Origin of the sequence: Streptomyces clavuligerus, from assembly GCF_005519465.1 — a bacterium.
Taxonomy (GTDB): domain Bacteria; phylum Actinomycetota; class Actinomycetes; order Streptomycetales; family Streptomycetaceae; genus Streptomyces; species Streptomyces clavuligerus.
This window is the reverse complement of sequence record NZ_CP027858.1, coordinates 1,900,059-2,355,023: the sequence shown is the minus strand read 5'-3', so window position 1 is coordinate 2,355,023 and position 454,965 is coordinate 1,900,059. Positions and strand designations below refer to the sequence as shown.

At 72.8% G+C, this 454,965-nt stretch carries 389 protein-coding genes, 2 tRNA genes, 6 pseudogenes and 1 riboswitch (2 of these 398 running past the window's edge); of the genes and pseudogenes, 224 read left to right on the top strand and 173 right to left on the bottom strand.

Annotated features, from left to right (window positions below; all coding sequences use genetic code 11):
- From CRV15_RS09525 to CRV15_RS09475, 11 genes are all read left to right on the top strand, one after another.
- A protein-coding gene (locus CRV15_RS09525; RefSeq protein WP_003961588.1) for an N-acetylneuraminate synthase family protein crosses the window boundary here: on the top strand, positions 1-870 show its 3' portion. Its footprint begins 54 nt before the window's first position; only the last 870 of its 924 coding nucleotides appear in the window; its start codon lies beyond the left edge, outside the window; its stop codon occupies positions 868-870.
- 147 nt (positions 871-1,017) lie between these two features.
- Positions 1,018-2,109: a hypothetical protein gene (locus tag CRV15_RS09520; protein WP_003961589.1), complete on the top strand. Its 1,092-nt coding sequence runs from the start codon at positions 1,018-1,020 to the stop codon at positions 2,107-2,109.
- Between the two features lie 334 nt (positions 2,110-2,443).
- Positions 2,444-3,811, top strand: a complete 1,368-nt coding sequence (locus CRV15_RS09515) for an amidohydrolase (protein ID WP_003961590.1) — start codon at positions 2,444-2,446, stop codon at positions 3,809-3,811.
- Between the two features lie 454 nt (positions 3,812-4,265).
- On the top strand, positions 4,266-5,318 hold the full coding sequence (locus CRV15_RS09510) for a BMP family lipoprotein (RefSeq protein ID WP_003954943.1): 1,053 nt from the start codon (positions 4,266-4,268) through the stop codon (positions 5,316-5,318).
- Between the two features lie 161 nt (positions 5,319-5,479).
- Positions 5,480-7,144, top strand: a complete 1,665-nt coding sequence (locus CRV15_RS09505; RefSeq protein ID WP_003954942.1) for an ABC transporter ATP-binding protein — start codon at positions 5,480-5,482, stop codon at positions 7,142-7,144.
- Positions 7,141-8,253 (top strand): ABC transporter permease, encoded by a 1,113-nt coding sequence (locus CRV15_RS09500; protein ID WP_003954941.1) that lies wholly within the window; start codon positions 7,141-7,143, stop codon positions 8,251-8,253. Before CRV15_RS09505 ends, CRV15_RS09500 begins: the two co-directional genes overlap by 4 nt.
- Positions 8,250-9,539 carry an ABC transporter permease gene (locus CRV15_RS09495; RefSeq protein WP_003954940.1) on the top strand — a complete coding sequence of 430 codons (1,290 nt, stop codon included), beginning with the start codon at positions 8,250-8,252 and terminating at the stop codon, positions 9,537-9,539. The genes CRV15_RS09500 and CRV15_RS09495 overlap by 4 nt, the downstream gene beginning before the upstream one ends.
- On the top strand, positions 9,536-9,937 hold the full coding sequence (locus tag CRV15_RS09490) for a cytidine deaminase (RefSeq protein WP_003954939.1): 402 nt from the start codon (positions 9,536-9,538) through the stop codon (positions 9,935-9,937). The genes CRV15_RS09495 and CRV15_RS09490 overlap by 4 nt, the downstream gene beginning before the upstream one ends.
- A 99-nt stretch (positions 9,938-10,036) precedes the next feature.
- Positions 10,037-11,314, top strand: coding sequence for a thymidine phosphorylase (locus tag CRV15_RS09485; RefSeq protein ID WP_003954938.1), 1,278 nt, complete (start codon positions 10,037-10,039; stop codon positions 11,312-11,314).
- Between the two features lie 120 nt (positions 11,315-11,434).
- Positions 11,435-12,031, top strand: a complete 597-nt coding sequence (locus tag CRV15_RS09480) for a Uma2 family endonuclease (protein WP_003954936.1) — start codon at positions 11,435-11,437, stop codon at positions 12,029-12,031.
- A gap of 62 nt (positions 12,032-12,093) precedes the next feature.
- Entirely contained in the window at positions 12,094-12,429 is a 336-nt protein-coding gene (locus tag CRV15_RS09475) for an STAS domain-containing protein (protein ID WP_003954935.1), read from the top strand.
- Here CRV15_RS09475 and CRV15_RS09470 read toward each other — a convergent pair.
- From CRV15_RS09470 to CRV15_RS09460, 3 genes are all read right to left on the bottom strand, one after another.
- Complete coding sequence (locus CRV15_RS09470; RefSeq protein WP_003961593.1) at positions 12,426-13,418, bottom strand: sigma-70 family RNA polymerase sigma factor; 993 nt, start codon at positions 13,416-13,418, stop codon at positions 12,426-12,428. The two genes, CRV15_RS09475 and CRV15_RS09470, sit on opposite strands and share 4 nt — an antisense overlap.
- Positions 13,419-13,489: 71 nt before the next feature.
- The gene (locus CRV15_RS09465) at positions 13,490-14,140 is read right to left on the bottom strand and encodes a L,D-transpeptidase family protein (RefSeq protein ID WP_003961594.1); all 651 of its coding nucleotides are present in this window, start codon (positions 14,138-14,140) and stop codon (positions 13,490-13,492) included.
- Between the two features lie 246 nt (positions 14,141-14,386).
- Complete coding sequence (locus tag CRV15_RS09460) at positions 14,387-15,787, bottom strand: MFS transporter (protein WP_003961595.1); 1,401 nt, start codon at positions 15,785-15,787, stop codon at positions 14,387-14,389.
- A 63-nt stretch (positions 15,788-15,850) separates the two neighbouring features.
- On the opposite strand from CRV15_RS09460, the gene CRV15_RS09455 reads away from it, so the two are divergent.
- Positions 15,851-16,888, top strand: coding sequence for a LysR family transcriptional regulator (locus CRV15_RS09455; protein WP_003961596.1), 1,038 nt, complete (start codon positions 15,851-15,853; stop codon positions 16,886-16,888).
- On the opposite strand, the gene CRV15_RS09450 is transcribed toward CRV15_RS09455, so the two are convergent.
- Together CRV15_RS09450 and CRV15_RS09445 are read right to left on the bottom strand one after the other, a co-directional pair.
- A complete protein-coding gene (locus tag CRV15_RS09450; protein WP_009997371.1) occupies positions 16,830-17,456 on the bottom strand; it encodes a hypothetical protein in 627 nt (208 codons plus the stop codon). The two genes, CRV15_RS09455 and CRV15_RS09450, sit on opposite strands and share 59 nt — an antisense overlap.
- A gap of 624 nt (positions 17,457-18,080) precedes the next feature.
- Positions 18,081-18,770, bottom strand: a complete 690-nt coding sequence (locus CRV15_RS09445) for an alpha/beta fold hydrolase (RefSeq protein ID WP_009997372.1) — start codon at positions 18,768-18,770, stop codon at positions 18,081-18,083.
- A 240-nt stretch (positions 18,771-19,010) separates the two neighbouring features.
- Between CRV15_RS09445 and CRV15_RS09440 the strand changes: the two genes are divergently transcribed.
- Both CRV15_RS09440 and CRV15_RS09435 read left to right on the top strand, forming a co-directional pair.
- On the top strand, positions 19,011-20,159 hold the full coding sequence (locus tag CRV15_RS09440) for an adenosine deaminase (protein WP_003954928.1): 1,149 nt from the start codon (positions 19,011-19,013) through the stop codon (positions 20,157-20,159).
- A gap of 239 nt (positions 20,160-20,398) precedes the next feature.
- Complete coding sequence (locus CRV15_RS09435) at positions 20,399-20,818, top strand: hypothetical protein (RefSeq protein ID WP_003961599.1); 420 nt, start codon at positions 20,399-20,401, stop codon at positions 20,816-20,818.
- Positions 20,819-20,971: 153 nt separating this feature from the next.
- Here CRV15_RS09435 and CRV15_RS09430 read toward each other — a convergent pair whose 3' ends face one another.
- The 5 genes from CRV15_RS09430 to afsQ1 form a co-directional block, all read right to left on the bottom strand.
- Complete coding sequence (locus tag CRV15_RS09430; RefSeq protein ID WP_003961600.1) at positions 20,972-21,175, bottom strand: PspC domain-containing protein; 204 nt, start codon at positions 21,173-21,175, stop codon at positions 20,972-20,974.
- Positions 21,176-21,297: 122 nt separating this feature from the next.
- Positions 21,298-21,963 carry a VanZ family protein gene (locus CRV15_RS09425; protein WP_003961601.1) on the bottom strand — a complete coding sequence of 222 codons (666 nt, stop codon included), beginning with the start codon at positions 21,961-21,963 and terminating at the stop codon, positions 21,298-21,300.
- Between the two features lie 175 nt (positions 21,964-22,138).
- Positions 22,139-22,792, bottom strand: coding sequence for a hypothetical protein (locus tag CRV15_RS09420; RefSeq protein WP_003961602.1), 654 nt, complete (start codon positions 22,790-22,792; stop codon positions 22,139-22,141).
- On the bottom strand, positions 22,789-24,423 hold the full coding sequence (locus CRV15_RS09415) for a sensor histidine kinase (protein WP_003954924.1): 1,635 nt from the start codon (positions 24,421-24,423) through the stop codon (positions 22,789-22,791). The genes CRV15_RS09420 and CRV15_RS09415 overlap by 4 nt, the downstream gene beginning before the upstream one ends.
- Entirely contained in the window at positions 24,420-25,097 is a 678-nt protein-coding gene (afsQ1, locus tag CRV15_RS09410) for a two-component system response regulator AfsQ1 (RefSeq protein WP_003954923.1), read from the bottom strand. The genes CRV15_RS09415 and afsQ1 overlap by 4 nt, the downstream gene beginning before the upstream one ends.
- A 211-nt stretch (positions 25,098-25,308) precedes the next feature.
- Here afsQ1 and CRV15_RS09405 point away from each other — a divergent pair, with 211 nt between their 5' ends.
- Complete coding sequence (locus CRV15_RS09405; RefSeq protein ID WP_003961604.1) at positions 25,309-26,052, top strand: SigE family RNA polymerase sigma factor; 744 nt, start codon at positions 25,309-25,311, stop codon at positions 26,050-26,052.
- A gap of 253 nt (positions 26,053-26,305) precedes the next feature.
- Here the strand turns inward: CRV15_RS09405 and CRV15_RS09400 are convergent, their stop codons facing one another.
- On the bottom strand, positions 26,306-27,022 hold the full coding sequence (locus CRV15_RS09400) for a uridine kinase family protein (protein WP_003954921.1): 717 nt from the start codon (positions 27,020-27,022) through the stop codon (positions 26,306-26,308).
- An 88-nt stretch (positions 27,023-27,110) separates the two neighbouring features.
- Here CRV15_RS09400 and CRV15_RS09395 point away from each other — a divergent pair, with 88 nt between their 5' ends.
- Positions 27,111-27,533: a hypothetical protein gene (locus CRV15_RS09395; protein ID WP_009997378.1), complete on the top strand. Its 423-nt coding sequence runs from the start codon at positions 27,111-27,113 to the stop codon at positions 27,531-27,533.
- Between the two features lie 120 nt (positions 27,534-27,653).
- On the opposite strand, the gene CRV15_RS09390 is transcribed toward CRV15_RS09395, so the two are convergent.
- Genes CRV15_RS09390 through deoC form a run of 3 tightly spaced genes read right to left on the bottom strand, consistent with a single transcriptional unit; the run spans position 27,654 to position 30,959 of the window.
- A complete protein-coding gene (locus tag CRV15_RS09390; protein ID WP_003961607.1) occupies positions 27,654-28,550 on the bottom strand; it encodes an aldehyde dehydrogenase family protein in 897 nt (298 codons plus the stop codon).
- Positions 28,543-30,003: an aldehyde dehydrogenase family protein gene (locus CRV15_RS09385; RefSeq protein ID WP_003961608.1), complete on the bottom strand. Its 1,461-nt coding sequence runs from the start codon at positions 30,001-30,003 to the stop codon at positions 28,543-28,545. The genes CRV15_RS09390 and CRV15_RS09385 overlap by 8 nt, the downstream gene beginning before the upstream one ends.
- Before the next feature lie 5 nt (positions 30,004-30,008).
- Positions 30,009-30,959, bottom strand: a complete 951-nt coding sequence (deoC, locus tag CRV15_RS09380; protein ID WP_003954916.1) for a deoxyribose-phosphate aldolase — start codon at positions 30,957-30,959, stop codon at positions 30,009-30,011.
- A 292-nt stretch (positions 30,960-31,251) separates the two neighbouring features.
- Here deoC and CRV15_RS09375 point away from each other — a divergent pair, with 292 nt between their 5' ends.
- The 3 genes from CRV15_RS09375 to CRV15_RS09365 all read left to right on the top strand — a co-directional run bounded on the left by CRV15_RS09375 (position 31,252) and on the right by CRV15_RS09365 (position 32,924).
- Positions 31,252-31,674 carry a beta/gamma crystallin family protein gene (locus CRV15_RS09375; protein ID WP_029183021.1) on the top strand — a complete coding sequence of 141 codons (423 nt, stop codon included), beginning with the start codon at positions 31,252-31,254 and terminating at the stop codon, positions 31,672-31,674.
- Between the two features lie 122 nt (positions 31,675-31,796).
- Complete coding sequence (locus tag CRV15_RS09370; RefSeq protein WP_003954914.1) at positions 31,797-32,210, top strand: beta/gamma crystallin family protein; 414 nt, start codon at positions 31,797-31,799, stop codon at positions 32,208-32,210.
- Between the two features lie 96 nt (positions 32,211-32,306).
- On the top strand, positions 32,307-32,924 hold the full coding sequence (locus tag CRV15_RS09365; protein WP_003954913.1) for a PH domain-containing protein: 618 nt from the start codon (positions 32,307-32,309) through the stop codon (positions 32,922-32,924).
- A 36-nt stretch (positions 32,925-32,960) separates the two neighbouring features.
- On the opposite strand, the gene CRV15_RS09360 is transcribed toward CRV15_RS09365, so the two are convergent.
- The 4 genes from CRV15_RS09360 to CRV15_RS09345 form a co-directional block, all read right to left on the bottom strand.
- A complete protein-coding gene (locus CRV15_RS09360; protein WP_003961610.1) occupies positions 32,961-34,175 on the bottom strand; it encodes a hypothetical protein in 1,215 nt (404 codons plus the stop codon).
- 283 nt (positions 34,176-34,458) lie between these two features.
- Entirely contained in the window at positions 34,459-36,105 is a 1,647-nt protein-coding gene (locus CRV15_RS09355; protein WP_003954911.1) for a phospho-sugar mutase, read from the bottom strand.
- A gap of 308 nt (positions 36,106-36,413) precedes the next feature.
- Positions 36,414-37,232: a purine-nucleoside phosphorylase gene (locus CRV15_RS09350; protein ID WP_003954910.1), complete on the bottom strand. Its 819-nt coding sequence runs from the start codon at positions 37,230-37,232 to the stop codon at positions 36,414-36,416.
- A gap of 540 nt (positions 37,233-37,772) precedes the next feature.
- Positions 37,773-38,210, bottom strand: a complete 438-nt coding sequence (locus CRV15_RS09345; protein ID WP_003954909.1) for a gamma-glutamylcyclotransferase family protein — start codon at positions 38,208-38,210, stop codon at positions 37,773-37,775.
- A 363-nt stretch (positions 38,211-38,573) separates the two neighbouring features.
- On the opposite strand from CRV15_RS09345, the gene CRV15_RS09340 reads away from it, so the two are divergent.
- Together CRV15_RS09340 and CRV15_RS09335 are read left to right on the top strand one after the other, a co-directional pair.
- Positions 38,574-40,094 carry an NAD(P)H-quinone dehydrogenase gene (locus tag CRV15_RS09340; protein ID WP_009997384.1) on the top strand — a complete coding sequence of 507 codons (1,521 nt, stop codon included), beginning with the start codon at positions 38,574-38,576 and terminating at the stop codon, positions 40,092-40,094.
- Between the two features lie 207 nt (positions 40,095-40,301).
- On the top strand, positions 40,302-41,276 hold the full coding sequence (locus CRV15_RS09335; protein WP_003954907.1) for a DeoR/GlpR family DNA-binding transcription regulator: 975 nt from the start codon (positions 40,302-40,304) through the stop codon (positions 41,274-41,276).
- A gap of 86 nt (positions 41,277-41,362) precedes the next feature.
- Here CRV15_RS09335 and CRV15_RS09330 read toward each other — a convergent pair whose 3' ends face one another.
- The 6 genes from CRV15_RS09330 to CRV15_RS09310 form a co-directional block, all read right to left on the bottom strand.
- On the bottom strand, positions 41,363-41,965 hold the full coding sequence (locus CRV15_RS09330; RefSeq protein WP_003954906.1) for a TetR/AcrR family transcriptional regulator: 603 nt from the start codon (positions 41,963-41,965) through the stop codon (positions 41,363-41,365).
- Positions 41,966-42,285: 320 nt separating this feature from the next.
- Positions 42,286-44,040: an acetyl/propionyl/methylcrotonyl-CoA carboxylase subunit alpha gene (locus CRV15_RS09325; protein WP_003954905.1), complete on the bottom strand. Its 1,755-nt coding sequence runs from the start codon at positions 44,038-44,040 to the stop codon at positions 42,286-42,288.
- Positions 44,041-44,439: 399 nt separating this feature from the next.
- The gene (locus CRV15_RS09320; protein WP_003954904.1) at positions 44,440-45,054 is read right to left on the bottom strand and encodes a Maf family protein; all 615 of its coding nucleotides are present in this window, start codon (positions 45,052-45,054) and stop codon (positions 44,440-44,442) included.
- 12 nt (positions 45,055-45,066) lie between these two features.
- Complete coding sequence (gene mmpB, locus CRV15_RS37380; RefSeq protein WP_009997385.1) at positions 45,067-45,195, bottom strand: morphogenic membrane protein MmpB; 129 nt, start codon at positions 45,193-45,195, stop codon at positions 45,067-45,069.
- Positions 45,196-45,437: 242 nt separating this feature from the next.
- Positions 45,438-45,644, bottom strand: a complete 207-nt coding sequence (locus CRV15_RS09315) for an acyl-CoA carboxylase epsilon subunit (RefSeq protein ID WP_003954902.1) — start codon at positions 45,642-45,644, stop codon at positions 45,438-45,440.
- Between the two features lie 44 nt (positions 45,645-45,688).
- Positions 45,689-47,344 carry an acyl-CoA carboxylase subunit beta gene (locus tag CRV15_RS09310; RefSeq protein ID WP_003954901.1) on the bottom strand — a complete coding sequence of 552 codons (1,656 nt, stop codon included), beginning with the start codon at positions 47,342-47,344 and terminating at the stop codon, positions 45,689-45,691.
- Between the two features lie 461 nt (positions 47,345-47,805).
- Between CRV15_RS09310 and CRV15_RS09305 the strand changes: the two genes are divergently transcribed.
- From CRV15_RS09305 to hutH, 5 genes are all read left to right on the top strand, one after another.
- Entirely contained in the window at positions 47,806-48,672 is an 867-nt protein-coding gene (locus CRV15_RS09305; RefSeq protein ID WP_009997388.1) for a biotin--[acetyl-CoA-carboxylase] ligase, read from the top strand.
- A gap of 217 nt (positions 48,673-48,889) precedes the next feature.
- Entirely contained in the window at positions 48,890-50,038 is a 1,149-nt protein-coding gene (locus CRV15_RS09300; protein ID WP_003961615.1) for an adenylate/guanylate cyclase domain-containing protein, read from the top strand.
- Between the two features lie 167 nt (positions 50,039-50,205).
- Positions 50,206-51,000, top strand: a complete 795-nt coding sequence (locus tag CRV15_RS09295; protein WP_003961616.1) for an enoyl-CoA hydratase-related protein — start codon at positions 50,206-50,208, stop codon at positions 50,998-51,000.
- 200 nt (positions 51,001-51,200) lie between these two features.
- Complete coding sequence (locus tag CRV15_RS09290) at positions 51,201-52,535, top strand: sensor domain-containing diguanylate cyclase (protein WP_003961617.1); 1,335 nt, start codon at positions 51,201-51,203, stop codon at positions 52,533-52,535.
- Positions 52,536-53,190: 655 nt separating this feature from the next.
- The gene (gene hutH, locus CRV15_RS09285) at positions 53,191-54,738 is read left to right on the top strand and encodes a histidine ammonia-lyase (RefSeq protein WP_003961618.1); all 1,548 of its coding nucleotides are present in this window, start codon (positions 53,191-53,193) and stop codon (positions 54,736-54,738) included.
- A 106-nt stretch (positions 54,739-54,844) separates the two neighbouring features.
- Here the strand turns inward: hutH and CRV15_RS09280 are convergent, their stop codons facing one another.
- Positions 54,845-55,279, bottom strand: coding sequence for a hypothetical protein (locus CRV15_RS09280; protein WP_003954894.1), 435 nt, complete (start codon positions 55,277-55,279; stop codon positions 54,845-54,847).
- Positions 55,280-55,531: 252 nt separating this feature from the next.
- Here CRV15_RS09280 and CRV15_RS09275 point away from each other — a divergent pair, with 252 nt between their 5' ends.
- Together CRV15_RS09275 and CRV15_RS09270 are read left to right on the top strand one after the other, a co-directional pair.
- Positions 55,532-56,776: a L,D-transpeptidase gene (locus tag CRV15_RS09275; RefSeq protein ID WP_003961619.1), complete on the top strand. Its 1,245-nt coding sequence runs from the start codon at positions 55,532-55,534 to the stop codon at positions 56,774-56,776.
- A gap of 229 nt (positions 56,777-57,005) precedes the next feature.
- Entirely contained in the window at positions 57,006-58,058 is a 1,053-nt protein-coding gene (locus CRV15_RS09270) for an NAD(P)-dependent alcohol dehydrogenase (RefSeq protein ID WP_003954892.1), read from the top strand.
- Between the two features lie 161 nt (positions 58,059-58,219).
- Here the strand turns inward: CRV15_RS09270 and CRV15_RS09265 are convergent, their stop codons facing one another.
- Positions 58,220-59,776 carry a hypothetical protein gene (locus CRV15_RS09265; protein WP_003961621.1) on the bottom strand — a complete coding sequence of 519 codons (1,557 nt, stop codon included), beginning with the start codon at positions 59,774-59,776 and terminating at the stop codon, positions 58,220-58,222.
- 759 nt (positions 59,777-60,535) lie between these two features.
- Complete coding sequence (locus CRV15_RS09260; RefSeq protein WP_003954890.1) at positions 60,536-61,384, bottom strand: hypothetical protein; 849 nt, start codon at positions 61,382-61,384, stop codon at positions 60,536-60,538.
- Positions 61,385-61,968: 584 nt separating this feature from the next.
- Here CRV15_RS09260 and CRV15_RS35890 point away from each other — a divergent pair.
- Positions 61,969-62,094, top strand: a pseudogene (locus CRV15_RS35890) (DNA mismatch repair protein MutT); the annotation flags it as partial.
- Between the two features lie 10 nt (positions 62,095-62,104).
- On the opposite strand, the gene msrA reads toward CRV15_RS35890, so the two are convergent.
- The 3 genes from msrA to CRV15_RS09245 form a co-directional block, all read right to left on the bottom strand.
- Positions 62,105-62,779, bottom strand: a complete 675-nt coding sequence (msrA, locus tag CRV15_RS09255) for a peptide-methionine (S)-S-oxide reductase MsrA (protein WP_003954888.1) — start codon at positions 62,777-62,779, stop codon at positions 62,105-62,107.
- 100 nt (positions 62,780-62,879) lie between these two features.
- Positions 62,880-64,106, bottom strand: a complete 1,227-nt coding sequence (locus tag CRV15_RS09250) for a hypothetical protein (protein ID WP_009997394.1) — start codon at positions 64,104-64,106, stop codon at positions 62,880-62,882.
- 279 nt (positions 64,107-64,385) lie between these two features.
- A complete protein-coding gene (locus CRV15_RS09245) occupies positions 64,386-65,492 on the bottom strand; it encodes a hypothetical protein (RefSeq protein WP_003954886.1) in 1,107 nt (368 codons plus the stop codon).
- A gap of 155 nt (positions 65,493-65,647) precedes the next feature.
- Here CRV15_RS09245 and CRV15_RS09240 point away from each other — a divergent pair, with 155 nt between their 5' ends.
- Positions 65,648-66,808 (top strand): cystathionine gamma-synthase, encoded by a 1,161-nt coding sequence (locus tag CRV15_RS09240; protein ID WP_009997395.1) that lies wholly within the window; start codon positions 65,648-65,650, stop codon positions 66,806-66,808.
- A 340-nt stretch (positions 66,809-67,148) separates the two neighbouring features.
- On the opposite strand, the gene CRV15_RS09235 is transcribed toward CRV15_RS09240, so the two are convergent.
- From CRV15_RS09235 to CRV15_RS09220, 4 genes are all read right to left on the bottom strand, one after another.
- Positions 67,149-67,340, bottom strand: a complete 192-nt coding sequence (locus CRV15_RS09235) for a DUF1059 domain-containing protein (RefSeq protein WP_003961626.1) — start codon at positions 67,338-67,340, stop codon at positions 67,149-67,151.
- 66 nt (positions 67,341-67,406) lie between these two features.
- Positions 67,407-67,670, bottom strand: coding sequence for a hypothetical protein (locus CRV15_RS09230; RefSeq protein ID WP_029183023.1), 264 nt, complete (start codon positions 67,668-67,670; stop codon positions 67,407-67,409).
- A gap of 3 nt (positions 67,671-67,673) precedes the next feature.
- Complete coding sequence (locus CRV15_RS09225) at positions 67,674-68,189, bottom strand: sigma factor-like helix-turn-helix DNA-binding protein (RefSeq protein WP_003954885.1); 516 nt, start codon at positions 68,187-68,189, stop codon at positions 67,674-67,676.
- Between the two features lie 325 nt (positions 68,190-68,514).
- A complete protein-coding gene (locus CRV15_RS09220; protein ID WP_003954884.1) occupies positions 68,515-69,024 on the bottom strand; it encodes a MarR family winged helix-turn-helix transcriptional regulator in 510 nt (169 codons plus the stop codon).
- A gap of 156 nt (positions 69,025-69,180) precedes the next feature.
- Here CRV15_RS09220 and ilvA point away from each other — a divergent pair, with 156 nt between their 5' ends.
- The 3 genes from ilvA to CRV15_RS09205 all read left to right on the top strand — a co-directional run bounded on the left by ilvA (position 69,181) and on the right by CRV15_RS09205 (position 72,644).
- Positions 69,181-70,416, top strand: coding sequence for a threonine ammonia-lyase (gene ilvA, locus CRV15_RS09215; protein WP_003954883.1), 1,236 nt, complete (start codon positions 69,181-69,183; stop codon positions 70,414-70,416).
- A gap of 348 nt (positions 70,417-70,764) precedes the next feature.
- A complete protein-coding gene (locus CRV15_RS09210) occupies positions 70,765-71,778 on the top strand; it encodes a daunorubicin resistance protein DrrA family ABC transporter ATP-binding protein (RefSeq protein WP_003954882.1) in 1,014 nt (337 codons plus the stop codon).
- The gene (locus tag CRV15_RS09205; protein WP_003954881.1) at positions 71,775-72,644 is read left to right on the top strand and encodes an ABC transporter permease; all 870 of its coding nucleotides are present in this window, start codon (positions 71,775-71,777) and stop codon (positions 72,642-72,644) included. Before CRV15_RS09210 ends, CRV15_RS09205 begins: the two co-directional genes overlap by 4 nt.
- A gap of 35 nt (positions 72,645-72,679) precedes the next feature.
- Here CRV15_RS09205 and CRV15_RS09200 read toward each other — a convergent pair whose 3' ends face one another.
- Positions 72,680-73,291, bottom strand: a complete 612-nt coding sequence (locus CRV15_RS09200; protein ID WP_003954880.1) for a hypothetical protein — start codon at positions 73,289-73,291, stop codon at positions 72,680-72,682.
- 127 nt (positions 73,292-73,418) lie between these two features.
- Between CRV15_RS09200 and CRV15_RS09195 the strand changes: the two genes are divergently transcribed.
- Both CRV15_RS09195 and CRV15_RS09190 read left to right on the top strand, forming a co-directional pair.
- Positions 73,419-74,156, top strand: a complete 738-nt coding sequence (locus CRV15_RS09195) for a GntR family transcriptional regulator (protein ID WP_003954879.1) — start codon at positions 73,419-73,421, stop codon at positions 74,154-74,156.
- Positions 74,054-74,722 (top strand): UTRA domain-containing protein, encoded by a 669-nt coding sequence (locus CRV15_RS09190; RefSeq protein WP_003954878.1) that lies wholly within the window; start codon positions 74,054-74,056, stop codon positions 74,720-74,722. Before CRV15_RS09195 ends, CRV15_RS09190 begins: the two co-directional genes overlap by 103 nt.
- An 84-nt stretch (positions 74,723-74,806) precedes the next feature.
- On the opposite strand, the gene greA is transcribed toward CRV15_RS09190, so the two are convergent.
- Positions 74,807-75,304 (bottom strand): transcription elongation factor GreA, encoded by a 498-nt coding sequence (greA, locus tag CRV15_RS09185; protein WP_003954877.1) that lies wholly within the window; start codon positions 75,302-75,304, stop codon positions 74,807-74,809.
- Positions 75,305-75,485: 181 nt separating this feature from the next.
- Positions 75,486-75,890 (bottom strand): DUF4307 domain-containing protein, encoded by a 405-nt coding sequence (locus CRV15_RS09180; protein ID WP_003961630.1) that lies wholly within the window; start codon positions 75,888-75,890, stop codon positions 75,486-75,488.
- A gap of 218 nt (positions 75,891-76,108) precedes the next feature.
- On the opposite strand from CRV15_RS09180, the gene mca reads away from it, so the two are divergent.
- Both mca and CRV15_RS37865 read left to right on the top strand, forming a co-directional pair.
- A complete protein-coding gene (gene mca / locus CRV15_RS09175; RefSeq protein WP_003954875.1) occupies positions 76,109-76,990 on the top strand; it encodes a mycothiol conjugate amidase Mca in 882 nt (293 codons plus the stop codon).
- Between the two features lies 1 nt (position 76,991).
- A complete protein-coding gene (locus tag CRV15_RS37865) occupies positions 76,992-77,351 on the top strand; it encodes a hypothetical protein (protein WP_003961632.1) in 360 nt (119 codons plus the stop codon).
- A 125-nt stretch (positions 77,352-77,476) separates the two neighbouring features.
- Here the strand turns inward: CRV15_RS37865 and CRV15_RS09165 are convergent, their stop codons facing one another.
- The 4 genes from CRV15_RS09165 to CRV15_RS09150 all read right to left on the bottom strand — a co-directional run bounded on the left by CRV15_RS09165 (position 77,477) and on the right by CRV15_RS09150 (position 82,515).
- Positions 77,477-81,217, bottom strand: coding sequence for a tetratricopeptide repeat protein (locus tag CRV15_RS09165; protein ID WP_003961633.1), 3,741 nt, complete (start codon positions 81,215-81,217; stop codon positions 77,477-77,479).
- Between the two features lie 119 nt (positions 81,218-81,336).
- Complete coding sequence (locus tag CRV15_RS09160; protein ID WP_003954871.1) at positions 81,337-81,783, bottom strand: hypothetical protein; 447 nt, start codon at positions 81,781-81,783, stop codon at positions 81,337-81,339.
- 55 nt (positions 81,784-81,838) lie between these two features.
- Complete coding sequence (locus CRV15_RS09155) at positions 81,839-82,246, bottom strand: PIN domain-containing protein (protein WP_003954869.1); 408 nt, start codon at positions 82,244-82,246, stop codon at positions 81,839-81,841.
- Positions 82,243-82,515: a hypothetical protein gene (locus CRV15_RS09150; RefSeq protein WP_003961634.1), complete on the bottom strand. Its 273-nt coding sequence runs from the start codon at positions 82,513-82,515 to the stop codon at positions 82,243-82,245. Before CRV15_RS09150 ends, CRV15_RS09155 begins: the two co-directional genes overlap by 4 nt.
- Positions 82,516-82,686: 171 nt before the next feature.
- On the opposite strand from CRV15_RS09150, the gene CRV15_RS09145 reads away from it, so the two are divergent.
- Entirely contained in the window at positions 82,687-84,714 is a 2,028-nt protein-coding gene (locus CRV15_RS09145; protein ID WP_003961635.1) for a thioredoxin domain-containing protein, read from the top strand.
- Between the two features lie 733 nt (positions 84,715-85,447).
- On the opposite strand, the gene CRV15_RS09140 is transcribed toward CRV15_RS09145, so the two are convergent.
- A complete protein-coding gene (locus tag CRV15_RS09140) occupies positions 85,448-86,122 on the bottom strand; it encodes a TetR/AcrR family transcriptional regulator (RefSeq protein WP_003954867.1) in 675 nt (224 codons plus the stop codon).
- A 134-nt stretch (positions 86,123-86,256) separates the two neighbouring features.
- Complete coding sequence (gene trhA, locus CRV15_RS09135; protein ID WP_003954866.1) at positions 86,257-86,931, bottom strand: PAQR family membrane homeostasis protein TrhA; 675 nt, start codon at positions 86,929-86,931, stop codon at positions 86,257-86,259.
- 426 nt (positions 86,932-87,357) lie between these two features.
- Here trhA and CRV15_RS09130 point away from each other — a divergent pair, with 426 nt between their 5' ends.
- Positions 87,358-89,223 carry a phosphoenolpyruvate carboxykinase (GTP) gene (locus CRV15_RS09130; RefSeq protein WP_003954865.1) on the top strand — a complete coding sequence of 622 codons (1,866 nt, stop codon included), beginning with the start codon at positions 87,358-87,360 and terminating at the stop codon, positions 89,221-89,223.
- Between the two features lie 281 nt (positions 89,224-89,504).
- Here CRV15_RS09130 and CRV15_RS09125 read toward each other — a convergent pair whose 3' ends face one another.
- The 6 genes from CRV15_RS09125 to CRV15_RS09100 all read right to left on the bottom strand — a co-directional run bounded on the left by CRV15_RS09125 (position 89,505) and on the right by CRV15_RS09100 (position 93,923).
- Entirely contained in the window at positions 89,505-89,891 is a 387-nt protein-coding gene (locus tag CRV15_RS09125) for an SCO4983 family protein (RefSeq protein ID WP_003954862.1), read from the bottom strand.
- 144 nt (positions 89,892-90,035) lie between these two features.
- On the bottom strand, positions 90,036-91,247 hold the full coding sequence (locus CRV15_RS09120; protein WP_003954861.1) for a pyridoxal phosphate-dependent aminotransferase: 1,212 nt from the start codon (positions 91,245-91,247) through the stop codon (positions 90,036-90,038).
- A 594-nt stretch (positions 91,248-91,841) separates the two neighbouring features.
- Positions 91,842-92,075, bottom strand: coding sequence for a chaplin (locus CRV15_RS09115; RefSeq protein ID WP_009997406.1), 234 nt, complete (start codon positions 92,073-92,075; stop codon positions 91,842-91,844).
- 371 nt (positions 92,076-92,446) lie between these two features.
- The gene (locus CRV15_RS09110; protein ID WP_003954857.1) at positions 92,447-92,857 is read right to left on the bottom strand and encodes a rodlin; all 411 of its coding nucleotides are present in this window, start codon (positions 92,855-92,857) and stop codon (positions 92,447-92,449) included.
- Positions 92,858-93,110: 253 nt separating this feature from the next.
- Positions 93,111-93,524 carry a rodlin gene (locus CRV15_RS09105; protein ID WP_003954856.1) on the bottom strand — a complete coding sequence of 138 codons (414 nt, stop codon included), beginning with the start codon at positions 93,522-93,524 and terminating at the stop codon, positions 93,111-93,113.
- A 105-nt stretch (positions 93,525-93,629) separates the two neighbouring features.
- Positions 93,630-93,923: a hypothetical protein gene (locus tag CRV15_RS09100; protein WP_003954855.1), complete on the bottom strand. Its 294-nt coding sequence runs from the start codon at positions 93,921-93,923 to the stop codon at positions 93,630-93,632.
- 376 nt (positions 93,924-94,299) lie between these two features.
- Between CRV15_RS09100 and CRV15_RS09095 the strand changes: the two genes are divergently transcribed.
- The 9 genes and pseudogenes from CRV15_RS09095 to CRV15_RS09055 all read left to right on the top strand — a co-directional run bounded on the left by CRV15_RS09095 (position 94,300) and on the right by CRV15_RS09055 (position 106,991).
- Complete coding sequence (locus CRV15_RS09095) at positions 94,300-95,430, top strand: DUF3344 domain-containing protein (protein WP_003961638.1); 1,131 nt, start codon at positions 94,300-94,302, stop codon at positions 95,428-95,430.
- A 154-nt stretch (positions 95,431-95,584) separates the two neighbouring features.
- Positions 95,585-96,865 (top strand): glycosyltransferase, encoded by a 1,281-nt coding sequence (locus CRV15_RS09090; RefSeq protein ID WP_009997410.1) that lies wholly within the window; start codon positions 95,585-95,587, stop codon positions 96,863-96,865.
- Positions 96,862-98,418: a sugar transferase gene (locus CRV15_RS09085; protein WP_009997411.1), complete on the top strand. Its 1,557-nt coding sequence runs from the start codon at positions 96,862-96,864 to the stop codon at positions 98,416-98,418. The genes CRV15_RS09090 and CRV15_RS09085 overlap by 4 nt, the downstream gene beginning before the upstream one ends.
- 149 nt (positions 98,419-98,567) lie before the next feature.
- Positions 98,568-99,851: pseudogene (locus CRV15_RS09080) on the top strand (O-antigen ligase family protein); the annotation flags it as partial.
- Between the two features lie 365 nt (positions 99,852-100,216).
- Complete coding sequence (gene murJ, locus CRV15_RS09075) at positions 100,217-102,514, top strand: murein biosynthesis integral membrane protein MurJ (protein ID WP_106437484.1); 2,298 nt, start codon at positions 100,217-100,219, stop codon at positions 102,512-102,514.
- A 197-nt stretch (positions 102,515-102,711) separates the two neighbouring features.
- On the top strand, positions 102,712-103,491 hold the full coding sequence (locus CRV15_RS09070; RefSeq protein WP_009997413.1) for a polysaccharide deacetylase family protein: 780 nt from the start codon (positions 102,712-102,714) through the stop codon (positions 103,489-103,491).
- Between the two features lie 7 nt (positions 103,492-103,498).
- Positions 103,499-105,115: a glycosyltransferase gene (locus CRV15_RS09065; protein ID WP_009997415.1), complete on the top strand. Its 1,617-nt coding sequence runs from the start codon at positions 103,499-103,501 to the stop codon at positions 105,113-105,115.
- Entirely contained in the window at positions 105,112-105,792 is a 681-nt protein-coding gene (locus CRV15_RS09060; RefSeq protein ID WP_003961647.1) for a YveK family protein, read from the top strand. The genes CRV15_RS09065 and CRV15_RS09060 overlap by 4 nt, the downstream gene beginning before the upstream one ends.
- On the top strand, positions 105,792-106,991 hold the full coding sequence (locus CRV15_RS09055) for a GNAT family N-acetyltransferase (RefSeq protein ID WP_003961648.1): 1,200 nt from the start codon (positions 105,792-105,794) through the stop codon (positions 106,989-106,991). The genes CRV15_RS09060 and CRV15_RS09055 overlap by 1 nt, the downstream gene beginning before the upstream one ends.
- A gap of 29 nt (positions 106,992-107,020) precedes the next feature.
- Here CRV15_RS09055 and CRV15_RS37860 read toward each other — a convergent pair whose 3' ends face one another.
- A complete protein-coding gene (locus CRV15_RS37860; protein ID WP_003961649.1) occupies positions 107,021-108,868 on the bottom strand; it encodes a glycosyl hydrolase in 1,848 nt (615 codons plus the stop codon).
- 215 nt (positions 108,869-109,083) lie between these two features.
- Between CRV15_RS37860 and CRV15_RS09045 the strand changes: the two genes are divergently transcribed.
- From CRV15_RS09045 to CRV15_RS09035, 3 genes are all read left to right on the top strand, one after another.
- Positions 109,084-110,553, top strand: coding sequence for a hypothetical protein (locus tag CRV15_RS09045; RefSeq protein ID WP_003961650.1), 1,470 nt, complete (start codon positions 109,084-109,086; stop codon positions 110,551-110,553).
- A 95-nt stretch (positions 110,554-110,648) separates the two neighbouring features.
- Positions 110,649-111,938, top strand: coding sequence for an NAD(P)-binding domain-containing protein (locus CRV15_RS09040; RefSeq protein WP_003961651.1), 1,290 nt, complete (start codon positions 110,649-110,651; stop codon positions 111,936-111,938).
- Positions 111,939-112,369: 431 nt separating this feature from the next.
- Positions 112,370-113,728, top strand: a complete 1,359-nt coding sequence (locus CRV15_RS09035; protein ID WP_003961652.1) for a Vps62-related protein — start codon at positions 112,370-112,372, stop codon at positions 113,726-113,728.
- A 53-nt stretch (positions 113,729-113,781) separates the two neighbouring features.
- Here the strand turns inward: CRV15_RS09035 and CRV15_RS35885 are convergent, their stop codons facing one another.
- Together CRV15_RS35885 and CRV15_RS09025 are read right to left on the bottom strand one after the other, a co-directional pair.
- Complete coding sequence (locus CRV15_RS35885) at positions 113,782-113,931, bottom strand: hypothetical protein (RefSeq protein ID WP_009997416.1); 150 nt, start codon at positions 113,929-113,931, stop codon at positions 113,782-113,784.
- Positions 113,932-114,073: 142 nt separating this feature from the next.
- Entirely contained in the window at positions 114,074-114,274 is a 201-nt protein-coding gene (locus CRV15_RS09025; RefSeq protein ID WP_009997417.1) for a hypothetical protein, read from the bottom strand.
- A 328-nt stretch (positions 114,275-114,602) separates the two neighbouring features.
- Here CRV15_RS09025 and CRV15_RS09020 point away from each other — a divergent pair, with 328 nt between their 5' ends.
- Together CRV15_RS09020 and CRV15_RS09015 are read left to right on the top strand one after the other, a co-directional pair.
- The gene (locus CRV15_RS09020) at positions 114,603-115,169 is read left to right on the top strand and encodes a DUF4352 domain-containing protein (RefSeq protein WP_003961654.1); all 567 of its coding nucleotides are present in this window, start codon (positions 114,603-114,605) and stop codon (positions 115,167-115,169) included.
- Positions 115,170-115,213: 44 nt separating this feature from the next.
- Positions 115,214-115,711: a DUF5949 family protein gene (locus CRV15_RS09015; protein WP_003958241.1), complete on the top strand. Its 498-nt coding sequence runs from the start codon at positions 115,214-115,216 to the stop codon at positions 115,709-115,711.
- 17 nt (positions 115,712-115,728) lie between these two features.
- On the opposite strand, the gene CRV15_RS09010 is transcribed toward CRV15_RS09015, so the two are convergent.
- A complete protein-coding gene (locus CRV15_RS09010; protein ID WP_003958242.1) occupies positions 115,729-116,991 on the bottom strand; it encodes a cytochrome P450 in 1,263 nt (420 codons plus the stop codon).
- A gap of 360 nt (positions 116,992-117,351) precedes the next feature.
- Between CRV15_RS09010 and CRV15_RS09005 the strand changes: the two genes are divergently transcribed.
- From CRV15_RS09005 to CRV15_RS08995, 3 genes are all read left to right on the top strand, one after another.
- Entirely contained in the window at positions 117,352-117,855 is a 504-nt protein-coding gene (locus tag CRV15_RS09005; protein WP_003958243.1) for a hypothetical protein, read from the top strand.
- 151 nt (positions 117,856-118,006) lie between these two features.
- Positions 118,007-118,441, top strand: a complete 435-nt coding sequence (locus tag CRV15_RS09000; RefSeq protein WP_003958244.1) for a tyrosinase family oxidase copper chaperone — start codon at positions 118,007-118,009, stop codon at positions 118,439-118,441.
- Between the two features lie 59 nt (positions 118,442-118,500).
- Entirely contained in the window at positions 118,501-119,364 is an 864-nt protein-coding gene (locus tag CRV15_RS08995) for a tyrosinase family protein (protein ID WP_003958245.1), read from the top strand.
- A gap of 93 nt (positions 119,365-119,457) precedes the next feature.
- Here CRV15_RS08995 and CRV15_RS08990 read toward each other — a convergent pair whose 3' ends face one another.
- Positions 119,458-119,724, bottom strand: a complete 267-nt coding sequence (locus tag CRV15_RS08990; protein ID WP_003961656.1) for a chaplin — start codon at positions 119,722-119,724, stop codon at positions 119,458-119,460.
- A gap of 349 nt (positions 119,725-120,073) precedes the next feature.
- Between CRV15_RS08990 and CRV15_RS08985 the strand changes: the two genes are divergently transcribed.
- Entirely contained in the window at positions 120,074-120,295 is a 222-nt protein-coding gene (locus CRV15_RS08985; RefSeq protein WP_003958247.1) for a hypothetical protein, read from the top strand.
- Between the two features lie 180 nt (positions 120,296-120,475).
- Here CRV15_RS08985 and CRV15_RS08980 read toward each other — a convergent pair whose 3' ends face one another.
- Together CRV15_RS08980 and CRV15_RS08975 are read right to left on the bottom strand one after the other, a co-directional pair.
- Entirely contained in the window at positions 120,476-122,089 is a 1,614-nt protein-coding gene (locus tag CRV15_RS08980; protein ID WP_003958248.1) for an N-acyl-D-amino-acid deacylase family protein, read from the bottom strand.
- A 117-nt stretch (positions 122,090-122,206) separates the two neighbouring features.
- Positions 122,207-123,625: an alanine racemase gene (locus CRV15_RS08975; protein ID WP_003961657.1), complete on the bottom strand. Its 1,419-nt coding sequence runs from the start codon at positions 123,623-123,625 to the stop codon at positions 122,207-122,209.
- A 101-nt stretch (positions 123,626-123,726) separates the two neighbouring features.
- On the opposite strand from CRV15_RS08975, the gene CRV15_RS08970 reads away from it, so the two are divergent.
- The 4 genes from CRV15_RS08970 (at position 123,727) to CRV15_RS08955 (ending at position 127,661) form a co-directional block, all read left to right on the top strand.
- Positions 123,727-124,848 carry a sugar kinase gene (locus CRV15_RS08970; protein ID WP_003961658.1) on the top strand — a complete coding sequence of 374 codons (1,122 nt, stop codon included), beginning with the start codon at positions 123,727-123,729 and terminating at the stop codon, positions 124,846-124,848.
- Positions 124,845-125,597: an IclR family transcriptional regulator gene (locus tag CRV15_RS08965; protein ID WP_003958251.1), complete on the top strand. Its 753-nt coding sequence runs from the start codon at positions 124,845-124,847 to the stop codon at positions 125,595-125,597. The genes CRV15_RS08970 and CRV15_RS08965 overlap by 4 nt, the downstream gene beginning before the upstream one ends.
- Positions 125,598-125,615: 18 nt before the next feature.
- Positions 125,616-126,026 (top strand): RidA family protein, encoded by a 411-nt coding sequence (locus CRV15_RS08960; RefSeq protein WP_003958252.1) that lies wholly within the window; start codon positions 125,616-125,618, stop codon positions 126,024-126,026.
- A gap of 174 nt (positions 126,027-126,200) precedes the next feature.
- Positions 126,201-127,661 carry a GntP family permease gene (locus tag CRV15_RS08955; protein ID WP_003961659.1) on the top strand — a complete coding sequence of 487 codons (1,461 nt, stop codon included), beginning with the start codon at positions 126,201-126,203 and terminating at the stop codon, positions 127,659-127,661.
- Positions 127,662-127,736: 75 nt separating this feature from the next.
- Here the strand turns inward: CRV15_RS08955 and CRV15_RS08950 are convergent, their stop codons facing one another.
- Both CRV15_RS08950 and CRV15_RS08945 read right to left on the bottom strand, forming a co-directional pair.
- Complete coding sequence (locus tag CRV15_RS08950; RefSeq protein ID WP_009997419.1) at positions 127,737-129,092, bottom strand: M14 family metallopeptidase; 1,356 nt, start codon at positions 129,090-129,092, stop codon at positions 127,737-127,739.
- A 301-nt stretch (positions 129,093-129,393) separates the two neighbouring features.
- Positions 129,394-131,091: a chitinase gene (locus CRV15_RS08945; protein WP_003958256.1), complete on the bottom strand. Its 1,698-nt coding sequence runs from the start codon at positions 131,089-131,091 to the stop codon at positions 129,394-129,396.
- 436 nt (positions 131,092-131,527) lie between these two features.
- On the opposite strand from CRV15_RS08945, the gene CRV15_RS08940 reads away from it, so the two are divergent.
- The 15 genes and pseudogenes from CRV15_RS08940 (at position 131,528) to CRV15_RS08870 (ending at position 146,334) form a co-directional block, all read left to right on the top strand.
- The gene (locus tag CRV15_RS08940) at positions 131,528-132,364 is read left to right on the top strand and encodes a hypothetical protein (RefSeq protein ID WP_003961661.1); all 837 of its coding nucleotides are present in this window, start codon (positions 131,528-131,530) and stop codon (positions 132,362-132,364) included.
- 149 nt (positions 132,365-132,513) lie between these two features.
- Entirely contained in the window at positions 132,514-133,227 is a 714-nt protein-coding gene (cpaB, locus tag CRV15_RS08935) for a Flp pilus assembly protein CpaB (RefSeq protein ID WP_003961662.1), read from the top strand.
- Positions 133,228-133,234: 7 nt separating this feature from the next.
- A complete protein-coding gene (locus tag CRV15_RS08930; RefSeq protein ID WP_003958259.1) occupies positions 133,235-134,482 on the top strand; it encodes a CpaE/TadZ family protein in 1,248 nt (415 codons plus the stop codon).
- A 35-nt stretch (positions 134,483-134,517) separates the two neighbouring features.
- On the top strand, positions 134,518-135,006 hold the full coding sequence (locus CRV15_RS08925; RefSeq protein WP_230864162.1) for a TadE/TadG family type IV pilus assembly protein: 489 nt from the start codon (positions 134,518-134,520) through the stop codon (positions 135,004-135,006).
- The gene (locus tag CRV15_RS36645; RefSeq protein ID WP_009997421.1) at positions 135,003-136,067 is read left to right on the top strand and encodes a TadE family protein; all 1,065 of its coding nucleotides are present in this window, start codon (positions 135,003-135,005) and stop codon (positions 136,065-136,067) included. The genes CRV15_RS08925 and CRV15_RS36645 overlap by 4 nt, the downstream gene beginning before the upstream one ends.
- 182 nt (positions 136,068-136,249) lie before the next feature.
- Complete coding sequence (locus tag CRV15_RS08915) at positions 136,250-137,590, top strand: TadA family conjugal transfer-associated ATPase (protein ID WP_003958263.1); 1,341 nt, start codon at positions 136,250-136,252, stop codon at positions 137,588-137,590.
- Positions 137,591-137,651: 61 nt separating this feature from the next.
- Entirely contained in the window at positions 137,652-138,593 is a 942-nt protein-coding gene (locus CRV15_RS08910) for a type II secretion system F family protein (protein ID WP_003958265.1), read from the top strand.
- Positions 138,594-138,603: 10 nt separating this feature from the next.
- The gene (locus tag CRV15_RS08905; RefSeq protein ID WP_003958266.1) at positions 138,604-139,491 is read left to right on the top strand and encodes a DUF5936 domain-containing protein; all 888 of its coding nucleotides are present in this window, start codon (positions 138,604-138,606) and stop codon (positions 139,489-139,491) included.
- A 77-nt stretch (positions 139,492-139,568) separates the two neighbouring features.
- The gene (locus CRV15_RS08900; protein WP_003961665.1) at positions 139,569-141,164 is read left to right on the top strand and encodes a sensor histidine kinase; all 1,596 of its coding nucleotides are present in this window, start codon (positions 139,569-139,571) and stop codon (positions 141,162-141,164) included.
- Positions 141,165-141,214: 50 nt separating this feature from the next.
- Positions 141,215-142,189, top strand: coding sequence for a response regulator transcription factor (locus tag CRV15_RS08895; RefSeq protein ID WP_009997422.1), 975 nt, complete (start codon positions 141,215-141,217; stop codon positions 142,187-142,189).
- A gap of 240 nt (positions 142,190-142,429) precedes the next feature.
- The gene (locus CRV15_RS08890) at positions 142,430-142,678 is read left to right on the top strand and encodes a hypothetical protein (RefSeq protein WP_009997423.1); all 249 of its coding nucleotides are present in this window, start codon (positions 142,430-142,432) and stop codon (positions 142,676-142,678) included.
- 38 nt (positions 142,679-142,716) lie between these two features.
- A pseudogene (locus tag CRV15_RS08885) lies at positions 142,717-143,403 on the top strand (pilus assembly protein TadG-related protein); the annotation flags it as partial.
- A 62-nt stretch (positions 143,404-143,465) separates the two neighbouring features.
- Positions 143,466-144,089 carry a hypothetical protein gene (locus CRV15_RS08880; protein ID WP_003961668.1) on the top strand — a complete coding sequence of 208 codons (624 nt, stop codon included), beginning with the start codon at positions 143,466-143,468 and terminating at the stop codon, positions 144,087-144,089.
- Positions 144,089-144,841 (top strand): OmpA family protein, encoded by a 753-nt coding sequence (locus CRV15_RS08875; RefSeq protein ID WP_003955221.1) that lies wholly within the window; start codon positions 144,089-144,091, stop codon positions 144,839-144,841. The genes CRV15_RS08880 and CRV15_RS08875 overlap by 1 nt, the downstream gene beginning before the upstream one ends.
- Before the next feature lie 140 nt (positions 144,842-144,981).
- Positions 144,982-146,334, top strand: coding sequence for a hypothetical protein (locus CRV15_RS08870; protein WP_003955222.1), 1,353 nt, complete (start codon positions 144,982-144,984; stop codon positions 146,332-146,334).
- 502 nt (positions 146,335-146,836) lie between these two features.
- On the opposite strand, the gene CRV15_RS08865 is transcribed toward CRV15_RS08870, so the two are convergent.
- Positions 146,837-147,205, bottom strand: coding sequence for a DUF192 domain-containing protein (locus CRV15_RS08865; protein ID WP_003961669.1), 369 nt, complete (start codon positions 147,203-147,205; stop codon positions 146,837-146,839).
- Positions 147,206-147,748: 543 nt separating this feature from the next.
- On the opposite strand from CRV15_RS08865, the gene CRV15_RS08860 reads away from it, so the two are divergent.
- Together CRV15_RS08860 and CRV15_RS08855 are read left to right on the top strand one after the other, a co-directional pair.
- Complete coding sequence (locus CRV15_RS08860) at positions 147,749-148,534, top strand: prepilin peptidase (RefSeq protein ID WP_003961670.1); 786 nt, start codon at positions 147,749-147,751, stop codon at positions 148,532-148,534.
- A gap of 88 nt (positions 148,535-148,622) precedes the next feature.
- Positions 148,623-150,194 (top strand): DUF2079 domain-containing protein, encoded by a 1,572-nt coding sequence (locus CRV15_RS08855; RefSeq protein ID WP_003961671.1) that lies wholly within the window; start codon positions 148,623-148,625, stop codon positions 150,192-150,194.
- A gap of 638 nt (positions 150,195-150,832) precedes the next feature.
- Here the strand turns inward: CRV15_RS08855 and mgrA are convergent.
- Positions 150,833-151,867, bottom strand: coding sequence for an L-glyceraldehyde 3-phosphate reductase (gene mgrA, locus CRV15_RS08850; protein WP_003955226.1), 1,035 nt, complete (start codon positions 151,865-151,867; stop codon positions 150,833-150,835).
- 268 nt (positions 151,868-152,135) lie between these two features.
- Between mgrA and CRV15_RS08845 the strand changes: the two genes are divergently transcribed.
- The 4 genes from CRV15_RS08845 (at position 152,136) to CRV15_RS08830 (ending at position 157,182) form a co-directional block, all read left to right on the top strand.
- Positions 152,136-152,897, top strand: coding sequence for an isoprenyl transferase (locus CRV15_RS08845; protein WP_029183026.1), 762 nt, complete (start codon positions 152,136-152,138; stop codon positions 152,895-152,897).
- A gap of 352 nt (positions 152,898-153,249) precedes the next feature.
- Positions 153,250-154,572: an RNA 5'-3' helicase PhoH2 gene (gene phoH2, locus CRV15_RS08840; protein ID WP_003955228.1), complete on the top strand. Its 1,323-nt coding sequence runs from the start codon at positions 153,250-153,252 to the stop codon at positions 154,570-154,572.
- A 416-nt stretch (positions 154,573-154,988) separates the two neighbouring features.
- On the top strand, positions 154,989-155,732 hold the full coding sequence (locus CRV15_RS08835; RefSeq protein WP_009997428.1) for an aggregation-promoting factor C-terminal-like domain-containing protein: 744 nt from the start codon (positions 154,989-154,991) through the stop codon (positions 155,730-155,732).
- Between the two features lie 115 nt (positions 155,733-155,847).
- Positions 155,848-157,182 (top strand): AI-2E family transporter, encoded by a 1,335-nt coding sequence (locus CRV15_RS08830; RefSeq protein WP_009997429.1) that lies wholly within the window; start codon positions 155,848-155,850, stop codon positions 157,180-157,182.
- 100 nt (positions 157,183-157,282) lie between these two features.
- Here CRV15_RS08830 and CRV15_RS08825 read toward each other — a convergent pair whose 3' ends face one another.
- Together CRV15_RS08825 and CRV15_RS08820 are read right to left on the bottom strand one after the other, a co-directional pair.
- On the bottom strand, positions 157,283-157,819 hold the full coding sequence (locus tag CRV15_RS08825) for an alkyl hydroperoxide reductase (protein ID WP_003955231.1): 537 nt from the start codon (positions 157,817-157,819) through the stop codon (positions 157,283-157,285).
- A gap of 4 nt (positions 157,820-157,823) precedes the next feature.
- Positions 157,824-158,378: a peroxiredoxin gene (locus CRV15_RS08820; protein ID WP_003955232.1), complete on the bottom strand. Its 555-nt coding sequence runs from the start codon at positions 158,376-158,378 to the stop codon at positions 157,824-157,826.
- Positions 158,379-158,644: 266 nt separating this feature from the next.
- On the opposite strand from CRV15_RS08820, the gene CRV15_RS08815 reads away from it, so the two are divergent.
- The gene (locus CRV15_RS08815) at positions 158,645-159,586 is read left to right on the top strand and encodes a LysR substrate-binding domain-containing protein (RefSeq protein ID WP_003955233.1); all 942 of its coding nucleotides are present in this window, start codon (positions 158,645-158,647) and stop codon (positions 159,584-159,586) included.
- Positions 159,587-159,727: 141 nt separating this feature from the next.
- On the opposite strand, the gene CRV15_RS08810 is transcribed toward CRV15_RS08815, so the two are convergent.
- The 5 genes from CRV15_RS08810 to CRV15_RS08790 all read right to left on the bottom strand — a co-directional run bounded on the left by CRV15_RS08810 (position 159,728) and on the right by CRV15_RS08790 (position 164,673).
- Entirely contained in the window at positions 159,728-162,136 is a 2,409-nt protein-coding gene (locus CRV15_RS08810) for an FtsX-like permease family protein (protein WP_003961676.1), read from the bottom strand.
- Positions 162,133-162,819, bottom strand: a complete 687-nt coding sequence (locus tag CRV15_RS08805; protein ID WP_003955235.1) for an ABC transporter ATP-binding protein — start codon at positions 162,817-162,819, stop codon at positions 162,133-162,135. The genes CRV15_RS08810 and CRV15_RS08805 overlap by 4 nt, the downstream gene beginning before the upstream one ends.
- Positions 162,816-163,391, bottom strand: coding sequence for a PadR family transcriptional regulator (locus CRV15_RS08800; RefSeq protein ID WP_003961677.1), 576 nt, complete (start codon positions 163,389-163,391; stop codon positions 162,816-162,818). The genes CRV15_RS08805 and CRV15_RS08800 overlap by 4 nt, the downstream gene beginning before the upstream one ends.
- A 104-nt stretch (positions 163,392-163,495) precedes the next feature.
- Positions 163,496-163,726, bottom strand: coding sequence for a type II toxin-antitoxin system antitoxin (locus tag CRV15_RS08795; RefSeq protein WP_003955237.1), 231 nt, complete (start codon positions 163,724-163,726; stop codon positions 163,496-163,498).
- Positions 163,723-164,673, bottom strand: a complete 951-nt coding sequence (locus CRV15_RS08790; RefSeq protein WP_003955238.1) for an SPFH domain-containing protein — start codon at positions 164,671-164,673, stop codon at positions 163,723-163,725. Before CRV15_RS08790 ends, CRV15_RS08795 begins: the two co-directional genes overlap by 4 nt.
- Positions 164,674-164,964: 291 nt before the next feature.
- On the opposite strand from CRV15_RS08790, the gene CRV15_RS08785 reads away from it, so the two are divergent.
- A complete protein-coding gene (locus tag CRV15_RS08785; protein WP_003955239.1) occupies positions 164,965-167,280 on the top strand; it encodes a transglycosylase domain-containing protein in 2,316 nt (771 codons plus the stop codon).
- Between the two features lie 66 nt (positions 167,281-167,346).
- On the opposite strand, the gene CRV15_RS08780 is transcribed toward CRV15_RS08785, so the two are convergent.
- From CRV15_RS08780 to CRV15_RS08765, 4 genes are all read right to left on the bottom strand, one after another.
- Positions 167,347-168,828: a catalase gene (locus CRV15_RS08780; protein WP_003961678.1), complete on the bottom strand. Its 1,482-nt coding sequence runs from the start codon at positions 168,826-168,828 to the stop codon at positions 167,347-167,349.
- 216 nt (positions 168,829-169,044) lie between these two features.
- On the bottom strand, positions 169,045-170,925 hold the full coding sequence (locus tag CRV15_RS08775; RefSeq protein ID WP_003961679.1) for a SpoIIE family protein phosphatase: 1,881 nt from the start codon (positions 170,923-170,925) through the stop codon (positions 169,045-169,047).
- A gap of 334 nt (positions 170,926-171,259) precedes the next feature.
- The gene (gene fomD, locus CRV15_RS08770) at positions 171,260-171,940 is read right to left on the bottom strand and encodes a cytidylyl-2-hydroxypropylphosphonate hydrolase (RefSeq protein ID WP_003961680.1); all 681 of its coding nucleotides are present in this window, start codon (positions 171,938-171,940) and stop codon (positions 171,260-171,262) included.
- A gap of 141 nt (positions 171,941-172,081) precedes the next feature.
- Positions 172,082-173,602 (bottom strand): class II fumarate hydratase, encoded by a 1,521-nt coding sequence (locus CRV15_RS08765; protein WP_003955243.1) that lies wholly within the window; start codon positions 173,600-173,602, stop codon positions 172,082-172,084.
- A gap of 151 nt (positions 173,603-173,753) precedes the next feature.
- Between CRV15_RS08765 and CRV15_RS08760 the strand changes: the two genes are divergently transcribed.
- Entirely contained in the window at positions 173,754-175,298 is a 1,545-nt protein-coding gene (locus tag CRV15_RS08760; RefSeq protein ID WP_003961681.1) for a ricin-type beta-trefoil lectin domain protein, read from the top strand.
- Positions 175,299-175,391: 93 nt separating this feature from the next.
- Here the strand turns inward: CRV15_RS08760 and CRV15_RS08755 are convergent, their stop codons facing one another.
- The gene (locus CRV15_RS08755) at positions 175,392-177,080 is read right to left on the bottom strand and encodes a fumarate hydratase (protein ID WP_029183027.1); all 1,689 of its coding nucleotides are present in this window, start codon (positions 177,078-177,080) and stop codon (positions 175,392-175,394) included.
- A gap of 259 nt (positions 177,081-177,339) precedes the next feature.
- Here CRV15_RS08755 and CRV15_RS08750 point away from each other — a divergent pair, with 259 nt between their 5' ends.
- Together CRV15_RS08750 and CRV15_RS08745 are read left to right on the top strand one after the other, a co-directional pair.
- Positions 177,340-178,038, top strand: a complete 699-nt coding sequence (locus tag CRV15_RS08750; RefSeq protein ID WP_003955246.1) for a DUF1707 SHOCT-like domain-containing protein — start codon at positions 177,340-177,342, stop codon at positions 178,036-178,038.
- Between the two features lie 255 nt (positions 178,039-178,293).
- On the top strand, positions 178,294-178,647 hold the full coding sequence (locus CRV15_RS08745; protein WP_003955247.1) for a WhiB family transcriptional regulator: 354 nt from the start codon (positions 178,294-178,296) through the stop codon (positions 178,645-178,647).
- A gap of 218 nt (positions 178,648-178,865) precedes the next feature.
- On the opposite strand, the gene glpX is transcribed toward CRV15_RS08745, so the two are convergent.
- Positions 178,866-179,897 carry a class II fructose-bisphosphatase gene (gene glpX, locus CRV15_RS08740; RefSeq protein WP_003955249.1) on the bottom strand — a complete coding sequence of 344 codons (1,032 nt, stop codon included), beginning with the start codon at positions 179,895-179,897 and terminating at the stop codon, positions 178,866-178,868.
- A gap of 143 nt (positions 179,898-180,040) precedes the next feature.
- Here glpX and CRV15_RS08735 point away from each other — a divergent pair, with 143 nt between their 5' ends.
- Positions 180,041-180,595 carry a DUF4245 domain-containing protein gene (locus tag CRV15_RS08735; protein ID WP_003961683.1) on the top strand — a complete coding sequence of 185 codons (555 nt, stop codon included), beginning with the start codon at positions 180,041-180,043 and terminating at the stop codon, positions 180,593-180,595.
- Positions 180,596-180,763: 168 nt separating this feature from the next.
- Here CRV15_RS08735 and CRV15_RS08730 read toward each other — a convergent pair whose 3' ends face one another.
- From CRV15_RS08730 to CRV15_RS08715, 4 genes are all read right to left on the bottom strand, one after another.
- Positions 180,764-181,354: a malonic semialdehyde reductase gene (locus CRV15_RS08730; protein WP_003955251.1), complete on the bottom strand. Its 591-nt coding sequence runs from the start codon at positions 181,352-181,354 to the stop codon at positions 180,764-180,766.
- Positions 181,355-181,458: 104 nt separating this feature from the next.
- A complete protein-coding gene (locus CRV15_RS08725) occupies positions 181,459-181,713 on the bottom strand; it encodes an exodeoxyribonuclease VII small subunit (RefSeq protein WP_003955252.1) in 255 nt (84 codons plus the stop codon).
- A 103-nt stretch (positions 181,714-181,816) separates the two neighbouring features.
- Positions 181,817-183,025 (bottom strand): exodeoxyribonuclease VII large subunit, encoded by a 1,209-nt coding sequence (gene xseA / locus CRV15_RS08720; protein WP_003955254.1) that lies wholly within the window; start codon positions 183,023-183,025, stop codon positions 181,817-181,819.
- A 186-nt stretch (positions 183,026-183,211) separates the two neighbouring features.
- Positions 183,212-184,588 carry an APC family permease gene (locus tag CRV15_RS08715; protein ID WP_003955255.1) on the bottom strand — a complete coding sequence of 459 codons (1,377 nt, stop codon included), beginning with the start codon at positions 184,586-184,588 and terminating at the stop codon, positions 183,212-183,214.
- 86 nt (positions 184,589-184,674) lie between these two features.
- Here CRV15_RS08715 and CRV15_RS08710 point away from each other — a divergent pair, with 86 nt between their 5' ends.
- Both CRV15_RS08710 and ppgK read left to right on the top strand, forming a co-directional pair.
- A complete protein-coding gene (locus CRV15_RS08710) occupies positions 184,675-185,715 on the top strand; it encodes a 4-hydroxy-3-methylbut-2-enyl diphosphate reductase (RefSeq protein WP_003961684.1) in 1,041 nt (346 codons plus the stop codon).
- A 30-nt stretch (positions 185,716-185,745) separates the two neighbouring features.
- On the top strand, positions 185,746-186,486 hold the full coding sequence (ppgK, locus tag CRV15_RS08705; protein WP_003961685.1) for a polyphosphate--glucose phosphotransferase: 741 nt from the start codon (positions 185,746-185,748) through the stop codon (positions 186,484-186,486).
- Between the two features lie 184 nt (positions 186,487-186,670).
- Here the strand turns inward: ppgK and CRV15_RS08700 are convergent, their stop codons facing one another.
- The gene (locus CRV15_RS08700; protein ID WP_003955258.1) at positions 186,671-187,246 is read right to left on the bottom strand and encodes a DUF6542 domain-containing protein; all 576 of its coding nucleotides are present in this window, start codon (positions 187,244-187,246) and stop codon (positions 186,671-186,673) included.
- A gap of 251 nt (positions 187,247-187,497) precedes the next feature.
- On the opposite strand from CRV15_RS08700, the gene ychF reads away from it, so the two are divergent.
- Positions 187,498-188,586 carry a redox-regulated ATPase YchF gene (gene ychF / locus CRV15_RS08695; protein ID WP_003955259.1) on the top strand — a complete coding sequence of 363 codons (1,089 nt, stop codon included), beginning with the start codon at positions 187,498-187,500 and terminating at the stop codon, positions 188,584-188,586.
- A 67-nt stretch (positions 188,587-188,653) separates the two neighbouring features.
- On the opposite strand, the gene CRV15_RS08690 is transcribed toward ychF, so the two are convergent.
- Both CRV15_RS08690 and CRV15_RS08685 read right to left on the bottom strand, forming a co-directional pair.
- Entirely contained in the window at positions 188,654-189,235 is a 582-nt protein-coding gene (locus CRV15_RS08690) for a Uma2 family endonuclease (RefSeq protein WP_003955260.1), read from the bottom strand.
- 58 nt (positions 189,236-189,293) lie between these two features.
- Positions 189,294-189,614 carry a DUF4326 domain-containing protein gene (locus tag CRV15_RS08685; RefSeq protein ID WP_137986977.1) on the bottom strand — a complete coding sequence of 107 codons (321 nt, stop codon included), beginning with the start codon at positions 189,612-189,614 and terminating at the stop codon, positions 189,294-189,296.
- A gap of 364 nt (positions 189,615-189,978) precedes the next feature.
- On the opposite strand from CRV15_RS08685, the gene CRV15_RS08680 reads away from it, so the two are divergent.
- Positions 189,979-191,049: a DUF4190 domain-containing protein gene (locus tag CRV15_RS08680; RefSeq protein ID WP_009997438.1), complete on the top strand. Its 1,071-nt coding sequence runs from the start codon at positions 189,979-189,981 to the stop codon at positions 191,047-191,049.
- Positions 191,050-191,191: 142 nt separating this feature from the next.
- Here CRV15_RS08680 and CRV15_RS08675 read toward each other — a convergent pair whose 3' ends face one another.
- Positions 191,192-192,619, bottom strand: coding sequence for a glycoside hydrolase family 18 protein (locus tag CRV15_RS08675; RefSeq protein ID WP_003961690.1), 1,428 nt, complete (start codon positions 192,617-192,619; stop codon positions 191,192-191,194).
- 383 nt (positions 192,620-193,002) lie between these two features.
- On the opposite strand from CRV15_RS08675, the gene CRV15_RS08670 reads away from it, so the two are divergent.
- From CRV15_RS08670 to CRV15_RS08655, 4 genes are all read left to right on the top strand, one after another.
- The gene (locus CRV15_RS08670) at positions 193,003-193,185 is read left to right on the top strand and encodes a hypothetical protein (RefSeq protein WP_003955264.1); all 183 of its coding nucleotides are present in this window, start codon (positions 193,003-193,005) and stop codon (positions 193,183-193,185) included.
- Between the two features lie 169 nt (positions 193,186-193,354).
- Complete coding sequence (locus CRV15_RS08665) at positions 193,355-193,810, top strand: (deoxy)nucleoside triphosphate pyrophosphohydrolase (RefSeq protein WP_003955265.1); 456 nt, start codon at positions 193,355-193,357, stop codon at positions 193,808-193,810.
- Positions 193,811-193,992: 182 nt separating this feature from the next.
- A complete protein-coding gene (locus CRV15_RS08660) occupies positions 193,993-194,421 on the top strand; it encodes an ATP-binding protein (protein ID WP_003961692.1) in 429 nt (142 codons plus the stop codon).
- Between the two features lie 147 nt (positions 194,422-194,568).
- Positions 194,569-197,220: a SpoIIE family protein phosphatase gene (locus CRV15_RS08655; RefSeq protein WP_003955267.1), complete on the top strand. Its 2,652-nt coding sequence runs from the start codon at positions 194,569-194,571 to the stop codon at positions 197,218-197,220.
- Positions 197,221-197,429: 209 nt separating this feature from the next.
- Here the strand turns inward: CRV15_RS08655 and CRV15_RS08650 are convergent, their stop codons facing one another.
- The 4 genes from CRV15_RS08650 to CRV15_RS08635 are packed head-to-tail and all read right to left on the bottom strand — an operon-like array spanning position 197,430 to position 201,305.
- Complete coding sequence (locus tag CRV15_RS08650; protein WP_003955268.1) at positions 197,430-198,197, bottom strand: succinate dehydrogenase/fumarate reductase iron-sulfur subunit; 768 nt, start codon at positions 198,195-198,197, stop codon at positions 197,430-197,432.
- Complete coding sequence (locus tag CRV15_RS08645) at positions 198,194-200,197, bottom strand: fumarate reductase/succinate dehydrogenase flavoprotein subunit (RefSeq protein ID WP_003961693.1); 2,004 nt, start codon at positions 200,195-200,197, stop codon at positions 198,194-198,196. The genes CRV15_RS08650 and CRV15_RS08645 overlap by 4 nt, the downstream gene beginning before the upstream one ends.
- A complete protein-coding gene (locus CRV15_RS08640) occupies positions 200,197-201,018 on the bottom strand; it encodes a hypothetical protein (protein ID WP_003955270.1) in 822 nt (273 codons plus the stop codon). The genes CRV15_RS08645 and CRV15_RS08640 overlap by 1 nt, the downstream gene beginning before the upstream one ends.
- 38 nt (positions 201,019-201,056) lie before the next feature.
- On the bottom strand, positions 201,057-201,305 hold the full coding sequence (locus tag CRV15_RS08635) for a hypothetical protein (protein WP_003955271.1): 249 nt from the start codon (positions 201,303-201,305) through the stop codon (positions 201,057-201,059).
- Between the two features lie 338 nt (positions 201,306-201,643).
- Between CRV15_RS08635 and CRV15_RS08630 the strand changes: the two genes are divergently transcribed.
- From CRV15_RS08630 to CRV15_RS08565, 13 genes and pseudogenes are all read left to right on the top strand, one after another.
- Complete coding sequence (locus tag CRV15_RS08630) at positions 201,644-204,055, top strand: ABC transporter family substrate-binding protein (RefSeq protein ID WP_003961694.1); 2,412 nt, start codon at positions 201,644-201,646, stop codon at positions 204,053-204,055.
- 396 nt (positions 204,056-204,451) lie between these two features.
- Positions 204,452-206,353, top strand: a complete 1,902-nt coding sequence (gene typA / locus CRV15_RS08625) for a translational GTPase TypA (protein ID WP_003955273.1) — start codon at positions 204,452-204,454, stop codon at positions 206,351-206,353.
- An 894-nt stretch (positions 206,354-207,247) separates the two neighbouring features.
- A complete protein-coding gene (locus CRV15_RS08615) occupies positions 207,248-208,285 on the top strand; it encodes an ABC transporter permease (protein WP_003955274.1) in 1,038 nt (345 codons plus the stop codon).
- 99 nt (positions 208,286-208,384) lie between these two features.
- Entirely contained in the window at positions 208,385-210,178 is a 1,794-nt protein-coding gene (locus tag CRV15_RS08610) for an ABC transporter substrate-binding protein (RefSeq protein WP_003955275.1), read from the top strand.
- 119 nt (positions 210,179-210,297) lie between these two features.
- Positions 210,298-211,275, top strand: coding sequence for an ABC transporter permease (locus CRV15_RS08605; RefSeq protein WP_003955276.1), 978 nt, complete (start codon positions 210,298-210,300; stop codon positions 211,273-211,275).
- 10 nt (positions 211,276-211,285) lie between these two features.
- Entirely contained in the window at positions 211,286-212,347 is a 1,062-nt protein-coding gene (locus CRV15_RS08600; protein ID WP_003955277.1) for an ABC transporter ATP-binding protein, read from the top strand.
- Between the two features lie 13 nt (positions 212,348-212,360).
- On the top strand, positions 212,361-213,494 hold the full coding sequence (locus tag CRV15_RS08595) for an ABC transporter ATP-binding protein (protein ID WP_003955278.1): 1,134 nt from the start codon (positions 212,361-212,363) through the stop codon (positions 213,492-213,494).
- A gap of 214 nt (positions 213,495-213,708) precedes the next feature.
- Positions 213,709-214,650 (top strand): GNAT family N-acetyltransferase, encoded by a 942-nt coding sequence (locus CRV15_RS08590; RefSeq protein WP_003961695.1) that lies wholly within the window; start codon positions 213,709-213,711, stop codon positions 214,648-214,650.
- Between the two features lie 320 nt (positions 214,651-214,970).
- Positions 214,971-216,551 (top strand): peptide ABC transporter substrate-binding protein, encoded by a 1,581-nt coding sequence (locus CRV15_RS08585; RefSeq protein WP_009997443.1) that lies wholly within the window; start codon positions 214,971-214,973, stop codon positions 216,549-216,551.
- 57 nt (positions 216,552-216,608) lie between these two features.
- Positions 216,609-217,532 (top strand): ABC transporter permease, encoded by a 924-nt coding sequence (locus CRV15_RS08580; RefSeq protein WP_003955283.1) that lies wholly within the window; start codon positions 216,609-216,611, stop codon positions 217,530-217,532.
- Positions 217,525-218,538, top strand: coding sequence for an ABC transporter permease (locus CRV15_RS08575; protein WP_003955284.1), 1,014 nt, complete (start codon positions 217,525-217,527; stop codon positions 218,536-218,538). The genes CRV15_RS08580 and CRV15_RS08575 overlap by 8 nt, the downstream gene beginning before the upstream one ends.
- 21 nt (positions 218,539-218,559) lie before the next feature.
- Positions 218,560-219,525, top strand: a pseudogene (locus CRV15_RS08570) (ABC transporter ATP-binding protein); the annotation flags it as partial.
- A gap of 154 nt (positions 219,526-219,679) precedes the next feature.
- The gene (locus CRV15_RS08565; protein WP_003955286.1) at positions 219,680-220,780 is read left to right on the top strand and encodes an ABC transporter ATP-binding protein; all 1,101 of its coding nucleotides are present in this window, start codon (positions 219,680-219,682) and stop codon (positions 220,778-220,780) included.
- 169 nt (positions 220,781-220,949) lie between these two features.
- Here CRV15_RS08565 and CRV15_RS08560 read toward each other — a convergent pair whose 3' ends face one another.
- A complete protein-coding gene (locus CRV15_RS08560; RefSeq protein ID WP_003961698.1) occupies positions 220,950-223,103 on the bottom strand; it encodes a S9 family peptidase in 2,154 nt (717 codons plus the stop codon).
- A gap of 156 nt (positions 223,104-223,259) precedes the next feature.
- On the opposite strand from CRV15_RS08560, the gene CRV15_RS08555 reads away from it, so the two are divergent.
- The 4 genes from CRV15_RS08555 (at position 223,260) to CRV15_RS08535 (ending at position 227,949) form a co-directional block, all read left to right on the top strand.
- Entirely contained in the window at positions 223,260-223,454 is a 195-nt protein-coding gene (locus CRV15_RS08555) for a hypothetical protein (RefSeq protein ID WP_003955288.1), read from the top strand.
- 194 nt (positions 223,455-223,648) lie between these two features.
- The gene (gene mshB / locus CRV15_RS08550) at positions 223,649-224,635 is read left to right on the top strand and encodes an N-acetyl-1-D-myo-inositol-2-amino-2-deoxy-alpha-D-glucopyranoside deacetylase (protein ID WP_003961699.1); all 987 of its coding nucleotides are present in this window, start codon (positions 223,649-223,651) and stop codon (positions 224,633-224,635) included.
- Positions 224,632-225,075 (top strand): DUF6113 family protein, encoded by a 444-nt coding sequence (locus CRV15_RS08545; RefSeq protein WP_003961700.1) that lies wholly within the window; start codon positions 224,632-224,634, stop codon positions 225,073-225,075. The genes mshB and CRV15_RS08545 overlap by 4 nt, the downstream gene beginning before the upstream one ends.
- A gap of 234 nt (positions 225,076-225,309) precedes the next feature.
- Positions 225,310-227,949, top strand: a complete 2,640-nt coding sequence (locus tag CRV15_RS08535) for a hypothetical protein (protein ID WP_231633942.1) — start codon at positions 225,310-225,312, stop codon at positions 227,947-227,949.
- Between the two features lie 200 nt (positions 227,950-228,149).
- Here the strand turns inward: CRV15_RS08535 and CRV15_RS08530 are convergent, their stop codons facing one another.
- Positions 228,150-228,989 carry a transglutaminase-like and tetratricopeptide repeat-containing protein gene (locus CRV15_RS08530; protein ID WP_003961703.1) on the bottom strand — a complete coding sequence of 280 codons (840 nt, stop codon included), beginning with the start codon at positions 228,987-228,989 and terminating at the stop codon, positions 228,150-228,152.
- A gap of 59 nt (positions 228,990-229,048) precedes the next feature.
- On the bottom strand, positions 229,049-230,050 hold the full coding sequence (locus CRV15_RS08525) for a GNAT family N-acetyltransferase (RefSeq protein ID WP_003961704.1): 1,002 nt from the start codon (positions 230,048-230,050) through the stop codon (positions 229,049-229,051).
- Positions 230,051-230,164: 114 nt separating this feature from the next.
- Here CRV15_RS08525 and fdxA point away from each other — a divergent pair, with 114 nt between their 5' ends.
- Together fdxA and dapC are read left to right on the top strand one after the other, a co-directional pair.
- Positions 230,165-230,482 carry a ferredoxin gene (gene fdxA / locus CRV15_RS08520; RefSeq protein ID WP_003953851.1) on the top strand — a complete coding sequence of 106 codons (318 nt, stop codon included), beginning with the start codon at positions 230,165-230,167 and terminating at the stop codon, positions 230,480-230,482.
- A 224-nt stretch (positions 230,483-230,706) separates the two neighbouring features.
- Entirely contained in the window at positions 230,707-231,804 is a 1,098-nt protein-coding gene (gene dapC / locus CRV15_RS08515) for a succinyldiaminopimelate transaminase (RefSeq protein WP_009997447.1), read from the top strand.
- 108 nt (positions 231,805-231,912) lie between these two features.
- On the opposite strand, the gene CRV15_RS08510 is transcribed toward dapC, so the two are convergent.
- Positions 231,913-232,392, bottom strand: coding sequence for a hypothetical protein (locus tag CRV15_RS08510; RefSeq protein WP_009997448.1), 480 nt, complete (start codon positions 232,390-232,392; stop codon positions 231,913-231,915).
- Between the two features lie 463 nt (positions 232,393-232,855).
- Between CRV15_RS08510 and dapE the strand changes: the two genes are divergently transcribed.
- A complete protein-coding gene (gene dapE, locus CRV15_RS08505; protein WP_003953854.1) occupies positions 232,856-233,935 on the top strand; it encodes a succinyl-diaminopimelate desuccinylase in 1,080 nt (359 codons plus the stop codon).
- Positions 233,936-234,003: 68 nt separating this feature from the next.
- Positions 234,004-234,753, top strand: coding sequence for an LOG family protein (locus CRV15_RS08500; protein ID WP_003961707.1), 750 nt, complete (start codon positions 234,004-234,006; stop codon positions 234,751-234,753).
- 268 nt (positions 234,754-235,021) lie between these two features.
- On the opposite strand, the gene folP is transcribed toward CRV15_RS08500, so the two are convergent.
- Entirely contained in the window at positions 235,022-235,882 is an 861-nt protein-coding gene (gene folP / locus CRV15_RS08495) for a dihydropteroate synthase (RefSeq protein WP_003961708.1), read from the bottom strand.
- A gap of 118 nt (positions 235,883-236,000) precedes the next feature.
- Between folP and CRV15_RS08490 the strand changes: the two genes are divergently transcribed.
- Positions 236,001-236,354, top strand: coding sequence for a DivIVA domain-containing protein (locus CRV15_RS08490; RefSeq protein ID WP_009997449.1), 354 nt, complete (start codon positions 236,001-236,003; stop codon positions 236,352-236,354).
- Positions 236,351-236,932 carry a DNA-3-methyladenine glycosylase I gene (locus tag CRV15_RS08485; protein WP_003953859.1) on the top strand — a complete coding sequence of 194 codons (582 nt, stop codon included), beginning with the start codon at positions 236,351-236,353 and terminating at the stop codon, positions 236,930-236,932. The genes CRV15_RS08490 and CRV15_RS08485 overlap by 4 nt, the downstream gene beginning before the upstream one ends.
- 39 nt (positions 236,933-236,971) lie before the next feature.
- Here the strand turns inward: CRV15_RS08485 and chcB are convergent, their stop codons facing one another.
- Positions 236,972-237,772 carry a 2-cyclohexenylcarbonyl CoA isomerase gene (gene chcB, locus CRV15_RS08480; RefSeq protein WP_003953861.1) on the bottom strand — a complete coding sequence of 267 codons (801 nt, stop codon included), beginning with the start codon at positions 237,770-237,772 and terminating at the stop codon, positions 236,972-236,974.
- 320 nt (positions 237,773-238,092) lie between these two features.
- Between chcB and CRV15_RS08475 the strand changes: the two genes are divergently transcribed.
- Entirely contained in the window at positions 238,093-238,260 is a 168-nt protein-coding gene (locus tag CRV15_RS08475) for a DUF3117 domain-containing protein (protein ID WP_009997451.1), read from the top strand.
- 222 nt (positions 238,261-238,482) lie between these two features.
- Here CRV15_RS08475 and CRV15_RS08470 read toward each other — a convergent pair whose 3' ends face one another.
- Positions 238,483-239,184 carry an O-methyltransferase gene (locus CRV15_RS08470; protein ID WP_078504758.1) on the bottom strand — a complete coding sequence of 234 codons (702 nt, stop codon included), beginning with the start codon at positions 239,182-239,184 and terminating at the stop codon, positions 238,483-238,485.
- 107 nt (positions 239,185-239,291) lie between these two features.
- Between CRV15_RS08470 and sigE the strand changes: the two genes are divergently transcribed.
- The 5 genes from sigE (at position 239,292) to CRV15_RS08445 (ending at position 245,693) form a co-directional block, all read left to right on the top strand.
- Positions 239,292-240,059: an RNA polymerase sigma factor SigE gene (sigE, locus tag CRV15_RS08465; RefSeq protein WP_003961711.1), complete on the top strand. Its 768-nt coding sequence runs from the start codon at positions 239,292-239,294 to the stop codon at positions 240,057-240,059.
- Complete coding sequence (locus tag CRV15_RS08460) at positions 240,056-241,030, top strand: anti-sigma factor family protein (protein WP_003953865.1); 975 nt, start codon at positions 240,056-240,058, stop codon at positions 241,028-241,030. The genes sigE and CRV15_RS08460 overlap by 4 nt, the downstream gene beginning before the upstream one ends.
- 1,263 nt (positions 241,031-242,293) lie before the next feature.
- The gene (locus tag CRV15_RS08455) at positions 242,294-244,078 is read left to right on the top strand and encodes a trypsin-like peptidase domain-containing protein (protein ID WP_009997452.1); all 1,785 of its coding nucleotides are present in this window, start codon (positions 242,294-242,296) and stop codon (positions 244,076-244,078) included.
- A 260-nt stretch (positions 244,079-244,338) separates the two neighbouring features.
- Entirely contained in the window at positions 244,339-244,785 is a 447-nt protein-coding gene (locus CRV15_RS08450; protein WP_003953868.1) for a sec-independent translocase, read from the top strand.
- 209 nt (positions 244,786-244,994) lie between these two features.
- A complete protein-coding gene (locus tag CRV15_RS08445; RefSeq protein WP_009997453.1) occupies positions 244,995-245,693 on the top strand; it encodes a hypothetical protein in 699 nt (232 codons plus the stop codon).
- Positions 245,694-245,816: 123 nt separating this feature from the next.
- Here the strand turns inward: CRV15_RS08445 and CRV15_RS08440 are convergent, their stop codons facing one another.
- The 3 genes from CRV15_RS08440 to CRV15_RS08430 form a co-directional block, all read right to left on the bottom strand.
- A complete protein-coding gene (locus CRV15_RS08440; RefSeq protein WP_003953870.1) occupies positions 245,817-246,950 on the bottom strand; it encodes an Mrp/NBP35 family ATP-binding protein in 1,134 nt (377 codons plus the stop codon).
- 92 nt (positions 246,951-247,042) lie between these two features.
- A complete protein-coding gene (locus tag CRV15_RS08435) occupies positions 247,043-247,579 on the bottom strand; it encodes a DUF1003 domain-containing protein (protein ID WP_003961715.1) in 537 nt (178 codons plus the stop codon).
- A 67-nt stretch (positions 247,580-247,646) separates the two neighbouring features.
- Positions 247,647-248,966: a magnesium transporter MgtE N-terminal domain-containing protein gene (locus CRV15_RS08430; protein ID WP_003953872.1), complete on the bottom strand. Its 1,320-nt coding sequence runs from the start codon at positions 248,964-248,966 to the stop codon at positions 247,647-247,649.
- Between the two features lie 426 nt (positions 248,967-249,392).
- Here CRV15_RS08430 and CRV15_RS08425 point away from each other — a divergent pair, with 426 nt between their 5' ends.
- The gene (locus CRV15_RS08425; RefSeq protein ID WP_003961717.1) at positions 249,393-250,202 is read left to right on the top strand and encodes a hypothetical protein; all 810 of its coding nucleotides are present in this window, start codon (positions 249,393-249,395) and stop codon (positions 250,200-250,202) included.
- A gap of 41 nt (positions 250,203-250,243) precedes the next feature.
- Here the strand turns inward: CRV15_RS08425 and CRV15_RS08420 are convergent, their stop codons facing one another.
- Entirely contained in the window at positions 250,244-250,852 is a 609-nt protein-coding gene (locus CRV15_RS08420; protein WP_003961718.1) for a hypothetical protein, read from the bottom strand.
- A gap of 170 nt (positions 250,853-251,022) precedes the next feature.
- Positions 251,023-252,138, bottom strand: a complete 1,116-nt coding sequence (locus CRV15_RS08415) for a magnesium and cobalt transport protein CorA (RefSeq protein ID WP_003953876.1) — start codon at positions 252,136-252,138, stop codon at positions 251,023-251,025.
- 569 nt (positions 252,139-252,707) lie between these two features.
- Here CRV15_RS08415 and CRV15_RS08405 point away from each other — a divergent pair.
- From CRV15_RS08405 to CRV15_RS08390, 4 genes are all read left to right on the top strand, one after another.
- The gene (locus CRV15_RS08405; RefSeq protein ID WP_003953878.1) at positions 252,708-253,424 is read left to right on the top strand and encodes a suppressor of fused domain protein; all 717 of its coding nucleotides are present in this window, start codon (positions 252,708-252,710) and stop codon (positions 253,422-253,424) included.
- 106 nt (positions 253,425-253,530) lie between these two features.
- Positions 253,531-254,169 (top strand): DUF6758 family protein, encoded by a 639-nt coding sequence (locus CRV15_RS08400; RefSeq protein ID WP_003953879.1) that lies wholly within the window; start codon positions 253,531-253,533, stop codon positions 254,167-254,169.
- 158 nt (positions 254,170-254,327) lie between these two features.
- On the top strand, positions 254,328-255,191 hold the full coding sequence (locus tag CRV15_RS08395; protein ID WP_003953880.1) for a PHP domain-containing protein: 864 nt from the start codon (positions 254,328-254,330) through the stop codon (positions 255,189-255,191).
- Positions 255,192-255,411: 220 nt separating this feature from the next.
- Positions 255,412-256,017 carry a MarC family protein gene (locus CRV15_RS08390; protein WP_003953881.1) on the top strand — a complete coding sequence of 202 codons (606 nt, stop codon included), beginning with the start codon at positions 255,412-255,414 and terminating at the stop codon, positions 256,015-256,017.
- A gap of 169 nt (positions 256,018-256,186) precedes the next feature.
- Here CRV15_RS08390 and CRV15_RS35880 read toward each other — a convergent pair whose 3' ends face one another.
- Positions 256,187-256,339, bottom strand: coding sequence for a hypothetical protein (locus CRV15_RS35880; protein WP_009997460.1), 153 nt, complete (start codon positions 256,337-256,339; stop codon positions 256,187-256,189).
- 209 nt (positions 256,340-256,548) lie between these two features.
- On the opposite strand from CRV15_RS35880, the gene CRV15_RS08385 reads away from it, so the two are divergent.
- The gene (locus CRV15_RS08385; protein WP_009997461.1) at positions 256,549-257,460 is read left to right on the top strand and encodes an NYN domain-containing protein; all 912 of its coding nucleotides are present in this window, start codon (positions 256,549-256,551) and stop codon (positions 257,458-257,460) included.
- 62 nt (positions 257,461-257,522) lie between these two features.
- On the opposite strand, the gene CRV15_RS08380 is transcribed toward CRV15_RS08385, so the two are convergent.
- On the bottom strand, positions 257,523-257,924 hold the full coding sequence (locus CRV15_RS08380; RefSeq protein WP_003953884.1) for a hypothetical protein: 402 nt from the start codon (positions 257,922-257,924) through the stop codon (positions 257,523-257,525).
- Positions 257,925-258,304: 380 nt separating this feature from the next.
- Entirely contained in the window at positions 258,305-259,201 is an 897-nt protein-coding gene (locus CRV15_RS08375) for a LysR family transcriptional regulator (protein ID WP_003961722.1), read from the bottom strand.
- Positions 259,202-259,902: 701 nt separating this feature from the next.
- Here CRV15_RS08375 and CRV15_RS37700 point away from each other — a divergent pair.
- A pseudogene (locus CRV15_RS37700) lies at positions 259,903-260,169 on the top strand (HPP family protein); the annotation flags it as partial.
- 206 nt (positions 260,170-260,375) lie between these two features.
- Here the strand turns inward: CRV15_RS37700 and CRV15_RS08365 are convergent.
- Together CRV15_RS08365 and CRV15_RS08360 are read right to left on the bottom strand one after the other, a co-directional pair.
- Positions 260,376-261,254 carry an alpha/beta fold hydrolase gene (locus tag CRV15_RS08365; RefSeq protein WP_003953888.1) on the bottom strand — a complete coding sequence of 293 codons (879 nt, stop codon included), beginning with the start codon at positions 261,252-261,254 and terminating at the stop codon, positions 260,376-260,378.
- A 137-nt stretch (positions 261,255-261,391) separates the two neighbouring features.
- A complete protein-coding gene (locus CRV15_RS08360; RefSeq protein WP_003961723.1) occupies positions 261,392-263,851 on the bottom strand; it encodes a DEAD/DEAH box helicase in 2,460 nt (819 codons plus the stop codon).
- Positions 263,852-264,404: 553 nt separating this feature from the next.
- Between CRV15_RS08360 and CRV15_RS08355 the strand changes: the two genes are divergently transcribed.
- Complete coding sequence (locus CRV15_RS08355; RefSeq protein WP_003953890.1) at positions 264,405-265,184, top strand: ferritin-like fold-containing protein; 780 nt, start codon at positions 264,405-264,407, stop codon at positions 265,182-265,184.
- Between the two features lie 187 nt (positions 265,185-265,371).
- On the opposite strand, the gene CRV15_RS08350 is transcribed toward CRV15_RS08355, so the two are convergent.
- From CRV15_RS08350 to CRV15_RS08335, 4 genes are all read right to left on the bottom strand, one after another.
- Positions 265,372-265,641 carry a hypothetical protein gene (locus CRV15_RS08350; protein ID WP_003961725.1) on the bottom strand — a complete coding sequence of 90 codons (270 nt, stop codon included), beginning with the start codon at positions 265,639-265,641 and terminating at the stop codon, positions 265,372-265,374.
- Between the two features lie 477 nt (positions 265,642-266,118).
- Positions 266,119-266,346: a DUF3107 domain-containing protein gene (locus tag CRV15_RS08345; RefSeq protein WP_003961726.1), complete on the bottom strand. Its 228-nt coding sequence runs from the start codon at positions 266,344-266,346 to the stop codon at positions 266,119-266,121.
- Positions 266,347-266,497: 151 nt separating this feature from the next.
- Positions 266,498-267,160: a TetR/AcrR family transcriptional regulator gene (locus CRV15_RS08340; RefSeq protein WP_003953894.1), complete on the bottom strand. Its 663-nt coding sequence runs from the start codon at positions 267,158-267,160 to the stop codon at positions 266,498-266,500.
- A 147-nt stretch (positions 267,161-267,307) separates the two neighbouring features.
- The gene (locus tag CRV15_RS08335) at positions 267,308-267,592 is read right to left on the bottom strand and encodes a hypothetical protein (RefSeq protein WP_009997464.1); all 285 of its coding nucleotides are present in this window, start codon (positions 267,590-267,592) and stop codon (positions 267,308-267,310) included.
- Between the two features lie 187 nt (positions 267,593-267,779).
- Between CRV15_RS08335 and CRV15_RS08330 the strand changes: the two genes are divergently transcribed.
- The 10 genes from CRV15_RS08330 (at position 267,780) to moeZ (ending at position 280,448) form a co-directional block, all read left to right on the top strand.
- The gene (locus tag CRV15_RS08330) at positions 267,780-268,805 is read left to right on the top strand and encodes an alpha/beta fold hydrolase (RefSeq protein ID WP_003953895.1); all 1,026 of its coding nucleotides are present in this window, start codon (positions 267,780-267,782) and stop codon (positions 268,803-268,805) included.
- Between the two features lie 258 nt (positions 268,806-269,063).
- A complete protein-coding gene (locus CRV15_RS08325; RefSeq protein WP_003953897.1) occupies positions 269,064-270,284 on the top strand; it encodes a DUF3152 domain-containing protein in 1,221 nt (406 codons plus the stop codon).
- A gap of 137 nt (positions 270,285-270,421) precedes the next feature.
- Positions 270,422-270,517 (top strand): Ms4533A family Cys-rich leader peptide, encoded by a 96-nt coding sequence (locus CRV15_RS37695; protein WP_003961728.1) that lies wholly within the window; start codon positions 270,422-270,424, stop codon positions 270,515-270,517.
- Positions 270,518-271,016: 499 nt separating this feature from the next.
- Entirely contained in the window at positions 271,017-272,780 is a 1,764-nt protein-coding gene (locus CRV15_RS08320; protein ID WP_003961729.1) for an ABC transporter substrate-binding protein, read from the top strand.
- Positions 272,781-272,971: 191 nt separating this feature from the next.
- Positions 272,972-273,979 carry an ABC transporter permease gene (locus tag CRV15_RS08315; RefSeq protein WP_003953903.1) on the top strand — a complete coding sequence of 336 codons (1,008 nt, stop codon included), beginning with the start codon at positions 272,972-272,974 and terminating at the stop codon, positions 273,977-273,979.
- Positions 273,976-274,965, top strand: a complete 990-nt coding sequence (locus tag CRV15_RS08310) for an ABC transporter permease (protein WP_003953904.1) — start codon at positions 273,976-273,978, stop codon at positions 274,963-274,965. The genes CRV15_RS08315 and CRV15_RS08310 overlap by 4 nt, the downstream gene beginning before the upstream one ends.
- A complete protein-coding gene (locus CRV15_RS08305) occupies positions 274,962-276,746 on the top strand; it encodes a dipeptide ABC transporter ATP-binding protein (protein ID WP_009997466.1) in 1,785 nt (594 codons plus the stop codon). The genes CRV15_RS08310 and CRV15_RS08305 overlap by 4 nt, the downstream gene beginning before the upstream one ends.
- Before the next feature lie 703 nt (positions 276,747-277,449).
- Entirely contained in the window at positions 277,450-278,418 is a 969-nt protein-coding gene (locus CRV15_RS08300) for an NAD-dependent epimerase/dehydratase family protein (protein WP_003953906.1), read from the top strand.
- Positions 278,406-279,206, top strand: a complete 801-nt coding sequence (locus tag CRV15_RS08295; RefSeq protein WP_003953907.1) for a spherulation-specific family 4 protein — start codon at positions 278,406-278,408, stop codon at positions 279,204-279,206. Before CRV15_RS08300 ends, CRV15_RS08295 begins: the two co-directional genes overlap by 13 nt.
- Positions 279,207-279,269: 63 nt before the next feature.
- The gene (gene moeZ / locus CRV15_RS08290) at positions 279,270-280,448 is read left to right on the top strand and encodes an adenylyltransferase/sulfurtransferase MoeZ (protein ID WP_003953908.1); all 1,179 of its coding nucleotides are present in this window, start codon (positions 279,270-279,272) and stop codon (positions 280,446-280,448) included.
- 136 nt (positions 280,449-280,584) lie between these two features.
- Here the strand turns inward: moeZ and CRV15_RS08285 are convergent, their stop codons facing one another.
- The 3 genes from CRV15_RS08285 to CRV15_RS08275 all read right to left on the bottom strand — a co-directional run bounded on the left by CRV15_RS08285 (position 280,585) and on the right by CRV15_RS08275 (position 286,970).
- Positions 280,585-282,144 (bottom strand): alpha/beta hydrolase, encoded by a 1,560-nt coding sequence (locus CRV15_RS08285; protein WP_003961733.1) that lies wholly within the window; start codon positions 282,142-282,144, stop codon positions 280,585-280,587.
- Positions 282,145-282,309: 165 nt separating this feature from the next.
- The gene (locus tag CRV15_RS08280; protein WP_003961734.1) at positions 282,310-283,911 is read right to left on the bottom strand and encodes an alpha/beta hydrolase; all 1,602 of its coding nucleotides are present in this window, start codon (positions 283,909-283,911) and stop codon (positions 282,310-282,312) included.
- 92 nt (positions 283,912-284,003) lie between these two features.
- On the bottom strand, positions 284,004-286,970 hold the full coding sequence (locus CRV15_RS08275) for a lysylphosphatidylglycerol synthase domain-containing protein (protein ID WP_009997467.1): 2,967 nt from the start codon (positions 286,968-286,970) through the stop codon (positions 284,004-284,006).
- Positions 286,971-287,182: 212 nt separating this feature from the next.
- Here CRV15_RS08275 and CRV15_RS08270 point away from each other — a divergent pair, with 212 nt between their 5' ends.
- The 5 genes from CRV15_RS08270 (at position 287,183) to nudC (ending at position 297,732) form a co-directional block, all read left to right on the top strand.
- On the top strand, positions 287,183-287,557 hold the full coding sequence (locus tag CRV15_RS08270) for an MGMT family protein (protein WP_003961735.1): 375 nt from the start codon (positions 287,183-287,185) through the stop codon (positions 287,555-287,557).
- 158 nt (positions 287,558-287,715) lie between these two features.
- Complete coding sequence (locus CRV15_RS08265; RefSeq protein ID WP_003961737.1) at positions 287,716-291,510, top strand: ATP-dependent helicase; 3,795 nt, start codon at positions 287,716-287,718, stop codon at positions 291,508-291,510.
- 135 nt (positions 291,511-291,645) lie between these two features.
- Positions 291,646-295,242, top strand: coding sequence for an ATP-dependent helicase (locus CRV15_RS08260; RefSeq protein WP_009997472.1), 3,597 nt, complete (start codon positions 291,646-291,648; stop codon positions 295,240-295,242).
- A gap of 10 nt (positions 295,243-295,252) precedes the next feature.
- Positions 295,253-296,650, top strand: a complete 1,398-nt coding sequence (locus CRV15_RS08255; RefSeq protein WP_003953917.1) for a dipeptidase — start codon at positions 295,253-295,255, stop codon at positions 296,648-296,650.
- 113 nt (positions 296,651-296,763) lie between these two features.
- Complete coding sequence (gene nudC, locus CRV15_RS08250) at positions 296,764-297,732, top strand: NAD(+) diphosphatase (protein ID WP_003953918.1); 969 nt, start codon at positions 296,764-296,766, stop codon at positions 297,730-297,732.
- Between the two features lie 103 nt (positions 297,733-297,835).
- Here nudC and CRV15_RS08245 read toward each other — a convergent pair whose 3' ends face one another.
- Positions 297,836-298,078, bottom strand: coding sequence for a mycoredoxin (locus tag CRV15_RS08245; RefSeq protein ID WP_003953919.1), 243 nt, complete (start codon positions 298,076-298,078; stop codon positions 297,836-297,838).
- A gap of 263 nt (positions 298,079-298,341) precedes the next feature.
- Here CRV15_RS08245 and CRV15_RS08240 point away from each other — a divergent pair, with 263 nt between their 5' ends.
- The 5 genes from CRV15_RS08240 to CRV15_RS08220 all read left to right on the top strand — a co-directional run bounded on the left by CRV15_RS08240 (position 298,342) and on the right by CRV15_RS08220 (position 302,209).
- Positions 298,342-300,522 (top strand): ATP-dependent DNA helicase UvrD2, encoded by a 2,181-nt coding sequence (locus CRV15_RS08240; protein ID WP_174391387.1) that lies wholly within the window; start codon positions 298,342-298,344, stop codon positions 300,520-300,522.
- A 116-nt stretch (positions 300,523-300,638) separates the two neighbouring features.
- Positions 300,639-301,034 (top strand): hypothetical protein, encoded by a 396-nt coding sequence (locus CRV15_RS08235; protein WP_003961741.1) that lies wholly within the window; start codon positions 300,639-300,641, stop codon positions 301,032-301,034.
- A 190-nt stretch (positions 301,035-301,224) separates the two neighbouring features.
- Entirely contained in the window at positions 301,225-301,593 is a 369-nt protein-coding gene (locus CRV15_RS08230) for a WhiB family transcriptional regulator (protein WP_003953924.1), read from the top strand.
- On the top strand, positions 301,590-301,913 hold the full coding sequence (locus tag CRV15_RS08225; RefSeq protein WP_003953926.1) for a hypothetical protein: 324 nt from the start codon (positions 301,590-301,592) through the stop codon (positions 301,911-301,913). Before CRV15_RS08230 ends, CRV15_RS08225 begins: the two co-directional genes overlap by 4 nt.
- A 95-nt stretch (positions 301,914-302,008) precedes the next feature.
- Positions 302,009-302,209, top strand: a complete 201-nt coding sequence (locus CRV15_RS08220; RefSeq protein WP_009997475.1) for a hypothetical protein — start codon at positions 302,009-302,011, stop codon at positions 302,207-302,209.
- 154 nt (positions 302,210-302,363) lie between these two features.
- Here the strand turns inward: CRV15_RS08220 and CRV15_RS08215 are convergent, their stop codons facing one another.
- Both CRV15_RS08215 and CRV15_RS08210 read right to left on the bottom strand, forming a co-directional pair.
- On the bottom strand, positions 302,364-303,791 hold the full coding sequence (locus tag CRV15_RS08215; protein WP_003961743.1) for an ABC1 kinase family protein: 1,428 nt from the start codon (positions 303,789-303,791) through the stop codon (positions 302,364-302,366).
- A 67-nt stretch (positions 303,792-303,858) separates the two neighbouring features.
- On the bottom strand, positions 303,859-305,034 hold the full coding sequence (locus tag CRV15_RS08210; RefSeq protein ID WP_003961744.1) for a ThiF family adenylyltransferase: 1,176 nt from the start codon (positions 305,032-305,034) through the stop codon (positions 303,859-303,861).
- A 187-nt stretch (positions 305,035-305,221) separates the two neighbouring features.
- On the opposite strand from CRV15_RS08210, the gene CRV15_RS08205 reads away from it, so the two are divergent.
- Positions 305,222-305,809, top strand: coding sequence for a M48 metallopeptidase family protein (locus CRV15_RS08205; protein ID WP_003961745.1), 588 nt, complete (start codon positions 305,222-305,224; stop codon positions 305,807-305,809).
- 343 nt (positions 305,810-306,152) lie between these two features.
- Here the strand turns inward: CRV15_RS08205 and CRV15_RS08200 are convergent, their stop codons facing one another.
- Together CRV15_RS08200 and CRV15_RS08195 are read right to left on the bottom strand one after the other, a co-directional pair.
- Positions 306,153-306,755 carry an NUDIX hydrolase gene (locus CRV15_RS08200; protein WP_106428607.1) on the bottom strand — a complete coding sequence of 201 codons (603 nt, stop codon included), beginning with the start codon at positions 306,753-306,755 and terminating at the stop codon, positions 306,153-306,155.
- 41 nt (positions 306,756-306,796) lie between these two features.
- Complete coding sequence (locus CRV15_RS08195; protein WP_003953932.1) at positions 306,797-308,284, bottom strand: zinc-dependent metalloprotease; 1,488 nt, start codon at positions 308,282-308,284, stop codon at positions 306,797-306,799.
- A 190-nt stretch (positions 308,285-308,474) separates the two neighbouring features.
- Here CRV15_RS08195 and CRV15_RS08190 point away from each other — a divergent pair, with 190 nt between their 5' ends.
- The 4 genes from CRV15_RS08190 to CRV15_RS08175 all read left to right on the top strand — a co-directional run bounded on the left by CRV15_RS08190 (position 308,475) and on the right by CRV15_RS08175 (position 311,702).
- On the top strand, positions 308,475-309,605 hold the full coding sequence (locus tag CRV15_RS08190) for an SDR family oxidoreductase (RefSeq protein WP_003953933.1): 1,131 nt from the start codon (positions 308,475-308,477) through the stop codon (positions 309,603-309,605).
- Between the two features lie 71 nt (positions 309,606-309,676).
- Positions 309,677-310,135: a molybdenum cofactor biosynthesis protein MoaE gene (locus CRV15_RS08185; protein WP_003953934.1), complete on the top strand. Its 459-nt coding sequence runs from the start codon at positions 309,677-309,679 to the stop codon at positions 310,133-310,135.
- Between the two features lie 197 nt (positions 310,136-310,332).
- Positions 310,333-310,506, top strand: a complete 174-nt coding sequence (locus CRV15_RS08180) for a hypothetical protein (protein WP_009997479.1) — start codon at positions 310,333-310,335, stop codon at positions 310,504-310,506.
- Positions 310,507-310,613: 107 nt separating this feature from the next.
- Positions 310,614-311,702 (top strand): YlbL family protein, encoded by a 1,089-nt coding sequence (locus tag CRV15_RS08175; protein WP_003953936.1) that lies wholly within the window; start codon positions 310,614-310,616, stop codon positions 311,700-311,702.
- Positions 311,703-311,790: 88 nt separating this feature from the next.
- Here CRV15_RS08175 and CRV15_RS08170 read toward each other — a convergent pair whose 3' ends face one another.
- Positions 311,791-312,411, bottom strand: a complete 621-nt coding sequence (locus CRV15_RS08170) for a PPA1309 family protein (RefSeq protein WP_003961749.1) — start codon at positions 312,409-312,411, stop codon at positions 311,791-311,793.
- 155 nt (positions 312,412-312,566) lie between these two features.
- On the opposite strand from CRV15_RS08170, the gene CRV15_RS08165 reads away from it, so the two are divergent.
- The 4 genes from CRV15_RS08165 (at position 312,567) to CRV15_RS08150 (ending at position 318,750) form a co-directional block, all read left to right on the top strand.
- On the top strand, positions 312,567-315,527 hold the full coding sequence (locus CRV15_RS08165) for a UPF0182 family membrane protein (protein ID WP_003961750.1): 2,961 nt from the start codon (positions 312,567-312,569) through the stop codon (positions 315,525-315,527).
- A gap of 112 nt (positions 315,528-315,639) precedes the next feature.
- Positions 315,640-315,713, top strand: a tRNA-Met gene (locus tag CRV15_RS08160).
- A gap of 209 nt (positions 315,714-315,922) precedes the next feature.
- Positions 315,923-318,271 (top strand): tetratricopeptide repeat protein, encoded by a 2,349-nt coding sequence (locus CRV15_RS08155; RefSeq protein ID WP_003961751.1) that lies wholly within the window; start codon positions 315,923-315,925, stop codon positions 318,269-318,271.
- A 405-nt stretch (positions 318,272-318,676) separates the two neighbouring features.
- Positions 318,677-318,750: transfer RNA gene (locus CRV15_RS08150), tRNA-Met, on the top strand.
- A gap of 205 nt (positions 318,751-318,955) precedes the next feature.
- On the opposite strand, the gene CRV15_RS08145 is transcribed toward CRV15_RS08150, so the two are convergent.
- A complete protein-coding gene (locus CRV15_RS08145) occupies positions 318,956-319,372 on the bottom strand; it encodes a Fur family transcriptional regulator (RefSeq protein WP_003953943.1) in 417 nt (138 codons plus the stop codon).
- Positions 319,373-319,502: 130 nt separating this feature from the next.
- Here CRV15_RS08145 and CRV15_RS08140 point away from each other — a divergent pair, with 130 nt between their 5' ends.
- Complete coding sequence (locus tag CRV15_RS08140) at positions 319,503-320,954, top strand: catalase (protein WP_003953944.1); 1,452 nt, start codon at positions 319,503-319,505, stop codon at positions 320,952-320,954.
- A gap of 145 nt (positions 320,955-321,099) precedes the next feature.
- On the opposite strand, the gene CRV15_RS08135 is transcribed toward CRV15_RS08140, so the two are convergent.
- Together CRV15_RS08135 and hisN are read right to left on the bottom strand one after the other, a co-directional pair.
- Positions 321,100-321,504, bottom strand: coding sequence for a CBS domain-containing protein (locus CRV15_RS08135; RefSeq protein ID WP_003953945.1), 405 nt, complete (start codon positions 321,502-321,504; stop codon positions 321,100-321,102).
- 178 nt (positions 321,505-321,682) lie between these two features.
- On the bottom strand, positions 321,683-322,507 hold the full coding sequence (gene hisN / locus CRV15_RS08130) for a histidinol-phosphatase (RefSeq protein ID WP_003953946.1): 825 nt from the start codon (positions 322,505-322,507) through the stop codon (positions 321,683-321,685).
- Between the two features lie 149 nt (positions 322,508-322,656).
- On the opposite strand from hisN, the gene CRV15_RS08125 reads away from it, so the two are divergent.
- A complete protein-coding gene (locus tag CRV15_RS08125) occupies positions 322,657-323,427 on the top strand; it encodes a TetR/AcrR family transcriptional regulator (protein WP_009997485.1) in 771 nt (256 codons plus the stop codon).
- On the opposite strand, the gene CRV15_RS08120 is transcribed toward CRV15_RS08125, so the two are convergent.
- The 4 genes from CRV15_RS08120 to CRV15_RS08105 form a co-directional block, all read right to left on the bottom strand.
- Positions 323,403-323,726: a DMT family transporter gene (locus CRV15_RS08120; protein ID WP_003953950.1), complete on the bottom strand. Its 324-nt coding sequence runs from the start codon at positions 323,724-323,726 to the stop codon at positions 323,403-323,405. The genes CRV15_RS08125 and CRV15_RS08120 overlap by 25 nt on opposite strands.
- A gap of 228 nt (positions 323,727-323,954) precedes the next feature.
- Positions 323,955-324,968, bottom strand: a complete 1,014-nt coding sequence (gene rsgA, locus CRV15_RS08115; RefSeq protein WP_003953951.1) for a ribosome small subunit-dependent GTPase A — start codon at positions 324,966-324,968, stop codon at positions 323,955-323,957.
- Between the two features lie 12 nt (positions 324,969-324,980).
- Entirely contained in the window at positions 324,981-326,303 is a 1,323-nt protein-coding gene (aroA, locus tag CRV15_RS08110) for a 3-phosphoshikimate 1-carboxyvinyltransferase (RefSeq protein WP_003953952.1), read from the bottom strand.
- Between the two features lie 247 nt (positions 326,304-326,550).
- Complete coding sequence (locus CRV15_RS08105) at positions 326,551-327,228, bottom strand: M50 family metallopeptidase (protein WP_044955067.1); 678 nt, start codon at positions 327,226-327,228, stop codon at positions 326,551-326,553.
- Between the two features lie 190 nt (positions 327,229-327,418).
- Between CRV15_RS08105 and CRV15_RS08100 the strand changes: the two genes are divergently transcribed.
- The 8 genes from CRV15_RS08100 to def all read left to right on the top strand — a co-directional run bounded on the left by CRV15_RS08100 (position 327,419) and on the right by def (position 335,459).
- Positions 327,419-328,243 carry an SOS response-associated peptidase gene (locus CRV15_RS08100; RefSeq protein WP_003953955.1) on the top strand — a complete coding sequence of 275 codons (825 nt, stop codon included), beginning with the start codon at positions 327,419-327,421 and terminating at the stop codon, positions 328,241-328,243.
- A gap of 31 nt (positions 328,244-328,274) precedes the next feature.
- Positions 328,275-328,958: an alpha/beta hydrolase family protein gene (locus CRV15_RS08095; RefSeq protein ID WP_003953956.1), complete on the top strand. Its 684-nt coding sequence runs from the start codon at positions 328,275-328,277 to the stop codon at positions 328,956-328,958.
- Positions 328,959-329,212: 254 nt separating this feature from the next.
- Entirely contained in the window at positions 329,213-329,866 is a 654-nt protein-coding gene (locus tag CRV15_RS08090; protein WP_003953957.1) for a sigma-70 family RNA polymerase sigma factor, read from the top strand.
- Positions 329,863-330,249 carry a mycothiol system anti-sigma-R factor gene (rsrA, locus tag CRV15_RS08085; protein ID WP_003961760.1) on the top strand — a complete coding sequence of 129 codons (387 nt, stop codon included), beginning with the start codon at positions 329,863-329,865 and terminating at the stop codon, positions 330,247-330,249. Before CRV15_RS08090 ends, rsrA begins: the two co-directional genes overlap by 4 nt.
- Positions 330,250-330,449: 200 nt before the next feature.
- Entirely contained in the window at positions 330,450-331,868 is a 1,419-nt protein-coding gene (locus CRV15_RS08080; RefSeq protein ID WP_003953959.1) for an HD-GYP domain-containing protein, read from the top strand.
- Positions 331,869-331,984: 116 nt separating this feature from the next.
- Positions 331,985-333,409, top strand: coding sequence for an HD-GYP domain-containing protein (locus tag CRV15_RS08075; RefSeq protein ID WP_230864249.1), 1,425 nt, complete (start codon positions 331,985-331,987; stop codon positions 333,407-333,409).
- A gap of 183 nt (positions 333,410-333,592) precedes the next feature.
- Positions 333,593-334,588 carry a tetratricopeptide repeat protein gene (locus CRV15_RS08070; protein WP_003953961.1) on the top strand — a complete coding sequence of 332 codons (996 nt, stop codon included), beginning with the start codon at positions 333,593-333,595 and terminating at the stop codon, positions 334,586-334,588.
- 217 nt (positions 334,589-334,805) lie between these two features.
- On the top strand, positions 334,806-335,459 hold the full coding sequence (gene def, locus CRV15_RS08065) for a peptide deformylase (protein WP_003953963.1): 654 nt from the start codon (positions 334,806-334,808) through the stop codon (positions 335,457-335,459).
- A gap of 88 nt (positions 335,460-335,547) precedes the next feature.
- Here the strand turns inward: def and CRV15_RS08060 are convergent, their stop codons facing one another.
- Positions 335,548-336,567, bottom strand: a complete 1,020-nt coding sequence (locus CRV15_RS08060) for a ribonucleotide-diphosphate reductase subunit beta (protein WP_003953964.1) — start codon at positions 336,565-336,567, stop codon at positions 335,548-335,550.
- On the bottom strand, positions 336,564-338,996 hold the full coding sequence (locus CRV15_RS08055; RefSeq protein WP_003953965.1) for a ribonucleoside-diphosphate reductase subunit alpha: 2,433 nt from the start codon (positions 338,994-338,996) through the stop codon (positions 336,564-336,566). The genes CRV15_RS08060 and CRV15_RS08055 overlap by 4 nt, the downstream gene beginning before the upstream one ends.
- Positions 338,997-339,139: 143 nt before the next feature.
- Positions 339,140-339,263: riboswitch (cobalamin riboswitch) on the bottom strand.
- A 215-nt stretch (positions 339,264-339,478) separates the two neighbouring features.
- Here CRV15_RS08055 and CRV15_RS08050 point away from each other — a divergent pair.
- Together CRV15_RS08050 and CRV15_RS08045 are read left to right on the top strand one after the other, a co-directional pair.
- Positions 339,479-339,685 (top strand): type II toxin-antitoxin system VapB family antitoxin, encoded by a 207-nt coding sequence (locus tag CRV15_RS08050; RefSeq protein ID WP_003953967.1) that lies wholly within the window; start codon positions 339,479-339,481, stop codon positions 339,683-339,685.
- Positions 339,676-340,095: a PIN domain nuclease gene (locus CRV15_RS08045; protein ID WP_003953968.1), complete on the top strand. Its 420-nt coding sequence runs from the start codon at positions 339,676-339,678 to the stop codon at positions 340,093-340,095. Before CRV15_RS08050 ends, CRV15_RS08045 begins: the two co-directional genes overlap by 10 nt.
- A gap of 57 nt (positions 340,096-340,152) precedes the next feature.
- Here the strand turns inward: CRV15_RS08045 and CRV15_RS08040 are convergent, their stop codons facing one another.
- Positions 340,153-340,917, bottom strand: a complete 765-nt coding sequence (locus CRV15_RS08040; RefSeq protein WP_003953969.1) for a GntR family transcriptional regulator — start codon at positions 340,915-340,917, stop codon at positions 340,153-340,155.
- Between the two features lie 304 nt (positions 340,918-341,221).
- Here CRV15_RS08040 and CRV15_RS08035 point away from each other — a divergent pair, with 304 nt between their 5' ends.
- From CRV15_RS08035 to CRV15_RS08010, 6 genes are all read left to right on the top strand, one after another.
- Positions 341,222-342,520, top strand: coding sequence for an extracellular solute-binding protein (locus CRV15_RS08035; protein WP_003961765.1), 1,299 nt, complete (start codon positions 341,222-341,224; stop codon positions 342,518-342,520).
- Positions 342,521-342,627: 107 nt separating this feature from the next.
- Complete coding sequence (locus CRV15_RS08030) at positions 342,628-343,644, top strand: carbohydrate ABC transporter permease (protein ID WP_003953971.1); 1,017 nt, start codon at positions 342,628-342,630, stop codon at positions 343,642-343,644.
- A complete protein-coding gene (locus CRV15_RS08025) occupies positions 343,641-344,555 on the top strand; it encodes a carbohydrate ABC transporter permease (RefSeq protein ID WP_009997488.1) in 915 nt (304 codons plus the stop codon). The genes CRV15_RS08030 and CRV15_RS08025 overlap by 4 nt, the downstream gene beginning before the upstream one ends.
- A gap of 7 nt (positions 344,556-344,562) precedes the next feature.
- A complete protein-coding gene (locus CRV15_RS08020) occupies positions 344,563-346,104 on the top strand; it encodes a glycoside hydrolase family 3 protein (protein WP_003953973.1) in 1,542 nt (513 codons plus the stop codon).
- 70 nt (positions 346,105-346,174) lie between these two features.
- Entirely contained in the window at positions 346,175-347,248 is a 1,074-nt protein-coding gene (locus CRV15_RS08015) for an SIS domain-containing protein (protein WP_003953974.1), read from the top strand.
- Between the two features lie 468 nt (positions 347,249-347,716).
- Positions 347,717-349,198, top strand: a complete 1,482-nt coding sequence (locus CRV15_RS08010) for a sensor histidine kinase (protein ID WP_029183036.1) — start codon at positions 347,717-347,719, stop codon at positions 349,196-349,198.
- A gap of 207 nt (positions 349,199-349,405) precedes the next feature.
- Here CRV15_RS08010 and CRV15_RS08005 read toward each other — a convergent pair whose 3' ends face one another.
- A complete protein-coding gene (locus tag CRV15_RS08005; RefSeq protein ID WP_003953983.1) occupies positions 349,406-349,663 on the bottom strand; it encodes a WhiB family transcriptional regulator in 258 nt (85 codons plus the stop codon).
- Positions 349,664-349,983: 320 nt separating this feature from the next.
- Positions 349,984-350,952 carry a diacylglycerol/lipid kinase family protein gene (locus tag CRV15_RS08000; protein WP_003961769.1) on the bottom strand — a complete coding sequence of 323 codons (969 nt, stop codon included), beginning with the start codon at positions 350,950-350,952 and terminating at the stop codon, positions 349,984-349,986.
- A 114-nt stretch (positions 350,953-351,066) separates the two neighbouring features.
- Between CRV15_RS08000 and CRV15_RS07995 the strand changes: the two genes are divergently transcribed.
- Positions 351,067-351,477: a hypothetical protein gene (locus CRV15_RS07995; protein ID WP_003953985.1), complete on the top strand. Its 411-nt coding sequence runs from the start codon at positions 351,067-351,069 to the stop codon at positions 351,475-351,477.
- Positions 351,478-351,521: 44 nt separating this feature from the next.
- Here CRV15_RS07995 and CRV15_RS07990 read toward each other — a convergent pair whose 3' ends face one another.
- From CRV15_RS07990 to CRV15_RS07980, 3 genes are all read right to left on the bottom strand, one after another.
- The gene (locus tag CRV15_RS07990) at positions 351,522-352,598 is read right to left on the bottom strand and encodes an RNA polymerase sigma factor SigF (protein WP_003953986.1); all 1,077 of its coding nucleotides are present in this window, start codon (positions 352,596-352,598) and stop codon (positions 351,522-351,524) included.
- On the bottom strand, positions 352,595-353,008 hold the full coding sequence (locus CRV15_RS07985; RefSeq protein WP_003953987.1) for an ATP-binding protein: 414 nt from the start codon (positions 353,006-353,008) through the stop codon (positions 352,595-352,597). The genes CRV15_RS07990 and CRV15_RS07985 overlap by 4 nt, the downstream gene beginning before the upstream one ends.
- Positions 353,009-353,427: 419 nt before the next feature.
- Entirely contained in the window at positions 353,428-353,688 is a 261-nt protein-coding gene (locus tag CRV15_RS07980) for a UBP-type zinc finger domain-containing protein (RefSeq protein ID WP_003953988.1), read from the bottom strand.
- Positions 353,689-353,826: 138 nt separating this feature from the next.
- Between CRV15_RS07980 and CRV15_RS07975 the strand changes: the two genes are divergently transcribed.
- Positions 353,827-355,431, top strand: coding sequence for a Na+/H+ antiporter (locus CRV15_RS07975; RefSeq protein WP_003953989.1), 1,605 nt, complete (start codon positions 353,827-353,829; stop codon positions 355,429-355,431).
- A gap of 85 nt (positions 355,432-355,516) precedes the next feature.
- On the opposite strand, the gene CRV15_RS07970 is transcribed toward CRV15_RS07975, so the two are convergent.
- Complete coding sequence (locus CRV15_RS07970; protein ID WP_003961771.1) at positions 355,517-356,527, bottom strand: 1-aminocyclopropane-1-carboxylate deaminase/D-cysteine desulfhydrase; 1,011 nt, start codon at positions 356,525-356,527, stop codon at positions 355,517-355,519.
- 447 nt (positions 356,528-356,974) lie between these two features.
- Between CRV15_RS07970 and CRV15_RS07965 the strand changes: the two genes are divergently transcribed.
- From CRV15_RS07965 to CRV15_RS07950, 4 genes are all read left to right on the top strand, one after another.
- Positions 356,975-358,006, top strand: a complete 1,032-nt coding sequence (locus tag CRV15_RS07965) for a family 2 encapsulin nanocompartment cargo protein polyprenyl transferase (RefSeq protein WP_009997496.1) — start codon at positions 356,975-356,977, stop codon at positions 358,004-358,006.
- A gap of 251 nt (positions 358,007-358,257) precedes the next feature.
- A complete protein-coding gene (locus CRV15_RS07960) occupies positions 358,258-358,839 on the top strand; it encodes a dihydrofolate reductase family protein (RefSeq protein ID WP_003953992.1) in 582 nt (193 codons plus the stop codon).
- 84 nt (positions 358,840-358,923) lie between these two features.
- Positions 358,924-359,190 (top strand): hypothetical protein, encoded by a 267-nt coding sequence (locus tag CRV15_RS07955; protein WP_003953993.1) that lies wholly within the window; start codon positions 358,924-358,926, stop codon positions 359,188-359,190.
- Positions 359,191-359,239: 49 nt separating this feature from the next.
- Positions 359,240-359,683, top strand: a complete 444-nt coding sequence (locus tag CRV15_RS07950; RefSeq protein ID WP_029183038.1) for a DUF6304 family protein — start codon at positions 359,240-359,242, stop codon at positions 359,681-359,683.
- A gap of 116 nt (positions 359,684-359,799) precedes the next feature.
- On the opposite strand, the gene snpA is transcribed toward CRV15_RS07950, so the two are convergent.
- On the bottom strand, positions 359,800-360,453 hold the full coding sequence (snpA, locus tag CRV15_RS07945) for a snapalysin (protein ID WP_003953995.1): 654 nt from the start codon (positions 360,451-360,453) through the stop codon (positions 359,800-359,802).
- Positions 360,454-360,642: 189 nt separating this feature from the next.
- On the opposite strand from snpA, the gene CRV15_RS07940 reads away from it, so the two are divergent.
- The gene (locus CRV15_RS07940; RefSeq protein ID WP_003953996.1) at positions 360,643-361,602 is read left to right on the top strand and encodes a LysR family transcriptional regulator; all 960 of its coding nucleotides are present in this window, start codon (positions 360,643-360,645) and stop codon (positions 361,600-361,602) included.
- Positions 361,603-361,812: 210 nt separating this feature from the next.
- Here the strand turns inward: CRV15_RS07940 and CRV15_RS07935 are convergent, their stop codons facing one another.
- Together CRV15_RS07935 and sodN are read right to left on the bottom strand one after the other, a co-directional pair.
- On the bottom strand, positions 361,813-362,370 hold the full coding sequence (locus CRV15_RS07935) for an NUDIX hydrolase (protein WP_003953997.1): 558 nt from the start codon (positions 362,368-362,370) through the stop codon (positions 361,813-361,815).
- Positions 362,371-362,567: 197 nt separating this feature from the next.
- Positions 362,568-362,963 carry a superoxide dismutase, Ni gene (sodN, locus tag CRV15_RS07930; protein WP_003953998.1) on the bottom strand — a complete coding sequence of 132 codons (396 nt, stop codon included), beginning with the start codon at positions 362,961-362,963 and terminating at the stop codon, positions 362,568-362,570.
- A gap of 151 nt (positions 362,964-363,114) precedes the next feature.
- Here sodN and sodX point away from each other — a divergent pair, with 151 nt between their 5' ends.
- Entirely contained in the window at positions 363,115-363,498 is a 384-nt protein-coding gene (gene sodX / locus CRV15_RS07925) for a nickel-type superoxide dismutase maturation protease (RefSeq protein WP_003953999.1), read from the top strand.
- A 47-nt stretch (positions 363,499-363,545) separates the two neighbouring features.
- Here sodX and CRV15_RS07920 read toward each other — a convergent pair whose 3' ends face one another.
- Positions 363,546-364,157, bottom strand: coding sequence for a CGNR zinc finger domain-containing protein (locus CRV15_RS07920; RefSeq protein ID WP_003961775.1), 612 nt, complete (start codon positions 364,155-364,157; stop codon positions 363,546-363,548).
- Between the two features lie 84 nt (positions 364,158-364,241).
- Between CRV15_RS07920 and CRV15_RS07915 the strand changes: the two genes are divergently transcribed.
- Positions 364,242-365,018, top strand: a complete 777-nt coding sequence (locus CRV15_RS07915; RefSeq protein WP_003961776.1) for a class I SAM-dependent methyltransferase — start codon at positions 364,242-364,244, stop codon at positions 365,016-365,018.
- An 88-nt stretch (positions 365,019-365,106) separates the two neighbouring features.
- Here CRV15_RS07915 and CRV15_RS07910 read toward each other — a convergent pair whose 3' ends face one another.
- From CRV15_RS07910 to CRV15_RS07900, 3 genes are all read right to left on the bottom strand, one after another.
- Complete coding sequence (locus CRV15_RS07910) at positions 365,107-365,874, bottom strand: amino acid ABC transporter ATP-binding protein (protein WP_003954002.1); 768 nt, start codon at positions 365,872-365,874, stop codon at positions 365,107-365,109.
- Positions 365,871-366,812 (bottom strand): amino acid ABC transporter permease, encoded by a 942-nt coding sequence (locus tag CRV15_RS07905; protein ID WP_003954003.1) that lies wholly within the window; start codon positions 366,810-366,812, stop codon positions 365,871-365,873. The genes CRV15_RS07910 and CRV15_RS07905 overlap by 4 nt, the downstream gene beginning before the upstream one ends.
- Positions 366,813-366,963: 151 nt before the next feature.
- The gene (locus tag CRV15_RS07900; protein ID WP_003961778.1) at positions 366,964-367,953 is read right to left on the bottom strand and encodes an ABC transporter substrate-binding protein; all 990 of its coding nucleotides are present in this window, start codon (positions 367,951-367,953) and stop codon (positions 366,964-366,966) included.
- A gap of 531 nt (positions 367,954-368,484) precedes the next feature.
- Between CRV15_RS07900 and CRV15_RS07895 the strand changes: the two genes are divergently transcribed.
- Both CRV15_RS07895 and CRV15_RS07890 read left to right on the top strand, forming a co-directional pair.
- On the top strand, positions 368,485-369,723 hold the full coding sequence (locus CRV15_RS07895) for an NAD(P)-dependent malic enzyme (protein ID WP_003961779.1): 1,239 nt from the start codon (positions 368,485-368,487) through the stop codon (positions 369,721-369,723).
- Between the two features lie 298 nt (positions 369,724-370,021).
- Positions 370,022-370,984, top strand: a complete 963-nt coding sequence (locus CRV15_RS07890) for a zinc-binding dehydrogenase (RefSeq protein WP_003961780.1) — start codon at positions 370,022-370,024, stop codon at positions 370,982-370,984.
- 76 nt (positions 370,985-371,060) lie between these two features.
- Here CRV15_RS07890 and CRV15_RS07885 read toward each other — a convergent pair whose 3' ends face one another.
- Together CRV15_RS07885 and CRV15_RS07880 are read right to left on the bottom strand one after the other, a co-directional pair.
- Positions 371,061-372,167 carry a PadR family transcriptional regulator gene (locus CRV15_RS07885; RefSeq protein ID WP_009997499.1) on the bottom strand — a complete coding sequence of 369 codons (1,107 nt, stop codon included), beginning with the start codon at positions 372,165-372,167 and terminating at the stop codon, positions 371,061-371,063.
- Position 372,168: 1 nt separating this feature from the next.
- The gene (locus CRV15_RS07880; RefSeq protein ID WP_230864163.1) at positions 372,169-372,378 is read right to left on the bottom strand and encodes a hypothetical protein; all 210 of its coding nucleotides are present in this window, start codon (positions 372,376-372,378) and stop codon (positions 372,169-372,171) included.
- Between the two features lie 119 nt (positions 372,379-372,497).
- On the opposite strand from CRV15_RS07880, the gene CRV15_RS07875 reads away from it, so the two are divergent.
- Positions 372,498-373,361: a hypothetical protein gene (locus tag CRV15_RS07875; protein ID WP_003961783.1), complete on the top strand. Its 864-nt coding sequence runs from the start codon at positions 372,498-372,500 to the stop codon at positions 373,359-373,361.
- 69 nt (positions 373,362-373,430) lie between these two features.
- Here the strand turns inward: CRV15_RS07875 and CRV15_RS07870 are convergent, their stop codons facing one another.
- Positions 373,431-373,613, bottom strand: coding sequence for a DUF6104 family protein (locus CRV15_RS07870; protein WP_003961784.1), 183 nt, complete (start codon positions 373,611-373,613; stop codon positions 373,431-373,433).
- Between the two features lie 193 nt (positions 373,614-373,806).
- Here CRV15_RS07870 and CRV15_RS07865 point away from each other — a divergent pair, with 193 nt between their 5' ends.
- The 4 genes from CRV15_RS07865 (at position 373,807) to CRV15_RS07850 (ending at position 380,949) form a co-directional block, all read left to right on the top strand.
- Entirely contained in the window at positions 373,807-374,271 is a 465-nt protein-coding gene (locus CRV15_RS07865; protein WP_003961785.1) for a CU044_2847 family protein, read from the top strand.
- Positions 374,268-376,289 carry a VMAP-C domain-containing protein gene (locus CRV15_RS07860; RefSeq protein WP_003961786.1) on the top strand — a complete coding sequence of 674 codons (2,022 nt, stop codon included), beginning with the start codon at positions 374,268-374,270 and terminating at the stop codon, positions 376,287-376,289. Before CRV15_RS07865 ends, CRV15_RS07860 begins: the two co-directional genes overlap by 4 nt.
- 130 nt (positions 376,290-376,419) lie before the next feature.
- Entirely contained in the window at positions 376,420-377,478 is a 1,059-nt protein-coding gene (locus tag CRV15_RS07855) for an AAA family ATPase (RefSeq protein WP_003961787.1), read from the top strand.
- Between the two features lie 3 nt (positions 377,479-377,481).
- Positions 377,482-380,949 (top strand): SAV_2336 N-terminal domain-related protein, encoded by a 3,468-nt coding sequence (locus CRV15_RS07850; protein WP_009997502.1) that lies wholly within the window; start codon positions 377,482-377,484, stop codon positions 380,947-380,949.
- Between the two features lie 97 nt (positions 380,950-381,046).
- On the opposite strand, the gene CRV15_RS07845 is transcribed toward CRV15_RS07850, so the two are convergent.
- The 4 genes from CRV15_RS07845 to CRV15_RS07825 all read right to left on the bottom strand — a co-directional run bounded on the left by CRV15_RS07845 (position 381,047) and on the right by CRV15_RS07825 (position 387,804).
- Positions 381,047-384,910, bottom strand: a complete 3,864-nt coding sequence (locus CRV15_RS07845) for a multifunctional oxoglutarate decarboxylase/oxoglutarate dehydrogenase thiamine pyrophosphate-binding subunit/dihydrolipoyllysine-residue succinyltransferase subunit (RefSeq protein ID WP_009997504.1) — start codon at positions 384,908-384,910, stop codon at positions 381,047-381,049.
- Positions 384,911-385,187: 277 nt separating this feature from the next.
- Positions 385,188-386,282, bottom strand: coding sequence for a HAMP domain-containing sensor histidine kinase (locus tag CRV15_RS07835; protein ID WP_003959165.1), 1,095 nt, complete (start codon positions 386,280-386,282; stop codon positions 385,188-385,190).
- Positions 386,279-387,016, bottom strand: a complete 738-nt coding sequence (locus CRV15_RS07830; protein ID WP_003959164.1) for a response regulator transcription factor — start codon at positions 387,014-387,016, stop codon at positions 386,279-386,281. The genes CRV15_RS07835 and CRV15_RS07830 overlap by 4 nt, the downstream gene beginning before the upstream one ends.
- Before the next feature lie 89 nt (positions 387,017-387,105).
- Complete coding sequence (locus CRV15_RS07825) at positions 387,106-387,804, bottom strand: spermidine synthase family protein (protein WP_003959163.1); 699 nt, start codon at positions 387,802-387,804, stop codon at positions 387,106-387,108.
- A 439-nt stretch (positions 387,805-388,243) separates the two neighbouring features.
- Between CRV15_RS07825 and lon the strand changes: the two genes are divergently transcribed.
- The gene (lon, locus tag CRV15_RS07820; protein ID WP_003961791.1) at positions 388,244-390,661 is read left to right on the top strand and encodes an endopeptidase La; all 2,418 of its coding nucleotides are present in this window, start codon (positions 388,244-388,246) and stop codon (positions 390,659-390,661) included.
- Between the two features lie 830 nt (positions 390,662-391,491).
- Entirely contained in the window at positions 391,492-392,319 is an 828-nt protein-coding gene (locus CRV15_RS07815) for a pentapeptide repeat-containing protein (protein ID WP_003961792.1), read from the top strand.
- 12 nt (positions 392,320-392,331) lie between these two features.
- Here CRV15_RS07815 and CRV15_RS07810 read toward each other — a convergent pair whose 3' ends face one another.
- A complete protein-coding gene (locus CRV15_RS07810) occupies positions 392,332-393,192 on the bottom strand; it encodes a lysozyme (RefSeq protein ID WP_003961793.1) in 861 nt (286 codons plus the stop codon).
- Between the two features lie 255 nt (positions 393,193-393,447).
- On the opposite strand from CRV15_RS07810, the gene CRV15_RS07805 reads away from it, so the two are divergent.
- Positions 393,448-393,930: a MarR family winged helix-turn-helix transcriptional regulator gene (locus tag CRV15_RS07805; RefSeq protein ID WP_003952568.1), complete on the top strand. Its 483-nt coding sequence runs from the start codon at positions 393,448-393,450 to the stop codon at positions 393,928-393,930.
- Here the strand turns inward: CRV15_RS07805 and CRV15_RS07800 are convergent.
- Positions 393,908-394,750, bottom strand: a complete 843-nt coding sequence (locus CRV15_RS07800) for a hypothetical protein (RefSeq protein WP_003961794.1) — start codon at positions 394,748-394,750, stop codon at positions 393,908-393,910. The two genes, CRV15_RS07805 and CRV15_RS07800, sit on opposite strands and share 23 nt — an antisense overlap.
- 374 nt (positions 394,751-395,124) lie before the next feature.
- Between CRV15_RS07800 and CRV15_RS07795 the strand changes: the two genes are divergently transcribed.
- The 5 genes from CRV15_RS07795 to CRV15_RS07775 all read left to right on the top strand — a co-directional run bounded on the left by CRV15_RS07795 (position 395,125) and on the right by CRV15_RS07775 (position 400,946).
- Positions 395,125-398,028 carry a sensor histidine kinase gene (locus tag CRV15_RS07795; protein WP_003961795.1) on the top strand — a complete coding sequence of 968 codons (2,904 nt, stop codon included), beginning with the start codon at positions 395,125-395,127 and terminating at the stop codon, positions 398,026-398,028.
- Positions 398,025-398,507, top strand: a complete 483-nt coding sequence (locus CRV15_RS07790; RefSeq protein WP_003961796.1) for a roadblock/LC7 domain-containing protein — start codon at positions 398,025-398,027, stop codon at positions 398,505-398,507. The genes CRV15_RS07795 and CRV15_RS07790 overlap by 4 nt, the downstream gene beginning before the upstream one ends.
- Positions 398,508-398,587: 80 nt before the next feature.
- Complete coding sequence (locus tag CRV15_RS07785; RefSeq protein WP_029183041.1) at positions 398,588-398,971, top strand: DUF742 domain-containing protein; 384 nt, start codon at positions 398,588-398,590, stop codon at positions 398,969-398,971.
- Entirely contained in the window at positions 398,952-399,650 is a 699-nt protein-coding gene (locus tag CRV15_RS07780) for a GTP-binding protein (protein WP_003961798.1), read from the top strand. The genes CRV15_RS07785 and CRV15_RS07780 overlap by 20 nt, the downstream gene beginning before the upstream one ends.
- A 51-nt stretch (positions 399,651-399,701) precedes the next feature.
- Complete coding sequence (locus CRV15_RS07775) at positions 399,702-400,946, top strand: styrene monooxygenase/indole monooxygenase family protein (protein ID WP_003952561.1); 1,245 nt, start codon at positions 399,702-399,704, stop codon at positions 400,944-400,946.
- A 141-nt stretch (positions 400,947-401,087) separates the two neighbouring features.
- Here CRV15_RS07775 and CRV15_RS07770 read toward each other — a convergent pair whose 3' ends face one another.
- Together CRV15_RS07770 and CRV15_RS07765 are read right to left on the bottom strand one after the other, a co-directional pair.
- On the bottom strand, positions 401,088-402,398 hold the full coding sequence (locus CRV15_RS07770) for a C40 family peptidase (protein ID WP_003961799.1): 1,311 nt from the start codon (positions 402,396-402,398) through the stop codon (positions 401,088-401,090).
- Positions 402,399-402,541: 143 nt separating this feature from the next.
- Positions 402,542-402,877: a hypothetical protein gene (locus CRV15_RS07765; protein ID WP_044972448.1), complete on the bottom strand. Its 336-nt coding sequence runs from the start codon at positions 402,875-402,877 to the stop codon at positions 402,542-402,544.
- A 387-nt stretch (positions 402,878-403,264) separates the two neighbouring features.
- Between CRV15_RS07765 and CRV15_RS07760 the strand changes: the two genes are divergently transcribed.
- Entirely contained in the window at positions 403,265-403,792 is a 528-nt protein-coding gene (locus CRV15_RS07760; RefSeq protein WP_003952559.1) for a DinB family protein, read from the top strand.
- A 107-nt stretch (positions 403,793-403,899) separates the two neighbouring features.
- On the opposite strand, the gene CRV15_RS07755 is transcribed toward CRV15_RS07760, so the two are convergent.
- Positions 403,900-404,649: a TetR/AcrR family transcriptional regulator gene (locus CRV15_RS07755; protein WP_003961802.1), complete on the bottom strand. Its 750-nt coding sequence runs from the start codon at positions 404,647-404,649 to the stop codon at positions 403,900-403,902.
- Positions 404,650-404,737: 88 nt separating this feature from the next.
- Positions 404,738-405,673 (bottom strand): AurF N-oxygenase family protein, encoded by a 936-nt coding sequence (locus CRV15_RS07750; protein ID WP_003952557.1) that lies wholly within the window; start codon positions 405,671-405,673, stop codon positions 404,738-404,740.
- Positions 405,674-405,887: 214 nt separating this feature from the next.
- On the opposite strand from CRV15_RS07750, the gene CRV15_RS07745 reads away from it, so the two are divergent.
- Together CRV15_RS07745 and CRV15_RS07740 are read left to right on the top strand one after the other, a co-directional pair.
- Positions 405,888-407,009, top strand: coding sequence for a ferritin-like domain-containing protein (locus CRV15_RS07745; protein ID WP_003952556.1), 1,122 nt, complete (start codon positions 405,888-405,890; stop codon positions 407,007-407,009).
- A 193-nt stretch (positions 407,010-407,202) separates the two neighbouring features.
- Positions 407,203-408,099 (top strand): ADP-ribosylglycohydrolase family protein, encoded by an 897-nt coding sequence (locus CRV15_RS07740; RefSeq protein WP_029183042.1) that lies wholly within the window; start codon positions 407,203-407,205, stop codon positions 408,097-408,099.
- 59 nt (positions 408,100-408,158) lie between these two features.
- On the opposite strand, the gene CRV15_RS07735 is transcribed toward CRV15_RS07740, so the two are convergent.
- From CRV15_RS07735 to CRV15_RS07725, 3 genes are read right to left on the bottom strand one after another with little or no spacing between them, the layout of a single operon-like run.
- Positions 408,159-408,620, bottom strand: a complete 462-nt coding sequence (locus CRV15_RS07735) for a DUF3291 domain-containing protein (RefSeq protein ID WP_003961804.1) — start codon at positions 408,618-408,620, stop codon at positions 408,159-408,161.
- 24 nt (positions 408,621-408,644) lie between these two features.
- Positions 408,645-410,117, bottom strand: a complete 1,473-nt coding sequence (locus CRV15_RS07730; RefSeq protein ID WP_003961805.1) for a penicillin-binding transpeptidase domain-containing protein — start codon at positions 410,115-410,117, stop codon at positions 408,645-408,647.
- Complete coding sequence (locus CRV15_RS07725; protein ID WP_003952551.1) at positions 410,114-411,529, bottom strand: FtsW/RodA/SpoVE family cell cycle protein; 1,416 nt, start codon at positions 411,527-411,529, stop codon at positions 410,114-410,116. The genes CRV15_RS07730 and CRV15_RS07725 overlap by 4 nt, the downstream gene beginning before the upstream one ends.
- 510 nt (positions 411,530-412,039) lie before the next feature.
- Here CRV15_RS07725 and CRV15_RS07720 point away from each other — a divergent pair.
- The gene (locus CRV15_RS07720; RefSeq protein WP_009997509.1) at positions 412,040-412,237 is read left to right on the top strand and encodes a DUF397 domain-containing protein; all 198 of its coding nucleotides are present in this window, start codon (positions 412,040-412,042) and stop codon (positions 412,235-412,237) included.
- An 84-nt stretch (positions 412,238-412,321) separates the two neighbouring features.
- Here the strand turns inward: CRV15_RS07720 and CRV15_RS07715 are convergent, their stop codons facing one another.
- Positions 412,322-413,491 carry a methyltransferase domain-containing protein gene (locus CRV15_RS07715; RefSeq protein ID WP_003961806.1) on the bottom strand — a complete coding sequence of 390 codons (1,170 nt, stop codon included), beginning with the start codon at positions 413,489-413,491 and terminating at the stop codon, positions 412,322-412,324.
- A gap of 127 nt (positions 413,492-413,618) precedes the next feature.
- Positions 413,619-413,792 carry a hypothetical protein gene (locus tag CRV15_RS35875; protein WP_003961807.1) on the bottom strand — a complete coding sequence of 58 codons (174 nt, stop codon included), beginning with the start codon at positions 413,790-413,792 and terminating at the stop codon, positions 413,619-413,621.
- Positions 413,793-413,937: 145 nt separating this feature from the next.
- On the opposite strand from CRV15_RS35875, the gene CRV15_RS07710 reads away from it, so the two are divergent.
- Positions 413,938-414,768, top strand: coding sequence for a helix-turn-helix domain-containing protein (locus CRV15_RS07710; protein ID WP_003952546.1), 831 nt, complete (start codon positions 413,938-413,940; stop codon positions 414,766-414,768).
- Positions 414,765-414,965, top strand: coding sequence for a DUF397 domain-containing protein (locus tag CRV15_RS07705; RefSeq protein ID WP_003952545.1), 201 nt, complete (start codon positions 414,765-414,767; stop codon positions 414,963-414,965). The genes CRV15_RS07710 and CRV15_RS07705 overlap by 4 nt, the downstream gene beginning before the upstream one ends.
- A 59-nt stretch (positions 414,966-415,024) precedes the next feature.
- On the opposite strand, the gene CRV15_RS36270 is transcribed toward CRV15_RS07705, so the two are convergent.
- From CRV15_RS36270 to CRV15_RS37855, 3 genes and pseudogenes are all read right to left on the bottom strand, one after another.
- Positions 415,025-415,342, bottom strand: a complete 318-nt coding sequence (locus CRV15_RS36270; RefSeq protein ID WP_003961808.1) for a hypothetical protein — start codon at positions 415,340-415,342, stop codon at positions 415,025-415,027.
- Between the two features lie 383 nt (positions 415,343-415,725).
- Positions 415,726-416,046: a zinc-ribbon domain-containing protein gene (locus CRV15_RS07690; RefSeq protein ID WP_003952542.1), complete on the bottom strand. Its 321-nt coding sequence runs from the start codon at positions 416,044-416,046 to the stop codon at positions 415,726-415,728.
- Between the two features lie 2,237 nt (positions 416,047-418,283).
- A pseudogene (locus tag CRV15_RS37855) lies at positions 418,284-418,907 on the bottom strand (hypothetical protein); the annotation flags it as partial.
- A gap of 174 nt (positions 418,908-419,081) precedes the next feature.
- On the opposite strand from CRV15_RS37855, the gene CRV15_RS07680 reads away from it, so the two are divergent.
- Positions 419,082-419,951, top strand: a complete 870-nt coding sequence (locus CRV15_RS07680) for a nuclease-related domain-containing protein (RefSeq protein ID WP_003961810.1) — start codon at positions 419,082-419,084, stop codon at positions 419,949-419,951.
- Positions 419,952-420,050: 99 nt separating this feature from the next.
- Here CRV15_RS07680 and CRV15_RS07675 read toward each other — a convergent pair whose 3' ends face one another.
- Both CRV15_RS07675 and ligD read right to left on the bottom strand, forming a co-directional pair.
- Positions 420,051-420,974, bottom strand: a complete 924-nt coding sequence (locus tag CRV15_RS07675) for an ATP-dependent DNA ligase (protein ID WP_003952537.1) — start codon at positions 420,972-420,974, stop codon at positions 420,051-420,053.
- Positions 420,971-421,861 carry a non-homologous end-joining DNA ligase gene (gene ligD, locus CRV15_RS07670; RefSeq protein WP_003952536.1) on the bottom strand — a complete coding sequence of 297 codons (891 nt, stop codon included), beginning with the start codon at positions 421,859-421,861 and terminating at the stop codon, positions 420,971-420,973. The genes CRV15_RS07675 and ligD overlap by 4 nt, the downstream gene beginning before the upstream one ends.
- 49 nt (positions 421,862-421,910) lie before the next feature.
- Between ligD and ku the strand changes: the two genes are divergently transcribed.
- Together ku and CRV15_RS07660 are read left to right on the top strand one after the other, a co-directional pair.
- Complete coding sequence (gene ku, locus CRV15_RS07665) at positions 421,911-422,993, top strand: non-homologous end joining protein Ku (RefSeq protein ID WP_003952535.1); 1,083 nt, start codon at positions 421,911-421,913, stop codon at positions 422,991-422,993.
- Positions 422,994-423,917: 924 nt separating this feature from the next.
- A complete protein-coding gene (locus tag CRV15_RS07660) occupies positions 423,918-425,099 on the top strand; it encodes a flavin-containing monooxygenase (RefSeq protein WP_003952534.1) in 1,182 nt (393 codons plus the stop codon).
- Here CRV15_RS07660 and CRV15_RS07655 read toward each other — a convergent pair.
- The gene (locus tag CRV15_RS07655; RefSeq protein WP_009997517.1) at positions 425,041-425,682 is read right to left on the bottom strand and encodes a hypothetical protein; all 642 of its coding nucleotides are present in this window, start codon (positions 425,680-425,682) and stop codon (positions 425,041-425,043) included. The two genes, CRV15_RS07660 and CRV15_RS07655, sit on opposite strands and share 59 nt — an antisense overlap.
- 1,319 nt (positions 425,683-427,001) lie before the next feature.
- On the opposite strand from CRV15_RS07655, the gene CRV15_RS07650 reads away from it, so the two are divergent.
- The 4 genes from CRV15_RS07650 (at position 427,002) to CRV15_RS07635 (ending at position 430,939) form a co-directional block, all read left to right on the top strand.
- Complete coding sequence (locus tag CRV15_RS07650; RefSeq protein WP_003961814.1) at positions 427,002-427,568, top strand: sigma-70 family RNA polymerase sigma factor; 567 nt, start codon at positions 427,002-427,004, stop codon at positions 427,566-427,568.
- Positions 427,565-428,290, top strand: a complete 726-nt coding sequence (locus CRV15_RS37375) for an anti-sigma factor family protein (protein ID WP_003961815.1) — start codon at positions 427,565-427,567, stop codon at positions 428,288-428,290. Before CRV15_RS07650 ends, CRV15_RS37375 begins: the two co-directional genes overlap by 4 nt.
- A 124-nt stretch (positions 428,291-428,414) precedes the next feature.
- Positions 428,415-429,227: a response regulator transcription factor gene (locus CRV15_RS07640; protein ID WP_003952530.1), complete on the top strand. Its 813-nt coding sequence runs from the start codon at positions 428,415-428,417 to the stop codon at positions 429,225-429,227.
- A complete protein-coding gene (locus tag CRV15_RS07635; RefSeq protein WP_003961816.1) occupies positions 429,224-430,939 on the top strand; it encodes a sensor histidine kinase in 1,716 nt (571 codons plus the stop codon). The genes CRV15_RS07640 and CRV15_RS07635 overlap by 4 nt, the downstream gene beginning before the upstream one ends.
- On the opposite strand, the gene CRV15_RS07630 is transcribed toward CRV15_RS07635, so the two are convergent.
- The 3 genes from CRV15_RS07630 to mrdA all read right to left on the bottom strand — a co-directional run bounded on the left by CRV15_RS07630 (position 430,936) and on the right by mrdA (position 435,864).
- Positions 430,936-431,541: a sigma-70 family RNA polymerase sigma factor gene (locus CRV15_RS07630; protein ID WP_003952528.1), complete on the bottom strand. Its 606-nt coding sequence runs from the start codon at positions 431,539-431,541 to the stop codon at positions 430,936-430,938. The two genes, CRV15_RS07635 and CRV15_RS07630, sit on opposite strands and share 4 nt — an antisense overlap.
- Positions 431,542-432,333: 792 nt before the next feature.
- On the bottom strand, positions 432,334-433,515 hold the full coding sequence (locus tag CRV15_RS07625; protein WP_003952527.1) for a cytochrome P450: 1,182 nt from the start codon (positions 433,513-433,515) through the stop codon (positions 432,334-432,336).
- Positions 433,516-433,710: 195 nt separating this feature from the next.
- On the bottom strand, positions 433,711-435,864 hold the full coding sequence (gene mrdA, locus CRV15_RS07620) for a penicillin-binding protein 2 (RefSeq protein WP_003961818.1): 2,154 nt from the start codon (positions 435,862-435,864) through the stop codon (positions 433,711-433,713).
- Positions 435,865-436,470: 606 nt separating this feature from the next.
- Between mrdA and CRV15_RS07615 the strand changes: the two genes are divergently transcribed.
- From CRV15_RS07615 to CRV15_RS07595, 5 genes are all read left to right on the top strand, one after another.
- Positions 436,471-437,955 carry a peptidoglycan D,D-transpeptidase FtsI family protein gene (locus CRV15_RS07615; protein ID WP_003952525.1) on the top strand — a complete coding sequence of 495 codons (1,485 nt, stop codon included), beginning with the start codon at positions 436,471-436,473 and terminating at the stop codon, positions 437,953-437,955.
- Positions 437,956-438,227: 272 nt separating this feature from the next.
- A complete protein-coding gene (locus tag CRV15_RS07610) occupies positions 438,228-439,541 on the top strand; it encodes an ATP-grasp domain-containing protein (protein ID WP_009997519.1) in 1,314 nt (437 codons plus the stop codon).
- On the top strand, positions 439,538-440,743 hold the full coding sequence (locus tag CRV15_RS07605; RefSeq protein WP_003952523.1) for a GNAT family N-acetyltransferase: 1,206 nt from the start codon (positions 439,538-439,540) through the stop codon (positions 440,741-440,743). The genes CRV15_RS07610 and CRV15_RS07605 overlap by 4 nt, the downstream gene beginning before the upstream one ends.
- On the top strand, positions 440,740-442,428 hold the full coding sequence (locus CRV15_RS07600) for an ABC transporter substrate-binding protein (protein WP_003961820.1): 1,689 nt from the start codon (positions 440,740-440,742) through the stop codon (positions 442,426-442,428). The genes CRV15_RS07605 and CRV15_RS07600 overlap by 4 nt, the downstream gene beginning before the upstream one ends.
- 93 nt (positions 442,429-442,521) lie before the next feature.
- The gene (locus CRV15_RS07595; RefSeq protein ID WP_003952521.1) at positions 442,522-443,541 is read left to right on the top strand and encodes a GNAT family N-acetyltransferase; all 1,020 of its coding nucleotides are present in this window, start codon (positions 442,522-442,524) and stop codon (positions 443,539-443,541) included.
- On the opposite strand, the gene CRV15_RS07590 is transcribed toward CRV15_RS07595, so the two are convergent.
- From CRV15_RS07590 to CRV15_RS07570, 4 genes are all read right to left on the bottom strand, one after another.
- Positions 443,493-444,515 (bottom strand): EamA family transporter, encoded by a 1,023-nt coding sequence (locus CRV15_RS07590; protein ID WP_003952520.1) that lies wholly within the window; start codon positions 444,513-444,515, stop codon positions 443,493-443,495. The two genes, CRV15_RS07595 and CRV15_RS07590, sit on opposite strands and share 49 nt — an antisense overlap.
- Positions 444,512-445,885 carry a Cpe/LpqF family protein gene (locus CRV15_RS07585; RefSeq protein WP_230864164.1) on the bottom strand — a complete coding sequence of 458 codons (1,374 nt, stop codon included), beginning with the start codon at positions 445,883-445,885 and terminating at the stop codon, positions 444,512-444,514. Before CRV15_RS07585 ends, CRV15_RS07590 begins: the two co-directional genes overlap by 4 nt.
- A 236-nt stretch (positions 445,886-446,121) precedes the next feature.
- Positions 446,122-446,337 (bottom strand): ferredoxin, encoded by a 216-nt coding sequence (locus tag CRV15_RS07575; RefSeq protein ID WP_003961822.1) that lies wholly within the window; start codon positions 446,335-446,337, stop codon positions 446,122-446,124.
- The gene (locus tag CRV15_RS07570) at positions 446,334-447,560 is read right to left on the bottom strand and encodes a cytochrome P450 (RefSeq protein WP_003952517.1); all 1,227 of its coding nucleotides are present in this window, start codon (positions 447,558-447,560) and stop codon (positions 446,334-446,336) included. The genes CRV15_RS07575 and CRV15_RS07570 overlap by 4 nt, the downstream gene beginning before the upstream one ends.
- 400 nt (positions 447,561-447,960) lie before the next feature.
- Between CRV15_RS07570 and CRV15_RS07565 the strand changes: the two genes are divergently transcribed.
- The gene (locus tag CRV15_RS07565) at positions 447,961-448,707 is read left to right on the top strand and encodes an SDR family oxidoreductase (RefSeq protein WP_003952516.1); all 747 of its coding nucleotides are present in this window, start codon (positions 447,961-447,963) and stop codon (positions 448,705-448,707) included.
- 325 nt (positions 448,708-449,032) lie between these two features.
- A complete protein-coding gene (locus tag CRV15_RS07560) occupies positions 449,033-450,331 on the top strand; it encodes a LysR family transcriptional regulator (RefSeq protein ID WP_003961823.1) in 1,299 nt (432 codons plus the stop codon).
- 89 nt (positions 450,332-450,420) lie between these two features.
- Here CRV15_RS07560 and CRV15_RS07555 read toward each other — a convergent pair whose 3' ends face one another.
- The 4 genes from CRV15_RS07555 to speB all read right to left on the bottom strand — a co-directional run.
- On the bottom strand, positions 450,421-452,088 hold the full coding sequence (locus CRV15_RS07555; RefSeq protein WP_003952514.1) for an ABC transporter substrate-binding protein: 1,668 nt from the start codon (positions 452,086-452,088) through the stop codon (positions 450,421-450,423).
- A gap of 164 nt (positions 452,089-452,252) precedes the next feature.
- Positions 452,253-453,434 (bottom strand): bifunctional glutamate N-acetyltransferase/amino-acid acetyltransferase ArgJ, encoded by a 1,182-nt coding sequence (argJ, locus tag CRV15_RS07550; protein ID WP_003952513.1) that lies wholly within the window; start codon positions 453,432-453,434, stop codon positions 452,253-452,255.
- A gap of 306 nt (positions 453,435-453,740) precedes the next feature.
- Positions 453,741-454,718 (bottom strand): clavaminate synthase Cs1, encoded by a 978-nt coding sequence (cs1, locus tag CRV15_RS07545; protein ID WP_003961826.1) that lies wholly within the window; start codon positions 454,716-454,718, stop codon positions 453,741-453,743.
- A gap of 15 nt (positions 454,719-454,733) precedes the next feature.
- A protein-coding gene (speB, locus tag CRV15_RS07540) for an agmatinase (protein ID WP_003952511.1) crosses the window boundary here: on the bottom strand, positions 454,734-454,965 show its 3' end. 710 nt of this gene lie beyond the right edge of the window; only the last 232 of its 942 coding nucleotides appear in the window; the start codon falls outside the window, past its right edge; it ends in the stop codon at positions 454,734-454,736.

Below are 454,965 nucleotides of genomic sequence, written 5' to 3'. Positions count from 1 at the left end.
CCCGTCTATGTCACGGGCGAGATCGGCATCAACCACAACGGCGATCTGGAGAACGCCTTCGCGCTCATCGACGCCGCCGCCGACGCGGGCTGCGACGCCGTCAAGTTCCAGAAGCGCACCCCGGAGATCTGCACCCCGCGCGACCAGTGGGACATCGAGCGCGACACCCCCTGGGGCCGGATGACCTACATCGACTACCGCCACCGTGTCGAGTTCGACGAGGAGGACTACCGCCGTATCGACGAGCACTGCGCCCGGCGCGGCATCGACTGGTTCGCCTCGCCGTGGGACACCGAGGCCGTCGCCTTCCTGGAGCGGTTCGACGTCCCCGCGCACAAGGTGGCCTCCGCCTCGCTCACCGACGACGAGCTGCTGCGCGCCCTGCGGGCCACCGGCAAGACGGTCATCCTCTCCACCGGGATGTCGACCCCGCGCCAGATCCGGCACGCGGTGGAGGTGCTCGGCAGCGACAACATCGTTCTGTGCCACGCCACCTCGACCTACCCGGCCCGCGCCGAGGAGCTGAACCTCAACGTCATCCGGACCCTCCAGGGCGAGTACCCGAACGTCCCGATCGGCTACTCCGGCCATGAGACCGGGCTCCAGACCACCCTCGCCGCCGTCGCCCTCGGCGCGGTCTTCGTCGAGCGGCACATCACGCTCGACCGCGCGATGTGGGGCTCCGACCAGGCGGCGTCCGTCGAACCGGGCGGACTGGCCCGGCTGGTGCGGGACATCCGCACCATCGAGACCGCCCTCGGCGACGGTGTGAAGCGGGTGTACGACTCCGAACTCGCCCCCATGCGCAAGCTCCGCCGGGTCACCGGCGTCGTCGCCGAGGCGGGCGACCGCGAGCCCGTGGCCGTCTGACGCCCCGTTCCACCCCGTTTCACCCCGTTTCACCCCGTTTCACCCGCCCCGGCGGGGTGCGCCGACTCCCGGCGCCCCCGCCGGGGCCCGTGCCCGCCGCCGCTGCCCCACCCCTCACCCGCCCCCACCCGTACGAGGTGACCCGCAGTGCAACTGGCCTTCGTCGAGAGCCCCGTCCAACTGCTCAACGTCCTGGAGTGGGCCCACACCCGGCCGCCCGGCCACCAGCCCCGATCCGGCCGGAACCTTCCGCCCGGCCAGAGCCTTCCGCCCGGCCCCCCGACCCCCGCCGAAGGACTCACCGTCGTGGTGCTGTCGCCCACCGACCCGCTCTCCCGGGGCCAGCTCCGCCGCATGGCCGGACTCGCCCGCGACGAGGGCTTCGCCGTCCGCTGGCAGGAGGCCAGGGGCGGGGCCGGAGCCCCCCTGAAGGCGGTGCGCGAGCTGGCACCCCTGCTGCGCCGGGCGGAGCGGGTCGTCGTCGGCGACCCCTTCTCGCGCTATGTCCATCTGCTGCTCTCCCTGGCCGGGGCCAAGGAGCTGACCGTCGTGGACGACGGCACCGCCACCCTGGAGTTCGCCGCCCAGCTCGCCCGGGGCGAACGGCTGGTGCGCTGGCACCGGCGCGGCACCGGCGGAGCCAGGGAGCGGCTGCTCGCGCCCGTGAGCCGACTGGCGAGGCGGCGCCTGGCCCCGGCGCCGGACCGCCGGGTGGAGGTCTTCACCGCGATGCCGGTCCAGCCGCCCGAGGGCGTCGACGTCACCCCCAACGACTTCGGCTGGACCCGCGCCCGCTTCGGCCCGCCCACCGTGCTCCCGGGCGCCGACCTCGTCGGCACCTCCCTGGTGGAGACCGGCGTCGTCGACCCGGAGCGCTACGCCGACGCCGTGCACCGGCTCGCCGCGGCCCACGGGGCACGGCGCTACCTCGCCCACCGCCGGGAGAGCCCGGACAAGCTCCAGCGGCTGGCCCGGCTCACCGGGCTGGAGATCGTCCGCCCCGAACTGCCGCTGGAACTGGTCGCCCGCCGGGGCCCGACCGCCGCCACCGTGCTGAGCTTCCCCTCCACGGTGGTGCACACCCTGCCGCTCGCCCTCGCGGACACCCCCGTCACGGTCGCCGTCTGCGACATCGCGCCCCAGTGGCTGAAGGACGGGGCCTCCCCCCGGGCCGAGGGCTTCCTCGCGGGCATCACCGGCACCGCCCGGGGCGTGCGGCGGCTCCCCGCCCCGGCCTGAAGGACGGGCCGCGCCGGGCTTGAGGGCCGCCGGGAACCGCCCTGAAACAGCTCTGGACGGGCTCTGAAACAGCTCTGGACGGGCGCTGGACCGGTTCTGGACGGGCCTTGGACGACCGGGCCCGCGAGGGGCCGCCATCACGCGGTGATCCGCCGCAGCCCGGGCGGGATCGACGCAGGTGGGGTACGTTCGAGAAGGGCGCGCAGTGTACCCACGGGGAGCCTGGATCATGCCCCTTCGAACGGTGTTTCCTTCCCCTATCGGATTGAACTTTTGTTGATCAGTGGCCAGTTGGCACCCGTCTGGGCCTACTCTTCAACAGGTGAACAAGCTGATGTCCCGCGAGCCCGAAACCGATCTGCCCGGGAGCGCCGCACTGCCCGGCACACTGTCCACCGCCCTGCGCGACGAGCTGATCGCCTTCCGCCGCGATCTGCATATGCACCCCGAGCTCGGCAACCAGGAATTCCGCACCACCGCCGCCCTCAAGGAACGCCTGGAACGGGCCGGGCTCAGGCCCCGGGTGCTCCCGACCGGCACCGGGCTCGTCTGTGACATCGGCGTACGCGAGGACATCGGTGCGCGGAACGAGACACCCCCGCACGGAGCCGCGCCGGACGCCGCCCCCGGCGGCGGCCCGGTCCCGGCGGCGGCCCGGGAGCCGATCGCCGGCCTGAGCGGCGATCTGAGCGGTGACCTGAACGCCGGCCTGAGCGGCGAAACGCCACTGCTCGCCCTGCGCGCGGACATCGACGCGCTGCCCATCCCGGACACCAAGGCCGGTGTGGCCTACCGCTCCACCGTGCCCGAACGGGCCCACGCCTGCGGCCACGACGTCCACACCACGGCCGTCCTCGGCGCCGGTCTCGTCCTCGCCGAACTGCACCGGCAGGGGCTGCTGCCGCGCCCGGTACGGCTGATCTTCCAGCCCGCCGAGGAGGTGCTGCCGGGCGGCGCCACCGACGTCATCGACGCCGGGGCCCTGGACGGCGTCGGCAAGATCATCGCGGTGCACTGCGACCCCAAGGTGGACGCGGGCGTCATCGGCCTGCGCCCCGGTCCCATCACCTCCGCCTGCGACCGGCTGGAGATCGCCCTCGACGGGCCCGGCGGCCACACCGCCCGCCCCCATCTGACCACCGACCTGGTCACGGCGGCGGCGAAGGTGGCCGCCGAGGTCCCGGCGCTGCTCTCCCGGCGGGTGGACGCCCGCGCGGGGCTCGCCGTCACCTGGGGCCGGATCGCCGCCGGGCACGCCTGCAATGTGATCCCCCAGCACGCCGAGCTGTCCGGGACCGTGCGCTGCCTGGACCTGCCGAGCTGGCGCGCCGCCCCCGACCTGGTGCATACCGCCGTCGACGAGATCGCCCGGCTCTACGGGGCCAAGCCCGAGGTCACCTATGTGCGCGGGGTTCCGCCGGTGGTCAACGACCCGGTCGTCGCCGAGCTGCTGCGCGAGGCACAGACCGCCCGCCGGGGCGTGTACGCGGTCGAGGACACGGAACAGAGCCTGGGCGGCGAGGACTTCTCCTGGTACCTGGAGCACGTCCCGGGCGCGATGGCCCGGCTGGGTGTGCGCACCCCCGGCGACACCGCGCAGCGCGATCTGCACCGGGGCGACTTCGACGTCGACGAGTACGCGATCGAGGTCGGCGTCGAGCTGTTCACGGCCGCCGCCCTGCTGGACGTCCCCCGGAACTGACCCCCGTACCCGGGACGCCCCCGTTACCCCGCAGTCGAGCGGCGTACACGCCGCGTCCCATCGCCCGCCCTCCGTATCCCTCTCCTCCCTCTCCATAACCGGAGAAAACTCCCAGAGAATCGTCGAGATCCGGCCATGCTCCGAGGGAGTTCCCGGGAATCCGTACCGTTCCGTGCCCGGCTCCGCCACCACGAGTGGGCGACCGCGCCGGGACGACGGCAGAGGGCCGTTCCCCGGCCGCGGGGAGGGTATCCGCGCAGGCCCGGCCGCCCCGTCCCGCAGCGGCCTCTACCGTGCCCGGCGCGCTACGCTGAGTCGCCGCGCGGGTCCGTTCGCGACGATCCGATAACGACTCATGAACAGGGCTTTAACTGACATCTACGCGCGTTACGATCGCGACAAAACCAGCGCCGGGAAGAGGCGCTTTCGGTCAGTCTCGAAGGGACCCCTTCTCTTGCGCCGGGTATCCAAGATCACTGCCGCGTGCATCGCGACCGCGGCCCTCGCTTTCACCGCCACCGCGTGCGGAGAGTCCTCCACCGAGGACACGGGCTCCGGCTCGGGGGACGCCGCGGGCAAGCTCAAGATCGGTATGGCCTACGACGTCGGCGGCCGTGGCGACAACTCCTTCAACGACTCCGCCGCCCGCGGTCTGGACAAGGCCAAGGCCGAGCTGGGCGCGGAGACCAAGGAGCTGACCGCCAAGCACGGCGAGACCCCCGCCGACCGTGAGGCCCGCCTCGCCTCGCTGGCGAAGGGCGGCTTCAACCCCGTCTTCGCCGTCGGCTTCGCCTACAAGGACGCGGTCGACAAGGTCGCCGTGCAGTTCCCGAAGACGACGTTCGGCATGGTCGACTCGATCTCCGAGCACAAGAACGTCGACAGCATCGTCTTCGCCGAGGAGCAGGGCTCGTACCTCGCCGGTGTCGCCGCCGCCCTGAAGTCCAAGGACGGCAAGGTCGGCTTCATCGGCGGTGTCGACCTGCCGCTGATCAAGAAGTTCGCCGCGGGCTTCGAGCAGGGTGTCCTGGACACCAACCCCAAGGCGAAGGTCCAGCTCCAGTACCTGAGCTACGGCACGGACCTGTCCGGCTTCGGCAGCCCCGACCGGGGCCGCGCCGCCGCCCAGGGCATGCTCGACAAGGGCATGGACGTCATCTACACCGCGGCGGGCGGCTCCGGCGCCGGCGCGATCGAGGCCGTGGCGGGCAAGAAGGGCGCCTGGTCCATCGGCGTCGACTCGGACCAGGCCAAGGACCCGGCGCTGGCGAAGTACGCCTCCACCATCCTGACCTCGGTCGTCAAGAACGTGGACGCGGGTGTCTTCGCGCTGGCCAAGTCCGTCAAGGACGGCAAGCCGCTGACCGGCACCCACGCCTACACCCTCGCCGAGGACGGTGTCAGCCTCACCACCACGGGTGGCCACCTGAAGGACATCCAGGGCAAGATCGACGAGGCGAAGAAGAAGATCATCGACGGCCAGATCAAGGTCAAGACCACCACCTGATCGCCGCTGCCATCGGGGCCCGGACGAGCGGCCGTGCCGTCCTCCGGGCCCCGACGCGCGTGTGGAATCGGATGCTCTGCGTCCGGTTCCTGCACGATCTGGCGGCGCTACGCGCGTAGCTCCCTCTCCGCGCGATAGTTTGCCCGCCACCGACCCGCCTCATGCTCCTCCGCTCCAGTCCTGGAGAGTGCGCCATCAAACCGTCCAGCAGTCCGCAGGCCGCCGACAGGCCCAGCAGCCCCAACGCCGTGGAGCTGCGCGGCATCACCAAACGCTTCCCCGGCGTCGTGGCCAACCACGACATCGACATCACCGTGACCCGCGGCACCGTCCACGCCCTCATGGGTGAGAACGGCGCAGGCAAGTCCACCCTGATGAAGATCCTCTACGGCATGCAGAAGCCGGACGAGGGCACGATCACCATCGATGGCCAGGACGTCTCCTTCCACACCCCCGGGGACGCCATCGCCTGCGGCATCGGCATGGTGCACCAGCACTTCATGCTCGCCGACTACCTCACGGTCCTGGAGAACGTCGTTCTCGGCTCCGAGAAGCTGTACGGGATCGGCGACCGGGCCCGCGCGAAGATCAAGGAGATCTCGGACGCGTACGGGCTCAATGTGCGGCCCGATGTCATGGTCGAGGACCTGGGCGTCGCCGACCGCCAGCGGGTGGAGATCCTCAAGGTCCTCTACCGCGGCGCGCGCATCCTGATCCTGGACGAGCCGACCGCCGTCCTGGTCCCGCAGGAGGTCGACGCCCTCTTCGACAATCTGCGCGAGCTCAAGGCCGAGGGCCTCACGGTCATCTTCATCTCGCACAAGCTGGGCGAGGTGCTGTCGGTCGCCGACGACATCACGGTGATCCGCCGGGGCACCACGGTCGGCACCGCCGACCCGGCCTCCACCACCCCCAAGCAGCTCGCCGAGCTGATGGTGGGCAGCGAACTGCCCTCGCCGGAGACCCGTGAGTCCACGGTCACCGATGTCCCGATGCTCACCGTCGAGGGGCTGCGGATGACCGCGACCGACCCCGACGGGGTGGTCCGCGCGGTGCTCGACGGCATCGACTTCACCATCCACCAGGGCGAGGTCCTCGGCATCGCCGGAGTGGAGGGCAACGGCCAGTCCGAGCTGGTCGAGGCGATCATGGGGATGCGCCACCTGGACAGCGGCACCCTCGTCTTCGACGGCGAGGACATCGCCGCCCTGCCGACCCGCAAGCGCCGCGAGGACGGCATCGGCGTCATCCCCGAGGACCGCCACCGGCACGGTCTGCTCCTGGAGGCCCCCCTCTGGGAGAACCGCATCCTCGGCCATGTCACCGAGCGCCCCAACAGCAAGGGCGCCTTCCTCGACCTCCGGGCGGCCCGCGCCGACACCGAGCGGATCGTGCGCGAGTACGACGTCCGCACCCCCGGCATCGACGTCACCGCGGCCTCGCTCTCCGGCGGCAACCAGCAGAAGCTGATCGTCGGCCGCGAGATGAGCCACCGGCCCAAGCTGCTGATCGCGGCCCACCCCACCCGGGGCGTGGACGTCGGCGCGCAGGCGCAGATCTGGGACCAGATCCGCGAGGCCCGCCGCGAGGGCCTGGCGGTCCTGCTGATCTCCGCCGACCTGGACGAGCTGATCGGGCTCTCCGACACCCTGCGGGTCATGTACCGCGGCCGGCTGGTGGCGGACGCCGACCCGGCCGACATCACCCCCGAGGAGCTGGGCTCGGCCATGACCGGCGCGGCCTCCGGCCATCTGGAACACCACGACGCCACCGACGCCGCCGACACCGGCGGCGACGACCCCCAGGGCGGGGGAGAGGACCGATGAAGAAGTTCGACAAGGAGCGGGTGCTCCTGGGGATCGCCGCCCCGCTGCTCGCGATCGTCGTCGCGTTCCTGGTCACCGCGCTGGTGCTGCTGGCGACCGGCAAGGAACCGTTCAACGCGTTCGGCATCATGTTCGACTACGGCTCGAAGTCGGACAGCCAGGTCTACATCCTGAACAAGGCCACCACGTACTACCTGGCGGGCATCGCGGTCGCCGTCGGCTTCCGGATGAACCTGTTCAACATCGGTGTGGACGGCCAGTACCGGCTCGCGGCCTTCTTCGCCGCGGCCCTCGGCGGCGCGGTGACCCTGCCCGCCCCGCTCCAGATCCCGATGATCATCATCTGCGCCATGCTCGTCGGCGCGATGTGGGCCGGTATCGCGGGTGTCCTCAAGGTCACCCGGGGCGTCAGCGAGGTCGTCTCCACGATCATGCTGAACGCGATCGCGACCGCGATCATCGGCTACCTCCTCCAGCAGGGCCGCCTCGGCCACCTGGACGCCGCCGGGACCAAGATCGCGACCAAGCCGCTGCCGGAGTCCGCGCACTTCTTCGAGTTCCCGACCACCCCGGCCCCGGTCTGGGGCTTCATCGTGGTCGCCGTGATCGCGGGCATCGGCTACTGGTTCACCCTCTCCCGCACCCGCTTCGGCTTCGACCTGCGCACCGTCGGCCAGTCCGGCTCCGCCGCCGAGGCCAGCGGCGTCAACGTCAAGCGCATGGTCGTCACCTCCATGCTGATCTCCGGCGCCATGGCCGGTCTGGTCGGCATGCCGACGCTGCTCAACGAGAGCTACGAGTACAGCGGCGACTTCCCGGTCGGCGTCGGCTTCACCGGTATCGCCATCGCCCTGCTCGGCCGCAACCACCCGGTCGGCATCGCCCTCGGCGCGCTGCTGTGGGCCTTCCTGGAGCGCGGCAGCGGCCAGCTCGAATTCCAGGGCTACGACAAGGAGATCGTCGGCGTCATCCAGGGCGTCATCGTCCTGTGCGTCGTCATCGCCTACGAGGTCGTGCGCCGCTACGGCCTCAAGCTCCAGCAACGGCAGGTCGGCGCCAAGCTCGCCGCCCAGGCCCGTAACTCCGACCAGCAGGAGGTGTCGGCGTGAGCGCCACGGCGACTTCCACCCCGCCGCCCGCCGCACCCAAGGTGAGCGGTGGCAAGGGCGGCCGTGTCCGCCTCTCCTTCCCGGTGATCCTGCTGATCATCGCGGGCGCGCTGCTGGCCCTGTCCGCGGTGCGCGTCATCACCGGGGCCGAGGACATCACCTCCTCCGGCCAGATCAGCACGGCGCTGGCGATGGCGGTGCCGATCGGTCTCGCCGGTCTCGGCGGTCTGTGGGCCGAGCGCGCCGGTGTGGTCAACATCGGCCTCGAAGGCATGATGATCCTGGGCACCTTCTTCGGCGCCTGGGCGGGCTGGCAGACCAACCCCTGGATCGGCGTGCTCGCCGGTGTGCTGGGCGGCATGCTCGGCGGTCTGCTGCACGCGGTCGCCACGGTCACCTTCGGCGTGGACCACATCATCTCCGGTATCGCGATCAACATCCTGGCGCTCGGGTTCACCACCTACCTCGCCAAGCTCTGGTTCAACACCGGTGAGGCCCTGGAGAAGGGCGGCAGCCCCAAGCAGTCCCCACCGGCGGACAGCATCGCCGACATCACCGTCCCCGGCCTCTCCGACGGGTTGAAGTCGATCGAGGACCACGGGTGGTTCTTCGTCTCCGACCTCGCGGGCATCCTCGCCGGTCTGGTCACCGATGTCTCGCTGCTCACGATCGTGGCCGTGCTGCTCTTCGTCGGCACCTTCGTGGTGCTGTGGAAGTCCGCGTTCGGTCTGCGGCTGCGCTCCTGCGGCGAGAACCCGATCGCCGCGGAGTCCCTCGGCGTCAACGTCTACAAGTACAAGTACATCGCCGTGATCGTCTCCGGCGGTATGGCGGGCCTCGGCGGCGCCTTCCTGTCGCTGGTCACCTCGCACATCTACAACGAGGGCCAGACCGGTGGCCGCGGTTACATCGGCCTCGCGGCGATGATCTTCGGCAACTGGCGCCCCGGCGGCCTCGCCATGGGCGCGGGCCTCTTCGGCTACGCCGACGCCCTCCAGCTCCGCAACGGCGGCGAGTCCGTCCACGCGCTGCTGCTCCTGCTCGTCGTGGTCCTGATCGTCCTCGCCGTCTGGAAGCTCTACCGCAAGAGCTACCTCCAGGGCGCGATCAGCGGAGTCATCGGCCTGGCCGTGCTGGCCTGGTACCTCGGCACGGACGTGGTCCCGACCGAGTTCGTGGCCGCGACCCCGTATGTGGTGACCCTGCTGGTGCTCTCGCTCTCCGCGCAACGGCTGAGAATGCCCAAGGCGGACGGCATGCGCTACCGCAAGGGCCAGGGCAAGTGACGACGGCGGCGGCCGGGTTCGACTGGGAGGCCCTGCGGGTTCAGGCGCGCGCGGCCATGGCCCGCGCGTACGCGCCCTACTCGGGTTTCCCGGTCGGCGTGGCCGCGCTGGTCGACGACGGCCGCACGGTCACCGGCTGCAATGTCGAGAACGCTTCCTACGGCCTCTCGCTCTGCGCCGAGTGCGGTCTCGTCTCCGCGCTCCAGGCGGGCGGCGGTGGCCGGCTGACCCACTTCACCTGCGTGGACCGCACGGGCGGGCCGCTGGTCCCCTGTGGCCGCTGCCGTCAGCTCCTGTACGAGTTCGGGGGCCCCGGGCTGCTGCTCGACACCCCCGGCGGGATCGTCACGCTGGAGCAGCTCCTGCCCCAGCCCTTCGGCCCGGCACACCTGGCGTGAACCCTCGCCACGGCCCCTCCGCCCCGGTGGAGGGGCCGTGGCTGCACCCTCGATCTTTCTGCGCGCAGAGCGCGCACGTCGCGACTCTGGAGGAAATCCATGGACGTCATCTCCGTCATCCGGACCAAGCGGGACCGCGGGGAGCTGAGCCCCGAGCAGATCGACTGGGTGATCGACGCGTACACCCGGGGCGAGGTCGCCGACGAGCAGATGTCGTCGCTGGCGATGGCGATCCTCCTCAACGGGATGAACCGGACGGAGATCGCCCGCTGGACCGCCGCGATGATCGCCTCCGGCGAGCGGATGAACTTTGACGCGCTCTCCCGCCCCACCGCCGACAAGCACTCCACCGGCGGCGTCGGCGACAAGATCACCCTGCCGCTCGCCCCGCTGGTCGCCGCGTGCGGCGCCGCCGTGCCCCAGCTCTCCGGCCGGGGCCTCGGCCACACCGGCGGCACCCTGGACAAGCTGGAGTCCATCCCCGGCTGGCGGGCGCTGCTCTCCAACGAGGAGATGCTGCACGTCCTCGACACCACCGGCGCGGTCATCTGCGCGGCGGGCGACGGCCTCGCCCCCGCCGACAAGAAGCTCTACGCGCTGCGCGATGTCACCGGCACGGTCGAGGCGATCCCGCTGATCGCCTCCTCCATCATGTCCAAGAAGATCGCCGAGGGCACCGGCTCGCTGGTCCTGGACGTCAAGGTCGGCTCCGGCGCCTTTATGAAGAACCTCGACGACGCCCGTGAGCTGGCCTCCACCATGGTGGCCCTGGGCACCGACAGCGGGGTGCGGACCGTCGCGCTCCTCACCGACATGTCGACCCCGCTCGGGCTGACGGCGGGCAACGCCCTGGAGGTCCGCGAGTCCGTCGAGGTCCTCGCGGGCGGCGGCCCCGCCGATGTCGTGGAGCTGACCCTCGCGCTGGCCCGCGAGATGCTCGACGCCGCCGGGGTCAAGGACGCCGACCCGGCGAAGGCCCTCGCCGACGGCTCCGCCATGGACGTCTGGCGCCGGATGATCTCCGCCCAGGGCGGCGACCCGGACGCGGAACTGCCCGTCGCCCGCGAGCGGCATGTCGTCACCGCCCCCGCCTCCGGTGTGCTGACCCGCCTCGACGCCTACGACATCGGCATCGCCGCCTGGCGCCTGGGCGCGGGCCGCGCCCGCAAGGAGGACCCGGTCCAGGCGGGCGCGGGCGTCGAGCTCCACGCCAAGCCGGGCGACCGCGTCACCGCGGGCCAGCCCCTGCTGACCCTGCACACCGACACCCCGGAGAAGTTCGACTACGCCCTGGCCCCGCTGGCGTCGGCCTACGACATCGCCCCCGCCGGCACGGACTTCACCCCGTCCCCGATCGTGCTGGATCGCCTGGCCTGACCTGCACTTTTCTCCAGATGGACCCGTACCGACCCGTACGGGTGAACGGGACCGGTAGCCCTGCGCCGGTCCCGTTCGGCATGCTGGAGTCGGTGATGCAACGAGGCCAAGGAGACCGCCGTGAGCGTACTCACTGTCTACTACTCGCACGAGACCGATGACGAGTGGGACAAGCTTGTCCGTATCTTGGAGAAGACGGACGCTCCCGAGGGCTGCAAGGTGGAGATCGTCGAAGGAATCATCACCGTGGCACCACCGCCGTCCAATGCCCACAATCTGATCAACAGTAAGCTTATTCGGTGTCTTTCCGCTGCGCTGCCAGACGAATGGGGGCTCTTCCCTCACGTGGGCATCGCGGTTCCATCACGACAGGGGCTATTCATCCCTGACCTGGTGGTGGCGCTGAACGATGTCCTTGCCACGGAGGAAGGGCACTGCATTCCAGCCGCTGCCGCTGAGCTGGTCGCGGAGATCACCTCGCCGTCCAACGCTTACCAGGACCGCATCCAGAAGGCCGCCGCCTACTCTCATGCCGGAATTCCGCTCTACCTTCTCATCGATGCCTGGACGCCCGGCGGCCCCACCGTCACGCTGTACGGCGAACCGAAGGGGGGTCTCTACCGTGTCCTCCAGACAGGTAAGTTCGGTGATCCGATCCGTTTGCCGGAACCCATCGGGCTGGATCTGGAGACCGGGGACTTCCCTGCGAAGGGTTGAGCCCGCGGCCCCGCCGGCGGCCCCACCGATGAGTTGTGCCCGCTCGGCGAGTCCGATGAGGCATGAACACCGATACCCCCGACATCACCGACCCCGCTGACCCCACCGTCTTCGTGCTTGTCGTCCCCGAAGGGATCACCCTCGCCGATGTGCCGCCGCTGTGCGAGCGGCTGCGCGCGCTGTACGCGGACGGGGCCCACAGCGTGGTGTGCGATCTGGGGGCCCTGGAGCGGGCCGACCTCGCCGCCGTGGAAGCCGTCGCCCGGCTGCGGCTCACCGCCCGCCGGGCGGGCCGGGAGCTGCGGACCCGCGACACCCCGCCCGCCCTGCGGGCCCTGCTGGCCCTCGCCGGGCTCGACACGCTGATCGAGCCGGTCGAGCCCGGCAGTACAGGCTAGGCGCCCGGCTCCGGGGCCAGCCGGTCCGGGAGGCCGAAGAGGGGGAACCAGCGGGCCGTGTCCAGGAAGGAGTTGATCCCCGCGATCTTCCCCTCGCGGATGTCCATCACCATCAGCGCCCACGGCGTATGGCCGTTCACGTCCTCGGCCAGGTGGTAGTGGGCGAAGGCGGGCATCCCGTTGGCCGCCGTCGGGATCAGCCGGGAGCCCCGGCAGACCGAGCCCACGCCCAGCATCCAGCCCACGATGTCGTCGTGGCCCCGCAGCCACAGGTCGTACGGCGGCATGGAGAGGGTGGCGTCGTCGTGGAGGACCTGCTTCAGCGCCTCCATGTCATAGCCCTCGAACGCGGCGACATAGCGCTCCAGCAGCTTGCGCTGCTCCTCGTCCAGCGGGTCCGCCGGGTCGCTCGGGGCGGGCGAGGACTCCGCCAGGGTGGCGCGGGCGCGCTGGAGCGCGCTGTTGACCGAGGCGACCGAGGTGTCGAGCAGCTCGGCCACCTCCGCCGCCTTCCACGCCAGCACCTCGCGGAGGATCAGCACGGCACGCTGCTTCGGCGGCAGATGCTGGAGCGCGGCGACGAACGCCAGCCGGATGCTCTCCCGTTCCACCGCGCGCTCCGCCGGGTCGGCCACCGGCGGCAGGACCCGTCCGTCGGGCATGGGCTCCAACCAGGTCTCCTCCGGACGGGTCCGCAGTTGCGCCTGCGCGACCGGGGTGGGCCCCGACAGATCCATCGGGCGGGCCCTGCGGCTGCCCGCGTTCAGCATGTCGAGGCAGACGTTCGTCGCGATGCGGTACAGCCAGGACCGCAGCGACGAACGCCCCTCGAACTTCTCCCTGCTCCGCCAGGCCCGCACCAGCGTGTCCTGTACGGCGTCCTCCGCCTCGAAGGACGAGCCCAGCATCCGGTAGCAGTAACCGGTCAGCTCCCGGCGGTACTTCTCCAGCTCGGCGTCGACGCCGTCGGTCGTCGCGAGATCACTCATCGGGTCCACCCCTGTCGCCCCTGCGTTCCCTGCGCTTGGGCAACCTACCGGAGGGGACTGACAGCGGTGGCTCAGGTGCCGGGCTTCCGGCCGTAGACGTACACGTCGTCGCCGTTCCTGAGCATGTTCCAGTACGTCTTGGCGTCGGAGGGACGCATATTGACGCAGCCCGCCGAACCCGGCGGGTTCCACACCGACTTGGTCACCGAGTGGAACGCCTGGCCGCCGTCGAAGAACTGGGCGTAGGGCATCTTCACGTCGTACAGCGAGGACACATGGTCGATGTTCCGCCAGTAGATCCTCTTGAGGCCGGTCCGGGTCTCGTCGCCGTTCCGCCCGGTGCGCACCGGGACCGGGCCGAACCGCAGCTTCCTGCCGTCCTGGATCCAGCTGAGCTGCCGGGTCAGGTCCACACAGGCGATGCGGCCCTTGTTCGTCGGGCACTTGCCCGCCTTGTTCGGGTTCTTCCCCGCGGCCTTCTGCTGGGTCATGACATTCATGACCTGCCAGGTCAGCGGGCCCGCGTACCCCGCCGCCGGGCTGATGCCGTGCGTCTTCTGGAAGGCCCTGACGGCCCGGCAGTCCGCCGCGGACTGCTTGCCGTCGGCCTTGCGGCCGAGGAACCTCTCGACCTGCTTCTGATACGGCCCGGCCTTCGCCGAACAGGCCGCCGCGGCCGCGGCCGGCGTGCTGCCGAGTGCCAGCGTCAGCGGCACCACCATCCCGGTCAGCCCGAGCGCGACGCCCGCCCGCCGTGCCGTTCTGCGGGCCCCGCCCGTCGTCTTCCCCACTGCTCTCAACTCCCCCTTCGAGTACCGCCGGAGTGCGGTCGCTCTCCCCGTATGACGACGATACGGGAGCACCCGCTGCGCGGAGAATGTCTCGATCTCGCCACAGCCGACCGGAAATCGAAGCACGTCGTCCGGCTGTGCGCCGGTAACGGGAGCCGTGCGTACGCGAGGGGCGCCTCAGCGGCTCGCGGGGACGGCGCCCGCCACGACGAGCGACCGCCGCTCGGCCCGGGCCACCCGGGTCCCGTACAGGGTGATCGACACGACCCCGGTCACCGCGAGGAGCGCGAGCCCCACCGTCCCGGCCCAGCCGCCCGCGTGGAAGGCGATCGCGCCGAGCGTGCCGCCCACGCTGCTGCCCAGGTAGTACGAGGACTGGTAGAGCGCCGACGCCTGCGCGCGGCCCGTGGTCGCGGTCCGGCTCACGGCCGCCGACGCGACCGCGTGCCCGGCGAAGAAACCGGCCGTGATCAGCACCAGGCCCAGCAGCACGGCCGTCAGCGAGGCGGAGAGCGAGAGCAGCAGACCCGCCGCCGTCGTGGTCACCGCCAGATACAGCGCGCCGCGCCGCCCCAGCCGGTCCACCAGCCGCCCCGCCGCCGCGGACGAGGCCGTACCGACGAGATAGACGAGGAAGACCGAGCCCACCACGCCCGGCGACAGCCCGAACGGCTCCTGCACCAGCCGGTACCCGATCACCGTGTACACCGCGCCGAACACCGTCATGAAGAGCGCGCCGATCGCGTACAGCCGCATCAGCAGCGGATCGGAGAGATGCCCGCGCACGGTCGCCGCCAGCGCCCGGGGGCTCAGCGTCCCCGGGGTGAAGCGCCGGGGCCGGGGCAGCAGCAGCCGGAACGCCACCGCGCCCACCAGCGCCAGCGCGCCGACGGCCAGCAGGCCCGCGCGCCAGCCGCCGAGCTGGGCCGCCCAGCCGGTGACGATCCGGCCGCTCATCCCGCCGACGCTGTTGCCCGCGACGAAGAGCCCGATCGCGCCCACCAGCGCCCGGGGCCGCACCTCCTCCGCGAGATACGCCATCGCGGACGCGGGCAGCCCGGCCAGCGCGGCGCCCTGCACGGCGCGCAGCGCCACCAGCCACTCCAGGGAGGGGGCGAACGGCACCAGCAGACCGACCGCCACCGCGACGGCGAGGGAGGCGGTCATCATCGCGCGCCGCCCGAACCGCTCGGAGAGCGCGGACAGCGGAAGGACGAAGAGGGCCAGCGCGCCCGTCGCGGCGGACACCGTCCAGCTCGCCGCCGACGCGCTCACGCCGAAGTCGGCGGAGATCGCGGGCAGCAGCGCCTGCGTGGAGTAGAGGAGGGCGAACGCCGCCACTCCGGCGGCGAAGAGGGCCAGGCTCATCCGGCGGAAGCCGGGGCGGCCCGGGGCGAGCGGCCCCTCGGCGGACCCGGAGCCGGAGCCGGACCCGGCTCCGGGGGCGGGCTCCGCCCCGGACTCCCGGTCGGTCCCGGCGGTCCCGGTGGCGGCGGTCCCCGCGGTGGTGGTCTCGGCGGCTGCGGTCTCGGCTACGGCGCCCACCTCGGTGGACGCCTTGGTACTGGCACTGGGCATGCGTCGAACGTACGACCGGCGAGGTTCATGCGTCCAATGCATGGAATGGCGATAATCGTTCCCATGGTGCATGACCGCAGCTCACAGCGTCGGCTGTCACACGGCAGTTACGAAGTAAACAATGGGTACCCTCCGCATGGCGCGACCACGGGGCCCGCCGGGTCCGCCGGATATGACGAGTGGGCCGAGGACATGGCGCTGCTGCTCGCGCCGCGCCTCGCCTACTTCGCCGGGGTCGCCCGCCAGGAGCATGTGACGCGCGCCGCCCTGGAGCTGGGGGTGCCCCAGTCGACCCTCTCCCGGGCGATGGTCCGGCTGGAACGCGACTTGGGCGTCGCCCTCTTCGCCCGCAAGGGCCGCACCGTCTCCCTCACGCCCGCCGGACGGACCTTCCTCACCTCCGTGGAGCGCGCGCTCGCCGAGGTGGAACGGGCCGCCGGTGCCGTCCGCGCCGACGCCGACCCCCGGGCGGGCAAGGTCGCCTTCGGCTTCCTCCACACCATGGGCTCGGAGACGGTCCCCGGGCTGCTGCGCGCCTTCCGCGCCGATCACCCCCGGGTCCGCTTCACCCTCGTCCAGAACCATGGGGACGCCATGCTCGGCGGGCTGCGCTCCGGCGATCTCGACCTCTGTCTCACCTCGCCCGTCCCCGACGCGCCCGACCTGGTCGCCCGCAGACTGGACGAGCAGCGGCTGCGGCTCGTCGTCCCGGACGACCACCGGCTCGCCCGCCGCAAACGGGTCCGGCTCGCGGAGGCGGCGGACGATGTCTTCGTCACCCTGGAACCCGGGTACGGGCTGCGCCGGATCACCGACGCCCTGTGCGCCCGGGCCGGGTTCACCCCGAAGGTCGCCTTCGAGGGCGAGGAGGCCGAGACCCTGCGGGGGCTGGTCGCCGCCGGGCTCGGGGTGGCGCTGCTGCCCCCTCCGGCGGTGGCCAGGCCCGGGGTCGTGGAGCTGACGGTGACGGCGCCGCGCGCCGTCCGCGAGATCGGTGTCGCCTGGCTCGACGGCCACCCCGACACCCCGCCGGTCGCCGCGTTCAAGAAGTTCCTGCTGTCCCGCCGGGGCCGGCTGCTGCCGACGGGCCTGCCGGAGTAGTCCCCTCCGGAACGGTCGGAACGGTCGGAACGGGGGTCCCGGCGGGCGCCGCGACCCCGAGGAGCAGCACCGCGATCACCGGACAGACCACCGCGAACAGCGCGAACACCGAACCGTGGTCCAGACCGGCGCCCGAGGCCGCCCCGTACACCCCGTACACCAGCAGCGTCCCCGCGCTGCTCCCGAACCCGGCCAGCGAGGTCACCGTCGCCCGCGCCGCCGGTCCCTCGATGGCCGCCTGGAGCCGGGCGTCCGCGACCACGTCCAGAAGCTGGAACACCAGGAACGCCCCGGCCAGCAGGGCGAATCCGGCCGCCGACCGCCCCAGCGCCCCCGCCGCGAGCAGCACCCCCGCCGCCAGGAGCAGCACGGCGAGCGCCCGCCCCGGCAGCCGTTCGGCCCGCCCCGCGAGCAGCCCGCCCAGGGTCACACCCGCCCACACCGCCAGCACCAGGAACGGGACGGTCCCCGTCGCCACCCCGGTCCCGGCGGCCAGCAGCGGAACGTACTCGTCCAGCGCGCCCCAGAGCGAGGTGACCGCCACCGACAGCAGCAGCGCGCGGCGCACCGGCCGGACGGTCCGCACCTGGCCGAGGCCCGCCCGCAGGGTGGCGACCGGGCCCGTCCCCGGTCGGGGTCAGGACGTGGGCCCGCGCGGCGGGGTCCGTGGAGGGGTGTGCGGTACGGGCCGTGCCCGGCGGGGCGGTCCCGTGGCCCCCGGGTGTTCCCCGTGCCGTGCCGTGACGGTGGCCGGTCCCGGTCGTGGGGCCGGTCGTCCCCTGGCCGGGGCGGGGATGTGGGCCCGGGAACGGTTCGTGGCCGTTGTGCGCCGGGGGCGCCGGGGGTGCCGGGGGTGCCGGGCGCGGCCGTGGTGCGGGTCCTGGCCTCGGCGTGTTCCCGGTGCCGTGGCGGTGGCCGGTCCCGGTCGGGTCGGGATGTGGGCCCGCGGGGCGGGGTCCGGCGGAGGGGTGTGCGGTACGGCCGTGCCCGGTGGGGCCGTCCCGTGGCCCCCCGGGTGGAGGGGGCCGGGGTGTTCCCCGTGCCGTGGCGGTGGCCGGTCCCGGTCGGCGCGTCCGTCCCCGGTCGGGGTCAGGGCGTGGGCCCGCGCGGCGGGGTCCGGCGGAGGGGCGTGCGGTACGGGCATGCCCGGTGGGGCCGTCCCGTGGCCCCCGGGTGGAGGGGGCCGGGACGGTCAGGGGCGCAGGGATCTGCCGAAGCCCGCGGCCAGCGGCATCCGCAGCCCCAGCGGCGGCGGTGCCGCGAGCGCGTCCGCGACCGGGCGGGCGTACGGGTGCGGGAAGAGCGAACCCAGCACGAAGTCCGTGGCCAGCGCGAGCACTTCGGCGTGGTGCTGGCGCAGCGCGTTCCCGTCCGTGTGGACCTCGAACCGGCATATGCTCCGGTTGACCTTCTTCGCCCGCTCCGCCAGCCGGTACGAGAGATCGGGGTCCGTACGGCGGTCGTTCGTGCCGTGCACGATCATCACCCGCCGCCCCACGAGCTGCCGCACCGGCTCCGCCGCCGACGCCGGGCCCTCCGGCAGCCAGGGCGCCAGCGCCAGCACCACGCCGACCGACGGATGGTCCGCCGCGTGGAGCGCCGCCCGCCCGCCGAGGCCGTGCCCCGCCAGACAGACCGGGACATCCCCATAGCGGCGCAGCACCTCGTCGGCCGCGCCCACCGCGTCCTCGGCGAGCCGGGCCTGCGTCCCGTTCCAGCCCCGGGACCGGTACCGCACCGGGTGCACCACCAGACCGTGCGGCCCGCCCGCCCGGGCCAGCGCCCGCCCCAGCGGCCTGGCCCGCGCCGCCGCCCACCGGGACGGGCCGCGCTCCGAGTCGGGCTCGCCGTCCGGCAGCAGCAGCACCACCCCGCCCACCATCGGGTCCGGCGGTGGAATGGTGCTCCGGAACGCCTTGCCCAGGCGTATGTCCGCCGCCGTTCCGGCCGTTCGCGGCGCCTGCCGCGGACGCTGTCTCTCCTGACGCCCCCACCAGCGGGGCAGTACATGGTCTGCCATGGCTGAACACTGGCAGAAGGGGTTCTCCGAGCCACCCGAATGCACGGTCATTGTTACGGAGCGCCCCGGCTCCCTCCCTGTACACAGGGCTAGAGTGCGCCAATGGCGACAAAGCCCCTCAATACCCCCACTGCGGAGCAGATCCGCCGTGCCCCGAAGGTGCTCCTCCACGACCATCTCGACGGTGGCCTGCGCCCCGGTACGGTCGTCGACCTCGCCCGGGACGCGGGCTACGAGGCGCTGCCCGAGACCGAGCCCGACCGGCTCGGTGCCTGGTTCCGCGAAGCCGCCGACTCCGGCTCGCTGGAGCGCTACCTCGAAACCTTCGCGCACACCTGCGCCGTGACGCAGACCGCCGACGCGCTCTTCCGGGTCGCCGCCGAGTGCGCGGAGGACCTGGCCGCGGACGGCGTCGTGTACGCGGAGGTCCGCTACGCGCCCGAACAGCACCTGGAGGGCGGGCTCGGTCTCGAAGAGGTCGTGGCGGCGGTGAACGAGGGCTTCCGGGAAGGGGAGCGGCTGGCCCGCGAGAACGGCCGGCGCATCCGGGTGGGCGCGCTCCTGACGGCCATGCGGCACGCCGCCCGCTCCCTGGAGATCGCCGAACTGGCCAACCGCCACCGGGACACGGGAGTCGTCGGCTTCGACATCGCGGGGGCCGAGGCGGGACATCCGCCCACCCGCCATCTCGACGCCTTCGAATATCTCAAGCGGGAGAACAACCACTTCACCATCCACGCCGGTGAGGCGTTCGGACTCCCCTCGATCTGGCAGGCGCTCCAGTGGTGCGGGGCCGACCGGCTCGGCCACGGTGTCCGCATCGTCGACGACATCACCGTCGGCGCCGACGGCGAGGTGACCCTCGGCCGGCTCGCCGCCTATGTGCGCGACCGGCGCGTCCCCCTGGAACTGTGCCCGACGTCGAACCTCCAGACCGGCGCCGTCGGCTCCTACGCGGACCACCCCATCGGGCTGCTCCGCCGACTGCACTTCCGTGCCACGGTCAACACCGACAACCGGCTGATGTCCGGGACCAGTGTGTCGCAGGAGTTCGAGCGGCTGACCGAAGCCTTCGGATACTCACTCGACGACATTCAGTGGTTCACCGTCAATGCCATGAAATCGGCATTCATTCCTTTCGATGAACGATTGGCGATGATCAATGATGTGATCAAACCTGGATTTTCCGAGTTGAAGTCCGAATGGCTGTTCTCGCAGACCGCTGTGGCCAGCAGTTCTTCGGGAGGTTAAAGCTGAACCGGGCGATCGGGAAGGGCTTCGGAAATACCGGAAAAAGTGAAGACCACACCGCCCGGCGGTATTTGCGCCGACTCCGCCCGTGTGGCTAGCTTGCGGAGCCGCCGTTTTCCCTTTCCAGGGTGCGGCCGTCCCCTTCTCGACCGCTGTCCCGCACCTCTTCACCCCCTGTCCCCGCCCTTCGCCCCTTCCCTCTTCCTGTTCCGCTTTCACCTGCCAAGGACATATCCCTGATGAAGCAGTCTGCCGCCAGGACCCTCGGTGCCGCCGCGCTCGGCGCCGCCTTCGCCGTCGTCAGCGCGGGCAACGCCGCCGCCGCGGCGACCGTCCCCGCGCCCTCCCTGGAGACGCTGACGTCCCTCGACACCCTCACCAACGCGGCGCCGGTGCAGAAGGTCGTCTCGAAGCTCCCCGCGGGCGCCCCCCAGACCCTGACCGGAGTCCAGGCCAGCACCCAGGCCGCCCTCGTCGAGAGCGCGGCCACCCTGCCGGCGACCCTCGGGTCCGCCACCGCCCGGGCCATGGCCCCCGGCGCGGGCAAGGAGCTCCTCGGCAGCCTGCTCGGCGGGCTCCCGGTCGGCGAGGTGAGCAAGCTGGCCCCGGCTCCGCTCCAGCTCGCGCCCGCCCTGAACACCGGCTCCCAGCCGCTCTGATCCGCCCCCGGGCCGCTTCGGCGCCCCGGGCGGTCCGGTCCTCCCACCCGCCCGCCGTCACTTCCCCTCCGCACGGCGGTCCGGCAGCGCCGTGGGGCGCGCACCGCACCGGTGCGCGCCCCACGCGTACGGACCGGAATCCCGCCCGGCGTCCTACCAGGCGGCCTTCGGCGTGGCCCGCTCGGCGGGCAGCAGTATCCAGAGCGCCAGATAGAGCAGGAACTGCGGGCCGGGCAGCAGGCACGAGACCGCGAACAGGATGCGTACCGTCCTGGCCGAGGTGGAGAACCGCCGGGCCAGCGCCGCGCACACGCCACCGATCACGCGTCCCGAACTCGGGCGGACAACTGCGGCCATGGTGGGTTCCTCCTCGGGGGACCGTGGGGCGTCGTCCGGCTCCGGGCCGGTCCGGTGAGCATCGGTCCCGCTCGCTCCCCGGTACCTCCACCATGCCGTCTCGACCGGGACAGATCCTCCCTCTACGGGGCGATCCCGACCCTGGAAATCGTCGGGGTCGGTCCCTGAGCCCTCTGGTCCTCCCGGAGGACGGGACCGGTCCCCGAGCCCCCGCCGAGCCGCTGCGGCCGGGACCGGGGCAGTGCCGCGAGCGGCACCCGCCCCACCGGGCCCGCCCCCGGGGCGCCCGGGGTCCCCGCAGGACCGCGTGCCGGGGCCGCCGTCCGCGCGCGCCGCAGCCGGGCCCGCGCCAGCGGCACCACCAGCAGATGCGCGATCACCACCCCGGCGGTGTTCAACAGCAGCGAGTCCACATCGAGCACCCGCCCCGGCACACCCGTCTGCAACAGCTCGATCGCCAGCGAGATCAGACCCCCCGCGACGGCGGTCCGCGCCAGCGAGACGAACGGGGAGACCGTGAGCCTGCCGCCCGCCATCGGGAGCAGCACCCCGAGGGGCGCCAGCAGGAACAGCCCCGCGCCTATCTGGAGCGCCGCGTCCGGCGGGGGCAGCTCCAGATCCGCCCGGATACCGGCGAACAGCTCCAGATTCGCGGGCGTCACCCAGGGAACGTCCAACGGGCGCAGGGTCAGCCAGCAGACGAGCAGCAAGTGCACGAGGAGGAGGACGGCCCCCGCCACGCGCATCCGGGTCGCGGCACTGCTGCCGCTCTTACCTTGACACTGCACGGCACACAAGACGCACGACGCCCCGGAAACGGTTCCCCGCCGTCGGCAGCGGTCTTCCGCGGCCTCCCGCCGCCGGTCACGGCCGCCTCCGGGGCTGCTTCGCGGGGCCCCGGACCGGCGGCGGGACACAGCAGGGACACAGCAGGGACACGGCCGGAACGCGGTCAGCAGACGGTCAGAACGTGGTGGCGGCGCCGGGGTACACCGGCGCCGCGGGCGCGGGCAGGGACGACAGGGTCGGCACCGGCTCCGCGGGACGCTCCGTCAGCCGCTGCGGACAGGTGTACCCGCGCGGGCCGCTCTCGTCGGGACCGCCCAGGATCACCGCGCCGCCCGCCGCCGCGGCCCGGCTCTCCGCGAAGGTGCACACGATCTGCGCGAGCGCCGCCCCGGGCAGCCGCTCCGGCCGCAGGCTCAGCCGCAGCGTGCCCACCGGGTCACCGGCGCGGGCCCCGCCGGCCACGGTCAGCCCCGCGGGCACGTCCGTCCCGAAGCCCGCCCCGCGCTCGTCCGCCGTCGGCTTGCGCCGCAGCTCGTCGAGGAGCGCGGTCGCCATCCGGAGCTGTTCGTCGTGGAGGCCGTCGGCGGGCAGCTCCACCGTGCGGTCCACCTGCTTCAGCTTGGCCGCGCACAGCAGCTCGACCCGTACCGGCAGGCCGTCGCCCGCCCCCGGACCGCCGTCCGGGCCGTCGGTCACCGTGCACGGCAGCCGGGAGGGCGCGGGACCGGCGTCCACCGGTACCTGTGTGGTCCTGATCCCGCACCCGGCGAGCAGCAGCGCGCCGCCCGCCAGCGCCAGGGCGGTCAGCCGCCGGACCCTCCGCCTCACCGTGTGCTCCCCTCTCCGGGCGCCTCGTCGCGCCCGTCCGCCGGGGCGGACCCCGACTCCCCGGCCGTGCTCCCGCCCGCGTCCGCGCCGGTCCCGGTGGACGGGGTCTCCTCGCCGTCCACGCCGTCCTCGCCGGAGTAGTCCTCCTTGGGCGCGGACGCGTCCTGCGGCAGCCGCAGCACGAACACCGCGCCGTCGCCGTCCGGCGAGTTCGCCGCGGTGATGGTGCCGCCGTGCGCGAGCGCGTTCTCCATCGCGATCGACAGCCCCAGTCCGCTCCCCTCGGACCGCGGCCGGGAGGCGCTGGCCTTGTAGAAACGGTCGAAGACATGCGGCAGCACATCGGCGGGGATGCCGGGGCCGTGGTCCCGTACCTCGATCACCAGCCCGGCGCCCTCGACGAGCCGCACCGAGACCCGCACCGGCGAACCGCCGTGCTTGAGCGCGTTGCCGATCAGGTTCGCCAGGATCACATCGAGCCGCCGGGGGTCGAGCCGCGCCATGATCCCGCGCTCGGCGTCCAGCTCCACCGCGTCCAGCCAGGCCCGCGCGTCGATGCAGGCGGTCACCTGGTCGGCCACGTCCACCGTGTCCAGGACCACCTTGGCGGTGCCCGCGTCGAAGCGGGTGACCTCCATCAGATTCTCCACCAGGTCGCCCAGCCGCCGGGTCTCGCTCACCACCAGCGTCACCGCGGGAGCGATCATCGGGTCCAGGCTGTCGACCTCGTCCTCCAGCACCTCGGTGACGGCGGTCAGCGCCGTCAGCGGGGTCCGCAGCTCGTGCGACATGTCCGCCACGAAACGACGGCTGGACTCCTCCCGGGCGCTCATGTCGGCGACCTTCTTCTCCAGCGACTCCGCCGTCCTGTTGAAGGTCCGCGCCAGCTCCGCCAGCTCGTCGGTGCCCGACACCCGCAGCCGGGTGTCCAGCTTCCCCTCGCCCAGCCTGCGGGCCGCCTCCCCGAGCCGCCGCACCGGCCGCAGCACGGTCGTCGCCGCGGCCTGCGCCAGCAGCGCCGAACCGACGAGTGCCAGCGTGGTGGCGATCCCCAGCGACCAGGCGAGCGTATTGAGGTCGTCCCGCTCCTGCTCCAGCGACTTGAAGACATAGCCGGTCGGCCCGCCGCCCACGATCCGGGAACCGCCGACGAGATACGGCTCGCCGCCCAACTCGGTGCGCTGCCAGTACAGGTGGTACTCGGCCGCATTCCCGGAACCCGTCTCCTGCCGCCGGTTCACGGCCTCCTGGAGCGCCCCGGGGACCCGGTCCAGGGTGTAGAGCAGCGGGTCGGACGAGCCCGTCACCGGTGTCCCCGACGCGGCGTCGCCCAGCAGCAGCACCCCGTAGCCCTCCTGGCCGCCCGCCATCTGCCGGGCGGCGTCGGCCAGCTCCTCCCGGGACGGGCCGACCGGCAGCGCCGCGGCCCGGCCCTGCATGTCCTTGCGGAAACTCTCCAGCGCGGAGTCCTGCACCCGGGTGAGCACGGCCTCGCGGTTGAGCCAGTAGGCGATGCCCGACGCGGACACCGCGGCGGTCAGCGCGACCACGGCGAAGACCACGACCAGACGGAGCCGCAGACTCGTCCAGCGCAGCCCGGCGACTATCGCGCGCTTGGCGGCACCGCTCACTGCGGCGCGTCCAGCCGGTAGCCCACACCGCGCACGGTACGGATCAGGGTGGGCGAGGACGGCACGTCCTCCACCTTCGCCCGCAGCCGCTGGACACAGGCGTCCACCAGCCGCGAGTCCCCGAGATAGTCGTGCTCCCACACCAGCCGCAGCAGTTGCTGCCGGGACAGCGCCTGCCCCGGCCGCCGGCTCAGTTCCAGCAGGAGTCGCAGCTCGGTCGGCGTGAGCTGGAGGTCCTCGCCGTTCTTGGTCACGGTCATGGCGGAGCGGTCGATCACCAGGGAGCCGAAGGTGGCCGAGTCGGTGGCCTCCCGCTCCCCCCGGCGCAGCACGGCACGGATACGGGCGTCCAGCACCCGCCCCTGCACCGGCTTGACCACATAGTCGTCCGCACCGGACTCCAGCCCCACGACCACGTCGATGTCGTCGCTGCGGGCGGTCAGCAGGATGATCGGCAACTGGTCGGTGCGCCGGATACGGCGGCACACCTCGAAGCCGTCGATCCCGGGCAGCATCACATCCAGCACGATCAGATCCGGCCGCTGCTCCCGGAGCAGCTTCAGGCCGTCCTCGCCCGTCGCCGCGGTGGCCACACGGTGGCCCTGGCGGGAGAGCGAGAGTTCGAGGGCCGTGCGGATGGCGTCGTCGTCCTCGATCAGCAACAGGAAAGGCACGGGCCCATTCTGGCCCATGGCCGCGCCGGGCTTCGACCGGCCGCACCCCGATGCCCCCGACCAGCACCGCCGTCGCCCCAGCCGTCACAGGACTGCTCTCCTCTTTCCCTGTGACAGGTCTGTGACAGTCGACGGACACCTCCATGAAACTGCCTGGGCAAGCTGTGATGCACACAGACGGAAACGGACTCCATCGACAGGGGGGCGCGGAATGAAGGCACTGCACAGCACGACCTCAAGCGCAGTCGTCACGCGTCTTCACGATGTCGGACGGAGCACGGAGAAGTCCGGTGCCGTGAACGGACGGGGGTGCGTGCGCGGCACCGGGCGCCAGCACAAGGCGCCGTACATGTCGGTCGTCGACGGTGCCACGGGGGGCGCCGGCACGGGAGCGGCCGCGTACCGGGAGAACAACGGGGGACGGCAGGCCCTCACGGAGGCGGAGTTCACCGCCTATGTGCAGGAACGTCGTTCCTCCCTGTACGCGACCGCCTACCACCTGACCGGCGACCGCTTCGAGGCCGAGGACCTGCTCCAGAGCGCGCTGTTCTCCACCTACCGGGCCTGGGACCGGATCAGCGACAAGGCGGCGGTCGGCGGCTATCTCCGCAGGACCATGACGAATCTGCACATCAGCGCCTGGCGGCGGCGCAAGCTCAACGAGTACCCCACGGAGGAGCTGCCGGAGACGGCGGGCGACACCGACGCGATGCGGGGGACCGAGCTGCGGGCCGTGCTCTGGCAGGCGCTGGCCAGGCTTCCCGAACTCCAGCGGACGATGCTGGTCCTCCGGTACTACGAGGGCCGCACCGACCCGGAGATCGCGCAGATCCTGGACATCAGTGTCGGCACGGTGAAGTCGAGCATCTGGCGTTCGCTGCGCCGGCTGCGCGAGGACCAGGTCCTCAGCTTCGGCCGTGACGAGGAGGAGTCCTTCGGCGAGCTGGTGGCCTGAGGGACCGGGGGAACCCCCACGGGGGAGAAACACCGGGGGTAGAACACGGGGGAATGTGAGAGGGGGCCGTCGTCTCGGGGGAGCGACGGGAAAGAGGGGGGCCACGAGGGTCGGGGGACCCGCGGGGTCAACGGGGGAAACGGGGGAGAGCGGGATCGGACGGGCCGGGGGGTCTTGTCCGGTCCCGCTCTTTCGTGTCACACCCGCCGTGTCACACGCACTGGGTCGTGCCCGCCGTGTCACACCCCCTGGGTCATGCCCGCTGCGTCATGCCCGATACGGCGCGCCCGCCGCACCGGGCCGCCGCGGCCACCCGGCCCAGCGCCTCGTCCCGGCCGCACGCGTACGCGCCGAGACCCGTCTGACGCGCCACGATCGACCGTTCGGCACGCATCAGCCGCCACCCCCGCCGCAACAGGAACCCGACGGACTTGCGCCCCTCACGCAGATCGCGGGCGAGCCGCCGCCGGAAGGTGGTCGACGGACGGCCCCGCAGACAGAGCGCGTCCGCGAGCAGCCCCCGCTCACGGCAGCGGGTCACCAGCTCCGCCGCGAAGATCCCCTCCGCGATGAACAGCGGCGCCCGGCCGATGTCCAGGAGTTCGTCGCCCGTCCGCGCGCTGGCCCCGATGTCGTAGACCGGGACCGCGGTGCGCCCCTCGCGGCAGAGGGCCGCGATCGCCGCGAGAGCCGTGTCCGTGTCCCAGGAGAGCGGGGAGTCCCAGTCGATGTCCGTTCCCCCCGCGACCAGCGGAAGCGTGGGGTCGTCGCCCTCTTTGTAGAAGTCGTCCAGACGCAGCACGGGAAGGCCCGTCCGCGCGGCGAGAGAGGTCTTTCCGGAACCCGAGGGGCCCGTGAGCAGGACGACGCGCCTCGGCGTGGGGGAATCAGTCACGGGACACCAGTGTGAGGCATTGACCCGTGAAGGGGACCCACCGGGAAGAGCGGTGGAGGGAGAATCACATCTCAACTACGCTCAGTGCCCCTCTGGTCACGCAAGCCGTGCCCAGTGTGCTCGTCCCGTACCCCCATCGTCTCGTCCGGCGGGAGCCCGACCCATGGCACGTCACTCAGCCCCCCACCCCCCTCGGTTCGCCCTGCGCGCCGGTCTGACCATGGCGGCGGTGGCCGCCGCCCTCGGCGCGGGCGGGACCGCCGCGCACGCGGCCACCGCGACCGCGTCGGGCAGCCCCCTCGACACCGTGGGGGCCGCCCTCGGCGGGACTCCGCTGGCCGGACCGGCCACCGGCGGGCTCGGCGGGGTCGTCACCAACTCGGTGACCGGTGTGGACCAGCTCACGAAACTCCAGCTCAACCCGTTGGCGAAGACGGGCGTCGACCCGCTGGCCAACGGGGTCGCCGCCCAGGTCGCCGACTTCAAGCCGGTCTCCACGGAGGTCGCCACCGGCCCGCTCGCCCAGGGCGCGTCGGCCGCCGAGCTGCCCCTCGTCGGCGGAGTGGTCCAGGCCCTGCCGCTGTAGGGGGCCCGTACACGGCGGCGCCCCCGTCCGCCCGCCGGGACGACGGGACGGGACAGGGGCGCCGGTGCCGCGGGCGGCTCAGCGGCCCGGAGTGCCCGGTGCGCTCAGCGGCTCAGCGGCTCAGTACGAGGAACCCGCCGCGCCCAGCGCCCCGGTGGGGTGCCAGACCGTCTTGGTCTCCAGGAACGCCGTCATCCGGTGGATGTCCGGCTCGGTGGCCCACTCCTCGGCACGCGGGCGCAGCACCCGCTTGAGGTTGTCCGCCGCCGCGATCTCCAGCTCCTTGGCCAGGGACTCGTCGGCCACCGCGCCCGTGAGGTCGATCGCGTTGACGTCCTGGTGCGCGGCGAGCGGGGCCGCGAGCTCCGCGGTCCGGCCGGAGAGGACGTTGACCACACCGCCCGGCAGGTCGGACGTGGCCAGCACCTCGCCGAGGGAGAGCGCGGGCAGCGGGGCCCGCTCGCTCGCCACGACGACGGCCGTGTTGCCGGTGGCGATCACCGGGGCGATCACGGAGACCAGCCCCAGGAACGAGGACTCCTGCGGGGCGAGGACCGCGACCACACCGGTCGGCTCGGGCGTGGAGAGGTTGAAGAACGGCCCGGCGACCGGGTTGGCGCCGCCGACCACCTGGGCGATCTTGTCGGTCCACCCGGCGTACCAGACCCAGCGGTCGACGGCCGCGTCCACCTGCGCCGCCGCCTTGGACTTGGACAGCCCCTCCGCGTCCGCGACCTCACGGACGAACTGCTCGCGGCGGCCCTCCAGCATCTCGGCGACGCGGTAGAGGATCTGCCCCCGGTTGTACGCGGTCGCTCCCGACCAGCCGCCCACCGCCTTGCGGGCCGCGACGACGGCGTCCCGGGCGTCCTTGCGGGAGGAGAGAGGGGCGTTCGCCAGCCATGTGCCCTTCGCGTCGGTCACCTCGTACACCCGGCCGCTCTCGGAACGCGGGAACTTCCCGCCCACGTACAGCTTGTAGGTCTTGAACACATGCAGTCGTGCGGACTCAGACATCGAGGTAAGCCTCCAGGCCGTGGCGACCGCCCTCGCGGCCGAAGCCCGACTCCTTGTAGCCGCCGAAGGGCGAGGTCGGGTCGAACTTGTTGAACGTATTGGCCCAGACGACACCCGCGCGGAGCTTGTTCGCGACGGCGAGGATGCGGGAGCCCTTCTCGGTCCAGATGCCCGCGGAGAGTCCGTACTGGCTGTTGTTGGCCTTGGCCACGGCCTCGTCGGGGGTGCGGAAGCTCAGCACCGACAGCACCGGGCCGAAGATCTCGTCCCGGGCGACGGTGTGGGCCTGCGTGACCCCGGTGAAGAGGGTCGGCGGGAACCAGAAGCCCGAGGAGGGCAGCTCGCACGGGGCGGACCAGCGCTCGGCGCCCTCCGCCTCGCCCGTGCGGGCGAGCGCGGTGATCCGGGCGAGCTGCTCGGCGGAGTTGATCGCGCCGATGTCGGTGTTCTTGTCCAGCGGGTCGCCCAGCCGCAGCGTGGCCAGCCGGCGCTTGAGCGCGTCCAGCAGCTCGTCCTGGATCGACTCCTGGACCAGCAGCCGGGAGCCCGCGCAGCAGACCTGGCCCTGGTTGAAGAAGATGCCGGTGACGATCCCCTCGACCGCCTGGTCGATCGGGGCGTCGTCGAAGACGATGTTGGCGCCCTTGCCGCCCAGCTCCAGGGTGAGCCGCTTGCCGGTCCCGGCGACCTGGCGGGCGATGGCCTTGCCGACCGCCGTGGAGCCGGTGAAGGCCACCTTGTCGATGCCCGGGTGGGTGACCAGGGCCTCACCGGTGCGGCCGTCGCCGGTGACGATGTTCACGACACCCTTGGGCAGCCCCGCCTGACGGCAGATGTCCGCGAAGAAGAGGGCGGAGAGCGGGGTGGTCTCGGCGGGCTTCAGCACCACCGTGTTACCGGCGGCCAGCGCCGGGGCGATCTTCCAGGCGAGCATCAGCAGCGGGAAGTTCCACGGGATGACCTGGCCCGCGACGCCCAGCGGGCGCGGGTTCGGGCCGAAGCCCGCGTGGCCCAGCTTGTCGGCCCAGCCCGCGTAGTAGAAGAAGTGCGCGGCCACCAGGGGCAGATCGGCGTCCCGGGTCTCCCGGATCGGCTTGCCGTTGTCCAGGGTCTCCAGGACGGCCAGCTCACGGCTGCGCTCCTGGATGATCCGGGCGATCCGGAAGAGGTACTTCGCGCGCTCCGCGCCGGGCAGCGCGGACCACGTCGAGAACGCCTTGCGGGCGGCGCGGACCGCGCGGTCCACGTCCTCCCCGGTGCCCTGCGTGTACTCCGCGAGGACCTCCTCGGTGGCGGGGGAGACGGTCTTGACCATCTCCTGGCCGCTGGACTCGGTGAACTCCCCGTCGATGAAGAGGCCGTAGGAGGGGGCGATGTCGACGATCGCGCGGGATTCGGGCGCGGGCGCGTACGTGAACGGGTTGCCCGCGGCGGTGTTCGTCATCTCGGTCATCTCGCTCAGTCCACAGTCACGTAGTCGGGGCCGGAGTAGCGGCCGGTGGCCAGCTTCTGGCGCTGCATCAGCAGATCGTTGAGCAGGCTGGAGGCACCGAAACGGAACCACCGGTTGGCCAGCCAGTCCGGGCCCGCGGTCTCGTTGACCAGGACGAGGAACTTGATCGCGTCCTTGGTGGTGCGGATGCCTCCCGCGGGCTTCACCCCGACCTGGACACCGGTCTGGAGCCGGAAGTCCCGGACGGCCTCCAGCATCAGCAGGGTGTTGGCCGGGGTGGCGTTGACCGCGACCTTCCCGGTGGAGGTCTTGATGAAGTCGGCACCCGCGAGCATGCCGAGCCAGCTCGCGCGGCGGATGTTGTCGTACGTCGACAGCTCGCCGGTCTCGAAGATGACCTTCAGCCGGGCCGGGCCCGCGGCCTCCTTGACGGCGAGGATCTCCTCGTAGACCTTCAGATACTTTCCGGCCAGGAAGGCACCGCGGTCGATGACCATGTCGATCTCGTCGGCCCCGGCGGCGACCGCGTCCCGGGTGTCGGCGAGCTTGACGCCGAGGGCGGCCCGGCCCGCGGGGAAGGCGGTGGCGACGGACGCGACCTTGACGTCCGCGCCGTTCAGCGCCTCCTTGGCGGTGGCCACCAGGTCCGGGTAGACGCAGACGGCGGCGGTCGTCGGGCTGGTCCGGTCGGTCGGGTCGGGGTGCACGGCCTTGGCGGCCAGGGACCGGACCTTGCCCGGGGTGTCGGCGCCTTCGAGCGTGGTGAGGTCGATCATCGAGATCGCCAGATCGATGGCGTACGCCTTGGCGCTCGTCTTGATCGACCGGGTCCCGAGGGACGCGGCCCGCGCTTCGAGCCCGACGGGGTCGACCCCCGGGAGCCCGTGCAGAAAGCGACGGAGGGCTTGATCGGAGGCGGTGACCTCCGGGAGGGCGGATGCGGGTGCGATGGGCATGCTCACCAGCCGAGCATATCTACGCGCGTAGCTGCCTGTACAGGGGGTGTGCTCGTCCCGGCCCCGGCCCGGTTCCACCCCCGCTCCACCCGGGTTGCGCCCGATTGTGCCCGGGTCCTGCCCGACTCGGCCCGTCCTTGTGGGGTTTTGCGCAGTTTTCATGGGTGATGGCCCGGGATTTATCCGGCCCGTTCCTGATGAACCGGCCCTCCGGAGGGCGCGTGGAAGTGGGCGGCCGCACCGTGCCGGGCGCAGGCCCGGCGATCATCCACCGACCCTGGAGGACGGAGAGATGCCTCAGCGACTCGGATCAGCGGGCCTCATGGCGGCGGGGGTGGGCATGGCGCTCGTCCTCGGCGCGGCGGGAACGGCGGACGCGACCCCGCGCGCCGCGGTGGAGTCCGTCCGGATCGGCAGCGGCGGGGTGCTGGTGGCGGTGGCCCACGAGCACGCCGGCCACCAGGGCGCGAGCATCGCGTTCTACGCGCAGAAGTGCCGCGACATCCAGGTGCCCCAGGTCATCGACGACCTGCCCTGGGGCTGGAACGACCGGATCAGCTCGATACGGATCGGGCCCGAGTGCCATCTGCTCACCTATGAGCACAGCGGTGGGAAGGGCCGGTTCCTCCAGCTCTCGGCAGGCGCGAGCTACCCCGTGCTCGGCTTTTTCAACGACCGGGTCAGCTCGGTCACGTTCATCAGACCCTGGTCCTGACCGGCCGGGGCGGACGGCGAAGGCCGTACGGCGACGGCGACAACAGCGCCAACAGCGATAACGACGGCAACGACGACACGACGACAACGACGTGTGGGAATCCAGCGGAATCGGAGGGTGCGATGGTCCAGCGGACGGGGACGAAGGCTCTGGTCACGGCGGGTGCGTGTCTTGCGCTGCTGATCGGCACGGCGGGGGTGGCCGACGCCGCGCCGCGGCCGGAGCGGACGGGGCCCCACGGGGGCATCCTGGTGGCGATCGGCTACGAGCACATCAACTTCGAGGGCGAGCGGTACCCGTTCTACGCCGACGAGTGCCGTGGCAACGCCGCACCGCAGCACCAGGATGTGATCGAGGAGCGGTGGAACGACCGGATCAGCTCGATCCACACCCTGAAGAGCTGCGCTCTGATCGTCTACGAGCACGGGGCCCTGGGCGGGAAGTGGAACCGGCTGCCCGCCGTCGGCGCCTACGCCTCACTGCCCGGGTTCAACGACATGATCAGCTCGGTGTCCTTTCTCCGGCCCCAGGTCTGAGGAGGCGCGCCGGGTGATCCGTCCGCGCGGGTCACCCGGCGGCGCGGGGCGGGAGCCGGGCGCGGCCCGTGGGGGCCGTGGGGCAGAATCGGGGGTATGACCAGCTCGCAGCCGCCCGTGGAGTCCTCGTACCCGGATCGGGCGTTCCGATCACCCGCCGGAATGGTGGGGGGTGTGCTGCTGCTCGGCCTGGCCGTGTGGCTCGGCGGGGACGCGATCCTCCGGGGCGAGGGGCGCACGCCCTGGTTCGCCGTCGCCTGGCTGCTGCTGGTGCTGCCGCTGGTGGTGGCGTTCACCCTGCGGCCCGTCGTCCTCGCGGGCGAGCGCCGGGTGCGGGTCCGCAATCCGTTCCGCACGATCGACGTCCCCTGGGCCTCGGTCGACGAGTTCCGGGCCGCGTACTCCACCGAGCTGGTCACCGAGGACGGGACGAAGTACCCGATGTGGGCCGTCCCGGTCTCGCTGCGGCAGCGCAAGCGGGCCAACCGCCAGCAGATGAAGCTCGCCCGCGCGAGCGCCAAGGGGGAGAACCCGCAGGGCGAGGTGAAGCTCGCGCAGGTCGATCAGACCATCCGTGAGCTGCGGCTGCTGTGCGAGCACCACGCCGGGAGCCCGGGCACCAAGGGCGAGGTCGCGATCCGCTGGGCGTACGAGATCATGGCCCCGGCCGCCGTCGGCGCGGTGCTGCTCGCCGTTCTCTTCGCGCTGGGGTGACCCCGCCGCGGGCGGGCGTCGCGGGGCGGACCCCCGTCAGGGCGGACCGTTCCACACCAGGAGCATGTGCGCGCCCGTCCACGCCGACAGCGCCGTCGCCGAGACGAGCACCACGGCCACCGTCACCGGACGCGCGGCGGCGAGCGCCCGCGCGACGGGCAGCAGCAGGGGGAAGGCGGGCAGCAGGAAGCGGGCCCGGGGGAAGTAGACCCCCGCGCTCCCCAGCACCACCAGCAGCAGCACCCCGCTGAACACCAGCAGCACCAGCGGCTGCCGGTCGGCGAGCGACAGCACGTACAGCACCGACGAGACGATCAGCACCGCCGAGACCAGCAGCACGAACAGCGGTGGACGGCTCGCGTAGAGCAGTTGCTGACGCAGCTCCAGCAGGGTGGCGCGGCCCCCGTCCCACTCGTTCTTCCACAGCCGCTGGACGGCGAAATAGCCGTCCGGGCGGCCGACCCGCAGCCCCACCCAGGCGACATACGCCAGCCAGCCCAGCGGCGCGAGCAGCGCGCCCGTCACCGCCCGGACGCGGGGTGCGCGGCGGCAGGCGAGCAGGGCGGCCAGGGTGACGGCCGCGGCCACGGCGACTCCGGTGGGGCGGGTCAGCCCCGCCAGCGCCGCGAGGGCGCCCGCGAGGGGCCACCGGCCGCCGAGCGCCGCGTACAGCGACCACGCGGCCAGCGCCGTGAACAGCGACTCCGTGTACGCCATCCACTGGACCTGCGCCACCGGCAGCGCTCCCCAGGCCACCGCGAGCAGGGTGCCGGCGCGGCGGCCGTGGAGCCGGTCGCCCACGGCGAAGACGCCCCACGCGGCGAGCAGGGAACACCCCACCGCGAGCAGCAGCGCCGCCGCCGCGGCCGGGCCGGGCACGAGTGCGGCGAGCCCGCGTACGAGGACCGGGTAGAGCGGGAAGAAGGCCAGGTTGTTGGCGTTGACCCGGGTGCCCAGGGAGTCGGCGTAGCCGTGGGCCGCGATGCCCAGGTACCAGTCCGAGTCCCAGGAGGACGCGAGCACCGGCCAGAGGCCGGTGCCCTGCGCGTGCGCGAGCCGGGCGACCAGCAGCAGCCCGCAGAGCCGCACGGCGGTGTACGCGGCGAGCGCGGGCGCGGCCCGCCGCAGGGACCGCGCCAGCCGTCCGCCCGGCCCCGCGCTCCCGGCGGCCCTCTCCGACGGACCCCGGGTCCGCCGGGACGCGGGGACGGAGGGGGAGGAGGAAGGGTGAGCGGTCGCGGCGGGGGACAACGGCGCGGCTCCTGATGTCGGCGGGCACGTCCGGCTCACGATCGCCGTCCCACCGCCACGAGCACGCCCCGCACCCGGGATTCCGCGGCAGATTCACCCGTACGCCCGGGAAGCCCGTGACCGCCGGGCGGCGGTCGTCCCGCCCCGGCGGTGGGTCCGGTCCCCGGTGGACGGGGAGCCCTGGCCAGGGGGCCGGTACCGCCCGGCGCGTCCCGGCGGTGCCGGTGTTCGCAGTGGTCTGTGAGGGCCCGGCCGCCCCGTGGCGGGGCGGCCGGGGGCGGGGTCAGATGCCCGCGGCCGTCGACAGGTCGCGCTTCAGGGCGGTGAGGACCTCGGTGGCGCGCTCCCGGGCCGCCGGGAGGCCGGCCGGGGCGGGGACCGGGACCACGACCTCCAGGTAGCACTTGAGCTTGGGCTCGGTGCCGCTGGGGCGGACGATCACACGGGCCTTGAACGCGCCGTCGAGGTAGTAGCGCAGACCGTCCGTCGGGGGCAGCGCGGCGCTGCCCTCGCTCAGGTCCTCGGCCGAGGTCACCGCGAGACCGGCCAGTTCGGCGGGCGGGGCGGACCGCAGGGCGCGCATGGCGTCCGCGATGATGCCGAGGTCCTTCACCCGTACCGAGAGCTGGTCGGTGGCGTGCAGACCGTGTGCCACGGCCAGCTCGTCCAGCAGGTCCGTGAGGGTGCGGCCCTCCTCCTTGAGGACGGACGCCAGCTCGGCGACGAGCAGCGCCGCCGTGATGCCGTCCTTGTCCCGGACGCCCTCGGGGTCGACGCAGTAGCCCAGCGCCTCCTCGTACCCGTAGCGCAGCCCCTCGACCCGGGCGATCCACTTGAAGCCGGTGAGGGTCTCCTCGTGGCCGACGCCGGCCGCCTCGGCGATCCGGCCCAGCAGCGAGGAGGAGACGATCGACTCGGCGAAGGTGCCGTGCGCGCCGCCCCGGACCAGATGGGCGGCGAGCAGGGCGCCGACCTCGTCGCCGCGGAGCATCCGCCAGTCCTCGCCGTCGGGGACGGCGACGGCGCAGCGGTCCGCGTCGGGGTCGTTGGCGATCACGATGTCCGGCCGGACCCGGCGGGCGGTCTCGAACGCGAGGTCCATCGCGCCCGGCTCCTCCGGGTTGGGGAAGGCCACCGTCGGGAACGCCGGGTCGGGCTCGGCCTGCTCCGCCACGAGCACCGGCTCGGGGAAGCCCGCGCGGGCGAACGCGGCCGTCAGCACGGCCGTGCCCACCCCGTGCAGCGCGGTGTGGACGACCCGGGCGGTGCGCGGCGAACCGGGGGTGAGGACGGCGTCCGTACGGGCCAGATAGGCGTCCAGGACCTCGTCGCCGAGGACCTGCCAGCCGGAGTCGGGGCGCGGGACGTCGGCCAGGGAGCGGACCGCGGCGATCTCCGCCGCGATCCCGGTGTCCGCCGGGGGCACGATCTGGGAGCCGTCGCCCAGATAGACCTTGTAGCCGTTGTCGCGCGGCGGGTTGTGGCTGGCGGTGACCTCCACCCCGGCCACGGCGCCCAGCTCCCTTATCGCGAAGGCGAGGACGGGCGTCGGCAGCGGACGGGGCAGCAGCGCGGCACGCAGCCCCGCGCCGACCATGACCGCCGCCGTGTCCCGGGCGAAGTCGGCCGACTTGTAGCGGGCGTCGTAGCCGATGACGACGAGGCCGTCCCCCTGGCCCTGGGCCCGCAGATACGCGGCGAGGCCCGCGGCGGCGCGGATGACCACGGAGCGGTTCATCCGCATGGGGCCCGCGCCCAGTTCGCCGCGGAGTCCGGCGGTGCCGAACTGGAGGGTGCCGCCGAACCGGTCGGCCAGCTCCGCCGTGTCGCCCGCCTCGATGAGGCGGTCCAGCTCGGCCCGGGTGTCCGGGTCCGGGTCCTCGGCCAGCCACGTCCGGGCCCGCGCCAAGAGATCCTGGTCCTGCTGCACGCTCGCTCCCCTTTTCTCCTGCTGCTCTGTCTGCTGGGTCCTGCTGTGCCGGGTCCGCGCGGACCCGGGCACGGCCGGGAACGGGTACCCGGACGGGGCCGGGACCACGTCCACCCGGGGGTGGGGCCGGGACGACGTATACCCGCGGTACGGCCGGGACAACGCGAACGTCCGGGCGGGAACGGTCCCGCCCGGACGTGCCCGGTGCTCTGCTGCCGGAGCCGGTCGTGCCGTCGGCCGCGCCGCGCCCGCCACCGCCTTCGCGACAAGGGGGCTGGGGGCCGTGGGCGACGACCGGCCGGGGCCGGTCAGATGCGGGCCAGCACCCGCGTCAGCAGCTCGCCCATGCGGGCGGCCGAGTCGCGGCCGGCCTGGAGCACCTCTTCATGGTTGAGCGGCTCGCCGCTCATGCCCGCCGCCAGATTGGTGACCAGGGAGATGCCCAGCACCTCGGCGCCCGCCTCACGCGCGGCGATGGCCTCCAGGACGGTGGACATGCCCACCAGGTCGCCGCCGAGGACCCGCACCATGTTGATCTCGGCCGGGGTCTCGTAGTGCGGGCCGGGGAACTGCACGTACACGCCCTCCTCCAGCGAGGGGTCGATGTCCTTGCAGAGCGTCCGCAGCCGCGGCGAGTACAGATCCGTCAGGTCGACGAAGTTCGCGCCCACGATCGGCGAGGTCGCCGTGAGGTTGATGTGGTCGCTGATCAGGACGGGCTGCCCGGGGCGCATGCCCTCGCGCAGACCGCCGCAGCCGTTGGTGAGGACGACGGTCTTGCAGCCCGCTGCGACGGCGGTGCGCACACCGTGGGCGACGGGGGCGACGCCCCGGCCCTCGTAGTAGTGCGTACGGCCGAGGAAGACCAGGGCACGCTTGTCACCGATGCGGTACGAGCGGATCTTGCCGCCGTGGCCCGCGACCACCGGCGGCGGGAAGCCGGGCAGTTCGGTCACCGGGAACTCGGCCTCGGGCGCGCCGAGCGCGTCCACGGCCGGGGCCCAGCCGGAGCCCATCACCAGGGCGACGTCGTGGGTTTCGGCGCCGGTCAGCTCGCGCAGACGGGCAGCCGCGGCACCGGCCGCCCGGTGGGGATCGGCGCTGGTGCCGTCGAGGTCCGGATTCACATGTGCGTTCACGCGAATGAGAGTAACCGCTGATTCCCTACGCGCGTAGATGCGGTGGTACAAGGTCCTCGGATCGTTGTCTTGTCGTTTCCGACGAATGCTCCGTGAACACCGTCCCAACGCTGTCCGGAACGCCGCTGGAAGAAGCCGGGAAGGCGCTGGGAAGGGCCCGGGAAGGACCCCGGAATTGTGTCGCCGGACCGGGGGAGCGGACGGGGGAGTGGCGCGGCGCGAATACCGGCGCATACGCGGCGCGTCCGCCTGGAAACACTCCGCGAACGAGCCCGCGCGGCACCCCGGGCGCGGCGGACGGATTTCGCAGGACAACAGCCGGGCGCGGCGGACTTTCCCGGGGCTTCCGGCGGGCATTCCACGGCGCGCGCCGGCCCCGCGCCCGATGAGTTTTCGCCACTTCCGCCGAAGAGGTGGAAGTGGCGAGGGGCGCATGGCAGTGGAAAGGCGTGCGCGGGGGCGTGCGAAGGGGCGCCCGGGGGTGTCCCGGGCGGACCCGCGCGGGACGGGCCGGTGGGCGCCGTGCCGTCAGCAGGGCCGCTTGCGCAGCTCCATCACATAGTCGTGCGGCGCTCCCGCCGAATCCGCCGCGTCGGCCAGCTCCCCCAGATAGCGGGCCGACGGCAGCCCGCCCTCGTACCCGTTCAGGACATACACCCAGGCGGGTTCCTCACCGTCCAGCGTGTGCACCCGGACGCGCATCCGCCGGTAGATGTCGAGGCCGACACCCTCCCAGCGGTCCATCGAGTCCTCGTCCATCGGGGCGATGTCGTAGAGGGCGACGAAGACCTGCGAGCGCGGGGCCTCCACGATGGTGGCGAGCGCCCCCTCCCAGCCCATCTGCTCGCCGCCGAACGTCAGCCGCCAGCCGTTGAGCCAGCCCGTGCCGCGCAGCGGGGAGTGCGGTGCGCGGCGGCTCATCAGCCGCGCGTCGAGGTTGCCGGCGTACGCGGCGTAGAGCGACATGGGATCGAGGGTACGGGAGGGGCGCGGGTGGCCGCGTTTCCCGATGTGTTACGGGGGAGTAGGGGCGGCCGGGGCAGCCGGGGCCTGCGGCGGACGGCCTCCACGCCCCCGGACGGGGCCCTTCCCGGCGTGGCTCCCGTCCTTGGTCCGGCGTGGCTCCCCGTCCTTGGTCCGGCGGGTCCGCGGCCACCCCTCCGGGCGGGGCCGTGCGCACCCCCGCGGGCGGCGCGTGTCCACGGGGTGGGCCCCGGGAGCGAGCAGCTTGATGCGTGCGGGACAATGGGGTACGTATTCCAGCCCACCAGTGGGACTCAGCCCCGCGGGGACACCCCCGCAGCAACGAGAGCGCGAGGCGTAACCCCTGTGACCCGGATCGTGATCATCGGCGGCGGACCCGGCGGATACGAGGCGGCCCTGGTGGGCGCCCAACTCGGCGCGGAGGTGACCGTCGTCGACTGCGACGGCCTCGGCGGCGCGTCCGTGCTGACGGACTGCGTGCCCTCCAAGACCCTCATCGCCACGGCCGAGGTGATGACCACCTTCGACTCCTCCTACGAGGAGCTGGGCATCATCGTGGCGGACACCGTGTCCGACGAGGGCTCCGCCGCGGGTCCGCCGCCGGGGACCTCCGCCCGGGTCGTGGGTGTGGACCTCGGCAAGGTCAACCGCCGGGTGAAGCGCCTCGCGCTCGCCCAGTCGCACGACATCACCGCCTCGGTCACCCGGGCCGGGGCCCGCGTGGTGCGCGGCCGGGGCCGGCTGGAGGGGCAGCAGGCCGCCGACGGCTCCCGCAAGGTCGTCGTCCGGGCCGCCGACGGCACCGAGGAGACCCTTGTCGCCGACGCGGTGCTGATCGCCACCGGCGGTCACCCCCGGGAGATCCCGGACGCCCTCCCCGACGGCGAGCGCATCCTCAACTGGACCCAGGTCTACGACCTGGAGGAGCTGCCCGAGGAGCTGATCGTGGTCGGCTCCGGTGTCACCGGCGCCGAGTTCGCCGGTGCCTACCAGGCGCTCGGCTCCCGCGTCACCCTCGTCTCCTCCCGGGACCGGGTGCTCCCCGGCGAGGACCCCGACGCCGCCGCCGTGCTGGAGGACGTCTTCCGCCGCCGGGGCATGAACGTCATGGCCCGCTCGCGCGCGGCGGCCGTCAAGCGGATTCCCGGCGCCGCGTCGCAGGGGCCCTCCTCGCCGGACGCGGGCCCGGAGGGACGGGTCGGCGACCGGGTCGAGGTGACCCTCTCCGACGGCCGGGTGATCTCCGGGACGCACTGTCTGATGGCGGTCGGCGCGATCCCGAACAGCGCCGGGATGGGCCTGGAGGAGGCGGGTGTCCGGCTCAAGGACTCCGGCCACATCTGGACCGACCGGGTCTCCCGCACCAGCGCCCCGGGCGTGTACGCCGCCGGTGATGTCACCGGGGTCTTCGCGCTCGCCTCGGTGGCCGCGATGCAGGGCCGGATCGCGATGTACCACTTCCTGGGCGACGCGGTCACCCCGCTCAATCTGAAGACCGTGTCGGCGAATGTCTTCACCGACCCGGAGATCGCGACCATCGGCTGCACCCAGGCGGATGTGGACGCGGGCACGATCGACGCGCGGGTCGTCAAGCTGCCGTTGCTCCGCAACCCCCGCGCGAAGATGCAGGGAATCCGCGATGGTTTTGTGAAGATCTTCTGTCGTCCCGGCACGGGAATCGTGGTGGGCGGGTGTGTGGTGGCCCCCCGCGCGAGTGAGCTGATCCATCCGATCTCGATCGCCGTGGACAACAATCTGACGGTGGAGCAGATCGCCAACGCCTTTACCGTCTATCCCTCGCTGTCGGGGTCGATTGCCGAGGTCGCACGGCAGTTGCAGACCCGGAAGGCCGCCGACGAGGGCTGACGGGAGCGGCGCCCCGCCCGGGTGCGGCCCGGCCGTTCGGCCGGGCCGTGACCGTTCGGAATCCCCTGGGTGTGCTCGCTCATACCACTTGCCGGTCCCCGGCGAGCGCACTACTTATTATTCGGCGCATACTGCTGAAAACTATCGGCCGCTCAGGTTACTGTCAGTTTCGTGTTCGCTGCAGAACGTCGCCAATTGATCCTTGAAATGGTGCGGGCCAACGGAGCCGTGTCCCTCCGTGAGCTCGCCCGCGTCGTCCAGACCTCCGAAGTGACCGTACGACGTGATGTGCGGGCGCTGGAGGCCGAAGGACTCCTCGACCGCCGGCACGGCGGTGCGGTATTGCCGGGCGGGTTCACCCGCGAGTCCGGCTTTCCGCAGAAGTCCCTGTCCGCCACCGCGGAGAAGACGGCGATCGCCGATCTCGCCGCGGGCCTCGTCGACGAGGGCGAGGCGATCGTCGTCGGCGCGGGAACCACCACCCAGGAGCTGGCCCGCCGGCTCGCCCGGGTGCCCGGTCTCACCGTCGTCACCAACTCCCTGCTGGTCGCACAGGCCCTCGCCCACGCCAACCGGGTCGAGGTCGTCATGACCGGGGGGACGCTGCGCGGCTCCAACTACGCGCTGGTGGGCAGCGGGGCGGAGCAGTCCCTCCAGGGGCTCAGGGTCTCCCGCGCCTTCCTCTCCGGCAGCGGGCTGACCGCCGAACGGGGCCTCTCCACCTCCAACATGCTCTCCGCCAGCGTCGATCGGGCGCTGGTGCAGGCGGCGGCGGAAGTGGTGGTGCTCGCCGACCACACCAAGCTCGGCGCCGACACGATGTTCCAGACCGTGCCCACGGATGTGATCACCCGGCTGGTGACGGACGAGCCACCGGCCCATGACGAGCGGGCGTCGACCGAGTTGCAGGCCCTGGCGGACCAGGGGGTGCAGATCACGGTGGCGGGGGTCCCGGTGTCCCCGTCGGCCGCCGCCCAGGCTCCGGCCTCCTCCGCCGAGTCGGAGAAGGTCCGGCCGCAGCGCCGTGAGATGCCGCTGCCGGGGCAGCGCAGGACCCGGGGCGGGGCCGGGCCCGGACCGGCGCGGCTGGGCCCGGCGGGCGGTCTGGAGCCGGGGACGGCCCCGGGTCCCGGCGGCTCCATGGAACGGGTGGCCCGGATGGCGGACCTCCGCCGCCGCTGAACCGAACCGAACCGGTCCGACCCGGGCCACTCAGGTCTGGTTCGGTCTGTTTCGGTCCTGCCCTGCGGGGCTCCGGGCCGGAGGCGTCAGACGGCCTCGGCGGGTCCGGGGCCGGGCGCCAGGCCCCGCACGGTGAGATTCAGGAGGCGGTCGGGGAGCGCGGGATCGTCCGGCGACTGCTCGGCGGCCAGCGCGACGGCGTTGGTGAGCTGCATCAGATCGCCGATGGACACGTCATCGCGCACCGCCCCCGCCTCCCGCGCCCGGTCGAGCAGCCGCTCCCCCGCCTGGTGCAGCGGTACACAGCACGGCGAGAGCGCCGAACTCGCGTCCTGCGAGGCGGACATCAGCGCCCGGGACAGCCCCCGGTACTCACTCGCATGGGTGATGAGGGCGCGCAGCCACTCCATCAGCGCTGTACGCGGGCGCTCCGCGTACGCCAGCTCGCGGGAGTGGTCGAGCAGGGCCTCGGCCGCCTCCCGGAAGACCGCGTTCATGATCGCCTGACGGTTGGGGAAGTGGCGGTAGAGCGTGCCGATGCCGACGCCCGAGCGGCGGGCGATCTCCTCCAGCGAGGCGTCCGTGCCCCGCTCGGCGAAGACGGCACGGGCCTCGGTGAGCAGCCGCTCGTAGTTGCGTCGGGCGTCCGCCCGCATGGGGCGGGCCGTGCCTGCCGTCGGTGTCGCCATCCCGCGGTCCTCTCTGGGGTCTCTCCGGGCCTCCCGGCCAGGAGGCCAGGATGCCACCGAGGGGGCCCCGGCTCCCGGGGAAGCCGAACTCCTTGACGGACGGGGGAAACAGCGGCGCCGACGGCTGCGGTACGGCGGCTGTACGAGCGGCCTCCGCGGGTGGTACGGCCGCCGCGTCAGGGCGGTGCGGCGGCCGTACGAGGACGCCGCGCGCGGCGGTGCGACGGAGGGGGCGCGGACACGGCGACGGCCCGTGCCGCCCGGGGTGATCCGGGCGGCACGGGCCGTCGGGCGCGGGAACGGCGATCCGTTCCCGCGGCTCAGTCCTTGATCTCGCAGATGGGGGCGCCGGAGGAGACGGCGGCGCCGACCTCGGCGCTGAGGCCCTTGACGGTGCCCGCGCGGTGGGCGTTGAGGGGCTGTTCCATCTTCATGGCCTCCAGGACCACGATGAGGTCGCCCTCCTGGACCTCCTGCCCCTCCTCCACGGCGACCTTGACGATGGTGCCCTGCATGGGGGAGGCGAGGGTGTCGCCGGAGGCGGCGGCGGAGGACTTCTTCGCGGCGCGGCGCTTGGGACGGGCGCCCGCGGCGAGGCCGGTGCGGGCCAGGGTCATGCCCAGCGAGGAGGGCAGCGAGACCTCCAGGCGCTTGCCGCCGACCTCGACGACGACGGTCTCCCGGCCGGGCTCGTCCTCGGCCTCCGGCGCGGAGGGCACCGTGAAGGCGGGGATCTCGTTGACGAACTCGGTCTCGATCCAGCGGGTGTGGACCCGGAAGGGGTCGCTGGTGAAGGCCGGGTCGGTGACGACGGCGCGGTGGAAGGGGATGGCGGTGGCCATGCCCTCGACCTGGAATTCGGCCAGGGCGCGGGCGGCGCGCTGGAGGGCCTGTTCCCGGGTGGCGCCGGTGATGACCAGCTTGGCGAGGAGGGAGTCCCAGGCGGGGCCGATGACGCTGCCGGACTCGACACCGGCGTCGAGGCGGACGCCGGGGCCGGTGGGCGGGTTGAAGACGGTCACGGTGCCGGGGGCGGGCAGGAAGCCGCGGCCCGGGTCCTCGCCGTTGATGCGGAACTCGAAGGAGTGGCCGCGCACCGGCGGGTCGTCGTAGCCGAGTTCCTCGCCGACGGCGATGCGGAACATCTCGCGGACGAGGTCGAGGCCGGTGACCTCCTCGGTGACGGGGTGCTCGACCTGGAGGCGGGTGTTGACCTCCAGGAAGGAGATGGTGCCGTCGAGGCCGACGAGGAACTCGACGGTGCCCGCGCCGACGTAGCCGGCCTCCTTGAGGATGGCCTTGGAGGCGCGGTACAGCTCGGCGTTCTGCGCGTCCGTCAGGAAGGGCGCGGGGGCCTCCTCGACGAGCTTCTGGTGGCGGCGCTGGAGCGAGCAGTCGCGGGTGGAGACGACGACCACGTTGCCGTGCTGGTCGGCCAGGCACTGGGTCTCGACATGGCGGGGCTTGTCGAGGTAGCGCTCGACGAAGCACTCGCCGCGGCCGAAGGCGGCGACGGCCTCGCGGACGGCGGAGTCGTACAGCTCGGGGACCTCTTCGAGGGTGCGGGCGACCTTGAGGCCGCGTCCGCCGCCGCCGAAGGCGGCCTTGATCGCGATGGGGAGTCCGTTCTCCCGGGCGAAGGCGACGACCTCGTCGGCCCCGGAGACGGGGTCGGGGGTCCCGGCGACCAGGGGGGCTCCCGCGCGCTGGGCGATATGGCGGGCGGCGACCTTGTCGCCGAGGTCGCGGATCGCGGAGGGCGGGGGGCCGATCCAGATCAGCCCGGCGTCCAGGACGGCCTGGGCGAACTCGGCGTTCTCGGAGAGAAATCCGTAGCCGGGGTGGATGGCGTCCGCTCCGGAGTCCCGGGCGGCCTGGAGCACCTTGCCCATGTCCAGATAGCTGGCGGCCGGAGTGTCACCGCCCAGGGCGAACGCCTCGTCTGCCGCGCGGACGTGCAGGGCGTCCCGGTCCGGGTCGGCGTAGACGGCTACGCTCGCGATTCCGGCATCCCGGCAGGCACGGGCAACGCGGACAGCGATTTCGCCACGGTTGGCGATGAGCACCTTGCGCACGATGGCTCCCTCCTTGAAACAAGCTGAGTTTAGGGACTACCGACACGGCCTTTCGACCCGTCCCCATTGGTGAGCTTGCCCACACGGAGCGTGATTCGAGGCTCGCGCAAGTCGCGAAATCCCTTGTCGCACCACGGCGCGACGGGCTTCCTTCTGGCAGCGTAGCCCTCTTGCGCGGTGCGGGTCTCTGTTAGGGAGCCCAGCGGCCCGACGTGTTTCTTTGTGGGGTGTCTACGAATGGACCATGGGCGTTTCCCCCACGCTCCGGCGCGTTCGAGGGCGCGGTACGGCGCGGTTGTGCCTCTCGGCCGGGCCCGGTCCCGCCCCCGCGCACCGGTGGAGTCCCGCCCGTGTGCACCGGTGGTGAGGGGTCGGCCGCGCTCCGCGCCGGGCCGGTGATCAGGCCCAGAACTCGGTCACCGAGCGGCCGTGCTCGGCCAGCAGCCTCCGCAGCAGCGGCAGCGAGAGGCCGATGACATTGCCGTGGTCGCCCTCGATCCGGTCGATGAACGGGGCCGACTTCCCCTCCAGGGAGAACGCGCCCGCGAGCTGGAGCGGCTCCCCGGTGGCGACATACGCGGCGACCTCCGCGTCCGTCGGCTCCCCGAAGCGGACCGTCGTGGACGCGGTGGCGGACGCGATCCGTCCGGTGGCGGTGTCGGTCACACAGTGGCCGGTCTGGAGCACTCCGGTGCGGCCGCGCATCGCCTTCCAGCGGGCCGTCGCCTCCTCGGCGTCCTTGGGCTTGCCGAGGGCTTCCCCGTCCAGCTCCAGTACCGAGTCACAGCCGATGACCAGTGCTCCGGCCAGCTCGGGACGGGCGGCGACGACCGCCGCCTTCGCCTCGGCGAGCACCAGGGCCAGCTCGGCGGGGGTCGGCGCGGTCAGGGCGTCCTCGTCGACACCGCTGACGACGACCTCGGGCGCGAAGCCCGCGTTCCGCAGCAGACGGAGACGGGCGGGCGATGCGGATGCGAGTACCAGGCGGGGGGTTCGGGCGGTCATGCCCGCCATGGTAGGCCGCGCTCAGCGCAGACCGACGACGAACATCCCCAGCACCATGGCCAGTGCAAGCAACAGGCCCGCGCGACGCATCATGGCCTGCGTCTCACGCATCTCCTCGGGAGGTTCGTCCTCCGGGTCGGACCACAGCATGTTTCCGATGGTGGCGCCGGGTGGCGGGGGCGCGCCTGAGTACGGGTACTCAAGCCGCCCGGGACCTTGGACACAGGGTGCCGCCGGGCGCAAGCCATCGCGTGATAACCGGCCCGGCCGGGCGCCCGCCAGCACGAGGAGAGCCCCGGGCCCGGCCCCGGTACCGCGAGAGGCCCGGCCGTGGTGCCGGGCGGGGCGCGGCCGTGGTGCGCCCGTCCCGCCCCGGGCCGTTCCGGGTCCGCCTAGACCGGCCAGTAGGTGCGGGCCCACGCCCGCGGGCCCGGCCGCGGGCGGTGGCTGCGGGCGATCCGCGCCGGGTCCGACCACTGTTCCGGCGGCCCCGCCGGGCCGTCCCCGGCCTCCGCCGTCGCCGCCGCCCGGGCGCGCACCACCGCGAGCGCGGCGGCCAGCTCCTCCGGCGTGGGGTTGCCGCGTACCACCCTGATCATCGTGTCGTCCCTCCGCTCGGTGGGGGCCGGGCCCGTCGCCCGGCTCACAGCGGGATGTTGCCGTGTTTCCTGGGCGGCAGGCTCTCCCGTTTGGTCCGTAGCTGCCGCAGTCCCCGGACGATCTGCCCCCGGGTGTCGGACGGCGCGATCACCGCATCGATATAGCCGCGTTCAGCCGCTGTGTACGGATTGAGCAGTGCGTCCTCGTACTCCTGGATCAGCTCCGCGCGCCGGGCCTCCTGCTCCTCGGCCGTCCCGGCCTCGGCGATGGTGCGCCGGTGCAGGATGTTGACCGCGCCCTGGGCGCCCATGACGGCGATCTGGGCGGTCGGCCAGGCGAGGTTGAGATCCGCGCCCAGATGCTTCGAGCCCATCACGTCGTACGCGCCGCCGAACGCCTTGCGGGTGATGACCGTGATCAGCGGAACCGTCGCCTCCGCGTAGGCGTAGATCAGCTTGGCGCCCCGGCGGATGATCCCCCCGTACTCCTGGTCGACGCCGGGGAGGAAGCCGGGCACGTCGACGAAGGTCAGCACCGGGATGTTGAACGCGTCGCAGGTGCGGACGAAGCGGGCCGCCTTCTCCGAGGCGTTGATGTCCAGACAGCCCGCGAACTGGAGCGGCTGATTGGCCACCACCCCGACCGGGAAGCCCTCCACCCGGCCGAAGCCGGTGAGGATGTTCGGCGCGAACAGCGTCTGCGTCTCCAGGAACTCGCCCTCGTCCAGCACATGTTCGATCACGGTGTGCATGTCGTAGGGCTGGTTCGCGCTGTCCGGGATCAGCCCGTCCAGCTCCAGATCCTCGGGGGAGTGCCGCAGATCGGCCTCCTCCGGGAAGGCGGGCGGCTCGGAGAGGTTGTTGGACGGGAGATAGGAGAGCAGCGACTTCACATACTCGACGGCGTCCTTCTCGTCCGCCGCCAGATGGTGGGCCACGCCCGAGGCGGTGTTGTGGGTACGGGCCCCGCCCAGCGCCTCGAAGCCCACGTCCTCGCCGGTGACCGTCTTGATCACATCCGGGCCCGTGATGAACATGTGCGAGGTCCGGTCCACCATCACGGTGAAGTCGGTGATGGCGGGGGAGTAGACGGCGCCGCCCGCGCACGGCCCCACGACCAGCGAGATCTGCGGGATCACCCCGGAGGCGTGGGTGTTGCGCCGGAAGATCTCGCCGTACATCCCGAGGGCGCTCACCCCCTCCTGGATCCGGGCCCCGCCGGAGTCGTTGATCCCGATCACCGGACAGCCCGTCTTCAGCGCGAAGTCCATCACCTTGATGATCTTCTGGCCGAAGACCTCGCCGAGCGCGCCGCCGAAGACCGTGAAGTCCTGGGAGAAGACGGCGACCGGGCGGCCGTCGACCGTGCCGTAGCCGGTGACCACGCCGTCCCCGTACGGACGGGTCCGTTCCAGGCCGAAGCCGGTGGAACGGTGCCGGGCCAGCTCGTCGAACTCGACGAACGACTCCTCGTCCAGCAGCAGATCGATCCGTTCGCGCGCGGTCAGTTTGCCCTTGGCGCGCTGCTTCTCCACCGCGCGCGCGGAGCCCGCGTGCGCGGCCTCGTCGACGCGGCGCCGGAGATCGGCGATCTTCCCGGCGGTGGTGTGGATATCGGTCGGCCGATGGGCGGGGGCGAAGGGCGTGGCGGACTCGGCGCTCTTCGCGTTCCCTCCCTGGACCTGTTCCGGCTGGGACATCGGGATGCGGCTCCCCTGGCTGGTCAGCGCCGACGGCGGCTGAGTCGCGGTGCGGCTGAGCTGCGGTGCGGCTGTGCTGCGGGCGTCTGGGCGGGCTGGGTGCTCTGCGGTCGGTGTGTCTGCTGTGTGTCTGCTGTCGGTCGGTCTGCTGGGGTGACGTCGGCTGCCGATGCGTCTGCTGTGGTGACGTCGGCTGTCGCGGCGTCTGCTGTCGGTCGGTCGGGTGGCCTGATGTCTGCGGTGGTGCGGCTGCTGTCGTGATGTCTGCGGTGGTGCGGCTGCTCGCGGTGCTCTGTTCCGGTCCTGCGTCCGCCGGTGCTGCGCCGGCTGTCGTACGGCAGCCGGGGCGGGACGCACGGAATATGTCCGGACCGGCCCCGAAACCCTTGCTACCGACCCGTAGCGTATCGGCGCGGATACCGTTCGGCAGTGCGGTGTTCACCACACCTAACCTGGCTTGCATGACGCCATCCGATGCGCCCGGGAACCGCTGGTCCGACCTGGACCGGCCACCGCTGAACGCCACCGCGCTGCGCCGTGCCCTGCTCCGCCCCGGCGGTCTGTGGACCTCCGTGGACGTGGTCCCCGCCACCGGCTCCACCAACTCCGACCTGGCCGCCGCGGTGACGGGCTCCCCGCCCGCGGTGGAGGGGGCGGTCCTGGTCGCCGAGGAACAGACCGCCGGACGGGGCAGGCTGGACCGGGTCTGGACCGCCTCGCCCCGCTCGGGGCTCTTCTTCTCGGTGGCGCTGCGACCGGGCCCCGAGGTGCCCGTCGAGCGCTGGGGCTGGCTGCCGCTGCTCGCCGGGGTCGCGGTGGCGACCGGGCTGAGCCGGGCCGCCGGAGTGGACACGTCCCTCAAATGGCCCAATGACCTGCTGGTGACCGTGGACGGGGAGGAACGCAAGGCCGGCGGCGTCCTCGCCGAGCGGGCGGGCGAGGACACCGTGGTCGTCGGCATCGGCGTCAATGTCTCGCTGCGGGCCGAGGAGCTGCCCGTCCCGGCGGCGGGCTCGCTCGCCCTGGCCGGTGCCGTGTCCACCGACCGCGATCCCCTGCTCAGGGCCGTGCTGCGGGCCCTGGAGCACTGGTACGGCCAGTGGCGCGGGGCCGGTGGCGACCCCCTGGCCTCCCGGGTCCAGGAGGCGTACGCGGCCGGGTGCGCGACCCTCGGCCGCACCGTCCGGGCCGAACTGCCCGGGGACCGCTCGCTGACCGGTGAGGCGGTGGCCCTGGACGGTGCCGGACGGCTGGTTCTGGCCATGGAGGACGGGACCCGCGAGGCGGTCGGCGCGGGGGACATCGTCCATCTGCGCCCCGCCGGGTGAGCGTCCGGCAGGGTGGGACGGGCGGGTACGGGGCAGGGGCGCCGGACCGCTCCGCCCCGTACCCGGGGCCCGGGGACGCCCCCTCCGTCGGCCACCCGATGAACCTCGGCAGGCGCCCGGACGTGAGCTAGGGCACACCTGCCGTATCGTTGAGGCGGTCGGGCGACAGAACGAGAAACGGCAGGACAGTGGGCAGGGAACGGGCAGGAGGCGGCTGGTGACCGGCGAACCGTCCACGTCCGGCGCGGGTGCGCCAGGAGGGTCCGCCCGGTCCGCGCATCCGATGCCCCACCACGCCGTCGACCACACGGCCGAGCCGACCGACGACCCCCTCGCCATCCGGCTGGAACAGCTCATCCTCGGCGCGGACCGCCGCTACACCCCCTTCCAGGCCGCCCGGACCGCCGGTGTCTCGATGGAGCTGGCGTCCCGCTTCTGGCGGGCCATGGGCTTCGCCGACATCGGCCAGGCCAAGGCGCTCACCGAGGCCGACGTCCTGGCGCTGCGGCGGCTGGCGGGCCTGGTCGAGGCGGGGCTGCTCAGCGAGCCGATGGCGATCCAGGTGGCGCGCTCCACCGGCCAGACCACCGCCCGGCTCGCGGAGTGGCAGATCGACTCCTTCCTGGAGGGGCTGACCGAGCCGCCCGAGCCGGGAATGACCCGGACCGAGGTCACCTATCCGCTGATCGAGCTGCTCCTGCCCGAGCTGGAGGAGTTCCTCCGCTATGTCTGGCGCCGCCAGCTCGCGGCGGCGACCGGCCGGGTGGTCCAGGCCGCCGACGACGAGGAGATGGTCGACCGCAGGCTCGCCGTCGGCTTCGCCGACCTGGTCGGCTTCACCCGGCTCACCCGCCGCCTGGAGGAGGAGGAGCTGGGCGAGCTGGTCGAGTCCTTCGAGACCACGGCCGCCGACCTGGTGGCCGGGTACGGCGGACGGCTGATCAAGACCCTGGGCGACGAGGTGCTGTACGCGGCGGACGACGCCGGGACGGCGTCCGAGATCGCGCTCCGGCTGATCGACGCGATGACACAGGACGAGACCATGCCCGCGCTGCGGGTGGGCATCGCCTTCGGGACGGTCACCACCCGGATGGGCGATGTTTTCGGGACCACCGTGAATCTGGCCAGCCGGCTCACCTCGATAGCGCCCAAGGACGCGGTGCTGGTGGACGGCGCCTTCGCCGAGGAGCTGATCCGGACCGGCGACGCGCCGAAGTCGGAGGCGCAGGCGGCCGAGGAGGCCGCGGCGGCGGAGAAGGAGGGCGAGGCGCCGCCCGGGTACCGCTTCTCGCTCCAGCCGATGTGGCAGCGGCCCGTCCGGGGGCTCGGGGTCGTCGAGCCCTGGCTGCTCGCGCGCCGCCGCTGACGGCCTGTCCGAGCCGCCACGGATCAGTCCGTTTCCGCGCGGCCGTTTCCGTCCGGCCCCCGACCGGTGGGCCCCGCGGGGCCGGTACGGGGCTGGACCGGCCGCCGGAGGGTGGGCCTATGATCCGGGTCAGGATGGTGAACCGTCGTTAACCGGGAGGGTGCCCCATGTCCGTGTCCGAGCAGCGGTTCGGCGAGCACGTCCTGGTCCGTACCCATGGCCATGTCGCCGAGTTGGTCCTCGATCGGCCCGAGGCGCTGAACGCGGTCTCCACCGGGATGGCCCGGTCGATCACCGCCGCCTGTGCCGCGCTCGCCGGGGAGAGCGCCGTCCGGGTCACCGTTCTCACCTCGTCCAACGACCGCGCGTTCTGCGTCGGAGCGGACCTCAAGGAGCGCAACGGCTTCTCGGACGAGGAGCTGCGGCGGCAGCGGCCGCTGGCCAGGGCCGCGTACACGGGGGTGCTGGAGCTGCCGATGCCCGCGCTCGCGGCGGTGCACGGCTTCGCCCTCGGCGGCGGCTTCGAGCTGGCGCTCTCCTGCGATGTGATCGTGGCCGACGCCACCACGGTGGTGGGGCTGCCGGAGGTGTCCGTCGGCGTGGTCCCCGGCGGCGGCGGGACGCAGCTCCTGCCCCGCCGGGTCGGTGCGGCGCGGGCGGCCGAGCTGGTCTACACGGCCCGCAGGGTGGCGGCGAAGGAGGCCCGGGAGCTGGGCCTCGTCGACCAACTCGGCGACGACGCCCGCACGGAGGCGCTGGCGCTCGCCGCCCGGATGGCCGCGAACTCGCCGGTGGGGCTGCGCGCCGCGAAGCGGGCCCTGCGGCTGGGGCAGGGGCTCGATCTGCGCTCCGGTCTTGAGGTCGAGGACGCGGCCTGGCGCTCGGTCGCGTTCTCCGGCGACCGCGCGGAGGGCGTGGCCGCCTTCAACGAGAAGCGGAAGCCGGTGTGGCCCGGGGAGTGACGCCCCCCGGCCCCGGCTCCCGGTCGCTGCCCCGGCGGTGGCCGGGGCCGTGTCCCCGGCCGTGGCTGTGTCCGCGCCTGGGCTCCTGCCTGGGCCCGTGCCTGGCCCGGGGCGGGCGTGGTCCGGCGGAACGGCCGGAACGATGGAATCCGCACCGGCTTCACCGATCAAAACACGCCAATCCTCCCTAAGCTGGTTTGATGGCTGAGGATCGGCGGCTGCGAGCCGTTGTGGCACTGGCGCAGGCGATGGCGGCGGCGCAGACCCCGCGGGAGTTCTGGCGGGCCGCGGCGCTGGGCGCGTGCTCCGCGCTGGGGGGTTCCTTCGCCGCGCTCTCGGTGTGGGAGCGGGCGCGGGGCAGGCTCAAGGTCCTGGTCAACGCGGGTGAACGGACCCCGGACGAGGAGGAGTTCCCCGAAGCGGAGACCTACCCGGTCAACCGCTTCCCCGAGATCACCGAATTCCTCCACGAACGCTGGGCGGGCGGCGGCGAACCGGACGCCTGGGTCGAGACCGCCGCTCCGGAGCCGGACGACCCCGGAACGGGCGGTTCCTGGGGAGCCGGGGCGGCCGGGGTCGGGAGACCCGTCGTCGTCGAGAATCCGTCGCAGGGGTACCGGCACCCCTCCGCGCCGCCGGACGGACGGGCCGCCGCGCTGCGCCGCAGGGAGCGCGGCTGCTGTGTGGTCGCGCCGATCGTGCTGCACGGGCGGGCCTGGGGCGAGCTGTATGTCGCCCGGCCCCTCGGCGCGCCCGTCTTCGACCGGGAGGACACGGATTTCGCCACCGTGCTCGCCTCGGTCATCGCCTCCGGGATCGCCCAGAGCGAGCGCCTGGAGGAGGTCCGGAGGCTCGCCTTCACCGACCCGCTGACCGGCCTCGGCAACCGCCGGGCCGTCGACACTCGGCTCGACGAGGCCCTGGAACGCCATCGCGCGGACGGCTCCGTCGTCAGTCTGGTCGTCTGCGACCTCAACGGCCTCAAGCAGGTGAACGACACCCAGGGGCACGCCGTCGGCGACCGTCTGCTGGAACGGTTCGGCTCGGTGCTCTCGTTCTGCGGGGCGATGCTGCCCGGCGCGCTCGCCGCCCGGCTCGGCGGTGACGAGTTCTGTCTGCTCTCCGTCGGCCCCTCCGCCGACGAGGTGGTCCGGGTCGCGGCGGAACTCTGTGTCCGGGCCGCCGCGTTGGAGCTGGGGGAGGGGGTGGCGTGCGGCGTCGCCTCCACGGGCGACCCGATCGGCCCGATCCGTACCGCCCGCCGGCTGTTCCGGCTGGCGGACGCCGCGCAGTACCGGGCGAAGGCCGCCCGCTCGCCCGACCCGGTCGTCGCGGGGCGGGACGGCGCGGTGCTCCGGCTGGCGGACACCCCGCCGCCCCACCCGGAGCGCGAGCGCCGCGCCTTCCGCGGCTCGCCGCCGGACGGCCCGCGCGATGCCCGCGATCCCCGTGACCCGCACGGCGCCGACGGCCGGCACGGCGATGACGTTCCGGATGTTCTGGACATCCCGGATGAGCCCTGGAGCGAACCGTAGTCCGGTGCCGGCGTCCGCTGGTGACGTCGTGACGTCGTGTACGTCGTGCCGCCGGGTGTCGTGTTCCTCGGGTGCGAGGGTTTTCCACCTCGGGGAGGGGTGGTGGACGGCTGCGCCCGAGCCGTCCCCGGGTCCCCGGGTCCGCGTGCGCTGCCAGGTGCCCCCGCCTCGTGCCCGGCCCGTGCCCGTCCGTGTCCCGGGCCGCGCCGCCCTGTACTCCGCTCGTCCCGCCCCGCGCACCGCCGTGCGTCCCGCCCGTGCCGCGCCCGTGTGGCCGCCGGGGCCGTGACCCTCGGGTGCGAGGGGCTTCCGGAGCCGGGCCGGAGTGGTGGACGGCTCCGTCCGGGCCGTCCCCGGGTCCGCGGTGCCGGTGCCGGTGCCGGTGCCGGCGCGGGTGCGCGTGCGCTGCCGGGTGCCCCGGCCCCGTGCCCCGGTCCCGTGCCCGTCCGCGTCCGTCCGTGCCCGTCCGCGTCCCGGGCGAGCGCCGCCGCGCGCATTGCCTGCGCGTCGCCTGTGCACCGCCGTGCGGTCCCGCCCCGGTGCCGACGCGGTGCCGGAGCGGTGCCGAAGTGCCGCCGGAGCCGGTCCCAAGGGCCGGGATCACCCCCGTTTTCCCCTGGTGACATGCAGCAATTCAATCCGTACGCTGCTGAATATGGATATGCATACCGTCGTGGTGGGGACGTCCGGTACCACCGCCGATGACGTCGTTGCCGTGGCACGCGAAGGCGCCCGGGTCGAGATCTCGGCCGAGGCCCGCACCGCCCTCGCCGCCGCCCGTTCCATCGTCGACACGCTCGCCGCCACCCCCGAGCCCGTCTACGGCGTCTCCACCGGCTTCGGCGCCCTCGCCAGCCGCCACATCGGCCCCGAGATGCGCGCCAGGCTCCAGCGCAACATCGTCCGTTCGCACGCCGCGGGCATAGGGCCGCACGTCGAACGCGAGGTGGTCCGGGCGCTGATGTTCCTGCGGCTGAAAACGGTCTGCTCCGGGCATACCGGCGTACGCCCCGAGGTCGCCGACTCCATGGCCGCCCTGCTGAACGCCGGAATCACCCCCGTCGTCCACGAGTACGGCTCCCTCGGCTGCTCCGGAGACCTCGCCCCCCTCTCCCACTGCGCGCTGGCGCTGATGGGCGAGGGCGAGGCCGAGGGCCCCGACGGCAGGCTCCGCCCCGCCGCCGAACTCCTCGCCGAACACGGCATCACCCCCGTGGAACTGCGGGAGAAGGAGGGCCTCGCCCTCCTCAACGGCACCGACGGCATGCTCGGCATGCTGGTCCTGGCCCTCGCCGACCTCCAGCTCCTCTACACCTCCGCCGACATCACCGCCGCGCTCAGCCTCGAAGCCCTGCTCGGCACCGACCGGGTCCTGGCGCCCGAACTGCACGCCGTCCGTCCCCACCCTGGACAGGCCGCCGCCGCCGCCAATATGAGCGCCGTGCTCAAGGGCTCCGGACTCACCGGCCACTTCCAGCAGGACGAGGCGCCCCGGGTGCAGGACGCGTACTCCGTGCGCTGCGCCCCGCAGGTGGCGGGCGCGGGCCGGGACACCGTCGCCCACGCCCGGCTGGTCGCCGACCGCGAGCTGGCCGCCGCCGTCGACAACCCCGTGGTCCTGCACGACGGCCGGGTGGAGTCCAACGGCAACTTCCACGGCGCGCCCGTCGCCTACGCCCTCGACTTCCTCGCGATCGCCGCCGCCGACCTGGCCTCCATCGCGGAACGCCGCACCGACCGGCTTCTCGACAAGAACCGCAGCCACGGCCTCCCGCCCTTCCTCGCCGAGAACCCGGGCGTGGACTCGGGGCTGATGATCGCCCAGTACACCCAGGCCGCCCTGGTCAGCGAGATGAAACGGCTCGCCGTGCCCGCGTCCGCCGACTCGATCCCGTCCTCCGCGATGCAGGAGGACCATGTCTCGATGGGCTGGTCCGCCGCGCGCAAGCTGCGGACCGCCGTCGACGCCCTCGGCCGGGTGCTCGCCATCGAGCTGTACGCGGCGACGCGCGGCGTCGAGCTGCGCCGGGGGCTGACCCCCGCGCCCGCCTCCCGGGCGGCCGTCGACGCGCTGCGCGCCGCCGGTGTCGAGGGCCCCGGGCCGGATCGTTTCCTCGCCCCGGAGCTGGAGGCGGCCGAGGTGTTCGTCCGGGACGGGCGGCTCGTGGCGGCCGTGGAGCGCGTCACGGGCCCGCTCGCCTGAGCCCCGCCGCGTCCCCGGCGGTACCCCGTACGGCCGGGGGCCGGTCCCTGCCCGGACCGGCCCCCGGCCGCTTTCCCGGCGGCCCGGCGCACCGCCCCCGCGGCCGTCACATCGGCGAGGAGTCGCGCCGCCGCACCGCGTACGTCACAAAGCCGATGCCGACCCCGAGGAAGGCGGTGCCACCGACGAGATACGGGGTGGTGTCGAAGCTGCCGGTCTCCGCGAGCCGCAGCCGCTGAGCGGTCGTCACACCGTCGGACCCGCGGACGAGGCCCGCCCGGTCGATGTCCCCGGTGCCCCGCGCGCCGTCCGTCCCGTCCGCCCTTTTCATCCCGTTCGTCCCGCCCGTGGCGGCGGTGCCGTCCGTGCCGTCGTCGGCGGCGGTGCGGTCGCCGCCGACGGTGGTGATCTGCCGCTGTCTCTCCGGGACGGCGCCCTGCTCGGCGGAGGCGTTCGCTGACGGAACGAACCACAGCGCGCACAGCAGGGTTCCCGCGGCGGTTGCGGTGAGTAGAGGTCGACGCGCGACGGAAACGGACACGATCTCCCTTGAGGCGTCCTGGAGTTGACCGGATGCGCAGATGGTAGTGAGAGGTGCGCGGCAGGGAAAATCCGGGGATAGCCGTCCCGGCGTAGGACTGCGCGGCGGTGCCAGGGAAGATGGTGGACCCGGATGGTTGCCCGGAGACAGGGAAGGCGAGAGTGGCGTTCCCCACATCGCCCGGGGAAATGAAACCGCGTGGCCCGATATGGGTGTTCAAGTAGGTAGTTCGGTCCAGGGGAATCGGCGACGATGGAGAAGCGTGTGATGACGGACAGCAAGCGGCGCCGGGGTGTGGCCGCCGCGGCAGCGGTGCTCAGCGGAGTGCTGGTGCTGTCGGCCTGCGGGGGCGGCGACGATCAGGCCAAGGACTCCTCGCCGCAGTCCCAGGCACAGGTCGACAAGGCCGCCGCCAAGAAGGTCTCGAAGGCGCGAATAGCCATAGCGCCGAAGAACGGCGCCACGAACGCGAGCATCAACAACGCGGGCAAGGTGACCGTCAGCGAGGGGAGGCTCATCGAGGTCGCGCTCACCACGGAGAGCGGCGCCCCGGTCAAGGGAACCCTGGCCGCCGACGCCAAGAGCTGGCAGCCCGACGAGCAGTTGGAGCGTTCCACCTCCTACCAGCTCTCCGCGAAGGCGAAGGACGACGCCGGGCTGACGGCCCACGAGAACAGCTCCTTCACCACGGTCTCCCCGTCCAACAGCTTCATCGGCAACTTCACCCCGGAGGCCGACACCACGGTCGGTGTGGGGATGCCGGTCTCGATCAACTTCAACAAGCCGATCGCGGACCGCAAGGCCGTACAGTCCGCGATCACCGTCTCCTCCACCGGCGGTCAGGAGATCGTCGGGCACTGGTTCAACAACCAGCGCCTGGACTTCCGCCCGGAGAACTACTGGAAGCCGAACACCACCGTCACCCTGAAGCTGGGCCTGGACGGGGTCGAGGGCTCCCCCGGCGTCGTCGGGGTGCAGCAGAAGACGGTGAACTTCAAGGTCGGCCGCAACCAGGTCTCGACCGTCGACGTCGCCACCAAGACCATGAAGGTCGAACGGGACGGCAAGACCGTCCGGACCATCCCGATCTCCGCGGGCGCCCCCTCCACGCCCACCTACAACGGGCAGATGGTGATCTCCGAGAAGTACAAGGAGACCCGGATGAACGGCGCCACGGTCGGTTTCGGCGGCGAGTACGACATCAAGGACGTCCCGCACGCGATGCGGCTCTCCACCTCCGGCACCTTCATCCACGGCAACTACTGGGGCGGCCGGGGCATCTTCGGCGGCGCCAACACCAGCCACGGCTGTGTCGGCCTGGAGGATGCGCAGGGCGCCGGCAACCCCGGTAAGCCCGGTGCCTGGTTCTACAACAACTCGCTGCTCGGCGATGTGGTGATCGTCAAGAACTCCCAGGACAAGACCATCGCCCCGGACAACGGCCTGAACGGCTGGAACATGGGCTGGGCCCAGTGGAAGGCCGGCTCCGCCGTCTGATCCCCCACTGATTCCCCCACCGGCTCCCCGGTACCGGGGCGGTGCCTCCCTCGCGGAGACGCCGCCCCGGTGCCGTGCCGGACGCTGGAAGTGCTGGTGCGTTCTTGACGCGATGCTGCGTTCTCGACGCGGTGCTGCGTTCTCGACGCGGTGCTGCGTTCTTGACGCGGTGCTGCGTTTTCGCTTGACGGGGCTGTGCCGGGAGCCGTTGATCGTTCAGGGTGGGGCCATGACCATCACCGACTTCAGCACGGTCGGCGCCTATGCCGCGCCCGCCGCCAAGGCTCCGCTCGAACGCACCACCATCCCCCGCCGTCCGCTGCGCGACCGCGATGTACTGATCGAGATCAAGTACGCGGGGATCTGCCACTCCGACATCCACCAGGTGACGGACGGCTGGGGCGCGGGCACCTATCCGATGGTCCCCGGCCATGAGATCGCGGGCGTCGTGGTGGCGACCGGCCCCGCCGTCACCCGCTTCGCCGCCGGTGACCGGGTCGGCGTCGGCGTCATGGTCGAGGCCTGCGGCGCGTGCGACGAATGCCGGGCGGGACAGGAGCAGTACTGCCCCCGCCACGTCGGCACCTACAACGACCGCGACCGGTACGGCGAGCTGACCTACGGCGGCTACTCCACCCACATCGTGGTCGACGAATCGTTCACCCTGCGGATACCCGAGAACCTTCCGCTGGCCGCCGCGGCGCCGCTGCTCTGCGCCGGAGTCACGCTCTACTCCCCGCTCGTCCACTGGAAGGCGGGACCGGGCAAGAAGATCGCCATCGTCGGTCTCGGCGGCCTCGGGCACATGGGGGTGAAGATCGCCCACGCGCTGGGGGCCGAGGTCACCGTGTTGAGCCAGACCCTGAAGAAGAAGGACGACGGGCTGCGGCTGGGCGCCGACCACTACTACGCCACCGCCGACGAGGAGACGTTCGACAAGCTGGCGGGGAGCTTCGACCTCATCATCTCGACGGTCTCGGCGCCGCTGCCGCTGGGCAGATATCTGAAGCTGCTGCGGACCGAAGGGACCCTGGTGCACCTGGGCGCGCCCGAGGTCCCCGTCGAACTGGAACTCTTCGATCTGATCGAGGGCCGCCGCTCCCTCGCGGGGTCGAACATCGGCGGGATAGCGGAGACCCAGGAGATGCTGGACTTCTGCGCCGAGCACGGGATCACCTCCGACGTCGAGGTGATCCGGGCGGAGCAGATCAACGAGGCGTACGCGCGGGTGCTCGCGAGCGATGTGCGCTATCGCTTTGTGATAGACGCCGCGACGATCTGACGGGCCCCGGCGCGCGCCCAAGTCGGCCCCGGCGGGCGCCCGAAGTCCGGCCCCGGCGGGCCTCGGGAGGTCCGCCGGGTCGCCGGGGGCACGCGCCGGGAGCGCTCGTCAGGTCGGCCGGGGTTCGCCGGGGGCGCTGGTCAGGTCCGCCCCGGGGGAGGTCAGCAGCCGTCGCCCGTCCCGGGCAGCCGGTAGCCGGACTCCAGCCGGTAGTCCCCGGCGCGCTCCACCGTCAGCCGGGTGTACTCGCCCTCCTCGCGCAGACAGGCCCCCTCGGCCCGCAGCCAGGGCGAGTACGCCACCCGCACGGTCACCGAACCCGCCGAAGGCATCCGCACCACCAGCTCCCCGGCGTCACCGCTGACCACCGCGGCGGGCGGGGAGACCAGCGGCACCGCGTCCGCGACCCGGTAGATGGTCCAGCCCTCGTCGGACCAGACCTTCTCCAGCCACGCGGGCTCACTCCGGACGATCTCCGCCTCGCCGAGGGCCGGACCGTCGATCCGGCCGTGCGGCAGCACCACGAGCCCCACCGCCCAGCGGTCGAGCCACTGCCGGTAGCTCTCCTCGGTCAGCGAGCCGTCGTAGAAGAGCCGTCCCCGCTCCTTGTCGAGCTGACGGTTCCAGCCGCGGGCCAGATTGATGTGCGGGGCGAGGACGGTGGCCTCCCGGTGGTTGCGCGCCGGGACCACCTCCACCCGGGTCCGCTCGGCACCGAGCCGCTCCAGCTCCCGCACCACGCCGTCCGTGTGCTGCGCCCACGCCGGGACCGCGGTGGAGACACCGAGGTCGTCCTCGGTCTTGTCGGCGAGCCAGGAGACGTTCACCACCAGGACCGCGACCAGCAGCAGCCGGGCCAGGCCGGCCCGGGACCGGCTCGGCCACGCGGACCTCGGCACCCCCGCGGACACGGTCAGCACCGCCGCCAGCAGCACCACGGGCCCCGCGAGCCCGGCGAGGCGTTCCACGTTCGTCCCGATCGGTGTCGGGATGAAGAACGTCAGCACCACACCCACGCCGTAGATCCCGGCGCCGTAGCGCACCAGGGGCCACGCGCGCGGGGCGGCCAGCACCACGGCGGCGGAGACCAGCAGCGGCAGCCACAGCTTCCCCGCCGGCATCGGCATCTCCCCGGAGAACGGGAAGAGGACCGTCGTCACCCCCACCACCAGGGCGGGCGGCAGCAGCAGCGCCACCGCGACCCGCGGGCGCCGGTCGAGGAGGTACGCGGCGCCCGCCACCACCAGGAAGAGCCCGGCGACCGGGCTCGCCAGCGTGGCCAGGGCCGCGCCGACGGCCGCCGGTACGGGCCTGCGGACGCACAACAGCGCGAGCAGCCCGATCGCGAGACCGAGTGCGAAGGTCGTCCGGCCGGACGCGAGATTGCACCAGACGACGACCGCGCCCATCAGCGCGGGCCACAGCGGCGCGCGCACCCCGCTGCGGACGACGAGGGCGGCCAGCGCCCAGGTCCCCAGCAGACCGGCGGCGACGGAGACCGTCCGCACGCCGAACAGCGCCATGAGCGGGGGAGCCAGCACGCTGTAGTTGACGGTGTGCATCCCCCCGTACCAGGAGAGGTTGTACGCCGACCCGGAGTGGTCCTGGGCGAAACGGGTCCAGGCGAACTGCGCGGCGAGATCGCCGCCGCCGGTGGCCAGCCAGAGCGCCCACACCAGATACAGCGGTACGACGGCCGCCGTCACGAAGACCGGCACACGCCAGGCTGCCGACGCCCAGCCCCGTGCGGAACCCGTCCCCCCGGCCGCCCGCTCGGACGACGACGGACCGTGACCGGCTCCGCACTCCCCGGAGCACTGTCCGGGTACCCCCGACCCCGCCGGCGCCTCCTGCCCCGCCGCCCCCGACTCCGCCGCCGTGCCGTGTCCGGTCCGCTGTGCCTGTCGCTCGCTGCTCCCCACGGCGACAACCCTACTGGCGGCGTCGGCCCGGGCCGGGGCGCGGTGTAACCGCCCGCGCCCCGGCCCGTTCCGGCGAGCGAGAGCCTTTCGAGTATCCGCTCCTGCCGGAACCGGCAGGAGCGTGATGCCGTCACCCGGCGGGCCAGCCGTGGACGCCCACCTCACTGCGCCGAATGCTTGCCTCCGCACGCATCAGCGGATGGCGGGAGCCACACCCCGTGTGATGCGTGGGAGGCCACGCGCCCGCTGCTCGGAGAGATCGTCACGGAGGCCGTGTGGCCCGCCGTCATCAGCCGCGAGGGCTCCCATGTGACGAGATCAAGGCAGCGCGCCAGATCCGGAGAGAAACCCTTGGCGGCTGGGCAGCCAGCTCCACGGCTTCAGGCAGCCACCTTGGGGCGAGCCTCGAAGATCGGGGGCCCATCGGGTCCATTGCCGGGCAGGTCCACAGGCCGCCCGAATCGCGGAACCTTGCAGGCTCCCGAATCTCTCGCCCCATGGCCGCTCCCACTCAAAGCCGCTCAACCGACTCTTATTCAATCCCTATTCGGGCCCTTAGGGCCTGAACTTTTCAGTCCCAATCACGGGAATTACGCCCTCGCCATCAAGGGACTTCAGAGTCCCAAGCAGCTTCCCCTGGGCCCAGCTGTTCCATGACTTGGCAATCAAATTGTAGGATACTCGACGCCCTGCGCTCGTTCCCAGTAGCACGCGATCCCGAAAGAATCGATTCCTGAGGACGAGGCGAGGGTCTTTGGCATCCATATTGGCGCCGGAAATAAGACCGCTGGCCCAATCCTCGATCTTGCCTTCATGGTTCGTTCGTGCTGCTTGTGCCAGTACCGCCAGGTGGGTGGGCTGATTGATTCCGGAGGCTCGATACGACGCGGCGGCAATTGGGGCCATGGTCGTAAGCTCCGGCCATGCTGCAACCGCCCTCAAGATGTCTGAAGTTGCGGCTTTTGTATCATAGAAGCCATCGAAAAGAGTGACAGGCTCCCACATCTTGTACATCTGTCCGATAATCCTGGCCGCTGCGGCCACGATAATTCTATGCGGAATCTTGAGGAGCTGGGCGGCTTGCCTGCGATGTCCTGAGTCGAGTACATCAAAGGTCTCTGCTTCGCAATTAGGAATGACAAGCATCTCCACCGAAGCGCCCGAAAGCTTAATGCCCATCAGCCTGTGCTGCCCGTCGAGCAGCATTCCATTTTTATCGAACGCGATGCCCTGGTGTGTCGTCCTCCATGCCCCATTGGCCATGTCCTTCGCGTAGCGTTCGTACACGGTGTCGGAGAGGACGCGATTATGGGTGGGATTGCAGTGATTCAACCAGATCTCGGCCATGACTGGAGTAATGATCATGTATTTGGGTCCAAGCGGCAGGGCCGGGAAATCGATCATGCTTCACTGCATCCCTTCGTGCTGATGTCTCCTCCCCTCTCATGATTCCAGCACTTCAAGTCGAATTCATGCAGCTGTCCTCAAGTGATGCGTTTATGTGTTTACCGGCGTAAAAAGATCTCTCATCGCTTATTCCGTGTCACCGTTTGATCGTGCGCGCTTCATCTTTGATCGATGCCCCGCTGTCACCGCTCGGCAATGTCCCGAACATGTCAGTCACTTTTCGCCCTCAGGCAGAACGTCGAGTGCCCACCTGTGTGGCAACGCCAACGCACTGCAACGGGCGAGTAGGAGCCTCTGAACTGTCGGATCGGAGAACCGTGGGCAACAGCGGGTGTCGGAACGGTCCCGCTAGGCCGTTCCGCCACTGTTTCTGCTGGTCACAACCCGATTGAGGCCGCAAAGCCTTCTGGGGCCAAGCTCATGGCCATGCTGAATGGCGTACTGGCCGGCGTGCATTGAGCTCGACCTCACCCAGACTCCTCCCGCCTCATCATTCCCTCCTTGAACACCCGTACCGCGGTGAAGGCAGCCTCAGCCGTAGGTAGCGCAGGTGTGACGGGCTCACGTCCGTCTGGCCGCGACGCATTCTGCTCCGTCGCCGCCGCGACAACGACCTCTGGGTGCTGCCCGGCGGCGGGATGGACATGGCCTATTCGCTTCCCGGTACGGCGCTGCGTGACGTCAGGGAGGGGACGGGTCTCGATGTCTCTGGGATGACTACTTCTGCTCAGGGTCCGGGGCGGGGGCGACGCCGATCGGACAACTGACGCCCGTGCCGCCGATGCCGCAGTAACCGGCCGGATTCTTGTCCAGGTACTGCTGGTGATACGCCTCGGCCGGATAGAAGGGGAGGCCGTCGGCGGGCAGGATCTCCGTGGTGATCGTGGAGTGGCCGGACGCGGTCAGGACCTTCTGGTATGCCTCGCGGGACGCCTTGGCGGTGGCGGTCTGCTCGGGGGAGTGGGTGTAGACCGCGGAGCGGTACTGGGTGCCCACGTCATTGCCCTGGCGGAAGCCCTGGGTCGGGTCGTGGGACTCCCAGAACACCTTCAGCAGCCGCTCATAGCTGATCTCGGCGGGGTCGTAGACCACGCGGACGACCTCGGTATGGCCGGTCAGCCCGGAGCAGGTCTCGTCATAGGTCGGATGCGGGGTGCAGCCGCCCTGGTAGCCGACGAGTGTCGTCCACACACCGGGGAGCTGCCAGAACTTCCGCTCGGCACCCCAGAAGCAGCCGAGGCCGAAATCGGCGGTCTCCAGACCCTCCGGATAGGGCCCCAGCAGCGGATTGCCGAGGACGGTGTGGCGCTCCGGGACGCCGAAGGCGGGCTCCGGGCGGCCCTTCAGCGCCTGCTCGGGGGTGGGGAGCTGAGGGGAACGGGACAGGAACATACGGGGCTCCTCGAAATGGCCGGGCTTCAGGGGAACGAACGGGCCGCTCCCGGCATTCCCCGTTCCGCTTCCGTGCACCCCCAGGGACGCGGGCGGGGGCTCAGCGCGCGTGCGACAGATTGATGGCCAGATCGCGGAACGCGCAGTACTCCGCGACCGGATCGGGGGACTCCGTCCAGGGGAACGCGCCCACATGTCCGTCGATCCGCCGGAACTGCTCCAGTGCCGGGGCCGCCCTCCCCTGGCGCACCAGGAAGTACGCGAGGACATGGCGGATCTCCGCCAGATGGGGATGGCCGGGGTCGGCGGCGGACGCGTCCTCGTGCAGCCGGTCCACGGCCGCCATCACCTCCCGCTCCCGGAAGGCCCGCCCGTCCGCGTCGGCGGGCCGGTGGTCCCACCAGGCCAGCAGCCACAGCGAGCTGAGCAGCAGGCCCGGCGGCGCGGCGAGCCCCGCGCGTTCGGCGAAGGAGAAGGCCAGGTCGCGGGAGCCGTGCCAGCGGGCGGACCAGTACTGGAGGGCGCTGCGGTGGGCGCTCAGATGGTACGGGTCGAGGGCGACCGTGCTGCCCCACAGCCGGTGCATCTCCTGGTGCGGGCGGTTCAGCCCGATACCGCGCCAGATGTCGGCCACATAGGGCGAGGGGTCCCGTTCGTCCAGCTCCTTGGCCCGGGTGATGTCCTGTCCCGCGCGGCTCAGGATGCGGAAGAACCCCTCCGACTGCTCCGGGGACATCCGTCCGCCCCGGGCCCCGGCCCGGATCTCCCAGGCCAGGTCGATCATGGCGGTCGCCTGGACGGCCGCGGCCCCGGGGTCCTCGGGCCGCTCGGACCGCCAGCGCTGGAGCCAGACGTCGTTCCGCCGGGCCGCGCCCGCCAGCTCCCCGATCACGGCGGTACGGCGCTCCCACTCCTCGCCGGTGGCGGCGAGGAGGTCCGCCCCCGGCCGCCAGTCGCCCGCGCGGGCCGCCGCGACCACCCGGTCCAGCTCCGGAGCGGGCGCGGGCCGCCCGGTGTTCTGGCGCTCCCGGGGCAGCAGCCCCAGCTCGGCGATGCGCTCGGCGCTGACGGGGCGGTCGGCCCGGCGTCCGGGCCACAGCCCTCGCCCGGGGGCGAGGGAGCGCAGCGCCTCCAGCGGCCGGCGGGGCCGGGGCGATCGTCGGGGCCGCGGGGACGGCGAGGGGTGCGGTGGCCGTACGTGCTCCGGGTACTCCGGGTACTCCGCGTACTGCTGGGGCGGGTGCTCCGGGTACTCAGCGGGTTGCGGGTACTCCGGCGACCGCGGGTACTCCGGGGATCGCGGCGAACGACGCGAGAAGAGGGACATCGGTCCGGCCCTTTCCATGGCCGCGGAGACGCGCCCCGGTCCGCCCCCTCGTGAGGAATCCGCCCCCGTGGACCCGCCCCCTCGGATGGGACCCGCCGGTCACCCCGCCGTGCGCGCGGAGTGACGAAGGTGTGGCGGAGTGGTGCGGGGGAGTCGGAGTATCACTCCGCGCGGCCCCCACTGGCAACCACGGCTCCAGGCCACCGGCCCGCCCTTGGCAGGATCGGGGCGCCGCCGGCCGAGGAGCGGGGTCGGCGGCCGCGCCGCCGACCGGGGCGGTCAGGGCGCCAGCGTCGCCGGGCTGCCGCCGTTCGCCTCGTATCCGGCCACGGCCAGATTCCGGTACACCGTGTACTCGGCGGCCGGGTCCTCGCTCTTCGTCCACGGCAGCGCGCCCACATGGCCGTCCACCCGTACGAGCTGCTGCATCGCCTCGCCCCAGCGCTCCGCGCCGACCAGGAAGAGGACCAGCAGATGCCGGACGTGCGGCAGCACCGGGTCGTCCTCGCGCGCCGAGTGCGCCGTGTACAGGGCGCCGTCCATCGCCTTGCTCACCACCGCGCTGCGGTAGAAGTTCTGCACCATGACGAGGTCGGGGATGTGCTCGTACACCGCGAACAGCGGGAGCGCCGCGAGCAGCGAGCCCTGCGGGGCCCGGGCGGCCGCGGTCGTCGCGAAGTGGTCGGCCTCCGCCCGGCTGCCGTGCCACTTCTCGCTCCAGTACGGGAGCGCCGCCAGATGGGCGCCCATGTGCTGCGGGGCGCGGTCGATCACCATCGCCCACACCTGGTCGAACTGCTCGTGCGGGTAGCCGAGGCCGCGGGCGACGGCCAGCTCGACGATGTACGGGACGGGGTCGCCGGGGGCGAGCAGGGCGGCGTCGGCGCAGGCCGTGCGCGCCTCGTCGAGGATGATCCGGAAGTCGTCGGAGCCGACGGCCGACGAGCGCCACGCCTGCTGCACCAGGAACTCCGCGTGCACCTGGGCGCCGCCCGCGTCCTTCGGGGACTCCAGCCGCCAGGTCCGCAGCCAGGCCCCGCCCGCGCCGGGCTTGCGCTGGAGCTCCAGCGCCGCGGCACCGGCGAACGCCTGCACCCGCTGCCAGCGCAGCTCGCCGCCCTTGGGGGTCCCGGCCAGGAGCTGGGACGCGGCCCGCCAGTCCTGTGTCTGCTGGACGATGCCGAGTACGTCGAGGAGGTCCTGGTCGGGTCCGGGCAGCCGGATGTCCTGCAACTCCTGGCGCAGGAAGCCGTAGCTCACGGGGTCCGCCGCGTCGGGCGCGTCGGGCGCGACCTGGTGGATGCCCACGGCGCGGCGGCGCAGCACAAAGGGGACGACGATCGCGGCGAACATCCCCATCGCGATCAGGAACCAGAGAATCTCCATGCGCTCATTGTCCCGGACGCCACCGACATCCGGCCACGAGTGCGCGGACACGGGCCACCACGGCGCACCACCGCAGGTCGGGAGTGCGCCACCGGGGCTCTCGTCCCGCTCTCCGCGGGCGGCGCGGGGACCGCCGCCGCGGCTACGCTCGGCCCATGAGCCACCAGGACAGCAGCAGCTTCGAGCATCTCGAAACCATCGCCATTCACGCGGGCAACACAGCCGACCCGCTGACCGGTGCGGTCGTCCCGCCCATCTACCAGGTGTCCACCTACAAGCAGGACGGTGTGGGCGGGCTGCGCGGCGGCTACGAGTACAGCCGCAGCGCCAACCCCACGCGCACCGCCCTGGAGGACAACCTCGCCGCCCTGGAGGGCGGTCGCCGCGGGCTCGCCTTCGCGTCCGGTCTGGCAGCGGAGGACTGCCTGCTGCGGGCGCTGCTGAAGCCGGGCGACCATGTGGTGATCCCCAACGACGCCTATGGCGGTACGTTCCGCCTCTTCGCCCGGGTCGTCGCCCGCTGGGGCGTCGAGTGGTCCGTCGCGGACACCTCCGACCCGGCCGCGGTGCGGGCCGCCGTCACCCCGGCCACCCGGCTGATCTGGGTGGAGACCCCGTCCAATCCGCTGCTCGGGATCACCGACATCGCGGTGGTCGCCGAGATCGCGCGGGGCGCCGGGGCCCGGCTCGTCGTGGACAACACCTTCGCGAGCCCCTATCTCCAGCAGCCCATCGCGCTCGGCGCCGATGTCGTCGTCCACTCGCTGACGAAGTACATGGGCGGCCACTCCGACGTCGTCGGCGGCGCGCTGGTCGCGGCGGACGCCGCGATCGGCGAGGAACTGGCGTTCCACCAGAACGCGATGGGCGCGATCGCGGGGCCCTTCGACTCCTGGCTGGTGCTGCGCGGCATCAAGACGCTGCCGGTGCGGATGGACCGGCACAGCGAGAACGCGGGACGGGTCGCCGAGATGCTCACCCGTCACCCGAAGGTGACGCGGGTGCTGTACCCGGGGCTGCCGGAGCACCCGGGCCACGGGATCGCCGCCAAGCAGATGAAGGCGTTCGGCGGGATGGTCTCGTTCCAGGTCGAGGGCGGGGAGGAGGCCGCCGTCGCGGTCTGCGACCGGGCACGGCTCTTCACGCTCGGGGAGTCGCTGGGCGGCGTGGAGTCCCTGATCGAGCACCCGGGCCGGATGACGCACGCCTCGGTCGCGGGCTCGGCGCTGGAGGTGCCCGCCGATCTGGTCCGGCTGTCCGTGGGCATCGAGGCGGTGGACGACCTGCTCGCCGATCTGGAGCAGGCTCTCGGCTAGCAGGCCCTCGGCTGCGCCGCCGGGCGTCCCGGGCCGCCGGGGCTGTCGCGCCGCCGGGCAGGCCGGGCACGCCGGACCGCCCGGGGCCGCTGAGCTGTCGCGTCCGCCCCGGCCGGTGAGCTGGTGGGCCCGTGAGCCGCTGAGCTGCCGCTTCCGGCCCCAGCCGGTGCCCCGCCGCGGGCACCGGCCCGGCCGTCCCGGGGTGGCAGGGGTTGCTGTCCCGGACCGTCCCGGGACACGGAGGAATCCGTTCCGGGATACGGAGGAACGATGCGGAGGAACGCGGAGGAGCACGGAGGAGGGACGCGGAGGAATACGGAGGGCCGGTCCGTGGCGGCGGTCAGACCGGCGCCTTCTCGTCCTCCAGCAGGCCGCGGACCTGTTCCCGCAGCTCAGGGGTGTCCTCATGGCCGTGGACCGAGACGGCGTGCTCGGTGGCGGCCCGGACGACCTCATCCTCGGTGCCCGTGATGGTGAGGGTGCAGCCCGACTCGCTCGGGAACCGGCGGCAGTCGGCGACTTTCCTGGTCATGACGGCCTCCTCGGGGCCATGTCGGCGCCCTCGGCACAGGGTGCCGCTCGTTCCAGAATAGGCCGGTCACCACCCGTCGAGCGGGGGTGTGACCTCGCTGTGCGCGGGCTCCCGGGGCAGTTCCCCCACGGCCCGGACGGCGAGCGCGGCCACCGCCGCGAGCAGCAGGACGGCGAGGGCCCGCAGCCCCGCCCGGCGCCGCCGTATCCGCTCGCCGCGCCGGGCCGCCCGGACGGCCAGCCCCTCGGGGACCGGCCCCGGCGGCCCCGCCAGCATCCGGGCGACCCGTTCCTCCTTGCGGCTGCGCCTGTGACTGCGGTTGCGGTCCACGGCTCAGGCCGCCCGGTCCGCCGCGGTGCGTACGGGACGCGTGGGACCCGTGGGAGCCGGGGAGGTGACGGGGGACAGCGCGGCGGGGGAGCCGGCGGCGCAGAGCGAGGCCACCGCCCGGCGGGAGAGCGCCCGGACCCGATCCACCGTCAGCCCGGCCAGGACGGCGATCTGTTCATCATCCACCGATTCATACAGGCGCAGTACGACGATCAGACGTTCGCGAGCGGTCAGCGTACGCAGAACGCCGTCGCGCACCGGACGGTTCCAGGGTGTCCAGCCGGACGGTACCCGGGCGAAACGGGTCAGCAGCTCCTGGCGGGCGACCTGATAGGGGTCCTCGCCGCGCAGCCGGTCCCAGCGAGCCCAGGTCCGGGCGAGCGCGTGGGTGACCAGGCGCCGGGCATGGGGGTTCGCCGTCGGCCGTTCGGCCGTGAGCAGGGTGGCGACATGGAGCAGTCGCCCGGCCGCGCCCGTGACGAACTCCTCGAACTCACGGGCGCGGCGACGATGTGCCACCGCCTGCCGCGTGCTCACGTCCTCATCTAGAGGCAGGCCGGTGGCCGGGGTCAAGGGGCGCGCGCGGAAGGGGCGTGCGCGGGGAGAGGTGTCGCCGGAGACGTGTGGACGGGAGGCATCGCACCGGCGGGGGACGGTCGGCCCGGGTGGTCGGCGTACCAGGGTCATCCGTCCGATGGTGCGTACGGTCCGCGCCGTACGGTCGGGTCTCTCTCGGGGCTTGTGTCGCTCGTGCGGGTCCGTACGAGTCCGTACGGGGTCATACAGGTCTGTACGGGGGGTCAGGGGTCGGGAGGTACGGCGTCAGCGGGACGAGGACTGCGGATCATGAGGCTCCGGCTTGTTCCAGCGGGTGCGGATGCCCGTTCTGGCGGGCGGAGAGCGCGGTGTTGAAACGGGTCAGCAGTGAACAGAAAGACTCCTTCTCCTCATCGCTCCAGCCGTCCGTCACCTGGGCCATCAACGCGCGCCGCGAGGTGCGGACCTCCTCCAGCCGGGCCTGCCCGCGCGGGGAGAGCTGGAGGACGACCGCCCGGCCGTCCTCCGGGTGCGAGGTCCGCTTGACCAGGCCGGTGTCGACCAGCGGCGCGACCTGCCGCGTCACGGTGGAGGAGTCGATCCCCATACCGGCCGCCAGCGCCTTCACCCCCATGGGGCCTTCCCGGTCGAGCCGGTTGAGAAGGAGGTAGGCGGCGCGGTCCATCGAACTGCGGACCTGGCCGACGGAGCCGAGCCGGGTCTGCTCCGCGCGTCGGGCGAACAGGGCGACCTGGTGCTGGAGAGCATCGAGGAGGCCGGGATCAAAATGTGTCGTCATGTCCTGGGAAGTGGGCATGGCCAATGGGCTCTCTCGTGCGGTGGTCAGATTTGTGGGGGACACAGTACGCGGCCCTGGGGCGGTCCGGACGAGGTTGGGAAAACCGTTAGGAAGCGGATCGGGCGGCTGCTCCCCGGGCGGCCGTTCCCCCTATGAGCTGCGAGACTTGACGTCATGAGCTTGAGCACGCCAGACGCCTTTCCCCCGGTGATAATCGACGATGTCCTCGGGGCACAGAAGATGCTGTCCGGGGTCGCTCGGTTCACCGCGCTGGAGGGCAGCAGGCACCTGTCCCGTCTGGTGGCCGCGCCGGTCCATCTGAAGTGCGAGAACCTTCAGCGGACGGGATCGTTCAAGGTGCGCGGCGCCTATGTCCGGATCTCCTGCCTGCGGCCCGAGGAGCGCGCCGCCGGTGTCGTCGCCGCCTCGGCGGGCAATCACGCCCAGGGGGTGGCCCTGGCCTCCTCGCTGCTCGGGGTGCGGTCCACCGTGTTCATGCCGGTGGGCGCGCCGCTGCCGAAGGTGGCGGCGACCCGGGAGTACGGAGCGGACGTACGGCTCCAGGGCCAGATCATCGAGGAGACGCTGGACGCGGCGCGGGAGTACGCCGAGCGGACGGGCGCGGTCTTCATCCACCCGTTCGACCATCCGGACATCATCGCCGGTCAGGGCACGGTGGGCCTGGAGATCCTGGAGCAGTGCCCCGAGGTGCGGACGATCGTCGTCGGGGTGGGCGGCGGGGGTCTCGCGGCCGGGGTCGCGGTGGCGGTGAAGGCGCTGCGGCCGGATGTGCGGGTGATCGGGGTGCAGGCGGCGGGAGCCGCCGCGTATCCGCCCTCGCTGGCGCTGGGACGTCCGGTCACGGTCTCCGCGCCGGTGACGATGGCGGACGGGATCAAGGTGGGCCGCCCCGGGGACATCCCGTTCAAAATCATTGGTGATCTTGTCGACGAGGTCCGTACGGTCTCCGAGGACGCGCTCTCACGTGCGCTGCTGCTCTGTCTGGAACGGGCGAAACTGGTCGTGGAACCAGCTGGGGCGGCGCCGGTGGCGGCGCTGCTGAGCGATCCGCGGGGGTTCGAGGGGCCGGTGGTCGCCGTGCTGTCCGGCGGCAATGTGGACCCCCTGCTGATGCAGCGGGTCCTGCGGCACGGGATGGCCGCCGCCGGGCGCTATCTCTCGCTGCGGCTGCGGCTGACGGACCGCCCGGGGGCGCTGGCGGCGCTGCTCGGATCGCTGTCGGAGCTGAACGCGAACGTGCTCGACGTGAGCCATGCGCGCACGGACGCGCGGCTCGGGCTCACGGAGGCCGAGGTGGAGCTGCGGTTGGAGACGCAGGGGCCGGAGCACTGCGAGGAGGTCGCGGCGGGGCTCGGGGCGGCAGGGTACGCGGTCACGGTGATCCACTGATCCCTCCGGGCGGGCGCGACCGTCCCCCGTCCCCCGGCCCCGGCACCGGTGCCGCCGCAGGTGCGGTGTGAGCCCGGCGGCGGGGCGATACATCGCGTCGTGATGCGTCGTGATGATACGGAAAGTTGGTTGAGGGACGCGATGTATCGCGTTATGGTGGCGCCCCTGCAAAGGCGGCCCGTCCCTCTGGGCACCCGGTCTTCCTGCCGCTGACTGTCCCTCAATGTGAAAAATGTTGTCTTTGGCAGCAGTATGGGCGTCTTGGGTGGCCAGCCGCGGGCCGCGTGATCACCACCGGTACCACCAGCACCACCGAACCGATCTGCCCGCCACCCCTGGGAGCTCTTCATGCCAGGCGCCATTTACGCCGAAGGTCTGGTCAAGACCTTCGGCGCGGTCAAGGCACTGGACGGCGTCGACCTCGACGTCCCCGAAGGCGCCGTGATGGGACTGCTCGGCCCGAACGGCGCCGGCAAGACCACCACCGTGCGTGTCCTGACCACCCTGCTCCAGCCCGACCGAGGAAAGGCCGTCGTCGCCGGAATCGACGTACTGAAGCATCCGAACGAGGTCCGCCGCTCGATCGGCCTCTCCGGACAGTTCGCCGCCGTCGACGAGTATCTGACCGGCCGCGAGAACCTCCGGATGGTCGGACGGCTCTACCAGCTCTCCCCGCGGGACGCGAAGGCCCGCGCGGCGGAGCTGCTGGAACGATTCAACCTCGCCGAGGCCGCCGACCGGCCCGCGAAGACCTACTCCGGCGGTATGCGCCGCAGGCTCGACCTGGCCGCCGCGCTGGTGGTCTCCCCGCCCGTGATGTTCATGGACGAGCCCACCACCGGACTCGACCCGCGCAACCGCCAGCAGCTCTGGGACGTCATCCAGGAGCTGGTCAGGGGCGGTACGACACTGCTGCTCACCACCCAGTACCTGGAGGAGGCGGACCGGCTCGCCGACTCCATCTGCGTGGTGGACCACGGCCGGGTGATCGCCCGGGGCACCGCCGACGAGCTGAAGGCGCGGACGGGCGGCGAACGGGTGGAGGTCGTCGTGCACGACCCCGCCCGGATCGCCACCGCGCGCGAGGTGCTGACCGGCCTCGGCAAGGGAGAGGTCGCGATCGAGGAGCACACCCGCCGGCTGACCGTCCCCGTCACCGGCGGGGCCCGGCTGCTCGCCGAGGTCATCCGCGAACTCGACGGCCGCGATGTGGAGATCGACGACATCGGACTGCGCAGGCCGACGCTGGACGACGTCTTCATCTCGCTCACCGGCCACGCAGCCGAGCAGGCGCCGGAGAACGGGGACACCGAGGAGAACGAGAGGGGCGGGCGCACGTCCCGCGAGGAGGCCGCCGTATGACCGCGTCGACCGGGACGGCCACCGCCGCCGAGCTGCCGGGGCCGCCCCGGACGCGGGGCGGGGTGGTGCAGTCGTTCAGTGACTCGCTGGTCATCGCCCAGCGGAATCTGATTCGTATGACCCGGATTCCCGAAATGATAATTTTCGGGCTGATCCAGCCGGTCATGTTCGTGGTCCTCTTCACCTATGTCTTCGGCGGCTCGATCAAGGTCGGCGACTCCACCTCGCCCCAGGACTACAAGGACTTCCTGATGGCCGGGATCTTCGCGCAGACGGTCACGTTCGCCACGGCGGGCGCGAGCGCGGGCATCGCGGACGACATGCACAAGGGGCTGATCGACCGCTTCCGCTCGCTGCCGATGTCCCGGGGCGCGGTGCTCACCGGGCGGACCTTCGCCGACCTGGTGCAGACGGCGCTGACGCTGGTCGTGCTCGCCGGGGTGGCCCTGCTGGTCGGCTGGCGCGCCCACGAGAACATCGGCAAGGTCCTCTTCGGCTTTGTGCTGCTGCTCTTCCTCGGCTACGCCTTCTCCTGGATCGGCGCGCTGATCGGCCTCTCGGTCCGCACCCCGGAGGCGGCGACCGCGGGCGGGCTGATCTGGCTCTTCCCGCTGACGTTCATCTCGAACGCCTTCGTGGACTCCAACCAGATGCCGGGCTTCCTGCGGCATATCGCCGAGTGGAACCCGTTCAGCGCCACGGTCCAGGCGTGCCGGGAACTCTTCGGCAACATCCCGCCGGGGTATGTGGCCCCCGACGCCTGGCCCATGCAGAACCCGATCCTGGCGTCCCTGCTCTGGTCCGCGGCGATCCTGATCCTCTTCCGCACCCTCGCCGTCCGCAAATACCGCAAGGCCGCGGGCTGACCCGCCCGCTCCTTGGGCTCCGGTGCCCGCCGCGTTCACGGGGACGCGGCGGGCACCGGCGTTTTCAGCCGGACGACGGTGCACTCCTCCAGTCGCATCAGCATCTGCGAAGCCCGGGTCCACGCGATCCGCGGGTCGCCGTGGAGCAGCCCCCCGTAGGTCTCGATCTCCGGCAGGGGCCGCCCCGGGCGGTAGACGATGCCGTGCACCCCGGCGGGTGTGCAGGACCGCGCCCGCAGAGCCACGTGCCGCCTGCGCAGATGGGGGCAGACGCGCAGGGAGTGCAGAGCGCACGGCATGCAGAGCGGCGGATGCGGGGTGATGAGATCGGGCTCGGGCTCCCCGAGCAGCCACAGCGTCCCCCGCTCGTCCCGGTCGGCGGGTTTTCCGCACACCTGACACAGCAGCTTCCGCATCGCCCGCCGCTGCCGCAACGCGTGCACCTGCCCGAACTCGGGCCTGCCCCGGCCCGGCGATGAGCTGACCCGCGCCCAGAGCACGCCGTCCGCGTCGCGGTCGTACAGGGTTTCGTCGGCGTAGCCGATGCCGGCGCCGCGGGTGACGATGCGGGTGGGGATGGTCTGTTCGGACGACCAGGTCGTGATGTAGGGGACGACGGGGACTCTCGCTTCTCCCGCTGAGGGCATGCCGGGCCTCCTGTGCGCAGTCGTATGCTAGCTCACGATGAAGTCTTCGTGTACTAGCATGCGTTCGTCAAGTGGACCCCTGGGTAGGCTGCTCTAGTGAACTAGTACGCGAATACTGGAGGCCAAGATGGCGCCGCGCGTCCGGCGGGAACTGCCGCCGTTCATGCAGATCGCGAACCACTTCCGACAGCGGATCGTCGACGGGGAGATCGGTGCGGGGGAGAAGCTGCCGTCGATCACGGAGATCTCCGCCGAGTGGGGCGTGGCCACCGCGACCGCCGCGAAGGGGATCAAGCAACTTCAGGCAGAGGGGTATGTGCGCTCGTCCACCCAGGGAACCTTCGCCGATCTGGGACGGAAGCTGACCACGGGGCCGGAGCGGCTGCGGATGCTCCGGGTCGGCGGCACCGGTGTGCGGCCGGGGGAGTCCGTCGAGGTCATCGGCGCCGGGCTCGAACCGGCGCCGGGCGAGGTGGCCGCCGCGCTCGGGGTGGCCGAGGGGATACCGGTCGTCCGGCGGCGGCGCCGTTATCTGGACGAGCGGGGGACGGTCGCCGTCTCGATCTCCTGGCTGCCCGGGGCTCTCGCCGAGAGCGCTCCCGAGCTGCTCACTCCCGAGCCGCTGCCCACCATGACCTTCGGCCTCGTCGAGGACCGCACCGGCCGCCGCGCCGTCCGCCGCCGGGACGCGATCACCCTGCGCCGCGCCCCCGGGGACATCGCTCCGCTGCTCGGCGTGGCGGCGGGTGAGCCCGTGCTGATGTGGAGCAATCTCTACTGGGACCAGCACGGCGAGGTGACGGAGTACGCGACGGACTTCCTCGGCCCGGGGCGCGAGCTGTCCGCCGAAGGCGACATCCCGTGAGGGAAGGGGCCGGGACGATGACCGGAGACGACTGTCGGCAGCCACTCCGGCGGCACGGCATCGCCCGGCTCTCCCGTGCGGATCGGGATGCCGGGCGGACCGTCTGGGACGCGGATCTCGGCGGCCGGAAGCTCGTCGTGGATCAGATCGCCGTCGGGGAGGCGGACGCGCCCGAGCGGATGGCCGGGGTGCTGGGCATCGCTCCCGGCGAACGCCTCTGCACCCGTTCGCGGCGCTACAGCCTCGACGGGAAGCCCGTCCTCCTCGCCACCTCGTACCTGTCCGCCGACCTGGTCGCCGGAACGCCCATCACCTGGGAGAACCCCGGCCCCGGCGGGATCTACGCCCGGCTCGCGGACCTGGGGTGCGCCCCCGTCCGCTTCCGGGAGGAGGTCCGGGCGCGGATGCCCTCGCCGGAGGAGGCCGGGCGGCTGGGGCTCGGCAGCGGGACGCCCGTCGTGCTGGTCGCGCGGACCGCGTACACCGGCGACGGGCGGGCCGTCGAGGTCAATGAGATGGTGCTGGACTCCGCCGCGTACATCCTGGAGTACGACTTCCCGGCCTAGGCGAAGAGGCGAAGGGGCGAAGAGGGAAAGGCGAAGGGCCCCGGGGCGAATCCCCGGGGCCCTTTTGTCGTCCGAACGGTGGCGTCAGGCGGTGTACGGCTTCGCGGCGAGGATCTTCACCATCGCCTGGCTGCCGTTCGGCAGCTCGTACTCCGCCGTGTCACCGACCTTCTTGCCGTTGACACCTGTGCCCAGCGGGGACTGCGGGGAGTACGTCTCGATGTTCGAGCTGGCGTACTCGCGCGAGGCCATCAGGAAGGTCAGCGTGTCGTCCTCGTCGCCGTCGAAGGCGATCGTCACGACCATGCCCGGCTCCACGACGCCGTCGTCCGCGGGGGCCTCGCCGACCTTCGCGCTGTCCAGGAGCTGGGTCAGCTGGCGCACGCGAAGCTCCTGCTTGCCCTGCTCCTCCTTGGCCGCGTGGTACCCGCCGTTCTCCCGCAGGTCCCCTTCCTCGCGCGCGGCCTCGATCTTCTTGGCGATCTCGACGCGCGCGGGACCAGACAGGTGCTCCAGCTCGGCCTTGAGCTGGTTGTACGCCTCCTGGGTGAGCCAGGTGACGTTCTCGCTGGTCTGGGTCACAGGTGCTCCTCGTCGGTACTGGGAATACAAAGCATCGCCCTACCCAGAAGCATGCAGCCATCACGGATGGGCGAAACCACGAGCCTAACAATTTCGCGGCAGAAGGGGGAGGACAAAAACCATCAGAATTACGTCAGCGCAGGTCAGGCGCTGGTTCCAGAGAGGAATGGGAGGTGCGGACCTACCGGGCCGCGCACTGGACCAGTTCGGCGCTGGTCGCCTTCGCGGTGGTGCGGATCGTGGCGACCTCGTCGATCCGGGTGGTGCCCGTCCGCTCCACCGGGACATCCACCCGTCCCACCTCGGCGCCGTCGCGCGCGCGGGAGCGCACCGTACAGGTCCCCGTGGTGTCCTCGCCCTTGCGGATCTCCAGATGGATCTGGACCTCGGAGTCCGAGGCCACATCGAACTTGATCACCTCGGCGCTGATCTTCTGCTCCGCGATGTGGTCGTACCCGAACCACGCGACCATCGCGAGGAAGCCCGTACCGAGCACCGCGCCGAGGATCTTCAGCCGGCGGTCGGCACGCTCGTCGGCCGAGCGGCCGTACCGGCCCTCGGGAAGCTGCTCACGCACCGCGCTCATGGTCGTTCCTCTCGGCGGGGGACGGGCATCCAGGACCTTCCAGACGTCTCCGGCGGGTCCACCCGGTGATTCTCCGTGATACTCCGTCCCGGAGGGGACCAGGAATTTTTCCGTCCCCTGATTCGGTCACTATAGAAGCCTGCCCGCCGCCCACCGACCGCCACCCCGTCCCGCGGAGCGGTTCCGGCGGCCCGCGACGAATCATTGAGGAACGAGTCTTGACTGAGCAGCTGCGACTGATGGCCGTTCACGCCCACCCTGACGACGAGTCGAGCAAGGGCGCGGCCACGATGGCCAAGTATGTGTCCGAGGGGGTGGACGTGCTGGTCGTGACCTGCACGGGCGGCGAGCGCGGCTCCATCCTCAACCCCAAGCTCCAGGGCGACACCTATATCGAGGAGAACATCCACGAGGTCCGCCGCAAGGAGATGGACGAGGCCCGCGAGATCCTCGGCGTCAGCCAGGAGTGGCTGGGCTTCGTCGACTCCGGGCTGCCCGAGGGCGACCCGCTGCCCCCGCTGCCCGAGGGCTGCTTCGCCCTGGAGGACGTGGAGACCGCGGCGGCCCGGCTGGTGCGCTCCATCCGGTCCTTCCGTCCCCAGGTGATCACCACCTATGACGAGAACGGCGGCTATCCGCACCCCGACCACATCATGACCCACAAGATCACGATGGTGGCCTTCGACGGCGCGGCGGACGCCGAGCGCTTCCCCGAGGACGAGTACGGACCCGTCTTCCAGCCGCAGAAGCTCTACTACAACCAGGGCTTCAACCGCCCCCGCACGGTCGCGCTGCACGAGGCGCTGCTGGCGCGCGGCATGGAGTCCCCGTACGGGGAGTGGCTGGAGCGCTGGAAGGAGTTCGAGCGCGCCGAACGCACCCTGACCACCTACGTTCCCTGCGGGGACTTCTTCGAGATCCGGGACAAGGCGCTGATCGCGCACGCCACCCAGATCGACCCCGACGGGGGCTGGTTCCGGGTGCCGCTGGAGCTTCAGCGGGAGGTCTGGCCGACGGAGGAGTACGAGCTCGCGAAGTCGCTCGTCGATACCTCCCTCCCCGAGGACGACCTCTTCGCGGGCATCCGCGAGAATGCCTGATATGAGCGGAAGCGCAAACCTCGCAATGATCCACGCGGCCACGCTGGCCAAGGAGCTGGACAAGAACAAGGTCACCCCGGGTGTCCTCGGCTTCCTGGTCTTCGCCGCGCTGGCCGTGGGCGTCTGGTTCCTGATGAAGTCCCTGAACCGGCACATGGGCCGGATCAACTTCGAGGATTCCCCGGCGCCGGAGAAGAGCACGGGCAACGGCACCGGTTCCGGTGCCGTTGCCGGAACCGCCGCGCGCCCGGCGGTGAAGAGCGGGGCCGGGGCCGCCGAGGTCACCACGACCACGACCACGACCACGGCCGCGAAGGCGACGAAGACCACAAAAGCCGCGAAGGCCACGAAGAAGGTCTGACCCGGTCCGGGTCCGCTCCGCGCGTGCGGGGCCGACCCGGACCGGACGCCCGGCCGGCCCGGAGGCGGTCACCCCGCCTCCGGGCCGGTCCGTGCGTTGTCCGTACCCCTGTACCTCCGTGGCCCTCAGGCCGTCGGGCGGTCCACCGGGACGCCCATGACCTCCCGCGCGTGCCGGTTCGGCACCAGGCCGAGCTGCCACGCCTGCCAGCCGTCCTCCAGCCGGACCCCGCGCTCCAGCACCACGCCCAGCGCCCCGGCGCAGTCTTCCAGCTTTCCGTCCCGTGCGGGGTGCTTCGCCAGGACCAGCCGGGACAGCTCCTCCTGCGCGACGACCGTCCCCACCTCGACCCCGCCGGGCGACGCGTACGGCAGCAGCGTGCACCGCAGGAACCGGGCCCAGTCGCCGCCGCGCGCGTCCTCGTACGAGGCGAAGAGCGCCACCGCCTCGTCACAGAGCGCCAGCGCCTGCTCGGTACGGTGGTTGCCCGCGTCGATCAGGGCGAGTTCCAGACAGGTCCATGCCTCGCCATGGGCGACGCCGATCCGGCGGAAGTCATTGCGGCAGTCCACGAGGAGCTGACGGGCGAAACCGGAGTTGCGGAGGTTGCCCGTCCGCGCGGCCCGCTGGTCCCGGGTGACCCGTCCCGAGTGATGACGGGCGCAGGCCAGCCCGTACACGTCGCGCATCCGGGAGAACATCGTGCGGGCCCGTTCCAGCTCCCGTACCGCCCGGTCGAGATCGCCCTGCTCCTCCAGCGCCTGCCCCAGGTAGTACAGGGTCCATGCCTCACCGCGCACGTCCTCGTTCTCCCGATGGCCGGCCAGCGCCTCCCGCAGCCCGTCCACCGCCGCCGAGGGCTCGCCGTCCACCAGCCGGGCCCGCGCGAGCTGGGTCAGCGCCCACGCCTCACCGCGTCCGTCGCCCGTCCGCCCGTACAGCTCCAGAGCGGTGCGCAGCTCCGTCTCGGCCTCCGGGACCGTGCCCATCCGCAGATACACCTGGCCGAGCTGGAAGTGCGTCCACGCCTCGCCGTGCAGGGACTCGCCCTCGCGGTGCAGCTCCAGCGCGGTCGCCAGCAGGGACCGGGCCCGGGCGAGATCGGCCTGGTCCCGGCGGACCGCCGCGAGCGCGTGCAGCGACCAGGCGCGGTCCTCCGCCTGCCCGGCCGGTGCCTGGAGCGCGACGGCCTCGGTCAGCCTCGCCGCGGCCTCCGTGAGATTGCCCTGGTGGTGCAGGGTGATCCCGAGCGAGCAGAGCGCGAGCGCCGTCCCCGCGTCGTTGTGCTCGTCGCGGTAGCGGCCCACGACGGACGACAGCGTGGTGCGGGCCTTGTCCAGCTCGCCGAGCTGACGCGCCGCGATACCGGTGCGCCACTGCACCGACCGCTCCAGCGGGCCCGAGTCGCCCCCGCCCTGGCCGACGGCCTGCGACAGCTCGCTGATCTCGCCGAGGCGGTAGAGGTCGCCCCGGAGCAGACAGTGATCGGCGAGCGCGCCCAGCAGCCGGAGCACCGTGCGCTGGTCCACGCCCTCCGCGTGGCGCAGCGCCGAGGTGATGAAGCTGGACTCCTCGTCGAGCCAGCGCAGCGCGGAGTCGAGGGACGGGAAGCCGTGCGCGTCGAACCGGCCCGCGCGGGTGGACATCTTGCCGTCGACCATCCGGGTCACGGCCCCGGCGAGATCCGCGTAGTTCTGGATCAGCCGCTCCTGTGCGGCGGTCCGCTCGGCGGCGTCCTCCTCGTCGCGGAGCCGGGCCCGCGCGAAGGCGCGGACGGCGTCGTGGAGGCGGTAGCGGCTGGACCGCACCCGGTCGATCAGCCCGGCGTCGGCCAGCTCGGCCAGCAGCTTCCGCGCCTCCTGCCCGTCGGCCGCGAGCAGGGCCGCCGCGGCTGCGGCGCCGAGGGACGCCCGCCCCGCGAGGGCGAGCCGCCGCAGCAGCCGGCGGCCGGTCTCCGACTGGTCGCGGTAGCGGAGCCAGAGGGCGCGCTCGACGGGGTCGGAGCCCGGCTGGGCGGCGAGTCCGTCGGCGAGCTGCTGGGGGGTGCGGGTGCCGGGGCGGGAGGTGGTGCCGCCGGGGCGGGTGGTGTGTGCGGTGCCTGCGGTGCTGGTGGCGCCGGGTGATCCAGGTGCGCTGGGTGTTCCGGGGGCGTGCGGTGCTCCGGGGGCTCCGGCGGGGGCCGGTGCGTCTGCCGTGCCTGCGGTACCGGGCGTGCTCGATGCATCTGCCGCACGGGCAGCCCCTGCGGTACCCGCGGTACTCGCGCTGCCGGCCGAGCCCAGGGTGCCGGGCGTGTCGGCGGTGCTGGTCGTATCCGCCGAGCCCGGTGAGTCCGCCGCGTGGGCGGCGTGGGCCGAACCCGCCGTCGCCGTATCGGCGGCGCCCGGCCCGCCTGCGGTGCTCGCGGTACCGGCCGTATCCGGTGTGCCCGCCGCATGGACGGTGCCGGGCGTGCCGGGTGTGCTCGGTGCGTCCGCCGTACGGGCGGCGCCGGTTGTATCGGTCGCGCCCGCCGCGTGCGCGGCTCGTGCCGCGCACGGTGTGCCCGCCGCGCCCGGCGTACTGGCGGCCCCCAGCGAGGAGCCCGCGATCCGCAGCGCCAGCGGCAGTCCGCCGCAGAGTTCGCGTACCCGGTCCTCGGCCTGGCCGTCGTACGGGTCGTCGAGCGAGCCGTTCGCGACGGAACGCAGCAACTCCCCCGCTCCGGCGCCGTCCAGCGCCTCGACCGGGAGGTGGTGCACCCACGCCGGGGTGGTCTCCGGCAGGTCCAGCGGTCCGGGCGCGGTGACCAGGACCAGGCTGTCGGAGCGTTCCGGGATCAGGGTGCGGACCTGCTCGGGGTCGGCCGCGTCGTCGAGGACCACGGTCACCGCGAGGCCGGTCAGATGCTGGTGGTACACCTCGGCCAGCCGCCGTACCTGCTGTTCGGCGGAGGAACGTTCGCGGAAGAGCAACTGGTCCCGGGGCGCGCCGAGCCGGTTGAGGAGGTGGAGCAGGGCGTCCCGGGTGGGGAGGGGACGGCCGCTGGCGCCGCGCAGATCGACCAGGCACGCCCCCCGGAACAGGTCCTTGAGATGGTGGGACGCGCGCAGGGCGAGTGCGGTGCGGCCGGAGCCCGCCGGGCCGTGCAGGACGACGACGGTGGGCCGGGTCTCGGTCGCGGCCCGCGCGGTCCGCACCCACTGGGCGATCTGCTCCACCGCGTCCCTGCGGCCCGTGAACGGACCTTCCGGTTCCGGAAGCTGGGTGAAGGAGTGCGCGAGGGTGGAGCGGCGGCGGGCGAGCGCGCCGCGGTCCCGGCCGCGCAACGGCGCCCCCGCGGGCTGCCGGTCGGCGCGGGTGGCGGCCGTGAGCATCCGCTGCTGGTCCAGGAAGGGCCGGATGCCGCGCACCTCCAGCGCGGTGAGCCACTGGAGCCGCAACTGCTCGGTGCCGCCGGGCTGGCCGAGCGCTCCGGCCCTGCGGTGGGCGGCGGGCCAGTGGGCGGCGGTCGCCTTGACGACGGTGGTCGCGGCTCCGGCCGCCGCGACGATCGCCCCGGCGCCCAGCGCGGTGCCGGTCGCCGTGCCGAGCGCGACATCGGCGCCGACGGCGGCAGCCGCCGCGACCGCCGTCACCAGCGCCGGAGTTCCTATCTTCGCCCGGCTGAACTGCGCGGACAGCGGCTGCCTGGCGGCTTCGTCCGCGCTCAGCGCCTCCTCGTACGCGCTGTATTCGTCGGCGGCGCCCGCCGCCATGCTGTCGAGCGCCGCCCGGCCGCGCGCGAGCAGCGTCTGCGCGTCCGTCCGGCTGTCCGGGCGCCGGGTCTCCTCCTCCACGGCGCGTGCCAAGAGCCTTTCCGCTTCGGCCCGGTGACTGTCCCGCATCGGGGTCCCCCTCCCTCGTCGGGTTCCGTTTACGTTGTCGAGTGTCCTGGGTGCGGCCCCCGGAAGCGAGGGAAGATCGCTGTGGCGTTCATGTCATACCGGTCGGGACGTCCGTCGGCTCACCCCTCGGGGGGAAGGATCAGCGGCGGCCCGACGGGGAGCCAGTCCGGGGCCCAGCGCGGTGCGTTGTCCGAGGTGCAGCCGGGGGCGGCGCCGTCCTGCGCGACGTTCGTGGGCGTGCCGATCCAGACGAAGTGCCAGAGCGCGAGCCCGGTGAGCACCGCCAGGAAGAACCCGGCGGGCACGACCGCCCGCACCCACCGCGGCGCCCGCCGCACGGCCACCGCCGCGAGCGCCCACGAGAGCAGCCCGGCCGTGGCCCCGGCGATCACCGCCAGCGGCGTCTGCCAGAACCACCAGTCGAACAGGCTGATGAACTCGCGCACCACGACGGAGCACTCCCGCCGCGCCGCCAGCGAGATCCGGTCGGTTCCGTAACCGGCGAGTCCGCCGAGCAGGAGCGTGAGACAGCCGGGGAGCCAGGGTGGCCGCTGACGGGATTCCATGGGGGAAGAGACGACCCCGTACGCCGGTTCGGTTTCCGGGCCCGGCCCCGTGCCCTCACGTCTCCCTGATGATGACGCGGCCCCCGCACAGCTTCGACCAGTCGTCGCGGTCGGAGGTCAGGACGACGACGGGCGCCGGAGCGCGGAGTGCCAGTGCGGCGACGAGGGCGTCAATGGCGTACTTGTGTCCGTGCAGCCCACCGGCCTCCCGGAGCAGAGCGACCGCGGTCAGGGAGTCCTCCTGGCTGACCGGTTCCACTCGCAGCCGGGAGAGAACCCAGTTCAGCCGTGCGAGATCGGTCTTCCCCTGTGCCGCTTCGACAATGGTCAGCACGGACACAAGCACAGGAACTCCGGCCTGTCGTGACGCCTCGATGCGGGCTGCCATCCTGCGGTCGTTGCGCAGCAGGAGGGAGAACGCCTCGGAGTCGAGCACCAGCGACCGGGCAGGCTGCTCCTTCACGCAGCGTCCCGCGCGCTGTCCTGGGAGTGTCCCTCACCGAACAGCTCACGACGGGCTTCCTCGACCTCCTGCTCCGTCAGCGCGCCGTGCTCGGCCTCGTGCGAGGCGACGATCTCCGCGAGGCCGTCCATCGCGAGCTGGTGCCGGACCGCCTCGGTGATGTAGCCGGACAGGCCGCGGCGCCCGGTCCGCGAGCGGAGCTCGTTCACCAGGTCCGATGGCATGGAGACGGAGATGTTCTCAGTTGTCCCGGCGCGCGTCGGCTTCATGCCTCTCAGTGTAGTACAAGGATTATTACAGTGTGCTGTGCGAACGGTCGCCAGCGGTTGCACACGGCGGCGGGCCATCCGCGCCGAGTGCGTCGTTCGCGGCGTCCCGCCCCGCCCTCCGGCCCCGTGCCGCACGCGCGCCCCGCCGCACCCGTACGCGAGGATGGGCCCATGCCGAACCGCCTCTCGCACGAGACCTCGCCGTATCTGCTCCAGCACGCCGACAACCCCGTCGACTGGTGGCCCTGGACGCGGGAGGCGTTCGACGAGGCGCGGGAGCGCGGGGTGCCCGTGTTGCTCAGTGTCGGGTACGCCAGTTGTCACTGGTGTCATGTCATGGCGCACGAGTCCTTCGAGGACGGGGCGACCGCCGCGTACCTCAATGAGCACTTCGTCTCCGTGAAGGTGGACCGCGAGGAGCGGCCCGATGTGGACGCCGTCTATATGGAGGCGGTGCAGGCGGCGACCGGGCAGGGCGGGTGGCCCATGACCGTGTTCATGACGGCCGAGGGGGAGCCCTTCTACTTCGGGACGTACTTCCCGCCGGAGCCCCGGCACGGGATGCCGTCGTTCCGGCAGGTCCTCGAAGGGGTGACCGCCGCCTGGACCGGGCGGCGGGACGAGGTGGACGAGGTCGCCGCGCGCATCCGGCGGGATCTCGCCGGGCGGTCGCTCGCGCACGGAGGGGACGGGGTGCCCGGGGCCGAGGAGCAGGCGCGGGCGCTGATCGGGCTGAGCCGGGAGTACGACGAGCGGCACGGCGGCTTCGGCGGGGCGCCCAAGTTCCCGCCGTCGATGGTGCTGGAGTTCCTGCTGCGGCACCACGCCCGCACCGGCTCCGAGGCCGCCCTCCAGATGGCCGCCGAGACGGCGGAGGCCATGGCGCGGGGCGGGATCTACGACCAGCTCGGCGGTGGGTTCGCCCGGTACTCCGTGGACCGCGAGTGGATCGTCCCGCACTTCGAGAAGATGCTGTACGACAATGCCCTGCTCTGCCGGGTGTACGCGCGGCTGTGGCGGCTCACCGGCGCGCCGCTCGCCCGGCGGGTGGCCCTGGAGACCGCCGACTTCATGGTGCGTGAGCTGCGCACCGCCGAGGGCGGCTTCGCCTCCGCGCTCGACGCCGACAGCACCGGCGCGGACGGGGTCCGGGCGGAGGGCGCCTTCTATGTCTGGACGCCCGCGCAGCTCACGGAGGTGCTGGGGGAGGAGGACGGCCGCCGCGCCGCCGAGCTGTACGGGGTCACCGACGAGGGCACCTTCGAGCACGGGACGTCCGTGCTGCGGCTGCCCGGCGACGATCCCGGGCCCGGGATCAGGCAGCGGCTGCTGGCCTCCCGTGAGCTGCGGGAACGCCCGGAGCGTGACGACAAGGTGGTCGCCGCGTGGAACGGGCTCGCGATCGCCGCGCTCGCCGAGACCGGCGCGTACTTCGACCGGCCCGATCTGGTCGAACGCGCGACCGAGGCGGCGGATCTGCTCGTCCGGCTGCATCTGGACGGCTCCGCGCGGCTCACCCGCACCTCCCGGGACGGCAGGGCGGGCCGGAACGCGGGCGTCCTTGAGGACTACGGCGATGTCGCCGAGGGTTTCCTCGCGCTGGCCTCCGTCACCGGCGAGGGCGTCTGGCTGGAGTTCGCCGGACTGCTGCTCGACATCGTCCTCGACCGGTTCACCGGCGAGAACGGCACCCTCTACGACACCGCGCACGACGCCGAACAGCTCATCCGCCGCCCGCAGGACCCCACCGACAACGCCGCCCCCTCCGGCTGGACGGCGGCGGCCGGGGCGCTGCTGTCGTACGCGGCGCACACCGGCTCCGAGGCCCATCGCACGGCGGCGGAACGGGCGCTCGGCGTGGTCAAGGCGCTGGGGCCGAGGGCGCCCCGGTTCATCGGCTGGGGGCTCGCGGCGGCGGAGGCGCTGCTCGACGGGCCCCGGGAGGTCGCCGTCGTCGGCGACCCGGAGGACCCGGCGGCGCGGGAGCTGCACCGTACGGCGCTGCTGGCGCCCGCGCCCGGCGCCGTGGTGGCGGCCGGGGCGCCCGGCGGCGACGAGTTCCCGCTGCTGCGCGACCGGGACCTGGTCGACGGCCGGGCGGCGGCCTACGTCTGCCGGGGCTTCGTCTGCCGACGGCCGGTCACCGGGCCTTCCGCGCTGGCGGAGGAGTTGGCGCGGGGGCTGTCCGGGGACGAGTGACCGAGCCGCCGGGACGGGCCGTGCCGCGTCCACCGGCCGCCCCGCCCGGCCGCGCGGGGCGGCGCGTCCCGGTCCGACGGAGGCCCGGGAGCCCGGCCCCGGTGAGCGGCGCCGCCGTGGCGCCGTCCGTCCGGAGGGCGATGACACGGCGCGCGGTGGGATACGGGGGTGCCCCGCCGCGCCGTCGTCGGGGACGGACCGGGACACTCCGCCGCGCCGTCGCCGGGGACCCACCCGTACCGTCGGCCACCGGTGGCCCCGGTGGGTCCTTCCGCCGGGGCCGCACCCGGGCCGCCCCGGGCACAGGGTGAGGCCGCTCCCCTCGCCGCACCGGGGCACCCCACCCGTGCCGCAGGCCACACACGACAACGCACAGACGACAACGCCGAGACGACAACGCACAGCGGAGTACCGCCCGGGGCCGCCGGGTCGGCGGGAACACCGAGCCCGGGCGCACCGGCCCTGCGAGGCCGGAACGACAGGGCCGGGTACAGGCCGGGTGCGGGGCCGGGGCCCGGAGCCGGGGCTAGGGAGTGTCGTCACCATAGCGTCGTCCGTCCGGAGGGCGGGCGGTGCGGCGCATGGTGCGTGCAGATGCAAGGCGGAGGAGGGAGTCCATGCGGTGGGGGTCCCTCCCGGGCCGCCAGGCCCAGGGGGCCATCGGCGACCGACGACAACGCAGCAGATGTGCGTGCAAGGCGTCGCGACACAGACGGGATTTTGACGACACGACTTAGATCCGCAGCCCGCCCTTGAGCTGCGCGAGCGAGCGGTCCACCAGTTCCATCGGGTCCTCCCGGTGGCCCCCGGCGGCCCAGTGCAGCATCACCTCGCGCAGCACCCCGAGCACCGCCGCCGTGAACACCCGTACCCCCAGATCGCCGACGGGCCGCCCGGCGCGCTCCGCCAGGGTGCCGGCCAGCAGCTCCGCCGTGGTCGCGGCCAGGGCCTCCGTCATCCGGGCCCGGAGGGCCGGGACCTCGACCATCAGCCGGGTGCGCTGGACGGCCTCCTCGCGCTCCCTGCCGATGAGTGCCGCGAGGGCGCCGACGAGCGCGTGCCGGACCGAGTCCAGCGGGTCCTCGTCCGGCGGGCGGGACCGCAGCCCGGCCACGAGGAGCGAGTCGTACGCGTCGGAGACCACGATGTCCTCCTTCGCGGGGAAGTAGCGGAACACCGTGGACGGCGAGACCTGGGCCGCGTCCGCGATCTGTTCGACCGTTGTCGCCTCGTACCCCTGCTCGGTGATCAGCCGGTACGCCGCCCGCCGGATCGCCAGCCGGGTCCTGAGCTTCTTCCGCTCCCGCAGCCCCGGGGAGCGCGGTCCCGGGCCGGGGGCCGTGCCCGGCGGAGCGCCGGGCACAAGGGGCGACGGGGATGCCGAGGGGCGACGGGCGAGAGCGGACATGGGGGAATTGTCCCGTATGGGTGGGGTGTGGCGGGGTGAACGCACCCCCGCCGCAGGGGGTTTCCTTCCCCGGGCGCGGCCCCGGTACGGCCTCCGGCGCGACCCCGTACCGGGGCCGCGCCGGAGGCCGGGCGTCAACTCTGGTAGGCGACCAGCGATATACCCACGTAGTGCACGACGAACGCGGCCAGGGTGAGGGAGTGGAACACCTCGTGGAAGCCGAACCAGCGCGGCGACGGATTCGGCCGTTTGATGCCGTACACCACGCCGCCGACGCTGTAGAGGAGCCCGCCGGTCACCACACAGACAAGCACCGCGATCCCGCCCGCGCGCAGGAAGTCGGGGAGGAAGAACACCGCAGCCCAGCCCATCGCGATATAGCAGGGCGTATAGAGCCAGCGCGGCGCGCCGACCCAGAAGACCCGGAAGGCGATGCCCGCCGTGGCGGCGGCCCACACCGCCCACATGAGCGGTTTGGCCTTGGTCTCGGGGAGCAGCAGCATCGTCAGCGGGGTGTAGGTGCCCGCGATGATCAGGAAGATGTTGGCGTGGTCGAGGCGGCGCAGCACGGCCTCGCCGCGCGGGCCCCAGTTCCCCCGGTGGTAGAGCGCGCTCACGCCGAAGAGCAGACAGGCGGTGAGTGTGTAGATCGCGCAGGCGACCCGCGCCTTGGGGGTGGTCGCGAACGCCGTGAGGACCAGTCCGGCGACCAGCACCGCCGGGAACATCCCGGCGTGCAGCCAGCCGCGCAGTCGGGGTTTGGCCGGAGGTGGGTCGATCTCGGTCACTTCGGGCGCGGCAGAGGTCATGGGTGGATGGTACCTACGGAACCGTAGGTAGTGACACGTGACCGGTCGTTGTCGGCCGTCCGCGCCGGGGGTACGGCGGTGTATCCCTCGTTCGTGGGGTGCGCGACGCGGGCGTGTTGACGCGCCGGACGCCGTTCCGCGCCGGTGCGCGCGGCTCCCGGGGCTCCGATGAGCGCTCCCCCGTGGGGGGATGTCTCCCGTTGAATCGGTGTATACCGGGGCGGCGATCGTCGTGACATGCGCGCGACGTGAGTGGTGATGCTCACATGAGAGTCCCCCTGGACATATGGGCACCCGCCACGGATGATCAGATGAGTGCGGTCGGCACCGGATGAGCGGCTACGAAGCATCCGGGTCGAGGCCCCCACGGGGCACAACAGGCAAACACCACAGGGAATCCCCTCACCCTTCTTTTTAGGAGCGATCGTGGCGCGCGACAACGCGGCTCCCAGCACGGCCCCCGGCACCCTCCCCACCCTTCCCACCGATCACAAAGCGCTGATCACCTGGGTCGACGAGATCGCGGCGATCACCCGGCCCGACCGGGTCGTCTGGTGCGACGGATCACAGGCCGAGTACGAGCGTCTGTGTGAGGAGCTGGTCTCGAAGGGGACGTTCCGCAAGCTGGACCCCGCCAAGCGCCCCCACTCGTACTACGCCGCCTCCGACCCCACGGACGTCGCCCGCGTCGAGGACCGCACCTTCATCTGCTCCGAGAAGGAGGAGGACGCCGGGCCGACCAACCACTGGAAGGCCCCGGCGGAGATGAAGGACATCTTCACCGGTGAGCAGGGCATCTTCCATGGCTCGATGCGTGGCCGGACGATGTACGTCGTCCCGTTCTGCATGGGTCCGCTCGGCTCCCCGCTCTCCGCGATCGGCGTCGAGATCACCGACTCCGCCTATGTCGCGGTCGCCATGCGCACCATGACCCGCATGGGCCAGGCGGTCCTGGACGAGCTGGGCGAGGACGGCTTCTTCGTCAAGGCCGTCCACACCCTCGGCGCCCCGCTCGCCGAGGACGAGCAGGACGTCCCCTGGCCCTGCAACTCCACCAAGTACATCTCGCACTTCCCCGAGACCCGCGAGATCTGGTCCTACGGCTCCGGCTACGGCGGCAACGCCCTGCTGGGCAAGAAGTGCTACGCCCTGCGCATCGCCTCCGTCATGGCGCGGGACGAGGGCTGGCTCGCCGAGCACATGCTCATCCTCAAGCTGACGCCGCCCAGCGGCGAGGCCGTGTCCCCGAAGTACATCGCCGCGGCCTTCCCCTCCGCCTGCGGCAAGACCAACCTCGCCATGCTGGAGCCCACCGTCCCCGGCTGGACCGTGGAGACCATCGGCGACGACATCGCCTGGATGCGGTTCGGCGAGGACGGCCGGCTCTACGCGATCAACCCCGAGGCGGGCTTCTTCGGTGTGGCGCCCGGCACCGGCGAGCACACCAATGCCAACGCCATGAAGGCGCTGTGGGGCAACGCCGTCTTCACCAATGTCGCGCTCACCGACGACAACGACGTCTGGTGGGAGGGCATGACGGAGCAGGCCCCGGCCCACCTCACCGACTGGAAGGGCAACGACTGGACGCCGGAGTCCGGCGTTCCGGCCGCCCACCCGAACGCCCGGTTCACCGTCCCGGCCGCGCAGTGCCCGACGATCGCGCCGGAGTGGGAGGACCCCCGGGGTGTGCCGATCTCGGCGATCCTCTTCGGCGGTCGCAGGGCGAGCGCCGTCCCGCTGGTCACCGAGTCCTTCACCTGGCAGCACGGTGTCTTCCTCGGCGCCAACGTGGCCTCCGAGAAGACCGCCGCCGCCGAGGGCAAGGTGGGCGAGCTGCGCCGCGACCCGTTCGCGATGCTCCCGTTCTGCGGCTACAACATGGGCGACTACATGGCCCACTGGATCAAGGTCGGTCAGGACGCCGTGGCCCGGGGCGACGGCGACAAGCTGCCGAGGATCTACTACGTCAACTGGTTCCGCAAGAACGACGCCGGGAAGTTCGTGTGGCCCGGCTTCGGCGAGAACAGCCGGGTGCTGAAGTGGATCGTCGAGCGGCTGGACGGCGCCGCCGAGGGCGTCGAGACCCCGATCGGTGTGCTCCCGGCCGCCGGGTCGCTGGACACCGAGGGCCTGGACCTCTCCGCCGACGACCTGTCCTACCTGCTCACCGTCGACAAGGAGGTGTGGCGGGAGGAAGCCGCCCTGGTGCCCGAGCACCTGAACACCTTCGGCGACCACACCCCGAAGGAACTGTGGGACGAGTACCGCGCGCTGGTCGCCCGGCTCGGCTGAGCCGTCCCGCGAAGCCGACGCGGCGGACCCGTAGGATTCCGCCCTGACCTGTGGGGTCATCAGGTCCGCCGTGCGCGCCGGCCCCCGGAGCCTCCCTCACCGGCTCCGGGGGCCTCTTCCTGTCCTCGGCGGGGCCTCGGCGTCGCGGACCCGGACAGCGTCCTGATCCGCCCGGACCGGGCGGGAGACGCGCACCCGGACGGGGGCCTGGGGGATGGGCCCCCGTCCGGGGCGAGGGGGCACCCGGTCCACGCGCCTTCGCGGCCCTGGACCGGGGCCGTTCAGTGGGCGCCGACCCGCCGCGGCCCGTTCAGCACCGCCGCGTGGGCGTCCATCCGCCCGGCGGCGAGCACGACGGCGGAGGTGTCCGCGCGGGACGCCGCGACGACGAGGGCCCGTCCGGCCAGCGCGTGGGCGCGGCGGTGCAGGGCCCGGGCGTCCGCCCTGCTGTGTGCGGCGTGGCGCACGGGCGGGGTGCCGCGCAACCGCGCCACCTGGGCCGCGATCCGCTCCGCCGGGCCGGTCAGCTCCAGTTCGTCGGTGACGGCGAGAAGGGCGGAGAGATGGCCGGCGAGCTGGATGTCCAGCTCCTCCTCGCGGGAGCGGTGGGGGTGGTCGGAGGGGTCGGCCATCGTGTGGACCGACTTGGTGCGGATCGGTTCGTACATGCGGATGGCCTCCTGCTCTCGGTCAGGAGGCCATCCTACATTGGATTCAGTCTAAAGTTGAGTGGAGTCGGAAACCGGTCGGAGTCCGGGGATGCCTTCCGGGCCGGGGCGGGCCCGCCCCGGCTCCGGGCGGGCCCGGGCGGGTCAGTGCTGGCCGTAGCCGTCCAGGAAGGTGCCGATCCGGGTCACCGCGTCCGACAGGACCTTCACCGACGGCAGGGTCACGATCCGGAAGTGATCGGGCTCGGGCCAGTTGAAGCCGGTCCCGTGGACCACCATGATCTTCTCGGCGCGCAGCAGGTCGAGGACCATCTGCCGGTCGTCCTTGACCTTGTAGACCTTGGGGTCGAGCCGGGGGAAGAGATACAGCGCGCCCTTGGGCTTGACGCAGGTCACGCCCGGGATCTGGGTCAGCAGGTCATAGGCCGTGTCGCGCTGTTCCAGTATCCGGCCGCCCGGCAGCACCAGATCGTCGATCGACTGCCGCCCGCCGAGCGCGGTGGCCACCGCGTGCTGCGAGGGCATATTGGCGCAGAGCCGCATATTGGCGAGGATCGTCAGCCCCTCGATGTACGAGGAGGCGTGCGCCTTGGGGCCGCAGACGGCGAGCCAGCCGGAGCGGTACCCGGCCACCCGGTAGTTCTTCGAGAGGCCGTTGAAGGTCAGCACCATCAGATCGGGGGCGATGGCGGCGGTCGGCGTGTGGGTGGCGCCGTCGTAGAGGATCTTGTCGTAGATCTCGTCCGAACAGATGATCAGATTGTGGCGGCGGGCGATCTCGGTGAGCCCCCGCAGCAGCTCGTCGTCGTAGACGGCGCCGGTGGGGTTGTTGGGGTTGATGATCACCAGGGCCTTGGTGCGGTCGGTGATCCTGCGCTCGACGTCCGCGAGGTCGGGCATCCAGTCGGACTGTTCGTCGCAGCGGTAGTGCACGGCGGTGCCGCCCGCGAGGGAGACGGAGGCCGTCCACAGGGGATAGTCGGGAGCGGGGACGAGTACCTCGTCGCCGTCGTCGAGCAGTGCCTGCATCGACATCTGGATCAGCTCGGAGACGCCGTTGCCGAGATAGATGTCTTCGACATCCAGCTCGATTCCCTTGGTCTGGTAGTGCTGCATCACCGCACGCCGTGCCGCGAGCAGCCCCTTGGCGTCACCGTATCCATGGGCGTCGCCGAGATTGCGGAGGATGTCCTCCAGGATCTCGGGCGGGCATTCGAACCCGAAGGCCGCCGGGTTGCCGGTGTTCAGCTTGAGGATGCGATGTCCGGCTGCCTCCAGCCGCATCGCCTCCTCAAGCACTGGACCCCGGATCTCGTAACAGACATTCGCGAGCTTCGTCGACTGGATCACCTGCATGTCCGTGAGCTTAAGGGCGGGGAAAGCCGAACCGCCGCCGTTTTCACCCCCGTGGGCGGACGGGAGAATCCCCGTGCGGACCGCTATGGGCGGCACGCGGTGGTGACGGGGGCGAACTTCCTTGGAATGCGCAGGCGAGGCGGGGGCGGCGCCTGCGGTTGCCGCGGTGGGGCGGGGAAATCGGCGAATGGGTGTTGTCCTCCTCACATCACCCCCGCTTCCGGCCCGGGGCGGTGTGCCGGTGACCCATCGGTCCGGGGCGGTGCCGACCGGGGCGGGTCGGCCCGGAGCCCGTGACCTCCGGGCCCGTGACCTCCGGGGCCGGGTGCGCGGTGGCACCGGACCGGCGTCGACGGAGTTCCCCGGAATTCCCCGGAATTCCTTCCCCCGCCCGGAGAGGGGCCGCCCGGGGATTTTTCGCGATACTGATTCCCTGGATTTCCGGGGCGGTATTCCGGTCGAGTAATTCTGGAGCAGGGTGGTGCACGGAAAAGCCCCGGGATGTGATTTCGCACATCCCGGGGCCGTGGAATTCCGACATCCGCGCGTCAGTCATCCGGGGTCGGCACGCGGCCGACGGTCGCCGACGTGGGGTCAGGCGTTGATGCAGGTGTTGCCGAAGGCCGGGTTCAGCAGTCCGATGATGTTGATCGAGTTGCCGCAGACGTTCACGGGGACATGCACGGGAATCTGGACGACATTGCCGGACAGCACGCCGGGGGAGCCGATGGCCGCACCGCTCGCGCCCGCGTCGGCCATCGCCGGAGCGGCGGAGCCCAGGGCCATGATGACGCCGGCGGCGACCGCGGCAGCCTTCTTGTGCTTCATTTTCTTGATCCTTTCAGCGGTGGGTGCGTACGCAGTCACGGCCTTCGCGCTGCGCCGACAGAAACCTGTGCATGGCACCCCCGCACACCTGGTAACGAGGGGGTTCCCGGTAGGAAACCGTCGTATGGCCGCCCGTTCGAAATGTCACCCGTATGCAGCACGGTGAAATATCGGAGTGAGCGGAATATAAATTATTGGACGTGCCCTCGGATTTTCATTCCGCAGTTTTCATCGACCGGAGTTCCGTCCGGTGGTCCCGCCGCGGAGTTCCGTCGGGGGAGTTGCGGCCCGCGGCTCCGGCGTACCGTTCCGATGGGCACAGGGGTGTGCCCCCGGGCATGCGAATACCGCGGGGGCACACAGGAGCCGGATCAGCTGTTGGCGGCGCCGTTGCCCGACAGGATCGGGATGTTGCTGAGGATGTGCGACAGCGGCTCGTCGCCCTTGGCCTGGGTCGAGTTCTCGGTGCACTGCTGGTTCTGCGGCGAGGACAGGATCGGGATGTCCTGCACGGTGATCGGGACGACACCGATGAGGGAGCCGACGTTCGCCTTGGCCGGCAGGCCGATGCAGGGCTTGTTCAGCGAACCCTGGATCAGGGCCATCTGCGGGCTCATGTCACCGTGCGTGGCGGAGTTGCCGTACGCCTGGGTCGCACCGTTTCCGCTGAACGAGGTGGTGCCGTTGTCATTTCCGATGGCCATCGCCTGGGGGGCCATCGTGGCGCCCGCACCCACCATCGAAGCGGTGACCGCGGCGGTAGCCAGAATCTTCTTGATCACGAGTGTTCCTTTTCGCTGTGAACGATCGATCGTGGAGCAACCTGATCAACTGTCCCCGGCCCGTTTGGTTCTTCCTGTTCACTCGAATGACGCAAAATCCGGAACGGGTCGTACGGAGGCCCGACGGAGGTCTATTCGGGAAATTCCCGGGCCGGAAAGGGCGCCGTGGGTCCGATCGTCGGCGGTGCGGCAGCGGAAAAGCCCCGGCACCTCGCGGGTGCCGGGGACATTCGCCCGGTGGGCGAAGGGGAAATCAGTGGTTGGCGAGACCGTTGCCCGAGAGGACCGGGATGTTGCTGAGCAGGTGCGACAGCGGCTCGTCGCCCTTGGCCTGGGTCGAGTTCTCGGTGCACTGCTGGTTCTGCGGCGAGGACAGGACCGCGACGTCCTGCACGGTGACCGGGACGAGCAGGCCGATGAGCGAACCGACGTTCGCCTTGAGCGGCAGACCGACACAGGGCTTGTTGAGCGAGCCTTGCACGAGACCGAGCTGGGGGCTCATGTCGCCGTGCGTCTCGGAGTTGCCGTACGCCTGGACCGAGCCGTTGCCGCTGACCGAGGTGGTGCCCTGGTCGTCGCCGATCGCCATGGCCTGCGGCGCCATCGCGGCGCCGACGCCCGTCACGGAGAGGGTGACCGCGGCGGTCGCCATAACCTTCTTGAGCATGTTCCGTCCTTATGTCTCGTGGATGCCCGCGAATGTGGCGTCCTGAGCAACTTTGCTCCGGATGTTTGGTTCCGCCGGTTCACTCCAATGGCCCCGGCGGGGGGTTCAGCCCCCGACCTGGACCCCGCCGAGCAGCGGGGTCACCGCGCCCAGCGTCTTCAGCGCGTTCTGCGGGGCCGTGCCCTTGATGGGACCCAGCGCCGACGCGGTGTCGGCGACATCCCGGACGACATCGCCGCTGCCGCCGTTGAGCAGCGGGGTCTGCCGGAAGATCTGGTCGACACCGCCGTTCAGGCTCATCGAGGGCGAGGTGGGCGGGGGTGCCGCCAGCGCGGGCGAAGCGGCGCCCAGCGCCGCGACCGAACCGGCGACGATCGCGGCGACCCTCGTGTACTTCATGGCTCTGCGTCCCTTCTCGGGCGGCGCTCCTCGCCGCCGTCGGGATGGTTAACGAGAGGCGCCTGCCCGGGAAACCCTCGCGGCGATTCTCATATCGGCGGAAGTTCCGATCATGGGGTGAAGGGTTCCCCGGGGTGAGCGGGCCCCCGCCGAAAGGCGTACCGGGAATTCCCTGCCGCCCCGGACCGGGTGAAGAAAACGCCGTTCCCGCCCCGCCGTACCGTGCGGTTCACCACCGGGTTCCCGGCAGTCGGCGCAGCGGACGCCCACCGGATGGGCCACGCGCGAGTCTTACGTGTTTTCCAACTAGCTTCTGACAAACTGCACTCCTGCTTTTGTCATGTTGATCCGGCATGGAGAGCACGGAGGGCCAGTCATGTCGAAGACGACCCGTTTCGCCGGTCCGGGCGTTCTGGGAGCCCTGTTTCTGCTGGCTCTTTCGGCCGCGCCGCTCGGGGCGGTCGACATCTCGGGCCAGCCCGAATCCGCGGACATTCCTTTCGCCCAGCGCTATCAGACGGTGCAGCGCGGCGGAGTCGTCCGTGCCGCGAATTCCTCCATCACCTGTGTCGTCCCGCAGTCGGACAACGGGCCGAACTGCACAGCCGCGAAAGACGGCGGCCCCGGGGTCAACGGCGACTTCGAGATGTACTACATCGACGAGGACGACGACCTCAACACCTACAACTCCAGCCGGGCTCAACTCGTTCTGCCGAAGAATTCAAAGGTCACCTATGCCCGGCTCTACTGGGGCGGAAATCTTCTCGTCGGCGAGCAGAAACCGGCCGAGGACAACGGACGGGTGCTCATCGCCGAGGAGGGCGGCAGCTACAAACAGGTGCTCGCGGACACCCGGATCGCGCACCGGACCGCCGACGGCACGGACGCGTTCCAGGCGTCCGCCGACATCACCCCGCTGGTGCGCGAGGCGGGCGCCGGGCTCTACACCGTCGCCCAGATCAATGTGGCCATGGGGCACTCCACCGCCGGTGCGTGGGGCGGCTGGACCCTGGTCGTCGTGTACGAGAACAACGCCGAGCCGCTGCGTCAGATCTCGGTCTGGGACGGGTACCGCACCGTGGACACCGAGCACCCCAGCCATGAGATCACCCTCTCCGGGCTCCGCGTCCCCGAACGGGCCGGGGGGCGCGCGGGGTTCGTCGCGTACGACGGGGACCGGGGGCGGACGGGCGACACGGTGACGGTCCGCACCTCCGGGACACCGGGGGCACCCGGCGCGGCCGAGGAGCCGGGCCGGGAGAAGGCGTTCGGCCTCGGCGACGCCGCCAACCCCGCCGACGACCTCATGAACTCCACCATCAGCGGCCCCGGCGGCGCCTTCCTCCGGCGCCCCGCCTACACCAACACCCTCGGCTACGACTCGGACGTCTTCGACATCGGCCCCGCGCTCGCCCCCGGCGGCACCGGCGCGACCTTCCGGTTCACCGCCGAGAGCCGCTCGTACAGCGTCGGTGTCCTCTTCGTCCAGGCGGACACCCGCCGCTGACCACCCACGCCGCTGACCACCCCGCCGCCGGGTGCCCACCGCCGCCCGTCCGCCACAGAGCCGCCCGCCGCCCCCCGTTCCCCCGCCCCTCTGCCTCCTCTGTGCCCCGGCCCCGGGCCGGGACCCCGTCCCCGTACCCCCGAGAGAGCCGCACGTGCCGCAGCCGAGCCGGACCGAGCCGAACCAACTGACGATTCTCCATCTGGTCCAGCCCGTGGAGGGCGGAGTCCCCCGGGTGGTCACCGACCTCGTCCGCGCGCACGCCGCCGCGGGCGTACGGGCCGTCGTGGCCTGCCCCTCCGGCGGCGAACTCGCCGGTCTCGCCGAGGCCGCGGGAGCGCGGGTGCACCACTGGAGCGCCGAGCGCGCCCCCGGGCTGCGGCTCCCCCTGGAAGTGCTCAGCGCCGCCCGGATCGTCCGGCACAGCCGCCCCGACCTGGTCCACGCGCACAGCGCCAAGGCCGGGCTCGTGGCCAGGCTCGCGGTCCGCGGCCGGGTGCCGACCGTCTTCCAGCCGCACGCCTGGTCGTTCCACGCCGTCACCGGACGGGCCGCGCGCGCCGCCCTCGCCTGGGAGCGGTACGGCACCCGCTGGTCCACACGTACGCTCTGCGTCAGCGAGGGCGAACGGGAGGACGGGGAGCGCGCGGGCATCGCCGCCCGCTGGGCCGTCATCCGCAACGGAGTCGACCTCGACCGCTTCGCCCCGGGCCGCGGCCACCCCGGAGCGGCGGCGCGGGACACGGCGGCCGACGGCGGCGACGACGGTCCGCGACCCGGCGCCCCCGCTCCCGCCCCCGGCGCCCCTGCGCCGCCGCTGCCGTCGCTGTCGGGGGATCGCGCAGCCCTGCCGCTCCTCCCGCCCGTCCCCGCCGACACCCCCCTCGCCGTCTGCGTCGGCCGGCTCTGCCGCCAGAAGGGCCAGGACGTCCTGCTCGACGCCTGGCCCCGGGTGCGCGGCAGCGTCCCCGGCGCCACCCTGCTCCTCGTCGGCGACGGCCCCGACCGCGCCCGCCTCGCCCGCTGCTCGCCCCCCGGGGTGATCTTCGCCGGGGCGGTCGCCGACACCGTGCCCTATCTGCGCGCCGCCGACCTCGTCGTCCTCCCGTCCCGCTGGGAGGGCATGGCCCTCGCCCCGCTGGAGGCCATGGCCTGCGCCCGGCCCGTCGTCGTCACCGACGTCACCGGCGCCCGCGAGAGCCTGCCGCCCGGCCACGACGCCCACAGCCTCGTGCCCGCCGACGACCCCGCCGCCCTCGCCGCCGCGATCGTCGCGCTGCTCCGCGACGCCGCGCTGCGGGACACGCTCGGCCGCGAGGCCCGCGCCCATGTGCGCTCCCACGGCGACGCGGAGCGCACCGCCGCCGCCGTCCTCGGCCTCTACCAGGACCTGCTCACGCCCCAGCCGCCGACGAGGAGGAGCACCCCACGATGACGACGGAGAGTGTTCCGGCGCACACCGCCACCCCCCGGTCCGCGGCCGGCACCGCGACCGCCGTCCGCCGCCCCGCGCCGCGCGGGGCCCGGTCCCCGCGCCGCCGCGGCGGCCCGCCGCACGGCCGGACCGGCGGCCGGGCCGCGCTGATCGCCGCCGACGTGCTCGCGCTGCCGCTCACCGTGGCCCTGCTGCCGTCGCTGGCCCCCTTCGCCCCCGTCCTCCTCCCGCTGGCCGCCGCACAGCCGCTGCCCATCGCCTGCCGGGGGCTCTACCGGCCCCGGCTGGCCCCGTCCGCGCTCGCCGAACTGCCCCGTCTGGGCGCGCTCCTCCTCGTCCAGTGGCTCCTCGTCACCGAGGCTCTGCGGCTGCTGTACGGGGACGCGGGCGCGCCCGGCCCCCGGGACGCCGTCCTCGCCGCCGCCCTCCAGACCGTGTGCTGCGCCGCCGTACGGGGGGCCGCGCACGGGGCCGCCCGGCGCGCGGCGCGGTGCCGTCCCCGCGCCGCGCTCGTCGTCGGGGACGGGCCGCTCGCCCGGCAGGTCGCCGCCGTGCTCCAGGGACACCCCGAGTACGGGCTCCGGCTCGTCGGACGGGTCCGGGGCGCCGCCGACGGGGACACCCCGGAACGGGGGAGCGCCGCCCCGGGGGCCGTCGCCGACCGCCGCACGGGGCGGGCGGCCACCGTGGTGACGGCCCGGCAGGAGAGCGGCCCGGTGACGCCCGTGCTCGGCGGACCGCAGGAGATCGAACGGGCCGTGGCCCGCGACGGGGTCCGGGACGCGCTCTTCACCCGCCCGCCCGGGGACGACCCGGCGACCACCGCCCTGATCGGGCTGCTCACCCGGCACGGCTGCCGGCTCTGGCTCGTCGACGGCGGTGCCGCGGCCGGGCCCGCCCGGTGGCGGGTGAGCGGCCACGACCAGCTCTGGGGCTTCGCCGTCCAGCCGCTGCGGGACGCCCCGTACCGGCCCGTCGGACGCGCGGTCAAACGGGCGCTCGACACCCTGTTCGCGGCGTTCGCGCTCGTCCTCGCCGCGCCCGTGCTCGCCGGGTGCGCCCTCGCCGTACGGGTCACGGACGGCCCCGGGGTCATCTTCCGGCAGGAACGCGTGGGGCTGCGCGGACGGCCCTTCACCCTGCTGAAGTTCCGCACCCTCTGCCCCGTCGACGAACGCGAGTCCGCGACCCGCTGGAACGTCGCGTTCGACCGGCGGATGTCCGCGACGGGCCGACTGCTGCGCCGTACCTCGCTGGACGAGCTGCCGCAGCTCTGGAACGTGCTGCGGGGCGACATGAGCCTGGTCGGGCCGCGCCCCGAACGCCCCTACTTCGTGGCGAAGTTCAGCCGCGCCCACCCCGGCTACCGGGCCCGGCACCGGATGCCCGTCGGCATCACCGGCCTCGCCCAGGTCCACGGGCTGCGCGGCGACACCTCCATCGAGGAGCGGGCCCGTTTCGACAACCACTACATCGACACCTGGACGCCCTGGCAGGACGTGCGCATCCTCGTCCGCACCGCGGCGTCGCTGTTCCGGCTCGGAGGAAGCTGAGCATGACGGTGGCCCCGGCCGGTGAACCGGCCGTGTCGACGGCGGACGCGTCCGGTACGGCGTGCGCGGCGGACGCCCCGGCGGCTGCTGCCGCGACGGCGGCGGACGGCAGCGCGGCGAACGGGAACGCGGCGACGGTCCGCGGCGCGCTGCGCGCGGCCGGGCGGTGGGCGGCGCCCCGGTGGGTGCCGCTGCCGCTGGTCGCCACCGTGCTGCTGCTGGCGGCGCCGCTGCCCCGGGGCAGCGAGGCCGGCTCCGGCGGGGTGTCCCCGCCCGACCTCGCCTCCGCCCTGCTGGTGCTGTGGTGCCTGGTCCGGACGGTACGGGGCCGGACGCCGCCGCCGCCCCCGCTCGCCGCCGCCGTGTTCGGGGTGCCCGCGCTCGCGGTCGCCGTCGCCGTCGTCACCGCGTCCGACCCGGCCGCCGCGCTGCCCGGGCTGGTGCGCTACCTCCAGGTCTTCGTCCTGGTGCCGTGCGCGGTGCTGTTGCTGCTGCGCGACGCCCGCGACGTCCGCGCCGTCACCGGGGCACTCGCGGTGCTCGCCCTCGTCCAGGGCGCGATCGGGGTGCGGCAGTACGCCACCGGCACCGGCGCGCTCTACATGGGCGAGAGCGTCCGGGCCGTGGGCACCTTCGGCCCCAGCGATGTGATGGGCATGGCCACGGTCGTCGGATACGGGCTGCTCGCCGCGGCCGCCCTCGCGCTGCGCCCGCCGCCCGGCGCCCCCCGGTGGCTGCGGCCCGCCGCCACCGGGACGGCCGCCGCCCTCGTCGTACCGCTGGCCCTCTCCTTCAGCCGGGGGGTGTGGATCGCGACCGCCGCCGCCGGTCTGGTCGTCCTGCTGCTGACGGGGCTCCGCCGGGCGCTGCTGACGCTGGCGGTGCTCGCGGCGCTCTGTGTGGTGCTCGTGGGCGGCTTCGGCGTCGGCTCAGCGCAGGTGTCCCAGCGGCTGAGCAGCATCACGCAGGTCACCGCGGCACCCGACCGCTCCGTCAACGACCGCTACACCCTGTGGGCCGCCGCCGTGGGCATGTGGCGCGAGCAGCCCGTCACCGGTGTGGGGCTCAAGGGCTTCCCGGCCCACCGGGACGCGCACGCCTCCGTCGCGCTCTCCGCGGGCAGCGACACCGGGGGCGCGGGGCACGCGTTCCGGCGGCAGCCGCTGCTGTCGCCGCACAACATGTATCTGCTGATCCTCAGCGAGCAGGGGCTCATCGGGGCCGTCGCCTTCGTGGGCAGTTGGGGCGCGCTGCTGCTGGGCGCGGTCCGGCGGCTGCGGGCCCCGGGGGCGGCGGCTGCGGCGGACTGCGGGCTCGCGGCGGTGGGGCTGATGGTCTGGCAGACCGTGGACTTCCTGTACGCGGACATCGGCGGCCCCTCCACCGTGCTGACGGGGATCGTGCTCGGGCTCACGGCGTGGTGGGCGTTCTCACCGGTGGGCGGTACCCCGGCTCCTGGTGTGTCTGCGGGCGGTGGGCCGGTGGCCGGTGTGTCTGCGGGCGGTGCTCCGGCCCCTGGTGGGCTGGTGGGTGGTGCCGCTGTGGCCGGTGCGTCTGCGGGCGGTGCCGCTGTGGCCGCTGCCCCAGCCCCTGACGCGTCCGCGGGCGGTGGGCCGGTGGCCGGTGTGTCTGCGGGCGGTGTGCCGGTGGGTGGTGCCGCTGTGGGTGGTGTGTCTGTGGCCGGTGCCCCGGCCCCTGGTGCCGCTGCGGCCGCTGCCCCGGCCCCTTCCGTCCCCGCCCCGGACCGGGCCGGTGACCGGGCGCCGGGTGCCCCCGCCTCCCCCGCGGCGGGGACCCCGTGACCGGCGCTCCCCCGCCACCGGACGGGCCCGACCCGCGCGCGGCCTGGATGGTCGTCCGGGACGCGCAGGACATCGTCCCGCCCGGCCAGGAACTGCCCCCGCTGATGCTGCCGTTCGAGGCCGGTGACCCGCGCGGCACCACGGGCGGCGAGGGCCCGCACGGCCCCGCGGGCGCCGCCGTGGACGCCAGGGGCACGACGGCCGCCGATCCGTCGGCGGGACCGCCGCCCGGCACACGGGGCCCTGTCCCGGCCGTCGCGGCGGTGGTGCGGCTGTGGACCGGCGGCGGCCCGGCGGGCGGGGCCCGGGGAAGCGCTCCCGGGAGCGCGCCCCGGGCGGCGGGGAGCGGGGACGTGTCCGGCGGTGGCGGCGCGCGGACCGCCGGACGGATGTCCGGCTCCCCGCCGGGGCCCGGCGGGCCGGGCGCGCACCCGTACGCCGCGACGGGCGGTGTCCGGACGGGGCGGGAGACCGCGCCGGACGGCCCGTCCGGCGCGGTGCGCGCCGACCGGGGCGGGGGCACCGCCGACCCGGGTGCCGAGGGCCGCCGCCTCGGGAACGTCCTCGCGCGCGCCGCCGCCGTGACCGCCGGGCTGACCGTCGCCGGAGCCGTCCTCGGGCTCGTCCGCGACCAGACCATCGCGCAGATCTACGGCGCGAGCACCGAGAGCGACGCCTTCCTCGTCGCCTGGACCGTGCCCGAGATGGCCGCCACCCTCCTCATCGAGGACGCGATGGCGCTGCTCCTGGTGCCCGCGTTCAGCCACGCGATCGCGCACCGGGCCGCGCCGGGCGCCGCCGACGGCCGCCTCCCGGGCGGCGGCGGGGAGGACCCCGTGCGGCGGCTGGTCTCCGCCACCTTCCCCCGCTTCCTCGCCGTGCTCACCGTCGCCACCGGTGTGCTCGTCGTCTTCGCGCCGGAGTTCGTGCACGCCCTCGCCCCCGGCTTCCGCGACCCCGGGCTCGCCGCCGACTGCACCCGGCTCACCGCCCTCACCGTGCTCACCTACGGAGTCGCCGGGTACTTCAGCGCCGCCCTCCGCGCGCACGGGCGCTTCCTGCACCCCGCCGCCGTCTACATCGCGTCCAACGTCGGCATCATCGGGACGACGCTGCTGCTGCACTCCGTCTGGGGCGTGCGCGGGGCCGCCACCGGGGTGGCCGTCGGCGGGCTGCTGATGGTGCTGGTGCAACTGCCCTCCGTCGTCCGTCATGTGGCGCTGCCGCCGCTCGGCCGCCGTCGCGCCGCCCGCCCGCGCCCCGCGCCCGCCTCCGCCTCCACACTCGCGTCCGCGCCCGCCTCCGCCGCCGGACCGGCCGCCGCGCCCGTGCCCGGGGGACCGCGCCCCGCGCCCGCCGCCGTGGCACCGGCGGCCGCGGCGCCGACGGCCGCGACCCCGGCCGCCGGGGGGCGGATCGCCGGGCCCGCCGTCGGGATGGCCCTGCTCGCCCCCATCGTGTTCTTCGCCGTCAGCCGCCAGGCGCAGGTGCTCGTCGAGCGCTTCCTCGCCTCCTCCCTCCCCGGCGGGGCGATCTCGCACCTCAACTACGCCCAGAAGATCGCGCAGATGCCGATGGTGCTGTCGCTGATGTTCTGCACCGTCACCTTCCCCGTCGTCGCGCAGGCGATGGCCGGGGGCGACCACGAACGCGCCCGCCGCCGGGTCGAGCACGACCTCGCGCTCGCGGGGCTCGTCGTCCTCCTCGGGACCGCGCTCATCCTCGGCTGCGCCCCGCAGATCGTCGATGTGCTCTTCGAACGCGGGGCCTTCGACGCGCGGGACACCGCCACCACCGCGTCCGTCATGCGCGTCTACGCCCTCGGGCTCATCGGCCACACCCTCGTCGGCGCGCTCGGCCGCCCCTTCTTCTCCTCCGGCCGCCCCACCTGGTTCCCGGCCGCCGCCATGGCCGTCGGCCTGGCCGTCACCGTCCTGGCGGGCTCCCTCGCGGTCGGGCCCCTCGGGGTGCACGGCATCGCCGCCGCCAACGCCGCCGGTATCTGCGTCACCGCGCTGCTGCTGCTGCGCGGGCTCGGCCCCCGGGTGGTCGCCATCGAGGTCCGCGCCGTCAGCCGGGCCATCGGCCGCCTCGCCGTCGCGACCGCCGCCGCCGCGCTCGCGGGCCGTCTGGCCTGCCCCCTCCTCGACGCCGCCCTCCCGGGCCCCGCGGCCCTGCTGGGCGGAGCGCTCGTCGTGTCCGCCGTGTTCGCCGCCACCGGGTACGCGGTCCGTGCTCCGGAGGTGGTCCATCTGCTGGCTCTGGTGCGACGGAGGGTGCGTCATGTCCGTTGACGCGGTGGGGGCGGTGTCCTGGGCGGGGTGTGTCCCGGTGCGGACCGGCGGGTCCGCCGGGCGGTGCGGGTGGTGCGCGGTGGTTTCCGTCCGGTGCGGTCGTGGGCGGTGGGTGGCTGTGCCGCGGCGGCTGCGGGCGGGTGGCCGTGCTCCGGAGGTGGTCCATCTGCTGGGTCTGGTGCGACGGAGGGTGCGTCATGTCCGTTGACGCGGTGACGGCGGTGTCCCCGGCGGGGCGGCGCCCCGGGCGGCGGGGGCGTGCGCCCTGGATTCTGATGTACCACGCTGTGGCGGACCCGTCCGACGACCCCTACGGCATCGCCGTCGCTCCCGCGCGGCTCGACCGGCAGCTCGGCGCGCTGCGGCGGATGGGTCTTACCGGGGTCGGGGTGGGCGCCCTGCTGCGGGCGCGGGCCGAGGGCCGGGACCGGGGGCTGGTCGGGCTCACCTTCGACGACGGGTACGCCGACTTCACCGAGGCCGCCCTGCCGCTGCTGCGCCGCCACGGCTGCGCGGCCACCCTGTTCGTGCTCGCGGGACGGCTCGCGGGCGGCAACGACTGGGACCCCGAGGGGCCGCGCCGCCCGCTCCTCGACGAGTGGGGCGTCCGCGGCGCGCTCGCCGCCGGGATCGAGATCGGCTCGCACGGGCTCTACCACGTCGACCTGACGGTGACGGACGACGACGGCCTCCGCGAGGAGACCGTCCGCAGCCGGACCTGGCTGCGGGAGCTGACCGGTACCGCGCCGGACGGCTTCTGCTACCCGTACGGCACGGTCGACCGGCGGGTCCGGACGGCGGCGCGCGCGGCCGGGTACGCCTACGCCTGCGCCATCCGCCCGCCCGCCGGGCTGAGGGCCCGTACGGAGGCGGACACGCCGTACGGCCCGTTCGCCCTGCCCCGTACGCACATCAGCCACGGCGACGGCCCGCTGCGGCTGCGTGTGAAGCGGCTGCGGCACCGGCTGGGGGCGTGAGCCGCCGATGAGGGCGCTGCATGTCATCACCGGGCTCGGAGTGGGCGGGGCGGAGCAGCAGTTGCGGCTGCTGCTGCGCCATCTGCCGGTGGAGTGCGACGTGGTGACCCTGACCAACCCCGGACCGGTGGCGGAGGGCCTGCGCGCGGACGGCGTCAGCGTCCACCACCTGGGGATGGCGGGGAACCGCGATCTGCGGGCGCTGCCCCGGCTCACCGCGCTCATCCGGCACGGCCGCTACGACCTGGTGCACACCCATCTGTACCGGGCGGGCGTGTACGGGAGGCTCGCCGCGCGGCTCGCGGGCGTCCGCGCCGCCGTCGCCACCGAGCACTCGCTCGGCGAGGCGGAGATCGAGGGCCGTCCGCTCACCGGCGCCACCCGGGCGCTCTATCTGGCGACGGAACGGCTGGGCTCCGCGACGGTCGCGGTCTCGCGCACGGTCGAGGGGCGGCTGCGCGCCTGGGGGGTGGCCGGGGACCGGATTCACGTCGTCCCCAACGGCATCGACGCGGCCCGCTTCCGCTTCGACCCGCGCGCGCGGGCGGCGGTGCGTGCCGCGCTCGGCATCCCGCCCGGCGCGTTCGCCGTCGGCGGGGTCGGGCGGCTGGTGGCGGGCAAACGGTTCGACGTCGTCGTGCACGCGGTGGCGGTGATCCCCGGGGTGGTGCTGCTGATCGCGGGGGACGGCCCCGAGCGCCCCGCGCTCGAAGCCCTGGCGGCCCGTCTCGGCGCGGCCGACCGCATCCGCTTCCTGGGCGAGTGCCCCGACGGCTCCGGAGGTTCCGGCGGTGCCGACGGCTCCGGAGGGCACGGTGGCCCCGTCCGGACGGATGACCCCGCCGGTACGGACGGCTCCGACGGGACGGACCGGTGCGACCGGACGGACGGCACCGGCGGCACCGGCGGCTCCACCGGCACTGGCACCGGCACCGACGGCGGCTCCGGCACGGGGAGCCCGCCGCCCGCCGTACGGCCCCCCGCACCCCCCGAGGACCGTCCCCCGGCAGCGGGGGGCACGGCGGCCCCCGGCGAGACCCCGCACACCGCCCCGCCCTCCGTCCCCGCGCCCCCTGTCCCCGTGCCGACCGTCCCCGCGCTGCTGTCCGCCGTCGACGTTTTCGTCTCCGCGTCCCGCGAGGAGGCGTTCGGCCTCGCCGTCGTCGAGGCCCTGGCCGCCGGGCTGCCGGTGCTGCACAACGCCTGCCCCGCCGTCGAGGACCTGCCGCGCGGCCGGGCGCCCGGCGCCCGCCGGATCGACGGGACGGCGGACACCCTCGCGGCGGAGCTGCGCCGGGAGCTGGCCGCCGGTGCGCGGCGGCTCGAACCGCCGCCCGCCGTGCGCCACTACGACATCGCCCACAGCGGTGAGCGGCTGATGGAGATCTACGGCCGGGTGGTCGCCGCCGCCGGACGGCCCCCCGCCCGCCGCGCGCCCCTCCCGCCGTCCCGGCCCACCGCCCCGGCCCCGTCGGCCCCGCCGCAAGCGCCGTCCGCCCGCGCCGCGCGCCCGCCCCGTTCCCCCCGTTCCGCCAGACCCCCGGCGGCGCCGTCCGCACCCGCGACACCCGCCGCACCGCCCTCCACACCCCCCACCCCTTCGTCAAAGAGAGCACCCACATGACCGACTCACCCGAGCAGGAGCCCACCGCCCCCCGGGAGAAGCGGCGGTTCCGCACCCGGATCGCCGCCGTGCTGCGCTGGTGGCCGCTGCCCGTCTGCGCGTTCACGGGGGCCGCGGCGGGGGTCGCGTACGCGGTGGCCGTACCGCCCGAGTACGCCGCCACCAACCATGTCGTCGCGGTGGCCGCCAAGGACGCCCCGCCGGGCGCGGCCCTCGGCTTCGCGCAGGCGTACGGGCGGCTCGCCACCGGCGACTCGACCATCGCCTACGCCCGGGTGGCCGCCGGGCTCCCCGCCCGGGTGCTGCGCACCCGGGTACGGGCCGAGACCTCGCCCGACTCGCCGATGATCGCGATCACCGGGACCTCGCGCCGCCCCGCCGAGGCGGCCGACATCGCCAACGCGGTCGCCGACGCGGTGTTCGTGAGCGCCAATCAGGTCGCCAAGAGCACCGGCGTCCAGCTCGTCGGCTTCTCGCAGGCGATCCCGCCCCGGGAGCCGGTCTCGGCGGGCCCCCGGCTCGCCGCGGCCGTCGGCCTCTCGGCGGGCGGGCTGATCGGCGGGCTGATCGTGCTCGTCCGGCCGCGCAGACGGCCCCGGCCCGCGCCCCCCGCCGTGTCCGTGTCCGTGCCCGCTCCGGCGGGGGCGGCCGACGCCGTCGAACGGGAGCGGGCCTGATGGGGCGGGCGGGCGCCGGACTGCGGGTCACCCTCTGCCGTGACCCGCGCGCGTTCGCCCTGCTGCGGCCCGAGTGGGACGCGCTCCAGCGCCGCTGCGCCGGCGCCACCCCGTTCCAGAGCCACGCCTGGCTGGAGTCCTGGTGGTGCTCGTACGGGGTCCCGGGGCGGCTGCGGGTGGTCCTGGTCCGCCTGAACGGGCGGCTGGTCGCCGCCGCCCCGCTGACCCTGGTGCACCGGCCGCTGCCGCTGCTGGTCCTCCTCGGCGGCCCGGTCTCCGACTACGGCGACATCCTCGTCGACGACGACCACCGGGGGTGCGCCGTCGCCGCCCTGGAACGGGGGCTGCGCCGGGCGGCCCGGCACGCCGTGGTCGATCTGCGCGAGGTACGTCCCGGGGCGGCGGCCGAGGCGCTGTACGAGAGCTGGCGGGGCGGGCGGCGGCGGCTCGCGGACTCGGTCTGCCTGGAACTCCCCGCCGTCCCGATGGACGAGCTGGTCGCCCGGCTGGCGGCCAAGCCCGCCCAGCGGATGCGGGCCAAGCTCCGCCGGATCGACGCGCTGCGGATCGAGGGCCGCGCGGTACCGGAGGCGGAGGTGCCCCGGGCCGTGGCGGAGCTGCTGCGGCTGCACGCGCTCCAGTGGCGGGGGCGCGGGGTGACGGTGGAGCACCTGCGCCCCCGGTTCGCCGAGCACCTGGCGCGGGCCGCCCGCCGGATGGTGCGCGACGGCGACGCCGCGCTGACCGAGTACCGGCGCGACGGCGAGGTGGTGGCGGCGGGCCTGGCGCTGCACTCCGCCGCCCTCACCGGGGGCTATCTCTACGGCGCCCACCCGGCACTGAGGGAGCAGAAGGTGGACGTGACGGCGATGCTGCTGCGCCAGGAGGCGGATCAGGCCGCGCGCGCCGGGCGCCGGGTGGTGAGCATGCTGCGGGGCTGTGAGCCGTACAAGAACCACTGGCGGCCCGAGGCCGTCGGCAACCAGCGGCTGCTGCTGGCCCCGGCGGCGCTGGAGGGCGCGCTGCGGCTGCACACCGCCCGCACGGTGTGGCGCGCCCGCGCGGCGGACGCGGTACGGGCCCGGCTCCCGGCGGCACAGGAGTGGCGGGCCCGCCTCAACGACCTGCGGGCCGGGCGGCTGCACCGCTCCCGGGACCCGGCCCCGGGCGGGCCGGACCTGCCCCGGGACCCGGTCTGACCGGTGCCCGCCACGGCCGGGGCCGCCGGTCAGAGCCACCAGGCGAAGGACCGGCCCAGCGGCCAGGACGGGACCTCGACGCAGATCCGCCGGGTGCCGAGCCAGCGGGCCACCCGCTCCCCGAAGTCCACGGGGACGCACCACTGCCGGGAGTTGACCCGCCGCAGCGGCCCCCCGGCCGCCCCGGCGTCCGGCACCGGCCCGGGGGCCGCCTTGACCGGGGCCTGTGCCACCGGCACGGGCGTCGGCTTCGGTGCGGTCACGGGTGGTGTCGTCCGGGTGGGCTGCGGCGTTGGAGTCGAGGGCGGTACGGACGACGGTGCGGACGGGGCCACGGCGGGTGGTCCCGACACGGACGGGGACGGAGGAACGAGCAGTGGTGCGGACGGTACCGGGGCCGGTGACGGCCGTACGGGCGCGGGCGCTGCCGTCGTCGTCCGCACCGGCGCCGGTGCCGGTGCCGCCGTCCGGGTCGGCGCCGCGGGGGCGGCGGGCGCCGTCGGGTCCGCGACCGGCCGCTGGGGGCGGCCCGGCGCGGCCGGTGAGGCCGCCGAGGGGCTGCGCGTGGGCGCCGGTGTCCGGGTGGGGACCGGCGCCGGGGCCGTCGTCCGGGTCGGAGCGGGCGGGGGCACGGAGGAGGCGGTCGGAGTGCGCCGCGGCGTGGGATCCGCCACGGGCGCCGTCCCGGCGGGCCCCCACAGCGGATGCGCCACCGGGTCCGCGACCGGCGCGGTACCGGAGACCCCCGGTGCCGTCGCGGTACCGGACGCCCCCGGCGCCACGGAGCCCCCGGGTGTCACCGGGGACGGCACCACCGGCGGCACGGGGGTCACGGGCGGCGCGGGCGATACCGGCGGCACCGTGACCGGTTTCGCCAGCATCTCATGGAAGACTTTCGACGATTTGGGGTTGTCATCGCACTGCCAGACGCCATGCGGACAGTAATCCGTGATGGTCTGATAAAGCGGCCGGTGTCGCTCGATCCATTCCAGCATCCCCCGCATGTAATCGGGGTTGTCGCCGTTCCGGAACAGCCCCCACTCGGGATAGGAGATCTGCTTGTTGTGCGCCCTGGCGAATGCCACCTGATCGTGGAGACCGTAGGGAGCGGACGCCTGCTCCTCGAAGGTGCGGCCCGGGGCCTGGTCGTAGGAGTCCATGCCGACGATGTCGACCACGTCGTCCCCCGGGTAGCAGAGGGTCCAGGGAACCGCGTCCCGGCCCCGGTTCGGCGCGAAGTCGAAACGGAACCGCTGCCCGGGGACCGAGCGCAGCGCCGCCACGGCCCGCCGCCAGTAGGCGCGCCAGGACCGCGGGTCGGGCCCGCAGCGGTGCGCGTACGTCGTCCCGTTCATCTCCCAGCCGAGCACGACCACCGTGTCCGGCACCCCGAGGGAGACCAGGCGCTGCCCGAGCGCCCGGAAGTGGTGGTCGAACCGGCCCGCCGCGCCCGCCCGCAGCTTCCAGCGCACCAGCCAGTCCGGCACCCGTTCCTCGTTCCGGTCCAGCATCGGCACGTTCAGCACGAACAGCCGTCCGTCCGCCCCGCGCCGCCAGCGCGCCCAGTCCTCCAGGAAGCCGAGGCCCGAGCCCTCGATATTGCTCCAGCGGTCACCGGGCAGATAGGTGTGCCCGACGGTCAGCTCGGCGCCGCCCAGCCACTGCGAGAGCTGCTGCATCCGCGTCACCCCGGCCGGACCGTAGTCGAGATAAGCGCCCATCGGCACCGCTGAGACCCCGCGCGGTGCGGTCGGGGCGGCCGTGCCGGGCGGGGTGGCACCCGCCGCCCGGTCCACCAGGACGCCTCCGGATGCCAGCAGTCCGGCGGCGACCGAACCGGCGCAGGCGGTGGTGAGACGGCGGTTTCGACGGGCCATGGTTCCTCCCTGGAAAACGGCTGACGCGATCCGGCCGGATGCGCCGCCGCAATGGGGCGGGCGGCGTGTCCGGCAGTGGTTCCGACCGTAGGGAGTAAGTCCTACTTATCGGCAGATTGACAACACGTCAGTACCCCGATCGCGTAACCGCCAGGGGCTTTCCGGAGCATCCAGGTGAACAGATGAAAAGCCGACAGCCGAAAGGGTGAAAAGCTGTGACGCCGCTGCCGCTCGTCGATTCCGGGACACCGTTCCGGAATTCCGTGGCCGCCCCTTTTGACGCCGGGGTCCCCGCGCTGGTGCTCCGCCTCGACCACAACCCCTTTCACCACGGCACCCTCGGAGCGGTCAGAACACTGGGCCGGGCGGGCGTCGAGGTGCACGCGGTGGTCGAGTCGGCCGCGAGCCCCGTGACCCGCTCCCGCCATCTGCACACCGCGCACACCGTGCCGCCCGGATTCCGGGGCGTGTCCGGGCCGGTCGACCCCGAGAGCACCGTGGAACTCCTGCGGCGGGTCTCCGAGCGGATCGGGCGGCGCGCGGTCCTCATCGCCATGGACGACCTGAGCGCCGTCCACACCGCCGCCCACGCGCACCGGCTCGCCGGGCGCTATCTGCTGCCCGCCCAGCCGCCGGGGCTGCCCGGACTCCTCGCCGACAAGGCCGGGCTGGCCGGGGTGTGCGCGGCGGCCGGGATCGCCCACCCGCCGAGTGTGCTGCTCGCCGGGGAGGACGACATCCCCGGGGCGGTGCGGCTGCTGGGGCTGCCGCTGGTGGCGAAGTGGAGCAGGCCGTGGCTGCTGCCGCCCGCCGCCGGGCTGCGCAGCACCACCGTGGTCCGCTCCCCGGCCGCCGTCCGCGCGCTCTGCGCCCGGGCCGGGGCGGCGGGCAGCCCGCTGCTGCTCCAGCGCTATCTCCCGGACGGCCCGGACACCGACTGGTTCTTCCACGGCTGCTTCTCCGGCGCCGACCCCGGCGCCGACCCCGGCACCGACCCCGGCGACGAGGCTCCCGCAGCCGCAGCCGCAGCCGCAGCCGCAGCCGCAGCCCCTCCCGTTCTCGCTCCCGCTCCTGCTCCCGGGTCCGGCGTACCGGCCACGGGGCCCGGCGCCGGAAGCCCGACCGCCTCCGGGTGGGGCGCCCCCGTCTGCCTGCTCGGCGGCAGCGGGCGCAAGGAGCTGTCCTGGCCGCCCCGCGCCGGGCTCACGGCCAAGGGCCGGTGGGCGCCCCACCCGGAGGCGGAGGCGGCGGCGCTGCGGCTGGTCGCCCATGTCGGCTACCGGGGCATCCTCGACCTCGACTTCCGGCGCGACCGGGCCACCGGCGCCCTTCAGCTCCTCGACGCCAACCCCCGGCCGGGCGCCCAGTTCCGTCTCTTCGCCGGACCGGCCGGCGGCCACGGCCCGGAGCTGGACGTCGTCCGGGCGCTCTACCTCGACCTCACCGGCCGACGGGTCCCCGCGCCGCCCGCCCGCCCCGGCCGGGTCTTCCTCGCCGAGAACTACGCGCTGCTCTCGGCCCTCACCCCGGTGCGCGGGGGCGGAACGGGCGGCAGCGGCGCCGGTGCGGACCGCGCCGGGGTCGAGACCGCCTGGTACGCCCCCGACGACCCGCGCCCCCTGTTCGCCATGGCCCGCGCCTGGCTCGCCCGGGGCGCCGCCAAGGCGGTCCGCCGACCGCGTTGACCGCGCCCCCGCCCACCCCCTCTTCCTCCCCGAGCCCCTACCCCCACCGTCCGACGTTCTTCCCCGACCGAACGAGACAGAGGAACGAATCCACCATGTACGACCTGGCAGTGATCGGCGCGGGCCCCTACGGGCTCTCCATCGCGGCGCACGCCGCGGCCGCCGGACTGAGCGTGAAGGTCTTCGGCAGGGCCATGGCCTCCTGGCGCGACCACATGCCTGAGGGCATGTTCCTCAAATCGGAGCCGTGGTCGTCCAACCTCTCCGATCCGTACGGCGTCCACACCCTCCGGCACTTCAGCGAGGAGCACGGGTTTGAAGCGGTGCACGGCCGTCCGCTGTCGATCGCCGCCTTCACCGAGTACGGCCTGTGGTTCGCGGAGCACGCCGTCCCCGGCGTCGACGAACGGACCGTCATCCGGCTGGCACCCGCAGGGAACGGCTACAGCGTCGAGACCGCCGACGGCGAGTGCGTCCTCGCCCGCACCGCCGTCCTCGCCGTGGGCGTGATGCCCTTCGTCAACATCCCCCGGCAGCTCGACGGGTTCTCCGCCGACCAGGTCTCGCACAGCAGCGGCCACCGCGATCTGAGCTGCTTCCGGGGACAGGACGTCACCGTGCTCGGCGCGGGACAGGCCGCCCTGGAGACGGCGACCCTCCTCGCCGAACAGGGCGCCCGCCCCCGGCTGATCGCCCGCAGGGCCCGGCTGAACTGGAACACCCCGCCCGAACCCCTCCAGCGCGGACCGCTGCGCACGCTCAGCACCCCGCACAGCGGGCTGGGCACCGGCTGGACGAGCTGGGTGTGGTCCGAGGCGCCCTGGGCGGTGCGGAGGCTCCCCGGGGCCGCCCGGCAGCACATCGCCCGCACCGCGCTCGGCCCGGCGGGCGCCTGGTGGCTGCGGGAGCGGTACGAACGGCGGGTGCCCGCGCTGCTCGGCCACGGGCTGCGCGCCGCCGAGGCGCGGGGCGGCCGGGTGCTGCTGCGGCTGGACACGCCCGGCGGGGCGGCCATCGCCGTGGAGACCGACCATGTGATCGCCGCGACCGGCTTCACCCCCGACCTGGCCCGGCTCGACCTCCTCGACGCCTCGCTGCGCCGGGCCGTCGCCACCACGGCGGGCGGCGGGCGGGCCCCCGAGCTGAGCGCCGGATTCGAGTCCTCGTACCCCGGCCTCTTCTTCGCGGGCCTGCTGACCGCGCCGTCCTTCGGCCCGTCCATGCGCTTCGTGCACGGCGCCACGTTCACCGCGCACCGCCTGGTCGAGGGGGTCCGCAGGCGACTGCGCACCAGGACGGCGGTCCGTCTGCCGCGCCCGGCCGCGTCGCCCGCCTTCGTCACCCCGGGCGCCCCGGGCACCCCGGGGTCGGTCCGCAAGCGCTGAGCCGTCAGTGGTCCGGTGCGGGGTCCGCCTCCGGGTCTCCGGGGTGGGCGGGCCCCGCGCCACCTCGGCCTCCGAGCGAAATCATCGACTAATTCGAAGGAATGTGGTCTCATGCGATCCCGAATCGACAGGCCGCGGTTGCGGCGCGTCAAGGGATCGCCAGGAAAACACCCCATCGGGCGGTGCGCGAGAAGGGTAAGGTCGCGAATTTTCTCGAAAATCTTTGCGATCGACATCCCGCATTCGAACCTTGATTCTAAATTTTGCCGAATCGAAATAGCATCCACCGGGTCCCGGTGACAGCGGATTTCCCGCCTGTGGTCAGGATTTTCGAACGAGGGTTCTGGCTTTAAAGTGGTCTAGTCCTCTTATCCGCTGATCCTTATCGTCCTTCCTGGGCGGCGCCTGGTCGCTCAGGTGAGGAGAGAGCCATGGCTCTGAAAGTCGGTAATGCTCGCACCTACGGGGCGATCACCATCGCCCCGACCGCGACCTACTGGAACATCTGGAACGACCGGGGATCGCGGGCGCACAGTGATGTCTCCATCTTCGAGCCCCGCGTCAAGCCGTTCTTCGCGGATATAGGACAGAAGGGTTTCACCCTCGGCCATGTGGCCCGGCGCAGCCATGACGACATCAACGGCAAGAGCGCGACCGTCATGCCGCTGTATGTGAGCGTCCACCCGCCGGAGCTGTTCGCGCCGCCGGTCCGCTGGGATCTGGTCTGGACCGACCGCGGCTCCGGTGCCCACTCGGACGCCTCCATCTGGCGTCCCGTCCCGCCGCCCGGCTATGTGGCTCTCGGCGACGTCTGTGTGCGGGGCTACAACGCGCCCTCCCTGCCCGACTACCGCTGCGTCAAGAACGGGGACGTCAGGGGGCACACCTATGTGCGCGAGGCGACGATCGGGGGCTGCATCTGGAACGACCGGGGCACGGGTAGCGGTTCCAGCGTCTCCCTGTGGTCCATCACCCCGCCCAACTACCCCCCGGACAACGTCGAGCGGCTGATCCTCGGTGTCGACACCTTCGTCGCCAACAGCAACCACGACAAGCCCACCCGCACGGTCTACGTCCTGGACCTCCCCGCCCAGGTCACCCAGCAGAACCCCCCGAGCGTCCCGGTCATGAAATCCCCCGGAATGCCCCAGCCCCGGGAGTTCGGCAAGGTCACGGACCACACCGTCATCGTCCCGTGCAGTGTGGTGAAGGACGTGGGGCTGACGGCCGGCCAGCAGGTAGACCAGACGCCCTTCTACACGCTGGAGCGGCGGGTCAGCTACTACTGCCAGATGCATTACGACAACACCACGGGGCCCGTCCAGCAGACCAATGAGCAGACGGTGACCACCGGTGTCAGCAAGACCAAGAGCGAGGAGTTCAGCACCCGGACGAGCATCGGCATCTCCCGTACCGCCGGTATCTCGATGCAGGGGATGGAAGCCTCCCAGACACTCAACTTCAGCATCGAATTCGGGTACAGCGTCCGCTACGACAACACGCAGTTCGAGGAGAACTCCAACAAGTGGTCCCTGAGCGTTCCGCCGAAGACGGCCGCGTCGCTCTGGTCCCCCCGCCACGAGATCATCGCCCTGCGGGACGACGGCACCGCCGTCGGCGGACAGGGCGGCATCTCCTTCGACGTCGAGTCCCGTGTCTACGTCCAGTACACGCCCCCCGGGAGCGCCGCCGCCGCGCCCCCGAGCGGCGAGGCCACCCAGCAGTCGGACATCTCCCGGCACGTCATCGCCGGTGACCCCAACCCCTTCGGGACCATCGCCAAACGCTGACCCCGACGGCCCCGCTCCCTCACCCATGGAGGGAGCGGGGCTTCCTGTTGCCGTCAGGCCGCCGGGTCCGCCTCCAGCGGGGGTGGCATCGGGACCACAGCGGGGGTCGCCATGCCGTTGTGGTCGAGCGAGTGCTCGTCCATCTCGACACTGCGGATGAGCACCCCCGGGATGAGCTCGATCCGTGCGAGCGCCTGCGTCATCGCGTCGAAGAGGCTTTCTTCTGGTGCTTGTCGCCCAGTGCCATGGCCGTACGTCCACGCCCGCCGCCAAGCCCTGGAGGGCCCTTCGGGCCTGTCCACCCGAACGAGCGAGGCCGGGGCCGCGCCGGGTCCCCGGCACCCCCTACGGCCGTAACCGGTCGGCGGGGTGCGCCGGGGCCGGGCGGCGCAGGATCTCCGGGGGGCGCAGCAGCCGGTCCCACTCGCGGTCGGGCACGCCGGGCAGGGTGCGCCCCGAGCCCGCCCACTCCCGTGCCAGCCGTTCGTAGATCGGGCTCTCGCCGCCCGGGGCCGCCCCTCCGGCGGAGGCGGGGCCGAAGGGCATCTGATGAACGCGCTGCCACGGGGCAGCGGGAAAAGTTCTCGCCATGCGCCGCCAACGCCCGCGGACCCGGTGGCGTCACCGTCCGGGCGGGGGTGACCGGAAGCGCGTGCCGCCCGGCCGCCGCCCCGCTGCGAGCCGGTGTGCCCCCGAGAGGCTTCCGCTCCCCCCGCGCGCCCCCGTCCGGCGGGACCCTCCGGGCGTCCGGGCGACACGGAGCGCGACACGGGCCCCGAAGCGCGGGACCCGACGGCAAAGGTGGTGATGATACGGAAACGGTAAGAGCACAGTGATACGGAAAGCGGCCTGCCCACAGAGCCCAAGGGGAGCGATGCGACGACACATCACCGCGGCGCTGTTCCTGTCGGCGCTCGCGCTCGGGGCCACCTCCTGCCGCCCGCTGCCGGTGGAGCTGTTCGGGGGCCCCGCGCCCGCGCGGGCCACCGCCGGGGCACCCGACGCCAAGGGCCCCGGCGGGGTCGCCTGGGTCGGGGACGCGGTGGACGTCGGCGGCTCCGGGTACGGGGAGCATCTGCGGCTCACGGTCACCGGACAGGTCGATCCCGCCGTCGGCGCCCGCAGGGGCGAGGACACACCCCGCGCCGGGACCCGCAGGATCGGCACTCGCCTCTCCGTCCTCAACTTCGGCGGCAGGCCCTTCGACGCCTCCCGCGCCCGTGCCTGGGTCGCCGACGACCGGGGGCGGCGCTATCCCCGGACCGCCACCGGCACACTCACCACCGGACGCCCGCTGACCTGGCGGAATCTCGCGGTCGGCGAACAGCGCGACGGCTGGCTGGTCTTCGAGGTGCCGGAACGGGCACGGATCGTACGGTTCCACTGCGCCGTCGGCGGCCGGACCCTCGCCTGGCAGCTCCGCTTTCCCCCACCCGGGTGAACGCGGGCGCCCGCGCGGTCCCCCCGGGGCTAGGGTGCCGAGCCATGACTCTCGCGCACTCCGCCGGGACCAGCGTCCAGCGGGCCCGGCTGGGCACGGTGTCCCTGCTCGCCTGGATCGGCGATCCGCAGACCGGACACGACACCCCGTTCCTGCTGCTCTACTCGCTCGGCGACGGCAACGACGGCCCCCGGGGGACGATGGAGGCCATGGCCGTGCTGATCGCCGAGGCCGGGCTCACCCCCGGCGAACTGATCGACGCCACCGCCGCCGGGTCCCCCTCGCCGGTCCGGCTGCTGATCCAGAGCGGCTACGCGGTGCTCAACCTCCCCGGGGTGAGCGCCCAGTGCCCCGCCCCGGCCGAATGGCTCGACGCGGCCGCGCTGCGCGGGCACGCCCATCTGATCATCGGTGCCGTGCCCTGGCCGCAGGCCGTTCCCGGGCAGCCGGTCACCGAGGAGATGCTCCAGTCCTACGCCGGGCACGAGGACGTCCTGCTGGCCGCCGGGCACGCCCTGGTCACGGTCGGCCGGCTCCGCTGACCCCGTTCGGCAGTCCCTCAGCCGGAACCGGGAACGGAGCCGGAGCCGAGGGAGAACGGCAGCGCCGCCACCCGGTTGTCGAAACTGGAGTCCACCAGCCGGGGCGCGCCCGTGGCCCGTACCCGGGGTGCCCGGCTCAGCAGCGCGGAGAACAGCGCTCTCATCTCCTGCCGGGCCAGATGCGCGCCGAGGCAGTGGTGCGGCCCGCCGCCCCCGTACCCCAGATGCGGGTTGGGGGCGCGGGTGATGTCGAAGGCGTCCGGCTGGTCGAAGACCCGTTCGTCCCGGTTGGCGGAGGCGTAGAGCAGCACCACCTTCTCGCCGGGGCGGAACACCCGTCCGCCCAGGGCGCGTTCGGCGGTCACCGTCCGGCGGAACTGGATGATCGGGGTCGAGTGGCGCACGATCTCCTCGACCGCGCCGTCCGCGTACCGGTCGAAGTCCTCCGCCAGCAGGGCCCGCTGCCCCGGGTGGTCGGTCAGCAGGACGAGCCCGTGGGCGAGCGCGTTGCGCGTGGTCTCCACCCCGGCCACCAGCAGCAGCGAGAAGAACGCGCCGAGCTGACGGGAGGAGAGCCGCTGCCCGTCGATGTCCGCGCACACCAGCGCGGAGATCAGATCCCCGGTGGGACGGCGGCGGCGCTCCCGGGCCAGCCGCGCCATCAGCCACTGGAGGCCGCCGAGCGCCGCGAGCCCCCGGCCCGGCACTCGCAGCCGCCGCCGGGCGACGCCGACATGCTCGGACGCCCCGTCGATCCGGTGGGCGATCGGGGCCCGGCAGCGCTCCGGGACGCCCATCAGATCGCAGATGACCTCGAACGGCATCCGCGAGGCCACCGACGCGACGAAGTCGGCGGGGCGTTCGCGCACCGCGTCGGCCACGATCCGGTCGGCCACCGCGCGGATGTTCTCGCCGGTCGCGGCGAGCAGCCGGGGGGTGAAGGCGCGGGAGACGATCCGGCGCAGCGAGGTGTGCTCCGCCCCGTCCAGATTGACCATCGAGTCGCCGAAGACGGCCTTCGCCCAGGCCGCGGGCTCGGGGACGGTGACGCCGGGCGCGCTGGCGAAGTGCCGGGGGTCCCGGCTCGCCTCCTGGACGTCCGCGTGCCGTACCAGCGCCCAGAAGCCGGGCTCCGGGCCGAAGCGGACGGGGGTGTCCAGGGCGCGCAGCCGGGCGAACGCGGCCAGCCGCCGGGCGCGGGGCAGCCGCCAGAACGCCGGGTCGCCGAGGTCGGTCCCGGCACCGAGGTCGGTCCCGGTGGGGCTGAGCGGGGCGTTCACGGGCGGGAACCTCCTGAGGGAGCCGAAGGAGCCGGGCGGAGCCGAACGCCGCACGGAGCCGGAATCGGCCTGTACGGAGCCGGATCAGCCGCCGGGAGCCGGGGCGGAGCCGGACCGCCCGCACAAGACCGGACAGGCGGGCGATTCACCCCCTTTGTACCGCTTGTTGGGTCGGGTACGGCCACGGCCCGCGCACGCCGCGCGTCAGCCGTGCGCCCGCGCGCACTGCTGCGGAGGAGGGAACTTTGCAGTGATCCGGCCGACTGGCTCGTTGTCGTTGTGGCGGAGGACCCATCCGCCGCACCGACGGCCCATCGACACGGTGGGACGGCGCAGGACACAGAGGGGACAGAGGCACCGATGAAGTCGACCACCCGCGGGACCCTTGCGGCGGTACTGGCCTGTATGGCCTCGGCGGTGGGCGCGGCGCCCGCGGCGGCCTCGACCACGGTGCCGGTCCGGCTGCCGCTGGAGGCCCTGGAGACCGTCTTCCCGATCGACGCGCCGGAGCTGTCCACCGGGATTCCGGTACCGGTGCCGGGCCCGCCCGACGGGCCCCACCCGGCGCCGGGGCGGCTGCTGCCCGAGCGGCTGCTGCCGCAGGTGCCCTTCACGGCCGAACTCCCCGAGACCGTGGCCGCGCTCCCGCTGGAGCACCCGCTCCAGGACGGGAGGCTGGGCGTCGCCACCCTGGCGTCGGCGGCCGAGGAGCTCCGGCTCACCACCCCCGGCCTCGACCTGGGCGCGCCGCTGTCGCCCCCGCGCCCCGAACTGCTCGGCCAGCCGGAGCCGGTGCTCCCGCAGGCGGGGCTGCTCACCCCGACGCTCACCGGGGCACCCGGGGCGTCCCTGCTCTTCGGCTGAGCCCCGCGGCGACGGGGCCCGGCGCCCCGTCCCCGTCCGTACTCATCCGTCACTTTTCGCCCCCGTTCACCCCTGTTCGTTCCCGTCCGTCCGCCGCCCGGTCCCCGGCTCCGGCCCGGTTCCGGCACGGCTCCGGCACGAGAGGAAGCCCATGCGTATCCCGACCCGGTGGATCGGCCGCCGTACCGCCCTGCGCGCTCTCTTCACCGTGTCCGTGCTCGGGGGCACGGCCGGGGCGCTCGCCCCGGTCCTCGCCCACCGCTCCCGCACCGGCCGGCCGGTGCGGGAGGCCCCCGTACGGGAGCGCTTCGCCGAGGTATACCGGGGGCGGCGCATCGAGGGCGGTACGAACGCGCTGGTCCCGGCGGGCGGCGGGGACGGCGGACCGGCCCGGTCCGCCCCGAGCGCCGAGGTCCGGATCGACGGCCGTCCGCTCCCGGTGCTGCGCCGGGCGGACGGCAGCTATCTCAGCACGATGCACCACTACGAGTCGTTCCCGACCCTGCGCGCGCTGGCCCGCGCGGCGGTCGACGAGCTGGGCCCGCACGGCCCGGCCCTCGCGCTCGCCCCCGCTCACGGCCACTGAGCCCCGCCAGGGGCCTCGAAGCGCTTTCGGAAGACGACGTCCGAGGAACGGAGCGGACCGTGCACATCCGTAAGAACCAGCGGAACCTCACCCGCGACGAGAAACGGCGCCTGATCGACGCCCTGCTGGAGCTGAAACGCAGGGGCGAGTACGACGAGTTCGTCAGGACGCACGGCGAGTTCTATGTCACCGACGCCGAACGCCGCCCCCGCCCGGCCCATATGACGCCCTCGTTCTTCCCCTGGCACCGGCTCTATCTGCTGGAGTTCGAACGGGCGCTCCAGCGGATCGACCCCTCGGTCACCGTCCCCTACTGGGACTGGACGGCCGACAACACGCCCTCCTCCCCGCTCTGGGCCGACGACTTCCTCGGCGGCACCGGACGCAGGGGCGACCTCCAGGTGATGGACGGACCCTTCGCGTACCGCAACGGCGGCTGGCGGATCGAGGCCCGGATCACCGACGGCCGCTATCTCACCCGCGACCTCGGCCGCCCCGCCGCCCCGCTGTCGCTCCCCACCCGCGCCGACGTGGAACGCGCCCTGAGGGAGCCGGTCTACGACGCGGCCCCGTGGAACTCGACCAGCCGGGGCGGCTTCCGCAATCTGATCGAGGGGTGGAACATCGACGGTGAGCGCTGGCGCAACCACAACCGGGTGCACCGCTGGGTCGGCGGGCTCATGACGGGCGCGGCCTCGCCCAACGACCCGGTCTTCTGGCTCCACCACGCCTTCATCGACCTGCTCTGGGTCCGCTGGCAGCGGGCGCACCCCCGGGCGGCCCGCTATCTGCCGGGCACCCGGCTGGACGGCTCCGACCCCCAGGCCGGGCGGATCTTCACCCTGGACGAGCCGATGCCGCCCTGGGACGCCCCACCCGCCGCCCTGCTCGACCACACCCGTCACGACTACCGCTACGCGTGAGCCCGGGGCGGCCCGCACCGCCGGGCACGACCGAGGCCCCTTCCGTTCCACCGGGAACGGGAGGGGCCTCGATGCTCGGGGGGAGGGTACTGCTCAGCCGTAGGCCGGGGCCATGTGCTCCGACGTGTTCACACAGGTGTTGCCGAACGCCGGGTTCAGGATGCCGACGACGTCGATGGTGTTGCCGCAGAGGTTGATCGGGATGTGGATGGGCACCTGGACCAGGTTGCCCGAGAGCACGCCGGGGGAGCCGGCGGCGACGCCCTGCGCCCCGGCGTCGGCGATGGCCAGGCCGGCACCGCCGACCAGGAAGGCGCCCGAGCCCGCGAAGACGGCGGCGGCCTTGGCGATACGCGACATCAGTTCTCCTTGCACTTTCGGAACACCAGCCACAGGACTTGCGGCCTTCAGGTGCTACAACGCCGTGATCCGCAAGCGGTAACGGCAGAGTGCAAAAGTGACTGCCCTTGCCGTAGTGACGGAGGTGTCCCACGTGACTCGACGGGTGAACCATGCCGACCCGGCCCGGCGGGTGTGCCGCGACCGGCCCGCCTCCGCTCCGCCGGTTGTGCCGTGACCGCTCCGCCCCTGCGGGTGATCCACGGCCGCCCCGCCCCGCCCCGGCTCCGGCGGGGGCACCGCGACCGCTCCGCCCTGCCCCCCGAGGCCGACGCGTGACCGACCGGGCCCCTTCGCCGTTGCACAGCACATGACCCGTTCGTTCCGTCATCAGCAGGCCGCCGCCGTCGCGGCCACCGTCTGCGCGCTGGCCCTCTGCGCGGCCGGCGCCGCGCAGGCCGCCCCCGCGAGCCACCACTCCCCGGCCCCGGCCGGTGAGGTCGACCGCAATCTCATCAAGCCGCCGCCGGGCGGGATGCTCGCCCCGGCGACCGATCTGCTCGGCCAGCTCGGTCTCACGCCCAGGCCCTGACCGCCCCGGCGGCCCCGGCGAACGGGGCCGCCGGGGCAGACCGGCGGGGCCGCGGCCACGTCCTCCGCGGCCCCGTCCGTTCGCTCCCGCCAACTCTCTTTCCCATGCCGCCGACACCACCGGCGCCGTACGGCCGGTGGTGTCGGCTCCGTCCTTGCCGTCCTGCCGCTCCCGTACCGCTCAGCGTCCCCCGGCCGGGACCCGCCGGACGGAGCGGCCCGCCAGGACATCGGTGCGTACCCCGTCCTCCACGACGAACCGGCCGTCGATGAGCACATGCGGAATACCGGTCGGCAGTGCGCGCGGCTGCTCGAAGGTCGAGCCCGCCGCCACCGTCTCCGGGTCGAAGAGCACCAGGTCGGCGCGGTGGCCCTCACGGATCAGCCCCCGGTCGGGCAGCCGCAGCCGGGCCGCCGGGCGGGAGGTGAGATGGGCGACCGTCTCCTCCAGCGAGAGCACCCCCAGCTCCCGCGCGTACCGCCCGAGGTAGTGCGGGAAGGTGCCGTAGGCGCGCGGATGCGGCTTGGCGCCCTGGAGGATGCCGTCGCTGCCGCCGGTGTGCACCGGGTGCCGCATGATCTTCCGGACGTTCTCCTCGTGGCCGACGTGCTGGAGGATCGTCGACCCCAGCCGGTCCGCGATCAGCAGCCTGCGGGCCGTGACCCAGGGCGCCTCGCCGCGGTCCTGCGCCGACTCCTCGACGGTCCGGCCGACATACGACCCGAGCGCCGGGTCGGAGACCCCCGATATCTCGATCGTCTCCCACTCCATCGGCACCCCGTGGCAGCCGTCCGAGCCGATCTCCTCCAGATGGTGGCGAATCCGCTCGGCGGTGTCGTCGTCGGCGAGCCGCGCGAGCAGCGCGTCCGGGCCGCCCTCGGCCGCCCAGCTCGGCAGCACTGCGGCCAGGGTGGTGGAGCCGGGGGTGTAGGGGTAGGTGTCCAGCGAGATGTCGGCGCCGTCCGCGAGCGCCTCGTCCAGCAGGGCGAGCAGATCGCCCGCGCGGCCCTTGTTCACCCCGAAGTTCATCGTGGCGTGGGCCAGATGGAGGGCGCAGCCCGCCTCCCTCGTCAGCCGCACCATCTCCTCGTACGCCTGGAGCGCCCCGGCGCCGTAGGAGCGGTGGTGCGGGCAGTAGTAGCCGTCGTACGCGGCGACCACCCGGCACAACTCGGTCAGCTCGGCGTCCTTCGCGTACATGCCGGGGGTGTAGGTGAGTCCGGAGGACATCCCGACCGCGCCCTGTTCCAGGCCCTCGGCGACGAGCTGCTTCATCCGGGTCAGCTCGGCCTCGGTGGCGGGGCGGTCCTCCCAGCCCACCGCGTACATCCGGACCGTGCCCTGGGGGATCAGATAGGCGGCGTTGACGGCGATGCCCCGGTCGAGCCGGTCCAGGTACTCCCCGACGGTGCGCCAGTCGAAGTCCACCGAGTCGTCGCCGGGGCCGCCGCCGTTCCAGCCGTTGATGGACCGGCGCACCTCCTCCAGGGTGCGGTCGTCGACGGGGGCGTACGACAGCCCGTCCTGGCCGATGACTTCGAGCGTGACGCCCTGGGCGGCCTTCGCCTCGTGCGCGGGGTCGCGCAGCAGGGCGAGATCGCTGTGGGCGTGCATGTCGATGAAGCCGGGGGAGAGCGCGAGCCCGGCGGCGTCCAGGACGCGCCTGCCGGAGAGCGCGGGCTCGCCCTCGCGGCGGATGGCGGCGATCCGTCCGCCGTCCACCCCGACGTCGGCGCGGTACGAGGGCCCGCCGCCGCCGTCGATGACGCGGGCGCTGCGGATGACGAGGTCCATGGGCCGTCCCCTGTCAAGAAGTGCGGATATATGGGTATCGGAAGCGTGGGAGAGGGTGTGTGCGGGCCCCCGAGGCGGCTGTCGGCAGACGTCGGCGACAGGTGCCCGCGGCAGCCGTCAGAAGTAGGTGCGGATGTACTCGACGACCGTGCCGTCCGCCTCGACCAGCGGGATGAGCTGCCACTTGTCGAACGAGGTGCACGGGTGGGAGAGCCCCATCCCCAGCCAGTCGCCGACCTCCAGCGCGGTCCCGGGCTCGGTGCGCACCCAGCCGTGCTGGTCGGAGAGCCCGGTGACGGTGATGCCCGTGGCGGGGCGGATCTCGCCGGTGCGCCCGTCGCGGACGGCCTGCGCCTCGGGCAGGTCGAGGTCGTAGGCGGCGTCCCGCTTGCCCGCGTTGACGAACGCCTGCTCGGGGCTGGGCCGGGAGACCACCTGGGCCCACAGCCGGAACGCGGGTTGGAGGGCGCCCTCGTCCGGGACCCGGTTGAACGGGGTGAGATGGCGGTAGTGGCCGTCGTCGTGCGAGACATACGCGCCCGAACGCAGCAGCTTCAGCGTCGGCAGGGAGAGTTCGGGCAGCTCCGCGAGGACATCGGCGACCGCGTCGAACCAGGCGCTGCCGCCCGCGCTGACGACGATCTCCTCCGCGCCGGCGAACCGGCCCTCGGCGTCGAAGCCGGTGGCGAGCGCGGTCAGCCGGCGCAGCCACGCCCGGACGCTCGCGCCGTCCGCGCGCGGCACCTCGCCCTCGTACCCGGCGACGCCGACGAGCCGCAGCGCGGGGGCGGCGGCCACGGCGTCCGCGACGGCCGCGCACTCGGCCTCGGTCCTGGCCCCGGTCCTGGCCCCGTCGCCCGCGCCCAGCTCCACCACGACATCGAGCGGGCGGGGCGCCCCGGCGGCGGTCAGAGCCTCGTCCATCAGCTCCACGCCGCGGACCGAGTCCACGTAGCAGATGAAGCGGAAGGCGGGGTCCGCCAGCTCCCCGGCGAGCCAGCGCAGCGCGGCGGCGTCGACGACCTCGTTGGCGAGGAAGATCCGGTCGATGCCGTGGGCGCGGCAGACCCGGGCCTGGTGGGGCACGGCCACGGTGATGCCCCAGGCGCCGTGTTCGAGCTGGCGGGCGAAGAGCCGCGGCGACATCGAGGTCTTGCCGTGCGGGGCGAAGGCGAGGCCGTGCCGCTCGGAGTAGGTCTGGAGCAGTCTCAGATTGTGCTCGACGGACTCGGCCGACAGGGCCAGGACGGGGGTGGTGAAGCCGCCGGTGAAGAGGTTGCGGCGCTGGTCGGCCAGGTCGCCGACGGTGAGCCCGGCGGCGTCCGGCGGCAGCGCCTTGAACCGGTGGTCGACGCGTTCGAGCCGGAGCGGATCGGGCTGGTCGGCGGTCACGGTGGCTCCTTCGGGGGCGGCGCTCGGGGGCGGTCGGGACCCGGGCGGTCGGGGGCGACCGCCGGGCCGGGGCGGGCCGGGGCCGGACGGCGGCCGGGGCCGTCGCCGGGTTCTCGGCGGGGGCGCGATCAGCAAGCGTTGCATTATTTGCAACACTCATTGCGCATATCGCTCGGTGCTGTCTAACATCCGGCGCAGCGCCGGGTCAATGGATTCGGCACCCAGACCCCGCGAGGAGCCCCAGGGTGAGCAGCCCGACCGGTACCGCAGCCGTGGATGTCACCGACACCGATGTCATCTGCCTCGGCGAGTCCATGGTCACGTTCCTTCCCTCCCGGCCCGGACGCCTGGCCGACGTCCCGTCGTTCGACCGGGCCATCGGCGGCGCCGAGTCCAATGTGGCCTGCGCCCTCGCGGCGGCCGGACACCGGACCCGCTGGGTCGGCCGGGTCGGCACGGACGGCTTCGGCGACCATCTCATCCACGCCATCGCCGGATACGGAGTCGACACATCGGCCGTCGGCCGCGACCCCGAACGGCCCACCGGGATCTACTTCCGCACCGCCACCGACCGCGCCACCGACGCCCATGAGGTCGTCTACTACCGGCGCGGCTCGGCGGCCTCCGCGATGTCCCCGGACACCGTCCCGGCCGCCGCCGTCACCGGGGCCCGGGTGCTCCACCTCTCCGGGATCACCCCCGCGCTCTCGGACGACTGCCTCGCCCTGATGCGGCGGCTCACCGCCCGCGGGCCCGGCCGCCCGCTGGTCTCGTTCGACGTCAACCACCGGCCCGGACTGTGGCGCGACCCCGCGGGCGCCCGGGTCCTGCTCGACCTCGCCCGCGGCGCCGACCTGGTCTTCGTCGGCGAGGACGAGGCCGCCGACGCCTGGGGTCTGGAGGGACCCGCCGCGATCCGCGCGGCCCTCCCGGAACCCGCCGCCGTGGTCGTCAAACAGGGCGCCCTGGGCGCCACCGAGTTCGCCCGCCCCGGCTTCGCGGCCCCGGCCACGCCCGCCCGGCACACCGAGGCGCCCGAAGACCGGGAAGAGCCCGGGCCGGGAGCCGACGGCCCCGCCGTCCACGAACCCGCCCCCGCCGTGGACATCACCGCCCCCGTCGGCGCCGGGGACGCCTTCGCCGCCGGCTACCTCTCCGCGCTGCTGCGTTCCCTGCCCGCCCGGGACCGGCTCCGCCACGGCCATCTCATGGCCGCCGCCGCCCTCACCGTCCCCGGCGACGTCGCCGTACCGCCCGCCACCGCACACGCCGACCGCCTCGCGGCACTTCCCGACGCGGACTGGGGGAAACTTCGACTCGGCCCCGGCTGGACCACCAGCGGGGCGGAGGAGGGACACGCACCATGAGCCAGACCGTCGACCGCGCCCTGAGCATCCTGCCGCTGCTCGCCCAGGGCCCCGCCGACCTCGGACGGGTCGCCGAACGCCTGGGCGTCCACAAATCCACCGCCCTGCGCCTGCTGCGCACCCTCCACGACCACGGGCTGGTCTACCGCCAGCAGGACCAGCGCTACCGCCTCGGCGCCCGGCTCTTCGCCCTCGCCCAGGAGGCCGTGGAGAACCTGGACGTCCGCGAGATCGCCCACCCCCACCTCGTCACCCTCAACGAGCAGATCGGACACACCGTCCATCTCGCCGTCTACGAGGAGAGCGAGGTCCTCTACATCGACAAGGTCGAGAGCCGCTACCCGGTACGGATGTACTCCCGCATCGGCAAACCCGTGGCGATCACCGTCGCCGCCGTGGCCAAGCTGCTCCTGGCCGACCTCCCCGAGCACGAGCGGCGCGCCGTCGCCGAGAAGCTCGACTACCCCCTGTACACATCCCGTTCGACGCCGAACGCCACCGCCTTCCTCAAGGAGCTGGCGACCGTGCGCGACCAGGGATGGGCCACCGACCTCGGTGGCCACGAGGAGTCCATCAACTGCATCGGCGCGCCCATCCGGGGCGCCGCCGGACGGGTCGTCGCCGCCATGTCGGTCTCCGCGCCGAACGTCGTCGTCACCGCCGAGGAACTCCTCACCCTGCTCCCGCTGGTGCGCCGCACCGCGGAGGCCATCAGCCGGGAGTACTCCGGCTCCGTCACCCCGCACTGAACCCCTGAGGGACCCTCCATGACCGAGAAGATCGCGCTCACCCCCGCCACCCACACCGCCCCGCCCGCCAAGTTCTCCCACGGCGTCAAGAAGGGGAACATCCTCCAGGTCGCCGGGCAGGTCGGCTTCCTCCCGGCGCAGCCGGGCCAGGCCCCCACCCCGGCGGGCCCCACCCTGCGCGAGCAGACCCTCCAGACCTTCGCCAACGTCAAGGCGATCCTGGAGGAGGGCGGCGCGAGCTGGGACGACGTGATGATGATGCGCGTCTACCTCACCGACGTCGACCACTTCGCCGAGATGAACCAGATCTACAACGAGTACTTCGAGCAGCAGGGCCTCACCGCCCCGCCGTCCGCGCGCACCACGGTCTACGTCGGACTGCCCGCCGGGCTGCTCATCGAGATCGACGCCCTGGCGGTCCTGGGCTGACCCTCCGGCCCACCCGCTGACCGCCCGGACGCCCCCGGCGTCCCGGACGCACCGCCTTCCGGACACCGTTTGCCCTTCCCCCACAGCGCAACGCCTCCCGGGACGGCGCTCCACCACAGAGCGCCGTCCCGCGGTCCCCCCTACCCCAAAACCCTCCATCGACAGGGGTTGCACATGCTGTTCGCTGCCGGCGCCACACCGGAGGCGCCACCGCACACCGGAGGACTCCTCCTCCTGATCGACGGCACGGCGGGTCTGCTGACCGTCGCCGCCCTCGGTATCGCCCTGCTGCTCGTCCTCATCATCAAGGTCCGGCTCCAGCCGTTCGTCGCGCTGCTCGCCGTCTCCATCGTGGTCGGCCTCGCCGCCGGTCTCTCCGTGACCGAACTCTTCGGCACGGTCCAGCGCTCCGCCGCCGAGTCCGTCATCGAGAACGGCATGGGCGGCATCCTCGGCCATGTCGCCATCATCATCGGCCTCGGCACCATGCTCGGCGCGATCCTCGAAGTCTCCGGCGGAGCGGAGGTGCTGAGCAGGCGGTTGCTCGACGCCTTCGGTGAGAAGCGGGCCCCGCTGGCCATGGGTCTGACCGGTGTGATCTTCGGTATCCCGGTCTTCTTCGACGTCGGTATCTTCGTCCTCGCCCCGATCGTCTACGCGGCGGCAAAACGTTCCGGCAAGTCGATCGTCCTCTATGCGATGCCACTGCTGGCGGGTCTGTCGATGACCCACGCCTTCCTGCCGCCGCACCCCGGCCCCGTCGCCGCCGCCGGGCTGCTGGACGTCTCGCTGGGCTGGGTCATCCTGATGGGCGTCGTCGTGGGGCTGCCCGCGGTCGCGGCGGCCTGGGTCTTCTCCGACTGGATCGGCAAGCGGGTCTTCGTCGAGGTCCCGCAGGACATGCTGGACGCGGCCGAGGAGGCCAAGGCGGCCGTGGCGGCCGAGCGGGGCTCCGCCGACGAGGCCCCGGTCGCGCTCTCCACGGTGCTCCTCATCATCGGTACGCCGCTGGTGCTGATCCTCGCGGCCACGTTCTCCTCCATCGGTCTGGACGAGTCCACGCTCCGCTCGGTGATCGAGTTCTTCGGCAACCCGTTCGTCGCGCTGACGATCGCGCTGATCCTCGCGTACTACCTGCTGGGCATCCGGCGCGGCTGGTCCCGGACCTCCCTGGAGCAGGTGTCGACCTCCTCCCTCAAGCCGGTCGGCAACATCCTGCTGGTGGTCGGCGCGGGCGGGGTCTTCGGCGCCGTCCTCAAGGCGAGCGGGGTGGCGCAGGCGCTCTCCGACACCTTCGAGGGCGTCGGTCTGCCGCTGATCGTGCTCGCCTATCTGATCTCGCTGGTGCTGCGGGTCGCGCAGGGCTCGGCGACGGTCGCGATCGTCACCACGGCGGGCATCGTGCTCCCGCTGGTGGAGGGCGCGGACCACTCCCAGCCCTTCCTCGCCCTGGTCATCATGGCCATCTCGGCGGGTTCGATCTTCGCCTCGCACGTCAACGACGGCGGCTTCTGGATCGTCGCCAAGTACTTCGGCATATCGGAGCGGGACACCCTCAGGACCTGGACGGTCCTGGAGTCGGTCCTCTCGGTCGCGGGCTTCGCGGTCGCCGCGGCGCTCAGCCTGGTGGTGTAGCCACCGGAACGGGAGCGCACAGCGGGACGGGCCGCCCGGGGAGCACCCCGGGCGGCCCGTCCGTGCGCCGTCGGCTCAGCAGTACTGCGCTTCCTTGCCGATGGACCGGTACATGCAGTCCGAGTTCTCCAGGAGCTGGAGCACGGCGTCCCGGTTGCGGCTGGTCTCGCGCTCGATCACCTCGTCGGGCGGGTAGAAGCCACCGCCGCCGAAGCCGCTCGGATACATCTCGAAGGTGTAGCCGAAGATCCGCTGGTTGCCCCACAGCCAGTCGTCGATCGACCCGTCGGTGATGTACAGATCGCTCGACTGCTCCGGTGTGTAGCCGTTGCTGGCCGCCATCTTCTGGCCCACCGCGGCGAAGGCGTTCCGGTCGTCCTGGGTCATCCCCGGGGCGGTGTCCGCCGTGGTCCAGCCGAACGGCCAGAGCACCAGCTCGCTGTAGGTGTGGAAGTCGATACCGGTCTTGATCTGCTGCTGACCGCCCACGACCCGGCTGCGCACGAAGTCGGCGACGACCTTCACCTCGGGCGCGGACTCGGCCGCCCGGCCCCGGTAGGTCTCCGAGCTGAACGAGCCGGAGGAGCCGCCGCAGCAGCCCCAGCGGTAGTTCCAGTTGCGGTTGAGGTCGGTGCCGACGAACGAGGAACCGGTGTTGGGCTGCCGGTTCTTGCGCCAGCTCCGGTAGGAGCCGGTCGCGATGTCGTACTCGCCGCCGTCCGGGTTGATGTCCGGGATGATCCAGATCTCCCGGCTGTCGACGGCGTTGGTGACCCGGGCGTCGGTGCCGTAGTCCTCGCCCAGCTCACGGATGAGATAGAGCGCCATCTCGACGGTGAGGTGCTCCCGGGCGTGCTGGTGGTGCGTGAACAGCACCTCGGGCTCGTTCTCGTCCGCCGCGACATTGTCGCTGATCTTGACGGCGATGATCTCCCGGCCCTCGTGGCTGCGGCCGATGACCCGCTTGCTCATGATGTTCGGGTACTGGGCGATCCGTTGATTGATGACCGAGGTCATCTCCGCGTAGTTGTGGTAGCGGGAGTCGGCGGGCGGGAAGTCCATCGCCGTGACCGGTCCGCCGCCGGTCCGGGCGGGCGGCACGGGCAGCGCCACGAGCGTGTGGCCCAGCTCGCGCAGCTTCCGGGCCTGGCGGGCGTCGGCGGTGACGACGGTGGAGTGGGTGTCCGCCTCGTCGATCGCGACCCCGGTCGCGGCGATCGCGGTCCGCGAGGCCACGCTCGCCCTGCCCTTGATCTCGTACTGGCGGACCTGCTCGTCGGCGGCGACCGCCGCCGCCCCGGCGGACGGGGCCGAGGGCGAGGCCGGGTCGGGGGGCGCCGCGTTGGCCGTGAACGGCGCCGCGACGGCGAGCGCCAGCAGCGCGCTGATCGCCGCGGCCTTCGGGCCCTTGCCGCGTATCCGTGGTCGCATGCTGTCTCCTGGGGGTGGAGTGGGGGGTGCGGTTCGCACCGGTAGGACGCATGACAGAGGAGCGGTACGGGCACACATCGTGCGGCCATGACATGGCCAGGTCAAGAGGCGCGCTTCGGTCTCCCGTCACCCGGAACGGGGTACTCCGGAGCGGCGGGGGACCCGGCGGGGCGCGGTGACGGCGCGGGGGAACGCCGACGGCGCCACCGGTGAGCCGGTGGCGCCGTGGCGCTTCAGCCGTGCACTGCCGCGGGGCCGCCGCGCGAGACCGCGCGGGACGCCGCGGAAGGCCGCGAAGGGGTTACGGAAGGGCCTTGACGTGCGGTCCCACCGCGTTCGACCAGGCGTTGCCCGCCGTCGCGTCCCAGTTGGTGGACCAGGTCATCGCGCCGCGCAGCGCGGGGTAGGTCCGCGGCGGCTTGAAGCTGCCGCAGTTGGTGGCCCGGGTGAGGCAGTCCAGTGCCGCGGTCACCGTGGCGGGGCTGACATAGCCGCTGCCCGCGCCCCGGGTGGAGGCCGGGACGCCCAGCCCGACCTGCGAGGGGTCGAGCCCGTTCTCCAGTTGGATACAGGCGAGCGCGGTCAGGAAGTCCACCGAGCCCAGCGAGTAGACCTTGCCGTCGCAGCCGAGCATCGCCCCGCTGTTGTAGTTCTGCATGTTGACGACCGTGAGGATGTCCTTCACGTTCAGCGCCAGCTTGAAGTACTCGGTCGAGGTCGACTGCATGTCGATGGTCTGCGGGGCCATGGTGAGGACCATGTTCGGGCCCGCCTTGGCGGAGAGCTGCCGCAGCGCCTTCGTCAGATAGGTGGAGTTGATCCCGTGTTCGAGGTCGATGTCGATGCCGTTGAAGCCGTACTCCTGCATCAGCGCCCAGGCGCTGTTGGCGAAGGCGGTGGCCGACGCGTCGCTGTTGATGGTCACATTGCCGATCTCGCCGCCGACGGAGATGATGACCGACTTCCCGGCGGCCTTCTTGGCGGCGATGTCCGACTTGAACTCGGCGACGGAGGAGTAGCCCAGCGCCGGGCTGAGGTTGAAGGTCAGCTCACCGGGGGTGTTCGTGGCGTCGGCGAAGGCGACCGCGATGATGTCGTACGCGTTCTGGACGTCCCGCAGCTTCTGCACGGTGGCGCCGTTGTTGAAGTTCTGCCAGTAGCCGGTCACCGCGTGCCGGGGCACCACGGGGTTGGGGATGACCGGGCCGCTCGACGTCCGCGCGGTGACCGCCGTGGAGCGCGCCGACTCGCCCGCGCTGTTGGTGGCGGTGACCTGGAACTGGTACGAGGTGTTCGCGGTGAGCCCGGTCACGGTGGCCGAGGTTCCCGTCGCCGACTGCACCTTGGTGCCGTCGCGGTAGACGTTGTAGCCGGTGGCGCCGTTCGCGGCGCCCCAGTTGAGCGCGACGGACGAGGACGTCACCTGGCCCGTGGCGAGCCCGGTGGGCGTCGGCGGGATCACCGGCTCGGGGTCGGGGCCGCCGCCCCCGTCGGGCCCGAAGACGCTCACGTCGTCCACGAAGTACGCGGGGGTGCCGTACCAGCCGTGGGTGTAGACCGTCACCGACGTGGTGCTGGGGCCGGTGCGGAAGCTGGTGGAGAGCTGCTGCCAGCCGGTGCTGCCCGGGGACCAGGTGGAGATGTCCGTGGTGCCCGTGCCGCTCGCGCCGAGGTAGGCGTGGCCGCCCTGGGTCCAGGCGGAGAGCTGATAGGTGGAGTTCGGCTTGACCGCCACACTCTGCGAGCAGCGGGCGTTGTCATGGCCCGCCGGTGCGGCCCGCAGGGCGGAGGTGCCCGTCCGTACGGGTGACGGGACATTCGAGCCACTGCCGCCGGAGCAGGTCCAGGAGGAGAGCCCGGACTCGAAGCCGGGGTTCTTGGCCACATTGATGTCGGCCGCCTGGGCGACGCCCGTCAGTCCGGTGACGGTGAGTCCGGCCCCGACGGCGAGGGCCAGGCCGCCGCCGAGCCATCTCCGCGAGCGAGTACTGCGGTCCACGTGCTGCCTCCAGTGGGGGAGTTGGGGGGATTGCGAGGGGCAGGGAGGAGTGAACGGTGGCCACCGCTGACCGCCCAAGTTGGTCCAGACCAATGCGGATGTCAAGACCCCGGCCCGGGATGGGCGCCGGGAGTCGTCCATCGGATTCCGGCCAGGACGCCCCATCCGCCCTGGCGCGCACGGCTGTTCGGTGCTGCAACGGCTGTACGGGAACGTCAGACTTTGCCGCCCTTTGGCCTGTGCGGAGCGTACGCGGGCCGCGGCGCAGGGTCCGGCGAGGTGTTCTCTGCCCCCGGAGTCGCGGATACAGTGCTCGTGCAGGAGCAGCGAGCAGTACGTATCTGCGGTCACGGGACCCCCGGCGACCGGAGCCGAACGGGGAACCAGCGTGCCGACCGCAATAGCTGTCACCAGCGCAGACCTGGTGCTACCGCCGATGGACCAGCACACGCCGACGGCCGCTCTGCTGCACCCGCCCGAGGACCGTCCGCTGGACGCCGCGATCACCGACATGACCGCCCTGCTGGAGCGCCACGGCTATGTGGTCGCCGTCTACCCGGCGACCGTCCCGCTCGCCCACGAGCGGCGGCTGCACACCGTGCGGTCGGTCCTGGAGAGCAACCGCATCGCCCTGCTGAAGGTGGATCTGCCGCCGCTGGGCACCGCCGTACTCGTCCGGCAGTTACGCCAGTTGTCCGTCTGCGACTTCGGCCCGGGGGTCATCGCCTCCGCCGCCCGGCTGCTCTCCCACTATGTCCACGCGGGGGCCCAGCTCTCCTCCGTGACCCGGCTGGACCGGGTGCCCGTGGGGATGAAGTCGCACGCCAAGTCCTGGGTGCCGGGCTCCCAGTTCGCGGTGGTCGCCCACCCCGCCCCCGAGCTGGTCAGGATCGGCGGCGACACGGTGCCCGCCGGGCCCGCCTTCCCCACCCGGATGGCCGTGGCCCGGGGCCAGTTGCACTCGGAGTGGACCGAACGCGAGCTGGCGCCCGCCTGGCGCGCCCAGGGAGTGGAGGAGGTCCCGCTCCCCGCCGAGTCGCCCGCCTGGTGGGGCACCGGGAAGCTGGTCGAGTTCGCCGCCTTCCTCCCGGAGATCTCGGTCCTCTACCAGCTGGTCTCGTCCGTCCGGCGCGAGCCCTGCACCTGGTGCGGGATCGAACTCATCGGCGACCGCTGCGGGTTCTGCTCGGCCCCGCTCGCGGGCGGCGACCCCCAGCAGGGCCGCGAATCCGGTGTCCTGCGCCACGGCACCCCCGCCTACCACGGGCCGTGAACCGCCCCGGCGCCCGCCCCCAAGGCACCCCACCGGAGCGGACCGCCCCGGCTCCCGGCGGCCGGGCCGACGGCTGCCGGTGACGACGGACCGGTGAGACAGCGCAGCCCCTGTACCCCCCGCAGCCAGCGAACGAGGTAGACCGGCTCATGAATTCACGCCAACGACGCGGCGTCATCCTTCTGATCGTCTCCGTGCTGTGCGCCCTCGGCGCGTTCGCCGGCGTGATATCGGTGATCAACGATGTGAACTCCAAGGTGGGCCCCGAGGCGACCGCCTACCGGCTCGCCTCGGACGTCGCCCCCTACACCGCCCTGCGCCCGGGGCAGTTCGAGAAGGTCGCGGTGCCGCGCCGCTGGCTCCCCCGGACCGCCGTCACCGATCTCTCGACGGTCCGGGGGAAGATCGCCGTCACCGAGCTGCGCAAGGGCTCGCTGCTCCAGGACGACATGATCGTCAAGCGGCCCGAACTGGCGCCCGGGGAACAGGAGATCGCCATCATGATCGACGCGGCGACCGGGGTCGCCGGGAAGATCACCCCCGGGGACCTGGTCAACATCTTCGCCACCTTCGCCGGAAAGGCGGAGGGCGACCCCGACCAGTCCCGGATCATCGTCACCAACGCCAAGGTCATCGACGTGGGCCGGCTCACCCCGCTCGACCCCCGCAGGGACGACCGCCGCAGCCGGATGCGCGAGGCCGTCCCGATCACCTTCGCCCTCGGCACCAAGGACGCCCAGCGTGTCGCCCACGCGGAGTCGTTCGCCGAACATGTGCGGCTCGCCCTTCTCGCCAAGGGGAGCCCGTCCACATTGCGCCCCGGCGACAGCACCTACACCCTTGACGAAGACAGGAGCAGGTGAGGGCGGCATGAGCACACGCATTCTCCCGGCCGTCGGGGACCCCGACGCCGTCCGGTCCATCACCACCCTGCTCAGCCAGCTTCCCGACGCGGAGCCCGCCGCCCCCGTGGGCGACTCGACCGCGCTCCTCGACACGCTGGCCCGGCTCGCCGCCGACTCCCTCGACGAACTGCCCGAAGTGGTCCTCGTCCATGAGCGGATCGGCCCCGTCCCCGCCCTCGAACTGATCCGGGAAGTGGCGCTCCGCTTCCCCGCCGTCGGGGTCGTCCTGGTCACCGTCGACGCCGGTCCGGGCCTCTACTCCGCCGCCATGGACTCGGGCGCGCGCGGACTGGTCGCCCTGCCCCTGTCGTACGAGGAACTCGCCCAGCGGGTCCAGGCGGCGGCGGGCTGGTCCACCGGGGTGCGGCGGCACCTCGGCCACAGCGGCGACGTGTTCACCGGCCCCGGCGGCACCGTCGTCACCGTCAGCGGGGCCAAGGGCGGCGTGGGCACCACCGTCACCGCCGTCCAGCTCGCGCTCGCCGCCCAGGCGTCGGGGCGCACCGTCGCCCTGGCCGATCTCGACCTCCAGGCCGGGGACGTGGCCTCGTACCTCGATGTCCAGTTCCGCCGCTCCGTCGCCGACCTCGCCGGTATCCAGGACATCGGCCCCCGGGTGCTCCAGGACGCCCTGTTCGCGCACCAGACCGGGATGGGGCTGCTGCTCGCGCCGGGGGAGGGGGAGCGCGGCGAGGAGGTCGACGACCGGGCCGTGCGGCAGATCGTCAGCGCCCTGCGCAACCGCTACGAGGTCGTCGTCGTCGACTGCGGCACCCAGATGCACAACGCCAACGCCGCCGCGATCGAGATGGCCGACATCACCCTGCTGGTGACCACACCGGACGTGGTCGCCGTCCGGGGCGCGAAGCGGATGGTCCGGCTCTGGGACCGGCTCCAGATCCGCAAGGCGGAGGAGACCGTCGCCGTCGTCAACCGCTACACCCGGGGCACCGAGATCCAGCCCCCGCTGATCGAGAAGATCACCGGCACCCGGGTGGCCCGGACCTCCGTGCCCGCCGCCTTCAAGGAGCTCCAGCCGGTGGTCGACGCCGGACGGATGCAGGACCTGGAGGCCAAGTCGACCGTGAAGACGGCCCTGTGGGGGCTCGCGGGCGAACTCGGCCTCGTCAAGGCCGTGGAGGGCGAGCAGAAGCAGAGCAGATTCCGGGGCGACCGGGGTTCGATCCGGGTCCGGCGGGCACGGTCGAGATGACGGTGGCAGGACCGGGAGGCGAAGGGGTGCGGGGAGTGACGGGGTCTCGCGTACGGCACGGCTCGCGGCACGGGCGGCGCCCCCGGCCCCCGGTGGACGCCCGGTGTGCCGCGACGCGCCCGCCCGGCCGGCCCTCCGGCGGGTCCCGTCCCCGGCTGCCGCGCGCCGGGGACGACAGCGGCCAGGCCGCCGTCGAGTTCACCGGCACCCTCCCGGTCATCCTGGTCACGCTGGCGCTGCTCTGGCAGGCCGCCCTGATCGGCTACACCTTCTCCCTCGCGGGGAACGCGGCCGACAAGGCCGCCCGCGCGGGCGCCGTCGGCGGGCCCGCCGCCTGCCGGGAGGCGCTGCGGGAGGACCTGCCCGGGGCGTGGGACGCCGCGGCCGACTGCCCGCCGCCGGGCGGTGAGGGGCTGTACCGGGTCTCGGTCCGGGTCTCCGTGCCGGTGCTCTTCCCGGGCGCGGTGAACTTCCCCTTCGAGGTACCGGCCGAGGCCGCCGCGACCGCCGAGGACCCGTCGTGACGCGGTGGGAGCCCGGCCGGTCCGCTCCGCACGGCGGGCGGGGCCGGGGCGCCGACCAGGACGGTCAGGACCGCCACGGCTGCCCCGAGCGCCACGGCTGGGGCGACGGTGACCGGCACGACCGGCACGGGCGTGAACGGCAGGAAGGCCACGGTGACGGGCACGACCGGCACCACGGCCCCGACTGCCGGTACTGCCACGACCGGGGTGACCGGCAGGACTGCCCCGGCTGCCGGGACGGTCACGGCCGGGGCGATCTGGAGCACGGCCCCGACCGCCAGGATCGCCGTGACCGGGGTGACCGGCAGGACTGCCCCGACTGCCACGGCCAGGGCGACGGGCAGGACCGCCACCGCCGTCACGACTGCCACGGCTCCCGGGAGCACGGCTCCGACCGCCGGGATCGCCATGCCCGCGGCGCCCGGGAGGGCCGTGTGGACCGTCACGACTGCCACGGCCGGGGTGACGGTGACCGGCACGACCGGCACGGGCGTGAACGGCAGGAAGGCCACGGTGACCGGCACGACCGGCACCACGGCCCCGACTGCCGGTACTGCCACGACCGGGGCTCCCGGGAGCACGGTTCCGACCGCGGGGATTGCCATGGTCGGGGCGGCGGGCAGGATTGTCATGGCCGTCACGACTGCCACGGTCGGGGCTCCGGGGAGCACGGTTCCGACCACGGGGATCGCCATGGCCGGGGCGCCCGGGAGCGCCAGGACCGCCAGCGTGGTCAGGCCGCCGTCGAGTACGCCGGGGTGCTCGCCCTGCTGCTGTTCGTCGCCGTCGCCGCGATCCAGCTCGGCGTGGTCGCCTACACCGCCCAGCAGGCGGGCACCGCCGCCCGCGCGGCGGCCCGTACCGCCGCCCAGGAGGACTGCGACCCGGCGCCGGGCCGCGAGGCCGGGTACGAGGCCCTGAGCGGCTGGCTCGACGACGCCGACGTCTCCGTCCAGCCCGGCGAGGACGTCACCGCGACCGTCACCGTCCGGGTCCCGGCCCTGCTGCCCGTGTTCGCGTTCGACCCCGCCGAGCGGAGGGTCACCATGCCCTGCGACTGACCCGGCCCGGCCCCGCGCCCGGCCGCGCGGCGCGGGCACACGGACCCCGGCGACCCCGGCGGCCCCCGGGACCCCAGAGCTCCCGCCACCGGAGACACCGGAGGCACCGGGCCCCCGGACACACCGCCGCCCGGGCCGCCCGACCGACCGACACGACCCCGTACCGCCAGGGAGATGAGGACATGAGCCTGCGGGCGCGCATCAGCAGCCCCGAGCCGGTCAACGGCTTCAGCGAGGAGAACCGCCTCGTCGTCGTCTACCGCGCCAAACTCCTCGAAGAGATCGACCTGGCCGAGATGTCCGCGCTCGCCGCCGCCGAGCGCCGGGCCCGGCTGGAGCGGGTCCTCGGCCACATCATCAGCCGCGAGGGCCCCGTCCTCTCCACCGTCGAACGCTCCCAGCTCATCCGCCGGGTGGTCGACGAGGCCCTGGGGCTCGGCATCCTGGAACCCCTGCTCGAAGACGCCTCCATCAGCGAGATCATGGTCAACGGCCCCGAACAGGTCTATGTGGAACGGGGCGGCAGGCTGGAGCTGCTGCCGCTGCGCTTCTCCTCCACCGAGCAGCTCATGCAGACCATCGAACGCATCGTCTCCACCGTCAACCGCCGGGTGGACGAGGCCAATCCGATGGTCGACGCCCGGCTCCCCTCCGGCGAACGCGTCAATGTGATCATCCCCCCGCTCTCGCTCAGCGGCCCCATCCTCACCATCCGCCGCTTCCCCCGCGCGTTCACCCTCCAGGAGATGATCGCCGTCGGCTCGCTCGACGAGCAGCTCACCCTGCTGCTCGCGGGCCTGGTCCGGGCCAAGTTCAACGTCATCGTCTCCGGGGCCACCGGCACCGGGAAGACCACCCTCCTCAACGCCCTCTCCGGACTGATCCCCGAGGAGGAGCGGATCGTCACCATCGAGGACTCCGCCGAGCTGCGGCTCCAGCAGTCCCATGTGATCACCCTGGAGAGCCGCCCGCCGAACGTGGAGGGCAAGGGCCATGTCACCATCCGCGACCTCGTCCGCAACTCGCTGCGCATGCGCCCCGACCGCGTCATCGTCGGCGAGGTCCGCGGCGGGGAGACCCTGGACATGCTCCAGGCCATGTCCACCGGCCACGACGGCTCGCTGGCCACCGTCCACGCCAACAGCGCCGAGGACGCCCTGATGCGGCTCCAGACCCTGGCCTCCATGTCCGAGGTCGAGATCCCCTTCGCGGCGATCAAGGACCAGATCAACAGCGCCGTGGATGTGATCGTCCAGCTCACCCGGCACGCCGACGGCTCCCGCCGGGTCACCGAGGTCGCGGTGGTCGACTCCACCGGACGGGAGGAGTACCGCATCGTCTCCGTCTGCCGCTTCCACGCCCGGCCGATGGACTCCGACGGCCGGGTGCACGGGCAGTTCGTCTACTACCCCGTACCGCGCCGGGTCGCCGAACGCCTCTACCTGAAGAACGAGTCGCTGCCCCCGGCCTTCGGGGTCGCCGAGTCCGACGACCACCTCGCCGTCCGCGGCACCCTCGCCTGACCCGCCCCCCCGCCCAGCGGTACGTGCCCCGCCCCCGACCGAAGAAGGTTCCCCGCCCGACATGGACAACCTCCCGCTTCTGACGGCCGGAGCCACCCTGCTCGCCGGTGCCATCGGCGTCCTCGGCGTGCACACCTACGCCGCGGGCAGGGCCCAGCGCGACGCCCTCGTCGCCCGGATGGCCCAGACCGGGGAACCGCCCGCCCGCACGGGCCGCCGCCGCCGCTTCCACGCCCTCGACCGGCGGCTGCGCACCACCCGCTACGGCCGGGAGGTCGAGCACCGGATCGCCGCCACCGGACTCGACCTCACCTGCGGCGAGTACACCGTCGCCGTCCTCGTCCTGCTGCTCGTCACCCATCTCGCCGTCGGCGCGGTCTTCGCCCCCTTCTTCGGGGTCCTGGCCGCCCTCGTCGCCCTCTGGGGCGCCCGCAACTTCCTCGAATGGCAGCGCGTCAAACGCACCGAGGCGTTCATCGCCCAGCTCCCCGAGCTGACCCGGGTCCTCGCCAACGCCACCCAGGCCGGACTCTCGCTGCGCACCGCGCTCGCCATGGCCGCCGAGGAACTGGACGACCCCGCCGGGCACGAACTCGGCATCGTCGCCGATCAGCTCGCCGTCGGCCAGAGCCTGGACGACGCGCTCGGCACCCTCGCCGAACGGCTCCCCTCCCGGGAGCTGATCGTCCTCGTCACCACCCTGATCCTCGCCAACCGGGCGGGCGGACAGGTCGTCACCTCGCTGCGCAACCTCACCCAGTCCCTGGAGGAGCGCAAGGAGACCCGCCGGGAGGTCACCACCACGCTCTCCCAGATCAAGGTCACCGCCCTCGCGGTGCCCCTGCTCGGCCTCGGCTTCCTGCTGATGATCAACGGGATGACGCCGGGCGCCCTGGACCGGATGACCGGCTCGGTGGTGGGCCAGGGCGCCACCCTCGCCGCCTTCGGCCTCTACGGACTCGGCGCGTTCCTGATCCGCAGACTCTCCCGGATCCAGGTCTGAGGAGGGCCGGATGGGACCACTGCTCGCGACACTGCTCGCCTTCTCCGTCTACGGGATCTTCCTCGGGGTGCGGATGTACCGCTCCGACGCCCGGCTCCCCGGCGATCTGGCGCTCGCCCTCGAAGTGGGCGCCACCCGCACCACCGCCGTCGGCTCGGTCATCGACCGGCTCGGGGTCCGCTGGGCCCCCGCCGTGCTGCGCGCCATGGGACCCGGCCGGGTCGACGCGCTGCGCCGACGCCTCGACATGGCCGGGAACCCCGGCGGCATGACCGTCGACCGCTACGCCGCCCGCCGCGCCGTCTACAGCCTCCTCGGCCTGGTGGCGGCGTTCTCCATGCTGCTGCGCGGACAGCTCGCGCTCGCCGCCTTCCTGCTGGTCTTCGGCCTCTTCTGGACCGATGTGATCATCCGGGTGGCCATCCGGCGGCGGCGCGCCGACATCGAGCGCACCCTCCCCGACTTCCTGGACGTCCTCGCCGTCGTGGTCTCCGCCGGGCTCGGCTTCCGGCAGGCGCTCGAACGGGTCGCGGAGAAGTACGAGGGCCCCTGGTCCGACGAACTGCGCATCACCCTGCGCCAGATGGACATGGGCGTCAGCCGCCGCGACGCCTTCGACCAGCTCCGCCGCCGCAACGACTCCGAGCAGGTCTCGATGTTCGTCACCGCCCTCCAGCAGGGCGAGGAGCTGGGCGCGCCGATCGTCGACACGCTGATACAGATCGCCACCGACATGCGCCGCACCGACGCCCAGAACGCCCGCCGGGAGGCGGCCCGCGCGGTGCCCAAGTCCACGCTCGTGGTCACCCTCGTGATGCTGCCCGCGACGATGATCCTCATCGTCGTGAGCTTCTACTACGGCTCCGGGGTCGACCTGGGCGAGGTGCTGGGGGGCTGACCGGACCGCCCCCGCCCCGGCCCACCGGTATCCCGTCGACCGCGCGCCCCCGGGCCGCGAGGGAGGTGACACCCCCCATGAATCCCCCCGCCCCGCCGCCCCCGCCGTCGCTCCCGCTCCAGGTCAACGCCCTCCAGGCGCTGTGCCGGCAGGTCTTCGGCTTCCGGCTCGCCATGATCGCGCTCGCCGTGCCCTTCGCCCTCGCGGGCACCGCGCCCGGCCCGGCGAACTGGCTGGTGGGCGCGGCGGTCCTGGTCACGTTCATGACCTCGTACGCGCTGCTGCGGGACTGGGAGCGCTTCGGCCCGGTCCTGTTGCGGCACCCCTGGCTGCTCGGCGCCGACATGGCCTTCGGCGCGCTGCTGCTGGTCACCGCGTCACCGGACTCCACCCTCGCCTATGTGATCATCTGCACCCCGCTGCTCGGCGGGCTGATCTCCGGCCGGCGGGGCGGCGCGGTCCTCGCCGTGCTCCAGTCCGCCCTGGTCGCGGGCGCGTACGCCGTCAACGACAGCGCGGACGCCCGGTACACCGCCCTGCTGCTGCCCGGGCTGTGCGTCCTCACGGGGGTGCTGGGCAGCACCCTCCGTACGCTCATGCTGCGCTTCGGCGCGGCGGGCCAGGCGCTGTCGGAGGCGCGGGCCCGGCTGGCGGCGGCCGGGGCGGTGGAGGACGAACGGGCCCGGCTCGCCCGGGAGATGCACGACTCCGTCGCCAAGACCCTGCACGGTCTGGCGCTGGCCGCCGAGGGGCTCGCCCGCAGCGCCGACCGGATGGACCCCGCCGCCGTACGGGACCGGGCCGACCTGGTCGCGCACGCGGCCCGCAGGGCGGCGGCCGAGTCCCGGGCCCTCCTCGCGGATCTGCGCCGCGACACGGGCCTCGGCCCCGGCGCCGGACCCGTGACCGCGGAGACCGCCGCCGGGCTGCCCGTCTGCGCCGTCCTGGACGGGCTCCGCTCCCGTACGGAGGAGTTCTCCCGGCGCACCGGGGTACGGGCCGTCTTCCGCCGGACGGAGCCCGCGGGACCCGCCTGCGAGCCGCTCGTCCCGCCGACCGTCGCCCGCCAGTTGCTGACGATCGTCGCCGAGGCCCTGGAGAACGCCCACCGGCACGGCGGCCCCGGCCGGGTGGAGGTGTGCGCGGGACGGCCCGAAGGGGACGGCGGCGGGCTGCGGGTGCGCGTCCACGACGACGGGCGGGGGCTGCCGCCCGGCACCACGCTCGACGGGCTCCGCCGGAAGGGGCGCTTCGGCCTGGTCGGCATGGCGGAGCGGGCCGCGTCCATCGGGGCCCGGATCCAGGTCGGCGCGGGCGAGGACGGCCGGGGTACGGAGGTACGGCTCGATCTGCCGCTGCCCGTGCCCGGCCCGCCGGCGCGGCTGTCCCCGCAGGACCCGCCGTCGTGGCGGTCGCAGGACCCGTCGCCGCGGTCGCGGCCGGGGGAGTCACCGGACCCGCCGCCCGGTCCACCGCGGCCCTCACCTTCCTCACCTCTCTCCCTGTCCTCACCTCCCTCGCCGTTCTCGCGGCGCTTGCCGTCCTCCCCGCCGTCTTCGCCGTCTTCGCCGTGCCCCCCGCCGTCTCCGGGCGGAGCCGGGCCCCCGGCGTCCCCCGGACCCTGCGGATGCGCGGATTCCGCCCCGCGGGACCCGCTTCCTCTGCTGCCATGAGAACCCGCCCCCGAGCCCCCCGCCCCGCCTTCCGAGAGGAGGCCGCTGCCGTGCCGGACCCCGTCCACGAGCCGTCGCCGAACCGGCCGCCCCCCGCCACTCCCGTTCCCGCCACCGCCCCGGCGCCGCTGCGGATCGTCGTCGCCGACGACAACCCGGTCGTCCGGGCCGGACTGACCGCGCTGCTGGGCACCCGACCGGGCCTCGCCGTGGTCGCCGAGGCCGCCGACGGCCGCCAGGTCTGCGCCGAGACACTGCGGCACCGCCCCGATGTGGTGCTGCTCGACGTCCGGATGCCCGGGGCGGACGGCATCTCCGTACTGCCGTACCTGGTGCGGCTCGCCCCGGTGCTGATGCTGACGTACAGCAGGGAGACGGAGACCGTCCACGCCGCCCTCGCCCGGGGCGCGGCGGGCTATCTCGTCCACGGTGAGTTCACCGCCGAGCAACTGATCACGGCGGTGGGGGAGGTCGCCGCCGGACGCCCGGTGTTCTCCGCCTCGGCGGCGGGGGTGCTCCCGGCCGTTCCGTCCCCCCGGGGCCGAACGCGCCGCCCGTCCGCTCCCGCCGCTCCCCCTCCTTCCGTCGCGCCGTCCCCGTCGTTCTTGTCCTCGTCGTCCTCGTCGGCTGCTTCATCTGCTTCCGCACACAGGAGGCTCCCATCGGCTGGTCGTATCGAAGCAGGTTCCCTCTCTGTACTCGACGATGACGCCGATACGGCAACCCGTGAATACGTCGTACACCCTTCGCTTTCGCAAGCGATTGTGGGACATTCGTCTGCGGGCGCGCGCCGGGAGACCCACGGCGGGACGGTGCTCGGGGAGCTGAGCCGGCGGGAGGCCGAGGTGATGGAGCTGATCGCCGCGGGCCTGACCAATCAGGAGATCGCCGCGGCCTGCTTCATCAGCCAGAAGACCGTCAAGAACCACATCAACCGGATCTTCGCCAAGCTGAACACGGGCAGCCGGGGCGAGGCCATCGCCCTGTGGCACCGGCTGGCCCGGAGTCAGGCGGGGCCGGTATGAACCGTCCGCCCACGGGCCGTCGACCCTCCGCCGGACCGTCGCCCGACCGCCGCCCGCGCGGCCCCTTACCCCCTCCGTCCGAGGCGAGTTGGGCCCCAGGGCCCATGTCAGGGCCGTTTTTTCCGGCGTACAGTGCTCAGGCCGCTCTCCGGTCCGGCCGGTGGCAGGGCCCGGCGGACGGCGCCAAGGACTCGCAACCGCCGCGCGGACGCCGCGCGAACGGCCCCGGAGGGGAAGCCCATGTCGAAGCTGAGGTCGAAGGCCGTGGAGACGGCACGCCGCCTGGTCGCGGCGCGGACGGCGGACGTCGTCCGGGCGGTGAGGGACCGCCGCGACGAGGGCCAGGACTCGGTCGAGTACGTCGGCGTCATCGTCCTGGTGGCGGCGATCATCGCGGCGCTGGTGGGTTCCGGGGTGGCCGACGACATCGCGGCCGGTCTCTCCAGCCAGGTCCAGGAGATCCTCAACACGGGCGGTGGCGGCGAGTAGCCCGCCCGGCCGCCGGGCGGGACGCCGGGCAGGCGGTCCCGCTCTATCTCGCCATGGTCGTGGGCCTGCTCGCCCTCGCCCTCGCCTTCTTCGCCGTCGGCCAGGCCGGGGCCCAGCGGAACGGCACCCAGTCCGGTGCCGACGCCGCGGCACTCGCCGCCGCCCAGGAGTCCCGTGACGGACTGGAGGACCTGCTGGCGGAGAACATCCTCGACCCCGTCTTCCTCCGGGACTTCTTCGACGGCGGCGCCCAGGAGCAGTCGGCGCCCGGCTGCGCCGCGGCCGGTCACGCCGCCGCCGAGTCGCTCGCCGCCGCCAACGGCACGGCCCTGCGGGACTGCCTCGCGCCGACGGAGGGCCGCTGGGGCGCGTATGTCCGGGTCGAGTCGCGGCGGGCGATGGGCGACACCCTCCTCCCGGGCGTCGACGGCGACCGCGCCACCGCCACCGCGACCGCCGTGGTGGAGCCCCGCTGCGGCTTCGAGCCCTCCGCCGGGCGACCCGGCGCCACCGCCTCGCCCCCGCCGCCCGACGGGCCGCCCGACGGCCCGGGGGACCCCGGGAGCCCGGACGAGGGCCAGGAGCAGCCGGAAGAGCCCGCGGAGCCGGTCACACCGGGGCTGCTCCGCTGCGACGACGACCGGGACTTCGAGCTGGACCCGGCACGGCCCGACCTGCTGCCCCGGATGGCCGACCTCTTCACCGTCCGGCTCGACCGGGACTGACCCCGACCGGGACCGGCCCCGACCGCCCCCGACCCGCGACCGAACGCAAAGGAACAGCAGTGATGAGAAAGAGGTACGGAGCCGGCGCCCCCCGGGCGGTGACCGCGGCACTGGCCGCCGTCGCGCTGGGACTCGCCCTGACGGCGTGCGGCGGCGACTTCGGAGACGACGGCGACGCGCCCGACGCGCGGAACCCCGGCGCGGTCTCCACCGCCACGGGGGCGGGAGCCCAGGACGGGCAGTCCCCGGAGCCGCAGGGGGACGGCCCGGACGCGTCCGAACGCACCGCCGAGGCGCTGGCCACGGTCGAGGGCAGCGACGGCTTCGCGTTCACCATCACCGGCGCGGAACGGGACGAGGGCGGCTTCCTGACCGTCTCCGGCACGGTCACCAACACCAGCGACCGCCGCCTGCCCCCGCCCATCCAGTGGAACGGCCAGGAACGCCAGGTCAAGCGGACCGGGCGGTCGTTCGCCGGGATGACCCTCGTCGACAAGACCGAGAAGAAGCGCTACTACGTGCTGCGGGACACCGAGGGCTACCCGCTGACCACCACCGGGCTCGGGGTGTTCGGCGCGGGACAGAGCGCGGACTTCTTCGCCCAGTTCCCCGCGCCGCCGCCGGAGACCGCATCCGTCGAACTCCAGATCCCGCTGATGCCCGCCCGCACGATCGAGCTGGGCTGATGGGCGGCACGACCGCGCGGCGGCCCGCCGCCCCCGCCGCGCGGCGGCCGGCGGCCCTCGTCCTCGCCGCCGCGCTGCTGCTCACCGGCGGACAGCTCCACGCGGCCACGGCGGCCACGGCGGCGGGCCCCGGCCTGCGGCCCCCGGCGGCCGGGGCCGACGACCCGGTGCCACCGCCGGGCGAGGACCCCGCGCTGCCCCCCGTCGAGGACCCCGCGCTCCCGCCCGTCGGGGAGGCCGCCACCCCGCTCCCGCAGATCGACGCCGACAACCCCGGGCTGCGGATGCGGGAGGGCGCGACCCTCGCCGAACCCCGGGTCCTCGACATCGTCTCCATCGTGGAGTCCGAGGGCGGCGAGGAACGCCGGGAGCAGACCACCGTCTCGCTCAAGTTCGCGCTCCAGGCCGAAGTCCTCTTCGGCAGGGACAGCCACGAACTCAACCCCCGTGCCAACAGCAGGATCGCCGCCATCGCCGAGGAGATCCGCAGGAACGGGGCGAAACAGGTCCGGGTCTTCGGCTTCACCGACGACCTCGGCTCCTACCGGCACGGCCGGACCCTCTCCCGCAAACGGGCCGACGCCGTCCACGCCATGCTGGACGGCCAGGTGGAGGACCACACCGTCTCCTACATCGTCCGCGGCTACAGCGAGGACTTCCCCATCGCCGACAACTCCACCGAGGAAGGCCGCGAGAAGAACCGGCGGGTCGAGGTCTCCTTCCCCACCAAAGGCTCCGGCGACGGGAGTTGACCACCGCCCGGCCGGCCCCCTCCGGAACGGCTCCCGGGCGGCCTCCGCGCCGCGCCGACCACGGATGCTGTACGGGAGACGGCCGGCCCGCAGTACGCTGCGGGCCGACTGTCGAACGAAGTGGGCCGAGGAGCGCGCGGATGAGGCGGGGCAGGACGGCGGTGGCGGGCAGGACGTCGGCCACGGGGAGGGCGCGGGTGGCGGCCCTGCGGAAGGGAATCGTCATCGGGATGTCCTGTGCGCTGCTCCACGGCCCGGCGTCCGCCGCTGAGGCCATGGCGGCACGGCAGGCCGGATACAGGACCGCCCCCGACGCCCGCCCGGTGGTGGGCAGCCCCTCCCCCCGGGCGGGCGGACCGCTGCTGACCCCCGGCACCTACACCGACACCGTCTCGGTGGGCGACCGGAAGTTCTACCGGGTCCGCCTCGACGGCCGCTCCAACGCCTATGTGTCGGCCGTCCTCGCCCCGCCGCCCGGCAGCAGGGCCGGGGCCACCGACGGGATACGGGTCTCGCTGGTCTCGCCCGACGGCGCCGAGTGCAGCGACAGCAACGACATCGTCTTCGGCACCGCCACCCCGCTGCCGACCGCCGACTACTCCACCCGCAGGATCGGCCCCGGCCGCGCCTGCCAGGAGGCGGGCGACTACCTGTACTCCGTGGAGTGGATCGGACCCACCGGCGGGGCCGCCCCCAGGGACTGGCGGGTCGAGATCAAGTACATGACCGAACCCGGGCTGCGCACCGGCTCGCCGACGCCCGCGCCCCCGTCCTCCCGGCACACCCACACCCCCGACCACATCCCCGGACCGGAGCGCCGCGTCGAGGGCGGCTCCGGCTTCAACGACGCGGCCCGCCTCGGCCACGGCGTCTGGGCCGACCGGCTCGGCCCCGGCGAGAGCCGCTTCTACCGGGTGCCCGTCGACTGGGGGCAGCAGCTCTTCGTCGACGCGAGGTTCACCGGGGCCGTCGCGCCCCGGCGGCCCGTCTACGACGGCGTCCGCGTGACGGTCTTCAACACGGCCCGCGGCTTCGTCGAGAACACCGCCCGCGCCCACCGCACCGCCACCACCCGGCTCTCGCTCGCCACGGAACCCGCGGCCTTCGCCAACCGCACCTCCGACCGGGACGCCACCAGCGGAATGCGCTTCTCCGGCTGGTACTACCTCCGGGTCTCGGCCGACCGGAAGATCCCCGGCGAACTGCCGGTGACCCTCGCCGTGGGCATCGAGGGCGAGCCGCACCCCGCCCCGCCGTACGCGGGCGACCCCCTCCGGGAAGGATTCGGCGTCCTGGCCGAGGACCGCGCCCAGCCCCCGCCCGCCGACCAGCAGGCGGCACCCCAGGACGACGACGACACCCGCGAACTCGTCCTCACCGTCATCGGCGTCACCGGAATCACCCTCGGCACCACCCTCCTCCTGGGCCTCCTCGCCTGGACGGCCCTGGCCCGCCTGGGCCTCGGCCGCAAACGAGGCCGCCACGCTTCGTAAATTTTGTGGCTCGGTTCGCCCTCTTTTTTTGTGACTCGGTTCGCCTCCGGGGTGCCAGAGCGTGCGCCGACGGTCGACCGTGCTCGGCCGCTCGTTCCTCACGGCCTGCGCGCGCTCTCCACTTTCGGCACCCGCGGCACCCCTTCGGCTCACTCGCCGCGGGGTCGAGGTAAACGCCCGGCCCAAGGGGCGGGGGTGTGCTCTCCGCTTTCGGCCAGCCACGTGCCCCTTCGGCTCACTCGCCCCGGGGCGGGGGCAAACGCCCGACTCAGGGGCGGGGTGCGGGCCATCGTCCAGCCTGGGAAGAGATGCAGAGGCGTACCCCCTTCGGTTTACGCGCCGCAGGGGTAAGGCAAACGCCTGGCTCGGGGACGGGGCGCGAGGCCATCGTCCGGCCCGGGAGAGAGGCGGAGGCGCGCCCCCTCGGTTCACGCGCCGCAGGGCGAACCGTCCCCGGCCGGGGTGATCGTCCACGCGGGCACGGAGTGCGGGGAGGGGCTGTCTACCCGGCTGGGGTGATGCGGAGGCGGGTGCCTGGCCGGAGGCCCCACTCGGCCATCGTGCCGCCGTCCGATTCCAGGACGTGGCGGGCGCGCAGCCGGGGGCGGCCGAGGCGGCCCGGGGGGAGGGTGTGGAGGTCCAGGACGCGCAGTTCGCGGTCCAGGTAGGCGACGTCGATCGCGAACCGCATCCGGAAGGTGTGCACCCCGCCGCACGGCGTCAGCAGCATCGCGCCCGTGATCCCGTCCCGGCCGAGGAGACCACGCCGCCGGGCGGCACGGCTCGCCGCGATCTCCAGGGGGACGGGTGTGTCACGCCCGGCCACCCACAACTCGCCGCCGCCGTCACGCCATCGCCGTCCTCGCGCCATGGCCCGACGGTAGCGCCCCACCGTCCCCGCGCGTGAGAGAACCGATGGCCCCGACCCGGAACGGCTCCCCCGGGGCGCGGGGCCCTCGTCCTCTGCCCCTGCCCCGTCCCTGGGCCGGGTGTTTGCCCTGCCCCTGCGGCGAGTGGGCCGAAGGGGCGCACCTCCGCCTCTCTCCCGGGCTGGACGATGGCCCGCACCCCGCCCCTGAGTCGGGCGTTCGCCCTGCCCCCGGGGCGAGTGAGCCATCGGGGCGCGTGGCTGCCGAAAGCGGAGAGCGCCCGCCTGTCTGTTGGGCCGGGCGTTTGCCCTGCCTCTGCGGCGAGTGAGCCATCGGGGCGTGTGGCTGCCGAAAGTGGAGAGCGCGCCCCCGCCTCTTGGGCCGGGCGTTTGCCTCGACCCCGCGGCGAGTGAGCCGAAGGGGTGCCGCGGGTGCCGAAAGTGGAGAGCGCGCGCAGGCCGTGAGGAACGAGCGGCCGAGCACGGTCGACCGTCGGCAGACGCTTCAGCGCCCCGGAGGTGAACCGAGCCACAAAAAAGGGGGGGATGACGGCCTTGGGTCCGCCCCTTACGCTCGTCGCCGTGTACCCCGCCCTGATCGTTGTCGCCGCCCTGTGGGGAGCCGTCACCGGGCTGCTCATCCCCCGTGCCGCGTACCGGTTGTCCGTCCGGGCGGGGCAGGAGTGGCGGGACACCTGTCCGGACGGGCATCCGTTCGGCGGGTCGGTGCGGGGCTGGCTCGGTGGGGTGCGCTGTGCGCTGTGTCCGGTGGGGCCGGGCGGCCCGGGGCGGGGTGCGCCCGCCGCCGTTCCGGTGGCCGCGCTGGCCTGCGCGGCGCTCGCCGCTGCCACCGGGTGCCGCCCGGAGCTGGCGGTCTGGCTGGCGCTGGCCCCTTTCGCGGTGCTGCTGGCGGTGGTCGACCGGCGGGTGCACCGGCTGCCGGATCGGCTGACCCTGCCGCTCGCGGCTGCCGCCGCCGTGCTGCTGGGCGCTGCGGCGCGGCTCCCCGGCGCGGCCGGGTCCTGGTCGGGCGCGCTGCTCGGCGGGGTGGTCCTGGGGGCGGCCTATCTGGCGCTGTTCGTGATCCACCCGGGCGGTATGGGGTTCGGGGATGTGAAGCTCGCGCTCTCCCTCGGGGTCGTGCTGGGCTGGTACGGCTGGGGGACGCTGTTCATGGGGGCGTTCGCCGGGTTCCTGTTCGGTTCGCTGTACGGGTTGGCGCTGATGGCGCTGGGGCGCGCGGGCCGCAGGACGGCGATCCCGTTCGGCCCGTTCATGATCGGTGGCGCGCTGGCCGGAGTGCTGCTCGGTGCGCTCCCGGTGGCGGGCTGAGCCGGTGGCGGGCGGACCCGACAGCGGGCCGGGGACACGCCCCCGTCTGAGTCGGCCGGGCCCCGATACCCCTCTAGAGTCATGACGCATGCGGACATTTCCTGATGAACGGGCCACGGATGGCGGGGCATCGCCCGGGGCGCCCCCCGTCCCCGCGCCGCGTACCGGACCACGCCCCGCCGCCCGGGTGCCCGCCGCCCTGCTCCCCTGGAGCTGGGCGGCGGTCCTCTTCACGCTCTACACCACCGTCGCCGTCCGCCGTCATCTGCTGCTGCGGACCACCGGTTACGACCTCGGCATCTTCGAGCAGGGGATTCGCGCCTACGCGGAACTGCGCCCGCCCGTCGCCCCGTTGCGCGGCGAGGGATTCAACCTCCTCGGCGACCACTTCCACCCCGCGCTCGCCGTCCTCGCCCCCCTCTACCGCCTCTGGCCCTCACCCCTGTGTCTGCTCGCCGCGCAGTCCGCGCTGCTCGCCGTCGCCGTCGTCCCGCTCGTGTCCTGGGCGCTGACCGCGCTCGGCCGCAGGGCCGCCCACGCCGTCGCCCTCGGCTACGGGCTGAGCTGGGGCGTCGCGTCCGCCGCCGCTTTCGACTTCCACGAGGTCGCCCTCGCCGTGCCGCTGCTGTCCGCCGCCGCCACGGCGCTCGGCCGGGGCCGCTGGCGCGCCGCCGTCGCCTGGGCCACCCCCCTCGTCCTGATCAAGGAGGATCTGGGGCTCACGCTCGCCGCCGTCGGCTGTGTCGTCGCCTGGAAGGGCCCCCGCAGGCTCGGTCTGCTCACCGCCGCCGCCGGAGTGCTCGCCTCCGCCGTCGAGATCCGGCTGCTGCTGCCCGCACTGCACCCGGCCGGCGGCTACGCCCACGGGGTCAACCTCGGCGAGGGCCCCCACACCTCGCTGCTCACCGCGGTACTGTCCGCGCCGCTGGACGCGCTGCGACCGGACATCAAGGCCATGACCCTCGTTCTCGTCTTCGCCCCCTCCGCCCTGCTCGCGCTGCGCTCCCCGATCGCGCTGCTGGCGGTGCCCACCCTCGCCTGGCGGATGCTGTCGCAGAACGCGTTCCACTGGGGCACCTCGTTCCACTACAGCGCCGTCCTGATGCCCGTGGTGTTCGCCGGGCTCATCGACGCCCTGCGGCCCTGGCGCACCCGGGGCGCGGGCGCGGGCGGGGTCCGGCAGGTGCGCTCCTCGCTGCTGACCGCGCTCGCGGTGACCGCCGTCCTGCTGCCGTCCTTCCCGCTCGCCCAGCTCGCCCAGCGCGCCACCTGGCGGACGACCGCGCACATCACGGCGGCCCGCGCGCTGCTGGCCCGTATCCCGGACGGGGCGAGTGTCGCCGCGTCCAACCGGCTGGCGCCCCAGCTCACCTCCCGCTGCGAGGTCGTCCTCTTCCCCGCGTTCCCGGTCGACGCCCGGCTCTACCGCTACGACCGCGAGCGGCTGCCGCGCCCCACCGCCGAGTGGATCGTCCACGACAGCAGCGCCCCGGAGGCATGGCCCTACCGCAGGGGCCACTGGCCCTACCCGGCCGAGCAGCAGGCCGCCGAACTGGCCGCGGCCGAGCGCTCGTACGGCTACCGCCGGGTCGCCCACCGCGACGGCGTCACCCTGCTGCGCAAGGGCCCCGCGCGGCCGGCGGCGGGCGACGGCCGCTGATCCCGCGGGCGCCCGGCCCCGGGACCCTCCGCTGCGGGGAGCGACGGGCGGGGAGTAGCGGGCGGAGGGCGGCGGACGGCGGCGACCGGGCCGACGGGTGCGGGAGCGGGCGGCGGACCCGGGCACCCGCTCGGCGGGCCGGGCGCCGCGCCCGGCCCCGGGGCCGCCGCAGCGCCGGGCCGCACCCCTGTGGAGCGGATCACCGCCGACGGGACCGGGACGGCGACCTGCCCCGGCCCGCCCCGCGGCCCCGGTGCGCCGGGGCATCCGCCGTCCGGGCGGATTCCCGGCCGCCGCGCGCCGGACGTCCGGGCCCGCGTCAACCCGGCGCCCGCCCGTCCGCGTCCCCCTTCAGAGGGACGGCCCCCGCAAACGCGCTGCTCCCGGCGGTCCGCCCGGTGCGGGGCGGGGCCGGGAGCGGCGGGCCGCGACGGGCGGAGCGCCCGCGACATGCGGTGGTTCCCGGGGTGGCGCGCATCAGCACCAGTGAGGCGTTATGGTGGAAACCCCCCCTCGGGCCGGTCCGTATCCCCCCCCACGGACCGGCCCGGTTTCTTTTCCGGGCGGCCCGGCGTACGGGCGGCCCGGGGCGGGAGCGGCGCGGGGCCCGGCGGCCCCGGGCCCGGCCCCGGCGGGGCTCAGCGCCTGGCCCAGATGTTCACACCCTCCGTGTCCACCGCGAACTCGTCGATCTCCGCCAGCTCCGCCTCGGTCAGCGGCGCCGCCGACAGCGCGGCCACGTTCTCGTCGAGCTGCGCCACGCTGGACGCCCCGATCAGCGCCGACGTCATCCGCGGGTCCCGCAGCACCCAGCTCAGCGCGAGCTGCGCCAGCGACTGCCCGCGCCGGGCGGCGATCTCGTTCAGCCCGCGCAGCCGCCGCACCACCTCGTCCGAGAGCAGCGCCGGGTCCAGCGACTTCCCCTGGCTGGCCCGCGAGCCCTCCGGGATGCCCTGGAGGTACTTCCCGGTGAGCAGCCCCTGCGCCAGCGGGACGTAGGCGATGCAGCCCATGCCCGCCGTCTCCAGCGTGTCCAGCAGGCCGTCGTCCTCGATCCAGCGGTTGATCATCGAGTACGAGGGCTGGTGGATCAGGGCCGGGACGCCCATCTCCCGCAGCAGCCGCGCCGCCCGCTCGGTCTGCTCCGCGTTGTACGAGGAGACACCCACGTACAGCGCCTTCCCCTGCTGCACGGCGGAGGCCAGGGCCCCCATCGTCTCCTCCAGCGGGGTGTGCGGGTCGAAGCGGTGCGAGTAGAAGACGTCGACGTAGTCCACGCCCATCCGGCGCAGCGAGGCGTCCAGCGAGGACAGCAGGTACTTCCGGGAGCCCCACTCGCCGTACGGGCCGGGGTGCATCAGATACCCGGCCTTGGTCGAGATGATCAGCTCGTCGCGGTAGGGGGCGAAGTCCTGGGCGAGGAGCTTGCCGAAGTTCAGCTCGGCCGAGCCCGGCGGCGGCCCGTAGTTGTTGGCCAGGTCGAAGTGGGTGACCCCCAGATCGAAGGCGCGGCGCAGGATCGCACGCTGCGACTCCAGCGTGCGGTCGTCGCCGAAGTTGTGCCACAGGCCGAGGGAGACGGCGGGCAGCAGCAGACCCGAACGGCCGCTGCGCCGGTACTCCATCGTGTCGTAACGGTCACCCGAGGCGAGATAAGGAGAGGAATCAATCACACATCCCTCTTTATCACGGACTTGTGACAGACCAGGTTGGGAGACGTGCATCTCAGCGCAGTACTCTGACGGCCACAGGGGGTGCCGTACGGCGCGGGGAGTGCCGTATGTCTCCGGCCGGGCCGCCCGTATCCGGCGCCCGGGCCCCGGCACCCGTGCCACCGCGCCCCGGAGCGGACCCCTGTCAGCGACCCCCAGAGCCACCGCCACGCCCCGGTCCCGGGCACCCCGCGGCGGGTGAGCCCGACCGAACCGAGAGGTGGACTCCGTGAACCTGCGTGACCTGGTCTACAGGCTCTACGCACGCCGGGTGGAAGGCCGGCTGGACCACGCCCAGGTGCCCAAGCACATCGGAGTCATCCTCGACGGGAACCGCCGCTGGGCCAAGGCGTCGGGCGGCACCCCCGAGGCGGGTCACAAGGCCGGGGCCAGCAAGATCCAGGAACTGCTCGGCTGGTGCGCCGAGACCGATGTCGAGGTCGTCACCCTCTGGCTGCTGTCCACGGACAATCTGGACCGCCCCGAGGACGAGCTGGTGCCCCTCCTCGGCATCATCGAGGACGCCGTGCGCGCGCTCGCCGCCGACGGCCGCTGGCGGGTCCACCACGTCGGCACGCTCGACCTGCTGCCCTCCCGCACCCAGCTCGTGCTGAAGGAGGCCGAGCAGGACACGCTCGACCACACCGGGATACTGGTGAACGTGGCCGTCGGCTACGGCGGGCGGCAGGAGATCGCGGACGCCGTGCGCTCCCTCCTCCTCGACCACGCCGAGCGGGGCACCAGCGTCGAGGAGCTGGCCGAGACCGTCGACGTCGACCTCATCTCCAAGCACCTCTACACCCGTGGCCAGCCCGACCCCGACCTGGTCATCCGCACCAGCGGCGAGCAGCGCCTGTCCGGTTTCATGCTCTGGCAGAGCGCCCACTCCGAGTACTACTTCTGCGAGGTCTTCTGGCCCGCCTTCCGCAAGGTGGACTTCCTGCGCGCCCTGCGCGACTACGCGGCCCGGCACCGCCGTTACGGGAACTGACGGGCTCGTCGCCACGGCGCATCACCGGCTGTTCATCCGTCCGTCGCCGCACCCGGCGGCATGGCCGCGGGTGTTCGAGGGCATATCCCCAGCAGGTCGACGTCCGATCCCCGTACGTCGTATCTCGTGGGCGGCACATCACCGCCCACCCGGGAGGCCCTTTGCGCACGAAGGAACGCACCCCCGGTGCGGCCCAGGTGGAGGGCCGGTGCCCGGCCCGCGCAGCGGGGCCCGCAGCCCGGTTCTCCCCGCCCCAGGCGGGGCGGTCCCCCTGCCTCTCCGCGGCAGGAGGGCCGACAGCCCGTGACGGCGTCGCACCGCGCCGACCTCATCCGAGGGGGTACGTCCTTCCGTGGTGAACAGCACAAAGCGCCGACTGCCCGACAGGCGCACCTATGTTCTCGACACCAGCGTCCTGCTGGCCGACCCGAGCGCCCCGACCCGCTTCGACGAGCACGAGGTGGTGCTGCCGATCGTGGTGGTCACGGAGCTGGAGGCCAAGAGACACCATCCGGAACTGGGCTACTTCGCCCGGCAGGCACTGCGTCTGCTGGACGAGTTCCGCATCCGGTACGGACGCCTCGACGCCCCCATCCCCCTGGGCGATCTCGGCGGCACGATCCGCGTCGAGCTGAACCACTCCGATCCGGCCCTGCTGCCCGCCGGCTACCGGCTGGGTGACAACGACTCACGCATTCTGGCGGTCGCCAGGAACCTCCAGGCCGAGGGGTACGACGTCACCGTCGTCTCCAAGGATCTGCCGCTGCGCATCAAGGCGTCCTCCGTCGGACTGCTCGCCGAGGAGTACCGCGCGGAGCTGGCCATCACCGACTCCGGCTGGACCGGAATGGCGGAGCTGCCGCTCACCGCCGAACAGGTGGATCTGCTCTACGGCGAGGAGCGGCTCACCCTCCCGGAGGCGGGGGCGCTGCCCGTGCACACCGGTCTGGTGCTCCAGTCCGAACGCGGCAAGGCGCTCGGCCGGGTCACCGCCGACGGCGGGGTCCGGCTGGTCCGCGGCGACCGGGAGGCGTTCGGCATCCACGGCCGCAGCGCGGAGCAGCGCATCGCGCTGGATCTGCTGCTCGACCCCGAGGTGGGCATCGTCTCGCTCGGCGGCCGGGCCGGTACCGGCAAGTCGGCGCTGGCGCTCTGCGCGGGGCTCGAATCGGTCCTGGAGCGCCGTCAGCACCAGAAGGTGATGGTCTTCCGTCCGCTGTACGCGGTGGGCGGGCAGGAGCTCGGCTATCTGCCCGGTACCGAGGCGGAGAAGATGAGCCCCTGGGCCCAGGCGGTGTTCGACACCCTCTCGGCGGTCGCCGGGCGGGAGGTGATCGAGGAGGTGCTGGGGCGCGGCATGCTGGAGGTCCTGCCGCTCACCCATATCCGGGGCCGTTCGCTGCACGACGCCTTCGTCATCGTCGACGAGGCCCAGTCGCTGGAGCGCAATGTGCTGCTGACGGTGCTCTCCCGGGTCGGCGCGGGCTCCAGGGTCGTCCTCACCCACGATGTCGCCCAACGGGACAATCTGCGGGTCGGGCGGTACGACGGAGTGGTCGCCGTGGTCGAGAAACTGAAGGGGCATCCGCTCTTCGCGCATGTGACGCTCACCCGTTCCGAACGGTCCCCGATCGCCGCGCTGGTGACCGAAATGCTGGAGGACGGACAGATTTAGTAAGGAATCCCGCTCGTCATCCGGTACGACCGACGAATCAGTGGCGCCGCCCCCGAGAGCGCAGCAGCGTAGTGGGGCGGCGTCGCGCTGTGGATGGTTTCCTCCGGAACTCCAGAGCCAAATGAGTGTGACCTTTCCCACGCAACGAAGAATTGCCTTGCGCCCGTTGGTTCCGGCAAAGTCTTGCTTCCGTCAGGCCCCGCATACGACACAAGGGCACCATCCGTGGTGCCGACAGCAATGCCGTACAACTCAAGACCTGCCGTCGTGTGCCGCCCGCGAGCTGTATCGGCCGCTCCCTTGGGGGAGTTGACCACGGGCCAGCGCCTCCTGTGACCCGTTGCAGTGGAGGCCCGTGCCAGGGGCACGATTCGTCCGCGGGGTCACCTGTGCGGGCGATGCTGGAAGGAAACCGTGTGAGCCGGATCTCGGTCCGGGGATTCGCCGTGGCGTCAGCCACCGCGGTCACCACCGTCGGAGCCGTCGTCGGGGTCGCCTCGGGCAACCCCCAGCCGTCGAACCAGAACCTGGAGACGACGGCCGCCGACGCGACCCTCCTCACCAACATCCCGATGGGCCAGCAGGCCCCGGTGCAGGTGTCGTCGTTGGCGCAGCAGGCCGACGCCCAGGCCGCGGCGGCCGACACGAGCGCCCGCAAGGCCGCGGAGGAGGACGCCCGCGTCAAGGCCGCGCAGTCGGCCAAGGACAAGAGGGCCGCCGCCGACGCCGAGGCGAAGAAGGCCGCCGAGGCCAAGGAGCGCGCCGAGAAGGAGAAGCGGGAGCGCGAGGAGCGGAAGAAGGCCGAGGAGCGGGCGAGCCGTGACGCGGCCCGCAGCGGTACCGCGAGCTTCGCCCAGCAGTCCTCGTACACCGTGGCCCAGGTCCAGTCGATCGCCCGGCAGATCATCCCGTCCGGTCAGTTCCAGTGCTTCAGCAATATCGTGCAGCGCGAGTCGACCTGGAACTACAAGGCGCAGAACCCGTCCTCCGGCGCCTACGGCCTGGTGCAGGCGCTGCCCGGCACCAAGATGGCCTCGGCCGGGGCCGACTGGCGCACCAACCCGGCCACCCAGATCAAGTGGGGCCTCAACTACATGAACGAGCGGTACGGGAGCCCCTGTGGCGCCTGGTCGTTCTGGCAGGCCAACCGCTGGTACTGAGCCCGCGCGCGCCACGGCCCCCCCGGGCCGGGAGCCCCTCACCGTCCGGACGGTGGGGGGCTTCGCTGCGTGTACCGTCGACGGTCTCGGGGGGAGACAGGGGGAAGGGAACGACATGGCACGACTGCCGCGGTGGTACTCCGGGCTGGGAGCGGGGATCGTCCGGATCGCCGAGCGGATGAACCAACGGCGGGAGGGCGACGAGGAACCCGGCGCCGACGTCCTGACCAAGGGCGGCACGGAGCACGGGGACGGCCCGGCCGACGAGCCGGAGGAGGCCGCCGACCGGCCCGATCCGGTCACGGTGATCCCCTGGGGCATCCGGGTCGCGGCCGAGGCGGGATGGCGGCTGCTGGTCCTCGCGGGGACGCTCTGGGTGCTGATGCGGGTCATCAGCGCCGTCCAGCTCGTCGTCCTCGCCTTCGCCTCCGCGCTGCTGATCACCGCGCTGCTCCAGCCCACCGTGGCCCGGCTGCTGCGGATCGGGCTGCCCCGGGGGCTCGCCACGGCGGTGACCGCCATCGCGGGCTTCGCGGTGATGGCGCTCGTCGGCTGGTTCGTCGTCTGGCAGGTGATGGAGAATCTGGACACCCTGTCGGACCGGGTCCGGGAGGGCATCCAGGAGCTGCGCCTCTGGGCGCTCGAAGGCCCGTTCCATGTCTCCGAGGGCCAGATCAACGATCTCGCCGACAACCTCAGCGACACCATCGGCAGCAATACCGAGGAGATCACCTCCGCCGGGCTCCAGGGCGTCACCGCGCTGATGGAGTTCCTGGCCGGGGCGCTGCTCGCGATGTTCTCGACGCTGTTCCTGCTCCACGACGGGCCGCGGATCTGGCAGTGGACCCTCAAGCTGGTTCCGGCGCAGGCCAGGCCCGGGGTCGCGAGCGCGGGTCCGCGCGCCTGGGCCACCCTGACCGCTTATGTGCGCGGGACGGTGCTGGTGGCGCTCATCGACGCGATCTTCATCGGGCTGGGGATCTGGTTCCTCGATGTGCCGATGGCCGTGCCGCTGGCGGTCTTCGTCTTCCTCTTCGCCTTCGTCCCGCTGGTGGGCGCGGTGCTCTCCGGAGCGCTCGCGGTGGTCGTGGCCCTGGTCACACAGGGCGTGTTCACCGCCCTGATGGTGCTGATCGTGGTGCTCGCCGTGCAGCAGATCGAGGGCCATGTGCTCCAGCCCTTCATCCTGGGCCGGGCGGTGCGGGTCCATCCGCTGGCGGTGGTCCTGTCCGTCGCCGTGGGCGGGCTGATCGCCGGGATCGGCGGCGCGGTCGTGGCCGTCCCGCTGGTCGCGGTCACCAACACGGTCGTGGTCCATCTGCGGCACTACGGGCGCCGACAGCGGGTGGCGGCGGCCCGTGCGCTCCCGGAGCCGAGGGCCGAGGGCGCGCCCGTGCCGCCGGGGCGCGCGGACGCGGGAGCGGGCCCGCCCGCGCCCGAGGCGCGCTAGCACCCGACCGGCCCGCGCCGGAAAGCGGAGGACCCCCGCCGATGTCCCGTCGGCGGGGGTCCGTGCGCGCCGGGGACGGCGCGCGGGGATCACACGGAGGTCACGCGCTCAGCGTGGCCTCGGTGTCCAGGGTGGTGCCCACGGCCTGGACCACGGCGGCGATCTTGAACGCCTCCTGGACCACCTCGCGCTCCACACCGGCCTTGCGCAGCACCTGCTCGTGCGAGTCCAGGCACATGCCACAGCCGTTGATGGCGGAGACCGCGAGCGACCACAGCTCGAAGTCGACCTTCTCCACGCCCGGGTTGCCGATGACGTTCATCCGCAGACCCGCGCGCAGGGTGCCGTACTCCGGGTCGGACAGCAGATGCCGGGTCCGGTAGTAGACGTTGTTCATCGCCATGACGGCGGCGGCGGCCTTGGCAGCGGTGTACGCCTCGGGGGAGAGCTGCGCCTTGGCCTCGGCCTCCAGCTCGCGCAGCACGATGGGGCTGCGGGAGGCGATGGCCGTCGCCAGGACGGTGCCCCAGAGCTGCTGCTGCGTCAGCTTCTCGTTGTTGCCGATGACCGAGCCCAGGTTGAGCTTCAGGTCCTTCGCGTACTCCGGCAGGGCGGACTTCAGCGCGTCGAGGGACATGAGGTCACTCACCGGCCAGCAGGGAGCCGGCGTCCAGGGTGTCCTCGCCCTTGCTCCAGTTGCAGGGGCACAGCTCGTCGGTCTGGAGGGCGTCCAGGACCCGCAGGACCTCCTTGGGGTTACGGCCCACGGAACCGGCGGTCACCATCGTGAACTGGATCTCGTTGTTCGGGTCGACGATGAAGACGGCGCGCTGGGCGTAGCCGTCCTCGCCCTCGATGCCGAGGTCGCGCATCAGCTCGTGCTTGGCGTCGGCCATCATCGGGAAGGGCAGGTCACGCAGGTCGGCGTGGTCCTTGCGCCAGGCGTGGTGGACGAACTCGGAGTCGCCGGAGAAGCCGAGGACCTGGGCGTCACGGTCGGCGAACTCGTCGTTCAGCTTGCCGAACGCGGCGATCTCGGTCGGGCAGACGAAGGTGAAGTCCTTCGGCCAGGCGAAGACGACCTTCCACTTGCCCTCGTAGGACTTGTGGGTCAGGACCTCGAACTCCTTGCCCTTCTCCAGCGAGACACAGGCGGTGAGTTCGAAGGCGGGGAACTGGTCGCCGACAGTGAGCACGGTGATACTCCAGGGTGATAAGGGGTTGGACACCTGCACCCTGTCATATCTGCGATCAGTGGTGAAATCGATCAATCAGCTCACTGTGATCAGGGTGGCCGATCAATCGCGCCCCCGGGGCAGTACCCTCGGCGAGGAGGCCATGGGGGTGTTCCCGCGCCATGCCGATCCCGCCCGCGATGATTCCAGACAGAGGGGTCACCCGGGGAATCGGGCCACGGAGTGGACACGCGGGACGACGAGGGGCGAAGAGAGAGGGACCGGCCATGAGCCAGGCGCACCGGGTGAAACAGCCCAGTATCGCCCAGTTGCGAGCGTTCACCGCCGTCGCGGAGCATTTGCACTTCCGGGACGCGGCGGCGGCCATCGGCATGAGCCAGCCCGCGCTCTCCGGGGCGGTCTCCGCGCTGGAGGACGTCCTCGGGGTGCAGCTCCTCGAACGCACCACCCGCAAGGTGCTGCTCTCCCCCGCCGGGGAGCGGCTCGCCGTCCGCGCCAGGACCGTGCTCGACGCCGTCGGCGCGCTGATGGAGGAGGCCGAGGCGGTCCGGGCCCCCTTCACCGGGGTGCTCCGCTTCGGGGTCATCCCCACCGTCGCCCCCTATCTGCTGCCCACGGTGCTGCGGCTCGTCCACGACACCTACCCCGACCTCGATCTCCAGGTGCACGAGGAGCAGACCGCGTCCCTCCTGGACGGGCTCACCACCGGACGGCTCGACCTGCTGCTGCTCGCCGTGCCGCTCGGTGTCCCGGGGGTGACCGAGCTGCCGCTGTTCGACGAGGACTTCGTGCTGGTCACCCCGGGCGACCACTGGCTCGGCGGGCGGGCGGACCTGCCTCGCGAGGCGCTGCGGGAACTCCCGCTGCTGCTGCTCGACGAGGGCCACTGCCTGCGCGATCAGGCCCTCGACATCTGCCGTGAGGCCGGGCGCGAGGACGGCACGCCCGTCACCACCACCGCGGCCGGGCTGCCCACCCTGGTGCAGCTCGTGGCGGGCGGGCTCGGGGTGACGCTGCTGCCGCGCACCGCCGTCGAGGTGGAGACCGGCCGGGGCGGCCTCCAGACCGGGTACTTCGCCGAGCCCGCTCCGGCCCGCAGGATCGCCCTGGCCATGCGGACGGGCGCCGCCCGTCTCAGTGAGTTCGAGGAGTTCGCGACCGCGCTGCGCGGGGCGCTGCGGCCACTGCCGGTACGCATCGCGGAGTGACACGGACGCCGGACGCCCGGACGCGTCCGGGCCCGGGGCGCACAACGGCCCCGGGACCGCGGCACCGGCGGCCCCGGGACCGCCGCACCGGACGGCCCGGCAGGTCACACCGGCCCCGGGCCCCGCACACCGCCCGCACGGCTACTCGGTGCGCAGCCCGTCCGTCCGCGTCATCCGCCACAGCGTCGGCAGGCTCACCAGCGTCACCAGCAGGATCACCATCGTCCCCGTCCCCGCCACCGGCAGGAAGAGCCGCCAGTCGGGGAGGGGTTTGGCGATCAGCCGGAGCATCACCGCCCCGAGGACCAGACCGCCCGCCGTGGCCACCGCCGTGCCCAGGACCACCGGCAGCGCCGTCTGCCACAGTTGCGACCAGGCGAGCGTGGATCTGCGGGTGCCGAAGGCGAGCAGCGTGGACAGCAGCCGGCGGCGCTCCCGCAACTGCTCGATCTGGGTGATCACCATCGTCGCCGCGATCAGGACCATCGTCCCCGTCGCGCCCGCGAGCAGCCCGGTGTGGATGCTCGCGTACTTCCGGTCCCGCTCGGGCGTGTGGATGCTCCATATGTGGGCCACCGGATCGAGCCGGGCGGCGGTGTTGCGGACGCGGTCCTCGGCGTCGGGGACGCTCTCGTCGAGGGTGACGACCGCCCGGGCCGCGCTGTGGCGCAGCCGTCCGGGGTCGAGCGCCCCCGGCGTCGCGTAGATGCCGTCGTACTCCCAGCCCGCGAAGTCCCGGCGGGCGGTGACGGTCGGGGAGTCCTCGGGCAGGGTCCAGCGGAAGCCGCCCTCGGGGACGGAGTCCGGCGGGGGGCCGTGGCGGGAGTCGACGACGATCTCCTCGCCCTTGCGCGCGGTCCTCCTCACCCAGTCGTTGCCCCAGCTGTCGGAGGAGTGGACGACAAAGGTGTCGCCGTCCTCGCAGGAGCGGATCCGGGCCAGTTTGCGCAGGACGGGGCAGTCGGCGACGGTCAGCGAGGCGCTCGGGGGCGGCTCGTCGCCGGTCGGGGGCAGGCTCGGGGGCCGCGCGGAGGACGTGACCATCGGCAGGACGTCGCTCACCCCCCGGGTCTCCCGGAGCGCGCGGGCCATCGGCTCGACCGGCTTCGCCGCCGCGTTCGTCAGCGTCACATCCATCAGGCCCCAGGCCGGGTGGACACCGGTGACCCGTTTGAAGTCCTCGTGCATCCCCGCGAACACCATCTGGAGCGCGATCGCCCCCGAGACGGCGACCATGATCCCGCTGACCGACCGGGTCGCCGTCCCGCTGCGGAGCTGGAGCGCGCGCACGGCGAGCTGCCAGGGCAGCGGGCCGCCGCGCAGCCGTCCCACCACCGCGCCGACCAGCCAGGGGAAGAGCGCCGTCACCCCGAGGAGCACCAGGATCGCGCCCACCGCGAGCGGCACCGGATAGGTCTGCTCGCTGCCCGCCTTCCGCTGGATCGGGTCCGCGAGCAGCAGGACCGCGACCCCGGTGGCGGGCATCAGCAGCCGCCACCACAGTCGGCGCGGCCGGGTCCGGGAGCCCCGGACGACCCCCAGCGGCTCGATCACCACCGAGCGCAGGGCGAACAGCGTCAGCAGGACGGACACCGTCGGGACCGCACCGGCGATCAGCGCCGCGAGCCAGGGCACCGGGACGACGTCGGAGGGGAAGGCGCTCAGCCCCCAGATCCGGACCGACCCCGCGAACAGCCGGGCGAGGGCGAAGAAGGCGAAGCCCGTCACCAGCCCCAGCAGGGAGGCGAACAGGGCCTCGCCCGCCGCGATCCGGCGGACCGCCCGGATGTCCGCCCCCACCAGCCGCAGCGCCGCGAGCCTGCGGTCCCGGCGGTCGCCGCCGCACCGCAGGGCGGTGGCGATGAAGACCGCGACGGGCACCAGCAGCACCACCGTGATCAAGGTGGCGAGCACGGTGAGCACGGGGTCGACCGAGCCGCTGTCGAAACCCTCCCCGGTATAGCCGAAGCCGTCGGTGCGGAAGCCTTCGACGTCCGCGCTCAGCGTGTCGCTGCCCGCGTAGAAGAGCAGCTCGCCCGGGTCGAGGAGGCCCGCGGGACCGATGGTGCCGCTGATGTGCCGCCCCAGCCGCTCGGCCAGCGGCTCCCCCTCGGGCGAGCCGAGCAGCCGTTCGAGCGCGGGGGAGACCACCATCTCGCCGGGGCGGGGCAGCGCGTCCACCCCCGGGGGCAGCTTCGGCCGGTCCCCGTCCGCGCGCAGCACCTCCCCGGTGACGGTCTCCGAGCGGAACTCGGTGGAGATGTCCGCCGTCACCACCGAGGTCGCGGTGGGCCGGGCGGGCTCGCTCAGCAGAAAGGCGTGCGGGAGGCGGTTGTTCGTCCGCTGGTCGCGCTCGCTCATGATCTGCGGCAACGAGGCCGCTATCAGCAGCAGCGCGACCCCGAGGCCGACACCGACGGCGGTCAGGACATTGCGCATCCAGCTCTCGCGCCCGCCCAGGGCACCGAAGCGGAACCCGAGCACCAACTCCTGCGACCAGCGGCGGGCCCGGCCGCGGACCGCCGGGCGCCGCACCCCCGGCAGGGTCACAGCGCCAGGTCCGGGTCGCGGGTGCGGCCGTCCCGCACCACGATCTCGCGGTCCGAGTACGCGGCCACCCGGGCCTCGTGGGTGACGAGGACGACGGCGGTGTTCAGGGCGCGCGCGGCGTCGGTGAGCAGCTCCATCACCCGTTCACCGCTGTACGAGTCGAGCGCGCCGGTGGGCTCGTCGGCGAAGACCACCCGGGGGGAGGTGACCAGCGCGCGGGCGACCGCGACCCGCTGGCCCTGGCCGCCGGAGACCTCGCCGGGGCGGTGGCCGCCGATGTCCGCGACCTCCAGGCGCTCCAGCCACTCCCGGGCGGTGCGCTCGGCGGCCCGGCGCCTGACCCCGGCGAGCCGCAGCGGCAGCGCCACGTTCTCGGTGCAGCTCAGCTCGGGCACGAGCTGGCCGAACTGGAAGACGAAGCCGAACTCGGTGCGGCGCAGCGCGCTCCGCTCCCGGTCGGGCAGGGCGGTCAGCTCCCGGCCGTCGTAGTGGACGGTGCCCGAGTCCGGGGCGACGATCCCGGCGAGACAGTGCAGCAGGGTCGACTTGCCGGAGCCCGAGGGGCCGAGGACGGCGACGACCTCGCCGGGGTGGATGGAGAAGGCGGCCCCGTCGAGGGCGGTGGTGCGGCCGAAGCCCTTGTGCAGGTTCTCGGCGAAGAGAAGGGAGCCCGCGGGGATCATACGGACGGCGCCTCCTGGGACGGAACGGAGCGCCGCCCCGGCTGCGCGGGTGCGCCGATCGTCCGGGCGAGCCGGTCGAGCCGGGCGGAGGTCAGCTCCAGCCAGCGCAGGTCGGCCTCCAGATGACACAGGGCGTGATCGCAGATGAGCTGGTCGGCCAGGTCGCCCTGGCGCTTGCGGTCGGTGAGGATGCGCATCAGCCGCAGATGCTCGGCCCGCTGCCGGTCCAGCAGTTCGGCCGCGCCCCGCCCGGTCAGCAGCGCCAGGACCACCTTGGTGTAGAGCGTCGACTGAAGATACGGCTCCGGTTTCTCCGGCTGGGCCAGCCAGCGGGAGACATCGGTGATCCCGGACGCGGTGATGGCGTACCGCTTGCGCTCGGGCCCCCCTCCGGGCTCCACCCCGTCCACCTCGACCAGACCGTTCTTCAGCAGCCGCGACATGGTCGAGTAGACCTGCCCGTAGTGCAACGGGCGATCGTGGCCGAACCGTTCGTCGAAGGCGCGCTTGAGGTCGTATCCGTGCCGCGGCCCGGCTTCCAGGAGCGCGAGGAGGGTGTGACCGATGGACATGTCCAGCACTGTACGTGGTGTGTATACGTGGGACGCATACGGCTGAGGGGGCGGGTGGGGGCACTGGGGTAGGTGTTCTGCGGCTCACTCCCCGGCGGGTCGGCTCACTCCGCGGCGGGCGGGGCGGGCCGCTTCGGGGGCCTGCCCCGCCGGGCGATCGGCGCCGCCCCGGAGGGCAGCCGTCCGCTCTCCGCCAGCGCCCGCCGCAGCAGGAACTCGATCTGCGCGTTGGCGCTGCGCAGCTCGTCCGAGGCCCAGCGGGCCAGCGCCTCGTACACCGCCGGGTCCAGCCGCAGCAGGACCTGTTTGCGCTCGGGCGGGGGCGGGGGGGTCACTGGTAGAGCGTGCCCGTGTTGAGTACCGGCTGCGCCGAGCGGTCACCGCACAGCACCACCATCAGATTGGAGACCATGGCCGCCTTCCGCTCCGGGTCCAGTTCCACGAGGTCGCGCTCGGTGATCCGGTTGATCGCCTCCTCGACCATACCGACCGCGCCCTCCACGATCTGCCGCCGGGCCGCGACCATCGCGCCCGCCTGCTGGCGCTGGAGCATGGCGGAGGCGATCTCCGGGGCGTACGCGAGGTGGGTGAAGCGGGACTCGATGATCTCGACGCCCGCCGCCCTGATCCGGGCGTGCAGCTCGACCCCGAGCTTCTCGGTGATCTCCTCGGCGTTGCCCCGCAGCGAGAGGCCGTCCTCGTCGTGGGCGTCGTACGGGTACTCGATCGCGATGTGCCGCACGGCGGCCTCGGCCTGGGTGGAGACGAACTCCTCGTAGTCGTCCACCTCGAAGAGCGCCTGGGCGGTGTCCCGCACCCGCCAGACGATCACGGCGGCCAGCTCGATCGGGTTGCCGTAGGCGTCGTTGACCTTGAGCACGGCGGTCTCGTGGTTGCGCACCCGGGTGGAGATCGCCTCGCGGGAGGTGAGCGGATTGACCCAGCGCAGCCCGTCGGTGCGGATGGTGCCCCGGTAGCGGCCGAAGAGCTGGACCACCCGGGCCTCGCCGGGCGCCACGTTGTTGAGTCCGCACAGGGAGAGGAAGGCGCCGAGGCACAGCAGCACCCCGGTGAAGATCAGAACGACCTTGACGGCGGTGGCACCGGCGACCGCCCCGAGGACGACCAGGGCGACACCGAGGCCCAGTCCGCCGAGCCCGAGCAGCAGAAACGTCCCCCCGCCGATGCTGTGGGCGGGGAATTCCCTGACGGCGGGCTCCGCGGCGGGCCCCCGCGCGGTGCGGGCGGAGTCCGTCGGCCGGGTGGTCCTGGTGGTGGTCATCGCGCTCCCCGTGGCGGTCCGGTCGCTAGCTCCTCGCTAGCAATGTGATTACACATTAATGGTTGGCCGGGGTTCGCGCATCCCTGAAAGAAGGGGCGAAGGGCGGTGTAAGGGGAGGAGTCGGGCCGACAAGGTGCTCATTGTCACGTCGGGAAAGTCAGGATCAGTCGACTTTTGTCACAGCAGTCGGTGTTAGCTTGCGGAGTTGCCGTCGGGGTCGGATCGGAAGAACCGGACACGCGACAACCCGACAACCGAAAAGCGGAAAAGACGAGCGGAGCGGAACGAGCGATGGGCCGAGCGGATGCGCGACGGGAGCGGGAGCGCGCGGCGCGGGCGACCAGGAAGGCCGCCCGCCCGAAGGGACTGCGGCGCTTCTTCACCTGGAAGAAGCTGCTGGGCACGTTCCTGGGTGTCTGCCTGCTCGGCATGGGCGCCTTCTACGCCGTCTATCTGATGACCCCGGTGCCCAAGGCCAACGCCGAGGCCGAACTCCAGAGCAATGTCTACCGGTACAGCGACGGCACCCTCCTGACCCGCACCGGGGAGCTCAACCGCGAGATCATCGAGCTGGAGAAGATACCGAGGGACGTCCAGTACGCCTTCGTCGCCGCCGAGAACAAGAGCTTCTTCAAGGACTCCGGCGTCGATCTCAAGGGCACCGCCCGGGGCCTGCTCAACACCGTCACCGGCAAGGGCAAGCAGGGCGGCTCGACCATCACCCAGCAGTACGTCAAGAACTACTACCTCAACCAGGACCAGACCTTCAGCCGCAAGCTCAAGGAACTGGTGATCGCGCTCAAGGTCGACGGCGAGAAGAGCAAGCAGGACATCCTCGCCGGGTACATGAACACCAGCTACTACGGCCGGGGCGCCTACGGCATCCAGGCGGCGGCCCAGGCGTACTACCACGTCGACGCCGAGAAGCTCACCCTCGACCAGGGCGCCTATCTCGCGGCCCTGCTCCAGGCCCCCAACCAGTACGACTGGGCGATCGCCTCGGACACCGGCAAGCGGATGGCCGAGCAGCGCTGGGCGTACACCCTCGACAACATGGTCGAGGAGGGCTGGCTCGACGCCTCCGCCCGCGCGGACATGCGGTTCGCCGTGCCCAAGGCGCCCAAGGCCGCCCCCGGTATGGAGGGCCAGGTCGGCTATCTCGTCGACGCGGCCAACGCCGAGCTGGAGAACCAGGGCATCAGCGAGGAGGACATCCGGGCCGGCGGCTGGACGATCACCCTCAGCATCGACCAGAAGCGCCAGGCCGCGCTGGAGCAGGCCGTCGACAGCGGGCTGGAGTCCCGGCTCGACCGCGAGAAGAACCCGAAGCACGCCGCCATCCAGGCGGGCGCCACCTCCGTGGACACGGAGACCGGTGAGGTCGTCGCCCTCTACGGCGGCGTCGGCGCCACCGAGCACTGGCTGTCCAACGCCACCCGCCGCGACTACCAGCCCGCCTCCACCTTCAAGCCGGTGGTCCTCGCCGCCGCGCTGGAGAACGGGTCGACCACCCAGGACGGCCGCTCGATCGGCCTCGACACGATCTACGACGGCGACAGCAAGCGCCCCGTCGAGGGCAGCGACACCCCGTTCGCACCCGAGAACGTCAACGACCGGGACTTCGGCCCCATCACCGTCCAGAAGGCCACCAACAGCTCGGTCAACTCGGTCTACGCCCAGATGATCGTGGACGTCACCCCGGAGAAGACCAAGGACACCGCCCTCGCGCTGGGCATGCGCGACGGCAAGGCGTTCCTGGAGCGGCCCGCGATGTCGCTGGGCACCATGGGCGCCTCCACCTGGGACATGGCGGGCGTCTACGCGACCTTCGCCCACCACGGCAAGAAGGTCACGCCGACCATCGTGAAGTCCGCCGAGCACCGGGTCCGCGAGGCCGTGCTCCAGGACCCCATCGGCGGCCAGGCCATCAGCCGGGAGAGCGCCGACACCGTGACCTCCGCGCTCACCTCCGTCGTCGAGGAGGGCTCCGGCGTCGCGGCCAGGGGCGACTACGAGGCGGCGGGCAAGACCGGCACCTCGGAGAGCAACATCACCGCCTGGTACGCGGGCTACACCCCCACGCTGTCGACCGTCGTCGGTCTGATGGGCGCCTCGCCCGACGGCACCCGGCAGGTCACCCTCACCGACAGCGTCGGCCAGGGCCGTGTCAACGCGGGCGGCATCCCGGCCGAGATCTGGAAGGCGTACACCGCGAAGGCGCTCGGCGCCGACGCCGGTGCCGCGTTCGACCTGGAGACGAAGGAGCGGGAGCCGGTCGCGCCGCCGCCCAGCCCCTCGGCCTCCGTCCCCGCCCTGCCGTCGCCCTCACCGTCCGCGGTGGAGGAGCGGCGCCCGGAGCGCCCGGAGCCCACCCGGGAGCAGAACGGGAACGGCCAGCAGCAGCGGCCTGAACCGGAACAGGAGCGTCCGGAGCAGGTCCGGCCCACATCGCCCGCCACCGGCCGTCCGCCGGTGCGGCCCTCGCCGCCGCCGACCAAGACCCCCGAGCGGCCCCGGCCCAGCCAGCCCCCCACCACCCCGCCGACGGGGCCCGGTGGGGGAGAGCAGGGCGGCGGCACCGAGGACGAGGACCCGGGAGCCTCCTGACGGCCGCGGGCCCCGGGGAGATCTCCCCGGGGCCCGCACCCCTTTCCGGACCGGGTGGTCTCCCGGTCAGCCGCCGTTGACCTGCTTGGCGATCCGGTCGCCGATGTCCTGGTCGATGTTCCGCCAGTACTGGAACGCCCGCTCCCGCACCGGCGGGGAGACGCCCTGCTGGAGATGGCCGGCGACATTGGACACCAGCCGTTCCCGGGCCGCGTCGTCCAGGACCGTCCGCACCAGCGTGCCCGCCTGGCCCCAGTCGTCGTCCTCCGCGTGCAGCGTGTACGCCTCCCGCACCATCTCGCCCGCGCTGTACCAGCTCGCCGGCTCGCCGGAGACCGACACATCGGCCGCCGGGCCGCCGTAGGAGTTGGGCGCGTACGGCATCGCGGTGTTCGCGGGCGCGTACCGCATCGGCCCGTCCTTGGCGTACGAGTTCACGGCCGAGCGCGGACGGTTCGGCGGGAGCTGGGCGTAGTTGGGTCCGATCCGGTACCGGTGGGTGTCCGGGTAGGAGAAGAGCCGGCCGAGCAGCATCTTGTCCGGCGAGGGCCCGATACCCGGGATCAGGTTCGAGGGCTCGAACGCCGCCTGCTCGATATGGACGAAGTAGTCCTCCGGGTTCTTGTTCAGCGTCATCCGCCCCACCTCGATCAGCGGGTAGTCGCCGTGCGGCCACACCTTGGTCAGATCGAAGGGGTTGAAGCGGTAGTCCGGGGCGTCGTCGAAGGGCATGATCTGCACCTTCAGCGTCCAGCTCGGCGCGTCGCCGGACGCGATCGCCCCGTGCAGGTCCCGGCGGTGCAGATCCCCGTCCCGCCCGGCGAGGTCGTCCGCCTCCGCCTGGGTGAGGAAGTCGACGCCCTGATCGGTCTTGAAGTGGTACTTCACCCAGAACCGCTCGCCGCCGCCGTTCACCCACAGATAGGTGTGCGAGCTGTAGCCGTTCATGAACCGGTACGACTTGGGGATGCCGCGGTCGCCCATCAGCCAGGCGACCTGGTGGGCGGTCTCCGGCGAGAGGGTCCAGAAGTCCCACTGCATGTCGTTGTCGCGCAGCCCGGTCGCCGGGTGGCGCTTCTGCGAGTGGATGAAGTCCTGGAACTTCTGGGCGTCCCGGACGAAGAAGACCGGCGTGTTGTTGCCGACCATGTCGTAGTTGCCCAGCTCGGTGTAGAACTTCAGGGCGAAGCCGCGGGGGTCGCGCCAGGTGTCGGGGGAGCCCTGTTCACCGGCGACCGTCGAGAAGCGGGCCAGCATCTCGGTGCGGGTGCCCGGCTGGAAGACGACGGCCTTGGTGTACTGGCTCACATCGGCGGTGACCTCGAAGAAGCCGTAGGCGCCCGCTCCCTTGGCGTGCACCACCCGCTCGGGGACCCGTTCCCGGTTGAACTGGGCCATCTTCTCGATCAGATAGTGGTCGTGGAGCAGTACCGGCCCGTCGGGACTGACCGTGAGCGAATGCGCGTCGCTCTCCACCGGAATCCCGGCGTTGTCGGTCGTGTACGGAACCTTGCGGGATGACTCGGTCACGAGCGTCCTCCCGTCCATGGGTCGAGGGTGGTTCGCTGTGGGTCGCGCGTACCCCAGTCAACTCCGCCGACACAGGGTCGGCAACATTTGCCCCGCTGTGCATATACCCCGGGCTGAATGAATCTTTATAGGTGGTTTTGGCTCGGTGGAGAGAGGGAACGCGACGGGGCGCGCGGCCCGCTGTGGGCCGCGCGCCCCGTCGACAACTCCGCTCCCGGCCGGTCGGCCGGGAGGCTAGGGCCGGGTCGGCAGCTCGAACCAGACGACCTTGCCGCTGGAGAGCCGGGTCGCGCCCCACCGCCGGGCCAGCCGGTTCACCAGGAAGAGACCGCGTCCGCCCTCGTCCGTCTCCCGGGCCTTGCGCTGCCGGGGGAGCTGCGGGGAGTCGTCGCCGACCTCGCAGCGCAGCACGTCCGTGCGGAGCAGCCGCAGCATCACCGGCCGTTCCGCGTATCGGACCGCGTTGGTCACCACCTCGCTGACCAGCAGCTCCACCGCGTCGCTCAGCTCCTCCAGATGCCACCGCTCCAGCGCCCTGCGGGCCAGCCGCCGGGCCCGGCCCGGGGCCGCGTCCTCCGGTTCGAGGAACCAGTAGGCGACATCGCTGGGCGCGATCCCGTCGAAACGGGCCGCGAGCAGGGCGATGTCGTCGTCCCGGTCGCCCGGGCCGAGCATGTCGAGCACATCGTCGCAGAGCGCTTCCAGCGGCGGGGAGTGATCGGGCCCGGTGAGCTGGGCCGTGGTCTCCAGACGCTCCCGCAACTGCTCGATCCCGGTCCACACGTCCCGCAGCCGGGACTCGACCAGACCGTCCGTGTACAGCAGCAGGGTGCCGCCCGCCGGGGCGTCCAGCTCCACGGCCTCGAAGTCCACCCCGCCGACGCCGATGGGCGCCCCGGGCGGGACCCGCAGCACCTCGGCCCGGCCACCCAGATGGAGCAGCACCGGCGGCGGATGGCCCGCGTTCGCGATCGTGATCCGGTGCGAGACCGGGTCGTAGACCGCGTACAGACAGGTCGCCATCCGGTCCTGGCCCAGCCGCTGCGCCTGCTCGTCCAGGTGGTGCAGCACCTCCTGCGGCGGCAGATCGAGACCGGCCAGGGTCTGCGCCGTCGTCCGGAGCTGGCCCATGATCGCGGCCGAGGTCATCGAGTGCCCCATGACATCGCCCACGACCAGCGCGACCCGGCTGCCGGGCAGCGGGATCGCGTCGTACCAGTCGCCGCCCACCCGGGCCGTCTCCGCCGCGGGCAGATAGCGCGAGGCCAGCCGTACCCCGGTCGGCTGCGGCAGCGAGTCCGGCAGCATCGTGCGCTGGAGCTCGTCCGCGATGTACGCCTCCCGGCCGTACAGCACCGCCTTGTCGATACCGAGCGCGGTGTGCGTGGCGAGCTGGGCCGCCACCAGCAGATCGTTCGGCTCGAAGGCGGGACGGTCCGGACGGCGCAGGAAGACGGCGGCGCCGATCACCCGGCGCCGTCCGCGCAGCGGGGCCAGGATCGCGCGATGGCCCGCGGGCACACTGCGGTCGGCACCCAGCAGCTCGGGCAGCGCGGCCCGGGCCGCGGCCGAGTCGCCGAAGACCGGACGCACCCCGCGCAGCACCTCCGACAGGGCCCCGCCGGAGCGCACCTCGCACAGGTCGGACGCCGGGGTGAGGTCGTAGTGCGGGTCGGCGACGGTCACCGGTGTCACGGCCGCCCCGAAGTCGACCACGTCCTCAGCTAAACGCAGCCGGTCCGTCCGCCGCAGCCGCAGGACGAACGGGGCCACCGGGCGTTCATCGCCCACCGGCAGCGGATCGCGGAGATAGACGAGGATCGCGTCCGAGAACGTGGGCACGGTCGCCCGGCACAGCCCCAGCACGATCTCGTCCAGATCTATACCGCGGGCGATCCGGCGGGTCGCGGCGCCGACGAAACGCAGCCGGTCCCCTTCCCGCCGGGCCGCCACCGCGAGGTCCTGGAGGTCCTGCGGTGGCCCGCCGGGCGTGGGGACGGCGGGGCCGGGCACGGCGGCCGTGGCTCCGGCCGACTCGGCGCGCGGCCGGGCGCGTTCCTGCGGCCGGGCAGCCAAGGGCTGCCGGCCTTCGTGGGAGGTGGGCTGCTCCGTCACGCGTGGGCTTCCGTCCGTCTGGGCCGGTGGTGCGATGCAAACGCCTCGTGAGGCGGTATACCCGCTCCTGGGGCGGCGTCGGCGGGGTGGCGGGCATCCGGCACGGCTCCACCCCCTCGATGTGACTCATGATGACGTGCTGTCAGGTCCGGTGCTGCGCTCCATGGTTACCGCACACCTGCCGGGCGGCGCAGCCCTGCGGACGACGATCCTACGTTTGCCCCCAGGGGGCGTATCAAGAGTCTCATGGCGCCCTGGGCACCGGAGCGGGTTCCCGCACAGGAGTCGGACATCTTGCACCCTCCCCGGCAGGCGCCGCGCGCGGTCCCGGAGGTCACGAGGCCAGCCGCGCCGGAACACTGCCCCAGTCGGCCGGCAGCTCCGGAACCCGCCACCGGGGATCGGGCCGCCAGTGTTCCCAGCCGTCCGCGAACGGCGGTCCCCACGCCGTGATGACCTCGACGGCGGCGGCACCGGCCGCCCGGACCCGGCGGGCCTTCTCCGGGCTCATCAGCCCCGCCCGCTGGGCCTCGGCGAACTCGTCCTCGTCCCGCCAGAGCCAGCTGCGGTCGGGGTAGACCGAGATGTCCAGAAAATGATCCTCGGAGTCGATTCCGCCAGCCCATCGGGTGCGTGGCTCCTCCAGGTTGACGTACCAGCTCCGGAAGGCCCAGCCGGAGTCCCAGAACAGCCAGACCGACCAGGGCTCGCCGGGCCGGGCCAGCTTGAGCACCCCCGAGCCGAACCAGCGGTCGCGCATCACGGTGCGCGGGGCGGTGTAGCGGGTGGCGAGCGGCTGCTGGTGCACCGGGGTGCCGTCGGCCAGCACCGGTTTGACGCACTCGGTGCCCGGTGCCATCCAGACCGCGAGTATCGCCGCGGTGTCCTGGACGACGGTCACCGGACGGCAGATGTCCACCCGGTCCCGTCCCGACGGGTCCTGGGAGTGCCCCCGATAGCGCCAGAGGATGTGGTCCCCGGGGGCCCAGCGCTGAAAGCGATCCGTGCCTGTCATGAGCAGATTTTAGGAGGACGGCTCCGCCCGCGCACCGATGCCGTGCGCCCGTGCGCCCGCGCGCCGTTCATGCGCGCCGCCCCTGGGCGCGGGGCGGGGGCGCGGTGTACGGGCACCGTTCACGGGCGCGGTGGGCGGCGTTCACGGGCGGGTCATACGGAGGACGTCCAGCGCCTCCTCCAGCTCCTCCCGGGTCAGTTCGCCGTCGGCGATGCGCCGCCGGACCGCCTCGGACTCCAGGACGGCCTCCCGGATCGTCACCCGCCCGGCCAGCGCCCGCTTGGCGATCCGCGCCGCCTCCTCGTACCCGATGTACCGGTTCAGCGGGGTGACGACCGAGGGCGAGGACTCGGCGTACTCGCGGGCCCGTTCGGCGTCGGCGCGGATGCCGTCCACCGTGCGGTCGGCCAGCAGCCGGGCGGCGTTCGCGAGCAGCCGCACGGATTCGAGGACGTTCTTCGCCATCACCGGGAGCATCACGTTCAGCTCGAAGTTCCCGGCGGCACCGGCGACCGCGACCGTCGTGTCGTTCCCGGTGACCTGCGCGGCCACCATCAGCACGGCCTCGGGGACCACCGGGTTGACCTTGCCCGGCATGATGGACGAGCCCGGCTGGAGGTCGGGGAGGTGGATCTCGGCGAGCCCGGTGCGCGGACCGCTCGCCATCCAGCGCAGATCGTTGCAGATCTTGGTGAGCGACACGGCGACCACCCGGAGCTGGCCCGAGGTCTCCACCAGGGCGTCCCGGGCGCCCTGCGCCTCGAAGTGGTCGCGGGCCTCGGTCAGCGGCAGCCCGGTGGCGCGGGCGACCTCGGCGATCACGGCGGCGGAGAAGCCGGGCGGGGTGTTGATCCCGGTACCGACGGCCGTGCCCCCGAGCGGCAGTTCGGCGAGCCGGGGCAGGGCCGCCTCCAGCCGTTCGACGCCGTGGCGCACCTGGGCCGCGTAGCCGCCGAACTCCTGTCCAAGAGTGACCGGTGTGGCATCCATGAGATGGGTACGCCCCGCTTTGACGACATCCGCGAACTCGATGGACTTGCGCTCCAGCGCGGCCGACAGATGCTCCAGCGCCGGGATCAGATCGCCCGTCACGGCGGCGGTCGCGGCGATGTGGATGGAGGACGGGAAGACGTCGTTCGAGGACTGCGAGGCGTTGACCTGGTCGTTCGGGTGGACGGGGCGGCCCAGCCGCTCGCTCGCCAGCGTCGCCAGGACCTCGTTCGCGTTCATGTTGGACGAGGTGCCCGACCCGGTCTGGAAGACATCCACCGGGAAGTGCTCGTCCCAGCGGCCCTCGGCCACCTCGTCCGCCGCGGCGGCGATCGCGTCCGCCGTCTCCCGGTCGATCACGCCCAGCTCCGCGTTGACCCGGGCCGCCGCGCCCTTGATCCGGGCCAGCGCGGCGATGTGCGCGCGTTCCAGCCGCTGCCCGGAGAGGGGGAAGTTCTCCACGGCGCGCTGGGTCTGCGCCCGCCACTTGGCGTGGGCCGGTACGCGGACCTCGCCCATGGAGTCGTGCTCCACCCGGGTCGCGGGCGCGCCGCCGGCGGCCCCGGTGCTTCCGGTACCTCCGGTGGTCCCCGTGCCGCCAGTGGCTCCGGTGGTCCCCGTGCCGTCGGTGCCCCGGGTGCCGTGGTGGGGCCTGTCGCCGGTCTCGCTCATCGCTTCGCTTCCTCCCACGCTGGTTCGACGAGCCACCGGGCCCGTGCCCACAGGAGCACCGGTCGGGTGCGCGCTATTCCCTGCCGCGCTCTTCCCTTCTGGCGCTCCCCATCAGTAAATACCTGGGGTAACCGAATATCGCGGAGGCGCCATGACACCCACCCGGAACCGATTCCGCGCCCTGGCGGCCGTTGCCGCCGGGGCCCTGACCGCGGGGCTGCTGGGGCTGACGGCCCCCGCCGCGGCCCTCGCGGGCGAGGCGCCCCCAGCCGCCTCGTCCGGTGCGCCCCGTCCCGCCGCGTTACCGCTGACGCCCGAGCTGGAGGCCATCCGTGCGGCGGAGGCGGTCCGGCTCTACGGCAGCCCCGCCGAACGCCCCTTCGCCGAACGGAAGACGGGGCTCATCTCACTCGGCGACAGCGAGATATCCGGCGAGGGCGTCGGCACCTACGAACCCGGCACCGACGGCCCCGACAACTGGTGCCACCGCTCCCCGGACGCGGCCATCCACCGCACGGGCATCGCCGCCGACGTGACCTACAACGTCTCCTGCTCCGGCGCGTACACCGGCAACATCAAGATCGGCGGCGACCGGCAGTACGCCGACGAGCTCGTCCAGAGCGACAGCCTCGCCATCAAGGCCCGCAACACCCGCATCAGGATGGTGCTCCTCGTCGCCGGGGCCAACGACGACCTCCAGTTCGGCCCGGTCATGACCGACTGCGTGGTCCGCTTCGTCACCCTCCAGGGCCCCTGCGAGCCCAAGTACGCCCCCGGCTGGCAGGCCCGCGTCGACCGGCTCGTCCCCAAGGTCGAGTCCACCGTCCGCGATCTGCGCACCGTCATGCGGAACGCCGGGTACGCCGACGGCGACTACAAACTCGTCGTCATGGGCTACCCCAGCCCCATCGGACCCGACTTCCGCGACAACCCGAAGTTCCCCGGCAAACTGATCTGCGGCGGCATGGGCTACGACTCCGACACCGTCTGGGGCCGCAACACCGCCGTGCCCGCCTTCCAGCGCGGCATGCGCGAGGCCGCCCGTTCCACCGGCGCGGTCTATCTCGACAACTCACGGCTGTTCCAGGGCCATGAGGTCTGCACGGAGGACGCCTGGGTCCGCGGCCTCTACATCGACCTGGGCCACTTCCCGCCGGACTCCAACTCCGTCCGCCAGTCCTTCCACCCCAACGCCCGGGGCCACGCGGCCTTCGCCTCCTGTCTGACCCAGCTCCACGCCTCCTCGCTGCGCGAGGCGAGCTGCGCCGAGGCCGGCTCCGACGGCCGTCCGGTGCTGCGGGCGGGCGCCTGGGACGACCTCTACCGACCGCTGCGCAACGCGGCGACCGGGAGCTGCGCCGACGTCGACGCCTCCGTCACCCGCAACGGCACGGCCGTCCTCGGCTGGGACTGCCACGGCGGGCGGAACCAGGGCTGGTGGCAGGACCCGGCGAGCGGTTCCCTCCACACCGAGCTGACCCAGGACCGCTGTCTCGACGTGCCCCGGAGCGACTACCGGGCCGGGGCCGCCCTGGTGGTGTGGGACTGCTCCGGCAGCCCCAACCAGCGCTTCGTCCGGGACGCGGGCACCATCCGGCCCGACGCGGCCCGGGGGCTGTGCCTCACCCACGCCTCCGCCCGGGACGCGCTGCGGCTCCAGCCCTGCTCGGGGGCGGCGAACCAGCGCTTCGTCTGAGCGCGGGCGGGGGCGGACGGCGCGGGGCCCGGGGCGTGCACGGCGCACACCCCGGGCCCCGCGCCGGTCCGCGGCTCGGCGACGACCGGTGGCTCAGCCGAGCCCGGGGCCGCGCACCGGGATGGAAGTGAAGGTGGGCGCGGGCGCCGGCTCGGTGAAGAAGTCGTTCCCCTTGTCGTCCACCACGATGAACGCCGGGAAGTCCACCACCTCGATCCGCCAGACCGCCTCCATGCCCAGCTCCTCGTACTCGACGACCTCGACCTTCTTGATGCAGTCCTGCGCGAGCCGCGCCGCGGGGCCGCCGATCGAACCCAGGTAGAAGCCGCCGTGCGCCGCGCACGCGTCGGTGACCTGCTTGCTCCGGTTGCCCTTCGCCAGCATCACCTTGGAGCCGCCCGCCGCCTGGAACTGCTCCACATAGGAGTCCATCCGTCCGGCGGTCGTCGGCCCGAAGGACCCCGAGGCGTACCCCTCGGGGGTCTTCGCCGGACCCGCGTAGTACACCGGGTGGTCCTTCAGATACGCGGGCATCTCCTCGCCCGCGTCCAGCCGCTCCTTGATCTTGGCGTGGGCGATGTCGCGCGCCACCACCAGCGGACCGGTCAGCGAGAGCCGGGTCTTGACCGGGTACTTGGTCAGCTCGGCCAGCACCTCGTCCATCGGGCGGTTGAGGTCGACCCGGACCACGTCGGCCGCGTCGCCCGCGCTCCGGGCGCTCTCGGCGAGGTGCTCGTCGGTGGTGTCCGGCAGGAACCGCGCCGGGTCCTTCTCCAACTGCTCCAGGAAGACGCCCTCGGCGGTGATCTTCGCCTTCGCCTGCCGGTCGGCGGAGCAGGAGACCGCGATCGCGACCGGCAGCGAGGCGCCGTGCCGGGGCAGCCGCACCACACGGACGTCATGGCAGAAGTACTTGCCGCCGAACTGCGCGCCGATCCCGATCCGCTGGGTCAGCTCGAAGACCTTCTGCTCCAGCTCCGTGTCCCGGAAGCCGTGCCCGGTGGGCGAGCCCTCGGTGGGCAGCTCGTCCAGGTAGTGCGCGGAGGCGTACTTCGCGGTCTTCAGCGCGTACTCGGCGGAGGTGCCGCCGACGACGATCGCGAGGTGGTACGGGGGGCACGCGGCGGTGCCCAGGGAGCGGATCTTCTCCTCCAGGAAGCGCATCATGGCGGTCTCGTTGAGAACCGCCTTGGTCTCCTGGTAGAGGAACGACTTGTTGGCGGAGCCGCCGCCCTTGGCCATGAAGAGGAACTTGTAGGCGCCGCCGTCCGTCGCGTACAGCTCGATCTGCGCGGGCAGGTTGGAGCCGGTGTTCTTCTCCTCCCACATGGTCAGCGGGGCCATCTGGGAGTAGCGCAGATTGAGCTTGGTGTACGCGTCGTACACGCCCCGGGACAGCGCCTCCTCGTCACCGCCCGCCGTCAGCACGTTCTGGCCGCGCTTGCCCATGACGATCGCCGTGCCGGTGTCCTGGCACATCGGCAGCACGCCCGCCGCCGCGATGTTGGCGTTCTTGAGCAGGTCCAGCGCGACGAACTTGTCGTTGGACGAGGCTTCCGGGTCGTCCACGATCCGGCGGAGCTGGGCCAGGTGGTCGGGGCGCAGATAGTGGGAGATGTCGTGCATGGCCTCGGCGGCCAGCAGTCGCAGCGCCTCCGGCTCGACCTTGAGGAACGTACGCCCGTCCGCCTCGAAGGTGGAGACACCCTCGCTGGTCACCAGCCGGTAGGGCGTGGTGTCCTCCCCGAGGGGGAGCAGATCTGAGTACGTAAACTCCGGCATGACGGCCATTCCTCACTCAGTGGACCCGGTGGGTCTGGCGGACCCGGGGGAACGCCGCGGACAGCGACGCGCCTCCAGCGTAGAGCGCGCCGGTGGCGCCGCCCGTGTGAGGTAGGGCTCAGTGGCGGAGGGTGGTTCTCCCGTGACGGTCCGGACGCCGGCCCGCGCGGCACGGGGCGGGTCCGACCAGGGCGATCCGGGTGGTTTCGCCGGGTGTTGCCCCTAGTCGCGATCTATCGCGTTTCGCTACCCTGAGGCCGTGGACCTCGAAAAGCAGCCCCAGAAGCCCGCCTTCCCCGCTGACTCCGGTACCGCCGTCCCGGCCGCCGCTCCCGTCCCGGGCGCCGCCGACACCCTGCGCGCCTCGGACGCCGACCGGGACCGGATCGCCGACATCCTCCGGGAGGCCCTGGCCGAGGGGCGGCTGGACGCCGAGGAGCACTCCGAGCGCATCGACGCCGTCTACCGCGCCAAAACCATGGGCGAACTCCAGCCGCTGATCCAGGACCTGCCCGCCGCGCGCACGGCGGACCGGTCCACCGGCCCCGTCGGTGGCCAGGTCCCGCCGGGTCCCGCGGAGCATCTGGTGGCCGTCTTCTCCAGTTCGATCCGCAAGGGCCGTTGGCGGGTCGGCCGCCGCACCCATGCCTTCGCCGTCTTCGGCAGTGTCGAGATCGATCTCACCGAGGCCCTGTTCGAGCAGCGCCACACGGTGATCAACGCCACCGCGATCTTTGGGAACGTCGAGGTCAGGGTGCCCGAGAACATCACCCTGCGGGGCAATGGCAGCGGGATCTTCGGCAATTTCGAGGTCCGCACCCTGGAGTCCGTGGAGCCGGACGCGCCGGTCGTGACGGTCCACGGCTACACGGTCTTCGGCAATGTCGAGGCCAAGCCCAAGCGGGGCCGGAGGGTCGCGGACCTCCAGGACCGGATGCGGAAGTACTTCCTCGGCTGACCGGATCGCGATCGAGCCCGGAGCTTTCTGTCCTGATTCATTACTATTTCGCCCGTCGCGGGAATGTCTCCTACCCCCTGACGGAGGGGTTCATTCCGGCCCTTCGGGTCCGCCCCGGAGCGCTTTTCGGCCGTGCGCGCCCGCGCGGGGAACCGTGCCTCACACCCGTGTGCCACTCAGTGCATAGGAATGCGTACAACGGGTAGGGAGTGCTGCATCGTCTCTCGCTCGCGAAGCCGTCGTCAGGAGTAGACCGTGCTGCAACTGTCGTACCAGTCCCCGCAGGTGACCGCTGTGCCGGTGCAGCGTGCCGCCGCCCGGGAAGACCAGGACGGGCCCTGGCACACGGAGGCGGTGTGCCGACGGGACGAGGCCGGACTGTTCTTCGCTCCCTCCAAGGAGCCGACGGCCGCGAGGCTGTCGCGCGAGGAGGCCGCGAAACGGGTCTGCGCCCGGTGCCCCGTCCTGGTCCAGTGCCGTGAACACGCCCTGCTCCAGCCCGAACCCTATGGTGTGTGGGGCGGGCTGACGGCGGCCGAGCGGCGGGTGGTGCTGGCGCGGCGCAGACGACAGGACATCGAGCTGAAGAAGGCCCAGTCGGCGGCCTGAGCCGCCGCCGTCGTCGGAGAGGGACCCTGGCGAGGGCCCCTCTCCCACGATGACGGCCGGTCCGGCGCACCGCGCCCGGCTCACCGTCCACCCGGCTCACGACACGCCCCGGCGCGCGCCCCGGGGCGTGTCCTCCACCCCGGCGCGCCGCGCCCGGACCCATCGCGCCTGAACCCGCCGCGTCCGGATTCACGTGTCCGGATTCACCGCGTCCGGGCTCACTGCGCCCGGGAGAAGTCCACCGCGCTGTAGGCCCGCAGCTTGGACAGCTTGTGGGTCGAGTCGATCTGCCGGATCGTGCCCGACTTGGAGCGCATCACCAGGGACTGCGTGGTCGCGGTCTCCGAGCGGTAGCGCACACCGCGCAGCAGCTCGCCGTCGGTGATGCCGGTGGCGACGAAGAAGACGTTGTCCCCCTGCACCAGGTCGTCCGTGCCCAGCACCCGGTCCAGGTCGTGCCCCGCGTCGAGCGCGCGCTGCCGCTCCGCCTCGTCCTTGGGCCAGAGCTTGCCCTGGATCGTGCCGCCGAGGCACTTGATCGCGCAGGCGGTGATGATGCCCTCGGGCGTACCGCCGATGCCCATCAGCATGTCGACACCGGTGCCCTCGCGGACCGCCATGATCGCTCCGGCGACGTCGCCGTCCGCGATGAACGTGATCCGGGCCCCGGTCTCGCGGATCTCCTTGACGATGCCGTCGTGGCGCGGACGGTCCAGGACGACGACCGTCACATCCTCGGGGGTGGAGCGCTTGGCCTTGGCCACCCGCCGGATGTTGACCGACACGGGGGCGTCGATGTCGACGAAGTCCGCCGCCTCGGGGCCGGTGACCAGCTTGTCCATGTAGAAGACGGCGGACGGGTCGAACATGGCGCCCCGGTCGGCGGCGGCCAGCACCGCGATGGCGTTCGGCATGCCCTTGGCGGTCAGCGTCGTCCCGTCGATCGGGTCCACGGCGATGTCGCACTCGGCGCCGGTGCCGTCGCCGATGCGCTCCCCGTTGTAGAGCATCGGGGCCTCGTCCTTCTCGCCCTCGCCGATGACGACGACACCATTCATCGAGACGGTGTGCACCAGGGTGCGCATGGCCTTGACGGCCGCGCCGTCGGCGCCGTTCTTGTCGCCGCGCCCCACCCAGCGTCCGGCGGCCATCGCGGCGGCCTCCGTGACCCGGACGAGTTCCAGGGCGAGGTTGCGGTCGGGGGCCTCGGGCGAGACCTCCAGGGGGGACGGCAGGTTGTGCTCGGTCATCGGAGCGCACCTTTCTGATACGACGACGGCCGTGTCTGAGGGTGATTCGGCGTGATTCGACTCTATCCCTACATCGAAAGAATGAGCACAGGGCCCCACGTTTGAGCGCGCACCCGGGATGCGACCATGGGGGCGTGGCAGGTATGCGAGGCAAACAGACGATCCGCGACATGGTTCTGTCCATGGCGGCCATCGGAGTGGTCGTCGGAGTGGTCTATTTTGCGGATCTTCCGAACAAGGACGACGGCGGCGACAAGGTCCTGGCCGTCGACTACCGGGTCGAGATGGTGACGGCGCAGCGCGCGGCGCCCTATACGGTGCTCGTGCCCGAGGGGTTGCCGAAGGGGTGGAAGGCGACCTCGGTGACGTACAAGGGGTACTCGGCCGACTCCTGGCACCTCGGCTTCCTCGACCCGGACCACGCGTATGTGGCGGTCGAGCAGTCCACCGAGACCGTGGGCAAGTTCGTGCCGAGGGTCACCCACCAGGCCACCGACACCGGGCGCACCGAGAAGATCAAGGGCGAGACCTGGCAGCGCTGGGAGGGCCCCAAGTACGACGCCCTCGTCCGCGCGGACCGGGGCTCGACCACCGTGGTGACCGGGACGGCGCCGATGGAGCAGCTCTCCCGGATGGCCGCCGCGCTGGCCCCGGCCCCGAAGACCGCCCCGACGCCCCCGGCCCAGCAGAAGTCCTGAGCCGGGGCCCGGGCCCCGTGTCCGGGCGGAAGCCCCGAGCCGGGGCGGAGTCCCGGTCGCGGGGGTCCGCCCCGGCACCGCGCGCACGGCAGGCAAAGGCCCGCCGCACCCCGTGAGCCGGGGGCGGCGGGCCTTTGCCGTGTCCCCCGCGGGCGGGGGTTCTGTTCCTCAGACGGTGGTGATGACCTCGTCGAACTCCAGCCGGGGGGAGCGCGGGAACCAGGCATCCTCGCCCGGGTTGCCGATGTTGACGATCATCAGCGGGGTGTGGTCGTCGTCCAGGAACTCCTTCTGCACCCCGGCGGCGTCGTAGCCCGTCATCGGGCCCGCGGCCAGACCGGCGGCGCGGACGCCGAGGATGAAGTACGCGGCCTGGAGCGCCGCGTTCAGCCCGGCGGACTGCTCACGGACGGTGCGCTCGCCGAAGAAGACGTCCTTGGCCTGCGGGAAGTGCGGGAGCAGCCGGGGCAGCTCCTCGTGGAACTCGTGGTCGGCGGCGAGGATCGCCACCAGCGGCGCGGTGCCGGTCTTGGCCCGGTTTCCCTCGGACATCAGCGGCAGCAGCCGCTCGCGGGCCTCGGCGGAGCGGACCAGGACGACCCGCAGCGGGGTCTGGTTGAAGGCGGTGGGGCCGTACTTCACCAGCTCGTAGATGGCCTTGACCTGCTCCTCGGTCACCGGCTCTGAGGTGAAGGTGTTGGCGGTGCGGGCCTCGCGGAAGAGGAGGTCCTGAGCGGCGGGGTCGAGGACGAGGGGCATGGCTCACCTTTCACGGCTGTTCTTCGGGTACGCGAGAGTCACCGTAGCGCAATAGGTTAAATTTCAACTAACTCAGAGCTGTGGCGCATCTCACTCTGCGCCACTCACCCCGTGCCGTCCCGGGGCTCCTCGTCCGTGCCGTCCGGGCCCGCGAGCGCCGCGTCCAGCCGGGCGCGGGCCCCCTCCAGCCAGTGGCGGCAGACCTTCGCCAGCTCCTCGCCGCGCTCCCACAGGGCCAGCGACTCCTCCAGCGTCGTCCCGCCCGCCTCCAGCCGGCGGACGACCTCGATCAGCTCGTCCCTCGCCTGCTCGTACCCGGGGGCCGTCCCCTCCGTGGTCTCTTCCGTACCGGCGCTCATCCCATCCACTCCTGCCACTCCTGCCGCTCATGTCCTGCTCTGTCCTGCCGGTCCGCCCGCGGCGGCCGTGCCACCGCTTCCCGGTCCCGTGCCGTGCGCGGACTCACTCCGCCACCCGTACGGGGAACGTGCCGCGCGCGACCCGCGCCCGCAGCTCCTCGCCCGCCGCCACCTCGTCCGGATCGCGCACCACCGCGCCGTCCGGCCGCTGGAGCACCGCGTACCCCCGCTCCAGGGTCGCCGCCGGGGAGAGCGCGACCACCCGGGCCCGGGTGTGCGCCAGCTCCGACTCGGCCCGGTCCAGCAGATGCCCGAGCACCCGACGGCCGCGCGCCGCCAGCGCCTCGACCTCAGCCTCCCGCTCCTCCACCATCCGGTGCGGACGCTCCAGCACGGGCCGGGCCAGGGCGTGGGCGAGCCCCCGCTCCTCCCGGTCCAGCAGCGAGCGCACCGTCCGCAGCGCCCGGCCCCGCAACTGCCGGACCCGCTCCAGCTCCTCGCCCACGTCCGGCACCACCTTCTTGGCGGCGTCCGTCGGCGTCGACGCCCGCAGATCCGCGACCAGGTCCAGCAGCGGGGAGTCCGGCTCGTGCCCGATCGCGGACACCACCGGCGTACGGCAGCCGGCCACGGCACGCACGAGCTGCTCGTCCGAGAACGGGAGCAGGTCCTCGACGCTGCCGCCGCCGCGCGCCACGATGATCACATCGACCTCGGGGAGCGCGTCCAGCTCCTGCACCGCCCCGACCACCTGCGGCACCGCGTGCACCCCCTGCACCGCCACGTTGCGCACCTCGAAACGGACCGCGGGCCAGCGCCGCCGCGCGTTCTCCAGCACATCGCGCTCGGCCGCGGAGGCCCGGCCGCAGACCAGCCCCACCCGGTGCGGCAGGAACGGAAGTCGCTTCTTGCGCTCCGGCCCGAACAGCCCCTCGGCCGCCAGCGACCGCTTGAGCTGCTCCAGCCGGGCCAGCAGCTCGCCGACCCCCACCGGCCGCAGCTCCGCCGCGCGCAGCGACAGCTGGCCCCGGGGGGCGTACCACTCCGGCTTGGCGTGCACCACGACCCGCGCGCCCTCGGACACCACGTCCGCGACGGCGTCGAACACCTGCCGGTAGCAGGTGACGCTCACGGAGATGTCGTGGGACGGATCGCGCAGCGTGAGAAAGACGACCCCCTGACCGGGCCGCCGGGAGAGCTGGGTGATCTGCCCCTCGACCCAGATCGCGCCGAGCCGGTCGATCCAGCCGCCGATGAGCCGGGACACCTCGCCGACCGGGAGCGGGGCGTCCGGGGACGTGTGGAGAGCCATGCAACGACAGTAACGGCCGGGTCCGACAATCCGGCCCCGTCCGGAGCCCGCTCCCGCGCCGCCCCGGTGCGCTGCCGGCGCGTTCCGGCGGCGGACCCCGGTCCGCTCGGACGGGTCCCGGCGCCGGGACCCTCCGGCCCGTTCCCCTGCTCGGACCGCTCCCGAAGGATCTTCCCGTTGCGGAGGTTACGGCTGGTTCTCCTGGTGCCCCCACCGCCCCCACAGCAGCGCGAGCACCACCAGCCCCACGCCCAGCCAGACCACCCCCACCACCTGGGCCGTGAGCGACGCCTCGACGATCACCGCGACCAGGATCGCCACCCCCAGCAGCGGCACCACCAGATGCCGCCCCCAGCGCGGCGGCCCCGCCATCCGGCGGACCACGAACCACCCGATCACACTCAGATGCAGCAGCACGAAGGCCGTCAGCGCCCCGATGTCCACCACCGAGACCAGCTGGTCCAGGCCGTTCGCCCGGCGTGCCGCCCACACCGCCGCCACCAGGTTCACCCCCGCCGCCAGCAGCAGCGCCACCCTCGGCACCCCCGCGTCCGTCCGGGACAGCGCATGCGGAAGCCTCCGTTCCCGCGCCATCGCGAAGACCAGCCGCCCCGCCGCCGCCTGCCCCGCCAGCGCCGCGAACGCCGCCCCGATCGCCTTGCTCACCGCGATCAGATCGTGCAGCCAGGCCCCGACCGACACATCGACCGCCTCGTAGAAGGCCGCGCCCTGTTCCTGGGGCCGGGCCGCCAGCTCCGCCGAGGACACCGGCTGGAGCAGCGCCGCCAGATAGGTCTGCACCACGAAGAGCAACCCCGCCAGCGCCAGGCAGAACAGCACCGCCCGGGCCACCTTCCGCGAGCCCCCCGTCACCTCCTCCGCGAACGAGACGATCGCGTCGAAGCCCAGATACGACAGCACCGCGATCGACACGGCGCTGAACACCGCCGCCACCGAGAAGCCGGTGTCCCCCGTGAACGGCGAGAGCCACTCCCGTCGCGCCCCCTCCTCCACCAGCACGGTCACCGCCGCCACCACGAAGACCACCAGTACCGCGATCTCCATCAGCAGCACGGCGAAGCCGACCCGGGCCGCCGCCCGCACCCCCCAGAGGTTCAGCAGCGTGGTCAGCACCACGGCGATCCCGGTCCACACCCAGCGGTCCACCTCCGGAATCAGCGCCTCCAGGGCGATGCCGGAGAAGAGATAGGCAACGGCGGGGATGAGGAGGTAGTCCAGCAGCGCCATCCATCCGGCGATGAACCCGGGGCCCTCGCCGAGCGCCTTGCGGGCATAGCCGAAGACGGAACCCGCCTGCGGCGCCACCTGGACCATCTGGGCGTAACTGACGGCCGTGAACCCCATGGCGACCGTGGCCACCACATAGACGAGCGCCACCGCCCCATGGGATTTCGCGTCGAGTGCGCCGAAGATGCCGACCGGGGCCATCGGGGCGATGAACAGCAGCCCGTAGACCACCAGATCACGGAAGCCGAGGGAGCGCCGCAGGCCGCCGCCGTCCTTCGGGTGCCCCGCCCCGGCCCGGTCCGCGTCCGTGGTCATCCGGCCCTCCGTCCGTCGGCTACCACATTCAGTCTTCCCACGGTGGGTGATCTCCCGCCTCTTCTGGACGGCCTTACGATGGGGACATGACTGCTACGCCTGCTGCCCGTCGCGTCCTGCTCGCCGCCCCCCGTGGTTACTGCGCGGGCGTGGACCGTGCCGTGATCGCCGTCGAGAAGGCGCTGGAGCAGTACGGCGCGCCGGTCTACGTCCGGCACGAGATCGTGCACAACAAGTACGTCGTCCAGACGCTGGAGCGGAAGGGCGCCGTCTTCGTCGACAAGACGGCCGAGGTCCCCGAGGGCTCGATCGTCATGTTCTCCGCGCACGGCGTGGCCCCGGTCGTCCACGAGGAGGCCGCCCGGCGCAAGCTCGCCACCATCGACGCGACCTGCCCCCTGGTGACCAAGGTCCACAAGGAGGCCGTCCGGTTCGCCAACGAGGACTACGACATCCTGCTGATCGGCCACGAGGGCCACGAGGAGGTCATCGGCACCTCCGGCGAGGCCCCCGACCACATCACCCTGGTCGACGGCCCCGACGACGTGGACAAGGTCGAGGTCCGGGACGAGTCGAAGGTGGTCTGGCTCTCGCAGACCACGCTCTCCGTCGACGAGACGATGGAGACCGTGGACCGGCTGAAGGAGAAGTTCCCGCAGCTCATCTCGCCGCCCAGCGACGACATCTGCTACGCCACCCAGAACCGCCAGACGGCGGTCAAGCAGATGGGCGCCGACGCCGATCTGGTGATCGTGGTCGGCTCCAAGAACTCGTCCAACTCGGTCCGGCTGGTCGAGGTGGCCCTCGGCGCCGGTGCCCGTGACGCCCACTTGGTCGACTTCGCCGAGGAGATCGACGAGGCATGGCTGGAGGGCGTCGCCACGGTCGGTCTGACCTCGGGCGCCTCCGTCCCGGAGATCCTGGTCGAGGGGGTGCTGGAGTGGCTGTCGCAGCGCGGCTTCCAGGACGTCGAGCTGGTGAAGGCGGCCGAGGAGTCGATCACCTTCTCGCTGCCGAAGGAGCTGCGCCGCGATCTGCGCGCCGAGGCCGCCGCGCTGGTGGAGCGGGCCGAGGCCGTCGCCGCCGGTTCCGCCTCCGCCCACCCGGGTTCTGCGTCCGGCGCGTGACGGCCGCACCCTGCCCGTACCGTGGGTCCCATGAACCTGTTCGGAGTGGACATCGGTGGCTCCGGTATCAAGGGCGCGCCCGTCGACCTTGACCGCGGAGAGCTGACGCAGGAACGCCACAAGGTCCTGACCCCGCACCCGGCGACGCCGGACGCGGTGGCGGACGGCGTCGTCGAGGTGGTGCGGCACTTCGACTGGTCGGGACCGGTCGGGATCACCTTCCCCGGCGTGGTGACGAGCGGTGTCACCCGCACCGCCGCCAATGTCGACAAGGGCTGGGTGGACCAGGACGCGGCCCGGCTGCTGAGCGAGCGGCTGGGCGGAGCGCCGGTCACGGTGCTGAACGACGCCGACGCGGCGGGCGTCGCCGAGATGACCTTCGGCGCGGGCCGGGGCCGCAAGGGCACGGTGATGATGCTGACCCTGGGCACCGGCATCGGCAGCGCCGTCTTCATCGACGGACGGCTGGTGCCCAACACCGAGCTGGGCCATCTGGAGCTGCACGGCCACGAGGCGGAGAAGCACGCCTCGACCAGGGCCAAGGAGGACGAGGACCTGAGCTGGCCCCACTGGGCGCGGCGGGTGCAGAAGTACCTGGCCCATCTGGAGATGCTCTTCTCGCCGGAACTGTTCATCATCGGGGGCGGTGTCAGCCGGAAGGCGGACAAGTTCCTGCCGCAGATCGAGGGCGTCCGGGCGGAGATCGTTCCCGCGGAGCTCCAGAACAACGCGGGCATCGTGGGCGCGGCGATGGCGGCGGCGAGCCGCTGACGGCGTCGCTGTCCGCCGCGGGGCCGGGGCGGGCGTCCGGGGGCGGCCTGCTCCGTGCTCGGGCGGCCGGTGGATTCGGCGGGTGTATTCGGCCGGATTCGGCCGGTGGATTTCCGTGGTCCGGCCGGTGGACCCGGTCGGTGGATTCGGTCGGCGGGTCTCCGTGGCCGGTCGGCCGGGCGGCTCAGCGCCGTCCGATGGGCGGTCCCGGGCGTCGCCGGTCGGCCGGGCGCCGCCGCCGGGCCATGGCGCGGACCTTGCGCACACAGCTGATCACCCCGGCCACCAGCGTGCCCCCGTACAGCCAGCCCGCGTGCACGGCGAGGGCGGTGACCACGGCCATGACCTGGCTGCCGAGCCCGCCCTCACCGCCCGCGATGGGCACGATGCCCGCCGCGAAGGCGATCGGCACGCTGATGGGGGCGGTGACGATGTCCGCCTCCCGCACCCAGAGCGCCGTCAGCGCGCACACCGGCAGGAAGAGCGCCCCGTACACCGTCGGGGAGCCCGCCAGCAGCAGCCGGTCGAGCAGCCCGATCGCCACCATGGCCACCGTGGCGAAGAGCCCCCCGCCCAGACCGGTCAGCCGGGGGCCGGGCAGCCGCCGCGGGCTGCTCTCGGCGGGCGCGGCGGGCCGGGCGGTCGGCGTCCTCGGCCGGACGGCGTACCCGCCGGGGCCGTCGGCGCCGGGGCTCGGGGACGGCACCGGGGGCTGCTGCCGCTGCCGGTTCTGGGGGCGACTGGTCCTGTGCTGCTCCACACGACCAACGTAGGGCGCGAGTGGGGAGGAATCAGGTACAGGACACGCCTTTGAAGCGACCTTGGCCAAAGGTTCGACCTCGGGGCACCACCCCGCCCCGTCGCCGCCGGTTGTGCGCCGCGCCGGAAAGCCGCCCCGTAAACTGGGGGATCGGCCCCGTACGGGCCCGTGCGCCGCGGCCCCCTCGGGCGGCCCGGCCGCTCAGCCCCCGCCGGTCCGTCCCACTGGTTCTCACTCAGGAAGTCGCCAACGTGTCGCTCACGATCGGAATCGTCGGTCTGCCCAATGTCGGCAAGTCGACCCTGTTCAACGCCCTGACCAAGAACGACGTGCTGGCGGCCAACTACCCGTTCGCCACCATCGAGCCGAATGTGGGCGTCGTCGGCGTCCCGGACGAGCGTCTGACCAAGCTGGCGGAGATCTTCGGCTCGCAGCGGGTGCTCCCGGCGACGGTCGACTTCGTCGACATCGCGGGCATCGTGCGCGGCGCCAGCGAGGGCGAGGGCCTGGGGAACAAGTTCCTGGCGAACATCCGTGAGTCGGACGCGATCTGCCAGGTGATCCGCGCGTTCAAGGACGAGAACGTCGTTCACGTGGATGGCAAGGTCTCCCCGAAGGACGACATCGAGACCATCAACACCGAGCTGATCCTCGCCGACCTCCAGTCCGTGGAGAAGGCGATCCCCCGGCTGACGAAGGAGGCCCGCCTCCAGAAGGAGAAGGCGGCGGTGCTGAAGGCCGTCGAGGCCGCGAAGGAGATCCTGGAGTCCGGCCGCACGCTGTTCTCCGAGGGCATCACCAAGGGCACCGAGCAGGGCGAGCTGCTGCACGAGCTGCACCTGCTGACCACGAAGCCCTTCCTCTACGTCTTCAACGTGGACGAGGACGAACTGGTCGACGAGGAGTTCAAGGACGCCCAGCGCGCCCTGGTCGCCCCCGCCGAGGCCATCTTCCTCAACGCCAAGATCGAGTCCGAGCTGATCGAGCTGGACGAGGCGGAGTCGCTGGAACTCCTCCAGTCCATGGGCCAGGAGGAGCCGGGCCTCGCCACCCTCAGCCGGGTCGGCTTCGACACCCTGGGCCTTCAGACCTACCTCACCGCCGGCCCCAAGGAATCCCGCGCCTGGACCATCAAGAAGGGCGCCACCGCCCCCGAGGCCGCCGGTGTGATCCACACCGACTTCCAGAAGGGCTTCATCAAGGCCGAGGTCATCTCCTTCGCCGACCTCGTCGAGACCGGCTCGGTGGCGGAGGCCCGCGCCAAGGGCAAGGCGCGCATGGAGGGCAAGGAGTATGTGATGCAGGACGGCGACGTCGTTGAGTTCCGGTTCAATGTGTGACCTGCACCACATGGGCGTGCTGCTGGTTCCGTGACGGTTGAGGGCCGGGCCCTGAGGGGCCTGGCCCTCAACCGTGGCGCCGTGGAGTCAGGCTGTCCAGGTTCAGCTTGATCTCGAAGGGGACGGGGCGGTGCAGGGAGCCCCGGAAGATGCCGGCGGGAGCGTAGGCGCCGGTCGGTTCGTCCAGTTCATAGACGTGGACGACGGGTGTGCCCTCCTCATCCTCGATGCACCAGTAGTGGGGGATTCCGGCCGCCGCGTACTTGTGGAGCTTGACCGTGCGGTCGCGGTGGGCGGACTCGGGAGAGACGACCTCGACGACGAGACTCACCTCCTCCGGCGCGAACCAGGTGCGGTCCGGGTCGAACGGGGTGGTCGTGAGCAGGAGGTCGGGCTCCGGGCGATTGCGGCTGTCGAGGCGGACGGTCATCTCGCGTTCCACGTCGAAGCCCGTCGGGGCCTGTTGCATGAGCGCGGTGGTCAAGACGGTGACGAGGCGGCCGTGCCAGCACCTCTGGGGCCACAGCCTGAAGACGAGTGATCCGTCGATCAGTTCGGTGTGGCGGGGTGCCTCGGGAAGGTGGTCCAGATCTTCCGCGAACCAGCCTTCTGCGCGTGGTGGGTGCATCCAATCGGGCAGTGCGGTCATGGCTCGACCGTAGCGATTCCCGTGCGATCGGGTCACCCGATCGCGGGAGCGGGTGGGGTCACGGCGCGCCCACCCCTTGGTCCGCCAGTTCGGCGATCACCTCGGCGTGGCACTTCTTCGGGACGCACCAGCAGCCGAGCCGGTGGCCGCGGAGCGAGGGGAGGAGGGCCAGCAGCTCGGGGTGGGCGAGGAGGTGGGTCCGGTAGCGGGCCATGACCTCCTCGCGGGTGCCGTCGGGGCCCGGGCGGTACGGGCAGGCGAGCGGGGAGCCTTCGAGGTGCCAGCCGCCCCGGTGCATGGGGCGTCCCACATAGACGACGTCCTCGTACGCGGGGTCGCCGTGGTGTCCCTTGAGGTTGACGGCCGTCGTGCGGGCCATGGGCACCCCTGGAGTCGGTCCGGTTTTTCGGCCTTTCTCCTCTATTTTCCAGACTTTCGCGGCATCCGGCTGTCACCAGGGCGACTGTCCCGCGACGTCGGTCGGTTTATACGATTCGCTCGGCTCGGGACCAGGACGGGCCCGGATTTCCGACAGGAGCGGCGTACCCGTGGACCCATCGCGACAGGACGGCCGACGGCCCGAGGACTCCGACCCGTGGGGAGTGCGGCAGCCTCCGCCGATACCCGGGCCCCACCCGGGCCACCCGCCTCAGCCGCCCCACCCGGCCTACCAGGCGTATCCCGGGTACCCCGGTGGGCCGGGGGCGCCCGGATATCTCGCGCCCCCGCCGTCCGCGCCCCCCATGAACGGCTTCTCCGTCGCCTCCCTCGTGGCCGGGATCGTCTGCTGTCTGCCGCCGCTCGGGCTGATCCTCGGCATCGTCGCGCTCGTCCAGATCAAGAAGAAGGGGCAGCGCGGGGCGGGTATGGCGATCGCCGGTACGGTCCTCTCCGCCATCAGCACGCTGCTCATGCTTCTGCTGCTGGTCACCGGGGGCGCGGCCGAGCTGTGGCGCGGTTTCAAGGAGGGGATGGACGAGGCGGCCCGTTCGCACAGCACGCTCGATCTGCGCACCGGGCAGTGCTTCAACCTGCCGGGTGACGGTCCCCTGGAGGACCGGGAGGCCCTGTCCGTCGAGGTCGTGCCGTGTGCCGGGGAGCACGAGGCCGAGGTCACCGGCTCGTTCACGCTCCAGGGCTTCGACGCCTTCCCCGGCGACGGCCGGATCGACCCGCTGGCCGAACGCCGGTGCGAGGAGCTGAACTGGATGTACGCCCGGGACGAGTGGGTCGTGGGCGGCCGGATGGAGTTGTACTACTACACCCCGACCAAGGAGAGCTGGCGACTCGGCGACCGCGCCGTGACCTGCACGTTCGCCACACCGAAGGGGGACCGGACCGCCGGGTCGGTACGCCGGGACCCCACGACCGTCGACGATGCCCACCAGCTCGCCTACCTCACCGCCGAGACCAGGCTCTATCTCACGGGGAACACCGTTCCCGACGCGGAGTACGCGGCCGACCCGGACGGGTACCGCACCTGGGCGCGTGAGTCGGCCGGCGTCTTCGCCGACCAGGCGGAGGTGGTGCGGGCCTACAACTGGCCGGAGCGGCTCGCCGGGCCGATGGAGCGCCGGGCCGGGGAGTACGAGCGGGCGGCGGCGGCCTGGCGGAAGGCGGCCGGGGCCCGGGACGAGGAGGCGTTCTGGGACCACATGCTGACCGTCGACGAGGTCGTGGCCGACGGGCCCGCGGAGGTGGAGATCCGCAAGCTGCTGAAGCTGCCGTCCGTGCCGCCGGAGTACCCCGAGGACACCGAGGGCGCCCAGGGCGCCGGGGACACCGGGGGCGCCGGGGACACCGTGCGGAGCTGAGCCGCCCGGAGTGCCCGGCGCCCCGGGTCCCGTGGGACGGGCGCCCCGCCCCCTGTCCGGGGCGCCCGTCCGCCACCGCCCGCGGGCGGCCCCGTGGTCGCGGAGCCGCCCGCGGACGTGCTTCGGCGGAGTCCGGCGCGGGTCAGCGCCGCAGTCCGCGCGCCACGGCCTTCACCAGCTCACCGTCGTCCGTGTCCCCGTCCAGCGACCAGAACATCGCCCCGCCGAGCCCCCGGGCGCGGATGTAGTCGGTCTTCGCGTTCAGCACCGTCGGGTCGTCGTACGTCCAGAGCGTCTTCCCGTCGAACAGCCACGCCTGGCCGTACGTGCGGTGCACCGTGTACGTCCCCGACTCCGCGAGCCGCTTGAGGACCTTGTAGTCCTCGAAACCGGGCTGGTGGACCGCCGGAGCGGGCCGCTCGGCGGGCTGCCCCATGCCGTCCCCGCCGCCCGACACGCCGGTCCAGCCCTGGCCGTAGAACGGCATCCCGACCACCAGCTTGTGCGCCGGGGCGCCGCGCCTGAGCCAGTCGCCCACCGTCTGGTGCACGCTGAAGTCGTTCCGCGCGAAGAGGGCGGACTGCTGGGCGGTGGTCCGCTCGCCCGAGACATGGAAGTCGTAGCCCTGGAGGTTGACCCAGTCGAAGTCCTTCATGATCTTCGGGACCTCGAAGCCCGCGTCTATCTTCGCGGGCGCCGTCGGCACGAACGCCGACAGGTCGTAGTGCTTGGGCCGGGTGTCCGTGCGCCGTGCCTCGCTCCGCGCGTACGCGTCGAGCTGGACGCGGAACTCCCGCACCAGCGCGGTGAAGTTCTTCTTGTCCTCGGGGCGGTACGGGGTGTCCGCCTCGCCCTCCGAGCCCGGCCACTCCCAGTCGATGTCGATGCCGTCGAAGATCCCGGCCGCCGCGCCCGGGCCGCCGCGCGCCCCGTCCACGGGCAGATTGCCCTTGATGTAGATGTCGATGCAGGAGGAGACGAGGGATGTGCGCTTCGCGGGGGTGCTGACGGCGTCGGAGAAGTGGGTGGACCAGCTCCAGCCGCCCAGGGAGATCAGGGTCCGGAGGCCCGGGTTCTTCGCCTTCAGCTCACGGAGCTGGTTGAAGTTGCCCGCGAGCTTCTGATCGGGCGTGTCGCCCACTCCGTCGACGGACCCCGCCGCGTCCACCGGGCGGACGTAGTCGGCCCAGGGGTCGGCCTCTCCGACCGGCCCGGTGATGAAGCACCGGCCGTCGCCGCTGACGTTCGCGAAGGCGTAGTTGATGTGCGTCAGCTTCGCGGCCTGGCCGCTGGTCTGAAGGTTCTTCACATGGAAGTCGCGGCCGTAGATGCCCCACTGGCTGAAGTAGCCGATGCGCTTGTACGCGCGCTGATGGCCGCGTTCCTCGGCGCCGCCGCCGTCGGCGACGACGAGCCGCGCGTCCGCCGTGGCGGAAAGCCGACCGCCCGCCGCGGCGGCGGGCGGGGCGGCCGGGGGCGCGGCGCCGGCGGTGGCCGCGGGCGCGAGCGCCGCGAGCAGCGAGAGGGACCCGGCCGCGACCGCGGTCCGTACCGGAGTGGTTCGACGCATGGGACTCATTCCTGTGTGCGCTCCGGCGTGCCGCGCAGGCTTCGCGGCGGCACCGGAACAGGTCTGTCAACGGGGCGTCGTGCAAGGGGTGTTGTGCGGCTGTCGCGAGTGGATCCGCGCAGTGGGTGTGCGGTGAGTGTGCAGTGAGTAAGGACCGTATTGGTCTGGACCATTGAGGTCAATGGCTGGGAACGTATGGATCGGGCACGGTGGGGGAGTGCGTGCCCGGGGGGGCGCATTCGGATGGATGCGCCCCCTGTTTCCTGTCTCTTTGTGTAAATCCGTATCCGCTGAGTGAAGGTCGGGCGTAGGCTCCGGCATATGCGCATTGAGGTTTCGGGGCCATCACCGGTGACACACGGGCCGTGCGAGGGAGGGGCGCGATGACCGACAGCAGTTCAGCGCTCCCCTGGCTCGTCATACGCCAGGACGACAACGGCAACTGCTATCGCGTCGGGCGGTACGCGACCGAGGACGAGGCCCAGCGGATAGTCGACACACTCGATGTCCAGGGGCACAAACAGATGTACTGGGTGGAGCGTATCGAGCAGACGACGACCTACTGACGCGTTCCGGGCGTTCCGCCCCGCCGCGCCACCCGCCGTGCCAACCGCCGTGGGGCACCGTCCCGCGCCGGTCGCGGCCGCTCGCCCGGCCCCGTCCCCGCGCGCGGATTCCGCCTCCGCGCGGGAGGCGGCGGTGGCCCCGCCGGGCGGGCGCAGTACGCTCCGGCGCATGACCGAACGTGTGGTGGTGGCCGGAGCCGTGTACGACCGGGGGCGGCTGCTGGCCGCGCGCCGCAGCGCCCCCGAGGAGCTGGCGGGCCGCTGGGAGCTGCCCGGAGGCAAGCTGGAGCCGGGGGAGCGCCCGGAGGAAGCCCTCGTCCGCGAGCTGCGCGAGGAGCTGGGCGTCGAGACGGAGCCCCTGGCCCGCATCCCCGGCTCCTGGCCCCTGAAACCGGGATATGTGCTCCAGGTGTGGACCGCCCGGCTGGTCTCCGGCGAGCCCCGGCCGCTGGAGGACCACGACGCCCTGCGCTGGCTGGGGCCGGACGAGACCGACACCGTGGACTGGCTCGATCAGGACCGTCCCGCCGTGGCCGAGGCGGCCCGGCTGCTGCGTGACAGCCTGGCGGAGACCCGTCCCGAGGAATCTGGGGAATCACGGGAGTCCCGCAGACCCCCCGAGTGAGATGCGGCGCGGCCGGCCGGGCGGGGCGTGCGCCGTCCACGAGGGCGCGGAGGCCCCGTCCGTACGCCGTTCGCGTCAACCGTGCACCCATGAGGCCGCCGATCGCGATACCCGGAGCCGAATATCGGGTATGTGCTGATTAACCCCCCGAAAAGGGATGTGGTGTGCTGCTGGTCCGGGAAGTGAGCGGTGTGATCGACACCAACGGCGCCCGCGCCGAATGGACTTTTCCCGCCCAGCCCGACGCCGTCCGCGTCGCCCGGCACGCCGTGCGGGACACCCTGCGGGACTGGGGCCTCGACCCGGCGGTCGGCGATATGACCGTTCTGCTGGTCAGCGAGCTGGTGACCAATTCGCTGCGGTACGCCTCCGGGCCCATCGGGGTGCGGATGGCCCTTCCCGGGCCGGGCGACGGCTCGGCGGACGGGGCGGGGGCCCTGCTGGTGGAGGTGTCCGATCCGCTGCCCGACCCGCCCACCGAGCGCACGGCGGCGCCCGACGACGAGGGCGGGCGCGGGCTCCAGCTCGTCGCCGGGTCCGCGCGGCGCTGGGGGACCCGCCGGGGAAGAACGGGGAAGACGGTGTGGTTCGAGCTGGCTCTCACTGGTTAAAAGTGTGAAGAGATAACGATCACTGCTGCGCAGGCGCAAAATGAACGAGACCGTGCTGTGATCGTGAACGCCGTGCGCGCCGCAGCCGTAGTGCTGAATACTGCGGTCATGGCCGGTCCGGTGCGGTGAGCTGGAGGGGACGGTCGCGTGAGCGAGATAACCGGGACGTCGGGCGACGTCGTGTGGCAGAGCTGTCCGCCTGGCTCGATCCATGACTCCATCAGGGTCGCCTCCTTCTCCCTGGGCCCCGATGGTCGGATCGACCGGTGGAGCCGGCGGGCGGCCGAGCTGTTCGGCATCACGGCCGCCGAGGCCCGGGGGAGGGATCTGCTGACGGTCCTGCTCCCGGACGGGCCGGGGCGGCAGGGCGGGCGAACGGCCGCCGATCTCCTTGACGGCAAGGAGTGGACGGGACTCGTCCCGCTGCGGGCGGCCGGGAACGGCGGCGCCCCGGGCATGGCCGAGGTTCTCGTGGTGCCCAGTGAGACGGAGACCGGCGAACGGGCCGCGCTCTGCATCGTGACCGATGTCGGCGCGCTGCGGGGCATGGAGACCGATCTCGCTGCTTCGCAGGCGATTTTCGGTCAATCTCCTTTCGGTTTCCTTCTCTTCGGTACCGATCTGCGGGTGCGCCGTGCCAACCAGCGCGTCGCCGCCGTGTTCGGCGGCACCGCCGAGGAACACCGGGGACGCACCGTCCACGACTACCTCCCCCGCTCCGAGGCCGAACGGATGGACGGCTCGCTGCGGCGGGTGCTGGAGAGCGGCGAGCCCGTGATCGACCTCCAGTTCGTCGGCACCGCCCCCGGCGGCCCCGAGCGCAGGCACTGGTCCGTCAACCTCTACCGGGTGCACGACGCCGCCGGACGGCCCATCGGGGTGGCCGGGGTGGGCCACGACGTGACCCGCCGCCAGGTGGCGGCCCGCGAGGCCGCCAGCGCCCGGCGCAATCTCGCCCTCCTCAACGAGGCCAGCGCCCGCATCGGCAACTCGCTCGACCTGGAGACCACCGCGCGCGAACTGCTCGACGTCGCCGTCCCCGGCTTCTGCGACCTCGCCTCGGTCGACCTCTACCAGTCCCTGCTCACCGGCGACGAGGCGCCGCCCGGACGGTGGGACGCCCCCCGCGCCGAGAGCTACGGCGGCAGCGCCGCGCTCCGCCGGGTCGCCTTCGCCAGCGCCGTGTCCGACGCCCCGCTGATCACCACACCCGGCTGCGGCTCCCGGGGCGGCACCCCCACCGCCGTCGGCGAGGTCCACCGCTACACGGTCAACTCGCCGTGCGCCAACGCCCTGCGCACCGCCCGGGTCCAGGCCATCCCCGGACAGGGCGGCGGCAGCCTGGTGCAGTCCACGCTCGCCGTGCCGATGGTGGCCCACGACAGCGTCGTCGGACTGGTGCAGTTCTCCCGGACCAAGGGCAGCGAGCCCTTCGGGGAACGGGACCGCGCCCTCGCCGTCGAACTCGCCGCGCGCGCCGCCGTCTGCATCGACAACGCCCGGCTCTACCGCAGGGAGCACGAGCGGGCCCTCATCCTCCAGCGCAGCCTGCTCCCCCCGGGCGACCCGGAGGCCGCCGGGCTGGACATCGCCTGCCGCTACCTCCCCGGCAACGCGGCCACCGAGGTCGGCGGCGACTGGTTCGACGTCATCGAACTGCCCGGCCACCGCACCGCCCTCGTCGTCGGCGACGTCATGGGGCGCGGGCTGCGCGCCGCCGTCGCCATGGGCGAGCTGCGCACCGCCGTGCGGACCCTGGCCCTGCTCGACATGGAGCCCGCCGAGGTGCTGTCGGCGCTCGACGAGGTCGCCCGGGGCCTCGGCAGCCCCATCGGCGCCCAGCAGGCGTCCCGGGTCGCCCATAAGTCGCGGGACGCCGACCTCTCCGAGGTCTACCTCGCGACCTGCGTCTACGCCGTCTACGACCCGGTCACCCGCCGCTGCACCTTCGCCAACGCCGGGCATCTGCCGCCCGTCCTGGTGGAGCCGGGACAGGAGGCGCTGCTGCTCGACGTGCCGCCCGGGATGCCGCTCGGCGTCGGGGGCGAGCCCTTCGAGGAGGTCGAGGTGGAGCTGCCCGAGGGCGCGCTGCTCGCCCTCTACACCGATGGCCTCGTCGAATCCCGCCACCATCCGCTGGACGAGGGGCTCAAGGCGTTCCGCTCCGCCCTCACCGGCCCCTCCCGGCCCACCGGCCCGGCCGGTCCCGTGCGGGGCCGCACCGCTCCCGAGCACCCCGCTCCCGAGCCTCCCGCGCTCGGACCCGATCTCTCCCGGTCGCTGGAGGACGTCTGCGACCATGTGCTCACCTCGCTCGACACCCGCCACGGCGAGGACGACATCGCCCTGCTGATGGCCCGGGTACGGGGCCTGCCCGCCGAGGCCGTCGGCGACTGGCTGCTGCCCCGCGAGCCCCGCTCGGTGGGCCGGGCGCGCGAACTGGCCCGTGCCCTGCTGGTCTCCTGGGATCTGGAACCCCTCGTCGACACCGTCGAACTGCTGGTGAGCGAGTTGGTCACCAACGCGCTGCGGTACGGCGAGGGCGAGATCCGGCTGCGGCTGCTGCGCGACCGCACCCTGGTGTGCGAGGTCTGGGACTCCGGTCTGGTGCAGCCGCGCCGCCGCCGCGCCCGCGACACCGACGAGGGCGGCCGGGGGCTCCAGCTCGTCGGACTGCTCAGCGCGGCCTGGGGCTCCCGCCGGACCCCGCGCGGCAAGACCGTCTGGTTCGAACTGGCGCTGCCCGACGGGAACACCCCCACCGAACCGACCGTGGACCAGTTGCTCAGCATGTTCTGACGGATGCGGCGCGGACGGTGCGGACGGGCGCGTCCGAGCGGGTGCCCCGCCCGGCGGGTACGGCGGGCAGGGACAGCGGGTACGGCGGACAGGGACAGGGGGGAGGACCCGCCCCCGCCGCCGTCCCGGCTCGCGGTGCGTGCCCGCGAAGGCGCCCGGCGCGGGCACGCACCATCGGTGGCGGCGATCCGATGGACCGGACGGTGCGCCTACGTCCTGCGCCTGATCTTGTCGCCGAGCCAGACCAGCGGGTCGTACTTACGGTCGACGGCCCGCTCCTTGAGCGGGATCAGCGCATTGTCCGTGATCTTGATGCCCTCGGGGCACACCTCCGTACAACACTTGGTGATGTTGCAGTAGCCGAGCCCGTGCTCCTCCTGCGCCGTCCGTTTGCGGTCGAGACCCGACGCGGCGGCGGCGTCCAGCGGATGCATGTCCAGCTCGGCGACCCGCATCAGAAAACGCGGCCCGGCGAAGGCGGGCTTGTTCTCCTCGTGGTCGCGCACCACATGACAGGTGTCCTGGCACAGGAAGCACTCGATGCACTTCCGGAACTCCTGCGAGCGGTCCACGTCCATCTGCTGCATGCGGTACTCGCCCGGCGCCACCCCCTGCGGCGGTACGAAGGCGGGCACCTCCCGGGCCTTGGTGTAGTTGAACGAGACATCGGTGACCAGGTCCCGCACCACGGGAAAGGCCCGCAGCGGGGTGACCGTGATCGTCTCCGTGCGGGAGAAGACCGACATCCGGGTCATGCACAGCAGCCGGGGCCGCCCGTTGATCTCCGCGCTGCACGAGCCGCACTTGCCCGCCTTGCAGTTCCACCGCACGGCGAGATCGGGCGCCTGGGTGGCCTGGAGCCGATGGATGATGTCGAGGACGACCTCGCCGTCATGGACCTCGACGGAGAAGTCCGCCAGCTCCCCGCCGTCCTGGTCGCCGCGCCACACCCGGAAGCCGGCCTGGTACGAACTCACTCGTAGAGCTCCTCTTCGGGGAGGTACTTGACCAGCTCTTCCTTCTCGAAGAGGGCGAGCAGGTCCGGACGGATGGGATCGGTGGTCCGGCGGACCAGGGAGATCTGGCCCCGGGCGGGATCGGCGGCGGCCTGGGCGCCGCTGGGGTCGGTCAGCCGGCAGTGCAGATGGGCGGAGCGCCAGGACCGGTCCATCGCCGGGAAGTCCTCCCGGGTGTGGCCGCCCCGGCTCTCGGTGCGCTCCAGCGCCGCCCGGGCCACGCACTCGCTGACCAGCAGCATGTTCCGCAGATCCAGGGCGAGGTGCCAGCCGGGGTTGAACTGCCGGTGGCCCTCGACACCGACCCGGCGGGCCCGTACCCGCAGCTCGGCCAGTTTCTTCAGGGCCTGCGCCATCTCGCCCTCGCGGCGGATGATGCCGACGAGGTCGTTCATGGTCTGCTGGAGCTGCTGGTGGAGCGTGTACGGGTTCTCGGTGCCCGCCACCGCGTCGGCCGGGGCGTCATCGGCGAGCCCCCGCGCGGTGCCGTCCGTGTCCGTCCCCCGGCCCGCCCCGCCGGTGGCGGTGCCGGTGTCCGGGTGGAAGGGCCGCAGCGCCTCGGCGGCGGCCCGGTCGATCTGCTCCGCGTCCGCGGTGGGCCGTTCGCCGAGCCCGGCCGCGTGCCCGGCCGCGTGCAGTCCCGCGCGGCGGCCGAAGACCAGCAGGTCGGAGAGGGAGTTGCCGCCGAGCCGGTTGGAGCCGTGCATACCGCCCGCGACCTCGCCCGCGGCGAAGAGCCCCGGCACCGCGAGCGCGGCGGCGGAGTCCGAGTCGACCGCGATCCCGCCCATGACGTAGTGGCAGGTCGGCCCGACCTCCATGGCCTCCGCCGTGATGTCCACGTCCGCCAGCTCCTTGAACTGGTGGTACATGGACGGCAGCCGCCGCCGGATGACCTCGGCGGGCATCCGGGTGGAGACATCGAGGAAGACTCCGCCGTGCGGGGAGCCCCGCCCGGCCTTCACCTCGGCGTTGATCGCGCGGGCGACCTCGTCCCGGGGCAGCAGCTCGGGCGGGCGGCGGTTGTGGTCCGGGTCCTCGTACCAGCGGTCGCCCTCCTCCTCGGTCTGCGCGTACTTCTCCTTGAAGACGTCGGGGACGTAGTCGAACATGAACCGCTTGCCCTCGGAGTTGCGCAGCACCCCGCCGTCCCCGCGCACCGACTCGGTGACGAGGATGCCCTTCACGGACGGCGGCCAGACCATCCCCGTCGGGTGGAACTGCACGAACTCCATGTTGAGCAGCGGGGCCCCGGCGAGGAGCGCGAGGGCGTGGCCGTCTCCGGTGTACTCCCAGGAGTTGGACGTGACCTTGAAGGACTTGCCGATCCCGCCGGTCGCCAGGACCACCGCCGGGGCGTCGATGACGAAGAAACGGCCGGACTCCCGCTCGTAGCAGAAGGTGCCCGCCACCCGCTCCCCGTGCTTGAGGACGCGGGTGACGGTGCACTCCTGGAAGACCTTCAGCCGGGCCTCGTAGTCGCCGAACTCCTCCTTGTCCTGCTGCTGGAGCGAGACGATCTTCTGCTGGAGGGTGCGGATCAGCTCCAGGCCGGTCCGGTCGCCCACATGCGCGAGCCGGGGGTACTCATGGCCGCCGAAGTTCCGCTGGGAGATCCGGCCGTCGGCGGTGCGGTCGAAGAGCGCTCCCCAGGTCTCCAGCTCCCAGACCCGCTCCGGGGCCTCCTGGGCGTGCAGCTCCGCCATCCGCCACTGGTTGAGGAACTTCCCGCCGCGCATGGTGTCCCGGAAGTGGACCTGCCAGTTGTCGCCCGAGTTGACATTGCCCATGGCGGCGGCGATCCCGCCCTCCGCCATCACGGTGTGCGCCTTGCCGAAGAGCGACTTGCAGATGACCGCCGTACGGGCGCCCTGCTCACGGGCCTCGATGGCCGCGCGCAGCCCGGCACCCCCCGCGCCCACCACGACGACGTCCCACTGCTGTCGTTCGAGCTGAGTCATCAGAAGAACCTCGGATCGTCGAAGGCGCCGGACGCGACCAGATAGACATAGAAGTCGGCCGCGGCGACGCTGATCAGCGACGCCCAGGCGAGCTGCATATGGCGCGCGTTGAGCCGGCCCACCCAGGTCCACGCGCGATAGCGCACGGGATGCCGGGAGAAGTGCTTCAGCCGTCCGCCGACGATATGCCGGCAGGAGTGGCAGGAGAGGGTGTACGCCCAGATCAGGACGATGTTCACCAGGAAGACGACCGTACCGAGCCCCATGTGCCCGAACGCGTAGTGCTCGTCGCGGAAGGCCAGCACGGTGTCGTAGGTGAGGATGCCGGCGACCGGGAGCGCCGCGTAGAAGAAGTAGCGGTGGATGTTCTGGAGGATCAGCGGGAAGCGGGTCTCCCCGGTGTACTTCCGGTGCGGCTCGGCGACCGCGCAGGCCGGGGGCGAGGCCCAGAAGCCCCGGTAGTAGGCCTTGCGGTAGTAGTAGCAGGTGAGCCGGAAGCCCAGCGGGAAGATCAGGATCAGCAGCGCGGGGGAGAGGCCCCACCAGCTTCCGACGATCTCCCAGTTGGGGCCGCCCTTCATCGGGACGCAGTTCTCCGCGATGCAGGGCGAGTAGAAGGGCGAGACATAGGGCGCGGCGTAGTAGTCCGCGTTCGAGAAGGCCCGCCAGGTCGAATAGATGATGAAAGCGAGCAGTCCGCCCGCTGTCAGCGCCGGGGCCAGCCACCACCGGTCCGTCCGCAGATGGCGGGGACCGATGGTGGCGCGGGTCGCGCCGTGTACGCCGCTGTCGAGTTGGGGTCGTTCGGTGCCAGTGGCCAACGAGGTCTCCTAGAAGCCGCCCTCGGGGCGGGTCCGATTCAGGGAGCGTGCCGGTCGCGGACGCCCAGACCTTCGTCGTCCGAGTCCGTCCACAGGGCGTGGTTGTACGGAACGTCGGGGATGGTGACCAGTTCCGTGCGCTCCGGTGGTCTGCGCCCGGCGGCCGAGCCGTTCGTCCGGCCGCCCGCGCCACGAAGCCGGTCGACGGTTCTCTCCAGCTGCCCGACGCGCTGGACCAGTTCGTCCACACGGTGCCGGAGCACGGCCAGGTCGTCCTGCTGGGACATGATGTGCCCTCACTTCCGCAGGGTGCGGGTGACGTCGCTCATGCGCCTGCGAGTGTCGCGCCTCACATCCCCCTTGGGAAGGGGATGCGCGGGATTCCCTCCGGACTCCCGGGCCCCTCGACGCACGCACAGGGATCGCCCCCGACAGGTTCTGCCTTCGTGGCTTCATTTTCTCCATTTTTGTCAGAGCGTGTACCGCTCGTCACTGCGCTGACCGGGTGACTTTGGGCGAGGAGAGCGCCGTGTCGGCGGGGGCGGCGGCTTGTGGTCCCGTTCAGTGGCCGGACATAGGTGTGATCATCCCAAAATCGGTGAAACAGGATGAAGAGGTAGAGACCATGCCCCAGCTCGACGAGCCACACGGGAGGGCCCAGGACCTCCGCGCGCACCGGGACCGCCGGGCCTCCCGGGTGCTGCGCTCCGCCGCGCTGCTCGCCGGCGGGGCACTCGTGCTGCCCGCGCTGTCGGGCTGCACCGCGGACGACTCCGCCGGCCGGGCCACCGCGCAGGACATCGCCGCGGACAAACGGGACAGGGTCGCCGACGGGGGCACCCTCCGCTGGGCGGTCGACGCGGTGCCCACCACCCTCAACACCTTCCAGGCCGACGCCGACGCCGCCACCGCCAAGGTCGCCCAGGCCGCGCTGCCCGCCCTCTTCACCCTGGACGTCCAGGGGCGCCCCCAGCGCAACCCCGACTTCCTGGAGTCGGCCGCCGTCGTCGAGCGCGAACCCAAGCAGGTGGTGCTCTACAAGATCAACCAGAAGGCGGTGTGGAGCGACGGCAAGGAGATCGGGGCGCCCGACTTCGTCGCCCAGTGGCGGGCCCTCAGCGGCCGGGACAGCGCCTTCTGGACCGCCCGCAACGCCGGATACGACCGGATCGAGGAGATCCAGAAGGGCGCCAACGACCTGGAGGTGAAGGTCACCTTCAAGAAGCCCTACGCCGACTGGAAGGCCCTCTTCAGCCCCCTCTACCCGCGGGCGGTGACCGGGACCCCGGCCGCCTTCAACGACGGGGCCCGCACCACGCTCCAGGCCACCGCGGGCCCCTTCCGCCTCGACCGGCTCGACCGCAAGGCCGGTACCGTCGCCCTCGCCCGCAACCCGCGCTGGTGGGGCGAGCCGGCCAAGCTGGACCGGCTGGTCCTCGCCGCCGTCCCCCGCCACCAGCGGGCCGCGGCGCTCGCCTCCGACCGGGTCCAGCTCGCCGAGATCGACCGCACGGTCGCCGAACGGATCGACCTCTCCACCCGGCACCGGGGCCGTATCGTCGCCCCGCCCGCCCACAGCCCCGACGGCGTGCGCATCGCGCCCCGCGCCGCCCACGGCCCCGCCGCCGCACTCACCCCGTCCGGCGCGCTGCGCTCCTGGGCGGTCGCCTACGGCTCCGACGAGGAGGCGGCCGAGGGCGCCAGGGCCGCCCGGGAGCGGACCCGCACCGCGATCGGGAACTACACCGCCGAGCAGGGCAGGCTGCACGGCCTGGTGGTGCGCAGATCGCTGGAGCCCGCCTTCACCCAGCTCGCCCTGAACGGGGAGAGCGGCCCGCTCTCCGACGACCGGGTGCGCCGGGCGGTCGCCCGCGCGCTGGACCGCCGGGAACTCGCCGAGAGCGTGCTGCGACCGCTCGGGCTCCCCGCCGTCCCGCCCGGCAGCCATCTGGCCCTGGCCGGACAGCGCGCGTACACGGACAACAGCGAGGCGCTCGGCGAGCAGAGCGCCCAGGAGGCCCAGGCCCTGCTCGCGGACGCGGGCTGGGTGCCCGGCGGGGCGCTGCGGAAGTCCGCCCCCGCCAAGGCCGGGCCGGAGGACACATCGTCCGAAGAGGGTGAGGAGAGCGAGGACGAGGAGGGCGAGGAGAGCGGGGACGACTCCAAGAACACCGGGGGCGCCCGCGCCGCGTCCTTCCGGAACGCGCCCCCCGCGCTGGTGGCCGCCGTCCGCACCGGGATCGACGCGCCCTCCGACGACGGTCTGTACATCGTCGGTGACCACGCCCCCGCCACCGGCCGCGCCCATGTGCTCGCCCCCGCGCCGGTGACCTTCCAGGAGCTGGCCCTCCAGCCCCGGGCCCGGACCGCGGGCCTCGACCGGGCCCGCGCCGCCGCCCCCGAGGCCCCGGGCGACAACGGAGCGGCCGGGGCGTACGCCCCCGCGGGTACCGCCGCCCCGGTCGCGGCGGGCGGCAGGCTCGGCAAGGACGGCAAGCCCCTGCTGCTCCGCTTCGTCCTGCCCTCCGGCGCGGGCTCGGAGCAGTTGCGGGTGGTCGCCCAGCGGATCGCGGGCATGCTCGACCGCATCGGCGTCGGCACCGAGATCGTGAAGGTCCCGGACGAGGACTACTTCAAGGACCACATCGCCGCCGGACGGTACGACCTGGCCCTCTACTCCTGGCCGGCGACCGCCTTCCCGGCGACCGACGCCCGTCCCATCTACGCCAAGCCCCGCCCCGCCGACGACGGCTCCCTGCTGGTCGAGCAGAACTACACCCGGGTCGGCACGGACTACATCGACCAGCTCTTCGAGCAGGCCGCGGGCGAGCTGGACGAGGACGAGGCCCGGGACCTCGTCCGCCGGGCGGACGCCCGGATCTGGGCGGCGGCGGGCTCGATCCCGCTCTATCAGCGCCCCGAGCTGGTGGCGGTCCGCCCGACCGTGCGCAACGCCGGTGCCTTCGGTCTGGCCACCCCCCGCTACCAGGACATCGGCTTCGCCAAACCGGAGCCGAAGAAGAAGGCCGAGAACTGACCCCGCGGCCCGGGCCCGTATCGAGGCGGCCCGGGCCGTACCCCTCGTACCCCCGGGGCCCGTGACGGCGGGCCCCGGGCCCCGGGCCTCCCCTCGCGCGTCTGACCTGCCCGTTCTTCCTCAGGGCTTCCGAAGAGACCTTCCATAACCTCAGAACAGCCTCAACTCGCTTGCCCGCCGGTGATCCCGGCGGGCAAGATCGTGTCACTCGTTGACCAGAGTTCAGGCACCTTCCCGGGCATCCCCGGGCACCCCCTCTCCAGGACCGGGAGGCCCCCCGCGCGAGGGCCCCGTACCATGGGAGTGAGCCGCGGCGCGTCCGCCCCGGCTGGGCGTACGAGGAAAAGACGCCGCAGCACACGCCGCATCCCACGATCGAGAGAAGCGCCAGCCAGCATGCCCACGCGCCACGACATCCGTAACGTCGCCATCGTCGCCCACGTCGACCATGGCAAGACCACCCTGGTCGACGCCATGCTGAAGCAGGCCGGAGCCTTCGCCGCGCACCAGCAGGTCGACGACCGGGTGATGGACTCGAACGACCTGGAGCGTGAGAAGGGCATCACGATCCTCGCCAAGAACACGGCGGTGAAGTACCACCCCAAGGACGGCGGGGCGCCCATCACGATCAACATCATCGACACCCCCGGCCACGCCGACTTCGGTGGCGAGGTCGAGCGCGGTCTGTCGATGGTCGACGCCGTCGTCCTGCTCGTCGACGCCTCCGAGGGCCCGCTCCCGCAGACCCGCTTCGTCCTGCGCAAGGCCCTCCAGGCCCGGATGCCCGTCATCCTCTGCATCAACAAGACGGACCGCCCGGACTCCCGGATCGACGAGGTCGTCAACGAGACCTACGACCTCTTCCTCGACCTGGACGCCGACGAGGACCAGATCGAGTTCCCGATCGTCTACGCCTGCGCCCGTGACGGCGTCGCCTCGCTGACCAAGCCCGAGGACGGCACCGTCCCGGCCGACAGCGACAGCCTGGAGCCGTTCTTCTCCACCATCCTGGAGCACGTCCCGGCCCCGACGTACGAGGAGGAGGCGCCTCTCCAGGCGCACGTCACCAACCTCGACGCCGACAACTTCCTCGGCCGTATCGCGCTGCTCCGCGTGGAGCAGGGCGAGCTGCGCAAGGGCCAGACGGTCGCCTGGATCAAGCGCGACGGCTCGATCTCCAGCGTCCGCATCACCGAGCTGATGATGACGGAGGCGCTGACCCGCAAGCCCGCCGAGAAGGCCGGCCCGGGTGACATCTGCGCCGTCGCCGGTATCCCCGAGATCATGATCGGCGAGACGCTGGCCGACCCGGAGAACCCGGTCGCGCTGCCGCTGATCACGGTGGACGAGCCCGCGATCTCCATGACCATCGGTACCAACACCTCGCCGCTGGTCGGCCGGGGCGGCACCGGCAAGGGCGCCGAGGCCAAGGCGGCGGTCAAGGACCGCAAGGTCACCGCCCGCCAGGTCAAGGACCGGCTGGAGCGCGAGCTGATCGGCAATGTCTCGCTCCGCGTCCTGGACACCGAGCGCCCGGACGCCTGGGAGGTGCAGGGCCGCGGTGAGCTGGCGCTGGCCATCCTGGTCGAGCAGATGCGCCGTGAGGGCTTCGAGCTGACCATCGGCAAGCCCCAGGTGGTGACCCGGGAGATCGACGGCAAGGTCCACGAGCCGGTCGAGCGCATGACCATCGACGTCCCCGAGGAGCACATGGGCGCCGTCACCCAGCTCATGGGCGTCCGCAAGGGCCGCATGGACAATATGTCCAACCATGGCTCGGGCTGGGTCCGGATGGAGTTCGTCGTGCCCTCCCGCGGTCTGATCGGCTTCCGTACGGAGTTCCTGACCAACACCCGCGGCACCGGTATCGCCCACTCCATCCACGAGGGCCACGAGCCCTGGTTCGGCACGCTGACCACGCGGAACAACGGTTCGCTCGTCGCCGACCGGTCCGGCGCGGTCACCGCCTTCGCGATGACCAACCTCCAGGAGCGCGGTGTGCTCTTCGTGGACCCGGGCACCGAGGTCTACGAGGGCATGATCGTCGGTGAGAACTCCCGCTCCGACGACATGGACGTGAACATCACCAAGGAGAAGAAGCTCACCAACATGCGCTCCTCCTCCGCCGACTCCTTCGAGGCGATCGTGCCGCCGCGCAAGCTCTCGCTGGAGCAGTCGCTGGAGTTCTGCCGCGACGACGAGTGCGTCGAGGTGACCCCGGAGGCCGTCCGCATCCGCAAGGTGAACCTGGACGCGCGCGAGCGCGCCCGCGCCGCCTCCCGCGCCAAGCACGGCTGAGCGGGGCCGGGCCGCCGCCCGAGCCCGCCCCCTGAGCTCGCGGGCGCCCCGTCGGCGCCCCATGGCTGAAAAACGGCCCGGCCGTCCCCCCCTTGTACGGGGGGACGGCCGGGCCGTTCGCGTCTGTCGGCACCGGGGCGGGCTTCCCAGGGAGGAACCGTGATCCGGCGGCGGAAGTCAAGAGGTTTCCCTAGCCCAAGTCAAGAGGTTTTCCTAGCCCATCTGTCCGACTATCGGGCGTAGCTCACCGGAAACCTGTATTAACAGTCCGTTTCGGGGGTGTCTGTCTGCGATCCCTTTGTCCGAATTTTGGAGGAGGGGGCTCTGCTGATGTTGCCAAAACGAGATGCTTTAAGTGTGGTTTACAGCCCGAACTTACCCAATAGTTGGCTTCACTGAGCTCGGGTCAACGGGTCATGCGCTGTGGGGAGCGCCGACTCACGAGCACACGGGGTACACAGCTCTTCGCCGTCAGGGGTGTCGGCGGGTGTCATGTGCCCAGCCTTGCAGTGAACACGTGGACTCATGAGGAGGAACCCATGCGCGGTGCCACGAGCGCCAGTGGGGTCGGGTCGTCGCAGATGGCTTGTACGGCCGGTTTCCAGCGCATTCCATCCGGGCCGGCCGCCGACGACGGCCGCCGATCCTGAGCCCCGGTCAACCGCTCGGCTCGCGCTCCTGAGGGTGGATTCAATCCCTATTGACGCGCTTTCCAGCCCATTTGCCCTTGGGTGAACCATCGGCATGAGGCAGTACGGCCATCCCCGCTCCGGCGGTGGCCGACAGGGGGGAACGTCATACGGCAGGACTGACGGCACACGTGCATCCACGTCGCCCGTCTCCCCCGTCGTACGCAGGACCGCGGGTCACCCGACACCCGTGAATGGACACATCATGACCAGTCCAATCGAGACCGAGGCCACGGACGCCTCTGTCGCCTTGGACAAGAAGAACGCGACCAAGAACGACGCCGCCGACGGCCCGTCCCACACCGGGCGCTCGCCCGGCCAGTTGATGTGGGCGCGCTTCAAGCGCGACAAGGTCGGCATGACGGCGGCCGGCGTCGTGATCTTCTTCTATCTGATCGCGGCCCTCGCGCCGCTGATCTCCAAGATCTACGGCAAGGACCCCTACACGCTGTACCCCAACGAGCCGGGGTACGAGGACATCCTCGACGACTTCTCGCTGCCGGTCGGCACCTTCGGCGGCGTCTCCGGGGACTTCTGGTTCGGCGTGGAGCCCAAGCTGGGCCGTGATGTGTTCACCATGCTGCTCTACGGCATGCGCACCTCGCTCTACATGGCGCTCGTCATCACCTTCCTGTGTGTGCTCACCGGTGTGCTCATCGGTATGGTCGGCGGCTACTTCGGCGGCAAGGCGGACTACTGGCTCGGCCGGGTCACGGACTTCTTCCTGGCCTTCCCGAACCAGCTCTTCTTCATCGCCTTCATGCCGGTCGTCACGGCGCTCTTCGTCTCGCCGACCGACGAGACCCCCACCTATCTGCGGGCCGTCTCCATCATCCTCGTGATGTGGTTCCTGGGCTGGATGTCCATGGCCCGTCTGGTGCGCAGCTCCGTCCTCTCCCTGCGGGAGCGGGAGTTCGTGGAGGCGGCGAAGGTCTCGGGCGCCTCGCGCTGGCGGATCGTCCGCAAGGAGATCCTGCCCAACATCGTCACGCCGATCCTGGTCCAGGGCACCTACACCCTGCCCAGCTCCATCCTGACGATCGCCTTCCTCTCCTATGTCGGCGTGGGCTTCGTGGAGCCCACCCCCGACTGGGGCCGGATGTTCGCCATCGGTGCCGAGACCTATGAGCAGAACCCCGCGTTCATGTTCTTCCCCGGCGTCGCCATGGTGGTCTTCGTTCTCGCCTTCAACCTCCTCGGCGACGCGGTACGGGACGCTTTCGACCCCAAGACCGGACGGTGACGTCCTAGGGCGGGGGTGTGGCTGCCGCCCCCGCGCCGGGCAACCGGACGGTCAGGCAGCGCTTGATATTCACTACGGACAGGTAGGTGCAACGAGCACATGAAGCCCCTTCGCTCACGCTCCGTGCGTGCCATAGTCGTCGCTGCCGCGGCCGGCTCTCTGGCTCTGACGGGCTGCTCCAGCAACGACAGCAAGGCGAAAGACGAGTCGAAGTCCCAGGAGGACGCTCAGCTCCAGTCGAAGCCGGTGCAGTATGTCGACGCCGCAGGCTCCAACGGCCCGGCCGAGGCGATCCCCGGCGCCAAGAGCGGCGGAACGATCAATGTCTTCATGGAATCCGATCTGTCCCACATGGACCCGGGTCAGATCTATGTCAGCGACGCGGGCCAGTTCTCGAACCTGGTCCACCGCGGTCTGACCAACTTCAAGGAGGACAAGGACGGCAACCTCACCATCGTCGGTGACGTTGCCACCGACTCCGGGAAGGCGTCGCCGGACAAGAAGACCTGGACCTTCACCCTGAAGGACGGGGTCAAGGACCAGAACGGCGACCCGATCACGTCCGCGGACGTCCGCCACACCATCGAGCGGATGTACGCGAAGTTCATCGCGGACGGTCCGTCGTACATCCAGAGCTGGCTCTCGGGCAAGGACTACCGCAAGGCCCTGCCGGACGGCCCGTACAAGGGCAAGGGCCTCCCGGACAGCGTGCTGGCGACCCCGGACGCGAAGACCGTCGTCTTCAAGTTCAAGCAGCCCCAGCCCGACCTGCCGCAGGCGCTGGCCATGCCCGGTTACTCCATCGTGCCCAAGAAGGCGGACACGAAGGAGAAGTACGACAAGGCCCCCGTCGCGCTCGGCCCCTACAAGATCGCCGACTACAAGCCGGGCAAGTCGATCAAGCTGGTCAAGAACGACCAGTGGGACGCCAAGACCGACGCCGTGCGCCACCAGTACCCCGACGGCTTCGACTTCACCCTCACCATCGACCAGTCGAGCCAGACCAAGCGTCTGATCGCCGACCAGGGCGACGCGAAGAACGCGATCCAGTTCACGGACTCGGTCGACCCGGCGATGATCCGCGACGTCATCACCAAGCCCGAGGTGAACAAGCGCAGCGTCAAGGGCTTCCAGCCCTACGTCTGGCAGCTCACCTTCAACTTGGACAAGATGAAGGACAAGAAGGTCCGCGACGCCATCACGTACGCGATCCCGGCCAAGCAGATGATCGCCGCGGACGGCGGCAAGTACGGTGGCGAGGCCGCCGGCGGTCTGATGGGCCCGACGCTGCCCGGCTTCGACGCCTCGTACGACCCGTACGAGAAGCTGAAGTTCCCGAACGGCAACCTGGAGAAGGCCAAGGAGCTGCTGAAGGAGGCCGGTGTCAAGCCCGGCACCAAGCTCACCTACGCCCACTCCAACACGCCGCGCGGCCAGCAGCAGGCCGTGATCATCGCGAAGATGCTGGAGAAGATCGGCTTTGACCCGCAGGTCAAGGAGATCGACCGCGCCACCTACTACACGCAGGTCGGCGTCGTGAAGAACTCCTACGACCTGTACATGACCGGCTGGGGCCAGGACTGGCCGTCCCCGTCCACCGTCATCACCCCCGTCTACGACGGCAAGCTGATCTACGACGGCGCCTCGAACTACTCGCACATCAACGACGAGCAGGTCAACCAGGGCATCGAAGACGCTCTGGCCCTCGACCCGACCGCGGCGCTCCCGAAGTGGAAGGAAGTCCACAAGCGGATCGTCGAGGAGATCAACCCGGCCGCCCCGGTCTACTACTCCAAGCAGATCCAGCTCTCCGGCTCCAACGTGGGCGGCGTCCGGTACAGCACCGAGTCGAGCTACATCGACATCAACAACCTGTACCTGAAGCAGCCGTAAGACCCGTCCACAAGACAGCGGTCCACGGATGATCCGTGGGGGTGCGCGCCAGGCGGAGCGCACCCCCACGGGCCCACGTCTACAACCCCCGCCGCCTTCGAAGAGAGCAGCCTTCCGCGATGCTTCAGTTCCTCATCCGCAGGTTGACCGGCGCAGTAGTGATCATGTTCTTGATCGGCGCTTTCACGTTCTTCCTGTTCTACGCAATCCCTCAGGACTTCGCCCAACTCGCCTGCGGCAAGAACTGCACACCTGAGAACATCGCGGTCATCCGCGAGAACCTCGGCCTGGACAAGCCGATCACCACCCAGTTCTGGGAGTTCATGGGTGGCATCTTCTCCGGCCGGGACTTCGCGGCGGGGCACTGCTCCGCACCGTGCCTGGGCATGTCCTTCGAAACCAGCGAGTTCGTCTGGGACTCGATCATCGACCGCTTCCCGCTGACGCTCTCGCTGACCGTCGGTGGTCTGGTCATCTTCCTGACCCTGGGCCTCGGCTCCGGCCTGCTCGCCGCCTGGAAGCGCGGCACCCCGCTCGACCGTGTCGTCAGCGGTGCCTCGATGGTGCTCAGCTCCTTCCAGATCTACTTCCTCGGTCCGATCGTCCTCGGTCTCCTCGTCTACAGCACGGGCTGGATGGAGAACCCCAAGTACGTCCCGTTCACGGAGAACCCCGGCGCCTGGGCGCTCGGCATGCTGATCCCGTGGCTCGTGATGTCGACGATCTTCACCGCTCAGTACACGCGTATGTCCCGCTCGACCATGATCGAGCAGCTTCAGGAAGAGCACGTCCGCACCGCGCGCGCGAAGGGCATGTCCCAGCGGTACGTCTTCTTCCGCTATGCCTGGCGCGGTTCGCTCACGCCGATCGTCACCATCCTGGGCATGGACCTCAGCGGTCTGCTCGCGGGCGCGGTCGTCACCGAGTTCACCTTCGACCTGGCGGGTATCGGCCGTCTCGCGGTGAGCTCGTCGCTCCACAAGGATCTGCCCCTCACCATGGGTGTCATGCTGTTCGGCGCGTTCTTCATCCTGATGCTGAACATCCTCGTGGACCTCGCCTACGCCTACATCGACCCGCGCGTGCGCCTCAGCTAGGAGATCGACCGTGACCACTCAGACCAAGACCGGGGGCACACCGGCCCCGACCGGTCCGGGGGCCTTCCTCTCGGTCCGCGACCTGCGCGTACGGTTCTCCACCGAGGACGGCGTCGTCAGCGCGGTCGACGGCCTCTCCTTCGACGTCGAGCGCGGCAAGACGCTCGGCATCGTGGGCGAGTCGGGTTCCGGCAAGTCCGTGACCAACCTGACCATCCTGGGGCTGCACAACCCCCAGACGGCCACCGTCGAGGGTGAGATCCACCTCGACGGCCAGGAGCTGGTCGACGCCTCCGAGAAGGAGCTGGAGAAGCTCCGCGGCAACAAGGTCGCGATGATCTTCCAGGACCCGCTGACGGCGCTCTCGCCGTACTACACGGTGGGCCGGCAGATCGCCGAGCCGTACATGAAGCACACCGGCGCCTCCAAGAAGGAGGCCAAGGCGCGCGCGATCGAGATGCTGGCCAAGGTCGGCATCCCGCAGCCCGCGACCCGCTTCGACGACTACCCGCACCAGTTCTCCGGCGGTATGCGCCAGCGCGCGATGATCGCCATGGCGCTGATCTGCGACCCCGATCTGCTGATCGCCGACGAGCCGACCACCGCGCTCGATGTGACGGTGCAGGCCCAGATCCTCGATCTGCTCAAGGAGCTCCAGCAGGAGTTCGGCTCCGCGATCATCTTCATCACCCACGACCTGGGCGTCATCGCCAATATGGCGGACGACCTGCTGGTGATGTACGCGGGACGGGCGGTGGAGCGCGGCACGGTCCGTGAGGTGCTCCAGACCCCCAAGCACCCCTACACCTGGGGTCTGCTCAGCTCGATGCCGCGGCTCGGGGGCGACCTCGACGAGCCGCTGGTGCCGATCCCCGGCTCCCCGCCGAGCCTGCTGAACCCGCCGTCCGGCTGTGCCTTCAACCCGCGCTGCGGCTTCAAGGACCAGGTGGCGGGCGGCCTGTGCACCAGTGACCGGCCGCTCCTCGCGGCCGGCCGGGCGGCGGCCTGCCACCTCACGCCGGACCAGAAGCAGTCCATCTTCATCGATCAGATCAAGCCCCGGCTGGGCTAGGAGACGCAGAGACATGAGCGAGAACGTCACTCTGCCGCAGCAGCAGAACGCCAAGGGCCCCGAGCGGGCGGGCGAGCCGCTGCTCACCGTCGAGGGTCTCCAGAAGCACTTCCCGATCTACGGCGGGTTCCCCTTCCGGCGCCAGGTCGGCGCCGTGAAGGCCGTCGACGGGGTCGACCTGACGGTGTACCCGGGTGAGGCGCTGGGCCTCGTCGGCGAGTCCGGCTGTGGCAAGTCCACGACCGGACGGCTGGTCACCCGGCTGCTGGAGCCGACCGGCGGCAAGATCACCTACGCGGGCCAGGACATCACCCACGCCTCGCGCAAGCAGTTGGCGCCGATCCGGTCCGAGATCCAGATGATCTTCCAGGACCCGTTCTCGTCGCTGAACCCGCGGCAGACCGTCGGCACCATCATCAAGAGCCCGATGGAGGTCAACGGGATCAACCCGGCCGGCGGGCGGGAGAACCGGGTCCGGGAGCTGCTGGAGACCGTCGGTCTCAACCCGGAGCACTACAACCGCTTCCCGCACGAGTTCTCCGGCGGTCAGCGCCAGCGCATCGGCGTGGCCCGGGCCCTGGCCCTGGAACCCAAGCTGATCATCGCCGACGAGCCGGTCTCCGCGCTCGACGTGTCGATCCAGGCCCAGGTCGTCAATCTGCTCCAGAAGGTGCAGGACGAGCTGGGGATCGCCTTCCTCTTCATCGCCCACGACCTCGCGGTGGTGCGTCACTTCTCGCAGCGCGTGGCCGTGATGTACCTGGGCAAGGTGGTGGAGGTCGCCGACCGCAACTCCCTCTACACCCGGCCCCGGCACCCGTACACCCACGCCCTGCTCTCGGCCGTGCCCGAGGCGGACGTGGACGCGGCGAAGAAGGAGCGCATCCGGCTCTCCGGCGACGTCCCCTCGCCGATCATGCCGCCGTCCGGCTGCCGCTTCCGCACCCGTTGCTGGAAGGCGCAGGACAAGTGCGCGACGGAGGAGCCGCCGCTGGTGCAGCTCTCGGGCAGCGACGAGGGTCATCTGACCGCCTGCCACTTCCCCGAGGACCCCACCCGGCCGCGGACCGAGGACGTCGTCATGGACCCGGCGCTGGCCGCGCCGGCGGACAAGGCCGACGACGACTCCGCCGACGGCAAGAAGTAGTCCCCGGGCCCCGAGGGCCCCGCTCCGCCCCACCCCGGTCCCGGTCCACCCGGGCCGCCCGGGGTGCCGCACCCCGCTCGTCCCCCTTCGTCCCCGGTCGCCTCCACGGCGGCCGGGGACGAGCCGTTCCCGGGCCGGACGGCCTCCGGGCCCGCACGCCGGGCCGGGGGAAAACGCGTTGCGCGGCGGAAGCCCGGGGCGTGACAGTGAGGCGATGGACCTCACCATCCGCCCCGCCGTACCCGATGACGCCCCGATGGTCTGCCGTCTCCTCAACGCCGTCGACCTGATCGAGATCGGCCGCGAGGAGACCGACCTCGTCTCCGTACAGGCCGATCTGACCCACCCCGAGGCCGCCCTGGCGGAGAACTCCTGGCTCGCCCTGCGCGACGGCGAACCGGTCGGCTACGGACTGCTGTGGGACGACTCCGGCGCCGAGCGCATCGACATGGACCAGTACGTCCTGCCGGACCACCAGGACGTGGCCGACCGGCTGTTCGAGCTGATGGAGGCCCAGGCGGTGCGCCGCGCCGGGGCCAACGGCGCCGAGCGCGCCGTGGTCCATCTCCATCTGCACGCCCGTCCCACCGTGGACACCGCGCTCCTGCTCCGGCGCGGCTGGTCGGCCGTGCGCCGCCACCACGTCCTCACCCGCCCGCTCGACCCCGCCGCCGACCGTGTCCCCGTCCTGCCCGACGGGCTCGCGCTGCGCGCGTGCCACACGGAGGAGGACCGCCGCAGGGCCCACGCCCTGCTCCAGGAGAGCTTCGCCGAGCACTACGACCACCAGCCCCGGAGCTATGAGCGCTGGCTGGGCGACCTGGGAGAGCTGATCGACTGGTCGCTGGTGTGGCTCGTCTCGCTCGACGGGCGGGGCGATGCCGCCGCGGCGGTGACCTCCAACCACCGCGAGGCCCACGGCTGGATCAACAACCTGGGCGTCCGCGCGGAGTTCCGCGGCCGGGGCATCGCGGGTCTGCTGCTGCGCCACGCCTTCGGGGTCTACGCGGAGCTGGGCCGCGACACCATCGGCCTCGGGGTCGACACGGACAACGCGACGGGCGCGCTGCGGCTGTACGAGGGCCACGGCATGGGCGTCCACTACGCCGTGGACACCTGGGAGGTGGCCCTGCCGGTGCCCGCCGCCGCGCCCTGACCCGGGGCCTGGCCTCCCGCCGCCCGCACCCCCGCCGCGCCCGCCGCTTCCCGTCCCCGTCCCGTCCCGTCCCGTCCCGTTCCGTCCCTGTGCCGGGCCGCCCGTCCCTGCGCCGGGTCGGCTCTCAGCCGTACGGCCGCCGCCGGAGTGCGGGCCCCGCTGCCCTGGGCGACAGTCGGTCCTGACACGCGGGATACGCGGGACATGGGAGACACAGGAGACTCGGGAGGCACTGGATGCGCCGCACCCCTCTCCTGCGACGAGGCCCTCGCCCCGGGCGCCCCCCGCTGCTGCGACGGGTCAGCCCCCTCCTCGCCCCCATGGCCGCGCTCCTGCTCACCGCCACGGCCTGCGGCGGGGGCGGCGGCACCGCCCAGGGAGTGGTCAGCGCCTCCTGGGGCGACCCGGCCAACCCGCTGGAGCCCGCCAACACCAACGAGGTCCAGGGCGGCAAGGTCATGGACATGATCTTCCGCGGGCTGAAGCGCTACGACCCGAGGACCGGCCGCGCCCAGGACATGCTGGCCGAACGGATCGAGACCACCGACTCCACCACCTTCGCCGTCACCGTCCGGGACGGCTGGACCTTCAGCAACGGCGAGAAGGTCACCGCCCGTTCCTTCGTCGACGCCTGGAACTACGGGGCCGACCTCAGGAACAACCAGCGCAACGCCTATTTCTTCGGCTACATCGAGGGATACGACAAGGTCCACCCCGACTCCGGCGAACCCACCGCCACCACCCTCTCCGGCCTCACCGTCACCGGCGAGCGCACCTTCACCGTCCGGCTCAGCCAGAAGTTCTCCACCTGGCCCGACACCCTGGGCTACGCCGCCTTCGCCCCGCTGCCCCGCGCCTTCTTCGACGACCACGCCGCCTGGCTCAAGAAACCCATCGGCAACGGCCCCTACACCGTCGACTCCTACGCCCGGGGCTCCGCGATGTCCCTGCGCACCCGGGACGACTACCCCGGCCCCGACCGGGCCCGCAACAGCGGGGTCGACCTCATCGTCTACACCGACAACAACACCGCGTACACCGCGCTGCTCTCGGGCAATCTCGACCTCGTCGACGACGTCCCGGCGGCCCAGCTCCGCAATGTCCACAAGGACCTGCCCGGCCGGTACATCAACACCCCCGCCGGGATCATCCAGACCCTCGCCTTCCCCTACTACGACCCCGCCTGGAACACCCCGGACGGCGCCAAGCTGCGCACCGGACTCTCCCGGGCCATCGACCGGGCCCAGATCACCCAGACCATCTTCCGGGACACCCGCACCCCGGCCAAGGACTGGACCTCGCCCGTCCTCGGCACCGACGGCGGCTTCAGCCCCACCCTCTGCGGCGACGCCTGCGTCCACGACCCCGCCGAGGCCCGGCGCCTGGTCGCCGAGGGCGGCGGCATCCCCGGCGGCCGGATGACGATCACGTACAACGCCGACACCGGCTCCCACAAGGAGTGGGTCGACGCCGTCTGCAACAGCATCAACAACGCCCTGGGCCAGGACAGCGCCTGCGTCGGCAACCCCGTCGGCACCTTCGCCGACTTCCGCAACCAGATCACCCAGTCCAAGATGTCCGGCCCCTTCCGGGCCGGCTGGCAGATGGACTATCCGCTGATCCAGAACTTCCTCCAGCCGCTCTACTACACCAACGCCTCGTCCAACGACGGCAAATGGAGCAACAAGGACTTCGACCGCCTGGTCGACCAGGCCAACGCCGAGTCCGACCCCCAGGCGGCGGTACGGACCTTCCAGCAGGCCGAGGGGGTGCTGCGGGACCAGATGGGCGCCATCCCGCTCTGGTACCAGAACGGCAGCGCGGGCTACTCCCCGCGCGTCTCCCACGTCGCGCTGAACCCGTTCAGCGTCCCCGTCTACAACGAGATCACCGTCAGCTAGCCGGATCGGCCGGTCCGGGCATCAGGACCGGCCGGGGACAGGCCCCAGGGAGGCGCCATGGGACGTTATGTGATCCGGCGGCTGCTCCAGATGATCCCCGTCTTCTTCGGCGCCACCCTGCTGATCTTCCTGATGGTCAATGTGATGGGCGACCCCATCCAGGGGCTCTGCGGCCAGCGGCAGTGCGACCCCGCCACCGCCGCCCGGCTGCGCCAGGAGTTCGGCCTCGACAAGCCCGTATGGCAGCAGTACCTCACCTATATGGGCCATGTCTTCACCGGGGACTTCGGCACCGCCTTCAACGGACAGCCGGTCATCGAGCTGATGGCCGACGCCTTCCCGGTCACCCTGCGGCTCACCCTTGTCGCGATCTTCTTCGAGATCGTCATCGGCATCACCCTCGGCGTGCTCACCGGACTGCGCCGGGGCCGCCCCGTCGACACCGGTGTCCTGCTGCTCACCCTGGTCGTGATCTCCGTCCCCACCTTCGTCACCGGGCTGCTGCTCCAGTTCCTGCTGGGCGTCGAGTGGGGGATCGTCAAACCGGCCGTGTCCCCCGCCGCCACCCTGGACGAACTGATCGTCCCCGGGCTGGTGCTCGCCTCCGTCTCCCTGGCCTATGTCACCCGGCTCACCCGGACCTCCATCGCCGAGAACGCCCGCGCCGACTATGTCCGCACCGCACGGGCCAAGGGGCTGCCGCGCCGCCGGGTCGTCACCCGCCATCTGCTGCGCAACTCGCTGATCCCGGTGGTCACCTTCATCGGCGCCGACATCGGCGCGCTGATGGGCGGGGCGATCGTCACCGAGCGGATCTTCAACATCCATGGCGTGGGCTACCAGCTCTACCAGGGCATCGTCCGCCAGAACACCCAGACCGTGGTCGGCTTCGTGACCGTCCTCGTACTGATCTTCCTGCTGGCGAATCTGCTGGTGGACCTGTTGTACGCCGTACTCGACCCGAGGATTCGCTATGCCTGAGCCGCCCCCCGACTTCGAGGCACGGCAGGCCATCGCCCCCACCGGCGCGGGCGGCGCCACCGACCTCGCCATGAGCGAGGCCGAGACCCTGGAAACGACGGCAGGGACCGCAGGGGCGGCGGGGGTGCCCGGCGGTCCGTCCGGCACCGGGACCGCCGGGAAACCGCGCAGCCTGTGGTCCGACGCCTGGCGCGATCTGCGCCGCAATCCCGTCTTCGTCATCTCCGGGCTGATCATCCTCTTTCTGGTGATCATCGCCATCTGGCCCTCGCTGATCGCCACCCAGAACCCCCTCCAGTGCGATCTGGCCAAGGCTCAGGAGGGCTCCCAGCCCGGCCACCCCTTCGGCTTCAACGGCCAGGGGTGCGACGTCTACACCCGCACCGTCTACGGAGCGCGTGCCTCCGTCACCGTCGGTGTCTGCGCCACCCTCGGGGTCGCCCTGCTCGGCTCCTTCCTCGGCGGTCTCGCCGGATTCTTCGGCGGCGCCGGGGACGCGGTCCTCTCCCGGGTCACCGACATGTTCTTCGGCATCCCCGTCGTCCTCGGCGGCCTCGTCCTGCTCTCCGTGGTCACCAGCACCACGGTCTGGCCCGTCATCGGCTTCATGGTGCTGCTCGGCTGGCCGCAGATCTCCCGTATCGCCCGGGGCTCCGTCATCACCGTCAAACAGAACGACTACGTCCAGGCGGCCCGCACCCTCGGCGCGTCGAACACCCGGATTCTGCTGCGGCACATCGCCCCCAACGCCGTCGCCCCGGTCATCGTCGTCGCGACGATCGCGCTCGGGACGTATATCTCGCTGGAGGCGACCCTCTCCTACCTCGGTGTCGGCCTGAAACCGCCCACCGTCTCCTGGGGCATCGACATCTCGGCCGCGTCGCCCTACATCCGCAACGCCCCGCACATGCTGCTCTGGCCCGCCGGGGCGCTGGCGGTCACCGTGCTCGCGTTCATCATGCTCGGCGACGCGGTACGCGACGCCCTCGACCCCAAACTGCGCTGAACGACCGCCGTGGAGCCCGCGATGCTGCTGGACGTCAGAGATCTCCATATCGAGTTCCGCACCCGCGACGGGGTGGCCCGCGCGGTCAACGGGGTCGACTACGGGGTCGAGGAGGGCCGCACCCTCGCCGTGCTCGGCGAGTCCGGTTCCGGGAAGTCCGTCACCGCCCAGGCGGTCATGGGCATTCTGGACTCCCCGCCCGGCCGGATCACCCGGGGCGAGATCCGCTTCCAGGGCCGGGATCTGCTCACCCTGAGCGAGAAGGAGCGCCGCGCGGTCCGCGGCCCCGGCATGGCCATGATCTTCCAGGACGCCCTCTCCGCCCTGAACCCGGTGCTCAGCGTGGGTGAGCAGCTCGGCGAGATGTTCACCGTCCACCGGGGGATGCGCCGCAAGGAGGCCCGTACCCGCGCCGTCGAGCTGATGGAACGGGTGGGCATCCCGGGCGCGGAGGAGCGTGTACGGCAGTATCCGCACCAGTTCTCCGGGGGCATGCGCCAGCGGATCATGATCGCGATGGCGCTCTCCCTGGAGCCCTCCCTGATCATCGCGGACGAGCCCACCACCGCCCTCGACGTCACCGTCCAGGCCCAGGTCATGGAGTTGCTGGCGGAGCTCCAGCGGGAGCTGGGCATGGGGATGGTCCTGATCACCCACGATCTGGGGGTGGTCGCGGACGTCGCCGACCGGATCGCGGTGATGTACGCGGGCCGCATCGTCGAGACCGCCCCCGTCCACGACATCTACCGGGCCCCCGCCCACCCCTACACCCGGGGCCTGCTGGAGTCGATCCCCCGGCTCGACCAGAAGGGCCGTGAGCTGTACGCGATCAAGGGCCTGCCCCCCAATCCGGCGGCCGTGCCGCCCGGCTGCGCCTTCCATCCGCGCTGCCCGCTCGCCCGTGCGGTGTGCCGTACGGACGAACCACCGCTGTACGAGGTGACGGCCGGCCGGGGGAGCGCCTGCCACTTCTGGCGCGAGACCCTGGCCCTGGCCCGGGAGCCGTCCGGGGAACGGCCGCCGCCCGGGGCCGGGGAGCCGCCCGCGCCCGGGACCGGGACCGCGCCCGGGTCCGCGCCGGGGTCCGAGCCGCCCGCGCCCGGCTCCGGGGACGACGGGGACGGAGACCGGGGGCGGAGCGATGGCTGAGCCGATCCTCACCGTCCGTGGGCTGGTCAAGCACTATCCGCTCACCCGGGGCATCGTCTTCCGGAAGCAGATCGGCGCCGTCAAGGCGGTCGACGGCGTCGACCTCGACCTCTTCGCCGCGGGCACCCTCGGCATCGTCGGCGAGTCCGGGTGCGGGAAGTCCACCCTGGCCCGGATGCTCGTCCATCTCGAACGTCCCACCGCGGGCACCATCCACTACCGGGGCGAGGACATCACCGGGCTCTCCGGCCGTGCGCTCACCCGCGTCCGCCGCAATATCCAGATGGTGTTCCAGGACCCGTACACCTCGCTCAACCCCCGGATGACCGTGGGCGACATCGTCGGCGAGCCCTTCGAGATCCACCCCGACGCGGCCCCCCGGGGCGACCGCCGCCGCAAGGTGCGGGAGCTGCTCGACGTGGTCGGCCTCGACCCGGACTACGTCAACCGCTATCCGCACCAGTTCAGCGGCGGCCAGCGGCAGCGCATCGGGATCGCGCGGGGCCTCGCGCTCAACCCGGAGGTGCTCGTCGCCGACGAGCCCGTCTCCGCGCTCGATGTCTCCGTCCAGGCCCAGGTGGTCAATCTGCTGGCCGCGCTCCAGCGGGAGTTCTCCCTCAGTCTGGTCTTCATCTCCCACGATCTGTCGATCGTCCGCCATATCTCCGACCGGGTCGGGGTGATGTACCTGGGACGGGTGGTGGAGCTGGGGTCCGACGCGGAGATCTACGACCATCCCACCCACCCCTACACCCAGGCGCTGCTCTCCGCCGTCCCGGTGCCGGACCCCGGCGCACGGGAGCACCGGGAACGGATTCTGCTCGGCGGCGACGTCCCCTCGCCCACCCGGATTCCCTCGGGCTGCCGCTTCCGCACCCGCTGCTGGAAGGCCCGGGAGCGGTGCGCGCTGGAGGTGCCGCTGCTGGAGGTGCCCGCCGAGTACCGGATCTGGGAGGGGGCGGCCCGGCACCCCTCGGCGTGCCACTTCGCCGAGGAACTCCAGGTGGTGCCGTCGGGCCGGCCCGGCGAAGGGCCGCGGGAAGGCGGGGGAAGCGAGGGAGCCGAGGGGCCTGGGGAGCCCGGTACCGGGTGAGCGGGACGTCGTTAACGTCCGGGCAACGTGACCGACGCGCATCCGATATACGGACAGGGAACGCTGAGATCCGTACGGCCGTGCGGGTGCCGTGGACCGGCCGGGGACGCCGCAGCGCTCTCCGGCCGGTCGGCCGCCCCAGGTCACCCCTCGGGGGCGGGCGCGGGCCTCACCCCTCCGGGTCCGGCGTACGGGCCGCCAGCGTCCGCCGCAGGAACTCCACCTGCAACAGCAGTAGATTTTCGGCCACCTGCTCCTGGGGGGTCATATGGGCCACCCCGCTCAGCGGCAGCACCTCGTGCTCCCGTCCCGCCGCCAGCAGCGCCGACGACAGCCGCAGGGTGTGCGCGACGACCACATTGTCGTCCGCGAGCCCGTGCACCAGCATCATGGGACGCGCCGGATTCTCCAGACCCACCAGTCCATCCTCCGTGACCAGGGAGTTCTTCGCGTAGACGGCGGGCTGCTCCGCCGGGTGGCCGAAGTAGCGCTCGGTGTAGTGGGTGTCGTAGAGCCGCTGGTCCGTCACCGGCGCCCCGACCACCGCCGTATGGAAGACGTCCGGCCGGCGCAGCACGGCCAACGCCGCCAGATAGCCGCCGAAGGACCAGCCCCGGATGCCCACCCGCCCCAGATCCAGGGGAAAGGTCTCGGCCAGGGCGTGCAGGGCGTCGATCTGGTCGTCGAGGGCCGGGGTGATGTCGTCGCGGATCGCCTTCTCCCAGGCGGGGGAGGGGCCGGGGGTGCCCCGGCCGTCGGCGATCACCACGGCGAAGCCCTGGTCGGCGAACCACTGCGGGGTGAGATACACGTTCTGCGCGGCGAGCACCCGGCGGAAGTGCGGTCCCCCGTAGGGGTCCATGAGGACCGGAAGCGGCCCGTCGGACGCCGTGTGGTCCTTGGGCAGCAGCACCGCGCACGGGATCTGCCGGACGCCCGCCAGACACAGCCGGGGCCGGGCGCGCAGCACCGGCTGCTCCGCGTGCGAGGCCACCCGGGCCACGACCTCGCCCCCGCGCACCACCTCCACCGCGGCGCCGCTGAGGTCGAGCCGCGCGGAGGAGAGCACCGTCACCCCGCCGCCGCGCACCGCCGTGTGCACCCCGGGGCCCCGGGAGACCCTTTCCACCCCCCGTTCACTCACCCGGAGCACATGGATCTCGCCGATTTCGGGATGCGCCGCCTCCGCGCCCGCCGCCGCTGTGATCAGCACGTCCTCGGCGCCGATGTCGAGCACCGCGTGCACCTGGAGCGCCGCGCCCGTCAGCGCGCGGTCGCCGACGGCCAGTACCCGTGCGCCGCCCTCGTCGGCGATGCGCACGAGCTGTCCGCCGGGGGTCCAGGCGGGTACGCCCTGGCAGAGTTCCAGCCAGTCGGGGTCCTCGTCGACATGGACGGTCCGGGTGGCCCCGGTCTCCGGGTCCACGGCCAGATACCGCTGGGTCCGCTGGTTCCGCGTCTGGACGAGCAGCAGCGGGGCGCCCGCCGACGACCAGTGCGCCCGGGCCAGATAGGGGTACTCCGCGCGGTCCCAGACCACCTCGGTCCGCTCCCCGTCGAGCGTGGCCAGAAAGAGCTGTACATCCGCATTGGCCGTGCCCGCCGCCGGATACCGGACGGAGCGCGGCTCCCGCTCCGGGTGCGCCGGGTCCGCCAGCCACCAGCGCCGCACCTCCCGCTCGTCGACCCGGGCGATCAGCAGCCGGTCCGACTCCGGCGACCACCAGTAGCCGCGCTGCCGCCCCATGTCCTCGGCGGCGATATATTCGGCCACCCCGTGGTGGACCCCCTCGCCCTCGGGCCCGGCGAGCGCCCGGTCGCCCTCCCCGTCGGCGCCCGTGATCCGCAGCGCGCCGCCCGACACATAGGCCACATGGCGTCCGTCGGGCGAGGGCCGGGGGTCGACGACCGGGCCGGGGGTGTCCAGTTCCCGAACGGTACCGGTGCCCAACCCGGCCGTGAACAGCCGCCCGGAGAGTGCGAAAGCGGCCAACTCGGCCGCCGCGTCCACCGCGTAGCCGACGATGCCCGACGAGCCGTCGCGCACCCGCTCCCGGCGGGCCCGCTCCTCGGTGGACAAGTCCTCCTCGACACCGCCGAGAAGGACCTCCGGGTCGGCGATCAGCCGTTCCTGGGGGCCGTTCGTCCCGATGTCCAGATCCAGTACCCAGAGGCATCCATTCCGGTCGACACCGGACGCCGTTCTGAGGAAAATCACTCGCGAGCCGTCCGGCGACACCGTGAACGACCGCGGTGCGCCCAGGGAGTAGCGCTGTGTTCTGGCGTACTGACGGGGGAAGGAAAGCTGTGTTGTGGTGGCCATGTGACCGAAGCTAGCGGTCGTGCGCCCCCATGTGCTGCTGTGCACCGATCAATGCGTTCGTACGGATAGTTATGATCCCTAGCGCGAGGTGGGTAGGAACCACCTGGCACATGCAAGCTGCCTGTCCCGACCGAATATCTGTGGAGGTGAACCGCCGTGGCACTCTCCATTTCGGCGGTGCTGCTGCTGGCGATCATCGTCTTCCTGCTGATCCGGAAGTCCGGACTCAAGGGGGGGCATGCCGCGGTCTGCGTGTTGCTCGGTTTCTATCTCGCCAGCTCTTCGCTCTCTCCGACCATCAACGACCTCACGAGCAACGTGGCGGGGATGATCGGCGACTTCAAGTTCTGATCCCGTGCTGATCCGGGCCTGACCCGTTTCAGGCCCCTTCTTCACCTTTCTACGCTTTTCTCACCGATGTGCTATCGGTCGACGACCGGCTCCGCGCCGGGCGTCCGGCCGGGCGCGGCCTTCGGCCCCGTGGGGATCGCACGGGGCCGCCGAACCAGCCTCCACGGCACCCCCTTGCCTCGTAGGCTGTGCGTATGAAGGATCTCTCCGCGCGTCGTCTTCTCCTGGTGCACGCGCACCCGGACGACGAGTCGATCAACAACGGCGCGACGATGGCCCTGTACGCGGCCACCGGAGCCCAGGTCACCCTGGTCACCTGCACCCTGGGGGAGGAGGGCGAGGTCATCCCGCCCGGCCTCGCCCATCTGGCGCCCGACCGGGAGGACCGGCTCGGCCCCCACCGCAGGGCCGAACTCGCGGCCGCCATGAAGGAACTGGGCGTCGCCGACCACCGCCTCCTCGGCGGGGCCGGCCGCTTCCGGGACTCCGGGATGATGGGCGTCGAGCAGAACCGCCGGGAGAGAGCCTTCTGGCGGACCCCGGTCGACGAGGCCGCCGGATATCTGGTGGAGATCATTCGATCCGTCCGGCCGCAGGTCCTCGTGACCTATGACCCCGACGGGGGATACGGGCACCCCGACCACATCCAGACCCACCGGGTCGCCGTCCGCGCCGCCGACCTCGCCGCCGAGCGGGCCTACCGCCGCGACCTCGGCGACCCCCACACCATCGACAAGATCTACTGGAATCGGGTGCCGCGCCCGGTGGCCGAGGAGCGCTTCGCCGCGCTGCGCGGCGTACCGCTGCCCGGCCCGGCCGGGGCCCTGGGCGTCGGGGCGATCGACGATGTGCCCGGAGTGGTCGACGACGCCAGGATCACCACGGAGATCGACGGCTCCGCCCACGCCGCCCGCAAGGCCGCCGCGATGCGCGCGCACGCCACCCAGATCACCGTGGACGGCGACCGCTTCGTCCTCTCCAATCTGCTGCTCCAGCCGCTGTTCACCACCGAGTACTACGAGTTGGCGCAGGGCGTGTCCGGCGCCCCGGCCGGGGAGCGCGAACGGGATCTCTTCGCGGGCCTGGCCGGGGCGGGCTCCTCGCCGGACGGCGGCCCGGCGGACGGCCGGACGGCCCCGGGCACCCCCGGCGCCTCCGGAGCCGTGGGAGCCGCCGTATGAGCGGCCGTACGGGCGGACAGGGCGCACGGCCCGCGCCGGGCTCCCCGGCGGGCTCCTGGCTCGCCACGCCACCGCGGCCGGGGAGGATCGCCGCCTACGCCGCGCTGGCCGTCCTCGGCGCGGCCGTCGGCGTCGCGGGCGCACTGCTCCAATCCGCCTGGTTCCCCGGGGGACTCGCGCTCGCGCTGCTCGGCACCGCCGGGCTCTTCCACGGCGCGGCCCGGGCGCTGCGCACCCAGCTCGCGGTGGTGGCGCCCGCCCTGGGCTGGCTGACCGCCGTCATCCTGCTGAGCGTCGGACGCCCGGAGGGTGACGGAGTGCTCGCCGCGGGGACGGGGTCACTCCTCTTCCTCGTCGGCGGGATGGTTCTGGCTGTGATGTGTGCCACGATGGCGCGACCGGCGCAACCGGGTGGCCTCACCACCCGACTTGACCCCTAGGGGACACGCGGGGGCCTCGGCGGGCACCGTGGCCCGTGGCCCCCTAGGCTGGGTCGCCAAGGATGGGGTCACGCCCCGTACCGGCTCCGCCCGTACGCCGATATCCGTGACGCTCTGCCAGTCGCAGAGTGAGTGTCGTTGGCGGCCAGTATGGTGGTGCGCGCCGCCGAGCCGCCCATAGCACGCAGCTATCCAGTAAGAGACGGGCGGCGAAGCCAACCGGGAGAACCTGCTTTGAGTCGTGAAACTGACAGTTCGTCCTCCGGGCCCCAGGGGCGCGCCGGAGCCGCGTACCCTTCGGGAACACCGCCGTACGGATCACGCCAGTACCCGTCACCGCACCCGACGCAGGACGCTTCCGAGCGGGCGGCGGCCGGTGCCGCCGACGGCTCCCGGGAGCCGCGCGCGGACGGTGCGCCCGCCAAGTCCGAGCCCAGGACCGAGACGACGGTGACCACGCGCATCCGGATCAACATCCCCGGATCGCGGCCGATCCCGCCCGTCGTGATGCGCAAGCCGGTCGGCGAGAACGGTGAGACGTCCGGCGGCGCCACCGCCCCGGCCGCCCCGGTCGCCGAGACCGACCCCGAGCGCACGGCGGCGATGCCGGTGATCGGCGGAGCGCAGAGCCCCGCCCCCGCGCAGCAGTTGCCGACCCGGACCCCGGGCGCGACCGTGCCCTCGGCGCCCTCGCAGGACAGGGCTCCGGCGAACGACTGGTTCGCGCCACGCAAGAGCGCGACCGCGTCGAACGGCGCCGGTATCCCGACCGGTGGCGCCCACGGCCCCGCCGCCCCCCAGGGGCCGGACGGGACGAACGGCGCCGGTCTGCCCACCGGGGGTCCGGCGGCGGCCCCGGCCCCGGGGCTGCCCGGCGCCGGCGCCCGGGCGCCCGGTTCCCCGACCCCCGCCGCGGGCATCCCGCCGCAGGGCCAGGCCCCGGTCATCGACCCGCTGACGGCCCCCGTCGCCGATGTGCTCGCGGAGGCGGCGGGCGGCCAGTCCTCCGCCCCCGGGCTGCCGTACTTCTCCGACGCCCCGCAGAACGGCTTCGCCGAGGCCCCCCGGGACCCCTTCGCGGACGCCGCCGGGAACGGCTACGCCGGGGCCGCCCCGCAGCCTCCCGTCCCGGGCGGTCCGGTGGCGGACCCGGCGCGGCACCCGGCGGCGCCCCCCGTGTACGAGGGCACCCCGCCGCTCGGCACGCCGCTTCCGGGTGAACCCACCGGCGCCACCTCGGGACCGGCCAAGGGCAGCATGCCGATCCGCCAGCGGATGGGCGCGGGTGCCTCCGCGGCCGACACGGCGGCGGCTGCCGTCGGCACCGCGGCCCCGGCAGGACCGGGCGCCGGAGGCACGGCACCCGGCGGCCCCGGTGGTCCCGTCGCCCCCTCCGTCCCCGGCGGTCCGCTCGCCGGTGCGGGGATCTCCTCCGGCGCGGACGCGTTCGGCGCCGTGGCGGCTCCGGGCGCCGGTGCGGGTACGGGCGCTCCCGGCTCCGCCGGGGGCCGGTCCGGCCGTCGCGGCCGGGGCGGTTCCGGCGGCGGCCCCGGCGCGGGCTCCCCGCAGGGCCGCGTCAGCACCCCCCGGATGTCCGACGACACGGCCGTCCTGACCCCGCAGAAGCCCGCTCCGGCGCCCGGTCCCGAGGGCCAGGTGTCGGGCGACACGCTGACCAGCGGCCTTCCGGCGATCCAGGACGACCGGCGGCCGGGCAAGGGCCCGCGCGGCCCCCGTTCCCAGGGCGACCGCCCGGCGAACTTCCCGGGCGGACCGGGTGCCGCCACCGCCCCCGGTGCGCCCGGCCCCGCCGGACCCTCGGGCCCGACGGGCCCCGGCATGGCCTCGGGCGGCACCCCGGCGGCGCCCAAGCCGCAGCCCGGCGCGGCGGACGCGCTGCCCGCCGCGCCCCGTCCCCCGCAGCCCGTCAAGAAGAAGGGCCGCTCGAAGCTCGTGCTCCTCGGGGTCGCCGTGTTCGTCCTGGGCGGTGTCGCCTACGGCGCGGGCCTGCTGCTCAACCACTCCGAGGTGCCGAAGCGGACCACCGTCCTCGGCGTCGACATCGGCGGCGGCACCAAGGACCAGGCGATCGCCGCGCTGGAGAAGAACCTGGGCGAGCGCGCGGGCACCCCGCTGCGGGTCTCCGTGGACGGCAAGGAGCATCTGCTCGCGCCCGACAAGGCCGGTCTCGACCTGGACCGCCAGGCCACCGTCCGCAAGGCGGCGGGCAGCGACTACAACCCCGTCTCGGTCATCGGGTCCCTCTTCGGCGGCGAGCGCGCCGTGCAGCCCGTGTTCCCGGTGGACGAGGAGAAGCTGAGCGTCGCGCTGGCCGACCTCGCGGGCAAGGCGGGCTCGGCGGTCGAGGGCACGATCACCTTCTCGCCCAACAAGGTCAACGCCGTGCCCGGCCGGGCCGGTGAGTCGCTGGACGTCGCCCGTTCCGTGCTCGCGGTGAAGGACGCCTACCGCGCCCAGGTGGAGTCCGGGCGGTCCAAGGTGGTGGAGCTGCCGGTCGCCAAGAAGGAGCCGACCGTCGGCCAGGCGGAGCTGGACCGGGCGATGAAGGAGTTCGCGGAGCCCGCGATGTCCGCCAACATCACCGTCGTGGCGGGCGGCCGGACCATCGAGCTGGGCCCCGCCATCTCGCTGCCGCAGATCCTCTCCATGAAGGCGGTGGACGGGAAGCTGGTCGAGGTCTACGACAAGAAGGCCATCGAGCAACTCGTCGGCGACCGCTTCGCCGGGGTGACGATCACCAAGGGCGACGGCAAGCAGCACCAGCTCGGCCCCGACGACATCGCCCAGGCGATGGGCCCGGCGCTGCGCGGGAAGACGCCCGCGGAGCGGACCGCCGAGATCGATCTCGGCTGACGCCCCACCGGGCGGCCCCGGCACGGCCCGTCAGGGCGGCGGCGCCCCGTTCACCCAGGAGAGGGGAACGGGGCGCCGCCGCCGTTCCCGGCCGGGTGACCGCGGGTGACCGGGGTGGCCGGGGGCGTGAGGGCGCGGGCAACCGCGCGGGCCCGTCCCGGAGGCCGCCGTACGCCCCGGAGGCCGCCGGGGCCGCGCCGTCAGTTGAGCATGGCCCGCGCGGCCCGGGCCCGGCCCCGGACGGCCTCCGCCGTCGCGGGCTCGACCGGCTGCACCACCTCCGCGTACGCCTCCAGCTCCGCCGCCCCGGTGAGGAAGTCCCCGCGCTGGACGAGCAGTTGCGCGTGCTCGTAACGGAGCCGCGCGGGGTGGGACGGCAGCAGCAGCGAGAACTCCACCGCCCACAGCGCCGCCGCCGACTGCTCGGGGCGGGCGGCGGCCCAGGCGCGGATGTTGCCGAGGATGCGCAGCACCACGTCGAGCGGGCTCGCGGGGGTGAGCATCGAGGGCTCCAGGGGAGCGCCCGTCGCGTCCATCACCAGGAGTTCGGCCTCGTTCCCGGTCAGCGGCCCGCCGCCCGCGAAGGGGTCGGCGAGCACCGGTCCGCCCGGGGCGCCGGGGTCCCCGAAACCCACGACGAAGTGGCCCGGCAGGGCCACCCCGTAGGCGGGCGCGCCCGCCCGCCGGGCGACCTCGACCCAGACCACCGAGAGCAGGATCGGCAGTCCGCGGCGGCGCTCCAGCACCTGGTGGAGAAGGGAGGCGCCGAGCCGCCGGTACTCCCCTGAGGTGCCGTGGAAGCCGCACTCCCGACCGAGCAGATCCGCCAGCGCCCCGGCCCACTCCCGGGGCGTCTTGGGGCCGTAGGGCAGCAGCCCGGCGAGCCGGTCCAGCTCGATCTGGGCCGCGTCGATGCCCGCGTCGTCCAGGGCGGGGTCCCCGGCGGTGGCGAGCAGCAGACACAGCAGGGCGAGATCGGGGCGCTCGGAGCGTGCCTCCTCGGCGAACCAGTCACGATATTTCGCGGAATCATCGTCCATGGTGCATATGTACCCGTCTCTGTGCTGTGCCGGTGGCCGTGCCCGCCCGCGCCCGCCGGTCAGGGGGCCCGGAAGTGGTGGTAGCGGTGGTGCGTCACAAACCCCAGACCGTCGTAGAGCGCGCGGGCCCCGTCGTTCTCCGTCTCCACCTGGAGCCAGGCGGCGGACGCCCCCTCCGCCAGCGCCCGCTGCGCGAGCGCGGTCATGACGGCCGAGCCGAGCCCCTGGCGGCGGCGGTCCGGGTCGACCTCCACGGCCTGGAACCCGGCCCAGCGCCCGTCGACCACGCAGCGTCCGATCGCCGCGGGCGCCCCGCCCCCGCCCGGCACCGACGCGAACCAGACCGAGGGCCCGGCGCCGAGGACCCGCCGCACGGCCGCGGCCGTCCCGCCGCCGCCCGTGCGCCCGTAGCGGCGCAGCCAGCCCTCGTCCAGGTCGCGGGAGAGGACGACCCCGGAGACGTCCGCGTCCCGGTCCGCGAGCGGGGCGAGTGCGGCGATCCACACCTCCGCGGTGGCCTCGCGCCGCCAGCCGAGCCCCTCCAGCTCCGCGCAGAGCACCTCCTGGGTGCCCGCGGCGCCCGTCGCCGCCTGGAGGTACGCGGGCAGCTCCCGCGCCGCGTACCAGGCGCGCACCCGCTCCAGCGCCTCGTCCCGCGGGAGTCCGGGGTCACCGGCCGCGAGCACCGAGTTGGCCCGCCGGGTGAAACCCCCGGCGGCCCGCAGCTCCCAGTCGCCGAGCCGGGCGCTCTCCAGCGGCTGCCAGGCCCGCGAGGCCACCCGGCACAGCTCCGCGAAGTCCGCCGCGGGCCCCCTTCTCCGGGCCGGTGCGGCGGGGATGACCTTGCCCGCGACCAGGGACGATTCCTCGATCCGTACCGTCTCGCCCCGCTTCGTTGTGATCAGCAGCACACCCTCGTCCCAGGATGTGAGAACCCCGACCGCGTCGGTGAACCGCTCCCCGCTGGCGGGGGGCGCCGTCAGACGTCGGGTTGATACCCGTTTGCCCACGTCAAGGGGGGTGATACGGACGTCGAGCCGTCCGGTGCCGGTGAATTCCACAGCTCTGCGAGCCCCTCCTGTTCGGATCGTCCTCAGGAACGGAGATACTAGGTGCGGGCATCGACGACGCCGCGCTCCCGCGCAAAGCCAGCCCTACCGAGGAGGAACGACAGCGTGACCTACGTCATCGCGCAGCCTTGTGTCGACGTCAAGGACAAGGCGTGCATCGAGGAGTGCCCCGTCGACTGCATCTACGAGGGCCGCCGGTCCTTGTACATCCACCCGGACGAATGCGTCGACTGCGGGGCCTGTGAGCCCGTCTGCCCCGTGGAGGCCATTTTCTACGAGGACGACACCCCGGAGGAGTGGAAGGACTACTACAAGGCGAACGTCGAGTTCTTCGACGAGCTCGGTTCGCCCGGTGGTGCCTCCAAGCTTGGTCTGATCGAGCGGGACCACCCCTTCATCGCGGCTCTGCCCCCGCAGGGCTGATCCGCCCCGGCCCGGACTCCGGAGCCGCACGCATCCCGGTCCCGTACGGTCGTCGTCCGTACGGGACCGGCGTGCTCCGGCCCCCGGCCGCCCGCTGACACCCGGACAAGCGACCGGCGACCGGCAGTCCGGTGGGGAAAGCCCGGTGCCGAAGGCCCGGTGACCGGAGCCCGGTGAACGGGGGTCCGGTGAACAAGAGTCCGGTGACAAGAAAGAGAAAGCACGTGTCCGCAGTCTCTTCGCGCCTGCCCGTCTTCCCCTGGGACAAGCTGGAGCCCTACAAGGCGACGGCCGCCCGCCACCCCGACGGCATCGTGGACCTCTCCGTCGGCACCCCGGTGGACCCCGTCCCCGCGCTGATCCAGAAGGCCCTGACCGACGCCGCCGACTCGCCGGGCTATCCCACGGTCTGGGGGACGGCCGCCCTGCGGGATGCGCTCACCAGCTGGGTGGAGCGCCGCCTCGGCGCGACCGGTGTCACCCACCGCAATGTGCTGCCGGTCGTCGGCTCCAAGGAGCTGGTGGCCTGGCTGCCGACCCAGCTCGGCCTGGGCGCGGGCGACCGGGTCGCGTATCCGCGGCTCGCCTACCCGACGTACGAGGTCGGGGCGCGGCTGTGCGGGGCGACCCCCGTCGTCTACGACGACCCCACCGAGCTGGACCCGCGCGGGCTGCGGCTGCTGTGGCTGAACTCGCCGTCGAACCCCACCGGGCGGGTGCTCGGCAAGGACGAGCTGACCCGGATCGTGGCCTGGGCCCGTACGCACGGCGTGCTGGTCTTCAGCGACGAGTGCTATCTGGAGCTGGGCTGGGAGGCCGAGCCCGTCTCGGTGCTCGACGCCGAGGTCTGCGGCGGGGTGTACGACGGCCTGGTCGCCGTCCACTCCCTCTCCAAGCGCTCCAACCTGGCGGGCTACCGGGCCGCCTTCATCGCCGGTGACGAACGGGTCCTCGGCGAGCTGCTCCAGATCCGCAAGCACGGCGGGATGATGACCCCCGCGCCGGTGCAGGCGGCCACCGTCGCCGCGCTCGGCGACGACACCCATGTGACGGAGCAGCGGGCCCGGTACGCGGCCCGCCGCACCGCGCTGCGCGGGGCCCTGGAGGCGCACGGCTTCCGGATCGAGCACAGCGAGGCGAGCCTGTATCTGTGGGCGACCCGGGACGAGCCCTGCTGGAGCACCGTGGCGCACCTGGCGGAGCTGGGCGTCCTGGTCGCTCCCGGGGACTTCTACGGCGCGGCGGGGGAGCGGTTCGTCCGGGTCGCGTTCACGGCGACCGACGAGCGGGTCGCGGCGGCGGTCGCCCGCCTCGGCGGCTGACGGACGGGAACGGCCCGTCCGCACCGGCACGGGAGCGCGTGAGCATGCGCGAGGGGCCCGGAAGCGTTGTGCTTCCGGGCCCCTCGCGCTGTGTGCCGGGAGGGCGGATCAGGCCAGCGGCAGGGTCTGCGCGGGGCTGGTGACCTGGGCGGGCAGACCGCCGATCAGTCCGGCGGCCGGGGCGGGGGCGCCGTTGCCCAGGGCCTCGGCCGCGGTGCCCGCGGTGCCGCCGAGGACGGTCCCGGCGGTGGTCGTGGCGGTGGTCGCGGTGTCGTTGGCGGTCTCCCGGACGGTGGGACCGGCGGCCTCGCCCGCCTGGCCCAGGGTCCGTCCGGCGGTCGGGACGGCCTGCTGCGTGGCGGCCTCTCCGGCGGCGCCGAGCGCCTGGGACGCCTGCTCACCGGTGTGGTCGGCGGTGGCGCTCAGACCCCCGGCCTCCATGGTGTCCATGGCGGACACCGCGCTGAGCGGGTTGGCGTCCTGGATCTCCACGGCGCCCGCAGAGCCGGCCGCACCGACCACGGGGCTTGCGCCGACCGCGACGAGCAGTGCGGCACGGGCGATCCGGCGGGTCAGGGGGAGGGACATTTTGCTCCTTGAGAAACAAGAGTTGGGACAAGAGGGGACGGGGTGTCCGGGCCGCTCCGGCCGTTGGCTCCGGCCTCCGGGGGACACCGGCCCGGGTACCCGGACGCAGTGACAACCGCTCGGAGGGGCGGGGAAGTTGCGGTGCATCAAGGTAAAGAGTTGGCAATGCGTCGCATTATCAGACCCGGATAAAGACGGGCAAACATTCCCGCTTCCCCGTGGTCGAGGAAACGTCACTCCGCAAGGCGCGCAACGATCGCCGACGGCCCGGAGCCGCCCCGTCCCCAGGGCCCCGTCCGGCGGGCGACAACTCCCTCCCCGGGGGGAACCACCGCATCGCTGTGCGATCTGCCGCCGCACCGCCCGGACCCGGGTCCCCGGCCACCGCCGACCGCCCCGGTGCCCGTCCGCCGCGGTCCGTCCGGACCCGGGGCCCCGGTCACCGCCGCGTTAGGGTCGTCCCATGTCCCCCACCGAGCTGGACCTCACCCTCGACGGGCCCGCGCTCACCGCCGCGCTGGTCGACTTCCCCTCCGTCAGCGGGGAGGAGAAGCCCCTCGCGGACGCCATCGAGCGGGCGCTCTCCGCGCTGCCGCACCTCACGGTCGACCGCCACGGCAACAACATCGTGGCCCGCACCCGCCTCGGCCGCGCCGAGCGGGTCGTCCTCGCCGGGCACATCGACACCGTGCCGATCGCGGACAACGTCCCCTCCCGGCTGGACGGGAACGGGGTGCTGTGGGGCTGCGGCACCAGCGACATGAAGTCGGGCGTCGCCGTGCAGCTGCGGATCGCCGCCACGGTGCCCGAGCCCAACCGCGACCTCACCTTCGTCTTCTACGACAACGAGGAGGTCGCCGCCCACCGCAACGGCCTCGGCCATGTCGCCGAGGCCCACCCCGACTGGCTCGCCGGTGACTTCGCCGTGCTGCTCGAACCCTCCGACGGCGAGGTGGAGGGCGGCTGCCAGGGCACGCTCAGGGTGCTGCTGCGGACCACGGGCGAGCGGGCGCACTCCGCGCGGAGCTGGATGGGGTCGAACGCGATCCACGCCGCCGCCCCGATCCTGGCCCGGCTCGCCGCCTACGAGCCCCGCCGACCCGTGATCGACGGGCTGGAGTACCGCGAGGGCCTGAACGCCGTGAAGATCGAGGGCGGCGTCGCGGGGAATGTGATCCCCGACGCCTGCACCGTCGTCGTCAACTTCCGCTACGCCCCCGACCGGAGCGCGGACGAGGCGCTGGCCCATGTCCAGGAGGCGTTCGCGGACTGCGGAGTGGACGAGTTCGTCGTCGACGACCACTCCGGCGGGGCACTGCCCGGCCTCGGCCACCCCGCCGCCGCGGCCTTCATGAAGGCGGTCGGCGGCAGCGCCCGGCCCAAGTTCGGCTGGACGGACGTCTCCCGTTTCAGCGCCCTCGGGGTGCCCGCCGTCAACTACGGCCCGGGGGACGCGCTCTACGCCCACAAGCGGGACGAGCATGTCGCCGTGGAGAAGATCACACACTGCGAGAACCGGCTGCGGGAGTGGCTGACGTCCTGAGTTCGCCCGGTCGTCATCCGCACCGGCCTACCCTGGGACCTGCAACAGTGTTCGGCGGAGGGAGCGTCATGGCCAACCCCGGGGAGTCGCGGGAGTACGAGGAGCGCAGGCAGGGACCGGTGCTGCGGCGCCGGGAACAGGTGCAGCCGGAGACCACCGACCAGCGGCTGCTGGACACCGAGGGCGACTCGGAGTGGGTGCACACCGACCCCTGGCGGGTGATGCGCATCCAGTCGGAGTTCGTCGAGGGCTTCGGCGCCCTCGCCGAGCTGCCCAAGGCCATCAGCGTCTTCGGATCGGCCCGCACCAGGCCCGGCACCCCCGAGTACGAGGCGGGCGTCCGCATCGGCGGGGCGCTGGTGGACGCGGGCTTCGCGGTGATCACCGGCGGTGGTCCGGGCGCGATGGAGGCGGCCAACCTCGGCGCGCGCGAGGCCCGGGGCGTCTCGGTGGGCCTCGGCATCGAGCTGCCCTTCGAGCAGGGCCTCAACCCCCATGTCGACATCGGCGTGAACTTCCGCTACTTCTTCGTCCGCAAGACGATGTTCGTGAAGTACGCGTCCGGGTTCGTGGTGCTGCCCGGCGGGCTCGGCACCCTGGACGAGCTGTTCGAGGCGCTGACCCTGGTCCAGACCGGCAAGGTCACCCGGTTCCCGATCGTGCTCTTCGGCTCCGCGTACTGGAGCGGCCTGGTCGACTGGCTGCGGGACACCGTGGTCGGCCAGGGCAAGGCGTCCGAGCGGGATCTGCTGCTGTTCCACGTCACGGACGACGTGGACGAGGCCGTGTCGCTGGTGACCAAGGAGACCGGCCGCTAGGGAGTGTCGTCAGAGTAGCGTCGTCCGTCCGGAGGACGGGCGGTGCGGCGCATGGTGCGTGCAGATGCAAGGCGGAGGAGGGAGTCCATGCGGTGGGGGTCCCTCCCGGGCCGCCAGGCCCAGGGGGCCATCGGCGACTGACGACAACGCAGCAGATGTGCGTGCAAGGCGTCGCGACGCAGACGGGATTTTGACGACACGACCTAGGGCCGCCGGAACGGTCCGGGGCGCGCCCGCCGGGCCCGAGGGCTCCGGCGGGCGCGCCGCGTCAGGCCAGGCCCCGGCGGGCCACGGCGGGCGGGCGGTGGCCCGCGATCGAGGCGACCATGTCCAGTACCTGACGGGTCTCCGCGACCTCGTGCACCCGGTACACCCGCGCGCCCAGCCACGCCGAGACCGCCGTGGTCGCCAGCGTCCCGATCAGCCGTTCCTGCACCGGCCGGTCCAGGGTCTCCCCCACGAAGTCCTTGTTCGACAGCGAGACCAGCACCGGCCACCCCGTCTCCACCAGCTCCCCCAGCCGCCGGGTGGCCTCCAGCGAGTGCCGGGTGTTCTTGCCGAAGTCATGACCGGGGTCGATCATGATCCCGTCGCGCCGCACCCCCAGCCCGGCGGCCCGCTCGGCCAGGCCCACCGTCACCCGCAGGATGTCGGCGACGACATCCTCGTACGCGGTCCGGTGCGGCCGGGTCCGCGGCTCCGCCCCGCCCGCGTGGGTGCAGACCAGGCCCGCCCCGTGGCGCGCGGCGACCTCGGCCAGCCGGGGGTCGACCCCGCCCCAGGCGTCGTTCAGCAGATCGGCGCCCGCCGCGCAGACCGCCTCGCCCACCTCGTGCCGCCAGGTGTCCACGCTGATCACCACATCGGGGAAGCGGCGGCGCACCTCGGCCACGAAGCCGACCGTCCGCCGCACCTCCTCCGCCGCCGTGACCTCGTCCCCGGGGCCGGCCTTGACCCCTCCGATGTCGATGATGGCCGCGCCCTCCGCCACCGCCTGCTCCACCCGCGCCAGCGCCGGCTCGTCGTGGAAGGTCGCGCCCCGGTCGTAGAACGAGTCCGGGGTACGGTTCACGATCGCCATGATCACCGGCTCGTGCGGGTCGAATTCACGCTGTCCCAGCCGCAGCATCAGCGGTTTTCCTCCTCAGGTCGTCCGGCTGCGACCCTAACGGTCCGACCGGCGTGGCACGATCGACCGGGCAACAGTTGTGGCCGGGGGCGTCCGCGGTCCGGGGAGAGGTCGTCACGTGTTCTTGTTCTTGCTGATCACGATGGTCGTGGTCGTCGGCGCGGTCACGCTGGCCGTGATCGGCGGCGGCGACAGCGCGGCCCTGCCCGAGGCGGCGCCCGAACAGCTCGTCGATCCGCTGCCGCCGAACCGCCCGGTCGGCCGCGCCGACGTGGAGGCCGTCCGGCTGCCGGTGACCCTGCGCGGCTACCGCATGGCGGACGTCGACGACGTGCTGAGCAGGCTCGGCGCGGAGCTGGCCGAGCGGGACGCCCGGATCGCCGAGCTGGAGACCGCGCTCGCCGGTCCGGGGGACGCCCCCGCGGGCCCGGCGGCCGCGTCCGCCCGGCCGGGCGAGGAGGACGCGCGGTGAGCGGCGCCCTGGTCACCGGCCCGGACGGGGTGTCCCGCTGCCCCTGGGGCGTGAGCACCGACGACTATCGCGTCTACCACGACACCGAGTGGGGCCGCCCCGTCCACGGGGACGACGCCCTCTTCGAACGGCTGTGCCTGGAGGCGTTCCAGTCGGGTCTCTCCTGGCTCACCATCCTGCGGCGGCGCGAGGGCTTCCGGAGCGCCTTCGCAGGATTCCGGATCGCGTCCGTCGCGGAGTTCACCGGGACCGACCGGGAGCGGCTCCTCGCCGACGAGGGCATCATCCGCAACCGTGCGAAGGTCGACGCGACGCTCGCCAACGCGCGGACGCTCGCCGACTGGGCCCCCGGTGAGCTGGACGCCCTGATCTGGTCGTACGCGCCGCCGCGCGCGGGCCGCCCGGCCCCGGTGACGGTCGCCGACGTGCCCGCCGTCACGGACGAGTCGAAGGCCCTGGCCAAGGAACTCAAGAAGCGCGGCATCCGCTTCGTCGGGCCCACGACGGCCTACGCCCTCATGCAGGCGTGCGGGCTGGTGGACGACCATCTGGCGGGCTGCGTGGCCCGGGGCGGGTAGCGGGGCCGCCCGTGCCCCGCACCGGGCCGGGCGGGCCGGTCAGCGGCCCCGGTAGACGGGCCGCTCCTTCGCGACGAAGGCGGTCACGGCGGTGGAGTGGTCCTCCGAGGCACCCGCCCTGGCCTGGAGCTCCTCCTCCTTGAGCAGGGTCTCCTCCAGGGAGTGGGCCGCGGCGTGGGCCAGCGACTCCTTGATCGCCGCGTAGGCCAGGGTCGGGCCCTGCGCCAGCCGCCGGGCCACGGCGGCGGCCTCGGCGGCCAGCTCGTCGGCCGGGACCACCGTGTTCACGACCCCCCAGGCGTGTGCCTCCTGCGCGGAGAAGGAACGGGGGAAGAGCAGCAGATCGGCGGCGCGGCCCGGGCCGACCAGCCGGGACAGGGTCCAGGAGACCCCGGAGTCGGCGGTGAGCGCGACCCCCGCGAAGGCGGTGGTGAACGTCGCCGAGTCGGCGGCCACCCGGTAGTCGGCCGCCAGGGCGAAGCCGAGGCCCGCGCCCGCCGCGACCCCGTTGATCCCCGCCACGACGGGCTTGGGCATCGAGGTCAGGGCTCGCACGATCGGGTTGTAGTGCTCACGCACCGTGTTCATGGTCCCGCCGGTGCCCGTCTCCCGGTCCGCGGCGAGCAGCCCGATGTGCTCCTTGAGGTCCTGGCCGACGCAGAAGGCGCGACCGGTGGCGGTCAGCAGCACCGCGCGGACGGAGTCGTCGCCCGCCGCCCGCTCCAGGGTGTCCCGCAGGGCGACCTTGGCCTCGACATTCAGCGCGTTCATGGCGTCGGGCCGGTTGATCGTGATCGTCGCGAGTCCCTCGTGCACCTCGTACAGCACGGAGTCGGCCATCTCAGCTCCCTTGGCGATCGGCGGTCGTGTCCCGCCTCAGCATGGCGGAGATCGCCGGGGCCGGTCATGTGAGCTGCGTCAAACCGGGGGCGCTCGGGGGCGGCCCCGGGGGCGTGGGAAGGAGGCGAAGTATCGCAGGCGGATCGCCGAATTGGGTGGTTTTGCGGGAGCGCGTTGCCTAAGCGATGTCGACCGATGTTGGTCATCGGGTCCCGCGATGCGGGATAATGACCTGGAAGCAATGTGTTCGATGCCGGTGAAGCATGCCTACCCAGGGGCCGTCGGCTGAGGATGAGCTGGTTTCAGGAAGGGGAACGAGCATGGCGGCCATGAAGCCGCGGACGGGCGACGGCCCGCTCGAGGTGACCAAGGAGGGGCGGGGCATCGTCATGCGCGTTCCGCTCGAAGGCGGCGGTCGGCTTGTCGTCGAGCTGACACCGGACGAGGCCGAGGCGCTCGGTGACGCCCTGAAGAAGGTCGTCGGCTGACGCGGAGCCCACGCGTTCTCACCGCCCCGGTACCTCTGAGGTGCCGGGGCGGTTCGCTGTCCGGAGCCGGGGCGGCGGCCGGGGCTGCGGTCGCCGGAGTCAGGACGGACGGGCGGCACCGGCCTCCGCGCACCGCCGGGCGCGGCGGAGGCGTCGGGAGCGCCGTCGGGGGTGTCCTCGGGGGTGTCGGGGCGCGGCGGGGCGTGTCGGGGCGCGGCGGGGTCAGCCGCGGCGGACCGCCGTGAGCAGACCGTCGCCCACCGGTAGGAACGAGGCCACCAGCTCCGGGCTCTCCCGCACCGTGCGCAGCAGCTCCCGCAGCCGCAGCACCTCGACCGGCTGGGCCGCCGAGTCGACCGTACGCCCCTGGGCGAACACCCCTTCGAAGCAGACCAGGCCGCCCGGCCGCAGCAGCCGCAGCGCCTCCGCCAGGCACTCCAGGGACTCCAGCCGGTCGCCGTCGCAGAAGACCAGGTCGTAGCCGCCGTCGGCGAGCCGGGGCAGGACGTCGAGGGCGCGGCCGGGGATGAACCGCGCCCGGTTGCCCGCGAAGCCCGCCCCGCGGAACGCCTGCTTCGCGAACTGCTGCCGGGCCGGCTCGGGGTCCACCGTGGTGAGCACCCCGTCGGGCCGCATGCCCTGGAGCAGATAGATCCCGGAGACCCCCGTCCCGGTGCCGACCTCCGCCACGGCCTTCGCGTCGACGGTGGCGGCCAGCAGTCGCAGCGCGGCGCCGGTGCCCGGGGACACCGAGGGAATCCCTGACTCCCGGGCCCGCTCACGGGCCCAGCGCAGCGCGTCGTCCTCGGCGACAAAGGCGTCGGCGAACGCCCAGCTTGTCTGCCGGTTCGCGGTAATCGGCCTCTCCTGTCCCCGTAGTTGAACGCGACGTCGACTGTATCCGCTGCCCTCGGGAACCCGCAGATGGGACCGGGCGTTGTGAGGGACGGGGGGAAGCGATGGAACAGAGCCGGTGGCAGTACCCAAATTCGCGTAAAGATTCTTATCCGGAGCTAACGGGCGAGGTGGCTATGGTAGGGGCTCCGCTGGACACCACCAGAGCCGATAGGGGAGGTGCGGCTGCACCTGCGGATCGCAGGGGAGTGCTCACGCGCTTTCTCAGGTCACCGGGTGAGCCGAAATCCGTGACCAACACCGCTGACCGTTCCCGTACCCAGGACTCCGCGACCACCGCGACCTTCACTTCGGAGGCGGAATCCCAGGCATGGACACCTCCGTCCTGGGAGGAGATCGTCAGCACGCACAGTGGTCGCGTGTACCGTCTCGCCTATCGGCTCACGGGCAATCAGCACGACGCCGAGGACCTGACGCAGGAGGTCTTCGTCCGCGTCTTCCGCTCGCTGTCGACCTACACGCCCGGCACCTTCGAGGGCTGGCTCCACCGGATCACCACCAATCTCTTCCTGGACATGGTCCGCCGCAAGCAGCGCATCCGTTTCGACGCGCTCGGCGACGACGCCGCCGAGCGGCTGCCCAGCCGTGAGCCGTCCCCGCAGCAGGTCTTCAACGACAGCCACTTCGACGCCGATGTCCAGCAGGCGCTGGACACCCTCGCGCCCGAGTTCCGCGCCGCCGTGGTCCTCTGCGACATCGAGGGGCTGTCGTACGAGGAGATCGCCGCGACCCTGGGTGTCAAGCTGGGCACTGTCCGCAGCCGGATCCACCGGGGCCGCTCGCATCTGCGCAAGGCCCTCAAGCACCGTTCGCCCGAGGCCCGGGCCGAGCAGCGCATGCTCGCGGGCGCCGTCGGGCTCGTGGGGGAGGGCGGACCGGCGTGAGCGAATACCGCCCCACCCCCGCCGAGCAGCATCTGGGGGACCGCCTCGCCGCCCTGGTCGACGGCGAGCTGAAACACGACGCGCGCGACCGGGTCCTGGCCCATCTGGCGACCTGCGCCAAGTGCAAGGCCGAGGCGGACGCCCAGCGCCGGCTGAAGGACGTCTTCGCCCAGGCCGCGCCCCCGCCGCCCTCGGAGGGGCTGCTCGCGCGGCTCCAGGGGCTGCCCGCGGGCCCCGGCGGGACGGATCTCGGCGGTCCCTTCTCCGGTGGTCCGTTCCCCGGGGGGCCCGTCATCGACGCCGTCTTCGAGGGAGCGGGCACCCCGTCGGGAAGACCGGGCGGCCGCCGCCCCGGGACCTTCGGCTATGTCCCCGGGGCCCACGTGGGCGCCCCGGTGCTGCCCGCAGGGTCGGGGGGCGGCTTCCGTATCCATGAGGTGGGGCGGCCCGAGTCCGAGCGTTCCGGCTCGCCCTGGCGGGGCCGCAGATTCGCCTTCGCCGCCGCGAGCGCGGTCTCCTTCGCCGCGATCGCCCTCGGGGGGACGCTGCCGCTGGACGGCTCGGTCCAGCAGAGCGCCCGCGGCGGCGGCCAGGGGAACAGCGTCACCCCGATGCGGGCCACCAACGGCACCGGGGCGTCCGCTGCCGGTGCCGGAGTGCCCGCGGCGTCCCCCGGTGCGCGCAGCCTGGAGTACGACCGGCGTCGCAGCCCCGGCGGTCTCGCCCCGGCCCGGGGCGAGGAGCAGCGGGCCGCGGGGCGTCCCGCGCCGCGGCTGTTCGCCCCGACGCCGCCGGCGCCCAGCCTGCTGGAGCCGCTCGGTGTCGCCGCGCCCGCCCTCGGCCCGCCGCTGGTGCCGCCCGTCGCGGTCGGTCTGCGGCTCGCCGGAGCCCCCGGGATCACCCCGGCGGTGACCCCGGCGCCCAGCCATCTCGTGGCCCCGACGGACGTCTCACCGCCGACGTCCCCCTGAACCGGCGGGCTCGGGGCGAGCCGGGCCCGGCCCCTGCGCGGAGTTCGGCGAACCTGGTTGAATCCTCGCAGGGGCGCCCCGAGGGGGGCGCCGCACGGGCCGGCTGTTTGCGGGGAGAGCATGGACGACGGGAAGACCACGGAAGCCCGGGCGAAGTGGTGGAGCCGCCCCGGCGCGGAGCCGTCCCCGCAGGACCGGGACACGACACCGCCCGCGCCCGCCTCCGACATCCCCGCACAGCCCGACGGCCCCACGGCCCCGCCCGCCCCTTCCGCCGCCCCGGCCGACGACCCTGCGGCCCCGGGCGGTGCCGCCCGCCCCGCCGACGGCCTGACGGCTTTCGGCGGCTCGGCCGCTTCCGTCGACGGCTCCGCCCGTTCCGGCGGGTCGGTTCCCGACGGCGGCTCCGCTTCCTCCGGCCGTCCGGCGGATGGCCCGGCGGCTTCGGTCGGCCCTACTCCCTCCGGTCGGCCGGGCCTCGCGGACGGCTTGGTTCCCGTCGACGGCCTGACGGCTTTGGGCGGCTCGGCCGCTTCCGTCGACGGCTCCGCCCGTTCCGGTGGGTCGGTTCTCTCCGGTGGTCCGGCGGATGGCCCGGCGGCCTCCGGTGACGGCTCTGTTTCTTCCGGCGGCTCCGTGCCCGACGGCGGTCCGGCCCTCTCCGGCGGTCCGGCCGACGGCCTGACGGCTTCGGGTAGCCCTGCCGCCTTCGCCGACGGCCCCGCTTCCTCCGGTCGTCCGGCCGACAGCCCCGTCCCCTCCGGCGGTCCGGCTGACGGTCTGACGGCTTTCGGTGGCTCGGCCGCTTCCGCCGACGGCTCCGCCCGTTCCGGCGGGTCGGTTCTCTCCGGTCGTCCTGCTGATGGCCTCGCGGCCTCCGCCGACAGCTCTGTTTCTTCCGGCGGCTCCGTGCCCGACGGCGGCCCGGCCGACGGCTCCACGGCTTCGGGTGGCTCGGCTGCTTCCGTCGACGACTCGGCCCGTTCTGACGGCTCGGCCGTCTCCGGCCGTCCGGGCCCGGCAGACGGCTCCGTCCCGTCCGGCCGTCCGGCTGACGACTCCACGGCTTCTGCCGACAGCCCCGTCCCCTCCGGCCGCCCGGCCGACGGTCTGACGGCTTCGGGCGGCTCGGGTGCTTCCGCCGACGGCTCCGCTTCCTCCGGTCGTCTGGCCGACAGTTTCGTCCCCTCCAGCCGCCCGGCTGACGGCCCTATGACTTCGGGCAGCCCTGTTGTCTCCGGTCGCCCGGGCCTCGCGGACGGCTTGGTCCCCGCCGACGGCCTGGCGGTTTCCGGGGGCCCCGTCGCTTCCGTCGATGGCTCCGTCCCGTCCGGCGGCCCTGTCGACGACCTCATGGCCTCCGGTGGCTCCGCCGCCTTCGCGGACGGCTCCGCCCGTTCCGACGGTGGCTCCGGGCGGTCCGTCGACAGCCCCGCTGCCTCCGGTGGGGCCGGTGAGCCGTCCGCCGTTCCGGCCGCGAGGGTGGGGCCGGCCGAGGGCGGGGCGGTACCGGCGCCCGCCGTCTTCGGGTCCGGGGGTGGGGCGGAGCCGGGGGCCGGGGCACCCGTTCCGCCCGCGCCCCGGAGCGGGGAAGGGGACCGGCCGCAGCCCCTGCATGAGCCGGACGCGTACAGCACCCCGCCGTACGGGGAGCCCGGGCCCTGGGCTCCCGCCCCGCCCGTGCAGCGGCCGGTGCCGACGCCCGCGCAGGGCACCTCCGTACCGCCGCAGCTCCCCGACGGCGGGGCCGACAGCGGCTACGGCCACCCCGGGTACGGGGCACCGGGGCAGCCGGGGGCGGTGTACGGGCATCCCCCGGCGTACCCCCAGGACTCCGCGCAGCCGCCCGCCGGGCAGTGGCTCCAGTACGACCCCTGGGCCACCCCCGGCAGCCAGGTGCTCGGGGTGCCGCTCAGCCAGGTCGGCGAGCCGCCCCGGCGGCGCGGCCGGTTCGGCCCGCTGGTCGCCGGGGCCGTGCTGCTGGCGCTGGTCGCGGGCGGGGTCGGTGGCGGCATCGGCGCGTACATCGAGCGCAACGGCGGGATCAACCGCGTGGAGCTGGAGCAGGCGCCCCGCGAGAACCGCGACCGGGCCCCCGACAGCGTCGCCGGGATCGCCGCCAAGGCGGTGCCCGGCGTGGTCACCCTCCATGTCAACGGCGGCGGCGAGCAGGGCACCGGCACCGGGTTCGTGCTCGACGGCCAGGGGCACATCCTCACCAACAACCATGTCGTCGACCCGGCGGGCGACGGCGGCTCGATCCGGGTCACCTTCAGCGGCGGCGAGACCGTCCGGGCCTCCCTCGTCGGCAAGGACAGCGGCTACGACCTCGCCGTCGTCAAGGTCACCGGGGTCTCCGGGCTCACCCCGCTGCCGCTCGGCAACTCCGACAACGTCCGGGTCGGCGATCCGGTCGTCGCCATCGGTGCCCCGTTCGACCTCCAGAACACCGTCACCTCCGGAATCATCAGCGCCAAGGACCGGCCCATCACGGCCGGCGGCGACAAGGGGGACGGCAGCGATGTCAGCTATGTCGACGCCCTCCAGACCGACGCCCCGATAAACCCGGGCAACTCCGGCGGCCCGCTGGTGGACACCACCGCCCGGGTCATCGGGATCAACAGCGCGATCCGGGCGGCCGACACCGGCCCGGGCACCGAGGGCCAGTCCGGCTCCATCGGCCTGGGTTTCGCCATCCCCATCAACCAGGGCAAACGGGTCGCCGAGGAGCTGATCAACACCGGCCGGGCCACCCACCCGGTCATCGGTGTCAGCCTCGACATGAAGTACACCGGCGACGGCGCCCGCGTCGGCGGGAAGAGCAAGGACGGCACGCCCTCGGTCGTCCCGGGCGGCCCCAGCGCCAAGGCGGGGGTCCGACCGGGCGATGTGATCACCGCGGTCGACGGCCGCCGGGTGCACAGCGGCGAGGAGCTGATCGTCAAGATCCGGGCCCATCGCCCGGGGGACCGGCTGAAACTGACCCTGGTGCGCGAGGGCAAGGAGCGGACGGTGACCGTGACCCTGGGGACCTCGGGCGACGACTGACCCGCCCCGGGACGGCCCGCCCCCGCCGCGGGCCGTCCCCGAAGAGCCCGGCCCGCCCCGGCCCGTCGCCTTCCGTACGCCTCCGGTCCGCCCTTCCGCAGGGCCCCGTTGCACCCCGTGTGCCTCCCCGCCGCGACGGCGGCGGCTGATCGCCGATCACGGCCCCGGGCACGTGACGTGCGCGAGATTCGGCGGGTACCGTGGATCGGGCCCCGGACCGACCGATGTCGCGGGCCACCGAGGACACGAGGAGCGACAGGGTGTTCAACGACATAGGCGCACTGGAACTGGTGGCCCTCGTGGTGCTCGCCGTGCTCGTCTTCGGCCCCGACAAGCTGCCGAAGGTCATCCAGGACACGGCCCGCTTCATCCGCAAGGTCCGGGAGTTCTCGGACAACGCCAAGCACGACATCCGAAGCGAGCTGGGCCCCGAGTTCAAGGACTTCGAGTTCGAGGACCTCAACCCCAAGACCTATCTGCGCAAGCAGATGAGCGAGAACGACGAGCTGAGGGAGCTGCGCGAGCTGGGCAGCAGCTTCGATCTGCGCAAGGAGATGAACGAGGTCGCCGACTCGGTCAACGGCAGGGGCGATTCCTCCGGGACGGTGCCCGCCGCCGTCAACGGCTCCGGCACCCCCGACCTCCTCAAGAAGCGTGACCGTCTCGACAAGGACGAGCGCCCGCCGTACGACGCCGACGCCACCTGAGCCGCGGGGCCCCTTCCCCCTGATGCCGCCCGGTATTCAGCCGTGGCCACTCCCGACCCGGACGCGCCGGTGATGCAGGCCATCCGGCGGCGGTCAGTCCCCGCAAGAGCCAAGTGGGTGGTTATTCTCTCCATCTGTCAGGACGCGAGGACGCCCGAGGGGGGCGGGTCCGCGTCTCGACCTCGGACACAGAGGAGACGGCCGGGCAGATGGAGACGACGAGCCCCACAGCCGAGCAGGATTCGCCCGGCGATGCCGAAGCCCCTGCCCCCGGGTCCGGTGCGACAGCACTCCCGCCCCGCCCCGCGCTCGACGTGTACACCCGGGCCTCCTTCGCCTGGTACGGCCTGGACGAGGCGTTCACCGGCCCCCGCTGGCTGATGCGGGCCGTCACCACGGCCGACGGGGTGGTCCGGCACGGCTCCACGGGCCACGGGGACGAGCCGTCGATACGGTCCGCGGCCCGTCCCGCCGAGGAGACCGCGAAGGAACGGTTCACGGTCGTCGTCACCGTGGCCGCGGGCCCCGACCTCCGCAGCGGCGACGGTACGGGCGTCCTCGACGCGACCACCGTCTCCTCCGCCGCCTGGCTGGCCGGGTCCGGGCTGCTCGCCCACACCTGGCCCCCGCAGCTCGATCACTCCCTGCGCGACGACTGGCTGGAGCAGCAGACGGAGACCGCCTTCACCCTCGCCCACGATCTGGAGGGACCGGAGTGGTCCACGCTCTCCCTGCCGGTCGACGGCCGGGCCAGCGTGTTCCGCTTCCGTGAGTCGGAGTTCGGCTGGATCATCGCCGGACCCGGTGACCAGGACGGCGACGGTACGTTCATCGGGGCGTACGGGCGGGGCATGAGCCCCTACGGCCTGGGCTTCGCGCGGCTGCCCGACCTCACCCCGTACGGCTGACCGCCGGGCCACGGCCACGCCCCGTACGGCCCGGCGCCCGGCGGCAGGGGGCGAGGCGTCGTGCGGGGACGGGCCTTTGGGGCCGGTCCCGCACGACACGGCCCCAGGGGGTGCCCCGGTGGCTCAGAACTTGTTCCGCGGGGTGATCCCCAGGCTCATCCCGGAGAGACCGCGCTGCCGCCCGCCCAGCTTGCCCGCGATCGACCGCAGCGCCGCGCCCGCCGGGGACTCGGGGTCGCTGAGCACCACCGGCGTCCCGGCGTCGCCGCCCTCGCGCAGCCGGACGTCGATCGGGATCGAGCCGAGCACCGGCACGGTCGTCCCCGTGGTCCGGCTGAGGCCCTCGGCGACCCGCTGGCCGCCGCCGGTGCCGAAGACGTCGACCATCTCGTCGCAGTGGGGACAGGGCAGCCCCGCCATGTTCTCGACCACGCCGACGATCTTCTGATGGGTCTGCACGGCGATCGAACCGGCGCGCTCCGCGACCTCCGCCGCCGCCTGCTGGGGCGTGGTCACGACCAGGATCTCCGCGTTCGGCACGAGCTGGGCGACGGAGATCGCGATATCACCGGTGCCCGGCGGCAGATCGAGGAGGAGGACGTCCAGGTCGCCCCAGTACACATCCGCGAGGAACTGCTGGAGCGCGCGGTGCAGCATCGGGCCCCGCCACACCACCGGCGCGTTGCCCGGGGTGAACATGCCGATGGAGATGACCTTCACACCGTTCGCCGACGGCGGCATGATCATGTTCTCGACCTGGGTGGGACGGCCGTCCGCGCCCAGCATCCGGGGGACCGAGTGGCCGTAGATGTCGGCGTCCACGACACCGACCTTCAGCCCGTCGGCCGCCATCGCCGCCGCCAGGTTCACCGTCACCGAGGACTTGCCGACCCCGCCCTTGCCGGAGGCCACCGCGTAGACGCGGGTCAGCGAGCCGGGCTGGGCGAACGGCACCTCCCGCTCGGCCGTGGTGCCGCGCAGCGCCGCCGCCAGCTCCTTGCGCTGCTCGTCGCCCATCACGTCCAGCGTGACGTCGACCCGGCCGACCCCGTCGAGGCGGGAGACCGCGTCCGTGACGTTCTTCGTGATCGTCTCGCGCATCGGGCACCCGGCGACGGTGAGGTACACCGTGACGGCGACCGTGCCGTCCGCTCCGACCTCCACCGATTTGACCATGCCGAGTTCGGTGATCGGTCGGTTGATCTCGGGGTCGTTCACCGTCGACAGCGCTTCGAGCACCGCGTCTTCCGTAGCCATACCGACGATGGTACGGCGCCCCCTCCCGGCGGCGGAAAGGCCCGTCGGCGGTCGACTTCGTCACTCCCCGGCCGTCCCCGCGCTCTCCCGCGTCAGTCCTCCGGCCGTCCCGCGTCGCCCTCCCCCGGCCCGTCCCCGCGCCGCTCCTCCATCTCTCTGGCCAGGTCCTGGAGTTCCGAACGGATCCAGTCCCGGGTGGCGACCTCGCCGAGGCCCATCCGCAGCCCGGCGATCTCCCGGGTCAGATACTCGGTGTCCGCGATCGAGCGCTCGTTCTGCTTGCGCTCCTGCTCCCGGGTGACCCGGTCCCGGTCGTCCTGCCGGTTCTGGGCCAGCAGGATCAGCGGGGCCGCGTAGGACGCCTGGAGGGAGAGGGCCAGGGTCAGAAAGATGAACGGGTACTCGTCGAAGCGGACCAGGGCCGGGGCGAACACGTTCCAGAGCACCCAGACGATGATGATCAGCGTCATCCAGAGGATGAACCGCCAGGTGCCCAGGAAGCGGGCGATCCGCTCGGAGAGACGCCCGATCGACTCGGGGTCGTACTCCGGCAGCAGGGTGCGGCGGGGGGCGCGCGGCACATCGAGCCGGGTCCGGGGCCGGTTCACCGCGCTGGCGCCCGCGGGCATGGGCTCCCGCGGCTCACCGGGGCCGCCGCCCGGCCCCGCGGGCCCCGGGGGTCTGCGCTCGCCGCCGCTAGCCATGCCAGGACTCCCCGCCCGTGCCGGGCGCCCGCGCGGGTCCGGTCCCCCCGTCGGAGCGCGCGGGCTCGGCGAACTCCGTCTCCCGCCAGTCCTCCGGCAGCAGATGGTCCAGGACGTCGTCCACCGTCACCGCCCCCAGCAGGGAGCCGCTCTCGTCCACGACCGGCGCCGCGACCATGTTGTACGCGGCGAGATAGCTGGTCACGGCCCGGAGCGGGGTGTTCGGCGGGAGCGGCGGCAGATCGCTGTCCACCATCGAGCCGACCAGCGTGAACGGGGGATCGCGCAGCAGCCGCTGGAAGTGCACGGTGCCCAGGTACTTGCCGGTCGGTGTCTCGTCCGGCGGCCTGCACACATACACCTGCGCGGCGAGCGCGGGGGACAGGTCCTGGCGGCGCACCCGGGCGAGGGCGTCGGCCACCGTGGCGTCGGCCCGCAGCACGATGGGCTCGGTGGTCATCAGCCCGCCCGCGGTGCGTTCCTCGTACGACAGCAGCCGCCGCACATCGGCGGCGTCGTCCGGCCGCATCAGGGCGAGCAGCCGTTCCTTGTCGGCCTCCGGCAGCTCGGAGAGGAGGTCGGCGGCGTCGTCCGGGTCCATGGCCTCCAGGACGTCGGCGGCGCGCTCCTCCTGGAGCTTGCCCAGGATCTCCACCTGGTCGTCCTCGGGCAGCTCCTCCAGGACGTCGGCGAGCCGGTCGTCGTCGAGGGCGTCGGCGACCTCGGCGCGCCGTTTGGGCGACAGATGGTGCAGGGCGTTGGCGAGGTCGGCCGGGCGCATCCGTTCGAAGGTCGCGACCAGGCTCTCCGCCCCCTGCGCCTCCTCCTCCAGGGAGAAGCCGGTGACCGCCGACCACTCCACGGTCAGGGTCTCGCCCCGGCGGCGCAGCGCCCCGCCCCGGCCCCGGCGGACGAAGACCCGGTCGATCTCCCAGTCGCGGCGGGCGGGCAGCCGCTGGACGGACACATCGAGGACGGTGGCCTCCTCGCCGCTGTCGACCAGCTCGACCCGCCGGTCCAGCAGCTCCCCGATGACCAGCCGCTCGGTGGGGCGCTGCTCGAAGCGGCGGACGTTCAGCACCCCGGTGGTGATGACCTGGCCGGACTCGATACCGGTGACCCGGGTCATCGGCAGGAAGATCCGGCGGCGGTTGAGCATCTCCACCACCAGGCCCAGCAGCCGGGGCGGACGGCGGCCGACGCGCAACATCGCGACCAGGTCGCGGACCCGGCCGACCTGGTCCCCGTTGGGGTCGAAGACGGGCACCCCGGCGAGGTGCGAGACAAAGATCCGGGGGCCGCTCGCGACCATGCTCCGCACCTCCGCTCCGACCCGGGCCCGGCGGCTCCGCCGGAGCCATGACGCCTCAGGGCGCTCCGTAACGCCCAGGGCGCCGATGCCGCCCATGAACATTCATCGACGTTCATCAGCGCTCATCAGCGTTCATCAACGTCTATGAAGAGCTATGACGGCTTCAGGCTAGCCCGTCCTGTTACGGCCCGCTGTCTCTGCGATTGTCCCTGCGGTTGCCTCTGTAGTCCGCGCGGTCCGGGGGCGTTCTCTGCCGCCCCTGTCTCCCGTGATCCTCCGGTGGTCCTCCGGTGGGGGCAGGGTGGCCATGTCATGGCCGTCCGGTGTCCGGGCGACGGGCCGCCGGGGCGGGCATCCGGCACCGGTACGCTGCCCACTGCGCTCCCGCGCTGAGCGGAACGAGCGGAAGACGCAGCAGACAAGCAGATGAGAGGCAGTGCGCCGGTGACTCCCCTCCCTTCGGTCCCCCGGGTTCGCCGGGCCGTGCTCTCGGCGGTGCTGTGCGCGGGGCTCGCCCTGTCCGCCACCGCGTGCACGGAGGAGAAGAAGCCCGACCCGGACAAGGGGACGAACGGGGTCGGCAAGCTGACACCCCGGGAGATCGAGACCAAGGCGCGGGTGGCGGCGGACGCCGCCAAGGCCGTACGGGTGTCGGGGACCCTCGTCAGCAAGGGCGGCACATTTCGGCTGAACATGCAGCTCAAGGAGGGTGGCGGCGCCGGTTCGGTCACCTCCAGGGAGAACACCTTCGAGCTGCTGCGCGTCGACGACCAGCTCTATGTCAAGGCGGACGCCTCCTTCTGGGTGCACGAGGACGGCGACAAGCCCCGCGACCGGTCCGGACGGCCGGGCACGGCGGCGGACCAGGCGGCGGCCGGAAAGCTCGGCGGCAAGTATGTGAAGGTGCCTCAGGGCGATCCGGCGTACCAGGAATTCCGCGGCTTCACCGAGATGGACGAGCTGATCGACGGGCTGCTCGGCATGGAGGGCGAGCTGAGCAAGGGGGAGCGCACCCGGGTGGGCGGGGTGCGGACGATCAAGGTCCAGGCGGCGGACGGCGCCGGGGGCGTCCTCGATGTGGCGCTGGACGGCGCCCCGTACCCGGTGCAGTTCGCGCGGGCGGGCGGCAAGGGCGTGCTCACGCTGGCCGAGTGGGACGTGGACTTCGCGCTGGAGCCGCCCGCGAAGGGGGAGACGGTGGACTACGGCGGGCAGCTCCCGAAGACCAGCGGCTGATGACCGCTGACCGCCCGGCCCCCGGGCGGGGCCGGGTGCTGTCAGGCGGTGTCGCGGGACCGCTTGGCCCGGCCGGAGCGGCGGGAGAACAGCAGCCGGGGCAGGGCCGCCGGGACCGGGCGGCGGGTGGTCGCGGCGCTGGGCAGCGGCGGCGCCGCCAGTGAGCCGTCCGGCAGTTCGGTGGTGGAGGTGAGCGGCGCCAGCCGCAGCACCCGGCAGTCGCGCGCCCAGCGCTCCGGCATCTCCTCGGCGGCCACCGCGTTCAGCCGTTTGCCCTTCAGCTCCGGGACGACCGCCTCCCACGCGGCGGAACGGGGCTCCAGCTCGTCCACGGAGGCCGTCCAGGCGACCAGTCGGCCGCCCTTGTCCTTGCTGCGGACGGTGATCTCGGCGGTTTCGCCGGACGTCAGGCCGGGCAGCGGCTGCTCGCCCGCGCCGTCCCCGACCACATAGGCGGCGCCGTCGTGCCACACATGCCACAGCGCCCGCTCGGGGCCCTGCCCCCGGACCCAGATCAGCCCCGACTTCCTGGTGGCCTCCTCGACCAGCGCGGGGCCGAGGAAGGGGTGCCCGCCCCCGGGGCCGGACGGGCCGGAGGGGCCCGAGGGGCCCGGGGACACGGAACGGCGGCCGGAGGGGTTCGCTGTCATGCCCGCAGCCTATCGACCCGTGCCGCACCGGCCCGTTCCGCGGGACCGCACCGACCGTTCGGCGGGACCGCACCGACCTGTTCCGCCGTGCCGCACCGGCCTGTCCGGCAGCAGACCGCACCGGCCTGGTGGGCCCGGCCCGGATCGTTCCGCCAGAGTCGGCCGTTCCGCTAGAGCCAGCCGTTCCGCTTCAGGGTGCGGTGAATGGTGAAACAGATGACGGCGATGGAGACGAGCACCATGGGATAGCCGTACTGCCAGCGCAGCTCCGGCATGTGGTCGAAGTTCATGCCGTACACACCGCAGACCGCCGTGGGCACCGCGATGATCGCCGCCCAGGAGGTGATCTTGCGCATGTCCTCGTTCTGCGCGACCTGCGCCTGGGCGAGGTTGGCCTGGAGGATCGAGTTCAGCAGCTCGTCGAAGCCGATGACCTCCTCCTGCACCCGGGCGAGATGGTCGGCGACATCGCGGAAGTACTTCTGGATGTCCGGGTCGATCAGCCGCATGGGCCGCTCGCTCAGCAGCTGCATCGGCCGCAGCAGCGGGGACACGGCCCGCTTGAACTCCAGCACCTCCCGCTTGAGCTGGTAGATCCGCCCCGGGTCGCTGCCGCGCTTCTTGCCCTTGGCGGGGGCGGAGAAGACATCGATCTCGACCTCGTCGATGTCGTCCTGCACGGCGGCGGCGACGGCGATGTAGCCGTCCACGACATGGTCGGCGAGCGCGTGCAGCACCGCCGAGGGGCCCTTCGCCAGCAGCTCGGCGTCCTCCTGGAGACCCCGCCGGAGCTGGCGCAGCGAGCCCTTGCCGCCGTGCCGCACGGTGATCACGAAGTCCCGGCCGGTGAAGCACATCACCTCGCCGGTCTCGACGACCTCGCTCGTCGCCGTCAGCTCGTCGTGGTCGACGTAGTGGATCGTCTTGAAGACGGTGAAGAGGGTGTTGTCGTACCGCTCCAGCTTGGGCCGCTGATGGGCGTGGACGGCGTCCTCCACGGCGAGCGGGTGCAGCCCGAACTCGGCCGCGATCCCGGCGAATTCCTCCTCGGTGGGCTCGTGCAGCCCGATCCAGGCGAAGCCGCCGCCCTCGCGCACCCGCAGCATGGCCTCGCGGGGGGTCTGGCAGGACTCGCCCTCCAGCCGCCGGCCGTCGCGGTAGACGGCGCAGTCGACGACGGCGCTGGAGGCGGAGGGGTCCCGGGTGGTGTCGTACGAGCTGTAGACGGCGCTGGTCTTGCGCAGCGAGGGACGGACGGCTGCGCGCAGATCACGGATCATCGACATGGCTGGCTCCTTCACGAAAGGGGCCGTCGGCGGGGCGTGGCGCAGCCCGGAATGGGGACGTGAGCGCTGCGTCCGCATCAGCGGGCGGCACCGCGGGGACTACGTCCGCAAAGCGGGCGGCACCGCGAGGACGCGGTGACGGCGTTCGCTACAGACAGGCAGAAAGCAGGAGAAACAGGAAGAAAGCAGTGAAAGGGGGGTGCTCTTCCGTGGTGTGCATTTCCGTCGGACAGGAAGGCGCCGGAAGGCCGACGCCCCGGGAGTTCCCTGGGACGCGGGCCGTGCGGAACGCCGGAACCCGGATGGAGAGAGGGCTCAGTACGCCCGGAGATGGTGCCGTACGGAAGAGCGGCTGGTACTGCACGGTCGACTTCGATCCACCGTGGACCCCACCTCCTCCGGCCGGTCCCCCGTAGGGGAGAGACGAGACGCCGGGGAGGAGGAGCGACGCTGTCGCGTGCCGTCCCCGCGTGCATCAGCACGCCACCCCGGCCAGCGGCCAAGACTATCAGCCGACTGAGGGTCAATCCCGGGGTTTGCCCATTCTCTCCGCGCTTTATGCTCGCCGGATGGGAGAAGTTCTTGCTCTGGTCGAGTCCCGGCTCCGTACGGCGCTCGGGGAGCCCGACGCGCGGGCTTCGGTGACCTTTCTGGGAACGGACCGGATCGAGGTGCTCCGGTTCTTTGCGCCCGACGGCCCCGGCAGCGTTGGCGGCCCCGAGGTGCCTGACGGTCCCGACGGCGCCGGCGGCCCCGGCGGCTCCGAAGCGCCCGGCGGCCCCGGCGCGGCCCACGGCACCGGGGCGGGCGCGGGCAGGGGCGCGGGCCTGGTGCGCTACGCCACGCTCGGGATGTCCGCCCACCCCATGACCGACCCCACGGCCCCGCACGCCGACCCCCTCAGGGGCCCGCGTGCCGAACTCGTCCTGTCGGTACGGGCGGGGCTCGCCGACACCGGCAAGGTGCTGCGGACACTGGCGGTACTGGCGGCCTCCCCCCAGGTCGAAGGCGTGGTGGTGGCCCCCGGCGCCGCCCTGGACGTGGGGGGCCCGCTCTGGCCCGGTGCCCCCTTCACCGCGGTCCTCGTCGCCGAACCGGGCGGCCTGGTGCCGGATCTGGAGCTGGACGCCCCCCGGGACCCGGTGCGCTTTCTGCCGTTGCTGCCGATGACGCCCAACGAGGCCGCGTGGAAACGGGTGCACGGTGCCCAGCGGCTCCAGGAGCGCTGGCTCGCGGAGGGAACCGATCTGCGGGACCCCGGACGCGGCTCCGTGCGCCTGGCGTGAACCCCCGGTGACTGGCCGGAACTCGACGCTCGCGGAGGGTGGGCGCACCCGCCGGAAGGGTGATCGTCCTTGACGCGGCGCGTGCGGGGTAGGACCGTGGAGCGCTATGAGGGGCGAACCCAGTTGCCCGAAGTGCGGTGGCCGGGTCAGGGCGCCCGGTCTCTTCGCCGACTCCTGGCAGTGTGATGTGCACGGCGCCGTGCACCCGCTCCAGCCGGTGATCCCGCCCAGTGTCGAGGCCCTCGGTGTCGTCGTGCACCGGGCCGTGGTGCCCGTCTGGATGCCCTGGCCGCTGCCGGTCGGCTGGCTCTTCACCGGCGTCGCGTACGCGGGCGACGACCGCAGCGGCGGCCGGGCCACCGCCGTCGCCTGCTCCGGCCCCGGGCCGCTCGGCGGCATGGGGGAACTGCTGCTGGTCGCCGAGGAGTTGGGGGTCGGCCTCGGCGCCCGCTTCGCGGGGATCGACGGCCCCGACCCGGGTCCGCACCTCGATGTCTCCGAGCCGCCGCAGGTCAAGGTGCTCGCCGCGGGCCGCCCCACCCCGCTGTGGCATGTCCGGTCCGCCCCCGGCGACCGGGCCGTCTTCGCGGGCGAGGCCCGGGGGATCTGGCTCTGGGCGATCGTCTGGCCGGAGCGGTCCGGGCTGCTGATGTACGACGAACTGGTCCTCACCGACCTCCACGACGCGGGCACCGAGGTCGAGCTGGTGCCCTGCGGGGCGCTCTCCCCCCGGCTGATCGCGTAGACCCCGCCCCCTCCGGTGCCCCGGGGCCGGTGAGGCCCACGGTGTGGGAGGGGCGTCGCGGTGTGGGAGGGACATCACGCTCTTGGACGGCCGGGTGCCGTACAGGTGCCCGATACACTGGACCGACCCCTGTCCGCCCCACCCGCTGGAGCTGAGCCGTGCGTATCGACCTGCACACCCACTCCACGGCGTCGGACGGTACGGACACCCCCGCCGAGCTGGTGCGCAACGCCGCCGCCGCGGGTCTGGACGTCGTCGCGCTCACCGACCACGACACCACCCGGGGCCACGCCGAGGCGATCGCCGCGCTCCCCGAGGGGCTGACCCTGGTCACCGGCGCCGAGTTGTCCTGCGCCCTCGACGGCATGAGCATGCATCTGCTGGCGTACCTCTTCGACCCGGCCGAGCCCGAGCTGCTGCGCGAGCGCGAGCTGCTGCGGGACGACCGGGTGCCGCGTGCCCGGGCCATGGTCGCCAAGCTGCGGGAGCTGGGCGTCCCGATCACCTGGGAGCGGGTCGCCGAGATCGCCGGGGACGGCTCGGTGGGCCGTCCGCACCTCGCCAGCGCGCTGGTGGAGCTGGGTGTGGTCCCCACCGTCTCGGACGCCTTCACCCAGGAGTGGATCGCCGACGGCGGCCGGGCCCATGTCGTCAAACACGAACTCGACCCCTTCGCCGCCGTCCGCCTGGTCAAGGCCGCGGGAGGTGTCGCCGTCCTGGCGCACCCCGGCGCGGCGAAGCGGGGACGTTCCGTCTCCGACTCGACCATCGCCGAGCTGGCCGCCGCCGGGCTCGACGGCATCGAGGTCGACCACATGGACCACGACGCCGAAACCCGTGCGCGGTTGCGTGACCTCGCCTCCGGTCTCTCCCTGCTGACCTTCGGGTCCAGCGACTACCACGGCAGCCGCAAGGACATCGCGCTCGGCGCGTACACCACGGACCCGGAGATCTACGGCGAGATCACCCGCCGGGCGACGGGGGCGTTCCCCGTGCCCGGCGCCGGGGGACTCCCCGCGTAAGCCGCGGCGATCCGCCCCGCACCGCCGCGTCCGCTCCCCGGACGGGTGGGCGTGTCCCCGGTCGGGTGGGTGCACCGCGTTCTCCCGCCGCCCGGGCGCAGGTACCCGCGTACCGCGCATCTCTCCGTGCCCTGTCTGTCTCCTTTGTGCCCGCGCGCCCATGGCGCTCCGGCACGCCCCTGCCCTCCCCTTCCGTACCACTCTGTCGCAAGGCCACACTGTGTTCGACGCCGCCGTCTTCGGCTCGCTCTTCCTGACCCTTTTCGTGATCATGGACCCGCCCGGGGTCACCCCGATCTTCCTCGCGCTGACCTCCGGGCGTCCCGCCAAGGTGCAGCGGCGGATGGCCTGGCAGGCCGTCGCCGTCGCCTTCGGTGTGATCACCGTCTTCGGCCTGGTCGGCCAGCAGATCCTGGACTATCTGCATGTCTCCGTGCCCGCGCTGATGATCGCGGGCGGGCTGTTGCTGCTGCTGATCGCGCTCGATCTGCTGACCGGTAAGACCGACGAACCCAAGCAGACCAAGGACGTCAATGTGGCGCTCGTGCCGCTGGGCATGCCGCTGCTGGCCGGTCCCGGCGCGATCGTCTCGGTGATCCTCGCGGTGCAGAACGCGGACGGGGCCGCCGAGCAGATCTCTGTCTGGGCGGCGATCGCGGCCATCCACGCGGTGCTCTGGCTGGCCATGCGCTATTCGCTCGGCATCATCCGGGTGATCAAGGACGGCGGGGTGGTGCTGGTGACCCGGCTGGCCGGAATGATGCTCTCGGCCATCGCCGTGCAGCAGATCATCAACGGGGTGACCCAGGTGGTCCAGGGCGCCTGACCCGGCCCCGCCCCTGCCGCTGCCCGTCCGGGAACTCCGGGACCGTCCGGGCGGGTCCGCGACGGCTTCGCGGCGGGACGGCAGCGCCCCCGTACGGGAGGTTCCGTACGGGGGCGCCGTCGTGTGCTGTGGCGTACCGGCGGGGTCGCCGCCCGGCACGCGGGCCGACCTACAGGGCCGTGGGCTCGACCGGGCGGATATACACGCGCTGGCCGGTGGCGGCGGCCTGCTGCACGATCCGGTTGACGGAGGCGGCGTCCACGACGGTACTGTCCACGGCGGTCCCGTCGACGTCGTCCAGGCGCATGATCTCGAAGCGCACTGCTTCTCCCTTCGTCTGATCCTCCGGTGGGGGAGCGGCCCCCTGGAGTACTGGTGTCCCTGGATTCAACACGATCACCGACGGGAAACATTCCCTACACTAAGGAAAATCTTTCCTTGTCTAATGACTGGCGGGTCACCCAGGGGTTACTGATGGGTATCGGTCATCGGCCGGTGCATGGGGCCGGTATGCCGGAGAATGAGCCCCGTATGAAGGACTCACAGATCGCCACAGCCCTCGGGGACCTCGGCTCCCGGGTCGAGCAGACCAATGAGCTGCTGCAACGCATGCTCGCCGAGGTCGCCAAGACGCCGTCGACCCATGCGATCTTCGTCGACGCGGGCTATGTCTACGCGGCGGCGGGGCTGCTCGTGGCGGGGACCGAGGACCGGCGCGCGTTCGACCTGGACGCCGAGGGGATGATCGAGGCGTTCATCGACAAGGCCCGCACGATCTTCGCGGACAGCAGGCTGCTGCGCGTCTACTGGTACGACGGGGCCCGCCGGCGTATCCACACCCCCGAGCAGCAGTCCATCGCCGAACTGCCGGATGTGAAGGTACGGCTCGGCAACCTCAACGCCAACAACCAGCAGAAGGGCGTGGACTCGCTGATCCGCAGCGATCTGGAGTCCCTGGCCCGGCACCGCGCGATCAGCGACGCCGCGCTGGTGGGCGGCGACGAGGACCTCGTCTCGGCGGTGGAGGCCGCCCAGGGGTACGGGGCCCGGGTGCATCTGTGGGGCATCGAGGCGGCGGACGGGAGCAACCAGGCCGAGCCCCTGCTCTGGGAGGTCGACAGCCAGCGCACCTTCGACCTGGACTTCTGCCGCCCCTACATCACCCGCCGGGCGGTCACGACCTTCGAGAACGAGGGGGCGCCGCCGCCCTCCCGGGACGAGGTGCGCTTCGTGGGCGCCCAGATCGCGGCCACCTGGCTGGCGGAACGGGGCCGGGACACGATGGCCGAGCTGCTGCCCGGCCACCCCTACCTCCCCGGCCCGGTGGACCAGGATCTGCTCATCGAGGCGGAACGGGTGCTCCAGCGCTCCCTGCGCGGGCACGCGGTGCTGCGCAGGGCGCTGCGGGACGGCTTCTGGCAGCACCTTCAGGCCCAGTACTAGCCGACAGCACCTCCAGCCCCAGGCCGGGCGCCCGGACGCCACCGCCGGGCCCGCCGGGGCCGTCACTCCGCCGCCGGTTCCCCTGCGTCTCCTGTGTCTCCTGCGTTCCCTGCGTTCTCGGTGTCTCCTGTGTCCCCTGCGTTCTCGATCCGGTGGACGGCGGCCCCCGCCCGCGCACCCCGGTCGCGCAGTCCGGCCCGGCGCACCTTGCCCGATATCTGATGCCGGGTCCCCGGCCCCTCGACGACGGGATCGCCCTTGCCGTAGGACATGCCGTCGCTGTGGTCCGGCACTCCGTCGCGCACCAGCATCAGCTCATGGCCGAGGTGTTCAGGGAAGTCCCCGTGGGCGCCGGGCGGAAAGCGCAGGAGGAGTCCGGCCGATTCCGAGGTCCCACCGGGGCCCCACAGGACGCAGTGCTCGTTGCGACATGCGTGCGCGATGCAAAGGACGTCTTCCGCCATCGATCTCCCCCTCTCTCCTCGGTGCGGAGCCCGCCGTGTTACCGGGGCCGTGGCCAGGGTTCCTTTTCTTTCGTCGATGAGCGGTATCGGTGGGGTCGACGGCCGGAAAGGAGAAAAGGCGGGGTGCCGGAACAGGAGCACTCTTCCGGCTCCCCGCCCGGTGTGATTCACCGTGGTGGCACTGCGCCAGCGGGACTTCAGCGAAATCACCCCAAGGCCCTTTCCGCTCGTGCTGCCACCCGGATCTCCGGGTGGGTGCCGACTTCTGGGGATGCCGTCGACAGGGTCCGCTCCCTGGAACGGCTCCCCGCCGCCGTGGGGTTCGGCGCGGGTCTCGAAAGGCGCGGCCCGGTGGTCCCGCCGGGCCGGAAGGGGGTGCGTCAGGCGAACTCCACGGCCTGGTGCTCCCGGCCGATCCGCTCGGCGACACCGCACACCGCGGCCACCGCGGACATCGCCCGGTCGGCCCAGAGCGCGCGCACCCCCAGCCGCACCCGGGGCAGCCCCGGGACGACGGCCAGCCCATGGCACTCCTCGCCCCGGCACACGGCCTCGGCGGGCAGCATGGCGATGCCGTAGCCGCTGCGGGCCAGCTCCCGCGCGCCGCCCACCGAACCGGCCTCGACCATCGGCGCGTCGATGCCGTGGACCTCCCGCAGGCTGGTGGCGAGCACCTGGTGGGAGACGCAGTCGGGGTCCACGACCAGCACTCGCGCGGCGGCCGGGACGGCACCCGGTTCCCCGCCGCGGGCGAGGGCGGCCCGGCCCACGGGGACCACCTCCAGCGGCGGCAGATCCTTGATCATGACTCCGATCGGCAGGGGCTCGTCGAAGCCGTTGTCGCCGTGGATCAGGGCCATGTCCACGGCCCCCGTGCGCACCGCGTCGGCCGTGCCGGCGATCGTGAGCTGCCGGGGCGAGACCCGGACATGGGGGTAGCGGTGGCGGCACTCCCGGACCAGCGGGCCCATCCGTGTCTCCAGCAGCAGGGCGGACGCGCCCACGGTCGCCCGGCCCTCCATCTCGCCGGTGGGGTTCAGCGCGCTCGCCATCTCGTCCATCACATGGAAAATACGGAGAACGTGATCCTGGAATATCTCGCCCGCCGCGGTGAGTCGTACGCCGTGCGGCATCCGCTGTAACAGCTTGAAACCGATATGGGCCTCCAGTGCCCTGATATGCGCGCTGATACTCGACTGCGCGTACCCCAGGCTCCGGGCCGCTTTGGTGAAGCTGCCCAGCCGGGCGACTTCCCGGAACGTGCGCAGCTGATACATCGACAGATCGTAAGTCACACATCGCCCCAGTCATATGAGGTCCGACCCCTCCCGAGGCCGCCACCGAATTGGATTCCACTCACGCTGTGCCCATCTTTGTGAGGTGCCGGATCTCTCCCGGACCGCGGGGCCCGAGTCCCCTGTCCCCGCTTTCGGACAGCCCCGACCATGTGTCTCCGTGCCTGGATCACACACGGGTCTTCTCACGGTGAACGTACGCTTAGCGGCCCGGGTTCATCGGTGGACCGGGGGCGTCCTCGCGGGCGCGGCGGCTGTGCCGGGCCACCCGGACCCGGTTGCCGCAGACCGGAGTGCACCACACGCGAGACCGGAGTGCACCACGTGCGGCGGGGGTGCCCCGTGACGAAGCAGAGGCCACAGCCGGAACTGTGCCCGCAGAGTGTGCGCGGCCTGTCCGGGTGCCCCGTGACGGAGGAGAGGCCACAGCCCGGTGCCGGACAGGCCCGTACGAGCCCCGCCCGGTCTCTCCGACGCGCCGTCCTCCGCGACAGCCCATCCGCCCGGGTCGGCGTCCTGCCCGGCGCCCGCCGCGGAGGGCAGCCCCTCGTCCCGATACGCCCAGATCCGGTCCGGCCCTCCGGGACCGTGTCGCCACCGTCCTGGGGAGCAGGGCCCCGGCGCGGGCGCCGCTTCCCGTCATTGTCGCCGCGACACTCGCGGCCGTCGGCGCCCTGCTCGCGATGGTCGCCCTGGGGACCGTGCTCGACCGTCCGGCGCTGATACCGCCGCTCGCCGCGAGCGCGGCCCTCGTCCTCGCCGCCCCCGCGCTGCCGCTCGCCCAGCCGCGCGGCGTCGTCGGCGGGCAACCGATCTCCGCCACCGTGGGGCTCCTCGCCGGAGCGGTGGCGGGCGACTCGCTGTGGACCGCCGCCGTGGCGGGCGGGCCGGCCGTCGGCGCGATGGCCCTGGCCAGGACCCCGCACTCCCCGGCCGCCGCCACCGCCGTCGTCGCGGTGCTCACCGAACCGCCCCGGTCTCCTTCCTGGCGCTGCTGCTGGTCGCCGTCGGCATCGCGGCGGCCCGCCCGGGCGGTGCCGCCCGTTACCCCGTCCACCGGTGGTGACGCCTCCCGCGAGCCGCCGTCACCGCCGACGGGCGCGGGCTGGGCATCCGCCGATGTCCCGCCGCTTCGTCCGGGCCGTGGGCGCGGGGCTCACCGGCCGGACGGCGGGTCCGTCCGCGGGGTGTGCGCGTCCCAGAAGGCGGCCGTCGCGGCGGCCGTCTCCTCGGGCCGGTCGGTGTTGGGGGAGTGCTCGGCCCCGCTGATCACCGTGCGCCGTGCGCCGAGCCGCCGCGCCATCTCGTCCAACTGCTCCACGGGCCAGGTGTCGTCCCGTTCCCCGCTGATCACATGCTTGGGCAGCGTGTCCAGCGCGGCCAGCGCGTCCACCCGGTCCGGCTCCGTGGAGAGCTGCCGTCCGGTGGCGACGAGCTGACGGGGGTCGGTGAGCATCCAGCGCCGCCGCAGATCCTCCCCGTCGGTGGCCGTCTCCTCCGGCGGGTCGAGGGCCTGCATCGCCTCCCACACCTCGGCCATCCCCATCACGGCCAGCGCGTCGCTCAGCAGCCGTACCCGCTCGCGCTGGGCGGGCGAGATCCGGGCCGGACCCGAGGACATCACGGTGAGGGTGCGGAACGGGGAAGGGTCCAGCAGGACGGCGGCCCGGGAGATCTGGCCGCCGAGCGAGTGCCCGAGCAGATGCAGCGGGCCGTCCCCGCCGACCGCCCTGGCCTGGGCGAGGACATCGCGGGCCAGCTCCTCCTGGGCGTAGGCCCGCTCGTCGTCGGGGCCCTCGGTCTCGTACTGCCCCCGGCCGTCCACGGCGACCACCCGGTATCCGGCGGCGGCGAGGGGCGCGAGCATGGCGATGAAGTCCTCCTTGCTGCCCGTGAAGCCGGGCAGCAGCAGCGCCGTCCCCCGGTGGTCGCCCGCTCTGGGCCGGGCGTCCAGGACGGCGAACTCCCCCCGGGAGGTCCGCAGCGTGCGGGACTCGGCGCATACGGGGGGCACAAAGGTGGGCGGCCTGCTCATGCCCCGAGGTTACCGACGGGTTGCACCCGGCGCGCGGGAAGCCCCCCACCCAGGGCGCCGGATACGCCACCGGCCCGGCCCCCTGGGCGGGGACCGGGCCGGTGATCAGGCCGGTGACCGGGCTGACGCGCTGTCGATCAGCCCTCGGTCGGAGCGGCGGCCGTCTTCGGCGCCGCCTTCTTGGCCGTGGCACGGGTGCGCCGCGGCTTGACCTCGGTGCCGTCCGTGACCTCGGCCGTCTCCGCCGTCTTCTTGGCGGTGCGGGTGCGGCGGGGCGTCGCGACGGCGGTCTCGGTGGCTTCGGTCGTCTCGACGGCCTCGGCTGCCTTCTTGACGGTCCGGGTGCGGCGCGGCTTGGCCTCGGTGGCTTCGGCCGTTTCGACGGCCTCGGCCGCCTTCTTCGTCGTCCGGGTGCGGCGCGGCTTGGTCTCGGCCTCGACGGTCTCGGCGGCCGTGGTGCCCTCGGCGGTCTCCATGGCCTTGACCGCGGCCTTCTTGACCGTACGGGTACGGCGCGGCTTGACCTCGGCCTCGGGGGCGTCGACGGCCGCCTCGGCACTCGCCGTCGCCTTCGTGGCACGGCGGCGTGTCGTCGGCTTCACGGCCTCCGTGCCCTCCGCCGTCTCCACGGCCGTCTCCGCCGTCTTCTTGGCGGTGCGGGTGCGGCGCGGCGTCGACACTGCGGCCTCGGTGGCTTCGGTCGTCTCGACGGCCTGGGCTGCCTTCTTGACCGTCCGGGTACGGCGGGGCGTCGCGACGGCGGTCTCGGTGGCTTCGGCCGTTTCGACGGCCTCGGCTGCCTTCTTCGTCGTCCGGGTGCGCCTCGGCTTGGTCTCGGCCTCGGCGGTCTCGGCGGCCGTGGTGCTCTCGGCGGTCTCCATGGCCTTGACTGCGGCCTTCTTGACCGTACGGGTACGGCGCGGCTTGACCTCGGGCTCCGGCGCGTCATCGACGGCGGGGGCCGGGGCGGGCACGACGGGGGCGACGGTCGCCTCCACCGTGTCCACGGCCTTCACCGCACGGGTGCGGCGGCGGCGCGGCGCCGACACCACGGCCTCGGCGGCGGGAGCCTGCTGCGGCAGCGGCTCGGCGGCCGTCGCCACGGCCGTGGGCTCCTCGACGACGGCCTGCGGCTTCTCGACGGCCTGCGCCGGAGCGCCCGCCGCCGGAATGCCCGCCGACGACGCGCCCGCACGGGTGCGGCGACGGCGCCTGGGCGTACGCGGAGCCGTGGCGTCCGGGCTCACCGGGGAGTCCGTGGAACGCTGCGGCTCGGCCGCCGTCCCCGTCGACTCCACCGTGCTGCCCCCACGGGTACGGCGGCGCTGGCGCGGGGGCCGGGTGCGCGCGGGGCGCTCCTCCCGGGCCGGGGCCGGGGCCGAGGGCGACCTGCGGCCCCGTGCCCCGGTCTCGCCCAGGTCCTCCAGCTCCTCCGCCGCCAGACCCGCCCGGGTCCGCTCGGCACGCGGCAGCACACCCTTGGTGCCCGCCGGGATGCCCAGCTCCTCGAAGAGGTGCGGCGAGGTGGAGTACGTCTCGACCGGATCGGGGAACTTCAGGTCCAGCGCCTTGTTGATGAGCTGCCAGCGCGGGATGTCGTCCCAGTCCACCAGCGTGACCGCGGTACCCGACGCGCCCGCGCGCCCGGTGCGGCCGACCCGGTGGAGATAGGTCTTCTCGTCCTCGGGCGACTGGTAGTTGATGACGTGGGTCACACCCTCGACATCGATACCGCGCGCGGCGACGTCGGTGCAGACCAGCACGTCCACCTTGCCGTTGCGGAACGCCCGCAGCGCCTGCTCGCGCGCGCCCTGGCCGAGGTCGCCGTGGACCGCGCCGGAGGCGAAGCCCCGGCGGGCGAGCTGATCGGCGATGTCCGCGGCCGTGCGCTTGGTCCGGCAGAAGATCATCGCCAGTCCCCGGCCCTCGGCCTGGAGAATGCGGGAGACCATCTCCGGCTTGTCCATGGAGTGGGCGCGGTAGACCCGCTGGGTGATGTTGGCGACGGTCGCGCCCTCGTCGTCCGGCGCGGTGGCGCGGATGTGCGTGGGCTGCGACATGTAGCGGCGGGCGAGACCGATCACCGCGCCCGGCATCGTCGCCGAGAAGAGCATCGTCTGCCGCTTGGCGGGCAGCAGCTGGATGATCTTCTCGACATCGGGGAGGAAGCCCAGGTCGAGCATTTCGTCGGCCTCGTCCAGGACCAGCGCGCGCACCTGCGAGAGGTCGAGCTTCTTCTGGCCCGCGAGGTCGAGCAGTCGGCCCGGGGTGCCGACGATCACATCGACGCCCTTCCTCAGGGCCTCCACCTGGGGCTCGTACGCCCGGCCGCCGTAGATCGCGAGAACCCGCACATTGCGGACCTTGCCGGCCGTGAGCAGGTCGTTGGTGACCTGGGTGCACAGTTCTCGGGTGGGGACGACGACAAGCGCCTGGGGGGCCTCGGAGAGCTGGTCGGGCCGGGCCCGGCCCGCCTCGACGTCCGCGGGGACGGTGACGCGCTCCAGCAGCGGCAGACCGAAACCGAGGGTCTTGCCGGTGCCGGTCTTGGCCTGGCCGATGACATCGGTGCCGGAGAGCGCGACGGGGAGCGTCATCTCCTGAATGGGGAACGGGTTCAGAATGCCGACGGCTTCGAGTGCCTCGGCGGTTTCCGCGAGGATGCCGAGATCCCGGAAAGTGGTGTGCTGCGTAGTCAGGGTGTTGCCTCTTCTGTGAGACGCGGCGCGAGGCGAACGACTGGGGGTCCTGTCGCGCCCGGAGCGGGCCGACCGTGGGTGGCCGGATGGCGCGGGACCTCTGCCGTCGCTCAAGCGTCGTACCGCTGAGGGGGCCCCTCATCAGCGGTCGTGCGCGAGGGGCGCACGGTCCGCACGGAGGGCGGTCGGTTCGGAGCCGATCGTGTCACCGACCGGGCATCCTCAAGGGGTCGAAGGAAAAAAATCCCTCGGTCAAACACTGCGATCGCCCACCGAGAAGACGTGTTTCCCTAGAAAACCTCTCGACAGGCGCATTACCACTGTACCCCGGATTCGCGCATGTGTGTTGGGCGATTTCCCGGGATGCAGGACGGCGGAGCGCGCCGGGAGAGCCCCGTACGGGGTTGACCAGGCCCTTACGGCCCGCTGCGGGCGGGCTATTGTGCGCTCCATGGAGACGCCTGACAACGCCGCTGATCCCACCGATCACGCAGAGCACACAGATCACGCAGAGCCTGCCGATACCACCGAGCACACCGGAATCGCCGCCCAGGACTGGGCGACGGCGTCCGCGCAGCCCCAGTACCGCGCCGCCGTCGTGGATCTCCTCGGCGCGCTCGCCTATGGCGAGCTGGCCGCCTTTGAACGGCTCGCCGAGGACGCGAAGCTGGCTCCGACCCTCGGTGACAAGGCGGAGCTGGCCACGATGGCCACGGCGGAGTTCCACCACTTCGAGCGCTTGCGGGACCGGCTGGCCGCGATCGACGTCGACCCGACGGCCGCGATGGAGCCCTTCGCGCAGGCGCTGGACGACTTCCACCGTCAGACCGCCCCGTCGGACTGGCTGGAGGGCCTGGTCAAGGCGTACGTGGGCGACTCGATCGCCAGCGACTTCTACCGGGAGGTCGCGGCCCGGCTGGACTCCGACACGCGCGCCCTGGTGATGGCGGTGCTCGACGACACGGGCCACGGCCATTTCGCGGTCGAGAAGGTGACCGCCGCGATCGAGGCCGACCCCCGGGTGGGCGGACGGCTCGCCCTGTGGGCGCGCAGGCTGATGGGTGAGGCGCTCTCCCAGGCGCAGCGTGTCGTCGCCGAGCGGGACGCGCTCTCGACGATGCTGGTCGGCGGTGTGGCGGACGGCTTCGACCTCGCCGCCGTGGGCGAGATGTTCACCCGGATCACCAAGGCCCACACCCAGCGGATGGCGGCTCTGGGGCTCGCCGCCTGACTCCGGGGACGGCGCCCCGCCCCCGGGACCCCGGCCGCACGGGGCCACCGGGGGCGCGGGTGGCACGGCGGCGGGGCCGGGGCGCGAAGCCGTATCCGCCGCTGCCGCGGCGGGGCGGAAGCGGAGCCGGGGGCGCCGCACAGGACGGGGGGACATGGTGCCGGTGGTCGTCGCTCGGCCGTCCGCCTCAGAAGGGGAGCGCCCTGCGCAGCCGGTGCGCCGAGGGCCGCAGCAGCAGGGAGAGCAGGACACCGCCGAAGAGCGTCGCTCCCAGCAGCGTCCCCAGCTCATGGCCCGGGCCGAGCGAGGCACCGGCCACCCAGGCGCCGAAGAGGGCGCCCAGCGCCCCCGTGCCGTAGACCGCGGGGCGCCCCGGGAGGCGGGCGGCCAGCCGCCGGTCGGCGGCCCACGCGAGCGCGAGGCCGAGCAGAACCGAACCGAACACTGCGAACAGCACTGCTGATCACCTCGCGGACACGGGTAAGGGGGCAGTTCGTTACAGCCCGTACTACCCGGTGGCTACGGAAAGCAACCCTCCCCGTGCGGTGAACGGCCGGTGAACCCCGGCGCGCCGCCCCCGCCCCCGGAGAGGCCCCGCACGGCCCGCGCGGTGGTCACCGGCGCGTCGTCGGCGGGGCCCCGCCCCCGCCGACGGGTGGCGCGTGGGCCCGGACGGCGGCGCGTCCGCAGGACGAACGGCAGGCATGGCGGCGGCGGGCATGACGGGGGCGAGGGCGAGGGCATGGCGGGGGCTGGCATGACGACGGCCGGGGGCCGGACGGAATCGCATCCGTCCGGCCCCCGGCCGTTCCGCGTCACCGCGCGCGCCGCGGGCGTACCGCCGCGCCGCCGCTCCCGCGCTGTCCCGCTCTGCTGCGGGCCGACCGCTGCCGGCTGCTGCCGACCGCGCGTCCGCTGTGCGTCTGCTGCGCGCCTACTGCGCGCCGAAGCCCACGCGCCGCACGGCGGGCTCGCCGATCTCGACGTAGGCGATCCGGTCCGCCGGCACCAGGATCTTGCGGCCCTTGTCGTCCGTCAGGCTGAGCAGCGGCGCCTTGCCGGACAGCGCCTCTCCGACGGTCTGCTCGACCTCGTCGGCGGACTGTCCGCTCTCAAGAACGATCTCCCGGGGCGCGTGCAGCACCCCGATCTTGACCTCCACGGCTATGTCCCTCCGAACGGTCAGTGCGTCGCGCGGTCAGCCGCGCCGTACCCGCACACCCTAGCCGGGCCGAAGCCGCAGGAAGCCGCCCGGGGGAACGCCAGGAGCGAACACGCCCCGACGGGTGCCGGAGCCGCCGCCACCACAGCCGTCAGACCGGCCCGGCGTGCCCGATCGGCTGGTCCACCCCGTGCAGCGGGAACCCGGCGATGCCCCGCCAGGCGAGCGAGGTGAGGAGCTGCACCGCCGTCTCCCGGGGGATGCTGGAGCCGCTGGAGAGCCAGTACCGCGCCACCACCTGGGACACCCCGCCCAGGCCGACGGCGAGGAGCATCGACTCCTCCTTGGACAGCCCCGTGTCCTCGGCGATCACCTCGGAGATCGCCTCGGCGCACTGGAGGGAGACCCGGTCGACCCGCTCCCGCACGGCGGGCTCATTGGTCAGGTCCGACTCGAAGACCAGCCGGAAGGCCCCGCCCTCGTCCTCCACGTACGCGAAGTAGGCGTCCATCGTGGCGGCCACCCGCTGTTTGTTGTCACTGGTCGACGCCAGCGCGGTGCGCACTCCGTGGAGCAGGGCCTCGCAGTGCTGGTCGAGCAGGGCGAGATACAGCTCCAGCTTTCCCGGGAAGTGCTGGTAGAGGACCGGCTTGCTGACACCGGCGCGCTCGGCGATGTCGTCCATCGCGGCCGCGTGGTAACCCTGGGCCACGAAGACCTCCTGGGCCGCGCCCAGGAGCTGGTTCCTGCGGGCTCGGCGCGGCAGACGCGTGCCCCGCGGGCGCGCCGCCTCTGTCTGCTCGATGGCTGTCACGCCGCCTCCCAAAATTCGTTCCGTGCGCGCTGTGCGCCGCGCCCGCCATCGTACTTTTGGGTAACCCGGCCGTGCGCGTCGCCGACGCAGAATTTCACGGATCGGACACCCGCGATAACTCCCTATTCGGGGGCAAAGAGGGGCAGGTCACCGATAGTCGTCCTCATCCAGGCCGACCGTACGGGCCTGCTCCACGGCGTCCGCCTCGTTCGCGGCGTCCGCGTCGATATGTGCCGGACGGTCGTCGCCCTCCGGAGTCACCTCCGTGCGCTGTTCGACGGCGTCCGCCTCCGGCACCTCGTCCTCAAGCGTCCCGGCCTCCCGCCGGGCCGCTGCGCCGCCCGTGCCGTTCTCCTCGAAGCCCGTGCCCTCGAAGTCCTCGAAGTCCGCGAACTCCTCGATGGTTTCCGGATCGGTGGGATCGACAGCCATACCGCACCGCTTTCCCTGAAGGTGGGTTCTCATCCCTTCCGGGCCCGACACCGGACTGGTGAATCCTGTCAGCAGCCGGTGAATGCGGCCTTTCCTTCGAGCGTAGAAGCTGATGAAGCCGGGCGCTATGCGATGTGTGACGCCGAACACACGAATCGCGGTGTGATCGTCTCGTAACATTGCCGCCATGTCTTCGACCGAGCCGCCAGGCGTCCGTACCGCCGTCGCCCAGCCGGCCGCCGGAGCGGTCACGGGCACCGTCGCGGACCCGGCCGCCGGGTCCGGCGCCGACCCGGCCGCGCGGCTGCCCGCCGTGCGGGTCGCGGAGGGGGAGAAGCTGCGCTCCGTCACCGTGTCCGGGCTCACGCTCGCCGTGCGCTCCCGGCCCCCGGCGCGCTCCGGACTGCCGCCCGCCCTCTGTCTGCACGGCCTCGGCGGCTCCTCCCTGAACTGGTCGCCGCTGCTGTCGCTGCTCGCGGACGCCGTCGACGGCGAGGCGCTCGACCTGCCCGGCTTCGGGGTCTCGCCGCCCCCCGCGGACCGTGACTACTCGGTCACCGGACACGCTCGCGCGGTGATCCGCTTCCTCGACGCCTCCGGCCGGGGCCCCGTCCATCTGCTGGGCAACTCGCTGGGCGGGGCGGTGGCCACCCGCGTCGCCGCCGTCCGCCCGGATCTGGTGCGCACCCTCACCCTGGTCTCGCCCGCGCTGCCGGAGCTGCTGGTGCAGCGCACGGCCCTGCCCACCGGGCTGCTGGGGCTGCCGGGGGTCGCCCCGCTCTTCGGCCGGATGACTCGCGGCTGGAGTGCCGAGCGGCGGGCCCGGGAGGTCGTCTCACTGATCTACGGCGACCCCTCGCGCGTCTCCGACGAGGCCCTGCGCCAGGCCGTCGAGGAGATGGGGCGACGCCTTCGACTCCCGTATTTCTGGGAGGCGATGGGGCGTACGGCGCGGGGTATCGTCGACGCGTACACACTGGGGGGCCAGCACAATCTGTGGCGGCAGGCCGAGCGGGTGCTCGCGCCGACGCTGCTGGTGTACGGCGGACGGGACCGGCTGGTCTCGTTCCGTATGGCGCACCGGGCCGCACTCGCCTTCCGGGACTCGCGTCTGACGACCCTGCCGGACGCGGGGCATGTGGCGATGATGGAGTACCCGCGGGCGGTGGCGCAGGCCGTCCGGGAACTGCTCGACGACACCGGTAGGAGCTGATCGGAGCCCGTGGGACGACACAGCCGCAAAGGGCCCGCGCCCAAGGCCGCCGCGGTGGACTCCGTACCCGCGGGGGCTCCCCTCTCCGCCGGTGGTTCCGGCCCTTCCGGCCCTTCCGGCGGTGGGGACACGCGCGCCACGGGCGGATATGACACCGGCGCGCTGCCTCCCGTGTCCGTCGGGTCCGGAGCGTGGTCGGGGCCGCACGCGGCAGGTCACGGCCCGGTGGGCGGAGCGCCTGGGTCCGGTCATGGTCCGGTGGACCAGGGGCCGCCGCGGACCCGGGGCGGCCACCCCGAGCAGCGCGAGTCCGGAGGCGCCTGGGGCGCGCCCGCGCCGTCCGGACCGTACCCGTCCGCGCAGGCCCCCTCCCAGGGGGCGGCACACCCCGCTCCGGAGGCGGCGGCCCGGCCGTACCCGGCGGAGCACCGGGAACCGGCGCGTGAGCCCGCGCTCCACGGGGCGGCCGAGCACGCACGGGACTCCCGCATACCCGGTCCGCGCCGTGAGTTCGTCGAGGCGTTCGACGCGCCCGGCGCGCCCGCGCCGTACGCGGGGCCCGGCACCGGCGGAGGCGGAGCGGACGACGGGGGGACGGAGGACGGGTCCGCCCCGCCGTCGACCGGCCGCCGGCTCCCCGGGCAGCGGAGCGGGTCCAAGGGCCGTACGCTCACCGGGCTCGCGGCGGCCGCCGTGACGGCCGTGCTCGCCGTCGTCGTCTCGGGCCAGGTCGCCCAGGACCGGGAGCGCGACCGGGACGCCGGACCCGCGGCGACGGGGGAGGACCGGGCCGACGGGGACACCGGCGGCGCCGACGGCTCCCTCCCCGAGAGCCGCCGGGACCCGTCACCCGCGGGTGACGCGGTCCAACCGCCCACCTACGACGAGCTGATGGCCCGGCAGTACCCCATCGACCGGGAACTCGCCGCCGACGGCGCCTTCGAGGCGGTGCCCGGGGGCGACGCGGTGCCCGGCGCGCGCGGCAAGGCCGTCCGCTACCGCGTCGACATCGAGAAGGGGCTGCCGCTGGACGGGGCCCTCTTCGCCCGTGCGGTGCACCGCACGCTGAACGACGGGCGGAGCTGGGGCGGCCGGGGCGAGATGACCTTCCAGCGGATCTCGTCGGGCCAGCCCTCCTTCGTCATCACCCTGGCCAGCCCCCGCACCACCGATGTCTGGTGCGCGAAATCCGGCCTCGACACCTCCATCGACAAGGTCAGTTGCGACTCCGCGGCCACCGACCGGGTGATGATCAACGCCTACCGCTGGGCGCGCGGCTCGGAGACCTACGGCCCCCGGGCGATGCACGCCTACCGGCAGATGCTCATCAACCACGAGGTGGGACACCGGCTGGGTCACGGTCATGTGAACTGCGGCACCGAGGGCGCGCTCGCTCCGGTGATGCAGCAGCAGACCAAATCGCTGGAGATCAACGACATCGAATGCCGCCCCAACCCCTGGCCCTACCCGGGGAGTTGACTCCGGCGAGGGCTTTTCGGCCCTCGGTGCCCCCCGGTCTTTCCCGCTTCCGGGGCCATGGTGAATCCGGGACGGGCGTCTCAGTATCCGGTCGTACGGCTTTGACATCGACGGGCGGCTCATCCATATTTCTCGGCATGTCGCACCGCCCTTCCTCCGTCGAACGCGCCGCTTTCGAGCTGGCGCTCATCGGCGTGACCGGGCACAGTGTGGCCGATATCCACTGTTGCTGACGTCTGCCCGAGCGCGCGTCGTCCGTCCCCGTGCGGGACGTTTCTTCTGAACTCCCCCGGCTTCTTCTGAGGTTTCCCGGGGATTACGGGAGTTCCCGAGGACTGCCGACCGCGTCCGGCGATACAGGTCCGCAGGCGCGGCTTTCTGTTGTTTCCCTCTCCGGTGCCGCTTTTTCGGTGCTCGGCCGTTTCGGCGGCCTCCGTCTCCGTGGCTCCGGCGTCCCCGATATCCCCGGTCCCCCCGGTATCCCGATACCCCCGGTCTCTCCGGTGTCCGTGGTGCCGCCGGTCTTTCCGGTGCCTTTGGTGCCCGAGGAATCCCCGGTGTCCCCGGCGTCTTCGGTGTCCCCGGCGCCTCGGAGGGTCTCCGGTGTTTCCCGGTGCTCCGGCGTCGTCCTGGAAGCCTGCCGTCGCCTGCATGGACATATCCGCGTTATTCGCGTTTCCGTAATTTTCCGTGCTGTGTCTGTTTCTTCCATGATGGAGAGGTCCCCTTCCGATGCGTCAACGGTCCGCCATATCCCGCCGCGCGGCAGCGGCAGCACTCGTTCTCGTCGTGGTCACGGGCGCCGCCGCGTGCGCCGGGCCGCAGGACGGCGACGCCCGGGGCGATGGCTCCGGCGGCGGCGAGCCCCGCCGGGGCGGCACCCTGACCGTGCTGAACTCCGAGCCGCAGACCGACTTCGACCCCGCCCGCCTCTACACCTCCGGCGGCGGCAACGTCCCCTCCCTCGTCTTCCGCACCCTCACCACCCGCAACCGCGAGGACGGCGCGGCCGGTACCGAGGTCGTGCCCGACCTCGCCACCGACACCGGACGCCCCAACGCCGACGCCACGGAGTGGACGTTCACCCTCAAGCCCGGTCTGAAGTACGAGGACGGGACCCCGATCACCTCGGCCGACATCAAGTACGGCGTCGAGCGCTCGTTCGCGGCCGAGCTGTCCGGCGGCGCCCCCTATCTGCGGGACTGGCTCATCGGCGGCAGCACCTACCAGGGCCCGTTCACGGGGAAGGGCAAGGACAAGAGCAAGGCCGACGGCGAGAACAAGGGAGGGAACGGGCTCGACTCGATCGTCACCCCCGACGACCGGACGATCGTCTTCAAGCTGCGCAAGCCCGCGGGCGAGTTCCCCTACCTCGCCACCCAGACCCAGTTCGCGCCGGTGCCCCGGGCGAAGGACACCGGGACCCGGTACGAGGAGCACCCGCTCTCCTCCGGCCCGTACAAGGTGGTCAGGAACGAGGGCGACGGCGAGCGGCTGCTGCTGGAGCGCAACCCCCACTGGTCCGCCACGACCGACCCGGAGCGCAAGGCGTACCCCGACACCATCGACGTCCGCTCCGGGCTCGACTCCGCCGTCATCAACCAGCGGCTGTCCACCGGCTCCGGAGCCGACGCCTCCGCCGTCACCACGGACACCAACCTCGGCCCCGCCGAGCTGGCCCGGATCGGCGACGACAAGGAGCTGGCCGCCCGGGTCGGCACCGGCCGCTTCGGCTTCGTCAACTACCTCGCCTTCAACCCGAAGGTGAAGCCGTTCGACAACATCAAGGTGCGCCAGGCCATCGCGTACGCGATCAACCGCACCAGCGTCGTCAACGCGGCGGGCGGCTCCGCGCTCGCCGAGCCCGCGACCACCTTCCTCCCGGAGAAGGAGGCGTTCGGCCACACGCCCTACGACCACTTCCCGGCGGGTCCGACCGGCGACCCCGAGCAGGCGCGCAAGCTGCTCAAGGAGGCCGGGCACGAGAAGCTCACCATCACGCTGACGCACTCCACCGAGCAGAACCGGCAGACCAGCCCCGAGGTCGCCACCGCCGTCCAGGAGGCCCTGAAGAAGGCCGGGATCACGGTCGAGCTCCAGGGCCTGGAGAACAACGCGTTCAACGAGGCGCGCTGGGACGCGGCGAAGACGCCCGGGTTCTTCCTCTCCCGCTGGGGAGCCGACTGGCCCTCCGGAGCGCCCTTCCTCGCGCCGATCTTCGACGGTCGGCAGATCGTCCGCGACGGCTCCAACTACAACCACGCTCAGCTCGACGACCCGGCGGTGAACCGGGAGATCGACGAGATCAGCAAGCTGACCGACCTGGACGCGGCGGCGAAGCGCTGGGGCGCGCTCGACCGGCGGATCGGCGAACTGGCACTGGACGTTCCGCTCTTCCACCCCGTCTACAAGCGGCTCTACGGCAAGAACGTCAAGAACATCGTCATCAGCGACTGGACCGGTGTGCTCGACATCTCCCAGGTCGCGGTCGCGTGACCATCGGCACCGCACCGGAACGCCCGGCCGCGGGCGGGGGCGAGAGCCCGCCCGCGGCCGGGCCGGCCCCCTCGCCCGGCGCCCCGGACACCGCGAAGGACACCAGCGCCGCGAGCGCTGAGAACGGGAGCGGGAGAGGCGGGAGAGGGAGGAGGGGGAGAGGCGCGAGCGGGCGCGGGACCGCCCGGGCCGTGCTGCGCGGGCTCGGCCGCCGCCCCTCGGCGCTGATCTCGGCGGGCGTGCTCGCCCTGCTGGTCCTGCTCGCCCTCGCCGCCCCGCTGATCACCGCCCTGACCGGCCAGGACCCCTACGCGTACCACGACGGTCTGATCGACTCGGCGCGCGGCGGGGTCCCCGTCGGCCCCCTGGGCGGGGTCAGCGCCGATCACTGGCTGGGCGTGGAGCCCGGCACCGGGCGCGATCTGCTCGCCCGGCTGCTGTACGGGGCCCGGATCTCGCTGCTGGTGGCCGCCGGGGCGACCCTGGTCCAGATCGCGATCGGCCTCGCCGTCGGCCTCGCCGCCGGTCTGGGCGGCCCGCTGCTCGACTCCCTGCTCAGCCGGGTGGGCGATGTCCTGGTCGCGCTGCCGATGCTCGTCGTCGGGATCGCGCTCACCGCCGTCGTCCCCCCGGACTTCCCCCGTCCGCTGCTGCTCGTCCTGCTGATCGGGGCGTTCGGCTGGGGCGGCACCGCACGGATCGTCCGGGCCCAGACCCTGAGCCTGCGGCGGCGGGACTTCGTCGCGGCGGCCCGGCTGAGCGGAAACGGCCCCTGGCGGGTCGCCCGCCGGGAACTGCTGCCCTCCCTGGCCGCACCCGTGATCACCTATGCCGCGGTGCTGCTGCCCGTGAACATCGTGGTCGAGGCGTCGCTCTCGTTCCTCGGCGTCGGAGTGAAGCCGCCCACGCCGTCCTGGGGGCAGATGCTGTCCACCGCGCAGACCTGGTTCCGGGCGGACCCGATGTACGTCCTGCTCCCCGCCGGGCTGCTCTTCGTCACCGTCCTCGCGTTCACCGTCCTCGGGGAGGCCGTGCGGACGGCCCTCGACCCTCGGGAGGCGAGCAGGCTCGCGGTCGGCACCCGCCGGGAGAAGCCGGCGTCCCCGGAGTCGGTGGCCTCCCCGGCGTCCCCGGCGCCCGTGTCCCCCGATCCGGCCCCGTCCCCTGATCCGGCCTCCCCGAGGAAGGCCCCGTCATGACTCTCTTCCTGCTCAAACGGCTCGGCGGCGCCCTGCTGGTGCTGCTGGCGCTCTCCGCCCTCGTCCACGGGCTGTTCCAGCTCGCGCCCGGCGACCCCGCGCGCCTCGCCTGCGGCGAACGCTGCTCCCCGCAGCAGATCGCCCAGGTCCGGGAGACACTCGGCCTCGACGCCCCGGCGCTCACGCGGTACGCCGAGTTCCTCCAAGGGCTGGTCACCGGACGCGACTACAGCACCGGGACGGGGGTGAGGCACTGCTCCGCGCCCTGCCTCGGCCTCTCGTACCAGAGCGATCAGCAGGTCACCGAGCTGATCGTGGAACGGCTGCCCGCCACCGCCTCCCTGGCGCTGGGCGCGCTGGTGATCTGGCTGGTCGTCGGCGTCGGCGTCGGGCTCCTCTCGGCCCTGCGCCGGGGCGGCCCCACCGAGCGGGCCCTGACGGTGCTGACGCTCGCCGCGACCGGAATGCCGGTCTTCATCCTCGGCCTGCTGCTGCTCATGGCCGTCTGCGCCTATCTGCGCTGGCTGCCCTTCCCCAGCTATGTGCCGTTCACCGAGAACCCCGAGCAGTGGGCGTGGAATCTGCTGCTGCCCTGGCTCACCCTCGGTCTCTTCGAGTCCGCGAAGTACGCCAGGCTCACCCGGAGTTCGACGCTGGAGACCCTGGCCGAGGACCACATCCGGACCTTCCGCGCCTACGGCGTGAGCGAACGGGCGATCGTCACCCGGCACGCGCTGCGCGGGGCCGCGCCGCCCGTGATCGCGCTGAGCGCGCTCGACGTCGGCACGATGTTCGGCGGCGCGGTGCTCACCGAGTCGCTGTTCGGCATCCCCGGACTGGGCAAGACCCTGATCGACGGGGTGAAGGTGATCGATCTGCCCGTGGTGGTCGGCGTGGTGCTGGTGATCGGCACCGCGGTCGTGCTCGCCCATCTGCTCGCGGACCTGCTGTACGCGCTCGCCGACCGAAGGGTGGTCCTGTCATGACGGACACGGTGGCTTCCGCCGTCTCCCCGGCCTCTGTCTCCGCTCCTGCCTCGCCGGCCCCTGCCTCCGCTCCTGTCGCTCCCGCCGGCTCCGTGGCTCCGGCTTCCCCGGCCGTCGTCCCCGACCTCCTCGTGGACGTCCGCGATCTGGTGGTCCGCTTCCCCGGCCCCGCCGAGGGCGTCCGCGCCGTCGACGGAGTGTCGTTCACCCTGGCACCGGGCGCCGCGCTCGCCCTCGTGGGGGAGTCCGGCAGCGGCAAGAGCACCGTCGCGGGCGCCCTGCTCGGACTCCACCGGGGTACGGGCGCGCGACTCTCGGGGACGGTACGGGTCGGCGGCGTCGACGTGACGACGGCGGGCCCCCGGGAACTGCGGGAGCTGCGCGGCGGTGTCGCCGCCATGGTCTTCCAGGACCCGCTCTCCGCGCTCGACCCCCACTGCTCCGTCGGCGGCCAGATCGCCGAGGTGTACCGGGTGCACCACCGGGTCTCCCGGCGGGCGGCCCGCGCCCGCGCCGTCGAGGTGCTCGACCGCGTCGGCATCCCCGACGCGGCCCGCCGGGCCCGCTCCCGGCCGCACGAGTTCAGCGGGGGGATGCGGCAGCGGGTGCTCATCGCCATGGCGCTCGCCTGCGCCCCCCGGCTGCTGATCGCGGACGAGCCGACCACGGCGCTCGACGTGACCGTCCAGGCGCAGATCCTGGATCTGCTGCACGGGCTGCGCGAGGAGACCGGGGCGGGGCTGCTGCTCGTCACCCACGATGTGGGGGTCGCGGCCGGGACCGTGGACGAGGTCCTGGTGATGCGGAACGGCCGCAGGGTCGAACACGGCCCCGTGACGGACGTCCTCACCGCCCCCGCGGCCCCCTACACCCGCTCGCTGCTGGCGGCCGTCCCCCGCCTCGACACCCCGTTGGCCCCGTTGACCCCTTCGGTCTCTCCCGCCCCGGGCGGCCCGGCGTCCCCCGTGCTCGAAGTGACCGGGCTGCGCCGCACGTTCGGCCGGGGACGGGAGCGGACCGTCGCGCTCGACGGGGTGGACCTCACCGTCGCCGCGGGCGAGAGCCTGGGCATCGTCGGCGGCAGCGGCAGCGGCAAGACCACGCTCGGCCGGCTGCTGGTCCGGCTGGACCGGCCCACCTCCGGGGAGGTCCGGTACGACGGCACCGAGATCGGCGCGCTGTCCGAGCGGGCGCTGCGGCCCCGGCGCCGGGAGCTCCAGATGGTGTTCCAGGACCCCGTCGCCTCGCTCAACCCCCGCCGTTCCATCGGCGAGTCCATCGCCGACCCGCTGCGCGCGGCCGGACACCGCGACGAGCGGCTGATCCGGCGGCGGGTGGGGGAGGCGCTGGAGCGCGTCGGACTCGACCCCGACCGCCACGGGAGCCATCCGCACGAGTTCAGCGGCGGCCAGCGGCAGCGCGTCGGCATCGCCCGCGCCCTCGTCGCCGGGCCGAGGGTCGTCGTCTGCGACGAGCCGGTCTCCGCGCTGGACGTGACCACCCAGGCGCAGATCGTCGCCCTGCTCCGGCAGCTCCGCCGCGAGCTGGGCCTGACCCTGGTCTTCATCGCCCACGACCTCGCCGTCGTCCGGCAGATCAGCGACCGGGTCGCCGTGATGCGGCAGGGCCGGATCGTGGAACACGGCCCGGTGGAGCAGGTGTACGGGGCTCCCCGCGACCCTTATACCCGGGAGCTGCTCGCCGCCGTGCCGAGCCCCGATCCACGGCTCGCCCGTGCCCGGCGCACGCGCCGCGAGGAGGCCGTCGGCGACCGGTCCTGACGGCCGCTCCGTCCGGCGCGTATGACGGAGCGTCCCTTTAGCGCGACGGAACGCGACCCCGCGGCGAAAGTCACGGCCATTCACCCCTTCCGGTGGCGCGACGGACAACCGTCCGTCGCGCCACCGCCGTACCGGCTTACGGTCTTTGCGCCGCGGGTCGACGGAACGACAGCGGTCGTCCACCAGGGAGATCGGGGGTGTGATCGGTGCACATCGGACTCGTCGCGCAGGGTGATACTTCATGCGCGGAGAGCGGCTTCGCGGTCCGGCGTGCGCGGAGCGCGGGGCCGGACGCCCGACCCGCCCCCCGGTCCGCACACCGGACCCCCTCCCGGCCGTACGGCACCCGCTCCCGCCGCTTCCGGTCCGGTCGCCGCCCCGGTGCGGCCCCGGCCCACCCGTCGCGCCCGCGGCCTGACCAAACGCTTCTGCGCGGCCCCCGGGCCGGTCACCGGGCCCGGCCCGGCCCGGGGCCGCCGCATACCGCCCCGGGACCGCCGCGCACCACGGAGTGCGCCCGGTCCCACCGGCGTACACGCCGGAGCCGACCGACCGGGTGCGCCCGCGGACGAACCGTCCCCCGCCGCGGCGCCCCGTCCGCCCGGCCCCGGGCGCCACGGCAGCCGCACCGATATCACGGAGGAGACCGCCCTATGACCCCCCAACCCCAGGCCCCGGCCCCCTGCCAGCGAGGGGACGTGCGATGAGGGTGCTGCTGCTCGGAGCCAATGGCTTCCTGGGACGCTTCGTCGCCGACCGGCTGCTCGCCGACCCGGCCGTCCATCTCACCGCGCTCGGACGGGGCGACGACGCCGACGTCCGCTTCGACCTCGCCGGGGGCAGCCCCGGCGCGCTCACCCGCTTTCTGAGCGCCGTCCACCCCGGTGTCGTCATCAACTGCGCCGGAGCCACCCGGGGCGGCGCCCGCGAGCTGACCCGGCACAACACCGTCGCCGTCGCGACCGTCTGCGAGGCCATGCGCCGCAGCGGCTGCGGGGCCCGGCTGGTCCAGCTCGGCTGCTCCTCCGAGTACGGGCCCTCCCAGCAGGGCTCGTCCACGGCCGAGGACGCGGTGCCCCGGCCCGGCGGCCCCTACGGGGTCAGCAAGCTCGCCGCCACCGAACTCGTCCTCGGCTCCGGTCTGGACGCGGTCGTCCTGCGGGTCTTCTCACCCGTCGGCCCCGGCACCCCCGCCGGTTCGCCGCTCGGACGGCTCGCCGAGGCGATGCGCCGCGCCATGCAGTCCGGTGACGGCGAACTGAAACTCAGCGGCCTCGGGGTCCAGCGCGACTTCGTCGACGTCCGCGACGTGGCCCGTGCCGTGCACGCCGCCTCGCTCTCCGCCGCGCAGGGCATCGTCAACATCGGCACCGGCCGCGCCGTACGGCTCCGGGACGCCGCCGCCGTCCTGGCCAGGGTGGCCGGATACGCGGGAGCGCTGCACGAGCTGGACGGCCCGCCGGGCCGTCCCGGAGTCCCCGGTATCGGCGTACCCCGCTCCGAATCCGTTCTCGAACACCTGGCCGCGACCCCCGTCCCGTACCCCGACGGCTGCGGAAGCTGGCAGCAGGCGGACGTCCGCACGGCGCGCGACCGGCTCGGCTGGCGGCCCCGGATCAATCTGGAGGAATCCCTCGCCGACATCTGGATGGAGGCGGCGTGCCGTATCTGACCACGGTGGGCGCCCCGCTCGCCGCGACCGGCGCCGAGAGACTCGGCGTCGGTGTCCCCGGCTACGCCCATCCGCTGCTCGCCCCCGTCGAATGGGCCGAACTGACCCGCCCCGGCACCCCGCTGCACTGGGTGGTGCTCAATGTGGCGAACGGCCCCGGACACCGGCCCGACCCGCACTGCCTGACGGCGGCCGGGCGGCTGAACAACGCCGGGGTGCGGGTACTCGGCCATCTCGACCTGGCCTGGGGCGCCCGCCCGTTCGCCGACCTGATCACCGAGGCACGGCGCTACGCCCAGTGGTACCGCGTCGGCGGGTTTCTGCTCGACCGCTGCCCCGGTGACCGCTCCCGACTGGCCGCCGTCCGCCGGATCACCGCGGCCCTGGGCGGGGTGGCCGAGGGCGGGCACCTCGTCCTCGGGCACGGTACGCACCCCTGGCCCGGCTATGCCGAAGCCGCCGACCAGCTCGTCACCTTCTCCGGGCCGTGGATGGACTACCGCTGGTCCCAGGTGGCGCAGTGGACCGCGGACCATCCGCCGGAGCGGTTCGCCCACTTCGTCCACGGGGTGCCGCGCAACCGGCTGGAGGAGGCCACCCGGATCGCGCGCTGGCAGGGCGCGGGGACGATCTTCTTCACCGATCGCACGGACTGCGCCGACCGGGAGGGGCACCCGGACACCGCCCCCGCCCCGGAGTGCTGCCGGGCGCAGATCGGTCCTTATGAGACGCTGCCCGGCTACTGGGACGAAATTGTCTCGCAGATCGGACCAGGTGTCTCGGAATGAGGAGGCGCGTGGCAGTGTTACCAGGGAACAACCGTACTGATATATCGACGCTACGGAGTCCCCGTGTCGCTGCCACCCCTGGTCGAGCCAGCAGATGAGCTCACCGTTGACGAGGTCCGCCGGTACTCCCGCCACCTGATCATCCCGGATGTCGGGATGGGCGGACAGAAGCGGCTGAAGAACGCCAAGGTGCTCTGTGTGGGCGCCGGGGGCCTCGGCTCGCCCGCGCTGATGTACCTGGCCGCGGCGGGTGTCGGCACCCTCGGCATCGTGGAGTTCGACGAGGTCGACGAGTCCAACCTCCAGCGCCAGATCATCCACAGCCAGGCCGACATCGGGCGCTCCAAGGCCGAGTCCGCCCGGGACTCGGTCCTCGGGATCAACCCGTACGTCAATGTCGTCCTGCACACGGACCGGCTCGAAGCCGACAACGTGATGGACATCTTCAGCCAGTACGACCTGATCGTGGACGGCACCGACAACTTCGCCACCCGCTATCTGGTCAACGACGCCTGTGTGCTGCTGAACAAGCCCTATGTCTGGGGCTCGATCTACCGCTTCGACGGACAGGCGTCCGTCTTCTGGTCCGAGTACGGACCCTGCTACCGCTGCCTCTACCCGGAGCCCCCGCCGCCGGGCATGGTGCCGAGCTGCGCCGAGGGCGGTGTGCTCGGCGTGCTCTGCGCCTCCATCGGCTCCATCCAGGTCACCGAGGCCATCAAGGTCCTCACCGGCGTCGGCGACCCGCTGGTGGGACGGCTGATGATCTACGACGCCCTGGAGATGCAGTACCGCCAGGTCAAGGTGCGCAAGGACCCCGACTGCGCGGTCTGCGGCGAGAACCCGACCGTCACCGAGCTGATCGACTACGAGGCGTTCTGCGGTGTCGTGTCCGAGGAGGCCCAGCAGGCGGCGGCCGGTTCCACGATCACTCCCCGGCAGCTCAAGGAGTGGATCGACGGGGACGAGAACATCGAGATCATCGATGTCCGTGAGGTCAACGAGTACGAGATCGTCTCCATCCCGGGCGCGACGCTGATCCCGAAGAACGAGTTCCTGATGGGCACCGCGCTGGAGCGGCTGCCGCAGGACAAGAAGATCGTCCTGCACTGCAAGACGGGTGTCCGCAGTGCGGAAGTCCTCGCCGTGCTGAAGTCCGCGGGCTTCTCCGACGCCGTCCATGTCGGCGGTGGCGTGATCGGCTGGGTCAACCAGATCGAGCCGCACAAGCCCGTCTACTGACCCACCCGCCGCGGCACGGCTTCCGTCCGTGCCGCGGTGCCTTCGCTCAGCTCCGGCCCGGGGCCCGGCTCCGCGTTCGGGGCCGCGCGCCCGGGCCGCGGTGTGTGCGGGCCGCGCTCGGGCCGCCCGGGGCGCGTCAGTCGCAGACCTTCCCGTCCTCGGGTATTTCGCCCTCCAGCAGATACTTGTCGACGGTCCGCGTGGTGCACTGCGAGGTGCCGTAGGCGCCGTGCGTGTCGCCCTTGTTGGTGAGCAGCACCCCCACGCCCTCGCCCAGCGCGTCCGCCATGCGCCGGGCGCCCTCGTACGGCGTGGCCGAGTCCCCGGTGGTGCCGACGACCAGGATCGGGGCGGCCCCCGGGGCGGAGACGTCCGGGGACTCCCAGGCTCCGGCCACCGGCCAGTCGGCGCACCAGCCCGCGAGATCCCAGGCCAGATAGGGGCCGAACACCGGAGACACCCGGGTGAACCCGGCCAGATGGCGGGAGCGCACCTCGTCCGCCGTCACCCTGCCCTTGCTGTCGGCGCAGGAGATGGCCCGCTGGGCGTGGTCCTGCGGGCTGTACGCGCCCTTGTCGTCACGGTTGTTGTAGGCGTCCGCCAGCGCCAGCAGCGCGGTGCCGTCGCCGTCCTCCGCCGCCTCCAGGGCCTCGGTCAGCCGGGGCCAACTCGCCTCGGAGTACAGCGGCAGGATGATGCCGATGAGTGCCAGGTTCTCCGTGAGCGGCCGGTCCGACGCGGTGGTCAGCGGGGTGCGGTCCACCCGTTCCAGCAGCCGGACGATCCGCCGGGTCCCCTCCCGGGGGTCCTCGCCCCGGTCGGTGAAGTAGTTCTCCAGGGCCCGCTGGAAGCCGATGACCTGGTTCCGCGCGCTTCCCACGAAGTCGGCGGAGGGGTCGACCACCCCGTCCAGGACGAGCCGCCCCACCCGGGAGGGGAAGAGATGGGCGTAGACCGCGCCCAGTTCGGTCCCGTAGGAGAAGCCCAGATAGTGCAGCTTCTCGTCCCCGAGGGCCCGGCGGATCAGATCCATGTCCCGGGCCGCGTTCTCCGTGCCGACGTGGGGGAGCACCCTGCCGGAGCGCTCCGCGCAGCCGGCGCCGAAGGCACGGGAGGTCCTCAGATAGGTCTTCTCCTCCTCCGGGGTGTCCGGTGTGTGGTCGATCCGGTGGGCCGCCTCGGTGGCGGCGCTGTCCCGGCAGACCACGGCGGAGCTTTCGGCGACTCCGCGAGGGTCGAAGCCGACCAGGTCGTATCGGCTGTTCAGGGCGGTGTACTGACCGGCGGACAGCGGTAGCGAGGCGACGCCCGAGCCGCCGGGGCCGCCGAAGTTGAAGAGCAGGGAGCCGATCCGGCGGCCGGGCTCCTTGGCCTTGGCGCGGATCAGGGCGATGTCGATCGTCCCCCGCGAGGGGTCGCCGTGGTCGAGCGGCACGGTGAGATCGGCGCACTGCCAGCGGTCACCGGGGCGTTCGGCGGCGCTGCCGTGCGCCGTGACCGGGGCCGCGCAGCGCTTCCAGACGGGCTCGGCCCCGCCGTCCGGCTCCCCGTCCTGCCCGTCCTGTCCCCGGGGCTTCTGACGTTCCGCCCGGTCGGCCCGGTCCGGCCGGTCGTCGCCGTCCGCTCCGCAGGCGCTGACCCCGCCCAGCAGCGTCAGCGCGGCGGCCAGGGCGGCCATACGTACTCTCGTCCTCATCGCGGCCCCCCACGGCTTGCGGCACTTCGGACCCGTCCCACGGTTTTTCCACCGTGGTCGCCATCCTAGGCAGAGCCACTGACAACGGCCCCGGGCCCCGCCCCCACCAGGCACGATCCACTGACGGCCGGGGCGGCCACAGCCGGTGCCCGGGGCGGAGCGGGGTCAGGCGCAGACGGTGCCCGACGCCGGAACGGTGCCGTCCAGCAGATAGGCGTTGACGGCGTCCCGGACGCAGGTGTCGCCGCCGTTGTACGCCCCGTGGCCCTCGCCCTTGTAGGTCATCAGGACGCCGACACCCGCGCCGAGCGCGTCGGTCATCGCCCGGGCGCCCTCGTAGGGGGTCGCCGGGTCGCCCGTGCTGCCGATGACCACCATCGGGGCGGCACCGGGGGCGGAGACGTCCGGGTGGTCCCACGCCCCGGCGACCGGCCAGCCGTCGCAGCTCATCAGCCCCCAGCCGAGGGACGCGCCGAAGAGCGGCGACGCCTCGCGGAACTGGGGCAGCCGCGCCTTGGTCTCCGCGAGGGTGTAGCGCCCCCGGTAGTCGGCGCAGCTGATGGCGGTGAGCGCCGCCATGCTGTTGTCGTAGTGGCCGTTCTGGGCCCGTCCGTTCATCAGGTCGGCGAAGGTGAGCAGCAGTCCGCCGCTGCCTCCGTCGGCCTCGTCGAGGCCCTGTTCCAGGTACTGCCAGAAGTCCTTGGCGTACAGGGTCTGGACGATCCCGGTGACGGCCAGCGACTGCGTCAGGTCCCGGCTGCCGATGCCGGGGATCGGCTCGCGGTCCAGCCGGGCGAGCAGATCGCCGACCCAGTCCTCGATCTCCGCGACGGATCTGCCGGGGAGCAGGCACTCGTCGCCCCGGGCGACGCAGTCCTTGGCGAAGTTGGTGAACGCGAGCTGGAAGCCCTTCGCCTGTCCGAGCGCCCCCTGCTCGGAGGTCTTGGTGGGGTCGATGGAGGCGTCGAGGACGGCGCGGCCCACGGCCTTGGGGAAGAGATGGGCGTAGACGCCGCCGAGTTCGGTGCCGTACGAGATCCCGAAGTAGTGGAGCTTGTCGTCGCCGAGGACCCGGCGCATGAGGTCCATGTCACGGGCGGCGTTGGTGGTGCCGACATGGGGGAGTTCGGTGCCGGAGTTCTGCTCGCACGCCTTGACGTACGAGGCGAGGCCCTCCTGGTACGCCTTCTCCTCGTCGGGGGTGTCGGGGGTCGAGTCCCCGGCGTAGAAGCGGTCGAGCTGCCGGTTGTCCTCGCACTCGACGGCGACGCTGCGGCCCACCCCGCGCGGGTCGAAGCTGACGAGATCGTAGCGGGTACGCAGATCGGCGTAGTCGCTCTCGAAGTTGGGCAGGGCGGCGACACCGGAGCCGCCGGGTCCGCCGAAGTTGAAGATCAGTGAGCCGATACGTTTCTGCTGGTTCACCGCACGGGCCCGGATCAGAGCCAGCTCGATGGTCTCGCCGCCCGGTGCGGCGTAGTCGAGCGGGACCTCCAGGAAGGAGCACTCCCACGCGGCCCCGCCGGGGAGCGGCGAGGGGGCGGTGCCGCCGCCCTCGGCCTCGGAGGGCGCGGGGCAGGGGCGCCAGTCCAGCTCCTGCGCGGCCAGCTTCTCCAGCGCGTCGGCGCTGCCCGCGGTGGGCCTGGTCGTGGTCCCGCTCGGGGCGGAGCCGCCCCCGGTCCCGCCGCCCGAGCAGCCCGCGGCCAGCAGCACGGTGAGGGAGGCGACGAGTGCGGCGGCCCGCAGGGCGGCGGATGTGGTGGGCATGGCACCATCCTGGGCGCCGCGGGCGGACGCTGCCCCCGAGCGGGGCCGATCGGGTGACCGCCCGGGGCCGCGCGGACCCGGGGCGCCCGGTGCTACAGAGCGCCCTTCCGCGTCAGATGGTTGAAGACGAACCAGCCCGGCAGCACCGGCAGCCAGAGCGTCAGCGTCCGGTACAGCAGCACCGCGGGCGTGGCGACCTCCTTGGGCACACCCGCCGCGATCAGACCGAGGATCAGCGCGCCCTCGACCGCGCCGACGCCGCCGGGGGTGGGTGCGGCCGACCCGAGCGCGTTGCCCGCCAGGAAGACCACGGCGAGGCTGGCGTAGCTCAGCGGCTGGTGCCCGTTCCCGAACGCCCGGACGGAGGCGTCCAGACACATCACGAACACACCGGTCAGCATCAGCATCCCGCCGATGCCGGTGAGCAGCTTCAGCGGACGCTGGAGCACGTCGAGCAGGCGGGGCACCACCCCCGCGAACAGCGACCGCAGCCGGGTGGAGACGAACTTGCGCAGGAACGGGATCGCCGTCACGACCAGCGCCAGCACCGCGACGGTGAGCAGACCGGCGATCACCGTCCGGGAGGGGTTGAGCGACGGCGTCTTCTCCGTACCGGTGAGATAGCCGAAGGTCAGCAGCAGCAGGATGTGCGCCCCGAGCCCGAAGAGCTGGGAGGCGCCCACGCTCGCCACCGCGAGCCCCGGGCGGACCCCCGAACGCTGGAGGAAGCGGGTGTTCAGCGCGACACCGCCGACCGCCGCCGGAGCGACGATCTTGACGAAGGAACCGGCCACCTGGGCCGCCACGGTCCGCAGGAAGGGCACCCGCTCGGGGACGAAGCCCAGCAGGCTCATCGCCGCCGCCACATAGCTGAGCGCGGAGAACGCGGCGGCGGCGGCCACCCAGCCCCAGTGCGCATGGCTGAAATCGGTACTGAAGTCGTTGCCCGCGATCGTGGACAGCAGGAAGTACGCGGCCACCGCACCGGCGATCAGACTCACCAGTGTCCGGGGCCTGATCCGCTCCAGCCGCACCGGCTCCACCGGCGCCTGCGGCCTGATCCGCAGCACCTCGTGCCGGATCTGGGAGAGCAGGTCCTCCTCGCGCGCCTCGTCCATCGCCTCGTCGATGGCGCGCTTGTCGGCCTGCTTCTCGGCGCGCTCCGACTTCCGGCCCGCCCTGTGCCCCTCCCGCGCCCGCTCGGCCGCGGCCTCGGCGCGCGCCCGCTTGGCGGCGGCCGATGCCTCCAGCACCGCTTCCCGCTCCCGCTGTGCCCGCTCCCGGGTGAGCCGTCGCAGGGTCGCGCGCGTGGAGCGGGTCAGGGCGATGGGCTGGAGGAGCGGCAGACAGTCGGCGACGGTGTCCGGGCCCAGGACCTCCACCGCCGTCGCGACCGCGCGCTCCGCCCCGAGCCGCAGCGCGAACGTGGTCAGGAGCTGGGCGATGTCCATGCGCAGCACCACATCGCCCGCCGCGATCTCACCGCCGCGCAGATCGGTCAGGATCACCTTGCCGGAACGATCCACCAGGATCGCCTCGCCGTCCAGCCTGCGGTGGGCGATCCGGCGCGACTGGAGCGCCTTGACCTGCTGCCATGCCCCGCGCACCACGTCGTCGGTGATCTCGCCGTCGGTCATGGCGTCCAGGGACCGGCCGCCGAGGTGCTCGTAGACGAGCATCACCGCGTCGGGCCCCAGCTCGGAGGTGGCGATCAGCTTGGGGGCGTTGGCCCCGGCGGAGATCGCCGCGTACGCGAGCAGCGCCTCCTGCTCCAGCGCCTGACGCAGGGACTGGAGCGACCGGCGGGTGGTGATGGACCGCAGCGTCAGCCGCCGCCACACGCGGTAGAAGAAGCCCTGCGCCTGCTGTTCGCGGTCGACGACGGTGACATCGAGCGGAGGGCCGTCCTCCAGGGTGACGAGATAGCGGCGCCCCCGGTCGTTCTGCTCGGACCGGTGCCGCTCGCCCTTCTCGCCCCGTTCCCGTCCGCGGGGCTCCCCGGTCCCGGCCCCGTCCGTGCTTCCGCCGCCGCCGTCCGCGCCGGTGGCATCGGTGGCATCGGTGACCGGGCCGAGCGGGGAGGACATCCCCGGGGTGTCCTCGGCGCGCAGCGCGGTGACCGGCCGGAAACCGACCCTCCGGAGCCCCGCCAGCAGGGTCTGCCCGGTGGGGCGGACATTGGGTGTGCCCACCGCGTACAGCGTTCCGTACGCCACGGTCCAGCCGAGCAGCACGGTCAGGATGATCGAGAACGGTGTGGTGTAACCCGCCACCAGCATCGCGAAGGCGTCCAGCAGCAGAACGACCCACAGCACCACCCGCCAGCGGGGTCTGCGGGCCATCCCGACGGCCGTCATATAGGCGATCACCGGCGCGAGATAGCCGTGGACGGGGTCGGTGAGCCCGCTTCCCTGGTGCTGGGTGAGGGCGTCCCGGATGCTGTCGGGCGCCGCTCGGGCCACCCAGAGGTCGGTGGCGAGCGTGACGCCGTGCGCGAGCACCGCGGCGAGGACACCGTCGGCGATGCGCAGCCCGTCCCGTTTGATCAGCCGCTCGATGGCGAAGGCGATCGGGACGAGGAGCAGGGCGATGGAGGAGACCAGCCCCGCCAGCTTGACCAGCAGGTCGGGTGCCTGGCCGGTCCCCTTGGTGATGTCCTGCTCCAGGCCGGCGGTGGTGCCGTGGGCGAACGCGGAGACAGCGAGCACGACCGCGATCGCGAGGATGCCGGTGAGCAGGCGCAGCAGGTCGGAGGGGCGGTGCACGCGGGCCGCGAGCAGCGGCTCGTCGCCGGAGACGCGGTCGGTGGACGCCACCCCGGAGGGTCCGTCCGCACCGGGTCCGGTGCCGTCCGGCGACTCCTCCGGGTCCTTCCGGTCCTTCAGGTCGTTCCGGTCCTCGCGGTCCTCACGCTTTCCGCGGTCGCCCGGGTCCTTCCGGCCCGCGCGCTCCCGGGAGGAACCCCGGTCCGGCGAGCCCTCGCCCCGTGAGCCCTTCCCCGGCTCCGGATCCGGCTGCGGATCGGTCTCAGGGGCGCCCGCCGACCTGCCTGGCTGCACGCCCTGCTCCTTCGCCGTCTCGGTCTCTTCTTGATCTCGTATCACCAGTCACCGCCCGCACGATGGTGGCACGACCGGGCAGGCGACGGGGGACTCAGGGGCCAACGCGGAGGATAGGGCTGGGCACTATCCACTGCTTCAGCCAGTGAAATCCATTCTGCACCGGTTGTCTGTGCACAGGGGGCCGGGGGCCGTCGGTGCGGTGGGGCAGGATGGGGGGCGTGGAAGAGCTGCCGGAGTACGCCGAGCGGGTGCTGGAGGTCGCCGAGCTGATCCCGCCCGGAAGAGTGATGACCTACGGTGACATCGCGGAGTGGCTGGGCGAGGGCGGGCCGCGCCAGGTCGGACGGGTGATGGCGCTGTACGGAGGGGCCGTGCCGTGGTGGCGGGTCGTGCGCGCGGACGGGCACCTGCTGCCGGGACACGAGCGGCGCGCCCTCACCCACTACCGCACGGAGGGCACACCGCTGCGGGAGGCGTCGCGCACCGGCGGGGGCGGCGGCGCGGAGCTGCCGCGTGTCGACATGAAGCGGGCGCGCTGGGACGGCGCGGGTGCCCCCAGCGGTGGTGAGGACGCTCACAGATGACGGCCCGGGAGCGGCGGTACGGACCGTCGGCGCCGCGCCCCGGGCGGAGAACGGCGTAGCCTCGGTCCTTCCCGTCCGCGGCCGTGCCCCGGACACCCCGACCACCTCCCGCATCAGCATCACTCCTCAGGACCGGCGAACCACGTGAGCACCTCCTCGTGAGCACCTCCTCCACCACCGGACCCGTGCCGTATCCGCGACCGGTACGGCGGCGGAGTCCTGGTGCGTACCGGCTCGTGCGCACGGCGCCGTCCGCTGTGGCCCCCCCACTCCTGGACGCGGCACAGCGCGCCGTGGTCGACCACCGGGGCGGCCCGCTGCTCGTGCTCGCCGGTCCGGGCACCGGCAAGACCACCACGCTGGTGGAGGCGGTGGCCGAACGGGTCGCGGCGGGCGCCGACCCCGCGCGCGTCCTGGTGCTCACCTTCAGCCGCAAGGCGGCGGTGGAGCTGCGGGACCGGATGGCGCTGCGGCTCGGCGGCGCGCGCGGCCCCCAGGCCACCACGTTCCACTCGTTCTGCTATGCCCTGGTCCGTGCGCACCAGGACGCCGACCTGTTCGCCGAGCCGCTGCGGCTGCTCTCCGGACCGGAGCAGGACGTGATGGTGCGGGAGCTGCTGACCGGCCAGCTCGACCTGGAGGCGGACGGCTTCGACGGCCACCGCTGGCCCGACGAGCTGCGGGCCTGCCTCACCACCCGGGGGTTCGCGGACGAGGTGCGTGCGGTGCTCGCCCGCAGCCGTGAGCTGGGGCTCGGGCCGAGGTCCCTGGCCCGCTTCGCGGCCCGCACCGGACGGCCGGACTGGCGGGCCGCGGCGTCCTTCCTGGCGGAGTACCTGGACGTCCTCGACATGCAGGGGGTCCTCGACTACGCCGAGCTGGTGCACCGCGCGGTGCTGCTGGCGGAGCGCGCCGGACCGGCGCCGGACTTCCCGTACGACACGGTCTTCGTCGACGAGTACCAGGACACCGACCCCGCGCAGGTGCGGCTGCTCACGGCGCTCGCGGGCGGGGGCCGCACCCTGGTCGCGTTCGGCGACCCCGACCAGTCGATCTACGCCTTCCGCGGCGCCGACGTGAACGGCATCCTCGACTTCCCCGCGACCTTCCGGCACCCGGACGGACGGCCCGCGGACGTGGCCGTCCTCACCACCTCGCGGCGCAGCGGGGCGGCGCTGCTGGGGGCGACCCGGCTGCTGACCCGCCGGATGCCGCTCACCCGGCTGCCCGCCGACAAGGTCCGCGCCCATCGCGAGCTCGCGGCGACCCGCCCCGGCGGACGGGTGGAGACGTACACCTTCCCGACACCCTCCGCCGAACTGGACAATGTCGCCGACATCCTGCGCCGGGCCCATCTGGAGGACGGCGTGCCCTGGCACGGGATGGCCGTCCTGGTCCGCGCCGGCGCCCGCAGCATCCCCGCCGTCCGCCGCGCCCTGACCGCCGCGGGCGTCCCCCTGGAGACGGACGGCGCCGATGTCCCCCTGCGCCACGAACCGGCCGTCGCCCCGCTGCTGACGGCCCTCCGCGCCATCGCGACAGCCGCGTCCACCACCCCCACCGGAGCCGCCGTCCCGGGCCCCCGGCACGGCACCGCCCCCGTCCCGGCCCCGGAGGATCGCACCCCGGTCCGGAGCGACACCCCGCCCGCGCACGGTGATCCGGCGACGGCCGCCCCCGCCGCCGACAGCGGTCCGCCGGACGCGGCTGCGGTCGTGCGTACGGGGACGGGCGCTTCCGCGGCGGCCGGAGACCTGTCCGGCCCGGTCGCGGGGGAGGCGCCGGACACCCCCGTACCGGCCCCCGGCGGCGGCCCGCCGGGTGACATCGCCGCCGACGCCGTGGGCGGCACCTCAGCGGACGCGGCTGCCGTCGTGCGTACGAGTGCGGAGACGGACGCCGCAGCGGACGGCGGACCGGACCGGAGCGGGGCCGGGGACGGGGCCGGAGACGGGGTGTCCGGGCCGGGCGCGAGGGCGCGCGCGGCGGTGGGCCGGGCGTGGCTGGACACCGGGACCGCGCTGGCGCTGCTCACCTCCCCGCTCGGCGGCATGGACGCCGCCGACCTGCGCCGTCTCGGCCGTGCGCTGCGGGACGAGGAGCGCGCCGCGGGCAACCGCGTGCCCCCGCCGTCGGACGAGCTGATCGCCCGGGCCCTCGCGGAGCCCGAGCGCCTCGTCACGCACGACCGGACGTACGCGTTCGGCGCCCAGCAGCTCGGCGGGCTGCTGCGGCACGCCCGGGAGCTGCTGGAGCGCGGCGGCACCGCCGAGGACGCGCTGTGGGCCCTGTGGGACGGCACCGGCTGGCCCGCGCGCCTGGAGCGCGCGGCCCTGCGCGGCGGTGCCGCCGGGCGCAACGCCGACCGCGACCTCGACGCCGTGTGCGCGCTCTTCGACACCGCGGCCCGCGCGGAGGAACGCACCGGAGGCGCGGGCGCGCTCAACTTCCTCGAAGAGATCGACGCACAGGACATCGCCGCCGACACCCTCTCCGCCCGGCGCAGCCGCCCCGACGCCGTGCGGCTGATGACCGCCCACCGCTCCAAGGGCCTCGAATGGCGTCTGGTCGTCGTCGCCGGAGTGCAGGAAGGTCTCTGGCCCGACCTGCGCCGCCGCGGTTCGCTGCTGGAGGCCGACCGCATCGGGCGGGACGGCCTCGCCGAGCCGCTGAGCCCGGGCGCGCTCCTCGCCGAGGAGCGCCGCCTCTTCTACGTCGCGGCCACCCGCGCCCGTGAACGGCTGGTCGTCACCGCCGTCAAGGCCCCCGCCGACGACGGTGACCAGCCCTCCCGTTTCCTCGCCGAACTGGGCGTCGAACCGAAGGACGTCACCGGCCGCCCGCGCCGCCCCCTCGCCGTGGCGGCGCTCGTCGCCGAGCTGCGCGCCACCACCGTCGACCCGGACGCCTCCCCGGCGCTGCGCGAGGCCGCGGCCCGGCGGCTGGCCCGGCTCGCCGCGCTCACCGACGAGGAGGGCCTGCCCCTGGTGCCCGCCGCCCACCCCGACCGCTGGTGGGGGCTGCACGAGCCGACGCACAGCCACGCCCCGCTGCGCGACCGCGACCACCCCGTCACGCTCTCCGGGAGCGCCCTGGACCAGCTCGCCGGGGACGGCTGCTCGCTCCAGTGGTTCCTCGGCCGCGAGGTCAAGGCGGACGCTCCCGCCACCGCCGCCCAGGGCTTCGGCAACGTCGTCCATGTCCTCGCCGACGAGGTCGCGTCCGGCCGCACCCCCGCCGACCTCGCCGTCCTCATGGAACGTCTGGACTCCGTGTGGGACGGCCTCGCCTTCGACGCCCCCTGGAAGTCCCAGCAGGAGAAGGAGCACGCGCGGGCCGCGCTGGAGCGCTTCCTCCGCTGGCACGTCATGGACCGGGGCGGGCGCACCACCGCCGCCACCGAGCACCCGTTCGACGTCACCCTGGAGGCGGGGGAGTACGCGGTCCGCATCCGGGGCTCCATGGACCGCGTCGAGCGGGACGCCCAGGGCCGCGTCTACGTCGTCGACTTCAAGACCGGCAAGCAGGCGCCCACGGCCCGGGAGGTCGACCGCCACCCCCAGCTCGCCGTCTACCAGCTCGCCGTGCGGGAGGGAGCCCTCGACACGCTCGACGGGACGGGCACGGCCGATGCGCCCGACGGGGCCGAGGCGTCGGACACGGGCCCGGGCCCGGGGGAGGGCCGTCCGGAGTCCGGCGCCGCCCCCGTACCCGGCGGGGCCGAGCTGGTGCATCTGCGGCAGGCCGCCCCCAAGAAGGAGGGCGGCGACGCCCTGCCCAAGGTGCAGGCGCAGCAGCCCCTCACCGGTGAATGGGTCGGCGGGCTGCTGGCCACCGCCGCGGGCCGGGTCCTGGACGAGCGGTTCGCGCCGGTCACCGGCTCCCACTGCGCCACCTGCGCCTTCCGCAGCACATGCAGTGCCCGCCCCGAGGGCCGTGCCGTGGTCGAGTGAGCCGGCCGCGTCGTCCACCGGCGGACCGTCCGCCGCCGGGTTGTCCACAGGTGGACCGTCCGCCGGTGGACCGCCCGTCGCCGGGTTGTCCACAGGCGCGACCGGTTTCCCGGCGGGGCGATTAGCCTCGTGAGGGTGACCGCACCCCTCACCGATCCCGAACAGCTGAAGGAACTGCTGGGGATTCCCTTCACCCCGGAGCAGACGGCCTGCATCACCGCGCCGCCCGCCCCGCAGGTCATCGTGGCCGGAGCCGGGTCGGGGAAGACGACGGTCATGGCCGCCCGCGTGGTCTGGCTCGTCGGCACCGGACAGGTCGCCCCCGAGCAGGTCCTCGGCCTCACCTTCACCAACAAGGCCGCAGGCGAGCTGGCCGAGCGGGTCCGCACCGCGCTGGTCCGCGCCGGGGTGACCGACCCCGACGCCATCGACCCGGACCGGCCGCCGGGCGAGCCCCGGATCTCCACGTACCACGCCTTCGCCGGGCAGCTCCTCACCGACCACGGGCTGCGGATCGGCCTGGAGCCCACCGCCCGGCTGCTCGCCGACGCCACCCGCTACCAGCTCGCCGCGCAGGTGCTGCGCGCCGCCCCGGGCCCCTACCCCGCGCTCACCCGCTCGTTCTCCACACTCGTCGGCGACCTCCTCGCCCTCGACGCCGAGCTGTCCGAGCACCTGGTCCGCCCGGAGCTGCTCGCCGCCCACGACGAGGAGCTGCTGGAGACCCTGGCGTCCGCCTCCCTCACCAACGCCGACCTGCGCAGGCTCCCCGAGGCCGCCGCCGCCCGCCGGGAGCTGCGGGGGCTCGTCCTGCGCTACCGCGCCGCCAAGCGCTCCCGGGAGCTGCTGGACTTCGGCGACCAGATAGCCCTCTCCGCCGAGCTGGCGCTCACCCGGCCCGCCGTCGGCACCCTGCTGCGCGACGAGTACCGCGTCGTCCTGCTCGACGAGTACCAGGACACCTCGGTCGCCCAGCGGCTGCTGCTGTCCGGGCTCTTCGGACAGGGCACCGGCCACGCCGTCACCGCCGTCGGCGACCCCTGCCAGGCCATCTACGGCTGGCGCGGCGCCTCCGTGGCCAACCTCGACGACTTCCCGATCCACTTCCCGTACCGCGACGGCACCCCCGCCGCCCGCTACTCGCTCAGCGAGAACCGCCGCAGCGGCGGCCGGCTGCTCCAGCTCGCCAACGGGCTGGCCGCGCCCCTGCGGGCCATGCACGAGGGCGTCGAGGCGCTGCGCCCGGCCCCCGGCGCCGAGCGCGACGGATCGGTGCGCGTCGCCCTGCTGCCCACGCACGCCGAGGAGATCGACTGGCTGGCCGACTCCATCGCCCGGCTGGTGCGCGCCGACAAGGCCCCCGGCGAGATCGCCGTGCTCTGCCGCACCGCCACCGACTTCCCCGAGATCCAGGCCGCCCTGGTGGCCCGGGACATCCCGGTCGAGGTCGTGGGCCTGTCCGGGCTGCTCCACCTGCCCGAGGTCGCCGACCTCGTCGCCGTCTGCGAGGTGCTTCAGGACCCGGGGGCCAACGCCTCGCTGGTCCGGCTGCTCACCGGCCCCCGCTGGCGGATCGGCCCGCGCGACCTCGCGCTGCTGGGCCGCCGTGCCCGGCTCCTGGTCCACCGCGACAGCGGTCACGACGACGGCGCCGGTCTCGCCGAGCGGCTGGCGGCCGCCGTCGAGGGCACCGACCCGGCCGAGGTGATCTCCCTGGCCGACGCCCTCGACGCCTTCATCGACCCGGCCGGGGCCGACGACGGACTGCCCTTCTCCGGGGAGGCCAGGGTCCGCTTCGCCCATCTCGCCCGGGAGCTGCGCGAGCTGCGCCGCTCGCTCGCCGACCCGCTCATGGACGTCCTGCACCGAGTCCTGTCCACCACCGGGCTGGACGTCGAGCTGTCCGCGTCCCCCCGGGCGCTGGCCGCGCGCCGCCGGGAGACCCTGGGCAACTTCCTGGACATCGCCGCCGGTTTCGCCGCCCTGGACGGGGAGGCGTCCCTCCTGGCCTTCCTCGGCTTTCTGCGGACGGCCGCGCAGTACGAGAAGGGCCTGGACAACGCCCTCCCCGGCGGGGAGAACACCGTCAAGGTGCTGACCGCGCACAAGTCCAAGGGTCTGGAGTGGGACGTGGTGGCGGTCCCCGGGCTGACCGCCGGGAGCTTCCCGAGCGACCGGGCGCGCGAGGCGTGGACCGCGCACCCCCAGGTGCTGCCGCACGCGCTGCGCGGCGACGCGGCGACCCTCCCGGAGCTGCCCGCCCCCGACGCGAAGGGGCTGAAGGCGTTCAAGGAGGAGCTGAAGGAGCACCAGCACACCGAGGAGCTGCGGCTGGGCTATGTGACCTTCACCCGCCCGCGCTCCCTGCTGCTGGGGTCGGCCCACTGGTGGGGCCCCGCCCAGAAGCGCCCCCGGGGCCCGTCGGCCTTCCTGGAGGCCCTGTACGAGCACTGCGTGGCGGGCTTCGGCGAGATCGAGGTCTGGGCCGACGAGCCCGCCGCCGACGCGGAGAACCCCCAGCAGACGCCGGGCGGCCCGGACGAGGTCTGGCCGCTGCCCCTTGACCCGGCCTCGCTGCGCCGCCGCCGAGCGGCCCGTGACACGGTGCTGGCATACCTGGAAGAGCCCGTGGAACCCGTGGGCCCTGTGCGGTCGGACGGGTCCACCGCGACCCCCGCGGCGCCCGTGCCGCTCTCCGCCGACGCCCTTGGGGACACCTCCGCGGACGCCTCCGGGAACGCCGGGTCGGAGCCGTGGGGCGACGAGCCGTGGCACCTGGAGGAGCCGTGGGACCCCGAGGACTTCCCCGAGCCCGAGGAGCCGTGGGCCCCGGCGGACGCCCCCACCGCCCCCGCGCCGTACCCGTCGGGCCCGCAGGACACGGGCCCGGAGGACACAGGGCGCACAGGCCCGGAGGCCACGGGCCATACGGGTCCGCAGGCCACGGGTCCGGCGGACGGCGGCCCCGACGGCCCCGAGCCGCTGACGCCCGAGGAACTGCGCGCCATCGCCTCCTGGGACCGTGACCTGACCGCGCTCGCCCAGGAGCTGCGCGGCGCCCGCGCCTCCGTCCACGAGGTGCCGCTGCCGCCCGCCCTCACCGCGTCCCAGCTCATGCGGCTCGCGGCCGACCCGGACGGCTTCGCCCGTGAACTGGCCCGGCCCATGCCGCGCCCGCCGCAGCCCGCCGCCCGCCGGGGCACCCGGTTCCACGCCTGGGTGGAGTCCCGCTTCGAGGAACTGCCGCTGCCCCTGCTCGGCCCCGACGAGCTGCCCGGCGGCGATCTCGACGGACCGGACCTGGCCGACATCGCCGACGAGGAGGATCTCGCCGCGCTCAAGGAGGCTTTCGAGCGCACCCCCTACGCCCGCCGTACACCCCACCGGGTGGAGTCGCCGTTCCAGATCACCCTCGCCGGACGGGTGGTCCGGGGCCGGATCGACGCCGTCTACCGCACCACCGCGGCGGACGGACCGGCCACCTCCCCGGCCCGTTACGAGATCGTGGACTGGAAGACCGGCGCCGCCGCGGCCGCCGACCCGCTCCAGCTCGCCGTCTACCGCCTGGCCTGGGCCGAGCAGCACGGCCTCGACCCCGAGGAGGTGGACGCGGCGTTCGTGTTCGTCCGCAGCGGGGAGGTCGTCCGCCCGCAGTCCCTTCCCGGCCGCGCCGAACTGGAGCGCGTCCTGCTCGGTGGGACGGCAGACGAGGGGGGTGGTGGAGGCGGCTAGGCTCAGACACATGAGCGACACCCCGGACAGCGCCGTCCGCCAGTACATCGAGCAGCACCGCGCCGCCTTCCTCGACGACCTCGCGGACTGGCTGCGCATTCCCTCCGTCTCGGCCCAGCCCGAGCATGACGCGGATGTACGGCGCAGCGCCGACTGGCTCGCGGCCAAGCTCACGGAGACCGGCTTCCCGGTCGCCGAGGTGTGGCCCACCCCCGGCGCGCCCGCCGTCTTCGCCGAGTGGCCCGCCGAGGACCCGGACGCCCCCGTCGTCCTGGTCTACGGCCACCACGACGTGCAGCCCGCCGCGCGCGCCGACGGCTGGCACACGGACCCGTTCGAGCCGGAGACCGTCGGCGGCAGGCTCTACGCCCGGGGCGCGGCCGACGACAAGGGCCAGGTGTTCTTCCACACCCTGGGTGTCCGGGCGCATCTCGCCGCCACCGGCCGGAGCGCTCCCGCCGTCCATCTCAAGCTGCTGGTCGAGGGCGAGGAGGAGTCCGGCTCGCCGCACTTCCGCGCGCTGGTCGAGGCCAACGCCGAGCGGCTGCGGGCCGACGCCGTGATCGTCTCCGACACCGGGATGTGGTCCGAGACCACGCCCACCGTCTGCACCGGCATGCGCGGCCTCGCCGACTGCGAGATCGAGCTGTCCGGGCCCGGCCAGGACATCCACTCCGGCTCGTTCGGCGGCGCGGTCCCCAACCCGGCCACCGTCGCCGCCCGGCTGGTCGCCGCGCTCCACGACGAGGACGAGCGGGTCACCGTCCCCGGCTTCTACGACGGCGTCTCCCCGCTCGGCGACGAGGAGCGCGCCCTCTTCGCGGAGCTGCCGTTCGACGAGAAGGAGTGGCTCGCCACCGCCCAGTCCCACGGGACCCTCGGCGAGCGCGGCTTCTCCACGCTGGAGCGGATCTGGGCCCGCCCCACGGCCGAGGTGAACGGCATCGGCGGCGGCTACCAGGGCCCCGGCGGAAAGACGATCATCCCCTCGTCGGCCTCCCTGAAGCTGTCGTTCCGGCTGGTCGCGGGCCAGGACCCGGGGGCGATCGAGGCCGCGCTCAGCCAGTGGGTCGCCCAGCGCGTCCCCGACGGCATCCGCTACAGCCTCACCTTCGGCGCGGCCACCCGCCCCTGTCTCACCCCGCTGGACCACCCCGCGCTGCGCTCCGTCGTCCGCTCCATGAGCCGGGCCTTCGACGGGCGGAAGATCCTCTTCACCCGTGAGGGGGGCTCGGGCCCCGCCGCCGACCTCCAGGACGTGCTGGGCGCGCCCGTGCTGTTCCTCGGCATCTCCGTCCCCTCCGACGGCTGGCACGCGCCGAACGAGAAGGTCGAGCTGGACCTGCTGTTCAAGGGAGTGGAGACGGCCGCCTACCTCTGGGACGACCTTGCCGCGTCCCTGCGCTGACCGGGACCGGCCGAGCCCCGGCCCGGCCGACCGCGGCCCCTGGCCGACCGAACGAGCCCTTGGCTGACCGACCGCCGAACCGAGACCCGATCCACCGGGGGAGTTGGAAGTACGTGAGCACCAACGGCCATGTCACCGCGGACCGTGCCACCGGCCTCACCGCAGAGCCCGTCAGCCTGACCGCGCCGAGCGGGATCGACCGCGAGGCGCACCACCGGCTGGACGAGGCCTGGCTGGCGGCGGCGTGGAGCCACCCCACCACCCGGGTCTTCGTGGTCTGCGGCGGTCAGGCGCTGATCGACGACACCGCCGACGGGCGCACCGAACTGGTGATGACCCCGGCGTTCGAGGCCCCCGTCACCGAGACCCACCGCTACTTCCTGGGCACCGACGAGGACGGGGTGCGCTACTTCGCGCTCCAGAAGGACACCCTGCCGGGCCGGATGGACCAGTCCGCGCGCCCGGCGGGGCTGCGGGAGGCCGGGCAACTGCTCTCCGCGCGGGACGCGGGGCTGCTGGTGCACGCGGTGGCGCTGGAGAACTGGCAGCGGTTGCACCGCTTCTGCTCGCGCTGCGGCGAGCGCACCGTCATCGCGGCGGCGGGCCATGTCCGCCGCTGCCAGGCGTGCGGCGCCGAGCACTACCCGCGGACCGACCCGGCCGTGATCATGCTGGTCACCGATGAGGAGGACCGGGCGCTGCTGGGCCGGCAGGTGCACTGGCCCGAGGGGCGCTTCTCCACCCTCGCGGGGTTCGTGGAACCGGGCGAGTCGATCGAGCAGTCGGTGCGCCGGGAGGTCCTGGAGGAGGCGGGCGTCGAGGTCGGCGAGGTCGCGTACGTGGCCAGCCAGCCCTGGCCCTTCCCCTCCAGCCTGATGCTCGGCTTCACCGCGCGGGCGACCTCGTCCGCGATCACGGTGGACGGGGAGGAACTGCACGAGGCCCGCTGGTTCTCCCGGGAGGAACTGCGGGCGGCCTTCGCGTCCGGCGAGGTGCTGCCGCCGTTCGGCATCTCCATCGCGGCCCGCCTGATCGAACGCTGGTACGGCGAACCCCTCCCGTCCCCCGCTCCCCGGGTCTGACTCCCGGCCCACGTCACGGCCCCGGAACCACCGGTGCCCCGGGGCCGTCCGCCCCGGGGCACACCGGTCGCCGCACGCGGCCATGGGCCCGCGGGCCCGGGCGTCAGACGCCGACCTTCTCCTTGACCTGCGCGAGCGAGGGGTTCGTCAGCGTCGAGCCGTCCGGGAAGAGCACGGTCGGCACCGTCTGGTTGCCCCCGTTGGCCTTCTCCACGAACGCGGCGGACTCCGGGTCCTGCTCGATGTTGATCTCGGTGTACGCGATGCCCTCGCGGTCCATCTGGCTCTTCAGCCGACGGCAGTATCCGCACCAGGTGGTGCTGTACATCGTCACAGTGCCCGACATCGTCTTCCGGCTCCTTCGGTGGCTCACGGCATGCGTCCGCCCCCGTACGACACGGGGGCACCGTAGAGAACGTACGAGGTCCCGGAGCCATTCCCGGCACCGGCCCCCGCCCGGCGCCCGGGTCAGGGTCCCCACTCGGTCGTGGTAACCAAGGGTGATCGATTTGTCACTCCGGGGTGTTCCGGTGGGGATTCGTATGACCGGAGGTGGTGGCCTGTGGACAACCGCCGCATCCACACCGCCGGACCTGGCAGCATGGCGGGGTGACAGCAGCAACGCACTCCTCCCTTTTCCCTCAGGTTCCCGAGTCGGCGGACGCGGTGCTCGACGGCCTCGACCCGGAGCAGCGCGCGGTGGCGACGACCCTGCACGGACCGGTGTGTGTCCTGGCGGGCGCCGGTACGGGCAAGACGCGGGCGATCACCCATCGCATCGCCTACGGGGTCCGCGCGGGGATACTCCAGCCCGCGAGTGTGCTGGCCGTCACCTTCACCAACCGGGCGGCGGGGGAGATGCGGGGGCGGCTGCGGCAGCTCGGTGCCGGAGGGGTGCAGGCGCGCACCTTCCACTCCGCGGCCCTGCGCCAGCTCCAGTACTTCTGGCCGCGGGCGGTCGGCGGCGAGGTGCCCCGGCTTCTCGAACGCAAGATCCAGTTGGTCGCCGAGTCGGCGGCGCGCTGCCGCTTCCGGCTCGACCGCAATGAGCTGCGCGATGCGACCAGCGAGATCGAATGGGCGAAGGTCACCCAGACCGTCCCGGCCGACTACCCGGCGGCGGTGGCCAAGTCCCTGCGGGACGCCCCCCGGGATCCCGCCGAGATCAGCCAAATCTACGCCATGTACGAGCAGCTCAAGCGCGATCGCGCGGTGATTGACTTCGAGGATGTGCTGCTGCTGACCGTGGGCATCCTCCAGGACCGCCCCGACATCGCCGACCAGATCCGCCGCCAGTACCAGCACTTCGTGGTGGACGAGTACCAGGACGTCAGCCCCCTCCAGCAGCGGCTGCTGGAGCTGTGGCTCGGCGACCGGGACAGCCTCTGCGTCGTCGGCGACGCCAGCCAGACGATCTACTCCTTCACTGGGGCCACCCCGGACCATCTGCTGAGCTTCCGCACCCGCCATCCCTCGGCCACCGTGGTCAAGCTGGTGCGGGACTACCGTTCGACCCCGCAGGTCGTCCATCTCGCCAACGGGCTGCTGAGCCAGGCCAGGGGCCGCGCCGCCGAGCACCGGCTGGAGCTGGTCTCGCAGCGCGAGTCCGGCCCCGAGCCCTCCTACGAGGAGTACCCGGACGAGCCCGCGGAGGCGGAGGGCACCGCCCGCCGTATCCGTGAGCTGATCGACACCGGTGTGCCCGCCGGTGAGATCGCCGTGCTCTACCGCGTCAACGCCCAGTCGGAGGTCTACGAGCAGGCGCTGGCCGACGCCGGGGTCCCGTACCAGCTGCGGGGCGCCGAGCGGTTCTTCGAGCGGCAGGAGGTCCGGGAGGCGGGTGTGGCCCTGCGCGGCGCGGCCCGCGCCGGGGGGAACGACTCCCTGCTCGACTCCGCCGACGATCTGCCCGGCCAGGTCCGCGCGGTCCTGTCGACGCAGGGCTGGAGCACCGAGCCGCCCGCGGGCTCCGGGGCCGTGCGGGACCGCTGGGAGTCGCTGGCCGCGCTGGTGCGGCTGGCGGAGGACTTCGCCCGTGCCCGGTCCGGTGCCACGCTCGCCGATCTGGTGGCCGAGCTGGACGAGCGGGCCGCGGCCCAGCACGCCCCCACCGTCCAGGGCGTCACCCTCGCCTCGATGCACGCGGCCAAGGGCCTGGAGTGGGACGCGGTCTTCGTGGTCGGGCTCACCGAGGGCATGATGCCGATCACCTATGCCAAGACGGACGAGCAGATCGAGGAGGAGCGGCGGCTGCTCTACGTCGGCGTCACCCGGGCCCGGTTCCATCTCTCGCTGTCCTGGGCGCTGTCCCGCTCCCCGGGCGGCCGTGCCTCCCGCCGTCCGACCCGCTTCCTCAACGGACTGCGGCCCGGCTCCGCCGCCGCCGGTCCCCGGGGCACGGCGGGCGCGGGCGGGGCGGAGCGCGGCAGCCGGCGCAAGCGCCGCGGCCCGGCGCTCTGCCGGGTCTGCGGCAAGACCCTCACCGACGCCGGTGAGATGAAGCTGATGCGCTGCGAGGACTGCCCGTCGGACATGGACGAGGGCCTGTACGAGCGGCTGCGGGAATGGCGTTCCGCGCAGGCGCGCGGGCTCGGCCAGCCGGCCTATTGCGTGTTCACCGACAAGACCTTGATCGCGATCGCCGAGGCCGTCCCCGCCGACGAGGCGGAGCTGTCGCGGATCTCCGGGGTCGGGGGGCGCAAGCTGGAGCGGTTCGGCGCCGATGTCCTCACCCTCTGCGCAGGTCAGGAGCTGGAGGACGAGGCAGGTGACCCCTCCGCCGAGGACTGAGACGAACTCGTCGGAAAAATAGTTTGCGCAGTCCCCGACATCCCCCATAGGTTCTTAACCACGGGAACAGCGGGCTTCTCCGAGCCCCTGCCCCCGTGCTCTACTTATCCGAATACATGTGGTCGGCTTGTCCGGCCCCGAGACGCCGAGAGGAGGCGAGTCCAGTGATCAGCAATAACACCAGCAGCAACATCAGCTTCAACGCATCGTCCATTGTGGCCGATCGCTCGATCGTCGCCTCCGCCTGCTCGCTCGGCTTCTCCCTGTCGTTCGACTTCGACGCCACCCGTGTGTCCGGTGTCGCGACCGAGGTCTCCCTGCGGCCTCTGGGCGGGCTTCCCGTCCTGGAGCGGGTCGAGCGACCGACCGAGGCACTGGAAGCAGGAGTGGCCAAGGCACAGGTCAAGACCTATGCCTTTGCGGCGACCGGTGCCGGAACCGCGAAGAAGCAGACGCAGCACCACATGACGTGGGCCTTCCGTGGGCTCGAACCCTGGAGTGATCCAGCCTGATGTGATCAGGCCGGCGCCTTCAGGGCCGCGGAACCCCACTCGGGTTCCGCGGCCCTTCTGTTTTCCCCACACCGGGGAGCCGGAACGAAGGGGCCTCGGGACAGCAGCACCCGGTACCAGCCCCCCGGTCCGACCGGGGGACCACCAACCGGCCGACCGGCCGGACCGACAAGACGAGGAATACACCACCGTGCAACTCGAAGCGCACGCCCCGTCCGTACCGCCTTCCGAGACCATCACCCCGCCCGCTTCCACGGAGGACTCCCCCTTGACCGCGCTCACCGCGCTCACCGCTCTCGACGACGCCATCGAGAACCTCGGCGTGCCCGTCCCCTGCCGCTCCTACGACCCGGAGGTCTTCTTCGCCGAGTCCCCGGCGGACGTGGAGTACGCCAAGTCCCTCTGCCGCACCTGCCCGCTGATGGAGGCATGCCTCGCGGGTGCCAAGGAGCGGCGTGAGCCGTGGGGTGTCTGGGGCGGCGAGCTGTTCGTCCAGGGCGTGGTCGTCGCCCGGAAGCGTCCGCGTGGCCGTCCGCGCAAGAACCCGGTAGCGGCATGATCGCCATCGGCACCGTCGACCGCCCCCTCACGCACGATCCGCAGAAGCAGGCCCTCATGCCCACTTCCCTGAGCGAGCCCGCAGGCTCCGCCACCCCAGTCGTCACCACCATCGGCGCGAACGCCTCGCGTCAGAACAGGACCCGCGAAATGCAACTCATCCCAGAAGCCCTGGCGCGTGCGCATATGCATGACCGCCTGCGCGACGCCGACATCGAGCGCCGGGCCGTCCGCCTGGTCACCGCCCGGCGTATGCAGCGCCGCGCGGAGCGGGTGTCGATGCGCGCCCGCCGCGCGCTGGCCATGGCCGTCATGAACTGACCATCGGCCGTAGGCTCCCGGGGGCAGGTCCGAACGGACCTGCCCCCGCGGTGCGTTCCCCGGCCAACGGGCCCCCCGGGGGGTATCGTCACAGGGTGGACCAGCAGCAGAACCCCCACCCGGCGGACCCGGGTGCCGAGAGCATCATGTGTTCCCGCTGTGGCACGGCGGCTGAGGGCACCCCGCCCACCTGGACCTGCTCCGTGGAGAACCACACCCGCCGCTACTTCTGCGACGAGTGCGCCCGCGCCAACCTCCGCGCGATCGAGAGCAGGCTCGACTCGGCCTGGTGGTAGCCCCCCGGCCGAGGACCCGGCACCGCCCCCGGCCACCGCCCGGCCCGGTCACCCGCCCCGGGCCCGCGGCAGGCCGACCGCCCCGGGCCCGCGGCAGGCCCGTGCTCCGGGCCGACCGCCCCGCCCCCCCCGGGTCGGGCGCGCGGCGGCCGGATCAGACCTGCGCCGGTGCGGTGCCGTCCACCGGGTCCTTCCCCTCGGGCGCGGCGTCCGGGCCGCCGTCCGGGTCCGGGACGTCCTCCTCGGCGAGCGGGTGCTCCGCCACAAAGCCCGGCACCCATGTCTCCAGCTCGTCCCGCAGCCGTACCGTCGCGTTCAGCTGGCACAGCACCCCGATCGTGCTCAGCGTCACCCGGTGTATCAGCAGATACGACGGCGGCAGATTGAGCTGCTTGCCCAATTGGTGCGCGGGGGAGCGGATGTCCGCGATCCGGGTGGCCTGGGAGCGCATCCAGCCCCGGGAGAAGGTGAACGCCTCCACCTCCGCGGGCTCGATGATCGGCAGCAGATACTCCAGCACGGCGTCCGGGTCCAGCTCGATCTCCTGCTTCACGAAGCCCTCTTCGCACAGCAGTTCATAGACCGTGTCGGCGTGACCCTCCAGAGTCATCCGCAGACACTCCCCGATCGGCAGCGGCAGCCCGCCGGGCAGCCGGTCCACCGTGCCGAAGTCCAGCACGCCCAGCCGCCAGCCCGCGCCCCCGTCCAGCGGCAGCAGCCGGAAGTTCCCCGGGTGCGGGTCGGCGTGGAGCAGCCCGGTGCGCGCCGGGCCGGAGAAGAGAAAGCGCGCCAGGAGCTGCCCGGCCCGGTCCCGCTGCTCCTGGGTGCCCTCGGAGATGACCTCCGCCAGGGGGATGCCGTCGATCCACTCGGTCACCAGCACCTGGTCCGACTGGAAGACCACATCCGGCACCAGCACATCCGGATCGTCCGCGAACTCCGCCGCGTGCTCCCGCTGCGACTCCGCCTCCAGGGCGTAGTCCAGCTCCTCCGACACCCGGTCCCGCAACTCGGTGATCAGCGGCTTGATGTCCATCCCCGGAATGAGCGGACCCAGCAGCTTGGCGAACCGGCTGAGCTGCGTCAGATCCGCGAGCAGCGCCTCACCCGCGCCCGGGTACTGCACCTTCACCGCGACCTCACGGCCGTCGTGCCAGACCGCGCGGTGCACCTGGCCGATGGAGGCGGCGGCGGAGGGCTTGTCCTCGAAGGTGAGGAACAGCTCCCGCCACTCCTCGCCCAGCCGCTCCTCCAGCACCGTGTGGACCGTGCGTGTCGGCATCGGCGGAGCCGCGTCCTGGAGCTTGGTGAGCGCGGCGCGATAGGGCCCGGCGATGTCCTCGGGGAGCGCGGACTCGAAGACGGACAGCGCCTGCCCGAACTTCATCGCACCCCCCTTCAACTCCCCCAAGACCTTGAAGAGCTGCTCGGCGGTGCGCTGTTGCAGTTCACGGGCGACGATCTCGGCGGACTTGCCGCCGATCCGCTTGCCGAGCCCCCAGGTGGCCCGGCCGGCGAAGCCCAGTGGCAGAGCGGCCAACTTGGCGGTCCGGGTGACCGCCTTCCGGGGAAGATCAGACATACGCCCCTCCAAATCCCAGCCGGCCGTGCCCGTGACGTGCTCAGCGGCCCTGCTCCGTCGACGGCGGTTACCCGGCCATTGTCTCGTGTGAACGTGCGATACCGGGGGTGTCCTGCCCCTCACTTTTCCCTCCCGCGCCGCAGTCGCAGTCGTCGTGCGGGGCCACGGGCCGCGGCCGCCACTCCAGCAGAGGCATCGAGGTCTCCCAGCGCGCGCCGACGCAGGCGGGCAACTCCCCGTCCAGGAAGGACAGCGCGTGCGCCGCCGCCGTTCCCGCGACCGCCGATGCCAGGGAGAGATCACACGCGGGTACCGGTGCCCGGCGTCCGCCCGAGCGCCACTGCGCCACCAGCCTCGGCCACCCCGGGTCGCGATCGGCCCGGCCCAGCTCCAGACAGCCCGCGCACGCGGTGCCGCCGGGCAGTACCAGGGGCCCGACCAGGCCGGTCGACTCGATCACCCCGGCATAGAGATGGGGTGTCCCCGTGGCGATCCAGTCCCTGGCCGCCGCCGGGTCGGGGGCGTGGGCGGCGAGACCGTCGCGCGGGCAGAGCACGACCAGGGAGAGCCCCGCCGCGTGCCCCGGGCCGCCCTCCGCCGTCCCGTCGCCCTGCGGCGCGCTCCCCGGCCGGGGAGCGCGCCGGGCCGGTATCGCCGCCGTATGGCGCACCAGACGGCGGGCCGCCGCGTCCCGCCGCTCCCCGACGGCCGCCGCCGGAAGCCCGCCGGGCGCCACGTCCCAGGGCTCGGTGTGTCCGCCGTCCAGCACCTCCACCCGGCCCACTCCGGAGGCCGACAGCAGGGCCGCCACCGAGGCACCCACCCTGCCCGCGCCTCTGATCTGCACATGCGTCGCCTGCCGTGCGGCCAGCCGCCGTAATCCACCGCCGGGTTCCGGATGGACCACGGAGAGCGCAGCCAGGTCGGGCCGCAGCCGGTCGAGGACCGGCGCCCGATGGCGCAGGGCCTCGGCCTCCGGTCCGCCCGCCCTGACGTCGTCCAGCAGGCCCGCCGCCGTGAGCCGGCCCAGCAGGGCGTCCAGATGTCCGTCCGGCAGCCCCAGCGACCGGGCCTCCGCCCGCAGCAGTGGCAGCCCGCGGGTCCCGTCGAGCAGATCCAGCAGCGTGCCCGTCGCCGTGTCCACCGGTCCGAGCGTCACCGCCAGCGCGCCCGTCACACCGAACTGCACACTCTGCCGCTCCCGCCAGGCCCGCCGCAGCGCGGGCTTCAGCATGGGATGCATATCCGTACCCCCTTGTCCGCCGACGGAAGTCAGAATGCACGGGATCTGCACGGCGCGCGGAAAGTTGTCCACAGGGGCGGCCTATTAGTCATATGAATTTGGCGTCGTGGAAGAGGATCATGGTGGATCGCGTCGGAACCGATCCAGGGGCGGGACTTATTCCACGGTCAGCGGGTAACGTCGGGGCGTGTCCGTCGAGCCTTCCCCCAGCGTCGCGGAGGAGACCCCGCCCCGGCCGCCCCGCCGATCGGGGACGAGTGCGGTCGAGGTCCGCAGAAGCCCGCGCCGCCGCCGAACCGTATCCGCCTACCGCGAGGGCGACAGAACGATCGTCCTGATCCCCGCCCGGATGTCCGAGGCCGAGGAGCAGCGCTGGGTGGGCGTGATGCTCGACAAACTCGCCGCCCAGGAGAGCAGACGCACCCTCGGCGACCGGGAGCTGGCGGCACGGGCGAACCGGCTCTCGGCGCAGTATCTCGGCGGCAGGGCCCGCCCGGCCTCCGTGCGCTGGGTGACGAACCAGAACACCCGCTGGGGCTCCTGCACCCCCGCCGAGGGCAGCATCCGCCTCTCGCACCGGCTCCAGGGGATGCCCGAGTACGTGATCGACTATGTGCTCGTCCATGAGCTGGCACACCTTCTGGTCCCCGGTCACGGCCCCCGTTTCTGGCAGCTCATGGAGGCGTACCCCCGTACCGAGCGGGCCCGGGGGTATCTGGAGGGCGTGGTGGCCGCGACCCGGCTGCCGCATCCGTCACCGGAGGCGGGGGAGTGAGACACAGCCGCTGACCACACCCGGTGAGCAGGGAGAAAACCATGGGCGCGGGAAAGCGGCGCGCGTCCCGGGTGGAATACCGCCGCACCGGGCCGGGGCCGCTCTTTTTATGCCGTCCGCCATGCCGCCTTATGCCGTCCGCCGCGACAGTCCCGGCACCGGTGCGGAGGCCGTTCCACGACCGCGTTTTCCTTATTCGTGAATCGCCCTGGAGCGGTCCCCGCCCACGGAGGAATCCCCGCGGATTCCCGGCCCTCCCGGCCATTCCCCCACCAGGGCGGCCGGGATGCGCGCGAGGGGTGACCCGCCGGAGTTCCGGCAGGCCACCCTCGGTGTCCCGGTGTCAGACGACCGGGGACGACGGCGCCGCGAGCGCCGCGCGGGTCCGCTCCAGCAGCCGCACGACCGAGGTGTCGGCCACGTCCGCCACCTCGTCGTAGCCGAACCAGCGCAGATCCAGCGACTCCTCGCTGATCTCCGCCACGGCCCCCGCCGGGGCCAGCGCCGCGTACTGCACATCCAGGTGCCAGTGGCACGGCGCGGGGATCGGATGCCGGTCCAGCCGCACCGGGACACCGCCCCCGAGCAGCGTCAGCCCCCGTACCCCGGACTCCTCGGTGGCCTCGCGCAGCGCGGCCTCCGCCAGCGTCCGGTCACCCGGCTCGCAGTGGCCGCCCATCTGGAGCCACATGCCCAGCTTCCGGTGCAGCGTCAGCAGCACCCGCTCGTGCTCCGGGTCGACCACCAGGGCGCTGGCCGTGAGATGCCCCGCGGAGCAGGACTTCCACATGCCGTCGAGCCGGGCGGCCAGATGGCCGAGATAGAGCTGTCGCAACTGCTCCTGCTCCTCGTGGCCCTCCCGGTCGGTGTACCCCTCCAGCGTCCGTACGGCGTCTCCGTGCAGGCCGGCCGCGGCCGTGTCCTGCCGCCGGTCCGGCCTCTCCACCGCGTCCTCGTCCGTGCCTGTGCCGGTGTTCTCGGACGGGCTCACCGCTCGGAGCCGCCCTCGCCCCGCGCTCCGTCCGTGTCGTCGCCCTCACCGTCGGTGTCCTTGGTGCCCTTGACGTCCTTGGCGCCCTCGGTGCCCCGGTCGCCGCCGGAGCCCTGGGACGCCGCCTCCCCGAGCATCCTGTCCAGCTCGGAGAAGTCGAGGTGCTCGCGGTGGACGAAGCCGTCCGGGTCGTCCAGGTCGGTGGCGGTCGGCAGCATGTCCGGGTGCTCCCACAGGGCGTCACGGCCGTCCACGCCCCGGGCGTCGGTGAGCGAGGCCCACAGCCGGGAGGCGTCCCGCAGCCTGCGCGGACGCAGCTGGAGACCGATCAGGGTGGCGAAGGTCTGCTCGGCGGGACCGCCGGACGCACGCCGCCTGCGCAGGGTCTCGCGCAGCGCGTCCGCCGACGTCAGCCGGGACGAGGCCGCCTCGTGGACCACCGCGTCCACCCAGCCCTCGACCAGGGCGAGCGCCGTCTCCAGACGGGCCAGCGCGGCCTTCTGCTGCGGGGTCTCCTCCGGCTGGAACATGCCCTGCTGGAGTGCTTCCTGAAGCTGCTCGGGGTGGGTGGGGTCGAACTGTCCGACCACGTCCTCCAGCTTCGACGTGTCGACGGTGATCCCCCGCGCATAGCCCTCGACCGCGCCGAAGAGGTGCGACCGCAGCCACGGCACATGGGCGAAGAGCCGCTGATGGGCCGCCTCGCGCAGGGCCAGATAGAGCCGGACCTCCTCCCTCGGCACCCCGAGGTCCTTGCCCAGGGCGTCCACGTTCAACGGGAGGAGCGCGGCCTTGCCGGCGGGGCCGAGCGGCAGGCCGATGTCGGTGGAGCCGACCACCTCGCCCGCCAGCACGCCGACGGCCTGGCCGATCTGCTGGCCGAACATGGCGCCGCCCATGGAGCGCATCATGCCGATCAGCGGGCCCGCCATGGCCTGCATCTCCTCGGGCAGCACACTGCCCATGGCCATGCCGACCCGCTCGGCGACCGGGTCGGCGAGCTGCTGCCAGGCGGGCAGGGTCTCCTCGACCCACTCCGCCCGGCTCCAGGCGACGGCGGTGCTCGCGCCGGACGGCAGCGAGGTCACCCCGTCCAGCCACAGATCGGCCAGGCGCAGCGCCTCCTCGACCGCGGTCCGCTCGGCGGGGCCCACGCTCGCGTCCTTGGTGCCGTCCGCGGTGCCCTGGGAGACGGTCTGGCGAGCGATCTGCTTGGCCATGTCCCAGTTCACCGGGCCGCCCTCGTAGCTGAGCATCTGGCCCAGCTGCTGGAAGGCCGCGCCCAGGTCGGCGGGGTTCAGCGCACCGAACATGGAGGCGAACGGATTGTCCGCGCCACCGGCCCCGGGGCCGAATCCGAAGGGATTCACCGGGGAGGAGCCGCCGGGACCGTGGCCACCTCCGGCGGGGTCCTTCTTCTTGCCTTCGTCGCCGTTCTCCGGCTCCTCCGGCGGAAGGCCGAATCCGAATGGGGTGTCACTCACGGGTTTCCTCGGCTCGTAGGGCCGCCGGCTTCTGCCGACGGCGAATGCCCGACAACACCACCAGCGTAGACATCCGCGCCCGCTGATGGGCTCGGTGCTCCGCGGACTCGTGGCCTGGGGCAGGATGGACGCCACCTGGTACGTACGCGTCATACGCTCACGTACTGAAGACAACCGCTGGAGACACCTGGTGAGTTCCCCAGATCCGCAGGTTCGCGGAGCGCGAAACCGCTCAACCCCGTCCCCCGGCGGCGGGCCCGCAGGACGCGGCCCCGTCGTCGCGGTCACGGGTGCCGCCACGGGCGTGGGCGATCTGCTCACACGGCGGCTCGCCGCGTCCGAAGAGATCAAGCAGGTCGTGGCGATCGACGAGCGCCGGGGCGACGTCTCCGAGGCGCACTGGCACATCCTCGACGTCCGGGACCCGGCGATCGCGGAGAAGCTGCGCGGCGCCGATGTCGTGGTGCACCTCGCACTCGACCTCGACCTGGAGACAGATTCAGCCGCCCGGACCGCGTACAACGTACGGGGAACGCAGACCGTCCTGACGGCGGCGGCAGCGGCCGGAGTGCGGCGGGTGGTCCTGTGCACCTCCGCGATGGTCTACGGAGCGCTGCCGGAGAACGACATTCCGCTGTCGGAGGACGCCGAGCTGCGGGCGACGGCCGAGGCCACCGGCGTGGGCGACCTCCTGGAGATCGAACGCCTGGGGCGCCGGGCGCCCCGTGCCCACCCCGGGCTCAATGTGACCGTGGTCCGGCCCGCCGTCCTGGTCGGCGGGGGCAGTGACACCGCGCTGACCCGCTACTTCGAGTCCCCGCGGCTGCTCGTCGTCGCCGGGTCCCGCCCCACCTGGCAGTTCTGCCATGTCGACGACCTGGTGAGCGCGCTGGAGTACGCCGCCCTGGAGAAGGTGGACGGGGAGCTGGCCGTCGGCTGCGACGGCTGGCTGGAACAGGACGAGGTCGAGGAGCTGAGCGGCATCCGGCGGATGGAGCTGCCCTCGGCCGTGGCGCTGGGTGCCGCGGCCCGGCTGCACCGCATCGGTCTCACCCCGTCACCGGCCGGTGACCTCGCGTACACCATGCACCCCTGGGTGGTGAGCGTGAGCCGCCTCCACGATGCGGGCTGGCGTCCCCGCTGGACCAACGAGGACGTGCTGGCTGCGCTCCTGGAGGAGGTCGAGGGCCGGCACACGGTCGCGGGCCGCAGGCTGGGCCGCAAGGACGCGACGGCGGCGGGCGCGGCCGGTGCGACGGTCGCCCTGCTCGGCACGGCGGCGCTGGTACGGCGGGCCCGCAAGGCCCGACGGCGGATCTGAGGGGGCCGGGCCGCACCCGGGTGCGGCCCCGGGCCGTCCGCGGTGTCAGTGGCATGCGGCACGATGAACGCATGGGCATCACTGACGACCATCCGGGTGAGCGGACGGGGCCGGACCCGATCCGGCTCGTGGCGATCCGGGACACCCCTCTCTCGCTGGACGAGGTCTTCGCGGCGGTGGGCGACGAGGCCGCCGGAGGCACGGCGCTCTTCGTCGGCACCGTGCGCGACCACGACGGTGGGGCCGCGGTGACGGGGCTCGGCTATTCGTGCCATCCGACGGCCGAGGCGGAGCTGCGCCGGACGGCCGCGGAGATCACTGTGAAATACCCGGTCCGGGCGCTGGCGGCGGTCCACCGGGTGGGTGATCTGAAGGTCGGCGACCTGGCGGTCGTCGTCGCGGTGGCCTGCGCCCACCGGAGTGACGCCTTCGACGCCTGCCGACAGCTCATAGACACCCTCAAGCACGAGGTCCCGATCTGGAAGCACCAGACGTTCGCGGACGGCACCGAAGACTGGGTGGGCGCGTAGCGCCCCCGGTGTGGGGCGGTGGTCGGGTGGCGCTCTCAGCGGGGGCGCCGTCGTTCGAGGGACGAGGGGGGCTGAAACCCGCTGGAGTGCCATGCGCCCCGATTTGCGTAACCGCCCCCCTGCCCTGAGCGTTGAACTGGCAGATGACTAATCTGCTGATCACTCAGTTGCGGATGTCATGGGGTAGGGAGGTCGCGATGGCAGCGCTCGCCTGGTTGTTGATTCCGCTCTTCGCTGTTGTCGGTGCGGCGATATGGGGAGGCTGGGCCTCACGGAACCGGACGACCGGCGATGTCGCCGAGCTGGCCGGTTACGCGCGGTTCCGGGACGCGATGGAGAAGGCCGCCTCGGGCGGTTCCCCGGGCAAGTAGCGGGCGGACGGCCGCACGGCCGCCGCCGTCGTGCGCGGGCCGCGGGCCGGACCCGGACGGACCGGCCCCGACAGTGCGTGCAGGGCCGTGTCCCGTACTGTCGTTCCATGCCACGCCGCACCGCGACGATGCTCGCCTCCACCCTGATCTTCATCGCGTTGCTGTGCGCCGGGGTACTCATCCCGGTGCCGTACGCGGAGATGTCGCCGGGGCCGACGGTGAACACGCTCGGCAAGGCGGGAGACGAACCGGTTCTCCGGATCTCCGGCCGCAAGACCTACCCCACCGGTGGCCATCTCAATATGACCACGGTCCGGGTCACGGGGGCCGACTACCGGATGAACCTCGTGGAGACGGTGTACGGCTGGCTCGCCCACGACCAGGTGGTCGTCCCGCACGAGACGCTCTATCCGGACGGGCAGACGGAGGAGCAGTCGACGCAGGAGAACGCGGAGGAGTTCAGCCAGTCGCAGGAGAGCGCGAAGGTGGCCGCGCTGAGGCAGCTCAAGATCCCGGTCAGCTCGCAGGTCGTCGTCTCGACCGTCGTCAAGGACACCCCGGCCCAGGACCGGCTGCACGCCGGGGACGTGATCCGCGCGGTGGACGGCACCGCCGTCGAGGAGCCGGGCGACGTGGCCGGGCTGGTCACCCGGCACCAGCCCGGGGAGAAGGTCGTCTTCACCATCGTGCCCGCCAAGGAAGCGGCGGCGGCGGAGAAGGCGGGCAAGGAGCCGACCGTCGTCGACGAGGTGACCATCACCACCGCCAGGTCGCCGGAGAGCGGCAAGGCGATCGTCGGTATCCAGGCGGGGCTCGACCACACCTTCCCGTTCACGATCGACATCCATCTCGCGGACGTCGGGGGACCGAGCGCGGGGCTGATGTTCGCTCTGGGCATCGTGGACAAACTCACACCCGGTGACCTGACCGGGGGCGAGTTCATCGCGGGCACCGGGACGATCGACGACGACGGGAAGGTCGGCCCGATCGGCGGGATCGAGATGAAGCTGGTCGGGGCGCGGAACGCGGGCGCGGAGTACTTCCTCGTACCGAAGGCGAACTGCGCCGCGGCGGCGGCGGACATCCCCAAGGGGCTCACCCTGGTGAAGGTGGACACCATCGCCGACGCCACAGCCTCGCTGGAGAAGATCAAGGCGGGGCGTACGGGGGAGCTGCCCGCCTGCACGAAGGGCTGACCGCCCGGCCCCGCCCTGCACGAAGGGCTGACCGCCCGGCCGCACCGCCGCGGGGCCGGACCCGAGGGTGGGTCCGGCCCGGCACGGCTCAGGACTCGAAGGTCGCCGCCAGGGCCTCCGCCAGCCCCGGCACCAGGTCGGAGCCGGTGAGCACCTCGTTCGGGGAGTCCTTCGCGCGCAGCCGCAGCGCCGACTCGCGGGCGCCGTCGCGCAGCACGGCGACCGTCATCCGGACCTCCTGGCGGTCCGGATGGGCGGCGACCCACTTCGCCAGGGACTTCTTGTCGAGGTTGTCGGGGACGGACGCCTCGGCCGACGGGGGCAGCATCAGCCGCTCCACCGTCAACGCGCATCCGGCGACCGCGTCCGGCCAGGCGATGGTGGCCAGGAACTCGTCGAGCGCGGTGCCCGCCGGGATCTCGTCCTGTTCGACCGGGGTGAGGACCGGGCCGTTCTCGTCGCCGTCGAGGCCGAGCTGGGCCGCGAGACCGGGTTCCTGGCTGCGCAGCCGGGCGGTGTCGACCAGGGCGAAGAGGCGTGCGGGCTGGTCCCAGCCGAGACCGGAGGCGTACTCGTCGATCTCCAGGACGGCGCGGGTCAGCGGGCTCGCGGCGAGGGGGCCGGAACCGGCCGGGGCCGGTCCGGAGCCGCCGGAGGCACCCTCGGAGGGGCCGCCGGCGGAGGGGGTGGAAGGGGAAACATTGGACATGCCCAATATCCTGCCTCCTTCGGGACCCCAGTCGGGAACTAGGTAAAGCCTCAGTAAGTTGCATGTGTGGGGCTCTAGGATCGCGGGGCCCGTCTGACAGACGCGAATATCCACACCCGACCGCGAACTTCGAGGTGCGCACGTTGGCTTTCCAGATGCCGGACCGCGGCGGAGGCCCCCCGACCGGGCCACGGATCAGAGTGGGCCGCCCCTCCCGGCGTGTCCGCACCCTGCTGATGACTCTGGGGGTGCTGGCGGTCCTGGCCATGGCGTTCGTCATGTTCGCCGGGTTCTGGACCGACTGGCTCTGGTACCGCTCCGTCAAGTACTCATCGGTGTTCACCACCACCCTGTGGACCAAGATCGGGCTCTTCGCCGTCTTCGGTCTGCTGATGGCCACGGCCGTCGGGGTGAACATCTGGCTCGCCCATCGGCTGAGGCCGCCGCTGAGCGCGATGTCGCTGGAGCAGCAGAGCCTCGACCGGTACCGCATGGGCATCGCCCCCTACAAGAAGTGGGCGCTCCTCGCGATCACCGCGCTGGTCGGTCTGATCGCCGGAGCCTCCGCCACCGGCCAGTGGCGTACCTGGCTGATGTGGATTCACGGCGTGCCCTTCGGTGAGAAGGACCCGCAGTTCAAGCTGGACGTGTCGTTCTACGCGTTCGATCTGCCGTGGTACCGCTTCCTGCTGGGCTTCGGCTTCGCGGCCGTCGTCCTCTCGCTGATCGCCGCGGCCCTGACCCACTACCTGTACGGCGGGCTGCGGATCACCAGCCCGGGCGCGCGGGCCACCGGCGCGGCCACGGGGCACCTGTCGGTGCTGCTCGGGATCTTCGTCTCGCTGAAGGCCGTGGCGTACTGGCTCGACCGGTACGGCCTCGCGGTGAAGTCCAGCGACTTCAAGGCCACGGGGAACTGGACCGGTCTGCGCTACGTCGACGCGAACGCCTATCTCCCGGCGAAGACGATCCTCTTCTGCATCGCCGTGATCTGCGCGGTGCTCTTCTTCGCCACGCTCTGGCGCCGTACCTGGCAGCTTCCGGTCATCGGCTTCGGCCTGATGGTCCTGTCGGCGATTCTCATCGGCGGCCTCTACCCGGCCATCGTGCAGAAGTTCCAGGTCCAGCCGAACGAGCAGGCCAAGGAGAGCCAGTACATCCAGAAGAACATCGACGCCACCCGCAAGGCGTACGGGATCGACACGGCGAAGCAGGAGGACTACGCCGGAAAGAGTGATCCCAACCGCAAGGCGCAGCAGCGGGAGGACGCGCAGTCCGCCGCGAGCTACCGCGTGGTCGACTCCAACATCGTCTCGCCGGCCTTCCAGCAGCGGCAGCAGGAACGGAAGTACTACCAGTTCCCGGACACGCTGGACGTCGACCGGTACACCGGTCCGGACGGCAAGCCGCAGGACACCGTGATCGGTCTGCGCGAGCTGGACCTCGACGGCATCCCCAAGCGGAACTGGATCAACGACCACTTCACCTACACCCACGGCTACGGCGCGATCGCGGCCAAGGGCACCAGTGTGGTCACCGACCCGAACGAGGGAACGGTCGGCTCGCCGGACTTCACCGAGGCCGGGCTGCCGACCAAGGGCCAGCTCAGCAAGGACAACCCGGGCGGGAAGTACGAGCAGCGGATCTACTACGGCGAGAAGACCGAGCAGTACTCGATCGTCGGCGGTCCGCAGAAGGAGCTGGACTACGAGGCCAGCTCCGGTGACACCGAGTACACCAGCTACCGGGGCAACAGCGGTGTCAGCCTCTCCAGCACGCTGAACCGGGCCGCGTACGCGGTCGCGTTCAACGAGCCGCAGATCCTGTACTCGGGCGCGGTCGGCGAGGGCTCGCGGATTCTCTACAACCGCACGCCCAAGGAGCGGGTCGAGGCGGTCGCGCCCTGGCTGACGATCGACGGCGACGCCTATCCGGCGGTGGTCGACGGTCGTATCCAGTGGATCATCGACGCGTACACCACGACGAACAGCTACCCCTACTCCTCGCGGACGACCCTGGGGGACACCACCGCGGACTCGCTGACCACCAACCAGCGTGCGGTCGTGGCCCAGCAGAACCAGGTCAACTACATCCGCAACTCGGTGAAGGCGACCGTCGACGCGTACGACGGCACGGTCAAGCTCTACCAGTGGGACACCAGCGACCCGGTCCTCAAGACCTGGATGAAGGCGTTCCCCGACACGGTGAAGTCCAAGAGCGAGATCTCGCCCGAGCTGAAGTCGCACCTGCGCTATCCGCAGGACATGTTCAAGGTGCAGCGCGAGCTGCTGACCCGGTACCACGTCACGGAGCCCGAGCAGTTCTACAGCGGCAGTGACGCCTGGCAGGTGCCGGACGACCCGACGAACAAGAAGGGCAGTGCGGTCCCGCCGTACTACCTGAGCCTGAAGATGCCGGGTGAGACGGATCAGAAGTTCTCGCTCACGACGACGTTCACCCCGGCGGGCCGTCCCAACCTGGGCGCGTTCATGGCGGTGGACGCCGACGCCAACAGCGCGGGCTACGGTTCGATAAGGCTGCTCAGAGTCACGGAGACCGTACAGGGCCCGTCCCAGGTGCAGTCCGAGCTGAACGGTGTGCCGGAGGTCGCCACCTTCGTGCGTGACCTCAGGGGTACCGACTCCGACATCGAGTACGGAAACCTGCTGACCATTCCCCTGGACGGCGGCTTCCTCTATGTCGAACCGGTCTACGCCCGGGGTGGCAGCGCCAACTATCCGCTGCTGAAGAAGGTGGCCGCCGCCTACGGCGGTGGCAAGCCGGTCTTCAAGGACACCCTGGACGAGGCGCTCGACGCGGTCTTCGTCCAGGAGGGCGGTACGCCGCCGCCGACGCCACCGCGGGAGGGTGAGACCACCAAGCCCAAGCCTCCGGCCACCGGGGACGCGGCGCTGCGCGACGCCATCGCCGATGTCCTCAAGGCCAACGAGGAGGCCAACGCGGCGCTGGACAAGGACCCGAAGGACTGGGGTGCGTACGGCAGGGCCCAGGAGGACCTGGAGAAGGCGCTCGAACGGCTCGCCGCGGCCGAGGGCAAGTCCCCGCCCGCGTCCGCGCCGCCGAGAACGTCCGCTCCGTCCGCCGCGCCGTCCTGACGGCCGTCGGCCGGGGTGGCCCCGGCAGTACCCCGGCAGCACCGCCGGGGTACTGCTGAGGCGCCGCTGAGCAGGCAACATCCCGCGTCGTGATAGTGTGGGGACACAACGACGCGGGGTGGAGCAGCTCGGTAGCTCGCTGGGCTCATAACCCAGAGGTCGCAGGTTCAAATCCTGTCCCCGCTACTGCTTTCGAAGAGGGCCCGGATTCCTTTGAGGATTCCGGGCCCTCTCCGTGTGTACGGGTGGGTGGCGGCGGTGAACGGGGGCACGGCGCGGAACGTGACACGGGTAGGGCGTTTGGCTTATCTCTCTGTGGGCATGTCGACAAAACGCTGAAGTGACCTTCCCGGTTGCGGTATACCGGGTGTGAGCGGGTTGCAGGTGGTGCGACGATGGAATATATGGGGGACAGGGCAACTCTGTTGGAGACAGGGCGGTTTGTGCAGCGACATGCCGGGAGCGCAGCGGGACCGGTCCCGCCTGCGCAGGACGGCACCGTCACGACCGCCGCGGCCGCCGTGCGCCAGGACTCCGTGACGGGGCCCGGGAGAGGCACGGGAATCACGAGAACCGCGCGGGACGCCGGAGGGGGAGCCCCGGCCGCCGCGGACATCCGGAGCACCGCGGACACCGGTGCCCGCGACCGCAGTGAGATCGTCGGCGTCGACGCCGTGGAAGCCGCGGGCTCCGAGGAGCGGTACCGGCGCTCCGCCGCCTCCGGGGACATCGCCGCCATGAGCGCGCTCGGCGCGCTGCTGCTGCGCCGGGGCGACCTGGACGGCGCCGAGCCCCCGCTGCGGGGCGCCACCGCGGGCGGGGACCGCGCCGCCGCCAACAATCTGGGCGTCCTGCTCCATCAGCGCGGCTACGCCGAGGAAGCGGCCGGCTGGTGGCGCGTCGCCGCCGTCGCCGGGTCGGCCGCCGCGGCCCACGCCCTGGGGCGCCACTTCCGGGAGCGCGGCGACGAACCGGGCGCCGAGTACTGGCTCCGCCAGTCCGCCGAGCAGGGCCACGCGCTGGGCGCCTACGCCCTCGCCGATCTGCTGGAGCACCGCAGCGACGTGGGCGCGGAGCGGTGGCTGCGTGCCGCGGCCGAGCAGGGCCACCGCGAGGCCGCCTACCGGCTCGCCCGGATGCTGGAGCTGCGGGCGGCGGACGAGGAGCGCCCCGGCGGGCACCGCGACACCGGACCCCACTCGGGGACACGGCACCGCATCGGGGACTTCGGCGCGGGGCGGGACGGGTTCGCCCCCGCGCCGCCGGTCCGGGGGCGCGCGGACACCGCCGGGACCGCCCCCCGCACGTGCACCCGCGCGCCCGCCGCGCCGCACACTCCGGCCACCGGGACCGCGCCGCACGTCCCGCCGACCGGGAAAGGGCCCCGTTCCGGCGGGGAGGCACCCCGTACCGGTGCCGCGGGTGCCGACGGCGGCACACCCCGTACCGGGGCGGGGGCGAGGCCCGCCGGACCCGGCGGTGCGGCACACACCGGCGGCGGGACCGCCGACAGCGCGACGAACCTGCGGCTCCCGACCCTCGACGAGGCGGCCCAGTGGTACCGGCAGGCCGCCGCGCGCGGCCACCGCCGCGCCGCGCTGCACCTCGGCGCCATCCTGGAGAAGCGCGGCGACCTCAAGGAGGCCGGCCGCTGGTACCTCAGCTCCGCCAAGGACGGCGAGACCCGTGCCGCCTGTGCGCTCGCCTTTCTGCTGCGCGACGCCGGGGACGAGGAGAGCGCCGCCGTCTGGTGGCTGCGCGCGGCCCAGGAGGGCGACGGCAACGCGGCCAACGCCCTGGGGGCGCTGCACGCGGCCCGGGGCGAGCCGCAGACGGCGGAGCGCTGGTACCGGGCCGCCATGACCGCGGGAGATGTGAACGGCGCGTACAACCTCGGGCTGCTGTGCGCCGCGCAGGACCGGACACAGCAGGCCGAGCAGTGGTACCGCCACGCCGCCTACGCCGGACACCGGGAGGCCGCCAACGCGCTCGCGGTGCTGCTGCTCCAGGCCGGTGACGCGACCGGGGCGGAGCCGTGGTTCTCCAAGGCGGCCGAGGCCGGAAGCGTGGACGCCGCCTTCAACCTCGGCATCCTCCACGTCGGCCGGGACGACGACCGCGCCGCGCTGATGTGGTACGAGCGGGCGGCGGCCGGCGGCCACACCGAGGCCGCGCTCCAGGTGGGCATCGCCCGGCTGCGCGACGGCGACGAGCAGGCGGCGGAACGCCATCTGCGCTGCGCGGCGGGGGGCGGCAGCGCGGAGGCGGCCTTCCGGCTCGCCACCCTGCTGGACTCCCGTCAGCCGCCGCCCGGGCCGCAGGTGCTCGGCGAGCCCATGGGCGAGAAGACCGAGTGCGAGGAGTGGTACGAGCGCGCCGCCGAGCAGGGGCACCGCCGCGCCCAGGTACGGGTGGGGATGCTCGCCGCCGCCCGCGGCGACATGACCGGGGCGGCCCGCTGGTACCGCGAGGCGGCGGAGGCGGGCAGTCGTAACGGTGCGTTCAATCTCGGGTTGTTGCTGGCTCGGGAGGGGAGTGAACGGGAGGCGGCGCTCTGGTGGAGTCGTGCGGCCCGGGCCGGTCATGGTCGGGCGGCGCTGCGGTTGGCGCTGCTCGCTGCGCGGCGGGGTGAGCTGACCGAGGCGCAGCGTTGGTGTGCTCGCGCTGTGGAGCTGGGGCCCGCCGAGGTCGCCGAGCGCGCGGCCCGGCTCCGTGAGGCGCTGCACCAGGAGCTGACGGCCTGACCCCGGGCAGTCGTAACGGTGCGTTCAATCTCGGGTTGTTGCTGGCTCGGGAGGGGAGTGAACGGGAGGCGGCGCTCTGGTGGAGTCGTGCGGCCCGGGCCGGTCATGGTCGGGCGGCGCTGCGGTTGGCGCTGCTCGCTGCGCGGCGGGGTGAGCTGACCGAGGCGCAGCGTTGGTGTGCCCGCGCCGTGGAGCCGGGGCCCGCCGAGGTCACGGGCCCCGGGCCCCGCGCCTGCCGTCCCGGCGTCCGGCCCCGGCCCAGCGGCCCCCGGCCCGGTCCCGCCCGCCCCAGCCAGCCCGGCCCGGCTCCGACCGGCCTCGCCGACCGGCCCCGTCCCGTTCCCCGGCTCCCCCCGGAACGGATTTGCACCGGCCGGTCGGGTCCCGTAAAGTGGTGTTCACCGACGCGGGGTGGAGCAGCTCGGTAGCTCGCTGGGCTCATAACCCAGAGGTCGCAGGTTCAAATCCTGTCCCCGCTACTGAAACCGAAGGCCCAGATCTCAGGATCTGGGCCTTCGGTGTTTTCGCGTTCCCTCGGCCGCCTGCCCGAGCTTCCTGGGTTTCCGGGTTTCCCGGGCCGGGGTCCGGCAAGACTCCCCGGAGTCGAGGTGTGCCGAGCGTGCGGAGGCCCGGTGCTGTGCGGCACCGGGCCCATGGTGAGGACGGGGTCGATCCGCTCGCGGTTCAGGCGCTCGCGCAGGAGGGGCAGATGCCCCGGTAGGTCACCTCGACATGGGAGACGGTGAAGCCGAACCGCTCGGAGTCGGGCAGATCGGACAGCGGATTGCCCGAGGGGTGGACATCGCGGATGGCGCCGCAGTGGGCGCAGACCAGATGGTGGTGGGGCCGGTGCGCGTTCGGGTCGTAGCGCTTGGCGCGGCGGTCCGTCGCGACCTCCAGCACCTCACCGAGGGTGACCAGCTCGCCGAGGGTGTTGTAGACGGTCGCGCGGGAGATCTCCGGCAGCCGCTCCACCGCCCGTGCGTGCACTTCGTCGGCCGTGAGATGCACATGCTCACCGTCGAGGACCTCGGCCACGACACGCCTCTGGGCAGTCATGCGCCAGCCGCGGCCGCGAAGTCGTTCCAGAAGGTCACTCATAGGACCAGCCTAACAGCGGGGGACCGGGATCCCGAACGGGTGTGACTTTGGATGTTCACTTGACTTAGACAAAGTCCATCGTAGGATCGGATCGGCACCAGGGCCAGGACACACGATCATGGAGGCGTACGTGACGCAGGGACCGCTCACCACGGAGGCCGGAGCGCCGGTCGCCGACAACCAGAACAGCGAGACCGCGGGCGTCGGTGGTCCGGTGCTGGTCCAGGACCAGTCCCTCCTGGAGAAGCTCGCGCACTTCAACCGCGAGCGCATCCCGGAGCGCGTCGTCCACGCACGGGGCGCGGGCGCCTACGGCACCTTCACGGTCACCGCCGATGTGACGCGGTACACCCGGGCGGCGTTCCTGTCCGAGGTCGGCAAGGAGACGGAGACGTTCCTCCGCTTCTCCACGGTGGCCGGGAACCTGGGCGCGGCGGACGCGGTGCGCGACCCCCGCGGCTTCGCGCTGAAGTTCTACACCGAGGAGGGGAACTACGACCTCGTCGGCAACAACACCCCGGTGTTCTTCATCAAGGACGCCATCAAGTTCCCCGACTTCATCCACACCCAGAAGCGCGACCCGTACTCGGGCTCCCAGGAGGCCGACAACGTCTGGGACTTCTGGGGTCTGTCCCCCGAGTCGACCCACCAGGTGACCTGGCTCTTCGGCGACCGCGGCATCCCCGCCTCGTACCGTCACATGAACGGCTACGGATCTCACACCTACCAGTGGAACAACGCCGCCGGTGAGGTCTTCTGGGTGAAGTACCACTTCAAGACGGACCAGGGCATCAAGAGCCTCACCCAGGACGAGGCCAACAAGCTCGCGGGCGAGGACCCGGACAGCCACCAGCGGGATCTGCGCGAGGCCATCGAGCGGGGCGACTTCCCGAGCTGGACCGTGCAGGTGCAGATCATGCCCGCGGCGGAGGCGGCGGCGTACCGCTTCAACCCGTTCGACCTCACCAAGGTGTGGCCGCACGAGGACTACCCGCCGATCGAGATCGGCCGGCTGGAGCTGAACCGGAACCCGGAGAACATCTTCGCGGAGGTCGAGCAGTCCATCTTCTCGCCCGCCCACTTCGTGCCGGGCATCGGCCCCTCGCCGGACAAGATGCTCCAGGGGCGCCTCTTCGCCTATGGGGACGCCCACCGCTACCGCGTCGGCATCAACGCCGACCATCTGCCGGTGAACCGTCCGCACGCCACCGAGGCACGGACCAACAGCCGGGACGGCTTCCTGTACGACGGTCGCCACAAGGGCGCGAAGAACTACGAGCCCAACAGCTTCGGCGGACCGTTCCAGACGGACAAGCCGCTGTGGCACGCGTCCCCGGTCGGGGGCGACACGGGCAACCATGTGGCCCCGAGCCACACCGACGACAACGACTTCGTCCAGGCGGGCAACCTCTACCGGCTGATGTCCGAGGACGAGAAGGGCCGTCTGATCGCGAACCTGTCCGGCTTCATCGCCAAGGTCTCGCGCGACGACATCGCCGAGCGGGCGATCAACAACTTCCGTCAGGCTGACGGAGACTTCGGCAAGCGGCTGGAGGCCGCGGTCCAGGCCCTGCGCGGCTGACGGGCGCTTGCCGTAGACGGAGGGCCGGATTCACTGTCCAGGGGGGTCCGGCCCTCCTTTGTCGTTCTTTATCGCGCTTTACCGCTTTTTTATCGTTCCCGCCGGTGACCCCGGTGACCCCGGTGACCCCGGTGGGTGCCGGGGCTCAGCCGACCAGTGCGCCCTGTCGCTCGCGGGCCGGTACCCAGCAGCGGATGATGTCGCGGACGGAGACCACGCCGACGGGGCCGTGGCCGTCCAGCACGATCAGATGGCGGAAGCCGCCGTGCGACATCGCCTCGGCCGCCTCGTCCAGGGTCCAGGACGGAGCGGCGTAGACGACATCGGTGGTGGTGTGGGCGCCCGCGGTCTCCTGATCGGGGTCCTGGCCCGCCCCCACCGAGGTGAGGATGTCACGCTCGGTGAGAATTCCCGGGCCGCCCTCGTTGTCCCCGTCGAGAACGACGGCGGCCCCGACCCGGCGCGCGGCCATCAGCCGTGCGGCCTGGCGCAGGGTGTGGGCGGGTCCGATGGTGAGGACCATCGTGCTCATGGCGTCACGGACGAGCATGGATGGAGCCACCTCCTTGGTGTCGGTTCCTCGGGAACCGATTCACAAGTTCACAAGTGGGGGGAGCTCTCAGCGTCGCAGCCGGAGCCGGTCGCGGCAAGGGGCCCGGAGGCGGCGGTTCCCGTTGACACGGGGAACCGCCACTGTGCGTGACGGGATCGTGTCGGTCGGCAGTGGGTCAGGAGTGTCGGCCGAGGTGGCCGAGCAGCTCCTCGTGGAGCAGTCCGTTGGACGCGGCGGCATTGCCGCTGTGCGGGCCCGGGACACCGTCGAGGCCGGTGAAGACTCCGCCCGCCTCCTGCACCACCACCACGAGCGCGGCCATGTCCCACAGGGACAGCTCGGGCTCCGCGCAGAGGTCGAGGGAACCCTCCGCCACCAACATGTATGGCCAGAAGTCGCCATATCCCCGGGTGCGCCAGCAGGCGCGCGTCAGTTCGAGGAAACCGGCGAGGCGGCCCTGCTCCTCCCAGCCGGTCAGGGAGGAGTACGCGAAGGACGCGTCCGCGAGCGTGCCGACCCGGGACACCCCGAGCCGGGTGGCCGGGCCGGGCGCGCCCCGGAGCCCGGGGGTGAGGGAGCTCCGGGTGTACGCGCCGCCGCCCTGCGCGGCCCACCAGCGCCGCCCCAGCGCGGGGGCCGAGACCACGCCGACCACCGGCTGAAAGCCGTTCTCGCCCTCCTCCATCAGCGAGATCAGCGTCGCCCAGACCGGTACGCCCCGGACATAGTTCTTGGTCCCGTCGATCGGGTCGATCACCCAGCGGCGGGGGCCCGAGCCTTCGAGGCCGTACTCCTCGCCGAGGATCGCGTCCGTGGGGCGGTCGCGCAGCAGCCGGGCGCGGATCGCCTCCTCCGCCGCCTTGTCGGCCTCGCTCACCGGGGTCATGTCCGGCTTGGTCTCGACCTGGAGGTCCAGTGCCTGGAAGCGGGACATGGTGACGGTGTCGGCGGCGTCGGCGAGGTCGTGGGCGAGACGGAGATCGTCGTCGTAGTCGGGCATGGCCGTCACTCTAGCGAGCCGGGGGTGGCAGGTCGGCCAGGGGCGGACCACGGGCCTTGACAGTGCGAGGGCGGCCGTCAAACCTGAGCGGAGCGCCGCACGGCGGAGGGCATCGGGGCCCCTGAGCCATGCGGTCAGGGGAGGCTGCGATGCCCACGGCCCGTGAGTCCCTGCTCGACGCCGCACAGGCCGCGCTTCATCATCTGCCCTGGTCAGGGGTGCGGATGGTGGATGTCGCCGCCGCCGCGGGGCTGTCGCGGCAGACGCTCTACAACGAGTTCGGCAGCAAGGACGGACTGGCCAGGGCGCTGCTGCGGCGCGAGGCCGACGCCTATCTCCAGGGGGTCGACCGGCTGCTCGACGAGGTGAGCGGTCCGGTCGACCCCCTGGTGGCGCTCGCCGAGTGGACCGTGGGCCAGGCGCGCACCCGTCCACTGCTGCGGGCCCTGCTCACGGGGTGCTGGGGGGAACGGCTGCCCGAGCCGCGGCCGGTGCGCATGGGCACGGTTCCGGCCGGGGTGCCCGCACAGCGCCGGGCCGACGCGGGGCTGCCCGCTCCGGCCGAGGTGGTGGCGCTCGTGCGGGACCGTTCGCTCGCCGTGCTGGGTCCGTACGGGGTGGCGGCGTCCCAGGGTCCCGGGCCGTACGGGCAGGACGTCGAGGAGTGGTCCCGCAACTCGGCGGACCGCTGTGAGCTGGCGATGCGGCTCGCGCTCTCCTGTGTGATCGCCCCGGCGGCGGACGGGGTGGGGACGCTGGTGCGCCGGGTGGTCGGGCCCACGCCGCCTCCCCGGCCCGTACCGCCTTCCGCGTTCGCGGGTCCGTCCGTGCCGGCGGATGGGCGCCCGCCGGGTTCCACGCCCGTGGGGCCCTCGGCCGTCGGGGCCCCGGGGGGTCAGTGCGCGGAGCCCGAGAGCTGAAGTCCGATCACCCCGATGATCACCAGCGTGATCGAGGCGATCTTGAGGCCGGAGACCAGGTCGCCGAGGAAGACCATGCCGTAGATGGCGGTGCCCGCCGCCCCGATGCCGGTCCACACCGCGTACGCCGGTCCCACCTCCAGCTTCTTCAGCGCGAGGGTCAGCAGTCCGAAGCTGCTCAGGGCGAAGGCGGCGAAGGCGACGGTCGGCCAGAGCCGGGTGAAGCCGTGGGAGAGCTTCAGACAGACGGCGAAGCCGGTTTCCAGCAGTCCCGCGATCACCACCAGCAGCCATGCCATGGTCAGTGCCTCCCCGTCAGTCGATGACCGCTCTGTCGGATCTGGCGATTGTAGGCACGCAAAGAGCTTTTTATCGGGTAATTGTGGGCGAATTACCCATTTTCGCGTCGCGCGCCCTATGCGCCGAACTCCCCCGCCCGCCCCGCCCGCGTCGCGCGGTCCCGTACCGCGACGCCCCGTGCCGCCCGCCCCGGCACGGGGGCGGGCGGGTGGCGTGCGTCCCGTGGCTCAGTCGCCCTCGTGGCGTTCGCGGGTGGCGAGCAGCCGCCGCAGCGAGTGGAGCCGGGCCGGGTCCGCGTGGCCGTCGGCGACCCACGCGTCCAGCGCGCAGTCCGGCTCGTCGTGGCTGCACGCGCGCGGGCACTCCGCCGTGCCCGGTTCGAGGTCGGGGAAGGCGTGGATCACCCGGGACGGGTCCACATGGTTCAGGCCGAAGGAGCGCACACCGGGGGTGTCGATGACCCAGCCGCCCTGCGGGTCCGCGAGCGGCAGGGCGAGCGCCGAGGTCGTGGTGTGCCGCCCGCGCCCGGTGACGGCGTTGACATGGCCCGTCGTCCGGCGGCGGTCCACCGGGACCAGCGCGTTGACCAGGGTGGTCTTGCCCACCCCGGAGTGGCCGACGAAGGCCGTGGTGCGGCCGGTCAGATGCTCCCGCACCCGTTCGGCCGCGACCCCGTCCACGAACTCGTCCCGGGTGGTGACGACATAGGGGACGCCGAGGGCCCCGTACCGCTCCAGCAGTCCGTCCGGCGGGGCCAGGTCGGACTTGGTGAGCACCAGCAGGGGGTCGAGTCCGCCGTCGTACGCGGCCACCAGACAGCGGTCGATGAGCCGGGGGCGCGGCTCGGGGTCGGCGAGGGCGGTGACGATGGCGAGCTGGTCGGCGTTGGCGACGACGACCCGCTCATAGGGGTCGTCGTCGTCCGCCGTGCGGCGCAGCACGGAGGAGCGCTCGCCGATGCGGACGATCCGCGCCAGGGTGTCCTTCGCCCCGGAGAGATCGCCGACGAGCCAGACCCGGTCGCCGACGACGGCGGCCTTGCGGCCCAGTTCGCGCGCCTTCATCGCGAGGATGACGCGGTCCTCGACGAGGCAGGTGAGCCGTCCGCGGTCGACGGTGAGGACCATGCCCTCACAGGCGTCCTCGTGTTTGGGGCGGATGCTGGTCCGCGGCCGGTTGCCCTTGCGGTTGGGGCGGACGCGGATGTCGTCCTCGTCGGGGTTCTTGCCGTAGCGCCGCATGTCAGTTCCCGTTCAGCTTTCCGCTCCGAGCATGGTGGTCCACATCCGGGGGAAGTCGGGGAGGGTCTTGGCGGTGGTCGCCACGTTCTCGATCTCGACGCCCTCGACCGCGAGGCCGATGATCGCTCCGGCGGTGGCCATCCGGTGGTCGTCGTAGGTGTGGAAGACGCCGCCGTGCAGCGGGCGGGGGCGGATGTGCAGCCCGTCCTCGGTCTCGGTGACGTCACCGCCCAGGTTGTTGATCTCCTTGGTGAGCGCCGCCAGCCGGTCGGTCTCGTGGAGCCGCAGATGGGCGACGCCGCGCAGGGTGGAGGGGGAGTCGGCGAGGGCCGCGACCGCCGCGATGCCGGGGGTCAGCTCGCCGACCTCGCTCAGGTCGACGTCGATGCCCCGGACCCGGCCGGAGCCGGTGAAGGTCAGGCCCCGGTCGGTCAGCTCGCAGGAGCCGCCCATCCCGGTGAAGATCGTGCGCAGCGCGTCACCGGGCTGGGTGGTGGTGAAGGGCCAGTCGGGGACGGTGACCCGGCCGCCGGTGACCAGCGCGGCGGCGAGGAAGGGCTGGGCGTTCGACAGGTCGGGCTCGATGGTGATGTCCCGGCCGAGGACGGCGGAGGGGGAGACCCGCCAGACGTTGGGCTCGCCGCCGGTCTCCGGCTCGTCCACCTGGGCGCCGACCGCGCGCAGCATGTCGACGGTCATCCGGATGTGCGGCATCGAGGGCAGCCGGGCGCCAATGTGGCGCACCTCGACCCCCTGGTTGAAACGGGGCCCGGAGAGCAGCAGCGCGGAGACGAACTGGGAGGACGAGGAGGCGTCTATCTCGACCCGCCCGCCGTCGAGGGCGCCGCTGCCGTGCACGGTCAGGGGCAGGGCGCCGCGGCCCTCGTCGTCGATCCGGGCGCCGAGGGCGCGCAGGGCGTCGATCACTCCGTGCAGGGGGCGTTCATGGGAACGGGGGTCCCCGTCGAAGCGGACGGGGCCGTCGGCCAGGGTGGCGACGGGCGGCAGGAAGCGCATCACCGTGCCCGCGTTGCCGACGTCGACGGTGGCGGGGCCGTGCAGACCGGCGGGGATGACCCGCCAGGACTCGCCCTCGCCGTCCGGTCCCACGCCTTCCTCGATGCCGACGCCGAGGGCGCGCAGGGCCTGGGCCATCAGCAGGGTGTCGCGGGAGCGCAGGGGGCGGCGCAGCCAGCCGGGCTCGGCGGCGAGGGCGGCCAGCACCAGGGCGCGGTTGGTGACCGACTTCGACCCGGGCACGGTCACCGTCGCGTCGACGGCTCCGCTCGCGGAGGGGGCGGGCCAGAGGGCGGGGTGCGCGGGAGCTTCGGTCATGGGCCTTACTTTAGTGGCTCGCCGGAGGCCGCGATCTTGATCAAATACGCCGAAACCGGGGCGTAATCGTTGAGTGGTAGGGGCGGATACGGTGCGTCACCGGCTCCGGCCGGCCGGGACCCGGTCGTGCGGTGCGACGGTGTGGTGGGACCGTGCGGTGCGACAGGGCGTGCTACGAGGTGCTGCGGTGCGGCGTGCTGCGAGGTGCCGCGTGCCGCGGTGCGGTGCCGCGTGATCGTGCGGGGGCTCACCCCAGCTCGGCGAGCCAGGGTGCGAGCAGCCATCGCCCGCCGCCGATCAGCGAGCAGAGCGAGACCGTGTGGAAGAAGAGGAACCAGAGCCCCACAGGGACCCCGGTGAGCCGGGAGAGCTGGTCGGCGTCCGAGTCGGGAGCGCCGCCGTGCCGCCGCTTGGACTGGAGCTCGAAGGCCGGGCGCACCCCGCCCAGCAGCAGGAACCAGACGGCGGTGTACGCGAAGGCGGCCTGCGTCTGTGCCGTCGCCAGCCAGGAGACGAGCAGGAAGGCCGCACCGGTGAGGACCACCACGAGCGCCCCGTACGCGTTGCGGACCATCACCAGGAGGGCGAGCAGCAGGGCGGTGGCCGCCCACAGCAGCAGGGTGATCCGGTCCGCCGCGAGCAGCCAGGCGCCGCCGAGGCCGAGCAGCGGTGGGGCGGTGTAACCGGCCGCCGCGGTGAGGATCATGCCGAGGCCGGTCGGCCTGCCCCGGCTCACCGTCAGCCCGCTGGTGTCGGAGTGCAGCCGTATGCCCTCCAGGCTGCGCCCGGTGAGCAGGGCGACCAGACCGTGGCCGCCCTCGTGGGCGACGGTGACGGCGTTCCGGGTCACCCGCCACACCGGCCGGGGCAGGACGAGGGCGAGCGCGAGCAGCGCCGTCGCGACGATCAGCCAGGTCTCCGGCATCGGCTGGGTACCGGAGAGCCGGTCCCACAGTCCGCCCGGGGAGGCGCTGCCGAGAAGGGACACGGGGCCCGTTCCGTCGGCGGCGGTGCGGGACGGGCCGTCCGGTCCTGCGCCGATGAAAGCGGAATAGATGCTTTCCATTTCTGGGGCGGCTCCTTACGGGACGGGCGGGAGTGGCAGTGTGGCACTCATGTGCGGACGGTATGCGGCCAGTCGTGGGCCCGAGGACCTGGCGGGACTCTTCGATGTGCGGAGCTTCGGCTCCGACTTCGGCGAGGAGACCCTGGCACCGGACTGGAACGTGGCCCCCACCAAGGAGGTCTACGCGATTCTGGAACGCCCTCTGAAAGACGCGGAGGACCGTCGTCCGGTTCGCCAGCTCCGCAGACTGCGCTGGGGGCTCGTCCCGTCCTGGGCGAAGACCCCGGAGGGAGCGGCCCGGATGATCAACGCCCGCTCCGAGACCGTCCACGAGAAGCCCTCGTTCCGCGGCCCGTTCGCGGCCCGGCGGTGCATCCTGCCCGCCGACGGCTATTACGAGTGGGTGACCGGAGGCGGCGAACGGGAGCTGGAGGAACAGGGCCGGCGGAAGCGGCCCCGGAAGCAGCCGTACTTCGTCACCCCGGCGGACGGCTCGGTCCTCGCGATGGCGGGTCTGTACGAGTTCTGGCGGGACCGGACCCTGCCGGACGGGCACCCCAGGGCCTGGTGGGCCACGTGCACCGTGCTGACCACCGAGGCGGAGCAGGGGCCGCTCGGGGTGGCCCCGGCGGAGGGGCCGCACACACTGGCCGACATCCACCCCCGGATGCCGCTCATGCTCACCCCCGACCGCTGGGACGCCTGGCTCGACCCGGCGCGGACGGACGTCGAACGGCTGCGCCCGCTGCTGGAGCCGCCGCCGGAGGGGCTGATGCGGGCGTACGCGGTGACGACGGCGGTCAGCAACGTCCGCAACAACGGACCCGAGCTGCTGACGGAACTGGAGGGGCCGGAGGAAGGCACGCTCTTCTGACGGGTGGCCCGGCCGGAGGCAGGATGGCCCCGTGACCCCACACGGAACAGACACCGCACCCCAGGGCCCCGGGAGCCCCGGCGGCACCGAGACCGTCGACACCGGTCCCCCCGGCACCGCCCGGATCGCCTGGTACCCCGCCGCCCGCCCCCGGCTCGTCCTCGCGCTCGGCCACGGCGCGGGCGGCGGCACCGCGACCCGCGACCTCCTCGGCATCGCCCGCACACTCCCCGCCGACGGCGTCACCGTCGCCCTGGTGGAGCAGCCCTGGCGGGTCGCGGGCAAGAAGGTCGCCGCCGCCCCCGCCACGCTCGACACCGCCTGGCGCGGACTGTGGCCCGCCCTGCTGCGCCCCGGTCTCCCCGTGATCGCGGGCGGACGCAGCGCCGGGGCCCGCGTCGCCTGTCGCACCGGCCGCGAGCTGGGCGCCGTCGCCGTGCTCGCCCTCTCCTTCCCGCTCCACCCGCCCGGCCGCCCCGAGCGCTCCCGCGCCGCCGAACTCCTCGGCACCGCCCTGCCCACACTGGTCGTCCAGGGCGCGGCCGACTCCTTCGGCAAGCCGCCGGAGTTCCCCGACGGCCCGTACGGGCTGACCGAGGTCCCGGCCGCCGACCACGGCTTCGCCGTCCCCAAGCGATCGGGTATCACCGAGGAGCAGACCGTGACAACGATCACAGACGCGGTCCGTGCCTGGCTCCGGTCCCTGCGGGAATGACACGGCGCTCCGCTCTGTTGCAGCGAGTGTCAGGACGTCAGGAACAGAGCATGGAGTAGGGAGTCCCGCGCATGGCTTCGACCATCTGCCCCGGCCGCACGCGCCCCGCTGACCTGGAGTGGACCGTGCTCACCGCGGCGAGGACGGCCGGCCGCCGGGCGCCGGGCACCACCGATCGACAGGAGCCTTCGGCGGAAGGTCGACTATTCTCCGAAACGAGCGGGTCCGCACCCGGGCCCGGATCGTCGAAGGAGGTGGGTCCGGTCACTGGGACCGAAGACGGCCAGACGGTACAGCCTGCGGAGACGGCTGCCGAGCGGAACGCGCGCTTCGAGCGCGACGCCCTCGGCTACCTCGACCAGATGTACTCCGCCGCGCTGCGCATGACGCGGAACCCGGCCGACGCCGAGGACCTGGTGCAGGAGACCTTCGCCAAGGCATACGGGTCGTTCCACCAGTTCCGCGAGGGCACCAACCTCAAGGCGTGGCTCTACCGGATTCTGACCAACACGTTCATCAACTCCTACCGCAAGAAGCAGCGGGAGCCGCAGCGCAGCGCCGCCGAGGAGATCGAGGACTGGCAGCTCGCGCGCGCCGAGTCGCACATGTCGACCGGGCTGCGCTCCGCCGAGTCCCAGGCGCTCGACCATCTGCCGGACTCCGATGTGAAGGGCGCGCTCCAGGCCATTCCCGAGGAGTTCCGCATCGCCGTCTACCTCGCGGACGTCGAAGGCTTTGCCTACAAGGAGATCGCGGACATCATGGGTACCCCCATCGGTACGGTGATGTCCCGTCTGCACCGGGGCCGCCGCCAGCTGCGCGGCATGCTGGAGGACTACGCGCGGGAGCGCGGACTCGTCCCGGCCGGTGCGGGGGAGTCGGACGAAGCGAAAGGTTCGGGCTCATGAGCTGCGGAGACCCGCACGAGACGGACTGCTCGGAGGTGCTCGACCATCTCTATGAGTTCCTTGACCGGGAAATGCCGGACAGCGACTGCACCAAGTTCGAGACGCACTTCGAGGAGTGCTCCCCCTGCCTGGAGAAGTACGGTCTGGAGCAGGCGGTCAAGAAGCTGGTCAAGCGGTGCTGCGGCCATGACGACGTCCCCTCCGACCTGCGGGCGAAGGTCATGGGGCGGATCGATCTGATCCGCTCCGGCCACGCCGTCCCGGAGGAGGAGCTGACCGTCACGGTCCCCGGGGAGGCCCCGGCCCGCGAGGGCGCCTCCGTCCCGGAGAGCGCCACGGCCCGCGAGGAGGCCCCCGTCCGGGAGGCTCCCGGAGCGGACTGACCGCCGGGGAACACCACGCTCGACTGGCCGTACGACCGTACGCCGCAAGCGTGTGCGAAGAGGGTGTGCCGTGTCCGTCACGGCACGCCCTCTTCGTACGTACCAACCGTCACTCGTCTGTGCGAACCACGGTCGCCCCGGCCGCACCCGCCCCCTCAACTCGCTAGCGTGACGCGCGAGATGCGAAGGGGGGCGGCGCCGTGGGCTCCGTACCGGCGACGGCACGCGCGTACATTCTCTGCGCCCTGCTCTGCGCGGTGGCGTGCGCACTGCCCGCGCTCTGGCAGGAGAACCGCGTCGGCTGGTGCGTCGTGGCCCTGCTCGCCCTGCTCTACGCGGGCTGCGAGATGCCCTCCCGCCGCCGCTGTCCGGGCCCCGCCCTGCCGGTGAACGCCGGGTCCTTCTTCCCGGTGCTGCTGGCCGCCGCCTTTCTGCTGCCGCCCGCCGCCGCCGCGCTGGTCGCCGTGCCCGGGGCGGCGCTGGGCCCGGTCGCAGGCGGACCCGCCGCCGTGCGCCGCGTCTGGCGCGCCGCCCAGCTCGCCCTCGCCACCTGGAGCGCCGCCACCGCGGACGCCCTGCTCGGCGGCAGAACCGCCCTCGACGGACAGCACAGTCCGCACTTCCCGTTCGCGCTGCTCCCCGCCGCGGCCGCCGCCGTCACCTTCTGTCTGGTGCTCACCGTTCTCGAAGCGGGCATCCTCGCGGCGGCCGAACGGCAGCCCGCGCCCACCGCCTGGCGCGGACTCGTGCTGCGCTCCCTCGTCCCCCATCTGGTGCACGGGCTCGCCGGGCTGATGATGGCGGTCCTGTGGACCAGCCCGTACGGGCCGGTCTCCGCGCTCTTCGTGCTGCTGCCGATGTACATCTCCTGCTGGCTCTTCCAGCAGTACCACCGCGAGCGCTCCGCCCACCAGGCCACCATCCGCGCCCTGGTGCAGGCCGTCGACCTCAAGGACCGCTACACCCGGGGCCACAGCGAACGGGTCGGCCGGGCCTCGGTGCTCATCGCCCGCGAGCTGAACTGGGACGAACGCCGGGTCGAGGTGATCCGCTTCGCCGGGATTCTCCATGACGTGGGCAAGCTCGGGGTGCCGACCCGGGTACTGCGCAAGGAGGGGCCGCTGACCGACGACGAACGCCGGGTGATCCAGCTCCACCCCGAGTACGGCCATGAGATCGTGCGCGGCATCGGTTTCCTCGGCGAGGCCAGGAGCGCGATCCTCCACCACCATGAACGGATGGACGGCACCGGCTACCCCTGCGGACTCGCGGGGGAGCGCATCCCCGAGTTCGCCCGGGTGGTCGCCGTCGCGGACGCGTTCGACGCGATGACCTCGACCCGTTCGTACTCCCGGGCCCGCCCGGTCCCGGTGGCCCTCGCGGAACTGCGGCGCTGCGCGGGCTCCCATTTCGATCCGCGGATGGTGGAAGCCCTGGTCCGGGCGTTGGAGCGGCACGGCTGGGAGAGTGAGGTCACCGCCGACGACCCCACCGGGCAGCAGCCGCCGAAGCCCCGTGCGGGGCCCGCGGACGGCCGGGTCGAGGGGCCCGGCGGGGCGATCCCCGCCCAGTCCGCACGGGTCGCGGGGCGCACACGCACCCCGGGCGGGCCCGCGTGAGCCGGGCCGCGGGGTCACACCGCCGCACCCACGGCAGCCGCCGGGGCGCGCTCCCGCGCCCGCCCCGCCCCGGCACCGCCGTCCTCCTCGCCGTCCACACCGCCGGAGCGCTCCTCCTGGCCGCCGCGGTCGTCGCCACCGTCCGCGGCGGACTCCACGAACCCGTCACCGCGCTCTCCTTCGGCGCCCTGATCGCCATCGGCGAGCTGGCCCGCTGGGGCGCCGCCCCCGGGGAACGGGAGCCCGCGCCGCTCGGCGCCGCCGCGGCCCTCGCGTACGCCCTGCTCGGCGAGTGCGGCGGCGAGCCCACCGGCCACGGAGTCCTCCAGGTCGTCGCCGTGGTGGCCGCCGGAGCGCTCGCCGGAGCCCTGCCCCAGCTCGCCCACGGCCCGGGACCCGCCCTCGACCATGTGCTGCGCAGGGTGCTGACCTGCGTCTTCGCCGCCGGGTGCTTCCAGCCGATCTATAACTCCGGCGAGCTGGTGCACTGGGCGCAGGGTTCCTCGTACGCCCTGTTCCTGCTGGTCCTCACCGTGCTCACCGCGCTGTGGGACGCTCTGCTCGCCGCGCTGGTGCTGTGCGCCCGCACCGGCTTCCCCTACGGCTCGCTGCTCCGCGACGAACTGCGCGCGCTCCTCGGCATCGGCTCCGCGGTCTGCGCCACCGGGGCGGTCATCGCCCTCGCCGTGGCCGTCGCCGGGCTGTGGGCCCTGCCCGTCTTCTGTGTGCCGCTGCTCCTCACCCAGCTCTCCTTCCGGCGGTACGAGGCGGTCCGCGCCACCTATCGGCAGATCATCACCTCCCTCGCCCGCTCCACCGAGATCGCCGGATACACCCCGCCCGGCCACTCCCGCAGGGTCGCCGCGCTGAGCTGCGCCGTCGGCCGTGAGATGGGGCTGACCGGGGAGGATCTGACCGTTCTGGAGTACGCGGCCCTCATGCACGACATCGGTCAGCTCTCCCTGGTCGACCCCGTGCCCGACGGGGCGACGGCGCTGCTCCCGGCCGCCGAGCAGCGCACGATCGCCCGGCTCGGCGGGGCCGTGGTACGGCAGACCGGGGTGCCCGCCGAGGTCGCCGTGATCGTGGAGCGGCAGGCGGACCCCCTCCCCGAGCAGCCGCTGCCCGCCCGGATCATCCGCGCGGTCAACGCGTACGACGATCTCAGCGGAGCCGGAGCCGGAGCCGGAGCCGGAGCCAGGACCGGCCCCGGGGCCAGGACCGGAGCCGTACCCGGGGCGCGGGCGGAATCCCCCGCGCCGGGGGAGGCACCGGCGGCGGTGGGCGCGGACGGCGGCGGCCCGGCGGGCGACGGCGCCGCGGCGGGGCACGACGGCGCGGACGGGCACGCGGAGCGGGCGACGGACGGCCCGCCCGGGCCGCTGGAGCTGCTGCGCCGCGGCGCGGGCCGGGAGTACCACCCCGAGGTCGTGGAGTGCCTGGCCCGGGTCCTGAGCCGGGGCGGCCCCCTGTCCGCCGGGGCGTCCCCGCGGTCCGCCGAGCGCGGCCCCGGCGCCTCCGCCGGAGGCCGAAGCCGCTGATCCGACGAGGTCTGGACCCTTTGCTCCAGGGGTAACCCATGGGTAATGAGCCAGCCTTAAGGCAGGCATGGTTGGATGCGAAAGAGAGGCACGGCCAGCGTCAAGCGGACACACGAGAGCAAGGTCAGGAAGCACACCAACAGCGTCCGGGTCCATCACCCGAACGACCGGCAGGCGGTTATCGTGAAGATCTTCGGGAAGGTACGGCATCGGCCGTCCACCTCGTGGCGGCAGGCAACCGACCGCGCGTTCACGCTGATCGGCGACGGCCGGTACGAGGACGCGGGCGCGCTGCTGACCAGGGCCGCCGATCTGGAGCCGTGGCTCTCGGAGTCCTGGTTCAACCTCGCGCTGCTGCACAAGTTCCGCCATGACTGGGAGCAGGCACGCGCCGCCGGGCTGCGGGCCGTGGCCCTGCTCGACAAGGACGGGGGCGCCCCCGACTGGTGGAATGTGGGCATCGCCGCCACCGCCCTCCAGGACTGGCCGCTGGCCCGCCGCGCCTGGCAGGCGTACGGGCTGCGGGTCCCCGGGCTCCCCGGCCGCTCCGGCGCGGGCGCCGGCGGCGGGCCGCTGACCATGGACCTCGGCAGCGCGGCCGTACGGCTCTCGCCCGAGGGCGAGGCCGAGGTGGTCTGGGGCCGCAGACTCGACCCGGCCCGGATGGAGGTGCTCTCCATCCCGCTGCCCTCCTCCGGCCGCCGCTGGGGCGAGGTCGTCCTCCACGACGGGGTGCCCAACGGGGAGCGGACCACCGCCGCGGGCCCCTCGTACCCCGTCTTCGACGAGATCGAGCTGTGGGCGCCCTCACCCGTGCCCACCTGGGTGGTCCTCCTGGAGGCCGCGACCGAGGCCGACCGGGACGCCCTGGAGCGGCTGGCGTCCGACGCGGGCTACGCCGCCGAGGACTGGTCCTCGTCCGTGCGGCTGCTCTGCCGCTCCTGCTCCGAGAGCCGGATGCCGAGCGCGGAGGGCGAGGGCGAGCACCTCGACCCGCACGACCACAGCGAGCCGGGGCACCCCGGGCCGCTCGGCCACCGCACCTCGGGCGAGCTGTGGTCCGCGGAGCGCGAATGCGGGATAGCCGCCCCCGCCTCCCTGGTGCGCGGGCTGCTCGACGGCTGGGTGGCCGACAGCCCCGACACCCGTGAGTGGCGGGATCTCGAAGAGGTGTGCTGACCGTCCGCTGCCACGGTGCCGACGTCTGCCCGTAGGCTGTACGAGGAACAGCGGACGACGCGAACGGCACGGACGACACGCGGGGCCGGCCCGGGCTGACCGGCCGACCCGCTCGGCGACCGGCCGACGCGCGACCGGCCGACTCCGGACGGTCACCGCTGACAGCGCATTTCCAGCGCACTTCAACACCGAGGACCGAGGAAGGCGTACGGCAGACATGGCGTCGCAGCAGGAGACGGACCAGCAGGTCAACGAGACCGTTGCCGTGGACGACGAGGGATTCGTCGTGGACACGGAGGACTGCGAGGCGCGCGAGCTCGCCTTCCGCGAACGGGGCACCTCGCGTCCCATCACGGTCGTCGGCAATCCCGTGCTCCACCAGGAGTGCCAGGACGTGACCGCGTTCGACGAGGAGCTGGCGCGGCTGGTCGACGACATGTTCGCCAGCCAGCGCACCGCCGAGGGCGTGGGGCTCGCGGCCAACCAGATCGGCGTGGACCGGAAGGTCTTCGTCTACGACTGCCCGGACGACGACGGGGTGCGCCATGTCGGCCATGTCGTCAACCCGGTCCTGGCCGAGCTGCCGCCCGAGCGGCGGGTGCTCGACGACGCCAACGAGGGCTGCCTCTCCGTGCCCACGGCCTACGCCGAGCTGGCCCGCCCCGACTACGCCGAGGTCACCGGCCAGGACCTGCACGGCAACCCGATCCGGGTCCGGGGCACGGGCTACTTCGCCCGCTGCCTCCAGCACGAGACGGACCACCTCTACGGGCGGCTCTACATCGACCGGCTCTCCAAGCGGGACCGCAAGGACGCCCTGCGGCAGATGGCGGAGGGCACCCCCCGCTACCCGGTCGTCCCCAACAACTGACCCCGGTACCGCCCCGACGCCATGAGGAAGGGCCCCGTCCGCCACGGACGGGGCCCTTCCTCATGGGAAACGGGTCAGGGGCCCCCGGTCAGAAGTCCTCGCCGAGGTCCACCGAGCCCTCGACCGCCACCTGGTAGGCGGACGGACGGCGCTCGAAGAAGTTCGTCAGCTCCTGGACGCCCTGGAGCTCCATGAAGGAGAACGGGTTCTCCGAGCCGTACACCGGGGCGAAGCCCAGCCGGGCCAGCCGCTGGTCGGCCACGCACTGGAGGTACTCGCGCATGGACTCGGTGTTCATGCCCGGCAGACCGTCGCCGCACAGATCCCGGCTGAACTGGAGCTCCGCCTCCACGGCCTCCTTCAGCATGTCGGTGACCTGCTGCTGGAGGGCGTCGTCGAACAGCTCCGGCTCCTCCTTGCGGACCGTGTCCACGACCTCGAAGGCGAAGTTCATGTGCATCGTCTCGTCACGGAACACCCAGTTGGTGCCGGTGGCCAGACCGTGCAGCAGCCCGCGCGAGCGGAACCAGTACACATAGGCGAAGGCCCCGTAGAAGAACAGCCCCTCGATGCACGCCGCGAAGCAGATCAGATTGAGCAGGAAACGGCGGCGGTCGGCCTGGGTCTCCAGCTGGTCCAGCTTCTCCACCGAGTCCATCCAGCGGAAGCAGAACTGCGCCTTCTCCCGGATGGACGGGATGTTCTCCACGGCGGCGAAGGCCGCGTTGCGGTCCTCCGGGTCGGGGAGATAGGTGTCGAGCAGGGTCAGATAGAACTGGACGTGCACGGCCTCCTCGAAGAGCTGACGGCTGAGGTACAGCCGGGCCTCGGGGGAGTTGATGTGCTTGTACAGCGTCAGGACCAGGTTGTTCGCGACGATCGAGTCACCGGTGGCGAAGAAGGCGACGAGCCGCCCGATCAGATGCTGCTCACCGGGGCTGAGCTTGGCCAGGTCGGGCACGTCGGAGTGGAGGTCGACCTCCTCGACGGTCCAGGTGTTCTTGATGGCGTCCCGGTAGCGCTCGTAGAAGTCCGGGTAGCGCATCGGGCGCAGCGTCAGCTCGAAGCCGGGGTCGAGCAGGTTCTTCGTGGGGGTCGGGGACGTCACTGGCAGGCCTCGCAGGACTCGGGGTTCTCAAGGGAGCAGGCGACCGCGTCCTGGGGCACCTGCTGGACGGGGACGGTGGCGGGCGCGGCGGCGGCCGTGCCGGAGGCGGCGCGGGCGATCCGGGTCGCCGGGCGGGACCGCAGGTAGTAGGTGGTCTTCAGCCCCTGCTTCCAGGCGTACGCGTACATCGAGCTGAGCTTGCCGATGGTGGGCGTCTCCATGAAGAGGTTCAGCGACTGGGACTGGTCGATGTACGGGGTGCGTGCCGCCGCCATGTCGATCAGTCCGCGCTGCGGGATCTCCCACGCCGTGCGGTACAGCTCGCGCACCTCGTCCGGGACCCAGTTGAAGCCCTGGATCGAGCCACTGGCGTCGCGCAGCGCCTCACGGGTCTGGGCGTCCCAGACGCCGAGCCGCTTCAACTCCGCCACCAGGTAGGAGTTGACCTGGAGGAACTCGCCGGACAGGGTCTCGCGCTTGAAGAGGTTGGAGACCTGCGGCTCGATGCACTCGTAGACACCGGCGATGGAGGCGATGGTCGCGGTCGGCGCGATGGCCAGCAGCAGCGAGTTGCGCATACCGGTGGTGGCGACGCGCTCGCGCAGCGCGGCCCAGCGCTCGGGCCAGTGCTGCTCGACGCCGTAGTGGTCCGGGTGCAGCACACCCCGCGCGGTCCGGGTCTTCTCCCAGGCGGGGAGCGGTCCGTGGCGCTCGGCGAGGTCGGCGGACGCCTCGTACGCGGCCAGCATGATCCGCTCGGCGATCCGGGTGGACAGCGCCCGGGCCTCGGCGGAGTCGAACGGCAGCCGGAGCTGGAAGAAGACGTCCTGGAGGCCCATGGCGCCCAGGCCCACCGGACGCCACTTGGTGTTGGAGCGGCCCGCCTGCTCGGTCGGGTAGAAGTTGATGTCCACGACCCGGTCGAGGAAGGTCACGGCGGTGCGCACGGTGGCGTCCAGCCGCTCCCAGTCGATGTCGCCGCCGCTGACGAAGGCGCCCAGGTTGACCGAGCCCAGGTTGCAGACGGCGGTCTCGCCGTCGTCGGTGACCTCCAGGATCTCGGTGCAGAGGTTGGAGGAGTGGACCGTGTGGCCGGGCAGGGCGGTCTGGTTCGCGGTGCGGTTGGAGGCGTCCTTGAAGGTCATCCAGCCGTTGCCGGTCTGCGCGAGGGTGCGCATCATCCGGCCGTACAGCTCCCGCGCGGGCAGGGTCCGGCGGGCCAGGCCCGCGGCCTCGGCCTTGCGGTAGGCGGCGTCGAACTCGTCGCCCCACAGGTCGACCAGCTCGGGCACGTCGGCCGGGGAGAAGAGCGACCACTCGGTGTCCGCCTGGACCCGGCGCATGAACTCGTCCGGAATCCAGTGGGCCAGGTTGAGGTTGTGGGTACGCCGGGCGTCCTCGCCGGTGTTGTCGCGCAGCTCCAGGAACTCCTCGATGTCCGCGTGCCAGGTCTCCAGATAGACGGCCGCGGCGCCCTTGCGGCGCCCGCCCTGGTTCACCGCGGCGACCGAGGCGTCCAGGGTCTTCAGGAACGGCACGATGCCGTTGGAGTGGCCGTTGGTGCCGCGGATGAGGGAGCCGCGGGAGCGGATGCGCGAGTACGAGAGGCCGATGCCGCCCGCGTGCTTGGAGAGCCGGGCGACCTGGTGGTAGCGGCCGTAGATGGAGTCCAGCTCGTCCTGCGGGGAGTCCAGGAGGTAGCAGGAGGACATCTGCGGGTGGCGGGTGCCCGAGTTGAAGAGCGTGGGCGAGGACGGGAGGTAGTCCAGCCGGCTCATCAGGCGGTAGAGCGCGGCGACCTCGTCGAGGGCCCGCTCGGTGTCGTCCTCGGCCAGCCCGCAGGCCACCCGGAGCATGAAGTGCTGCGGGGTCTCGACCACCTTCCGGGTGATCGGGTGGCGCAGCAGATAGCGGCTGTAGAGGGTGCGCAGGCCGAAGTAGCCGAAGCGGTCGTCGGCGTCGAGGTCGATCAGCGCGTCCAGCCGGGCGGAGTGCAGCGCGACGAAGGCGGCGGTCCGGTCGGCGATCAGGCCCTCGGTGTGCCCGACGGCGACCGAGGCGGAGAAGGAGACGGCGCCCTGGCTGCGGGCCTCGTCGCCGATGGTGAGCGTGAGCAGTCGCGCGGCGAGCCGGGAGTAGGCGGGGTCCTCGGCGATGAGGCCCGCGGCGGCGTCGGTGGCCAGTCCGCGGAGCTCGGCCGCGTCCGATCCCGGGTGCCGGCCGCGCAGGGCGGCGGCGGCGACCCGTCCGGGGTCGGTGTCCGGCAGATCGGCCGTGAGGTCGGTGAGGGTCCGCAGCAGCGCGGTCCCGGGGCCGTCCTCGCCGTGCCCGGGGACGGGCGCGGCGGTCTCCCCCGTGACCTGGGGGGTGGTGGGCCGGATGATCTGCTCGGCGCTGCCCGAAGCCGGATCGGCTGGCGCGATGGTCACGTGGTGCTCTCCCTCGCTCGGCTCACGGGCCGGCGGGGCGGGCGGGCAGGCCGCAGGGCGCGCGTACCCGTGGGGCAGGCGCTTCCGGCGGCGTCCACCGACCCTAACCGCGAGGCCCGGACGTCTCGGCACCCGGTTCGGATGAGCCGGGCGCGCTGTCGGCAGACGTCCGGACTTGCGGGTACGACAAAGGCACCACAGCACACCGTTGCGGGACAGTTCCGGATTCCCACCGGATTCCTCTGCGTCGACAGCGAGATGAGCATACATGTGGTGGCGATGAGTGGTGATGCCCACCAGATGTTGTGTCGCAGGGGTGGCGATGGGTGAGCTGAGCGTGAGCAGGGGGCGCCGTGAAGCGTAGGTGCTCGCTGGGGGTCCGCCGGTCCGGTATGGGGAGGATCGCGCCAGCGATGTATGCTGTATTGTCTAGTCAATGTATGCAATGTGGATCGATGCATATATGAGATCGGGAGGCTTCGATGACCACAACGCAGATCGACCTCGATGATGAGCTGCTGGCCCAGGCGGCGGACATACTGGGCACGGCGACCAAGAAAGCCACCGTGAACGAGGCCCTGCGCCGACTGGTGGCCCTGGAGACCCAGCTGCGTCATCTGGATGAACTGGCGGCGGGGGAGTATCCGGACCTCGCCGACTCCGAGGTGATGGCGGGGGCATGGCAGTAGCGCGCTACCTGGTCGACATGAGCGTCTGGGCGCGGGCCGGGAAGCCGGGGGTGAGGGCGGCTCTGGAGCCCAAGCTGCTGCGGGGGCTGGTGGGCACGTCCGGAATCATCGATCTTGAGCTGCTCTTCAGCGCCCGGAACGCGGACGACTACGAGCGGATGCTGGGGCGGCGCCAGGCGTTCGAGTGGTTTCCCACCACCGACGAGATCGTCGCCCGTGCGATCGAGGTGCAGGGTTTCTGCGCGCGGAAGGGCAATCACCGGGCGCTGTCCATCCCGGACCTTCTGGTGGCGGCCACGGCCGAGCGCCATGGGCTGACCCTGCTGCACTACGACGGCGACTTCGATCTGATCGCCGAAGTCACCGGCCAGCTCACCGAATGGATCGTCCCCCGGGGCACGGCCGACTGACCAGGGAGGTGCCGCGCTCAGGGCCGCCGTCGCCGACGGCCCTGAGGCATGGCCGCCTCAGTGCGCCGGGCGCTGGAGGCGGGCGACGAACTTGTAGCGGTCGCCCCGGTAGACCGAGCGCACCCACTCCACCGGCTCCCCCCGCGCGTCCAGCGAGTGGCGCGAGAGCATCAGCATCGGCAGACCCACATCGGTCCCCAGCAGCCCCGCCTCGCGCGGGGTCGCCAGCGAGGTCTCGATGGTCTCCTCCGCCTCGGCCAGACGGACGTCGTACACCTCGGCCAGCGCGGTGTAGAGCGAGGTGTACTTCACCAGGCTCCGCCGCAGCGCGGGAAAGCGTTTGGCCGAGAGGTGGGTGGTCTCGATCGCCATCGGCTCGCCGCTCGCGAGCCGCAGCCGCTCGATCCTCAGCACCCGTCCGCCGGTGGTGATGTCCAGCAGCCCGGCCAGGGTGTCATCCGCCGTCACATAGCCGATGTCCAGGAGCTGCGAGGTGGGCTCCAGTCCCTGGGCCCTCATGTCCTCGGTGTACGAGGTGAGTTGGAGCGCCTGCGACACCTTGGGCTTGGCCACGAAGGTGCCCTTGCCCTGGATGCGTTCCAGCCGCCCCTCGACGACCAGCTCCTGAAGTGCCTGCCGTACGGTGGTCCGTGAGGTGTCGAATTCGGACGCGAGCGTACGTTCGGGGGGCACAGGCGTCCCCGGGGGCATAGTCTCTGTCATGTCCAGAAGGTGGCGCTTGAGCCGGTAGTACTTTGGTACGCGCGCAGTGCGGGTCGACGCCCCGCCCTCGCTCTCCGTCCCCACCCCGTCCGTGGTCATGCCCAGCCTTCCCGACTCCTGCGCTGCTGCCGTCACCGGCTCCTCCGTCTGTAGCGGCTCACATGGTGGCACGGTCCGGTCACGGGTCGTCGCCCTCCCTCAGGTGTCGGTCCTATAACGGACGCGACTGCCCTTCTTATACACCCTTGACACCCCAAAAGGTCTAGGCCAAGCTCCCGGGTACTGGTCTAAACCATTAAAGACCAGGTCCCAGCCCCACGGGCAGACCTGAAGCACTGTCACTGCGTGTTGTGCACTCCCGGGCGGTGGGGGGAAATCTTGCATCCCTTGAGGAGGGTGTGGCGTGAAGCGCAAGCTGATTGCTGCGGTCGGTGTGGCGGCCATGATGGTCTCGGTCGCGGCCTGTGGGTCGGACGACAAGGACAACGCGGCGAAGGACCCCAAGGACCGCACCGGTGAGCTCACCGTGTGGCTGATGAACGACGCGCAGTCCACCTGGCCCCAGGTCGTCAGCGACGCCACCAAGCAGTTCAACGCGAAGTACCCCAAGGTCAAGGTCAACGTCCAGTTCCAGCAGTGGGCCGACAAGACCAAGAAGCTCGACGCCGCCCTCTCCGGTGACAAGTTCCCCGACGTGGTCGAGCTGGGCAACACCGAGACGATGACCTACATCCTCGGTGGCGCCCTCGGCGAGATCGACGAGAAGAAGTACGCGAACTCGGACACCTGGATCAAGGGTCTGAAGGACACCTGCACCTACGAGGGCAAGCTCTTCTGCGTGCCCTACTACGCCGGTGCCCGCGTCGCCGTCTACAACGCCGACATGTTCAAGAAGGCCGGCGCCGGCGACAAGCTCCCCGCCACCGAGGCCGAGCTGACCGCCGCCCTGGACAAGGTCCAGACGAAGTTCGGCAAGGACAAGGGCTTCTCCTCCCTCTACCTGCCCGGTAAGTACTGGTACGCCGCCATGTCCTACGTGGCCGCGTACGGCGGGAAGATCGCCGAGGTGGACGGCGACGGCAAGTGGACCGCCTCGCTCTCCAGCCCGGAGGCCCAGAAGGGCATCCAGCACTACGTCGACCTGGTCAAGAAGTACAACAAGGCCGACAAGACCAAGGACGAGCAGGACCACGCCAACGTCATGGCGAACGAGAAGGCCGCCGTGATCTACGGCAACGCCTGGGAGGCCGGCAGCGTCGTCGGTGGCCAGAACGGCAACCCGAAGCTGGACGGCAAGATCTTCGCGGCCGGTATGCCCGGCCCCGAGGGCAAGGCGCTCCCGACCTTCATCGGCGGCTCGGACCTCGCCACCATCGCCAAGTCCAAGCAGCAGGACCTGGGCGAGGAGTGGATCTCGTTCTACACGAACGAGAAGTCGCAGGAAGGCCTGATGGCCAAGGCCACCCTGCCGAACAACACCAAGCAGCTCCAGGCGATGAAGACCAAGCCGGAGACCGCCGCCGCGGCCAACGCGGTCGAGGGCGCCTGGTTCACCCCGATCGCCCCGGGCTGGGCCGCGATCGAGAAGTCCGAGATCATCGAGCTGATGCTGCTCGACATCATCCGGGGCACCTCGGTCGCCGACGCCACGAAGAAGGCCGACGCGGAGATCAACAAGCTGATCAACACCGAGGGTGCCTGACCTTTCCGGTCACCAGCCTCTGATCTCCCCGGGGGGTGACGGCCCGGCGCCCGCGCCGGGCCGTCACCCCCGCCTCAGGTGACAAGTCGAACGGAAGGCCACGCACCATGAGTGCCGCCGAGCTCAAGACCCCCGGGGGACCTGACCCCCAAGCCGCCTCCCCGGCGGCGGCCGACAAGCGGCCCGCAGGAGTCCATGAACCCAAGGCGCCCGGCGGGGGTGGTCGGCGGAGACGCAAGGGGGCGCTGCTGCCCTATCTGCTGATCGCGCCCGCGTTCATCGCCATCGCCGCGGTGTTCGTCTGGCCGCTGATCAAGACAGTGATCATGTCCTTCCAGGACGTGGGCCGCAAGGAGCTCTGGCTGGGCACCGAGCCGGAGTGGGTGGGCTTCGAGCAGTTCGAGAACATCCTCACCGACGGCGAGTTCTGGGACTCGGTCATCCTGACCGTGGTCTTCATGATCGCCTGTGTGGTCGTCAGCCTCGCCCTCGGTCTGGGCGTCGCGCTGATGATGCAGCGCATGTCCGACTGGGCCCGGCTGGCCCTGACCGGCGCGCTGATCGCCGCCTGGTCCATCCCGGTCATGGTGGCGTCCTCCATCTTCCGCTGGCTGTCGGACTCCGACTACGGCGTGCTCAACATGGTCCTGACCAAGTACCTGGGGCTGGACTTCCAGGGCCACAACTGGTGGCTCGACTACAAGCAGGGCTTCCTCATCATCGGCGCGGTGGTTGTCTGGGGCGCCATTCCCTTCATCGCCATCACGCTCTACGCCGCCCTCACCCAGGTCCCGAAGGAGCTGGAGGAGGCCGCCGCCATCGACGGCGTCAACGCCTTCGGCAACTTCCGCTATGTGACCTTCCCGGTGATCAAGCCCGTCTTCCAGATGGTCGCCACCCTCTCGGTGATCTGGGACTTCAACGTCCTCGGCCAGGTCTGGCTGATGCGCGGCGGAAAGCCCGAGCCCGAGTACGAGATCATCGGCCTCTACGCCTTCAACAAGGCATTCGAGAACAACTCCTTCAGCCAGGGCGCGGCCATCTCCCTGATCACCGTTCTGCTGCTGTCCGGTGTCGCCGTGTACTACCTGCGCCAGCTGCTCAAGATCGGAGAGGTCGATTGAGCACCACCGCCCCCGCGCCGGAGACCGAGACGCCCGTGAACACCGTGAAGACCGCGCCCGCCGCCAAGCCCATGCGCTCGACGGACCGCAAGAAGAAGAGCCGCCACATCTACAACACGCTGGGAATGCTGACCTTCGCGGTCATGGCCTTCCCGGTGTACTGGCTCGTCGTCAGCGCCCTCCGCCCCAACCGGGAGATCCGCAGCTGGGACCAGACCCTCTGGCCCTCCTCGCTGACCTTCGACAACTTCAAGCGCGCGGTGAAGTACGAGAACTTCGACACCGCCATCCAGGCCAGTCTGATCATCAGTGTCACCGCCGTCGCCGGCGCCATGCTGCTGGCCACGGTCGCCGCGTACGCCATCGGACGCTTCCGCTTCCACGGCCGCCGGGCGCTCATGATCGTGCTCATCGTGGTGCAGCTGCTGCCGCCCACGGCGATGCTGATCCCGATCTACCTCCAGCTCAACGAGTTCGGCGCGCTGAACGAGTTCTGGGGCATCATCATCATCTACCTGGTCTCCACGCTCCCCTTCGCCACCTGGATGATCCGCGGCTTCGTGATCAACATCCCGAAGGAGCTGGAGGAGTCCGCGATGGTGGACGGCTGCACCCAGATGGGCGCCTTCTGGCGGATCATCTTCCCGCTGCTCGCCCCGGGTCTCGCGGCTGCGTCGATCTTCTCGCTGATCAACGCGTGGAACGAGTACATGCTCGCGTACATCGTTCTCCAGGACAACGACAAGTACACGCTGAACATCTGGCTGGCGAACTTCACCACCTCCCGGGGCACCGACTACGGCGCGCTGATGGCCGCCTCGGTCATCGTCGCCATCCCGGTCGTGATCTTCTTCATGATCATCCAGAAGAAGATGGCCGCGGGCCTCACCTCCGGCGCAGTGAAGGGATAACGGCTTCATGACCACCGTTGTACGCGGTACGTCCGACACACTCACCCGGGACGCCCTCGCGGTGCTCCAGCCCGGCTTCGTGGGCACCACCGCACCCGACTGGGTACTCCGCCACATCGGCGAGGGCCTGGGCTCCGTCGGGCTCTTCGGCCGCAACATCGTCAGCCCCGAGCAGGTGGCCGCGCTCACCGCGCAGCTCCGCGCCGAACGGGACGACATCCTCGTCGCCATCGACGAGGAGAGCGGCGACGTGACCCGGCTGGAGGTCCGTGAGGGCTCCTCCTTCCCCGGCAACTACGCCCTGGGCACCGTGGACGACCCCGGCCTCACCCGTGAGGTCGCCCATCAGCTCGGCCGCATGCTCGCCGACTGCGGGGTCAACCTCAACTGGGCCCCGACCGCGGACGTCAACGCCAACCCGGACAACCCGGTCATCGGTGTCCGCTCCTTCGGCGACGACGCCCGGCTGGTCACCCGGCACACCCTCGCCTATGTCGAGGGCATGCAGGCCGCCGGTGTCGCCGCCTGTCTCAAGCACTTCCCCGGCCACGGCGACACCAACGTGGACTCGCACCACGCCATGCCCCGGATCGACGTCGGCATGGACACCCTGCGCATCCGCGACCTGCCGCCCTTCCGGGACACCCTGTCGGCGCGCCCCAAGGCGGTGATGAGCGCGCACATCCTGCTGCCCGCGCTCGACCCGGAGCGCCCGGCGACCCTCAGCCCGCAGATCCTCGGCGGTCTGCTCCGTGAGGAGCTGGGCTTCGACGGGCTGATCATCACCGACGGCATCGAGATGAAGGCCATCTCCGCGACCTACGGCATCGAGCGCGGCACCGTGCTCGCCATCGCCGCGGGCGCCGACGCCATCTGTGTCGGCGGCGGGCTCTGCGACGAGGAGACGGTGCTCCAGCTCCGTGACGCCCTGGTCGCCGCGGTCCGCAACGGGGACCTGGCCGAGGAGCGGCTGGCGGACGCGGCGGCGCGGGTGCGCTCCCTCGCCGACTGGACCCGCCGGACCAGGACGGCGCCGGAGCCGGGCGCGGCACAGCAGGAGGGGAGCGCGTCCGGCCCCGGCGTCGGACTCGTCGCCGCCCGCCGGGCCGTCCGGGTCACCGCGGGCGAGCTGCCCTACGAGCCCGTCACCGCGGCGCCCTATGTCGCCTCCTTCGCCCCGGTCACCAACATCGCCGTCAGCACGGAGACCCCCTGGGGGGTCCTGCCGGAGCTGCGGAAGCTGCTGCCGGACACGCAGGGTGACACCTTCGACGCCTCGGAGACGGACGCCTCCGCCCTGGTGGGCAAGGTGCTGGCGGGAGCCGGGGACCGTAGGATCGTCGCAGTGGTACGTGACGTGCACCGGCACGGCTGGATGTCGGCCGGTCTGGACGCGCTGCTCGCGGCCCGTCCGGACACGGTCGTCGTGGAGATGGGCCTCAACCGGGACCGTCCCCGGGGCGCCCTGCACATCGCGACCCATGGCGCCGCCCGCGTCTGCGGTGAGGCGGCCGCCGAGATCATCACCGGCCGGGGCACCGGAGGCTGACCGGCCCGTACCGCACCACGCCGGGGCGGGTCTCCCGCCCCGGCGCACGGACGACAGTGGGAGGCACGCCATGTCCACCACATACTCGGCCGAACAGAGCGAACGGCCCGGCCGGATCATGTCCGGCGAGATGGCCGAACAACCCGCTGTACTGCGGCGCATCCTGGACCGGGGTGCGCCGCAGATCCATGAGGTGGCCGACCGGATCGCCGCCCGCGCCCCGCGCTTCGTGCTGCTGACCGCCCGCGGCACCTCCGACAACGCGGCGCTGTACGCGAAGTACCTGCTGGAGATCCGGCTCGGCCTGCCCTGCGGGCTGACCTCGATGTCCACCACCACCGCCTACGGCGCCAGGGCCAGGCTCCAGGACGTCCTCGTCATCACCGTCAGCCAGTCGGGCGGCTCGCCGGACCTGGTCGACTCCACCCGGGCGGCACGGGACGCGGGCGCGATCACCCTGGCGGTCACCAACAACCCGGACTCCCCGCTCGCCGCGGTCTCCGAGTACCACCTCGACATCCTCGCGGGCCCGGAGAAGGCGCTCCCCGCCACCAAGACCTACACGGCCTCCCTGCTCAGCCTGTATCTGCTGGTCGCGGGGATGGCAGGCGCCGACGGCAGGGAGGCGGCCCGGGAGCTGCCGGAGCGGGCCGGGGAGATCCTCGCGCGGCAGGACGAGGTGCGGCGGCTCGCCTCCCGCTACCGCTTCGCCGAACGGATGGTCATCACCTCACGCGGCTACGGCTATCCCACCGCGAAGGAGGCCGCGCTCAAGCTGATGGAGACCAGCTACATCCCGGCCCTGTCCTACTCCGGGGCGGATCTGCTGCACGGCCCGCTGGCGATGGTGGACAACATCTCACCGGTGATCGCCGTGGTCACGGACGGCAAGGGCGGGCAGGCGCTGCAACCGGTGCTGGACCGGCTCCGCGGCCGGGGCGCCGATCTGGTGGTGGTCGGACCGTCCGCGCAGGTGGCGGCGGCGTCCGCGGGCTTCGTCCTGCCCACGGAGGGCATCGCGGAGGAGGTGCAGCCGGTCCTGGAGATCCTGCCGCTGCAACTGCTGGCGTACGAGGTGACGATCGCCCGGGGGCAGGACCCGGACGCGCCCAGGGCGCTGGCGAAGGTGACGGAGACGCACTGACACCGGTCCGGCGCGGGTGCCTGCCGGCTCTTCCTGACACCTGACACCCCTCCGCCGGGCGCGGGAACGGGAGAAGCCCCGCAGGTGCGGTGGGCCCGGAACGACCCGCGGGCCGCGGCGCCCGACGGGACCCTCAACCCGTCCGGCACCGCAGCCCGGAGTGACTGACCGACGCGAGTGTGCGGGCCCGCGCGGCCATGGGGGAGGACCGGGCGCAGTCAGGGCAGAGAGCGCCGGGGCCTCGTTCCACTCCTCTGTGCGGTGAGGAGCGGAAGTTCGGTGTGCGTCTTCATTGTGGACTAGACCATTCGCGGATGTCCATGGATCGGCGGGGATTGCTTGGCGCACGCGCTCCGCGGGCGGGTGCGCCCCATGCCGGTCCACTCACGGGTGGGTACCCCCGCCCTCCGGCACGGCCGCCGGGCGCCCCCGGTTCACCCCGCGGGTACGCTCGCACTCGTGCCCTCCATGAACGACCTCGTACGCCAGCACACCGCGCTCGGCGAATCCGACCTCGAATGGCTCCACCTCCTGGTCTCGGAGTGGCAGCTGCTCTCCGACCTCTCCTTCGCCGACCTCGTGCTGTGGGTGCCCACCCGGGACGGCACCCGCTATGTCTCGGTGGCGCAGATGCGGCCCAACACCGGCCCCACCTCGTACCAGGACGACATGGTCGGCCATCTGGTCCCGCGCGGTCGCAGGCCGCTGCTCGACGCCGCCCTGGACGAGGGCAGGATCGTGCGCGAGGGCGACCCCGAGTGGCGCGAGGAGGTCCCCGTACGCGTCGAGTCGATCCCGGTGCGCCGTGAGGGCCGGGTCCTCGGGGTGATCGCCCGCAACACCAATCTGCTGACCGTGCGGACGCCCTCCCGGCTGGAGCTGACCTATCTCCAGTCCGCCTCCGACCTCGCCCAGATGATCGCCGCGGGCTCCTTCCCCTTCCCCGCCGAACAGGTCGACATGGACGCCTCGCCGCGCGTCGGCGACGGACTGATCCGGCTCGACGCGGACGGTCTGGTGCAGTACGCGAGCCCCAACGCGCTCTCCGCCTACCACCGGCTCGGTCTCGCCTCCGACCTGGTGGGACACCATCTGGGACAGGTCACCGCCGAGCTGGCGCCCTCCCGGGGCCCGGTGGACGAGGCCCTGGTGAAGCTCGCCAGCGGCTATGCCCCCCGGGAGACCGAGGTGGAGGGCAACGGCGGGGTGATCCAGCTCCGCGCCATTCCGCTCAAGCCCAAGGGCACCCGGATCGGCTCCCTGGTCCTGCTGCGCGACGTCACGGAACTGCGCCGCCGCGAACGTGAGTTGATCACCAAGGACGCGACCATCCGGGAGATCCACCACCGGGTCAAGAACAACCTCCAGACGGTCGCCGCGCTGCTGCGGCTCCAGGCCCGCCGGATGGACTCCGTGGGCGGCCGGGAGGCGCTGAACGAGGCCGTCCGCCGGGTGGGGTCGATCGCCATCGTCCACGAGACCCTGTCGCAGAACCTGGACGAGCGGGTGGAGTTCGACGAGATCGCCGACCGGGTGATCGCGATGGTCGCGGAGATCTCCCCGGGCAAGGTCGAGTGCCGCCGCACCGGCCGTTTCGGGGTCCTCGACGCCGAGGTCGCCACCCCTCTCTCCATGGTTCTCACCGAAGTGCTTCAGAACGCCCTGGAGCATGCCTTCCCGGCGGGGGAGCGGGGCTCGGTCGAGGTGTCGGCCGTCCGGGGCGAACGGCGCGCCGACGCGAGCGCCGCCCGGCTGCTGATCACGGTGCAGGACGACGGCCGCGGACTTCCCGAGGGCTTCGACGCGCACCGTGCCGGAAATCTCGGTCTGCAGATCGTACGAACGCTGGTGGAAGGGGAGTTGGGCGGAACGTTCGACATGCTCCCCGTGCCCGGACCGGAGAGCGGTACGAGGGTTGTCCTCGATATCCCGGTGCGTGCCCACAAGTAATTCCCGTATCGCCGGGCGGTGATTTACCGCCATGGGTACGGGCATCGCGAGGGATACGGCCATCGCTCCGTGCACAGCAGCGAGCCCCGGACCGAAGGGATTTCGGTCCGGGGCTCGAATGCTGTGGGGTACTGCTGCGCGCTGCGGCTCGGGGGCGGTGAGTGCGTACTCGCTGTACGCGCCGCCTCAGGCTCGGTGCGGGGCGGTTCAGGCGCTGGCGTTGCGCGCCCGGTTGCGGGCGGCGCGGCGCTTCATCGCGCGGCGCTCGTCCTCGCTGAGGCCACCCCAGACGCCGGAGTCCTGGCCGGACTCAAGCGCCCACTGCAGGCACTGCTCCATGACGGGGCAGCGGCGGCAGACGGCCTTGGCTTCCTCGATCTGCAGCAGCGCAGGACCGGTGTTGCCGATGGGGAAGAAGAGCTCGGGGTCTTCCTCGCGGCAAACGGCGTTGTGACGCCAGTCCATGGCTGCTACCTCTCCTTGGTATTACGTGCGGTTGCTTGTGAATGTGAACGCTTTCACGAATCCCCCGACAAGGGAAGGGCCGACCGCCGACACGTCGACGTGTGGTCCAGGGTTTTGAGAGGGGGATCTGGCGATCTGCGGTCACCCGATCCTGCGGGCCGTCCCGATCGCCATGAAGAGACTCGCAAACCTCGGCGACGGATACAACCCCTTCCGGAAAGTTTTTTTTGATTCTACGGTGTCGACTAGGTCACAGCCGTCATTCTATGGGGTGGAGCCCAGTCCGTACGTTCGAGATAAAGGCTGTTTGAGCCTTCTACTCACACAATCACACGCAGTGCACGGCGAACGCCTGTGAACGTCACGCTCGTACGCAGTCCGAGGTGGTCACCGTCCATCTGGAATGGCAGTGGGACCTTTGAATTCAAGGTGAAGTCGGTGAGGTCATGCAGAGTAATCGCGTGCTTGCCGTGCGGTCCCCGGCTGGGGCTGGAGGTCAGCAACTGGGTGCCGTAGCGGGCGACGGCGGCGGTGGAGAGCCGGGAGAGGCCGAGCACATCGAGACCGGTGTCGAAGGACGCGTTCGGTGAGACGTACACCGGGCGATTGCCCAGGTAGGTCCAGGGCGAGGTGTTCGCCACTATGGAGAGCACCAGATCGGTGACGGGCTCGTGACCGGGGCGCTCCAGGGTGATCCGGCCGTGTATCCGGTTCGGGTCCCCGAGGAACTGGCGGGCGACCTGACGCAGATAGAGGGCGTGGGTCGAGCGCTTGCCGCGCTCCCGCTGCTGTTCGACCCGGCCGATCACGCTCGCGTCGAAGCCGACGCCGGCGCAGAAGGTGAACCAGCGTCCCGGGATGCCCTCGTCCGGCGTGCCGGGGGTGCCGGAGGCGAGCCCGAGGCCCACCGTGCGCTCGCTCTGCTCGGCGAGGGCGGCGAGGATCGCGCCGGTGGCCTCGACGGGGTCGTTCGGCAGACCGAGGGCGCGGGCGAAGACATTGGTCGAACCGCCGGGGACCACGGCGAGCCGGGGCAGCCGCTCGGGGTCGGGGCCGTCGTGCAGCAGACCGTTGACGACCTCGTTGACCGTGCCGTCGCCGCCGAGGGCGACCACGAGGTCTATGTCGTCGGACTCGGCCGCCCGGCGGGCCAGGTCCCGGCCGTGCCCCCGGTACTCGGTGGTGACGGCCTCCAGCTTCATCTCGCTGGCGAGGGCGTGGATCAGAACGTCACGCGTCCGCGCGCTGGTGGTGGTAGCTGCCGGGTTGACCACGAGAAGTGCGCGCATGCGGAGCAGGGTACCCACTGGGGGTGAGCGCGGCCCAGTCCGGGTGGTTCCGGGCCCGCCCGGTCCGGGGGCCGCGAGCCGCCGCCCGCCGGGCCGACGGCTACGCTTGCCGGTGTGAGTGACGACCGGACCCCGCGCCCCGCCCGCCTGACCGCCGCCGCCGCGGTGTCCGCAGCGGAGGGCCTGGCCCTGGTCGGCTTCGGCCTCTATCTGCTGGTGATGGGAGTGCTCGGGACGCCCGAGAGCCCCGTCCAGGCGGAGACGGGCGGAGTGACGCTCGTCGCACTCGGCGCGATCCCGCTGTTCGCGGCGCGCGGACTGCTGCTGTGCCGGAGCTGGAGCCGGGGCCCGGCGCTGATCACCCATCTCATGGCGCTGATCCCCGCCTGGACCCTGCTGCGCTCCTCGGGCGGGCTGATCCCGCTGGGCATCCTCGTCGCCGCGGTCGCGGTCGCCGGGCTGGTGCTGATCGTCAACCCGGCGACCACCCGGGCCCTCGGCATCGGCGCCGCCCGCGACGCCTGAGGGCCCGCGGTCCGGTCGGCCCCGGGCCGTGCGGGCCCGGTCGGCTACTCCTCGACCAGGAGTTTGTCCCGGAGCTGGGCGAGGGTGCGTGCCAGCAGCCGGGAGACGTGCATCTGGGAGATGCCGACCTCCTGCGCGATCTGCGACTGGGTCATGTTGCCGAAGAACCGCAGCAGCAGGATGCGCTTCTCGCGCGGGGGCAGGTCCTCCAGCAGCGGCTTGAGCGACTCCCGGTACTCGACCCCCTCCAGCGCCTCGTCCTCGGCGCCCAGGGTGTCCGCCACCGCGGGGGACTCGTCGTCCGTGTCGGGGACGTCCAGCGACAGGGTGGAGTACGCGTTGGCCGACTCCAGCCCCTCCAGCACCTCCTCCTCCGAGATGCCGAGCCGTTCCGCCAGCTCGTGCACGGTGGGGGAGCGGCCGTGCAACTGGGACAGCTCGGCCGTCGCCGTCGTCAGGGCCAGCCGCAGCTCCTGGAGCCTGCGCGGTACCCGGACCGCCCAGCCCTTGTCCCGGAAGTGGCGCTTGATCTCGCCGACCACGGTGGGGGTCGCGTAGGTCGAGAACTCGACCCCCCGCTCCGGGTCGAAGCGGTCCACCGACTTGATCAGACCGATGGTCGCGACCTGGGTCAGGTCGTCCAGCGGCTCCCCGCGGTTGCGGAACCGCCGGGCCAGATGCTCGACCAGCGGCAGATGCATCCGTACGAGCTGATTGCGCAGCTCGGCCCGTTCCCGGGAGCCGTCGGGCAGCGCGCGCAGCTCGACGAACATCGCCCGCGCGCCGCCCCGGTCCTGCGACTCCTGCTGCGCGCCGCCCTCGTCGCCCCCGTCTTTCCCGTCGCTGTCTCCCGCGGGGTTTCCTTCGTTTCCCTCGGTTCCTTCGGTTTCGTGCTCGCTCATCTGGCCTGCCCTCTCCCGGCCCTCCGCCGCACGCGGGGTGCCCCCGGCGGCACCGGGCGGACCACCCCCTGCCCGCGCCCGCTCCGCACCGGCCGCGCCGCGGCCGGCGCGTGTGTCCACCGGGTGCGGCCGGACCTGCTCCGGGAAGTCGTGCACCGGGGGTGGTTCGTTCCGCACCGGACCGTCCTCGTTCCGCACCGGACCGTCCCCGTTCCTCACGCCGGACCGGGGCCCGCGCCGCGCTGTTTGTACAGGCTGATGGAGACCGTGCGGTCGTCGGCGACCGAGGAGTCGACCTTGCCCGCCAGGGCGGAGAGCACGGTCCAGGCGAAGGTCTCGCGCTCCGGTGCCCTGCCGTCGGTCGTCGGCGCGGAGACCGTGACCTCCAGGGAGTCGTCGATGAGCCGGAAGACACAGCTGAGGACGGAGCCGGGAACCGCCTGCTGGAGCAGGATCGCGCACGCCTCGTCGACCGCGATCCGCAGATCCTCGATCTCGTCGAGGGTGAAGTCCAACCGTGCGGCGAGTCCGGCCGTGGCCGTCCGCAACACCGACAGATAGGCACCCGCAGCGGGCAGCCGGACTTCCACGAAGTCCTGGGTCCCGGGCTCGCCTGCGATCTGGGACACCCTCACCTCCAAGGTGGCACAAGCTCTTTCCGGGCCGTGGGAGTGGCTCCCGCGGCCGTCGCTACGCAGTCCGTGCGTAGCCGGTACTGGCCCGGCGACGCTATCGCGATCCATGGTGTGCTGTCGCCGGGCCCCCTCCCCTCCAGCTCAATCACTCATGGTAAGCATATGACCACATACGGTGGCTAGGGGTCAGGGGCCCAAATGTGAGCAAGGGGTGGATGATTGACGTACCCGCACGTGGGGCGGTCGAACCGTCACCCGCGGTAAAAGCGTCGATCTATCGGATCATCGCACTGCGTCACCGTCGGGGGCAACGCCGGGCAGTCGGCCGGACCTGCGGGGAGCGGGCGGCCGGGCCGGCCGGGGCATGACCGGGCAGGCGGCCGGCCGGACCGGTGTGCGGTGGCCGCACGCGGTCAGACGAGCACACCGTCCACGAAGCACCACCGCCAGTCCTCGCCGGGCTCGAAGCTCCGCATCACCGCGTGACCGGTGTCGGTGAAGTGCGCCGTCGCGTGCCGCAGCGGGGAGGAGTCGCAGCAGCCGACGTGCCCGCAGAGCAGGCAGAGCCGCAGATGCACCGGGGTCGTCCCGGCGATCAGGCACTCCGGACAGGTGTCGGTCTGCGCGGCGGGCTCCGGACTCGGCAGACCGGCGACATGCGGACACTCGCTCATGCGGCCAGGTTACGGCGCTGACGGCGTACCGTCCCGGCGAGCGCTCCGCGCGGCCCGCGGACCCCCCGTACGGACCCTCCCGTACGGACGTCCCCTGGCCGCGCGGCACAGATCCCGAGGACGGAGCGGGGACGAAGCATGGACGTACTGCCACTGGTGGCCCTGGTCGCGGCGAGCACCGTGATCGCCGGAGCCGCCCGCAGAACCCCGGTGGCGGCCCCGCTGCTGCTGGTCACCGCGGGGCTGCTCGCCTCCTTTGTCCCCGGCGTGCCCGACTACGTACTCGATCCGCAGGTCGTCCTGCCGCTGCTGCTGCCGCCCCTGCTCCACCTGGCCGCCCTCGACGCCTCCTATCTGGACCTGCGCGCCAACGCGCGGTCGGTGGCCCTGCTCTCCGTGGGTTATGTGCTCTTCGCGACGGTGGCCGTGGGCCTGCTCGCCCATCTCCTGGTGCCGGGACTTCCGCTGACCGCCGCCCTGGTGCTGGGCGCCGTGGTCGCGCCCCCGGACGCGGTCGGCGCCACCGCGGTCGCCCGCAGACTGCGGCTGCCGCACCGCATCACCACCATCCTCCAGGGGGAGTCCCTGGTGAACGACGCCACCGCCATCACCGCGTACCGCGTCGCCCTGGGCGCGGCGGTCGGCGCGAGCGCGGGCTGGGCCGAGGGCGCCGGGGAGTTCGCGCTCGCGGCGCTCGGCGGTGTCGGCGTGGGGCTGCTGCTGATGGTCCCGCTGCACTGGCTGCGCATCCATCTGCGGGACGCGCTGCTCCAGAACACCCTGTCGCTGCTGATTCCCTTCGTCGCCTACGCCGCCGCCGAGCAGGTGCACGCCTCCGGGGTGCTCGCCGTGGTCGTCGTGGGGCTGTATCTGGGCCACCGCCGCTGGCAGGTCGACTTCGCCACCCGGCTCCAGGAGGAGGCGGTCTGGAAGATGGTCGCCTTCGTCCTGGAGTCCACCGTCTTCCTGCTGATCGGGCTCCAGCTCACCTATGTCCTGCGGGGGCTCGGCCACCTCGGGGCCGGGCGGGCGCTGGGGTACGCGGCCGTGGTCTTCGTCTGCGTCGTCGCGGTCCGGTACGTCTGGGTCTTCCCGGCCACCTTCCTGCCGCGCGCGCTCTCCGCCCGGATCAGGGCCCGCGAGCCCGAGGTGACCTGGAAGGGGGTGGTGATCGTGGGCTGGGCCGGGATGCGGGGGGTGGTGTCGCTCGCCATCGCCTTCTCGATCCCGCTGGTCACCCTCGCCGGGGACCCCTTCCCGGCGCGGAACCTGATCCTCTTCCTGACCTTCACCACCGTGATCGGCACCCTGGTGGTGCAGGGGCTGACCCTGCCCGCGCTGATCCGGGCGCTCCGGCTGCCGCAGCCCGACGCCCAGGCGGAGACGCTCGCGGAGGCGCAGGCGCAGAACCAGGCGTCCGGGGCGGCCGACGACCGCCTCGACGAACTGCTCCAGGACCGGCGCAACGCCCTGCCCGAGCCGCTGGAGCAGCGGCTCCGCACGGTCCTGGAGCGGCGGCGCAACTCCGTCTGGGAACGGCTCGGCTCGGTGAACGAGATCACCGGGGAGACCGCGGACACCACCTATCGGCGGTTGGCCGGGGAGCTGATCGAGACGGAGCGCACGGTCTTCGTCCGGCTGCGCGACGAACGGCGGATCGACGACGAGATGATGCGGACGCTGCTGCGCCGGCTCGATCTGGAGGAGGCCGCCGCCTATCGGGAGGAGGACGAGGACGGGTGACCGTCCCGCCGTCCCGCCTGGGCGCGGTGGACGGGTGGACGTGGTGGACGCGGCGGCAGGGGCGGGCCGGGGCGGCCGGGGCGGTTCAGACGGGCTCGGGGCGGCCCGTGACCACGGCGACGACACGGGTGCCGGGGGCGAAGGCGCCCTCCTCGGCGAGGGTCGTCAGGCCCAGCAGCATTTTGGCCACGTACATCCGCTCCAGCGGGACGCCGTGCGCGGCCTCGAACCCGTCCGCGAAACGGGTCAGCTCCGGGGAGGTGCGGGCGTATCCCCCCGCGTGGAACCGGCCGTCGAGGGACCAGTCGCCCCGGCGCCCGCCGAACGCCTCCCGCTGGATGCGCAGGGTCTCGCGGGCGAGGAAGTCGCCCTTGAGGACGGGGAGGCCGAGGGCGCGCACGGTGGGCGGGAGCCCGGCGGCCAGGCCCGCGAGCGTACCGGCGGTGCCGCAGGCGACGGCGGCGACGGCGACGGCGGCCGGGTGCCGCTGTCCGCCGGGGCCCGGGGCGGCGGTGCCGGACCCTCCTCCGGGGCCCGGCTCCAGGCCCAGCCCGGCGGCCAGCTCCCGGCCCAGCTCCACGCAGCCGCGCGCGGCGAGGGCGTTGCTGCCGCCCTCGGGGATCACATAGGCGCCGCCCTCGGGCGCGGCGCGCTCCAGCAGCCCGGCCAGCACCTGGGGCTCGGCCTTGCGGCGGTAGACGGACCGCTCCACGAAGACCAGGCGCATCCCGTCGGCTGCGCACCGGGCCAGGGAGGGGTTGAGCGGGCGGGACGCCAGTTCGTCGCCGCGGACCACGCCGATCGTCGGGCAGCCGAGGAGGCGTCCGGCGGCGGCTGTCGCCCGCAGATGGTTGGAATAGGCCCCACCGAACGTGAGCAGGGGACGGCCGTCGGCGGCGCGCAGATTGAGGGCGAGTTTGCGCCACTTGTTGCCGGGGATCTCCGGGTGGATCAGATCGTCCCGTTTGAGCAGCAGACGCACGCCGCGGCGGGTGAAACGCTCGTCGTCGACCGGCTGGAGCGGTGAGGGCAGCCGGGGGCGCAGGGTGCTGGGATCGGGCGCCCGCGGTGGCACGCGCCCCGCTTCGGGAGACATGGGTTCATTGTCGCCGCACCCTCCCACCTGCGGCGACACGGGGAGCCTCGCTGCCGCCGCACCGAGAACTCCGTTTTCTGTGCGATGCGTTCGGTTTGTGTGCGATCCGATCCGGTCATTCACCGGAGGGTTCGAGGAAAGGCCGACACCCATGCCCCGTCGGCGGGGAAGTAATCCCATCCGTTTGTGTAATGGTGCTAGGACTCTCCGTGCTGAAAGGCTTCTCGCGTGGGTCGACGGCGAACAGATGACCCACTGCTCGTGCGCGTGATCGAGAGGACGTGGCCCTGGCGGCCCCGGACAGGGCCGGTGCGGGGCGCGGCCCGAAGTCTCCTCCCGGATCCCGGCGCGGGCGCCTTTCCCCTGCCCCACCCCCTGCCTCTTCCCCCGCTCCCCGTGCCCCTTCCCGCCCCTGTCCTTCCCGCTGAAAGGATTGCTCCGTTGACCATGTCGGAGGCCGTCGAGGGCCGTGTGGCCCTGGATCTGCTGGACCGCGCCCGTGAGCTGGTCGATCCCTCGCTGAGGGCGGCCCTGGAGACCCTTCCCGGGCCGCTGCGCCGGATCGCGATGTACCACTTCGGCTGGGAGGACGCCGACGGCGCCCCCACCGCCGGATCGGCGGGCAAGGCCATCAGGCCCGCGCTGGTCCTGGCCGCGGCGCGGGCGCTCGGCGGTGACCCCGAGCGGGCCGTCCCGGCCGCCGTCGCGGTGGAGCTGGCGCACAACTTCAGCCTGCTGCACGACGATGTGATCGACCGCGACCCCACCCGCAGGCACCGGCCCACCGCCTGGACCGTCTTCGGCACCGCGGACGCCATCATCGCCGGTGACGCCCTTGTCTCGCTGGCGCTGCGGATTCTCGCCGAGGACGGGCATCCGGCGTCGGCCGCCGCGGCCGGACGGCTCTCCGCCTGCATGATCGAACTGTGCGCCGGGCAGCAGGCGGACTGCGCCTTCGAGGGGCGCGGCCCGCAGGAGGTCACGCTCGCGGAGTGCGTGGAGATGGCCGTCGCGAAGACGGGGGCGCTGCTGGGCTGCTCCTGTGCGCTGGGTGCCCTGTACGCGGACGCGGGCCCCGGGCCGACCGCCGCGCTGGACGCCTTCGGCCGACAGGCCGGTCTGGCCTTCCAGTTGATCGACGATCTGATCGGGATCTGGGGGGACCCCGGGCGCACCGGGAAGCCCGCAGGGGCCGACCTCGTCTCCCACAAGAAGTCGCTGCCGGTGGTGGCGGCGCTCATGTCCGGCACCCCTGCGGGCACGGAGTTGGCGGAGCTGTACCGGACCCCGCTGACCGGTGACGATGTGCGCCGCGCGGCCGATGCCGTGGAGGCGGCCGGGGGGCGGGACTGGGCTCAGGCCGAGGCCGCCGACCGGATGGCGGACGCCGTGCAGGAGCTGGCCCGCGCGGTGCCCGACCCGGCGGCGGCGGGAGATCTGCTGGCCCTGGCGGAGTTCGTCACCCGGCGCACCCGCTGAGTCCCGGTCGATTCCGGCCCTTTCCCATCCGGCCCTTTCCCTTCCGGACCCGTCCTCTCCTGCCCCTCCTCGATTCCCTCTTGCCAAACCACTACAGGTGAAGCACTATGTGCGGAGTGGTTGGCGGGGCGCTGTCGCGCTCCGCCCCGCGCGGCGCCTCCTGTCCCCGGACGGGGGCGCCGCCTCCGCGGCTCGTTCCGTCTCCACGGTCCGTTCCGCCCGTTCCGCTCGTCCGGCAGGAAAGGATCGGTTTGCGCAAGCTCAGCTACTGTGTCGCGGTGTCCATCGACGGCTTCATCGGAGGCCCCGACGGTGACGCCGTCTTCTTCAACCGCTTTGTCCACGGCGACTTCCTCGACCACCTCACGGGCGAGACCCCCGAGATCCTGCCGACCGCGGCCCGGCGGCACTTCGGCGTCGACGAGGCGCCCAACCGCCGCTTCGACACGATCATCCAGGGCCGCCGCAGCTACGACCTGGCCCTGGAGGCGGGCATCACCAGGCCCTACGCCCATCTGCGGGAGCTGGTCGCCTCCCGGAGTCTCACCGGGTCCCCCGATCCGCGGGTCGAGATCGTCTCCGGGGACCTCGTGGCCCGGGTCGCGGAGCTGAAGCGCGAGGACGGCCTCGGTATCTACCTCTGCGGCGGGGCGAACCTCGCGGGGCAGCTCAGGGACGAGGTGGACGAACTGGTGCTCAAGACATACCCCGTGGTCCTCGGGTCCGGGATGCCCATGTTCGACAGCGGATTCCAGGTCGACGACTTCGCGCTGGACTCGCTGCGCGCCTTCGACAACGGCGTGGTCGTCCGCACCTACCGCCGGGAGCGCTGACCCGCGCCCCCGGCGGCGGGGCCGTGCGCGGCCCCGTGCCGCCGCCGGGTGTCCGCGCCGCCCGTGCCGCCGTACGCTGGATCCATGGGCAGCGAGGGACGCGGGACCACCCGCGGCACGCAGGCCGAGCACCGGTGCCCCGTGTGCGGGCAGCCGGTCGCCACGGTCATCACACGACGCAAGACGCTGGGGGCGTTCGTCCCCTCCTGGGGCCCCGGGCCCTGCCGCAACACCCGCTGTGCCGCCTTCGCCGGGCCGCCCGTACGGGCCGCCGCCGGGCCCGCGCGCCACGGTGCCGGAGGGCGGGGGCGGCCGGAAGGCGATCCCGGCGCCACCCTGCGTGCGCTCTGAGCCATCCCTGCTGTTCAGCGAAGGGCCGGGTAGCGCTACAGTCCGCGCCATGTCATCGGAGTCGACTGAAGTCTGGGCGGGCTGGTACCGCGACCGGAGGGGCGCGGAAGCGGTCACGATCGCGGTGCGCGGACAGCAATTGCGCATGTGTATCAGGGGTGTTGAGTACGAAGGGGCGCGCATGGCCGCCCTGGAGGCGGTGGGGGCGGAGGGCGTCCTGCTCTCCGGATGTGTACTGGAATGGGACATACCGTTGCCCGTGCATACGGACGGTGCCACCGAACGGGCCACGCTCAGCTGTCTGCTGACGCTCGGGGAGCTGCGGTCCGAGGGGCGGCTCGACCGGGCCGATCTCAATCTGACCCTGCACTACGCCGGGGCCGCCTTTGAATCCGGGGTGGCCGGGGGCGACTTCGACAGCGCGCTGGAGCGCATCCGCGGACAGCTTCCGCACGGGGTCGAACTGGGGGCGCCCGCCGCCGCCGGTGCCTGACGGGCGGACCCGCACATCCGAAGGGCGCCCCGTCGTGGTGCGGACGGGGCGCCCTCATGAGAAGCCCGCGGGGGGCCTGGACCCTCAAGGCCCGGGGCGTGGAACCCCGGCCGGTCTCAGCGGGCCTGCCGGAGCGCCTTCGTGAAGCCGTTGACCCACAGGGCGTTCACCCGGGCGCGCTCGGCGGCGTTCGGCACCGCGTTGGTGCACCAGGGGCCGGGGCCGCCGCCGGACATCAGCTCGGAGCACGGGCCCCGGTAGTTGTCCGGCAGGCCGAGCACATGGCCGGTCTCGTGCGAGGTGATCCGGGTCGAGTCGTTCAGCTGGTTCTGCTGGTAGTCGAGGAAGATATAGCCCCGGCCGTGGCCGTCGGTGTTCGCGTGGGAGCCCCGGGGGTCATCGCCCTCGAAGTAGCGGAAGCTGGCGTTCGGACCCTCCTGGAGCCGGACATTGGTCACCGAGCTGTTCCAGATCTGGGTGGAACGGGCTATCTGGGTGCGGAAGGTGGGGGCGCTCGTCGCGTTGTAGGTGACGGTGACGACGCGCTCGCCCGGGTTGGCGGCGCGCTTCTCGGCCACGGACTTGACGACCGCCTGGAAGAACGCCGCGGTCGCCCGGCGGTCCTCCGCGGACCCCTCGTAGGCGGCGTAGGACGGGGCGGCGGAGGTGGGGGGCTCCGGGGCGGTGGCGGCGGACGCGGGGACCGCGCCGAGCGACGCGGCGAGCGCGGCACCGAGCGCGGCGGAGAGAACGGTGGTGGAGAGACGCATGTGGGGGGCTCCTACTCGTTCCGAAACGGATTCGGGTACGGCGAGTTTCGAGGAGGCGCCCCCGTACTGGGATGATGCCAACCAGCGATAACACCAGCTAATCGGCATGTCCATGACTTTCTGTGTCTTTCGTCGCGGCCGGACCCGGGTGTCTGGTGTGGCGGCTGGAAGCCGCCCTACTCTCAGCTCATGCAGCTCGAAGTGAGGCATCTGCGCGCCCTGTGTGCCATCGCGGACACCGGCAGCCTGCACAAGGCGGCCCGCCAACTGGGCGTGAGCCAGCCCTCCCTGACGACTCAGCTCCGTCGGATCGAGAAAGCCCTGGGCGCGGAGCTGTTCTGGCGTGAGCGCTCCGGCTGCCGCCCCACCCCCGTGGGCCGTGCGGTGCTCACCCGGGCCCGCCCCCTCGTGGCCGGGATGACCGCGCTCGTGATCGAGGCCAAGGCCGCCGCCGCCCGCTCCGACGGCCCCCGGCTGCGGATCGGCTCCACCGCGAGCCGCGCCCTCCCGGGCTGGCTGGGCCGGCTGCGGCAGCGGCAGACCGGCGCCGACATCTCCCTGCACATGGACGTCTCGGCCAACAACCTGCTGCGGATGGTGGCCGGGGGCCAGCTCGACGTGGCCTTCGTCCACGAGGTGGAGGGCTGTCCGCTGGCGCTGCCCGAAGGGGTCGCCGTCCGTGTCCTGGTGGAGCGGGAGCCCCAGTTCATCTCCCTGCCGCGCGACCACCCCGCCGCGCCGGCCCCCGTCGTGGAACTGGCCGAGCTGGCCGGGGACCGCTGGATCGTCGACCCCACCGTGGACGGCGAGTGGGACGGGCTGCGCCGGGTGCTCTCCGGCGCCGGGATCTCCCCGTCCATCCTGCACGGCGACTACCACACGGCCGCGGCCCTGGTCGCCGCGGGCGAGGGGGTCTGCCCCTGCCAGCCGACCTCCGCCCCCAGCGAGGCGACGGTCGTCCGCCCGCTGCGCGGCGACCCGCTCGCGGTCCGGCTGCTGCTCTGCTCCCCGCCGGGGACGGGGGAGCGGTACGAGGGGGTGTTCACCGACCTCCGGGCCGCCTACCGGGACGTGGCGTCGAGCGCGGTGGCGTACCGGCAGTGGCTGCTGCGGCACGGGAGCCCGCTGCTGACCACTCCGGCGGCCTGACCGGCGTCCGGAGACCCCGGTGCGCGGACCTCTTCGTACGGGCGCCTCCGGATGGACGCCTCCGCAGGCGGACGCCTCCCGGTGCGGACCGCGGACGCCGGCCGTGATCGGACCGGACGAGACCGTCCGCTGCCCGCCTCCCCGTGCGAACGCGGACGCCGGCCCCGCGCCGACGGGCGGACGCGCCGGTGACGGTGTCCCCCGGGCCCGTCAGGCCCGCGGCCCGGCCGGTGAACCGGCGCCCGTGCCGTCGTCGAGCAGCAGATACAGCAGCCCGATGAGACTGCCGCCGCTGACGATCTCCCGCCGGTCGACCATGGTCCGGATGCGGTCCAGCGGTACCCACTCGATCCGGTCGGACTCGTTCCGTTCCGTCGGGGGCCCGGTCCAGTGCGCGCCGTCGGCGCGGAAGACATGGTGCTCGGAGTCGGTGATGCCGTTCGCGGGCTGCGCGTACACCAGCGGACGCAGCGGGCCGGGCCGCCACCCGGTCTCCTCCTCGACCTCCCGCGCGGCCGTCTGCGCCGGGGTCTCGCCCGCCTCGATCAGCCCCATCGGCAGCTCCCACCCCCAGGTGTCGGTGATGAACCGGTGCCGCCACATCATCAGCACCCGCCCCCGGTCCACCACGGCGGCGACCGCGAGGTGCCGCATCTTCACCACATGGTGCTCAAAACGGAGGCCGTCGGGCTGCTGGACGTCCGCCAGCCAGAGGTTGACCCAGTGGTTGCCGTAGATCTGGCGCTCGCCGTGGACCGTCCAGCGCATTGCCCAACTCCTCGTGATCTCAACGCCGTTTCGGGATGTCGGGACCACTCTCCACGCTCGGGGCCGCTCCTCCCGCGCGGATCACCCGTGCGGCGTACACCGCCGGAACCCGGTGGACGGGGTGGTGCGGGGGCATACGGAAGCGGCCCGGTCCCGTTCGGGGACCGGGCCGCCGCAGAGTCGCGGAGCCGGGTGGCTCAGCCCTTCTTCGTCTCCCAGAAGATCCGGTCGATCTCGGCGATCAGCTCCAGCGCCTTCTCGCCCGTCTTCGGGTCCGTGGACGCCTTCGCCGCCGACAGCGCCTTCAGCGTGTCGTTGACGAGAACGTGCAGCTCCGGGAAGGCCGCGAAGTGCGGGGGCTTGAAGTAGTCGCTCCACAGCACCGAGATGTGGTGCTTGGCCAGCTCCGCGCGCTGCTCCTTGATGACCGTGGCGCGGGCGCGGAAGTGCGGGTCCTCGTTGGCCTGGAACTTCTCCTGGACGGCCTTGACCGACTCGGCCTCGATACGGGCCTGGGCCGGGTCGTACACGCCGCAGGGGAGGTCGCAGTGGGCGCTGACCTTCACCTTGGGGGCGAACAGTCGGGAAAGCATGGGAGCTGTCCTTCCTCGTGATCGTCTTCTCAGGTGGGACATTACTCCGTGAGAGAGACGTTTTCGCGGGTGCCCCCTGATGCTTAGGCCGAAAGTCCGGGGCCACCATGGGACCGGGGGCGGACCGTAGGCTGGGACCCGGAGGTGGCGGATGGCCGAGCAGGGGCGGGAGACCGCGGCGCCCTTCGGCGTCGCCGAGGTGACGGGCCCGTCGATGTATCCGACGCTGCACCACGGCGATCGGCTGCTGGTGCACTACGGGGCCCGGGTGCGCCCGGGACAGGTGGCGGTCCTGCGCCACCCGCTCCAGCAGGACCTGCTCATCGTCAAGCGGCTCGCGGGGCGGCGCGACGGCGGCTGGTGGGTGCTGGGCGACAACCCCGGTGCCGAGGGGGACAGCCGCCTCTTCGGCGCCGTCCCCCCGGAGCTGCTGCTCGGCCGGGTACGGGGGCGCTACCGGCCCCGCGACCCCGGGCGGCGTTCACCGCGGGCGCTGCTGGCCTGGCTGCTCTCGGCGGTCCGGCCGATCCTCTGACCCCGGCCCCCTGACCCCGGCCCCCTGATCCCGGCCCGGACGGCCCCTCAGCCCCGGTCCGTTCCGCCCGGTGTCCCGCCCGGTGCCGTGCCCCGGCCCGCCTCCTGGCGTTTGCGGGCCCGGTACGCCGCCACATTGGCCCGGGTGGCGCAGCGGTCCGAGCAGTACCGCCGGGAGCGGTTGGTGGAGGTGTCCAGATAGGCGTTGCGGCAGGGCGGGGCCTGGCAGAGGCCGAGCCGGTCGACCCCGTACTCCGTCAGATGGAAGGCCAGCCCCATGGAGGCGATCGCCGCGTATCCGGCGGTGGCGTTCGACGGGTGCTCCGCGAGATGCATGTGCCACTTGGGGCGCCCGTCCTCGTCCCGGAAGTCGTGCCCGGAGATCTGCGGGCTGACGGGGAACTCCAGCAGCAGCGAGTTGAGCAGGTCGACGGCGCCGCTCTCGTCCCCGGCGTCGGCGGCCGTGAAGACGGCCCGCAGCCGGCTGCGGACCGAGCGGAACCGGGTGACGTCCGCGTCCGTGGCCCGGCGGGCGGCCTGCATCGAGGGGCCGAACAGCTCCCGCACCGCCTCGACGGAGGTGAGGGAGTCCTTGTTGCGTGCCGGTTCCTCGGTGTTCACGAGGCGCACGGCATAGTCCGAGTAATAGACCAGTTCCACTTGCAGTCCTTACCGGCGGAGTCTAGGGTTCTGGCGGGGAGGGGTAATAGGTACTTCCCTGAACAGGGTATTACATCAGTGGCGATGGAGGGCTTTCCGGTGACGGAGACAGCACACGGCACGGACTGGCGGGCCTGGCAGGAGAGCTGGGACCGGCAGCAGGAGTGGTACATGCCGGACCGCGAGGAGCGGTTCCGCGTGATGCTGGACATGGTCGAGGCCACCGTCGGCCCCGCGCCCCGGGTACTGGACCTCGCCTGCGGTACGGGAAGTATTACGGACCGGCTGCTGCGAAGGTTCCCCGACGCGGTCAGTACCGGGGTCGACCTCGACCCCGCGCTGCTCACCATCGCCGAGGGCACCTTCGCGGGGGACGACCGGGTCACCCTGGTCACCGCCGATCTCACCGACCCCGGCTGGATGAAGGCCCTCCCGTACGCCGAGTACGACGCCGTCCTTACCGCCACCGCGCTGCACTGGATGTTCGCGGGCCCCCTCACCACGCTGTACGGACAGCTCGCCGGGGTGGTCCGGGACGGCGGGGTCTTCATGAACGCCGACCATATGATCGACCGTTCCACTCCGCGGATCAACGCGGCCGAACGGGCCCACCGCCACGCCGGGCGGGACCGCGCCAAGGAGTCCGGCGCGCTCGACTGGGCCGAGTGGTGGGCGCTCGCCGCGAAGGACCCGGCCCTGGCCGCGCCCACGGCCCGGCGGTTCGAGATCTACGGGGAGCACGCGGACGGGGAGACCCCCTCGGCGCAGTGGCACGCGGAGACCCTGCGGCTGGTCGGCTTCGCCGAGGCCAGGCCGGTGTGGTCCTCGCCCTGCGACGCCCTGGTCCTCGCCCTGCGCTAGCCGGACACGCGTGCGGGGCGGTACGGACATCCGTACCGCCCCGCACCCGTCCCCGTCCGGCGCGCGCCCCGGGTCAGAGCACCTTGGGTCAGAGCACCTTGGACAGGAAGGACTTCGTCCGCTCGTGCTGGGGGTTGGTCAGCACCTCGCGGGGGTGGCCGGACTCGACCACCACACCGTTGTCCATGAAGACCAGCGCGTCGCCGACCTCGCGGGCGAAGCCCATCTCATGGGTGACGACGACCATCGTCATCCCCTCCTCGGCGAGGTCGCGCATCACGTCGAGCACATCGCCCACCAGCTCGGGGTCGAGCGCCGACGTCGGCTCGTCGAACAGCATCAGCTTGGGCTCCATCGCCAGCGCGCGGGCGATCGCCACCCGCTGCTGCTGGCCGCCGGAGAGCTGCGAGGGGTAGTTGCCCGCCTTGTCGGCGAGGCCCACCCGGTCCAGCAGCTTCAGCGCCCGGGTCCGGGCCGAGGACTTGGACTCGCCCTTGACCTGGACCGGCGCCTCCATCACGTTCTCCACCGCCGACATGTGCGGGAAGAGGTTGAAGCGCTGGAAGACCATGCCGATGTCGCGGCGCTTGAGGGCGACCTCGCTGTCCTTCAGCTCGTACAGCCTGTCGCCCTTCTGGCGGTAGCCGACCAGTTCGCCGTCGACGGAGAGCCGACCCGCGTTGATCTTCTCCAGATGGTTGATGCAGCGCAGGAAGGTCGACTTGCCGGAGCCGGAGGGGCCGATCAGACAGAAGACCTCACGGGGGGCGACCTCCAGGTCGATGCCCTTGAGGACCTCGACCGGGCCGTAGGACTTGTGGACGCCCTCGGCCTTGACCATGGGGTGGGTGGTCATGCGGAGACTCCCTTCGGGCGGCGCACCGAGAACACGCTCGACTTGATCTTCTGGAACGGGGTCGGCGGCAGGGTGCGGGTGGAGCCGCGGGCGTAGTGCCGTTCCAGGTAGTACTGGCCCACGCTCAGGACCGAGGTGAGGACCAGGTACCAGGCGGCGGCGAGGAAGAACATCTCGACCGGGGCGCCGGAGGTCTGGCCGATGTTCTGGGCCTGCCGGAAGAGTTCGGTGAACTGCACCGCCGCCACCAGTGAGGTCGTCTTCAGCATATTGATGACCTCGTTGCCCGTGGGCGGCACGATCACCCGCATCGCCTGCGGGATCACGATCCGGCGCAGGGTCTTGGAGTGGCTCATGCCCAGCGCGTGGGACGCCTCGGTCTGGCCCTCGTCCACGGAGAGCAGACCCGCGCGGCAGATCTCCGCCATGTACGCGGCCTCGTTGAGGCCGAGGCCGAGCAGCGCGGTCAGGAACGGGGTCATGAAGTCCGACCACTCGTCCCGGTAGAAGCCGAAGTTGACGTACTCGAAGACCAGGCCGAGGTTGAACCAGACGAAGAGCTGGACCAGGACCGGGGTGCCCCGGAAGAACCAGATGTAGAACCAGGCGATGGACGAGGTGACGGGGTTCTTCGAGAGCCGCATCACGGCGAGCAGGATGCCGCCCCCGATACCGATGGCCATCGAGAGCACCGTCAGGATCAGCGTCTCCTTGACGCCGTCGACGATACGGTCGTCGAAGAAGTACTCCGGGATGGCCCCCCAGTTGATCCGTCCCTGGGAGAAGGCGTAGACGATCAGCCCGAAGAGGCCGATCGCGACGGCGGCGGAGACATAGCGGCCGTAGTGGCGGACCGGGACCGCCTTGATGGCGTCCGGCCCGCCCGCCGGTGGCGGGGGCGCGTCCTTGGGGTCCGTCGTGTTGAGGTCGGCAGTCACAGGGAGCCTTGAGCCTTTCGATGGCGAGTGGGTGCTGCTGGGGTGCGGGTCCGGGCCGGGGCCGCCGGGCGGTGGCGGCCCCGGTCTTCGCGGGGCGGGTCCGGACCCGCGCACGGGTCCGGACCTCGCGGACGGGGTCCGGACCCGCCGGTCAGGAGCCGCCGTTGATCTTTGCCTCGGTCACCGCGCCCGCGGGGACCCCCCACTTGTCGAGGACCTTCTGGTACTCGCCGTTCTTGATGATCGCGTCCAGGGCGGCCTTGACGGCGTCCCGGAGCTGGGTGTTGTCCTTGGCGAAGGCGATGCCGTACGGGGCGGCCTCCACCTGCTCGCCGACGAGCTGGAAGTCCTTGCCGCCGCCGGACTTCTGCACCGCGTACGCGGCCACCGGGAAGTCGGCGGAGCCCGCGTCGGCGCCCCCGGCCCGCAGCCGGGTCTGGGCCTCCAGGTCGTTGTCGAACGCCTCGATCTTGATCGGGCCCTTGTCGCCGCACTTCTTGTTCTCGGCCTTGGCCAGGTCCTCGGAGACCGTGCCGCGCTGGACGGCGATCTTCTTGCCGCAGAGGTCGGCCCAGGTCTTGATCCCCTGGTCCTTGCCCTTCGGGGTGTAGATCGAGACGCCCGCGGTGAAGTAGTCGACGAAGTCGACGCCCTCGCCGACCTTCTTGCCGGTCTCGGAGTCCACGCCGTTCTGGCGGTCCTTGGTGTCCGTCATGGCCGACATGGCGATGTCGTACCGCTTGGAGCGCAGACCGGTGATGAGGGTGTCGAAGGTGCCGTTCTGGAACTCGAACTTCACCCCCAGCTCCTTGCCGAGAGCGGCGGCGATATCCGGGTCGATGCCCGTGGTGGCGCCCGAATCGTCCTTGAATTCAACGGGCGGGTAGGCAATGTCCGAACCGACCCTGACGACACCCTTGTCGCGAATGGCCTGCGGCAGCATGCTGTGGAGCTTGGCCTCGGTCGCGGCGGAGGGGGCGTCGCTCTCGCCACCGCCCGAACTCGTCTTGTCCGTCTGGTCGCCACAGCCGGTCAGCAGCAGGGCGCCGGCGACCGCGATGGCGCTGACCGCGGCGAACCGGGAGTTCAGAGGCTTCCGGATCTTCCGGGCGGTCGTGGTACGCGTGGTGCGTGCGGTCATCTGGTTGTCCTCCGGCGGGTCAGAGAGCTGCCATTTCCTGGTCGTGTCCCGATCGCGTACTCGTCGTTGAGTGCCGCGACCTTGAGTGTTTTCGGCATCTTGCCATTCGGACTAGCCCATTCAGGGGGCCAAGCATGTCAAAATCGGGTAACGGGACACCCCCATCCCCCCTGTGACCGGTCCTACCAGGCTGGAGCTTTCGCGGGAATATCCCCTTCCGGCCGGAAGTTCTTCGGTTTGCGGCGGGCCGCGGGCCAGAAAGAGGGCACGTGGCCGACGTGTCCTGATATCCGAGACGAGTCCCACCAGGACCGGATATCGGACTCGTCCTCGGTGGGCCCGGTCGGGTAAGAAGGATCCTTACACCCCTCATCCGGGGCTCAGGGCACGTGTGCGGCGTGCCCGCGTGTTCGCACCACCCCCGCCGGGCGGCTCAACCGCGGCGGCGGGGCACGGACACGGTGCCCGCTCACCCTCCTCACCTCGGGAGGGCAACCCTCGACAGCAGAAGAAACAAGGGGTCACATTCACATGGCAGCGGAGATCGTCAACCCTCCCAGCGGCAGCGCCGAAGGCGCCGAGCGGCTGGACGCCGGTGCGGACAGCGCTCCCACCGAGCCCTTCGATCCGGCCTTCGCCCTGCACCGGGGCGGCAAGATGGCCGTGCAGGCCACGGTTCCCGTGCGGAACAAGGACGACCTTTCCCTCGCGTACACCCCCGGTGTCGCCAAGGTGTGCAGCGCGATCGCCGAGCAGCCGGAGCTGGTCCACGACTACACCTGGAAGTCCCAGGTGGTCGCCGTGGTCACCGACGGCACGGCGGTCCTGGGCCTCGGCGACATCGGCCCCGAGGCATCCCTCCCGGTGATGGAGGGGAAGGCGATCCTCTTCAAGCAGTTCGGCGGCGTGGACGCGGTCCCGATCGCGCTCGCCACCACCGACACGGACGAGATCGTCGAGACCGTCGTCCGGCTCGCCCCGTCCTTCGGTGGGGTGAATCTGGAGGACATCTCGGCCCCGCGCTGCTTCGAGATCGAGCGCAGGCTCCAGGAGCGGCTGGACATCCCGGTCTTCCACGACGACCAGCACGGCACCGCCGTGGTGACGCTCGCCGCGCTGCGGAACGCGGCGAAGCTGACCGGCCGGACCCTGGGCGAGCTGCGCGCGGTGATCTCGGGCGCGGGCGCGGCCGGGGTGGCCATCGCCAAGTTCCTGCTGGAGGCGGGGCTCGGCGATGTCGCGGTGGCCGACCGCAAGGGCATCGTCAGCCGGGACCGCGAGGACCTGAACCCGGTCAAGCGGGAGCTGGCCGGGCTGACCAACAAGGCGGGGCTCAGCGGCTCCCTGGAGTCCGCGCTGGCGGGGGCCGACGTCTTCATCGGGGTCTCCGGCGGCACGGTGCCGGAGGCCGCCGTCGCCTCCATGGCCCCGGGCGCCTTCGTCTTCGCGATGGCCAACCCCACCCCGGAGATCCACCCCGACATCGCGCACAAGTACGCGGCGGTGGTGGCCACGGGCCGCAGCGACTTCCCCAACCAGATCAACAATGTGCTGGCCTTCCCGGGGATCTTCGCGGGCGCGCTCCAGGTGCGGGCCTCCCGGATCACCGAGGGCATGAAGATCGCCGCCGCGCGGGCGCTGGCCGACGTGGTCGGGGACGAGCTGGCGCCGGACCGGGTCATCCCCTCGCCGTTCGACGAGCGGGTCGCCCCGGCGGTGACCGCCGCGGTCGCCGCCGCCGCCCGCGCCGAGGGCGTCGCCCGCCGCTAGTGCCGTGCCGCCGGTGATTCCGTCGCCGCCGCTCTGCCGCCGGTGATTCCGCCGCCGGTGGAGTGCCGCCGGTGCTGTGCCGCCGTTCCCGCGGAACGGATGCGTGTGCCCCTGCCCGGACCGGCGGGGGCACCTCCGTCCGCGGGGCACCTCCGTCCGCGGGTCGGGTACCGGGCGGCGCGGGTACCGGGCGGTGCGGGACGATCAGGGACGCTCCGGGCGGCGCGGGGACCCGCGCGGCACGTGTCACATGACGACCTCATTCCGTCAGGGCGTTCCCCGGCCCTAGGGTCGGGCCATGTTTGCCGCCTATGCCGCACGTATCGACCGTGACGACCCGCTCAAGGGACTGGAGTTGGGGGAGCGACCGGCCCCCGGGGACCGGCCCGGCTGGACCACGGTGACCGTGAGAGCCGCCTCGCTCAACCACCACGACCTCTGGTCCCTGCGCGGGGTGGGACTCCCCGAGGGACGCCTCCCGATGATCCTCGGCTGCGACGCCGCCGGGGTCGACGCCGAGGGCCGGGAGGTGGTCGTCCACGCCGTCATCGGCCAGACCGGCCACGGGGTCGGCCCCGACGAGCCGCAGTCCATCCTCACCGAGCGCCATCAGGGCACCTTCGCCGAGCAGGTCTCCGTACCCTCCTGGAACGTTCTGCCCAAGCCGAAGGAGCTGAGCTTCGAGGAGGCCGCCTGTCTGCCCACGGCCTGGCTCACCGCCTATCGGATGCTCTTCACCAACGCGGGGGTGCGGCCCGGGGACTCGGTCCTGGTCCAGGGCGCGGGCGGGGGAGTGGCGACCGCCGCGATCGTGCTCGGGAAGGCCGCCGGGCTGCGGATGTACGCCACCAGCCGGCACGAGGCCAAGCGGACCCGGGCCGTCGCGCTCGGCGCGGTCGGCGCCTTCGAGCCGGGGGCGCGGCTGCCGCACCGGGTGGACGCGGTGATCGAGACGGTGGGGGCGGCCACCTGGTCCCACTCCATCAAGTCGCTGCGCCCGGGGGGCACGCTGGTCATCTCCGGCGCGACCAGTGGTGACCGGCCCTCCCACGCCGAGCTGACCCGGATCTTCTTCCTGGAGCTGAAGGTGGTGGGCTCCACCATGGGCACCCGGGACGAGCTGGAGGATCTGCTCGCTTTCTGTGCCGCGACCGGGGTACGGCCCGTGATCGACCAGGTGCTGCCGCTGGACCGGGCCCGGGAGGGCTTCGAGCGGATGGCGGGCGGGGACCTCTTCGGCAAGATCGTGCTGACGCCCTGACGCCCTGACGCCCTGACGCCGAAGCCTCCGGGAGCCCGTCCACGGCTCCCGGGGGCTTCGGGCCGTCCGGGGCCGGTCAGCCCTTCCGGCCGCCGCCCGTGAGCAGCGCGGCGACGATGTGCGCCGAGGCCGTCGACAGATGGCGGCGGGCGTCGGCGAGCTGGGACTCCGTCACCCCGTGGTCGCGGGCCGCGTCCCGGATGTCGTCCCGGAAGCGGTCGAGCAGCCGTTCCAGATCGCGGAACGGGTCACCGCTGGACGGGCTCCCGGAGGCTTCGGCGGTCCCCGGCTCCGGTGCGAACGGTTCGGCCGGGGCCTCCGACACGGACGGTGCCTTTGACACGGACGATGCCTTTGACGCGGAGGATGTCTCTGGCGCGGACGGTGCGGACGGGCCCTTCGGCGCGGAGGGCGCGGACGAGCCGGCCGGGGCGGCGGACGGCTCCGGTGCCGAAGGGGTCCGCCGCGGCTCCGGTCCCGCGGGTGTCCCCGGCTCCTCCTGGCCCCCCGCTGTCCATGACATCTGCTGCTTGGCCAGCGTGCCGAGCCGGTCCGTCAGCCCGGTGAGCCCCTCGCGGACCCCTGTGGGCCAGGCGCCGCGCGCGACGTGCTCCTCGACCTGGTCCTGAACCTCCCTGGCGAGGCGCTGAAGCTCCCGGCGCGCCTTCTCCTGGGCCTCCTTGGCCTGGTGGCGGGCGTGCTGGGCGTCCTCGCGGGCCTGCCGGGCCTGCTCCTGCCACGCATGGGTGACCTCGCGCCACTCCTCCCGCTCGGTCCGCTCCCGGTCCGGGCCGTCCGCGGTGGCCGTGGCGGCGGCGCGCAGCCCGCCGCGGAGCCCGCCCACCGCGCCCCGCACCTCGTCGCGGATCTCGGCGGCCAGCCCGGAGACCGACTCCCTGATCTCCTGCTCCAGACCGACCAGCTCCGCCCGGCGCCGCGCCAGCTCCTCGCGGCCCGCGTCGGTGAGGGAGTAGACCTTGCGCCCGCCCTCGGTGGCATGGGTGACCAGGCCCTCCGCCTCCAGCTTGGCGAGCCGGGGGTAGACGGTGCCCGCGGAGGGCGCGTACAGGCCGTGGAAGCGCTCCTCCAGCAGCCGGATCACCTCGTACCCGTGGCGGGGGGCCTCGTCCAGGAGTTTCAGCAGATACAGGCGCAGTCGGCCGTGGGCGAATACGGGCGGCATCTCAGAGCACCTTTCCGGTGGGGCCGACGGGGCCGGTGGGGCCCCCGGCTCCGGAGATCCCCAGCCGGGTGGGCCCCTCGTCCGTGCCCGGCACCTGCGCGGTGCTCCCGGCGGCCCCGGCGCTGCCGGAGATCCGTCCCCGCCGGGTCCGTACCGGTTCCTCGGAGGTGAGCCGCGTGGGCCCGGTGATCCCCCGCGTCGACTCTGCCATGGCGCTGCCCTTCCAGCCGGACGGGTCGGAGTCCGAAGACACGACGCAACATATCGCGTCTCTCTTCGATACGATATATCGCGACTACATGGTGTCAAGGGGCAGAAGCGACCGGTCGCATGACCATAACCAGTCATAACGGGGCAAACTGCCCTAGCGTAAGGGGTGTGAGTTCCCAGAACGCGACATCCGTGGGCGCGCTGCTGCTCAGCCGCGCCGAGCCGGCCGCCGTGCGGCCCGTGGCCCAGCTCCTGCGCGAGCGGCAGCTCCTGGCCCCGGCGGGCGAGGGCTGGAGTGTGCTGATCCCCGAGGGAAAGCCCTGGCGGGACGGTCAGGAACCGGTGGAACGGGTGCTCGGCGGCTGGGCCTCGGCCCTCTCGGTCGCCACCAACCGGCCCGCGCTCGCCCTGTGGTGGGACGGCGAGCGCTCCGGATTCCTGCTCGCCTCGGGGTTCCGCAGGCCCGTGGGGTACGTCTGGCTCGCCGACGGGACCCCGGCCGGTGAGGACGAGGCGGTCCACACCTTCGCCGCCCGTCTCGGGCTCGACCCCGTCCTCGATGTGCAGACGCTGGAACCGCTCACCCGGCCCGACCGCGCGGCCGACGCCCGCGCCCGCCTCCTCGGCCTGATCGCGGTGCTCGCCAGGACGGGGCTGCGGCTCCCCGCCGGACTCACCCCCGGTGAGAGCGGCGACCGGCTGCGGGCCGCCGCCCGGGGCTCCGGAGCCGAGTCCGTCGAGTGGGCGGGCTGGCGCGACGCCGTACGGGCGGAGCTGCACGCGGTGGAGGAAGGGCTCGACCACTGGCTGCGCGCCCGGGAGTCCGGGCGGGCCCGGGCCATCGGCGCGGCCCAGCTCGTGGCGGGGGTGCCGGTGACCCTCTACGGGGTACGGCGGCGCAGCCCCGGCTGGATCGCCGCGGGCGCGGTCCTGCTGCTGAACGGGGGCCTCGCACTCGGGGCGCGGCCGCGCCGCGCACGGTAGCGGGGGCCCCGGCCGCCGCAGCCGCCGTCACGGCGGCGCCCCGCACGGCCGGTGCGGGCCGCTCCCGCCCTACTCGTCCTCGTCCTCGTCGTCCAGCCGGGCCAGCCAGGTCGCCAGCCGCTCCACCGGGACCTCGAAGTCGGGGTTGAGATCGACGAAGGTCCGCAACTGCTCGGCCAGCCACTCGAAGGTGACCTCCTCCTCGCCGCGCCGCTTCTCCAGCTCCTCGATGCCGCGATCGGTGAAGTACAAGACATGCTCCCGGGACGGATGGGGGACTACCCCCTCAGCCTACGGTCCCCGGGGCCCGCCCCGGTCCCCGGAGGGCACTCGTCCGCCGTCCTCCCCGGTGATTCCCCCGTTCCCTCCCTCCGATCCGTTCACCGGACGCCTGGCTGCGGTACATACCAGGGGAGTTCTCCGTCGAGCAGCGGGGGGATCGCCCATGAGCGGACACGTCCAGCGGATCGAACTTCCCGGGGGTGCCGTGGTGCACGCCCGGCTCTCGGCCCCGGGCGGTGGATACGGCGAGGACGAGGAGGACGTGGGTTTCGTCGAGAGCGCCACCGCCCGGGTCCGGCAGCTGGAGCAGCTGATCGCGGGGGTGGGCTCCTCCGTGCTCGCCGCCGCGTCCGCGGCCCGGCCGGACGAGGCCGCCGTCTCGTTCGGGATCGAGCTGACGGCCAAGTCCGGGGTCGCGCTGGCCGTGCTGGCCGCGGGGGAGGCGAAGGCGTCCGTGCAGGTCACCCTGGTGTGGTACCGGGGCGAGCAGAACCGGCCCGAGGGCCTGGACGACAGTCCGGCGGGAGCCCCGTCCGACGCCCGGTCCGGCCCGTCCGGTACCCCGGCCGCTCCCGATACCCCGTCCGGTGCCCCGGCCGCCGCCCCCGAGGGCGACCCGCGGTCATGAGCGACGCCGATCCGGTCATCGACGCCCTCGCCCGCGCCGCCACCGTCTACTTCCACGCCCTGGACGCCACCCCAGGAGCGGAGGGCTCCGCGCTCTGGGGCACCGGCTTCTTCATCGCCCCCGGGCTGGTGCTGACCTGCGCCCATGTCCTCGCTCCCGCGTTGCGCGGCGACCGGGACCGGATCTTCGGGGTGTGCGGCGGCGAGGTCGCGGGCGGCGAGCCGCTGCCCGCCCGCCTGGAGCGCTGGCTCCTCGACGGCGAACCCCGGCCCGAGCAGCGCGTCCCCGTCGCCCAGGACCTCGCCCTGGTCCGGGTCCTCGAACCCGGTGTCGAACACGAGTGCGTCTGGCTCACCGACCGCACCGACCACCCCGGCGGCCGGGGCGTCGTCCAGGGCTACCGCCCCGGGGAAGGGGGCCGCGCCGTCCGCTGGAAGGCCACCGCCCGGATCAACGGCTTCGACGACGACTACGGACTGCGCTTCCGCCCCGAGGCCGAGTTCCCCAAGGGCGGCTCCGGCTCCCCCGTGCTCGACGCCCACACCGGCGCCGTCACCGGCGTCCTCAAGTCCCGGCGCGCGGGCCGCGACGGCGGCACGGCCATCGCGGTCACCGCCCTGCGCCGCTTCGGCCCCGCGTACCAGCCGCTGATCGCGGACCACGACCACTGGCATGGGCAGTCGCCGAAGACGACCGGCCACAACTGGGTCGAGCGCCAGCACCAGCTCCCCGGCGCGGGGGTGCACACCGGCGGCGACCAGTGGGGCCCCCGCGACCGCCGGGAGGCGCTCGGGCTGCTCGCCTCCGTACCGCCGCCCGACGGCATCCGGCCCGTCGTCGAACTGGTCCGCAAGGCCCGGGGCGGGGTCGCCGCACCTCCCGGACAGCTGCTGCCCCACTCCTGGCGCGACGGCCACGGACTGCTCTACGAGGCCGGGCAGCCCGTCGCCGCCATCGCCGCGCTGCACTACCTCCAGCTCGTCGTGGAGTACGAGCGCGTCCGCGGCGGGGACGCCTCCGCGCTCGCCGACTGGGTCGCCCTCCGCCTCCAGGACGTCCCCCGGATCGTGCACACCGTCGTCACCCAGGCGAGCCTGCCGCCCGGCCTCGCCCCGCCCCCCGTGACGGCGGGAAGCGCCCCCGCCGTGGTCCGCTACCCCCGGGCGGGCGACGGCACCGGCGTCGTCATCGTCGAACTGGAGCCGGTGCTCGGCCCGTTCCGCGCCGGACCCGCGGGCACCGCCCCCGGCAGCCGCTTCTACTGGCGCATCCGCGTCGACGACGGCTTCGACCTCAACGAGCCCCTGCACGAGGACCAGACCGGTGACGGCGTCCCGCCCGAGGAACTCGTCCACACCCTGCGGGCCCCCCTCGCGGAGGTCTTCGCCACCCTCGACGCCCCCGGGGCCCCCGCCCCGCTGGAGGTCGCCCTCCCCGCCGACCACTTCGACACCGCCGTACACCGCTGGCAGCTCACCGAGATGGCCCGGCTGCACCAACCGGCGTATGTCGGGGTACGGCGGATGGTGGTGCTGCGGGACCTCGGCAGACGAGGCGAACCGGACCCCGTCTGGCTCCGCCGGTGGCGGGCGATGGAGCGCGCGGGAGCACCCGTCGCCGTCCGCACGCCCCCGCCCCGGCAGCTCCCCAGACCCCGCCACTTCGAGGAGATGGGCGCGTCCGCCGTGCCCGTGCTCTGCCGCCCCGCGAGCAGCGGCGCGGGCCGCCGCGCCATCGGCATGGCGCTCGCCGCCGGGCACGGCATCGCCCTCTGGCACACCGACGGCCACCCCGACCTCGGCTGCGGCGACTTCTGCGACCGGCTCCACGAGGGAGCCGCCCTCCTCCTGGAACAGAGCACCGCCCCCGTCGAACTTCCCGACCGGCTCAGACGTATCAGGGACGACATCAGCGGAACCCGCGACACCGGCCACTGGGCCGAGTCGGTGGCCCTCCTCTACGACGACCCGGGGCGCCCGCTGCCCCTCGACGACAGCGGACCGGTCGACTCCCCATGAGGGCGCCGTGCGGTCCCGGTGAGGAGAGCCTCAAGAGATCGCCGCCGTCTGCCATGGGAGGGCGGAGGTGTGGGTACATAAACGGCGTTGCCCGCGACCGGTTTCCCGACCCGTCACTGAGGAGCGAGCGATGGACGACTGGCTGATCTACCGCGGCGTCGGCGCGCCGGACCACCGGCGGATACGCTCCCTGCCCCCGCCCCCGCCCTGGCGTGCCTTCACCGGGGAGCCGCTGCCCGGCCCCGTCCCCCCGATCGACGCCGCCTCGCTGCGGCGCCTCGGCACCCGGGTGGGCGCACCGCCCGCCCAGGACTCCCGCGCCCTGGAGCTGATCAACGCGGCGCTCTATCTGCGCCGCCCCCTCCTCGTCACCGGCGAACCGGGCTCCGGGAAATCCACCCTCGCCCACTCCATCGCCTATGAACTGGGGCTCGGGCGGGTCCTCCAGTGGCCCGTCGTCTCCCGCACCGAACTGCGGGACGGCCTCTACACCTACGACGCCATCGGCCGCCTCCAGGACGCCCAGCTCGCCGAACGCGAGGAGCCGGGGGAGGAGCCGGGGGAGGAGCCGGAAGAGGGGGCGACCGGGCGGCGCGGGCCCGACGACATCGGCCGCTACATCCGCCTCGGCCCCCTGGGCACCGCGCTGCTCCCCACCGAACTCCCCCGGGTCCTGCTCATCGACGAACTCGACAAGAGCGACATCGACCTCCCCAACGACCTCCTCAACGTGGTCGAGGAGGGCGAGTTCGCCCTGCCCGAACTGGAACGGACGGCGGACCGGCCCGGACGGTACGAGGTCCGCGTCCTCACCGACGACGGCCGCCGGGTCCCGGTGCGCGGCGGCCGGGTCCGCTGCCACGCCTTCCCCTTCGTCCTGATGACCAGCAACGGCGAACGCGACTTCCCCGCCCCGCTGCTCCGCCGCTGTATCCACCTCCACCTCGACCCGCCCCGCGACGAACGGCTCGCCGCCATGGTGCAGGCCCACTTCGGCACCGGCGCCGACGAACACAACCTCGATCTGATCGGCCGCTTCACCAGCGAGGACGGCGACGGCGAACTCCGCCCCACCGACCAGCTCCTCAACGCGATCTATCTGACCCAGCACACCGCGCGCACGGAGCCCGGACGGCGCGAGGAGATCGCCGGACTGCTGATGCGGCCCCTCGACACCCGCAGGCGCTGACCCATGGACCCACGACCCCGCGCCCGGCCCGGCCGCCGCTCCCCGCCCCGCCCCGGCCCGGCCGCCCCCGGCGACGGCCCGGACCACGAGCGGCACGAGGAGCCCGGCGCGCCCGCGCCCCCGCTCGTCGCCCTCGTCCGCCGGATGCGCGCCGCCGGTCTCGACCCCACCCCCGAGGAGCTGGCCGACGCCCTCTGGCTGGCCCGGCACGTCCCCGCGACCCCGCCCCCCGGCGCCCGGCCCGGCCCCGCCCCCGCCGCACCGCCCGGCGAGGAGGAGACCCCCGACCCGGTACGCGACCCCGCCCCCGCAGACGACCCCGCGTTCCCCGCCGCCCTGCGGCCCGCCCCCGTGCACCGCTCACCCGTCGAGCTGTACGCGCCCGGCCGCCCGGGACCCGGCACCGGCGGCGCCCCGCCCGGCGCGGTCATGCGGCGGATCAGGGTCCCCGCCCCCACCGCCCTCCCCGACGCCCGCGCCCTCGAACGCTCCCTGCGCCCCCTCCAGCGCTACCGGCCGCCGCTGCGCCCCGTCCGCCGCGAACTCGACGAGACCGCCACCGCCGACCGCGCCGCCGACACCGGGCTCGTGCTGCCCGTCCTGACCACCCGGCGCCGCCGCGAGGCCCGGCTCGCCCTCGTCATGGACGAGTCCAGCTCCACCGTCGTCTGGCAGGACGTCCTGGAGGAGCTGCGGCAGATCGGCGAGCGCGCCGGCGCCTTCCGCGAGGTCGCCGTCCACCGCATCGGCGACGGCACACCCCCCGGGGGACCGCCCGGCATCGGCGACCCCACCGGCCGCCGGCTCACCGTCGTCCTCAGCGACTGCGCCGGACCGCTCTGGCGCAGCGGCCGGATGCAGCGCCTCCTGTACACCTGGGCCGCCACCGCGCCCGTCGCCGTCGTCCAGCCGCTGCCCCAGCGGATGTGGGGCCGCACCCATCTGCCCGCGCTCCCCGGGGTGCTGCACCGCCGTGAGGGCCCCGCCGGACGGCTGGAGTTCGCCCCCCGGGACGGCACCGCCGCCCCCCGGGGCATCCCCGTGCCCGTGCTCGCCCTGCGCCGCTCCTCGTTCGAGGCGTGGACCCGGCTGATCGCGGGCGGCACCGGACAGAGCGTCGGCGCCGCCGCCGGGATCGTGCACCGCCGCCACCGGCCCGCCCCCGGCCGCGCCCGCGCCGCCCAGCGCCTCGACGCCGCCGAACGCGTCCGTCGCTTCCGCAGGACCGCGTCGCCCGCCGCCGCCCAGCTCGCCGTGCATCTGTCCGCCGTCCCGCTGATGCTCCCCGTCATGCAGCTCGTCCAGCGCGCCACCCTGATGCGCAGCGGCCCCGACGTCCTCGCCGAGGTCCTGCTCAGCGGATTGCTGCGGCGCGACCCGAGCGGCCCCGGCGCCGACGACGGCGGCCCGTCCTACGTCTTCCTCGACGGGGTGCGCGAGGAACTGCTCGCCCGGCTCGGCACCGGCTCCGCCGCCCTCGTCCTCAAACACTGCTCCGAGTACGTCGAATCCCGCTACGGCCGCACCGTGCGCAACTTCCCCGCCATGGCCGCCGCCTTCCTCACCGGGTCCGTCGACCCCAGCCCCCAGCCCCTCGCGCCGGTCGGCCCCGAGGACCGGGGGCCGCTCTCCTTCGCCCAGATCTCCACCCAGGTACTGCGCCGCTTCGGCGCCGACCGGACCGCCATGCTCCCCGGGCGGCTGCACCGCGAGGGCACCGCCGGGCTGCTGGCCCGCGCGCACGCCTGTCTCGCCCACTACGCCGAGCACGGCACCGTACGCGACCTCGACACCGCCATCGCCCTCCTCGCCTCCGCCACCCAGGCGGAGAGCTGGACGAGCCGCACCACCGAACGCGCCGGGCTCTACGAGGAACTCGCCGACGCCCTGCTCCGCCGCTGGCTGGTCCGCCCCCTGCCGGAGGACCTGCCCGAAGCCCTCGACGCCGCCCAGACCGCCATCGCGGGCGGGCCCCCGCGGGCCCATCTCACCCTCGCCCGCGTCCTGGAGGCCATGGCCGACGAGGTCGCGTCCGGACGGCTGCCCGCCAAGCTCGTCCCCGAGTGGGCCTGGGTCCAGGCCGGGGACGAACCCGAGCCCGTGGCCGCCGTCCTGCTCACCGCCGCCGACAGCAGCCTCGCCGAGCTGACCGACGCCGTCCCCCGGAGCCGGTCCGCCCCCACCGCCCTGCGCGAACAGGCCGCGTCCGCCCGTATCCGGGTGCTGCGGCGGCTCGCCGTCCTCGGCGCGCCCTACGCCCTGAGCGGCCCCGCCGACCCCGGGGACTGGTTCACCGCCACCCTGGACACCGCCATCGCCGTGGTCCATCTGCTGATGGCGGAGGCCGTCCCGGACGCGCTGGCCGAGCTGCGCACCGACGAGCGCCATGAGTCGGCCCTGCTGGCCCGCGGCGGGCTGCTGCTCGAACTGGCCCGCCACCACCGGGGCGAGGGACCGGTGCGGCCCCGGGTCGTGGACCTGGCCGCGTCCCGCGCGTACGCGGAGAGCGCGGGCCACGATCTGCACACCGGCATCGACGGCATCGACTGGGACGCCGTCGGCCCCGCCGAGCTGTGCCGGGTCTGGCTCGACTACGCCGACGCCATCGAGTTCGCCGACGAACACCCCGACGACGACACCAGGCTGCGCATCCTCCAGGCGCTGGACCAGGCGCGGCGCAACGCGGGCCGGGACGAGGAGACCCAGGCCCACATCCTGCTGCGAATGGCCTCCCTGCTGGAGCAGCGGTACCTCACCACCGGGGGCTGGGCCCACCGCGACTCGGCGATCGCGGCCTGGACCGAGGCCCTGCCGCTGCTGTCCTGGTCCGACCCCGGGCGCACCGGGGTGCTCACCTCGCTCGGCCGCCAGCTCACCGAACGGGGCGTGGACAAGGAGAACCCGTCCGACGTCCACGCGGCGGTACGGGCCCTGCGCGGCGCGATCGAGGAGACCCCGCCCGCCGACCCCGAGCTGCCGCGCCGCCGGGCGCTGCTCGGACACGCCTGCATCGAGCGGTTCCGGGCCGACGGCTCCCTCGCCGACCTCCATGAGGCCGAGTGGGCGCTGGGCGCGGCGGCCCGCGAGGCGGCCGACCCGGAGCTGACCGCGTACGCCTGGTGGTACCGCGCGCTGGCCTCGGCCCTGCTGGCCCGGCGCACCGGATCACCGGCCCGGCTGCGGGCCGCGGCGGTCTACTACCAGCGGGCCGGACAGGGCCCCGACGGACTGCTGGAAGGCGCGGTCACCGCCCAGTGGGCCCGCGCGGGCAGGCTGGAGCGCACGGCCGGTCCCGAACGGGCCCTGGAGGAGCACCGCGCGGTGCTGGGGCTGCTCTCCTCGGCCCGCTCCCGCCCGGCGGAGCTGATCCGCCAGGAGATCCGGCGGCTGGAGGACCCGGGCGGGGAACCCCGCCGCGAGGAGGACCCGGAGCAGGGCCCCCCGGGCCCCCGGGACCGCCACGGCCGCTGACGACCCCCGGGTACACCCCCGAACCCGGGAACGCCGGAGGGCCGGCACCCCCATGGGTACCGGCCCTCCGGTCCGCCGCGGCGGACCACAGCGCGGATCAGGCGTCGAAGACCTCGTTGACGAGCTGCTCCTGCTCCTGCTCATGACGCTTCTTGGAGCCCACCGCCGGGGACGAGCCGTGCGGACGGGAGATCCGCCGCAGCCGCTCGCCGTGCGGGACGTCCGCGCCGACGGCCAGGTCCAGGTGGTCGATCAGGTTGAGCGCGATGAACGGCCAGGCACCCTGGTTCGCCGGCTCCTCCTGGGCCCAGATGTACTTCTCCGCGTTCGGGAACTTGGCGATCTCGGCCTGGAGCTCGGCACCCGGCAGCGGGTACAGCCGCTCCAGCCGGATGATCGCGGTGTCCTGCGTACCGCGCTTCTTCCGCTCCGCGTCGAGGTCGTAGTAGACCTTGCCGGAGGTGAAGACGACCTTGCGCACGCCCGCCGGGTCCACCGTGCCCGCGTCGACGCCGGTGTCCCCGATCACCGGGCGGAAGCCGCCGGTCAGGAACTCCTCCGTCTTCGACTGCGCCGCCTTCAGCCGGAGCATCGACTTCGGGGTGAAGACGATCAGCGGCTTGTGGTGCGGGTTGTGCACCTGCCAGCGCAGCAGATGGAAGTAGTTCGACGGCAGCGTCGGCATCGCGACCGTCATGTTGTTCTGCGCGCAGAGCTGGAGGAAGCGCTCCGGGCGGGCCGAGGAGTGGTCCGGGCCCTGGCCCTCGTAGCCGTGCGGCAGCAGCAGCGTCACACCGGAGTGCTGGCCCCACTTCTGCTCGGCCGAGGAGATGAACTCGTCGACGACGGTCTGGGCGCCGTTGACGAAGTCACCGAACTGGGCCTCCCACACGACCAGCGCGTCCGGGCGGGCCAGCGAGTAGCCGTACTCGAAGCCCATCGCCGCGTACTCGCTGAGCAGCGAGTCGTACACGTTGTAACGGGCCTGCTCCTCGGTGAGGTAGAGCAGCGGGGTGTAGTCCTCGCCGGTCTCCTGGTCGACGAGGACCGCGTGGCGCTGGCCGAAGGTGCCGCGGCGGGTGTCCTGGCCGGAGAGGCGCACCGGGGTGCCCTCCATCAGCAGCGAGCCGATGGCCAGGGTCTCGCCCATGCCCCAGTCGATCGTGCCGTCCTCGACGGAGGAGGCGCGCCGCTGGAGCTGCGGCAGCAGCCGCGGGTGGACGGCGACGTTGTCCGGGATGTTCACCTGGGACTCGGCGATCCGCTTGACGATCTCCTGGGAGACCGCCGTGGTCACCGCCACGGGGAACTCGGCCTGCGGGTCGGGGACCTGCGCCGGGGCGGGCAGGCTGGTGGCCTCGCGGACCTCGGCGAAGACCTTCTCCAACTGGCCCTGGAAGTCCTGGAGGGCCTGCTCGGCCTCCTCCAGCGTGATGTCCCCCCGGCCGATCAGCGACTCGGTGTACAGCTTGCGCACCGAACGCTTCTTGTCGATCAGGTTGTACATCTGCGGGTTGGTGAACTGCGGGTTGTCGCCCTCGTTGTGACCGCGGCGGCGGTAGCAGATGAGGTCGATCACCACGTCCTTGTTGAACGTCTGGCGGAACTCGAAGGCGAGCCGCGCCACCCGGACGCACGCCTCCGGGTCGTCGCCGTTGACGTGGAAGATCGGCGCCTCGATCATGCGGGCCACGTCGGTGGCGTACATCGAGGAGCGGGAGGACTCCGGGGCGGCGGTGAAGCCGACCTGGTTGTTGATGACGACATGGACGGTGCCGCCGGTGCGGTAGCCGCGGAGCTGCGACATGTTCAGCGTCTCGGCGACCACGCCCTGGCCCGCGAAGGCCGCGTCGCCGTGGAGGGCGACCGGCAGCACGGTGAAGTCCGTGCCGCCCTTGTTGATGACGTCCTGCTTGGCGCGGACGACACCCTCCAGGACCGGGTCGACGGCCTCCAGGTGGGAGGGGTTGGCGACCAGGGAGACCTTGATCTGCTCACCGTCGAGACCGGTGAAGGTCCCCTCGGCGCCCAGGTGGTACTTGACGTCACCGGAGCCGTGCATCGACTTCGGGTCGAGGTTGCCCTCGAACTCCCGGAAGATCTGCGCGTACGACTTGCCGACGATGTTGGCGAGGACGTTCAGCCGGCCGCGGTGGGCCATGCCGATGACGACCTCGTCGAGGCGGGACTCGGCCGCCGAGTCGATGACCGCGTCCAGCAGCGGGATGACGGACTCGCCGCCCTCCAGCGAGAACCGCTTCTGACCGACGTACTTCGTCTGGAGGAAGGTCTCGAACGCCTCGGCCGCGTTGAGCCGGCGCAGGATGCGCAACTGCTCCTCGCGCTCCGGCTTGGCGTGCGGGCGCTCCACCCGGTCCTGGATCCACTTGCGCTGCTTGGGGTCCTGGATGTGCATGAACTCGATGCCGGTGGTGCGGCAGTACGAGTCCCGCAGCACGCCGAGGACGTCGCGCAGCTTCATCAGGGACTTGCCCGCGAAGCCGCCGACCGCGAACTCGCGCTCCAGGTCCCACAGGGTGAGGCCGTGCTCGGTGATGTCCAGGTCGGGGTGCTTGCGCTGGCGGTACTCCAGCGGGTCGGTGTCGGCCATGACATGGCCGCGGACCCGGTAGGAGTGGATCAGCTCGAAGACCCGGGCGGCCTTGGTGACGTCGTCGTCGTGGGAGGCGTCGATGTCCTTGAGCCAGCGGACCGGCTCGTACGGGATGCGCAGCGCCTCGAAGATGTCGTCGTAGAAGCCGTCCTCGCCCAGCAGCGAGTTGGCCACGACCCGCAGGAACTCGCCGGAGGCCGCGCCCTGGATGACCCGGTGGTCGTAGGTCGAGGTCAGCGTCATGACCTTGGAGATGCCCAGCTTGTTCAGGGTGTCCTGGGAGGTGCCCTGGAACTCGGCCGGGTAGTCCATGGAGCCGACGCCCATGATCACGGACTGGCCGGGCATCAGCCGCGGCACGGAGTGGACGGTGCCGAGGCCGCCGGGGTTGGTCAGGGAGACCGTGACCCCGGTGAAGTCGTCCATCGTGAGCTTGTTGCCCCGGGCGCGGCGGACGATGTCCTCGTACGCCTGCCAGAACTCGAAGAAGTTGAGCGTCTCGGCCTTCTTGATGGCCGCGACGACGAGCTGGCGGTCGCCGTTGGGCTTGACCAGGTCGATGGCGAGGCCGAAGTTCACATGCTCCGGCTTGACCAGCGTCGGCTTGCCGTCCTTCAGCGCGAAGGACCAGTTCATCGACGGCATGGCCTTGAGGGCCCGCACCATCGCGTAGCCGATGAGGTGGGTGAAGGAGACCTTCCCGCCCCGGGCGCGCTTCAGATGGTTGTTGATGACGATGCGGTTGTCGAAGAGCAGCTTCACCGGGACGGCGCGCACGGACGTGGCCGTGGGCATCTCCAGCGAGGCGTTCATGTTCTTCGCGACGGCGGCGGCCGGGCCGCGCAGGGTGATCAGCTCGGGACCCGCGGGTGCCTCGGCGGCCGGCGCGGGAGCCGCGGCCGGCTTCGGCGCGGCGACCGGGGCCGGGGCCGGGGCCGGGGCGGCGGCGGGCACGGGCTTCGGCGCTGCGGGGGCCGGAGCCGGTGCCGCAGCCACGGCCGGGGCCGCGGGGGCGGCCGGGGCGGCGGGCACGGTGGCACCGTTGGCGCTCGCCCGGGGGGCGGGAGCGGTCGGCGCGGGGGCCGCGGCGGGAGCCTCCGCGGTGGGCTCGGCCCCGGTGGCGGCGGTGTTCTGCGCGCCGGGCTTGTAGTCGGCGAAGAAGTCCCACCAGGCCCGGTCGACCGAGTTCGGGTCCTGGAGGTACTGCTGGTAGATCTCGTCGACAAGCCACTCATTGGGCCCGAAAGCGGCGGCGGGACCGGCGCCCTGCGCGCTTTCGTCGGTCGTGGGGGCACCACCCGGCCGGAGGCTGGGCGAGCTGGAGTTACTGGGGGACTGAGACGACACGGCGGCAACCGCCCTCTTCCGCTTCACAAGGTGATGGACAGCGGGAATCAAGGCTACGCCTCCCCGGCCTGGACGTGCAGACCAGACGGGTCACAGTCGCGCAAGTCACATCGAAAGACGGGTTTCACGGAGGGGAATGGCGGGAAATAAGCACGGTTTACCCGCACCGCTGGTATGGCAGCCAGCGATGGAGCTTCCGGACATGTTCACCCGCTGTTCCGGTTTTCCGCCCTCGTCCCGCACACGTAGAAGGGTTGGTTCCGATTCGAACCCTACGTCAAGGGCGGGGTGAGGGGACCCCCGGAAGAGTGACGAGGATGCGGCAGCCCCGGGCCGATTCGGCCACACCGATCCGACCGCCGTGGAGATCGACGGCCCAGCGGGCGATGGCGAGGCCGAGGCCGGTGCCCCCGTCGCCCTTGCCGGGCGCCGCGCCCCCGCCCCGGTTGAACCGCTCGAAGACCTGGCGCCGCTGCGGCTCCGGGATGCCGGGACCCTCGTCCACGACCTCCAGGTCCAGCGACTCGGGGCTCTCGCCGCGCCGGGCCCGTACCGTCACCCGGCCGTGCGGGGGCGAGTGCTTCACCGCGTTGTCGATCAGATTGGCGACGACCTGGTGCAGCCGCTCGGCGTCCGCGTGGGCGGTCAGCTCCGGCGGGGAGACGTCCAGATGCAGATGGACGTCCGTCCGCGTGTGATGCCCCGAGCCGGAGGCGAGCGCGCGCCGCCCGGCGGCGAGGTTGGCCTCCTTCAGCACCCCGGAGAGGTACGGCCACACCTCGAAGCGCCGGGCCCGCAGCGGTACGACACCGTTGTCGAGACGCGACAGGTCGAGCAGGGTCTCCACCAGCCGGCCCAGCCGCTCGGTCTGTTTCAGCGCGGTCCGCATGGTCTCCGGGTCGGCGGCGGAGACCCCGTCCACCACGTTCTCCAGGACGGCGCGGAGCGCGGCGATCGGGGTGCGCAGCTCGTGCGAGACATTGGCGACCAGCTCCTTGCGGTGCCGGTCCACCGCCTCCAGGTCGTCCGCCATGCGGTTGATCGTGCAGGCGAGGTCGCCCAGCTCGTCCCTGCGGTCCGCGCCGCGCACCCGGCGGGTGAAGTCGCCGTGCGAGATCCCCCGGGCCACGCGGTTCATCTCGTCCAGCGGCGCGGTGAGGCCGTGCGCCACGAACTGGGTGATCAGCAGGGTCGCGATCACCGAGAAGACGGTGATGAAGCGCAGCTCGGTGGAGGTCTCCAGGGCCACCAGCAGCAGCCCGGTCGTGATGAAGACCGAGACCACCACCAGCGTGCCCAGCTTGGTCTTGATGGAGATCTTGGCCTTGACCGGGCGGGGCCGCCCGGCGCCCTGGCCCCGGGGGCGGCTCACGGCGCCGGGGTCTCCAGGGCGTACCCCACCCCGTGGACGGTACGGATCCGCTCCGCGCCGATCTTGCGGCGCAGGGCCTTGATATGGCTGTCGACGGTCCGGGTGCCGGAGGCGTCCGCCCAGTCCCAGACCTCGGCGAGGAGCTGCTCGCGGGAGAGGACCGCGCGCGGGGTGTTCGCCAGACAGACCAGCAGATCGAACTCGGTGGGGGTCAGATGCACATCGTCGCCCCGGACCCGGACCCGCCGCTGGGCGTGGTCGATCTCCAGCTCGCCCAGGCGGAGGATGCCGCTGCGGGGGGTGACGGCGGCGAGCGCCGCCCGCTCCACCCGGCGCAGCAGGACATGCACCCGGGCGGCCAGCTCCCGCATCGAGAAGGGCTTGGTCATGTAGTCGTCGGCGCCCACGCCGAGGCCGACGAGCATGTCCGTCTCGTCGTCCCGGGCGGTGAGCATCAGCACCGGCACCGGGCGCTGGGCCTGTACCCGGCGGCAGACCTCCAGGCCGTCGAAGCCGGGGAGCATCACGTCGAGCACCATCAGATCGGGCTGCCATGCCTCGGCCGCGTCGACGGCGGCGGGGCCGTCGGCGGCGGTCTGCACCAGGAAGCCCTCGGCCCGCAGCCGGGCGGCGATGGCGTCGACGATGGTCGAGTCGTCCTCGACGACCAGCACCCGGCGCTGGGCTCCGGGCGTGGCCGCGACGCCGTTGTGGGTGGTGTGTGTCTGTTCCATCGCCCGCCCCTGTAAGCGCTGGGCCGCGTCGCCCGCGCATTGTCGTCCATGTGTAGCTCAGCAGCGTAAAGGCAGTTGGAGGCTCCGGGCTACGCGGGCACTACGGCGAGATGGACCACGTCAGGAACGCCTCGGGCAAGGTGGATCTCTTCCGTCCCTACCCCGTTGAATCCGGCATTCCGCAAGGTTTCTTCAAAAGCGGGGGACGGTCGCGCCGACCAGATCGCGAGCACCCCGCCCGGATTCAGCCGCCGGGCGGCGAGGGCCAGACCGGCGGGGGAGTACAGCGCCCCGTTGTCCTCGGTCACGGTCCAGTCCGGGCCGTTGTCGATGTCCAGGCAGAGGGCGTCGTAGCGGACGTCGGTGTCACGGAGATGGGTGAGGAGGTCCACGGGGAGGAGCGCCGTCCGGGGGTCGGCGAGGGCGGGGGCGGAGATCCGTCCCAGGGGGCCGTGGAGATGCCAGTCGACGATGGCCGGTTCTCGTTCCACAACGGCGATATGTCGCCAGACCGGGGAGGCGGCGGCGTGGGCGAGGGAGAAACCGGCACCGAGTCCGCCGATGAGGAGGGACGGGTCCGGGCGGGCGCCCAGGGCGCGGTGGGCCGCGTCGATCAGCAGCCGCTCGGAGCGGCCGTCCGAGGTGTCCATCAGGAAGCAGCCGTTGGCGATGATCTCGTACACCTCGCCCCGGCGGCGCAGGGCGACCTCGCCGAAGGGGCCGTCGCGGCGGTCGAGGGTCACGGGCGGTTCATGGGGTGCGCGGGGCGTGGGCGGGGTGGTGCGCATCGGGCCTCCGGTCGGCTGGCGCGGCGGACGGGCGGTCGGGCGGTTGGTTGGGCGAGGGCGGTGGGCGGTGGGCGGTGGCTCCGGCGGTCGGGCGAGGGCGGTGGACGGGCGGCGGGGGCTCCGGCGGCCGGGTGCGGGTGTTGGTGCTGGTGTCGTGGTGACGCGTGGTGACCGGGCCATCGTGGTCCGTCGCTCCCCGCCGGGCCAAGTGGTTTCCCGGGGCGTCGCCGCTTCCGCCGGCTCCGGCGGGCGGGGCGGCGTCACCCGCCGGAGCCCCGCCGTCCCCGCCGCCGCTGTGCCGTCCCCGCCGTGCCGCCGGGTGCGGCCCCGATCGCTCAGAGCGAACAGGCGGCCGGGAACATCCGGGGCTCCCCATGCATTGACCTCACATAACTGCATTGAGTCTCCATAGCTCAAGTTCACTGCCTAAGGGGAGATCATGGCTGCTGAGTCCCAGACGTTCACACCGCTCACCCTGCCCGTGCTGCCGCTCGACGACGAGGTCGTGCTGCCCGGAATGGTGGTGCCGCTGGACCTCACCGACACCGAGGTCCGCGCCGCGGTGGAGGCCGCGCAGGCCGCCGTCCGCTCCGCCGGGCCGGGCAAGCCGCGGGTGCTGCTCGTCCCCCGGGTGGACGGCCAGTACGCGGCGACCGGTGTGCTCGGGACCGTCGAGCAGGTCGGCCGGCTCTCCGACGGCGACCCCGGCGCGCTGATCCGCGGCGAGGGCCGCGTCCGCATCGGCTCGGGGACCACGGGCCCCGGCGCCGCCCTGTGGGTGGAGGGCACCCAGATCGCGGAGTCCGTCCCCGACCCGCTGCCGGGCCAGCTCGCCGAACTGGTCACCGAGTACAAGGCGCTCGCCACCGAGTGGCTCAAGAAGCGCGGTGCCTGGCAGGTCGTCGACCGGGTGCAGCAGATCGACGACCTCGCCCAGCTCGCGGACAACTCCGGCTACTCCCCCTTCCTCAGCACCGCGCAGAAGATCGAGCTGCTGGAGACCGCCGACCCGGTCGCCCGGCTGCGGCTCGCCATCTCCCAGCTCCGCGAGCACCTCGCCGAGCAGGACGTGGCGGAGTCCATCGCCAAGGACGTCCAGGAGGGCGTCGACAAGCAGCAGCGCGAGTTCCTGCTGCGGCGCCAGCTCGACGCCGTCCGCAAGGAGCTGCGCGAGCTCAACGGTGAGCAGGAGGGCGAGGAGTCCGACGACTACCGGGCCCGCGTCGAGGCCGCCGCGCTGCCGCCGAAGGTGCGCGAGGCCGCCCTCAAGGAGGTCGACAAGCTGGAGCGCGCCAGCGACCAGAACCCCGAGGCCGCCTGGATCCGCACCTGGCTGGACACCGTCCTGGAACTGCCCTGGAACGAGCGGACCGAGGACGCGTACGACATCCGGGGCGCCCGGGCCGTCCTCGACGCCGAGCACGCGGGCCTCGCGGACGTGAAGGAACGGATCACCGAATACCTGGCGGTGCGCAAGCGGCGCGCCGACCGGGGGCTCGGCGTGGTCGGCGGGCGGCGCGGGGGCGCGGTGCTCGCGCTCGTCGGCCCGCCGGGCGTGGGCAAGACCTCCCTGGGGGAGTCCGTCGCGCACGCCATGGGACGGAAGTTCGTCCGGGTCGCCCTCGGCGGCGTCCGGGACGAGGCGGAGATCCGCGGCCACCGGCGCACCTATGTCGGAGCGCTGCCGGGACGCGTCGTCCGGGCGATCAAGGAGGCGGGCTCCATGAACCCGGTGGTCCTCCTGGACGAGATCGACAAGGTCGGCTCCGACTTCCGGGGCGACCCGGCCGCCGCCCTCCTCGAAGTGCTCGACCCGGCCCAGAACCACACCTTCCGGGACCACTACCTGGAGGTCGAGCTGGATCTGAGCGATGTGGTCTTCCTGGCCACCGCCAATGTCCTGGAGGCTGTCCCCGAGGCCCTGCTCGACCGGATGGAGCTGGTCCGGCTGGACGGCTACACCGAGGACGAGAAGGTCGTCATCGCCCGGGACCACCTGCTCCCGCGCCAGTTGGAGCGGGCGGGCCTCACCCCCGGCGAGGTGGTCCTGGAGGAGTCGGCGCTGCGCCGCCTCGCCGGGGAGTACACCCGCGAGGCCGGGGTGCGGAACCTGGAGCGGGCCGTCGCCCGGCTGCTGCGCAAGGTGACGGCCCAGCACGAGCTGGGCGAGGGCGGGCTGCCCCGCGCCATCGGCGCCGGGGAGCTGCGCGCGCTGATCGGGCGCCCGCACCATGTCCCGGAGTCCGCGCAGGACCCGGCCGAGCGCCGCACCGCCGTACCCGGTGTCGCGACCGGACTCGCGGTCACCGGCGCGGGCGGCGACGTGCTCTTCGTCGAGGCGTCGCTGGCCGACCCGGAGACCGGCGCGGCGGGGCTGACCCTCACCGGCCAGCTCGGCGATGTGATGCAGGAGTCGGCGCGGATCGCGCTGAGCTATCTGCGCTCGCACGGCGCCGAGACCGAGCTGCCGGTGGCCGATCTGAAGGACCGGGGTGTGCACATCCACTTCCCGGCGGGCGCGGTGCCCAAGGACGGGCCGAGCGCGGGCATCACCATGACCACGGCGCTCGCCTCCCTGCTGTCGGGGCGGCCGGTGCGCACGGATGTGGCGATGACCGGCGAGGTCTCGCTCACCGGGCGGGTGCTCCCGATCGGCGGGGTGAAGCAGAAGCTGCTCGCCGCCCACCGCGCGGGCATCACCACCGTGGTGCTCCCCAAGCGGAACGAGGCCGACCTGGACGATGTCCCGGCGGAGATCCTGGACGTGCTGGACGTCCACCTCGTCACCGATGTCCGTCAGGTCCTGGAGCTGGCGCTCGCCCCGGGGCGGCTCCCGGCGGTGGCCACCGCGGCCTGACCCGGGTGCGGAACGGCCCGGCCCGGTGCGACCGGGCCGGGCGCCGGTCCCCGGGCGGCGCTCCCCCGCCGCCCGGGGCCCTGCCCGCGCGGGGCCTGTCCCCGCCCGGGGCCCCTTCCGTCCGGGAACTCTGTCCGCGGCCCTCTCCCCGGCCTTCTTGCCCCGGGCCCTTGCCACCCGGGGCCCTTGCCCCGGGACCCCTTCCCCGTCCGGGACCCCTTCCGCGCGGGATCCTTGTCCGCGGCCCTGTCCGCCCGGGGTTCCTCCCGCCCGGGGCGCTGTTTGCGCGGTCTCTTTCCGCGCGGGTCTCTTCCGCCCGGGGCCTTCCCCGCCCGCGGCCCTGCCCGCGCGGGGCCCTTCCCGCTCCGGGCCTTCCCCGCCCGTGACCGCTTCCCGGCCCCCTTTCCCGGCCCTCTTGCCCCGGGCCCTTGCCACCCCGGCCCCTTGCTCCGGGGTCCCTTCCCCGTGCGGGTGCGGGCGGGGCGCCTCTGTCGCTCCGGGCCTTCCCGCCTGTTGCCCCCGTCCCCGGCTTCTTGTCGCGCGGGGCCCTTGCCACCCCGGCCCCTTGCTCCGGGGTCCCTTCCCCGTGCGGGTGCGGGCGGGGCGCCTCTGTCGCTCCGGGCCTTCCCGCCTGTTGCCCCCGTCCCCGGCTTCTTGTCGCGCGGGGCCCTGCCCGCCCCGGGTCCCTCGCCGTCCGCGGCCCGTTCCCGCCCCCCTGCCCCAGGCCCCTCCGGGCTGTGGCCCCTTCCCGGCCGGGGCCCGTCGCGGCCCGGGCCCTTCCCGTCCGCGCCGGTGGCGGGGCGCCTCTGGCGCTCCGTCACAATGGCGGCATGGAAACGACCGCCGGGCCCGCCGGGCCGCCGGAGCTGCGGGCGGACTGCGCCGACTGCTTCGGCCTGTGCTGTGTGGCCCTGCCCTTCGCCGCCTCGGCGGACTTCGCCGTGGACAAGGCCGCCGGGGAGCCCTGCCGCAGCCTCGGCACGGACTTCCGCTGCGGAATCCACACCCGGCTGCGCCGGAGCGGCTTTTCCGGCTGCACCGTGTACGACTGCTTCGGCGCGGGCCAGAAGGTCTCCCAGGTCACGTTCGGCGGTGTCGACTGGCGGACCGCGCCCGGGACGGCCGGGGCGATGTTCGCCGCCTTCCCCGTCGTACGGCACCTCCATGAACTGCTCTGGTACCTCGACGAGGCGCTGACCCTGGAGCCCGCGCGCCCGCTCCACGCCGGGCTGCGGGCCCTGCTGGACGAGACCGAGGAGCTGACCCGGCGGGACCCGGCCGCCCTCGCCGCCCTCGACCTGGCCGCACACCGGGCGCGCGTGGGCGAGCTGCTGCTGCGCACGAGCGAACGGGTGCGGGCCGGGGCGGGACGGCGCCGCGCGAAGGACCGCCGGGGGGCGGACCTCGTCGGCGCCCGGCTGCGCGGGGCGGAGCTGCGGGGGGCGAGCCTGCGCGGCGCCCTGCTGATCGCCGCCGATCTGACCGGCGCGGATCTGCGGCAGACCGATCTGCTCGGGGCGGACCTGCGGGACGCGGACCTGACCGGCGCCGATCTCACGGGGTGTCTCTTCCTGACCCAGCCGCAGGTGAACGCGGCCCGGGGGGACGCCGTCACCCGGCTGCCCGCCCGGGTGCACCGCCCCGCCCACTGGGGCTGAGCCCCGCCCCGGTCAGCCGTTGGCGAGTGCCACGACCCGGTCCAGGGCCCCGTTGAACCGGTTGTGGTCGCCGACGATCGGCCCGGAGGACGTGTACTGCCACATCGTCTGGACGTTCCACCCCGCGGGCAGGGGCCCCGGGGTGCTGTAGTACCGGGCGATCCACAGCGGGTGGACGGCGCCGAAGCCCGCGTAGCTCCCGGTGCACTGGGTCCACCAGCTCGTGGCGGTGTAGATCACGGGGTCCCGCCCGGTCCGCGCCCGGTAGCGGGTGAGGAAGTCCCTGATCCAGCTCACCATCTCGGCCGGTGTCCTGCCGTAACAGGTGTCGCCGTACGGGTTCCACTCGATGTCCAGCGCGCCCGGCAGGGTCTTCCCGTCCCGGCTCCACGCGCCGCCGTTGTTCACGAAGAAGTCCGCCTGGGCGGTGCCGCTCGCGGTGTCGGGGGTGGCGAAGTGATACGCGCCCCGGACCATCCCGATGCCGTACGAGCCGTTGTACTGCTGGGTGTAGTAGGGGTTCCGGTAGTACGTCCCCTCGGTGGCCTTCACATAGGCCCACTTCACCCCGCTGTTCCACAGCGCGGGCCAGTCGACGTTGCCCTGGTGGCTGGAGACGTCGACCCCCTCCGTCTGCACCGCCTGCACGGCCCGGCCGCTCCGGCTCCCGCGCGGCGGCAGCAGACCCTGGCCGTCATGGGCGATCACCCCCATGCCCAGATAGGCCGAGCCCCGCGGCGGGATGTCCGAGGCACCGGCCGAGGGCTGGGCGAGCAGCGGGAAGAGAACCCCGAGGAGGGCGGCGACCGTCAGCAGCGGACGGCGCGGCCCCCGTCCCCGGGTCCTCCCCGGAGAGTATCTGGAAGTGGTCATTCCGTTTCTCTGCACGGACATAGCGTGCCTCCGAAGCCGAGTGGTGGGGGGACGCGGCGCGGTGCGGGGCCACACCGGGATGGAGCAACATGGTGTGGACATGCCATCAAGCACGCTACGCGCGGAGAAACCCGCCCTGAAAGAGGTCCGGGGGGCCGCCGTTGGTCTATGCCTGCGAAATACTGGCGGAGCTGCGGCGACCGTCGCCGACGGCGGAAACTTTCCCGGACCGGAAACCGTACAAGGGGTGCTGACGTGCACAGAAGTGAAACCGGCGGCGCGGCCGGTCTCGGCGGCGGTGACGGTGCCGACCGCGAATTCCTCGCCCTGGAGAGAGAGTTGGCGGTCTTCCTCCGCCGCGCCCGCGCCTCATCGGGCGAGATGGCCCGTCAGCTCCACCCCGATCTGGAGGCCGCCGCCTACGGTCTGCTCGTCCGCCTCGACGAGTCCGGCTCGCTGCGCGCCACCGATCTGGCGGGGTACTTCGGCGTCGGCAAGGCCACGATGAGCCGGCAGCTCCGGGCGCTCGAAGAGCTGGGGCTCGTGGTCCGGGAGCCCGATCCGGCGGACGGCCGGGCGTCACTCGTCCGGCTCACCGAAGAAGGTCTGCGGCGGTTCCGCCAGGTGAGGGACGCCCGTCGGGCCCGCTATGTCGCCAAGCTCGCCGACTGGGACCGCGCCGAGATCGCCGAGCTGGCCCGGCTGCTCCATCAGCTCAACGCCCGCGCGGAGGACTGACGGCCCGGTCGCCGTCCCCCGCCAGCTCGGCGAGGACCGCCGACGCGTCGTCATGGAGCTTCCACCGGCGCGGCGCCGTGCGCGCGGACCCGTCCTCCCCGGCCCGCGTCTCCAGCTCCCGCACCCGGCCGATCAGGCCCCGCGCGCCCTCCGCGCGCAGCACCCCCAGGCACCGGGCCCAGTCGCCCTGCCCGAACAGATCCACCCAGCGCGCGGCGCCGTCCGTCAGCGCCGCGACCGACCGCACCCGTGAGCGGGGGGTGCTCCCCGTCACCGCCCGCAGCGCCACCGAGGGGTCGGCCGCCGCCGTGAAGAAGCCGCCCTCCGCGTTGCGCAGGGCGTCGACAGCGGCATGGCTGCGCCGGATCTCCTGCGGCAGCCGGCCGACCCGCTCGTCCGTCACCGCGCGTACCTCTCCCTCCGGTGACTCGATCAGCAGGGTGGAGTCGGCGAGCACCAGATGTTCGACCGGGTCGCCCGGTCCGCCCCAGCGCACCAGGACCACCGTCGCCTGTGGCGTTCGAACGTGAGAAAGGTCACAGGTTTCGCGGTGGGCGTCGGCGGTGCGGCGGATTGCCGCGGAGAGAATCCCGGCCAGTTCCGTATCCGGACGAGAAGCGGACAGTTCGAGCAGCGCGCCCCCGAGCCGGGCGGTGAACCAGGGCACCGGATGCACACAGCCGTAGCCACCCTCCGGGGGTGTCACACCATCCAGCACCACCAGCGATCCGCCCCGGCCCGACGCGGGCAGGGCCATCGACACCCAGTCCTCGTTGGGCCGTTCGGGCGACCCCGGTGATGTGGCCAGATCCATCTGCATGCGACCCAGTCTGCATGACTCGTTCACGTGATCCGCACACCTGCGAATTTCGTTGGTACGGCCAGGTCAGAGGCTTTTCCCGAGTGCTGACGGGGTGTCTGGAGGGGCTGCGGGCGCGCATCCTCCCAAAGCCCGGCCGGAAGATCCAGTCAGTGTCCGTCGTTCGGCCCAGCCCGCAACCGAGAGGAGTTGTTTGTCAACTCCCCCGTGATGTTCACTCGTTCGGGTGGCAGAGCGGCCGATACACGCCCCCTTCCCCAAAAGCACTGGAATGGTGTCATCTCGTGCCTGGGGTGGACTTCAGAGTGTGACCGGTCGTCACCTCTGCTCCAGGTTCCCCAGGGTGGACGAGTCAAGCAGGATTGCGAGCACCGGTGCAGAAGAAGCGGCCTCAGGCCCCGCTGGCCCCTGAGACCTATCCGGCACAGGACGGCGCGACGGTCCCTGTCGTACAGGGCCGCGCCAAGCGGGTACGCAACCGCCTCGTCATAGGGGTCGCCGTCGCCGGGCTCGCCGTCACCGGAGCGGGCACCCCCGGAGCCCTGCACAGCCTGGACGAACTGCGCGAATCGCAGAAGCTGCTGACCCTCGCCGAGCTGAACCGGCAGGCCGTCACCCTCGCCCACTCCCTCTCCGACGAACGCGACGAGGTCACCGCGTACATCGCCGCGGGCCGTGACGAACAGCGCGGCGGCAAGAAGGAGCGGCGCGACATCACCGACGCGCGGACCGCCCGGGTGGACCGGCAGATCGAGGAGATCCGCGGCGCCATCCCGGACGACCGCGCCGAACTGCGCCGGGAACTGGCCACCGTGCCGACCCTGCGCCGGGACGCGCTCACCGGCAAGGGCTCCGCCACGGAGGCCCACCGCGCGTACACCACCGTCATCGGCGCCCTCCAGGGGCTCGCCGACGAACTCGCCGACCGGATTCCGCCCCGCGCCGAGGGGGCCACCCGGGACGCCCGGGCCACCGCCGAGCTGGGCCTCGCCGTCGAACAGGCGTCCGCGGCCCGCGGGCTGCTGCTGGCCGCGCTCTCCGTCCCCGCGGCGGAGCCCGTGCGCTCCATCGACCCCCTCACCGGACTGCCGGTCGAGGAGGAGAGCGAGGAGGGCAAACGGGCCAAGGAGGCACGCGGCGCGCTCAGCGCCGCCGCCCAGCAGGCCCGGGTGCGCGAACTGGCCGCCCTCGCCGACTTCGACCAGGCCGCCGCCAAGGACGCCCGCGACTCCCTCGCCGCCACCGTCACCGGCGCCGAGGTCAAGACGGCCGAGAGCTATCTCACCCGCCTCACCGACCAGCCCGGACTGAGCGACGGCGACCTCCGCGTCGACACCGAGAAGCTGGAGACCGCGCTCACCGCCCGGATCGAACAGATGCGGGGCGTCGAGTCGGCCCTCGCCTCCGAGCGGATCGCCGCCCTCAAGAAACTCCGTGACGACGATGTCACCGCCCTGGAGATCCAGGCCGTGATCCTCGGCGGACTGGTCCTGATCTGCCTCGGCGTCTCGGCGGGCGTCGCCCGCAGCCTCACCCGTCCGCTCGCCGTGCTGCGGATCGGCGCCGCCCGCGTCGCCGCCGCCCCCGAACGCGAACAGCCCATCGGCTTCACCGGCCGCAACGATGAGTTCGCCCAGGTCGTGCACTCCCTCAACGCCCTCCACGGGCGGGTGCGCGACCTCTCGCGGCGCGCCGACGAACTGAGCAGCGAACGCACCGGACTGATCGGCTCCAGGGACAATCTGGCCGCCAAGCTCTCCGAGTCCCGGGCCGAGCTGCGGCAGCGGACCGACGAGCTGACCGCCGAACTCCAGCGGCTGCGGCACACCGTCGACCACACCTTCGTCAATCTCTCGCTGCGCACCCTCGGCCTGGTCGAACGCCAGCTCGGGGTGATCGAGAAGCTGGAGGAGCGCGAGCAGGACCCGGAGCGGCTCGCCACCCTCTTCAAGCTCGACCACATGGCCACCGTCATGCGCCGCCACAGCGAGAACCTGCTGGTCCTCGCCGGTGCCGAGCACGGCCACGGCCACCCGGGACCCGTCCCCCTCGTCGATGTGCTGCGCGCCGCCGTCAGCGAGATCGAACGGTACGAGCGGGTCGTCATCCAGTCGCTGCCGCCACACGCCCATATCGCCGGGTTCGCGGCGGACGACCTCAGCCATCTCATCGCCGAGCTGCTGGAGAACGCCACCGCCTTCTCCCCGCCGGACGCCCAGGTCGAGCTGTCGGGCTGGCTGCTGGAGAACGGCGAGGTGATGCTCTCCGTCACGGACACCGGCATCGGGATGACCGCGTCCCGGCTCGCCGAGCTGAACAGCCGCCTCGACGATCCGCAGGCGTACGAGCTGGCCCCCACCGGCGGCGACGCCGAGGGTCTCGGGCTGCGGGTCGCCGGGCTGCTCGCCTCCCGGCACAGGGTCCGGGTCCAGCTCCGCGAGCAGAAGCAGGGCGGCGTCACCGCCGTCGTCGTGCTGCCCGCCGCGCTGCTGCCCGCGCCGCCCCCGGCCGACGGTCCACTGCCGTCGATGTCCGACACCGCCTCCACCCAGGTCCGGCTGCCGGGCTCGGTCGCCGAGGCCAACTCCAACGCGCTCCCGAGCGGACCGCGCCGCCCCCTCACCGCCCCTGTGCACCCCTCGGCCCCGGGCGACGACCCGCTGGTCGCGGCGGCGGAGGCCGCCGTGCGCCAGGCGGGCGACGCCATCGACGACACCCATGAGCGGGCGGCCGACGGTGCCTTCGCCGGGAACGGTGCCTTCGCCGGGGACGGTGCCTTCGCCGGACCGGGACAGCAGGGCGGACCCGTCGACGAGCCGACCTTCGAGATGCGGCTGCCCGGCCCGGAGGCCGCCCAGGCCCCGGTGCTGCCCGCGCCGCAGGGACCGCCCGTCGTCCCCGCGCCGCCACCGCCGCCACCACACGTACCGGAGACGCCCGCCCCGGCGGCGTACCGGACCACCGCGGGCCACGCGCCCGCGGCCGGGCCCGAGCGGGCGGGCGAGCCCGTACGGCCCACCGCGCCCACGCCGACGCCGGGGGCCGAGCCCCCGGCGGGGCGCGTCACCGACAAGGGCCTGCCCAAGCGCACGCCCAAGGTCGTCGCACCCGCCGCCGCGCCCGGCGAGCGGACCGGCAGCGTCGACGCCGAAGCCCTGCGCCGCAGGCTGGGCGGTTTCCAGCAGGCCGCGGACCGCGGCCGCAAGGAGGCCGAGGCGGAGATCGCGCGCACGGCACCCAGAGAATCGGGGGACACAGTCGAGGAGGCACGCAGTTGACTGCGACCGGTACGTTCGGCCTGAGCAGGGAGGCCCGCAATCTGCACTGGTTGCTGAGCAACCTGGTGGAGGAGGTGCCCGGCCTGCGTTCGGTCGCCGTCGTCTCGTCCGACGGACTGCTCCTGCTCTCGTCCGACCCGGCCCGCAACGTCGCCCCGGCGGCGGGTGAGCGCCAGGAGGGCCCCAAGGGCTCCAGCGCCGATCTGGCCACCATCGTCTCGGGCATCGGCAGCCTCACCGTGGGCGCCGCCCGGCTGATGGACGGCGGCGGCGTCAAACAGACCATGGTCGCCATGGAGGGCGGCTGTGTCTTCATCATGTCCATCAGCGACGGCTCCCTCCTCGGGGTGCACGCCGACGCCGACTGCGACATGTCCGTCGTGGCCTACCACATGGGCCTGTTCGTGGGGCGGGCCGGACATGTGCTGACCCCGGAGCTCCGCAGCGAGCTGCGCAAGTCCCTGGAGGACGCGCAGTGACCGCCGTGCCGCCCGCGCCGGACCTCCCCGGGAGCCCGGACCCGGCCGGGCCGCACGGCCCGTACGCGCCGGCCGTCCCGCTGCCGGTGCGCGGGGAGAACCGCCGCCCCGCCCGGGTCCGCCCGTACTCCCTCACCGGCGGCCGGACCCGCTTCGGCCATGTGCTGCTGGTGGAGACCTTCGTGGCCGCGCTGGAGGCCCCGGCCGAGCGCCCGGAGCTGCCCAAGGGGGATCTGTCCACCCGGGTCATGCCCGAACTCCAGGCCATCGTCGAGCTGTGCCGGCGCATGCGGACGGTCGCCGAGATCTCGGCGATCCTCAAGATGCCGCTGGGTGTCGTGAGGGTGCTGCTGAGCGACCTGGCCGACCAGGGAAAGATCCGTGTATACGGCACCGGGCACGGCCCGGGACGCCCCGAACGCGCACTGCTGGAAAGGGTGCTGAGTGGACTCCGCCGCCTCTGACACGCTCGCCTCCGGGAGCCCGGCCGCCGCGCCGCCGCTCCCGTCCCTGCCCGGGCAGCAGGGACCCGCGCACCGGGAGGCGCCGAACCCCGCCGAGGAGGGCCTTCAGGACTGGCAGCTCGACCACACCCGGGCCCCGACCGCCGCGAAGGTCGTGGTCGCGGGTGGCTTCGGTGTGGGCAAGACCACTTTCGTCGCCTCGGTGTCGGAGATCACACCGCTCCAGACCGAGGCGCTGATGACCCGGGCGAGCGAGGAGACCGACGACCTCAGTGCCACCCCCGAGAAGCTGACGACGACCGTCGCCATGGACTTCGGCCGGATCACCCTGGACCGGGATCTGGTGCTGTACGTGTTCGGCACCCCCGGACAGCAGCGCTTCTGGTTCATGTGGGACGACCTGGCACGCGGCGCGATCGGCGCGATCGTGCTCGCCGACACCCGGCGGCTCTCGGACTGCTTCCCCGCGCTCGACTACTTCGAGAGCAGCGGGCTGCCGTACATCGTCGCCGTCAACCACTTCGACGGTTCGGAGCGGTTCGCCACCGAGGATGTGCGCGAGGCCTTGACCATACCCGTCCATGTGCCGATCGTGATCATGGACGCGCGCGATCAGGCCAGTGTGGTCGAGTCCCTGCTCGAACTGGTGACACATGCGCTGGACGCCACCCCCGAATAACGCGCGGTTCGCACGCCTCGTTCATCCGTTCAGACGAAAGAGACCCCCCGGATGCGGAAGATACTCATCGTCGGAGCCGGTCAGTCCGGCCTCCAGCTCGCCCTCGGGCTCCAGTCCCAGGGGTACGAGATCACCCTGATGTCCAACCGTACGGCCGACGAGATCCGCCACGGCCGGGTCATGTCCACGCAGTGCATGTTCCACACCGCGCTCCAGCACGAGCGCGACCTCGGCATCGACTTCTGGGAGTCCCAGGCCCCGCGGATCGAGGGCCTCGGTGTCTCGGTGGCCGGACCCGAGTCCCAGCGGCTGGTCGACTGGGTGGGCCGGCTGGAGGGCCATGCGCAATCCGTCGACCAGCGGGTCAAGATGGCCGCCTGGATGGAGCTCTTCGCCCAGCGCGGCGGACAGCTCGTGATCCACGGCGCGGCCGTGGGCGACCTCGACTACTTCGCCCGCACCTATGACCTCGTCCTGGTCGCGGCGGGCAAGGGCGAACTGGTCTCGATGTTCGCGCGGGACGCCGCCCGCTCGCCCTACGACGCCCCGCAGCGCGCGCTGGCCGTCGCCTATGTCCACGGTCTGGGGCCCCGGCCCGAGCACCCCGACTTCGACGCGGTCCGCTGCAACCTCGTCCCCGGTGTGGGCGAGCTGTTCGTCATGCCCACCTGGACGCTCTCCGGGCGGGCGGACATCCTCTTCTGGGAGGGCGTCCCCGGCGGACCCCTCGATGTCTTCCAGGGCATCCGCGACCCCCAGGAGCATCTGCGGCTCACCCTGGAGCTGCTGGAACGTTTCCTCCCCTGGGAGTACGCGCGTGCCACCCGGGTGGAGCTGACCGACGAGGGCGGCACCCTGGCCGGGCGGTACGCGCCGACCGTGCGCAAGCCCATCGGACGGCTGCCCAGCGGCGGACTGGTGCTGGGCGTGGCCGATGTGGTCGTCGCCAACGACCCGATCACCGGCCAGGGCTCCAACTCCGCCGCCAAGTGCGCCGCGTCCTACCTCGCCTCCATCGTGGAGCACGGGGAGAAGCCCTTCGACGAGGCGTGGATGCAGTCCGCGTTCGACCGCTACTGGGAGACCGCGCGGCACGTCACCAAGTGGACGAACGCGATGCTGGCGCCGCCGCCCGCGCATGTGCTGGACGTGATCGGGGCGGGCGGGCAGTTCCAGCCGGTGGCGGACCGCTTCGCCAACGGCTTTGACGACCCGGCCGACTTCGAGGACTTCTTCTACGAGCCCGAGCTCGCCGAGAAGTATCTGGCCGAGGTCGCGGGGGCGGCCGGGGTCTGAGCCGTTCCGGCGCGCTCCGGGCGTTCCTGGGCCGTTGCCGGTCCTGAGCCGTTCCCTCCGACGGGCTCCGGGCGTCGCCGAGCCCTTCCGGCGCGCTCCGGGGCCCCTCGTCCCCCGGCGGGCGCTCCGGGGCTCCCCGTCTCACAGCGCGCTGTCCGCCGGGGGCGCGTCCGGCTGTGACCAGCCGGTGTCCGTTCCCGCCGTGGCCCCGTCGGGCAGCGGCGGCGGGACGAACGCCCCCGGGGGCAGCGGCGGTCCGTCCGGGTCCGGGCGGACCGCGCCGAGCAGCGGATTGGCGGCGATCGGGGAGACCTTGACGGTGGCCCCGGGGCGGGGGGCGTGCACCACCTGCCCGCCGCCGAGATAGATCCCCACATGGGTGGCGCCCGGGAAGTAGATCACCAGGTCGCCGGGGCGCAGCGAGCGCAGCGGCACCCGGGGCAGCCCGGCCCACTGCTCCTGGCTGGTGCGGGGGATGCGCACCCCGGCGAAGTCCCAGGCCCGCAGGGTCAGCCCCGAGCAGTCGTAGGCCCCCGGGCCCTCGGCGCCCCAGAGATAGGGCTTGCCGATCTGCTCGATCGCGTACCGCAGGGCCAGGGTGCCCGCCCTGGTCGGCGGGTGGTCCCGGGTCAGGGTCCCGGCGGGCAGGACGGTGTCGCGGGTGCCGGGGGCGGAGAGCCCGGTGATCTGGGTGGGGGTGAGCGAGGCGAGCAGGGCCTCGACGGCGCGCAGTGAGGCGGCGGCGGAGTCCCGGGCCAGCCGCTGCCGGGCGGCGAGGGTGCGTTCGCGGTCCAGCGCCCTGCGGGAGGCGCGGGCGAGGGCCGCGGCCCGCCGGGTGGCGCCCTCCAGCCGGTGCAGGGCGGCCCGCCGGTGGGCCGCGGCCCGTTCGATCAGGTACTGCTCGTCCACGGCCCGCCGGGGGTCGCGGGAGAGCAGCAGCCGCAGCAGCGCCGACAGCTCGGAGTGGCCCTGGTACTGCTCCCGGGCGAGCCGTCCGGCCTCGATCCGGCTGAGGCCCAGGGCCTCGCGGGCCCGGGTGAGCCGGCGGCCCAGCCGGGCGGTCCTGGCGCGCTGGGCGCGCAGCCGCCGGGCCGCGTGCTCGTACTCGGTTCCGGTGTACTCGGCCCGGTGGTAGACGATCCGGAGCTGGGCGAGGGCGTCGGGGAGGGTGGCGGGGGCGCCCGGACCGGGGAGCGGGGCGGCGGGGAGCGCGGGGAGTCCCGGGGCGGCCGGACCCGGGAGCGGGGCGGGGGCCGCCGGGCCGGGCGGGGCCGGTGGGGTCAGGGGGCGCGCCACGGGCGCGAACCGGGGCTCGTCGGACGGCGCCGGGTCCGGGGCGCGTTCGCCGGGGACGAGCGCCAGGGCGGTGACCGCCGCGAGTGCCGCCGCCCCCGCCGTGCGGGGCCCGTTGCCGCACCTCGGCCCCCGGGACCGCCTCCGTTCGACTGCCATCTCGGTTCACCTCCGGCCGGGGCGGCGGCCTCGTCTCCGCGGGCCGCCCGCTTCCGGGAATGTGGACGCCGGGACGGCCCGCTCCACCGGAATTGGCCCGGGTGGCGCAGCAGCGTCACCCGTCGCGGTGGACCCGGCGGCCGTCACGGCGCGTCGGCCCGCCCCGCCCCGGACGGCCCGCCGGACCCCGCGTCCCCGGTGGGCCGGGGGTGCCCGGACGGCTTGGACCAGGGCCACTTCGGCGCGCGCCGCTCCCGTCCCTCGGGGACGTAGACGTATTTCCAGCCCCGGGGGAGATGGAGCCGCCGGGTGTGCCCCAGGGGCTCGCGCCGGTAGGCGTGCACGGTCGGCGGGGTGCCGTCGTCGTGCGGTACGGGGATCTCGTACCACTTCGGCGGATGGCCGGTCGGTCCGACCAGGACCTCAAGGGCCTGCCGGTCCAGGGGGCCGCCGACGAAGGGGGTGTTCTCTCTTCTCACCCCGCCAGTCTCACCCAGGGACCGCCGGACCGGGACGGCGCCCGGGTCCGGACCGGGCGCCGCCCCGCCGCCCCCGCCCTGCCGGGAGGGCTCCCGGGCCCGACCGGTCCGGGTGGTGCCCCGCACGGCGTTCTGCCGGCCGCCGTGGCTCCCGGCTGTGCTGTGCGGGTCCGGGTGGTGCCCCCGCCCCGGCCCGGTGGCCCCTGTGGGCCCCCGGCGCGGCGTGGGGGAGTGCCGCCGGGAGGGCTCCCCCGCACGCGGGCGGTGCCCCGGCCGCCCGCCGCCGGACCCGTGCTCCGGCCGGGCGGCGCCGGGGTGGCGGCGCTCCCGGGGGAGGGCCGCCGGGGCCGGGGCATGGGCGCGGGGGCCCCGGGGAAGGCGTGGGGCATGACCACACTTCCGGACGGGCGCCCCGTCCCCGCGCCGCGCGGGGACGAGCGCGGCATGCTGGAGACCTGGCTCGACTTCCAGCGGCGGACGCTGGAGCTGAAGTGCGCGGGGCTCAGCGAGGAGCAGTTGCGCACCGCGTCCGTCGAGCCCTCGTCGATGAGCCTGCTCGGCCTCGTGCAGCACATGGAGGAGGTCGAGCGGAACTGGTTCCAGCGGACCTTCGCGGGCCTGGACGCGCCGCCGCGGCATCCGGAGGACAACGGCTTCACGGTCGCCCCCGGGCGCGGCGCCGAGGAGACCTTCGCGGGCTGGCGCGCGGCGGTCGCCCGCAGCCGGGAGATCGTCGCGGGAGCGCGGTCCCTGGACGAGAGCGGGGCGTTCACCGAGCCGGAGGCGGCGGAGGCACTGGGGGACAGCAGGGTGTCGCTGCGCTGGGTGCTGATCCACATGGTGGAGGAGTACGCGCGTCACAACGGGCACGCGGATCTGCTGCGGGAGCGGCTGGACGGGACCACGGGGGTCTGAGCCGCCCCGCCGCGGCACCCCCGTCCGCCCGGAAGCCCTGCGCGCCGGCGCGGGTCGGCGGTGCGGCACCGCCCGTCCGCCCGGTGCGCCGGGCGGTGCGGTCCGGGTCAGACGGGTCCGGCGGCGCGGCGGGCCGCCGGGAGGATCGCACGGGCCAGGAGGCCCACTCTGCCCGGGCCTTCCTCCGTGCCGTCCTGGGACAGCTCCAGGGCGAGCAGCGCCCGCAGCGCCGCGGCGGTCGGCTCGTCCCGTGCGGAGGCCGCCGCCAGCGAGGCGATCAACTGGTCGATGAGCCAGTCCCGCAGCTCGGCGGCGGTGGGCTGCTTGCCCTCGTCCAGCCAGATGAGGGAGGCCGCCTCCACGGCCGCGATCCAGGTGCGGACGAGCATCCGCAGCCGGGGCCCGGGGCGGTCGCCGCCCAGGTGCACCAGGAGCGCTTCGGCGGCGGCCCGCCGGACCTCGTCCACGATGGAGGTGGTGCGCGAGGTCTCCGCCACGCTCCCGCCCCGCAGCAGCGCGCTGAACCCGGCGTCGTGCTCGTCCACGAAGACCAGATAGCGGTCGAGCATCGCCGCGATCCGCTCGGTCGGCGGCCCCGACTCCGGTTCGGCGAAGCACCGTTCCAGCTCATCGGCTGCCGAGCGCAGCGCCGTCTCGTACAACTGCTGCTTGCCGCCCGGGAAGTAGCGGTAGACCAGGGGCCGGGAGACCCCGGCCGCCTCCGCCACGTCGTCGAGGGAGACGTCCTCCGGCGCGTGGTGCGCGAACAGGGTCAGGGCCGCCGCGAGAAGCTGGGTACGGCGGTCCTCGACGCTCATGCGCCGATAGGCGGGCGAGGCTGAGGGCGGGGCGGTCATGACCGCAGAGTAGCCCGCCGTGCCGGGCGGGGGACCGGCTGACGCACGGCGGGGATCGCCGTCGGTCCGCGCCGCCCGGCCGCCGCTCTCACGCGAGCAGGCCGGAACTGCGCCACAGTCTGCGGCCGGGCCCGCGCAGGACGCCGATGTCGTCGAGGAAGTCGGTGAGCCGTTTCGCGCCCGTCCGCATCACCTCGCGCCGGTGGCCGCTGGCCCTGACCTGTGCGACGGCGGAGCGCCGGTCGAGCCCGACCTGCTCGTAGACCGCCGGGTTGACGAAGCACACGGAGAAGACCCGGGCCGCCTCGCCGCAGCTCAGCCGGGTGAGCCGGCGCTGCCAACGCGGCGCGGTCACCATCTGGCGGCGCAATTCCTCGCGGGCGTAGCGGACATGGCGGGACTCCTCCACCACATGGATACGGGTGATCGAGCGGATCAGCGGCTGTATGCGCTCGTCGGGGAAGGTCAGCCGCTGCATCCAGTCCAGGATCTCCTCGCCGAGCAGGGTCGCGGCGAAGGAGCCGGGGGTGGTGGAGGCGGTCTTCAGCACCCGGGCGAGCTGGTGGTGGACGCGGGGGACGGGGTACGCGGGGGCGCCGTTCTTCGTGATCATGCGGGCGAACATCATCGAGTGGCGGCACTCGTCGGCGATCTCGGTGAGCGCGTAGCGCACATGGTCGCTGGTCGGGGGCTTGTCGTAGATATGGCGGGTCAGCAGCTGGATCAGGATGATCTCGAACCAGATGCCGAGCGAGGCCAGCGACGCGGACTCGTGCCGGGCGAGTTCCATCCGCTGCTCCTCGGACATCCGCCGCCACAGCGGGGTGTCGTAGAGGGAGACCAGCTCCGGCGGCAGGAACCACTTGCCCGCCAGGAAGGGCGCGTCCCAGTCGATGTCCCGGTCCGGGTCGTACGAGTGCCGGAGCGAGGCGTCGAGCAGGCGCCGGGCGACCTGCTCGCGGTCGCGGAGCGGGCCGAGCGCGTCGTGCAGCAGGGTGAAGTCGGGTGCGGACCGGGGCGTCATCGACGGGCCACCTCGTGAACATCGGGACGGCGTGCGGACGTGTTCCTCAAAGGGCGCTGGCGCACCCGGGAACCCCCTTATCAGACTCTCTGTCAGCAGGTGCGTCAACACCTTGGGCGCGACTTGTTGACTACCCGTCTACCAAGTGTGAGCCTGCCCCTGAGCGCTCAAGTCACCCTGAAAATCCGGGACATCAGGCGAAGGAGCCCCACAGGTGTCGACGTACGACCGCTACACGAATCCGCCCGCATCCCTGGACTGGCAGATCCCCGCCTCGGGCGCGGCCCGCCTGAGCTGGGAGTACGACGAGGGGCGCGAGAGCCTTCTCGCCCTCTACCAGAAAGGCAAGGACAAGCAGTGGGACGGCGCCAAGCGCATCGACTGGGAGCTGGAGGTCGACCCCTACGACCCCCTCGGCACCCCGGACGAGGCGCTCGCCGTTCACGACACGCCCTACTGGACGAAGATGAGCGCCCGGGAGCGGGCCGACCTCCACCGGCACATGGCCTCCTGGCAGTTCAGCCAGTTCCTCCACGGTGAGCAGGGCGCGATGGTGTGCGCCGCGCGGATCGTGGAGAGCGCGCCCGACCTCGACGCGAAGTTCTACTCCGCGACCCAGACCATGGACGAGGCCCGGCACGCCGAGATCTACGCCCGCTTCCTCCAGGACAAGGTGGGCATGGTCTATCCGATCAACGACAATCTCCAGGGCCTGCTCGGGGACACCCTGCGCGACTCCCGCTGGGACATGCCCTATCTGGGGATGCAGGTACTGATCGAGGGGCTCGCGCTGGCCGCGTTCGGGCTGATCCGCGATCTGACCGACAAACCGCTGCCCAAGCAGATCCTCGCCTATGTGATGCAGGACGAGGCCCGCCATGTGGCCTTCGGGCGGATGGCGCTGCGCGACTACTACAGGGAGCTGAGCGACGCGGAGCTGCGGGAGCGCGAGGAGTTCGTCATCGAGGGCTGCTATCTGATGCGGGACCGGCTCAAGGCCGTCGAGGTGCTGGAGAACTTCGGGGTGCCGCGCACGGAGGCGGACGACCTGGTGGAGCGCTCGGAGTTTCAGCGGATCTTCCGGAAGCTGCTCTTCAGCCGGATCGTGCCCTGTGTCAAGGACATCGGGCTCTGGGGCGAGCGGTTGCAGCGGGCCTATGCCGACATGGGCGTCTTCGAGATGGGCGACGCCAATCTCGATCTGCTGATGTCCCAGGACGAGGAGATCGCGGAGGAGCTGGACCGGCAGCGGTTCGCGGCGGAGGAGGAGGCAAGGGCCGAGGAGGTGGCGGAGGCGATCCGGCAGGGCGCGGGGGAGGAGGAGCCCGCCGCCTGAGCCGGTGGGTTTTTCGGGGCGCCAGGAGGACCGGAGGGGCGGCCTCCGGGGCACGCGGGGCACCGCGCGGACCGGAGGGGCGGCCTCCGGGCCGGTGGGCGGACGGGGACCGCCCCGGTACCGGACGGAAAAGGCCCGGAGCCCGGACCGCCGTGAGGGTACGCGGCACCGCCGCTCCGGGAACGATGACGGCATGACCATCACCGTGACCCATGCCGATCGTCAGGCCGCCCGCCGCAGCCTCCAGGGGCTTGCGCTGGGGGACGCGTTCGGGGAGCGCTGGTTCCCCCTCTTCCGGGAACGGGAGCGCGCCCAGGAGGAGATCAGGCAGCGCCGTACGCCCGAGGAGGACGACTGGCGCTGGACGGACGACACCGCGATGGCGCTGGTGATCCATCAGGTGCTCGACCGGCACGGGGAGATGGACCAGGACCGGCTGGCCGCCGCCTTCGCCCGTGCCTACGCGGACGACCGGGGCCGGGGCTACGGCGCGGGCATGCGCGAGCTGCTGCCGCAGCTCCTGGAGGAGCCCGCCCGCTGGCGGGAGCTGGCGCCGGGCCTGTTCGACGGCGGCAGCCTCGGCAACGGCGCGTCGATGCGGGTGGCCCCGCTGGGTGCCTGGTTCTCGGCCGACCTCGGGACGGCCGCCCGGCAGGCGGAGCTGTCCGCGCGGGTCACCCACGCCCACCCCGAGGGCGCCGCGGGCGCGGTCGCGGTGGCGGTGGCCGCCGCGCTGTCCGTACGGGGGGAGCTGTCCGTGTCCGCCGTCGCCGACCGCACCCCCGCGGGGCTGGTCCGGGACGGGCTGCGGCGCGCGGCCGGAGTGCCCTTCGCCACCGCCCCCCGCGAGGCCGCCGGGATCCTGGGCAGCGGCACCCGGGTCCGGGCCGACGACACGGTCCCCTTCGCCGTCTGGACGGCCGCCCGCCACCCCGCCGATCTGGAGTCCGCGCTCTGGTCCACCGCCGAGGGCTTCGGTGACGTGGACACCACCTGCGCCATCACCGGTGGCATCGTCGCCGCCGCCACCGGTGTCGGGGGCGTCCCCGCCGACTGGCTCAGCCGCCGGGAGGGCCTGCCCCTGGAGTGACCGACCGGCCGTGTCCGGCGGTGCCCCGGTCAGGTGGTGGGCGGTCCGGCGGTGTCCGGTCAGGCGGTGGGCGGCGGGAACGAGGTCCGCAGCGTGAACGCGTCCGGGGTCGGGCCATGGGTGCGCAGAAGGGTGAGGCGGTGCTCGGCGTCGGCGATGGTGGGGCGATGGCCGGAAGGCACCCACCACAGCGCGGCCATGGCCTCCTGGACCCGCTCGAAGAACTCGAAGCGCCGGGAGAGCAGTTCGCGGTGCGTGCCCTGGTACATGAAGGCGGTCAGCGCGGCGGTGTCCCGCCAGACGGACATATTGACCAGGAGCTGATCGTCTCCGAAGATCCGCTGTTCGGTGGCGTTGTCCGCCGTCTCGTCCCGGAACCGCCAGACAAAGCCGTCGAAACCCTCCGCGACCGCGTTGACCGGGGAGAGATTGTCGGTGAAGTCCTTCATCTCGGGTGCGTCGAGGGCGTATTTGCGGCGGCCGATGTTCACCTGTGCGAGTTCGTAGGTCGTCATGGCCATACGGTAATCGGCCAAATGTGCGACTCAGTCGGGGGAGGGTACGGTGAGGGCCGCCGCCATCATCGCGCGGGCGATCGGCGCCGCGTCGCCGCCGCCGCTGATGTGGCCCCGTACCGCCTCCGCGTCCTCCACGACCACCGCCACGGCCACCCCCGGGCGGGCGCTGTCGTGCGCCTGGGCCCAGGAGATGAACCAGGCGTACGGGACGCCGGAGTTGCCGAGGCCGTGCTGCGCGGTCCCCGTCTTGCCGCCGACAGTGGCGTACGGGAGGGCCGCCGCCGCGCCCGTTCCCTGCTCGACCACCCGGACCATCAGCTCCCGCAGCAGCCGCGCCGTCAGCGGACCCATCGCCCGCCGGGCGGCGTACCGGCGGCCGTGGGCGAGCGTCCGGGTGCCGTTCCCGGAGGTGATCCGGTCCACCAGATACGGCCGCCGCAGCTCGCCGCCGTTGGCGACGGCCGCCGCCACCAGCGCCATCTGGAGCGGGGTCGCCGTCGTGTCGAACTGCCCGATCGAGGAGAGCGCGAGCTGGTCCGCCGACATGTCGGTGTCGAAGTTGGACGGCACCACCGGGGACGGGACGCGCAGCCCCGGGTCGTTGAAACCGAAACGGGTGACCGCCTGCCGCATCCCCTCTGCGCCGACCCGTGTCCCCAGATGCGCCAGCACCGTGTTGCAGGACCACTGGATCGCGTACGCGAGCGACGCGTCCCCGCAGCCCGGCGACGCGTCCGGCAGCCGGGTGCGCGTCCCCGGCAGCACATAGGGGGAGGGCGTCCCCGTCGGCGCGTCCGCGTCGGTGACCACCCCCGCGTCCAGCGCGGCGGCGGCCGTCACGATCTTGAACGTGGAGCCGGGCGGATAGGTCTGCCGGATCGCCCGGTTCAGCATCGGCTGCGTCGGCCGCGCGTTCAGCTCCGCCCAAGCCTCCCGGGCGGCCCGGCCCGTCCCCGAGAGCACCCCCGGATCGTACGAGGGGCTGCTGACGAGTGCCAGGATCCGGCCGGTCGACGGATCGACAGCCACCGCCGCTCCCCGTCGGCCGCCGAGCCCCGTGAAAGCGGCCCGCTGCACGGCCGGTTCGACCGTCGTGGCGACATCCGCCCCCGCCGGACGGCTGCGGCTGAGATCGCGCCACAGCGGCAGCGACGCCAGCGCCGGATCGGCACCCGAGAGCATCGCGTCCTCGGCGTCCTCGACCATGGTGGTCCCGTACGTCTGCGAGGAGAACCCCGTCACCGGCGCGTACAGCGGGCCCTCGCGGTAGACCCGTTCGAACCGGAGCTGCTGCCCGGTGTCCCGGGAGCCGGTGACCGGCCGCCCCCCGGCCAGGATCTCCCCCCGGGGCACGGCGTAACGGGCGATGGCCCCGCGCCGGTTGGCCGGATTGCGGTCCAGCTCCCCCGCGTCGACGAGCTGCACCCGCGCCGCCTGCACCGGCAGCGCCGCCAGCAGCAGCAGACTGAAGGCGGCCGACCGCCGCACACAGCGGATCACCGGACCGCCCCGCCCGGGAGCGCCGCCGGACCGCCGTGCCGGACCGCCCCGGCCGGTCGCGGCGCCGGTCCGGCGCGCCGGGCCGAGTCGCTGAGCCGGATCAGCAGCGCCACGATGATCCAGTTGGTGACGACCGAGGAGCCGCCCTGCGCCAGGAACGGCATCGCCATGCCCGTCAGCGGGATCAGCCCGGTGACCCCGCCCGCGATGACGAAGACCTGGAGCGCCACGATCGCGGAGAGCCCCACCGCGAGCAGCCGCCCGAAGGGGTCCCGCAGTCGCAGCGCGTAGCCGTACCCCCGCGCGACGAGCAGCGCGTACAGCACCAGCACCGCCGTCAGCCCCACGAGCCCGAGTTCCTCGCCCGCCGTGGCGAGCACGAAGTCCGAAGTGGCGGCGAAGCCGATCAGAGCGGAGTGCCCGAGTCCGAGCCCGGTGCCGAGCAGTCCGCCCGCGCCGAAGGCGAACAGCGACTGCGCCACCTGGCCCGGGCCCTGGCCCGCCTCGATGGTGGCGAACGGATTCAGCCAGTCCTCGACGCGTCCGTGGACATGCGGCTCCAGGGTGCCCGCCGCCACCGCGCCCGCCGCCGCGAGCAGCAGCCCCACCGCGATCCAGCCGGTGCGCCCCGTCGCCACATAGAGCATCACCACGAAGAGGCCGAAAAAGAGCAGAGAGGTTCCGAGGTCCCGTTCGAGAACGAGGACACCCACACTGACCAGCCAGATCGTCACCACCGGGCCCAGTACCCGACCGGCGGGCAGCCGCAGTCGGCCGAGCCGCCGGTGCAGTCGGCGGCCGGTGACGGAGAGGGTGTGGTGATTGGCCGCGAGATACGCCGCGAAGAAGACCGCCAGCAGGATCTTGGCGAACTCCCCCGGCTGGAAGGAGAGGCCGCCCGCCCTGATCCAGATCCGGGCCCCGTTCACGGCGGGGAAGAAGATCGGCACCGTCATCAGCACCAGCGCGGCGGCGACCGAGAGATACGCGTACCGCTGGAGGGTCCGGTGGTCGCGCAGCACCGTCACGACGGCGATGAAGAGCCCCACCCCGAGGGTGGACCACACCAGTTGCGCGGGGGCCGCGTTCCCGCCCGGGGGCTCCAGGTCCAGCCGGTGGATCAGCACCAGGCCCAGACCGTTGAGCAGTACCGCGATGGGCAGCGGCAGCGGATCGGCGCAGGGGGCGCGGAGCCGTACGGCGAGATGGGCGAGGAGGGCGAGGGCGCCCAGCCCGGCGCCGTAGCGCAGGGCGTCGTCCGGGACCGAGCCGGTGCGGGTGACGCCGGTGATCACATAGCCGAGTACGGAGATCAGGACGGCGGCGGTGAGGAGGGTCAGCTCGACCCCGCGCCGTCCGGGCCGTCCGGTGGCGGACGGGGGAGCGGCTGCCGTGCCCGTCGGTGCGCTCATGTCCGGCAACGTACCAAGATCTCGGGGTTATGACCTTTAGGTGGCTTATGTGGTGCTGGGGGTATGTCGTGTGGGGGTTCGTCGGCTTGCGCGTGAGCCTTGCGTGGGGTGCGGGGTCCGTCCTCAAACGCCGGACGGGCTTGTTTTGCTCGGGTCGGTCGTCGGGTGCGGGGGTGGGGGCCTCCGGGCTCGACTCCTCAGGGCCGGCAGACCGGGCGTCCGATGTCTGGACGCGGGTGATTCTCCGCCGGTCCCTTCCGGGGACGACCCTGCACCCCCCACCAGCAGGGACCAGGCCGCCCGGTGCGGGAAGCGGGCACGCTCCCGCCCGGGCTCATAGCGTCTGCGTTATGCAGTGCACCGTGATGTCCAGCTTGATGGCTACGGTAGTCATGCGACCACAGCCATGTGCGTCCCCGGCAGCCAAGTCGACCACCGGGTTCAGGCCGGGGCTCTTCCACAGGCGGTATCGGTTGACATGCTCAAACGATGACGAAAGGGCACTCGGTGATGACTGACTCTCTCCGCTGGCTCAAGTCCTCCTACAGCAGCAACGGCGGCGCCTGTGTCGAGTGGGCTCCTTCGTACGCGTCCGAGACGGGTGTCGTCCCGGTGCGTGACAGCAAGCGGACCGACGGCCCCGTCCTCATGGTGTCCGCCGTCGCGTTCGCGGGTCTGGTGACCATGGTCCGCCGGGCAAGCCTGTAAGCGGGCCGCACACGCAACGGCCCCGCTGCCTTCACGAACGCCTGGTCCACCCGATCGGGGCCGCCCTGCGGCGGCCCGGTGACGTCAGACGGGCCAGGACCGGTCCGGGGTGTCCAGCCAGGCGGTCTGCCCTGCCCCCGTCACCGTGAGCCCGAAGCGCCCGTACTCCGGCTTCCGCTCGTTCTCCCACCACCGGTACGCGGCTTCGGCCTCGTCCCAGATGCGGCGGGGCCCGGACTGCCAGACGCGTGCGGTGTCGCCGTCGCGGAACAGCACGCACGCCCAGGAGCGGTCGGTGAGACCGTAGAACCAGACGGGGCGCGCGCCGTCCCGCTTCTCGGCGATCACGTGGTGGCAGTGCGGCACCCGGAGGCCGACGGCGAAGCGCTGAGGGCTGAAGCGCTCCCCGAGGAACGCGTCCTCCGTGAGGTCGGTGGCGGACACGTCCCGGTGGCCGCCCGTCACATGGTCGCCGTGGACGACGGGGGAGAGCCGTTGCGCCCGGAGCTTCATGAACTCCACCGGGCCGGTGAAGGCGCCTGACGCGCTCTGCCCGTCCGGAGCGACAGCGAGCCGGGCCACGCAGTCGCCGTTCCCGTAGTGCGTTCCCCAGGGGACGACGATCAGCCCGCCCGGCCGGGTCTGCGCCACCCAGGTGAAGGGGATGTGGCGGACCCCGGCGGTGGCGATGATCCGGTCGTACGGGGCGTCTTCGGGGTGACCCGCGTATCCGTCGCCGTGGATTACCCGCACTGCGGTTCCGAACCGTTCCAGGGTGGTCCGTGCACGTTCGGCGACCGTGCGGTCCACCTCGATCGTGACGACGTTCTGCGCACCGGTCCGGTGGGCGAGCAGGGCGGCGTTCCACCCGGTCCCGGTGCCGACCTCCAGCACTCGGTCACCCGGGTGCGCGTCCAGGTCCCGGAGCATCCGGAACACGACGCTCGGCATGGACGCCGAAGAGGTCGGGACCTGCCCGGGTTCCGTGCCGGTGTGCTGTCCGTCGTCCCACTGGGTGACCACGGGAACGTCGGCGTCCGCGTACTCGTACCAGGTGGCCGGATCGTCGGACCGGGAGACGGGGACGCTCGTGCCGGTTTCGATGTCGAAGGGCCACATCAGCTCGGGGAGGAAGGCCGAGCGGGGCACGGCCGCGAAGGAAGGGGCCCAGTCCGAGGGGAGGGCCCCGCCGGACATGAGGACACGCCCCAGCTCGGTATGGCCGGGGCGGTCCTGGTGCGCGTGGGCAGGCATGGGCGGACTACCTACTTACGCCGGGAGGCGGAGTGATTCGAGGTCGAGGGCCACGCCTGAGGCGATCATTCCCACGGATATGACCCACAGTGACAGGATCATAACGGCTCCCAGTGCGGAGACTTTCCTACTGCGGCGGCGCATCGGGTCCTTCCTGGTGCTCAAGGTCCGCAGGTGTTTTCTCGCGCAGGGCGGTGAGCGCGGGGGCCTTCCTCTTGAGCTTGCAGTCGGGGCGGGGGCAGGCGCAGGGCCCGAAGTCGAGCGGGTTGAACTCCGGACCTCGATCATGCGGCCGACTCATGGTCAACCTCCGTGTGGTGGGGCCTGTGCAGTGCGCACGGACCGCTCCTCTCCGTAGCGATTTCGCTACCGAGGGGCACCAGCGTGGACTAGGGTCGGACACACCTTCAACTCAGGGGATTTGTAGGGAGAGTTATGGGATCTCGATGGTGAACCGCAAGGAGCTTGATCCGGAAAGGTCGCCACGTGAGAAGTTCGGCCAGGTCATGCGCAGCCTGCGAGACGAACGTGGCTGGACTCAGGAAGAGCTTGCAGAGCGTGCTGGGTGCTCTAGCCAGCACATTTCCGCTGTGGAAACTGGTCGGCGTCCGCCGACCCGCCGTTTTGCTTCAAGGATCGACCGAGCGTTCGGGACTGGCGATCGGCTCGAACGGCAGAGGCAGGCTCTGGGGCACGCGGCCCTGCTGGAGGGACTGGATCAGTACGTCGCGTACGAGCGGCGGGCGATCGAGATCCGTCAGTTCCAGATCGGAATCGTTCCTGGGCTGCTACAGACCACCGACTATGCGAAAGCACTGGCGGAGCGTGACATACGACGTGGCGCCATCACACCGGAGCAGGCGGACGAGCGCAGGTCGTTCCTGGCTCGGAGGCAAGCGGTGCTGATGCGGCCTCGCCCTCCCATGGTGCTCGTGGTTCTGGATGAGAGCTGCCTTGTGCGTCCGGTCGGCGGGACCGAAGTCATGGACGCCCAGTTGGCGCGGCTGGTGGAATTCGCTCACCTGCCGAACACCGTTTTCCAGGTGGTTCCCTTCGCCGTCGGCGAGCGCCGACCGTTCGACCTCCCGGTCAACTTGCTGACGCTGGAGGACCGGTCGTTGGTCGCGTACGCCGAGACACATGCGCAAGGGCAGGTGGACCGGGACAGCTCTGGGACCCTGTCCCTGCTGGCGGGCTACCATCACCTACAGGCCGAATCGCTGTCCCAGACAGCTTCCGTGGCGATGATCGAACAGCTTCGAGAGGGAACCTCGTGACGACCGAACCCCTTAACTGGCTCAAGTCTTCGTACAGCTCCAACGGTGGTGAGTGCGTCGAGTGGGCACCCTCGTATGCGTCCACGACGGGTGTCGTCCCGGTGCGTGACAGCAAGCAGGCCGACGGCCCAGTGCTGATGGTGTCCGCCGACGCGTTCGCGGGTCTGGTGACGATAGCCCGTGAGTCGGCCCTGTAAGCACGCACACAGCAGCCCCGCCTCCTCGGCAACGGAGGGAGCGGGGCTGTCTGCTGCCGTCAGGCCGCCGGGTCTGCCTCCAGCGGGGGCGGCGCCGGGACGACGGCGGGGGTCGCCATGCCGTTCTCGTCCAGCGCGATCTCGTCCAGTTCGACGCTGCGGACGAGGACGCCGGGGAAGTCCTCGAAACGGCTCAGCGCGTCCGCGATTGCCCCGGTCAGGGATTCGGCCTCGAAGGTGCACCAGAATTCGGCCGTGTCCGGCCCCCTGACCAGGTTGGTCCGCCCATCGCTGAAGCTGTCCAGGCCGAACAGGGTGTCCAACTGCCCTGGAGTCAGAGGGGCCTGGAGGTGCAGGGTGAATCGCCAGTCACGCACAGTTCGTGTGCCTCCGTGTGAATCGATCGATGTCCCGGGCCAGGTCTCCGGCGCTCCGGGGCGTGCAGTACACCGCGATATCCGCGTCACAGGGGCAGCAGAGGATGAATCCCCAGTTGTGCCTGTTCTGCTTGCGCGTCACCTTGAGTCCGGCTTTCTCCGCCCGCTTCAGGGCCGCTTCGACATCCTTCTTCTGGTGCTTGTCGCCAGGTGCCATGGTCGTACGTCTACTGCTGGGATCGGGCGGGCGAACGGTTCTTCCGTGTCCGGTCCACCCGGACGAGCGAGGCATGGCCGTGAACGCGGAGGAGCCCCGCGCCCGCCCCTTCGTCGGGGCTGGTGGGCGCGGGGCGGGCGTGCGGGTGGTCCCGCAAGCGCCGGGCTCAGCGCTGATACGGGTTGCGCGGGGCCTGGCCCGGGTGGGGCTGGTGGTCGAGGGGGGTGCCGCCCTGGAGGCCCAGGGTGCCCGCCGCCTGCTGGGCGAGCAGTTGGTCGGCCTGCTCGGCGGTGAGCTTCTGTTCCGCCGCGCAGAAGGTGCACTGCGTCCCGTACTTCGTCGACACCGGGAACAGCGGCACGAAGAACAGGGTGAACTTCGTGACCCGCTTCCGCAGTGTGTGCGCCGACGGATTGCCGCACGACCCGCAGACGAGCGTCAGGATCGCGAGCTGGTGCAGATACCCCTTGGTGCCAAAAATGATCATGGTGTGGGCCTCTCCCCGGTGGTGCCGGTCCCGCCGGTCAGTGCGCGCCGGCACAGGGCCAGCAGCTTCTCGTCCCTCACGATGTCATGTCCGCCATAGCCGCCGTCCATCGCATTGTGCCGCCGCACCCGCCCCAGCTCGGCGCGGAGCAGCCGCTCCGCGCCCTCGGTGCGGCCCGCCACCGGCCCGCCCGCCGGGTCCGGCCGTTCCGCGAGCCGCTCGGCGGTCGGGACCCGGGTGAACGGGAGCGCCTCCCACGCCGTCCTCAGCGCGGGCCAGCCGGGCTCCGCGTCCCCGGTCACGCGCCAGAGCGCGAGCGCCGCGTCCACCCGCGTCCCCGGGTCCGAGGAGTCCAGTGCCAGCCGCAGCTCGGGCACCGCCTCCCGGGCGACCGGGCCCATCGAGCCCAGCACCCCGGCGGCGGCCCGCCGCGCCCCGGTGTCGGACGCCAGCGTCGTCCGCAGCAGCGGCAGCACCGCGCCCGCTTCCCGCTCCACCGCCCATAAGGCCGCCGCCGCCTTCACCGCGAACGCGCCGGTGTGCCCGCCCGTCCGCGCGGAACGGGCCAGCAGCCCGCGCAGATCCGGCGCGGCCTCCCGGGCGGCGGGCCCGAACGACGTCAGCGCACCGAGCACCAGCTCCACCACCCACTCCCCGCGGTACTCCGGGGCGCCCCGCAGCACCCGCAGCACCTCGGGCAGGGCCTCGCCCGCCCGCAGCGCCGTCAGCCCGTAGAGCAGCGGGCCCGCCGCGTCGTAGAGCCGGTCGTCCAGCTCGGTCTCCGCCAGCCGGGCGCGCAGGGCCGGGACCAGCGGGGCCGCCGCCGGGCCCAGATGGTCCAGCACATAGCCGAGGTCGTGCGGGGCCTGCGGCAGCTCCAGAATCCGGGCCAGCACCGGCACCGCCCGCGCGTCACCCGTGCGCGCCAGCGCGGCCACCGCCCCGCCGAGCGTCCGCGGGCCGCTCGCCCACTCCTGCACCCAGCAGCCCGGGTCGGCGGCCACGAAGTCCGCCAGCGCGTCCGCCGCCGGGGCGGCCAGGCCGAACAGCTCACCGAGCGCCGCGGCCGCCGCGTCCGCCAGCCGCGGCTCCTTGTCGGCGAGCTGCTCCCCGATCAGCGTCACCAGCTCCGCGTACTCGCCGCGCCGGGTCCGCAGCAGCGCGCTGCTCATCCGTACCCCGTCGATCCGCTGCCCGGGGTCGGGGCTGCACAACTGGTCCGTCAGCAGCGCGGTCCGCTCCGCGACCCGGTCGCCGAGTCCGGAGTGGAGCGTGCGCAGCAGATCGCCCGTCCACAGGGCGTGCCGACCGGTGTCGTCGGACTCGCGCTCCCAGGGCTGTTCCGGCGCCGGGGACCCGGCGGGCACGGGCCGTGCTCCGGCGGGGCGTGCCTCCGGTGGCCCCGAAGCCCCGGGGGGCGGTGCGGCGCGGGGCCCGTCCGGGTACGGACCGGCGGGCTCGGCCCGCAGCTCCCGCAGCAGGCCCACCACCCCGGGCACCACATCGGCGGGCAGCGCGTGCGGGGCGCACCGGGCGAGCTGGGCGAGGGCGGAGAGGCGCAGCCCGGCGTCGTGCGGCCGCCGCGGATCCGCGGGGTCCGGACACTCCCCTCCGGCGGGCTCCGGGGGCTCCGTGCCCGGGAACCCGGTGCTCCGCCCCCCGCCCCCGGGTCTGTTTTCCGCCGTTTTTCCCGACGGCCCCTCCGGGTCCCTCTCCGCGAGCCCGTCCGGCGGGTCCCCGTCCGTTCCCCGGACGGGGTCCGCCGCCGGGTCATCTCCGCGCGTTGAATCGTGCGACGAGCCGGGTGCGGAGCGGGCTGCGGGGGCGGTGGAGCCGTCCCGGGGGCCGGGGGGCGACGGCAGTCCGTTGAGCGTCGGACGGGCGGCCGGAGGGGTGCCCGGGGGCCCGTCGGGCGGCACCGCCCCGCCGGGGAACACCGGCCCGTCCGGCGGAACGGGGTCGTCCCACGGGCCGGGGAACTCTACCCGGCCGGGGGCGGGCCAGGGGTCCGGCCTGCCGAAGCCGTCCGCCCAGGGGACCTCCGGCCCCGGGCCGTCCACCCCGAAGCCGTCCGTGCCCCAGACCTCGGTCCCCCAGACCTCCGTGTCGAAGTCGGACCCGTGGTCGGCCGGGTGAGGGGGGTCGTCCCACGGGTCCCGGCGGAGCGAGTGGCGGCGGACCACCGCGCCCCCGTGCTCCGGACCGGCCGCGCGTCTGGGCTCCGCCGGGGTCCCCGCCCCGGCCCCGTACCGCACCCGGGCCAGCTCCACCAGCCAGTCCACCACCTCGGCCGCCAGCCAGGAGTGCCGCAGCGCGATCCGTCCCGCCGCCTCCACACAGGCGAACCGCACCTCGGGGTCCCGCTCGGCCTCCAGCCGCTCCCGCAGCAGCCGCAGCACCAGATCCGGCTCGCTGTGCAGCGTCGCCAGCGCCAGCGGCACGGTGAGCCGCACCCCCCGGTCCGGGGAGTCGATCAGCGCCAGGAAGACGTCCGAGCCCGCCGTCACCGCCGACGCCGCCATCGCGTAGTTGGCCGCGAACTCGAACTCCTCGTCCTCCGGGTCCAGTTCGTCGTCGCCGTCCAGATCGATCCCGCCGATGCTGGTCAGCAACTCGACGATGCCGCCCCGGTCCTGGACGGCGGGGTCGGCCACCAGCTCCAGCAGGAACGGTATGCACGCCAGCGTGGAGTCGTAGACGTCCCCCTGGTGGTGCACCGCGCCGTACATCCCGTCGAGGGCGGCCTCACGCTCCACCGGGTCGCCGGAGGCCAGCCCGCGCAGCAGCTCAGGAACGTCGTCCGCCGGTCCGTACGCATGCCCCAGCGCGGCCCAGTCGACCTCGTCGATTCCCCCGAACACGCCGCCCCCTCCCGAGAATCGTGCGGCATCCTTCCACGCCCGGAACCATGCGCCGGCACCGCGCGCTTGGGGAGAGTGTGCACCACCGCCCGGACATCGCGGGGATATTGCCCGGAAGCCCTCGGGCCTGTTCCCATGGTCGGGTGTGCAGGGCTGTGAGCGGGGCGTGACGGCATGACGCGACTGAGGGTCGTACCAGCGCGGGGAGAAAGCGGTTTCCGGCTGTATGTGAGCCTGCCGGACGGGCGCCATGTCGCGTGGTACGACCACGAGGACACCGGGGCCGACGGCCGCGCGGCCGGTGGTGCCGGGACCCGGAGCGGTGGCGACAGTGGCCGAATCTGTTTGGTGCATGAGCGTCTTCGACAGGAGGTGCTCGCCGCGCTCGCCCCCTACATCACGGGCGGGGTGACGGTGGGGCCGCCGCCCGTGCCGACCGCCGCCGACCTCGCCCGGCTCGCGCTCCACCCGGACGACGACCTCGCGCCCAACCGCCCCGGCGAGGCGCTGCACGGCGCGCTCGACCGAGGGCCCGGCGCGGGCAGGGCCCCCGGGCCGCGCGTGCGCCGCGCCGCGCTCGCCCGGCTCGCGGCCGAGGAGGCCGTGGGCGGTGCGCTGGACCTGCTGGACGGGGCCGGCTGGCGGATTCTCCACTCGGTGCCGCTGCCCGGCGCCGACCGGGTGGACCATCTCGCCGTCGGACCCGGCGGGGTGCTCGCCGTGCACACCCTCGCCGCCCGCGGCCGCCGGGTGCGGATCGCGGGTCTGGCCGTCCGGACCGGCCGCGCCGGGCCCGAACCGCTGCTCCGCCGCACCCTGCGCCGCGCCGAGCGGGCCTCCCACGCCCTCGCGACGGGGGTGCGCCCGGTCCTCGCCGTCGTCGGCGCCTCCCGGCTGGAGGTCCTGGGCGCCCCCGAGGAGTTACGGATCGTGACACCGCCGGACCTCGGCGCACTGGCCCGCCTCGGCCCGGTGCACAAACCCGCCGATGTCGAGACCCTGTTCGCCCTCGCCCGCGACCGCCGCACCTGGCTGCGCACCTGACGGCGGAGGACGGCGGAGGACATCGGCGGCTGCCTCGGGCCTCGGTCCGCCGCACCGGGCGCCGATGTCTCCCGCACCCGACGAGCCCCCGCCGCCGGGTCAGTCGTTCGTCCGCACGCGCACGAACCGCGCGGTCCCATGGCGTCCCGGCGCCTCCCGGAGCTCCACCGGCAGCGGCTCGGTGAGCAGCCGGGCGCGGCCCAGGCCGGGGCGGTCGGCGAGCCGGCCCAGCCGGTGGGCCGTCAGCTCCGCGAGGTCCCGCGCGTGGACGGCGGTCAGCGCCGCCACCCGGACCTCCCGCCCGTCGGCGAGCCGTACCAGCAGGGCGCGGGGGCGCCGTTCGGGGCCGAAGAGGCCCAGCAGGGTGCCGTCCACCGTGTCGGTGTGGCGGATCTTCTGCCAGGCCCAGGTGGGGCCCGCCCGGTACGCGGAGTCCAGGGACTTCGCCACGATCCCCTCGACGCCCTTGTCCCGCAGCCCGTCGAACCACAGCCGGGCCGTCCCCTCGTCCCTCGTCGCGAGCACCCGCTGGAGCGGCGGCCCGGTCTCCCGCAGGGCCGCGCCGAGCAGTTCCCAGCGTTCGCGCAGGGGCAGCGGACGGACATCCCGGCCCGCCCCCGCGGCCTGCGCGGACCCGGCCGGCACGGCCAGGATGTCGAACGCGATGTAGTACACCGGCACCCCGGAGCGCTCCCGTTCCGCCCGTGGACGGAGCAGTTCGGCGAAGCCGATCCGCCCGTCCCGGTACGCGCACAGCTCGCCGTCGAGCACGAGCCCCGGCGGCAGCCCCTCCCCGAGCCGGCGGGCGAGAACGGGGAACTCCGGCGCCAGTGCCCGCCCCGAGCGCGACTGGAGGAAGACCTCCCCGCCGTCGCCGACGAAGGCGAGCGCCCGGAAGCCGTCCAGCTTGATCGAGTACTGCACCCCTCCCGGCAGCCCGTCCGGCCCGGGGAGCTCCTCCGCGCGCCGGGGCCGCATCACTCCGAGCGGCGGACGCAGCGGCGCCGGGCCGGAGCCGGTCACGGCAGCGGGGGCCGGTCCCGGCCCGGGTCGGTGAGCGGGGCGAGCAGCTCCCCGTGCCGTGCGAGACGGCCGGCGATGTCGTCCGGGAGGAAGACCAGCCCCTCGCCGCCCCGGGCCGCGGACTCCACCTCGTCCCAGGTCACGGGGGTCGAGACGGTCGGCAGCGCCCGTGCCCTGAGCGTGTACGGCGTGGCCGTGGTCTTGGCGGCGGCGTTCTGGCTGTGGTCGACGAAGACCTTCCCCGGCCGCAGCGCCCGTTTCATCCGGTGCAGCACCAGCTCCGGCAGTCCGGCCTCGCCCGCGAGGGCGAGTCCCTTCGCGTACGCCGACACCGCCGCCGACGGCGTGGGCGCGATCGGGACCAGCAGATGCAGCCCCTTGGCCCCCGAGGTCTTCGCGTACGCGTCGAGCCCGTCGGCCGCCAGCCGCTCCCGCAGCCACAGGGCCACCGCGCAGCACTCGGGGAGCCCGGCGGGCTCGCCGGGGTCGAGGTCGAGGACGAGCCGGTCGGCGACGCCGGGTTCCGCGGCCGTCCACTGCGGGGTGTGGAACTCGACCACCAGGTTCGCCGCCCACATCAGCGGGGCGAGCCCGTCGAGGACGACCTGCCGGGCGCCCGGGTCGTCCGTGTGCGGCACGGGAACGGTCCGTACCCACGACGGAGTACCGGGCGGCGGGTTCTTGGTGAAGAAGAGCGCTCCCGCCGGGCCGTCCGGATAGCGGAGGAAGGAGACGGGCCGCTCCCGCAGATGCGGCAGGATCGCCCCGGCGACGGTGGCGTAGTAGTGCAGGATCTCGCCCTTGGTGGTCCCGGAGGCGGGGTGGATGACCTTGTCGAGATTGCTGAGCGGCACCCGTCGCCCCGCCACCTCTGTGATCGGCGTCATACGATAAGAGTTCCATGAAAGCCGCATTCCAGGGCGAGGTGGTCACACGGTGCGATCCATTTGGAACGGGGCGATCTCCTTCGGCCTGGTCAGCATCCCGATCAAGCTGGTGAACGCCACCGAGAGCCACTCGATCTCCTTCCGGCAGATCCATACCGCCGACGGCGGCCGGATTCGCTACCGGAAGGTCTGCGAGCTGGACGAGAAGGAGGTCCCGGCGGCGGAGATCGGCAAGGGGTACGAGGAGGCCGACGGCTCGATCGTCCCGATCACGGACGAGGATCTGGCCCGGCTGCCGCTGCCGACGGCGAAGACGATCGAGATCGTGGCCTTCGTCCCGGCTTCGGAGATCGACCCGCTCCAGATGGACGCGGCCTACTACCTCTCGGCGGACGGCGTCCCGGCGGCCAAGCCGTACACGCTGCTGCGCGAGGCGCTGAAGCGGAGCCGGAAGGTGGCGCTGGCGAAGTACGCGCTGCGGGGGCGGGAACGGCTGGGGATGCTCCGGGTCGTGGACGATGTGATCGCCATGCACGGGCTGCTCTGGCCGGACGAGATCCGCCGCCCCGAGGGGGTGGCCCCGCAGACCGAGGTGACGGTGCGTGACGCGGAACTGGATCTCGCGGACGCGCTGATGGACACCCTCGGCGAGGTCGACATGGACTCGCTGCACGACGACTACCGGGAGGCCGTCGAGGCCATGATCGCCGCGAAGTCCGATGGCGGGGCCGCCCTGCCCGGGGCGGAGGGCGACGAGGGGCGGGGCGGCCAGGTCATCGATCTCATGGCCGCGCTGGAGAACAGCGTCAAGGCGGCGCGCAAGGCCCGGTCCGGGGGTGCGGAGGGCGAGGAGCTGGCCGGGGTCACCCGGCTGGAGACGCGGAAGCGGGCCCCGGCGCGGAAGGCTCCGACGGGTAGGGCTCCGGCGGGGAAGCCCGCCGCCCCGGCGCAGAAGACGGCGCAGAAGACGGCGAAGAAGGTGCCGACAGAGGTGGCGGCGAAGGCGGCGAAGAAGGCTTCGGCTCCGGCGAGGAAGTCCGCCGCGGCGAAGGGCACGGCCACGAAGGCGACGGCGGGCCGGAAGGCGGCCCCCGCGAAGAAGTCCGCCCCCCGCAAGCGCGCCTCCGCCTGAGACCGCGACGCGGGGGATCCGGCCGGTGCCGCGCCCGGCGGCCCCGGGCCCGGCGGGCGGAGTGGGAGAGCGCCGACGCCGACCGCGAGTCGTGGCTGACCCCGGTCCGCCGCGGTGGACGAGCGCCCCGCCCCGGCCGCCCGGCCGGTCGTGCCCGCGCCCGACCCGGCGCCGCCCCGCAGCGGCTCTGTGGGGGCCGGTGCCGGTCCCGCGTCGTGCTGTCCTGCGGCCCGGCGGCCTCGCGGCCCGGCGTCCGGCCCGCCCCGGCAGCCGTCCCGCCCGGCGCGGAGCCGTCCCGTGACGGTGCGACGAGGGCCTGTGTCGGTCCCGCGCACCGTTTGGCCCGCCCCCGTCGGCGCTCCGGTCCGGAGCGGGCCGTGCGGTGCCGGCGGTCGTGCACGGCCGCGCGGATTCCTTGGCGTCCCCGCACGTTCCTCGACCGCTTCGCCGCCGAGGAGGACCCTCCTGGTGCCCTGTCCGGACGAGGCCGCCCGGACGGACCGGGCGCCCGGTGCCGCGCCCGGTGGGCGGAGCGGGAGAGCGTTGACGCCGACCGCGAGTCGTGGCCGACCCGGTCCGCCGCGGTGGACGGCCGCCCGGCCGGTCGTGCCCGCGCCCCATCCGGCGCCGCCCCGCAGCGGCCCTGTGGGGGCCGGTGCCGGTCCCGCGCCGTGCTGTCCTGCGGCCCGGCGGCCTCGCGGCCCGGCGTCCGGCCCGCCCCGGCAGCGCCGTCCCGCCCGGCGCGGAGCCGTCCCGTGACGGGCGGAACGGCCGGTCGGGCCGGTGGCGCCGTTCGCCCGGTCCGGCCGGTCGCCGGGGCGGGCGGCGCGGTGGCGGCCGGTCCGTCGCGGCCCGTGGGGAACGAGACAGCGACCCCGGCGGTGGAGAAGGCGCGGCGGACAGGGCGGCGGCGGAGAGTCCACCATGAGCGGCATGGACACCGCGATCGTCATCGGAGGCGGCCAGGCAGGCTTAGGCACCGCCTTCGCCCTGCGCAACCAGGGCTTCTGCCCCGTCGTCCTGGAGGCGGGACCGGAGCCGGTGGGCTCCTGGCCCCACTACTACGACAGCCTCGTCGTCTTCACCCCCGCACGCTTCTTCTCCCTCCCCGGGATGCCCTTCCCCGGTGCCCCCGGCCACTTCCCGGCCCGGGACGAGGTCGTCGCCTATCTGCGGCAGTACGCCTCCCGGCTCGACTGCGAGATCCGTACCGGCGCCCGGGTGGTCTCCGTCGTCGCCGACCGGGACGGATATGCCGTCACCACGGCCGACGGCACCCGGCTGCACGGCGCCGTCGTCGTCGCGGCCAGCGGCTGCTTCGGCAACCCCCACCGGCCCGGGCTGCCGGGGCTCGCCGACTGGACCGGCAGGGTGCTGCACTCCTGCGAGTACCGCACACCCGAACCCTTCGCCGGACAGCGGGTCGTGGTGGTCGGCTCGGGGACCTCCGCCGTGCAGATCGCCGTGGAACTCTCCGGCGGCGCCCGCACCTCGATCGCGAGCCGCCGGCCGATCCGGTTCACCCGGCCGCGCGACTTCGACCCGCGGGAGTACGTCTGGCGGACGTTCGAGCAGATCGGGCGGATACCCGTCGGCCCGCTGCTGCCGTCCGCGGCCGTGTCGTTCTTCCGGGCCGTCCCCGACTCCAGCGGTGCCCAGCGGCGGGCCGTCGAGCAGGGCAGGCCGGATCGCAGGCCGCTGTTCTCCGGGGCCGAGGGCAGGGAGCTGATCTGGCCCGACGGCACCCGTGAGCAGGTGGACACCGTGGTGCTCTGCACGGGGTACCTGCCCGCGCTGGAGTATCTGCGCCCGCTCGGCGCGCTGACCCCCGACGGCCGCCCCCGGCAGCGCCACGGCCTCTCGACCAGCCACCCCGGCCTCGCCTACGTCGGCGTGGAGGGGCAGCACACCCTGCTCTCCGCCGCGCTGCACGGCGTGGGGACGGACGCCCGTCACATCGCCCGCGGGCTGCGCGCCCACATCGTCCGCGGGGAACCGGCCCTGCGCCGCCCGGCCGTCCGGGACGGGACGGCCGGACGGCCCCGGTTCAGCCCGCCGCCTGGGGACCCCGAGCCGTCCGTTCCTCGAACGCGAAGGTCGCGGTGATGGTGTCGAACACGTCGAAGAGCTGCTCGGCCAGCGGGAGGTTGGGGCTGAAACAGGTCACCACCATGGCGCGGGACGAGCCCGGCACCGGGATCACCGTGTGCATCACCAGGAGCTTGTAGCCGACTCCGTCGACGAGTTCGCTCTCCTCCACGCCCACCAGCCGCCCGACCTGCCCCACCGAGGGCAGGGTCCGGGTGGAGAAGGTCCGCGCGGTGCCCGCCCCGCGCCCCCGCTTCCCGGCGGCGCTGAACTGCTTCGCCAGCGTCTGCGCCGAGAAGTTCTCCCCGGGCGGAGGGGCCACGCTGAACACCATGACCCCGGCCATCAGCAGGCCGTCCTCGTACAGGCTCGTGGTCCCGGCGGCGTAGAGCGCCCCCCGCCGCCGTGCGCCCTCCAGGATTCTCCGCGCGTTGCGGAACGCCTCGTTGATCTGATCGCGTCCGTGCGGGTCGGGCACGGTCCGCAGCATGCTCGCCCGGAGCGGGGTGAGGGTGTCCCCGGAGAGGTCGTACTGCACCCAGCTGTCCGGGATGCCGATCGCGAAGGACCGGGGCGGGCCGGTTGTGTCGCTCCCGCTCATGTCTTCTTTCCGCTCCCTTCCCCCGTGCCCGCCCCGGGGTGTTCCCGGGCCTCCCGCTCCCGGCGCGGGGAGGAACCGGTACGGCTCCCGCCGCCGGTTCCGGTGGTTCCTGCACCTCCGGAACATGTGATTCCACTGCCATTGCAGGTGATGTGGGAGCGGCCCTCCCGCGTTTTCCGGTCGATTGCGGGACCTAAACGCGCCCATCGTGATCCGGCGGTCGCTGCTTCACATCCCGGTGCCTTGGTGTCCCTGAGATCCAGCATCCTTCCCAGGAGCATATGCATACGCTCCGCCTCATCCCCTGGGACGTCGATCTCGGCCATCGGCCCCTCCTGCGTGCGGCTGACGAAACGACGGGAGATCCCCCCGTCATGCCCCCCGCACGGATCACAAGCGTGGTTGGTTCAACGGGTTGATAGCGGAGATGTCCGGCGCGGCCGGGATTCCGGGACCGCGGAGAAGCAACTCGGTCGACGCGGAGCGGTGTTGTCGAAGTCCGCTCCCGCTCCGATGACCTTGTGTCTCCGTCTGGTCGTGGGAGGGGTCTTCGCGATATGTTCGACCGGCCGGAGCGCGCTGGCGCACATCCCTCGTCACATCGCCTTCCGGGGTATTCCACGGCGTCCCGCCGATCGGCCCGGGGCCCGGTTCCACCACGGTTTCCTCCGTGCGGGGCAGTGGATGCAAGAGAAATGAGCATGACAAAAAGGATGCCGCGGTGACCGTCCCCGGTACGGCCGGAAGCGCTCACCGCGCCCATGGCCACGCGGGCCGTGTATCCACCAATGCCCTGGCCACCGAACGGAGTCCGGCGGCATCGGCGCGACCTGTGCGGACGGCGATCGCCCCGCCTCCCGGCGGTCCGCGCCACGCCGATTGGGCGGTATAAGGAACAGTCCGGTTCGCGCCCGGCGGCCGCGCCGGAAGAAAGGCGGCCCGATCGCCGTTCCCCCGTCCGCGCCATCGAATTCCCCGGCAATCCCGCCGACCGTCCGAGCGTTCCGGCGCGCTTTTTGTGAACGATCACCCGAGAACGGTCGGACGAGGCCGGGGCGGATGTCCTTCCAGAGGTTCGGCGAAGAGTGTCCCGGTCGTCCGGAAAAGGTTTTCCGGAATGCTTATCCGTAGCGCACTTCCGGCAGTCGGCCCGCCTGTGCGCCGGAATTCCGGGGCCGTCGGGAGGGACGCCAACCGGCCAGTCCCCGCCTTTTGGCCGCCGTTCCCGGCCCCGGCCTCCCCCGCAGCCGCCCCATTGAACCAACCCCGCCCCGGGCCCGTGTTCAGCGCGTCGGACCTGCACAGGACGGAGTGAGTGGATGGCGGCACTGTGGTCCCGCTCTCGGCAGAAGACCAGCGACGACGTACTGATCCGCGCCCTGTACGAGGAGCACGGACGAGCCCTGCTCGGCTACGCGCAACGGCTCACCGGTGACCTCGGCGCCGCCGAGGACATCGTCCAGGAGACCCTGATCCGGGCCTGGCGCCACCCCGAGTCCCTGGTCAACGGGAAGGGCTCGGTCCGGGGCTGGCTCCTCACCGTGGCCCGCAACATCGTCACCGACCGCTACCGGGCCAGGGCGGCCCGCCCCACCGAGGTCGCGGAGTCCCCCTCCAACGGCCCGGTGGAGCAGGACCACGCCGAGGCGGTCGTCGACTCGATGGTCGTGATGGAGGCGCTGGACCAGCTCTCGCCCGACCACCGGGAGGTCCTGAAGGAGATCTACTTCCAGGGGCGCACGGTCGCGGAGGCGGCACAGGCGCTCGGCATCCCCGCGGGTACGGTCAAGTCCCGTTCGCACTACGCCCTGAAGGCCCTCAGAGAGCTGTACACGGAGAAACCCAGGACAGCGAGGCTGACCGTGGTGAAGGGAGCGGTGGCATGAGCACCCAGCGGCACGACGGCGGACTGCTCGGCGCCTATGTGCTCGGCGTACTCGACACGGACGAGTCCCGCGCCGTCGAGGACCATCTGGCGGGCTGCACCCGGTGCCGTGAGGAGACCAGGGCCCTGCGGGAGCTGGAGACGTCCCTCGGCGAGGTGCCGCCCGAGATCTTCCTCGACGGCCCGCCCCAGGGCGGCGATCTGATGCTCCAGCGCACCCTGCGCCAGGCGCGCCAGGAGCGGCGCGGAGCCGAGTGGCGGCGGCGCTCCGCCCTCGCCGCCGTCGCCGTGGTGGCCGCCGCGGCCGTCCTGGGCGCGGGCGTGGCGATCGGCCGCACGACGGCGGGCGGCGACGGGGCCCCGCCCGTCGCGGTCCCCACGGTGACCGTGACACCCACCCCGCCCGCGCCCCCGCCCGGCGTCGTCCTCGCCTCGGCGCGCGACACCGGCACCGGGGCCCATATGGCGGTCCGGATGACCCCCGCCCACCAGTGGGTCCGGGTGAACGTCGCCGTCACCGGCGTCCCCGCCGGAGAGCTGTGCCGACTGATCGTCGTGACGAAGGACGGCGAGCGGCGGGTGGCCGGAGGCTGGCGGGTCGGCAGCGCCGAGAAGGGCGCGAATCTCGACGGGTCCGCCGCCGTCGCGCGCGAGGACGTGGCCGCCGTCGTCGTGGAGAACGAGGCCGGGAAGAGCTATGTGACCACCCCGATCCGCGTCTGACCCGCCCGTTCCCGCCCCCGCTCCGGCCCGCGCGCTCCGCCCGTGACGGCCGACCGATCAATTGACGCCACGTCGGCCGGGAAGCGGCGCCGGTGCCTACAAGGAGACAGGACACGATGGTTTGATGACCCGGATGGCCCCCGAGACCCCGCATGGACCACCCGCCGTCTCCCCCTCCCCCCGGCGGGACCCGGGCACGCGCGTCGGCGCCCCCGCCCCGGCCGGACTCTCCCGGCCGGACGGCACCCCGCTGCGGCTGCTCGTGGTGGACGACGAGGCCCCGCTGGCCGAACTGCTCTCGATGGCCCTGAGATACGAGGGCTGGGAGGTGCGCTCCGCGGGGGACGGGAGCACCGCCGTCCGCACCGCGCGGGAGTTCCGGCCGGACGCGGTGGTGCTCGACGTCATGCTCCCCGACATGGACGGACTGACGGTCCTCGCCCGGCTGCGGCGCGAACGGCCCGAGGTGCCCGTCCTCTTCCTCACCGCGCGGGACGCCGTCGAGGACCGTATCGCCGGACTCACCGCGGGCGGCGACGACTACGTCACCAAACCCTTCTCCCTGGAGGAGGTCGTCGTCCGGCTGCGCGGACTGCTGCGCCGCTCCGGAGCTGTGTCGGCCCGCCCCGACACCGTGCTCGTCGTCGGGGACCTCACTCTCGACGAGGAGAGTCACGAGGTCAGCAGGGGCGGCCAGGCCATCCGTCTGACGGCAACCGAGTTCGAGCTGCTGCGCTGCCTGATGCGCAGCCCGCGCCGCGTCCTGAGCAAGGCGCAGATCCTCGACCGGGTCTGGTCGTACGACTTCGGCGGCCAGGCCAACGTCGTCGAGATCTATATCTCCTATCTCCGCCGCAAGATCGACGCGGGCCGCGCCCCGATGATCCACACCCGGCGCGGCGCGGGCTATCTGCTGATGCCCGCGGAGGGGACATGAGACGGAGGTGGGCCGGGTGGTCGCTGCGCACCCGGCTCGTCGCCCTCACCGTCGTCCTGCTGACGCTGGTGCTCACCGCGATCCCGCTGATCACCGGGCTCGTGGTCGAGGCGTCCCTCCACGCCGAACTCGACGACCGGGTGAACAAGCTCGCCGTCGTGCTGCGGGCGGAGGACGAGCGGCGGCAGCGCCACCGGGGCACGGACCCGACCCGGTGCCCGGCCGGCGGCTCCGGACGGGACGGACTCGGCTTCATCCGGAGCGCGGGCACCCTCTTCGGTACCGTCGGGGTCGAGACGCGCGACGGTGAGGTCATCGACGGCGCCGTCCTCGACCGCGCCAGGGAAGGGCTGCGACCGCTGACCGGCGAGCAGTCCGCCGCCGTCGCGGACATGCCCCCGGACCGCGGGCCCCGCACCCGTACCGTCCCCGGGCTGGGCGACTACCGGCTGATCGCCCACCGCGCCCACGGGGGCGAGGTGATGATCACCGGGCTGCCGATGGGCGAGGTCGAGAACACGGTGAGCCGGTTCCTCACCGTCCACGCCGGGGTCTCGGTCGGCGGGATCGTCCTCGTCGGCCTCGCCGCCGCGGCGGCCGTCTCACTGACCCTCCGGCCGCTGCGGAGGATCGCCCAGACCGCCACCCGGGTCTCCGAACAGACCCTGCACAAGGGCGAGGTGGCCGAGTTGGAACGGGTACCGGAGGGCGACACCCGCCCCGGGACCGAGGCCGGCCAGGTCGGGGCCGCGCTGAACCGGCTGCTCGACCATGTCGGGGCCGCGCTGTCGGCCCGGCACGCCAGCGAGACACGGGTGCGGCAGTTCGTCGCCGACGCCAGCCATGAGCTGCGGACACCGCTCGCCTCCATCCGGGGGTACGCGGAGCTGACCCGCCGGAGCGGCGAACGGCCCCCGCCGCGCACCGCGCACGCGCTGCGCCGTGTGGAGTCCGAGGCCGACCGGATGACCTCCCTGGTCGAGGATCTGCTGCTGCTCGCCCGGCTGGACTCCGGCCGTCCGCTGGCACCCGCGCCCGTGGAGCTGTCGGCGCTCGTCATCGACGCCGTCAGCGACGCCAGGGCGGTGGGTCCCGAGCACCGCTGGCGGCTCGAACTCCCCGATGAGCCCGTGCGGGTGGAGGCGGACCCGGACCGGCTGCTCCAGATCCTCGTCAACCTCCTCGCCAACGCCCGCGCGCACACCCCGGCCGGAACCACCGTCACCGTCTCCGTCCACGAGGAACGAGGGGGACACCCGGCGCACGGGCCGGGCGGGGAGCCCGTGGGACGGGGGGAGCGCGCGGGCGGGGACGCGGTGGTCATCACCGTCCGCGACGACGGCCCCGGCATCCCGCCGGAGCTGCTGCCGCAGGTCTTCGAGCGCTTCGCCAAGGGGGAGTCCTCCCGCTCCCGGGTCGCCGGAAGCAGTGGTCTCGGGCTCGCCATCGTCCGGGCCCTGGTGCTCGCGCACGACGGCACCGTCGACGTCAGCAGCGCGCCCGGCCGCACGGCCTTCGTGGTGCGGCTGCCGTACGAGACCACCGACACCACCGGCACCGCTGACACCGCCGAGCCCGCCGAGCCCGCCGGGACCGCCGGGGGCACGGGGAGCGCCGGGGGCGAGGCCCCGGAGCCGGGGGCGGAACAGGGGCCGCCGGGGACCCGGGCCACGGCGGTGGCGCCCGCGCGGGCGGGGACGGGGACGGCCTAGGCGGTCACGCCCCGCTTCTCCAGCTCCGCCCGCATGATCCGCAGCCCGTAGTGGAGCCGGGACTTGACCGTTCCGGGCGGTACACCGGTGCTGAGGGCGACCTCGTTGATGGTGCGCCGGTAGAGGTACACCTCGGTGATCACCCGCCGGTGGGCGCTGGTGAGCTTGGCCATGGCGTCCAGGACGACGATCCGCGACAGGATCTGACTGGTGCCGTCGGGGACCGTGAAGAAGCCGGGGTCGCCCTCCGTGACCTCGACCTCCTTGGGCCGGCAGGCCCGGCGCCTGCGGTCGTTGATGACGATCCGGCGGGCCACGGTCGCGAGCCACGGCAGCAGATTGCGGGTCTCGCCCTCCTGGCGGAGCTGGTGGACGTGGCGCCAGGCGCGGAGGAACGTCTCCTGCACCACGTCCTCGGCCCAGTGGCGGTCCCCTCCGGTGAACCGCAGCACCAGTGACAGCAGCATCTTTCCGTAGATGGCGTGGACCTCCCGCAGGGTCTCGTGGCAGCTCTCCGCCCGGACCGGGTGGCCACAGCCGTGCGGCCGGTCGAGGGCGGCGGCACCGGCGGTGTCCGGGGTTCTCTCGCGCAGGGCAATCACGGCCGTTTCCCTTCAGCCTCGCCGCCCCACACCACAGGGACGGATGCGGAGAGAAGCGGCTGCGTCATGGATTCATGCGTCGTACGACTGCTGCACCGGTGAATGCGAAATGCATTTTCGCCATTCTTTGAGCTGGTCACAGCGCCCCCTGTTTCCCTCGACCTGACATGGGTAATTGTCGGTCCGGTCGCGGCAGAACGTAACAGCTCTACCGCCCCGCAAGGGCTTTCACAGGGAACTCACAGTGCTTTCGTATCGAATTCCAAGTGCCATGGAGCGGAGCCCCGCAGGGGACGGGCCGCACACTCATGGGCGGCCTGCTCGCGGACGCTCACCCCAGTCTGCCGCAGCCCCCTGGACCATCGCTGGAGGCGGAGGGGGTTTCGGTTGTGGCGCACTGGAGGCGCGTGGGAGTGAGCGCGCGCCCGGGGCGCGGCCGTTCGCTCCGGCGCACCCGGGGTCCGGGTGCGGCGGGAAAGGCGGAACCGGGCCCGTCCGGTGGTGCCGACAAGCGCCTTCGGCGCATTCGGCCGCGCGGTACGGCGTTCCGGAAAGCATCCGAGGAAAAGCGGAATGCGGGCAGCCCAAAACAATTCACCGTGCGCCCGCCGGAGACCGGGGAGCGGAGTGTGCCGCGCTCAGCGGAGTCCGTGCCCGTGACCGTTCCCGCGCGCCTCCCTTCCCGCCGTTCCCGCCGCCCTTGCTGTTCTCGCTGCCCTCGCCGTCCTCGCTGTTCTTGCCGTTCTGCCGACCGTCGCGGTCGTCACCGGGCCGGTTTCCGCGGCCCGGGGCTCACCAGCGCACCGGGAGCTCCCTCAGCCCGCACACCAGCCGGTCGCCGCGCCAGGCCAGCTCGTCCAGGTCGGCGACGGCGGGCCGCAGCCCCGGGAAGCGGCCGAGCAGCGTCCCGAGCGCCACCTCCAGCTCGATGCGGGCCAGCGCGGAGCCCAGACAGGCGTGCGCCCCATGGCCGAAGGCGACATGTCCGCCGGGCGGCCGGTGGATGTCGAAGCGGGCCGGGTCGGCGAAGCGGGCGGCGTCCCGGTTGGCGGCGTTGGGCAGCGGCATGACCCCGTCCCCCTCCCGGATGGTCACCCCGCCCAGCTCCAGATCGCCCCGGGCCACCATGATCAGGAAGAAGAGCCCCTGCGGCTGATACCGGAGGATCTCCTCGACGGTGCCGCGCAGCAGCCCGGGGTCCGCGCGCACCGCCGCGAGCTGCTCCGGGTGCTGGAAGAGCCGCCACATACCGGCGCTGATGGAGTTCACGGTCGTCTCGTAGCCGCCGATGATCACCGTCTGGGAGAGCCGGACCACCTCGTCGTCGGTGAGCCGGTCGCCGTTCTCGTCGGCCGTCAGCCAGCCGCTGACGACATCGTCGCCGGGTTCGGCCCGCCGGGCGGTCACCAGCTCGTGCAGATAGCCCTGGAGGGCGTCCCGGGCGTCGGCCACCTCCTGCTCGCTGATGCCGAGCAGGGTGACGATCCGGTCCGACCAGACGCCGAAGCGGGCCCGGTCCCCCTCCGGCACGGCGAACAGCTCGCAGATCACCGTGATCGGCAGCGGATACGCGAACGAGGAGACGAGGTCCGCCGGGGAGCCGGACCGCTCCATGGTGTCGAGGAGGCCGTCGGTGATCCCCTGGATGCGCTCCCGCAGCCGGGCGACCCTGCGCGGGGTGAACGGCCGGGCCGCCAGCCGCCGTACCGCGCCGTGCGCGGCCCCGTCGCTCTGGAGGGTCCGTACGCCGCCCCGGGCGCCGCCGATCACCCCCGCCGAGCCCACCTGCGGATCGTCCGCGCCCACCTGCCGGGAGAGCAGCGGATGGGTCAGCGCGGTGCGCACCTCCTCGTACCCGGTGACCAGCCAGACGGTGTCGCCGCTGGGCAGCCGCACCCGGGCCACGGGTTCCCGGGGCAGCGGGACGGGGCTCCCGGCGAAGGTGTGGCCGGGGTAGTCGGGGACCGTCTGCATCGAGCCTCCTTCGCCGCCCGCGCGCGGGTGCTCCGCCGGTAGCGCGGACTCCTTGCCCGCACCCACGGACCGGGGGCCCGGCCGGTTCACCCCGGCCGGGCCCCGCGAGGCCCGGACCTCAGACCCCGGACCTGAGCCCGGATCCCAGACCCCGGGCCCGGACCGTGTGCCGGATCGGCGCGTCCGCCCCGGCTCTCAGGGCTCGCGCCGCAGGGGCCGCTCCGCGGGCCCCTCGGCCCCGGGCCGGTACGCCCGGATCCTCGGCGCGTCGATGGAGCCGTCGGGCCGGATCGCGGGCAGCTTCCGCTGCGGGGTGGGGAGCAGCGCCCGGGAACGGTCGATGGTGCCGTCCTCCGCGACGCCGTACAGCGCGTTGTAGATCTTGCGGACGGCGGGGGCGGAGCCGCCGGAGCCCGTACCGCCCTGGGAGATCGTCAGAACGACCGCGTAGTCGTCGGTGTAGGTGGCGAACCACGAGGTGGTCTGCTTGCCGAAGACCTCGGCGGTGCTCGTCTTGGCCCGGATCGGGATCTGCTCCTGCGGCCAGCCGACGAACCGCCAGCCCGCCGTGCCCCGGGCGGTCGCGACCCCGGCCAGGGCCTGGTCCATCTTGTCGCGGGTCACCCGGTCCATGGGCAGCTTCCCGTGCGCCTTCGGCTCGATCTCCCGGATCTTCCGGCCGTCGGCGCTGACGACCGCCTTGCCCACGCTCGGCGTGTAGAGGGTGCCGCCGTTGGCGAGGGCCGCGTAGATCGTCGCCATCTGGATGGGGGTGGTGAGGGTGTCGCCCTGGCCGATGGAGTAGTTCACGGAGTCACCGGCGCGGACCTGGTTGCCCTGGCGGCAGTTCTCCCAGGAGAACTGCTCCAGCATGGTGCCGTCGCGCTTGCCGTGCTCGCACCAGGAGTCCTTGTTCGCCTCCCAGTACTCCTGCTTCCACCGGTGGTCGGGGACCCGGCCGGTGACCTCGTTCGGCAGGTCGACGCCGGTCGTCTTCCCGAGGCCGAACTGGTGGGCGGTCCTGTAGAACCAGTCCTTCGCGCCCTTCTTCGGGGTGAGGCCGCCGTCCTTGCGCCACTCCTCGTGGGCGAGGCGGTAGTACACGGTGTCGCAGGAGACCTCCAGGGCGCGGCCGAGGTCGATGGGGCCGTACGCCTTGGACTCGAAGTTCCCGAAGGACCGGCCGCCGATCGAGTACGAGCTGGAGCACTCGTACCGCCCGTCGAAGGGGTAGCCCGCGTTGACGGCGGCCACCGTCGGTATGACCTTGAAGATCGAGCCGGGGGCCGCCACGCCCTGGATCGCCCGGTTCAGCAGCGGGTGGTTGGAGTTCTCACCGGTGAGCTTCCGGTAGTCCTTGGCGGATATGCCGCCGACCCAGGCGTTGGGGTCGTAGGACGGATTGGACGCCATGGCGACGATGCGGCCCGTCCTCGCCTCCATCACGACGACCGCGCCGGAGTCGGCCTCGTAGTTCCTGCGGGTGTTGCGGTCCCAGTCCTTGCGGGCGGCCTTCATGGCCTCGTTCAGCTCGTACTCGGCGATCCGCTGCACCCGGGCGTCGATGCTGGTGATCAGGTTGGCGCCGGGGGTCGCGGGGGTGTCGCCGGAGCGGCCGATGACCCGGCCGAGATGGTCGACCTCGTATTCGGTGATGCCCGCCCTGCCGCGCAGGATGTCGTCGTACTGCCGCTCCAGACCGCTGCGCCCCACCTGGTCGGAGCGGAGGTAGGGGGAGTCGGACGTCTGCGCGGCCCGCAGTTCCTCGTCGGTGACGGGGGAGAGGTAGCCGAGTACCTGCGCGGTGTTGGCGCCGCCGGGGCCGGGGTAGCGGCGCACGGCGGTGGGCTCGGCGGTGATGCCGGGGAACTGCTCGGAGCGCTCGCGGATCTGGAGCGCCTGCCGGGCGGTGGCCTCGTCGGTGAGCGGGATGGGCTGGTACGGCGAGCCGTTCCAGCAGGGCCGGGGGGTCTTGCTGTCGCACAGCCGGACCTTGTCCATCAGCTCCCGCGCGGGCAGGCCGAGGACCCCGGCGAGCCGGGTCAGCACGGCCCTGCCCCGGTCCGGCGCCTTCAGCAGCTCGGTCCGGGAGGCGGAGACGACCAGCCGGGTCTCGTTGTCCGCGATCGGGGCCCCGCGCGCGTCGAGGATGGCGCCGCGCACGGCGGGCTGGACGACCCGCTGGACCCGGTTCCCCGACGCCTTCTCCGCGTACCGCTCGCCCTCCCGGATCTGGAGGTGCCAGAGCCGGCCGCCGAGGGTCAGCAGCAGGGAGACCACCAGTATCTGGACGACCACGAGCCGTATCCGGACCCTCGGAGTCCGGCCGGTCTCCGGGATATTGCTCATCTGCTGCCCCCTGCTGTGTGCCCTCGTCGCCCTCGGTGCCCCGGCCGGGCGCCCCCGCCGGTCCGGTCCGGCGTCCGGTCCGGCTTCCCGCCCGGCTGTCCGGCCGTCCGTCCCAGCGTACGGAAGTGACGGAGCCCACAGGGCCCGCCCTTCCGGTTCCCGGCGGCCCCGGCCCCCGCCGTCCTCCGGCTCCCCGGGGAAAGATGCGCCCGGGGCTCCGGCGGTTCTCCGGGATTCCCGGGAATCCCGGAGTCCTCCCGGGCCGGGCGGGGCGGCCCTCGGGACAGAGCCTAGGTGAGGGGCCGCGTTCCGCGTCGGCCGCTCCCCGGACACCCGCGATATCGCGCCATTCGCCGCTTCGTATCCTGTCCTGGGGGTCCTCTCGATTCCGCCTCCGCACGGCCCGCCGAGCCCCCCGGAGGACCGGTATTTTTCGCCCGCGGTGCAGGGCCGGGGGACCCGTTCGGCACCCGGGCCGTTCAACTAAGGTGCTTGTATGGTGCTTTCCACTCTGACCCCTGTCCGCCCGGTTCTCCCGCCGGAACAGGCGGTCGCGATCGACGGCCGGCCGGCCGGGAGCGTTCCGGCGGCCGGAGGAGGTGCTCCATGAACAGGCCGCTGCGGCACATAGCCATCTTCTGCGGGCTGCTGACACTCGCGCTGCTGCTGAGAGCCAACTGGCTGCAGTACGTGGACGCCGAGGAACTGGCCACGCACGAGCGCAACCGCCGGGTCCAGATCAACCAGTTCGCGACCCCGCGCGGCGACATCATCGTGGGTGGCGGTACCTCCATCACCGGGTCGAAGGCCGTCGACGGCACCGACTTCAAGTACCAGCGCACCTACAAGAACGGCCCCATGTACGCGCCCGTCACCGGGTACGCCTCGCAGTCCATGGGCATGTCGCTGCTGGAGAACACGTTCGACAGCGTATTGAGCGGGCAGGACGACCGGCTCGCGATCCAGCGCTTCACCGACGTCGTCACCGGCAAGGACCGGCGCGGCGGCAATGTGATCACCACGATCGACCCCAAGGCGCAGCAGGCCGCGTACAAGGGGCTCACCGCCCTGGACGCCCGGGGCTCGGCCGTGGCGCTCGACCCGAAGACGGGCAAGGTGCTCGCCCTGGTCTCGACCCCGTCCTACGACCCCGGTGTCTTCGCGGGCAACAGCCTCAAGGAGAGCAAGCGGTTCCGGGACCTGGACAAGGACAAGGGCAAGCCGCTGGCCAACCGCGCGCTGCGGGAGACCTTCCCGCCCGGCTCCACGTTCAAGATCCTCACGGCGGCGGCGGCCCTGGAGCACGGGGTGATCGACGACATCGACGCGAAGACCGACGCGGTGTCCCCGTATCCGCTGCCGCAGTCGACCAACACGGTCGGCAGCGAGGCGGGCAACGCGGCCTGCGACAAGGTCTCGCTGAAGACCGCCATGCAGCATTCCTGCAACAATGTCTTCCTCGACGCCGCGGTCAAGCTGGGCGTGGACAAGATGCGCGACACCGCCGAGAAGTTCGGGTTCAACGAGGACGTCTACTCGGACGCCTTCGGCGACATGCGGGCCGTCAAGAGCCTGTACCCCAAGGAACTGGACAAGCCGGGCACCGCGCTGACCGGTATGGGACAGGGCAGCCTCACCAGCACCCCCTTGCAGATGGCCATGGTCACCGCCGCCATCGCCAACAACGGCAAGCTGATGCAGCCGTACATCGTCGACGAGGTGCAGTCCCCCGATCTGAGCACCCTGGAGAAGAACGAGCCCCGGGAGATGAGCCAGGCCGTCTCCGAGGAGACCGCGGGCAAGGTCCGGGAGATGATGGAGTTCACCGCCAGGGAGGGCAGCGCCCGCAAGGCGCTGATCGACGGCGTCACGGTGGGCGGCAAGACCGGTACCGCGCAGCGCGGTGTCGATGTGCGCGAGCAGGTCCCGTACGGCTGGTTCGTCTCCTACGGGGAGAAGGACGGCCAGTCCGTGGCGGTGGCCGTCTTCATCGACCCGACCGCGATGGACATCTCCCGTGAGGACATCTCCGGCGGCGGTCTGGGCGCGCCCATCGCCCGCAGTGTGATGAAGGCCGTCCTGGAGAAGTGACCCCCGGGGCCCCGGCCCCCGGCCCGTTCCCGGGCCCCGCGGCCCGGCTTTCCGACGACGATGGCTCCCACCCCCCGAGGGCGGGAGCCATCGGGCTTTTCCGGCATGCCGCGCGGCCCGCGCGGGCCCCGCCGGCCGCCTTCCTATGCGCCTCGCTCACAGCCTATGCACACCGCGTCCGTAACCGTGTCCCGAACGTGATCGGCGCGGTCAACTGGAGCCTGTGTATCCGAGTCGAGTCGACTGAACAGCGTCATGACGGAGGCGGTTCGATGACCACACCCCTGGCCGACTATGCCAAGTTCGCGGGCAAGCGCATCGCGATCGTCGAGCACATGCAGAACCACCCCTTCGTCCTGGGGCTCCACCAGGCACGTGAGCACGGCCTTGAGGTCTGGCTGCTCACCGGGGACCGGTCCTGGTACACCCACGGGCACGACTGGGACAGCCACCCCCTCGCGGCGGCCGTCGACCGGGTGGTCGACGTGGACACCACCGATCTGGCGGCCGTGCTCGCGGCCGTCACCGACGAGAGCGGGCAGTGCCTGGTCGACGGGCTCACCTCGTTCTCCGACTACCACACGGTCATCGCCGCGCAGGCGGCCCAGCGGCTGTCGCTGCCCGGCCCCGACCCCGAGGCCGTGGAGACGGCGAACGAGAAGGACCGGCTGCGCCTCGCCCTCGGCGACGTCCCCTACAACATCCCGCACGCCCGGGTCAGCAGCCGCGAGCAGCTCGACGAGGCCGTACGGAAGCTCGGCTTCCCCATGATCGCCAAGCCGCCCGCCGAGGCCATCAGCTACGGGGTGCGCCGCGTCGACACCATGGCGGAGCTGGTCGAGGCGTACGAGGAGCTGTCCGGCGTCCGCCACAGCCTGCGCGGCCAGCCGCGCTCCGGCGATGTCCTCCTGGAGACCTATGTCGAGGGCGTCGAGGTCAGCGTCGAGACGATGACCGTGGACGGGTACACCCATGTCTTCGGGGTCACCTCCAAGGACCTGTTCGGCGACCCCGCGTACATCGAGTGCGGGCACACCTTCCCGGTGCCCCTCTCCGACGAGGAGCGCGAGGCGCTGTACGCCGCCGTCCGGGGCACCCTGGAGGCGATCGGCTACCGGCACGGCCCCTGCCACACCGAGGTGCGGCGCACCGAGACCGGCTGGCGGATCATCGAGGCCAACCCGCGCACCCCGTCGAGCTGTATGACGATGCTGGTCACCGATGTCACCGGGCGCAGCCCGATCCTCGACGCCTGGCTGCTGACGATCGGCGAGGCCCCGCCGATCGAGCCCGTCGTCCACAACGGCGGCGCCGCCGTGCGCATGATCTACCCGACCCGGAAGGGCACCCTCACCCGGGTCGACGGCATCGAGGCCGCGGCCGCGGTGCCCGGGGTCCAGGTGCTGCTGCACGTGGAGAAGGGCGACAAGCTGCTCCAGCGCATGGACAACTCCTCGTGCGTCGGCTTCACCTACTGCGCCGGGGCGGACCGGGAGGAGGCCCAGGCCCTCGCGGACCGCGCGGCCGGATACCTGGACTTCGTCGTCGAGGAGGACGAGCGGGGCGAGCGGGGCGGGGAGTCGTGAGCGGAGACGCCACCCTGCCGGTGACGGACGCGCTGCCGCACACGGCGGCGGACGCGGTGACGGACGTGGTGGCGGTGCCCGACGCCGCCGCCCTCCCCACCAGCGGCTGGCCGGATCTCGTCGGCCCGGAGGACTTCTTCCAGACGCCCCGCTGGCTGGCGGTGCAGGAGCGCAACTCCGGCACCACGATGGACTTCCTGGTCCGCCGCCGCGCGGGCCGTCCCGTCGCGGCCCTGGTGACCGCGTGGGGCGACGACTCCGTGCCCTGGCTGCTGGCCCGCCCGGACGCGATGCTCACCCGGGCGCTGGAGGGCGAGGGGGAGCACCCCGAGGCCGAGGCCCGGCTCGCCGACACGGCCGGGGGAGACCCCGCCTCGCTGCTGCCCTCGCTGGTGTGCGGCGGCCGGCATCTGGGCCGCACCCGCCCGCTCGCCGCGCCCGACGCGCTGCCGTCCGACGTGGAGGCGCTGGTCGCCGAGGCCGAGCGGCTCGCGAAGGAGCGGGGCGCGGCCACCGTCTGCTTCCCGCACGTCGACGACCGCGACGGCGCCCTGATCGGGCTGCTGCGCTCGCGCGGCTATGTCTCGCACCCCTCGGCGCACTACGCCTGGCTCGACATCCCGCCCGGCGGCTGGGACGAGTTCCTGGCCGACATGACCAAGCACCGCCGCCGCCGGGTCCGGCTGGAGCGCCGGGCGCTGGACGCGGCGGGCATCGAGGTGCGGATCGAGCCGCTGACCCAGGAGATCGTGCCCCGGCTCGGCGAACTCGACTGCAATCTGCTGCGCAAGTACGGCAACCCGGCGAGCCCCGAGCACTCCGCGGGGCTGCTGAGCTGGATCGCCCAGGTCATGGGCGACGACGTGATGGTCTCCGTGGCCCGCAAGGACGGGGTGATCATCGGCTTCGGCATGGTGCTGCGCTCCCGGGCCCGGGGCCGCGAGGAGTGGTTCGGCCACCGCGCCGGATTCGACTACGAGGCCCAGGGCAGGCTGCCGCTCTACTACGACGTCCTGTACTACCGGGTGCTGGAGGCCGCCGCCCGCGAGGGCGTGACCGTGCTGCACGCCGGGATCGGCAGCGTCGAGGCGAAGCTGGCCCGCGGCTGTCTGGCCAGCCAGGAGCACTCGTTCCTGCTGCGCCTGCCGCGCACCGGGGAGACCGGCACCACCGACACCGATCAGAAGAGGACCGCACCATGACCACCGCCGCGCGACGACCGGCCCCGACGACCGCCGGAGCCGGCTGGGACGCCGGGGTGGGGGCGCTGGTGAACCCCTCGCGGCGGCGCGGCGGGACCCTGCGGCTCGTCTCCTCGGCCGACGTCGACTCCCTCGACCCGGCCCGCACCTACTACGTCTGGGTGTGGCTGCTCCAGCGGCTGCTGAACCGTACGCTCATGGCCTATCCGACCGACCCCGGCCCCGCCGGACTGGTCCCGGCCCCGGACCTGGCCGAGGGCCCCGGCGAGGTCAGCGACGGCGGCCGGACCTGGACCTACCGGCTGCGCCGGGGGCTGCGCTACGACGACGGCACCCCGATCACGTCGGACGATGTGCGCCACGCCGTGCAGCGGGTGTTCGCGCAGGACGTGCTGCCCGGCGGCCCCACCTATCTCATCCCGCTGCTGGACGACCCCGAGCGGCCCTACCCCGGTCCGTACCGGACGGACGAGCCGCTGCGGTCGGTCCTCACCCCCGACGAGCACACGATCGTCTTCCGGCTGACCCGGCCGTTCTCCGACTTCGACCATCTGATGGCCCAGCCCTGCGCGGCGCCCGTGCCCCGGCGCTCGGACACCGGCGCCGACTACGGCCGCGACCCGCGCTCGTCGGGCCCCTACCGGGTCGCCCGCCATGAGCCGGACACCCTGCTCCACCTGGAGCGCAATCCGCACTGGGACCGGGCGACGGACCCGATCAGGCCCGCGCTGCCGGACCGGGTGGAGCTGACCATCGGTCTGGACGTCGATGTCCTGGACGCCCGGCTGATCGCCGGGGAGTTCGACATCAACCTGGAGGGCCGGGGGCTCCAGCACGCGGCCCAGCGCCGGGCCACCGCGGACGAGGTGCTGCGCTCGCACACGGACAACCCCCGGACGAGCTTCCTCCACTTCGTTGCGATGCAGCCGCACATCCCCCCGTTCGACAATGTGCACGTACGCCGCGCGGTGCAGTACGCGGCGGACAAGATCCTGCTCCAGGACGCCCGCGGCGGCCCGGTCAACGGCGGCGACCTGACCACGGCGCTCTTCCCGCCCACCCTCCCCGCCCACCAGGACCTGGATCTGTACCCCACGGGGCCGGACCTCCGCGGCGACCTGGACGCGGCGCGGGCCGAGCTGGCGGCGGCGGGCCTCCCGGACGGCTTCCGGGCGGTGATCGGCACCCAGCGGGGCAAGTTCCGGCTGGTCGCCGACGCGGTCGTGGAGTCGCTCGCCCGGGTCGGCATCGAGCTGACCGTCAAGGAACTCGACGTCGCCACCTACTTCAGCCTCGGCGCCGGGCACCCCGAGACCGTCCGGGAGCACGGGCTCGGACTCCTCGTCACCGACTGGGGCGCCGACTTCCCCACCGAGTACGGCTTCCTCGCCCCGCTCGTGGACGGCCGCCAGATCAAGCGCAACGGCGGCAACTGGAACCTGCCCGAGCTGGACGACCCCGAGGTCAACGCGCTGATCGACGAGACCCTGCACACCACCGACCCCGCCGCGCGCGCGGAGCTGTGGCGGGCCGTGGAGCGCCGGGTGATGGAGCACGCCGTGCTGCTGCCCCTCGTCCACGACAAGACGCTGCACTTCCGCAACCCGTGGGTCACCAACGTCTATGTCCACCCGGCCTTCGGCCTCTACGACATCCAGGCGATGGGCCTCGCCGAAGAAGACTAGGTCCATCACCCGGGCCCGGCGGGGGACGGCGCACCCGTCCCCCGCCGGGCCCGGCCCGCGGCACCGAACCCGACCGACTCACAAGGGACCCGCATGAACGACACCGCCGGCGAACTGGAGTTCGTCCCCCTCGCGGCGAACGACGACGAAACGGTCGGCCAGTGGCTCGACCTGATGGCCCTCGCCGCCGAGACCGGCCCCCGGGCCGCGCCCCCCTGCAATGTCGACATGGTCGGCTCGCTGCGCTTCGCCCCGCCCGCGACCGCCCTCGACGACTGGGTCGTCCGCAGCGGGGGCCGGGTGGTGGGCGCGCTGCGGCTGGCCCTGCCCGACGGCGCCCCGACCGCCCGCGTCGACCAGCTCCTGGTCCACCCCGGGCGGCGCCGCCGCGGCATCGGCCGCGCGCTCTGGGCCCACGCCCGGGAACTGGCCCGCAAGCACGACCGGACCACCCTCACCGCGACCGTCGTCGAGTCCCTGCCCTCCGGCCCGGCCCAGGACCCGGGCCCGGCCGCCTTCGCCGCCGCGATGGGCGCGCACCGCTCGGACATCCCGGCGGGCACCCACCAGTGGCTCGACCTCGACCGGCACGACCCGCTGGCGGACGGCGTCCCCGCGGTCCCCGCCGGGTACTCCCTCGTCACCTGGGGCACCATCACCCCCGACGAGTACGCGGTGCCGGTCTCCGAGCTGGAACTCTCGCTCGGCGCCGGGCCCGTCGACAGGGCCGCGCAGGAGGTCAGGACGAGCTACGCCCGGCAGTTCGAGACCATGCGGGTCGGCCGCGGCCGGCGGGCGTACCACACCGGCGCCGTCCACGACGCCACCGGCGCTCTCGCCGGGTACACCAGCGTCTCCAAGACCACCGGGAACCCCGCGTACGCGCTCCAGGGCATGACCGTGGTGCACCGTGAGCACCGCGGCCACGCCCTGGGAACCCTGCTGAAGCTGGCCAATCTGGAGTACGTGCTGCGGCACGAGCCGGAGGTGCGGCTCGTGGAGACGGCGAACGCCGAGGACAACCACCCGATGATCGCCGTCAACGCCGCGCTGGGCTTCGAGCCCTACGACCGCTGGGTGTTCTGGACCGCCGAGGCCGGTCCGTCCGACTGATCGGGACCCGTGTCCCCGGGCCCCGGTGGGCGCCGCCGCAGCATCCGGCCGCGTTCCGCCGGGGCCTTCGGCGGCCTTCCGGCGGCCGGGGGCGGGCCCGCCTCCCGGGCCGCGCGCGACCGGGTCGTCCCCACCAGCACGCCCAGCACCACGGCCGCGCCGGACACCGCCGACCAGAGGGTCAGCCGCTCGTCCAGCCAGATCGTGGCGACCGCGACGGCGACCACCGGAACCAGCATCGAGAACGGCGCCACGGTGCCCGCCTCGTACCGTTTCATCAGGGTGTTCCAGATCCCGGAGCCGACCACGGAGCCCGCGAGGGCCGTGTACAGCAGCGCCACCGGACCGGTGAGGTCGCCGGAGGTGAGCGAGTCGCCGAGGGCCCGCCAGCCCGCCGTCGGGCCCTCCAGGGCGGCCGACAGGCCCAGCAGCGGGATCGGCGGCAGCACACACATCCAGAGCGCGAAGCGCAGCGGATGGTCCGGGCGGGCCTGCCGGCTCGCGATATTGCCCATCGCCCAGCCGAACGCCGCCACCAGGGTCAGCACCAGCGGCAGCAGGGCCGCGTCCTGCGCCCGTTCCACCGCGATGGCGCTCATCCCGGCCACGGCCAGCACGATGCCGCCCGCCTGCCGCCGGGAGATGCGCTCCCCCAGCAGCAGCCCGAGCAGCATGGTGAACGGGGCCGCCGCCTGCACCACCACGGACGCCTGCCCCGAGGGCATGCCGATGTCGATGGCGAGGAAGAGCAGCCCGAACTGGATCACACCGAAGCCCAGTCCGTACACCAGCAGCCAGCGCAGGGGCACCTTGGGCCGGGGCACGAAGAGGATCACCGGCACGGCCACGACCACGAACCGCATCGCGGAGAGGAACACCGGAGGGTAGTAGTCGAGGCCGATGCGCACGGCGAGGAAGTTCAGGCCCCACAGCACCGCCACGAAGCAGGCGAGGAGCCGGTCTCTGACGCTCATCGCCGGGCGGCTTCTCCGGCGCTCGCGCGGTCGTCCCCGGCCGCCGCGGTCCCGGCACCGCGGCGCTCACCGGAGCTGAGCAGCTTCGCCTCGGCCTCGATGATCTTGGCGCCGATCCCGCGCAGGAACAGACCGTCGCCGATGAGCCGCTGCTCGTCGGCCGACTGCCGCAGGACGAGGACGTACGAGATGCCCGCGTGGTCCTGGAGCAGCCAGCAGAACATCATCACACCGGGGCTGGAACCGGCCTTGAAGTAGACCCGGCGCCAGCGCTCCTCGTCGATCAGCAGACCGGGGTAGGCGGTGAGGATCTCCTCGACCGTGCCGCTGGTGTCCCGTCCGCTGTCCTGGAGCAGCCCCTCCAGCACCCGGACCACGTCGAAGGCGTCCATGTGCCAGTCGATGCCGAGCTGATGGACCGTCGCGCCCAGGTCGGAGCCGCGGACGGTCATCACCCCGGCCATCTTCTCCAGCAGCTCCCGGCGGCCCGCCTCGTCCTGCCGGACCCACTCCGCGCGCCGCTCCGGGTCGCCCCAGCCCAGCTCGAAGACCTCGTGGCTGGTGAGGAACGGGCGCATCAGGGACGGGTCGTGGTGGCCCGCGGCTGCCAGGGAGCGCTCCACGACCTCCCGGCCCAGCCGGTCCGCGACCAGATCGGCGCCGGTGTTGTCGCTCAGCGCGATCATCTTGTGCGCGGTCTCCCGCACGGTCACCCGGGTGCCGTCGGGGAGGTCCTGCATATCGCCCGTGGGCAGGCTGCGCAGCTCGGGCGTGAGCGTGAGGATCTCGTCCCAGCCCACCGTCCCCTTCTCGATCTCGGCGACGAGCGCGCGCATCAGATAGAGCTTGTACGCCGACCCGGTCGGCATCGGCCGCTCCGGCGCCGACGCGTGCAGCACCTCGTGCCCGTCGGGCGTCAGCCGCACCGCGTACACGGAGTGCTGCACACCCGGGGTGTGGAGGGTCTCCTCGACATCGTTCCACGTGACCATGTCGGGTATGACGGTCTCGGGCTTCAGGGTGAGGATGCGGATCAGCCCGCTGGAGTCCAGCGTCAGCGACAGGATGTACCGCACCCCGGCCGGGGCCGACAGCACGACCCAGCCCTTGTGCGCGACGGGGTGGTAGGCCCGGACCGTGAAGGGGCCCTTCGACCGCCACTCCCGCACGGTCTCCGCGAAGTTCCCCGCCGCCGCGAAGGTGGGGATGAAGCGCGCGGCCACATCCTCCGGCCGGGGCAGTCCGGACGAGGTCAGCAGCCCCATCGCCCAGCGGGCCGCGTCGCCCATGGGGGAGTCGTCGGCCGCGAGCGCGGTCTGGGCGGCGAGGGCCGCCTCAGCCGGGGTCGGGACGGAATCAGCTTTCTTCATCATCGCTCCTTGTCGGCCCTCGGCCACGGTGCGGGAGGCGCGCGGAACGGCGCCAAGGCTGTCAAGGGAGTGTCGTCAAAATAGCGTCGTCCGTCCGGAGGACGGGCGGTGCGGCGCATGGTGCGTGCAGATGCAAGGCGGAGGAGGGAGTCCATGCGGAGCATCGGCGACTGACGACAACGCGGCAGATGTGCGTGCAAGGCGTCGCGACGCAGACGGGATTTTGACGACACGACCTAGCCCTCGGTGACCGTGATGGCCTCGCACGGGCACAGCTCGGCACAGAGCCGGGCCGACTCGTGCAGCTCGGGCGGGGGAGTGGCGTCGAGCAGGACGGCGATCCCCGTCTCGGGGTCCTGGTCGAAGATCTCGGGGGCCGTGGCCGCGCAGCGCCCCATCGCGCAGCAGGCCGACGCGTCGAGGACGACGGTCAGCCGCTCCACGCCGCTCACCAGGTCACCGGGAGGGCGCCGAGGCCGTAACTGGACACCTCATGACGGAAGTCCAGCTCCTCGAAGGGCACCGCGAGCCGGGCACCGGGCATCCAGCGCAGCACCGCGGCGAGGATCTCCTCCAGCTCCACCCGGGCCAGCCACTGGCCCAGGCACTGGTGCATGCCGTGGCCGAAGGCGAGATGGCGGCGGGCGTCGCGGTCCACGTCCACCCGGTCCGGGTCGGGGAAGACCGTCTCGTCCCGGTTGCCCGCCGACAGCGACAGCACCACGCCCTCGCCCGCCCGGATGAGCACATCGTCGAGCTGGACGTCCTCCACCGCGGCACGGGCCAGCCCGTTCTGCACGATGGAGTGGAAGCGCAGCAGCTCCTCGACCGCCTTGGGCAGCAGGGCCGGGTCCTCGGTGAGGCGCCCGGCCAGCTCCGGGTCGGTGAGCAGGCTGAGCAGGCTCAGGCTCGCCTGGCTGGTGGTGGTGCCGTGACCGGCCACCAGCAGCAGCCGGCACATCGGGACCATCTCCTCGACCCGCAGATGCCCCGGCCGCACCTGGTCGATGACGAGCCGGCTGATCAGGTCGGTGCCCGGGTTCTCGATCCGCTCCTCGACCAGCTCCCGCAGATAGCCGTCGAGTTCGTCCCGGGCCTTGGCGACCTGCTCCGGGGTGTAGCCGCGGTCGATGAGGACCGCGCTGCGGTCCTCGATGAACTCCCGGCGGTCGTCACCGGCGCCGAAGAGCAGGGTGATGACCCGCGAGGGCACCGGGATCGTCAGTCCGGCGACCAGGTCGACCGGCCGCTCCCCCTTCACCAGCCCGCCCAGGATCTCGTCCAGCAGCTCCCGCACCGCGGGGCGCAGCGCCTCGGCGCGGCGGGCCAGGAAGTCCCGGGTGAGCATCGAGCGCAGCCGGGAGTGCTGCGGGTCGTCCATGCGGATGAACGACGCCGACTCCGGGTTGGCGCGCACCAGTTGGGAGGTGCGGGTCAGCATCGGGAAGCCGGGCGCGCTCGTCACCGCGGTGAAGCGGCGGTCGCCCAGGACGGCCCGGGCCCCGGCGTGCGAGGTCACCAGCCACACCTGGCTGCCGTCCCACAGCGTCACCCGGCTCGCGGCCTTCTGGGACCGCAGCCCGGCCAGTTGCGGCGGCGGGTCGACCGGGCAGACCCGGTGCATCGGATACGCCGGTGCCACCTGGTCGGACTGAGGCGCTGCCTCGTTCATCATCCACCGCCGATCGCTGCTCGCGCCATGTCGTGGCGCCCAATCTGCCGCAGCCCCCGGGCGGGTGGCCGGTCCGCCGGGGCGGCGCGCATAACCCGGCGGAAACAGTCATAACCCGGTCCACCGAAGGGAATTCACCGGGGAATGCGACGCTGATAGCGTCTGCCGTGGACGGGGAGAACTCCGGCCGCTGATTCCCGGTGAATCCCCGGGTGTCCTCCGAAGACCATCGGAGAGCGCCGCGGTATTCACCATTCCCCGGGAACTCCCCGGGGAACTGCGGCCATCCGTACCCGGTCGGCCGTGCCCACCGCAACGGTCCGGCGTACGGAACCCGCCCCGGCACGGCAGGTCTCACCCCTTCTTCATACGCTCACCACGATCGCAGCACCATGTGGAGGAAATGATGCCATCCGCACTCCAGGGGAAAGTCGCGCTCATCACGGGCGCGAGCTCGGGCATCGGCGAGGCCACGGCCCGCGCCCTGGCCGCCGAGGGCGCCGCCGTGGCCATCGCCGCGCGCCGGGTCGAGAAGCTGCGCGCCCTGGGTGACGAGCTGACCGCCGCCGGGGCGAAGGTCCATGTCCTCGAACTCGACGTCGCCGACCGGCAGGGGGTGGACGCCGCCGTCGCCTCCACCGTCGAGGCGCTGGGCGGCCTCGACATCCTCGTCAACAACGCCGGGATCATGCTGCTCGGCCCGGTGGAGGACGCCGACACCACCGACTGGACCCGGATGATCGACACCAATCTCCTGGGCCTGATGTACATGACCCGGGCGGCCCTTCCCCATCTGCTGCGCAGCAAGGGCACCGTGGTGCAGATGTCCTCGATCGCGGGCCGGGTGAACGTCCGCAACGCGGCCGTCTACCAGGCCACGAAGTTCGGTGTGAACGCGTTCAGCGAGACGCTGCGCCAGGAGGTCACCGAGCGCGGGGTGCGGGTCGTCGTCATCGAGCCGGGCACCACCGACACGGAGCTGCGCGGCCACATCACCCACACCGCCACCAAGGAGATGTACGAGCAGCGGATCAGCCAGATCCGCAAGCTCCAGGCCCAGGACATCGCGGAGGCGGTCCGCTACGCCGTGACCGCGCCGCACCACGCGACCGTCCACGAGATCTTCATACGCCCCACCGACCAGGTCTGACACCCGTCCGCCGACCAGGTCCACGCCGCGCGCCCGGACCGGGTGGCCGGCCGTGCCGTGCCCCGTCCCCCGTTCCCGGGACGGCGCCCGGAGCGCGCCCGCCATCCGGCCGGGCGCGTTCCGCTTCCCGGCGAGGAGAATCCGAAGAGCGGCGCTGCCTAGGATCGATTCCGAAGCAATTCAAGAGCCACTTCGGACAATTCAGCGGTACAGTCCTTGACGGAAAAGGGAACCGACATTGTCTCTCGGGTCAGAACCGACGTCTGCTGGTGTCAGCCGATGCGATCTGTCTTTACTGGACGCGGTGGGACACTGCGGAGACCTCATGGAAGTGGCCCGGCGGACGGGTGTCCGGCACGGCACCGTGGAGCGCAGACTCGACCGGCTGGACCGGATCGTCGGCCTCCCGCTGACCCTGCGCAGCCGCCACACGGCCCGGCTGACCACCGCGGGCTCCCGCATCCTCGTCGCCGGGCGGCGGTTCTTCCACCAGGTCGACCTGGCCGCGCGGACGCATATCTTCGGCCATGGCTCCGAGGCCGTGGACGCCCCGGAGGTGCTGTCGCTGGTCTCCACGGAACCCCTGCTCGACGAGGTGGTGGAGGACGCGGCGGCCTCGCTGGACCTGCTGCTGTCGGTCCGGCACGAGGCCCCGCACCAGGTCGCCGCCCAACTGGCGGGCTACCAGGTGGACGCGGCCTACACCTGGAGCCTCCAGTCCCCCCGGCACAGCCTGGAGCGGTCCGTGCGCACCTGTGAGGTGCTGGACGACCCGCTGTGGGTGATCCTGCCCCGGGACCATCCGCTGGCCGCCCGGCGGGAGGTCTCGCTCGCCGATCTGCGGGACGAGACCTGGGTGTCCGAGACGGGACCCGGCTCGGAGATCCTGGTGACACGTGTCTTCCAGCTGGCCGGGCTCACCGCGCCCACCCGGCTCCACATCACGGGGGCATCGGTTGCCCGGGGCATCCTGCGCCGCGGGGACGCGATAGGTCTCGGCTCGCCCACCCACCCGGCGGTGCAGGACCCCTCGCTGGTGCGCCGCTCCCTGGCGGAGCGCCCGCGCCGCACCACGAGTCTGCTCGTCGACCCCACCATCGTGCCCCGGGCGCTGGCGGGACGGCTGGCCGCGCTGATCGCCGAGGTCCAGCTCCGGCGCTTCGCCGAACACCACCGCGACCTGCTGGACGAGCCCTGGTGGGCGCAGTGGTACGCGGAGCGCACCGGCGCGGACGCCCGCCGCTTCGGGGCGGGACCCGACCAGGGCTCCGTGCCCGGCCAGGCCGAGGGCCGCAAACTGGATGTGGACGATCTCCATCTGCTCCAGGCCGTGGCCCGGCACGGCAGCATCAACCGGGCCGCGGCGGTGCTGTCGATCAGCCAGTCGGCGCTCACCCGCCGGATTCACCGGCTGGAGCAGTCCCTCGGCGCCCGGCTGCTGCTGCGCAGCCCGCGGGGGACCAGCCTGACCGGCCCGACCCGGCAGTTCCTGCGCCAGCTCGCGCTGTACGAGGCGGAGTTCCGCGAGGCCGCTCTCGCCTGCCGCAGCGTGGAACGGCCCCTGGCGCAGGGCCACTGGCCGATCCGGCGCGGGGTCGCGGCCGGGGCCCGGATGTCCGGCTGAGCGGGCCGCGACCGGGTCCGGACCGGACCGGGCGGGGAACGGGCGGGGTCCGGCCCCGGGACATACGGTCCCGGGGCCGGACCCCGTGCTCACTTCGCGCCGAGCGCCACGTAGTCGTACATCCCGAAGGAGCCGGTGACGAAGGCGTTGCGGGTGTCCGGGTGCCGGTAGAGCAGGGACCGCGGGTACAGATACGGAACGATGACCGCGTGGTCCATCGTGAGCTGGTCGATGCGGTGCCAGATCTCCGCGCGCCGCGCCGGGTCGGCGCACTGCGCCCCCTCGTCCAGCAGCGCGTTGATCTCCGGGTCGTCCAGCTCGCCCATGTTCTGGTTGCCGCGCTCCTTGATCGCGCGCCCGTCGGTGATCTGCTGGAGGAAGCCGTATCCGTCGGGGAAGTCGGCGCCCCAGCCGAACATGATGATCCCGATCCCGTGCTCGCGCAGATACTCCGGGCAGCCGCCGTAGCGGTCGAAGTAGTCGCCCGACGGGAAGTCCAGCACCTCCGCCTCGATGCCGACCCGGGCGAGCCCGGCGGCCAGCGCCTCGGCGGCCCGGTACTCCTTGAGCCGGTCCTTGCGGGCGGCGATCCTGGTGCGGAAGCCGTCGGGCATCCCGGCCAGCTTCAGCTCGGCGCGGGCGGCCTCCAGGTCGCCGGTGCCCTCGGGGCCGACCGGGTAGCGGTCGAAGTGCTTGTAGCCGTCGAGGGTCGGGGGCAGCAGGGTGGTCGCGATGTCGCCGCCCACCGCGCCGCCGTACGCCTCCTGCATGGCCGCTTTGTCGGTGGCGAACTGCACGGCCCGCCGGCAGTGCACATTGTCGAACGGGGCGATCCGGCTCGACAGGCAGTAGATCCAGGTGAAGCCGGTCAGCGGGTTGTCCGCGTGCGCGCGCAGCTCCGGCTCGGCGAGGATGCGCTCCTGGGCCGCGGGCTGCACACCGAAGCCCGCGAGGTCCACATGGGCCTCGCCCGCCAGCAGCATGCGGTCCACCTCGTGCGGGTCCTTGCCGAGGTGCACCTCGATCCGGGAGGCGCGCTGGACGCGCACCGGGTCGGTCTCGGGGTCCCAGTGCGGATTGGGCTCCAGGACGGCCAGCTCGCCCCGGGTGTACGAGACGATCCGGTACGGGCCGGTCGCCACGGGCCGCAGCCGGTACTCGGCGCCGGTGTCCCGGTCGCGCGGCACGGGGGTGGTGGACGGCATGGTCGCCAGCAGATCCATCCCCGCGAACGGCTCCCGCAGCCGGAAGACCAGCGTCCGCTCGTCCGGGGTCTCCAGCGTCACCGGTCCGTCGGCGTCCGGCTCCCGCCAGGGGCCGCCGTACTCGGTGCCCAGGAGGTGGCGGAAGTAGGTCGGACCGGCGCCCAGGACATCGGTGCCGTAGTTGCTGCGGGCGATGGCGTGCTTGATGTCGGCCGAGACGACCGGCGTGCCGTCCTCGTAGCGCAGGCCCTCGCGCAGCCGGTAGGTCCAGACCCGGCCGTCCTCGGAGGACTCGCCCAGCGACTCGGCGAGGTCGGGCACGAGCCGCTGGCCCGCCTTGCCCGGCGCGGTGTCGAAGGTGACCAGCGTCCGGCCGATGAGCCGGAGGAAGTTCCAGGTGTAGGCGTAGTACGTGTTGCCGGGGTCGAGCGAGTCGAAGTCGTCCGTGCGGACCAGCCGCAGCGTCCCGCCCGGGGCGTCGGTCGGCGCGACCACTCCCCGTACCCCGGCGTCGAAGCCCTCGTCCGCGGTCGTCGACCGAGTGGTCTCCATGTCCCTCCTGCCCTCGTCACCTTGCATCGCCCCTCATCGTGCGGCCGGGCGGGGCCCGGCGGGGGCCGCTCCGTCCCGTGCGCATAGCCGGGGAACGGTCGGTATAACCACACGGGACGGGAGCGGACAGGGAACGGGGCGGCGGCCCGTTCCCTGTCCGGGGATCAGGTGGTGTACTCCGAGTTCAGCCGGACATAGCCCTCGGTGAGGTCGCAGCCGTAGACGGTGAAGGCCCCGTCCGCGATGGCGAGGTCGATCCCGATGACCACCTCGTCGCCCCGCAGATGCTCCGCGACGGCGGCCCGCAGCGCGTCGTCGGCCTGGTCGCCCCGGGCCTTCGGCGGATAGACCTCGACCTCGCCGAAGCGGATCGTCACCCGCTCCTGGTCGATGTCGGTGTCGTCCGAGCACTTGCCGATCGCCATGGCGACCCGGCCCCAGTTGGGGTCGCAGCCGTGCACGGCGGTCTTCACCAACGGGGAGTTGACGACGGTCTTGCCGACCCGCTTGGCCTGGGCGTCGTCGCGGGCGCCGGTGACCTGGACCTCGATCAGCTTGGCCGCGCCCTCGCCGTCGCTCGCGATGTCCTTGACCAGGGCCAGCGCCGCCGTGTGCAGCGCCTCCTCGAACTCCCCGGCGTCGACCTCGCCCGCCAGGCCGTTGGCGAACAGCACCGCCGTGTCGCTGGTGGAGGTGTCGGTGTCGATGCTGACCGCGTTGAAGGTGCGGTCCATGACCCGGCGGAAGAGGCGGTCCTGCTCGGCCGGGTCCAGCCGGGCGTCCGTGGCGAAGAAGGTCAGCAGCGTCGCCATGTCGGGCTCCAGCATGCCGACGCCCTTGGCGATGCCCACGAGGGTCGCCCCGCCGACGCTGACCCGGACCTCCTTGGGCCGGGTGTCGGTCGTCATGATGGCGCGGGCCGCGCGGTCGAAGCCGCCCTCCCCGGCGGGCCACTCCAGCGTCTTGAGGTGCTCCCGGATGCTCTCCATCGGGTACTGCCGGCCGATCACCCCGGTGGAGGCGATCAGCATCTCGCCCTCCGGCAGCCCGAGGGCCCGGGCGACGGCCTCGCGCACCTCGCGCGCGTTCTCCTCGCCCTCCAGGCCGGTCGCGACATTCGCGTTGCGGGCCAGCACCACCACACCGCGCGCCTGCCCGTCGGCCACCGCCTCCCGGCACAGCACGACGCTCGGCCCGGCGAAGCGGGAGCGGGTGAAGACGGCGCTCACGGTGGCCGGGGCGGTGGAGGCGAGGACGGTGAAGTCGTCGCGGCCGTCGTCGGCCAGGCCCACCGGCGCCGTGTGCACCACGAATCCCCGGGGCGTCTTCGGTGTGCTGTCGGACATGTCAGCGTCTCCTGTCACGGAAAGGGCACGGCGACGGCCTCACCCGTCGCACTCTGCATTATTTCCCATAGAGTGGCAAATTTATGCACGGGGTGGCGCACGGCACACGGAGTGCTGTACAGCACCCACGGGCGGCGCACGGCACCCGGCCGCCGGGCACCTCCGCCGTCCCCCCCGCCCCGGCACCCTCGCAGGACGCACGGCACCCGGCACAAAGGGGCCTGCCCCCTCACCCGCGCGGCGGGTGAGGGGGCAGGACCGGGAGCCGGTTCCGGCGCCGGGGCCCAGGGCCTCGGGGAGCCGGGCTCAGCGGCGCGGCGAGAACGAGATGGTGTCGCCCGCGCGCTCGCCGCCGGAGAGCTGTCCATTGCGGTCGGTGCGGATGTAGACGCGGTGCAGCCAGCGGTCCTTCCCGTCCCAGCGGGGCGAGAACGGCGTCCGCGCGTGCGTGGTGCGGAAGTTGTCGATGATGAGGACGTCACCGGGGACGAGCTTCACCCCGACGGTCACATCGTCGAGCGCCTGGGACAGATGGGCGACGGCCTCCTTGTCCGCGGGGTCCTCCGGCGCCAGCAGCTCGCGGTCGTACCCGAGGAACGGGTCGTTCGCGTCCCCGTAGAGCGGCTTGACGTTGGCGATCGCGCCCGGGTCGTCGACCCCGCCGCGGAAGGCCACGTCCACGCAGCAGGGCACCTTGCGGTCGAAGAGACGGGCCCGGGTCTTCTCGTCCAGCAGGGGCAGCGCCTTGCGGACCGAGCCGACCAGCGTCTCCGCCCGGTTCTCGTGGTCCGCGCGGGAGCAGGCCAGCATGACGTAGTTCGGCTGGAGGATGTGGTACGCCATCTCCGTGTGGAACTCCAGCAGCGTCTCGGAGGTCTCCGAGGACAGGTAGTGCGCGCCGGGCGACGGGTACACGTCGTGGTAGACCGTGCCCGAGCGCAGCTCCTGGTACCCCGTGTGCAGACCGAGCCGGCGGCCGGCCAGCGCGAGCATGGCCTCCATCACCAGCCGCTTGCGGTCCAGCGGGGCCGGGGTGGAGGTCGGCGTCTCGGGCAGCTCGCTGTCGTCGACGGGCAGCCCGCGCAGCAGCAGATAACCGTCCTCGCTGCCCACGGCGTTGAAGGTGTCGAGAGCGGCGGCCAGCCCCTCCGGGAGACGGGCGGCCAGCGTCTTCGCCTCGTCGAGGAAGCCATGGAGGTCCGCGCGCGGCACCTCGGGAAGCTCGGAGGCGAGCGCGAGCAGCTCGTCGCGGTACGGGGTGCAGTCAACTATCGGAGAGGCCATGACACGATGTCTCCTTCACAACTGGGTTCTGTGGGCTCGGGCGTACTGGTAGAGCAGTTCCGCACCGATCTCCGTGGCCAGGATCGAAGTGATCCCGCCGTGGTCGTAGAGGGGTGACACCTCCATCACGTCGAAGCCGACCGGCTTCAGGTCACCCACGCAGCGCAGCAGCGCCAGCACCTCGCGCGAGAGGAGCCCGCCCGGCGCGGGCGTGCCCGTACCGGGGGCGAAGGCGGGGTCGACCACG

Excerpts from the sequence above, each read along its gene's own strand:
- CRV15_RS07955 (WP_003953993.1), top strand. The coding sequence starts at position 358,924 with ATGGGCAGCGAGGGACGCGGGACCACCCGCGGCACGCAGGCCGAGCAC.
- CRV15_RS08165 (WP_003961750.1), top strand. The coding sequence starts at position 312,567 with ATGCCGGACCGCGGCGGAGGCCCCCCGACCGGGCCACGGATCAGAGTG.
- CRV15_RS09095 (WP_003961638.1), top strand. The coding sequence starts at position 94,300 with ATGTCGAAGACGACCCGTTTCGCCGGTCCGGGCGTTCTGGGAGCCCTG.
- CRV15_RS07855 (WP_003961787.1), top strand. The coding sequence starts at position 376,420 with ATGGACGACTGGCTGATCTACCGCGGCGTCGGCGCGCCGGACCACCGG.
- CRV15_RS08900 (WP_003961665.1), top strand. The coding sequence starts at position 139,569 with ATGAATCCCCCCGCCCCGCCGCCCCCGCCGTCGCTCCCGCTCCAGGTC.
- CRV15_RS09505 (WP_003954942.1), top strand. The coding sequence starts at position 5,480 with ATGCTCCTCCGCTCCAGTCCTGGAGAGTGCGCCATCAAACCGTCCAGC.
- CRV15_RS08865 (WP_003961669.1), bottom strand. The coding sequence starts at position 147,205 with ATGGCGCGAGGACGGCGATGGCGTGACGGCGGCGGCGAGTTGTGGGTG.
- CRV15_RS07590 (WP_003952520.1), bottom strand. The coding sequence starts at position 444,515 with ATGAGCGTCAGAGACCGGCTCCTCGCCTGCTTCGTGGCGGTGCTGTGG.
- CRV15_RS09305 (WP_009997388.1), top strand. The coding sequence starts at position 47,806 with ATGACGCCATCCGATGCGCCCGGGAACCGCTGGTCCGACCTGGACCGG.
- CRV15_RS08210 (WP_003961744.1), bottom strand. The coding sequence starts at position 305,034 with ATGCATCCCATGCTGAAGCCCGCGCTGCGGCGGGCCTGGCGGGAGCGG.
- typA (WP_003955273.1), top strand. The coding sequence starts at position 204,452 with ATGCCCACGCGCCACGACATCCGTAACGTCGCCATCGTCGCCCACGTC.
- CRV15_RS07940 (WP_003953996.1), top strand. The coding sequence starts at position 360,643 with ATGCAGCTCGAAGTGAGGCATCTGCGCGCCCTGTGTGCCATCGCGGAC.
- chcB (WP_003953861.1), bottom strand. The coding sequence starts at position 237,772 with ATGGCCGACTCCGTGCTGTACGAGGTGCACGAGGGACTCGCGACGATC.
- CRV15_RS08145 (WP_003953943.1), bottom strand. The coding sequence starts at position 319,372 with ATGAGTGACCTTCTGGAACGACTTCGCGGCCGCGGCTGGCGCATGACT.
- CRV15_RS08615 (WP_003955274.1), top strand. The coding sequence starts at position 207,248 with ATGACCAGTCCAATCGAGACCGAGGCCACGGACGCCTCTGTCGCCTTG.
- CRV15_RS07655 (WP_009997517.1), bottom strand. The coding sequence starts at position 425,682 with ATGAGCGGGAGCGACACAACCGGCCCGCCCCGGTCCTTCGCGATCGGC.
- CRV15_RS09165 (WP_003961633.1), bottom strand. The coding sequence starts at position 81,217 with ATGCGGGACAGTCACCGGGCCGAAGCGGAAAGGCTCTTGGCACGCGCC.
- CRV15_RS08500 (WP_003961707.1), top strand. The coding sequence starts at position 234,004 with ATGGCCAACCCCGGGGAGTCGCGGGAGTACGAGGAGCGCAGGCAGGGA.
- CRV15_RS08320 (WP_003961729.1), top strand. The coding sequence starts at position 271,017 with ATGCGTCAACGGTCCGCCATATCCCGCCGCGCGGCAGCGGCAGCACTC.
- CRV15_RS08610 (WP_003955275.1), top strand. The coding sequence starts at position 208,385 with ATGAAGCCCCTTCGCTCACGCTCCGTGCGTGCCATAGTCGTCGCTGCC.
- CRV15_RS07965 (WP_009997496.1), top strand. The coding sequence starts at position 356,975 with ATGTCGGAGGCCGTCGAGGGCCGTGTGGCCCTGGATCTGCTGGACCGC.
- CRV15_RS08385 (WP_009997461.1), top strand. The coding sequence starts at position 256,549 with ATGAAGGACTCACAGATCGCCACAGCCCTCGGGGACCTCGGCTCCCGG.
- CRV15_RS08715 (WP_003955255.1), bottom strand. The coding sequence starts at position 184,588 with ATGACCACGGACGCGGACCGGGCCGGGGCGGGGCACCCGAAGGACGGC.
- CRV15_RS09200 (WP_003954880.1), bottom strand. The coding sequence starts at position 73,291 with ATGCCCTCAGCGGGAGAAGCGAGAGTCCCCGTCGTCCCCTACATCACG.
- CRV15_RS08330 (WP_003953895.1), top strand. The coding sequence starts at position 267,780 with ATGTCTTCGACCGAGCCGCCAGGCGTCCGTACCGCCGTCGCCCAGCCG.
- CRV15_RS09500 (WP_003954941.1), top strand. The coding sequence starts at position 7,141 with ATGAAGAAGTTCGACAAGGAGCGGGTGCTCCTGGGGATCGCCGCCCCG.
- CRV15_RS09320 (WP_003954904.1), bottom strand. The coding sequence starts at position 45,054 with ATGGCGGGCATGACCGCCCGAACCCCCCGCCTGGTACTCGCATCCGCA.
- CRV15_RS08975 (WP_003961657.1), bottom strand. The coding sequence starts at position 123,625 with ATGCAACGCTTGCTGATCGCGCCCCCGCCGAGAACCCGGCGACGGCCC.
- CRV15_RS07775 (WP_003952561.1), top strand. The coding sequence starts at position 399,702 with ATGCGGAAGATACTCATCGTCGGAGCCGGTCAGTCCGGCCTCCAGCTC.
- CRV15_RS08245 (WP_003953919.1), bottom strand. The coding sequence starts at position 298,078 with ATGTCGGGCACTGTGACGATGTACAGCACCACCTGGTGCGGATACTGC.
- CRV15_RS08040 (WP_003953969.1), bottom strand. The coding sequence starts at position 340,917 with ATGACCACGGACGGGGTGGGGACGGAGAGCGAGGGCGGGGCGTCGACC.
- CRV15_RS08875 (WP_003955221.1), top strand. The coding sequence starts at position 144,089 with ATGGGCGGCACGACCGCGCGGCGGCCCGCCGCCCCCGCCGCGCGGCGG.
- CRV15_RS09000 (WP_003958244.1), top strand. The coding sequence starts at position 118,007 with ATGCGTATCCCGACCCGGTGGATCGGCCGCCGTACCGCCCTGCGCGCT.
- CRV15_RS09065 (WP_009997415.1), top strand. The coding sequence starts at position 103,499 with ATGAGGGCGCTGCATGTCATCACCGGGCTCGGAGTGGGCGGGGCGGAG.
- CRV15_RS08045 (WP_003953968.1), top strand. The coding sequence starts at position 339,676 with ATGGCAGTAGCGCGCTACCTGGTCGACATGAGCGTCTGGGCGCGGGCC.
- CRV15_RS07865 (WP_003961785.1), top strand. The coding sequence starts at position 373,807 with ATGAGCGGACACGTCCAGCGGATCGAACTTCCCGGGGGTGCCGTGGTG.
- rsgA (WP_003953951.1), bottom strand. The coding sequence starts at position 324,968 with ATGCGGCGCTACGGCAAGAACCCCGACGAGGACGACATCCGCGTCCGC.
- CRV15_RS08215 (WP_003961743.1), bottom strand. The coding sequence starts at position 303,791 with ATGTCTGATCTTCCCCGGAAGGCGGTCACCCGGACCGCCAAGTTGGCC.
- CRV15_RS08595 (WP_003955278.1), top strand. The coding sequence starts at position 212,361 with ATGAGCGAGAACGTCACTCTGCCGCAGCAGCAGAACGCCAAGGGCCCC.
- sodN (WP_003953998.1), bottom strand. The coding sequence starts at position 362,963 with ATGCTTTCCCGACTGTTCGCCCCCAAGGTGAAGGTCAGCGCCCACTGC.
- CRV15_RS09100 (WP_003954855.1), bottom strand. The coding sequence starts at position 93,923 with ATGAAGTACACGAGGGTCGCCGCGATCGTCGCCGGTTCGGTCGCGGCG.
- CRV15_RS08225 (WP_003953926.1), top strand. The coding sequence starts at position 301,590 with ATGATCGCCATCGGCACCGTCGACCGCCCCCTCACGCACGATCCGCAG.
- CRV15_RS07740 (WP_029183042.1), top strand. The coding sequence starts at position 407,203 with ATGACCATCACCGTGACCCATGCCGATCGTCAGGCCGCCCGCCGCAGC.
- CRV15_RS08175 (WP_003953936.1), top strand. The coding sequence starts at position 310,614 with ATGCCACGCCGCACCGCGACGATGCTCGCCTCCACCCTGATCTTCATC.
- CRV15_RS09455 (WP_003961596.1), top strand. The coding sequence starts at position 15,851 with ATGGTGCATGACCGCAGCTCACAGCGTCGGCTGTCACACGGCAGTTAC.
- CRV15_RS35875 (WP_003961807.1), bottom strand. The coding sequence starts at position 413,792 with ATGAGTCGGCCGCATGATCGAGGTCCGGAGTTCAACCCGCTCGACTTC.
- CRV15_RS08585 (WP_009997443.1), top strand. The coding sequence starts at position 214,971 with ATGGCCGCGCTCCTGCTCACCGCCACGGCCTGCGGCGGGGGCGGCGGC.
- CRV15_RS07800 (WP_003961794.1), bottom strand. The coding sequence starts at position 394,750 with ATGCAGATGGATCTGGCCACATCACCGGGGTCGCCCGAACGGCCCAAC.
- CRV15_RS08825 (WP_003955231.1), bottom strand. The coding sequence starts at position 157,819 with ATGTCCCTCGACGCGCTGAAGTCCGCCCTGCCGGAGTACGCGAAGGAC.
- CRV15_RS09005 (WP_003958243.1), top strand. The coding sequence starts at position 117,352 with ATGAAGTCGACCACCCGCGGGACCCTTGCGGCGGTACTGGCCTGTATG.
- CRV15_RS09070 (WP_009997413.1), top strand. The coding sequence starts at position 102,712 with ATGTCCGTTGACGCGGTGACGGCGGTGTCCCCGGCGGGGCGGCGCCCC.
- CRV15_RS08545 (WP_003961700.1), top strand. The coding sequence starts at position 224,632 with ATGAGCGGCCGTACGGGCGGACAGGGCGCACGGCCCGCGCCGGGCTCC.
- CRV15_RS07935 (WP_003953997.1), bottom strand. The coding sequence starts at position 362,370 with ATGCGCTGGACGGTCCACGGCGAGCGCCAGATCTACGGCAACCACTGG.
- CRV15_RS08905 (WP_003958266.1), top strand. The coding sequence starts at position 138,604 with ATGGGACCACTGCTCGCGACACTGCTCGCCTTCTCCGTCTACGGGATC.
- CRV15_RS08440 (WP_003953870.1), bottom strand. The coding sequence starts at position 246,950 with ATGGCTACGGAAGACGCGGTGCTCGAAGCGCTGTCGACGGTGAACGAC.
- CRV15_RS07850 (WP_009997502.1), top strand. The coding sequence starts at position 377,482 with ATGGACCCACGACCCCGCGCCCGGCCCGGCCGCCGCTCCCCGCCCCGC.
- CRV15_RS08680 (WP_009997438.1), top strand. The coding sequence starts at position 189,979 with ATGAACGGCTTCTCCGTCGCCTCCCTCGTGGCCGGGATCGTCTGCTGT.
- CRV15_RS07750 (WP_003952557.1), bottom strand. The coding sequence starts at position 405,673 with ATGACGCCCCGGTCCGCACCCGACTTCACCCTGCTGCACGACGCGCTC.
- fomD (WP_003961680.1), bottom strand. The coding sequence starts at position 171,940 with ATGACAGGCACGGATCGCTTTCAGCGCTGGGCCCCCGGGGACCACATC.
- CRV15_RS07635 (WP_003961816.1), top strand. The coding sequence starts at position 429,224 with ATGAGACGGAGGTGGGCCGGGTGGTCGCTGCGCACCCGGCTCGTCGCC.
- argJ (WP_003952513.1), bottom strand. The coding sequence starts at position 453,434 with ATGTCCGACAGCACACCGAAGACGCCCCGGGGATTCGTGGTGCACACG.
- CRV15_RS08050 (WP_003953967.1), top strand. The coding sequence starts at position 339,479 with ATGACCACAACGCAGATCGACCTCGATGATGAGCTGCTGGCCCAGGCG.
- CRV15_RS08365 (WP_003953888.1), bottom strand. The coding sequence starts at position 261,254 with ATGAGCAGGCCGCCCACCTTTGTGCCCCCCGTATGCGCCGAGTCCCGC.
- CRV15_RS08435 (WP_003961715.1), bottom strand. The coding sequence starts at position 247,579 with ATGCCCGCGGGCGCCAGCGCGGTGAACCGGCCCCGGACCCGGCTCGAT.
- CRV15_RS08280 (WP_003961734.1), bottom strand. The coding sequence starts at position 283,911 with ATGCCCACCACATCCGCCGCCCTGCGGGCCGCCGCACTCGTCGCCTCC.
- CRV15_RS08930 (WP_003958259.1), top strand. The coding sequence starts at position 133,235 with ATGAGCACACGCATTCTCCCGGCCGTCGGGGACCCCGACGCCGTCCGG.
- CRV15_RS08675 (WP_003961690.1), bottom strand. The coding sequence starts at position 192,619 with ATGCGTCGAACCACTCCGGTACGGACCGCGGTCGCGGCCGGGTCCCTC.
- CRV15_RS07890 (WP_003961780.1), top strand. The coding sequence starts at position 370,022 with ATGTTTGCCGCCTATGCCGCACGTATCGACCGTGACGACCCGCTCAAG.
- CRV15_RS08780 (WP_003961678.1), bottom strand. The coding sequence starts at position 168,828 with ATGGACGGGAGGACGCTCGTGACCGAGTCATCCCGCAAGGTTCCGTAC.
- CRV15_RS07915 (WP_003961776.1), top strand. The coding sequence starts at position 364,242 with ATGGAGGGCTTTCCGGTGACGGAGACAGCACACGGCACGGACTGGCGG.
- CRV15_RS08000 (WP_003961769.1), bottom strand. The coding sequence starts at position 350,952 with ATGCGCGCACTTCTCGTGGTCAACCCGGCAGCTACCACCACCAGCGCG.
- CRV15_RS09315 (WP_003954902.1), bottom strand. The coding sequence starts at position 45,644 with ATGATCAGGGTGGTACGCGGCAACCCCACGCCGGAGGAGCTGGCCGCC.
- CRV15_RS08475 (WP_009997451.1), top strand. The coding sequence starts at position 238,093 with ATGGCGGCCATGAAGCCGCGGACGGGCGACGGCCCGCTCGAGGTGACC.
- CRV15_RS09105 (WP_003954856.1), bottom strand. The coding sequence starts at position 93,524 with ATGCTCAAGAAGGTTATGGCGACCGCCGCGGTCACCCTCTCCGTGACG.
- trhA (WP_003954866.1), bottom strand. The coding sequence starts at position 86,931 with ATGACCTCTGCCGCGCCCGAAGTGACCGAGATCGACCCACCTCCGGCC.
- CRV15_RS08100 (WP_003953955.1), top strand. The coding sequence starts at position 327,419 with ATGTGCGGACGGTATGCGGCCAGTCGTGGGCCCGAGGACCTGGCGGGA.
- CRV15_RS07875 (WP_003961783.1), top strand. The coding sequence starts at position 372,498 with ATGACCATAACCAGTCATAACGGGGCAAACTGCCCTAGCGTAAGGGGT.
- CRV15_RS09145 (WP_003961635.1), top strand. The coding sequence starts at position 82,687 with ATGCCGAACCGCCTCTCGCACGAGACCTCGCCGTATCTGCTCCAGCAC.
- CRV15_RS07560 (WP_003961823.1), top strand. The coding sequence starts at position 449,033 with ATGGAAGTGGCCCGGCGGACGGGTGTCCGGCACGGCACCGTGGAGCGC.
- CRV15_RS08560 (WP_003961698.1), bottom strand. The coding sequence starts at position 223,103 with ATGGCCACCACAACACAGCTTTCCTTCCCCCGTCAGTACGCCAGAACA.
- CRV15_RS09210 (WP_003954882.1), top strand. The coding sequence starts at position 70,765 with ATGCCAGGCGCCATTTACGCCGAAGGTCTGGTCAAGACCTTCGGCGCG.
- CRV15_RS08380 (WP_003953884.1), bottom strand. The coding sequence starts at position 257,924 with ATGGCGGAAGACGTCCTTTGCATCGCGCACGCATGTCGCAACGAGCAC.
- ligD (WP_003952536.1), bottom strand. The coding sequence starts at position 421,861 with ATGACGCCGATCACAGAGGTGGCGGGGCGACGGGTGCCGCTCAGCAAT.
- deoC (WP_003954916.1), bottom strand. The coding sequence starts at position 30,959 with ATGCCCATCGCACCCGCATCCGCCCTCCCGGAGGTCACCGCCTCCGAT.
- CRV15_RS07975 (WP_003953989.1), top strand. The coding sequence starts at position 353,827 with ATGGACGTACTGCCACTGGTGGCCCTGGTCGCGGCGAGCACCGTGATC.
- dapE (WP_003953854.1), top strand. The coding sequence starts at position 232,856 with ATGTCCCCCACCGAGCTGGACCTCACCCTCGACGGGCCCGCGCTCACC.
- CRV15_RS09310 (WP_003954901.1), bottom strand. The coding sequence starts at position 47,344 with ATGTCCCAGCCGGAACAGGTCCAGGGAGGGAACGCGAAGAGCGCCGAG.
- CRV15_RS08020 (WP_003953973.1), top strand. The coding sequence starts at position 344,563 with ATGACCACCGTTGTACGCGGTACGTCCGACACACTCACCCGGGACGCC.
- CRV15_RS09115 (WP_009997406.1), bottom strand. The coding sequence starts at position 92,075 with ATGAAGCACAAGAAGGCTGCCGCGGTCGCCGCCGGCGTCATCATGGCC.
- CRV15_RS07760 (WP_003952559.1), top strand. The coding sequence starts at position 403,265 with ATGACCACACTTCCGGACGGGCGCCCCGTCCCCGCGCCGCGCGGGGAC.
- CRV15_RS09485 (WP_003954938.1), top strand. The coding sequence starts at position 10,037 with ATGGACGTCATCTCCGTCATCCGGACCAAGCGGGACCGCGGGGAGCTG.
- sodX (WP_003953999.1), top strand. The coding sequence starts at position 363,115 with ATGGCCGAGCAGGGGCGGGAGACCGCGGCGCCCTTCGGCGTCGCCGAG.
- CRV15_RS08980 (WP_003958248.1), bottom strand. The coding sequence starts at position 122,089 with ATGGACCTCGTCATCCGCAGCGCCCGCGTCATCGACGGCGGCGGCGGG.
- CRV15_RS07625 (WP_003952527.1), bottom strand. The coding sequence starts at position 433,515 with ATGCAGACGGTCCCCGACTACCCCGGCCACACCTTCGCCGGGAGCCCC.
- CRV15_RS09365 (WP_003954913.1), top strand. The coding sequence starts at position 32,307 with ATGACCAGCTCGCAGCCGCCCGTGGAGTCCTCGTACCCGGATCGGGCG.
- msrA (WP_003954888.1), bottom strand. The coding sequence starts at position 62,779 with ATGTTCCTGTCCCGTTCCCCTCAGCTCCCCACCCCCGAGCAGGCGCTG.
- CRV15_RS08185 (WP_003953934.1), top strand. The coding sequence starts at position 309,677 with ATGGGCATCACTGACGACCATCCGGGTGAGCGGACGGGGCCGGACCCG.
- CRV15_RS09395 (WP_009997378.1), top strand. The coding sequence starts at position 27,111 with ATGGCACGTCACTCAGCCCCCCACCCCCCTCGGTTCGCCCTGCGCGCC.
- CRV15_RS37860 (WP_003961649.1), bottom strand. The coding sequence starts at position 108,868 with ATGGCCCGTCGAAACCGCCGTCTCACCACCGCCTGCGCCGGTTCGGTC.
- CRV15_RS09390 (WP_003961607.1), bottom strand. The coding sequence starts at position 28,550 with ATGTCTGAGTCCGCACGACTGCATGTGTTCAAGACCTACAAGCTGTAC.
- CRV15_RS09250 (WP_009997394.1), bottom strand. The coding sequence starts at position 64,106 with ATGTCCCTCTTCTCGCGTCGTTCGCCGCGATCCCCGGAGTACCCGCGG.
- CRV15_RS08665 (WP_003955265.1), top strand. The coding sequence starts at position 193,355 with ATGACCGAACGTGTGGTGGTGGCCGGAGCCGTGTACGACCGGGGGCGG.
- CRV15_RS37695 (WP_003961728.1), top strand. The coding sequence starts at position 270,422 with ATGTCGCACCGCCCTTCCTCCGTCGAACGCGCCGCTTTCGAGCTGGCG.
- cs1 (WP_003961826.1), bottom strand. The coding sequence starts at position 454,718 with ATGGCCTCTCCGATAGTTGACTGCACCCCGTACCGCGACGAGCTGCTC.
- CRV15_RS08710 (WP_003961684.1), top strand. The coding sequence starts at position 184,675 with ATGACTGCTACGCCTGCTGCCCGTCGCGTCCTGCTCGCCGCCCCCCGT.
- CRV15_RS09235 (WP_003961626.1), bottom strand. The coding sequence starts at position 67,340 with ATGACCAGGAAAGTCGCCGACTGCCGCCGGTTCCCGAGCGAGTCGGGC.
- CRV15_RS37375 (WP_003961815.1), top strand. The coding sequence starts at position 427,565 with ATGAGCACCCAGCGGCACGACGGCGGACTGCTCGGCGCCTATGTGCTC.
- CRV15_RS07900 (WP_003961778.1), bottom strand. The coding sequence starts at position 367,953 with ATGACCGCACGCACCACGCGTACCACGACCGCCCGGAAGATCCGGAAG.
- CRV15_RS09385 (WP_003961608.1), bottom strand. The coding sequence starts at position 30,003 with ATGACCGAGATGACGAACACCGCCGCGGGCAACCCGTTCACGTACGCG.
- CRV15_RS09335 (WP_003954907.1), top strand. The coding sequence starts at position 40,302 with ATGGTGCGGGCCAACGGAGCCGTGTCCCTCCGTGAGCTCGCCCGCGTC.
- CRV15_RS08015 (WP_003953974.1), top strand. The coding sequence starts at position 346,175 with ATGTCCACCACATACTCGGCCGAACAGAGCGAACGGCCCGGCCGGATC.
- CRV15_RS08310 (WP_003953904.1), top strand. The coding sequence starts at position 273,976 with ATGACTCTCTTCCTGCTCAAACGGCTCGGCGGCGCCCTGCTGGTGCTG.
- CRV15_RS09120 (WP_003954861.1), bottom strand. The coding sequence starts at position 91,247 with ATGCAGGTGATCCAGTCGACGAAGCTCGCGAATGTCTGTTACGAGATC.
- CRV15_RS09275 (WP_003961619.1), top strand. The coding sequence starts at position 55,532 with ATGGAGAAGCGTGTGATGACGGACAGCAAGCGGCGCCGGGGTGTGGCC.
- CRV15_RS09035 (WP_003961652.1), top strand. The coding sequence starts at position 112,370 with ATGGCTCTGAAAGTCGGTAATGCTCGCACCTACGGGGCGATCACCATC.
- CRV15_RS07825 (WP_003959163.1), bottom strand. The coding sequence starts at position 387,804 with ATGCGCACCACCCCGCCCACGCCCCGCGCACCCCATGAACCGCCCGTG.
- CRV15_RS07770 (WP_003961799.1), bottom strand. The coding sequence starts at position 402,398 with ATGGCAGTCGAACGGAGGCGGTCCCGGGGGCCGAGGTGCGGCAACGGG.
- CRV15_RS08235 (WP_003961741.1), top strand. The coding sequence starts at position 300,639 with ATGTGGTCGGCTTGTCCGGCCCCGAGACGCCGAGAGGAGGCGAGTCCA.
- CRV15_RS09465 (WP_003961594.1), bottom strand. The coding sequence starts at position 14,140 with ATGGTGGTGCCGCTGACGCTGGCACTCGGCAGCACGCCGGCCGCGGCC.
- CRV15_RS08685 (WP_137986977.1), bottom strand. The coding sequence starts at position 189,614 with ATGGCCCGCACGACGGCCGTCAACCTCAAGGGACACCACGGCGACCCC.
- CRV15_RS07970 (WP_003961771.1), bottom strand. The coding sequence starts at position 356,527 with ATGTCTCCCGAAGCGGGGCGCGTGCCACCGCGGGCGCCCGATCCCAGC.
- CRV15_RS08135 (WP_003953945.1), bottom strand. The coding sequence starts at position 321,504 with ATGCTCGTCCGTGACGCCATGAGCACGATGGTCCTCACCATCGGACCC.
- CRV15_RS08915 (WP_003958263.1), top strand. The coding sequence starts at position 136,250 with ATGAGCCTGCGGGCGCGCATCAGCAGCCCCGAGCCGGTCAACGGCTTC.
- CRV15_RS08985 (WP_003958247.1), top strand. The coding sequence starts at position 120,074 with ATGACCCGTTCGTTCCGTCATCAGCAGGCCGCCGCCGTCGCGGCCACC.
- CRV15_RS07880 (WP_230864163.1), bottom strand. The coding sequence starts at position 372,378 with ATGGCAGAGTCGACGCGGGGGATCACCGGGCCCACGCGGCTCACCTCC.
- CRV15_RS08635 (WP_003955271.1), bottom strand. The coding sequence starts at position 201,305 with ATGTCCCAGCAGGACGACCTGGCCGTGCTCCGGCACCGTGTGGACGAA.
- CRV15_RS08360 (WP_003961723.1), bottom strand. The coding sequence starts at position 263,851 with ATGACGCTCCCCGTCGCGCTCTCCGGCACCGATGTCATCGGCCAGGCC.
- CRV15_RS08910 (WP_003958265.1), top strand. The coding sequence starts at position 137,652 with ATGGACAACCTCCCGCTTCTGACGGCCGGAGCCACCCTGCTCGCCGGT.
- CRV15_RS09020 (WP_003961654.1), top strand. The coding sequence starts at position 114,603 with ATGCGACGACACATCACCGCGGCGCTGTTCCTGTCGGCGCTCGCGCTC.
- CRV15_RS08305 (WP_009997466.1), top strand. The coding sequence starts at position 274,962 with ATGACGGACACGGTGGCTTCCGCCGTCTCCCCGGCCTCTGTCTCCGCT.
- CRV15_RS08300 (WP_003953906.1), top strand. The coding sequence starts at position 277,450 with ATGAGGGTGCTGCTGCTCGGAGCCAATGGCTTCCTGGGACGCTTCGTC.
- CRV15_RS09375 (WP_029183021.1), top strand. The coding sequence starts at position 31,252 with ATGCCTCAGCGACTCGGATCAGCGGGCCTCATGGCGGCGGGGGTGGGC.
- CRV15_RS08180 (WP_009997479.1), top strand. The coding sequence starts at position 310,333 with ATGGCAGCGCTCGCCTGGTTGTTGATTCCGCTCTTCGCTGTTGTCGGT.
- snpA (WP_003953995.1), bottom strand. The coding sequence starts at position 360,453 with ATGCGTCTCTCCACCACCGTTCTCTCCGCCGCGCTCGGTGCCGCGCTC.
- aroA (WP_003953952.1), bottom strand. The coding sequence starts at position 326,303 with ATGACCGAAGCTCCCGCGCACCCCGCCCTCTGGCCCGCCCCCTCCGCG.
- hisN (WP_003953946.1), bottom strand. The coding sequence starts at position 322,507 with ATGCCCGACTACGACGACGATCTCCGTCTCGCCCACGACCTCGCCGAC.
- CRV15_RS09460 (WP_003961595.1), bottom strand. The coding sequence starts at position 15,787 with ATGCCCAGTGCCAGTACCAAGGCGTCCACCGAGGTGGGCGCCGTAGCC.
- CRV15_RS08940 (WP_003961661.1), top strand. The coding sequence starts at position 131,528 with ATGGACCAGCACACGCCGACGGCCGCTCTGCTGCACCCGCCCGAGGAC.
- CRV15_RS09440 (WP_003954928.1), top strand. The coding sequence starts at position 19,011 with ATGGCGACAAAGCCCCTCAATACCCCCACTGCGGAGCAGATCCGCCGT.
- CRV15_RS07815 (WP_003961792.1), top strand. The coding sequence starts at position 391,492 with ATGGAAACGACCGCCGGGCCCGCCGGGCCGCCGGAGCTGCGGGCGGAC.
- CRV15_RS08105 (WP_044955067.1), bottom strand. The coding sequence starts at position 327,228 with ATGCCGGAGACCTGGCTGATCGTCGCGACGGCGCTGCTCGCGCTCGCC.
- glpX (WP_003955249.1), bottom strand. The coding sequence starts at position 179,897 with ATGACCGAGCACAACCTGCCGTCCCCCCTGGAGGTCTCGCCCGAGGCC.
- CRV15_RS08120 (WP_003953950.1), bottom strand. The coding sequence starts at position 323,726 with ATGGCATGGCTGCTGGTGGTGATCGCGGGACTGCTGGAAACCGGCTTC.
- CRV15_RS07720 (WP_009997509.1), top strand. The coding sequence starts at position 412,040 with ATGACTGACTCTCTCCGCTGGCTCAAGTCCTCCTACAGCAGCAACGGC.
- xseA (WP_003955254.1), bottom strand. The coding sequence starts at position 183,025 with ATGGCTCTCCACACGTCCCCGGACGCCCCGCTCCCGGTCGGCGAGGTG.
- CRV15_RS09060 (WP_003961647.1), top strand. The coding sequence starts at position 105,112 with ATGACCGACTCACCCGAGCAGGAGCCCACCGCCCCCCGGGAGAAGCGG.
- CRV15_RS08285 (WP_003961733.1), bottom strand. The coding sequence starts at position 282,144 with ATGAGGACGAGAGTACGTATGGCCGCCCTGGCCGCCGCGCTGACGCTG.
- ppgK (WP_003961685.1), top strand. The coding sequence starts at position 185,746 with ATGAACCTGTTCGGAGTGGACATCGGTGGCTCCGGTATCAAGGGCGCG.
- CRV15_RS08355 (WP_003953890.1), top strand. The coding sequence starts at position 264,405 with ATGGAGACGCCTGACAACGCCGCTGATCCCACCGATCACGCAGAGCAC.
- CRV15_RS07600 (WP_003961820.1), top strand. The coding sequence starts at position 440,740 with ATGACCACCGCCGCGCGACGACCGGCCCCGACGACCGCCGGAGCCGGC.
- CRV15_RS09470 (WP_003961593.1), bottom strand. The coding sequence starts at position 13,418 with ATGAGTGATCTCGCGACGACCGACGGCGTCGACGCCGAGCTGGAGAAG.
- CRV15_RS08605 (WP_003955276.1), top strand. The coding sequence starts at position 210,298 with ATGCTTCAGTTCCTCATCCGCAGGTTGACCGGCGCAGTAGTGATCATG.
- CRV15_RS08530 (WP_003961703.1), bottom strand. The coding sequence starts at position 228,989 with ATGGACGATGATTCCGCGAAATATCGTGACTGGTTCGCCGAGGAGGCA.
- CRV15_RS09205 (WP_003954881.1), top strand. The coding sequence starts at position 71,775 with ATGACCGCGTCGACCGGGACGGCCACCGCCGCCGAGCTGCCGGGGCCG.
- CRV15_RS09180 (WP_003961630.1), bottom strand. The coding sequence starts at position 75,890 with ATGAGCGCGGTGCGTGAGCAGCTTCCCGAGGGCCGGTACGGCCGCTCG.
- CRV15_RS08690 (WP_003955260.1), bottom strand. The coding sequence starts at position 189,235 with ATGACCGCACTGCCCGATTGGATGCACCCACCACGCGCAGAAGGCTGG.
- CRV15_RS08335 (WP_009997464.1), bottom strand. The coding sequence starts at position 267,592 with ATGGCTGTCGATCCCACCGATCCGGAAACCATCGAGGAGTTCGCGGAC.
- CRV15_RS07710 (WP_003952546.1), top strand. The coding sequence starts at position 413,938 with ATGGTGAACCGCAAGGAGCTTGATCCGGAAAGGTCGCCACGTGAGAAG.
- CRV15_RS08890 (WP_009997423.1), top strand. The coding sequence starts at position 142,430 with ATGTCGAAGCTGAGGTCGAAGGCCGTGGAGACGGCACGCCGCCTGGTC.
- CRV15_RS09290 (WP_003961617.1), top strand. The coding sequence starts at position 51,201 with ATGGCTGAGGATCGGCGGCTGCGAGCCGTTGTGGCACTGGCGCAGGCG.
- CRV15_RS08800 (WP_003961677.1), bottom strand. The coding sequence starts at position 163,391 with ATGTCCATCGGTCACACCCTCCTCGCGCTCCTGGAAGCCGGGCCGCGG.
- CRV15_RS07860 (WP_003961786.1), top strand. The coding sequence starts at position 374,268 with ATGAGCGACGCCGATCCGGTCATCGACGCCCTCGCCCGCGCCGCCACC.
- CRV15_RS37865 (WP_003961632.1), top strand. The coding sequence starts at position 76,992 with ATGAGCGGAAGCGCAAACCTCGCAATGATCCACGCGGCCACGCTGGCC.
- CRV15_RS08255 (WP_003953917.1), top strand. The coding sequence starts at position 295,253 with ATGAGCGACACCCCGGACAGCGCCGTCCGCCAGTACATCGAGCAGCAC.
- CRV15_RS08405 (WP_003953878.1), top strand. The coding sequence starts at position 252,708 with ATGGGAGAAGTTCTTGCTCTGGTCGAGTCCCGGCTCCGTACGGCGCTC.
- CRV15_RS08990 (WP_003961656.1), bottom strand. The coding sequence starts at position 119,724 with ATGTCGCGTATCGCCAAGGCCGCCGCCGTCTTCGCGGGCTCGGGCGCC.
- CRV15_RS08965 (WP_003958251.1), top strand. The coding sequence starts at position 124,845 with ATGAGCCAGACCGTCGACCGCGCCCTGAGCATCCTGCCGCTGCTCGCC.
- CRV15_RS08420 (WP_003961718.1), bottom strand. The coding sequence starts at position 250,852 with ATGACAGCGAACCCCTCCGGCCGCCGTTCCGTGTCCCCGGGCCCCTCG.
- CRV15_RS09040 (WP_003961651.1), top strand. The coding sequence starts at position 110,649 with ATGTACGACCTGGCAGTGATCGGCGCGGGCCCCTACGGGCTCTCCATC.
- CRV15_RS07895 (WP_003961779.1), top strand. The coding sequence starts at position 368,485 with ATGGCAGCGGAGATCGTCAACCCTCCCAGCGGCAGCGCCGAAGGCGCC.
- CRV15_RS09515 (WP_003961590.1), top strand. The coding sequence starts at position 2,444 with ATGTCCCGCGAGCCCGAAACCGATCTGCCCGGGAGCGCCGCACTGCCC.
- CRV15_RS09475 (WP_003954935.1), top strand. The coding sequence starts at position 12,094 with ATGAACACCGATACCCCCGACATCACCGACCCCGCTGACCCCACCGTC.
- CRV15_RS09085 (WP_009997411.1), top strand. The coding sequence starts at position 96,862 with ATGACGACGGAGAGTGTTCCGGCGCACACCGCCACCCCCCGGTCCGCG.
- lon (WP_003961791.1), top strand. The coding sequence starts at position 388,244 with ATGGCTGCTGAGTCCCAGACGTTCACACCGCTCACCCTGCCCGTGCTG.
- CRV15_RS08425 (WP_003961717.1), top strand. The coding sequence starts at position 249,393 with ATGAGAGGCAGTGCGCCGGTGACTCCCCTCCCTTCGGTCCCCCGGGTT.
- CRV15_RS09260 (WP_003954890.1), bottom strand. The coding sequence starts at position 61,384 with ATGATCGATTTCCCGGCCCTGCCGCTTGGACCCAAATACATGATCATT.
- CRV15_RS07650 (WP_003961814.1), top strand. The coding sequence starts at position 427,002 with ATGGCGGCACTGTGGTCCCGCTCTCGGCAGAAGACCAGCGACGACGTA.
- CRV15_RS09160 (WP_003954871.1), bottom strand. The coding sequence starts at position 81,783 with ATGGAATCCCGTCAGCGGCCACCCTGGCTCCCCGGCTGTCTCACGCTC.
- CRV15_RS07640 (WP_003952530.1), top strand. The coding sequence starts at position 428,415 with ATGACCCGGATGGCCCCCGAGACCCCGCATGGACCACCCGCCGTCTCC.
- CRV15_RS07810 (WP_003961793.1), bottom strand. The coding sequence starts at position 393,192 with ATGACCACTTCCAGATACTCTCCGGGGAGGACCCGGGGACGGGGGCCG.
- CRV15_RS07660 (WP_003952534.1), top strand. The coding sequence starts at position 423,918 with ATGAGCGGCATGGACACCGCGATCGTCATCGGAGGCGGCCAGGCAGGC.
- CRV15_RS09055 (WP_003961648.1), top strand. The coding sequence starts at position 105,792 with ATGGGGCGGGCGGGCGCCGGACTGCGGGTCACCCTCTGCCGTGACCCG.
- CRV15_RS08005 (WP_003953983.1), bottom strand. The coding sequence starts at position 349,663 with ATGGACTGGCGTCACAACGCCGTTTGCCGCGAGGAAGACCCCGAGCTC.
- CRV15_RS09430 (WP_003961600.1), bottom strand. The coding sequence starts at position 21,175 with ATGGCCGCAGTTGTCCGCCCGAGTTCGGGACGCGTGATCGGTGGCGTG.
- CRV15_RS09140 (WP_003954867.1), bottom strand. The coding sequence starts at position 86,122 with ATGTCCGCTCTCGCCCGTCGCCCCTCGGCATCCCCGTCGCCCCTTGTG.
- CRV15_RS08790 (WP_003955238.1), bottom strand. The coding sequence starts at position 164,673 with ATGACCACCACCAGGACCACCCGGCCGACGGACTCCGCCCGCACCGCG.
- CRV15_RS09270 (WP_003954892.1), top strand. The coding sequence starts at position 57,006 with ATGACCATCACCGACTTCAGCACGGTCGGCGCCTATGCCGCGCCCGCC.
- CRV15_RS07830 (WP_003959164.1), bottom strand. The coding sequence starts at position 387,016 with ATGGAACAGACACACACCACCCACAACGGCGTCGCGGCCACGCCCGGA.
- CRV15_RS07615 (WP_003952525.1), top strand. The coding sequence starts at position 436,471 with ATGAACAGGCCGCTGCGGCACATAGCCATCTTCTGCGGGCTGCTGACA.
- sigE (WP_003961711.1), top strand. The coding sequence starts at position 239,292 with ATGGTAGGGGCTCCGCTGGACACCACCAGAGCCGATAGGGGAGGTGCG.
- CRV15_RS08730 (WP_003955251.1), bottom strand. The coding sequence starts at position 181,354 with ATGCCCCTCGTCCTCGACCCCGCCGCTCAGGACCTCCTCTTCCGCGAG.
- CRV15_RS07950 (WP_029183038.1), top strand. The coding sequence starts at position 359,240 with ATGTCATCGGAGTCGACTGAAGTCTGGGCGGGCTGGTACCGCGACCGG.
- CRV15_RS08645 (WP_003961693.1), bottom strand. The coding sequence starts at position 200,197 with ATGACTCAGCTCGAACGACAGCAGTGGGACGTCGTCGTGGTGGGCGCG.
- mshB (WP_003961699.1), top strand. The coding sequence starts at position 223,649 with ATGAAGGATCTCTCCGCGCGTCGTCTTCTCCTGGTGCACGCGCACCCG.
- CRV15_RS08030 (WP_003953971.1), top strand. The coding sequence starts at position 342,628 with ATGAGTGCCGCCGAGCTCAAGACCCCCGGGGGACCTGACCCCCAAGCC.
- hutH (WP_003961618.1), top strand. The coding sequence starts at position 53,191 with ATGGATATGCATACCGTCGTGGTGGGGACGTCCGGTACCACCGCCGAT.
- CRV15_RS08765 (WP_003955243.1), bottom strand. The coding sequence starts at position 173,602 with ATGAGCGAGACCGGCGACAGGCCCCACCACGGCACCCGGGGCACCGAC.
- CRV15_RS09405 (WP_003961604.1), top strand. The coding sequence starts at position 25,309 with ATGAAGGCACTGCACAGCACGACCTCAAGCGCAGTCGTCACGCGTCTT.
- CRV15_RS07725 (WP_003952551.1), bottom strand. The coding sequence starts at position 411,529 with ATGAGCGCACCGACGGGCACGGCAGCCGCTCCCCCGTCCGCCACCGGA.
- CRV15_RS08155 (WP_003961751.1), top strand. The coding sequence starts at position 315,923 with ATGGAATATATGGGGGACAGGGCAACTCTGTTGGAGACAGGGCGGTTT.
- CRV15_RS08805 (WP_003955235.1), bottom strand. The coding sequence starts at position 162,819 with ATGATCCCCGCGGGCTCCCTTCTCTTCGCCGAGAACCTGCACAAGGGC.
- CRV15_RS09220 (WP_003954884.1), bottom strand. The coding sequence starts at position 69,024 with ATGCCCACTTCCCAGGACATGACGACACATTTTGATCCCGGCCTCCTC.
- CRV15_RS07735 (WP_003961804.1), bottom strand. The coding sequence starts at position 408,620 with ATGGCCATGACGACCTACGAACTCGCACAGGTGAACATCGGCCGCCGC.
- CRV15_RS08870 (WP_003955222.1), top strand. The coding sequence starts at position 144,982 with ATGAGGCGGGGCAGGACGGCGGTGGCGGGCAGGACGTCGGCCACGGGG.
- CRV15_RS09435 (WP_003961599.1), top strand. The coding sequence starts at position 20,399 with ATGAAGCAGTCTGCCGCCAGGACCCTCGGTGCCGCCGCGCTCGGCGCC.
- CRV15_RS09025 (WP_009997417.1), bottom strand. The coding sequence starts at position 114,274 with ATGCCCTTCGGCCCCGCCTCCGCCGGAGGGGCGGCCCCGGGCGGCGAG.
- CRV15_RS08755 (WP_029183027.1), bottom strand. The coding sequence starts at position 177,080 with ATGCCGGAGTTTACGTACTCAGATCTGCTCCCCCTCGGGGAGGACACC.
- CRV15_RS07565 (WP_003952516.1), top strand. The coding sequence starts at position 447,961 with ATGATGCCATCCGCACTCCAGGGGAAAGTCGCGCTCATCACGGGCGCG.
- mmpB (WP_009997385.1), bottom strand. The coding sequence starts at position 45,195 with ATGCTGTGGTCCGACCCGGAGGACGAACCTCCCGAGGAGATGCGTGAG.
- CRV15_RS09295 (WP_003961616.1), top strand. The coding sequence starts at position 50,206 with ATGTCCGTGTCCGAGCAGCGGTTCGGCGAGCACGTCCTGGTCCGTACC.
- CRV15_RS08375 (WP_003961722.1), bottom strand. The coding sequence starts at position 259,201 with ATGTATCAGCTGCGCACGTTCCGGGAAGTCGCCCGGCTGGGCAGCTTC.
- CRV15_RS07595 (WP_003952521.1), top strand. The coding sequence starts at position 442,522 with ATGAACGACACCGCCGGCGAACTGGAGTTCGTCCCCCTCGCGGCGAAC.
- CRV15_RS08670 (WP_003955264.1), top strand. The coding sequence starts at position 193,003 with ATGACCGACAGCAGTTCAGCGCTCCCCTGGCTCGTCATACGCCAGGAC.
- CRV15_RS09370 (WP_003954914.1), top strand. The coding sequence starts at position 31,797 with ATGGTCCAGCGGACGGGGACGAAGGCTCTGGTCACGGCGGGTGCGTGT.
- CRV15_RS09245 (WP_003954886.1), bottom strand. The coding sequence starts at position 65,492 with ATGGAGATTCTCTGGTTCCTGATCGCGATGGGGATGTTCGCCGCGATC.
- CRV15_RS09195 (WP_003954879.1), top strand. The coding sequence starts at position 73,419 with ATGGCGCCGCGCGTCCGGCGGGAACTGCCGCCGTTCATGCAGATCGCG.
- CRV15_RS08815 (WP_003955233.1), top strand. The coding sequence starts at position 158,645 with ATGAGCCAGGCGCACCGGGTGAAACAGCCCAGTATCGCCCAGTTGCGA.
- CRV15_RS07885 (WP_009997499.1), bottom strand. The coding sequence starts at position 372,167 with ATGCCGCCCGTATTCGCCCACGGCCGACTGCGCCTGTATCTGCTGAAA.
- CRV15_RS07755 (WP_003961802.1), bottom strand. The coding sequence starts at position 404,649 with ATGACCGCCCCGCCCTCAGCCTCGCCCGCCTATCGGCGCATGAGCGTC.
- CRV15_RS08580 (WP_003955283.1), top strand. The coding sequence starts at position 216,609 with ATGGGACGTTATGTGATCCGGCGGCTGCTCCAGATGATCCCCGTCTTC.
- CRV15_RS09345 (WP_003954909.1), bottom strand. The coding sequence starts at position 38,210 with ATGTCGCTCTACGCCGCGTACGCCGGCAACCTCGACGCGCGGCTGATG.
- CRV15_RS08760 (WP_003961681.1), top strand. The coding sequence starts at position 173,754 with ATGACACCCACCCGGAACCGATTCCGCGCCCTGGCGGCCGTTGCCGCC.
- CRV15_RS09015 (WP_003958241.1), top strand. The coding sequence starts at position 115,214 with ATGACTCTCGCGCACTCCGCCGGGACCAGCGTCCAGCGGGCCCGGCTG.
- CRV15_RS08960 (WP_003958252.1), top strand. The coding sequence starts at position 125,616 with ATGACCGAGAAGATCGCGCTCACCCCCGCCACCCACACCGCCCCGCCC.
- CRV15_RS09150 (WP_003961634.1), bottom strand. The coding sequence starts at position 82,515 with ATGAAGCCGACGCGCGCCGGGACAACTGAGAACATCTCCGTCTCCATG.
- CRV15_RS09445 (WP_009997372.1), bottom strand. The coding sequence starts at position 18,770 with ATGGTGGGCGGGGTGGTGCTGCTGCTGCCGGACGGCGAGCCCGACTCG.
- CRV15_RS08575 (WP_003955284.1), top strand. The coding sequence starts at position 217,525 with ATGCCTGAGCCGCCCCCCGACTTCGAGGCACGGCAGGCCATCGCCCCC.
- def (WP_003953963.1), top strand. The coding sequence starts at position 334,806 with ATGGCGTCGCAGCAGGAGACGGACCAGCAGGTCAACGAGACCGTTGCC.
- cpaB (WP_003961662.1), top strand. The coding sequence starts at position 132,514 with ATGAATTCACGCCAACGACGCGGCGTCATCCTTCTGATCGTCTCCGTG.
- CRV15_RS08170 (WP_003961749.1), bottom strand. The coding sequence starts at position 312,411 with ATGTCCAATGTTTCCCCTTCCACCCCCTCCGCCGGCGGCCCCTCCGAG.
- CRV15_RS08785 (WP_003955239.1), top strand. The coding sequence starts at position 164,965 with ATGGGCCGAGCGGATGCGCGACGGGAGCGGGAGCGCGCGGCGCGGGCG.
- CRV15_RS07555 (WP_003952514.1), bottom strand. The coding sequence starts at position 452,088 with ATGGAGACCACTCGGTCGACGACCGCGGACGAGGGCTTCGACGCCGGG.
- CRV15_RS07690 (WP_003952542.1), bottom strand. The coding sequence starts at position 416,046 with ATGATCATTTTTGGCACCAAGGGGTATCTGCACCAGCTCGCGATCCTG.
- CRV15_RS07585 (WP_230864164.1), bottom strand. The coding sequence starts at position 445,885 with ATGAAGAAAGCTGATTCCGTCCCGACCCCGGCTGAGGCGGCCCTCGCC.
- CRV15_RS08415 (WP_003953876.1), bottom strand. The coding sequence starts at position 252,138 with ATGTCGATGATCCGTGATCTGCGCGCAGCCGTCCGTCCCTCGCTGCGC.
- CRV15_RS08510 (WP_009997448.1), bottom strand. The coding sequence starts at position 232,392 with ATGTCCCTCCCCCTGACCCGCCGGATCGCCCGTGCCGCACTGCTCGTC.
- CRV15_RS08270 (WP_003961735.1), top strand. The coding sequence starts at position 287,183 with ATGGGGGGCGTGGAAGAGCTGCCGGAGTACGCCGAGCGGGTGCTGGAG.
- CRV15_RS07610 (WP_009997519.1), top strand. The coding sequence starts at position 438,228 with ATGACCACACCCCTGGCCGACTATGCCAAGTTCGCGGGCAAGCGCATC.
- CRV15_RS08430 (WP_003953872.1), bottom strand. The coding sequence starts at position 248,966 with ATGGTCGCGAGCGGCCCCCGGATCTTTGTCTCGCACCTCGCCGGGGTG.
- rsrA (WP_003961760.1), top strand. The coding sequence starts at position 329,863 with ATGAGCTGCGGAGACCCGCACGAGACGGACTGCTCGGAGGTGCTCGAC.
- CRV15_RS08590 (WP_003961695.1), top strand. The coding sequence starts at position 213,709 with ATGGACCTCACCATCCGCCCCGCCGTACCCGATGACGCCCCGATGGTC.
- CRV15_RS08880 (WP_003961668.1), top strand. The coding sequence starts at position 143,466 with ATGAGAAAGAGGTACGGAGCCGGCGCCCCCCGGGCGGTGACCGCGGCA.
- CRV15_RS09330 (WP_003954906.1), bottom strand. The coding sequence starts at position 41,965 with ATGGCGACACCGACGGCAGGCACGGCCCGCCCCATGCGGGCGGACGCC.
- CRV15_RS08855 (WP_003961671.1), top strand. The coding sequence starts at position 148,623 with ATGCGGACATTTCCTGATGAACGGGCCACGGATGGCGGGGCATCGCCC.
- CRV15_RS07910 (WP_003954002.1), bottom strand. The coding sequence starts at position 365,874 with ATGACCACCCACCCCATGGTCAAGGCCGAGGGCGTCCACAAGTCCTAC.
- CRV15_RS08125 (WP_009997485.1), top strand. The coding sequence starts at position 322,657 with ATGCCCACGGCCCGTGAGTCCCTGCTCGACGCCGCACAGGCCGCGCTT.
- CRV15_RS09240 (WP_009997395.1), top strand. The coding sequence starts at position 65,648 with ATGAGCCACCAGGACAGCAGCAGCTTCGAGCATCTCGAAACCATCGCC.
- CRV15_RS07680 (WP_003961810.1), top strand. The coding sequence starts at position 419,082 with ATGACGCGACTGAGGGTCGTACCAGCGCGGGGAGAAAGCGGTTTCCGG.
- mrdA (WP_003961818.1), bottom strand. The coding sequence starts at position 435,864 with ATGAGCAATATCCCGGAGACCGGCCGGACTCCGAGGGTCCGGATACGG.
- CRV15_RS08860 (WP_003961670.1), top strand. The coding sequence starts at position 147,749 with ATGACGGCCTTGGGTCCGCCCCTTACGCTCGTCGCCGTGTACCCCGCC.
- CRV15_RS08400 (WP_003953879.1), top strand. The coding sequence starts at position 253,531 with ATGAGGGGCGAACCCAGTTGCCCGAAGTGCGGTGGCCGGGTCAGGGCG.
- CRV15_RS09125 (WP_003954862.1), bottom strand. The coding sequence starts at position 89,891 with ATGTACGAACCGATCCGCACCAAGTCGGTCCACACGATGGCCGACCCC.
- CRV15_RS08735 (WP_003961683.1), top strand. The coding sequence starts at position 180,041 with ATGCGAGGCAAACAGACGATCCGCGACATGGTTCTGTCCATGGCGGCC.
- CRV15_RS08445 (WP_009997453.1), top strand. The coding sequence starts at position 244,995 with ATGGAGACGACGAGCCCCACAGCCGAGCAGGATTCGCCCGGCGATGCC.
- CRV15_RS08725 (WP_003955252.1), bottom strand. The coding sequence starts at position 181,713 with ATGAGCGCCGGTACGGAAGAGACCACGGAGGGGACGGCCCCCGGGTAC.
- folP (WP_003961708.1), bottom strand. The coding sequence starts at position 235,882 with ATGCTGCGGCTGGGACAGCGTGAATTCGACCCGCACGAGCCGGTGATC.
- CRV15_RS35885 (WP_009997416.1), bottom strand. The coding sequence starts at position 113,931 with ATGACGCAGGCGCTCGCACGGATCGAGCTCATCCCGGGGGTGCTCATC.
- CRV15_RS08630 (WP_003961694.1), top strand. The coding sequence starts at position 201,644 with ATGCCCCAGCTCGACGAGCCACACGGGAGGGCCCAGGACCTCCGCGCG.
- CRV15_RS08010 (WP_029183036.1), top strand. The coding sequence starts at position 347,717 with ATGAACGACCTCGTACGCCAGCACACCGCGCTCGGCGAATCCGACCTC.
- ilvA (WP_003954883.1), top strand. The coding sequence starts at position 69,181 with ATGAGCTTGAGCACGCCAGACGCCTTTCCCCCGGTGATAATCGACGAT.
- CRV15_RS08830 (WP_009997429.1), top strand. The coding sequence starts at position 155,848 with ATGGCACGACTGCCGCGGTGGTACTCCGGGCTGGGAGCGGGGATCGTC.
- CRV15_RS07715 (WP_003961806.1), bottom strand. The coding sequence starts at position 413,491 with ATGCCTGCCCACGCGCACCAGGACCGCCCCGGCCATACCGAGCTGGGG.
- CRV15_RS08950 (WP_009997419.1), bottom strand. The coding sequence starts at position 129,092 with ATGCGACCACGGATACGCGGCAAGGGCCCGAAGGCCGCGGCGATCAGC.
- CRV15_RS07980 (WP_003953988.1), bottom strand. The coding sequence starts at position 353,688 with ATGAGCGAGTGTCCGCATGTCGCCGGTCTGCCGAGTCCGGAGCCCGCC.
- CRV15_RS08565 (WP_003955286.1), top strand. The coding sequence starts at position 219,680 with ATGGCTGAGCCGATCCTCACCGTCCGTGGGCTGGTCAAGCACTATCCG.
- CRV15_RS07570 (WP_003952517.1), bottom strand. The coding sequence starts at position 447,560 with ATGATGAACGAGGCAGCGCCTCAGTCCGACCAGGTGGCACCGGCGTAT.
- CRV15_RS08955 (WP_003961659.1), top strand. The coding sequence starts at position 126,201 with ATGCTGTTCGCTGCCGGCGCCACACCGGAGGCGCCACCGCACACCGGA.